Genomic DNA, 459,588 nt, shown 5'->3' with positions numbered 1-459,588 from the left:
GTCCGAAATGACGATCGAGGCGCTCCAGTCCTCGTCCTCGCCCGGCTTGGGCACCTCGATCAGGATATGGCCCTGCTCGGGCGTGCCGCTAATCGCATTGTCGAGCAGATTTCCCACTGCGCGCGCCAATTGCCGCGGATCGGCCATCGCGATGCGCGACTTCTTGCCTTTGAGATCGAGCCCCAGCCCGGCCTCGATTATCGCGGCTTCGCGCTCGCGCACCAGCTTCGTCAAAAACGGCAGAAGCTCGATCTTCTCCTTGGAGATCGGCATCAGACCCGCTTCGCTCTGCGACAGGTCGAGCACGTTTTCCACCTGCTCTGTCAATTGATCGACCGAGGTCAGGATCGCGTCCACGTAGTCGCCCGCTTCGTGGCTCAGATCGCCCCCTGCCCCGCTTGCGAGCATCTCGGCGAAGCCACGAATTGTGGTGAGAGGGTTGCGGAATTCATAGGACATGTTGGCGAGGAAACGCGTCTTGACGCTGTCGGCTTCTTCAAGAGCGGCGGCGCGCTCGCGAAGCGCCCTTTCGGCCTTCTCCGAATCGGTGATATCAAGCACTGTCAGCAATCCGTTGCCGTCGGGCAAAGGCACGCCCGCAAAGCGCAAGCTGCGCCCGTCAGAGAGCTCGACCTGCCCCGATTCTTCGTGGCGGTCGAGCGTCGCGGCGCGCACAACGGCCCCGATCTGCCCCGTCTCGCTGGGATCGACCAGGTTGTCGCCGATAGCATCGAGCAGTTCGGTGGCGCTTGGGTGACTGTCGAGAAACTCCGCGTTCAGCCCCCAGGTGGGCGCAAACCGGCGGTTCCACAGTTGAACGGAGCCGTCGGGGGCGAAGATCGCGAGCGCTTCGAACAGGCTGTCGAGCGTGGCAGTGCGGGTGCGCAAGAGGGTGTCGCGCGTCGCAGAGAGAGCGAGGCTCTCTGTGCGATCCTCACCGATCAGCACCAGCCCGCCATCGGGCATGGGCTGGGCGACAATCCGCAAGTGGGTGCCGCCGGGAAGCGGCCAGTTTTCCTCATGCGCCCGTTCAAGCTCGAACCATCCGGTGCGCTCGCGTCGCCATTCTGGAAAATCGCGCACTTCGGGCGTGCGGTTCTTCTCCCGCGCTTCGGCGAGGAAACGTTCAAACGCCATCGCGCCCTCATCGCTGCCGTCGCCCACATCCGCGCCTAGCTCAAACAGGCGGCGAAACGGGAGGTTGGCGTAGATCAGCCGCTCCTCGTCGTTGAACTGCGCCACGCCGATCGAGAGCTGGTCGAGCATGGCGCGCTGCGCGGCGCGGTAGGCCCGAAAATCGCGGCGGACCTGCTGCTGCTCTTCGATATCAATCGCATACCCCGCAACGCCCTCGCTCCCAAGCGGAAGGTCGCTCACTTTCAGCGTGCGCCGCTCGCCGTGAATGGTGGAGGCCACAATGCGCTCGGTTCTTTCCTGCCGCTCAAAGGCACCGCGCGCAACATCGCCGGGGCTGCGGCCCTTGTGATCTTCGAGCAGTTCGATCCGACCCTGCACCACTGCGTCCGCGCTGCCCGCCGCGACAGCTTCGACATAGGCCCGGTTCACCAGCTGGATCGCCATATCCGGCCCGCGAAACCACATTGGCATGGGCGCTTCTTCGATCAGGCCAAGGAGTGCGCGAAAGCCTGCTTCCGCCTGCGCGGTCGATTGGCGCAGACGGCTCAGCTCGTCTTCGCTCTCGGTAAAATCGAACACCCAAACCAGCGCGGCCCCGGCGGGAGACACGTTCGGATCGGCCAGCGCACCATGCAGCGCGAGGCTGCGCCGAGAGCCCGGCAGCATCAGTGACATCTGAAACGGAGCGGCGCTTCTTTGCGTGTGCCGGACGTGATCGTTCAATTCTTCGACCTGATCGGCGGTGAGGCCGTCTCCTCCACTCGCCAATTCGGAAAGATACTCAGGCATTTCCGCAAGCCCGAGCCAGCGCGCGAGACGCTCGGGGGCTTCGATACGGCCATCCACGCGCACCAGCATGGGAATCGATGGCGCGGTCTCAATCAGCGCCTGCATCCGCTTGAGCGAGGATTGAAGTCCCTTGACACGCCGCACCTGCCCGCTGGCGCGCAGCGCAAACACCGCCGCTGCCACGGTCCAGGCGGCGAGCACGAGGCCAATGACGGCCGCAGCTAGCGGGGTGATTTCCATGGCCACCGCGCTATTCCCACGCACGCAGCGATGCAACACGGGTCAACGCGAAAAGCCCCGGCAAAGCGACAGCACGACGGCCCCGAAAAGCTGGGGCCGGCACGTTAAGACTGGGATACACCGACCTGCGCGGTGACCTTTCGCGTCATGCGACCCGGTCAGTAGCGGTAGTGGTCCGGCTTGAACGGACCCTCCGCCGGCACGCCGATGTAATCGGCCTGCTTCTGGCTGAGCTTGGTCAATTCCACGCCCAACTTTTCCAGGTGAAGCGCGGCAACTTTCTCGTCGAGATGTTTTGGCAGAACGTAGACGTCGTTGTCGTACTCGTCCGACTTGGTGAACAGCTCGATCTGCGCCAGCGTCTGGTTGGTGAAACTTGCGCTCATGACGAAGCTCGGGTGGCCGGTCGCGCATCCCAAGTTGACCAAGCGGCCCTTGGCCAGCACCAGGATCGACTTGCCATCAGGGAAGGTGACCATATCGGTGCCCTCCTTGATCTCTTTCCACTCATAATTGTCGAGCGCGGAAATCTGGATCTCGCTGTCGAAATGGCCGATGTTCGAAACAATCGCCATGTTCTTCATATTCTTCATGTGCTCGCCGGTAATCACGTCTTCGTTGCCGGTGGCGGTCACGAAGATATCGGCGCGCTTGACCGCGTCTTCCATCGAGACGACCTCGTAGCCGTCCATCGCGGCCTGAAGCGCACAAATCGGGTCGATCTCGGTGACCATGACCCGCGCTCCGCCGTCGCGAAGGCTGGCAGCCGAGCCCTTGCCGACATCGCCGTAGCCCGCAACGCAGGCGACCTTGCCCGCAAGCATCACATCGGTTGCGCGGCGGATCGCGTCGACTAGGCTTTCCTTGCAGCCGTAGAGGTTGTCGAACTTCGACTTGGTGACGCTGTCATTAACATTGATCGCCGGGAACGGAAGTTTGCCCTGCTTGGCGATCTGATAGAGGCGCATGACGCCGGTCGTGGTTTCTTCCGAAACGCCCTTGATGGTCTTCACGCTCTTGGTGAGGTAACCAGGCTTGGCCGCGACAAAGGCCTTGAGCGCGCGCTGGAACTCGATTTCCTCCGCGTTGGCCGGGGCTGGCATTTCTTCGCCCGCCTCGATCCGCGCGCCCCACAGCGCGAACATGGTGGCATCGCCGCCATCGTCGAGAATCATGTTGGCGGTCAGATCGGGATTGTCCGTGGTCGACCAATCGAAAATGCGACCAACATAATCCCAGTAATCTGCCAGTGTCTCGCCCTTGATCGCAAAGACCGGAATGCCGCGGTCGGCGATGGCGGCGGCGGCGTGGTCTTGCGTCGAGAAGATATTGCAGGTTGCCCAGCGCACCTCGGCGCCCAGCGCGACCAAAGTCTCGATCAAAACGGCAGTCTGGATCGTCATGTGGAGCGAACCGGTGATGCGCGCGCCTTTCAAGGGCTGGCTGTCGCCGTATTCCTCGCGCAGCGCCATCAGGCCGGGCATTTCGGTTTCGGCTATCGCGATCTCATCGCGACCGAACTGCGCGAGAGTGATGTCCTTGATGATGTATTCATGCGATTGTGCGTTGGTCGGCGCGGCGGTGGCCATGGCGTATCTCCGTAAACTCTGCTGCGCGCCCTAGCGGCGCGGCCAGTGAGAGGCAAATATAAAGTTATCTTTATATCTGTAATTCTTGCCGCTTAAGGACACACGCGTATAGCTCCACCGATCCGTTTCTATCTAACCTTAAGGAGACCCCCATGCCCATTTCAGTAGGCGACAAGCTGCCCGATGTGACAATGATCAAAGCCACCGCTGAAGGCCCGCAGCCGGTGCAGTCCGGCGAGTTCTTTGCAGGCAAGAAGGTCGCGCTCTTCTCCGTGCCCGGAGCTTTCACGCCGACCTGCTCGGCCAAGCACCTGCCCGGCTTTGTCGAGAAAGCCGGCGAGCTCAAAGCCAAGGGCGTCGACGAAATTGTCGGCACAGCGGTGAACGATGCTTTCGTGATGGGCGCGTGGAACGCGAGCGCTGGCTCGGACGACATCACCATGCTCGCCGATGGCAACGCCGAGTTCGTCGAGGCAGTGGGCCTCACCATGGATGGATCGGGCTTTGGCATGGGCACACGCGGCCAACGCTTCTCGATGATCGTCAGCGATGGCGTCGTGGAACAGCTCAACGTCGAGGCGCCGGGCGACTTCAAGGTGTCGAGCGCGGAATACATGCTCGATCAGATGTAGTCATTCGGCCTTTCGGCCTTCCGTGACCGAGGAGAGGGCGCCCGATCAAGGCGCCCTTTTCTTGTGGCCTTCAGCCATCAGGAAGCGCGTAAGTGACCGTAGACTGCGCAACCGGCACGCTCTCGTCGTCTTGCCACAACCTCACATCGACCGTCGCGAGACGCCGTCCGAGTTTGATGAGGTAAGCATCGGCAAAGAAGTCCTCCGCTCGCACACCGCGCAGAAAGCTCATATTGAGATTGCTCGTCACTGCCATCGGGACGATCCCGATATGCGCCAGAATCACCGCATATGCGGCGCGGTCGGCCAGCGCCATCTGCGTCGGGCCTGAAACAATTCCGCCAGGACGCAGCTGGGCGGTCTGCGGACGTTGGCGAATTCGGACGAAACCCGGTTCGATGACCGCGAACTGCTCGGGGTCTTGCTCATGCCCCGGAAAGGCCTCGGCAAAGAAGTCAACGAGTTGCTGGGCGCTCAGCACCACTTTGTGATTGGTCGAAGTCATGGAAGCGCTGTCGCGGCAATCGGAGGCGCGATCAAGTGCGCGGATCGGGCCGTGTCAGCTGAGGCCGGGCGCACCGAGGGCTACCCACAGGGCCAGAGCGGCAGCCAGCGCCCCTGAAACAAGGAACCGGACCCATGAGGTCTGTTCGTTCTCTTCCTCCCGTCCCTTCAACAGCTTTCGCCCCGAGAGCATTGGGCTCACCAAATCGTTTTGCCTCACGACCGCGTAAAAGGTGATCGCGCTTAAATGCAGCGCCACGAATCCGAGGACGACCCAATAGAACCATTCGTGCCATTCGGTGAGCGCGTCGGCGGTCGCAACACCGACCAGAGGGTTGAGAGGGCCGGTGGCCCCGTCGAACGGATCGCCGGCAAACAGGCCTGAGCCAACCTGCACCATCATCACCGCAAGCAAGCCAAGCACGCTCAGCGCCCCTAATGGGTTGTGGCCGATCTTGTCGGCTGCCGCACCCGCTCGACCGGTTACGTAGGCCAGGACGGCTCCCGGTCCCTTAACAAAGGATCGAAAGCGCGCGGTGCGGGTGCCCAGAAAGCCCCATAGGAGGCGGAACACGAGCAGCCCAAGGAGCGCAATTCCGAATCGCTTGTGCAAGGCCCACTGCGAATTCTCGGCCGACCACCAGAGCGCTGGTACCAGCAAAGCAAAGCTCCAGTGGGTGAGCCTTAGCGGCAGATCCCACACGCGCACCGAAGGGTCTGTTACGAAGCCGGGCCCGCCCGGATCGGTGGTTTCCTCCGTACCCGCTTGGGTCTCAGTCGGTGTCGAGGCGGAAGTTGTCATGGCAGTTCTTGCACGAGCCGCCAACGACGCCCACTTGATCTGCCACCGCGACCGCGTCGCCACCCTGGGCGATGGTGATCATCTCAGCGCTCGCATCGACAAGTCTCTGATGCGCTTCGGCGAATTGCTCTGGCTTTTCCCAGATCGCGGCGAGCGCTTCGGTGTCATAACCATCATCGACCGAAGTGCCTTCGGGAAAAAAGCCTTCCACCTTCAGCGCAGCCGCGTTCAAGTCCGTAGCGGCTTCGGTGATGACGGTCATGTCCGGACTGTCGCCTTCAAGCTGTGTGCGGATCGCCTTGAACGAGTCGCCGATTGTCTCGAAGTTCTCTTGCCGCTGCTCAATCACTGGAGGGTCATCGGCTGCTGGCGCGGGAGCTTCGCCTTCCGCCGCCGGTTCACCGCCGCACGCGGCGAGAGAAAAAGGCAACACTGCAAGCGCAGCACTCGAAAGAACTCTTCTAGGGGACATCAGCACACTCCTGCTCTTGAATAGGCAATCCTGCCGGTGCATCCCTTCCACCAACACTCAGAAAGCTAGCGCCCCTTGAGCAACTTGCGCAAGGGGCGTTGGCTTTTAGTAGCCCATAAGGCTCATCACTTCTTTGCGGCTGCGATGGTCGTCAAGAAAGCAACCCATCATGCGGCTGGTCACCATCTTTACATCCGGCACCTTGACACCGCGACCGGTCATGCAACCGTGCGCCGCTTCGATGACAACCGCGACACCGCGCGGCTCGAGGTGAGTCCAGATGCAATCGGCAACCTCAGCTGTGAGACGTTCCTGCACCTGCAGACGGTTGGCGTAACCGTGCAGAACGCGCGCCAGCTTGGACACACCAACGATCTTCTTATCGGGCAGGTAGGCAATGTGCGCGACGCCTGTAATCGGGACCATGTGGTGCTCGCAATGCGAGCTGAACGTAATGTCCTTGAGCATCACAATCTCTTCATATCCGCCCACCTCTTCGAACTGGCGAGCTAGGTGCATTGCCGGATCTTCCTGATTGCCTCGGCAGAACTCTAGCCAGGCTCTCCCGACCCTTTTGGGAGTATCTACCAAACCCTCACGGGTCGGGTCGTCTCCGGCCCAACGGATGAGTGTTCGCACGGCCTCCTGAACGTCCTCAGGAACGTCGGGCTTGTTGAGCGGATTGTCAGGATCAAACTCGTCGTGTTCGTGAATGTAGTTCATTAGCTGTGGTCTTTCTATCATGCGGGGAGTGACATGGTGCGAGTCCCCCCTCCCAGGTGTTCGACGTGATCCCTATGGTAAAAATCGCTTAAGCTTCATCGGGTTCCACGCTGTTTGCGTCGTTGTGTCCCGGGGCTCTATTTACGATTGCGGTGTGTCGATGGCCGCCCGCTGCGATATGTAGGGTGTTAAAGAGAAATTGCATCCCCCTGAAATCATGAGATTTGCGCGACGCCGGAATCGACCGGCTGAGGGTGGAAGCCAAAAAGGGCACTGATCCTGCAAGGCCAATCCCCTTTTTTGGCGCGCCAGGAGGGATTGCCTCGCTCGCTTCGCTCTCTCGTCGTCTCCGCTACGCTGCGACTTCGAAAGCCCGCCTCCTTACCTTTGACCCACCAAAAAAGCCCACCCCCGAAGGGATGGGCTTTCTTGGCGCGCCAGGAAGGATTCGAACCTCCGACCGCCTGATTCGTAGTCAGGTACTCTATCCAGCTGAGCTACTGGCGCGCGTGAGCGGCGGCTCATAAGTGGGCGCGGCACGCTTGGCAATCCCTGAATGCGTAAAGATGCAAGATAAGTGACAGGGATCGAAGTAGCTAGCGGCCAAGGGAAATGGACGGCTTGAGGAGCGCGCGGTCATTGGCCAAACAGCCTTGCCGCAAGTTCAGAATCGAGCGGTGGCTTTGCAAGTTTGGACACGCCAGCGGCGCCAAACCAGTCGATTGCCTCCCCTTCGAGCGCGCGCGGCTCGCCCCGCCAGCGCGTAATCTTGTAAAGCAGGATGACAATCGCCGGATTCGCCCCATCAGATCTCTCTTCGGCGAAAAAGAGAGGCGCGCAATCCTCCGCCGCCACGAGGATTCCCAGTTCCTCAGCCAATTCGCGACACAGCGCTTCGCGTGGAATTTCAGAGGGTTCAACCTTGCCCCCCGGGAATTCCCATAGGCCGCCATGGTGCTTTTCGACAGGCCTTTGATGCATCAGCCATCGGGCGTCTGCCCGCTGCAACGCGCCCGCAACCACCAGCAATCCGTTCGCAATCATGTCGGTTTTTTTTCCAACATGGAGAGCCCTTTCAACACTTTCTTAAGGCGCAGAGCCGATTCAGAGCGCGTCAGTAAACGTAACAAACGGGTGTTCCCATGGTTTTGACGAAATTCCTAACGCGCATTGGAAGCGACAGCCGGGGCGCAACCGCCGTGGAGTACGGACTGATCATAAGCCTCATCGTGATTGCAATGGTCGGAGGGTTGCAGGCAGTCGCCAACGCAAACTCGGAACAATGGAATCGCGTCGAGGCAAAAACGACCGAAGTGATGCAGGGCAATTAAGCTTTTTGAAAGGTTGCGGATTAGGAATTTTTCAAGAGCTGCCCCGTATCTCTACAAATGTTCGCAAGGGTTAGCCGTGCGAGCACGGGTACCGAAGACCAAACCAGGAGACTGAACATGAACTTCATCAACAAGCTTGCTCGCGACGAGCAGGGCGCCACCGCCATCGAATACGGCCTCATCGCGGCGCTTATCGCCGTTGCGGCGATCACCGCCATGCAGAGCCTCGGCAACTCGCTTGACACGACCTTCACGGGCGTTTCGGATTGCCTTGACGATCAGTCTAACTGCCCGACCTAATTGGTCGAGAGCCAGGTTCACCTTCAAGGTGGACAAGAAACGGAAAGCGGCGGGGTTTCCCCGCCGCTTTTTGTTTGCGCGTCTTGAATCTTGCTTTGGCATCGCGTCACCTTCGGCGCACAATCAGCTTCACCTTCTGCCCGGCACGAAGCGTGTTGCCCGATCCAAGCCCGTTCAGAACACGAAAACGCGCCTCCTGATTGTCGCTGAACGCCATGCGGCGCGCCAATCCGCTCACGGTGTCCCCGCGCTGAACAGTCACAACATCGATTCGCAAGGGCACAACGGCGCTCGCCTCCTGATCCGATATCCGCCGCATCGATTGAAACATGGGATTAAACGGACCGATTCGGCCCGCGGGCGCGAGCGCTGCAAAGTGAAACGCACGATCGCGGCCAAATTCGTAGGCGAATATGACAAGATCAACCTGACTGTTTCCGCTCCGAACGCGCGCGCTCCCATAGGCCGCGTTGAGGCCGTTTACGCGCGTGCGGCTGAACTCCTGCGGAGCGAGCGCGTTGTTTTGGCTGTCAAAGGCTCGAAACTGTTCGCGAACATACGCTTCGAGATCTCCGGAGTAACGCGCTGCTGTCAGTTGAGCCTGGCCGGTCTGCCCACCATTTCCATTGGGATTTATACTTACCGCGCGGCTTGAGTTGAGCATGTAAAAACCCTGTGGGGCACTGAAAGAGAAGCCCAGGTTGGGGTGAATGAAGCGGTAGCCCTTTATGATCCCCTGCTCGGGATCATCGCCATAGATCATACCATCGATTGCCGCGAGGAAGGCGTCTCGGTTCTGAATCCGCCCAGGCTTTCCCGTAGCGTAGCGCGTGGCAAGCCGCACGCGGTCAACTGGATCGGGGTGCGTGCTTGCCCAAACCGGAGGCCGCGCGTCTTCGCGACCCTGAATACGCGCGTCCAGTTCGACCTGCCGGGCGAGGCGCTGAAGCAGGCTCGCCATCGCGTTCGGATCGTAATTGCCTCGGCTGAGGTAGTCGATCCCAAGACGATCGGCCTCTTCCTCCTGCTCGCGAGAATAGGCAAGCGTAATGAATTGCGGTGCTTGCATTGCGCCCCGCGCCAGCAGGTCTCCCACCTGACTGTCGCCGAGAAGAACGGTCGAGAGAACAGCTCCCAGGCCGCCAAGCACCTGGTTGCGCTGCGCGCTGCGCTGGCGTCTGGCCGAATGCCGGGCAACCACGTGCCCGACTTCGTGCCCCAGAACAGCCGCGAGTTCGGCTTCGTTGTTCATCAGGGCCACCAATTGACGCGTTGTGTAAATGTAGCCTCCGGGCACGGCAAAGGCGTTGCTTACCGAGCTGTTCAAGAGCGAGACGTTGAAGCTTTGGCGCGCGCCACCAAGTTGCGATTGCGCGGCCATATCAAGGCCAATACGCTCGACGTAATTTGCCAGCGGCCCGCGCATCTCGCCGCCAAACTGAGCCAGCAATTGCGGGTGGTAATCCGCGCCTTGCTGCGCCTCGGCGGGCGTGATCGGTGTGGACGCGGAGGGGATAGGCGCTCCGGCTCCCAGACACCCACTCAAACCCAGCGCCAGCGGCGTCGCCGCGCCAACCAAGAATGTCCGACGTTTCAGACGCATAAGTGCACTCCCTCTCATCGTTGCCTCGCCTCTATTCGCGCCAAGCGCTCGCATGGTTCCGAGATAGGATCGCTCAAGTGAGCAAAGCGCATGTCGGGGCAGTTCCCCGCTACCGCGGCCTAGCCCCCCAATTGCAAGAAGCGCTCCTCTCGCATGCGTATCAGCTCCGCGCTCGATTTCCGGGACAAAGCGCCAAGCTCTTCGCTCAGCGCCTTACCGAGCGTCTTGCTCGCCGCTTCCGGATCTCTATGTGCCCCGCCAACCGGTTCCTTGACGATCCGGTCGATGACCTTCAGCCGCTTCAAGTGCTGCGCCGTAACCTTCATCGCTTCGGCCGCCTCGGGCGCCTTGTCCGCTGTCCGCCATAGGATCGATGCGCACCCCTCGGGCGAGATCACCGAGTAGACCGCGTGTTCAAACATCAGGACACGTTCTGCACTGGCGAGCGCGACCGCGCCGCCCGATCCTCCCTCGCCCACGATCGCGGCGACCATTGGCACAGGCAGGGAAAGGCACGCTTCGGTCGAGCGCGCGATCGCTTCGGCCTGGCCCCGCTCTTCCGCCTCAATGCCCGGAAACGCCCCCGACGTATCGACCAGGGTAACGACCGGCAGCCCAAAACGACCGGCGAGCTCCATGAGCCGGATCGCCTTGCGGTATCCCTCAGGCTTTCCCATTCCGAAATTGTGCTGAATCCGGCTTTGTGTGTCGTGCCCCTTTTCGTGCCCGATCAAGACGACGCGCCGACCGTTCAGGCGGGCAAATCCCCCCATGATGGCAAGGTCATCGCCATAGGTACGATCACCGCCCAAGGGGACGAAATCCTCGAAGGCGTGGGCCACGAAGTCGCGAAAATGAGGGCGCGCCGGATGGCGAGCGACCTGCGTTTTCTGCCACGGCGTGAGCGAGGCGTAGGTGCTTGCCAGCAGTTCAGCGCTCTTGCCCTCAAGCCGCGCAATCTCGGCCGAAACATCGACCTTGTCATCGGCATCGACGGTGCGAAGCTCGGCTATGCGCTCTTCCAGGCTGGCAACCGGTTTCTCGAAGTCGAGATAGGAAATCATGCAAGCGCGCTAATGCGAACCCGCTTACGCCGCAAGGGGATGACGCGAATTGACGAGCTTGACCAAGCGGGCCGCGTCCACGTGAGTGTAGATCTGCGTGGTGGCGATGTCGGCGTGGCCAAGCAGCGTTTGCAGCATCCTTAGATCCGCTCCACCCTCAAGCAGATGCGTGGCGAACGCGTGACGCAGGACATGCGGGCTGACCTGCGCCGGATCGAGCCCGGCCCGCGCGCTGAGTTCCTTGAGCATCTGGAAAAGGCGTACTCGCGTGAGGTGCCTTGCCACTCCTCCCTTCTTAGAGGGTGAAGGGAAAAGGAAGGGGGATGCCGGTCGCTGAGGTCGCGCATCAATCCAACGGCCAACCGCCTCGCGCGCGCGGTCGCTCACGGGCACCATACGGCTTGCCCCGCCCTTTCCTTCGATCGTCATAACCGGCGCGTCGCGCGGCAAGGCGACCATCGGAAGCGCCACCAGCTCGCTTGCGCGCAGGCCGGAACCGTAAAGCAGTTCAAGCAAGGCCAGCAAACGCACGGCTGCGGGCCGGCCGGACCCCGCTTCCAGTTCGGCGCGCTCGAACAGTTGCTCAACGGACTCATGACTGAGGACTTTTGGCAGAGGGCGGCGAGCGCGCGGATTGGGCAACGCGCCGGATGGATCATCGCCGCGCCACCCCTCATCAACGGCAAAGCCGAAATACTGCCGCAACGCGGAAGCCTTGCGTGCGACCGTAGACGGCGCGAGCTGAGCCCATTTTTCGCCAAGGCTGGCGACGCTCGATCGCGGCGTCGATGCCAGATCTCCGATCAGCTCCTCAGCGCCTTCAAGATCGCGACGATACGCCGCCAAGGTGTTGGCAGCCGCGCCGCGTTCGGCGCTTAACATGTCGAGAAAGGCCTCGGTTGATGCGGACATACGCGCGTCAGCGTCAGGCCCGAGCGACCGCCTCGGCCGCAATCATGCGCGCGTAAGCCTCAAGCCCAACGTCGTTCAAAGCCGCTGTGATCCGGTAGAGGTGCAAAGGCGTCATTTGAGACCAATCCTCACCTTGCATGCCGAGCCCGGCAAGCAGCGCCACAAGAGCCGGGTTTTCGACCTCTGCCGCGCGGCCTATCATGCGCGCCCAGCGGGTTTGACGTTCGAGACCAAGTGACAGCTCGTCTTCGAAGTCGGCGCGATCGGGCGCGCGGAGCCGTCCAAGCCCGGCCAATCCGGCGATCAGAAAGCGCGACTTGCGGGCCTGCGCGCTCCGATCAGCATCGAAGAATGCGTCCAACCCCTCGCGCGACGCCGCTCCGCCATCGGGATTAGCCAGCGCAAGGAGCGCCCAACCCAGGCTCCCTTGCGACACCACCGGCTGCCAGCTGGCAGCGTCGCGATCGAGTCCGGCCGACAGCATAGAGGCGATCAGCTGACCCGCTTGATCGCGGTGGTCGGGTGAGGCGGGTATGCGGGCCGAGGCATAGGCGGTCAGGACTTGCGCCCAATGGGTATCGCCGCTCTGCGTATCGCCCCAGAGGTCTTGCATCGCATCGATCCGATCGGACGGCTCAGAGGCAAGATAAGCCAGGCGCAGGCTGCGCGCGCGATCTCCAACAACCCCGCCGATCGCTGAATCGCTGTAGATCTCGCTGTAAAGGTCAATCAGCGCCTGAGAAGAAAAGATTCCCTCCTCCCCTGCGCGGGCGGCGTAGTCAGCGCGCTGCGCGAGCGGGACCATTGGCGCATCTGCCCCCGCTCGCGCGTAATAGGAAGGTGTGTCCGCAAGCAGTGGTTCGGGGACCGGCTCGCCCACCGCGTTGGCCAAGGCAAACCGCCATGGGTTGAGCTCTTCCACGCCCTCCCACTCGATTGAAACCGCTCGCTGCCCTCGCCCTGCGGCCCCGGCAAAGCGGCGCGCCAGCAAGATGTCGATCGCGGGCGCTATCTCGTTATTGAGCGCGGCGTCCAGCTGGGAGCCAGCGAGCGCTCCCTCGCCTGCGTAGGCGTTGCAGATGGCGCTGATCATGGTCCATTGTACACCTTTATCCCCGTCCACGTCAGGCGTGCCCTGGAAACGAACATAAGGACAAAGACCAACCGGGTCCGCCTCGGCAACGAAAGCGGTAAGGGCCTCTTGCGCCAGCGCGTCTGTCCAATTTGCGGTATCAACGTCCTGTATTATCGCACGCGCGACCGCGTATTCTCCCAGACGATTGAGCGCGCCTGCGCGCAGTGCCGCAAACGCGACCGGGTCCATACCCTCAGGCGCTTGCAACCGGCTGGCGACAGCGCGGCGCATGAGGATGTGACCCCAGCGCGAAACCAGCGGCGTCTGCGTTCCAGCCAAAGCCGCGCGCACCAAAGCGGGGGGTTGTTTGGCGAGACTTCTGATTGAAAATCCGCCTTCGACCGGCGCAATCACCCCCACCTGCGCAAGCGTTCGACGCGCGGCTGGTGGAATGTCGTATTCTGGCTTCAGACCAAAAAGATCGTCCAGCTCATCGGTCGTGAGCTGTTCGAGCTCTTCCAGACTAGGAAGATTACGCAGTTCCTCATCGGTTAACTCGGATACCGGAGGAAGTGTGATCGGTCCTTGAAGTGTGGCGTCACCGGGCGCTGGCGGAGCGGTCGCAGGTCGCGCTGGCCGCGGGGAAACAGGGGCCGCAGTCGGCAGCGCGGGAGTCGGGGTGGCGGTGGGCTCGGGGTCATCGAAACCGGGAGGCAAAAGCGACTCCGGTGTGCGCTGCGCCACTGCGAGGCCGCTTGCAAGCGCTCCCCCGATCGCTCCTGCAACGCCAGCAGCCAGCAAAGCGCGACGCATCAAGAGGACGCCCCTTGATCCGGTACAGCAAGCGGTTGGGCAATAGCGTGTATGGGCTCTTCGCCGCCATCGATATACGCCGCAACGAGCAAGGCCATCGCCCCACCGGCGCCCAACAGCATCACGCTGCGTCGAGCGCCTGTGCGCCGCCGGGAGCCAACCGGCCCTGAGGCAAAAGACGATTTGGGTCGGGGCGACACCTTGAGCATATTGCGCGGGCTCTAGCCCATCTATAGGCGTCACATCAATGACTGACACGAGCCATAAACAGCCTGACGGCGACACATGCTCTTCACCGCAGGAAATCGCACGGCTGACCAAGCGGATTCACAAGCCGGTCGTGCTTGTCGGACTGATGGGCGCAGGAAAGTCCACGGTCGGGCGGCGGCTCGCCGCGCTTTTGGGCCGCGACTTCATCGACGCCGATGACGCCATCGAGGACGCAGCTCGACGTTCGATAGCCGAAATCTTCGACGAGTTTGGCGAGGCTTACTTTCGCGACGGTGAGCGAAGGGTGATCGCCCGACTGATGGAGGAAGAACACGGCGTTATCGCAACCGGCGGCGGGGCCTTCATCGACCCGCAAACGCGTGCGCTTATTCTTGATCGGGGCATCGCCGTTTGGATCGATTGCGATGTCGAAACGCTGGTAGAGCGCACCTCGCGCCGCAACCACCGCCCCCTTCTCAAAACCGGCGACCCTCACGAAATCCTCTCACGGCTGATTGAGGAACGCAGCCCCGCCTACTCCCAAGCGCCTGTCCGAGTGAAAAGCAGAGACGGCCCCCACTCGGATACGGCGCACGCGATCCTGAAGGGGATTGAGGATTACCTTTCATGAGTGACGCTCGCACGGTCCGTGTCGATCTTGCCGGCCGCGGCTACGACGTCGTTATCGGCACCAATCTGATTGCCCGCTTGCCGCAATACGCTGGCAAGAGGCTGCGCAAGGCAACAGTTCCGGTTGTCGCCGACGCCAACGCCTGGGCGCACCATGGAGAAACCTTGAAGGAGGCCCTGGGCCGGGCGGACAAGGAGGTGGCGCTTTTCTCCGTCGAACCGGGCGAAGGCTCCAAAAGCTGGCGCAATCTGGAGGCACTCACCGACTGGATGCTTAATCTGGGCGTCGAACGCGGCGATCAGGTGATCGCCTTTGGCGGCGGCGTTGTCGGAGACCTCACTGGGTTCGCCAGCGCCATCCTGAAGCGCGGCTGCGGCTTCATTCAGGTGCCGACGACGCTTCTCGCCCAGGTTGACAGCTCGGTGGGTGGGAAGACGGCCATAAATGCAAAGAGCGGAAAGAACCTGATCGGGGCGTTTCACCAGCCCTCGCTTGTACTCGCGGACACGGGCGCGCTCGCAACCTTGCCGAGACGCGAGATGCAGGCGGGTTTTGCCGAAGTCATCAAATACGGCATTCTTGGCGACGCCGCATTCTTCGATTGGTGCTCCGCCAACGCCTCAGCGGTGATCAGCCACGACCCGGTGGCTCTCAATCAAGCGGTCGCCAAAAGCGTCGAGGCCAAAACGCGTATCGTTGCCGCGGATGAACGCGAATTGTCCGGGCGCCGCGCTCTGCTAAATCTGGGCCATACTTTCGGCCACGCTCTGGAAGCGGAGACAGGATTTTCCGACACGCTCTTGCACGGCGAAGCGGTCGCGCTCGGCATGGTGCTGGCGGCGCGGTATTCCGCGCGGCGTGGCGAGCTTTCGGACGAGGATGCCGAGCGCGTTGCCGCAGGTATCGCGGTTGCGGGGTTACGCGCCGAGATAAGCGCGCTGGAGCTAAAGTCCGACGGGCCGCGGCTCGTTGAGCACATGCGCCACGACAAGAAGATGGACGCGGGCACCCTCCCCTTCCTGTTGCTGCGCGCCATTGGCGAGGCCTACGTGGCGCACGATGTTATCCTCAGCGATGTTGCCGACTTCCTCGATCAGCAACTCCGGTCCAGGGTGAGCGCATGACCCGCTTTGTCGATCTATCGATCCCGATCACCAATGACGTGATATCCGACCCCGAAGTGATGCGTCCCCGAGTGACCTATATGACCCACGAAAGCACGTGGGAGCAGATTGCGATGTTCTTTCCGGGCCTGGAGAAAGACGATCTGCCCGACGGCGAAGGCTGGGCGGTCGAGACACTGGAACTTTCGACGCATAACGGCACCCATATGGATGCGCCGTGGCATTATCACTCGACAACCCATTCCGGGGCATCGCCCGCGCCCAGCATCGATGAAGCCCCGCTTGACCGGTTCTTCCGCCCCGGTGTGAAGCTTGACTTCTCCCACTTGCCCAGCGGTCATGTGGTCACAGCGGCGGAGCTTGAAGGCGCTTTTGAAACAATTGGTTACGAGCTTCAGCCCCTTGATATCGTCCTTATCCAATCAGGCGCGGTCTACGGGACCGAGGCCTTTACCGATCAGGGCGTTGGACTTGGCGCGGAAGCCACTTTGTGGCTGACCCAGCGTGAGATCGAAGTCGTCGGCACCGATGCGTGGAGTTGGGACGCGCCTTTCAGCCATACGGCCAGACGCTGGGCGCAAACGCGAGACCCGTCAATCATCTGGGAAGGGCACAAGGCGGGCCGGATCCGCCCCTATTACCAGATCGAGAAGCTTACCAACCTATCCACCCTGCCTTCGCATGGCTTCATGTTCAGCTGCTTCCCGGTCAAGATCGAACGCGCCAGCGCCGGTTGGATCCGCGCGGTCGCCCTGATCGAGGAATGACCGGCCGCGTCATAATCCTCAACGGCGTCAGCAGCGCCGGGAAAACGACGCTGGCGCGGCAAATCCAGAAAAGCGCGGAAGAAACCTGGCTACACATCGCGATGGACGCTTTTATCGCGACGCTTCCGGAAGGTCGGGAATTCGAACGCGATTGGTTCCCCATCGTAGAATTGGTTCGCGGCGCGAAGAGGTTGCCCTGCATCACCACCGAGAGATCTGGCGCGGCGCTGCTTGAGGAAATGCGTCATCTTGTTGCACGGCTGGCAAAGCGAGGCTTCAACGTCGTGGTTGATGAGGTCGCCGACCGCGAGACGATCGAGGACTATCGCTCGAAACTGAGATCTGTACCCAGCCTTGTGGTCAAGGTGGATGCGCCTCTGGACATCCTCAATCGCCGAGAGCGCGACCGCGGCGACCGCATCATCGGGTTGGCGCAAGAGCAACAGGCCCGCCTGCACAAGGATATCGACTACAATTTGGAGATCGAGACCCATGAGCAAGCGCCCGAAGCGCTTGCATCAAAGGTTCTTTCGCGAATGGGGAATTAGCTGGCCGTGCGGCTTTGCAGGTTGGCCACGGTCGCCTTGATCGGCGTGATGACAGAATCGTCGGCTCCCTCAGCCATCATGGCGTCGTGCTCTGAAAAGAGCGCCTCAATATCCGAGCGACGTTCAAGCAATGTGTGCGCAATCCCGGGGGCCAAGCTTTCGCCATCACCAATCTGCCCAAGCAAGGCGGCCAGATCGCTAGCCGTTGCTTCGCGCGGGGTGCGGAAAAACTGACCCTTGCGATCGAAATAACCCCGTCCGATTCTAGCCATTTCCATTCCTCCTCAAAGACCGCTGTCGGACACCGAGAAGTTACGAATCGACTCGGTTCCGATGCTGAATAGTCATCGATTAGGAGATTATTAGCCAGCCCTATTGTGCAGATTCGCCCACCGATATTCCCGGCGATAATGAAAATCAGCCACTTAGACGTTTCGGCGGATCAATTCGGAACATTCTACGCAAAAAGTGTTAACGCGGGCCTTGTCTGCCGATCAGACCTTGCAAACCGTCGGCCCGTCATTCGGTTCTAGTCGAGCTCGAGAATCACCGCATCAACGGCCAGGCTCTCGCCTTCACCCGCTCTGATCTTGGCGATGACCCCCTGTTTCTCGGCGCGAAGGATGTTCTCCATCTTCATCGCTTCAACGGTCGCTAGCGGTTGACCGGGCTGAACCGTTTCGCCTTCGCCAACATGCAATTTGACCAGCATGCCGGGCATCGGACAAATCAGCATCTTGGAAAGGTCGGGCGGTTCCTTTTCGATCATCCGGCCTTCGTGCTCTTTGAGGCTCAGCGGAAGCGCGAGAGCGCGGGTGGTTGCCCCCCGCGTCGTCACCTCCCAGTGCGCGCCATCGCGTTCCACGATCAGGCCGAAACGTTCACCATCGTCGTGCCATGCGCTCGCCTCAACCATACCGGGCATCCAATCGCAGCCACCCTCAATGCGATGCCCGTCAACCACGGCGTGACCCTCTCCCAAAAAGACTTCGTGCCGCGTGTCCCCGATCTTGACCATCCAGTCGGTGGTCACGCGATTGACGCCGCTCTGTCCGACGTCGCCATCAAGTTGTCCCGAGATCCTGCGTGCGCGGTTTTGCCAGGTGAATTCGTTGCCTGCGCAGATTGCGGCAAGCCTTCGTTGGAAGTCTTCACTGATGGGAGCACCGACAAACCCATCCGGATACTCCTCAGCGATAAAGCCTGTGGTGAGTTCGCCCGAACGAAAACGCCGATGCTGCATGATGGCCGAGAGGAAGTCGACATTGTGGCCCACACCCTTGATCCGAAACGCATCGAGCGCTTCGATTTGCAAGTCCGCAGCCTCTTCGCGCGTTGGCGCCCAGGTAATCAGCTTGGCGATCATCGGGTCGTAATAAATCGAGACCTCGCCGCCTTCGAACACACCATCGTCCACACGCACACTGCCCGCGCCATGAGCAACGCCGCGGCGCGGTTTGCCTGCGACTTCGATATCCTCGGTCAAGCCGGGAATGGTAGGCGAGTACTCGACCAAGCGGCCGGTCGACGGCAAGAAACCGCGATAGGGATCTTCGGCGTAGACCCGGTTTTCGATCGACCAGCCATCAATGCCGATATCGTCCTGGGTCAGGCTAAGCTCCTCTCCCGCTGCCACCCGGATCATCTGTTCGACCAGATCGATGCCCGTGATCGCCTCGGTGACGGGATGCTCCACCTGAAGCCGCGTGTTCATCTCCAGGAAGTAGAAGCTTTCGCCGGTCTTGTCGGCGCCGCTCACGATCAGTTCGACCGTTCCCGCCGAATGGTAATCCACCGCCTTGGCCAGAGCCACGCATTGTTCGCCCATCGCCTTGCGCATCTGCTCGGTCACAAAGGGCGATGGAGCTTCCTCGACCACTTTCTGGTGACGCCGCTGGATCGAGCATTCGCGCTCGTTCAAATACAGGACTCTCCCGTGCTTATCGCCAAGGATCTGGATCTCGATATGGCGCGGGTTCTCGATGAACTTCTCAATGAAGACCCGGTCATCGCCGAAGGAACTCAACCCTTCGCGTTTCGTCGCCTCAAAGCCCTCGCGCACATCGTTTTCGCTGTAGGCGAGGCGCATGCCTTTGCCACCGCCCCCGGCGCTGGCCTTCATCATCACCGGATAACCGATGTCGTTAGCGATTTCGACCGCGTGTTCGGTGTCGCGAATCTCGCCCACGAAACCGGGAACGACGTTTACGCCCGCCTCCTTCGCGAGCTTTTTTGACTCGATCTTGTCGCCCATGGCCGCAATGGCGCCGGCTGGCGGACCGATGAAAGCGATGCCTTCGGCCTCCAGCGCCTCGACGAAGCTCGCCCGCTCGGACAGAAAGCCGTAACCCGGATGCACCGCCTCGGCGCCTGTCTCCTTGCAAGCGGCGATGATCTTTTCCGGAAGCAAGTAACTTTCCGCCGCTGGAGAGGGGCCAATATGCACCGCCTCATCCGCCATCCGCACAAACGGCGCGTTGCGATCGGCGTCGGAGTACACTGCCACGCATGCGATACCCATTTTGCGCGCGGTCGTGATAACCCGGCAAGCAATCTCGCCGCGATTGGCAATCAGGATTTTCGAAAACAAAGGGGGCTCTCCCGGACCTTCTGACGTTTGTGGGTGCCTATGCCGTCTTGGCTGATGTCAGGCAACCACAGGTGTCCGGTCGAAACAAAGGGCGATGATCAGTCGGGGCTGTTTGCAAGCTCGATCAGTTCCTGCGTACGGGCCTTGGTGAGCGAGGTTTTGCACTGCGCAACCAACATAGGTTCAAGCGAGCCGCCGCGTACGGAGTAACCATCAACCCGGCAATGTGCATCGCGATAGGTCAGCCAAGCGCGCTGCGCTTCGAGTAGGCTTTCAAAATGACCGGGCCTTCCATCGCCATCGGGCTGGTACTTCTCAAAACTCGCATCACGCGCCTTCATCTTGGCCCGCACGATCGACCACTGCTCATTCAGCGCTTGATCCGCCGCCTCATATTCGCGCGCCGCACACCAGTTCATTTCCTGCTGGCTGGTCGGGTCTTCGCAGTTCCAGTCGGAGCCCGGAGGAACCGCGTAAGACCCTTGTCCGGCGGCCGCGAGCAGAACAAGTGTCACATAAGCATTCAGCATGTTGGCACCTTTTGGTGAGCGAATTCGTTCAATGCCGCTGCATAGGACAGAGCACCGCGCCGGTCACCTTCTCCGTCGATCAGGGTCTGCACAGCCTGCGAAAGCTTGCGTGCGTTCTCGGCGGTAAGATTAGCGAGCGGTTCGACATATACGCCAATGGTGAACAGGATCGCGCCGGTTTCGGGCAGGCGGCGCAGGGTCTGCCGCTCGGTCCGCACGAACAGAGTTTCGCCCGCGTTCTCGGGCGTGACGTGACCGAATTGGTCTTGCGCGTCGCCCTCGGCCAGCCATCTTCGCTCGGGCGTTGGGGCGATGAACCAGTTGCACCGGCCAAAGATGAGCCCCGGCCTTAGCGTGCTCATAAAGCGGTCTACTCCCGTCGCGAGTTGTTCTTCATAGCCCGTAATCGGCGCGTGAAGAGCGCGCAGGGTAAGGCCCAACTTGTCCTTGGGATGCCAATCGGTCGGCCACGCGACCGCCGCGCCAATCAGGCGATAAGGTTCCCCCGAAGTAGACTGGGTAAGCAAGCAAAGGTCTTCGTGCGTGTGATGAGCGACTTGGGGCAGCGCCGCCTGATCGAACGCAATCGGCACACCCAGCATTGCAGCCAGTTCACGGCCCGGCGCGTCTGACTGCGGCGTAATCTGAACACCCTCTGGCCATTCGGCAAAACCCTTTCGTCGCCCGGCCAGATCGGGATTGGGCTGCAACCACTCCTCTTCGCGCAAGCGCACGAGCCCCATTTTGAGCTGCCCTCCTCCGCGTGCTTTGGGAAGCAGTTCATTGACGCCGAAGCCGAAACCCACGGTTCAATCTTCAAGGCGGCGCGCTTCGAGATCCTCTTTGATCTGTTTGTCTGTCGCCAGGCGCTTGAACACGATCATGGATCCCGACCCTCCGATCAAAAACGCCCCTAGCAAAGCAACCCAGTTCCATGGGGTGGCAAGACTCGCAAGGCCCCACAGGCCCAAGGCCATAAAACCGAAGAAGACGATCGCGCGGAGCAGATACGCCACAGACTGTCCCTACCCAATCTGAGCTAGAGCTTGCGCCAGGTCCGCCTTGATATCCTCGATATGCTCTATGCCGACCGACAAACGCACCACGTCCGGTCCCGCACCCGCGGCCAGCAGCTCTTCCTCGGAAAGCTGGCTGTGAGTGGTCGAGGCCGGATGGATGATCAATGAACGGGTGTCACCAATATTTGCCAGGTGGCTGAAAAGCTTGACGTTTGAGACAAGCCGCACCCCCGCTTCGTAGCCTCCCTTTAGGCCAAAGGTGAACACCGATCCCGCGCGGCCACCCAGATATTTGTGCGCCAGTTCATGATAGGGATTGTCGCGCAGGCCAGCATAATTGACCCAGGCCACTTGCGGTTGTTCGACCAACCATTTGGCCAGCGCCAAAGCGTTCGCGCAGTGGCGCTCCATCCGCAGATGCAGCGTCTCCATGCCCGTCAGCGCGAGGAACGCGTTCATCGGCGCCATCGCCGGTCCAAGATCGCGCATCCCTAGAACGCGCGCTCCGATGATGAAGGCGATTGGTCCAACCGGTTCCAGCGCGTCAACCAGCACCGCTCCGTGATACGATCCATTGGGCTTGGTTAGCGAGGGATACTTGTCAGCGTGCGCCTTCCAATCGAATTGGCCGCTATCGACCAGCAGCCCGCCAATGGCGTTGCCGTGGCCGTTGAGGAACTTGGTCGCAGAGTGGACGACAATATCCGCGCCGTGTTCGAACGGACGGCACAAAGCCGGCGTCGCCATGGTGTTGTCGACCATCAGCGGCACCCCGCCCTCATGCGCAACCTCAGCGATCGCGGCGATATCGCTGACCACACCGCCGGGATTGGCGAGGCTTTCGATAAAGACGACGCGGGTCTTGTCATCCATCGCGGCGCGCACATTCTCGGGATCATCGGCATCGACAAAGCGCGCCTCCCAACCGAATTTCTGGATCGCTTCACCCAGCTGATTGAGCGAGCCGCCATAGAGCTTCTTGGCCGCGACGATGTTGCAGCCCGGCTCCATCAGGGTGTGAAAGGCGAGCAATTGCGCCGCATGGCCCGAAGCGCAGCCAAGAGCGCCAACGCCGCCTTCGAGCGCGGTGATCTTCTTCTCCAGCGCATCGTTAGTGGGGTTCATGATGCGCGAATAGATGTTACCGAACTCGGCTAGGCTGAAGAGGTTCGCGGCATGTTCCGCACTGTCGAACACGTAAGAACTGGTCTGATAGATCGGCGTGATCCGCGCATTGGTGGTCGGATCGGGCTCGCATCCGGCGTGCACGGCTAGCGTTTCGGGGCGCGTTTCGGGGGGAAGGTCTGTCAACTCATCAACTCCGTTCGCCCTGAGCTTGTCGGAGGGCCGTTCTCAATTCAAGACCGTCGCTCGGAGGAAGAGCGGTGCTTCGACAAGCTCAGCACGAACGGTACGAGCGAAGCTACTCCGCAGCCTCATCGATTACGCTTTCGAGTGGGGGCATGTTGTGGCCGAGCAGCGTCAGGATATCCGCCGCGCACTCGACCACGTTGGAGCCCGGGCCGTAAATACCCTGGACGCCCGCTTCGCGCAGGAAGTCATAGTCCTGAGGAGGGATCACGCCGCCAGCCGTAACCTTGATGTCAGCGCGACCGGCTTCTTTTAGGAGGCGGATAAGCTCGGGGATCAGAGTTTTGTGGCCCGCCGCAAGGCTGGACGCTCCAACCACGTCGACGTTATTCTCAAGCGCCATTGCGCAAGCCTCTTCCGGCGTCTGGAACAACGGACCGGAGACCACTTCAAAACCCATATCGCCAAACGCGCTCGCGATGACATTCGCGCCGCGATCATGGCCATCCTGACCCATCTTGGCGATCATGATGCGGGGCTTGCGACCCAGGCGACGCTCGACCGCGTCGACGCCGTTGGTGACCTGTTCCCAGCGCCGGTCGAACTCGTAAGCGGTCTTGTAGACGCCGCTGACCGGCTTGGGCGTTGCGTTGTGGCGTCCGAACACCTCTTCCATGGCGCTGGAGATTTCACCCAAAGTCGCGTCCTGACGCGCGGCGCCCACCGCCAGTTCGAGGACATTGCCCCCGGTCTTGCACCCTTCTGTAAGCGCGGCGAGCGCGGCGCGGCATGCGGCCTCATCCCGGTTCGCACGCACCCTCTCAATCCGCGCGATCTGATCCTTGCGAACCTTCGCGTTGTCGATATCCAGGGTCTCGATCAGCTCTTCTTCGGCCAACTGGTACTTGTTTACGCCAACAATCACCGTCTCGCCGCGATCGACCCTGGTCTGCTTTTCCGCCGCCGCGCGCTCGATCGCCGCCTTGGGCGCGCCTGAATCGACATACGCTGTCATCCCGCCTGCTTCCTCGACTTCGGCCATCAGTTTTTCGGCCTCCTCGAAGAGCGTCGCGGTCAGCGTTTCAATGTAGTGCGAGCCACCCAGCGGATCGACAACCTGCGTGATCCCGCTCTCTTCCTGCAACACCAGCTGCGTGTTGCGCGCAATGCGGGCAGAGAAGTCGGTCGGTAGCGCTATGGCCTCGTCTAGGGCGTTTGTGTGCAGGCTCTGTGTCCCACCCAGTGTCGCCGCCAAAGCCTCGATCGTGGTGCGGATGACATTGTTGTAAGGGTCCTGCTCCTGCAACGAGACGCCGGAGGTCTGGCAGTGGGTCCGCAGCATCTTGGAGCGTTCGGCTTTGGCGCCCAGATCGTCCATCACGCGGTACCACAGCGTTCGCGCAGCGCGCAGCTTGGCGATCTCCATGAAGAAGTTCATGCCGATGCCGAAGAAGAAGGACAGACGGCCCGCAAAGGCGTCGATATCGAGCCCAGTCGCCATCGCGCGCTTGGCGTATTCCTTGCCGTCGGCAATTGTGAAGGCCAGCTCCTGAACCGCGGTCGCTCCGGCCTCGTGCATGTGATAGCCGCTGATCGAAATACTGTTGAATTTTGGCATGTTGGCCGAGGTGTATGCGATGATATCGGAAATGATCCGCATGCTCGGCTCAGGCGGATAGATATAGGTGTTGCGGACCATGAACTCTTTCAAAATGTCGTTCTGGATGGTCCCGGAGAGCTTTTCGACCGCCACGCCCTGACGCTCGCCCGCGACGATGAAGAAGGCCATCACCGGGATCACCGCCCCGTTCATTGTCATCGACACGCTCATGGCGTCCAAGGGGATTTGGTCGAACAGCACTTCCATGTCCGCCACCGTGTCGATCGCTACGCCCGCCTTGCCGACATCGCCGACAACGCGCGGGTGATCGGAATCGTAGCCCCGGTGGGTGGCAAGATCGAAGGCGACGCTGAGGCCCTTTTGCCCAGCGGCCAGATTGCGGCGATAAAAAGCGTTCGATTCCTCGGCGGTCGAGAAGCCCGCATACTGCCGGATCGTCCACGGGCGCCCCGCATACATGCTGGCCTTCACGCCGCGCGTGAATGGAGCGAAACCGGGCAGACCCGGGTCCCAATCCGCGTGATCTTCCGCCGTGTAGAGCGGCTTGATCGGGAATCCTTCCGGAGTCTGCGTCGTGAGGTCGCGGCCTTTGGATTCCTTGTCGGCCAGCGCTTGCCAATCGGCGGGGGTCGGTTTGTCGGTCATTTTGTCTCAATACCCGTTCGGGCTGAGCCTGTCGAAGCCCTGCCCTTCTTTATTGCGGTGCGGATAGAGGGAAGTGCGGCCCTTCGACAAACTCAGGGCGAGCGGATGCGAGAACTACGCCCCCTTAAACTCAGCCTTGCGCTTTTGCAGGAAGGCCATGCCGCCTTCCATCGCGTCCGCCGTGGCGCCGGCCACACGCTGGCCCTCGGCTTCGGCGAGCATCACGTCGCTCACGCCGCCGTCGAGCGCAAGACCAATATTGCGCTTGATATGCTTGATCGCGACCGTGGGGCCGTTGGCGAGTTTCTCCGCAAGTGCGCGGGCCTCGTCCATCAACAATTCGTCGGCGACGCATTTGTAGATAAGGCCCCATTCCTCGGCCTGCTTGCCACCAATCTTCTCCCCCAGCATCATCATGCGCGTCGCGCGGGCGCGGCCGATCGCGCGCGTGAGCAACCAGGTCGAAGCGCCATCGGGCACAAGGCCGATATTGACGAAAGCCTGCAGGAAATAGGCGCGTTCCGCCGCGATGGTGAAATCCGCCGCAAGAGCGAGCGAGCAGCCCACACCCGCAGCCGGTCCGTTGACCGCGCAGATCACCGGCACTTCGGCGCGCAGGATCTGGTTGATCGCGGGGTTGTAATGCTGAGTGAGCGCCTGGTGCGATCCGCCCCTATTGCTGGGACTGTCCGATGTGGAGCGAGCCGCGAGGTCCGCGCCCGAGCAAAAGCCCTTGCCCTCGCCCGTAATCAGGACTGCGCGCGCGTCTCCCAGATCATAGAAGACCTGCCCGATTTCGTCCGCCATTTGCGGTGCCATAGCGTTGAGCCGATCCGGCTTGTTCAAGGTGATGGTGGTCAGGGGGCCATCGTTTTCGACGCGGATGTGTTCAAAGGTCACGGTTCTCTCCCAGAGGTTTCGTTTTGCAACTCGTGGAGCGATTGGCGCAGCTTGGCAATGCCCAATCTACCTTCGTCATTCCCGCGAAGGCGGGAATCCAGCTAAGCCCGGTGGCCGAACACAAAGGTCAGCTGGACCTCCGCCTGCGCGGGGGTGACGATAAGGAGTGGGAAAAAGTATCTAGTTCGACCAGTGCGCGTCGTCCTTGGGCGTTTCCATGATTTCGGTCAGCATGCCCTGCATATCCTTGGGGTGGACGAAGAAGATGGGCGTGCCGTGCGCCCCGATGCGCGTGGGACCAAGGATGCGCTTGCCCATCTCCTCGAACTCCGAGCGCGCCTCTTCGATATCGGGCACTTCGAAGCAGACATGATGCTGCCCGCCGAGCGGGTTCTTGGCGAGGAAGCCGGTGAGCGGGCTGTCGGGGCCGAGCGGTTCGATCAGCTCGATCTGGGTGCCGTCGGTGCCGTCCTCCCCTGGCGTATCGACGAAACAGACCTTCACTCCCTGCGCTTCGAGATCGAAAGGCTTGTGGATTGTGGTCGCGCCCATGACGTCGCGATAATGCGCGATGGAGTCTTCAATAGAAGGGGTGGCGTATCCCACGTGGTTCATTCGGCCTAGTTTCATTTCTTATTTCCTCACTCGTCATTGCGAGCGCAGCGAAGCGATCCAGAGCTTCGCGCGACGCTCTGGATCGCCGCGCCACTTCGCGGCTCGCAATGACGCGAATTCTAGCCCTGTGCAACATCCTCAAACAAATCGCGCCACATCGGGTTGTCGGCTTCGATCAGAGCGAGTTTCTTCTTTCGATTACCCGCCTTGATCTGTTTCTCGCGCAAGATGGCGGCATCCATCGTGTCGTGTTGTTCGAACCAGACGAGCCGCTTGCAGCCGTATCTCTTGCCAAACCCTTCGACGAGCCCCTCACGATGCTGCCACGCTCGTTTAGGCAGATCGGAGTTAACGCCCGTGTAAATCGTTCCGTTTCGCCCACTCGCCATGATGTAGACACACGGAAGTTTCTCGGAGGCCATCTAGACGCCTAACTTGTCATTGCGAGCGTAGCGAAGCAATCCAGAGCTTCGCGCACAACGATCTGGATTGCCGCGCCGCTTCGCGGCTCGCAATGACGGGGGTTGCGGCAGTTCGAGGTACGTTCACACACCAACCCATGCGAGAGCTATCAAGTACACGGCAAAGGGAACAGTCAGAAACCCAATCCCAACCGATAGGCTGAAACTGATCGGTTGCGCTTCGCGTTCCACTGGTTCGAAGAAGGGCCCAAGCTGATTAGTAGCAATCCCGCCTGCAAGCGAACGCAGCGACGACCGAACCGGAAAAGCGACGAGGACGATTACCAGGGCCGACCAGATAAGCTTAACAATCACAGCGGAATATTATCGTGCTTCTTCCAGGGGTTCTCCAACCGCTTGGACCGCAGCTTCCGCAGCCCCAGCGCGACACGACGCCGGGTCGAGTGCGGGTGGATCACCTCATCAATATAGCCCCGCTGCGCCGCCACGAAGGGGTTGGCGAAGCGGTCTTCGTATTCCTTGGTTTTCTCGGCGATCTTTCCAGGGTCATCGCGGTCTTTGCGGAAGATGATCTCCACCGCGCCTTTCGCGCCCATCACCGCGATCTCGGCAGTCGGCCAGGCGTAATTCAAGTCTCCGCGCAGGTGCTTTGAGGCCATCACGTCATACGCGCCGCCATAGGCCTTGCGGGTGATGATTGTGATCTTGGGCACGGTCGCCTCGGCGTAGGCGAACAGCAGTTTCGCGCCGTGCTTGATGATGCCGCCCAATTCCTGCGCGGTGCCGGGCAGGAAGCCGGGAACATCGACAAAAGTCACGATCGGGATTTCGAACGCGTCGCAGAAGCGCACGAAGCGCGCGGCTTTCTTGGAGCTGGCGATGTCGAGCACGCCCGCCAGCACCATGGGCTGGTTCGCGACAACGCCCACCGTGCGTCCTTCCACCCGGCCAAAGCCGCAGATGATGTTCGCCGCATGCGCGGGCTGGATCTCGAAGAAATCCCCCTCGTCCAGGGTCTTCTGGATCACCTCATGCATGTCATAGGGCTGGTTGGCGTTGTCGGGGATCAGCGTGTCGAGTGAGTATTCCAGACGGTCCCACGGATCGTTCGTGGGGATTTCCGGGCCCATCTCGCCGGTCGCCTCGGGGCGGTTGGAGAGCGGCAGGTAATCGAAGAAACGCCGCGTCGCGAGCAGCGCCTCGACATCGTTCTCGTAGGCGACATCGGCGACGGAAGTCTTGGTCGTGTGCGTGATCGCACCGCCCAGTTCCTCTTGCGTGACCACCTCGTTGGTGACGGTCTTCACCACGTCCGGGCCGGTCACGAACATGTAGGAACTGTCTTTCACCATGAAGATAAAATCGGTCATTGCCGGGGAGTACACCGCGCCCCCTGCGCACGGGCCCATGATTAGGCTGATCTGCGGGACGACGCCCGACGCGAGCACGTTGCGCTGAAAGACCTCCGCATATCCGCCAAGCGAGGCCACGCCTTCCTGAATGCGCGCGCCGCCTGAATCGTTGAGGCCGATGACGGGCGCGCCGACCTTCATTGCCGTGTCCATGATCTTGCAGATCTTCTCCGCATGGCGCTTTGACAGCGAACCACCAAACACGGTGAAGTCCTGGCTGAAGACATAGACGAGGCGGCCATTGATCGTCCCGCTGCCCGTCACAACCCCATCGCCGGGGATCTTCTGCTTCTCCATCCCGAAATCGACGCAGTCGTGTTCGACATAGGTGTCGACTTCTTCAAAGCTGCCTTCGTCAAGCAGAACGTCGAGCCGTTCGCGCGCGGTCAGTTTACCCTTCGCGTGCTGCGCGTCGATGCGCTTTTGCCCGCCACCCAGTTTGGCGGCTTCGCGGCGGCGTTCCATTTCGGCGATATTGGCGGACATTCTCGCTCCCTTGCCTTAAGCAACAATCGCGAAGGGCGTTGCCTCAGCAAGCGGCAAGCGTCAACGTATTGGCGGAAGGTTAAGCGCTTGGCGACACGAACGGACTGCCTGATCGTCGGTGGAGGAATTGCCGGGCTCTCGCTCGCCGCGCGGCTCTCGAGAAGTCTGCGCGTGACCGTGCTCGAAGCGGAGAGCGCGCCCGGCTACCATGCCTCCGGACGCAGCGTCGCCTTCGCGCATTTCGGGTTGGGAGAGCGGATCGTGCGCAGTCTGACCGCGGCAAGCCTCCGCGAGTTCGAGAGGACGCGCGGCAAATCAGGCGATCCGATCACAAGAATCCACCCGGCGCTGCATATTGCGCGCAAATGTGAGATGGGCGCGCTGGATGACTTGGCCGCAGTGCACGAACGCTTCGGATGCCGCTTCGATCGGCTGACGGGGGAACAGGCGGCCCAGGCCTTCCCGGCGCTTTCGACCGGGCCGGATAAGGTGCATGCCGCGATCCTCGACCAAGGCTCGCTCAAGCTTGACACCGATGCGATGCTGCAGCGCCACATTGCCGAGATCGTGGCAAGCGGCGGCGATATCGTGGCTGGCGCGCGGGTCACAGCGCTAGAGCACTCCGGTGACGAATGGGAGGTCGCGAGTACCCGGGGCGCATTTCGGTGCCTGCGCGTCGTAAACGCCGCGGGGGCTTGGGTGGACGAGGTCGCCAAGCTTGCAGGATGCACGCCAATCGAGATTGAACCGCGCCGCCGCACGGTGATCACCCTTGCCGGTCCGCCGGATACCGATGTCTCGCGCTGGCCGTTCGTCAAGACGGTGGGCGAGGGGTTTTATATCCTGCCCGAAGGCTCGGGTCGCCTGCTTGCCTCTTCGATGGACCAGACCCCGAGCGCGCCCTGCGACGCCGCCGCCGATGAGCTTGACATTGCCATCGCCGCTGACCGGATCGTCAACGCAACCTCGCTCAAGATCCAGCGCATCGAACACTCATGGGCGGGCCTGCGCAGCTTCGCAAGGGACGAACTGCCGCTCATCGGCGAAGCGGACGGTGCACCGGGCTTCTTCTGGTATGCGGGCCAAGGCGGGTTTGGCTTCCAGACCTCGCCTGCGCTTTCACGCGTGGGGGAAGCGGCGGTTCTCGGGCTTGCTTTCCCTGCGGATCTAGCGGAGCTGGATCTCGCTTTCAGCGACTTTGCTCCCGAGCGCCTTGCGGCCTGACAAGCACCCGCGACGATAAAGGACATAGGCCCGAAGTCGAGCGTCCAAGGGTTCGATCCCGTTCGCGCGCTGGCGACAGACTGCCCTGCCATTTCCGCTGCGAACTACTTAAGCAGAACCAGTTCTTCGGCCATGGTCGGATGGATCGCCGTGGTCGCGTCGAAGTCGGCTTTAGTCAGGCCAGCCTTCACGGCAACGGCTGCCGCCTGCATGATCTCCGGGCTTTCGGGGCCGATCATATGCACGCCGACGATCCTGTCATTCGCTGCGTCGACGATCATCTTGTAAAGCCCGCGCTCACTGCGCCCGGCGACCACATTCTTCATCGGACGAAAATCGGATTGATAAACGCGGATGTTGCCCAGGCGATTGCGCGCTTCACCCTCCGTCATACCCACAGCGGCGATCGGGGGGTGGCTGAAGACAGCGCTGGGAATGCACGAATGGTCAACCGCGTAGGGCTCGCCAGGGCCGAACACGCTGTCGGCAAACGCCTGCCCTTCGCGAATGGCGACCGGGGTCAGCTGCACGCGGTCCGTCACATCGCCCACCGCGTAGATGTAATCGACGGTGGTCTTCGAGAACGCGTCGACCTTGATCTCACCATTCTCGCCAAGCTCCACGCCCACCTTTTCCAGACCCAGCCCATCCGTGTTCGGAACGCGGCCCGTGGCGATCATTACCTGATCGAACACGCGCTCGTCATGACCCGTCATTTTTACGAGCAGCGTTCCGTCGTCCTGCTTGCGGACATATTCAAAGTCGACGTTGAAGCAAAACTCGATTCCCTTGGTGAGGCTGATCTGGAGAAGCCGGTCGCGCAGAGCCGCGTCGTAGCCGCGCAAGATCACATCGGAGCGGTTGGCGATCGTCACTTTGCTGCCGAACTCATTGAATATACCGGCAAATTCGTTGGCAATGTAGCCGCCACCGGCGATCAGGATGCGCCTGGGCACCTCATCGAGATGGAACGCCTCGTTCGATGTGATGCAATGTTCGTTGCCTTCAAATTCGGGCTTGTGCGGCGTTGCTCCGGTGGCCACCAGGATGTACTTCGCGGTCAGAACCCGGCCGCAGGCGAGCGTAATCTCATGATCGCCAGTGATCTCCGCGCGCTCTTTGAAAACGGTCACATCGTGATTTGACAAGGTCTCGCCGTAAAGACCTTCAAGCCGGGTCACATCGCTCTGCACGTGATCGCGCAGCTTCACCCAATCAAAACTCTTGCCCTCAACTGTCCAACCGAAATGGGTAGCGTCCTCAAGATCCTCGGCAAAATGGGCGCCGTACACCAGCATCTTCTTGGGCACGCAGCCCCGAATCACGCAGGTCCCGCCGACCCGATACTCCTCGGCGGCTGCGACCTTCGCGCCATGCGCTGCCGCGATACGGCTCGCGCGCACACCTCCTGAGCCTATGCCAATCGTGAAGAGGTCGTAATCGTAGTCCTGCTCGGCCATGGTTCGCGCTCCGGTAGATCTCCGGGAAGCCGTATGGCCGCGCTTGGTGTCGAAGCCAACCGTCAGGTTTCGAGAAACAAGCCGTTGTTCTGCAACAGCTGATACGATTTCGTATCCTCGATCTGAATGAGATCGGGGTTTTGAACGCCCGTGTTGCGCTTCAGCAGGTAATGCACCGCCTTCTTGGTGCCCTCTCCGATGCCGGTCAGCGCGACCATCACATCGGGATCGTGGTCGAGCACTCGGTCGAACAGCATCGAGGTGTTCATCGGATCAAAGCCGAAACCAAGGAAGCCGAGCCGTTTGCCCGACGCGATCTCCGCCATGAGAAAACTGGAGAAACGCTTATCGCGGTTGCGTTCCGAGGCTGTGTAGAAACCTTTGGCGAGCGCCAGCCAGTCTTCGGGCTCCTGATTCCCCCATTCGCACGGCTCGCCCGAGCCGAAGATCCAGGGAAGCGTGCCAGGGCTGCCATAGGGGTGAACAATGCGCAGATGCGTGCCGACCAGCAAGCGCGCCTCTTCCATGTCCATGCCGAACGCCATGCTCACCACCCAGGGCAGGTAGTGCTCGATCGCGCGGTCGTAATTGAAGCAGACGATCGAAAGCTTGTCGAAACAGGTTTCCGCCTGCGCGCGCGGCACGCCTTTCGTGATCAGCTGGCCGAGTTGGAACAGCCAGTTCTCCGAACCGCGCAGCGGCAAGTCGCCCGCATCACGCGGCTCCACCGCGAGCGTCGACTTCGCCTCATTCTGAAGGGTGTAATAGGCGAGCGCAATCTTGCCCGCCGCGATGACGTCGGCGTTGTTGCTGCCATACTGTTCGAGAACCGCGTCTATGGACGTGGTGACGCGGCTTGCCTGCTTGATTGTGCGGCCCGCTTCCAGAAGGGCGTCATAGGTGGTTCCCAATCGCTCGGCGTTCTCTTCGAAGATGGCGGCCAAAGCCACCATGTCGCGGGTCTGGACTTGCGACCCCAAGCGATCGAAATCGAAACCGGCGGCGATACGATTGAGAAGCTCCGCCCCATCGGGCATCTCGATTTCACAATTCGCACCTGCGCCGACAACCAGTGTGGTTTCCGTCCTGATCATGGCGCGCGCGACTCCTATTGCTCCTGACCGGCACTCGTTTGGCGGTCCGAGAGATAGGATCCACGCGGTTAAGATAAGGTAAGGTGAACGCCCTTGGGATCAGGGCGCCTCAACCCTGTCGGCGCCCGCCGCCAGGCCGACTGCGTCGATCTCGACCGCCAGCGCCTCGACGCCGTCCGGCACCCGCCTGGCCACCGCCCGGCGCGCCGGGGCGCTTGCCCTGCGGCTTCCCCTTGCGCGCAGGATGCTTGGCGGCGGGCTTGCGCTTGGATGCATCGTTGCCTTTGGCAGAGCCCACAGGTTTTGCTCTCACCTTCTTCTTTGAAACGCGCGTGGCCCCGCGCGGCGGCGGTTTGGTCGGCCCCACCCCTTCGACGACAGCGCGGAAGTTCTCAGGCAGATCGAGCCGGTCGAGACTGGCGCCGGTGGTCTTCTGGATGTCCTTGAGATAAGCGCGCTCATCCTCCGCGCAAAAGGCAATGGCCACCCCGTCTCGGCCAGCCCGCGCCGTTCGACCAATGCGGTGGACGTATTGCTCGGGCACATTGGGGAGTTCGAAATTGATGACGTGGCTGACGCCTGGGATATCGATGCCGCGCGCGGCGACATCCGTTGCGACCAAAATCTTGGTCTTGCCGCGTTTGAACTCATCAAGCGCCCGCAAGCGCTGACCCTGCGTCTTATTACCATGGATGGCGTTGGCCTGGATACCCGCTCGGCTGAGTCTTTTCACCACGCGGTCAGCGCCGTGTTTGGTGCGGGTAAAGATCAGGACGAGATCGAACTCACCGGGAACACGGTGCCGTCCGGAAAGGATCAATTCCAGCAGCGCGCTCTTTTCATCCTGCTGCACCATGAAAAGAAACTGTTCGATGCGCTCGGCGGTGGTGCTTTCGGGCGTGACCGAGACCTGCACGGGATTATGGCAATAGCCCGACACAAGCTCGCGGATTTGCTTGGGCATCGTCGCGCTGAAGAACAGTGTCTGGCGCTCCTTGGGCACAAGCTGGTTGATCCGGCGCAGCGCGTGGATGAAGCCAAGGTCGAGCATCTGATCGGCTTCGTCGAGCACGAGGACTTCAACGCCCGATAAGTTGAAGGCCTTCTGATCTATGAGATCAAGCAAGCGGCCGGGAGTCGCGACAAGAATATCGGTGCCGCGATGGAGCTTGTTGCGGTCTTTGTTGACGCTGGTGCCACCGACGATCGATTGGACCTTCAATCCGGCCAGAGCGCCATAATCCTTGGCGCTTGCGGCGATCTGCCCGGCAAGCTCGCGCGTGGGGACGAGCACCAGCATGCGGCACGATTTGAACGGAATCCGGTTGTCCGCTTCGCGCAGGCGGTCAATGCCCGGCAGCATGAACGCGGCGGTCTTGCCCGTTCCCGTCTGGGCGATGCCCAGCAGGTCGCGCCCTTCCAAGACTGGCGGGATCGCCTGTTCCTGTATCGGCGTCGGGGTCGAATAGCCCTTGAGGTCAAGCGCCTGGAGAACGGGCTGCGAGAGCCCAAGGTCGGAAAACTGTATCATCTAAGCTCGCACATATCGGCGCGGCGCCGGGCGGACACAGTGTCGCGCCAACGATCGCGGGGGTGTTCAAGAAACCGCCCGCGTGAAAAGGGAAGTTGTATCGGAATATCGCCCGGAAAGCCGCAGGGCGCGTCTGGCCAAAAAGCCGTGCGCCGCTTCACGCTGACCCATGGTCCGGAAGTGCGCGGCAAATGGGTGCAGCAGCGGCTTTTGTCAATCCCGACCTAATCCTTAAGGTAGCCGTCGCTGCCCATCATCATCTCAAACCCGATGGCGGTTTTGTACGTTCCCTCGACGGGCTGACCGCTTGCATCGCGCGCCGGGTCAAACACCATCGTCTCCAGCAGCGGGCGACACAGAGCCAAACGCGTCGCCTTGCGCCGGAACCGCCGCGAGAGCGCGCAATCCGTCGGCTTGCCCTCAGGATCGACCGTCAGGGTGGCGTGCAGATCCTGTGAGAGGAGCCTTTGACGCCACGCCGCAGCCTTGAGGTCGCTCAGGCCGTCAAACGCTATGAGGCGAGGGCCACGACCCGGATCTGCGACGGTAAGAAACGCGCTGATGCACTCGCGCAGCTCCTCGCGGGCCTGATCGTACCCCGTCATAGTAAGGGCGTGCACCTTGCTGCCGGTTGTGAGTTCGAGGCGCTCAGCCTTGCTGTCATCGAGCACGGCGAAAAACGGACCAATGGGAGTGCCCGTTCCCGTCTTCTGAAGGTATTCTCCAAGCGCATCCCCGCTGTCCGTCAAGACGAGGTCCTGCGCATCAACGCGCACCGCTATCCGCAGGTCCCGCATCTGAGCGCGGCTGTATCCTTCAAGGATAGCACCGTTGATCCGGTAGGATCGATCCGCGCTGTCGAGTTCCAGTTCAAACAGGACTGCGCCCGCTGGGCGATGGAACTGCAAGACGCAGCGGCCATCGCTTGTCTCCGCCATCCAGCCTGAAGGTTCCTCGGCCAAGGCGGCGAACGAAAAAGCGCCAGCAATAACCGCCAGCCCTATCCGTGTCGCTTTCGAAACGCGATCGAGAATTGAGTGGATCAATCAAATTCCTCGCTCAAATCCTCATAAGACAAATGCGCGCGATATGACCCCTCGACCGCCTCGTTCTGGGCGTTGCGCGCCGGCTCGAAGGTGTAATGGGCCATTGCGATTTCGCACAGCTTCTGGTTGACGTAATTCTTGCGGAAGCGGTTCACGACTTCGCAATCCGATGCGTGCCCTTGCGTGTCGACCGTCATGTCAAGCTCCACCGCTGGCCGCCAGACCCGCATGCGGCGGGACGCCTTCAGGAAGTCAAAGCCGCCATCAAAAGCAACCATCTTGGCCGGGGTCGGCTTCGCGGCGACGGCGGGCGATTCAGGCACAGGCGAAGCGATCGGAGCTCTCAACCCTGCCGGTTGGTCAACCGGCCCGCAAGCGAGCGCCGCGCAGGCAACGGGAAGAGTTAACATGGCGGGCATAGAGCGACCTTCCGAGATTGGTTCCGTTAAGATTGCGGCAACAATACGCAAAACCCCAAGGGGTGCAAATTGGGTCACAAAACTGCGGCTTCACGAAACAAAAGTACAAAGGTGTGCCGCTTGTGCGAACCGCATCCCTTGAGCGTGCCACGATGATTCCAAAACGAGTCACGCGATCGAAGTCATGACACACAAACCGGCGAATCGCGCTTTGGAATCATCCCTTCTCGCCTTCGAAGGAGGCTCGAACGTCAATCCGTGACAAAATGAGCGTGGCCGGAATGTCACTTTCGATGGCCTGAACCCAGCGCACTCGCGGCGTTTGTCCGACAAAAAGGCAGTTCGTCGTCAAGAACGCTTCACACACACCTGATCGCGCCCACCTTCTGTCGTTCAGCGCAATCCAGCCGCTTCCATCGCCGCCTCGGTGCTAGGATCGAAATCCCCCTCGCCCGCGTCGATACGTTTGGCAATAGCTTTGCCGAGCTCAACGCCGAACTGATCAAACGGATTGATCCCCAACAGCACAGCGTTCGCAAACGTCCGGTGCTCATGAAATGCAATCAGCGCGCCGAGCGTCGCGGGGTCGAGATCGTCGAGCAGGAACAGCGTCGAGGGACGGTCTCCCGGATAGGCGCGCGCTGCATCCTCGCTCGCTTTGCCCGCCATCAACGCTGCGCCTTGCGCAAGGCAGTTAAGCACCAGCGTGCGATGATGAACCGGATCAAGGGCATCGCCTGGCGCGGCGCTGACAACGAAGTCGACCGGCACGAGATGCGTGCCCTGATGCAAGAGCTGAAAGACCGCGTGCTGCGCGTCGGTGCCCACCCCGCCCCATGTGATAACGGCAGTAGGGTCATCGACAGGCTCGCCTTCAGCGCTCACCGCCTTGCCGTTCGATTCCATCTCAAGCTGCTGAAGGTAGGCGGGAAACAGAGCAAGACGCTCATCATAGGCGAACACAGCGCGCGTCTGACAACCGCGAAGGCGCGCATAGTATTGATCGGCGAACGCCGCGAGCAACGGCACGTTGGCGCGGCCATCGGTCTCGCGAAAGTGGGTGTCGATCGCCCGCGCACCGCCGAGAAACTCGCGAAATTCCTCCATGCCGATAGCAAGCGCAACGGGAAATCCGATGCTCGACCACAGCGAGTAGCGCCCGCCCACGCTCTCCGGAAACGGGAGGATACGCGTTTCGTCAACGCCCCATTCGACCGCTCTTTCAGGGCTGGCCGTAAGCGCCACGACGCGCCCGCTCGGATCGGCGACGCCTTCCTTTTCGAGCCAGGCAAGCGCGCTCGCCGCGTTGGTCATGGTCTCGATGGTCGTGAAAGTCTTCGACGCGATCGCGATCAGCGTGGTGGCCGGATCGCAGGCGGCAAAAGCACGCTCAAGCGCGAGGCCGTCGATGTTGGAGACAACGTGCACATCGACCTTCGCAAGATCGCGCGTCAAAGCGTCGATCGCCAGAGCCGGGCCAAGGGCGGACCCGCCGATCCCGATGTGAATGAGATGTTTGACTTCGCCCAGAACGCCTTCATGGATCGCCTCGACAAGCATGCCCATGCGCGCAAGGAGCGCCGCCGCCTCTTCGGTGTCCGCCTCGGTCCCGCTGCCGCGCATCGCACCGTGACTTGCCGGACGTCCTTCCGTGGAATTCACGATTGCGCCCGAAAACAACGCCTCGCGCTTGTACGAAAAGCCGCTCGCTTCAGCCAGGGTCTCAAAGGCCTCGAGCGCCGCGTCATCGAGATGGGTCTTGGAAAAATCGACCCGCATGCCTACCGTCTCGCCCTCGGCGCTAGGCCATTCGAGGCGTCGCGTCAGCTTTTCAACGCGCTTGCCATCCGCTTCGAACAACGCCCCCAGCGTTCGCGTTTCAAGCGTTTTCAGACCTTGCCAGGCCTCTTCGACTGTCTTGACCGGATCCACCATGAAGCCGCAATCCCCTTTGCGCGATGATCAATGCGCGCGTAAGGGTGCACTCGATGGATGTTAAGCCCCAAACTGATCCAATGTCCCGGTCAGCGACGAATGATGCAGCCGGAGCGTGGAACGGATCCTCCGCATCAGCCACCACCGCTCCCGGCTCTGATGTCCAGAAACCCGACAGCCTTCTGGGCTTCGCCTGGTTTCTGGTAAAACTGGTCCTTGCCGTCCTGATATTGCGCAGTTTCATCTTTTCGCCCTTCTCGATCCCGTCCGACAGCATGCTGCCAAAGCTGTGGCAGGGCGACTACTTCATCGCGAGCAAATGGCCCTACGGCTACTCACGCTATTCCCTGCCCTTCAACGCGCCGCTTATCCCGGGACGCATCCTTGCAAGCGCGCCGAAGCGCGGGGACGTTGTTGTCTTCAAACACCCGATAAGTCAGGAAGACTACATCAAACGTGTAATCGGCCTTCCGGGCGACACGATCGGGATGGTCAACGGACGCGTCGTGCTAAACGGCACGCCCCTTGCGCAAGAACAGGCAGGCAATTTTGCCATCCCTTTGACCGCGATCGATGGATGCCCGTCAGGCGAGTGGCGCGAGCGCGGGCTTTCGGGTGAGCCCGACTGCCTGATCGAGCGGTCGCGGGAAACCTTGCCGAACGGTCGCACGCAAAGTGTGCTCGATTTCGCGATGATCCCGCAGGATAACATGGCTCCGGTCACCGTACCCGACGACAGCGTGTTCGTGATGGGCGATCACCGCGACCGGTCCGCTGACAGCCGTTTTCCCGCCGAGGCGCAGCTTGGGGTCGGCATGGTTCCGATCGTCAATCTGGTCGGACGCGCGGAGTTCATCGTCTGGTCGACCGATGGCAGCGCGGAGTGGATCAAGCCGTGGACATGGTTCACCGCCGCGCGCTGGGACCGGATCGGCACGGGTTTGTGAGCGCTGGCGAGGAATGAGTTCGCAGTCCGCACAGCTACCCGAGGACACCCGCGCGTGGCTCACCGGCCAGGGGTTTGCCGTGGTGGATGAAAGGCCCTGGCTCGACGCCCTCACCCATGGCAGTTTCAACGGCAGCGTGTCGCCAAAGAGCGCGCGCGCGGACACGGGCGACTATCAGCGGCTCGAATTTCTGGGCGACCGGGTTCTGGGCCTTGCGGTCGCAAGCTGGCTCTACCGCGCGGGCGACGCGCCCGAGGGCCAGCTGTCTCAGCGCCTGAATGCCCTGGTCAGCGGCGCGACGTGCGCGCGCATCGCTCGCGCTATCGGCCTGCCCGATCACGTTCGCTTGGGCAAACAGGCGCGCGAGGATGGCGGGGCGGACAGCGACAACATTCTCGGCGATGTGATGGAAGCGCTTATCGGCGCGTGCTTCCTTGAGCACGGCTATGACGCCGCCCGCGCTGTCATCTACGACCTGTGGGCCGAAGAGCTGATCGGCAATGCGGGCAAGGCCAAGCATCCCAAGAGCGCGCTTCAGGAATGGGCGGCGCACAACCGACGCGCGATGCCTTCTTATGAGGTGATCGATCGCAGCGGGCCGGATCACGCGATGCGCTTTACCGTCGAGGTCTCGATCGCGTCGCTGGGCGCGGCGCGCGGCACGGCGAGCAGCAAGGGCGAGGCGGAAAAGCGCGCGGCTGAAGCCTTTATGGAGGAGTTCGGGTGATTGGAAATGAGGTACCCAAGAGGTGCGGCGTCGTCGCCGTCATCGGCGCGCCCAACGCGGGCAAATCCACTCTCGTAAACCAGCTCGTCGGCCAGAAGGTCGCGATCACCAGCGCCAAGGCGCAGACCACGCGCGCGCGAATGCTGGGCATCGCTTTGTTTGCGACGGTGCAGATGATCCTGGTCGACACGCCCGGTATCTTCGCGCCCAGGCGTCGGCTCGACCGGGCGATGGTGAGCGCCGCGTGGGAGGGCACGGTGAGCGCGGACGCGATCCTGCTGATCGTCGATCCGATCAAGCAGCGCCGCCATGAATTGGAACCCATTCTCGAAGCGCTGGACAAACGGCCAGAGCGCAAGATTCTGGTGTTGAACAAGGTCGATAAGGCCAAGAAGGAGCCGCTCCTCGCGCTCGCGCAGGAGTTTTCGCAGCGCGTCGACTTCGAAGAGATATTCTTCGTCTCCGCGCTAACCGGCGAAGGCGTTCCCGAGATGAAGGAAGCGCTCGCCAAGATGATGCCCGAGGGGCCGTGGATGTATCCCGAAGACCAGGTTTCCGATGCTTCCGAACGCCTGCTCGCCGCCGAGATCACTCGCGAACAGCTCTACGCGCAACTGCATGAGGAACTGCCCTACGACACCGCGGTGCGGCCCGAGCTTTACAAGCACCGCCCTGATGGGAGCCTGGAGATCCACCAGCAGATTGTAGTTGCGCGCGAAACGCAGCGACCGATTGTGCTCGGCAAAGGCGGGCAGAAGATCAAGGCCATCGGCGAAGCGGCACGCAAGGAGTTGGCCGAGGTGCTGGGTGTGAAAGTGCACCTGTTCCTGCATGTGAAGGTGCTGGAGCGGTGGAGCGAGGATAAGGAGGTGTTCGAGGAAATGGGGCTGGATTGGGTGAAGTGATGGGCGCGGTCGATGTGGAAGCATACGCGCCTGCGAAAAGGGACGCGGACCGAGACAAACCACTGCCAATGGAAACACCAAAAGGCCCGGCGATCCAATACGGAATTGGGGCATTCTTGGCGGTGCTCGCCGTAGAACTGTTAATCCCGCTAATCGGTTTTTGGTGGGCGGGACTTGCAACGATCGCGCTAGGTGCCGCAATTGGATGGTACGATACGAGGACCGCTTGGGACGCTCACCATCGAGCCTTCCAAGCGCGCTATGACCATTATCGGCGGATGAACAAGTAGTCCGTCATCCCGGACTTGATCCGGGATTCAGAGCGGTTTCACGTTCGGTTTGCAATTAACGCGAGCCGACGCCCTGGATCCCAGCCTTCGCTGGGATGACGTTGAGGGAGGCCGGAGAGTACGGCGCGCTACCCCTGCCCCAGCTTCTCCAGTTTGGCCCTCAGCGCGCCTTCGTCGAACGGCTTCACGATGTAATCGTCGGCCCCGGCGCCGATCCCTTCGTGGATGTCTTTCGCCTCGCCGTTGGAGGTGCAGAAGACCACGATGGGCTCTTTCGGCGTCGGGATGGCGCGCAGGCGGCGCACGAATTCGATCCCGTCCATCTCGGGCATGTTCCAATCGGTCAACACCAAAGCGGGCATCGCTTTCTTGCAGCGCGCGAGCGCTTCCTCGCCATCCTGCGCCTCGACCGGGACGTAGCCCAGCGACTTGGCGATCTTGGAGGACACTTTACGCATCACGCGACTGTCATCGACGATCAGACAGACCTTGGCGGTCGGGGCCGAGGACGCTGTTTCCGTGTCGAAACGGTCACGCATGGCCTTGGCGGCCTGCACCACCGCGTCGGTCTGCGCGCTTGCGGGAGCCTCACTCGGTTGCGGGCGCGGCGGTGCGCCCAGCGCTTTCTCGACATCGGCGGGCGTTTCAACCGGCTGCGCGTTCTCAGGCTCTTCGCCGAGTTGCTCGGCCAGCGATGGTTTCGCTTCCGCTCGGGATGCGCCCGGTTCCTGTTGCGCCCCGGTCTCAGGGCTCGGCTTGGGGCCGTTGCGGCGTTTGATCAGATGTTGAATGGCTCCGTCTCCCCGTGCAATGAGGCGAAGTCATCCGCCTCTTCGTAGAGCAGGCCAGCGTCATCGATGGCGTGGTCAGCGCCCTCTTGCTCGCCGCTCGGGTTTCCTTTGATTTCGCCAGGCGTGATCCGGACATGCAGATACGGCATCCAGACATCGCCGAATTCCGCTTTCTGGTACCAGACGTCCAGAACATCATAGCTCGCCCACATACCGTCGGGCTCGCGCAGGCGAATGCCTTCGCCGATACGCGGCACCGCGGCAAAGCGGATCCGTGCCTGGCTCTGATGGGTCTCGTTCTGGACTTCGATTTCGATCACAGCTTGGGTCCCTGGTCTGTGATCGGGTCTAAGGGACAATACTAAAGGAATTCCCAACGCGGCTAAGCTGTTGGTAAATAGGCGGTTACACGCCGTTAGCTGGACTTGCCAAGGGCTGGAAATCGCAGCCCTTTTGGACGCACACTATTTTGCGGAGACCTTCTTTTTCGCCGGCGATTTTCTCGATGCCGGCTTTTTGGCCGCAGCCTTCTTCTTGGCGGGCGCCTTCTTGCGCTTCTTCTTGGCCGGGCCCTTGGCCGCGCGTTCGTCAATCAGCGCCACCGCCTGTTCAGCGGTTACATCCTCCGGCTTCACCTCCTTGGGGATAGTGGCGTTGGTGGTTCCATCGGTAACGTAGGGGCCGTAGCGCCCGGGCATTACCCTGATCTCCCCGCCGCTTGTCGGGTGTTCGCCCAAGGTCTTTATCGGCTCGGCCTTCTGCCGCCCTCCACCCTTGCGGTTAGCCGCCTCCGCGAGGAGCACGACCGCCTGGTTCATACCGGTCTCGAACACCTCGCGTGTGTGCGACAGCTTGGCGTATTTGCCATCGTGGCGAAGGTAAGGACCGTAGCGACCAATCGCGGCTTCGATTTCCTTGCCCGTCTCCGGATGCGCGCCGATGATGCGGGGCAGGTCGAGCAACTTCACCGCCCAGTCGAGATCGAAATCGTCGAGGTCCTTCGGGATCGAGGCCCGCTTCTTCGCGTCCTCGACTTCCATTTCGACATAGGGGCCAAAGCGACCGGACTTGCGATGGATCTGCGCGCCGGTTTCGGGGTGGGTTCCCATCAGGCCGTCTTCGGCCGGGTCCGAGCCATCGGCACCCGGCTGAGCGAAGCGGCGGGTGTATTTGCACTCGGGGTAGTTGCGGCATGCGACGAACGCACCAAACCGCCCGCCTCTTAATGAGAGACGACCACCCTCGCGCCCTTCCTGCTCACACAGCGGGCAATGGCGCGGATCCTTGCCGTCCGCGCGCGGCGGAAACAGGTAATCGGAGAGATATTCGTCAAGAACCTCGGTCACCTCCGAGGGCAGCTTTTCCATCACCTCTTCGGTTTTCGGTTTGAAATCGCGCCAAAACTTTCCGAGCAAATCCTTGTAGTTTTCGCGCCCGTCCGAAACGATGTCGAGCTCGTCTTCCAGTTCAGCGGTGAAATCGTAGGCGACGTAGTTCGGGAAGAACCGTTCAAGGAAAGAGGTCAGCAGCCGCCCGCTCTCCTCGGCAAAAAAGCGCTTGCTCTCCACGCGCACATAGGCGCGGTCGCGCAGCGTCTGAATGGTCGAGGCGTAGGTCGAAGGCCGCCCGATGCCGAGCTCCTCGAGCCGCTTGACCAGCGAGGCTTCGGAGAAGCGGGGCGGTGGCTGGGTGAAGTGCTGGGTCGCCTCGACGCCGGTCTTGGCGGGCATGTCGCCGCTCTTGAGGAAGGGAAGCAGGCCGTCCTCATCCTCTTCCTTGTCGTCGATGCCTTCCTGATAGACCGCGAAATAGCCGGGAAAGACGACCACTTGCCCCGTCGCGCGCAGTTCGTGCTGGCCGGTCGCATCGCGCAGCGTCACCGTGGTGCGCTCAAGCTGAGCGGTCGACATCTGGCTCGCCATGGCGCGCTTCCAGATGAGCGAATAGAGCTTCGCCTCATCCCCGCTCCCAAAGCGGTCTTTCGAAAAGTCCGTCGGCCGGATTGCCTCGTGCGCTTCTTGCGCATTCTTGGCCTTGGTGGCGTAGTAGCGCGGTTTTTCGGGGCAGTAGCTCGCGTCGTAACGCTCGCCGATCGCCTGGCGGCACGCCGCGATAGCGGAATTGTCCATCTGCACGCCGTCGGTCCGCATGTAGGTGATCGCGCCCGCTTCGTAGAGGCGCTGCGCGGTGCTCATTGTCTGGCTCGCGGAAAAGCCGAGTTTACGTGCGGCCTCCTGCTGCATGGTCGAGGTCGTGAAGGGAGGCGCCGGGTTGCGTTTGAGAGGCTTCTTCTCGACCTCCTCGACTGTGAAGCGCGCGGCTTCGACCGCGGTCTTGGCTTCCATCGCGATGCCTTCGTGGCCAAGGCTGAGTTTGTCGAGCTTTTCGCCCTTGTACCTGACGAGACGCGCGTCGAACTGTGTCGAATCGTGCTCCAGATGCGCAAGGACCGACCAGTATTCGTCTGGCTTGAACGCTTCGATCTCGCGCTCGCGCTCGACGATCAGGCGCAGCGCCACCGATTGCACGCGGCCCGCAGACTTGGCGCCCGGCAGTTTGCGCCAGAGCACCGGTGAGAGCGTAAAGCCAAACAGATAGTCAAGCGCGCGGCGGCCCAGATACGCATCGATCAGATCCTGATCGAGATTGCGCGGGCTTTTCATCGCCTCGGTCACCGCCGTCTTCGTGATCGCGTTGAAGGTAACCCGCTCAACCTCGGCGGGCAGAGCGCGCCGCTTCTTCAAAAGGTCGAGCACGTGCCAGCTGATCGCCTCGCCTTCGCGGTCGGGGTCCGTGGCGAGAACCAGCCTGTCCGCCCCCTTGGCCGCGTCGGCGATGGCTTTGACCTGTTCGCGGTTACGCTTGTCGGAATAGACCTCCCAGTCCATCGCGAAGTCTTCGTCGGGCCGAACGCTGCCGTCCTTGGGCGGCAGATCGCGGACGTGACCGTAAGAGGCGAGAACCTTGTAGTCCTTGCCCAGATACTTCTCGATGGTCTTCGCCTTGGCCGGCGATTCAACGATGACAAGCTGCATGGTGGGTCTGCGGGGTCCTTACACGTGTGCGTACGCGCGAGGGTGGCGGGGGTTTCCTCGCCGCGTCAAGAGGGCCATCTAAAGCGCTTGTAGCAGAATGTAAGCCCCGATCAGTGTCGCAGCGGGCAGGAATTTGTCGATCAGGCGGCGCCAGAGTGGCTTGAATTCGGCCCCGCCCCAAAACAGCATGGCGATAGCCGACACGGCGGCAAAGAACACAAGCAAGACCTGCACAAGTATGGCGATGACAGTGATGGCGAAGGTTCCGAGACTGTCCATAGGTGCGCCTGGAACGCAGATCACCGCCAACCAAAAGGCAAGCTGAAACACTACCATTGCGGCCACGCACCGCTCGCTTACGCTGCGCTTTGACCAGAGTACGGACATCGCCTCGATTACTCCTGCTCAGTCAGCGATCAGGCCTCTTGACCAAAGTCCGGTGGCAGGATGCAGCGTCCGGCGTCGTATTGGCCCACGCTGCGGATTACCTCGTCCTTTTCCGGTTCGATCCGGCGTCCGGAAATCTGGCTATCGATCACTCGCCGCAGAAGCTGGTCGAGCCGGGTGACGAGATAGCAATCGATCGCAGGAGGCGCTTTGGGATTGCCGATCCCGCTGTCTTCCGTGAGGAAAGTGTAGCGCGACTGGGTCATCGCCGCCATCGCGCGCATCACATATTCGGCGGTGTCGGCAACGCCCGATGCGCCCACGGGCACGATATGGACCCGATGTTGACGCAGGTGCTCCGCCGCGCGCCAGGTCATCGCAATATCGTGATTGTGCGGCGGGGCGTCCGCCACCAGAAGCAGCGTCTTCACCGCATTCTCGCGCCATTCCTGACCGGCCGCGCGAATGAGCGCCTCCTGCATCGCCTCGGGGTAATCGCCCCCACCCTGCGCGCGCTGCGCGGCGAGGTGCTTTTGCGCGCCGATGATGTCCGATCCGAACCCGAAGGTGCGGGTCACAAACGCATCGCCCTGATCGCGGTAGAACGTGAAACCGATTTGAATATCGAGATCCTTGTGCCGGTCTTTCAGGTCATCGACGATGCTGGCCAGCTCGGCCTGAAGATAGCTGAGCTCATCGGACATCGAGCCGGTCACATCGACGACAAGCGCCAGATCAAGCCTGGTCACCGCGCGGGTGGGAGCCTTGTGGGTAATCGTGATCGTCTGGCTGCCCGGTTCCTGTGAAACCCGCACCTTTCGCCACCGGCTGGAGCCCGCTCTGATCCAGACATCCTCGCTCAATCGATCATGTTCGGGAAAGAACACGACCCTGCCGTCAGCCACGGTCTCAAACTTGAGCGAATTGCCATCCGCGCAGCGCAGTTCCACCGCCTCGAAGGGCATCGCCTGCCCCTTCGCGTCGCGCACTTCGACAGTGAGCATGCGGCTTGTGTCGACGCGCGGCAAATCGCGCACTTCCTGCCCGACATTGCTCTTGCGAACATAGTCGGCGTAGAGTTCGGGATTGAGAAGATCATCGTGCTCGCCCGCTGTGAGAAGGCCCGATTGCGGCGTGGGTCCGGGCGGCCTGGGTGGCATGGGCGGGCGGATGATGCCTGCCACCGGTGAGTCCACGCTGGGTGAAAGGCTTTCGTCAGATGCGCTGTCGCCCCCGATCCGAGAGGCGGTTACCACGACACTATCTCCGTCCGATGCGCTCTCTGCCATGGCGGCGGGAGGCGGTGGAGGCGACGCCATCACAGCGCTGTCCACCTCCGCCCCGCGCCTCGCGCGTGTCGGGCGCTCTTGACCCTTCTGGTTTTCGGTCTCGGGCCCAAGATCCGGAAGCGCGGCGGGCAGGCGGCAATATCCCTCGCGCGGAGCGGGTTCGGGCGGCGCGTCTTGCGCAAACGAAGCGCTTCCAAATCCCGGAGCCAACAGCGCCAGCGAACACAGAACACCAACCGATTTCCGCATGAAAAAGCCTCCCCGACGCGCCCAAAAGCGCCGCACTTATTCAGGGATAAGTTGCGCTTTATGAACGTCAGGTGATGCCGTGAGCGCGTCAACCCACCCTGCTGACCGTACCGCCCTCGTGCCGCTCAAGCTCTCCGGCAAGCTCCAGTTCGAGCAGCATCATGTGTACCCTCGCCGCGCTTTCACCCGATTGGCGGATCAATTCATCGACCCCGATCGGCGCCTTGGTCAGAAGCTTGCCAACATCACCGCTGTGATCGGCCTTCGCCTCGCCCCATTCCATTTGGCGAAGCTCCGCATAATCAAAGGGGTGCTTATCCTCGCCCAACTGGAACGTGGACCGGGGCGCGCCCGTAAAGCCTTCAAGCAGTTCGATAACGTCATCGACCGACTGGACCAGAACCGCGCCGTCGCGGATCAGCTGATTGGCGCCCAAAGAGCGCGTGTCGAGCGGGGAACCGGGAATGGCCATGACTTCGCGGCCCGCTTCGCCCGCCAGCCGCGCGGTGATAAGCGTGCCCGATTTGGGCGCGGCTTCGACCACCAGAGTGCCGCTGGCCAGCCCGGCGATGATCCGGTTGCGGCTGGGGAAATGGCGCCCCCTTGGCTCGGTGCCCGGCGGCTGTTCGGCGATCAGCAGGCCGCTAGTGGCGATCCGCTCTTGAAGGTCGCCATGTTCTGGCGGGTACGCGATATCGATCCCGCTGGCGATCACGCCAATGGTCTTGGGGAAAGCCCCTTCATGGCTCGCCCCGTCGATCCCGCGCGCAAGGCCCGAGACCACGGTAAAGCCCGCCTGCGCCAGTTGCGCGGACCAATCGCGCGCCAGCTTTACCGACGCGGCCGAGGCGTTGCGCGCTCCGACCATCGCGACGCACGGGCCGCTCGCCAGCGTCAGATCGCCCCGGCACGTGAGGATCGGCGGCGCGCTCTCAATCTCTCCCAGCAGCGCCGGGTATTCGGGCTGATCGTGGAACAGATAGCGTGCGTTTGCGGCGATCACACCCTCGATCTCTCGCTCCGCCTTGTCCTTTGGCGTGATCGTGTATTTGCCTCCACGCCGCGTCACCAGGTCGGGCAGCGCGTCAATCGCGGCCTCGGCGTCGCCATAGCGCGCGAGCATCATGCGATAGCTGACCGGGCCGATATTGGGCGAGCGAAGCAGCCGAATGCGCGCGAAGGCTTCGTCCTGCGAGACGCTCAAGGCTTCGATGCCTTCTGGCCCGATCCGATCTTGGGTTCCTGTCCCGCAAACAGCCGCTTGATGTTCTCATTGTGCTTGATCACCACGATGATCTGTATCGCAAGGAACGGGAGAAAGAACGGCGCGAGCGCATCGAGACCAAGAAATGGGGCCAGAAAGGCCGCAACCGCTGCAAAACTGACCGCGCTGAGCGAGGCGATCGAGGAGGTGCGGGTGAGCGCTATCGCTCCGGCCCAGACGGCGCCGCAAAGAAGGAACAGCGGCCAGTACAGCGCGCCGCACACGCCCGCCGCCGTCGCAAACCCCTTGCCGCCCTTGAATGCAAGCCACGGCGTGTAGCAATGGCCCGCAACCGCTCCGACCGCTGCAACTCCCTCTGTTCCCGGCCAAAGCGTCCCGGCAAGCAGGACCGCGGCTAAGCCCTTGCCCGCGTCGAGCAGAACCGTAGCGAGCGCGAGCCCCTTGTTCCCGGTGCGCAGCACGTTGGTCGCGCCGATGGAACCGCTGCCGATCTTCCGCACATCGCCGAGACCGGCGAGGCTGGTGAGGATTAGGCCGAAGGGGATTGACCCGAGCGCAAAGCCGAGCGCGGCTGCGATAAGTAGGTTCATGATCCCATCCACTCCCGTTCTCGCCCGAGCGGCGTGTCAAACCGCTCTTCTTGCTCTTTGAACCTGCTCTAAAAGTAAGTACGGCCCTTCGACAAGCGTATCGGCAACTTTGGGGCGAACGGAAAGCTTCATTTTGATCCCATCCTCACCCGTTCTGCTGTTCGATTCCGGTGTCGGCGGGCTGACCGTTTACGACGCCTTGCGCGAAGCCCTGCCCGCCGCGCCGGTGATCTACACGGCGGACTACGCTGGCATACCATACGGCAAGAAGACCGAGGCGGAGGTCGCCGCGCGTGTTGCAGGCTTGCTGGGCCGAATGGCGGAGCGCTGGCAGCCGCGCCTTGCCTGCATCGCCTGCAACACCGCGAGCACGATTGCGCTGGGCATGGTGCGCGAGGTTCTGGAGATACCGATTGTCGGCACGGTTCCGGCGATAAAGCCGGCGGCGGGCGTCACCTCCAGCGGCGCCATTGCGTTGGTCGGGACGGCAGCGACCATCCGCCAGCCCTATGTCGACGATCTTGAATCGCGCTTTGCTTCGGACAAGCGCCTCGTTCGGATCGCCGCGCCCGATCTGGTCGAACTGGCGGAAGCCAAGCTGCGCGGTCGGCCCGTCGATTTGGCGCCGATTAAGCGGGTTGCGGACCAGATAGCCGGGACACCGTCGCCCGGTGCGGTCGATACAATCGTGCTCGCCTGCACCCATTTCCCGCTGCTGACGGACGAGTTTGCGCACGTCTTCGGGTCCTCGGTTACGCTCGTCGACGGGGCGCAGGGCATCGCGCGGCGCATCGCCCATCTTGTCGAAGGCCAGAGCTTTGCCCCGCAGGCCGCAAACCGATTTGTCGTCACCGGCCCGGTCGAAACCGCCGCAGGACTGGAAGCTGCCTTGGCCGAGCGCGGGTTTGGTCCGGTCGAGAGTTTCAACGCCTAGCCAAAGCTCTTGCCCAAGCGGGCCGATCGCTTGCAAAGATCGCGATGGCGTTACCGATCACCATGACCTAATTAACCCATGAAACATTTCTGTGCGTCACAGGTTATGACAAGGATCAATGGGATCACCGCGCAGCCCCGCCCGGTCTGCGCCTCAGCAAGAGCATGCAAGACGTGAATTACGATCAGATCTTTGATTCTGCGATTGATCGCCTCCATGAAGAGGGGCGTTACCGCGTCTTCATCGATATCCTGCGCAACAAGGGCGCCTATCCCAACGCGCGCTGTTTTCACGGCCATAACGGGCCAAAGCCGATCACGGTGTGGTGCTCGAACGACTATCTCGCCATGGGTCAACACGACAAGGTTATCGGCGCTATGGAAGAGGCGCTGCACGATGTCGGCGCGGGCTCCGGCGGCACGCGCAATATCGGCGGCAACACGCATCTGCATGTCGAGCTTGAACACGAACTCGCCGATCTTCATGGCAAGGAAGGCGCGCTGCTCTTTACCAGCGGCTATGTGTCGAACGATGCAACGCTCTCGACTTTGGGCAAGCTGTTGCCGGGATGCGTGATCTTTTCCGACGAGCTGAACCACGCCAGCATGATCGCCGGTATCCGCAATTCCGGCTGCGAGAAGCGCATCTATCGCCACAACGATACGCGTCATCTCGAAGAGCTTTTGGCCGCCGAGGACGCCGAGACGCCCAAGGTGATCGCCTTTGAAAGCGTCTATTCGATGGAAGGCGACACCGCGCCGGTCCACGCCATCTGCGACCTCGCGGAGAAGTACAACGCGCTCACCTATATCGACGAAGTGCACGCGGTCGGAATGTATGGCGCGCGCGGTGGTGGCATTTCGGAGCGCGACAACGCCGCGCACCGGATCGACATTATCGAGGGCACGCTGGGCAAGGCATTCGGTGTGATGGGCGGCTATATCACGGCGGAGAAGCGGATTATCGACTGCATCCGCTCCTATGCGCCGGGCTTCATCTTTACGACGTCGCTCTCGCCCGTTCTGGTCGCGGGTGTGCTGGCCTCGGTCAAGCACCTCAAGGGTTCCAGCGTGGAGCGCCGCGCGCAGCAGGCGGCGGCCGCGATGCTCAAGCTCAAGCTTGCCGAAGCGGGTCTGCCGGTGATGGATTCCACCACCCACATCGTCCCTTTGATGGTGGGCGATCCGGTGCACGCCAAGAAGATCAGCGACATCCTGCTCGCCGAATACGGCGTCTATGTGCAGCCCATCAATTTCCCCACCGTGCCGCGCGGCACCGAGCGCCTGCGCTTCACCCCCGGCCCGCACCACACCGAAGAGATGATGGACGAGCTGACGCAGGCGCTGGTCGAGATCTGGGACCGGTTGGACCTGAGCTTGCGCGAGGCGGCTTAGGGAGGCACACTCTTGCCCAAACCACGCAGCAGGCGGCGGAATGGGAGAGAGATGATGGCCACCACCTTTGATCGTGCGCAGCTCGACACAGGCGCGCTCACTATCAAGCCGATGACGCCCGCGATTGGTGCTGAAATACTCGAGATCGATCTGGGCGCGCCCGACATTGCCGAGTGCGTGCCCGATATCCGCGCGGCTCTGCTGAAGCACGGGGTGATCTTCTTTCGCGATCAGGATCTGACACACGAACAGCACATCGCCTTTGCGCGCCATTTTGGCGATCTCGAAATCCATCCGGCCACGCCCAAGGACCAGCCCAATCCCGAGGTTCTGCGCATCGCGCACGGACCCGACAGTCGAGGCCAGGAGAATCAGTGGCACTCCGATGTGACCTGGCGCGAATGCCCTTCCTTGGGATCGATCCTGCTGGCGCGCGAAGTGCCGGAATGCGGCGGCGATACGCTGTTCGCCAACATGCACCTCGCATACGAGCGCCTGTCCGAGCCGATGAAGCGCCATTGCGAGAGCCTCACCGCCGTCCACGACATCGCGCGCGTCTTTGCCAAACGGCTGGGCAAGGCGCCCGAGGACCTGCACGACAAGTACCCACCCATGCGCCACCCGGTGATCCGCACGCATCCCGAAACCGGCGAGCGGGTGATCTACGTCAACACCGCCTTCACCAGCCATATCGAAGGCCTGTCCGCCAGCGAAAGCCGCTGGCTGCTCGATCACCTCTTCGCCACCGCCGCCGACGCGGAGATCCAGTGCCGCTTCCGCTGGAAAGCGGGCTCGATCGCGTTCTGGGACAACCGCGTGTGCCAGCATCTCGCGGTCTCCGACTACTTCCCGGCCCGGCGCGTTATGGAACGGGTGACGGTCGCGGGCGACAAGCCCTACTTTGCCCCCTGAAGCGGTCCGTTCCGTAGCGTTCTTTGCGCCTGCGCCGTGCTGCGCTAGCTCTCCGCAAACGCATGGATTCGGAAGAGAGACACGTGGCCTTTGAACTCGGCAACCCAGACCAGACCTTTGCGCAAGTCGTGCACGGGCGCCGCTCCATTCGCGGCTATCTCGACAAGCCGGTGCCCAAGGAGCTGATCGCCGAAATCCTGGCCATGGCGATGCGATCGCCCACCAGCATGAACACCCAGCCCTGGCACTTTCACGTGATCACGGGCGAGCCGCTCGATCGCATTCGCAAGGGCAACACCGAGCGCATTCTGGCGGGCGAGCCGGACAGCCGGGAATTCCGCCGCGGCGAACCCTTCGCCGGGGTGCATCGTGAGCGCCAGATCGAGGTCGCCAAGCAGCTGTTCGCGGAAATGGGGATAGCGCGCGACGACAAGGAGGCGCGCCAGGACTGGGTGCTGCGCGGCTTTCGCCAGTTCGACGCGCCGGTCTGTGTGATCGTCGCCTATGACCGCGAACTTTCGACCAGCGATGACACCGCGTTCGACTGCGGCGCGGCGACCACTGCGCTCGTCAACGCGGCGTGGTCCAAGGGGCTTGGCTGCGTGATCAATTCACAAGGCATCATGCAAAGCCCGGTGGTGCGCGAACACGCAGGAATCCCGGACGATCAGGTGATCATGAAAGCGGTGGCCATGGGCTGGCCCGACCCCGACTTCCCCGCCAATCAGGTCTATTCCAACCGCAAACCAATCGAAGAAGCGGTGCGGTTTGTGGGGTTTGACTAGCTCTGGCCCTGCTGGACTTCGGCGATCAGTTCGATGATCATCGGTTTGACCTGCTCGACAAAGCCCACGATGTTTTCGCGCTGGTCATCGATATACTTCAGGAATTGGTCGGCCTTTTCAGGATCGTAGCCGCCAGCCATTGCCTCTTTGCTTCTGCCGCGCGCGACCTCCACATTGTCCATGATCGGGCGCAGCTTGCCGAGGATCAGTTCATCGATTGGCCCGATGCTCTGCTGCGGGTGGAGCGGCAGGCCCATTGCCGATGCGGTGGCCTCGTCCAGCGGCAGATAGGTGGTGTTCCACTCATCGTAAGGCATCAGCTTCATGGCGCGGATCAGCCAGTTGCCAAACGATGTGTTGAGCACGCCCTCTCCGCAAATAAAGAACGGGCGGATCTGGTTATGTCCGTATTTCTCCAACAGGCTCGCCTCCAACTGGCAGCGGCGTTCCTCTTGGCGGGAAAGCGATTCCTGCACCATGCGATCAAAATCTTCGGCCTGCGGGATGATGTTCCTCTCATCATCGGGGCCAAAGCCCAGGTCGCGCAGAAATTTGCCCTGCTCACCTTCGAAGACCGCTTTTGGAATGGCGCGGACCTTCCCATCGTCGTCGCGACTGGGTTGCGGAAAGTCAGGATGCCGAGGCGCTGAGCGCGGCTGGACGCGCTGGCGCGCCTGCGGCTCGGCGACCCTCTTGCGCCCGAATTGCTTCTTTCCAAACATCGCAAACCCTTCGAACTTTCCCGAAGGGCATGCGTTAGGTCATGTTGGTTTATGAAAAGGAAATTCGGGTCATTTTTGGCAGATCGACCGGCAACCGCCTAATTCGCCGCGCCCTTTGTGTTCACCACCAGGATATCCGAATCCAGAAAGCGCAGCATATCGCTGGTGTTGCTGCCCAGCGTGGCCTTGCGGAAGCCCGTCTCACCGTGGCTGCCCAGCGCGACGAGCGCGTCGGGATACATCTTGAGCGCTTCCCTTACCGCGTCATAGGCGCCGCCCCGCACCAGGCTTGTGGTGGCCTCAGCAAGGCGCGGCTCGTGCTCTGCCAGCTTCTGCACGAACTCTTCAAGCCGCTTGGCGTCGATGCCTTGCGTCTCGTCCGCCACATAACCATCGCGCTGAAACCCCTCGAAAGGCACATGCCATGCGTGCGTGATATGAACACTCGCTTCGGGAAACATGCGCGCCGCTTCGATAATGGCGTGCGCGGACCCGCGTGAGAAGTCCGTTCCCGCGACGATCTGCTTGTACGCCTCGCGGGTGCGCTTCTTGACGATCAAGACGGGCTTTGTGGTGTGGCGCAGAACGTAATCGACCGCCGTCCCGAGGAAAAAATCCCCGAAGGAGTTATACCGAGCCGGTCCGATCAGGAGCATCCCGGCATCGGAGTTTTCGCAGGCCTCGGCAATCGCCACGGGGGGTGAGCCTTCCGGGTAGAGATATTCGATCGGGCCGCCGCCCTGATCGGTCCCGGCCGGATAGCCGACACACTGTTCCATCCGCCAGTTGAGCTCTTCCATCGTCGGCGCGTTCTTCTTGGCCGCTTCCATGGCATAGACAAAGCGGATCGGCTGCTTGGTGTCGCGGCCCAATTGAAGCGCGCGATCGATGGCGCGGTCAGCGCGCGAAGAAAAGTCCGTGGCAACAAGGATATAGGGTTTTGTCATGATGCCTCCTCAAGTCTTGAAAACACCCTAGCACCAAAACGTCCAGCTGATTTGACAATTGTCAAAAATTTTGGACGAGCGCCGGGCGGTCAGGGATTCCGATGAACTACCCGGTGCGCCCTAGCGAAGCGACACCACGTTATCCGCCACAGGACGCTCGCGCGAGCCATCGAACAGGCTCATCATCGGCTCATTTTCCACCACAACGCTCAGAGCATCGCCATAGCCGTTGAAACCGGTCTTCATCGCAGCGCCATAGGCGCCAAGCATGCCGATTTCGATGTAGTCGCCCGCTTGAATATCGCCGGGCAGCGGAAAGGGGCCCGCCATGAAGTCGGCATCATCGCATGTCGGCCCATAGAAGGCGAAATCCTCGATCGGGTCGCGCAGATCGTCCTCAAGCGCCTCGACCGGGAAGCGCCAATCGACATGCGCCGCGTCGTAAAGCGCGCCGTAAGCGCCATCATTGATGAAAAGCTCTTGCCCGCGGCGCTTGGTCACCTGAACGATCATCGACGAATACTCGGCGCACAGCGCGCGACCCGGCTCACACCACAGCTCCGCGTTGTAAGCGACGGGCAGGTTCTCGAAATGCTGGTTGATGATCGCAAAATAGTCTTCGAGCGGCGGCGGCTCCATTCCGGGATAGACGCTCGGAAAGCCGCCGCCGACATCGATCATGTCGATCACCACGCTAGCCTCGGCAATAGCGGCGCGGGTGCGATCGAGCGCCTGTACGAAGGCAAACGGCGTCATCGCCTGGCTTCCGACGTGGAAGCACACACCCAGCCAGTCGCTGTGCTGGCGCGCTTCCTGCAACAGCGCCGGAGCCTCGGTCAGATCGCAACCGAACTTGGCGGCCAGGCTAAGCTGAGCGTGCTCGCTCGAAACGCGCAGGCGCACGCACAGGCGCAGATCGCGCGCCTCCTCGCCCGTTTCCGGATCGCGGCACGACTCAATAATCTTTTCCAGCTCTTCGCGCGTATCGAGCGAGAAGGTTTTCACCTTGTGCTGGAAATAGGCCTCGCGAATCGCGCTCTTCGTCTTGATCGGATGCATGAAGCACAGCTGGGCTTGCGGCAGACACGCGCGCACAAGGCGCACCTCGGCGATCGAGGCGACATCGTAATGGGTGACGCCCGCCTCCCACAGGATCTTAATCAGATCGGGTGCGGGGTTGGCCTTGACCGCGTAGAGCACCTTGCCCGGAAACTTCTCGATGAAGAAGCGGGCGGCGCGGCGCGCGGCGTGCGGGCGATTGAGGATGACCGGTTCGTCCGGCGCTAGGGCGCGGACTACAGATCGAGCGTCAGGATAGGTGTGCAACTCAAGGGACCCCCAGAGGTTTAGCTGTTGAACCAAACGGTTGAGGCTGCCTTGCGGTTAAGTGTCCCCACCCTTTTTTCAGGGTTCGGCAGCGGAAGCGCGAGGTATGTTCGTCACCCGCGCTTTGCAAGAAAAATCGTCGCGCGCCGCAATGGTTCCGCGCGTTTTCCGGTTACGGCTGCATTCGCTCAGAACGCAACACGCGGTGTCTGATCGACCGTGCCGCGCTCGCTGTCGTCGAGGCGGTTGAAATCGGCTTGCTTGAAACCGAGAAGACCAGCGAACAGCACCGCCGGAAACGCCTCGCGCGCGGTGTTGAAACGAGCCACAGCCGCGTTGAGGGCGCGCCGGGCGGCGGCCAGCTTATCCTCAACGTCAGCCAGTTCGCGCTGCAAGTCCTGAAAGTTGGCGCTCGCCTTGAGTTCAGGATAGGCCTCACCCAACGCCAGCAGGTTGCCGAGGGCAGCGCTCAGCCCCTGTTCGGCGGCGCTGTTGGGTTCGCCATCGGCCGCCGCGTTGCGCGCGGCGATAACCGCCTCAAGCGTGCTCGCCTCATGCCCGGCATAGCCCTTCACCGTCTCGACCAGGTTGGGAATGAGATCGTGACGCTGGCGCAATTGCGCGTCGATATCAGCGACCCCCTGACGCACATTCTGTCGCAGCCCGACGAGCTGGTTGTAGATCCCGATGATCAGGAACACGACCACGACGGCAATGACAAGCAGCGCGGAGGTCCAGAACCAACCAAAAATTTCGACCATTATCACACCCCTGTTTTAACCTTCGGTAGGTATACTAGGGCAAACAGGTTAAAGGAAGGCGATCCGCCCGGCGCGGCTGTCGAAAGCGGATCAGGAGGGGGCGAATGCGAGCGGATGTCAACGCGCTGATGGCCGGTGAACTGGGCCAATGGCTGGCGGACCAGTCCGCCATGCGCGACGCCGCGCGCGAGAAGGCGCGGTGGCGCTGGACCTGGGGGGCGGCGCTTGCGATGATACCGCTCGCGCTGGTGTGGTTCGGGCCGAGCGGTCTGGGGGCCTTTCGTGCGATCGTGACGATGGCGGCTGTCGCAGGTGTTGGCGTTTGGGGCTATTTGCCGATCGCCCAGGCGACGAAGGCCATCAAGGTCGGGATCAATTCCGGCATCGCCAAGAGCCTTGGCATTTCCTACGCGCACGACGTTGAGGCTGGCGCGGAATTCGAGGCTGCAAAGACCTACGGTCTGGTGCCAGGTTACGACCGCAAGAAGCTGGAAGATCGATGGTTTGGCCGGCTCGAAAATCACCGCTTCAGCCTTTATGAAACGCATCTGGAAAGAAGGCGCGGCAGCGGCAAGAACCGGCGCTGGGTAACCGTCTTTCGCGGCGCCCTGATCGACATGGAGTTTGGCCGCGATTTTCGCTCGACAACGCTGCTTCAGCGCGCCGGGAAGCATCGCAAATGGCTTGGGCTTGGCGGCGCGAAGGACGAGGTGAGCTTTGCCGGCCATCACCTTGCGCGGGTCGATCAGGTGCATCCCGCCTTCGAAGACGTGTTTGACCTTTACAGCGACGATCCGGTCGAAGCGCGGGTTCTCGCTCACCCCTCCTATGTCGAGCACCTGCTTGCGCTGGAGCGCGCGTTCAAGGGCGATGCCGTGCGCGCGCTGTTCCATCGCGGCGAGGTGGTCATCGCGGTTGAGAGCGGCAAGCTGTTCGAAAGCGGGTCCATCATCGAAGAGGACGATCGGCGCAAGGTCGAAGAGGCGGCGGAACAGTTCGGGAGCCTTGCCAAGCTTGCCCTGGCGATCAACCAGAACGAGCGCGGGCGCGCGATCGGCTCGGCTGGCCCCGATAACGCGCGCGCTCTGGACGCGGCCACGGGCGTTCACCGCAGCGCCTTCGGCCGCAAGCGCTAGCGCTGGCGCGTCAGCTCAACCGGTCGCGAAAATCCTCGTATTCGAAGCGCTTGACGCATTCGAGCGCGTCGGTCTCTGAGTCCCACAGCCACAGGCTCGGCAATTGCACCCCGTTGAAAGTGTTGGTCTTCACCATCGAATAATGCGCCTGGTCGAGGAAGGCGAAGCGCGCGCCCGCTTCGGCGGGCACCGGCAGCCGGTATTCGCCGATCACATCGCCCGCCAGACAGGACGGGCCGCCCAGGCGAATGGGCACGCTGTCGTCCGTGAGCTCGCCCAGCATGGCCGGACGATAGGGCGCTTCAAGCACGTCGGGCATGTGGCAGGTCGCGCTGATATCGGTGATGCCCACAGGTCCTTCGTTGAACATCGTATCGAGCAACGTGCCCACCAGAATGCCCGCGTCCAACGCCACCGTTTCGCCGGGTTCGAGGATGATTTCAGCGCCGGTATCCTCGGCGGCGTCCTTTAGAAATTCGACCAGTTCCTCGCGCTCGTAATCGGCGCGGGTGATGTGATGCCCGCCGCCCATATTGATCCATTTGAGCTGCCCGAAATAGGGCTCGATCGCGTCGAACACCCGGTCCCACGTCTGGCGCAGCGGCTCGAAGGTCTGCTCGCACAGATTGTGGAAGTGAATGCCCTCGACCCCTTCCATATGCTCCTGCGTCAACTGATCGAGCGGGAAGCCGAGCCGCGAGCCTGGCGCGGACGGATCGTATTTGGGCACCTCCCCAGTGGCGATCATCGGGTTGATCCTGAGGCCCACCGAGACATCGCCGCCAGTGGTCGCGGCATGATCAAGGATCAGCGCGGCGCGCTTCATTTGCCCCGGCGAATTGAAAATAACGTGATCGGAGAGCCGGCACACTTCTTCGAGATCTTGCGGCTTGTAGGCGGCACAATAGGTCGCGATCTCGCCGTCGTAGAATTCGCTCGCCAACCGCGCTTCCCACAAACCGCTCGTCGAAACGCCATCAAGATACTCGCCCAGGATCGGCGCGGTCGACCACATCGAAAAGGCCTTCAAAGCGGCGAAGATCTTGCAGCCCGCTTCGTCGCGAATGTCGGCCAAAATCTGGCAATTGCTCCGCAACTTGGCCGCGTCCACGACAAAAGCGGGCGTATCGACACGCGACAAGTCGAAATGGGCGAACGCGCCCGGATCACCGGCTTGGGTCTGCATTGGGAATTGGGCTCCGACGAAAGCGAGATTATCTGGACATGCGCCGCCTGATCCGGCTGAGAGCCTGCGGTGTCACGCCGATATAGGCCGCCATATCGGCCTGACTCACGCGTTCGACAATACCCGGCATCTCCGCGAGCAAGATGGCGTAGCGTTTTTCGGGCGACAGGCTCAGCAATTCGTATTCGCGACGTTCCTTGCGCTTGCCATAGGTTGAAAGGAAAGCAATCAGCGCATTGGCAAGCTCTATATCGCTTTGGGCCGCTTGTTGGACGGTGCTGTAAGGCAAAGCCACCGCGAGCGAGGCCTCGATCGCCTGCAGGCTGAAAGAGCACGGATCACCATCGACAAGCGAGACCATGCTGCCGATGATCGAGCCCTCCGGAAGGAAAGACTTGATGTGCTCCTTGCCATCGACGCGAATGTAATAGGCCTTGAGCAGCCCGGATTTCACCATGAAGACCCGCGAATCGTGCTCCCCTTGTGCGAACAGGTGATCGCCCGGTTGCAGCTCGATCTCGCGACCATGTTCGACGACAAGTTCCTGAAATCGCGACAAATGAACCTCGGTTAATTACGGCGAGCCCGAACACGGCAATAGCCCATAGCCATGAAACTTGACCAGAAAATCATCGTCATGACCGGCGGCAGCTCCGGCATCGGGCTCGAATTGCTGCGCAGGCTGGGTTCGAACAACACCGTCATCAACCTGTCCCGTTCGGCACCGCCAGAAGGGCTGGTCGCGAACCTTCGGTATTTCACCCAGATCGAGACGGACCTGTCCGATGCCGCAAGCGTTGCCAGCGCGATTGCGCAATGCAGGCAGCGGTATTCTCAAGGGATCGATGGCCTGATCAATTGCGCCGCGGTGCAGTTCACGCCGAGATTCACCGACTCGCAATTTGCCGCGTCGACCATCGCGACAGAGATCGCGATCAACCTCACCAGCCCGATCGAGATAATTGCGGGGCTGCTCGAAGCCTTGAGGCGTCGTCCCGAGGCTTTCATCCTGAACGTCAATTCCGGGCTTGGCCTCGTCCCGAAGCGCGAGTCCGCGGTCTATTGCGCCACCAAGGCAGGACTGGACAATTTCTCGCGCGGGCTGCGGGCGCAACTCGAGGGGACCCAGGTTAGCGTGTTGCAGGCTTTCCTGCCGCTCGTGGATACGCCGATGACCGAGGGCCGCGGCACCGGAAAACTGAGCGCGCAAAGCGTGGCGGACAGCATCATCGGCGGGATCGAGAAGGGCGTAGCGGACAACGATATCGGCAAGGTCAAACTGCTGCGCGCGATTAACCGCCTCTCGCCCTCGCTCGCGAACCGCATCATGCAAAAAGGTGACGCATGAAGACCCTGCTCAAGGTGATGCTCACGATCGCGCTTGTCTTTGCATCGACCTTTGTGCTCGGCCGTATCCTGGGCATCCTGACCGAGGACAACGTCCGGATATGGCTTGAGACGGCAAGCACCCTTTCTGCCTGGACGGTGATGGCGGTGGTTATTGCGCTGCTCTTTATCGATCTGTTCGTGGCTGTGCCCACGCTGACCATTGTCATTCTGGGCGGATACTTCCTCGGGTTCGAGCTGGGGTTTCTCGCGGCGATGGCAGGCTCGGCGCTCGCCGCCTTTGTCGGGTATGCCATTTGCCTGAAGTGGGGCGAGGCCGCCCTAGCGCGGGTCATTCGCGATGAGGTGCAGCGAAGGGAAATGCGGATCGCGTTCACCGCGCATGGGCCTGGCATGATCCTGCTTGCGCGCGCCGCCCCGATCCTGCCGGAGGTAACCGCGTGCATGGCGGGGATGACCCGCATGCCGTTTGCACGCTTCGCGCTGTTCTGGGCCCTCGGGACTACGCCCTATATGGGGATCGCCGCCTACGCCGGGTCGGTCAGCTCGCTCAATAACCCCATGCCGGCGATCTACGCGGCTCTCGGGCTATACGGCGCAATGTGGCTGGGCTGGTTTGTGTACCGCCGGCGGTGGATGGACCAAGCTAGCGTGTAGGCTGCGGCGAAACCCATATCTTTGAATTGCCGCTCGCATCGCGCACCGAATAGCTGAAACCACCATCATCCCAGCCCGCCTGCGCGCCGCCATGCTGGCCATCGACGCCAATCGCGGCAATGCCTCCACCGAACTTGTAGCCACGATCAGTGATCCGCTTGAGCGCGGCCTGGCAGGCAAGATCGGGCGGCATGCCCTGCCGCATCAGCTCGACCACCTGGTAGCACGGCAGAAAGCGCATCATCACATCGCCATTTCCGGTGGCAACCGCGCCGCCCACCTCCTGATCGCCGTATGCGCCCGCGCCGGGGATCGGGCTGTCACCAACGCGCCCGGGTATCTTGAACTCGCGCCCATTGGTGGAGCAGCCGACGCAGAGATTACCCGCCGCATCCAATGCAATGGTTCCAACCGTGTCGTGGCCGCGCAATTCGTCTTTGTCGAAAGGTTCGGGGTTGAAGGCGTCGGTGGGCTCGCCCTTGGCTGCCCATTCCTCCCAGCGGGTTTGCGAGCGGACATTGGTGAGCGAGGTTTCGGTAAAACCCATGCGCGCGGCGAAACGGGTCGCGTCGTCGCCCACGATCAGCGTGTGCTGGGTCTCCTCCATCACCTTGCGCGCGCGACCGAGATCGCTCGCTTGACGCGCTTTAGGCACCCTACCCCGCCCCAGTCATGCGTTGGTCCCCAAAAGATGGTGGCATCGAGCGTTGTCTCGCCAACCTCGTTGGGCACGCCGCCATAGCCGACCCAATACTCATCGGGCAGAAGCTCGACATAGTTGATCGCCTTTTCGACCGCGTCGAGCGCCGAGCCGCCGCCTGACAGGATCGGCCAGCCTTCCTCGTTAGCGCCGGGGCCAAAGTCCCAGGTGGTGAGGATGAAGGGGCCGGAGGCCTTGCCCGATGCGGCGCCTGTCGCCTGTGCTGAAAGCCGCGTGGTGGCGGCTAACCCAGCCCCGGCACCGGCGACCCCGATGAAACCGCGGCGGGAGAGAATTGCGTTTCTCTTCATCTCAAGTGGAGCCCTCGGCGATGGTTCGTAAGCTTTGTTTTGTCACGGCCAGACGGTGATCAGGAACGGCCGCTATCCCTGAGGATCGATGTCAACTGAAAGCAAAGCCTGAGTATCAACGCTTCGAGTATCCAGCGAAACAGCGAGCAATTCATCGAGGAAGGGTTTGTGCCCGGCACCGATCAGAACCAGCACTCGCTCGCCAGGCCGCTTTGCACTGGCCCGTCGGATGTTGGCCGCGATGCGCAAATTGCGTTCATCCCAATTCGATTGACGAACACGGCCCGTGCGATTGGCAAAATCCACACGGTTGAACAGGTCAAACTGCGCGGTCACGTCAGCGCGTCCGAACTCCTGGCTGTTCAGGAATGCGTAGAGAGGAAGCAGGTTTTGCTGCGCTAACGCTTCTCGAGTGATGCCGTCTTGTGTCGTGTAGGGGGGACGCTGTGTCACGCTGGCCGCTTCCGGATCCGCAACAAGGCCATCCTGCAGATCGTCGACAACAGCAAGGTAGATGTCTTTGTCCAGATGGCTATCGATCGGTGCAAGCGATGAAAGGTCGAGCGCCCGCGCGCTTGCGACAGCCACGCTCACGCGTTCATTCGCCGAGGCCGCCAGTTTGGCGAGATAGCTCGCGACACTCTGGCCAAGTCCAGCCTTGCTCTCAGCGTCCCAGTAAAGAAGCGCCGTTTCAGGTCGATAGGCAGCGAGCGCGTTCAGGATACGCACTTGCCGCTGATCCGCATCAAGCGACGATGGCGGTGTGGTCCAGCCTTCGACAATCGCCTGAGCCTCAAGCGCAGACAATCCAGTCGCCTGCTGCGCTTGTTCTGCCTGCAAAAGGCGCTCCTCACCGACAAACGCGGCCACAACTTCGCTGTAAGCCTCGTTCTGTCGCATCGCCTCGATCTCTTCAGGCGGAAGCGCTTCAATCCCGATAACCGACGGTTGCCATGCAACAATCCGCTCAACAACGGGCGAGACAAATTCGGGCTTGAAGCCATCGATCGCTCCCAAGTGCGGTGTGGCAAGGATGGCGAACGCCGCTCGCTCGGCTTCTGGACGCGAAGAAGCCTCGGCAACTCGACCTTGTGCATGTGCCGCCACCACGCTTCCAAACGTCATCGTCAAAGCGAAGAAGAGCGAGGCGAGAAGAGCGACGAGGCTTGCCAGTCTCATCAGAAATCCACCGGCCCATCCAGCTCCTTTACCTGCCATGGCAGGCCTTGCTCGCCCAGCATCGCCATAAAGGGATCAGGGTCCATTTCTTCCATGTTGAAGACGCCCTCTCCGCTCCACACCCCCTGCACCATCATCGCCGCGCCGATCATCGCCGGCACACCGGTGGTGTAGCTCACCGCCTGGTTGCCGGTTTCCTCATAGGCGGCTTCGTGGCTGCAAATGTTGTTGATGTAGAAGGTCTTCTCGCCCGAACCGTCCAAAGCCTCGCCGGTCGCGATCACGCCGATATTGGTGTTGCCCTTGGTCGTTTCGCCCAAGGTCTCCGGCTTGGGCAACACGGCGGCGAGGAATTGCAGCGGAATGATCTGTTTGCCCTGATACAGGATCGGCTCGATCCCCGTCATGCCGACATTCTGGAGCACGGTGAGGTGCTTGATGTACTCATCGCCAAACGTCATCCAGAAACGAGCGCGTTCGATCTCCGGGTTGAACTTGGCAAGGCTTTCCAGCTCTTCGTGATACATCAGATAGGCCTGACGCGTGCCCACCGCTTCGAAATCGAACGGGCTGGAAACCTGCATAGCGGGCGTTTCGACCCATTCGCCATTCTCCCAGTGCCGCGCGGGCGCGGTGACTTCGCGAATGTTGATTTCCGGGTTGAAATTGGTCGCAAAGGCCTGGCCGTGATCGCCGCCATTGCAGTCCAGGATATCGAGCTGGCGAATGGTCTTGAGCTTGTGCTTCTTGAGCCACATGGTGAACACGCTCGTCACGCCCGGATCAAATCCGCTGCCGAGCAGAGCCATGAGACCGGCGTCCTTGAAGCGGTCGTGATAGGCCCATTGCCATTTGTATTCGAATTTCGCCTCATCCTTGGGCTCGTAATTCGCGGTGTCGAGATAGTGCGCGCCGACCTCGAGGCACGCGTCCATGATCGGCAGATCCTGATAAGGCAGCGCGAGATTGACCACCAGCGACGCCTCGACCTTCTTGATCAGGTTGACCATGGCCGGGACTTCTTCGGCGTCGATCTCGTGGGTCGCGACCTCGACCCCGGTGCGATCTTTCACCGCCGCAGCGATGCTGTCGCACTTTGATTTCGTGCGGCTGGCGAGGTGGATTTCCGGGAAAATATCGGAACTCATCGCCATTTTGTGGACGCAGACCGAGCTTACGCCCCCCGCCCCGACTACCAGCACTTTCGACATCCAACGGCCCTTTCCAATTCGAATCTTGCGCAGCTCCTAGGGCAACGCGCTGTCGGTCTCAAACGATCCGGCGTTTCCTACGTCCGCGCTCCCGTCTAGACCCGTGGACATGACACGCCATTCGAACCATCCTTCGCAGCCTCTTCGCCGCTTCTCGACGGGGTCTCCACCGCACCGGTTTTTTCGGCCCAGGACAGTGTTCCATGTGTTCCAGGCGTTCTGTACATACGACGAACGGAGCGAGATATGGACATGAACGGGCAGCGCAAGCCGTCGCATCAGGGCACCTTGGACGCGGCGCGAAGCGTCTCGACAATCCTGCGCATGACGCCGCTGCTGCCGGTCGAGATCGGCGGAGTGGAATGCTTCGTCAAAGCCGAGAACCTGCAACCGATCGGGGCCTTCAAGATTCGGGGCGCGTGGTGGCGGTTGTCAAACCTGTCCCGCGCTGAGCGCCAGGCCGGAGTGGTCGCGGTCTCTTCGGGCAATCACGCGCAAGGGGTGGCCTGGGCAGCGAAGCGTCTCGGCATAAAGGCAACGATCGTGATGCCGCGCGATGCTCCCAGAGTTAAGCTCGACAACACCCGCGCGCTCGGGGCCGAAGTGGTGCTCTATGAACGCCCGGGCGAGGATCGTGACGCGGTGGCCGCTCAGGTGATCAGGGAACGAGGGGGCACGTTGGTGCACGCCTTCGGCGATCCGTGGGTGATCGAGGGCCAAGGAAGCGCCGGGGTCGAGCTTACCCAGCAGATCGGGGGCGGCGGCCCAAGCCGGATCGTTGCATGCTGCGGCGGGGGAGGCCTCGCGGCGGGCCTTGCCCTCGCCTGCCCCGCGGCGGCCATCCACATCGTCGAACCAGAAGGCTGGGACATGATGGGGCAAGCGATTGCCACGGGCGCGATCGTGCAGGCGGGCGAGGACGCGCTGCGAACCATTTGCGACGCGCTGCAACCCACGGCGACCAAGCCGGTCAACCTCGAAGTGTTGAAAGGGCGCGCGCAGCCCGGGATCACGGTTACCGACGATGAGGTGCGCGCCGCGCAGCGATGGGCCTTTGCGCGCCTCCAAATGGTGCTCGAACCCGGCGGCGCGGCGGCTTTGGCGGCGGCGCTGAGCGGCAAGGTGACATTGGACGCGCGAAGCGTCATCATGTTGACCGGAGGCAACGCCGATCCCAAAGCCTTCGCCAAGACGATCGCTGAACACACACCCGCGTGAGCCAGACTGTGGAAAGCGTCACACATCAGACACGCAGCGCGCATAGACACAAGGTTTAGCATCGTGACAAAGGCCCCCGACAACATGACCGTTCAGCCCAAGCGTATCATCGCCGACGCAGTTGTTCGCAAGGACGCAAGCGCCAAGGACAAGCTGCTCGACAAGGCGTTCGCGCTCGCCTTCAACGGCCTCGTCTACGCGCAGATCTGGGAAGACCCGGTGGTCGACATGGAAGGCCTCGCCATCCAGCCTGACAGCCGCGTGATGAGTATCGCCAGCGGATCGTGCAACGCGCTGTCCTATCTGACCGCAAACCCCGCAAGCGTGACCGCTGTCGATCTCAACCGCGCGCATGTGGCATTGGGTCAGCTCAAGATCACCGCGATCAAGCATCTGCCCAATTACGAGCGTTTCCAACGCTTCTTCGGCCACGCCGACCACAAGGAAAACAAGACCGTTTATGAGCAGATGATCGCGCCGCACCTTGACGCTGAAAGCCGACGCTATTGGGAAAAGCGCGATATCAAGGGCCGCAAGCGCATCAGCTACTTCACCAAAGGCATCTACAAGCGCGGACTGCTGGGCAACTTCATCGGCCTCGCGCATCTGTTTGCGAAACTCTACAAGGTCGATCTTGCAAAACTGCTGGAGGCCCAAACCCTGGAAGAGCAGCGCGAGGTTTTCGAGCGCGAGCTGGCGCCGGTCTTCGACAAGAAGTTCGTGCGCTGGCTGACCGACCAGCCCGCCTCGCTTTTCGGTCTTGGCATCCCGCCCGCCCAATACGCCGAACTTGCGGGCGATGAGCGTATGGCCGAGGTGCTGCGCCGCCGCCTCGAAAAGCTCGCCTGCGATTTCGAGATCAAGGACAACTACTTCGCCTGGCAGGCCTTTGGCCGGGGTTACGCGCGCGATATGGACGCGCCGCTCCCGCCCTATCTCCAGCGCCGGAACTGGGAGATCATGCGCGAGCGGATCGAACGGCTGAATGTGGTGCGCGCCAATATGGTCCACTGGATCGGGGACCGCGACGAAGCGTCGATGGACCGCTTTGTGCTGCTCGACGCGCAGGACTGGATGAATAACGACCAGCTGGACGAGCTGTGGGGCCGGATCACGCGCGCCTCGCGGCCCGGCGCCCGGGTGCTGTTCCGCACGGCGGCGGTGCCGACCATGCTTCCGGGACGCCTCGACAACGCGATCCTCTCGAAGTGGTGCTATCTCGAAGAGCCATCGGCGGACCTCACCGCGCGCGATCGCTCCTCGATCTATGGCGGTGTGCACGTCTACGAGCTCGCCTGATGGTCTCTACAAGCCAGAAGGCGGGCCACGCGGCGCTGATGGACAGCGTCTACAAGGGCCAGCGTCACATCTATGACCTGACGCGCAAGTACTACCTGTTCGGGCGCGATTCTCTGATCGAGGGGCTGAACGCGCAGCCTGGGATGCGCGTTTTGGAAGTCGCTTGCGGCACCGGGCGCAACATGGCCAAGATCGCCAAAGCGTGGCCGGGCGTGCGGCTCTACGGGCTCGATATCTCGCAGGAAATGCTCAAGAACGCGCGCAAGGCGTTGGGCTCCGATGCCGTCCTGGCGGTTGGCGATGCGTGCGCGTTCGACCCGCAAGAGCTGCTGGGCGAAGATGGGTTTGACCGGATCATCCTGTCCTATTCGCTCTCGATGATCCCCGATTGGGAAGGCGCGCTCGAACACGCTGCGGCGCAATTGGCACCGGGCGGCGAGCTGCATGTCGTTGATTTTGGCGATCTGTCCGGGCTGCCCTCCCCGCTGGAGAAAGCTCTGCACGCCTGGCTCGCGAAATTCCATGTCGAAACCCGCAGCGCGCTACCCGAGCTTTGCGAGCGGATCGCGGCCGCGCGCGGGCTCACACATTGTTCGCAACGCGGCAAGCTGGGCTATTTCCAGCTGCATGTGATGCGCGCAGCGCGCTAGAAGCCGCCATGGTCGGTTGCAATTGACAACCGCTTCGCCCTCTCGCAGGGAGCGGGACGAGTGGATTTAGGGGTCTCTTTGTATGCAAGCGCAGATGCTCGCACCCGCTGCGGTGCTCGTTTTGTGGACCATCATTGTCTTGTTCTGGATCATCCCTTCGCGCTTCGGAGCAATCGCCAAGGTCCAAGACAAGTCGAAGCTTCCCGGCAAAGCGGGCGTTCGCGGCGCCGATCTTGAAGGGGTCATTCCGGACAAAGCCAACTGGCCCGCGCACAACCATACGCATCTGCACGAACAACCCACGCTGTTCTACGCCGCGGTCGTGATTCTGGCGATCATGGGGCCGAGCGCCGCAGACATCTTTGCCGCGTGGATCTATGTCGGCCTTCGGATCCTGCATTCGTTCTGGCAGATACTCATCAACACGATACCGGTGCGCTTTGCACTCTTCTTGCTGAGCGCGCTTGCGATGACCGTTCTGGCTGTACGGGCAGTGATCGTCACCGTCTTTGCGGATCCCTCCGCGCTGCCGACCTGAGCGAGCGCATTCATGAGAGAAAGCATCATCCTTATGGGCATGGACATCCTGCAACCCGTCGTGGCTCTGATGATCTGGACCATGATCATCTGGGCGTGGATGTACGCGACCCGGCTTCCGGCAATGCAGCGCGCGCAAATTGAGCCCGACGAAGCGCAGAAGGCCACGCTTCTCGATCAGAAGCTGCCGCCGCAGGTCCAGTGGAAGGCGCACAATTACAACCACCTGCACGAGCAGCCGACCGTGTTCTACGCGGTCGCCATCGTTCTGGCCATCGTTGGAGCCGGCGACGGGATGAACGCATTTCTCGGCTGGATCTATGTCGGCCTGCGTATCACGCACAGCCTCGTCCAGGTGACGGCCAACAAGGTCATCGTGCGTTTCGTTCTCTTCGCGATTTCCAGCCTTGTGCTGATCGCGCTCATCTTCAACGCCGCGATGATCGTCTTCGGCGCGGGCACCGAGTTGCAGGGATCGAACTTCATCCGAGCCGCGTGAGGCGACCGGCGCCTACTCCGCCGCTTCGGCCTCTGCCGGAGTGTCCTCCAGCGTCGCCAGGTACCGCTCACCGTCGAGCGCCGCCATGCAGCCCATGCCCGCCGCCGTCACCGCCTGGCGGTAGACATGGTCGGTCACGTCTCCGGCTGCGAACACACCGGGGATCGCCGTTTTGGGCGTGCCGGGCTCGACATCGAGGTAGCCCGCGTCATCCATCGCCAGTTTGCCCTTGAACAGCTCGGTCGCGGGTGCGTGGCCAATCGCCACAAAGGCGCCATCGACCTCGAGCGTTGAGGTCTCGCCGGTCTGCGTGTCCCTGAGCACAAGGTGATGGAGCGATCCATCCTCACCCGCCACGAAGTTTTCTACCGTCTTGTTCCACAGCGTGCTGATCTTGGGCGACTTGAACAGCCGGTCCTGCAGGATCTTCTCCGCGCGAAGCTCGTCGCGGCGATGAATCAGCGTCACATCGTCGGAATGGTTGGTGAGGTAGAGCGCTTCCTCGACCGCCGTGTTGCCCCCGCCAATCACAGCCACCTTGCGACCGCGATAGAAGAAACCATCGCAGGTTGCGCAGGCCGAGACGCCCTTTCCGCCCAATTCCTGCTCGCCCGGAACGCCCAGCCACTTGGCCTGCGCGCCCGTGGCGATGACAATGGTGTCGGCGATATACTCATCGCCGCTGTCGCCCACCGCGCGGAACGGAGAGCCGCCTTCGAGATCGACCGAGGTTATGATGTCGTACATCATGCGCGTTCCGACATGCTCGGCCTGCGCCTTCATCTCCTCCATGAGCCACGGGCCCTGGACCACGTCCCGATAGCCGGGATAGTTCTCGACATCCGTCGTGATCGTGAGCTGACCGCCCGGCTGAAGCCCTTGGACCACAATCGGCTCAAGCATGGCGCGCGCTGCGTAAATCGCTGCGGAATAGCCTGCAGGACCGGAGCCAATGATGAGCATTTTCGTGCGGTGGGTTGCCATAGATCGTCTCGTAGGGTTCGTGTTTGTGTGCCTGATGCATTCGTGGCGCGCATATGGGGGGCGCCCTCGCGGTTGTCAGCCCCAGCCTTAGCCGATGTAGCGCTCGCGCAGGCGAGCTTTCCTTGTCTCATCCACACCTAAAGTATCAGCGAGGTAGGTTTCGAGCGAACCGTATTCGCGATCGACCGTTTGGAAATAGGTGGCGATATATTCAGGCCGCACATTCATGAGGTTTTCGACCGCCTCGTCTTCGATCCCCGCGTAGACCTCGCGCATGCGCGGGAGCGACTGGCGCTCGAGGATGTGTTTGGTTGGCGCCTCATTGGTGCGCAGAAACTCGGTGATGACATCGTCGCGGTGAACGCCCAGAACATGAAGCAGCAGGCTCACCGCAATGCCAGTGCGGTCCTTGCCGGCAAAGCAATGCACAAGGCTGCCCCCGTCGCGGCGCTCCAGCGCTTCGAGATAGCGCGAGAACATCGCGACCATAGCCGGGTTGACCGGCATTCGCGTGTAGACCGCGATCATCCGGTCAAAGGCGCGCTGCGCTGTCATGGTGACGGGTTCTCCATCGCCCATATGCGGCGGCGAATTCGTGGTCTCGCCGGCATAGGCGAGGATGTCAGCATCGAACGCGTCGTGTCGCCGACAGGGAAACTTCTCACGCTCGCTAAGCCCGCGAAGATCGATGATCGTGCGCACGCCGAGATCGTGGAACGCTTCGAGATCGGCATCGGTCGCGTCGCGGTGCTGGCCCGAGCGCCACAGCCGGCCGCGCTTTACCCGCCCGCCACCGCTCACCGTCCATCCGCCGTAATCGCGCAGATTGTGAATGCCCTGGGTAGGGACAAACGAGTCGGATTGGTTGTCTCGAATCATGGGTGCCCGTCTGCAGCGCTCAGCCCGCGACGGCAACGTCAAAGTAGGTAGTGCCAACGGTGTCGGTGCCAAGATGGCTTTGGTAAGCGCGCGGGTAACCATACATCCTGCCCCCGACCTCGAAACGGACGAAAAAGAACACACCATGGCCCGTATCCTGATTGCCGATGACGACGAACTAATTGCCGAACTCGCCTCGGAGGCGCTGATCGATGTCGGTCACGCATGCGGCTGGGTCACCACCGGCGAAGAGGCGTGGGAAGTCGCGCACCGGAGGCGCCCCGATCTTCTTCTGCTTGACCAGGACTTGCCCGGCATGTCCGGCGTCACGCTTTTGAGAAAGCTGCGCGGAAGCCCGCAGTTCTACGACCTGCCGGTCGTAATGTTTACAGGCATGCACGGCGCGCGGGATGAAGAACAAGCGATCTACGCGGGTGCGCAGGACTTCATTCGCAAGCCCTTTGATCCGGCCTATATGGTCTCGCGCATCGCGAGGGTTCTGGCCAAGCGGGCGAGCCGCCCGGCGCATATGGATCTCAAGACCAACGTCCTGCGCGAAGCTGGGCTTCTGCGCGACCGCACAGCGGGTCCGCGCCGCGTCGTGTGATCGCGCGTGCATTGCGTGAGCGAAACGCGCGTGCGCCGATGCCAGGCGTTACTTGCAATTGAACTTGCAATTAATTCGCATTTTCTCTTGAGCTGCTGTTGACAATCATTCTCATTCGCATATTGAGGCTTCCTCTTGTGAATCATTCGCAATTAGGGATCCGTCTTGAGCACTCGATTTCGCACTGTCTCGCGCCTCGCTCTCACCGCGGCGCTCAGCGCCAGCAGTCAGCTTGCCCTCGCCCAGCAGCGTGAGGCCGACGGCGAGCTGGCCGAACCGCAAGACCCGGTGATCACCGTCCTGGCCACAAGGAATCCGACAACCGCGTTCGATTTTCCCGGCCAGGTGACCGTGATCGAACGCGAAGTGATCGACGATTTCAACGCCAGCAGCTTGCAGGACGTGTTTGTCGCGATTCCCGGCGCAACGTTCGAGAGCGGGCCGCGCCGCACAGGCGACGCGCCGTCGATCCGAGGGCTTTCGGGCAACGGCGTCCTGATCTTCCAGGACGGCGCGCGCCAGAGCTTCATTTCGGGCCATGATGGCCGCTTCTTCCTCGACCCCGAACTCGTTCAGACCATCGAAGTCGTGCGCGGGCCCAGCTCGGCTCTTTACGGCTCGGGCGCGCTTGGCGGAGTGATCGCCACCCGCACGATCACCGCGGACGATATGCTCGACGAGGGAGAGCGTTTCGGCGTTCGCCTGAACACCGGGTTCCAAAGCGTGAACGATGAGTTCCGCGTTGGCGTAACCGGCGCGGCGCAATCCTCCGATGGCGTGTGGGACGCGCTTGGAAACGTCACCTATCGCGACTCCGGAAGCATAGATCTTGGCAACGGCACCACCCTTCCCGCCGATGACGAGATTGTCTCGCAGCTTTTCAAACTGACCGCGCGGCCCAGCGACGCGCTCGAAATCACCGGCTCCTTCGCAAGCTACAACAGCGATTCGACAGATCCCAGCAACCCGCAAGGCAACAATCTGGCCGGACCCGATAACGAGCTCGTCTTTCGCGATATCACCAGCGAAACCGCGCAGATCGGCCTCAACTGGAATCCCGACACCCGCTTCATCGACCTCAATCTGGTGGGATACTACACCAACAATTCGGTCGAAGAGGATGAGGTCTCCAGTGACCGTATCGCGGACCGGCAGGTCGAGACGATCGGCTTTCTGATCGACAACCGCTCGCGCTTCGATCTGGGGGGTGGCTCTGACCTTACCCTTACCTATGGCGGAGAGTATTACCGCGATGAGCAAACCGGGATCGACACCGACACGGTGGATGGAACCCGCGGCGGCGTGCCGGACGCAGAGACCGAGTTTGTCGGTGTCTTCGCGCAGGCCGAGCTGACCCTCGCCTCGCTCGGTCCCATTCCCGGTGAATTAAGCGTCATCCCCGGCGTTCGCTGGGATTCGTTCCAGTCGACCTCCGAAGACGACAGCTTCGAGATCGACGACGATGCACTTTCTCCCAAGATCGGCGTTTCATACGAACCAATCCCGCAGCTGCTTTTCTTCGGCAACTACTCGCTGGGCTTTCGCGCGCCTTCGTTCAACGAAGCGTTCGCGGACGGCGCGCACTTCGTCATCCCCGATCTCTCCGCGCCCGCCGGCCCGATGGGGCCAAGCTTTGTGACTAACACCTTCGTCGGCAACCCCGATCTCGAAGCGGAAGAGTCCGAAACCTACGAGTTCGGGATAGGCCTCCAGCTCGACAACCTTGTGAGCGGTGGCGACCGCTTCTCGGTCAAGGGTTCGTATTACAACAGCCAAGTCGACAATCTGATCGGCCTCGACGTGAATGTTCCCGCCGGCTGCTTTGTCGCAAGCCCGTTTGTCCAACCCTGCGGCTCCGGCCCGGAATTCGGCAACACCAGCCAGAACGTCAACATCCGCAACGCGAAGATTGACGGCTTCGAAGTCGAGTTTTCCTATGCCTCTGACTACTTCTACGCGCGCGGAAACTTTTCCAGCATCGATGGCGTGGACGAAGATACAGGCGAGTTTCTGGAAGGGGTGCTTCAACCCGACACGCTGTTCGTCGATGTGGGCACCCGCGTCGGCGACAGCGGTTTTCGTCTCGGCCTTCGCACCATCTACGCGGCCACGTTCGACGAGGTGAACGAACCACAGGACGTGCGCGACGATTATGTCGTCAACGATGTCTATCTGGTGTTCGAACCCGAAAGCGGCCCGCTCAAAGGCTTCCGCGTCGATCTGGGGGTCGACAACTTGGCGGACCGCGATTTTGAGGTCGTAAACGCCGGAGTCAGCCAACCGGGACGCAACTTCAAGGCGGCGCTCACCTGGTCAAAAGGCTTTTAAGCGCCGCCCACTTGTTGTATATTATTCGCAATAGCACGAAATGGAACTGGGATACGCTGCCATGCTGAAACTATCGAAAACACTCCTTGCGAGCGGCCTTGCCGCCATCGCCCTCACCGCTGCCCCCGCGCCCGCGCTTGCCGATGACCCGATCGTGCGCAGCGATGACGCCGCCAAAGCCGCGTTCGAGGCCGATCGCGAAACGATCCTTTCGATGGCAGGCGATTTCGCCGTCACCTTCGACATGCAGGAATCGACCGCCTGGATGGAAGGCTACACTCCGATCGATAAAAAGGTCTCGGGCGGCTACGAATCGGTCCGCGTGATCGAAGACACGGGCACCAAGATCGTCCTCCAGCACTTGCTGGTCGTGGGCACGACGGATGAACCCTATGTCGTCAAGCACTGGCGCCAGGATTGGCAGTACGAGCCCGAGAAAATCCTCACCTTCTCCGGTGGCGACACGTGGGAGCTGACCGACGTTCCCGAAGCGATGCGGGCCGGGCGCTGGTCGCAGACGGTCTATCAGGTCGATGACAGCCCGCGCTACGCGGGATGGGGCGAATGGGAAGTGACCAACGGCGTCAAGCGCTGGCGCTCGAACTGGACCATGCGCCCCCTCGCCCGGCGCGACGCGGTGCGCGACCCGATCTACGATCGCTACAGGGGCATCAACCGCCACCAGATCACACCCAAGGGCTGGATCCATTGGCAGGACAACACCAAGATGATGCCGGCCGAAGACGGTTCGGGCGAACTGGTCCCGGTGGTGCAGGAATACGTGCTCAACACCTATGAGCGCTTCGACGATTACAACGTTGAGGCCGCGGAGGCCTATTGGGACAAGACCAAGGATTACTGGGCTGCGGTGCGCGCGAAATGGGACGAGGTGATGCGCGAGAACGGCGGTATCATCATTGCGCAAAACCCGGAAGTGGGCACGACCATTGCCGGAGAGCTGCTCAAGATGGCGGACGCAATCAAGACGGGCGAAACGCCGGCCCAGGAAGCCAGCGCCAAGGCGGTTGCGATGATCGAGGAAGGCACCAGCGCCGCGATGCGCGGCGGCTGAGCGCAGTTTCCGCTCTCGCCCCCAACACGTAAAGGGCTGTTTCCCCCAAGCCCCTTCCAAAGCCCCGGCTCGGTGTCCTGCTCTTCACCGGTCGGGGCTTTTCATCGGAAAGGCTCGCACGGCCCAAGGCGTTCAGCCCATCGGGTGATCGATCGATGGCGCGCGCTTTGTAAAAAGACGCGGACCGTCTTCGGTCATGTAAACGCAGTCCTCGGTCCGCACGCCAAAGCGGCCCGGCAGATAAATGCCCGGCTCGTTCGAAAAACACATCCCCGGAGCGATTGGGGTTTCGTTACCGCGCACCACAAACTGGTCTTCGTGCACGTCCATGCCGATGCCGTGTCCGGTGCGATGCGACAGGCCCGGCAGCGTATAGTCCGGGCCCCAACCCTCTCTTTCATAGTACCGCCGCACCGCGTCATCGATCGCGCCAATCGGCGCGCCGATCCGCGCGGTTTCCATCACGATATCCTGGCCGCGCCGCGCCGTGTTCCAGACCCGGCGATGCTCGGCGCTCGGCTCTCCGTGCACCCAGGTGCGTGAGATATCGGATTTGTAACCGTGCACATCGCAGCCGCAGTCCATGAGGATGATCTCACCTTCGTTCAGGCGGTAAACCTTCTTGGAGCCGTGGGGATAAGCGCTCGCTTCTCCGACGAGCGCCAGGGTAAAGGTTGGCCGTCCGCCGCGCGCCCGGGTCGCCGCCTCCATCAACGCGCTCACATCGCCGCCCGTCATACCCGTCTCGATCTGCGCGTAGGTGTCGCGATAGGCCGCCATGGTGATATCGCTCGCGGCCTGCATCAGCGCGATTTCGCGCGGGCTCTTGATCTGTCTCAGCGCCGAGACGACCGCATTGGCTGAGACCAGCGCGCGATCCGGGGCATCCGACCTGAGGCCTTCGGTCACGAAAAACCGCGTCGTGCGCTCCAGCCCGATCGCGCCTTTTGCCCCGCGGTCATCAAGGACACCGGCAATGCGGGCAAAGGGGCTTTCGTGCTCCTGCCAGGTGCGCACTTCCATATCCACCACCATCAGCTCGCGCAGTTTGCCCTCTTCAAAGGCAGGCGAGACGATGACCGGCGCGCCGGTGGCGGGGATGACCAGCGCGGTCAGGCGGCTGCCCCGTCCCCACGCGAGCCCCGAAAAATAAAGCATCGATGTGCCCGCTTCGACCACGATGCCGGCCATGCCCTGCTGTTGCATGAGAGCCTGAGCGCGCTTGATGCGGTCCTGACGCTCGGCGTTGGAGATCGGCGGCGGAAGAGCGATCGCGCCTTCAGCTTGCGCTGCGAACGCGGGACTGGCCAGGGCCTCGCCGTGCACTCCCAGAGCCGCTGCTCCAAGAGCCGTGTATCTGAGCAGGTCGCGCCGCGTCGTCACTGCGTTCTCCAATTCGCCTCGTCCAACAACTTGCAACGTACACTCGACCAGGATCGACGCGAAATCAATCGTGGTCGCGGTAGATTTGAGCAGTCCCCGGCTCGCTATCGCAGCGTGGCGAAAAAATCGTCACCCGCTGCAAGGGGTCGACCTTAGCGATGGCAGCACCAGGGCGATATTCGGTTGACAGAACGCCGCGAAGATCGCTATCGGCCCGCCCCTACCCGCGGTTCGTCAGCAGCAAGTTGCGACCGCACCCGTGCCCAGATGGCGGAATTGGTAGACGCACCGTCTTCAGGTGGCGGCGCTCGCAAGGGCGTGGAGGTTCGAGTCCTCTTCTGGGCACCATTTCCCTATAAACGTTCAACAAACTCAGTATCTTGGGTCATGTTGCGAAGTATGGTCCACCTTTTCGGCCACCTCAATATTCGCGATGTGGTGTTGCCGCATGGTGTCCTATGTTCAACCCAATCGACCTTCGCAATCCGCCAATTCCGATCTCGCCCGATGCTCGGTAACGGCATAATCTGGGCCGTTTGCAGACTGTCCGCTTGTAGTCGAAAGATACTTGAAAACTGTCATTCGGCTAGCGACCCACCCCCCGACATTCGAGAGCTATGTGCTCTTGTCGGAAAGCAGACCTTCCTCCACCATCTGCGCTATCTTGATAGCATCAGGGATATGACCGCCTCTCAATCGAATTTCTTCACTGGAACCGTCTTGCAGTTCGGTGATCCAACCATTTTCCTGAGACCAGAACTCACCCATCGCCCACGCCAGCACTAGAGCCTGAACCTTGCCATCTTCGGCGAGCACTACCCGCTTCACCTTGAGAGGCATTGTCTCCCAAATGGACCGTAGTCTTTCAAGGTAAGCGTCCCCGTCGAATTCCACCTCTAAAGGTGCATAGCCAACCTCTGCAAACAACCGAACAATCGTATCGCGTGCAGCCGGATCCTCCCCTTCCCTGGGATAGTGGTCACATTGCTGCCAACGCTCATGATAGCAACGGAGATCAGCGAGTAGCCAAGCTCCCGTATCATCCGTTGTCGTTCTAACCCTCTTTCCGCTTCGCAAATGGACCATTTCATTATTCATAAAGAAAAGACGAAATTGCCGAGCAAAATCATCTACTCTGATAAGCTCCATGAATTCGTCAGATTCTGCCATATCGCGTTGCATCTGAGATAACGGCCAGAGGTCGCCAGCCCATTTCTTCTCTTCCTCAATCGTAGCGAGTTCTGCTGCAACCTCCTTATCCGAGGGCAGAAATGGCGGAGGCAGCTCAGAGAGGCGATGAAAAGTCAGGCCTTCCGGTTCGATATCGAAGGTTCCGACCCAGCGACGGCCATCCGGGGTAGGATAATGCCAGATTCTCTGCTCAGCATTTGGAGAAGAACGTGCTCCGAAATTGCCCGCTGCCCATTTACACGCGGGCGCTATGGGCGGGCTGTCTATGAACTCTGGGTAGTAGTAGCCCAGTTCATGACTAAGAAAACTACGCGCGAACCGGAAACTGACCTTGGCGCGCTCAAAGGCTACGTCAAATTTACTCAATTTCACGAACGTTCGTCCATCGGGGTAGCTATCCCAGCTTGCTTGATGATCGCCGTGCCAGCTGACTGGCTTCTCAGGAATGCAGTACTCGGGCGCGGGCAAGTCCATTGAAGCAAAGTGGGATGGTCGATCGGGCTTGTAAGTATCGTCCCGACCGTTGTTGTTTCGCCAAATATTCAGGCCGTTGGGTTCTTCGGTCGAAAACTGTCTTGGCGGCCACACGAACCACAATCCGTCAGACACACGAACCCACTTCATGGGAATTGAATCTCCCCACCGCAGAGTAGGTGTCCAATCGGGCGCGGGATGAATAAAGGCACTGTCCATGGAAGCCCCAATAGAGAAGCGTTTGAGAAAACCGCGTTAACTGGCAACCGCTGGATCTGCATCAGCGCAGATCCAGCGAATATGCCTCGGACCCGTCGCTCTGCGATGGCCACGTAGAATACCCTGACGCATGCGCTTATGCAGCTACGGGGTTGAGCGCCTTATCGGAAGGTTTGACCTCGACCGTTTTGCCCGTGCAGCCAACCGCTACTTAAGAGGAAGAATGACTGGATTCTCGCGTTCCATGCGAGAGTAATGGGGATGTGAAGCGGAAGGTCGGCTCTATGCTCAAGATCACCAAAAGCGGCCTCGTTTCGAAACTCCGTCGGTTAAAGTCTTTGACCAGGCGGGAGAGCAGACACTTTACTGCGCAGTCAATATCGGGCTCGGGTCGTTCACCTGAGCTTGACAGATTTCGCTTGTCAGGGTCGTATGAATTTTCCTATCCTGCTGGATAAAATGATCCGCCGACACATAGAGCAACATAAAATGAGAGCTTCTAAGCATTATAGGCGCAAACCACTCCAGTCCGCCGGCAAGGGCAAGTGCATCGGCCTTCGTCGTGTCTTTCGGGCGGGAATCAACACTTCGGGTTACTCGGTCATGAGGGGAACAGTGTGAGCGTCCGTCATTCTAGGGAACATGTTGAGGCCTGGACCCAAGAAGGCGGCGTTCTCATCGACAGGTTCTTCACGCCTGACGAGGTTGCCGCCGTTCGGGCGGACTTCGAAGCTGTGTTCGGCACCAAATCGAAATCAGAAACGGCTGCAACGTCTACGAAAGGCGACAAGATCGGCACATTCGACCTGGCGCAGTTCACGGGATTGCAGCCGATACCGTTTGATTGCTCGCCCGCGCTGAACCTGATCGGCGTGCATCCAGCGCTCATCAATTTGGCCAAGGATTTCCTGAGAACCGACGCTGTCCATCTCTATCAATGCCAGGCCTGGGCGAAGTTTACAGGGGACGCGGACTATGATCAGCCCTTTCACTGCGACTTTGTAAATCATACGCTGACCGTGCCGTCAGAGCAGGCGCATATGAAATGCGTGACGATTATCTGCTATTTCACCGATGTTACCGAAGCCCACGGGCCAACACACTACGTGCCGAAAAGCCGCGCCGCGCCTATTGCGGCACCCGAGGACACTCTGTCTCTCGGCTCTAGCGATCAAGCTGAAATGCAAAGCGCGCTGAAAGAGGTGGCGGCCTCCGCCGCGTCGCCCGCCGGAAGCATTCTGCCTTACAGCATCGATGTTTATCACCGCGGCACAAATATGACGGCGCCTGATGGCTGTCGCTATGCGGTGATGGCGTGCTTCAAGCGTGCAGGCGATGAGAACATCGCCTTTCATGCGTGGGCCAATGATATTCAGAAGCCTTGGAACAAGATATTCGATCATGCGAGCCCTGAGCAACTCGCCTGTTTCGGCGTGCCGTTGCCAGGCCATGCGTTCTGGAGCGAGACGACACTGAAACGCGCGCAATTGCGGTACCCAGGATGGAATCTGACCCCCTACCGCGACGCCTTGGTTTCGGAACAGACGCCAGCATAAGGACCTCACGACGCGTGGCCGATCACACTCTGAAGATGCCGGATGGACGCACAGTCGGCTATTGTGATTATGGCGAACCTGGCGGTGTGCCCGTCTTGTGGTGTCATGGCGGGCCGGGGAGCCGGAAGGAACCTGCGGGCGCGGCAGCAGGCGTAGCCGATGCGAGTCTTGATTTGCGGCTGATCGGCATCGACCGGCCAGGCTATGGCCTGTCAACGCCGCAGCCCGGACGCACGATTGGCGGATGGTGCAGCGATGCCCTTGCCGTTGCGGATGCTCTCGGCCTTGGGCGGTTCCTGACTGCCGGAATCTCCACCGGCGGAGGATATGCGCTCGCACTCGCCGCAAACGCGCCCGAGCGCGTTGCCGGTGTTGTGGCAAGCTGTGCTAACACCGATATGCATCACGCTCCTGCGGCAGAAGGCATGCCTGGGGTTTGGAACCATGATGTCTGGAACGCTCCCGATCGCGAGGCTGCGATCTCTCTGACACAGGATCGCTTCGGCGAGGATGGCAGCAAAATGCTGGGACTGTTCACCGATCTTTCGAAAGCCGACATGGCGGTTCTTGCCGATCCGGCGATGCTGGCCAACGCCGAAGCGAACCGCCGGGAAAACTTTGCCTTTGGGGTGCAGGGTTTCGTCGATGACCGAATTGCCGATGGGCCGCACGGGCCGGGCTGGAGAAGCTTTGACGTCGGCGCGATCGAGTGCCCAGTTATCCTTGTGCACGGGGGTGAAGATACCCTGATCCCGGTCTTCATGGCGCACCATACGGCAAGCCTGATCCCGCATGCAGACCTGCGGATCTACGACGAGCTAGGCCATATCAGCATTATTCCGCAGACGTTGATGGCGCTGAACGATCTCGCTCGGCATTTCTGAGCGGCCGCCGTTGCTCATGTCTTTGCTTGTTCACGGTGAGCAGAGGCGATCTCAACCAATTCGGCGTGGCGAGCGCGGTCGAGTTCGTAACCGCGAATGATGAGCAGAATGGCAACACAGCCCAGCGCAGGGATCAGGGCCATGATGGCCTTCATTCCCGCCAGTGTTGCCTCGCTTTGGTCAACATTGGCTTCAAACCCGGCCCAGCCCAGAAGCTGACCCAAGAGCAGAGCGTTGATCCCGATCGCCGCCTTTTGGGCAAAGGCGGCGAAGCCAAATGTCTTCGCCTCGGCGCGAACACCGAGCATCGCTTCGCCATACTCAATGGTGTCGGGCAGCATGGACCAATACATTACCGGTAAAGCGGCTACGCCGAAGCCAATGACGCAAATGACCGTCATGATAAGGACAATGTTTGCGCCCGAATAAAAATAGAACACGAGATAGCCGACAAGTGCGATCGATATCCCGCCGGCCAAGGCATCGCGTTTGGACCGTTTGCCAGCCAGCCAAACCCAGAAGGGGACAGTCGCGATCAGCAACATAGCAGGCAAGGTAAGCGCCCAGACGACCAGATCGGGCTGAACCAAGTCGTACTTGAAATGGTAGAGGACGTTCTTGCTGAACATGCCGATGCAGACAGAGCCGAGGATGATCACCGAGAAGACCCGGATCAGCGGCGGATTGCGCAGGAAGAGCGGCCCCATCTGAGCCAAATCCTGCAGGAAAGGAGGGCGCTCCATATGGTCATCTTCGCGATGAGGTTCGCGCATGAAGGCAAAGCATAGTCCGAGACTGACGAACGTGATCACCCCGCCAAGGCAGGCTGCGGCAAAATAGGCATCGGCTTCTCGGCCTGGGCCATAAAGCGAGACCATGACCGGGGTCATGACCGCGACCATGAGACCGCCGCTCGCGGCACCAGCCATGCGGAATCCCGCCAGCACCGCGCGTTCTTGCGCGTCGTCAGTCAGGCGGGCCTGCAAGGCGTTAAAGGGCATGCTCACCAGCGTGTAGGCCGTGCGCAGCAGCAAATGCGTGACCAGAGCCCAGACAACCGGATCAATCTCGAGCGGGCCGGGGGTAGAGAACGCAAGCGGATAGCTGACGGCCAGCGGCACAGCCCCGAACAAGAGCCACGGGCGATACTTGCCCCAGCGCGTGACCCGCGCACGTTCGGCAAGGGTTGCAATGATAGGGTCCGTGATCGCGTCCCAGATCATGGCGACAAGATAGATTGCGCCGGCAACAGCAGGGGCAATGCCCATGACGTCGGTGTAAAAATACATCAGGAACAGCGCGGTGCCCTGCCAGATCAGTACGAACGACAAATCGCCGATACCGAAGCCCAGCCGCGATGGAAAAGGGACTTTCGGGGATCTGGGCATCGCTTAGCCTCCTTCTCGCGGGATCATTGCGAGGCGGCAGACCTGTATGGTAGCCCGAGCTGTATGGAAAAGCTGCGCCAGCGATCTGCTAAGAAGAAGTACGATTCCAAACGCTCTCGGGCTGACATCTTGCAAAGCGCGCTGGAAGAGTTTGCTGAGAAAGGGTTCGAACGGGCGCGGTTGCGCGATATCGCGGCGCGGGTCGGCCTGACCCATGGCAATATTCGCTATCACTACAAGACCAAGGACGAACTCTGGCTCGCCGCAGTCGAGTTCTTGTTCAAGCGGCTGGACCGGGAAATCGCTGTCACCGCCCAAGAGAGCGAGCGACTGGCCCGTGGTGATCGCGAAGCTTTTCGCGAATGGCTGCGAAAGTATGTCTATTATTGCGCGCGCCATCCCGAGCATGCCCGGATCATGCTGCACGAATCCGTGGCTGCCTCGGATCGACTGGAAATCGCGATCAACCGATATATGCGCGAAGGCCACAGCAAGGCCCGGCTCTTGCTCGAAACCCTGAAGAAAAGTGGGGTCTTTCCGAAAGAGGCCCCCTCGGTTTCGCTTCTCTACATCATCACCGGAGCTTGCCAGAATATGTTCGCGGTAAAGGAAGAAATCCAGATCGCGCACGGTTATGATTGCACCACAGATGAGGCTGTGCAGGCCCACGCCGAGACAATCGTCAACATCTTCTGCCCGATAGACGAATGAACCCGCGCTGGCCTGCGCAGCCTCTCCGATTGCTGCCTTGTTGACCCACAGCAATCAATACTGAACGGCCAGTCTTACACCGAAAGTCCGCCGGGCTTCGACCGTCACGAACTGAGCCGTGCCGCCATCATCGAAGACACCCGGAACGATAGCGGTTGCAAAGTTCTGATCCGTCAGATTGCGACCGAACACGGTCAAAGTGGCCGTCCCGTCCCACAAGGTCGTGCCGATTTGCGCATCAAGCAGCGCATAGGCGTCAATCAGAGTGTCCGGATTGCCATTGTTGGATGACAAGGTCTCACTGCGATATTGCAGCCCGACCTGCGCGAAAGGACGGGCGCTCCCGATGTCATCGAAATCATAGCGGCCCACAAAATTCATGATCCAGTCTGGCGATAGGCCCAGATCAACGCCATCCAGGTTTTGAAACCGGTTTCCGTCGGCATCCGTCATACAGCCTTCTGCCTCAGTCTGCGATGCATAGCATTCAGCCTGATCGAAATCCTGGTAAGTCGCCTTGGTGTAAGCGACAGTCCCGCTTAGCGTGAAGTTCTCGATCGGTATGACTGTCAGTTCGGCTTCGAAGCCATAGGTTTCGACGGAGCCCGCATTGACGACCGAGAAGCCTGTTGCCCCTGAATCCGTTGGCACAAGCGATTGCGCCTGAAAGTCATCGATGATCGTATAAAAGCCAGTGAGATTGGCCGTCAAACGACCGTCTGAAGTGCGCGACCTAACACCCAGTTCGAACTGGGTTGGAATTTCCGGCGCAACAGTCGCAAACTCACCTGACCCGGGTGACGTTTCGAGTGTATCAAAACTGGTGTTCGTACCGGCGGACTTATACCCGCGTGTGACTGTGGCAAAGAAATTGGTGTTCTCATTCGGTTGCAGCTTGGCGCCCAGCCGCCAGACCAGCGCAACGTCATCCTCGCCCGCTGTGAGGGGTGTCGCTTCGGTTGGGCCGAATGCGCGTGGTCCCACAACGATCGCACCGCTAGGCGCACTGTCCACCTGCTGGCGAAGCATCGTCGAAGAAACATCGGAATAGAGCAGGCGCAATCCTGCGATCAGTGTCAGATTATCGGTCGCGTCGAACTCGCCTTGGCCGAACAGAGCCAAATTCGTTTCGTCGGTCGTCGCATTCATCGTGCTGCCGGTTGTGGTTCCTGGCGGAATTAGACCCAGAGCGTCAAATCCGAACGTGCCGATCGCCTCTTGCCTGTCGACAACCTCTTGAACGAAGGCAAAGGCACCCAACAGATAGCGCAGGCGCTCCTCCTGCGGCGACACCAGCCGGAACTCCTGGCTGAATTGCTCCTGCGTCAAATCCCCTGAGTTCACTTCCAAGAACAATTGGGGCACCAGGTCAGCATCATTGTTGTCGCGGCTTTCCCAACCGCGGTATGATGTAAGCGAGACCAGTTCATGATCTCCGACCGGAATGCTCGCCTCGACATAAATGCCGTACACCTCAGCCTCGGCGAAGAAATCACCCTCGCTGGCAATCTGGTCGTTCTCTGGAGACGCCGTGATGCCAGCCGCCGTAGCAAGGCTGGGGATCAAGGGGATGCCTGTGCCAAAGATACCGGTGCCTGGGCTGCCGTCCGAGAAGCTCCGTGCTGTCAGCGCGCCGGACCTGTCGTCGCGCTGGCTGTAGTCGGCACCGATCACGAGATCTGCACCGCCCCCCAGATCGATCGCAAGCTTCCCACGAAAGCCAAAGTCGTTGCGATTGTTAAGGTCAGTTTGCGACGCGTCGGGATTGATGTTTTCAACAATACCGTCGCGGCGGTTCATGAAGCCGCTAATTCTTGCAGAAATCCCATCTGAAACAGGTCCGGAAATCGCGCCTGAAAGATTGACCTCGTTGAGGCTGCCGTAAGAAGCGGATGCGTCGACCGTTAGTTCATCGGTCGGATTCTTGGTGACGAAAGAGACAACCCCTGCCGACGCGTTCTTGCCAAACAATGTGCCCTGCGGGCCACGCAAGACTTCGACCCGCTCAAGGTCGGAAAAGTCCAGCAGGCCAGCGCCTTCGCGTCCCAGAACAACGCCATCGACAACGATGGCGGTGCTGCCTTCAATTCCAGAGTTGAATAGGCTGGTGCCAATCCCGCGGATAATTGTCGCTGATTGTCTGGCGTTAACCCCGGCGTTGAACGAGATTCCGGGTGCCACGTATTGTAGCTGTTCGAAGCTGTCGATCTGGCGAACGCTCAAGTCGTCCGCGCCGATCGAGGTGACGGAAATCGGCACATCCTGGATATCTTGTTCAACGCGCTGCGCCGTTACCACGATAGTGTTCGGGCTTTCGGCTGATGCGTCGACTTCTTCCTGCTGGGCGAGCGCAGGCTGTCCGGCTGCGCATATCATTGCCCCGGCGGCGATCCCGTAAAGATATGCTTTTTTCACGATGTTCTCTCCCTCCACGCGTGCCGATGACTTAACACTCGGCATATTTTTATCCCGCTGGATAGATGACCACACAGCGCTTCACAAGAATGTATCCAGCGGGATAGATGAGGAGGGAGGCCAAATTGCCCCCATTGCGACAGATTTGTCACACAGAGGTATTGGTTCATGAGCGTTCGGGAGAAGGTGCCCTGCTAATCAGTGGCTCTCTCTGGGGACCGCAGCACCACGCCTGCCATGCAGGAAATCAAAATCGCAGCCCTCGTCAGCCTGCGTAACCCGGTCGACATAGAGGCTCTGATATCCGCCCTTCATTGCCGGCTCGGGCGCCTGCCAAGCCGCGCGCCTGCGGGCGAGCTCGCCCTCTTCCACCTCCAGAGTGAGGCGCCGTGCTTCGACATCGAGCGAAATAGTGTCGCCCGTTTGAACCAAAGCGAGGGGGCCGCCAGCGGCAGCCTCAGGAGCGCAATGCAGAATCACTGTGCCATAGGCTGTGCCGCTCATACGTGCATCGGAGATGCGCACCATATCGCGCACGCCTTGCTCGAGAAGCTTCTTGGGCAGGGGCATGTTCCCAACCTCAGCCATCCCAGGATAGCCGCGCGGACCGCAATTCTTTAGCACGAGGATACTATTGGCTGTGACCGGAAGGTCGGGGTCATCGATGCGCGCCTTCATGTCTTCGATGGATTCAAAAGCGACCGCTTTGCCGCTGTGTTTCAACAGGTGTGGGCTGGCGGCCGACGGTTTTAGAACCGCTCCATTGGGTGCAAGATTTCCCGTCAGAACCGAAATACCACCATGCGGCTTAAAAGGCTGGTCATAAGGAGTGATCACGGCGTCATCATAAACGACCGCGTCCGCAAGATTCTCGCCTAAGGTCTGACCAGTCACTGTAACGGCATCAAGATGCAGCTTATCTTTCAATCGACTCATCACGCCAGGAAGACCGCCAGCATAGTAGAAGTCCTCCATGAGAAACTGACCAGATGGCATAAGATCAACGAGGCACGGAATGTCGCAGCCAATCCTGTCCCAATCGGCTAAGCTGAAATCAACCTCGGCGCGCTTGGCCATAGCCAGCAAATGCAGGACGGCATTGGTCGAGCCGCCCACCGCTCCGTTGACGATTACCGCGTTTTCAAATGCCGCGCGAGTTACGATCGAGGAAGGTTTCAGATCCTCGCGCACCATATCAACAATCCGGCGACCCGTGAGCCAAGCGAGGCGTTCTCGGCGCGCATCAACCGCTGGGATTGCCGCATTGGTAGGAAGCGCAAGGCCCAGCGCCTCCACCATGCTGGCCATAGTCGAGGCAGTGCCCATCGTCATGCAATGGCCGGCCGAACGCGACATGCCTTCTTCCGCGGCCATGAATTCAGCTTGAGAGATTTTGCCAGCGCGAACTTCTTCGGACAATCGCCATACATCTGTTCCAGAACCGACGGTGCGGCCCATATAGCGACCATTGAGCATGGGGCCGCCGGAAATGACTATTGATGGCAAATCGCAGGAGAGCGCCCCCATGACCAAAGATGGGGTGGTTTTGTCGCAGCCGGTCATTAGAACAACGCCGTCAATCGGATTGGCTCGGATTGATTCCTCCACATCCATGGCAGCAAGATTGCGCAGGAGCATCGCTGTGGGGCGCAGATTGGTTTCACCAAGCGAAGTGACCGGGAAGTCCAGTGGTATTCCGCCCGCCTGATAGACGCCAGCCTTGATCTTCTCGGCCAGCCCCCGAAAATGCGCATTGCAAGGAGTCAGCTCGGAGAAGGTGTTGCATATCCCGATAATCGGGCGGCCATCAAAGCTGTCTTCGGGCAGACCGTGATTCTTCATCCAAGAGCGGTGCAAGAACCCATCTTTGCTGAGCTGGCCGAACCATTCCTGCGAGCGGCGTTTCGGCTTCGCCGGAGGTGTGGTCATGTCTCTGGTTCCGCAAAAAGTACTTTTCTGGCCTCATCCAGCAATTCCGTCATCGCCAAACGCGCGGCTGTTTCATCTTTCGCCCGAATGGCATCGAATACGGCGGTATGGCGCGGTAGCGCGACCTGCCTTTGAGCGGTGCGACGCGAGCTGCGTTTGAAACTCTCGATCAAGGCTTTGCGGATGACCCCAAGAAATTGGCCAAAGATGACATTTCCACTGGCGGCAATGATCGCTGCGTGAAAGGCAAAGTCCGCATCAAAATGAGCATCACGATCCGCTTCGGTTAAGGCCATATCATCAAGCGCGGATTCGATGGCAACAAGGTCTGTGGCGCGGGCGCGACGCGCCGCCATTGCGGCGGCCTCTGGCTCGATCAGCAAGCGTGTTTCTATCAATGACTTCAACAGTTTCTCAAGCGCAGGCCCGGACTCCATCCAGCTTAGAATATCGTTGTCCATCAATTGCCAATGGTCCGGCGTTTGAACGATGGTCCCCACGCGCGCTCGCGCAACCAATAGGCCCTTTGAAGCCAGGACACGCAGGCATTCGCGAACAACCGAGCGCGACACGCCATATTGCTCACAAAGCGACATCTCATTGGGGAGCGTTTCCCCTGGCGCCACATCCCCATTGACGATCATGGCACCGAGCTGACGACTCAACTCGTCATGCATGCGCGGACGCCGAAGCGGCGTTACTGAAGCGGTCATGTCCAAAACCTAGCGGGCTGTATATAAGCCAGAAGCTTGCAATTGTCAGACAATTAAGTCAATACATCTGACATAATAATATGCGGCCCGATGTGGTCGGGTTGCGAGGGCAATTGCCATGCTGTTGGTACAATTCACGAGCGATCAAGATCAGCCGGTCTGCGGCTTACTTGACCCTATTACAGATCAAGTCAGAACGCACACTGAAGGGCTTTCGACCTTCACCTTCATCAATGCAATAATGGCAACGAGTGGAACGTCGTTGAAAGATGCGAGCCACCATTTTCAGGGCGCGATTCTCAAAGCGGAGAATTTGGCACAAGAACAGCGCTTGCTGCCACCCATCACGCATCCAGACCCGTACCGATGTCTGGTCAGCGGCACTGGACTAACTCACAAAGGCAGCGCCGAAACTCGCGATCAGATGCACGCCAGCGCCGCTGCGGAGGCGGAAACGGATACCGCACGATTGTTTCAATGGGGCTTGGAGGGCGGTGCAGCGACATCAAAGCCTGGAACACCGCCAGAGTGGTTTTACAAAGGCGATGGAGCGAGCGTTGTTGCACCCGGTGCTGCCCTGGTCTCTCCCGCGTTTGGACAAGGGCCTGGGGAAGAGCCCGAACTCGCCATGATCTATCTTGTCGATGCAAACGGTCAGCCGCAGAGGATCGGATCGGCGCTCGGAAATGAGTTTTCCGATCACACAATCGAAAAGCAAAACTACCTCTATCTCGCGCATTCCAAACTGCGTCCCTGCAGTATTGGCCCAGCCCTGAGGCTTGGTCTGCCACCGCGCGACATTCACGGGACAGCCCGGATCGTGCGACACGGCGCACCGGTCTGGCAAAGGTCTTTCGCAACGGGAGAGGCGAATATGACCCATTCGCTCGGCAATCTCGAGCATCATCATTTCAAGTATGAGCGTCATTGTCGACCGGGCGACCTACACATCCATTTTCTCGGCACGGCCGTTCTGAGCTTCGCGGATGGGGTAGAACTTACCGATGGCGATGTCATGGAGATTGGTGCGCCGGATTATGGATCACCCCTTTCCAACCCGGTCGTCATCGAACCTGCGAACGCAACCGTTGTTCATGTGGGAGAGCTTTGATGGACATCTATAAGAGCCGCATCGCAGGCGAGCTCCGAGGGGGCGGGGCCACTTTGGAGAACCGCAACCCGTCCGATCTTTCCGACCTTATCGGGGTCACGCACATGGCCGATACAAACGTCCTCGATGACGCTGTAGAGGCGGCGCGGAACGCGCAGCGTGCCTGGGCCGCGACTTCTATCTGGGATCGTGCGCACATCCTCGACGCCGCGGGCAATCTGGTCTTTGAACGCAAGCAGGCGCTTGGCGAGCTGCTGGCGCGAGAGGAAGGCAAGACACTGGCCGAGGGCATCGGTGAGACGGCGCGCGCCGGGCAGTTGCTCAAGTTCTTTGCTGGTGAGGCGCTACGCTTGAATGGCGAAGTCATCGATTCTGTGCGCCCGGGAGTAGATGTCTCAATCACCCGCGAGCCCTTGGGCGTGGTGGGCGCGATTACGCCATGGAATTTTCCGATCGCGATTCCCGTTTGGAAGCTGGCCCCGGCTTTGGCCTTTGGTAATGCCGTGGTGATGAAACCGGCATCGTTAACCCCGGCTACGGTCGATGCGCTCGCCGCAATTCTGGATGAGGCCGGCTTGCCGAAGGGTGTATTCAACCTTGTGCAGGGCAACGGACAGATAGGCGCTGAGCTAGTCGGTCACGACGGAATCGATGCCGTGACGTTCACCGGCTCCTTTGGCGTCGGCGGGAAAATCATTAAGGCATGTGCAAAATTGCGCCGAAAAGTCCAAGCCGAGATGGGAGGCAAGAACCCGCTGCTTGTGCTGGATGATGCGAATATCGATAACGCCGTCGATTGCGCGTTGAATGGCGCGTTCTTCTCGACCGGGCAGCGCTGCACAGCATCCTCGCGCCTCATCGTCACCGACGGGGTCCACGACGCTTTTATCGACAAGCTGATAACCGCGATGAAAAGTCTACAGGTTGGGCACGCGCTGGAAAAAGCCACCCAAATCGGCCCCGTTGTCTCGCAGAGCCAGCTTGATAGCAATCTCAACTCTGTCGCACGGGGAGCGGAAGACGGCGCTGAAGTGATCGGCGGAGAGCGGCTCAACCGTGATACAGAAGGATTCTTTCAGGCGCCCGCCCTACTTGTCGGAGCAAACAACAAGATGCGGACCAGCCGTGAGGAGATTTTCGGGCCGGTTGCCTCGGTCATCCGCGTCGCCGATTACGATGAGGGATTGGCGACTTGCAACGACACCGACTTTGGCCTTTCCGCCGGTATCTGCACCACTTCGTTATGCGCGGCGCGAGACTTTCAGCGCAATGCCGAAGCGGGCATGGTCATGGTCAATCTGCCCACGGCCGGGGTCGATCCACATGTCCCATTCGGTGGGCGCAAAGGTTCCAGCTATGGCGCACGCGAGCAAGGCAGCTACGCTCGCGAGTTCTTCACCCAGGTCAAGACCGCCTATGTAGGCTAGGTCGGGAGTTGCGAGAGGTTTGTGAGCTCGCAGCTTTGAATTGAGTCATTCGTGTTGATTGACAGCCTTTCGAGCCTTTGCCGTTTAGTGCCATACTCACCCCGAAGCACTTGGTGGACCGACACGGGCGGTGCTCATGCTCTAACTAACTTAACAGATGACGCTTCGGCCATGGTTGCGTGCGTTGCGCTCAAACTTTCCAACACGGTTGCGTTTGAAGCACGATGTCCGCTTTCGGTAAGGGCAATCTCACATTCCAAAGTCCGACTTTAGGGCGCTAAGCTGCCGCTAACCCCATTTGCAGAGTCTGGAGCCGCTCTCCTTTGCCGATCAGCCTGATTGCTCCGCCTCGAATGCCCGCTTGCCTTTGCGTCGGAACAACACTAGCGCCTGCGCTCCGTCCGGCCCGCGGAGCTTGGCAGCGACGGTGAGGAATGCTCCGTAGAGCGCAGCACGATCATCGTCGGTCAGTTCGACCAGATCGGCTTTTGCAACCAGGCCGCCCAGCTCGATCAGTTGCCGGGTCCGTTCGCGGCGTTTGACCTGCCATTCGCGCATGTCTGTTCGTGCCTTCGCCGCCTCAAGCCTGTGCCGCGCCGCCATCAAGCGATAGAGTGCCTTCCGGCTGTTGGCGAGGTCCGCTCGAATTGTCGCGTGACTTACCTTGAAAGAAGGCCGCGCCGCGCTTGCGCCAGCCCTCCCCGATTGCCTTGTCGGTATTCGCCGCAGCATCGAGCAGTGCGCCTGCCAGGACATCGGCATCGAGCGCGTCGGCTCCTGTTGCAGTGACCAGCGCATCAAGGTCGCGCACGCGGCGTTCCTTTAACTACTTTGCCTTGTCGGCAAGTGCCTTCAGTTCCGAATCAAAATCGCGGGGCTTGCGCAAGTGTTGTCTCCATCGTTGGTGTGATGGAGTGATGATAATCGTGGTTGTAATCCAATGCAGTAAGGTCGCCGGGACAGTGTGAACCCGCCTAGTTCTTTGCCTCCTTTAACGCCACAGTGGATGTGGATCTCATGGCTTCGGCGCTCTCTGAACTTCCGGGCGTCTCGATAGTTGAAGTTCCGCAGAAACGACGTCTGATTGGTTTGTAGCTAGAGACCGCGAACCTCAAAATCCGCACTGCCGTTCCAGATAAGTCGGTACATCTCACCCTGGACCACCGATTGCACAACATTCGGCCAAAGAGCCGCAATGCAGGTGCCGCCTGCATGGCGTACCGAAGGGTAGATAATGCCGTTGTGGCCCTCCCCGCGAGCTTTGGCCGCCAAAGCGTTACCAACGGCGTATCCTTCTTCTTTGTTCGGGTTGAGCGCCGGGTGATCTGGCATATCGCGAAGATCCACGAAGACGCCCGACATGCTGGCAATCATCTCGCCATACTCGACGACCGCATTGAAATCGCCAGCATCAGCCAATGCCTGTGTCAGATGGACGCCAACCTCTGCAATTGAGGTTTCGACGTCGAGAGCCGCGTACCAGGCGCCGCGATCAGCCGGATTAAACCGGTTTGGATCGCGCGGTTTGGCATACGCAAAACTGGCATTGATGAACTTCGCATGCGGCACTCCGTGTACGAGTTCGTCCGGAGATACACCGCCTGTACCGCGCTCCTCGGCAATCAAGCGTGAGCTGGTTGCGCCCTCTATCTCGGCCAGCAGCGCAAGCTCTTCCTCATCGTCAGCGAGCGGTGACATCACGGCGTCGCGCAGCCGCGCGCTGCTCACGAGACGCACAGTACGCTCGAAAGCCTCGCGGGTCAGTGGCGGTTCTTGCTGCTCTTCAGAGCCCGCCACGAAGCGCGTCGATATACTGCCGGGTTTCAAGCATGCGCGGAATACCACCTTCGATCATCGCATCGACGGGCGACATCCGATCAAAGACAGGTGCTTTGTTCTCCAACTTAGGCCAACGGTCAGCCATGTCGTTCGCAAACAGCAGGTGGAGGCCTTTGAACAGCCCGATAAGCGCAGAGGCGCGCGTCAGTTGATCCTGACTTAGAGTCCCTTCCCAAGTCCCCGCTTTCATACGGTCCCACGTGCTAAGTGATACACCGAGGAGCGCCGACCCTTCAGCGTTGCTGGTACCCCAAGCATCAGTAAGTCGCAGCACAGCTTTGACTGCTGCGCTTGTCAGGCGACCTCGATCATTCTCGTTTGAGAAGGTTTGCAAGCCGACCAGCGCTTCGACTTCTTGAATTGCTAGAATTGCCATATCACGTCTCCTGACGTTTCTATAAGCGTCACATGACGAAATATCAATTAAATCGCAGAGCGAACATGATGTTCGAACGGGTCGTCACAGCTCCTATTCAGTCAGCCAACTTTATCTAACACCGCTGATCCGATAGCGCCTCCCCGCCCCCGAAACCGTCAACCGATAACGGTCTAGTGTCAGCTTTGCGCCCTAATCCAAGACGTAGCCATTCCAGATCTTAGCTACCGAAAGCGGACATTCGCCACTTGAGCACCCGACAATACGCACGACTTGTAGATGAGTGGGTAACAGCTGTCGGCTTGCCGCCGGAGGAATATGGCACCCACTCGCTGCTCCGAACCAAGGCTTCAATCATCTACAAAGCCACGGGCAACATTCGGGCAATCCAAGTTCTGCTGGGTCATTCCAAGATCGATAACACTGTGCGATACTTGGACGTCGATATCGAAGATGCTCTGACGCTCGCCGAAAAGACCGAAATCTGACTGCTATTGGGCGCCGGCCTCTTTCTGTCTGGCGTCCGCATCCTAAGAAAAGCGGTTTCTGGCAGTGGCGTGCAATGCTCAGTACTAGAGTGCCATCCGTGCTCGGGAACGCTGAGAGCGATGAACAGCTACTGCCTTTTCGACGACACCAGGCGAAATGACTGTCGCCGACCATAGGTCAAAGAGCGCCACACCCACTCAAACGGCCCAAATCGGTAGCGGGCAAGCCAGAGCGGTGCGGCGATCAGGAAGAAGGCCCACACCCCGATCGTGATCAGCATTAAGCCGCCGAGAGACAGCTGCCCAAACAAACCCAGCCCGAGGCCCGAAAAAAGGGCCAGACCTATCACCGATTGCAGGATGTAGACTGTGAAGGCGGTGCGGCCTGCAGCTGCCAGCGCCTTCGCCTGCCATCCGGCCGATACGGCCGCAACGATCAGTGACGACCAGACGAGCGCTCCGCCAAAGCGATGAGCGTAACCTGATACATTGAGCACAGCTTTCTCCAACTCGGATTCACCTGCGGCCAGAAGCGGAAGGACATGCTCGGATGCAGCGACAATAAGGCCGGCGACTGCCAAGATCGCGTACGTATTCAGCGAGAGCTCTCCGCTCAAAAAGCCGGTTTTGAGCAAGCCCATCCCGATCAACATCACCCCCAACGTGTCGATCCAGACACCGCCCACCAAAAACAGATCGATCATGTAGTACCACGCTGCATGTAGCCTAGCCGAAACCTGGTCTCCGACAGAACCGAGCATGATGTCAGCCACTTCCAGATGCGCCTGTGATGCGGACGACCAGAGGACAGCGGCAGGCCCTGGCTCTGCGATTGGCAATAGGGTGTAGTGAGTATAGGCGGCGATTTGTAGAGCGAAGCCCAGACCCAAGAGAGTCACTGCCCTTAGCTGGGCAAAGGGAACTGCGAGAAAGCCCACTAACGCATACCAGATCAGGATATCCCCTTCGCGTAGGAAGATCAGGTGCAGCCCCCCAAACACGGCCAGCCAGAACAGCCGGCGGAGCACCACGCGCATCTGCACCGGGTTATCTCGCGCGAGCAACAGGGCGAGCCCGGCGCCAAAAAGCGCGGTGAAGATCGTGACGAACTGGCCGTGAATGAACTCGCCTTGGACAAACGCGATCCAAGCCGCCACCTCACCTTCCCAGAGTGATCGGGTGACGTAATGGTTGTAGCCGTTTGCCATCATCTTGATGTTGACCACAAAGATCATAAGCACGGCGACGCCCCGCAAGACATCAAGCGTGCCGAGGCGCGCGCTTGTTGTAGGGGCACTGGAGCGATCGGTGGACATCTCGTGGGAAGTCACCTCTGCTGTCTGGTTAGCGATCATCGACCATCCTAAAGAAGGGTTGCAGCGGAGTGTTTTAGCCAGAGGCCAAGGCTTTGAACTCTTGGGCAACCGGGCTGAACATCAGCTCCATCATCTCCCCGACATCGGCGGAAGCATCTGTGATGCTGCCCGCTTTGATTGATGGCTCGGGCGCGTACTCCGCCTGGAGTACGAGCGCTTCGGCGTATTTGCGTCCCCGCAGCTGTTCGACCAGCGCGATCGCGAAATCGAGCCCCGCCGAGACGCCGGCCCCTGTCAGGATGTTTCCGTCTCGCACCACGCGTTCGTCGGTCGGGATTGCACCGTAGTCTGCCAGGACGGGGAGAGTTGCCCAGTGTGAAGTGGCCTTTTTACCCTCGAGAAGGCCAGCTTTTGCGAGTATCATCGAACCCGTACACACGCTGGTGATGTGTTTTGCGCGCGAGGCTCGGTCACTGACCCAGCCCAAAACACGCTCCGATTTCATCACGTCGAGCGTACCGCGGGTTCCACCGGGCAGGAACAGCACGTCAAGATCACTGGGCGTCTCTTCCAAAGTGATTGTCGGTGCGATCGCCAGGCCAAGGTCTGAGGCGACAGGTTCTAAGTCCGCTTCGGTTGTCACCAGATGGACCTTCGCGCCAAACATGCAGGCGAAGAAATAGTGCGGCCCTACAAGGTCCAAGGCGGTGAAGCCGGGGTAGAGCAGCATTGCGACCTGTTCGTTCTTGAAGAGATTGTCGCCAAACATCTCCTGCATCATCTGATCGTGCCGCGCAGCCATCTCTTGCTGCTCTGCGGGCGATGGAGATCCTGTCGCCCCGGCCTGGGACCCATGACCTCCATGCTCTGCATGTTGAGCCATCGCGCGCTCTATCGCCAGGAATGGGGCAAGCATCGCCGCGCCAGTCATTCCGCCTAGCAGCGCTCTTCTGTTTATAGTCATCGATTGTATCTCTCATATTGGGTCAAATTCGGGCCGTTCGCGCGGTCGCGCGTACTGCATCGGTGAAGCCGGACAGACGGCCCTCAATCCCTGCAAGAACGTCCGAAGGCACCTTCTCAGGCGTGCCGAAATCAAGCGGGGGTTCGGGCGCGTACTCGGCCATGACCTGCATGGCTTGCGCGAGATCGAGCGGGCGCATTCGGTGCATAAGCTCAAGACCCAGATCGAGGCCGGCGGAAACGCCCGCCCCGGTGGCACGGTTACGGTCAAACACCATACGCTCATTGACTTCGATCGCGCCAAAGTCGTTGAGCAGCGGGCGACCGATCCAGTGCGAGGTTGCGCGGTAACCTTTCAGGAGCCCCGCCTGACCCAGCAAAAGAGATCCGGTGCACACGCTTGTCACCCACTTCGCCCGGCTGCCTCGGTCCGCCAGAAAATCGAGCGTGACATCATCGCGCATCGCCGCCAGCGTGCCTGAGACGCCGCCTCCGACAAGCAGGATATCGAGAGCCCTCGGGCACGTTTCGAAAGTGGCGGTGGGAGTGATCGTGATCCCGCTATCGCTGGTGATCGGCTGGTCGGTCTTGGCCACCATATGGACGGTGGCGCCAAACAGCCCCGACAGGAAGTATTGCGGGCCAATCACATCAAGCGCCGTCATGTTGTCATAAATGATGACCGCGACCTGTTCATTGCCAAACCAGCTTGGCGGCACTTTGCTCATATCCATCAGCGTTTCGCCATCTGGGCTGGTCGGCTTCGCATCACCTTGGGCAAACGCCGGTGCCGCCAGAGCGCCGGTGGCGGCAAGCGCGCTCATCATGCGGATCATATCTCTGCGTTGCATATCGCTGCTCCTCATATCTCAAAGCCAAGAGTCACAAATGCAGATCGCGGATTGCCCGGGCGCACCACGTCCTGCGCGAAGTATTGATAGGGAATGAAGTAGTCGGCGTTGAAAAGGTTATCGATGCGCAGACCAATGCGGGCGCGCCCGATCGTGTAGCTCGCCTGAGCGTCCGCAACGATATAGCCATCAACCTCCGCGTTGTTGGGGAGTGTGATGACCGTCTCGCTCACCCCGGTCAGCCCTGCGCCAAGTTCTAAGCCCTCTAGCGCGCCCGCCAGCACGCGATAGCGTGCTGCAATCCGGCCACTGTGATCTGGGACGCGGGGCAAGCGATCGCCAACGATATTGGGATCAACATCCTCGGTCACGCGAGCGTCCGTGAAGGCGTAGCTGGCAAGGAGCGAGAACGCGCGCGTTGGTTCGAAGATCAGATCGGCCTCGAACCCTTCGCTGCGCTGCGCGCCGACCTGGATCGATGTGATGAACGTGGTCGGATCGGTAAGCGGCACATTCGTGCGGTCGATACGGTAAGCGGCGAGCGTGCCGGATAAGCCAACTTCTTTCAGCTCGAACTTTACTCCCGCTTCGAAGCTCTCGGACCGCTCAGGCACGGGCTCTTCGCCATCGGTCCCGACAAAGAATAGCGAAAGCCGCGAGCCTGTTGCATAACCGGCGAACAGGCTGACCCCTTCGGTCACATCGATTGTGATGCCAAAGCGCGGGTCCCACTCATGATAGGTCTCGTGAGCACCTGCACCGCCAACGACCTCTTCAATGCCAAGCGCCGAATAGCGCAGCGACGCCAGCACATGGACACTATCGGCGATGGTGATCTGATCTTGCGCATAGATGGCGAAGGTCTCGTAGCGATTGCCGAGAAAGGTGTTGAGTTCGGGAATGGGAAAGAAGTCAAAGTCCGAACCCGGGTCGGCGTAATCGAAAGCCACTGGGTTGGCGAAATCGAACCCGGTCGCCGCTTCGTAATCGGCTTGATCCCATTGCACGCCCCCAAGGACGACATGCTCTATCGCTCCCGTAGCAAACTCGGCTGTAAGCGAGCCATCGACGGTCCATTCATCGACGCTCGCGGGAAGCCGCCCGCGAATTTGCAGGCAAGATGTCTCGTTCAAGCCAGACGCTTCACCACAGGGGAAGAAGGCGAAAAAGGGCGAGGAAGCAAACTCGTCAAAGTCGTTCTCATACCGGCGCCCGCGCAGATGAAAGCTCAGCCCTTCATTCAGCACCTGCGTCCATTCGAGCTGCGCTGTCAGATTCTGAACATTGGTGTTGGGCGCGTTCGTTGCTCCGCTAAAACGATAGGGATCAACCCGGTTATCATTCTGAAATTCTGCAGGCAGCCCTGCATATTCAAGCTGGTCCACCTCGGTATAGGTGAAGCGCCCGATGACTTCGGTGTCCGATGTTGGAGCCCAGCGCACGCTTGGCGAGACAAGAATGCGTTCAATTTCCACCTCATCAATTGCGTCGCCGGCGTCTTGATACTCGCTGATCACTCTGACTGACAGTGCATCGGTCAGCGCGGTGCCCAGATCGATCGCAGCCGAATAGGTATCAAAGCTGCCCCCACGCACGCGCGCTTTGGCGACGTCCTGACCGTTGGCCGTCTTTGAGACCACATTGATCAGTCCCCCGACAGGCGAGCCCGTGCCGCCGCCGAACAGCGTTGAAGTGGGTCCCTTCGCGACCTCGACCCGCTCGACATTCCAGAGACTGCCAGGATCGATTACCGCCGTATCGCCATAGCCGATCAGACCATCGGTGAAGATCTCTCCCTCAAAACCGCGTATGATCGGGTTGGCGAGCACCAGCTCCGATGGCAGCGAAGGCACGACGCCGGAAACATTACGCAACGCTTCATCAAGCGTCACCAGTTCCTGGTCTTCGATCAGATCATCGGTGATGACCTGGATCGACTGAGGGATCTGCAGCAATGGGATCGGCGTGCGGGTAACGCCGGCCTGATCCACCGCATATGTCGTGCGGTCACCGGTCACAGTGATGTCGCCGGGGGTCCACCCGCCGTCTTTCCGTTCTTCTTCTTCTGGAGTTTGATCCTGCGCCAGCACAGGAGGCGCTATGCAAGATAGCGTTCCGGCGAGCAGCGCCGAAGTCATCAGGGTTTTCATAGATATTCCTTACGCGTGCGCGCCAAGCCTTAAAAGCCTGGGCGCAGAGAAACGGGCGGCTCTCAAGGAGCTGCAGATTATGGAGTGTTTTTTATGCGTAAGCGGGCGGACCGCGCAGCGGCGGCCTAAGTTTGACAAGACGCGGAAGCTGCAATGGCCCGCGCGGAGCAAAGGCGAGCAAGAGCGCAAAGGCGATGGCCAACGCGAATACAATGGGATTCGCAGCGCCGGTCGCGAACTTGGTAAGACCAGCAAAGTCGCACTTCTTGCTTGACGGGCCTTCGTCGTGGCCGTGCTCCAACCCGGGATGGTCCATGTGGGCGTGGCTGATATGGGCATGCTCCGTGCTTTTGCCCTTCATGGTCATTTGGCTTTTAGTTGGGGCCTTCAAAGCTCGCGCCAACGGATGCATCTCGGGGCACGGCACAACCACCAGCCAGGCACTTTGAGACGACGTGATCATATATCCTGCTGGAGCAAGAGCATTCAGCCATAGCCCCGCAAGCAGCAAGGTCAGCGAGGCTCGCTTCAGACAAGTTCTGATATGCAGCTTCGTGCCCATCGAGGACCGTGGTCTAGGTGTTGGTCCGCACAAAGTCACGCGCATTCCTAGGGTGTAATTGGGTAGTGAGCCAGATGGCAGTTCTTCGACCTCGATCAGTCAGAAGCCGACATACCAAAATCGGCTCAATCGACGTCAGCTCAAGCAGGCGGACAGCAAAGCAATCAACTTGTCAGAATACAATATTGAATTAGACACGCGCACGATGAATGCACAGAACTTACAACAACTGCTCGATCAGAAGACCAAGCCCATTGGCTCGTTGGGGCGCTTAGAAGAACTCGCAGTTCGCGTTGCATCAGTGACTGGCGAATCCTCAGCTGAGAAGTTCACTGCCTCCCTTACGATCTTCGCCGCCGACCACGGCATCGCGGAGGAGGGCGTGTCGGCTTTCCCTCAGGAAGTGACGGGCCAGATGGTTGCGAATTTTCTGGCGAATGGCGCTGCGGCAAACGCGATTGCAGGGGAACTTGGCATCCCAGTTTCTGTGGTCGATTGCGGGGTAAAGAGCCTTTTGGTCAACGGGACAGACCTGATTGACATGCGACTTGGAGCGGGCGCCTCAAACAGTGCGCAAGGCCCGGCGATGACTCAAGAGGTTGCAGCAAAAGCCATCAGCCAGGGGCAGTCCTATGGGCAATCCCTTGCCAGCACTATCGTGTGTTTTGGCGAGATGGGGATTGCCAATACGTCTTCGGCAACGCTGCTCGCGCACAAGCTGAGCGGAATTTCCATCGCCGACCTCATCGGACGTGGGACTGGAATCGATGATGCCGGGCTAAACCACAAGAAATCAATTCTTGAACGCGCGGCAGCTCGGACGGGGCAACTGGTTCCTATCGATGCACTTGCAGAAGTTGGCGGCTTTGAGATCGGCACCATGGCAGGCGCAATCATCGGTGCGGCTGCGTCGAAGAAAGTTGTGGTGGTCGATGGCTTTATTGCGACGGCTGCCTCGGCGCTTGCGCGAGCCCTTGCTGCTGAATGCGAAGCATCAATGGTCTACGCGCATCGGTCTGCCGAGCAGGGACACGCAACACTGCTTGAATGGCTACAGGCAAAGCCGCTGCTTGACCTTGAGATGCGACTTGGAGAAGGCACCGGCGCGTTGCTCGCCGTCCCGATCATCAGGGCCAGCGTGTCTCTGTTTGGCATGGCGAGTTTTGCGGATGCAGGGGTATCTGGTCGATCGGGCGACGAGTGAAAAATATCTTCAAATCCTTTTGTGCCTCGTGGATTTTCCTTACGCGTATCCCGCTTCCAACCATGGACTTGAGCGAAGAGAATTTCGCGCAAGCACCCGCGTTCTATCCCCTCGTCGGCCTTTTGATTGGCGGCATTGGAGCTGTTGGATACGCAATAGGCCACATGATTGAAGGGCCTGCTATCGGCGCGCTCATCGCCCTGGGGGCGACCCTCATGGCGACCGGCGCTTTTCACGAAGACGGACTTGCCGATCTGTTCGACGGTCTCGGCGCACAGACCAAGGAACGCATGCTCGAAGTTATGCGAGACAGCCGGTTGGGCACTTTTGGAGCGGTGTCACTGTTTGTCGTTCTTGGGCTCAAAATCGTCAGCCTCTCCGCGCTTGCGCCTCTCGTTGCGCTCGCCGCGCTCCCTTTAGCCCAAGGCCTTTCCAGGATGTCCGCTGTGCTTGTGATAGCGACGAGCACTTATTCGCGCTCGGAGGGGACTGCAAAACCGGTTGCGAAAGGCATATCGCGCAGCGCTCTGCTGATTGGCTCTTTTACAAGCATCGCCTCGCTCGCGGCCTTTGGCTTCTGGTTTTCAGCCGAGCTTGTACTAGTCAGTCTTGCGGGGCTTGGCGTGGGGCATGTTCTTACCCGTCTGCTGTTTGAGCGCAAACTTGGTGGCTACACGGGCGATTGCCTTGGGGCTGTCCAGCAGGTTTCAGAACTGGGCATCTATTTGGCGATCGCCGCATGGCTTTGATTTTTTTGCGGCATAGCGAGCCACTGATTAAGCTTGGCGTTTGCTATGGCCAGTTGGATGTCGAAGCGCGGGTCCTGTCCGAGGTGGAGCTCAGCGAACTCAGCGAGACTCTTCCTCAATCTCTCGTTCGCATAGACACAAGCCCTCTTTCACGCTGCGCGGCGCTGGCGGGCAGGCTGGCCGAACGCCTCAACCGTCCGCTCCAGATCGATCCACGTTTGCAGGAGATCGACTTCGGGCGCCGGGAAGGATGCGCTTGGGACGACATTCCCCGAGGTGAAATTGATGATTGGGCGGCTGACGTTACAGGCGCAAAACCTTATGGTGGGGAAAGCGTTGACGAGATGACGGTCCGCGTTCGATCCTATCTCGATGAGTGTCCATATGACCAAGCCGACGTCCTGGCCGTTACGCATATGGGCGTTGTGCGTTGCGCGCATGCCGCTTTTGGATATGAGGGCGAGCTCGAAATGAGACTTGGCTATGCGCAGAGTATGACATTCGACGCCCCCCCCGCTCTGATAAAGGCCCACACCAATGATAAGCAGCGATCCCGAAACGCACAAACAAGAAATGAAAAAGCTCCAGGAGGCTCAATCGAAGAAGCGCCGAGAGCTTAAAGATCCTGAGCGTGGACTTGTTTTGGTTCACACGGGCGATGGCAAGGGTAAGTCCAGCTCGGCCTTCGGAGTGATCGCCAGAGCGCTTGGCTGGGGACAGAAAGTGGCGGTCGTGCAGTTCATCAAGGGCAAATGGAAGACGGGAGAGAAGCAGTTCTTTTCGCGCTTCAGCGATAAGCTGGACTGGCATGTGATGGGCGATGGCTTCACGTGGGATACGCAGAATCGCGAGCAGGATATCGAAGCGGCCGAAAAAGCTCTGGAGAAGGCGAAAAGCCTAATTAGCAGCGGCGATTTTGCGCTGGTTGTCTTGGACGAAATCAACATCGCCATGCGCTACGATTATTTGGAGACCGAAGCCGTGATTGCCGCACTTGAAACACGCGGGAACACCAGCGTGATCTTGACCGGTCGAAATGCGAAACCGGAGCTGATGGAATACGCCGATACCGTCACCGAAATGACCGAGGTAAAGCACGCCTTCCACTCGGGCATACGCGCGCAGCAAGGCATCGACTTCTAGTCCGCCGATTCGCCATGCTGGATACCGAGTTCGAGGTTCTGCGTGAATGGGTCGCTCGCCGCCGTGATGTGCGGCGCTTCCAAACGAGACCGGTCAAGCAGAGGATCCTCGATTAGATTTTCCATCTGGTAGAAGGCGCACCATCGGTCGGTAACAGCCAGCCATGCCCGAGGACAAACAAAAGCTTTAAAGTTCCCTCAAATTGGCCGGGCTGGATAAGGCCCCGCTGCAATTTGCGGTTTTTTGCGACACCCGGCCCGCGCAGGGTTTAGGCCCTAGTAGGCAAACCCAAGCCGCGACACTGCACAATTCCGTTGCGTGCGCGATCATGATCTTTTTTGGCTGGCTGCCAAGGCTAAGGGCTTGGGTGTTGGTTGGGTGTCGATCCTGAATCCGTCTGGGATATCCGATTGCTTAAACATGCTCGAACATTGGGATTTGATCGCCTATCTGTGCGTCGGGTATCCTGAGGAAGAGCACTACGATCCAGAGCTAGAGCGCTATGGCTGGCAAGACCGCATCTGGTCCAAAGATCACATTATCAAGCGCTAGCGCCGTCTGGAGCAATAGCGAATGAAGCCAAATTGACACCTGAATCCTCGCTGGGTAAGGGCGCAGGCAGATGGTGCTGCAAGTGCGAAGGCGCTTGAAGCTAAGAGGGAAGCCGGTGTGAGACCGGCGCTGTGCCCGCAACTGTAAGCTGGGAGCCTCGAACCACTATGTCACTGGCCTCGTCCATTTACGGGCGAAGCTGGGAAGACGGTTCGATGGTGATGATCGGTGAGCCAGGAGACCTGCCATCGCGTCGTTCGTCCGGGGCCGGGTCCAGCCCAGTGGGACAGGAAAGTTTTTCCGAAGTAACGACAGCCAGGTCGGTCTCCGACGCCACGATGTGCTAGCACACTTGGCAGACCAACTGTCGAATGCGCCGTGTGGGTTTCGGAGCCCTCGCGCGGTATGACTTTGGATACAGATATGAAACACGCAGTTTCTTTGTTTGCAGCGGCTTCAGCAGTTGCGCTGCTTCCAGCATCTCTTCTCGCTCAGACGGTTGATGATGCGAAGACGGATCGTCAGGGTGCAGAAATCCCTGACTCCGAAGAAATCGTGGTCACCGCAAACCGCACAAGCCGTGCGATCTCTCAAGTGGGCGAATCCGTGACGGTGATAGCAGAAGAGGAGATTATAAATCGCCAACCAACTGAAGCACTGGACCTGCTGCGCACCGTTCCCGGAGTGACCTTTAACCGCAATGGCGGGATCGGTACGAACACGGGTGTCTCAATCCGCGGCGCGCAAAGCGATCAGACTGTTGTCCTGATTGACGGCATCAAGCTCAACGATCCCTCTTCGCCGGGTGGTGGCTTCAACTTTGGACCGCTACTCACCGGCAACATTGCGCGCATCGAAGTGGTGCGCGGATCGCAATCCGTGCTGTACGGAAGCCAGGCGATTGGCGGTGTGGGCAACATGATTACCCGCGAGCCAACTGAAGACTTGAACGCGTTTGCGCGCGCTGAATATGGCGCGCGCGATACAGTTGATCTGGTCGGCAATATTTCGGGCAAATTCGGCCCAGTGTCTGCCAGCCTCGGCGCTAACTTTGCACGCACCGATGGTATATCTGCATTCAATGAGGAGCGCGGCGGCGAAGAAGCAGATGGTTTTGAGAGCGCCGGAGTAAACGGCAAACTCGATATCGCGCTGGCGGACAACATCTCCATCGATCTGCGCGGCTTTTACGCCGATAGCGAGACCGAGATTGACGGATTTGGTGCGAGCGGTCTGCAAGACACCAATGAAGTCTCCTTTAGGCAGGATTTTGTTGGCTATGCAGGCCTAAATGCCTCGTTCCTCGATGGTCGCTTCCGCAATCGGCTCGGCTTTGCATACACCAATATTGATCGTAACAATGTCAATCGCGATACCGATACACAGACCTTTGAATCCAATGGCGAAAACCGTCGCTTTGAATACCAAGGTGTATTTGATGCCGCTGATTCAGTTGAGCTGGTGTTTGGTGCCGAGCGTGAGGAATCCGATTACAGCAGCGGTGATATCGCACCCGAAGTCTGGATCAACTCGGTTTACGGACAGCTAAATGTCACGCCGATCGAAGGGCTCTCGCTGACAGGCGGTGTCCGCTATGACGATCACGAGACCTTTGGTAGCGCGACAACTTTCGCTGCCAGCGGCGCCTATTCGCCCAATGGAGGCGACACCGTGGTTCGGGCTAGCTATGGCGAAGGTTTTAAGGCTCCTACGCTATTCCAGCTCTTCAGCGATTTCGGCAATTCCGATCTCGATCCCGAGGAATCGGAAAGCTGGGACGTTGGCATCACCCACAACTTCCTTGATGGCCGCGCTCAAGTGGGCGTAACCTATTTTGAGCGTAACGCCGAAAACGAGATCATCTTTGTTGGGTGCTTCAACAATCCTCTTCCGGCATGCAACGATCCTGACAATCCGCGTCCCTTTGGCACCTATGATAGCATTGCGAGCACCAGCGCAGATGGCTGGGAGTTTGGCGTTGCGCTGCAACCGGCGGACGGTTTCGATGTCTCGCTCAATTATTCCATCATTGATGCTTTTGACGATGAAACAGGTAACCGTCTTGCGCGCAGAGCCGAAGAGACCGCCAGCCTTGTGGCTGATTATCGCATGGAAAATAGCCTTGGGATCGGCACTACGATCCTGATCGTGGGGGACAGTTTCGATAACTCCTCGAACACCACTCCGCTTGATGGCTATGTCGTTGCCGATCTGCGCATAAGCTATGGCATTACAGAGAATCTCGAACTGTTCGGACGGATAGAGAATGTGACAGACGAACAATACGAGACGATCTTCCTGTATGGCCAGCCAGGTCGTGGCGTGTTCGGCGGCTTGCGCTATCGGATGTAATGCTCATGCGGTTGATCCTCGCGGCGCTTCTTGGGCTTACGCTTGTCGGCTGTTCGCAGCCCGTCGAGCATAGCTCTGAGGCGCCGCGTCGGATCATCAGCCTCGATTATTGCGCGGACCAATATGTTCTGCGGTTCGCGGATCATAGCGATATTCTGGCGCTGTCGCCGGGTGCGGATAAACGTTTTTCCTACATGCGCGAAGAAGCGGAAGGACTGCCTCAGGTTCGCCCGCGTACGGCGGATGTGCTGGCGTTGGAACCCGACCTAATCGTGCGTTCCTACGGCGGCGATCCAAATGTCATGGCTTTCATGGAACGCGCGGGCGTGCCGGTGGTGCAGATCGGATTTCCTCGAACCATCGACCAGGTGCGCGAAGAGGTGGTGCGTGTCGGCGGTGAGCTTGGTCAACCGAAGACGGCGAAACAGGTCATTGAGGACATGGACCAACGCCTCGCAGCGCTGGCGGCAAAGGCGAGCGAAAACCCGGAAGCGCTGTATATGACCCCGGTGGGTGTCACCACGGGACCGGGTTCGCTCGTCCATGAGCTTATGACCGCTGCGGGCCTTTCCAACTTTCAAACCCGGAACGGCTGGAACCCACTCCCGCTTGAGCGCCTAGCCTATGAGCGACCCGATCTAATCGTCGCCGCTTTCTTTGAAAGCAAGACCAACCATGTCGACAGCTGGAGCGCGGCGCGTCATCCGGTCGCGCAGGCCCAGCTTCGCGAGTTGCCGGTATCCGCCATAGAAGGCGCTTGGACGTCGTGCGGGGGATGGTTCTTGATTGAAGCGGTTGAGAGGATGTCTGAACAGGCCAATGGCGGCGCATGACACGTCTCTCTAGCGTTCTGGCGGGCGGTCTTCTCGCAGCTCTGATCCTATCGTTGCTGCTGGGTTCGGTTCCGTTACCACTTGAGCGCGTTCTTGGCGCTATCGCATTCCAAGCCAGCGCGGGAGACCAACTGGTCGTCTGGCAAATTCGCTTACCACGCAGCTTGACCGCCGCAATTGTTGGCGCAGCCCTTGGTATGAGCGGTGCGGCCCTACAAGGCCTGTTGCGCAATCCGCTGGCTGAGCCCGGTATTTTGGGCGTGTCCGCGACGGCGGCGCTTTTCGCGACCTTCGTGCTCCATTTCAGGTTGGCGACCGCAGGTCCGCTTGTTTTGCCGGCTGCCGCTGTGGCGGGAGCCCTTCTCGCGACGCTTATCGTTGCCGCCGCAGCGCTTCGTAATCGGTCGGTCGTAACGCTCATTCTAATCGGTGTGGGCCTTTCGAGCTTCTCAGCTGCGCTTATGGCGTTGCTGATGAACTTGGCTCCTGACCCCTTCAGTTTGACTGACATGGTCAATTGGATGCTTGGAACCGTTGCTAATCGTAGCTTTGAAGATATTGCATTCGCAGCGCCATTTCTGCTTGCTGGCATCATCGTCATGCTCCTTACCCGTCGCGGTCTTTCGGCTTTGGCACTTGGGGAAGAGACGGCGGAAGGACTCGGTCTCAATCTGAAGATGCAGCGGCTAGGCGTAATCATCGGCGCGGGTCTGGCGACAGGCGCGGCTGTGGCATTGGCGGGGTCCATAGGATTTGTCGGAATAGTCGCGCCGCACTTGGTTCGGCCCTTTGTTCGATACGATCCAGCGCGGCTTCTTATTCCTTCTGCCATTCTTGGCGCGTTGCTGCTCGTTTTGGCCGATATCGGGGTGCGGCTGCTTCCGACCGACAATGAGCTCAAACTTGGCGTTGTCGCATCCTTGATTGGCGCTCCGATCTTCGTGTGGATCGCATCGCGGCGAAGGCTGGCATGAGCCTGTTTGTCGCCGAGGGGCTCACTTACGCCGTTAACAGCGAGCCCTTGGTTTCGGACGCGAGTTTCGCGCTGGAGCCCGGTGCATTGACTATGCTTGTCGGGCCGAATGGAGCGGGAAAGACCACGCTCTTGCGGCTCGCTCTCGGCTTGCTGAAATCCGATAGCGGTCGGGCAATGCTGGACGGCCAGGAAGTCACCACACTCGCCCCGGTGCAGCGTGCCCGCAAGATTGCATATCTCCCACAACAGCGCCCATTGGTATGGCCACAACCCGTTCAAGATATCGTTGCGCTTGGGCGTTTCGCCTATGGCGCGGCTCCGGGTCGCCTCTCCACTGAGGACGAGGTGGCAACAGCCCGCGCTATCGCTGCCTGCGATCTCGAGGGCTTTGAGGAACGCGCGGCGGATACGCTTTCAGGCGGCGAGCTCTCGCGGGTCCACCTCGCGCGGGCTCTGGCTGCGGAAACTCCGCTTCTAGTGGCGGACGAGCCGGTGGCCGCGCTCGATCCCCGCTACCAGCATGAAGTCCTGCGGATCTTTTCGAAGGCGGCAAGCGAAGGCCAATCATTGCTGACCGTCGTGCATGATCTTTCGCTGGCCGCGCGATACGCGGACCGGCTGATCTGGATGAAAGACGGTCGGATCGTTGCGGATGGGACACCGCGAGACACCATCACTTCTGACCGCCTAAAAGCCGTGTTCGGTGTCGAAGCGCGGGTCAATGCGGCGGGCGACTGCGCCATTTCGCTCGAAATCTTAGGTCCAGCCTAGTCGGATCATCGGATGGCAGCGCGCGCGATCATGTTTCAGGGAACGGGCTCGGATGTCGGCAAGTCGCTGCTCGTCGCAGGCCTTTGTCGGATCGCGAAAAGGCACGGTATCAAAGTCGCTCCTTTCAAGCCACAAAACATGTCGAACAACGCCGCGGCCTGCCTGTCGGGAGGCGAAATAGGCCGCGCCCAAGCGCTCCAGGCAAGAGCTGCAGGCATCGAGCCTACGACAGACATGAACCCGGTGCTGCTAAAGCCCGAGGGCGACCGCCGCTCGCAAATCGTGTTGAACGGCACTCCGCTGAAAAGCGAAGAGGCCGCGCGTTACATGCGTGAACGCGGGAACCTTTTGCCCGATGTGCTTAACGCGTTTGAGAGGCTTCGCGCGTCCTACGATCTTGTCGTGGTCGAAGGGGCCGGAAGCCCAGCCGAGGTCAATCTGCGAAAGGGCGACATCGCCAATATGGGCTTTGCGCGCGCGGCCGATGTTCCTGTGATCCTGATCGGCGACATTGACCGTGGCGGCGTGATTGCGGCGGTCGTCGGGACGAAGGCAGTTATTGATCGCGAGGATGACGCAATGATCGAGGGGTTTGCGATCAATCGCTTCCGAGGCGATCCCGCGCTGTTCGACGATGGCGTCACCTTCACCGAGACCAAGACAGGTTGGCCGTGCCTTGGCGTCGTCCCGTGGCTTTCGTGCGCGTCGCGGCTACCCGCTGAGGACGCGGTCGTGCTTGAGCGGCGCAGAGGCCCCAGCACCGACATCGTCATCGCCGTCCCGATGCTCTCGCGCATCAGTAATTTCGATGATCTTGATCCATTGCGCGCCGAGGAGGATATCGAAGTTCGCTTTATTCCGCCCGGCACCCCAATCCCGCGCGAGGCTGATGCGATTATTCTATCCGGCACCAAGTCGACCCTTACCGATCTTGCGATGCTGCGCGAGCAGGGATGGGATCACGACATTCTAGCTAGTGTTCGAACAGGAGCGCATCTGGTTGGCATTTGCGGCGGTTTTCAGATGCTGGGTACGCGCATTGATGATCCAAGCGGCGCGGATGGCAAAGCGGGAAACGCCGAAGGTCTTGCGCTGCTGGACATTTCAACGGTGATGACCGGCGAAAAAGTCGTTCGGCCGATTAAGGCGATCACCGTCCAAGAGCAAATTCCTTTAAGCGGGTATGAGATCCATACCGGACACTCGGTAGGCCCGGCTCTTGCTCAGCCATTCAGCACTCTGGACGATGGCTCACCGGACGGAGCTGTTGCTAAAGGCGGTCAGATCATCGGAACCTATCTCCACGGCGTCTTTGCAAGCGATGCGTTTCGCGCGCGTTGGCTCAGCGATCTGCGCAGCGACAGGGCCAGCACGCTCAGATATGAGGAAGACGTCGAGGCCGCGCTCGATGAATTGGCTCACGGGCTTGAGGCATCGCTCGATATCGACGCAATACTGGCGATGGCGCGATAGTGTTTGCCTGGCTGATGCTGGCCGCGCTCGCGATTGAGGCAGCGATGGGCTGGCCAGATTGGCTCGACCGCCGCATTGGGCACCCGGTGCGCTGGTTTGGATGGCTGGTGACCAAGCTGGAGCGTTAAGGCAATCGTACATCGCTTTCTAGGTGGCTGCGCATTGGTTTGGGCGGCGTGGTCACTGTGTCTGTGGTGGTTCTCGCGGCGGCGCTCGCGTGGGCCATTACGCAGATAGTTCCTGTGGGGCCGCTGGGTTTCGCAATCAGTGCGGTGATCGCGTCCACACTCATCGCGACGCATTCGCTCTACGAGCACGTAGCGGCGGTACAGCGCGCGTTTTCAGCCGATGACCTTGCTCCGGCGCGCAGAGCGCTCTCCCGAATAGTCGGGCGCGAAACAGGCAGTTTGGACGAAGCCGCTATGGCTCGCGCAGCTATTGAGAGCTTGGCGGAGAATACATCCGATGGCGTGGCTGCGCCGATTTTCTGGGGCGTGATCTTCGGTCTGCCCGGCCTGTTTGCATACAAGGCTATCAACACGCTCGACTCCATGATCGGGCACTGCAACGAACGCTTCGAAACCTTCGGTAAAGTCGCTGCCCGACTCGATGATGCGGCCAATCTGGTGCCAGCGCGTTTGACCGGCTTCTTGTTCGGTTTGTGCGCGGGGTCCACCCGATCGATCTGGGTGATGCTCCGCGACGCCAAGTTTCATCGTTCGCCGAACGCAGGGTGGCCAGAAGGCGCGATGGCTGGAGCGTTGGGCATACGGTTGTCTGGCCCCAGATTGTATGGCGCGAAGACATCCAAAGAACCTTGGCTTAACGCGGAAGCATCCGATCCGACCATGGCTGACCTCAGTCGAGCCCTTTCGCTATATCGCCTAAGCATGGTGGGTTTGGCTATCCTGCTCGCAGGTATTGGATGGGCGCTTTGAAGGAGAACCTTTTGGATCTCGAGGGCCATGGGGGCCGAATTGACGCCATGGCGGCGGCTTTTCCCGATGCGCCCTTGCCCTGGATTGACCTCTCTACCGGTATCAATCCCTTTCCTTATCCAATGCCACCCATCCCAGCGGAGGCGTGGACCAGACTGCCAACGGCGAGAGATCGTGAAAGATGCGAGGCTGCGATGGCTAAAGCATTTGGTTGCGACCGCGCGTACTGCCGAGCCATTCCTGGCACTGAGCTGGTTATCCGGCAGTTGCCGGTAATTCTTGAGAAGGAACGCGTCATCCTACGCGGTCGATCTTATGCTGATCACGCGGAAAGCTGGGGCGCAGCGAGAGCCAACGTCAAAGCGGTAAACGACCCGCTCGATCATCTTGGCGATGCAGACGTCGTCGTGCTGGTCAATCCGAACAACCCTGATGGAACCCGGTGGCCACCCGAACGGATCGAAGAGGCGCGTTCAAAACTCGCAAGCCGGGGTGGATGGCTGATTTTAGACGAAGCATACGCCGATCTTAAACCCGCGCTGAGCATATCCCGTCTGGCTGGCCAAAAGGGGCTCATCGTTCTGCGCTCTTTTGGAAAGTTCTTTGGATTTGCCGGAGTGCGATTGGGGGCTGTGCTTGGTCCATCCGAGATCCTTTCCAAACTTGCCGATAGACTCGGAGGTTGGGACGTTTCAGGTCCCGCGCTTTCGCTCGGGGCAAACGCCTATGCGGACCTAAAATGGCAGAATGCTACACGGTTGAAGCTCAGCGCGGCGCGCGAGGAACTGTCACGCCTCTTAGCGAAGGCTGGAATAGAGGAAATGGGCGGGACCGATCTCTTTCGCTTCGTGCGCGCGTCCAATTCGGAAGCAGTGTGGGAAGCACTCGCAAACAGGGGGATCGCGGTGCGGCGCTTTCCTGACGACAATCAGCATCTTCGGATTGGACTGCCCAATTCTGATGCTCTGACCCGATTGTCTGAAGCGCTCAGCCCTTGATCCGCAATGGGAGGCCGGCAACAACCAGGTCCACCCGATCACTTAACGCGGCGAGCTTTTGGTTCAACCGTCCCTGCTCATCCCGAAAATCCCGGCCAAGCTTGTTGTCGGGTACAATTCCCGAACCAACTTCATTGCTCACAAGAACAATCTTCCCGGATGAGGATTGAAGAACCGAAAGCAGCTTTTTCACCTCATCTCCAACATCGCGCTCTGCGAGCATCACATTGGAAAGCCAAAGTGTGCAACAGTCGATCACCACGCTCGAACAGCCAGCCTCTTTAACAGCCGAGGCCAGTTCAAGCGGAGCTTCAATTGTTCGCCACCGATCATCACGCTCTTGCCGATGCTTATCGATCCGCTCTCTCATCTCATAGTCAAAAGGCTGCGCCGTAGCGACAAAAATGTGCGGGCCTGGCAACGCTTCGGCGGAGGCAAGCGCTAAGCGGCTTTTACCAGATCTCGCACCGCCTAGGAAAAGACTCATTCGCTCCATGATGGTGCCATTTTTCTCTTTAGTCGGGCCACATCGTCGATCACTTGAATCTTGCGTGGCGTGGAGAAATTCGACCAACCCGCGATCTCGTGGAGTGTCCTTCCACAGCCCACGAAGACTTGCCCGTTGCCTGAAGGCTTGGATACCTTCTTGCACGGAGAGACTGGGTCATTTGTACGGGGACCAAACATAGTTCGCGACTTAGCGGGGTTGGCTGAGAGACGTAAAGTGCTAGCGAAACGAAGGGGCTTTACATGAATAACTGGATCACGCCGCAGGACATTACCTCAGCACTTAGCTTGGAGGATGCCACCAAGCGGTGGAAACTCGACCTCGAAGCTCTGTTTAGTGCGACCCCAAGTCGTCGATGTCGGCAAGCCGAGGCTCGAAGAAAGATCATTCAAGTTTGGAGCGGAGCTTCTGATGCGGCCTGGCAGGGTGACTCGTTAACAATGCAGCCGCCTACGAATGGGCTAGGCGAAGAGGCGGATCTTCCCATTTCCGAAAGCGCTATGCTGCTTGATGCGATCGCGTCGCGGCCCCTTGCCCCAAAGGAATTGTGCTGAGTGCTTGAGATTTCCAAGCAAGAACGTCTCCGATCGACAAAAGATGGACGATTGAGACCATCCAGGACGGTGACTTTCAAGGCGGCGCAGCGAGTAACCATCCCGACCTACTCCGCTCGCTGGGTGAACGAGTTTTTGAAAAACGATCGCAAGTTAGATCATTGGCGAAAAATGGATGCCAGTTAAGCCAGTGACACCGGGAAGTGACGAGAACTCGGTCCATTCGTCCGGACAAGTTAGTCGGGCTCTCTATTTCTGCAACGCGTCCGCTTCTGTAGTGCGATTTCCCAAAAAGCGAACGGTCTCGGCTAGCGGCCCAAACCAAGCCATCGAGAGACAACCGAGATTGAGGGTGGAAGCGGACACTGGGTAGATTGCTACTCCGAGGGCGCGCTTCTCGCCGTGCTATGAAGCGATCTTGAAGGGATCGAGGCCAGCAAGTCGCATCGCCGGCTCCGCTTCATTTTTCATGCGCGGCTTCACGTCACGAACCGATTGAGCGATGGCTGCGATGTGCGCGGGCGTGGTGCCGCAGCAACCGCCCACGATGTTCACATAGCCTTCGCGCGCCCAGGCCGAGACAAACTTGGCCGTGGTTTCGGGTGGCTCGTCATATTCGCCTAGATCGTTAGGCAGCCCAGCATTAGGATAAGCAAACAAGAGCGTGTCAGCTGTTTCTGCAAGCGTCTGAACGTGCGGACGCAGACCTTCCGCGCCAAAGCTGCAATTGAGACCCATCGCCGCCGGGCGGGCGTGACGGATTGTGTTCCAGAACGCCTCGACCGTATGGCCCGAAAGATTGCGGCCAGACATGTCGGTGACCGTCATCGAGATGAACATCGGCACATCCGCGCCGCGCTCCATCTCCAGCTCCTTTACCCCGACAATGGCCGCTTTGCAGTTGAGCGTGTCAAACACCGTTTCAATCAGGATGAAGTCACACCCACCTTCAAGCAGCGCGGCGGCCTGCTCCTTGTAGACCTCCTTGACGTGATCGAAGGTAACTTCGCGATAGCCCGGATCCTCAACGTCAGGGCTAAGCGAGAGGGTCTTGTTGGTCGGCCCCATAGCGCCGCACACAAAGCGCTCTTTGCCATCTTTAGCGGTGGCATCGTCGCAAGCCCGACGGATAATCTTCGCCGCAGACAGGTTGATCTCGTGAACCAGATGCTCTGCGCCGTAATCGGCTTGGCTGATGCGGTTGGCGTTGAAGGTGTTGGTCGCGAGCACCACCGCGCCCGCATCGATATAGCTGTCGCAGATTTTCCGGATCACATGCGGCTGGGTGAGGTTCACGAGGTCGTTATTGCCCTTCTGATCCATCGTCAGGCCGCTATCGCCCTTATACTGCTCTTCGGTCAGGTTTTCGGCCTGGATTGCAGTGCCGTAGGGGCCATCCTTCATCACAATGCCCGACTTCGCGAGCTCGTTCAAACGCGCGCGCGCCGTGGCATGCGGGGCGTCGTGGTCAGGCAATTGGAGAGTGTGCGGGGCGTTCATAGGGGAACCTCTTTAAAGAGCGTAGGTCGAGAGTTCAGTTGCTTGCAGTTCTATAGAGCCGATGCGAAACGCAGCGCTTCGCCTTGTGCAGCGTCGCCAAGTTCGGCTTCCCACATGGCGGCATGGCCACGCACAATGGTACCGACCACGCGGCCCTTTAGTTCCATGCCGGTGAAAGGCGACCAACCACAGCGACTGGCCAACCAGTCTTCGGTGATCGTGAAGGTGCCCCTCCGATCGACAACGGTGAAATCGGCATCGTAACCGAACGCAATTCGGCCTTTCCCAACGAGTCCGAAAACGCGCTGTACCGAAGTGCTTGTCATCTCAATCAGCCGCTCAAGCGTCATCCGGCCATTGGCAACATGGTCAAGCATCAGAGGAAGCAAGGTTTGCACACCGGGCATGCCGCTCGGGCTAGCCGGATAAGACTTGGCCTTTTCTTCGCGCGTGTGTGGGGCGTGGTCAGAGCCGATTACATCGGGCACGCCTTGGCTAACCCAGTGCCAAAGGCCGTCGCGATGGGCCTTGCTGCGTATAGGCGGATTCATCTGCGCGAACGTACCAAGCCTTGGGTAGGCGCCCTCTGCTGCGAGCGTCAGATGTTGCGGAGTGACTTCGCAGGTCGCGATATCGCGATGCTGGGCGATGTATTCAAACTCAGCCGGCGTGCTTATGTGGAGAATATGAATGGGGCGCTTCGCCTCTCCTGCCAGCTTGATGATGCGTTTGGTCGCCAACATCGCGCTATCATCGTCGCGCCAAACGGGGTGGCTTGCCGGATCACCCTCGACGCGCAAATCCTGACGGGACTGCATTCGCGCTTCGTCCTCGGCATGAATGGCCACTCGGCGAGAACCGCTAGCCAGAACACGCGCTAGTACTTCGTCATCTGCAACGAGCAGATCGCCCGTAGATGCGCCCATAAACACTTTGACGCCCGCTGTGCCTGGAATGCGCTCTAACTCGGCCAATTCCTCGGCGTTCGCGCCGGTTGCTCCGATAAAAAACGCATGATCGCAGTGCATGCGGTGGTGCGCGCGCTTCAGCTTATCCGCGACCCTATCCGCGCTATCGGTGTTGGGCGACGTATTCGGCATTTCGAAAACCGCGGTGATGCCGCCCAAGACCGCTGCTCTGCTGCCAGTCTCTAGGTCTTCCTTGTGCTCCAATCCGGGCTCACGAAAGTGCACCTGAGAGTCGATCACGCCGGGTAATACATCCAACCCAGTGCAGTCTATCCGCCGCTCTGCATCGCGGTAACTACCAATGCCGATGATCCTGCCGCCGCGCACCGCAACGTCGGCAACAGCGGAACCGGCTGGAGTGTGGACTGTGCCGCCAGCAAGCACGAGCGCAGGGGATGATGCAATCATGAGTTGATCATTCTATGTGACCCCTAACGCGCTGGTCCGCCCAGGCGACAGCGTCGTGTGGATGGAGACTCTCCACGTGCCGGACGTAAGTCCTGGGGTTCCGATAGCCGACCATGGCAGCTTCAATCCGGCGGGCGGCGTCCTCAACAAACATCAAGTTTTGCCTGTTTAGAGCTGCAAAAGCCTGTTCGTCTGCGCGCTTTACGGCCGTCTGCACGGGGGTGCCCACCGCCTCTTCGATCTGGTCTATGAGGGCGAGCATACCGAAGCCAGATGCACTTTGGTCGGTATGGACTGTTACTCTCGCTTCGCTACGCTGGCTATGCGGAGTGGCAAGTGATGCATTCTCGTCGATCCATGCGGCGACATCGCTTGGTGACACCGTCTCCTTTTGGCCAAAGGCTTCCAAGAACCCCTCTTGCACCAAGCGCCGCGACAGCGCTGCGGAACAAGGGCACGTAGACGAATACACCACGCACACCTGCACATGGCATCGAAAGACTCCTGCGATAAACGATGCCTCGATGACCGCCGGATAGGACTTCCAGCCCGATAATCCCTCAGTAACAAGCGCTGGACGACGAACGAGTAGCTCGAACGCAATCCGCATCCGGGCGTTGCCGCTGCCGCAGTCGCTATGACTTTCGACCATCTTCTGAAGCAGGCTCTGCAAATGGCGGGGCGTAATGGCATCCCCATCGGCCAGCGCATCGACGAGGTTATAGAGCCGCGACATGTGAATGCCCTTTACATCGCCGGACGGCAGATCGACCTGCGCGTCGACGGTCGCATGGACCTCGCCACATGCGCCTGGCTCTCCAATGGGCAAGGGAAGATCAATACTCTCCATTCCGACCCAAGCCAGGGGGCTTTGGATGGGGACAAGATCAGAGGAGGAGACGTCGGGGAGTTCTGTCAGCATATTCATGGTCGGTTACGGCTTGACCCTTTCCAGTTATGATCTTCAGATCGAGGCCCGCCTGTCTGGAGGAATAGGTCGATCGCATGGACGCGGAGTTCGAAATGGTTTCGGAAGGCCCCAAGTATCGTGCCTGGAGCATTAGGAGACGTTGTTGCACTGAATTATGATACAACATATCATAATCAAGATCTGAATCTCAAAAAGGTGCGATTGCCGAGTGACTCTCACCCTTACCAATACCCTCAGTGGGCAACGCGAGACGTTTGTCCCGGCCGACCCTGATCACGTTACGCTCTACGTCTGTGGGCCGACAGTCTACAACTATGCGCATGTCGGAAACGCCCGTCCGGCAGTCGTGTTCGATGTTCTCTACAGAGTGCTTAAGCGCAGCTATCCGCGCGTCACCTACGCGCGAAACTTCACCGATATCGATGACAAGATTAACGCGGCCGCAGAAGAGGCCGGGAAACCGATCAGCGCCATCACAGGGACGTATATAAAAGCCTATCACGAAGACATGGCCGCCCTTGGCGTGCTGGCCCCGGACATTGAACCGCGCGTGACCGATCACGTGACCGACATCATCGAGATGATCAAAGCTTTGATCGACAATGAGCATGCCTATGCAGCCGAGGGCCATGTGCTCTTCGATGTGTTCAGCTTCGAGGATTATGGCAAACTCTCAGGGCGTAGCGTTGATGAGATGCGAGCGGGAGCCCGTGTAGAAGTCGCACCATTCAAGCGCGATGCGGCTGATTTCGTGCTTTGGAAGCCATCTTCCGACGATCAACCCGGATGGGACAGCCCCTGGGGCCGCGGACGCCCTGGATGGCACATCGAATGCTCGGCCATGATCGGTCAGCATTTGGGCAAATCAATCGACATCCATGGAGGCGGACAGGACCTGATCTTTCCGCATCACGAAAACGAGATCGCGCAAGGCTCCTGCGCGTGGCCGGGCACTGAATATTGCCGATATTGGATGCACAACGGCTTTGTAACCATCGACGGTGCCAAGATGTCCAAGTCTCTGGGCAATGTGCAGCTGGTACGCGAATTGCTCGAAAAAGTGCCAGGTGAGGCGATCCGTTTTGCCTTGTTGTCGGCGCATTATCGCAGCCCCCTCGACCTCTCCGAACGCAGCCTTAACGATGCGCGCCGCGGCCTCGACCGCTTATATGGTGCCATACGCGAACTGACGAAAGTCGAGCCGACCGACGAAGGAGACCATCTTGAGCCGTTCTACGCTGCGCTGGAGGACGACCTGAACACACCAGCCGCGCTTGCTGAGCTGTTCGGTCTCGCGAAATCCGCGTTCAAAGCCTCAAATCCCGAGGATCGCGCGGCCATAAAGGCTGCCATGATCGAGGCTGGCGGCCTACTCGGATTGCTGGACGCTGATCCTGAGGAATGGTTCACCGGTGCAAACGACAATCATCCCGACATTGCCAAGATCGAACAGCTAGTGGCTGACCGCGAAGCAGCCCGTTCCGCACGCGACTTCGCCGAGGCAGATCGTCTGCGAAACGTGTTAGGTGAGATGGGCATTCACTTGGATGATTCGGCTGACGGCACGTCATGGAGGCGGACTGCATGACCAAACTTCTGATCATGTTCATCCGCTTCTATCAGCGTTGGCTTTCTCCGCTGACTGGGCCGCACTGCCGTTTTCAGCCAAGCTGCTCCTCTTACGCAGCAGAAGCGCTTGCGCGTCATGGTTTGCTACGGGGAGGCGTCTTGTCGGTCTGGCGCCTATTGCGGTGTAATCCATGGGGAGGCTCGGGCTATGATCCAGTCCCTCCCTTGAAAACAAGAGGCTTAAATGCTGATTAATCGCGGCCACGTTCTGGCGCGAACGGATACCGACAAAGACGACTATTGAGACAAAGGCGACCACGGTCAAAACAAGATATGATTCAGACGACAACACTCTTTGCCACGCGCACCAGCGTCGAGCAGGTTGAACTTGGTGACGAGCTCGCCCCTCGCTTTGATGCGGACGGCCTGCTCCCTGCGATTGTGATCAACACGCAAGACCAGTCAGTGCTGATGCTAGGCTACATGAATGCAGAGGCGCTGGAATTGACGCTTAGCACCAAGCAAGCGCATTTCTGGTCGCGCAGTCGAAAAGCCTTGTGGCGCAAGGGTGAACACAGCGGTTTTACCCAAAGCGTCGAGAGGATTTTGATGGATGACGATCAGGATGCTCTTATTCTCTATGTGGACATTGAGGGTCCAGGGAGCTGCCATGTCGGTTTCAAATCCTGCTTTTATCGCGAAGTTGATCTTGGCTCGGTTGACTCAACCAAGCCTGCGAAACTGGTGACTATTGAAAGCGAGAGAGCCTTTGATGCTGACGCTGTGTATGCTGGTCTTCCCAACCCAACAAAGCTCTGAGTGTGACGGCGCCCGATAGATCAGCAAATGCGCAATTAAACTTGGCGCCGCTACCGGCTTCTCGGTGCACGAGACGTCGGACAGCCGACGAGATTGATGCAACTGTGCTGCATATTCTTGCTGAAGAGAATTTCCCGTTAAGCGCACATAGTATCGCCTCGCGGTCGGTTGTGATCGGTCACGCTGTTGTGCCCGCTCAGGTATATCGAACCTTAGGTCGATTGGAGGAAAGAGGCGAAGTCAGCCGTATCGAGTCTTTGTCTGCTTATGCGATCAAACCGGCGTCAGGGGATGTCCCTCTAATTGATAGAAATAGGCGCAAACTCGAGTGGGCATCGGCACCCGAACTTGTTTGTCGGCTAGAGCAAATCGCTGCGAAGAAAGGGTTTAGCCCTCAACGGTTGATCATAGAAATCCCGGGACACTTCAAGACCGGTCATTGAGTTTGTCAGCCGAGCCAGGCGCAAAAAGTACGCCGGGAAATGGGCCGCATGTTACATGGATCCAGGCCATTCCTCAAGCTTAGTAGCAACGAGGCCATATCGCTATCGAGATCGGAATTATCTGAACAGACTCTCTAAAATTTTTCGCGGCGCAAAACTTCGACCTCATCCAAATAGATGATGCCGGAATAGTTTTCGAAAAAGCCGTCTGAAACATTTTCTGCAATACAATCGGCAATCGCCCGGTCTGCAACGATCACTTCAATCCGAACAAGCGCGAAGCCCGCCACAACCGACGGTCGATCGCGAGTGCGCAGACTATGTGCGCCCTTTCCACTTCCATCAAGCACGGTGTAGCCCGTTGCGCCCGCATCTAGGATGATCTTCTCGATCTTCTCTTCGATCAGCTTCTCGGTGACGATGACAACCTTGGCTGCCTTGTGCGGCGTAATCGGGGCCATGTTAGATCCTTTTCATGTTGGAGAGAGCTTAGGCGAAACCATCGCCAGATTAGAGGCTAAACACAGCTTTGCCGAGCGCGAGGAACAGCGGGATGCAGACCGCAATCGCTATCGGAGTGCCGATGGCGGTGGACGACCCGATAAAGGCGCTGGGATTGGCGGTGGGGATGCCTGCACGCAAAGTTGGCGGGCCGGATATATCCGAATTCGAAGCCGCGATGATCGCCAATAGAATGACTCCGCCAGGGCTAAAGCCCGTCGCGATATGCGCTAAGTATCCAAGGCCGAAGCCGATAAAGCCGTTCACCAACGGCCCGATAATCGCATACACCGCAAACCAGTGCGCCACCTTGGCGAGTTCGGACAAGCGCGACCACGCTTCGATCCCCATGATCAGCATGAGAACCGAGAGAAACCCACTGAAAAGCGGATCGTAAAACTCTTCATAAACAGGGTCAGGCCGAGTGATCAGGCCCAGTACCAGCCCGAGGATCAAGGCCGACAAGGCCGAGCTTTGCAGGCTGTCCTTAATGATCGGCCACACGCGTATCGTCTTATCGCCGCCACCGGATTGCTCTTGGGTGGCAAAACTCGCCAGAACGATGGCGACGATCAGCGCGGGCGTGTCCATAAAGGGGTACAGAGCCGGGACCCAGGCTTCGAAGAAGACATTGTCCTGTTCAAGCGTGAGCATACCGGCTGCCATGGTCGATGCGCTGACGGCGCCGAACAGGCCCGCGGTGGCAAGGCCATCTTCGGTTTTCACACTCGGCAAGGCTGCGAGTGTGACCCGTCCCAGCAGCACGGCCACGACACCAATCACAATCGCCATGAGGGCGGGCAGCGCGATCTCGCTAATTTCGGCATTCCGGATTTCGATACCGCCTTCAATCCCGATCCGGATCAAGAGCATGAAGACGATGAAGCGGTAGATCGAATCCGGGATGTTCAGCTTCGATCCGAAAGCCGCGAGCGCCATGCCGCCCAGCAAGAAGGCAAGGGCCGGTTTTTGCAATTGCGTGGCGAAGGTCTGCGCAAAATCGAGAAGTAATTCCATCGGGTGTCCCAGGTGTGGTGGAGCAATCCCGGCGCTCTATGATCGCGCTTGGAGTTTTATAAAATTACATTGTTTTTGAGAAAATGTTCTAGAAAATAGAATTTCAGATGGGAGCGAAGTCGATTTCTATTTGTTCTATAAAATAGAACAAAGCCCAAATATATTTCTATTTTTCAGATTGCCGCGTTATTGATAGTTCGGCGCCGTCAAAGTGATCTCAAGCCGTGGCAACCGATGTTCGGTTCACCTTAGGCGTAGGGAAAAGCTTTGATGGGGAGGTGGTTCTGGGACGTGGTCCTCAAAGCTTCCACCCGCGATTTCCGCTGCGGCTGTCCAAGTCTTTCAGGCTGGGTCGCTCGAAGCAAGGCGAATTTAGTTTTGAGAAGGAACTGTGATGAAAAACGTGTTTAAGCCTGCGACGCTCGGTGCCGGTCTGGCTGCCACCGCTCTGACATCCACCACCGCCGCTTTCGCGCAAGACGCTGGAACCGACGTGAATGTCGTCCCGATCTACAGCGAAGAATGCATCACCGAGCAGCAAGTGGTCGCCGCGCAAAAGGCGTGGGGCGCGGGCATTGTCAAAATCGGTGAAGTGTACAGCGCGGGTGGCGATTACGAGGCCGCGGCCTCAGACCACATCAACACGCACTACGCTTACGATTTGAGCCTCGTCTTGTTTAAGCCGACGCTTGCCGCGGTTGATCAGTTCCGCGCCTCGTTTGACGGCGCGCTGTCCTACTTCATTGGCGGCAACCCCTCATATCCCGAAGACAACGGCTTTGCGATCAAGCCATGGAGCAAGGTGCGCTGGCAGAACGCGGGTATCGTCAACAACAATTGCAACATGGCTGTGGCGATGGGGAATTATTTCTTCACCCCTGCGGCTGGTGGCGACGAAACGAAGGTTGAATATACAATCGCCTATATCAAGGACGCAGAAGGCGATCTGCGCATCCTCGTCCACCAGTCATCGCTTCCGTACGCACCTTCGTAAACTCAATTTAGGAAGCGCATCTTGAGCGGAAGACGGCCCAAGGTCTTCCGCTCATGTACAACTTTTCGCACCAATGACCACGACTCGAGCAACGGAGTCGCCGATTGACTAGACACACTCAATGCTAACCCTGATGGCGTAAGCCGGGCCGCTTGCCAATGTCTGCTAATGGCGAATTGAATCCTAAAAGCAGACTGGATGGGAACGGCCCCTTAGCGGAAATTCAGCTTCTGACCTCTGAGAGCCGTCCACAGCATCATAAGCTGATGTTCATTGATAAGTGGCTCAAGAAATAGTCTCCATGCACTCAAGAAAATCCAGCGCACCAAAGCACTAGATTTCTGACCATTGGATTGGCATAATTTATAACAATAAATTATTGTATCTTCTAGATTTTAAGGCTGCGGTATTCGTGTCCTTCGGACGGACACGAACTCCGAGGAAGAACTGGGACTTTCGTTGATGAGATGACTTCACGAAGTCGTCCATAAACTCCTGTAATAACGAAGAAAATCATATTTCCGCTCGAGCGGTCAATTGGGGGTATCGCCTTATTTCGCCAAGGCCGCCGATACCCCCAAATTACCCCCAGGTACCCCCAGGTACCCCCGTCTTCAGGCGGAACCATGCGGACGCATACGGACCCAATTGTCATAAAATCTGTTATCTTAATCAGCGCGTTGCCCCGAAAATCCGAACCCATGCGGGCATAAGCGACCATAAACGGACATTAGTTTTGGTAGCGGAGGAGGGACTCGAACCCCCGACACGCGGATTATGATTCAGGAGATGAGCCTAAACATGGCAGCTCATGCTGTTTCATTAGTGGAGAAAAAGTACGTAGATTCAGATTTTTCATGGTGATATAGCGGAACATGCATTCCGTCCATACGCCCCATATTCCTGAGCCTATAGCGAGCCTAAGATGCCCACCGCCTCTCTTACCGATCTTTCCATCAAGGCCATTGCCCCGCCAGCGAAGGGTCAGACCACCTATTGGGATGACGGTACACCGGGCTTTGGCCTTAGGATCAGCCAAGGCGGAACCAAGACCTTCGTGGTGGTACATGGCACGGAGCGTAGACGCTTCACTATCGGGCGCTATCCCACCCTCAGTCTCAAACAAGCCCGAGACAAAGCAAAAGAGCTGCAAGCTGGTCTAACCCTTGGACTTATAGACAAACGTCCCTCTCCTCCGTTTGTGGAGGCGCTGGAGCTGTATCTCGAAGCGAGCAGCGCAAAGAACCGTGAACGCACGGTGGCAGACTATCGTCGTCTACTGACCAGACACTTCGCTTTTGGACGAAAGCGGCTCTCAGATATTACGCGCGCTGATTTGCAGCAGAAGCTCAATAAGCTCAAAGATCGTCCATCGGAGCAGCGTCACGCGTTTGTTGCTGCTAAGGTGTTCTTCAACTGGGCGGTGGGTGAAGAGCATATGCGTGAGAACCCGATTGGGACCATGCAGGCCCCTACCCGCCAGCAGGCGCGGGAGCGTGTTCTGTCTAACGATGAGCTTAGGGCAATCATCATGATGGCGCGTGAGTATTCCTGGCCGTTCGGACCAATCGTGGAGCTGCTGGCCTATACTGGCCAACGGCGTGGAGAGATCGGAGCTTTGCGCTGGGAATGGATTGATCAGAACGAACGCACCATCAGTTGGCCCGCCAGTTTCACCAAGAACCACCGGACGCATGTGTTGCCCTATGGTGAGCGGGTGGCCGCGATCATCTCCGATCTTCCTGAGCAAGGAGAGTACGTATTTCCAGGTCGCACTGAGAAAGCATTGCACTTTAATGGCTGGGGCAAATGCAAGCAGGTATTTGATGGGAAGCTAACGGGTGTGGAGCCGTATGTGCTCCATGATCTCCGTCGGACGTACAGCTCAACAATGGCGCAGCTGGGCACGCCGATACATGTAACGGAAAAGCTTCTGAACCACGTTTCTGGCACCATCAGTGGGGTGGCAGCGGTGTATAACCGGCATAGCTATCTCGACGAAATGCGGGAGGCAGTATCGAGTTATGACGAGCATATCGCTGCAATGTTGTGTTCTTGAAGCTTGGATTCCCTTGCTCAAGGCGAAATGAAACACTGCTGAGCACGCAGGCGAGAATCTGAACACTGGCGCGGGATTTCCAGCAATACTTGCGCTTTGACTTACTTCGACTAACCTATTCGCGCCTCGGGGGCTTTTGCCAACCTTCGAGCATCGCGATGCTCTTTAATCAAGGAGACATCGTGATGAGGATTTTGTCGAAGCGTCAGGTCAAGGAGCTCGTTCTGTATTCGCCTCAACACATCGCACGCCTGGAAAAGGCCGGCCAATTCCCCAAGCGGGTACAGCTGGGCCCTAGCCGGGTCGGGTGGGTTGAGGACGAAGTGCTGGACTGGCTGCAGACACGCCTGGAAGCCCGAGACAAACCTGTCCGGCACTCCTGAATAGGAGCGGGTGATCGAGGTTTTATACCTCGATCACCCAATTGGGGATTTTGAAGGGGGCTCATTTGGATTGTCACGCTTGTGGAGCAACGCTTCGAGACAAGGCAGCGTTTTGTCCGAGCTGCGGTACGCTGACCTCGCGCAGCGCCTCGTTTGGAACCCGTGCAGGCACGGTACTGGTTGGTGTGACCGGTGGTTTATCTGAACGTCTTGCCGCGCTCACGACCTATACGAGGCAGCCCGAGAACCGCAAGCAGGTCATTGGTGGGGCAATCCTGCTTGCGGTTCTCCTCGTCGCCTTCACCAGCAATCCGATCTCGAATGGAGTGGGAGCGATTTTTGCGGGCGAGCCGGAGGGTCCGAAGCTGACCGCCGAGGGGCTTCCCGACTTTGCGAGCTACGAGGACATCTATATGACTGAGGCGCTCGCTTACACCATTACCGGGCCTGCGAATGTGCGGGCCTTCCCCACAAGCCAGGGCACCGAGGTCCTTTATAGTCTCTCTCAAGGATCATTCGTGACCGCTCGAGAGGTCATGGCGTTCGATCCCGATGCGCAATGGCTCAAGCTTGGTGACGGTGAGTACGTCTGGGGCCGCAATCTTCAATCGCTCAAGGTTGATGCAGTCGGAGACTCGGCAGCAATTCCAGACTTTGCCCATGGCACCTGGTCGTCGATGGACACCTGCCGCGGCTTCGATGCCGACCATGAGATCGAGATTGGGCCGCGCACGATGCAGTACTACGGCAGCGCCGCTACGCTTGGCAGCATCTCTGCCGATGATAGTGGCAAGCCCATTTACAACTTCGCTTTCTCCGAGGAGGGGCGCAGCTGGTTTCAGAGCTACGCGATTACCGTCGATGATCAGCGAAACTCCCTCTTTATCGATGTGGTCGGAAATCAGGAGAGCGGTTTTAGACCTTTCTATCGGCCTGACATCGGCTGTGCAGCCTTAGGTTTTAATTAATCGATGGGGATACGCATGTGGCTTTCTCTATCCCCATCGGCTTCTGGTTCCGATCCCCATCCAAGCTCGCGCATGACTGCACATGGCGTCGCATCGCGCAATGGGGATGCAGAATGACTTCAAGATCTTTTTCCTCACAATCTCAGAAAAGGACTGTGAACGCGCGGGGTCCCGGACCCCGCTTGAACTGCGCCTCGCCTTCCCGTGAGGCGTTCAATCGGGGGAATACATGAAAGTCTTGTTGAAGCGGGAGCAGCGCCCCGGATTCTTTGGAAAGGTAACCTTCAAGCTTTGGGCGATGCTCGAAGTCAACGAGGACGAAAGGACTCTGATTGAACGTTACGACATCGATAAGTCGGTGGTCCTGATTGGCGATGACACGGGGCTTTGGAGGGTGGGCGCGTCTTTCGGGCTCGGGATCGCGATCGTCACCTTTCTGGCGCTGTTCTTCCTTCTTGATTTTGGGTGGCAACCCGCAGGCGCGGTAGCACTGCTGGTGTTCATCGTCGCCACCTATTGGTGCATCAACGAGCTTCGCCAGACGATCTTCATGAAAGATCTGCTTCACGGTCGCAGCTTCAATTGTTTCAGTATCGTTGAGCTTGCGAAGAAAGAGGCGGTCCTCGAATATATGTGCCAGGCGCTGCGCCAAGTGGTTGAGAGCGCCAAGCACTGGGATGGGGTCGAGCACCGCGATGTGATCGTGCTTCCTCCCGAAGAGGCCAAGGCCTTCATCGTGAAGGTGTTCCCCTAAATGGTTTGGCGCGTCGGCGCGCGCGTCCATGCGTTCACGCATGGGCTGTTCGGTTCGAGCGAACTCGATGAGACGAAGCGGCTCTATTATGAGGTTGCAGCCACGCTTGAAGAGAAAAGCCTCGGCTCGGACACCGCGAGGCTCCGATTGGCTCAAGTCATCGCGGAAGATGTCTGTGACGGGTTTTCCATTCCGCAAGGCCGCCCTCAAGCCGAGATCGTCCTCTATCTGATTTGCGGCCTCTTCTCAGGCGATGACCTTTTCGTGCTGCCCGATGTCGATTGGAGCCGGACGCGCACGATTGCCGAGCTTTGGGATATCCGTGAAGAGGTCTCGCGCCAGCGCACCCTTCTCGACAATTTCGAGGAGAATTGCGGCCTTCTCGCGCGGGCCGCGCGCGCGTTCGTAGCGCCCATTTATGAGGCCTGTCCCGCCTTGTTGGAGCAATCGGGCAACGAGGACGGCATTGCGATCCCGACCGATCTCTTGCGCAGCCTCGGCAATGTCGCTGAGCCGGTGAAAGCGATGCTCGGCGTCGGTTTTGCTGAGGAACTCCTCGACGCTGGTTTGCTTACACAGCTCGCCGGTCGCTTGCATCGCAACCTCATTGCCGCCTCGGGCGGCAATCCGGCCGATCCGGAAGGCTTCAAACGCGCGCCCAAATGGCCCGAACAATCGGATGCCAAGACGCCGGAGGACTTGGTTGGCGTCTATCTTGGCGGTACACCGCTGGCCGATCTGTTCAATCAGAAGCTCACCTTCACCATTCCCACCAAATCTCGCTTCGAGCACCAGCACATCGTCGCCGGTTCGGGCCACGGCAAAACCCAGACGCTGCAATATCTGATCGCGCAGGACCTGGAGGCGATGAGCCAAGAAAAGCGCTCGTTGATCGTCCTCGACAGCCAGGGCGATCTCATCAAGAACATCGCCAAGCTAGACGTGTTTGGTCCGGGCGGCGCATTGGAGGATCGACTTGTGCTGATCGATCCCACCGATGTTGAATACCCGGTCTCGCTCAATCTGTTCGATGTCGGGCAGAAGCGGCTTGACGGCTATGAGCCGCTTGAGCGCGAGCGGCTGACAAACTCGATTCTGGAGCTTTACGACTTCGTGCTTGGCACATTGCTCGATGCGCAGATGACGCAAAAGCAGAATGTGATCTTCCGCTATGTCACACGGCTCATGCTGCACATTCCGGATGCGACAATCCACACCTTGCGCGAGCTGATGGAGCCTGGAAGCGAGGTGAGGTTCGCCGAGCACATCGCCAAGCTCGAAGGCACCGCCAAGCACTTCTTCGAAACCGAGTTTGCATCCCGCGAGTTCGAGCAGACAAAGAAACAGGTGCTGCGGCGCCTATGGGGCATTCTAGAGAACCAGACCTTCGAGCGCATGTTCTCGCATCCCCGCTCGAAGCTCGATCTCTTCGAAGAAATGAACGCTGGCAAGGTCATCCTGATCAACACCGCAAAGGATCTCTTGAAGGAGCAGGGCACCGAGATCTTCGGTCGCTTCTTCATCGCGATGATCGCGCAGGCCGCGCAAGAGCGCTCGGTCCTGCATCCAAGCAAGCGTATTCCGACCATGGTCTATATCGACGAGGCGCAGGACTACTTCGACCGCAATATCGGCCTGATCCTGGCTCAGGCGCGCAAGTACAATGTCGGCATGGTGCTCGCGCACCAATATCTCGGACAGCTCGAACCCAAGCTGCAGGAAGCCTTTGCCGCCAACACCGCGATCAAGTTCGCAGGCGGTGTGTCAGCCAAGGATGCCCGGTCGCTCGCCCCCATGCTCTACACCGATCCAGCTTTCATTGAAGCGCAAGGCAAGGGCAGCTTCGCAGCGCATATCCGAGGGGTGACCAAGCACGCCGTGCCGCTCAGTTTCCCGTTTGGACATATGGAAGACCTGCCTGTGATGAGCGAATGGGATCGCGAGGCTCTGCGCGGAACGATGCGCAGGCGTTATGCGGTCCATCATTCCATGGTCCGCAAAGACGATGCAGAGGATGATAGCGGCGCGGGCGGGGACGGTGGCCCGGATGCGCCAGAGGGTGGTGGGCCGCCATCATCGCCAAAGTCTCCACCGCCGAAGCCTCCATCGCCTGATCCTGGCAGGCGGCCACTGAGTTCGGGTGGCGGCTCTACGCAGAAGCCTGCGCCTCCAGTGCCACCGACCAAGAATTCGGAAAGCGATGCTCCTCGAAGGCCCGGTGACGTCGATACGACGCCCGGCGAGACCTGGTGACTTTTCTGCCGTGAGCATGGCAGCGCATCGCTGATCGCCTCGACTCCTGCCGGAAAATGCCGCACGGTTACAGGCGGCGCGGGCGTGCATAGAAGGACGGTCCCCTATCCCGCAGGAGGACCGTTCCATGCCCACCAAAGCGAGCCGAGATGCACTTGGACGTCGAAGTCGAATGAGGCCGCAATCGACCGGCAAGCGCATTACGCCGCAGCCGCGCGATCTGCTTTGGTTCGAAAAGCTGGCCGAGCACGGTCCGCTGCCATCCACATTTCTGCTCGAATTCTGCAAAGGCACGCATTGCTCCGAGAAGCGTGGCAAGGAACGGCTCACCGATCTGTTCAACGAGAGCGATACACCCGATGGCGGCGCCTATCTGACCCGGCCCGCGCAGCAGTTCAGTACCATGGACGCGCGCTATCAGCCGATCGTATACGAGCTTTCGCCGGCATCAGTCTCAGCGCTACGCAAGATCGGATGTGCAATCGAACCGAGGCGATCTGGACCCTACCGGCACAGCCTCATGGTGAGCTGCATCACCGCATCGTTCGAGCTGGCTTGCTGGGCTCGCGACGATGTGAACTATATCCCGCAGTCCAGGATTTTAGCCCGCGCAAATGCCTCGCTGCGCTGGCCGACCGAAGTCCACGACCCCGAGGATGATATGACCTATCAGAAGGACCTGATCCCCGATGCAGTATTCGGGCTTGAATACCTTACGCCTGAAGGAAGTCGCTACCGCTTCTTCGCGCTGGAAGCCGATCGCGCGACTGAGCCGCTGCGCTCCTCGACCAATCATCGCAAGAGCTTCAAACGGCACTTACTGCAGTACGAGGATTACATCGAATGCGGCAGCTATAGGGAGCATCTCACCCTCAGTGCGCCGATGTTGGTTCTTAACGTGACGACGAGCGAGCGGCGAGTTGAGCGAATGCTTGAGGTGACCCGTGAATTTTATCCAAGCGGAAACAGCTATCAGCTTTTTCAGGCGCATCATGCTTTCGAGCTGGTGAAGGGGCCGCGTGCGCCCATTCCTGGCCTCCTCAATAGTAGATGGGTGTCAAGCGTTGGAGATGTCCCTTTGGTCGATCCGATGGAGTGAGATGAGCTTCCGCTTCGCCTTCCTTTCCAAGACCAAGTGCTTCGTAGCTGAAAGCAAACATTCCTAAGCGGCAAACTTCATGCCTAATGACGTGACCCCCAGCTTTCCTCCAGCTGGGACTAGAGCCGGGCTGTTGTTTTGCGCATCAGCGCGGTTGAAGCAATAGGCGGCGTAGCGGACACAGGGCGTAGCAAAGCAGGCCATTGCTCGTTCAACTCGCGGCGAACGACTGTGATTTCGTTAATAGACTTAGGTGCGTTGAAAAATCGTACTCTGGAACTCGCGCACACATCAGCGGTTCAAACACCATCGCGACAGAACGAGGGATCACTCAGTAGTTCTTTTGCGCTCTTGAGACCCGGTTGTTTTGGGCCTTGGTTGATTGGAATAACGCGCCCGCGTGTCCCATTTCCAACTGGAGGAGAATAGACCCATATTGTCCCACCAGTGTCTGCAGCAGCAAGGCCCAAGAGACGCCTTGCCTTACTACAGTCGCGTTCCACACTGTCGCCCTCAGCAAACGCCACCCCTAATTCAAACTGAGCCTGCTTACCCCCCAGCCTTGCTTGCTCATATGTCGGCAACAATTCAGCCGGTAGAGCATCACCGGAAATTCCCAATCCAGTCGATGCGCAAGCTGATGTGAACCAAAGCATCGTGCAACAGGTTATGATTCTTGCGAGCATTTCTGCGACCTACTGCTTCGTCGCCGTTGCTGCCTCAACAGCTACTTTAAGCTTCTCTCCAGCATCCGAGTCCACTTGTTGAACAGTACGCTTGCCGGTCTTCGGGTCAGTCTGATGAAAGCGAAAAGCTTGTCCCTTCAAGGGGCCGGAAACTAGATCCGCGATCATGATTTCACGCTGCTTGTTTTGATCATCTGCAAAGGGCGCAACCAAGTCGACGAGCCAGATCTGGTCGCCGCCATCCCATTCATTGAGTGAAAGGCGGTTCTCGGGCTCGATCATCCCACCCTCTAGCTTCTTGACCGCTGCCTCGTCGCATTTTGCCCAAAGCGCGAGTCCTATCGGTTTATCTTGATCACGAAACAGATAGAACTGTCGCTTGATAAGTGCTGGCATGCACAACCATTCAAGGGCGTCGATCGGCATTGCTTTGTGGATAGGCGACTGAGTCATCAGCCATGCCATCTCACCTAACAGGTGAGATACGGTCGGTGGAGCCTCGTCAGCCATCTTTGGATCCCCCATCAAGCGAAGAAGTCATATGGGGAATTTGCACTGTTTTGACGTTCATATATTTCATCCATGGAAGTTCGGCCGCCAAATGCCGCAAGCTCCTGTCGAAGCAAAGCAATCTTAGATGCCACTTCAGCATCTTTCACATCATAGAACTGTGAATCTGTTTCGGTAGCATCGCTGTCTGAGGTCTGTGTGTTCATCGCGACTTGTTCGCGCGGTACGGCATTATGGGCAGGTAGGGGGATCGGACCGCTTGGCAAACCAACGTATGGATTATCTCCATCACGGACGTTGAGACCTTCATTCCATTTGCCGAGCAAATCATCGATCGAAATGTCTTCGATCGGCAGTCCTGCCAGATTGGACATCCCATCAGACAAGCCGCTCAGCATGCCAGGGAGTGTTTGAGAGGCAGCCTCCTCTGGAACAAAGCCAAAGGCAACATCTCCGGCCGTTCCTGTCGAGCCATCAACTCGCGTAAACACAGTGGTGGAAAGCGTGAGATTGCGTCCGAATCTCTTTGTTTCATCAACAGCAGCAAACGACAGCGAGATTGATCCAATGCCACGGCTTGAGAGCAGCTGCATTTCACCGATATCGGTAACGCCATTCCTGTTAGCATCTACCCATACAGTGAGTTGATCGAACAACTCATCGTTGCTGTCGACTAGGCCGTCGGAATTCGTGTCGAGAGCCAATAACCCAGCTTGCCCGACTTGCAGCGCTCCGGTGCTATCGAGGAACGCCATCTCTGTACCGTCGTCGACAACTCCGTTCCCATTGCGATCAATGACTAAGAAGCCGTCATTGCTTGTTGTCCATCCGACATTATCGCGAGATCCATCTCCATTCATGTCGAATGCAGCTCTTGTCTTTTTGTATCGACGTGTCTCGATACCATCTCCGTCAAGATCGAGTACCACCGCACTCAGCATACCGAACGTGCGGTTGCGAAATGCGAAGTAACTTGGGCCAGCAATGGCACCAGCCCTTTGATCCATTATCGCACCAGTACCTCGCGGTCCGACAAAGAGTGAACCCGACCTGGAAGTAAGCTGATATCTTTTGCTCTTAGTGCCATAGGAAAGGCTGCCAAACTCAAACGATGGGGCATCAGCGCCACTTCCATCCGGACCAGGAAACTGGTCCTCCTGTTGTCCTGGAGTATCGCCGCCTTCGCTAGTTGGCGGTGGGCTCGCATCATCGCCCACCGGGAAGCCGCCATCGTCCTCGGTCGCAGGATCGAACACAAAGAAGACGTCGCCAACCTGACCTGTATTGCCATCAGCGGTGCGATACGAGGAGGTCGCATAAAGTGTATTGTCGCGGCCATCAGGCATCGCGCCAGTCTGCTGGCCGGTCAGATTAATCGAAGTAATGCCGGCCGCATCAAGCGTGCTGAGTTCATCTGCTTGCGAGACCCCATCGCTATTGGTATCCTGCCACAGGACAAAACTTCCCCATTCACTATCGGCGGTGTCGAAGAGACCGTTGCCGTTTGTGTCGAAGAACGCCAGCCCTTCCAAATCCGAAAAAGCCCCTTCCACAAATCGTTGGAAATTGATTTCATTTCCATTGTCGACAACACCGTTACCATTCTCATCATACGCGAGAATGCCATCGTCAGGTGAAAACCACCCAGTTCGATCGAGCGTTCCGTTTGCATCCATATCAAAGCGGACTCCCGCATTGATTGAAAGCAGTTCTACACCGTCACCATCGAGATCGAGAACGACTGGCGGAATATCAAACAATGGATCGATGATCTCAATGAAATCGCCGTAGTCATCATCATCGTTGTCATTGGGTTGATTGACCGGAACATCTGGATTCTCAGTGTTCGTTCCAATCGTGGCAACTGAGAGAACCCCGCTGACCTTCCGACCCAGTGCATCTTCCGCTTCAACCGTTAGCGAGTATGTAGTGGCGCCAGTCGCAGACCCCGTCTGGTAAAGCACACCGTCAATGCCTAGTGTGAATGGATGATTGGCTGTTCCTCCGACAATTGACCAGCTCAGCGTTTGCCCCTCGGGATCGTTAAGCATCAATTTCGATAGGTTTATCGCAAAACCATCCTCGTCTGGAACAGGCACAAGAGGACCAAGCGCGGTCGGGAAATGCAACACATCAACGCTCGCATCAGTAAGCGTATGAAGCTCATCAACATCAGCAATGGCGATTTCTAGTGTCGTGAACGCAGACCTGGAATCAGTCGAGCCGAACCTGTTCCGAACCCGCACGTCATAAATCATGCTCTGCGGGCCGCTCTCGTAGTCAAATATGCCCTCATTGTGGAATACATGACCATTGGCCGCATTCATCTTAAACTGCCGGTCCTCAGAGAATGTCCAGTTCTTATTGTCCATCGTAACCATAAGCGACTTGTCGAACAGGTATTCGATCGCCTCGCCCGGATCTGTGGCCGTCAACACACCAATTATAATTCCATTCCCAGCAGAGTTTTCTGCCAGCTCGATACGATACCCTTGAGGCGGAACTACCGGAGCCTGGTTCACGTTTCCAAGTGTCAATTCAACTTCGATCGGCACCACAGTCTGATTGCCATCGGGATCGATCGCAACCAGCGAGAAGCTATCGAGCCCCAAAGCACCAGCGAAGGGACGGTACTCGACCTCCCCAGTCAACTCGTCGACCGAGACGACCTCACCATTCTGTGGTTGGCCATCAGGATCAAGAGCCCACCGAAGGTCCGAAATCAAATTGTCGGAGTCGGTGACACCAGCAGTGATCTGGCCCGATGTAATCGTGACAGTTTCACCGTACCACCGTGTCGACTTACCGAACGGATCCGCCTCGTAGGACGAAAGGTCAGCGTCATCAATTACACCAAACGTCGGAGCTCCGAACTGGGTTGTCCATCCCAACTGAGATGTACCATCGTGCGTGAAGAACAAGCCTTGCCCTTCAAAACTTGATACGCTCGAGGTCCATTGATGGTTCTCGGTGTTAATCGCTGTGACCTTTGAACCATCCGAAACACGATAGATGCCGCCCATGTCAGCAGCGCCGGTAGGCAGCGCGCCATCGGCAAAAAAGTAGCCGACAGCCATATACCATTCGTCTTCAACCAGATTTTGCTGCCAACCCGATGGTCCATGACCACCATTTACAAAATATCCGTAGTACGTCTCGATGCCCGAGGACACGCGCTTCATTCCAGCGGTAGCGCCTGTTCCTGCCCGTCGATCCAGGACACCGATATTCAATGACTGGCTATCGATGTCCGATTTGCGAAAATACTGCACGTAGCGATAGGTTTTGGATGTATCTATCGTCAGGGTGTTGGTGAAGCTTCCGCCACCATCGGCAGCTCCGTCAAATTCACCGGCCTCAAGAACGACAGCGGTTTCCCCATCTGGTCCCTGCACTTCCGTCCACCGCGTCTCACCATCTTGGTCATAAGGTGCTACCGGTGAATTGCCTTCAAGATAGGTCGCGCCAATGAACTTGCTGTCTTGCCACGTGTTCAGACGGTCGCCCTCGCGCAGCATATAGCTGGTATCGATGACCTCGCGAACTTCGGGCTGGAAGAAATGCGTGAACTGGCCTGTCGTGGACTCATCGTTGAAGTTGAAAAAGCGAATGCTCGACGTCGTAAGTGTACGGGATGCATCCCACACGAAATGCTCAAGCTCTTGGACCTTCTCACCAGTCTCGGTGTCGTACACGCCGCCATAGGCACCCAAACCTTCCTGGACCGAGTCGTCAGGGAGTACATATCCGACCATTTTGTACCATTTGTCGGCTTCATAGCCGTTCGCCGCAGACGGCATGTTGTTGGAGGACAAGACGTAGGGGTTGGGATTGTCCGCGCCTATATTTCGTCCCCACTCAACGTCGCCACTAAGACCGAAGTAAACGCGGTGTTTGTCGAGTTCATCGACCTTGAAGTAGACCGAGAATTCGTAGGTCTTGGCTTTGTCGATCGTGAAAGGGTTGCTCTGAGCTCCACCACCTGCTGCTCCGGCGAGCCCCGTCTGGCCAGCTTTGAGAGACACAACCTCGTCATCACTGAGATAGGTAGTCAAAGACCTTGCATACGGACTCGCGGTGCGTGCCCAAGACGTCTCGCCCACGTAAGAAGAAGTCCAACCAGGCCCAAGGTTACCAGCGGCGGGCAGGCCGTCCACATCGCGAGGCCAAGCCTCTTCTGCAACTAGATTTTCTTCTGCTTTTCCGGTCGGAGCGATGCGGGGCCAAAGATCATTGTTGAACGCATTCGCTGACAGAGTGGTGACCAAAACTCGTTGAGGAGTGTCAGGCGCTCGAGGAGCTGGCGTTTCAGTCGGTGACCACGCCGCCTCAATTTGGTCAAGAAATTGCTCCGGCATTTCATCAGGCGTGGCCGCACCCTCAAGAGACATTGCGTTGATCAGATCATTGACCTTTCCTTCGCCAAGGAAGAGGCTTCCATCGGCAGTCACGATCTTCTCAATCTGCGAATTGCCATTCACTCGAAGAAATGTGTCGCCGCCAATGACACCGATCAGCAGATCCTGCCTAGCGGTCGATTCACGGGTTATCCAAAGCTCGCCACTTGTGATTCCATCATTGAACACCAAAGAGTTGAGGCCAACCGAGTCGAGAAGAGCGTCCGCCCCATCATCGCGTCCGAAAACAAAGACATCATCGCCCTGGTCGCCGTAGAGAACGTCGTCACCAATGCCACCAATCAACGTGTCATTGCCCTCGCCACCGCGAAGATCATCAATTCCAGCACCGCCGTCGAGAATGTCATCTCCGCGACCGCCCCAGATGTAGCCAGCAAAACTGCCGAAGGTTCGTTCGTTGCCAGCACCTCCTATCAGTGTATCGTTCCCGTCGCCGCCTTCCAGTTTGTCATGGCCATCGCCGCCATTGAGAAGGTCATTGTCTGTGCCACCCTGAAGATGGTCATCTCCAGCACCGCCCGATAGATTGTCCTCACCAGATCCTCCCAGCAGTTGGTCGTTGCCATCATCGCCGACCAGAACGTCTGCGCCGCCATTTCCAGACAAATAATCACCGCCTCCGAAACCGAAGAGACGATTATCGCCGGCATCGCCAATAAGCGTGTCACTACCGGTCCAGCTGCCCTGAACGTTCTCGAAGCCGCTAAGGACGTCGCCTGACGCGTCTCCCGTACTGCTTTGTGCCTGTATGCCGAGATTAACTTGTACAGCCTGCGTTGACCCTGCGTATCTAACGGTGTCGTTCGCGCCAGCTTGGCCGTACAATGTATCTGCGCCTGCACCGCCTTCAATCACGTCGTCGCCCGAGCCACCGTATATAACGTTGGCCGCGCTACCGCCGAAGATGACATCGTCGCCGTCATTTCCGGATAGCTGCGTAACGTTTGAAGTGCTGAGGATCAGGTCATCTTCACTTCCACCGCCCGACCCAAACTTCAAATTGTCTAGACGAGCGCTCAAACCATCGTGGAACTGCAAGAACTCAATCTGAGCTCCGGTCGCCTGCGCGAAGTGCCCCTCGATTTCGACCTGCGAACCACTAGAATGCTGGATGATGAGGTTTTGGTTTGACTGCGAGAAGGCGAGGTCCTGAAACTGGATGCCTAGGCCCAATTCAAGAGTGTCTTCGCCACCATCCTCTGACGTATCAATTATCTCGCGCGTTGCCGGTGATGAAGCATCAGGCTGTACGAACCCATTGCGCCAACCGCCGGGGTAGGTGCTTAGGCCATTTGGAGGTGGCCCTAAGCCCTCTACTCGTGTGACCCGATTAGCATGTATGAATACATCTTCATTTCCAGCAATTTCGCGTATTCTGTATTCCCAAATTGTACCGGGATCCGGTTCACCGGTACCATTGTTAATTGTCGTCGACCCAACATTCTTCCAATACCCTTGGAATTCGGAACTAATGTTGCCGTTCGCATCGACGGCAGTCTCAATTATTTTCTGCCCTTCCCGGATAATGTCCTGGCCGTCACCCAGACCTTCCCAGACATAGGTATCATCGCCAGCACCAGCACTTAGGATGTCGTTCCCGGCGCCACCTTCGAGGATATTCTCTCCCGAATCTCCGCCGAGTTCGTCATTGCCCGAGCCACCCTTCAAGTTCTCGATTGACGAGAATGAGTCGCCTTGAGCAGCACCTGTGGCGAGGTCGACGCTAGCCAGATTGATTTCAACCCCGATTGCTTCCTCCTCATAGGAGGCCCAGTCGGAACCAGCACCGCCGATCAAGATGTCTGCGCCTGCTCCTCCTTGAAGGATATCATCTCCGTCACCCCCATAGATAACGTCGTCTCCCGTTCCACCGTCAATCGTGTCAATGCCACCATTGCCCGATAGGATATCATCACCACCGCTGCCGGAAACTGTGTCGTCGCCAAGGCCACCGGTAATCCAGTCGACTCCGCTGCTTCCGCCAAGGGCTGCGTCATCGCCTGCCGTGCCCGCAACTATAGTTGTGGAGGTAAGATCGAGGATCCCAGTGCTGAAGAAGGCAAACTTCTCAATGCTTCTAGGAGCGTAACTGCTGAACCAATCGCGGATCCGAATACTGTCTTCGCCATTGAAAGCGCCGCTTGCGCCTTCATCGCTGGAGATATGAACAATGAGGTCATCGCCGCCGCGTTCGAGTACCAAGTCTTTGAGATGTATGGTCGGATCAAACTCAATCGTGTCGGAGCCCTGATCTGAGACTATGGTGTTTCCTCCGGTGGGAGTGAAAAACCTAAGCGTTTCATTAAGGCTGTCATACTCTAACCGACCGTTCCATCTTAGAGACGGTTCACTAGATGTGCCCACGTTCTCACGCAATACGAAGCCGTCAGGAGCTGTGATGGTACCATCTGATGCGACGTCATAGCCTGGTGCCCAGTCTCCGGCTGCCGTCCAGATTGTTGCCCAAGTTCCCGCAAGCTCGTCTACAACAACGTCTCGGCCGTCGCCACGGCTGTATTTGAAAATGTCGTTACCAGCTCCGCCAACCAGCCAGTCGTTCCCGCGACCGCCCGAGATCAGGTCGTTTCCATCACCGCCGTAAATCTCGTCATCGCCACCATCCCCAGAAAGCGTATCATTGCCGGCCTCGCCTGTGATCGAGTCACGACCGCTGCCGCCGACGATCAAGTCATCGCCGCTATCGCCCGACACCACATCAGCACCAGAACCGCCGTTGCCAATGTCATCGCCTGCCAAGAGATAGAGAGTGTCGTCGCCTCCGCCTCCGAAGACAAAATCATTACCAAGCGTTCCTATCAGCGTGTCGTTGCCGTTCGTGCCATTCACAAAGCTTGTGAAGTCACCGATCCGGATTTCATTGCCGTCAGCAAATTTCAGCCACTCGATGCGGTCGAACGGGTTTGAGAACCAGTTTTGAAGTGTGAGTGAGTCCTGAACTGCGCTGCCATCCGAAGGGACGACCTCGATTATCAAGTCGTCGCCCGCAGCACCGTTTATCTCAGAACGCCGTAAGCGAACATCACCGATGGAGATGCCCTGGCCAAGGACAACGCTGTCGTCACCACCGCCTATCGAACGATCGGAAACTCCAGGAGTGTAATAGCCGAACCAATCCCGGCTATGGAGACCGCTCCCACTACTACTGGTCATCGCGTACTGACCAGCAACGAAGCCGGAGAATGCCCCGACATTCAGGAGTGCGGAAGCATTGAAACGGCTTTCGATTTGGGTTCTGACCGTCGAATTCAAGTTCTCAAGGAACTGGTCCTGAGAGCTGTCCCATGTTAGAAACGCATTCTCTGATTGAGTGAGGCCTGCTGTTGGATCAAATTCAGTAACGACATCAGCCCCATCTCCGAGGCGTAGGAGATAGGTGTCATCACCAGCGCCGCCGAAAAGTTCGTCATTGTCGCCGGCGCCGCCTGTGAGGATGTCACCTCCTGCACCGCCATTGAGGTCATCCTCACCATCGCCGCCATCAAGCCAGTCTGAGCCTTCCCGACCTTTCAGAGTGTCGTTACCCGCCCCACCATCGAGATAGTTGCCATCGCCTCCTAGACCGCTGGCTTGTGCACCGGCGTCGAGAATGTCGTTGCCATCGCCGCCGAGTAGCCAGTCATCTAGGCGCCCGCCGTAAAGGGTGTCGTTTCCATCACCGCCTAGGATGTTGTCTCCTAGATCGGATGCGTGGACAGTGTCGTCTCCTCCACCTGCATCCACCGTCGCTGCAACTGGTATCTCAAGCTGGCGATTATCTACAGTGCTATAGGTAACTGTTGACGTGCCATCCGCTCTACTTCGGGCGATACTGGCACTGCTCATTGATCCCTCGTGAACAATGACATCATCAATCCAAACTAAAGGATCGTCATTTGATCCATCGACGATCGTACCCAGGCCTGCGATTGTCTGATCGCCGTTTTGGAGATGCTGCGCTCCCGACGTCACCTCAGCGCTCAGGATAAGCTTCTCATTCCCCTCGACATTATTGAATTCACGCTCGCCGTTTCCTGATCCAGGAATGACCAAGCCATCAACATCAAATTCATAGGGATCATAGGTAGGGTTCAGTGTATTGTCAGCGGTGATCGGAACCCGGACAAAGTACTCAGTCACACCTGGTCCCAACGTAAGAGAACCTGCAGTCGTCCAACCAGATACTCCATTTGCCGAAACTTGCAGACTGTCATTGTAGTCGCTGCCCGCCTCTGCACCATTTTCAGAGAGGGCCAGACTTAATGTCACTGAAGAAGTCGCCGCTTTGGAGAGGCTGACGCGCCATGTCAGGTGGCCATCAGCCTCTGCTGCGTAGGCACGTCCCACCAAGAGATACGCTTTGTCTGAAGAGTCGACGATCGTGACATTTGCTTGGCTGCGCTGCAGATAGGAATTTGAACCGTCGCCAAGGACAATGCGCAATTGCTCTACGCTTTCACCAGCAGTGTTTGCATCGGTTGTGATAGCTGCATGCGCCCTAAGATTGCTACCGGACATACTCCGGGATACATTTGTTACAGCATCATAGTCCGCCCCGGCGGCTGCGATGCCATCTTGCAATTCACCATTAACTAAAAAGCCGGTCTGGTCTGCGAGCTGGCCAGATCGCAGATCTATGATTTGAGTGGTCGCTTCTCCGTCAGGTCGTTCGATCGATACCTGTGCAGCAATGTCAATTGTGTCGCCCAACACGAAGTCACCCACACCGACGAGACGGCTTAATTGGTCGCTCAGTGGATCATAGTCGAAGCCGAAATCCACCTTAGCAGCATTGGCTTGGCCCTCTTCTAACAGGCCGTTGAACCCACCGAACCAGTCGGAACGATGACGCCTCGTAAGGCCCAGCTCCTCGGCTCGAACTAAAGTTAACGCAGTTTCTGCTGCAAAGACTGAATCCGGTTCGCCCGCTATGATCGCATTAATCACCGCACTATTTGCGAGATATGCTTCATAGGACTGCGCCGATGAGATATTGCCCAAGAGTACCGCTTGGTCAAAGTTGGTCGCATTCATGCCACCTAGCTCAAACGTCGCATACGCAGCGCGCTTGATGTAATTGGAGCCTCCAATAATCTGGAAGTCAGGATCCGTTAGACCTTTCCAGATGCCATACCCAGTGAGTTCGCTAAAGGCTGAGTCATTGTTCTTACTAGAGACCCGATACGTTATCGCGCGTTTATCCCTCGTCGACGTCGGGCGATACACGAAATCACTTTTCCGCATTCCGTAGTTGCCAGTGGTTATGGCTGAAGGGTCAGCAAGGCGACCACCGGTGGCATCGAGAACCATGTTGAAGGTGTCTGCGACAACGCCGGCCATAGCTTCCGCGGTTTGTCTGGAGCCACCTTTCCGAGCATAACCATTTTTGACGACGAAACGACCTTCTCCCTCATCCCACCCGGCATCAGCACCTGATCGAGGCGTTCCGCCGAACACTGAGCCAAGCAGGCCACCCAGCAAGAATCCAGCAAACGCACCAATAGCGACGCCTACGGGGCCAGCTGCGGCGCCGAGCGACACGCCAAACAACTTACTCGAAGCGGCACCGCTCGAGAGGGTAGTGAGCTTGGTTGCTCCGATAACACCGAGGCTTGATCCGACTGCCGAGCCAATTTGGCCACCAATCGTATCGAATAAAAGAACTTCCGCCGCGAGTTTGCTCCCTATGAACGAACCTGCGATCGTTAGCGGATTCACACTGTTGATAGTTTGGCTGAGTGTTTCTGTGCTCGACGAAATGCCTGCCAAGTTGCCAAGGATCGCTGACAAATAACCGCTTGCAGCCGAGTTGACTAACTCACCTCCGACACCATCAATACCGACAGCATTGACAATTTCCGCGGAAATGTAAGCCGATAGCGCTCCAACGCCGGAATTGACAAAGTTCTCAAAAAGCTCATCTCCAAATTCTGAGAATCCAACTTCGATTACTTCTTCTAAACCATTCGCCTTCCCATTGTTGTTAAAAAATAGCCCGTCAAAAACATCGCCTAAATTATCACCAAAAGTCATCAATATAGAAGATGTTAAAACCCCACTTAATTCGTCTCCTCCGGCAATTCTATATCCTAGCTGTTGGCCAATTAATGAACCAACATTCGAAAACTCGACCCCGAGAGGGTTGTTTGAAATTCGAATATCAACGGAAATCCTATCGCGAGTTCCGCTATCGAACCCGTAATAAACCTCCAATCCGTTGGAATTCATTACCTCTCCGACAGGAGGTAATATATTATTATGCGTATCCTTTTTCTTATTCCCCTCCGCGTCTCTCTCGTATACGTCAAAAAGACGAGCCGATTCAACGAGATCCCCATTCTCATCAATAGCGTAAATGATCAATCCGATAGAGTCGCCTTCCTGATCGAAAACTTCAATTGCTAGCTCATTATCACTACCTATTCTGTTCGGACTCTGATTTCCGGGCTCGCGCTGAAATTTTAGTATTCTCGACCGACGTTCCGCCTTGATCTCTAAGTTAAACTCCTCCGTTTCTCCTATGAAACCCTTTTCCTTCGCTCTAGCTATATATTTCTCGTACTGGCGAAAATTCTGCACGAGTTGCTCGGGTGAAATCTTCTCTTGCTGAAGTTGCGCAATTAGCCCACGCAGCTCAGCTTCTTCGGCGGCGGAAATGGTATCCTGCGCCTCTCCCGAAGGTGGGGCAGCATCATCGTGTGGGAGATAGTAATCGTTGTCGGCCGACCGGTGGTACCCATACGACCAGAGTAGGTTGGTGATTTGCTGTGCAATGGTCTCTTCGGTCTTTAGCGAGGCATCATCCAGCGGCGCGGCAACATATAGATAATCTGGGTGGTCTATAAAATTGGATAAAGTCTGCCTCGCGCCTTCTAGATACGATCTTATTGATTGGTCGAGGAAATTTCGTGTCTGGATTTGGTGAATCATTTCATGCCAAATCGTGGAAAACGACTGGTATGAGGGATTGTTGCTTGCATCACGACTGAAAGCATCGTCGGTCAGGGTGATTCTATTGAGGGTAGGATTGGACTCTGATCGCCCGGGCCCATGATACCTCTGAAACAAAATCTCCGGCGGAAGCGCCGCAGCTACGATCCGCCCCGCGGCTGTCGATAGCAATGCCCTGTATGCCTGCCTTACGACAGCTTTGTCAGCCTCACTAAAGTTGGGGCCAAATACTAGTTTTGTCATCTCACACCCCTAAGCTTCGTACATTTCCATCAAAGATCATCAAGCTCGGGCCAATTGATGCGAAGCCATATGAGCGCAGATTTGAAACATGAAAACCAACAATGATCTCGAAAGCCTCGAGATCGAAACTCGAGTAATCATGAAGTCGGGCGCCAATTCTTTTCTCAATGCATTTTACGAAAACCATATTGGAACCATCGCTTCTGTCAACTAATCTTGAAAAGTGCATTTCAAAGACATCTAACTCGTCCATTTCTTCAATTTTTAAACCAGGTATAGCCTGAAATAATTTGCAAGAATTAATTGCGTGAATATATTCAGACAATTCAATAAAGGTTATGCCTTTTATGGAAATAGAATCCTGCGAAATGACCGTATCTACCGCTTTATAACTTGAAGAATCAGGAAGTTTACAAGACCCGGGTGAAAGAAACAGTAGTGCTAGAAGTGTGGTGTAGAAAAGGCCCGGAAAATCAGTCGGACTCAGGTTTGGATGAGCCCTCCAAGTCTTCCAATCTTGCTTATTTGCTTCTTGCTGCGAATGCATAATCATCTTTCCTTGCCCGACTCACTGATTACTTGACCTATTGGCGACGAAAAATACTGAATGATCATCCATTACCTCGCCTTTATTGAAGTCTACCGGCATCGTTCTGCCAAATTGTTCTGAGTAAGGACTCAATCCGTGCAAGCGCTCTTTTATATTTTGGCTCCCTCCAACTAGGACTTAGGGTGATTTTTCTCTTCCAACCATTGATGTCACCCGAAGTCATTTAATTCCCCCTATGCAATCGACAATTATTGGAAATAAGGGCTCATTCACAACTCCCGCTGTGATACACACCAATTCCATTCGATCGAATGGCGGCGCTCCCCACAATATCGGCACCGCATCCCACTCGGCGCCCTCGTACCATGAACCCTCAAGCTCAACCGTTTGCCAATTCGCGCCCCCAAGAGCGTCGAGACGTTCAGCAATATGAGCAACCTCATCAAGCTCTCCTGGAGGCAGCCCAGGACATTTCGACGGGAAGTCGGTGAAAACCCGCTCGGCATCGAAAAACTTTAACGAGACTTTGGATTCAGGGTCTTTTTCAGATAAAAAATCAGCGCATTTCTGAAAATACTCGGCGACTGTGCCGGAATCGAGAATCCACGCTCTTAACCCTCTCTGCGTCAACGCCCCGAAAGCCGATGCCACTCTCCGTGACGTAATCCTACAGTCAGCGCCTTCTGCAAATTCGACCTCAAAGGAGTTATAATCTTTTCGCGTGCGAAAATTAACTTTCGCATCATGACCGCAATAATCTGCCATCGATTTGCCTTGGGTCCGCGTGACTATTTCGCGAAAGCGATCCTCATTTAAGCCTGCGTCACTCGGCTGATGCACACTCGCTTCAGAGTCTCGAGACCAAGCTACGGCGATGGCGCTCAAGGTAAGAATCACAAAGACGGCTACGATACTTACAGTACTTCTTCTAAGTGCTTCCATCATGCCTCCTCACCGTTAGAGCGTCTCTTCAGCATGGGGCTATCTATGGCAAAAAACGCGGGCGTCACGCCTTACGCCCCGTAATTTCAGAGCACAAGGCAGACCAGGTGTGCTCGCAGCAACACTTCGCTCTCTTGCCATGAGGATAAGCGACCAGTGCGAAAAAACTCGCGCACTGAACCGAATAAGATGCTCCCCCACTACCCCTCCCAAGGTCGACCGCTATCCGGTCTTGGATAGCCTTAGATAGCCAGACGAAGCAGACAAAAGCAATGGAATATAACGTGAAATATTTGCGTCATCGAAAAATCGGTAGAAAAGTAAGGCTACCGGCTGCTTGCCTTTCGGTAAGCCAATCTGGTCTGTTGGCGCAAATTGTATGAAAGCGACTGCAATAACTGTGCAGTAACTACAACACCCGCGTCTCACCGCTCCCGCCCTGCCTCACTCATAGCTTTGCTGATCGGCGAAAGCAGATACTGAATGATCCGCCGCCGCCCGGTCTTGATTTCGGCCTGGACGGACATGCCGGGGCGCACTTTGTCGCATAGTTCGTGGCGCCCGGGATCATCTGCTGCGCAGGCAAGCTCGATGGTCGCGGCGTAGACAAGGCCGGGCTGCACCGGACGACCGTTCTCATCGCGCACCGAGCCTGCGGGTGCCTCGCTCTGGTCGATAGCGTCGCGGCTGATATTGGCGACCGTGCCTTCGATCAGGCCGTAATCGGTGAAGTTGAACGCTTCGAGCTTCACCGCGACCCGCTGGCCGACGCTGATCGAGCCGATATCCTTGTTCTGCACGAAGGCTTCGACGGTGATGCCGCTGTTGCAGCTTGCCGCGCTGGTTGCATCGCCTGAGCTGCACGGCACAACCACCATCAGCGGCTGCGCGGGCTGCACCACCCCGCCGACGGTCGAGACGCCCAACTGCTGCACCACGCCGTCAACAGGCGCTCGTAGCTCCTGGAAGCGGCGGCGGCGCTCCGCTTTGCGCAGTTCTTCGGCGGCCATACTCGCGCGATCATTGGCCTCAGCCAGATCGGTAACGGCAGTGCGACCAAAGCCCGCGCGCAAGCTCTGCAAGTCAGCTGTGATCCGACGGATAGAAGCCTCGGCCCGCATCCGGTTGGCCTCCTGCACTTCGATATTGCGGATATGTTCGGCGCGCAGCTGTTCGTATTCGAGTAGTTGAAGCTTGGAGTAGAACCCACGTTCGGCGAGTTCGGCTCGCGCATTCATCTGCTTGTCGATGTAAGGAAGCGCCTCTTCGAGCTTGGCGGTCTCAGCCTTTGCGGCGGCCAGCTCGGCCTCGTTTTCGCTGCGCTGCTGGATCAGCGAGGCGCGCTGCGCTTCGTATTGCGCCACAGCGTTGCGGACAAAAGCTTGTTCGGTTGCAATAATATCGGGCGGAGCGCCTTCAGGCGCAACAAAGCGGGGCTCGCGCCCGCGCAGGTGCGCCAGCAGCGCATCGTTGCGCGCCTGGATGATGCGAGCGGAGAGCAGCGTCTGCCCGCTTTGCGCTTCATCAGCTTCGGTGAGCGTGGGGTCGAGCTCGATCAGCAGCTCACCCGCTTCGACATATTGGCCATTGGTCACATGGATTGCGCGCACCGCCCCGATTTCGATGGCCTGGATGATCTTCACATTGCCGCCCGGCACGGTCTTGCCCGCAGCGGTCGCGACCACATCAATCCGGCCAAAGACCGACCATAGCAGCGCAAGGACGAACAGCGCGCAGATAAGCCGCAGAAGCCATTTGAGGCCGGGGCTCGCGGGCTTTTCCATGATCTCAAGCGCCGCGGGCAGGAATTCGTGCTCTTCCTTTGGCTTGAAGGCCTTGTCCGCCTCGTTCTGCTGGCTCCAGCTCTCGCGTAAGACAGAGAGGTGCCTGGTGAGCGTGGGGAAGCGGTCTGCGAGCACGCTCATGCTGGCACTTCCTCGCCCTGCTGCGCGCCTTGTCTTGAGTTCTGTCCAGCCATCCCGGTCTGCTTGGCATGCAATTGCGCGTAGCGCCCACCCGCCTTCAGCAGGTCTTCATGGCGGCCCATCTCGGTGATCTCGCCCGCTTCGACGGTGATGATGCGATCGCATGGACGCACAGCCGAAAGACGGTGTGCGATGATCATCACAGTGCGCCCCTCAGCGATGCGACTGAGGTTGTTCTGGATGATCTCTTCGCTTTCGGCATCGAGCGCGCTGGTCGCTTCATCGAGGATGAGGATGCGCGGATCGGTGATGAGCGCACGAGCGATGGCGAGGCGCTGGCGCTGGCCGCCCGAAAGGTTCGAGCCGCGCTCTTCGATCACGGTGTCATAGCCGTGCGGCAGGGTGAGGATAAACTCGTGCGCTCCGGCGAGCTCAGCGGCGGCGATGACCTGCTCCATCGGCAGCGTTGGGTTTGACAGTGCGATGTTCTCGCGCACCGAGCGGTTGAACAGGATATTCTCCTGCAGAACGACGCCCACCTGCCGCCGCAGCCATGCGGGATCGACGAGCGAGAGGTCCGTCCCATCGACGAGCACCCTCCCCTGCTCGGGCACATAAAGCCGCTGCACGAGCTTGGTCAGAGTCGATTTGCCCGAGCCTGACGGGCCGACAATGCCGAGCATTTCGCCCGGCGCGATTTTGAGATTGATGCCGCGCAGCGCTTCGGGCGCATCGGGGCGATAGCGGAAGCGGACCTTGTCGAACTCCACCGCGCCAGTAATCGGCGGCAGGCTCGCACGGTTGGGATTGTGCTCCGGCTCTGCAGGGGAGTTGAGGATATCACCGAGCCGGTCGACCGAGATGCGCACCTGCTGGAAATCCTGCCAGAGCTGTGACAATCGCAGGATCGGCTGCGCTACACGGCCGGAGAGCATGTTGAACGCCACCAGCGCACCCACCGTCAGCGACCCAGCAATCACCGCCTGCGCGCCGAAGAACAGGATCGCGACGGTTGTGAGTTTGCTCACCAGCTGGATGAGATGACTGCCCCAGGTGCTGAGCACGGTGACGTCCCAGCCCGTCTTGATGTAGCCTGCAAACTGCTTTTCCCAGCGGTCGCGCATACGAGGTTCGACCGCCATCGACTTGAGCGTACCGATACCGGTGACAGTCTCGACGAGGAAGGCCTGGTTCTCCGCGCCGCGCTTGAACTTCTCATCGAGCCGGGCGCGCAAAGGCGGCGTGATGAACACCGAGATCGCAACATAAATCGGGATCGTCAGCGCCACGATCAACGTCAGCATCGGAGAATAGAGATACATCACCGCGAAGAACACGATGGTGAAGAACAGGTCGATCAGCACGGTGACAGCGTTCGAAGTGAGGAAGTTGCGGATGTTTTCAAGCTCGCGCACGCGCGCAACACTGTCGCCCACGCGCCGGGCCTCGAAATAGCTCAGCGGCAGCGCAACAAGGTGCTTGAAGAGAGCGGCGGACAGCTCTGCATCGACGCGGTTGGTTGTGTGCGCAAAGAGCCATTGCCTGAGGCCTGACAACATCGTCTCGAACACCAGCACTGTGGCGAGACCAATGGCGAGCACTTCAAGCGTCGTCATCGACTGGTGGACCAGCACCTTGTCGATCACGAGCTGGAAGAAGATCGGCGAGGCCAGTCCAACGAGCTGCAAGAAAAATGATCCCAGCAGCACATCGCGCAGAGGGCGGCGATACTTGACGAGGGCGGGGATAAACCAGCTGATATCGAAAGCGCGCTTCTGGCCCGCCATATGCTCGCGGCTCGTCATCATGAGCAGGTCGGCTTTGCCGCCCTCGAGTTCGAACTCGGCGTAGACGCGGTCCTCGTCCCAAATCTCGGGTCGCTCAGCGCCGGGCTTGAGCACCATATGCCGCACGCCGGTCTCGCCGCTGTCATCGACCTTGAGCAGGATGGCCGTGCCACCATCGGCCAGCCTGACCAGTGCGGGCAGCGGCAGTTTGGGAAAGCTGTCCGGCGCAGCGCTTTTCCGGCGCGCGATCAGGTCAAGCTTCTTCGCGATGCGGATCAGATCGTCGAATGTATACGGCTCATCACCCCGCCCGCGATCGTGATGGATCTGCGCGGGCTCCGCGGGCGTGCCCAGGAACTGCGCAAGCATGACGAAACTCGCAAGTGCCTCGTCGGCAGGCACCGCCGAGTGATCGGACTCCATCGTGTTCATGATTCTCGTGTGACCCCTGAACTCTTTCGTTTAGAAGATACAGGAGGCGATGCAAGACAAGTGTGACCGACATTATTGCGATACCCCGAAGAACACAAAGTAGCTCCACGTCCCGTTAGGGTCAGATTTACTATCCCAATGCGAGCAGTCCGCGCGGTATCGGTTACTTGATCTTTGGCTCACCTTTGGGTTGCTAAGCCCGGAAGCGTTGGCAAGTCGAGCAACTGCTGCTTGCCGCTTTCTGATGTCTGCCCGCGTTCTCATGACGCTGACGAGATAAAGCTATAGCAATCATGCTTTGCATAGTGATTGTTATCGATCAATCAGGTTGCAGGGGTTCGAGTTCGATTGCGTGGTCTCACGCTCAGAAACGAACAGTGGTTGGTCGCCTTCTCGGTCGTACGCCGTGGGGGCACCCTTGAGTCAGTAGGGAAAAATGACACCGCCGAAGCGGTGCCATGATGGGCCGGGCATCAGTATTCTGAAGCCAGCATGATGGTGAGGACGCGGCGTGTTGCGTCAGGGTCTGACGGGTCTTCGCTGCCGGACATCAGGTCCGGCCCATAGTAGTCGATCTTCCAGAAGATGCGCTGCCCGTCATGATCAAACGCGCCAAAGTCGTGTTCGCCATGCGGGTCATTGTCGTGATCGAACTGATCGAATTCGGCCACCTTGGCGGCAACTTTTTGAAGACCTTCATCGCCAAGTGATTGGATGCCAGGCGTGATGAGGATGTCGCCACCGATGCCAGACCGGCGGAAGCGGTCGTTGAGGCGTCGGATGCGCCCAACCTTCTCATTTTGGTTCTTTTCCTTGTCCATGAAATGCTCTCCTGCACAATCCGGCAACATGACTTGCAGCCGGAGCCGTGCAGGCGAGCCCTGAAGAACACGGAATGCGGCCATGATATCATGGCCGCGCGTCTTTTTGTTTGATGGAAAACACCAAGGGCGCTGCCCTTTCGTTTTCCAAAGCATGAAATGCACGGGCCGTGACTCGCCCGACGGTGTCGGGCTGCGTCCGCACCACCCCGAGGCATTTCATGCTTTCCTTTCCCCATCCCGTTCTCGCCGAAGGGCAGGGCCGATGGCCGTTTGGGCCATCACCCCAATATCAAGGAAAGGACCTGTTACATGACCATCACCACCATCGCCCCTGCCAACTTGAAGCTGTCTCCGCTCAATGTCCGCAAATCGAAGCGTCGGAATATTGAGGCCTTGGCCGAAGACATTGCCGCGCACGGTGTCATCCATAATCTTGTCGCATACAAGAACGGCAGTGGCTTTGCCGTAGTCGCTGGCGGGCGGCGATTGGAGGCTATCCGTTTGCTGCAAAAGCAGGGCCGCTTGCCCGAAGACTTCGTGGTGCCAGTGTCGATCAGGCCAAAGAAGGAAGCGCTCGAGTTGTCGCTGGCCGAAAACCAGTCACGCGACGATATGCACCCCGCCGACGCCATCGAGGCCTATGGCAAGCTGGCAGCGGATGGACTGGCCAGTGACGACATTGCAGCACGCTTTGGCGTTACCCCAGCCCATGTGAACCGCATCCTGTCGCTGGCAAACCTGCATCCCGACATCCGAGCTTCACTGGCCAAGGACGAAATCGGGCTAGATACGGCCAAAGCCTACACGCTGACCGACGATCAGGAATGTCAGCTTCGCCTCTTCGGTGAGTTTGGCAATAGCGCCCACATGGTTCGCAAGGCGCTCACCGATGACAAGATCGCCACGGACAGCGGACTATTCGATCTTGTGCCCTTCGCGAAATACATCGAAGCAGGCGGGACGATAACGCGCGATCTGTTCAGCGGTGACGAAGGCGGTTTTGCCGACGATGCCGAACTTGTCTGGTCGTTGGTATGGCAGCGATTGGATACGTTGCGCGAGGAATGGCTGGCAGACAGATGGCCGGAGGTTGAGATTGTCGAGCGTCAACCCGACAACTTCTACGCGCTAAATCACATCCGGCCCCAAGGCTTGTGTGATCTGACCGCGATGGAAGCAGCGCGGGTTGCAGAATTGGAGGCCAAGGCGGAAGCCATCACCGAGGCGGACCCCGAAGCCGAGGTTTGGAACAATGCTGACCTGCGCGCCATCGACGATGAACTTGGCAGGATCGAGCAAGCCCGCCGCTGCTTCACGGACAAGCAGAAGGAGGACGCAAAGGTCATCATCTTTCTTGGCTACAACGGCGCGCTTACCATTCAGCCGGTGTCTCTGCGTAAAGCCAAGCGGAGCAAGAAGGCGGACGATGGCAAGCCCGAGCGGTTCAGCCGCAAACTGACCGAGGCCATCCACCGTATCAAATTGCTGGCCGTGCGTGAGGCCCTATGTGGCAATCCCGACATGGCCTTCGATCTTTTGCTTGTGGCTCTGATTGAGGATCGCCTCGCTTGTGCGGTGAATTCACCATTGGCTCTACGAACCGCTGCTTCGCCCGTGCAGGTGGACGCGGACCTATTCGCTGGAATCACCTTCGTCGATGCGGAGGACGCGGCTGACAAGGCTTTGGCAGAGTTTGAGCGCGGCAACATACTCGATCAAATCGCGGAGTGGGATGCTCACCGCAAACAGCAACTGTTTGCCTCTTTGGTAGCTACGCTGGTTGATGCGACCAGCGCTCTGCCAAGTGACATCCAGCAGCGCCTTGGCATCGATATGGCTGCCAAGTGGCAACCCGATGCAGCATTCTTTGGGAAGATGACCAAATCGGCCTTGCTCGACCTTTTGCGTGAGGAATGCGGAGAGGCAGCAGCCGAGAACTGCCGCAAACTGGCAAAAGCCGATCTCGCGGATGAGGTGGCTAACCGTCTCGCCAAGAATGGTTGGTTGCCACCTTCGCTGCGTGCCGACACCGTTTGCGCCTGATGCTCCGCTTCTGCTTGTCGGTTGCGAAAGGCCTTTTCACGCTTGAGCGAGAGAAAGTGGCCCTCAGCTTGCTCTGCCTGCCCGTGAATCTCCTCCAGAAGCAAGCGTGCGTTTCTGCCTTTGCGCTTGGTGGTCTCAAGTTTCTCCATCACAATCACATTTGGCTGGAACAAATTTATGAACTCGCTTGCAAATTCGCGTGCAGTGTCCGGGCTTTTGGCCGCGATGTTCGAAGTGTGCCAGGTAGCCAGCAATCCATCTTCGATCAGCACAAAGCTGATCCGGCGATACCCGGCGGCAAAGGCCAGATAGCTAAGACTTTGCATGGTGACGGGTTAAGGCGGCGGTCAGCTCCCTATCCAGTCGTTTCAGCGTGTTGTCTCGATTAAATTCGGCTTTCTCATCGCCGCTATGTTCCGGCAGATCGGGCAGGCTGCGAAACAAAGCTTCGCGTGCTGCCCGCATCAGCCCTTCATAATATTCGGTGAAAGAACGGCGGTAAATGATCGATAATCGGCACAATTGCTCGGGGCTTGGCTGGACGACGCCCTGTTCGAGCGCGGCTATGTCCTTGCTGCCAATCTCAAGCAATATGCAGAGATCGCGCTGCGTAAGGCCTGCCTTCTGGCGAGCCGCACACAGATCATGCGCAAATTGTGTATTCATGTCTTGGGTTTGATTAAACTGATAAGCCCACTGCAAAGCTTATCGTGCGCACGGTAAATGCAATAGTGCGAGTGAGATTCCCAATCCCCATTTTCGTGGCAAGCGGGCTATCTGTCCCGTCATCCCTCCGACACAGTGCGAGAGGCGCGCGCTCCTTCGGAAAGGTTGTCACCTTTCCGGATGGCAGCTCTCACTGCGTCGGAGGTAATACAGCCTCGTTCCCCAGGGGGTAGAATACCGCGCCTGTGGAAAGCGCGTCTAGTGCGAGTGCCCATCAGGCCACATGGCCTGCTGCCAACCGCACTATCGAGACACGCCTCTCTCCCGCACACTGAGTTGTATGAACGCCATAACACTCGGACTTGCCGACACTCGCGAAGGACCACGCCCCTTTGGTGTGACCGCGCAGGATCGGCTTTCGCATCAATACATAATCGGCCAGACCGGGACGGGCAAAAGCACCATGCTCAAAAATATGGCGCTGCAAGATGCTGCAAACGGAACCGGTTTTTGCCTCATTGATCCACACGGCGATCTGACCAATGAACTTTGTGCGATTATCGACCGCGATCTCATCTATTGGCGGGTTGGCGATCCGACCTGCCCCTATGGTTACAATCCGATCACCTGCGTTCCCGCTGCACTCCGGCCCCTCATCGCATCCGGTTTTATCGAAACGCTCAAGAAACAATGGGGCGATCGTAACTGGGGGCCGCGCATGGAGCATCTCTTGCGCCAAGCTGTTCTGGCGCTCTTAAATCAACCTGCATCGGATATGAGCGAGATCGTGCGGCTTTATGTCGATAAGGACTTTCGCCGGGCGGTCGTAGCGCGTCTTACTGATCCGCAGCTGCGGGCATTCTGGACAGTCGAGTTTCCCAGGATGAACTATCTAACCGCCAGTGATGGTGTGGCACCGATTGCCAACAAGCTGAGTGCCTTTCTAGCCAACGCGACCGTGCGTCAATCGCTATGCGCGCCGGAGAAACCGCTGCGCTTTCGCCGGATTATGGATGCAGGCCAGGTATTGCTGGTAAGTCTGGCCAAAGGCCGCGTCGGCGCCGACATCGCAAATGTCGTCGGCGGCCTTGTGATGACCAATTTTATCAATGCGGCGATGAGCCGTCACGATCTGCCACAACAAGAACGACGACCATTCTTCGTCTACGCCGATGAATTTCATGCCTTCACCACTGGCAGCGTGGCCGACCTTTTGTCAGAAACCAGAAAATACGCGCTTGGGCTCTGCGCTTCGCATCAGTTTCTCACTCAGGCCGACAAAGCCGTAGTGGATGCCATCATCGGCAATGCGGGCACGCTCATATCGCTGCGTATCGGCGCGCAGGATGCCCCTCTGATTGCCCGCCAGTTCGGAGACATTGAACCGCGCTATTTTCCGCAACTGCCGAATTATCGAGGCTTTGCCCAACTTATGGTCGACGGGCACAAGCGCAAAGCGTTCTCGTTCTCGACGCTCCCTACACCGCACTCTTATCAATCTAAGTCCCACCCCGCGTATGCCCTATGATCCACACCTACAAGCCTATCTGGAAATCTGCCTGCGGCAATACGAGCAGATGATGCGCGATGGCACTTGGCCGTGGACGGACGATTCGACAGATTTCGAGGCTGTGATAGAGTCCGACAATAACTCCGAAAATCTATGACCACCTGCTATGGCTATGTGCGCGTTTCAACACTGCGCCAAGGCGAGGGCGTCTCTTTGGACGCACAAAAAGATGTGATCGAGCAATATGCTGATCGCCGCGATTTGCAGATCATCGGTTGGTATGAAGAAACGGTCACAGCGAGTAAGACGGGCAGGCCCGAGTTCAACAAGATGGTGAAAAACCTCAAGCGCGGGCGTGCGCGAGGTTTCATTGTCCACAAGATCGACCGCTCGGCCCGCAATTACACCGACTGGGGCGAAGTTCATAAACTCGCTGACGCCGGTATCGAAATCCATGTCGCAACTGAAAATCTGGACTTCGGCACCCGTGGCGGTCGGCTATCGGCTGACATCCAAGCCGTTTTTGCTGCTGACTACAGCCGCAATCTAAGCGATGAAGTGCGTAAAGGGCAGCAGAAGCAAATCGATATGGGATTGTATCCCTTCCCAGCACCTTTGGGCTATTTGAGCCAAGGCAAAGCCGAGCTGAAAATCCCTGATCCAGCGCAGGCACCTTTTATCAAGCAGGCTTTCAATCTGTATGCGAGCGGTGAGTATTCGCTCCGCTCGCTCCAAAAAGAGATGCAGCGGCGCGGCTTCCGCTCACGAAAAGGCCGCGTGGTCTCACGCAGCAGTCTGGAAAAGATACTCGAAAACCCGTTCTACTGCGGCACGGTGCGCCTGCGCACCACTGGAGTCACCTATCAGGGAAAGCACAAGAAGCTGATCTCAGCATCGCTCTTTGAGAAGGTGCAGCAGATCAAATCAGGCAAGGTTGGTAAGAAGGTCACTAAGCACAATCACACGTTTCGCGGTCTGTTCCATTGCGCGCATTGTGGCGGACTCCTGACGGGGGAGCTGCAGAAAAACCGCGTCTATTACCGGTGCCACCAAATTGGCTGCCCAGCAAAGTCTGTGCGCGAAGATCGGCTCGACATGCTCATTTTGGATATGCTCGAAGCGTATAAGTTGACGCCAGAAAAGGCCGACTGGCTGGTGGATGAGATAAAGAGACAATCTGGTTCACGGCCTCAAGATGAAGAGGTGCGAGCACTCACCTTCCGGATTGATCAGATCTCTGCTCGACTGGAGCGCCTTACCAACGCCTTCCTTGACGAACTGATTGATCGCGAGACCTTTCAATCACAGCGCGACAAGCTCACGCATGAACGGGAAGCACTGCGAGAAAACCTGGATGATCTCTCCCAAAACCGCATTTCTGACGCCATGATCGACAAATTCTTCGAACGCGTAAAAAACGTTGTATTGAACTACCGATTTGGCAAACCTGGCCTCAAACGCGAAATCACCATTTGGGCGACTTCGAACCGCACGATGGATGATCAAAACCCTTCAATAGAGCCACAAAACTGGCTTCGTGAAGCCAATTTGGCCGCGGGTGGCCTGACCTGCGGTGACGCTAGGGCCAATTTTCGAACTCTCTTGGATGAAATCGCAAGGCTTCGGTAATGGTTCGGTGAACACCCCGATTGGCGACCCTTTCCGGATCAAAGATCGAATTGTAGTAGTAATGGAAGACGGACCAGCCCCCTGCCTCCTTTCAGGGAACCGGATCAGCCGCGATACTATTTGAACCACCCTCCAATTCTGCGCATCCATCTGATTATCTGTGCCATTGACGCACGAGCGAACCTCTTGATCAATGCCTCCAGCGTTTCTTGAAGTCTCCGGCTTACTTGACCAAACCATACAAGGAATCTGGAAAACCATTCCCAACAGTGCCAAAAGAACACAACGTAGCTAAGCGCTAGAACCGCGTTCACAGTCCCTAACGCAGCGCCACCGGCCTTGGTCACGGCGAAACCCGCAAAGGCTGAGACGAACAGCTTCGTGGCTACGTCCAAATGGTGGCAGGCGGCCGCAAAGAGTGATAAAATGCCCACAAGGGGCTTCTTGTTTCGCATTTGATTTCTCCAGTAATTTCATTTGTCATAAGTAGCTTCCTATTGAGCTTGAGAGTGCTCCAACACTTTCAAGCAAACATATCCCTTCGGACAGCGAGCTCATGCTTGCTGCCGGAGGGATTTTATTTTGATGTAATCATGACGAACGCCCTCCATGCTTGCCCGCTTACGAAGCGGGTAGGTTAGAAAGAGGACGTCGGATGCCGACCCGACGACGGCGCTCTGGTTAGCGCGGAAACTCGGTCGAATCACTCGACCAATATGTGTATAAATATCACACTAGAGCCGCCTTACAAACATAGATTTCAAGTATTGCTTGACATTTGAAACTTTTGCAAAATTCTCAAGTCAAGAAATACAAAGGATTCCGTAACGTAAGGCGCGCGAGCCTATCCCGAGCCTAACGCTAGGCTCAGAACTCCAAAACTTCACTAAAATATTGAAATTATTGGTAGCGGAGGAGGGACTTGAACCCCCGACACGCGGATTATGATTCCGCTGCTCTAACCACCTGAGCTACTCCGCCCCATGCGAGCCGCAAAAGAGCTTGTCGCGAGGCACAGGTGCCTCAAGCGAGCGGCGCGTTTAGGACCCTGTTGGCGCTTGGTCAACCGCTTGCGCGCACCCGCCTTCGCATTTCGTCGCGCCGGTGTTCAACCAGGCCGCGCGCGGCCACGAAACGCGCTGCGCTTCACAAGATCCCACGGACCGCCGCGATAAAGGTGAAGCTCAAGCGCCGGGAACGCAAACGCCCCGCGATCCGCGCGCGCTTCGACCTCCGAGGCGAGGCTCGCCTGGAGCGCCCTCGCCTCGCGCTTCGTCACCTTGTTCTGGATCGTGATGTGCGGGCGCGGCTCGTAGAGGTCCTGTTCGGTAAGGCTCCCATGAAAATGATCCGCAATCATGGCGCGAAGGGCCAGTAGATCGGGCGAGGCCAGGGCGATCGCGGTGCCGGTACCAAGATCCATGATGCCAGAAATCGATGCGGTAGGCGCGGCGAACTCGCCGCTCACGCGCGGAAGGAAGTCTGTCAGCTCGTCCAGCAGCGACGGGGCGAAAGAGTGAAACAGCGTGACATGCGCGTGCAGGTGATTGCGTGTCGGCGGGTAATGCGCGCGGCGCAAACCCTCCGCCCAGCTCTGAATGTCCGGCGGCAGAGCGGCGGTCAGGATGAAAGGCTGGGCCATAGCGGCTGCGTTTCACCGCTCCCGCGGCGCCTCTTCACACGATCGAGACCCATCACATCTCGCCGCGCTCGCGGCGCAGGCGGTACCATTTCTCGACATTCGCGTTGTGCTCTTCGTTGGTCTCGGCAAATTTGTGGCCGCCCGTGCCGTCGGCGACCATGAACAAGGCGCCCGTCTGCGCAGGGTCGAGCACCGCAGCGATACTCTCGCGCCCGGGATTGGTGATCGGGCCAACCGGCAGCCCCACGCGCGTATAGGTGTTGTAGCCGTTGACCGACGCGATCTCTGATTGCCGAATGCGGCGCCCCAGCGGTTTGCCTTTGGTGATGGGGTAGATGATGGTCGGGTCGGCCTGCAACAACATGCCGGTGCGAACGCGGTTCGAATAGAGCCCCGCAATCTGGCGCCGTTCTTCGGGTTTGCCGGTTTCCTTTTCGACGATCGAGGCAAGGATCAGAGCGTCGCGCATGGTCTCGACGGCCGCGTTGGGGCTGCGCCGGGCCCATTCTTCGGCAAGCGCCTGGTCCATCGCCTTCTGCATCCGCTCGACCAGCTGGGCGCGCGAGGCCCCGCGCTGGTAGGAATACGTGTCGGGAAGGATCGAGCCTTCGGGCGGCACCTCGATCTCGCCGGTCAGCAGATCGGTCGCCAACAAACGCTCGTGGACCAGGATCGAGGACATACCCTCCGGGATCGTCACGTAATGGCGAATGACATCGCCCGACTGGAAGGCGGTGAGAATATCGCCCTGATCCATGCCCGGCGTCAGCTTGAACTCGCCCGCCTGGATCGGATCGGAGGAGCCGAAGAGCCGTGCGTGCAGCAGAAAGCCATCCGCCGATGTAATCAGCCCTTCGGCCTCAAGTTTGCTCGCCACCGCCGTCAGCGAAGAGCCCGCCGGGATGACAAAGGGTGTCTCTTTCTCAACGCTGGCTTCGCCCAGAAACGAGCGCGACAGCAGCACGCCAACAAGCGCCAGAGCGACAAGGCCAGCCAGAAGAAGCCCGCCTCGCTTCATCGCCCTTACCCCGCAACCTTCTGCATGATCAGCGAGGCGTTGGTGCCGCCAAAGCCGAAGCTGTTGTTGAGCGCGGCGTTCACTTCACGCGTCTTTGCTTTGAGGGGGACAAGGTCGATACCCTCGGTTCCCTCGTCGGGATCGTGCAGGTTGAGCGTCGGCGGAACCACGCCGTCGCGCATGGCGAGGATGCAGAACACCGCCTCCACCGCGCCCGCGCCGCCGAGCAAGTGCCCGATTGCGCTCTTTGTCGAGCTCATCGACGCACCGCCAAGGGTCTCGCCCAGCACGCGCTTGACCGCCGCCAGCTCGATCGTATCGGCCATGGTGCTGGTGCCGTGCGCGTTGACATAGTCGATATCGCCCGGCTCAAGCCCCGCCTTCCTCATTGCCATGCGCATGGAAAGCTCGGCGCCCTTGCCTTCGGGGTGCGGCGCGGTGACGTGGTAGGCATCGCCCGACAGGCCATAGCCGGTCACTTCGGCGTAGATCGTCGCGCCGCGCGCCTTGGCGCGTTCGTATTCCTCGAGCACGACGATCCCGGCGCCCTCGCCCATCACAAAGCCCTCGCGCGCCTTGTCATACGGGCGGCTTGCTTCGGTCGGGCGGTCGTTAAAGCTGGTGTTGAGCGCGCGCGCCTGAGCGAATCCGGCGATCCCGAGCGGGTTGATCGTGCTTTCGGCCCCGCCCGCCAGCATGATGTCGGCATCGTCCATCTGGATCATGCGCGCCGCGTCCCCGATCGAGTGCGCCCCGGTCGAGCACGCCGTCACCACCGCGTGGTTCGGTCCCATAAAGCCATACTTGATCTGCACCTGCCCGGTGACAAGGTTGATCAGGCGACCGTGGACGAAGTGCGGGCTGACCCGGCCCGGTCCGCGCTCATGCAGATTGACACTTTCGAGCTCAATCCCCGGAAGACCGCCGATCCCTGCCCCGATAGAGCAGCCCGTGCGCTCTTTCTCGGCCTGTGTCATATCGGTGAGGCCAGCGTCCTCGATCGCCTGCCCGGCGGCATCGATCCCGTAGACGATGAAAGGATCGACCTGACGCTGGATCTTGCTGTCGACCCGCTTGTCCGGATCAAAGCCCCAGGGATGATCCTTGGGCTTCACCTCGCAGGCGATCTTGCACTTTTGCGCTTCGGGGTCGAAGCGGGTGATCGGCCCGGCTCCGCTTTCGCCGGCAATCAGGTTTTTCCAGGAGGTCTCGACATCGCCTCCAAGCGGGGTGACCAGACCAAGACCCGTTACGACAACACGGCGCATCTGCTTCTCTCTTTTCAAAACGCTACAGGCCCGAAGACCCTCTTACGGGCTCGGGCCTGCGAAACCTTCGCCCGCCTCAGCGAGCGCCTGACGCGGGAGCTGGGTTAGCCCGCGTGCTCGTCGATATATTTTGTCGCGTCGCCGACCGTGGAGATTTTCTCCGCCGCATCGTCGGGGATTTCAACGCCGAATTCTTCTTCGAAAGCCATGACGAGTTCGACGATGTCAAGGCTGTCCGCACCAAGATCATCGATGAAGCTGGCGTCCTGTTTGACCTTGTCGGCTTCGACGCCAAGGTGTTCGACTACAATTTTCTGCACGCGGTCGGCAGTATCGCTCATGTGGTTCCCTCATTAAGTCTGGGATGTGGAAATTCCCCTCGCCCCTAAAGGTCGGTACGGTTAAGCGCAAGTCAAGATAGCGCCGCGCGCAAGCCGCTTGTGGAGCGAACTAGACAAACAGGGCGCGCGTGTCCTCCAAAGCGACGTCGCTTCGCTGCGCAAGGCTTTGGCGAATCTTGTATTTGTGCGCCGTCCCGAAAGTGATGAGGGCGTTAAGGCCGTGGCCCGTGATCGCATCGAGCGCGGCGTTGATAAACGCAAGATGCGCCGCGTTGATAGCTGTCCACCCGCCCGCGCCAAGATCCGCGTCGAAATGGCGCGCATAAGGCTCGCGCGAAGCGGCGACCAGACGATCGAACTTCGACGTGTGGATGAAGAGCGGATCGTCCGAGCGCCCGCGCATCGCCTCGGCCAACTCGCGCCGCGCCGTCCGATGCTCCTCCCATTGCGCCGCGCGCGCCGGGTCTTCGCGGATCGCTGCGAGCGCGGCGCGGCGCTCGCGCGCGATGGCCGGTGTCCACCCGGCGGTGCCGACGACGCGCCAGCCCTGCGGCCGGGCCAGCGGAATGATGACGTCGGTGTATTCGGGGAAGACGCGCGTGCGCGGCTCATCGACCGCCCCGGTTTCGCGATAGCTGGAAAGAGCGCGCGCGACCCGGTCGGGCGGGATTTCGGTCAGGATCACATCGGGGTCCGCCCTCAGGATTGCGGCCCTGAGAACGTCCAGCGAATAGGCCTCGCTGGTGCGGTGGCGACCATGGATCGTGCCCATCACGTGCGCCTTCGTTGCCCCAGCGCCCGCGCCCCCGCTCCCGCCCCGGCCAGTGCCCTCGGCTGCGCCCTGGCACGCCGCGAGCGGCAGGGCGCAGCCCGCCAGACCAAGCCCGGCGCGCAGACTGATCCTCAGGGTATGTCGGCGCGTCACGCTCGGCATGATCATCCTTTCGCATTTTTTCATTCGCATCGCGTGCCTGCCCGGTTACGGCGCAAACCATGCTCACCTTTTACAGCGAACACCAGCAAGCGCACGCGCCGCTGCGCGAGCTCAATAACGGCGAGTGGATGGATTTTGCCGAGAGCCCCGCACGCCTTGGCTCGATCCTGGCCGCGCTTCCGGCCCCCTCGCCCCCGCGCGATCATGGGCTTGAACCGATCCTCGCCGTCCACGCAGGCGATTATGTCCGTTTCTTGCGCGGCGCGCACGATGAATGGCTTGCGCAGGGCCGCGAGGACGACGCGATCGGCTACGCCTTTCCAGTGCGCGGGCGCCGCCCCCTTAAGCACAACCGGATCGACGCGCGCCTGGGCCAATATGGCTTTGACGCCGCCTCGCCGATTTCTGCGGGCACCTGGACGTCGGCGTACTGGGCCGCGCAAAGCGCCTTGAGCGCTATGGGGGCGGTGATTGCCGGTGAGGCGCGCTGCGCGTTCGCCTTGTGTCGACCGCCCGGCCACCATTGCGGGCGCGACTATTTTGGCGGCTATTGCTACCTCAACAACGCCGTCATCGCCGCGCGGGCCGCTCTTGATGCCGGGCGTGGCCCGGTTGCGATCCTGGACGTCGATTACCACCATGGTAACGGAACGCAGGACATCTTTTACGAGGACGGATCGGTGTTGTTCGCCTCGATCCACGCCGATCCCAAGAGCGACTATCCCTATTTCTGGGGCCACGCCGATGAGACCGGCGAAGGAGAGGGCGCGGGCACCACGTTCAACCAGCCTTTGCCGCGCGGGACGACGTGGCCGGCCTACAGCGCCGCGCTAGACAAGGCGCTTGAACGCATCGCCCGCTTCGGCGCCCGCACGCTCATCGTGAGCTATGGCGCGGACACCTTCGAAAGCGATCCGATCTCCGAATTCAAGCTCACCACGCCCGACATGCACCGCATCGGCGCCGCGATCCATTCGCTCGATCTGCCAACGGTGACGGTGATGGAAGGCGGCTATCGGATCGACGCGCTGGGCCGCAATGTCGAGGCCTATCTGGCCGGGCTGGAAACGGGTTGAGGCGGGCATTCAAAGCTGCCCGAGGCCCAAACGACGGTAATATAACACCTCATCGCAGCTCACGTCCGGTCTGTCGAACCGAACGGATCGATACGCCGGGTGAGCCGTTAATTTATTGAAAGCGCGATACAAAGTGGCCTGTTCGAGGTCGCGACGCTTTCATCGACCCCTATCAAGGAGACCCATGAAGACTATTGAACTGCTGAAAGACCTTACCCAAACCACCTACGATTCGGTTGAAGGCTACCGCAAGGCGGCCGAAGCGGCTGAAAAACCCGCCTTCAAGAAAGCTTTTGAGCGCCGCCGCGACACGCGAGCGCAGACGCTCGAGCAACTCAACAACGCCCTCCAGGCCAACAGCGAAGCGCCGATCACGAGCGCCAGCGTCGCGGGCGAGACGCACCGAATGTTCCTGACCATCACCGATACCCTGACGCAGGGCGACGATGCGATCATTGCGCGCGTTGAGGAAGGCGAGAGCTATCTGGCCACCAAGTTTGAAAACGCCCTTGCCAACGAGAGTTCGCTCGACGCCTCGATGCGCCTGACTGTGCGCGACGCGTTCCGCGACATTCGCGAAGGCGAACGCTTTGGCGCGATGCTCGAAAAGCAATACGCATAACACCAAGGAAACGGCGATCGGGGACCATCGCCTAGGGCGTCGAGCGCGCCGGAGAGAATGGGAGAGTTCCTCCGCGACGCTCCGCCCCGACCCTACACAACATAATGTCCAACAAACCTGGGCGCGCCGCGTTTTCGCAGCGCGCCCGTTCTTTTGCCCGAAAGGGTCAGGCTTCGCCCGAGGCAGGCCTTGGCTGAGGCTCGACCACGCGCAGGTGCAGCTCGCGCAATTGCGCCAGCTCGGGCCGCGAGGGCGCGCCCATCAGCAGGTCTTCGGCCTTCTGGTTCATCGGAAACAGCGTCACTTCGCGCAGGTTCTTCGCGCCCACAAGCAGCATCACGATCCGGTCCACGCCCGCAGCCATCCCGCCATGCGGGGGCGCGCCATACTGGAACGCGCGGTACATGCCGCCGAACTCGCGCTCCACGTCATCCTTGGACAGACCGACAATCTCGAACGCCTTCACCATCGTTTCCGGCTTGTGATTCCGGATCGATCCCGAGGCGATTTCGTAGCCGTTGCACACAAGATCGTACTGGTAGGCGTTGATTTCGAGCGGGCTCTTGCTCTCCAGCGCCTCCAGCTCGCCCTGCGGCATCGAGAACGGGTTGTGCGAAAAGTCGACCTTCTTCGTATCCTCGTCATATTCGTAGAACGGGAAGTCGATGATCCAGGCGAGATCGAAGCGATCTTCGTCGATCAGACCCAATTGCTCGCCGATCTCGATGCGCGCCGCGCCCGCGAGCTTGGCGGCGTCCGCAGCCTTGCCCGCCGCGAAGAACAGGCCATCGTTCTCGCCCAGCCCCAGCTCGGCGTAGAGTTCGGCCATGCGATCGGGGCCGTGGTTCTTGGCGATCGGCCCGCCGAACTCGCCGCCCTTGCGGGTCACATAGCCAAGCCCAGCGTAGCCTTCCTTGCGCGCCCAGTTGTTCATATCATCGAAGAACTTGCGGCTCTTCTCATGCGTGCCGGGCGCCGGGATCACGCGGACCACCCCGCCCCCGCCGACAATCTTCTCGAACAGGCCAAAGCCCGACTTTTCAAAATGACTGGTGACATCGCTGATGATCAGCGGGTTGCGAAGGTCCGGCTTGTCCGTGCCGTATTTGAGCATGGCCTCGGCGTAGGGGATGCGCGGAAATTCCCCCGCAGGCGTCACCGGCTTGCCATCGGCAAAGGCCTCGAACACGCCCGCCATCACCGGCTCCATCGTGTCCCACACCTCTTCCTGCGTCACAAAGCTCATTTCGAGGTCGAGCTGATAGAACTCGCCGGGCAGGCGGTCGGCGCGCGGGTCTTCGTCGCGAAAGCACGGCGCGATCTGGAAATAGCGGTCAAACCCGGCCACCATGAGCAGCTGCTTGTATTGCTGGGGCGCTTGCGGAAGCGCGTAGAAGTGCCCGGCGTGCAGACGGCTCGGCACAAGGAAGTCGCGCGCGCCTTCGGGTGATGACGCGGTCAGGATCGGGGTCGAAAACTCGTTGAAGCCCGCCGCGCTCATGCGCTCGCGGATATCGGCGACGATCTTGGTGCGCGTCATCAGGTTCGCGTGCAGCGTCTCGCGGCGCAGATCGAGAAAGCGGTATTTCAGGCGAATGTCCTCGGGGTATTCCTGCTCACCGGCCACCGGCATGGGCAGTTCTTCGGCGGCGCTCTGAACGGTGATGGCGCGGGCAAAGACCTCGATTTCGCCCGTGGGCAGGTCCTTGTTCACCGTTTCGGCTGTGCGCGCCTTCACTTCGCCGTCGATGGTGACGACGCTTTCGGGGCGCAGCTTTTCCAGCACGGCGAGCGCGGGCGAGTCTTCGTCCGCCACGATCTGCGTGATCCCGTAATGGTCGCGCAGGTCGATGAAAAGCACCCCGCCATGGTCGCGCTTTCGATGCATCCAGCCCGACAGGCGGACGCTTTCGCCGACATTTGGGGCGGAAAGCTGGGCACAAGTGTGACTACGATAGAGGTGCATCTAAACTCTTGTCCTGTTCGAGGGTATGGCTCAAAGAGCCAACGGCGCCGGTGCGCCAGCCAAAAAAGGGGCAATCGCACGCCCCGAATAGGCCCGCGCTAACAGGGCAAGGCTCACGCTTTGTCAAGGGAGAGGCGGCCCGGTTTTTGCCGATGGCTTTGGGAACCACCCGAGAGTGGCACTCCGCTCACAAAGACAAGAAGACGTCATGAAGATACACGATCTGATCACCACCACCGACGCGCTGGCGGACTTGTGCGCGCGTCTGGCGGATTCCGAATTCGTCACCGTCGACACCGAGTTCATGCGCGAGAACACATATTGGCCCGAGCTGTGCCTGGTTCAGATCGCCAACACACAGGAAGCCGCTGCGATCGATCCGCTGGCCGAGGGCATCGATCTCACTCCCCTGCTCGATCTGCTGACCGACAATCCGGACGTTCTCAAGGTCTTCCACGCCGGCGGGCAGGATGTTGAGATCATCGTCAATATGACCGGCAAGACACCGCACCCCGTGTTCGACACGCAGATCGCGATGATGGCGATCAGCCAGTCCGAACAGATCGGGTATGCGAACCTCGTTGAAACCTGGCTCAACATCACGATCGACAAAGGCGCGCGCTTCACCGACTGGAGCCGCCGCCCGCTGACCGACCGGCAGATCGAATACGCGATCGGCGATGTAACCCATCTCTCAAAAATCTTTCCCAAGATCCTGAAAAAGCTGATCAAGACCGGACGCGGTGCGTGGCTCGATGCGGAGATGGAGAAGCTTGCGGACACGTCCAACTATGTGATCGATCCCGACACGTCGTGGAAGCGGATCCGCTCGCCCGGGCGCAACCCGCAAGTGCTGGGTCGCTTGAAAGCGCTCGCCGCGTGGCGCGAAGGCGAGGCGCAGCACAAGAACATTCCGCGCGGACGGATCATGCGCGACGAAACGCTCGCCGACATCGCAAGCCACCCGCCAAAGAAACAGGCGGACCTTGCCAAGGTGCGCGGGCTTTCGGCGGCGTGGAAGGACAACGATATCGGCAAGCGGATGCTGCGCGTGATCGCCGAGGCCGAGCCGCTGCCCAAATCGGAAATGCCCGAAAAGATGAAACGCGGCGCGCCGCTGGGCAAGGAGGGCGCGCTGGTGGCGGATTTGCTCAAACTGCTGCTAAAGATCCGCGCGCGAGAGATCGACGTCGCCGCGCGGCTGCTCACGCGCGCGGACGAGATGGAAGCGCTTGCGGCGGGCGTGCGCGATCTGAAAGTGCTGCAAGGCTGGCGCTACGATGTCTTCGGCAAGGATGCGCTCGAACTGGTCGAGGGCCGGCTCGCCTTCGCGGTGCAAAACGGCAAGCTGGCCATGGCGCATATCGACGACATGCAATCGGGTATGGAAGACGCGCTGGCGGCGGAGTAGCTCTCTTTCGTCATTGCGAGCGTAGCGAAGCAATCCGGAGCGTTGGAGCTCTGCGGCTCTGGATTGCCGCGGAGCCTTGCGGCTCCTCGCAATGACGATGTAGAGGCAGGGGCGATGTCCACCTACCTCCCCACGATCAAGCAGTTGCAATATCTCGTTGCCTTGCACGAGACCAAGCATTTTGGCCGCGCGGCGGATGCGAGCTTTGTCTCGCAATCGACGCTGAGCGCGGGCATTCGCGAACTGGAATCGTTGCTGGGCGTGACCCTTGTGGAGCGGTCGCGCCGGGTGGTGCGCTTCACTTCGCTGGGCGAGCAGGTGGTCGCCAAAGCCAACCGGTTGCTGCGCGAGGCCGAGGAGCTTGCCGATCTGGTTCAGGCGGCGGGCAAGCCCTTGTCGGGCCAATTGCGCATGAGCGTGATCCCGACGATTGCCCCCTTCGTCCTCCCGCGCCTGTTGCCGCGGCTGAAGCGCGAACGGCCCGAGCTTCAGCTTATGCTGCGCGAGGAGACCAGCCAGGACGCGATCGAAAGCCTTCAGCATGGCCGGTGCGATTGCGTGCTCCTCGCCCTGCCCTTCGACACGGGCGATGTGGAAACCGAACACATCGCCGATGATCGCTTGTTTGTCGCCTTTCCCAAAGACGACCCGCGCGATCCACCGGCCGCGATCCCGCCCGAGATGATCGAACCGGCCATCTCTGAAGGGCGCTTGCTGCTGCTGGAAGACGGGCATTGCCTGCGCGACCACGCTCTGGCCGCCTGCAACCGTTCCGAACTGCGCGCAAGCGCGGCCATGATCGGGACGAGCCTGCACACGCTGGTGCAGATGGTCGACAATGACCTTGGCCTTACCATGCTGCCGGAAATGGCGATCGATGCGGGAATTCTCGCGGGCACCGATGTCGTCACCCGCCCGCTGGAAAGCGACACCGCCAAGCGCGAGATCGCGCTGGTGTGGCGCAAGAACTCCCCGCGCGAAGCGGATTTCCGACTGCTCGCGGAAGAGTTGCGGGCGGGCTGAGGCTTGCCCCCACATTTCGCCGCGAGCTTGCCCCCGATTGTCGAGGCCTATCTGGACGAGATCACCGGGCGTTTCGAGGCGATCCTTGGCGCCAAATTGGCCGGGCTCTATCTGCACGGTTCGGCGGTGCAGGGGGATTACCAGCCGGATCGCAGCGACCTTGACGTATTTGGCCTTGTTTCGAGCCCCCTTAGCGAGATCGAACGCGATCGATTGATCGCTCAGCTTTCGCATTCGACCCTCCCCGTGCCCGCTGTGGGGCTGGAACTCACTGTCTGCCGCTCTGACGTCGCTCAGGCGCCCGTGCTCGCGTATCCGCTCGAATTTGCGCTCTCGACCGGCGCGATCTGGGGCGCGCAGGTCGAAGCCTTGGGGACATGCAGCGACCTTGTCATCCACGCCGAACTCTGCCGGCAACAGGGGCGAGCGCTTGTCGGACCGCCACCCGCTGAATGCTTCGCGCCCACCCCTCGCCACCGGCTGCGCAGCGCGGTGATCGCGGAACTGCGCTGGCACCAGGACAATCTCTCGCAAAAAGCCGCTCCTTTGTGGGATGCGAACGCCGTCCTCAACGCCGCGCGATCGGTATACGCAGCCGATGCAGGGCGGATCGTGTCCAAAACGCAAGGCGGCGAACGGTGGTTAGACAGACACCCTGCTGAAGACCTTGTCGCCGAAGCGCTCTCCCGTCGCAGCGGAGCGCGCACCGAGCCGCTCGGGAAAGAGGAGGTGCGCGCTTTCCTCGACCGCTCGATCGCGCTGATCGAGCGCATGTGAATGCTGGTCAGGTTCTGGATGCCGAGCACACGGCGAAACGATGTGCGCGGTCATGGACTTATACCACCACGCCCTGTCGAAGACTCGCCAGGTCGCTATGCTGCCCGTCGCGCTTGACTTATATCGTTCGCCGATATATTTGCTGTATCGCCCAACGATATAGTGAGAGCCGTCATAAGCACCGATCCCACCCCACCGCTGACCCCCGCTGTCCTGCATATCCTGCTCGCCCTCGCGCAGGAGGAGCGCCACGGATACGGCATCATGAAACAGGTCGCGCTCGATTCGGCCGAGACGGTCAAGATGGGTCCGGGCACGCTCTATGGAGCGCTCGGACGGCTGACCAAATCGGGCCTTATCAGTGAGAGCGAAAGCCGCGTTGACCCGGCGCTCGATGATCAGCGCCGCATTTACTACCGCATCACCAGCGCCGGGAGCGCCGTTCTGGCGGCCGAGCTCAAACGCTATCGCAATGTGGTCTCGATCGGGCGCAAGCGCCAACTCTCGGCACTGCCGGTCTAAGCAAAAGGTCGGCGCCGATGCGATACCATCAATGGTACAAAGCCTTGCTGCGGCTCTACCCGAAGGGATTTCGCGATCGTTTTGGCGAGAGCATGGCGCAGACCTTTGCCGACCTTGATCGGGAACGACGCGATGCAGGCCGTTCGCCCGCCGCGTTTCTGGCCTGGATGTTTCTGGAAACCCTGGCTTCCGTCGCACTGGAGAATGTCGCCATGCTGAATGTCACCGTCCGTCGCCTGCGCAAGGCCGCGCTTGCGTCAGGGGTGTTGTTGGCCCTTCCCCTGACCTTGACCCTTGCCAACCCGGCTGCGCGCTTGCGCGGCGGCGAAGGAGGAGGCTTCGACTGGATGCCGGGCAGCTTCGTCGTCATGGGGGTGATGTTGTTTGCCGCCGCGCTCGGCGTGCAGATCGCGGCGGAGCGGATCCACGGCCCGACCGCGCGAGCGATTGCGGTGCTCGGCGTGATCGCCTTTTTCGCCCTGATCTGGGTTGAGCTGGCGGTGGACGGAATTTCGCAGCTTGCCCTGCTGATGGCGAGTTCGCCCTCCGCGCACCTGCCTTCATCGCTGGGCCTGGAATTCGCCTGACCTCCGACAGGTCAACGCGGGCTCCGAAACAAAAGGGGCGGACCATTGCTGGCCCGCCCCTTTCTAAGCGTTCGCGTAGGGCGCAAGCTTACATCTCTTCGACGCTCTTGCTCACCAGCACGTTCACCGCAACGCGGCGATTCTGCGCGCGGCCCTCGGCGGTCGAATTGTCCGCGGTCGGGTCCGAGGCGGCCATGCCGGTCGGGCTTAGCATGCGATACGGCTTCCAGCCGCACTGCTGCTGCAGATAGTTGACCACGCGGCCCGCCCGCTTCTCGCTGAGCTCCTGATTGATCTCATAGCTGCCGGTCGAATCGGTGTAGCCGACCACCAGAAGCAGGGCGTTCTCGTTGGTCTCCGCCTGCTGCGCAGCATCGCACAGCTCGGCGCGCGCCGACGGGGAGAGCGCGTATTTGCCCGTGTCGAAATAGACGTTGGTGGTGCCCTTGATGTTGTACTTGTCGATGTCGCCAAAGCGTCCGCGCAGCGCCTCGGTCGCCGCCGCGTTGCGCACGGTCGCCTCGGTGTTGGCGCCGATCTTCGCGCCCTGCTGAGCGAACTTCTGCTGGGTGCCGGTCTGGATCATCTGCGCGGTCTTGAGATCGCGCGTCTTCAGATTGACCTTGCTGGCAACAAGACCGCTGCCCCACTGGACCGTCTCGACCTTGACGGGAATGCCGTTGAGGATCTGGTCCATGCCAAGCTCGTCGCGCGCGAGGCCCAGAAAGCCTCCGCTCGCCTTGATTTCGGTACCCTCGCCTACGGTCACGATCGAACTCGTGCCATCGGCCTGGGTGACTTCGACCTTGTTGCCCGAACGCGCCGACACGAAACCTTCGATATCGGGGCCTTCAGGAAAGGATGACAGGTCGGCCGGCGGCGAACCGGTCACCAGAACGCCATCTTCGTTGGTTGCGTCAACCGGCTGGGGCTGCGCTGCCGAGGGCGCCGCTGCTACAAGAGCCAGTGCGCCAAAGGCCGCAGTCCCTGTCAAAAGAGGGGCCTTCATAATCGCACGCATAATAATCTCCTTAGTCCAAATTTCCCCCCCGCGCCCGCGTGCCGCAAGCGGGGTTCGACCCACGTTAGCTGGGTAAGCGGGGGCCTGTTGCTTTACAAACCTGTCAACCGGATGAACGGTCAAGGGAGGGAAGCCCGCGAACCCGATCAGGTGAGGCGCACGGGCGTTCGGTCGTTAGTCACCGGTGTTGTGTTCGCCGCAAGAGATGACAGACTCACGAGGCCTCATGGCCGGGGATGGCGCACGATCCACCGCTGGAGAAGATCAGGCGATAATCGTCGGCGCCCCGGAAAGGACCGAGGATCGCATCGCGCGACAGGCCATCGACAAGCAGCGGTTGAGGCAGATCGAGTTCGGCGAAGATTTCCTGAAAACGCTCCTCCCCCGCCGCGAACTGGCGCTTGTCGCGATAGCGGGTGATCAGCACGATCTCGGGCTCTTCGCTTTGCCCTGCTTGCGAAACCAAAAGGCTGTAGTCGCTGATATAGCCGCGTTCGAGCGCCACCTTGCGCGCCGCCGCCCAGCCGGTTTCGTAATAGCGCCGCGCTTCGATGGCGCGGCCGGGCTGGATATCGACGACATTGAGCGTTGTCACCGCCTCGCACGACGCGGACGGAGCGATCGGTGCGGCGGCGATCAGAGCGATGCTGGCAAACATAGGGGTCTCCTCCTGTGAAAGATGGGAGCAGGTAAGACAGCGCGGATCGCGCTCGCTTGTCAATTCCGCGCACGCAGAGGATCAATCCATGTGCTTGAGGCCCACACGCAGGTAATCCCACCCCGTGATGCATGTAAGGATCGCCGCCGCCCACAGCGTGGTGAGCCCGACGACATGCGCCCAGCTTTCCGCGATCGTCTTGCACTGATCACCCAGTTCCTGACACGGCTGTCCGTGCAGCGCCCCGCCCGCGATCAACGCGCCCAGAGAGATGAGTTGAAAGGTGGTCTTCCACTTGGCCAGCTTCGAGACCGGGACCGACACCTGAATGCCGCCCAGAAATTCGCGCAAGCCCGAAACCGCGATCTCGCGCATCAGGATGATGAGCCCGGCGATGACGTGAAAGTCGCCCACATAGGGCCCGCGCAGATACCCTTGCGCGGTAAGAACGAGGATGACGGTGGCAACCATGATCTTGTCCGCGATCGGATCGAGAAAGATGCCCAGCTTCGACACGGTCCCCTGCGCGCGCGCCAGATACCCGTCGAAGAAATCGGTGATCCCGATCAGGCAGTAGAGCACAAAGCCGATTGCATAGCCGGTCTGCCAGTGCGGCCACCACAGGAAAAACGCGAGCAAAGGCAGCGCCAGAATGCGGCTGAGCGTCAGGATATTGGGCACGGTCAACATGGCACGCCAGCCCCTAGCGCGCCGCGCGCCCGCGCAAAAGACCAAGCCGCATTCCAGCGCAATCAACCGTGCACAAATGAGACGGACCCTTGCGAGCCCGCCACCTCAAGGCTTGTACCGGCTGGCGTTCGCGCTATTTGACCGGAGGTAAGGGGCCGCATTCCCGACTGCTTTGACATGACCACCTCGACGCACCTCATGCGCCAAAAGCGCTTTCTGCCTCTGATGGTCACGCAGTTCTTCAACGCCTTCAACGACAACCTTTTCAAGACCGCGCTGGTGCTGTTCGTGGTCTATTCGGTGTACAACGATGAGGCCAAGGAAAGCGTCTTCAGCGCGCTTTCGACCGGGATTTTCATCCTGCCCTTCGTGATCCTTTCCGCGCTCGCAGGCCAGCTGGCGGACACGAACGACAAGGCGATGATTATCCGGCGCGTCAAACTGTTCGAGATTTTCTGGGCTTCGCTTGGCGCGCTGGGGCTGTTCATGGCGTGGCAGGGGATCATGGTGCACACCGTGGCTATTCCGCTGCTGTTGTTCGTTGTTTTCCTTGCCGCCGCGCAATCGACCTTTCTCGCGCCAATCAAATACTCGATCCTCCCGCAACATCTGAAACCCGACGAGGTGCTGCCCGGCACCGGACTGGTCGAAGCGGGCACCTATATCGCGATCCTGACCGGCACGATCCTCGCTGGTTTCATCCGCGTCGAACACGCGATGATCGGGATCATCATAACCGCCTTTATCGGCTATTTCGTCAGCCGCTGGGTTCCCGAAGCCCCGCCGCAGGGCGATCACGAGATGCACTATCCGGTGCTTGAACCCTGGCTGGAAAAGACACCGAGGGGCGCGGCACGGATTGTCGGCTTCGTCCCGATGGTGATGTGGGACCAGCTGGTGATGAGCTGGAAGCTGGTGTTCGACACCAAGGCCAACCGCGAAATCTGGTACGCGATTCTGGCGATCAGCTTCTTCTGGACGATCGGCGCGGTGCTCTTCATCCAGTTCCCGCCGCTGGCCAAGAACCAGCTCATGGCCTCTAAGGAGGTGGCGAGCCTCTTCCTCGTAATCTTCTCGATCGGCATTGCGATCGGATCGGTTGGCATCAACGCGCTTTTGAAGGGCGAGGTCTCCGCCCGCCACTCGCCCATATCCGTGGTTTTCATGGGCGTTTTCATCGTCGGCTTTTACCTGGTGTGCCGCGCGTGGCCGGCGGACGCGTCGAACGAGTTGCTCGCGGTTCAGGACTGGATCCTCGAGCCGCTGGCGATACCGCTTTCGCTGATGCTTCTTGGCATTGCCACTGCGGGCGGAATGTTTGTCGTGCCGCTCTACGCCTTTCTGACGACCCGCTGCGAGCACGACGCGGCCAGCCGCACCATCGCGGCCAACAACATCGTCAACTCGCTGGCCATGGTCGTGGGTTCGGTCATGGCCGTGCTGCTGACCCTGGTGGGCCTTCCCACCGCCGAACAATTGCTGCTCGCCGCAGCGATGTCGGTCTTTTCGGCCTGGCTGGGATGGAAGCTGTTCACCGCCGAAAAGGAAGCGCGCGAGCGCGCGGAGCGCCCGGCGCACAACGATGACGATCGGCCCAAGGCGGAGGCCGCCGAATAGGCTGCGCGTCCGGCGGCTGGTCTGGTCCGCACCCTGGCTTTGTTTGCGCCCCGGTCTTGTCCGGCGGCTAGATTATGAAAGCGAGGATGGCCGCCGTTGTCGCGACATAGACACTGGCCGCGCCGCGCACGTCCTCCATCGTCAGGCGCCAGAGGCTTTCAGCGGGGATATCGTGCAAATCGGCCTTCACGCGCGGCGGCAGGCTGCGGCGAAACGGATGCCTCGCGCTCTCCTCGGTCAAAACGAGGCAGCGGCGAAAGGCCTTGCGCAGCGGATTGTCGTTATCGTGCGCGCTCGCACGCGGTTGGTCGGGAGCGGCGATCAGATCGCCGGTGAGGCTGGCGGGGGTACCTGTGCTCATGCGACCACGCGTTAACACTTTCTTAACTTTTGCCCAGCCCGCCGTTTCTGGCTGTCGCACAGTGGGACAGTTAGCCTTGGGCGCTATCCCCAGCCGAGGCTCCCGAGCCAGTCGAAGCGCGGTTCTGCCCGCGCGCGTTCCGCCCGTCATCAGCCACACGCGCAATCGAATTGCGCCCGCGTCAACGCGCGGCTAGAGGCGCGAACGGGATGGGAGAGCGCTTATGAACGACACCCCGCGCAGCGCGGCTGAACTGCTGGTCGATTGTCTCGCCGAGCAGGGCACGGACCGGATTTTCACCGTGCCGGGAGAGAGCTTTCTGGCGGTGCTCGACGCTTTGCACACGCGCCCGGCGATCGAGACGGTGACGTGTCGGCAGGAGGGCGGAGCGGCCTTCATGGCCTGCGCGCAAGGCGCGCTGAGCGCTGCGGAGACGCTGCGCCCCGGCGTCGCCTTCGTCACGCGCGGACCTGGCGCCACCAACGCCAGCATCGGCGTTCATGTGGCGCATCAGGATTCGCAGCCGATGATCGTGTTCGTGGGAGACGTGGCGCGGGGAATGCGCGACCGCGAGGGGTTTCAGGAGATCGACTTTGCCGCCTTCTTCGGCCCCATCTGCAAATGGGCGGCGCGGATCGACGATCCGCTGCGCATTCCGGAATATGTCGCGCGGGCTTACTCGGTTGCGATAAGCGGGCGGCCCGGTCCGGTGGTCCTCGCGCTGCCCGAGGACATGCTGCGCGAGACGGTGCCCGCCGCGCTGCGCCCTCGCCCCTTGGTAACCCGTCCTGCGCAGGCTGTGTGCCCGGACGCCATGCAGGCCCTGATCGCGCTGATCGGCGACGCGGCGAGCCCAGTTGCGATCATCGGCGGCGCGGGCTGGAACGCCAAGGCGCGCGCGCATTTTCAGAGCTTTGCCGAGCGGATCGGCCTGCCCGTTGCGACCGCTTTTCGCCGCCAGGACGCGATTTCCCCCTCTTCCCCCGTCTATGCGGGCAATCTCGGCTACGGCCCCAACCCCAGGCTTGTCGAGCGGGTCAAGGCGGCGGACCTGGTGCTCGCGGTCGGCGCGCGGCTGGGCGAGGCGACGACCGATGGCTACGATGTCCCGAGCCTTGATCACCCCGATCAGACGCTGATCCATGTCCATCCCGATCCCGATGAACTGGGCCGCGTCTATCGCACCAATCTGGCGCTGGCCTGCTCGGTCGATGAATTCGCCGAAGCCGCCGCGCTGTGGGAGGATGAGGCGATCATTCCCTTCGACGCCGGAGCCGAGGCGCACCGCGAATGGCTCGACTGGGCCACGCACACCCCCTCCCCCTCGCCGCCCGCGCTCGATATGGGCGCGTGCGTCACCGCCATGCGCGACGCGCTGCCGCCCAATGCGATCATCGCCAACGGCGCGGGCAATTTTGCCGGCTGGTGGCACCGCTACTGGCGCTATGAGGGGCACCCGACGCAGCTCGCCCCGACCGCGGGCGCGATGGGATACGGCCTGCCCGCCGCAATCGCCGCCGCGCTGCGCTATCCCGACCGCACCGTCGTCGCGGTCGCGGGCGATGGCGATTTCCTGATGAACGGGCAGGAACTGGCCACCGCGGCCCAGTACGGCCTCGATCTGCTGGTGCTGGTGGTCGATAACGGCGCCTACGGCACGATCCGCATGCATCAGGAGCGCGATTATCCCGGCCGCGTCAGCGCCACGCAGCTTTCCAACCCCGACTTCGCCGCGCTCGCCGCAGCCTATGGCGCCTGGAGCGCACGAGCGCAGACGACCGATGAATTCAAAGCCGCCCTGACCGACGCGAAAGCGCGCGAAGGCTTGCGCTTCATCCACATGGTGATCGACGTCGAGCAGCTGGCCGCGAGCGGCGCGAGCGTCAGCGGCCTGCGCGCCAAAGCCGGTCTGTGACCCGAGCTGCGGGCGAGAAGAGCGCTCGCTACCCTTCGGCCATCCGGCAGATGATCTCCCACTCCTCGGGCGTGATCCTAGCCACCGAGAGGCGCGAGAGACGCACCAGTTCGCATTCGGCAAGCTCGGGCCTCGCCTTGATCGCCTTGAGCGTGACCGGGTGATCGAACCTGCGCTTCGGCTTGATCTTCACCGCAGCCCATTTGCCGGTCTCATCGGTGGGATCGAGGATGCCTTCGACCGTGATCGTGACAATGCCGACAATCTCCAGCCCCTCACGCGAGTGGTAGAAGAACGCCTCATCGCCCACCTTCATTGCCAGAAGATTGTTCTTGGCCAGATGGTTGCGAACGCCGTCCCACACGCCCTCCTTCTCGGCCACGAGGTCGTCCCAACTGTATTTGAACGGCTCGGATTTCATCAGCCAGTAGTTTGCGGGCGCTTTTGTCATGGCTCGATTGGGCTCCTTCGGGATGGCGCGATCGCAGAGCCCTAGCGGCCCAGCGCCGCAGCTGTCACCCCTTGAGCGACGCCGATGGCACCCGATTAACCCGATTTTCACGCGTTTGTAGGCATTTAACCGCGGTCGAACGCGCACAAAGGAAAGGGCCAGCAACGTGGCCATGGGGACTATGGGCACAAACACGGAGGGAACCACCACTGTGGAGCACCAAGAGAGGATGTTTCCCCCTCCGCACGAAAGCCAGATCAAGGCTGAACGCGACCTCGTGGCGCTGGGCATTGCCGTGTGCGCCATCTGCCTGTTCGTCGCGACCGGCGGAACCGTCCTTCCCGACGTGATCCGCTCGTTCGACACCGGAACGCAGGCCCCCAGCCATTTGCTGGCCACCGCCCTGTTTCTCAACATCGCGCTGATCATCTTCAGCTGGCGTCGCTATCGCCAGCTGCGCGAGGAAATCGCCATTCGCATGCAGGCCGAGCGCGACGCGCGTCGGCTTTCCGCGACCGATCCGCTGACCGGATGCCTCAATCGCCGCGCCATGGCCGAACACTCCGAACGCCAGCGCCACGAAGCCAACGCCAATGGCGAAGCGCTGGCCTATGTCCTGATCGATGTCGACAACTTCAAGCAGATCAACGACATGCATGGCCACACCGTCGGCGATGCAGTCCTGCTGGAGTTTGCGCGCCGCGTGCAGGAAGTGCTGCCGGGCGGTGTCAATCTGGCGCGGATCGGAGGGGACGAGTTCGGGTTTACCTATCCCTACGATCCCGCCACGCCCGAACGCGTCGAAGATCTGGTGCTGCGCATCTACGAAAAGCTCTCGCGCCCGATCGAGACCGAGACCAATTCGATGGAGTTGGCCATTTCGATCGGCATGGCGACCGACTATGAAAAGGATCGTTTCAACCCGCTGGTGAACAGCGCGGCGGATCTGATGCAGTTTGCCGATATCGCGATGTACCACGCCAAGAAGCAAGGCAAGAACCGCTTCTTCTGGTTCGAGCCGAGCATGGAAAGCGAGCTGCGGTTTCGCAACGAGCTGGAGACCGGCATCCGCCGCGGTCTCACCGAGGGTGAGTTCGTGCCCTATTACGAACAGCAGATCGATATCGAAACGGGCGAGATCGTCGGCTTCGAAATGCTTGCGCGCTGGCGCTCACCGCAGTTCGGCCTTGTCAGCCCCGAAATCTTCATCCCGATCGCCGAGGAAATGGGCGTCATCTCCGATCTTTCGGACCAATTGATGGATCGCGCCTTTATCGACGCGAACGAATGGTCCGACGATATCACGCTGTCGATCAACATCTCGCCCGTGCAGCTGCGCGATCCGTGGTTCGCACAAAAGCTTCTGAAGCGACTGGTGCAGGCCCAGTTCCCGCCGCACCGGCTTGATATCGAGATCACCGAAAGCTGCCTGCACGAAAATATCGGTCTTGTCCGCTCGATGATCACCTCGCTTCGCAACCAGGGGGTGCGCGTCAGCCTCGATGATTTCGGCACCGGTTATTCGAGCCTTGAGCAGCTGCGCACGCTGCCCTTCGACCGGCTCAAGATCGATCGCAGCTTCATCAGCGAACTCGCGTCACCAATGGGCAATTCGCGCATTGTCGATGCGATCGTATCGATTGGGCGCGGGCTCGACATGCCCATCACCGCCGAAGGGATCGAGGATGAGGAAATCCTTGCCGCGCTTCAGCGGATGGGCGATCTCAAGGGCCAGGGCTATCTCTACGGGCGTCCCGAGCCAGCCGACGAGGTGCGCGAGCGTCTGGGCGAAAAAGGCCTGCTCGGCGAGCTCAGCGAGGGGGAGCCCGCACTAACGCAAACGCCGAAGGCCGGGATCGAAGGCGACGCTGAGCCCGAGCCCGGTGACACAGGACAGGTTCGTAGCCGGGCAAGCTAGCAGGCCTGGCGCGTTTCGCCGGTTTCGCCCTGCTTCTCGCCCGCGCGCTTCACGCCCGTTCTCATTACACCCCTCCCTTTACACCCCTCCCTTTACGGCTCGCGCGTGCGCGCATAAATGCGCCCCTTGTTATGCGCGTCCCCTTCATCAAGATGCACGGCCTTGGCAACGACTTCGTCGTGCTCGACGCGCGCCTGTCCGATCTGCCCCATATAGACGCGGCGACCGCACGCGCGCTGGCGGACCGGCGCAAGGGCGTGGGCTGCGATCAGGTCATCGTGCTCGAACCCAGCGAGAGCGCGGATTTTCGCATGCGCATCTTCAACAGCGATGGCGGCGAGGTGGAGGCATGCGGTAACGCCAGCCGCGCGGTGGCGTTGCTGTGCGAGGGGCCTGTGCGGGTCGAAACCGCTGGCGGGATGATCGCGCTGGAGCCCGGTGAAGGCGGCGCGAGCGTCGATATGGGCACGCCGCGCTTCGAATGGGAGGCAATTCCCCTCGCCTACGCGATGGACACCGCCGCCATGCCGGTGCGCTGGGAAACCCTCGAAGCCCCGATGGCCGTCAATGTCGGCAACCCGCACGCGATCTTCTTTGTCGAGGACGCCGAGGCGGTGGATCTCGCGCGGCTCGGCCCCGAAATCGAACACGATCCGCTGTTTCCCGAGCGGGTCAACGTGAACGTGGCCAGTCTGGCGGGAGAGAACCACCTGACCTTGCGGGTGTGGGAACGCGGCGCGGGGCTGACGCGCGCCTGCGGCACCGGCGCGTGCGCCACGGCGGTCGCTGCGATTGCGAAGGGTTTGACCGCAAGCCCGGTGCGCGTGACGCTGCCGGGTGGGGATTTGGCGATCGCCTGGGACCCGGCGGGCGAGACCGGCTCCACAATCCGCATGACCGGCCCTGCTACAGAGGCCTTTCGCGGCGATTTCGAATGGGAGGACTACGCGTGAGCGCGCCCTCCTCTCCTCACGCAATGCCTCAGGTCGTGTCGCTGGGCTGCCGCCTCAACATCGCCGAAAGCGAGCGCATGAAGGAGATGCTGGCGGATGCGGGCGATGTGGTGGTGGTCAATTCGTGCGCGGTCACGTCTGAAGCGGTGCGCCAGACCCGGCAGGCGATCCGCCGCGCGCGGCGCGAGCGCCCGGATGCCCGCCTGATCGTGACCGGTTGCGCGGCGGATATCGAGCGTGACGCGATTGCCGCGATGCCCGAGGTCGATGGGCTCATCGCCAACCAGGCCAAGCTCGATCCGCGCGCCTGGAACGCGCCCGCGCCCGCGCCCGCCCCCGCGCCCGAGGCGCCGCTGCCGCCAACGCGCACGCGCGCCTTCGTGGCCGTGCAGAACGGATGCGACCACGCCTGCACCTTTTGCGTGATCCCTCAAGGGCGCGGAAAAAGCCGTTCGCTGTCGATCCCGGAGGTGTTGCGACAGGTCGAAAAACACCTTGATGAAGGGGCTAAGGAAGTTGTTCTGACAGGTGTCGATCTTACAAGCTGGGGACATGATCTTGCAGGAAAACCGGCTCTGGGTGACCTGATAGAAGCGCTCTCGCATGCGTTTCATCAACTAACTCGTCTGCGGCTTTCGTCGGTCGACGGGATCGAAATCGACGCCAAGCTCTTCGATCTGATCGCCCACGAACCGCGCGTCATGCCGCACCTGCACCTCTCGCTCCAGCATGGGGATGACCTGATTTTAAAGCGCATGAAACGTCGCCACTTGCGCCGTGACGCGGTGGATCTGGTCGCGCGGCTGAAGGCGGCGCGTCCGGACATCGCGATCGGCGCAGACCTCATCGCGGGCTTTCCCACCGAGAGCGAAGAGCACCACGCCGCCAACCTCTCGATCATCGACGAGCTCGATATCGTCCACGGGCACATCTTCCCGTATTCGCCCCGCCCTGGCACACCAGCCGCGCGCATGCCGCAGGTCGAACGCTCCATCATCAAGGCCCGCGCCGCCGAGCTGCGCGGCGCGGTCGCGGCCCGGCGGTCGCGCTGGCTCGGCGGATTTGTGGGCGAAACGCTGAGCGTCCTCGCCGAACGCGACGGGACGGGCTATGCGCCCTCCTACGCCCGCGTCGCGGTGCCCGAAGGCGTGAGCGCGGGCGAGATCGTTGACGTGCAAGTGCGCGAAGTCGTTGGAGGCCTGTTGCGGTGAGTGAAACGCAGACCAGCTGGAGCGAGCGGCTGCTTGGCGGCTTTCGCAAGACCTCCGAGCGGCTGAGCGACAACCTCGCAGGGCTGGCGGGCGGCGGCAAGCTGTCGGACGCGACGCTCGATGACATAGAGGATGCGCTGATAGTCTCCGACCTTGGCCCCAAGGCCGCGGGCCGCATCCGCGAGCGTCTGGCGGAGAAGCGCTTCGGCGACCGGATCACGCAGGACGAGCTCAAGCAGGCGGTGGCCGATGAGATCGCGGAGATCCTGCGCCCGGTTGCCAAGCCGCTCGAAATCACCGCCTTCCCTCGTCCGCAGGTGATCCTAGTCATCGGCGTCAACGGCTCGGGCAAGACGACCACGATCGCCAAGCTCGCACATCTGTTCACCGAGGATGATTACGGCGTGCTGCTCGCGGCCGGAGACACGTTCCGCGCCGCCGCGATCGGCCAGCTGGCGACCTGGGCGCTGCGCGCGGGAGTGGATATTGTCAAAGGCCCCGAAGGCGGCGACCCCGCGAGCATCGTGTTCGACGCGGTCAAGCAGGCGACCGAGACCGGCATCGACGCGCTGATCGTCGACACCGCCGGACGCTTGCAGAACAAGCGCGAGCTGATGGACGAACTCGCCAAGATCCGCCGGGTGCTGGGCCGCCTCAACGAGGACGCGCCGCACGATGTTGTCCTCGTTCTCGATGCGACCAACGGCCAGAACGCGCTCTCGCAGATTGACGTGTTCCAGGAGGTCGCGGGCGTCACCGGCCTCATCATGACCAAGCTTGACGGCACCGCGCGCGGCGGAGTGTTAGTCGCAGCCGCCGAGCAATACGGCCTGCCCATCCACGCGATTGGCGTGGGTGAGAAGATGGAAGACCTGCGCCCGTTCGACCCGGATCTGGTCGCGCGCGTGATTGCGGGGGTCGCCTGATGGCAGACACCGAGAGTTCAAAGCCGGGCTCAAGCTGGCTCAACCTGCTGGTGGATTATGGGCCGCTGCTGATCTTCCTTGCCGTCTATCGCTTTACCGCGCCCGCCGAAACCGACCCGAAGGCCGAATTGCAGGCGGTGATCAACGGCACCGGCGCGTTCATGGTCGCTGCCGTCGTCGCGCTGGGCGTTTCGAAGTGGAAGCTGGGCAAGATTTCGCCGATGCTGTGGTTCTCGACCGCGCTCATCGTGGGCTTTGGCGCGCTCACCATCCTGTTTGGCGACCCGCGCTTCGTGCAGTTGAAGCCGACCATCATCTACAGCGTTTTCGGCGTCGCGCTGCTGGGCGGCTGGTTCATGGGCCGCGCGCTGCTGCGGATCCTGCTCGAAGCCGCGTTTGAGGGGCTCACCGAAGAGGGCTGGCTCAAGCTCTCGCGCAATTGGGGGGTGTTCTTCCTCGCGCTCGCCGCGCTTAACGAGGCGCTCGTGGCCACCATGAGCTTTGAGGGCTGGCTGTGGGCAAAGCTGTGGGTGTTCATGCCGCTCAGTCTGGTCTTCACCTTCGCCAATCTCCCGATGCTCTTGAAGCACGGGCTCGCGCTGGAAGAGATCGACGATGTGGTGAAAGAAGAGCCGCCTACGGGGAGCTGACATGCAGCAAAGACTGGGACTTACCGCCGCGCTGGTCGCACTGATTCTTTCAAGCGGGCCCGCCGCCTTTGCCCAGAGTGATACTCAGCCGCCGTGGCAGGACTATGGCCTGATCGAGATCGAGCCCCTTCCCCTTCGCGAACGCGCCGAGGTTATCGATCGCATCCTTGCCGAGCGGCTCGACACGCTGCTTCCGCAGATCATGCGCGAGGAAGGCGTTGACCTTTGGCTCTTGATGAGCCGTGAATATTTCGAAGACCCTGTCACCGCCTCCATGCTCGATGCAAAGAGCATGAGCGCGCGGCGGCGGACCATTCTGATCCTTCACGATCCTGGCGAAGGCCGGCCTATCGAGCGGCTTACGGTGAGCCGCTATGGCCTTGCCGGTCTGTTTCAGCCCGCGTGGGACCCGGCATCGGAGCCCGACCAGTGGCAAGCGGTCGCCGACTTGATCGCCGCGCGCGATCCGGCGAAAATCGCAATCAACGTCTCGGACGCAACGCGTTTTGCCGATGGCATGACGAAGAGCCAGTACGATGCGATGATGAGCGCGCTCGCTCCCGCTTTTCGCGAGCGGATCGTATCGGGCGAAACGCTCAGCACCCGCTGGCTGGAAACGCGCACGCCGTTGGAGCTGGAGCGCTATCCGAGCCTCGTCGCGATCGCCCACTCGATTATCGCACAGGCGCTCTCGAACCGTGTGATAACACCGGGCAAGACCACCTGCGCGGATGTCCAGTGGTGGTATCGCGAGCGCCTCAAGGCGCTCGGTCTCGAACCATGGTTTCACCCCAGCCTGGGCGTGCAGCGCGAGGGCGCCGAGGGCATCCTGGACGGTGACACGGTGATCATGCCGGGCGATCTGGTCTGGACCGATTTCGGCATCACCTATCTGCGCCTCAACACGGACACCCAGCATCTGGCCTACGTGTTAAAGCCGGGCGAGACCGAGGTGCCCGCCGGGCTTCAGGCGGGACTTGCGAATTCGAACCGGGTGCAGGACATTCTTACTGCCAATTTCGAGGTGGGCCTGTCGGGCAACGCGATCCTCGCCAAATCGCGCGAACAGGCGATTGCAGAGGGTCTCGACCCGTCGATCTACACCCACCCGCTCGGTGTTCATGGGCACGGCGCGGGGCCATCGATCGGCTTCTGGGACAATCAGGAGCCCGACCCGCGCGGGCAAGACCTGGTGCGCGCAAACACCGCCTGGGCCATCGAGCTTACCAGCTACGCGCCCGTGCCCGAATGGGGCGGCCAGCGCGTCGACTTTCGCACCGAGGAAGACGCGTTCTTCGATGGAGAGACGGTACGCTATCTCGACGGGCGCCAGACCGAGATCACGGTGATCGGGCCGAAATGAGCGCTAAGCGCCGCAGGGATGGCAGCGCGGGCGATGTCGATTATGGCGAGATCGGCGGGACATACAGCGACTATCGGCGACCCGATCCGACCATAGAAGCGCAAATCCATCGGGCTCTGGGCAGCGCGCAAACCGTGCTCAATGTCGGGGCTGGTGCGGGGTCGTATGAGCCTACGGACCGCGAAGTGACGGCGGTCGAACCCTCCGCCTCGATGCGCGCGCAGCGTCCAGCGCACCTGTCCCAGGCGATTGATGCGGTTGCCGAGGACTTGCCCTTTGATGAGAACGCGTTCGACGCTTCGATGGCGAGCGTCACGGTTCACCAATGGTCGAACCTCGAACAGGGCCTTGCCGAAATGCGCCGCGTCACGCGCGGGCCGGTGGTTCTGCTGGTGTGCGATCCCGCGCGCATGCACGAGTACTGGCTCAGCGACTACATCCCCGAAGTTCGGACAAACGAAGCGCGGCGCTTTCCGGCTATCGAGCGGCTGATCGAAGGGCTAGGCGGCGACGTCACCGTCGAACCCGTGCCCATCCCGCTCGAATGCCGCGATGGGTTTAACGAGGCCTATTACGGTCGGCCCGAGATGTTTCTCGACGCCAACGCGCGGCTCGCCTGCTCAAGCTGGAGCCTGGTGCCTGACGCGGCGGTGAAGCGCTTTGTCCGCGCGCTGTCCGCCGATCTTGAAAGCGGCGCGTGGGACAAGAAGTACGGCCAATGGCGCACGGAACCATTCTTCGATGGGCCGCTGCGGTTGGTGGTGGGCCAACCCGCCTAGCTGTCGCCCGCCGTATCGTATCCCAGCCGCAGAGAGGCGGCCATTGCCGCCTTCAAGAAGGCTTCGGCGTCTTCGTGGCTGAAGAGGATGCCCCGAGAACCGTTGGCGTCATCGAAGTTGAGGAACAATCGATCCCCATCGCCCGCAAACCCGGTGGTGCCGACGCTAATGGTCGCTTCGCCTTCCAGCTTGGCGTAGTCTTTGACGCAGCGCTTGAAATCGACGGTTGTGGGCATTTGGGCTGAGACTCCAGATTTGTACGCTCTTAGTGTATTAGCCAATTAACACGCGCTGTCCAAGGAGATGAATGTGACCCTGACCATCATTCCCGAAGCTGATATCCGCCGCGAATTGCGGCAGATGCTCGCAAAGGAGAAGGCGCAATTTCTGGACGATTGGGCCGCAGCGATCACAAAGGTGAAAGACCAGTCCACAAAAGCGATTGCCGAAGCGCAAGAGCAAGGACAGCCCGAGCACGTCGCTAGAATACGGATCAAATACGCCGAAGCGATCGAAAAAATGGAAGCGAAGCCTCAAGAAGTCGAAGGCATCTATGAGCAGTTCTTCGCGTTCATTGATAACGCGCAGTTTCCCGAAGGCGCTCCCTAAATCTCGACCTGGCTGCCCAGCTCCACCACGCGGTTGGTGGGCAGTTTGAAGAAATCCATCGCGCTCGCCGAATTCCTCAGCATCCAGGCGAAAATCTTCTCGCGCCATATCGGCATTCCGGGCTTTTCGCTCGCCAAGAGCGTCTGGCGGCTGAGGAAGAAGCTGGTGTGCATCATCTCGAACTCGCCGCCGCAATACAGGCCCATGTTCTTGAGCCCCGTTGGCACATCGGTCTCTTCCATGAATCCGTAATGCAGCACCGCGCGGAAGAAGCCATCGCCCATATCGACATATTCGCAGCGCTCGGAAGCATCGACATAGGGCACGTCCTGAATATCGACGGTCAGGATCACGACACGCTCATGCAGCACCTTGTTGTGCTTGATGTTGTGGAGCAGCGCGGAAGGAACGCCCGAAGACTGGCTCGCCATGAAGATCGCCGTGCCCGGCACGCGGGTGGCCGAATTCTTGGCGCTCTTGGCAAAGATCTCCATCGGCAAAGCGTGCTCGCTCATCCGCTCGCGCATCAGCTTGCGCCCGCGCGCCCAGGTGGTGAGCAGCAGGAAGGCGATGAAACCGATCAGCAGCGGGAACCAGCCCCCTTGCGGAACCTTGGTGAGGTTCGCGGCAAAGTAAGCCCCATCGACGATGAGGAAGATCAGGACAACAGGGGCCGCGTACCACCACTTCCACTTCCAAACGCCCACGAACAGCACGCCCATTAACAGCGTGTCGATAGTGACCGCGCCGGTAACGGCGATGCCATAGGCGCTCGCGAGATTGGAGGAGTTCTGGAAGGTGAGGACCAGAATGATCACCGCCACCATCAGCGCCCAATTGACAACGGGAATATAGATCTGCCCGCCTTCGGTCTCGCTGGTGTGGCGGATCGAGAGCCGCGGAATGTAGCCCATCTGGATCGCCTGATGCGTGATCGAAAACGCGCCCGAAATCACCGCCTGGCTGGCGATAAACGTCGCGACCGTGGCCAGCAGGACGAGCGGCAGGCGGTATTCCTCGTTTGCGAGGAAGAAGAAGGGCGATTGGATCGCTTGCGCGGCTTGCTCTGGCGGCAGGCTGATGATCATCGCGCCTTGCCCAAAGTAGTTGAGCAGCAGGCATGGCATCACAAAGCCGAACCAGGAAAGCCGCATCGGCCCGCGCCCGAAATGCCCCATATCCGAATAGAGCGCCTCGGACCCGGTAACCGCAAGGACAACGCTGCCGAGCGCAAGGAAAGCCAGCCAGCCATCCAGCACGAAGAAATTCACCGCGTGATAGGGGTTGAGCGCCCACAGGATCTCGGGCGTGTTGACAATCTGGTACAGGCCCAGCCCGGCGATGACCGTGAAATAGACGATCATGACCGGCGCAAACAGCGCGCCGACCTTGGCGGTCCCGCGCCGCTGAAGCAGGAACAGGAAGATGAGGAGGACCAGCGCAATCGGGATGACGTAGCGCTGGAGCCCCTGATCAACGACGGTGAGGCCTTCGACCGCGGACAGCACCGAAATGGCAGGGGTGATCATGGAATCGCCGTAGAACAGGCTGGTCGCAAATACGCCCAGCAGCACCGCGATCCAGCCGTATTTCGATTTCGAGATGCTGCGCGAGATCAGCGCGACGAGCGCAAGGCTGCCCCCCTGCCCCTTATTGTCCGCGCGCATCAGGATGGTGACATACTGGATCGCCACAACCAGCGTCATCGACCAGAAGATAAGGCTGATCACACCCAGCACATGCGGTGCGTCAAGCGCGAGCGGGTGCGGCCCGACAAAGGTCTCGCGAAAGGCGTAGAGCGGACTGGTCCCGATATCGCCAAAGACGATCCCGATCGCCCCCACGGCCAAAGCGGCCTTGGACGCGCCGTGGCCGTGCCCGCTCTTGTCGGGATGCGATACCGGCGTGTGGGAGGATGTCGTGTCGCTCATTCAGATTGGATTTCCCGACCTGAGGCCCCTTTGAAGCCTCCTAACTGGTACTGCCCTGCTGCGCGTGTTCCCGAACGCGAAGTGTGCGCCCCTAGCACCGCGCCTTCGCGGCTGCAACATGGGTCTCAAGGCGTGCACCGTATCGCTACTGAAGCATCGGCGCGTTGGCGATCATCTCGTCCATGCGCGCAATGCGGGCTTCGAGCTCCGGACGCCAGGGCGCGTCTGCGGGCGAGCGGTCGAGGAGACTTGCCCAAACTTCGCGCGCGGCGCGGATCTGACCGGTCTGAAGGTAGGAGAAGCCCAGGAAATAGTCCGCCGCCGGGTTGGCCGGGTTGAGCTGGCGCGCCTGGGCGTAGGCGTAACTGGCGGCGGGCGTGACGTTGCCGTCCGCGTGGCCCACCAGAGCCATGCCGAGCGCGAGCCAGCCTTCGAGATGAGCAGGGTTCGTGTTCAGGCCCGAACGCAGCGCCTTGGCCGCCTCATCGAAGCGCCCTCGCCGGGCGTAGCCGTCCGAAAGAGTGAGGTAATCGGGCTTGCGCCGAACGGGGTCGAACAGCGCGCGCCGCGCCTCGACCATCGCTTCGCCCGATTGCGGGGTTTCGGCCACTTTGGCTTTGGGACGGCTTGGCTGCGTAGGGGAGCCCTGCCAGGCGTAGCCGGAAAGACCAAACAGAAGGATCGCGCCGAACACCGCCCAACCTTCGCGCGGAAGACGCAGCGCAAGAGCGGCAAACCCGAAGGCTGCAATGGCCACCGCCAAGACCGCGATCCAGCCGATCACACAGCGTCTCCCGCTTTCGTGTCGTCCGAGCGTTCGCGCCCCAGCCGCCGCGCAAGCACGAGCAAGGCTATGGCGAAAAAAAGCGCCGGGATGGCAAAGAGCGGCCAGGTGGTGGCGCTCACTTCAGGCTGATAGCTGACATAATCGCCATACCGATCCACCAGCCAGGCGCGGATTTCGGCGGGTTCCTGCCCCGCCGCGATGCGCGAGCGGACCTGGTGGCGCATGTCGCCGGCCATCGGCGCGTCGCTGTCGGCAATGCTCTGCGACTGGCATTTGAGGCAGCGCAGCGTCTGCATCAAGGCGGTGGCTTTCGCCTCTTGCGCCGGGTCTTCCAGCTGCGTGTAAGCGTAGGGCGCGGGCGGCACCGCGTCTTGGGCCGACAGTGGCGCTGCGATCAACAACAGAAAGAGAGCTAGGGTACGCGGCAAGCTCATTGGGCCTCCCTCACCTTTTCAAGCAGCGTTGGCACATCGCTCTCCCGGATGTCGCCGATATGCTGGTGACGGATGATACCCTGCCCGTCGATCACAAAGGTCTCGGGCACGCCCGACGAGCCAAGCTCAAGCTGAACCTCGGACCGATCATCCGCGCCGATGCGGCTATACGGGTTGCCATGGCGTTCAAGAAACGTCGCGACGTCCTCGGGCCGGTCGCGAATGGCGATGCCTACAATCTCGACACCGCTGGCCTTAAGGGCTTCGAGTTGGGGCGCCTCGGCGATGCAGGGCAAGCACCAGCTCGCCCAGATGTTGAGCAGCCTGGGTTTACCGTCCCGAAAGTCGTCGGCGCTTGCGCCCGGCAGCCCTTGCGTTGCGGGGCGAAGATCGAAAGCGGGAAGCGGTTTGCCGACCATCTGGCTTACCACGAGGTCGTCCTTGGGCTGGGTCAGCATGAAGCCCGCCAGCGCGCCAAAGCCGATGAACAGGATGAGCGGCACCCAGACCCAGACCCGGTTGAGCGGATTGCGCGGTGATGTCGCCTGCGCGCCGCTCATTCCGCCGGCTCCGGAGCCGCCGGTCGCGAGCCAGCGAGCGCGGCTTTCTCATCGCGGCGTTCGGCTCCCACGCGCACAGCTTTTCGCCGCCTGAGATCGACCTGAACCCGGCCGACAATGGCCAGGACGCCGCCAAAGGCGATCAGAAGCCCCCCATACCAGATGAACGTGACGAAGGGTTTCCACCAGACGCGCAGCTGCCAGCGCAGCTTGCCGTCCGCGCCAACTCCGGCTGCATCGCCAATAACAGCGTAAAGCTGGCCATCCCAGCGGGTGAGCAAAGAACTTTCGCTGGTGGCTTGAGCGGGCGACCAGAAATTGCGCGCCTGCGGCCTCAGGATGACGGGCTCGCCTCCATCCCGACTGACAGAAAGGCGCGCCTCCATGGCTGTCCAGTTGGGGCCGGACACCGGGTCCACGCTTTCGAGCTGCACGGTCCAGCCGCTGATTTCTTCGATCTCACCCGGAGCAATGGCGGCGAGGCGCTCTTGCGTGAAAGCGCTTTCGCTGGCCATGCCGAACAACGCGACCGCAACGCCAAAATGCGCCATCACCATGCCCCACGTCGCGGTCGGTACGCGCGTCAAACGACGTCCCTTCAACGGCAATAGCGCTGCCACCGCCAGCGCAGCGGCGAGCGCGAGGCCAAGGGTCGGCAGCACCGGATAATCGCCAAGAAACGCGACGAGCGCGACAGCGACAAGGGCGATAGCCCCCAGCAGGGCGAGTTCGGGACCAATGCGCGCCGGGCTATCGTCTTTCCATCGCAGCAGCGGCCCCACCGCCATCACCATGAACATGGGGATCGCAAATATGGCGCTGGCCGGATTGAAATAGGGCGGACCGACCGAGACGCGCACATCGAACGCTTCGGTTAGCAGCGGGTAGAGCGTGCCCAGCAAAACGATCGCCAGGATTGCGCAAAGCATGACGTTATTGACCACAAGCGCGCCCTCGCGGCTGGTCGCGGTGAAGCGCTTGCCTTCCGCAATGGAACTCGCGCGCAGGGCAAAAATGGCGAGGCTTCCCCCGATATATAGGCCAAGCAGCACCAGGAGCAGAGTTCCGCGCTCCGGATCGACCGCGAAGGCGTGAACGCTGGTGAGTACCCCTGAACGCACAAGGAAGGTGCCCAGCATGCTCATCGAGAAAGCAACCACGCCGAGCATGATAGTCCAGGTGCGCAGCGCGTCGCGCGCGGCCAGCACGCTGACCGAGTGGAGCAAGGCCGTTGCCGCCAACCAGGGCATGAGCGAGGCGTTCTCGACCGGGTCCCAGAACCACCAGCCGCCCCAGCCCAGCTCGTAATAGGCCCAATAGGATCCCGCGGTTATGCCGAAGGTCAGGAACACCCAGGCGCCAAGCACCCAGGGGCGCATGACCTTGGCGAAATTGGGGTTCACTTCGCGGGTGATCAGCGCGCCCATAGCAAGGCTGAAGGCGACCGATAGGCCGACATAGCCGACATAGAGCGTCGGCGGATGCACAGCGAGGCCGATATCCTGCAGGAGCGGGTTGAGCCCGATTCCTTCCGCGACTGGCCCCGGCAACCGCTCGAAAGGGTTCGAACTGAGCAACAGGAATGTGTAAAAGCCAAGGGCCACAAATCCCTGCACCGCAAGCGTGGCGGACATGGTGCGCTCGGGCAGGCGACGCTCGGCAAAGGCGAGAAGACCGCCCGAAAGCGCGAGCACAGTGACCCAGAGCAGCATCGATCCCTCGTGGTTCCCCCACGTGCCGGTCAGCTTGTAGAGGAACGGTTTCATCGAGTGCGAATTGGTCGCAACCAGTTTCACCGAGAGGTCTGTTACCGCGAAAGCGTGCAGCAGCGTTGCAAAGGCGACAGCGGCCAGAAGCGCCTGCACGACGGCCGCTGGCCGCGCGTAGAGCGCGTAAGGCGAAGGCTCACCGGGTGCATCGCGCAGCGCGAGCGCGCCGGAGACCATCTGCAAAATCGCCAGCGCCGCGGCGAGCCAGAGGGCGGCGTGTCCGATCTCAACAAGCATTCAGCGCGCGTCCTCGCTCACAGACCAAGCGTGGTCTCGGCCACCTTCTGCTCGGCCTTGTGCCCATCCAGACCTTCAAGTTCCTTGGGCACGTAGTTCTCATCGTGTTTGGCCAGCAAATTGGTTGCCAGGAAGGTGCCGTCCTGTTGCAGGCTGCCTTCCGCCACCACGCCGGAGCCTTCGACGAACAGATCGGGCAGAATGCCGCTGTAACGCACGGGAATGGCGCTTGCCTCGTTTCCGGTGACCACAAAGCTGACGGTGACGCCATCGGCCAGCGTCTCTAGCGAGCCGGCCTGCACCATCCCGCCGAGCCGCACCGGCTGTCCGACTTGCGGCGGGGTCGCGGCCATCTCCTCGGGCAGATAAAAGTAGTTCGCCTGGTTCCGCAGGGCCCAGACGGCGATCAGACCAGCCGCAACAATGGCCAGCAACGCAAGGACGACGAGCGTCATGCGCTGGTGCTTTGCTTTCATCGGGGCGCTGGCCTGCGTCATCGGCGCTTCACCGCGTCGCGTCGCTTCTCCGCGCGCCGCATAGCGAGCCAGCTCCAGGCGATCATCGCGGCCATGGCGAGCACCATCACCGCATAGGCAGCGAGGACATAATCCCATTGCGGCAGGCTTTCGCGCAGCATCAGGCGGGCTCCATCGCGCCGCCGGCAGCCGGGATCGGCTCGTCTTCGAGCGCGCGGCGACGCAGGCGCGCTTCCACCTGTTGCTCGGCGATCAGCGCGCGCATTCGCATCAGCACGATAGCGCCGAACAGCAAGGAGAAGCCGAGCACAGCGACCATCAGCGGAACCAGAAATGTCGGATCAATCGCGCTTTTGCCCGCGGTGATGCTGGGCGGCTGGTGCAGCGAATTCCACCACACCACACTGCGATTGATGATCGGGATATTGATCGCGCCCACCAGGCCAAAGATCGCCGCAATCGTCGGCGAGGCGCCTTCGCGCGCGGTCGCTTGGGCGAGCGCGAGATATCCGATGTAGAGAAACATCAGGACCAGCATGCTGGTCAGCCGCCCGTCCCAAACCCACCAGGTGCCCCATGTCGGCCGCCCCCAGATCGATCCGGTAACAAGACACGCGATCGTGAAGATCAGCCCCGGCACCGCAATCGCGCGTGCCGACAGCGCGGCCAACGGGTGCTTCCAGATAAGCAGCGCGGCTGAAGAAAGGGCGATGCCCGTCCAGCCGCCCATACCAAGCCAGGCGGCGGGCACGTGGATGAAGAGGATGCGCACCGTCTCGCCCATCAGCCGGTCGGGTGGCACGGGCTGAAGGCCAAGCGCAACCAGCCACGCGGGCAGTTCCGGCGCGAGCCCGTAAACAATTACGCCGCCCGCGAGGACGAGCCCGCTGAAAAACAGCAACGGGGTGAGCCAGGAGGCGAGCGATAAGAAGCGCTTCGGGTTGGCATAGATGTGCACAGATATTCAAATCCCGGGCACCATTTTAGTGCCTAACCGCCCACTCGCAACCCTGTGCACGAGCGCAAAATGCGCAAGACAGCCCCACGAACAGGCAAGCGGCCCGGCAATATCTCAGCCACGCCCGATGAGTTTCTGCGCCATTCGGTCGGCGACAATATCCGGCGAAGTCCTGGTCGAGGCGCTTTCCTGCCAGATTTCTTCGAGCCGGCCCGGGATCTGACGGATGCGCTCCTTGACCTCTTCGACCGATCCCACGCGGCCCTCACGGCGAGCGAGATACTCGCTGGCGACCGAAATGATGCCTCCGGCGTTGATAACGTAATCAGGCGCGTAAAGGATATCGCGCGCAAACAGAGGTTCGCCGTGATGCGCGCGCGCCAACTGGTTGTTGGCCCCGCCCGCGACGATCGCGGTGTCGAGCGCGGCGATGCTGTGCTCATCAAGGATCGCGCCCAGCGCGTTGGGGCTGAGCACATCGCACGGCGTCGTCATGATCGCGTCAGCGGCAACGACTGTTGCGCCGAGGTCGTGCGCGAGCTTTTGCGCGGCGCCCTCGTCGATATCCGCCAGCGTCAGCTTCGCGCCGTCCCTGGCCAGCAGGCGCGCAACGCCGCCGCCAACGCTGCCGACCCCTTGAACCGCCACGTGAACGCCCCGGGCGCTGTCTTTGCCCAATTTGTACCGGATGGCTGCGAGAATACCGAGATAGATGCCGTAGGAGGTGAACGGCCCGGGATCGCCTCCGGCCGCGTTTTCACCGCTCACAGGAAGACCCGATACGTGCGCGGTGCGCTGAGAGAGCGCGACCATATCCGCCTCGCTCATGCCGACATCTTCCGCCGTGACGTACTGGCCACCGAGCTTCTCGACTGTATCGCCAAAGGCTGCGAGCATTTCGGGCGTTTTTGCGCGCGCCTTGTCGGCCAGGATAACTGCCTTGCCCCCGCCCATCGGGAGCCCCGCCATCGCGTTCTTGTAGCTCATTCCGCGCGACAATCGCAGCGCGTCGCGAAGGCCGTCCTTGGGATTGGGGTAATGCCAGAAACGGGTGCCGCCCGCGCCGGGTCCCAGATGGCTTGAATGGACCGCAATGATCGCCGTCAGACCCGATTGGCGCTCGCGTACCACCTGCACAAGCTCGTGATCATCAAAATCCGGTTCGGTCCAGAAAGCGGTCATACGCGATTTTCACCCTACATTTGGCGCGCGCGCAGGACGCAACAACAGCGTGAGTGACCTCAATAAGCGGGAGAAATGGGGCGATCGAGGGGTCTCGAACCCCCGACCTCCGGTACCACAAACCGGCGCTCTAACCAACTGAGCTACGATCGCCATATGCCCCGCTCAACGCTGTCGGCCTCATGACCATCACGTGCGCGCAGCCAGGGGCATTGCGCATGGCTAACGGAGGGTCAAGACCGCCAAGAGCGGGCGCGAGCGTGTTGCACAAAGCGCCTTTCAAGGGAAGCGAAAACTGTGCGATCAATCGGCAAACGTAATTATCTTTCACGTGGCGCGAGATAGCGTGGGCTGCCATCTGGTCTTGCATTCTGAGACCACTAAAACCAGGCGCATGCAGATTGCTACCGATTCTTGCGCGCAGCGCCTGTCCCAGCGCGCCGGGGTGCAACGCCTTCCCACCCCGAAGGCGGAGATCTTCCAGTGCCGGGATTTCATCGAGCCTGATCTGTGCGACGCGCTGATTACCCTGATCGATCGCGACCGCCGACCCAGCACGGTCGCGGATGAGAATGGCGATGAGTATTTCCGGACTTCGGAGACCTGCGATCTGGAGGCGCAAGAGCCCGCCGTGCAACGGCTCGAAGGCAGACTAACGGCGCTGTCGGGCCTTGATCCGGCTTATGGAGAGCCATTGCAGGGCCAACGCTACGCGGTTGGGCAGGAGTTCAAGGCGCACACCGACTACTTCACACCCGGCGGGCCCGACTGGGAGGAATATTGCGCCGTCTCGGGCCAGCGCACGTGGACTTTCATGATCTACTTGAACGCGGTGGAGGCTGGCGGCGCGACCCGCTTCAAGGCGCTGCGCAAGACCTTTCAGCCAGAGCCCGGCAAGCTGGTGTGCTGGAACAATCGACGTCCCGATGGAGCCGAGAACCCCAACACCCTCCACCACGGGATGAAGGTGCGAAAAGGCACCAAATACGTGATCACCAAGTGGTATCGGGAAAGGCCGTGGGGGTGAGCCGCCCTCAGGCACGGGCTGCGGTTGCCGTCACCTGCAAACCCACAGCTCCGATAAGGATCATCGCGATAAACACGAATTGCAGAGCACCCAGACGCTCGTCGAACGCGAAGACACCGATCAGGCTGGCTGCAACAATGCCGACGCCGGACCAGATCGCGTAGACAATCCCTACAGGCAGCGCCTTCATGGCGGGCGCGAGAAACCAGAAACAGGCCGAATAGCACGCAATCGAAAGGACGCCCCAGGGCTGCTTCTCGAAACCCTGTGAAAGCTTGAGCAAGAACGTGCCCAGAACTTCGAGTGCGATAGCGCCAGCGAGAAAGAACCACGGTCCCATGGCCGGTCCTTACCGGCGCGGAGCGCAAAGAAAAAGGGCGGCTCGAACCGAACCGCCCTCTTCAATCGGTCTTTGCCAGAAACGCTTACTTCTTGAGCGAAAGGCCGCCAAAACGCTTGTTGAACGCAGCCACGCGGCCGCCTTCCTGGACCTGGCGGTTGCCACCCGTCCACGCCGGGTGGCTGGTCGGATCGATATCCAGCGCGAGGACGTCGCCTTCCTTGCCCCAGGTGGAGCGGGTCTGAAACTCGGTGCCATCGGTCATCTTGACCGTGATCATGTGATAGTCGGGGTGCCCTTCGGCCTTCATGGTCTTCATCCTTCATAGCCTCGGCCCGGTACCGACCGCGCCAGCTGTTTGTTGGGAAGCGGCGCGCCTAGTGCGGAAACGCGCCAAAAGCAAGAAAATTTGCCCGATCGGGTTATAGACTTAGCTTTCCGGCGGATCGGCGATCATCGCGGTGAAGTCCGCCTGGCACGTCACCTTGCCCTCCACGCTCGCCTTGCCGCTGAACTTGTAAACCGCGCGGCGCGACTGCGTAAGCTCCACCTCGAGATCGAGCAGACAACCCGGCGTGACCGGCGCGCGGAACTTGGCGTTCTCGATCCCCATGAACAGCACGATCTTGTCGCTGCCGGTAAGCCCCAGCGATTCCATACCCAGGATACCCGCCGACTGCGCCAGCGCTTCGATCTGCAAGACGCCCGGCATGATGGGAGCCCCGGGAAAGTGCCCCTGGAAGAACTCCTCGTTCATGCTGACTGCCTTGACCGCGTGGATGCGCTCCATCGGGTCAAGACGCTTGACGCGATCGACGAGAAGCAGCGGGTAGCGGTGCGGCAGGGCTTTCAGCACCTTGTGAATGTCATAGTCCACAATCGGTTCGGATGGAGCCGCGCGCTTGTCCATGCCCTGCCCTCTTGGCCAGCCTTTCGCCTTAGCGGCCCGCTGGCGCTTCGGTGTTGCCCTGCTGCTCTTGCTGCTGCTGGCGCTGCTGGATCAGCTGCGCGGTGAGCAGGCGTTGCTGGATCTCCTGAAACAGGCCGGCGCCTTGCTGCGAGGGACGGTAGCCTTGGGGTGGGACAACGCCAACACTGGGCACGCGGACGTTGAGCGCTTCGGTAACCTGAGTGGTGATGTCGGCGTCCGCGACGCGGAACAGCACCGCATCAAGCGGGAAGACGATCTGAACCTGCTGACCGTTGGCGACTTCTTCCAGGGCCGGGGCGTATTGCGCGAAGATCTGCTCAACCGCAAAAATCCGGGCGTTGGTCACCTGATTGCCGAGCGACTGCACTTCGGCCTCAAGCCGCTGAAACTGCGCGAAACTGTCTGACTGCTGAAGCGCGGGAAGCTCCGCGTCATCGATCCGGGCATTCCCATCCGTGTCAAACGGTTTCAGCAGCTCGGTCACCTCCTGCTGCTTGGCGGTGCGCTGATCGATCTGCGCCTTGTAGGTGGTGGTGACGAGGTCATAGGCGGAACGCAGCGCGTTGGTGCCGATGATGGCACGCGCGGTGTCGACCGTTGCAATCTTGCCATCGACCTGAGCCGAGGCGGGAACAGACGCCAGCGCGGTGGCCGCAAGGCCTGTGGCAGCGAGCAGTTTGGTGAGTGTTTTCATTAGAACTGGGTTCCTACGTTGAACTGAATAAGTTTGTCGTCGTCGCCTTCAACCTTGCGAATGGTTTGGGCGATATCGATCCGGAATGGGCCGAACGGCGAGTTCCAGTTGACCCCGATGCCGGCGGTGATGCGCGGAGATGGTGAATTGCCAAGGAAGGTTTCGCGGATGTTGGAGTTCGCAAGGATTTCGCGGCGATTGGGATCGCCATTGACGTCCACCGGTGCAGTGGTGAGCACACGGACCACGTCGTTGTTCTCGTCTACGATTGTGTTTCCGTTGGCATCAACCGTGGTGGAAAAGAGCGGCTCGCCTGTGGTTGCATCGGTCGCTTGAATGCCATTGGGGTTATCCTGAAGAACGGGCTCGGTTACGCCCCAAAGCGAGCCGACGTCCAGGAACAGCGAAGGCCTGAGGCCGAGCTCACGCGCGCCGCTCCCGAGGGGAATCTCCAACTCCGCACGGCCAAGGTAGTAATTGCGGCCACCAATAGCGTCATCGCGGGTCTGGTTGCGCTCCGTGAGCAGTACCGGGTTGCCATCGGCATCGAGGACCGCGTTGTTGTTCGCATCCAGCTGATAGAACTGCGTCAGGACGCGCGGGCCGACGCCGCGAATGTCGAAGCCGCGGATTTGCGGTTCGCCAAGGAAGAAGCGGTCGGTCAGGAGGATATCGTCCACCCCTTCGCCCTCGCGCTCTTGCAGCGGGATGATCGTTCCGCCTTCCGCCGAGAGCGAAAAGATGAAGCCGCTATTGCCAAGGCCCCAGAACTTGCGTGCGCGACCGCGGAAGCGGAGGTAGCGCACGTCCCCGCCAAGCCCGGCGAATTCGGTGCTGAGCGAGATCTGCTCCCCGCGTGTGGGACGGAAGGCGGAATTAAGCGAGTTGTAATTGAGGCTGAGGCCAAGGATCGAACTCAACCGGTTGCCCAGGGCGTCGCACAGGAAGCGACCGGCCAAAAGCGGATCACAGGTCGCGACGCCATCGCCATCGAGATCGGTGAAGAACTGGCTCTCATCCAGAGACACCTGATCGTAATTCAAGGTGTAACTGCCCACCAAGTTCATGAATTCGGTTAGCGGGACGCCCAGGCGAAGCTGCGCGCCCGTGGTCACCTGCTCGAACGTCGTGATGAAGTCATCGCCGACAAAACCGCCGCTGTTCAAATCGGTGCGGTAGATGTCGAACCCGGCCGAGATGTTGCGGTCGAAAACATAAGGTTCGGTGAAACTCACCCGGGCCTGGTTCGAAAACTGCGAATAATTGACCGAAAGCCCGATCGTCTGCCCGCGTCCTCGGAAGTTGCGCTGGCGGATCGAGGCGGCGAGGATGAACTGTTCGATCGAAGAAAAACCGGCGGAAAACTGAAGCTCTCCTGTGGGTTGCTCCTCGATGTTCGCTTCCAGAATGATGCGGTCCGGGGCCGAGCCTTCGACCTGATTGACCTCGAAGTTCTCCTGAAAATAGCCGAGCGAATTGATCCGCGCGGTGGTCCGCGCCACCCCGATGGAATTGAACGCATCGCCTTCGGACAAGCGGAATTCGCGGCGGATCACCTTGTCCTGGGTCAGGGTGTTGCCGTTGACATCCACCCGCTCGACATAGACGCGCGGCGCCTGACGCAGAACGAACGTGATATTCATTTCAAGATCGTCTTTGTTGCGATCAAAGCGCGGCTGGACATCGGCAAAGGCGTATCCGAACCGACCGGCGAGCTCGGAAAGCTGCTCCACCGTGTCTTCCACCGACTTGGCGTTGTACCAGTCGCCGGACTTCATCGACAGCCCGGCGGCAATCCGGTCGCTGTCGAAGTCGCGCAGCTGGCTTTCAACATCGACATCGCCGAACTTGTAGCGCTCACCCTCTTCGACCACGTAGGTGATGATGAAGTCGCGCTGATCCGGTGTGAGTTCCGCGACCGCCGAGACGACACGGAAATCGGCGTAGCCTTCGGTCAGATAGAACTGGCGCAGCTTTTGCTGGTCAAACGCCAGACGATCCGGGTCGTAACTGGTGTTGGAGCTGAAAAAGCGTGTGAAGCGCGCCTGCTTGGTGACCATTTGACCGCGCAGTTCACCATCGGAGAACTCTTCGTTGCCGATGATGTTGATCTGGCGAACCTTGGACTTGGGCCCTTCGCTGATCTCGAACACGACGTCCACGCGGTTCTGCGGCAATTGCACCATCTTGGGCTCGACCGTCGCAGCGAAGCGGCCCTGGCGCTTATAGAGCTCGATTATCCGGGCGACATCGGCGCGCACTTTCGAACGCGTGAAGATCTGACGCGGAGAGAGCTTGATCTCAGGCAGGATCTTGTCGGCTTTAAGGCGTTCATTACCCTCCAGCACGATGCGGTTGATCACCGGGTTCTCAGTCACCGTGATGATGACATTCCCGTTCTCGTTGCGAACCGAGGAATTGCTGAACAGCTCGGTCGCGCCAAGGTCCTTGAGCGCCTGGTCGGCCGCGGCCGACGTGTACTCATCACCAACGCGAAGGCGGATATAAGACAAGATCGTGGTCGGCTCGAGGCGCTCGGCCCCCGAAACGCTGATCGTGCGGATGACGTTGCTGGCAGGGGCCGGTGCAGGCGTCGGCTGTGGAGCTGGTGCGGGTGTCTGCGCTGGCGGGGTCGCGGGGGTAGGCGCCGGGGTCGGGGTCGGCGTCGGAGTTGGCGTCGTGACCGGTTGCCCGTCGAGCGTCGGCTCATCCTGCGCAAGCGCGGCGTAGGGCACACCTGCCAGCATCGAGCTGCAGGTCAGGGCAATCGCGAGCCTTCCGGCAGAAGTGGCGGGCAACACGCCCGCTTCCTTGCTTCGATCCATGTCCGTAAAAGTTCCCGTCCAACCCGTCTTTTGCGTCGCCTGAGCCCTGCCCCGACCCTTAAGGGGAACACCGTTCCCTGAGTGCCTGCCTCGATCAGCAGGCGTTTCAGGCCGACCCCTTGGCCCACGTCCAAACTAAGCTAGCCTCGCCTCTGCCCGATGCGAGGGGCGCAATCAAGCGGCCAAACGGCCAAGCGGCGGGCCGTTCGTCGCGTTTCCCCGGTTAACTGCCAAACAGGCCTCCGATCAGTGGCAGAGATGTCACATCGTTGAACGTGACGACCACCATAAAAGTCAAGACCAGCGCGATGCCGGTGCGGTACGCCCATTCGGTTGCCTGCGGCCCAACCGGCTTACGCCGCACCGCCTCGACAGCGTAGAACGCAAGGTGCCCGCCATCGAGCGCGGGGATTGGCAGGAAGTTAATGAATGCCAAATTAAGCGAGATCAGCGCCAGCAGCTCAATGAAGGGAACCGGGCCAAGGCTCAGGCGCTCACCCGCCACTTTGCCGATCTTGACAGGGCCTCCGAGCTCTTTGATCGAGCGCTGACCGATAACCACCTGCTTGATCCCGGTGATCATCATCTGCGTGATCTTGATGCACCGGTCGATGGCCATGGGAACACTCGCAAGCAGCGAAACAGGTTCCCAGATCACGTCGAGCGAGTTCGGATCGGGCCCCACGCCGATCATGCCCTTGTCGCCCTTATTGCCAAAGCCGTCATCGTCATTGACCCGAAGTGTGCGCACATCGAAGGTCAGTGACCGATCGCCCCGCAGCACGGAGACCGACAGGTTCTGGTCCGGATACAGCGCGACGTTCTCGACAATCTGGTCGAAGGTCTGGGTTGGCGTTCCGTCGATCGCCACGATCTTGTCGCCGATTTCGATACCAGCCTCGCGCGCCGGCGATTCCTCGCCAAACACGGCCACTGTGGTCGACGCTTCGGAATAGGACGGCTTGCCCAGGATGGCGAAAAAACCGGCCAGGATGGCCACCGCCACCAACAGATTTGTCACCGGTCCCGCCGCCACGATCAGCGCGCGTTTCCAAAGATTCGCCGTCTGGAACGAGCCCTCTTCGATCCGGGCCTCCCCGTCGGGCACGCTTGCCGGGTTCATGTCGCCCTTGAACTGGACATAGCCCCCCAGCGGCAGCGCCGAGACCCGCCAGCGCGTGCCGCGCCGGTCGGTCCAGCCGAACAGCTCCTTGCCAAAGCCAATGGAGAACGCTTCCGCGTGCACACCGAACCAGCGACCAACAAGATAGTGGCCAAGTTCGTGGACGGTCACCAACGGCCCCAGCAGCAGCGGAAAGCCGATAATGTACATCCAGAAAGGGGGCGTCTCAAACAAGCGGGTTCTCTATCGGTGCGTCTCTAATAGCTCTCGGGCCTTGGCGCGCGCCTCAGCGTCGATGGCGAGCACCTCTTCCAGCGATCCCGGCGCCTGAGCGCTCAACCGATCGAGGGTCTGTTCCACCAGTTTCGTGATCTGGAGGAAACCGATGCGACCGTCAAGGAACGCCGCAACCGCGAATTCGTTCGCCGCGTTGAGTATCGCAGGCGCGCCTCCCCCCATTTCAATGGCTTCCCGGCATATGCGCGTCGCGGGAAAAAGCGTCTCGTTGGGTGCCTCGAACGTAAGCGTGCCTATCGCGGCAAGATCGAGCGGTTGAAGCGCCGTCTCCATACGCTGAGGATAAGCCAGGCACGAGGCAATCGGCACGCGCATGTCGGAAGGACCAAGCTGCGCCAGCACCGAACGATCGTGATACTCGACCATCGAGTGAACAATGCTTTGCGGGTGGACAACGATCTCGATGTTCTCAAGGCTCACGGGGAACAGATGATGCGCTTCGATGAATTCAAGGCCCTTGTTCATCATCGTCGCGGAATCGATCGTGATCTTGGCGCCCATGTCCCAATTGGGGTGCTTGAGCGCCTGTTCGCGCGTGACCGACTCCAGCGCTTCAGCGTCCAGAGTGCGGAACGGCCCACCGCTGGCTGTCAGAAGGATCCGCCGCACCTGCGTAATGTCATTACCGGCAAGGCATTGAAAAATCGCGTTGTGTTCGGAGTCGGTCGGCAAAAGCGTCGCGCCCGCGCGCTCGACCGCGGATTTGAGAATATCGCCCGCCGAAACGAGCGCTTCCTTGTTCGCCAGAGCCACCGTTCCACCGGTCTCGACCGCCGCCATGGTGGGCGCCAGCCCGGCGCATCCAACAATGGCAGCAACGGTTATATCGACGGGGCGCGCTGCCGCCTCGCACAGCGCCTGTTCGCCGCCAGCTGCCTTGATATCGGTGCCCGCAAGCGCCTCACGCAGTTCGGGCAGGCAGCTTTCATCGCCAACCACCGCCGCCTTTGCGCCAAACTCGCGGGCAAGACTTGCCAGCTCGATCGCGCTGCAATTGGCGGTGAGCGCCTCGACCTGCCAATCCGCACGGTTGCGACGCAACAGATCGAGCGTGGAGGCGCCAATCGACCCCGTGGCTCCCAGCAGTGTGAGCGTGCGCGCCATTAAAACGAACCTCTTGCAAGGCCGGGCGCGACATTCACGCAAAAGATCACGAAGAACACCGCCAGAAACCCATCGACCCTATCAAACACGCCGCCATGCCCTGGAATGAGATGACTGGAATCCTTGACGCCCGCGCGCCGCTTCATCCAGCTTTCGAAAAAGTCGCCCGATTGCGCGACGACAGCGATCACGACACCGGCGGCGATGGCAAGAAGGATTGCGGTCACGCTGGCCGTTTCCCCCATGTCCGGCACCCAGCCGCTGACCACGACGGCGATGATAACACAGCTTGCCGCCGCCGCGCCCCCGCCCAGCCCCGCCCAGGTTTTCGAAGGGCTGAGTTTGGGCGCGATCTTCGGACCACCGATCGCGCGTCCAACAAAATAGGCGCCAACATCCACCGCGATGACCGGTGCCAGATAGGTGAAAGCGACACCCAAGGCGGTGTAGTTGATCCGCACCTGGATCATCGCGAGCGCCGCGCCGGTCACATACATCGCGCCAAGGAACAGCCACAAGACTTCAGCCTGCGGCGAGCGGCCTACAGCGCGCACCAGCCGGTTCCACTCCCACAATACAAGTCCGGCGACGAGCACGACGAAGCCTATCCAGACATAGCCCCCCAGCCACAGGACCGCGCCGACCATGCCAACCATCACGAGGGCCGAGGCCAATCGGATCGGCAGATCGGACTTCGTTTTCACAGGCTCAGCGCCCGCCATAGCGCCGCTCCCGCCCGGCAAAGTTATCGAGCGCTTCGGCGAGGTGTTCGGGCTTGAAGTCCGGCCACAGCGTGTCGACGAACAGCATCTCGGCGTAGGCCGATTGCCACAGCAGAAAATTCGAAAGGCGCACCTCGCCGCTGGTCCGGATCAGGAGATCGAGCGGCGGCAGGTCGGCGGTGTCGAGCTGCGCTTCGATCGCGTCAGTGGTCACTTCGCCCGCCTGAGCGGCCTTGGCCGCCGCGCGCGCAATCTCGTGCTGCCCGCCATAATTAAGCGCCACAGCAAGCGTCTGATGCCCACCCGCCGTCTGCGCCAGCGCGTCTTCAAGCATCGCGACAATATCGGGCGCAAGCGATTGCCAGTCGCCGATTATCTTGAGCTTCACACCGTTCTCGACGAATTCGGGCAGGTCCGATTTGATGAAGCGCCGCATGAGGTTCATCAGGTCATCGACCTCTTCGTCAGGCCGCTTCCAGTTCTCGCTCGAAAACGCGTAGAGCGTCAGACAGTCGAGCCCCAGCGGCTCGATCCCGCGCACCAATCGCCGGACCGCTTCCACGCCGCGCTGATGTCCAACCGCGCGCGGCAGACCGCGCCGCTTCGCCCAGCGACCGTTGCCGTCCATGATAATGGCGACATGCCTAGCGCCGCTGCGGGCCCGGCTGCGATCGCGAGCTTGCTCCAATCCCCCTCCTGACACGTTACATTCGCGGACCTGGCGTCCGGCATAGCCTATTGAGTGAGGATTTCCTGCTCTTTCTTCGCCGCCGCCTCGTCGGTCTGCGCGACATGCGCGTCGGTCAGCTTTTGAACTTCGTCTTCCAAACGCTTGCGCTCGTCCTCGGAGATTTCCTTCTTCTTCTCGTCGGCCTTGAGGCTTTCCATAGCGTCGCGGCGCACGTTGCGGATCGCGATCTTCGCTTTCTCCGCGTATTGCCCGGCGAGCTTGGCAAGCTCCTTGCGGCGCTCTTCGGTCAGATCGGGCATCGGCAGTCGCAGCGTCTGACCATCGATCATCGGGTTGAGACCCAGATTGGCATGCGCGATGCCCTTCTCGACCGCGATGAGGTTCGACTTGTCCCAGACCTGCACGCTGAGCATACGCGGTTCGGGAGCGGAGACGGTAGCGACCTGGTTCAAGGGCATCATCGAGCCGTAAACCTCGACCTGGACCGGATCGAGCAGGCTGGTGTTGGCGCGGCCCGTGCGAAGGCCCGAAAGATCGCTCTTGAGCGCTTCAACAGCGCCGGCCATGCGGCGTTCGATATCCGCTTTGTCATACTGAGGCATTCTTCAGTCCTTTTGTACTATCGTCTGCACGCCCTCGCCTGACAGAACGCGCGCGACATTGCCCTTGTCCCGGATCGAGAAGACGACAATCGGTATGTCGTTCTCGCGGCACAGCGCAACGGCGGTCGCATCCATGACTTTCAGGTTCTGGCTGAGGACATGGTCGTAAGTGATTGTGTCAAAACGGGTGGCTTCGGGGTTGTGCTTGGGATCGCTGTCATAGACCCCATCGACACTGGTACCTTTCAGCAGCGCGTCGCAATTCATCTCCGCCGCGCGCAAAGCCGCGCCGGTGTCGGTGGTGAAGAAGGGATTGCCGGTGCCCGCGGCAAAGATGACGATCCGCCCTTTCTCAAGATGCCGTTCGGCGCGGCGGCGGATGTAGGGCTCGCACACGGAAGACATCGGGATCGCGCTCTGCACCCGCGTCTGCACGCCAAGCTGTTCGAGCGCGTTCTGCATTGCGAGCGCGTTCATGACGGTTGCGAGCATGCCCATATAGTCGCCCGTCGTGCGATCGAGCCCCCGCGCCGCGCCCGAAATCCCGCGAAAGATGTTGCCGCCCCCGATGACGAGGCACACTTCAAGCCCGGTATCCTTGGCCGCCTTCACCTCTTCGGCAAGCCGCGCGACGTATTCAGGGTCGATGCCGTAATCCTGCTCGCCCATCAGCACCTCGCCCGAAAGCTTCAGGAGAATGCGCTTGATGTCGGGCATGGGCATGGATCGGGTGCTCTTTGGCCGGGAATATCGTTGGCGCAGCCCTTAGCGAGGCTCATCCGGATGCGCAAAGGGTAAGCCTGAGAACCTGCGAAAAACAAAAAACCGCTCGCCCTGAGCGTGTCGGAAGCGAAGCTGACCGGAGATCAACGGCCGTTCATCAATTCGAGCGCTGCGCTCAAATCGAAAAAGGGCGGTGCTTCGACACGCTCAGCACGAGCGGTAATCGGGGGCAGATGCCAAGCCTTAGCCACCAACGGCAGCAGCAACCTCTGCCGCGAAGTCGCTTTCTTCCTTCTCGATGCCTTCGCCGAGTTGGAAGCGGACATAGTCCACAAGTTTGATCGACGCGCCGGCTTCCTTGGCGACGGACGCCACGTGCTGTTCCACGGTGGCCTTGCCGTCCTTCACGAAAATCTGGCTCAGAAGCGCGTTTTCCTTCGCGTATTTCTTGATCGCGCCTTCGACCATCTTTTCCTGCACGTTCTCGGGCTTGCCGCTTTCGGCGGCCTTTTCCTGAGCGATGGCGCGCTCGCGCTCTATGATCGCGGGATCGAGACCCTCAGCGTCCAGCGCCTGCGGGAACATGGCCGCTGCGTGCTGAGCGATATCGGTGCCAAGTGTTGCAAGAACGTCTGCCGAAGCGTCGCCTTCGAGCGCCACGAGCACGCCGATCTTGCCGAGGCCTTCGGCGGCGGCGTTGTGCACGTAGGAGACGACCGCGCCCTGCGAGACGGTGACGGTCTGCATGCGGCGCACCTGCTGGTTTTCGCCGATCGTCGCAACGTTGTCGGTCAGCTTGTCGGCCACCGTACCGCCATCGGGATAGGGCGCAGCCTTGAGCGCTTCGACATCGTCGCTGTCCATGGTTAGCGCGACCGCCGTGGTCTTGCGCACGAAGTCCTGGAACTTGTCGTTCTTGGCGACGAAGTCGGTTTCGGAGTTGACTTCGACGGCCACGCCCTTGGTGCCCTGAATGGCAACGCCGACAAGGCCTTCAGCCGCCGTGCGGCTTGACTTCTTCTGAGCGGTGGCGAGGCCCTTGGCGCGCAGCGCGTCGACGGCGGCTTCGATATCGCCATCGGCTTCGGTCAAGGCCTTCTTGGCGTCCATCATGCCCGCGCCGGTCTTTTCGCGCAGCTTCTTCACATCGGCGACGGAGAAATTGGCCATGGGGATTGGTCCTTTTCGTATGGTGTTGGGGGCGCCGGACATTAGTCACCCCTCGGGTGTGTCCGGCGCGCTAGATTGTAAATGTGACGCGCGATTGACGCGTCGTGAGGCAGATGCCGAGGCTTAGGCGCCAGCCGCCGGGGCTTCTTCCGCCGGAGCCTCAGCGGTCGGCTCAGCCGGTGGCTCAGCCATCGCGCCAACATCCGCGCCGGAATCCGCAACCGCGCCGCCGCGACCCGCGGTCGCCGCATCGCCGATCGCCTGGCAGTAGAGCCGCACCGCACGGCTGGCGTCATCGTTGCCCGGAACCGGGAACGCGATGCCGGTCGGATCGACATTGGTGTCGAGCACCGCGATCACCGGAATGCCAAGCACGGCGGCTTCCTTGATCGCGAGGTCTTCCTTGTTGGCGTCGATCACGAACATCACGTCGGGCACGCCGCCCATATCGCGGATGCCGCCGAGCGACATCTCAAGCTTGTCACGCTCGCGGGTGAGTTGGAGGACTTCCTTTTTGGTGAAGCCACTGGTGTCGCCCGAAAGCTGCTCTTCGAGGGTCTTCAGGCGCTTGATCGAGCCCGAGATGGTCTTCCAGTTGGTGAGCATGCCGCCCAGCCACCGGTGGTTCACAAAGTGCTGACCCGACGCGCGCGCAGCCTCGGCGATCGGCTCCTGCGCCTGACGCTTGGTGCCGACGAACAGCACTTTTCCGCCTGCACGCACGGTTTGCTCGACGAAATCGAGCGCACGCGCGAAGAGCGGCACGGTCTGCGACAGGTCGATGATATGAACACCATTGCGCGCGCCGAAGATGTACGGCTTCATGCGCGGGTTCCAGCGGTGGGTCTGGTGGCCGAAGTGTGCCCCGGCCTCGATCAATTGCTGCATGGTGACGGTGGTGGCCGCCATAGTTCAATTCCTTTCCGGTTCGTCCTCTGGAAAGCTGGAACCTGTCGGCGGAGATCCCGGTCGGGAGCGCTTTGGGGCACCGGTATGTGATGCTTTCCATGTGAATTTCGTCAGAGCCGCGAACGTGATTCGCGCTGCGTTTCCAACGAGGGCGCGGCCTTAGACGCGCTGATCCACAAAATCTAGTGCAAACCGCATGGTTGGAACACAAGCGGAACAAATAGACTTGACGCGTGAGAACAGTTGGTGAACACACGGGCGGAACAAAATCGGAACCCACAGGGCAACACCCCCCTTACGCTTCGATGAACCTTGAAAGGACCAACGCCATGCTGCTTTCGATCTTTATCTCCGCGCTGTTCACGATCGCAGCCCTCGCTGCTGCGCTGAGCCTTCGCGACAGCTGGGTGCGCCTTTGTCTGTTGTACAGCGCGCTGAAGTCCGAGCGGGCGCTGCTCGACGCTGGCTTCGTGCCGCAGGTGGCGGCGCAAAGCATGCGTTTGCGCAGCGAGCCTTATCGGCGTCACTTTGCGCAGCGCGCGGCAACGAGAGACGCGACCGGCAAGGCTGCGGGGGGTTCTATTCGGGACGCGGGCTGAGTTCGGTCGCTTCGCGCGCACGGCGGCGCTTGATAACGCCATACTTGAACAAAGCGTAAGGCATTAACAGCAGGTAGGTCGCGCTGATCGCGGAAAGGGTCCACCAGGGTTCAAGCAAGAGCGCGGCAAAGACGAGAGTGAGGAGCGCGATCAGCCACAGGCGAATACCGCGTCTTGGTCGCACAGCGCCCCAGCTAAGCGTCGCCATGTTCGAGATCATGAGCGCGGCGATCGCCGACACCCACACTGCCATCAGCACCGGATCCCGAAAGAAATCGAGCTGGGTTTCCTGCCACAGATAGAACGGCGCGAAGGCAAGGCCTGCTCCCACAGGCGCAGGAACGCCGGTTAGAAAACCGGCGGATTTGTGCGGTTGGTCATCGGTATCTATCTGAGCGTTGAAACGGGCAAGGCGCAAGGCGCAGCAGATGGCAAAGGCCAGCGCCGCGAACCAGCCGAAGCGTTCCAGATCCTTGAGCGACCACAGGAACAAGATGATGGCGGGAGCCATGCCGAAGGACAGCGAATCCGCAAGACTGTCGAGCTCCGCTCCGAACCGGGACTGCGCGTTGAGCAACCGCGCGATGCGCCCGTCAACACCGTCAAGAACGGCGGCAAGCACCACGGCGAGGATCGCGTAAGACCACGCGCCATCAATCGCAAAGCGCACACCAGTCAGGCCAGAGCACAGCGCCGCCGCGGTGATCGCGTTCGGCAGCATGGCGCGCAGCGTGAGACCGGAACCGGCGCCGACGACCCGCTCGTCGTCCTCATCCTCTGCGGCCTTGGGACCGACGCGCGAGACCAGGTTTGCCCGGCTCTTGCGAGACGGAAGCCGACTCAAGTTGGAGACCTTGGCGCGAGGATCACTGGGCAATCCCCTCCAGCAATCCCTGGGAGCCAATCTCGGCCAGCACGGTTTCACCGGCAATGACCTTCTGGCCAAGCAGAATCTTGGGGTCAGTCCCGGCGGGAAGATAGACATCGACCCGGCTGCCAAAGCGGATCAGACCGACCCGCTGACCCTTGGCAACCGTGTCGCCCGGCTTCACGAACGGCACGATACGACGGGCAACCAGCCCGGCAATCTGGGTAAAGCCCACAAGCGCGCCGTCGCCGCGCTCGACCAGAATGTGCTGGCGCTCGTTCTCTTCGCTTGCCTTGTCGAGATCCGCGTTCATGAACTTGCCCGGCATATAGACCAGCCGCCGCACGGTTCCCGCAATCGGCGCCCGATTGATGTGCACGTCGAACACACTCATGAAGATCGAAACGCGCGTGACCGGGCCCGGAGGCAGCCCGCGCGTGCCCGAACCGTCCTCTACCTGAAGCTCGAGCGGAGGTTCGACGACACTGATCAGCGAGACGAGCCCGTCGGCGGGCGCAACGATCGCGCTCTCCGCCTGCGGAACAACGCGCTCGGGATCGCGGAAGAACGCGAAAACCCACGCCGACACTCCCAGCATCAGCGCAAACGCAAACACCCAGCCAAAGAACAGCGGCACCAGGCTTATACCCAGCGCAATGACGCCAAATTTGCGACCTTCGGGGTGGATCGGCGGCCATGACCAAACGGCATCGCCGCGCCCCTGATTATCAAGAATTTCACCTGCCATGCCTCCCACTTAGGACGCCCCCGCGCGCCCGGCAAGCAAGCGGGTTTGCATCGGGCGGGCATAACAGGTCCGCGAGCGCATCAACCGAGCCGCAGACGCTGCCCCCAGCGGCGCAACCCTCCTTGAATTCTCGGGTAAGCGCTTGGCTTGGTGCGCGCTGGCACGAAGCTCGCGGGCCGTTCGATGCTGGAGGCAGCCTCAGGCCGCTTTGCGCACAAACACCGCGCCAGCCGAATAGCCCGCGCCAAAGCTGCAGATAAGCCCGGTGTCGCCGGCGACCAGATCATCGCTGTTTAGGTGAAACGCGATGATCGAGCCCGCGCTCGACGTGTTCCCATATGTGTCGAGCACGGTGGGGCTTTCATCGGCATTCGCTTCGTGACCCAGCACGCGCTGCGCGATCAGCCGGTTCATGCCCGCATTCGCCTGATGCAGCCACAAACGCCGCATTCCCGCTGCGTCGATCTCGAGCCGCTCCGCTTCTTCAAGGATCATTTCCGCGACCATCGGAACCACTTCCTTGAAAACCTTGCGCCCTTCCTGGACGAAAAGCTTGTCCGGCGCTCCGGCGGTCTCCGGATGCGCGCGATTGAGGAAACCGAAATTATTGCGGATGTTGTTGGAAAAGACCGTCTTGAGCTTGGTGCCCAGAATGTCCCAGTGTTCCCTGGGCGCTATCGCCGCGTCCTCGACCAGCACGGCAGTCGCCACATCGCCGAAGATGAAGTGGCTGTCGCGATCGCGCCAGTTGAGGTGGCCCGAGGTGATTTCCGGGCTTACGACCAACACCGACTTGGCGTTGCCCGCGCGAATGTAGTCGGCGGCGGTCTGAAGGCCGAAAGTCGCTGACGAGCACGCGACATTCATGTCAAAGCCAAAGCCTTCGATCCCGAGCGCTTGCTGGATCTCGATCGCCATGGCTGGATAGGCGCGCTGCATGTTCGAGGCCGCGCACAGCACCGCATCGACATCTTCGGGGGCTCGCTCCGCGCGATCGAGCGCCTGGCGCGCGGCGATGACGCCGATTTCGGCCATGATCGAGAGTTCTTCGTTGGGCCGTTCGTCAAGGCGCGGACACATCGTGTCGGGATCGAGAATGGGGGCTTTGCTCATCACATGGCGCGCCTTGATACCGCTCGCCTTCTCGATGAATTCGACCGAGGAATGCGCCAGCGCCTCAACCTCGCCCGCTGCGATGGCATCGGCGTTGGCGGCGTTGTGGCGATCGACGAAAGAGTTGAAGCTGGCGACCAGTTCCTCGTTGGTGATCGTCTCCTCGGGCGTGAAGAGCCCGGTGGCGGAGATGACGGGACGTCCGGTCAATGCGATCTCGGTCGCGGCTTTGGTGGGTGCGGTGCTTGCCATGGGGCGCGGGCTTTAAAGCGGCGGCTGAAAGGCTTCAAGAGCGAGGGAGGCGCGAGCTGAGGATTGGAAGGTGTGATCACCGATACATCGGACCGTTTCCCGCATCCCAGCTCTCGCTACCCCGCCACCAAAGAGCCGGGGCGGAAGATCGCTCCTCCGCCCCGCCTCTTTTGTTTGGGGAATTGGCCTTGGCCAGCTTCCCCGCGTCAAAACGAGCCTGTGAGACCCAAGAAGAAGAAACGACCGCGGGGACTCACGGGACGCGAGAGGCTGCCCAGGAACGGCTCTGCGTCGAACAAGTTATTGACACCGCCGAAGACTTGGAGCCTGTCGGTCGCTTCGAACGTGATGTTGATGTCATGCTCAAATCCGTCACCAGTGTTCAACTGCGATTCGTCGAGCACACCTTCGTTCGATACAAGCACAGCTTGGCCATCGATAATAACCGCGTCTGTTGCGTCACCGTTTGAAATCTGGAGGCTCGAGTCTTCCCAGCGAGTACGCCAGCCGATGTTCAGGCGGTCGATTTTCCAGTTTGCGCTGAAGTTAACGATCCATTCCGGCACGCCAATAACTCCAAGCAAGTCGCTTTCGCTTCCCTGATCGACGATAAGCAACTGCTGCTGAAGGGGGTCGGTTTCGTCGGCGATGGTCTGTTGGATGACCGGATCTCCTTCGGTGAAACGCTCAAGGAAGCGCGTACCCGCGGCTCTAAGCATAAACATGCCCCAGTCCCCGTCACCAAATGGCGCATCGAAAGCATACCGAGCCTCAAAATCAACACCGCGTGCACGAAGCACTTCCAGGTTGATGTTACCGGACGTGAAGCCAACAATCGCGCCGCCGCGATTAGGGTCGCGTTCGATCGCATCGCAGAACTGGTTGTCTGTCGAAGGCAGGTCGACGCAGGCCTCGGCAATCTGCTGGCCCGTCAGGCTTCCAATCGCGTCCTCAATCTCAATGTCGTAGTAGTCGACAATAAGGACGAGATTGTCCAGCGCGCCGCCCAGTATGCCTCGGGGCTGGAAGATACCGCCAATCGTGAAGCTGTCGGACGTCTCTTCGGTCAGGTTGGGGTTGCCGCCATCGGTACCGGTGGAGAAGGCGGTGAGAAAGTTCGCGGAATCGAAACCTTCATCAACAAACGTCAGACAGTTTGCAACGCGATTGCTGGACCCGTTGTTGATGTTGCCATCATCGCACGGATCGGCATCCACACCAATCTGGGCCACGCCCTGCGGCGCATAGAGCTCGCTAATGTTTGGTGCGCGGATGGCACGTGAGAGCGTACCGCGGAACGTCAACCAATCCACCGGGCTGTATTGAGCGCCAAATGAGTACGTCTCTGTTGTGCCGATCGTGTTGTAATCGGAATAACGCCCTGCGGCCGTAAACTCCAGATTCTCGACAAACGGGATGCCACCAAGAACCGGAAGACGAACCTCTCCGAAGAGTTCCCAAACACGAATGGTTTCACCGTTCTCTGGCGAATCGAAAAGAGGAGCGTTCACGTTCTCAATCACACGGCCTTCGATCGATTCGAAGCTGTCGCGCGTGAATTGCGATGCATCGCGCCGCCACTCAAAACCGGCCGCGAAACCAACAGGGCCGCCAGGCAGTTCGAACAAGTGCTCGGTATCACCAGACAGAACCGCGAGAAATTGCTGCTGCTCAATGGTTGTGTCCTGATTGATGTCAACGAACGAAAACTCGAGCCCTTGGCCCTCAAAATCGCCAATCAAGTTGATGGGCGCGCAGGTACCATCGCCAATCTGGAAAGTCACCGGGCGGGTCCGACCGCTGACATCTACGCCATTGATGACCGTCCCTTCCTCATAAGTCGGCGGTCCACCAACCAGAAAGGGCTGGTTGGAAGGCGCTGGCACACCGGTTACTTCGGCGCGGCAGACGATATCTCCTACCTGCGCGTTGCCCTCGTTGATCTCGATATACTCATTTCCACGAAGGGCCGTTAGCGTGCCAGAGCCGCTTTCGAAATTGAATATTGGATCGGTGCCATTCACGTTGTCCTCGGTAAGTGCAACGGCGTCGATCGCAGTGAAGTAGCGGTCATTGATCCGCTGATTCCGTCCAGTATCATCGACCTGTGTACGGCCCCAAGTGTAGCTTGTTTCGAAGGTTACATTGCTGTCGGGTGAATCCCAGCGCAGACCCCCTGATGCGCGGATCGTTGAGCGCTCTATGTCGGTTCCGCGACCTGTGTCCGAAGCTAGGTTGTCCCTGGCGACGCCAGCGAACGAGGCGTCCAACTCGTCAAATTGGGACTGAAGCTGCGGAGTGAGAAATGGATTATCTGCGGCTAGTGTAAGGTCATCCGCGAACGGAATACCCGACGTGTCGGTTGTCTCTACGTATTGAAATTTCGCATCAGCAAAGAACGTGATGTTGTCAAAAATCTCGTAGTCGAAACCGGCCGCCGCGACGATGCGAGTCTGCTCGGGAATAAGAGTAAGCGTCGGATCGTTAATTGGGATACCATCGCCGCCGCTGGCGTTGAACGCGCTGGTCGATATACCCGGATTGTACGCGCGAAGCTCTCCGGTCTCCGGATCAATAATCTGCAGGATGGGAATGTCGGTTCCCGTGAAGGTCGGGACCGTGTCGGTCGCTGGGTTAAAGTTTGTCGCTACCTCGGGGCCGAAAGCGAGCCTATCGAACGGGAACCCATCGATCGCAATGATGCCTGATGTGCTGGAGACCGGAAGGGTGCGGTCTGGAATGAAGGCGTTTTCAGTCCCCGGAGCCAATCCAAGCTGCTCGTTGAGGAAGTCATTGCTTTGCCCAAAGGCCGCGCTTCCCTCTCCCGCCGCAAAATCACGATCACCCGCGAGAACGGAAGTGCTGTGCGAGTACTCGAGCGCGAAAACAGCGCTACCGCGTCCATCCTCAAAAGTGCCGCCACCAGCGATGGAGCCGAGGAACTCTTCTGCGTCCCCCTCGTCGCTGATGCCCGTTTGTAACCGAAATTCGAGACCGTCAAAATCGCGCCCGGTTCGAGTTATGTAGTTCACAACACCCGAGACAGCGTCTGCACCGTACACGCCCGAGGCGCCACCTGTGAGGATCTGCACTTCCCCTATAAGGGCCGTGGGTATCGCACCAACGTCGACGGTGGCTGTGCCCGCAACGCCCGGCACGTGGCGGCGACCGTCCTGAAGAACAAGCGTCCTGTTCGACCCAAGAGAGCGCAAGTTTAACGTACTCGCGCCCGAGAGCGCCAAACCTTGCGCGCTATCAAGGGTCGCAGGATCCGATCCTTGCAGCGCCGGAATCTCACGAAGCGTTTGTGTTATGTCGATTTCACCAGCTTGCAAAAATTGCTCAGCGGTAATCACCTGAACCGGGCTTTCTAAAGCGGTAGCCGAGTCCACCGCGATGCGCGAACCGGTTACGACGATCCTTTGCTCTTCTTCCTCTGCCTCGTTATCGCTCGTAATCGTCTCCTGCGCGCTCAGCGGGGTCGCCATCAAAGCAAGACCCGAGACTGACAACAACGAAGCCGACAAAAAGCCTTTCCGACCGTATGTGTTTGATTTGTAATTCATATTAGCCCCCTGTTTTTCCTTTCAAGTTTAGTCTAGTTCGACCGTTCTTCCCCTGTTGAAGCGAGCGCGCTGCCCGCTTCCTTTTCTGTTGAGTTCTGAGAGAATTGATCGCCGGCCGGCCCTGCGAGGGCCGCGCGAAATGTGCGTTTGAGCAGATACGGCTCGAGCACGCGGCCAACGGCGTAGATGGCGAAGAAGATGCCAGCGAACACCCACGCCGTCGTCGGCGAATGATTGCCTTCGACTTCGTCTTCGCGCCCCTCACGCGCCGCCTTGTCCTGATCTTCTTCGCCGGGTTGTTTGGGCGCAGGCGCGCCAAGAAGCTGGTCAATCCAGTGGAGTTCGATCACCTCATCGGCCTCGCCCTCGCTTTCGGCTTCCTCTTTTTCCTTCTCCGCCATTTCGGCAATAACGGCCGGCTTCTCGATTTCGTTGATCAGCCAGGCAAACCCGCCAAAGGCGAGGAACGCGAGAGGGGCAAGAAAGCACAAGAACAGCGCGGTGCTGGTGACATCATAGGCTAGATGCTTCGCGCCATCGTGATCGACGACCGAAAGGGTTCCTGCGGTAAAGGTGGCCAGCTTGTCCTGCGCGGCGGGATTCGTCTTTTGATAGGTCAGCGTGTCGCCCGAAATCGTGAATTCGGTGCCTTGAGTTCGCAGGAGCGGATCAAGCCGACCAAAGACCTCACTCGCCGCAAACGGTTCGTCGAGCTCGATCGAGCTCTTCACGCGCCAGACGCTATCGATGTAAGGCATTCGGACTTTCATGCACTCCACAATTCTTCGTTCGCGGACCAAAGGATCCACGCTCCCGCAAGCGCGGGTCGAACACGGGTCTCCTTGTTCTAAAAAGGCGCAAGATCGCCGCTATTCGGCGATCAGCGCGGCTTTCCCTGTTTTATTCAGCTGGTTCTTCTTGTTGCCCCTGCCCCTGGTTGTTCGGTGTGCCGGCAGCCCTCATTCGCTGCGCGGCGCCCTTGTATGATCGAAGCGCTTCACTGAACGGGAACAGCATCGTCTCACGGATATCCATCCGCCGTCCCCCATCCATGCCGAGCACTTCGGCTTCCCCATCGACACATGTGCCGAACACGCGGTCCCAGATGATCCAGGTCGCCGAATAGTTGCTGCGGGTTGCCTCATAGTCCTGCGAGTGGTGAACGCTATGATGCTCAACCGTGTTGAAGATGTAACGCCACCACGCCGGCGTGTTGAAGCGCACATTGATGTGCTGATAGATCGAAACGGTCATCCCGATCGCGCCCGCCAAAAGGAAGGCGCGCGGCAGAAAGTCGAAGAAGCCACCCACGCCAAGCCCGATCAGGAACAACTCGATCGGATTGCCAACCGCGCCCTTGTTGATGTTGAGCTGGGTTATGTAGTGATGCGGCGCGTGGGTCAGCCAGAGCGGGTACCAATTGTGCATCCCGCGATGCATCCAGTATTGCCCGAAATCGAAGATCATCGAGATCGCCAGCGCCTGAACGAGCAAAGGCATTCCCGTGAACCAGGTGAAGTCCTCCCACGAAAGCCAGCCCTGGATGGCGCCAACGATCACGCCGTCACCGATATAGTGATCGACCATGCGAAGGACGGTGTAGCCAAGCGAGACGTAGAAGACGTCGGTCGCGAATTCTTTCCAGGTCAGTTTCCAGCTGTCGTATCGCGGATTAACCCACTCAAGCCCGAGCAGAAGGACCCGAAAGCCCAGCCCGATCATGAACATGGTGGAGGCAACCACGAGGGAGTTGGGGCCCCAATAAACAAACGCCAGCATGGCGAAGAGGCAAAACGGCTGAAAATAGGTGAAGACGAACTGCTTGATCGGCCCACCTTCGACCCGGCCGATATTGTCCCAGCCGACGGTCACGGGAGCGTCCGCTCCGATCACTCGATTTCCGACCTGCACACCGGCCATGCTTGATCACCCCTGATCGACGGGCTTTTGGCCCAGAGAAACGAAGCCGCGCCAACCCGCTCAGGTGGTCGACACGTCCTGATCCCTCTCCCGTGCGCGTTTTTGTTCGTGCTTAGAGCCCAAGAGGTATCGATATTAAGGAAAGCGTCAAGCGTAACATTCCACAATGGCGCCGAATAGGAATCGATTTGTTGCAGATTTGACGCACTAACGAAACATTGTTTCAGGATTGCGATTTATCAATATAAGCTCGCCATCCACCAAGCGCAGTTATGTCTTCCGCCCCTTCGGTCGCGCGCGGCTCGGCGACAAACCCCTTAACGCTTGATCCGTCGGCCAACGTCACGGTCCCGATCGCGAGCGGGGCGGGCACTTCGGCGGTAAAGCTGCCAAATTCGGCGACCCCCAACTCGTAAACCTCAACCTTGATCGCCGCGCCCTCGTTCGAGTGCACCAGAGCGGGTTTCGGCGGGACACTGTTGGCAATCGCGTAGAGCCGGTAGGTCGGCGCGGTTTCAAACGCCCCGACGAACGTCGCATCGCGCGAGGTCAATTGCCAGTGGAGCGGCATGTCCTTCAGATGGGCACCAACAACGACCAGTTTCACGGTTTCCATTCTTCCCTCCAGATCGAGCGGCGGCGCAGGCGGCAAATTGGCCGCCTCAAGATAGGTTTCAGCGGCGTTGATCAGCGCGTGATCGCTGTGCGCAGGCCCTATTAGCGTAATGCCGAAGCCGGTGGCGTCCTCGCGCGCACCGGCGGGGACCGCGAGCGCCGCCATATCGAGCAGATTGACGAAATTGGTGTAACGCCCGAAGTGGCTGTTGAGGGCGACAGGCGCTTTCGCCAGCTCGCGAATGCGATAGGTCGTGCCCGTTGTTGGAAACGCCAGCAGATCGACCGCCTCCCACATCGCCTCGGCCTCGCGCTGGATTTCGGCGAGGCGGTACGCGCCCTTGAAAGCCTCGACCGCCGAAATGCGCAGCCCCGGCTCGACCACTTCGCGGACGACCGGATCGATAGCCTCGGGATTGCCGACAAGCAGCGTCTCAATCGCCGCCGAGCGCTCCGCAACCCATGGGCCTTCGTAAAGCAGTCGCGCCGCCTCGTTGAGCGGCTCGATGTTGATCTCGACCAGCTCCGCGCTTCGTACGAGGGTATCCAGCGCCTTGCCGTAAAGATATTCAGAAGCGGCGTCGCCAAACCAGGCGCGCTGGTCAGGGCGAGGGACGCCGATCCGCCGAACCGTCAGGCTGCGGTCTTCGAGCGGCCGCGAATACGGATCGTTCGCGTCGAAACCCGCCGCAACCTGATCGACCAGCCGCGCATCGGTGAGCGTGTCGGTCAAGACGGTGATGCAATCGAGCGTCCGGCACGCGGGCACAAGACCGCTCGTGCTCCAGCGGCCTTTGGTGGGTTTCAACCCGACCAGATGGTTGAAGGCCGCCGGCACGCGGCCCGACCCCGCCGTGTCGGTGCCCAGCGCAAAGCCGACGAGGCCTGCGGCCACAGCCACCGCTGATCCCGAACTCGACCCGCCGCTTACAAAATCGCGGTTGTAGGCGTTGGCAGGCGCGCCATAGGGGCTGCGCGTGCCAACAAGTCCGGTGGCAAATTGATCGAGATTGGTCTTGCCCACGCAGATCGCGCCCGCCGCGAGCAGTTTTTCGACGACCGGCGCCGAATTTTCGGGCGAATAGGCAAAGGCCGGGCAAGCGGCGGTCGTCTCGAAGCCGGCAACGTCGATATTGTCCTTCACCGCAAAGGGCACACCGGCCAAGGGAAGCGTTTCACCCGCCGCGACGCGCTCATCGACATTGCGCGCTGCGGCGATAACGGTCTCAGGTTGCGCGCGGCTGATCCAGACCTGAGGTTGCACTGCGTCGTAGGCCTTTATCCGAGCGATTGCGTCATGCGCAATTTCGACCGCGCTTTTTTCGCCACTTTGGACCGCCAAAGCAATCTCGGCGGGTCTGAGGCGGCTGAAATCGGTCACGCCTGCGGCCTCAGCGCCAGCATCGCCGCGCCCGGTTCCACCGGCTGGCGTTCCGCTGTGTAAAGCGCCTCGACCGTGCCGCTGATGGGGCTTTCGAGCGGGCTTTCCATCTTCATGGCCTCGATCACCGCGATCGTCTGCCCCGCTTCGACGCGGTCACCCTTGCCCACCAGCAATTTCCACACGCTGCCGCCAAACGGCGCCTCGATCAATTGCGCGCCCTCGGGGATATCGATCGCTGCGGCCTCTGCGCCGTCAACACCCACTTCAACAAGCTGCGAGACGCGGTCGAACTCGCCGCTCGCCTCCCAGGCGGCGCGCTCGGCGTCGAAGGCGGCCTGTCGGCGTCTCTCATAGGCCTCGATCGAAGCGGCGTTGTCGGCCAGGAAAGCGCGGTGCTCGGCCAGGCTGAAGGTGGACTGTTCGATCTGGATGGACCGCCGCCCGCTGTGGAAATCGCGGCGCCACTCGGTCAGCTCATCGGCGCTGACCGGGAAGAAGCGAATCTGATCGAAGAAGCGCAAGAGCCACGGCTTGCCCTCGATGAACGCATCGGTCTGGCGGTAAGTGTTCCAGACCTGAATGGTGCGCCCGAACAGCTGATAACCGCCCGGCCCTTCCATTCCGTAGATACACATATACGCGCCGCCAATCCCGACAACGTTGGGCGGGGTCCAGGTGCGCGCAGGGTTGTATTTGGTGGTAACGAGGCGGTGGCGCGGATCGACCGGCGTTGCGACCGGCGCGCCGAGATAGACATCGCCCAGCCCCATCACGAGATAGCTCGCGTTGAAGATCACATCCTCGACCGCGAGCGCGTCTTCAAGGCCGTTGATGCGGCGGATGAACTCGATGTTGTCCGGGCACCAGGGCGCGTCATCGCGCACGGCGCCCATATACTTCTCGATCGTCTCACTCGTCGCCGGATCGCGCCAGCTTAAAGGCAGGTGGACGATGCGCGAGGGGATCGAGAAATCGTCGAGATCGCCCAGTTTCTCCTCCGCCTCCAGCAGCGCGGCAAGCGCGCGCGGCTGGTCGAGCGCCTCGCCATCAAAGTGCAGCTGGAGCGAGCGGATGCCCGGCACGATATCGATCACGCCTTCAAGCCGCTGGCCTTCCAGCACGCTCATCAGGGCGTGCACGCGGATCCGCAACTCAAGATCGAGCACGATCGGGCCGTATTCGACAAGGATATTGCGGTCGCCCTGCTGGCGATAGACCGTGTGCGGGCGAGCGCCGTGCGCAGGGCTTTCGTGCAGTATGGGCGATAAGTCCCTGAATTCGCGCGCTGGCGAGCGATCGAGGCCGACCAGCACGAACTTGACCCGATTGCCGGGCGCGAGCTGACCGATCTTCCAGCGATCCTCGGCAATCACCACGAAGGGGCAGACAAAGCCGCCCAGCGAAGGCCCGTCCGGCCCCAGAATGATCGGCATATCGCCCGTGAAATCGACCGCGCCAATTGCGTAAGGGTTGTCGTGAATGTTCGACGGGTGCAGCCCTGCCTCGCCGCCATCCTTGCGCGCCCAACGCGGCTTTGGCCCGACCAGGCGCACACCGGTGCGGTTCGAGTTGTAGTGAACCTTCCAGTCCGCATCGATGAGCGCGGCCACGTCTTCATCGGTGAAGAAGTCGGGGGCGCCGTGAGGACCATACATGACCCGGACCGTCCAGCTGTCGGAAAAGTCCTGCGCAGCCTCGGGGGGTGCCGCCTCGCCGATCTCCTCACCCGCGAGATGCAGCGTGTCGCCCGCAACGAGGCATCGCGCGGCGTGCCCGCCAAACTGGCCCAGCGCAAAGGTGCTGCGACTGCCAAGGTAGGAGGTGATATCGAGCCCGCCTGCAAACAGGATGTAGCCGCGCGAGCCTCCGCCCGAGACGCGGCCAAGCGCCAAGGTCTGGCCGGCGGCGACATCGAAGGGCGCACCACGCGCCACCGGCTCGCCGTCCAGCCTCGCGCCGAAATCCGCCCCGGTCAGACACAGCCGCGCGGGCGCGTTGAAGACCAGCGCCGGGCCCGTAAACGTCACTTCGAGCCCCGCTGTGCCCTCCGGGTTGCCCAGCGCCCGATTGCCCAGCCGGAACGACCGGTCATCCATCGGCCCGCTGGGTGGCACGCCGACATCCCAAAGCCCCTGGCGTCCGGGCCAATCCTGCACCGAGGTCGCAGCGCCACCGGAGAGGACGCGGAAACTGGCTGGCGCGTAGGCGACGCCTTCCAGAAGCTTTGTGTGAACCTCCCCGCTCACGAACCCCGCATGGCGCACCACATCGCGCAGCCAGCGCAGATTGGTCTCTATCCCGCCGATCCGGCTGTCATCGAGCGCTGCCTGGATCGCTCCAATCGCGGCCTCGCGATCCGGCGCGTGCGCGATCAGCTTGGCGATCATGGGATCGTACCACGCGCTCACTTCGCTGCCCGGTTCGCACCACGTGTCGGCGCGGATTTCGGCGGGGAATTCCAGATTGGTGATCGTGCCCGTCGTCGGGCGGTAATCGAGCGCGGGGTCTTCGGCGTAAAGGCGCACCTGAACGGCGTGCCCGCGCGGCGCTGGTGGGCCGGCGTCGAGCATGGCGAAGTCGCCGACAGCGCCCCGGATCATCCACTCCACAAGGTCGAGGCCCATCACCTCCTCGGTGACGCCGTGTTCGACCTGGAGCCGGGTGTTCATTTCGAGGAAGTAGTATTCCCGGCGTCTGGCATCGAAGAGGAATTCGACTGTCCCGGCTGAGCGGTATCTGGCCCCCTGGGCAAGCCGCACGGCGGCGGCGATCAGGCCTTCGCGCAACTCGTCCGACAGACCGGGCGCGGGCGCTTCTTCGACCACCTTCTGGTTGCGGCGCTGGAGCGAGCAATCGCGTTCGCCCAAGGGGACAACGCGCCCCTCGCCATCGCCAAAGACCTGGACTTCGATGTGGCGCGCCTCAGGGATGAAGCGCTCCAGGAACACGCCGGCATCGCCGAAATTGCCTTTGCCAAGACGCACGACGCTTTCGAAGTTTTCGCGCACGGCGGCTTCGTTCTCGCACACCCGCATTCCTATACCCCCGCCCCCGGCGGTGGCCTTGAGCATGACGGGAAAGCCGATGGCGTTTGCCGCTCTCACCGCGTCTTCGGCGTCGGTCAGCAGGTCCGTGCCCGGTGCAAGCGGGACGCTGTTTGCCTCAGCCAGCGCGCGCGCCGAGTGCTTAAGGCCAAAGGTTCGGATATTCTCAGCCGTGGGCCCAACAAAGCCAATGCCGTTCGCGGCGCAGGCCTCGGCGAACTCGGCGTTCTCGGCCAGAAAGCCATAGCCTGGATGGATCAGGCCAGCACCCGTGGCTTTGGCGGCGGCGATGATCGCCTTTGTGTTGAGATAGCTTTCGGCAGCGGGCGCCGGGCCGACGCGCACAACCTCATCCGCTTGGGCCACGTGCAGGGATCCCGCATCGGCGTCCGAGTAGATCGCCACCGATTTGAGGCCCATGGCCTTGAGCGTCCGGATGATCCGTGTCGCGATCGCCCCGCGATTGGCGACAAGAACCGTATCGCGGTTCATCAACCGATCCACATCATGTGGTGATGATCATCCGCACGGGCGTGGGATTGAAACCGTTGCACGGGTTGTTGATCTGCGGGCAGTTCGAGACCATCACCACCACGTCCATCTCGGCGCGCACATCGACGGTGAGCCCGGCGGCGGAGATACCATCGACAATGCCCAAAGACCCGTCTTCCATCACGGGCACATTCATGAAGAAGTTTATGTTGGAGACGATGTCGCGCTTGGTCCGCCCTTCGGGCAGGCTGGCCTTCAGATAGTTCTCGACGCAGGCGTGCTGCGACTTGGTAAAGTGGCCATAGCGCAGCGCGTTGGATTCGACCGAGCACGCCCCGCCGATCGTGTCGTGATAGGCGACCGAGGTATCGGTGATGGTCATCATCGCGCGCCCTTCGTTCGAGCGCAGGATCGAGCCCTTGCGCAGGAACAGGTTGCCTTGGGCCGCGACCGTGTCCTGCGCGCTGTAGCGTTCGGTGTCGTCTTCTTCGGAGTAGATCAGCAGATCGACCGCCTGATTGCCTTCCAGATCGACAATGCGCAAAGTCTCGCCGCGCCTGACCGGATGGACCCAGAAATGGCGCGCGGGCACGGTCTCATCGTAGATGACTGCGCCGCTCAGGCCTTCGAGCGCCTTGTCACCAGCGGGGGTGTCGGTCGTCAGAGTGTCGGTGGTCACGTCATTCACTCCTTTAGCGGCGGTAATAGTCTTCGACATTGAGGTAGGCGCGATAGGCCTCGGGTGTGTGGTTGCGAACGGGGTCGTCTTCCGGCGTGATCGGCCCACGCCAGGCGGTGGCGCGCAGCGGGGTGACGGTCCATTCTTCGCGCGGGTCCATCACATGCGGGCAATTGGCGATCACCAGCATCAGGTCCATCTCGGCGCGCAGGATTACCTGACGGCCCGGTTCGAACGGTCCGATCTGCGGGGTGATGGAGCCGTCTTCCTCGATCACCGCGCCCTTGAACAGGTTGACGCAAGGGTGCACGTCCTTGCGGCCCAGACCGTGCTTGCCAACGCCCAGCAGGAAGCGGTCGCGCGTGTTCAGGAAGTAGCGCCCTTTCTTCTCACCCTTGCCATACTTGGCGCCGCTCAATTCCTCGTTCGACGCGCCGCAAAAGCCATCATGCGTCCCCGCCGTGTCCTCCAGAATACTCATCAGCACGCGGCCCATATCGGATAGGAACAGTCTGGCCTTCCCCTCACCAACGCCGAAATAGCCGTTCCACTGGACCTTGACGGTATCGGCGATATTGAGCCGCTCGGTCGGCATTTCGGCGTTGAAAATCTGTAAGCTGGCGCAGGCATCGCCTTTGAGGTCGATCAAACGCAGCCGCCCGCCGCGATTGATCCGGCGGATCGCGTAGCCGCCGGCGGCGATGGTTTCTTCCCAGATGAGATCGTCCTGCGAAACACCCTCGGGCAGATCATCCGCGCGAGGTGGCAGGATCGGCATGGATTCAACCAGTGTGCTGCCCAGCGAGCGCGCGTGCTCCTTGGCCGCGATCGGATCCGCGAGGGTTGGACCGGGCGAATTGGCCGTCACGCAGCGACTCCCTTTCTGGGCGTGGGTGTATCGTGACCCTGCTCATGCAGCGGCGGGAGAAGCGATGTGGTGGTTACAAGCTGCAACTGACGCACGCCGCGCACGCTGCGCAGCGCGTCGCACAGGTCTTCGAGGCGCTGGGCCGGACCCTGCACGAGCAAGACCTCAAGCGATTGATCGTTCTCAAGAAAGACGTGCTGGGAGGAGATGACCTCCTTCAGGAATTGCTGCTGTTTGCTCGCAAGCTGCTGGCGCGCGCCGCCCTGATCGCCGCGATAGACAAGCGTGATAGTGCCCGCGAGCATCTCTTCGGGGTGCCGTTCGGCCTGGTGGTCTGCCACTGCACGGCGGATGAGCTGGGCGATCATCTGCGAGCGCGAGGGCATATCGCGCTCTTCGACCATTGCGTCGAGATGCCGAAGGAGTTCGGCGGGAAGGCTCATCGATAGGCGAGCAAGACTGGCGGGATCGGATGCCATGGCGATTGTCCTCTCAGGTGTTATTTATTTTGTCAATCGTAATACCGGAAACAGGCTCAGGGCTGGTTGAAACCCCCGCTCCCGGATGTGTTTCATCAACTTGCGCGGCGGCGAGCCTGGCCTCTCTTGCGAGCCTTCTATCGAGCGTGAGGTCGTAGACGACCGTCGCGCCAAAGCGACCCGGCGCGTGCGGGTCGACGCGCGACTTGTCGAGTGTCAGCACCCGCGTGCCCAGCGAAAACGCTTCCTGAATATCGTGGGTGACCATCAGGATGGTCAGCGAATGCTCGCGCCACAGCCGAGTGATCAGCGAGTGCATGTCCGCGCGAATGCCGGGATCGAGCGCGCCAAAGGGTTCGTCGAGCAACAGGATCCGTGGGCGCTTCACCAGCGCCTGCGCGATGGCAAGACGTTGCTGCATCCCGCCCGACATCTGCGCGGGGTAGAGATTCATTGCATCGCCCAGCCCCACCGCCTTGAGCATGTCCTCGGCCTGCTCGACCGCCGCCTTGCGCCGTGCGCCGAACAGCCGTCCGGTGAAAGTGGCCTGTTCGCATTCGAGCCCGAAGATCGTGTTGCCCAGCACGGTGAGGTGCGAGAACACCGAATAGCGCTGAAACACGACGCCGCGATCGGGCGTGCATTTGGGCTGCAACGGTTTTCCATCGAGCGTGATCGTCCCGCGTGAGGGCGCGTCCTGGCCCAGCACCAGCCGCAAGAGGCTGCTCTTGCCTGCGCCCGATGGGCCGACCACCGAGACAAACGCGCCTTCATCGATGTCGAGATTGACGCGCTCGAGCACGATCTTGTCGCCGTATTCGACCCAGACATTACGAAGGGATAGCGCCGCGCTCAATGGCTTGGTCCCTGCGCCCAGGGGTAAAGGCGGCGGCTGCTTGTCGCGAGCAACCAGTCGATCGTCGCGGCCAGAACGGCAATCCAGACAACGTAGGGAAGGATCACGTCCATCGCGAGGTAACGGCGAACGAGAAAGATGCGATAGCCAAGGCCCACATCCGATGCGATCGCCTCAGCCGAGATCAGGAACACCCATGCCGGGCCAAGCGACAAGCGAAGCGCCTGAATGAGGCGCGGCATGGCCTGTGGCAACGCAAACCGCAGCATCAATTGCCAGGTGCTCGCGCCCAGCGTTTGCGCCTTGACGATCTGCTCGCGCGGGAGCGAGGCGATGTAAGCGGCCAGATCGCGGACCATGAAAGGCGCGATGCCGACCACGATCAGCGCCACCTTCGCGGTCTCGCCGAGGCCAAAGACGATGAACAGGATCGGCAGAAGCGCAATCGGGGGGATCACGGCGATACTCGTGACGGTCATCCCGAAGGTCGCGCGAAAGGTTGGCAAAACGCCGAGCAGCAACCCGACAACCAGCGCGCTGAGCGTCGAGATAAGCAGGCCCAGGCCAAGGCGCTGAAGACTGGCGAGAGTGTCGGACCAGAACAGGTATTCACCGGAAAGCTGGTCTTTCTCGAACACCAGCCCAGCCATCGCCTCCACCATCGCCGACGGCATGGGCGTGATCTTTTCCGCTGGATTGATCGCGTTGCGATCGGCCGCCACCACCACGTAGAGCAGGATCAAAATCAGGATCGGCAACAGGCCAAGGAGCACCTTGTTCCCGCGCCATCCTGGGCTCTTGAGCCAGTCCATAGCTCTCCTATCGCGCATGCCGCCCGAACCGGGGGCAGCGATCAGAGTTCGCCGTCCGCCGCCATCTGCATGTAGGTCGCGTCGAAGCGAAGCGTGATGTTGCTTTCATTGCCCAGCGTCTTGCCGCCGGGAAACTCCATTCCAATGGCTTCCGCTGAATTGGCGCCTTGGCCGAACAACCCTTGCGAGAAGCTGAAATCGCGCACCCGTGTCATGGTTTCGATCATCGCCTCATTGGACGTCGCGGCCACCGCCGCCGCCGGGTCAGCGTAGAGATAGGTCGTCTCCAGCTGACCCTCGAAGGTCTCGGTGTCCGTCCCCGCCAGCTTGGCCATCGCCGCGCGCGCGGCCTGTCCTTCTTGCGTGTCTTGCGTGATCAACGCCATGGTCTCGTACCAGATGCCCGCAAGCGCCTGGCCCAGTTTCGGGTTGGCTTTCAGCAAACCGGTGTCCACCACCAGCAGATCGACGATCTCGCCCGGAATATCCGCGCTGCTGAAGACAAGACTGGCCCCCGGCGTCGCTTTCATCGTCGCGAGTTGAGGGTTCCAAGCCACCGCGGCCGTGACGTCGGGCGAGGTGAACGCGCTCGCGATGTCCGCGTCCGAAGTGTTGACTGTGTTTACATCGACCATCTTGAGGTCCGCGCTTTCGAGCGCGCGCGCGAGCAAATAATGCGATACCGAAAGCTCGACCAGATTGACCTGCTTGCCTTTGAGTGCAGCCATGCTGTCTGAGCCCTTCAGCAAGATACCGTCATTTCCGTTCGAATAATCACCCACGATGATTGCACTCGTGTCCTTGCCGCCCGCCGCCGGGATCGTCAGGGCGTCCATGTTGGCAACCGTCACGCCATCGAGCTGGCCGGCGGTAAATTGGTTCACCGATTCAACATAGTCGTTGACCTGCACGAAGTTGATTTCGATGCCGTATTTCTCTTCCCACTTGTCGACGATCCCCGCTTGATCGGCGTAGGGCCAAGGCATCCAGCCCGCGTAGATCGACCAGCCAATGTTGAACGTGTTACGCTCAAGCTCGGCCTCGTCAGGCGATTCAGAACACGAAGCCAGAGCCATGGCGAAGCCGATCGTCACAAGGTAGAGAAGGCGGCGCAGTGCAGTCACCATGAATTGTTTCCTTTCGCGATCGCAACATCGCGCTATTCGACCGCGGTGTCCATCGCAAAGTTATTACCGTTGTCATCTCTGGTAATATCCATATGCTGCGTCCAGGGCCTTGCGCCAAGCCAAGGCTTCCAAAATCAAGATGTCCGGGAGGGCGTGCCTCGATATGCGAAAAGCGCTGCGTAAGCGGCGGCTCACGCCGGGAGTAAACTGATGAGACGAACGCTCGCCCTGCCCTTTTTCCTCGCTGCCAGCGCCTGTGCCTCCGAACCCGCGCCCCCTGATCCCGGCAAACTTGCTTTCGACGAAAAGGTCATCGAAGTGCCGGGCTTTGTCGACTTCCTGGTGATCGATGGAGATACGGTATGGGCCACCAACGCGACCTCGCGCGAAGAGGGCATGGTTGAACAATGGTCGACCGACGGCAAGATCGCCTCGGTAGCCATGCCGCGCCCGTGCGGCACCATGGCGCTGGCTGAGGGCTTCATCTGGCAAGCCAGCTGCCCCGAGCTGAAAGTCTACAAGATCAATACGAAAACCGCCGAGATCGACGCAATTCTCGACACCGGCCTCGCCGAGCCACGCGGCGAAACCAATGTGGTCTCCGGCGCGGGCTCGGTGTGGGTACCGACCGACGCTGATGGCGTGATCTCGCGCATTGATCCAACGACCGACACCGTGATCGCCGCTATCGAAACCGCGCCCGGCACATTCTTCCTTGCCTTCGGCGAGGGCGCGCTGTGGGCGGTGGCCAGCGAAGAAAGCCTGCTCCAGCGCATCGACCCGGAAACCAACGCGGTCACGGGCTCGGTCAAGCTCGGCGCGCAGCCCGGCTTCCTCACGGCTGGCGAAGGCGCGGTCTGGGTTCAGGAACAGGGTGATGGGACGGTCGCCAAGGTTGATCCCGACACCCTCGAAGTCATCGCACGCACCAAGGTGGGCGACAGCCTGCTCTACGGCGATATCGATGTCGCTGATGGCAAGGTCTGGCTGCGCACCACCGAGGACCAGACCTTTGTAGTGCTCGAAGCCAGCACCGGCGAGATCATCGCCCGCGTGGGTCGCCCCGAAGGCAGCGGCGCGATCCGTTATTCACCCAACGGCGTATGGACGTCCGCGCATGATGTGGATTCGATCAATTGGTGGACGCCTGCTACACCAGCGATCGAATAGGGCCATTGCAAAGCCCCTGATTGAATCGCGGGGCGAGGGATCGAACAAAAGGAGAGCGCGGCATGTTTCTTCGCGAAATGGGAATTGTTCCAGGGGGCGAGGCCGACAGATCCTCTGCAAGCGGACACGCATCGCTCACCAATCTGAGTCCCCATCTCGCCCGGCGTGGTTTTCTGGGCGGTTCGGGTGTCTTCGTGCTCGGCCTGACTCTGGCTGGCTGCAATTCCTACGTCGAACCCGAGGTGGACGCCGATGCGTTCGATCTGGGCGATCCCGGCGCAAGCCCACTGACCGAGGTTAAGGGGGGCGACGCAACGCCCTCTTTGTGGATCGCGATCGAGGAAGACGGCACGGTCAAGATCACCTGCCATCGCTCCGAAATGGGCCAGCAGGTCTGGACCTCGATGGCGCAGATCGTCGCTGATGAGCTTGAAGCCGACTGGGACAAGGTCGCCATCGTCCAGGCCGAGGGGCATGAGCGCTACGGCGATCAGAACACCGATGGCTCGCGCTCGGTGCGCTACAATTTCCACCGCCTTCGGACCGCAGGGGCGGCCATGCGCCAGATGCTGACACAGGCCGCCGCGCTGTTCTGGGAAGTCGACGCGTCGCAGTGCACCGCTGAGGCGGGCCTTATTCGCAACACGGACAGCGGCGAGACGCTTTCCTACGGCAACCTTGCCGAACTGGCGGCCAAGCTCCCGGTACCCGCCGAGGACGCCGTCACCCTCAAAGAGCCGGAAGAATGGCGTTTCATCGGAAAGGAAGTGCCCTCACTTACCATACCCAAGATCACACGCGGCGAAGGCGAATTCGGGATCGATGTCGATGTGCCCGACATGGTCTACGCGGTTATCGCGCGTCCACCTCAGGTCTTCGGGCGCGTCGGCAGCGTCGATGAAACCGCAGCTCTTGCAGTGCCCGGCGTGCTGCAAACGGTGCGCTTGCCCGATCCCAGCCCGCCCGCTCTGTTTCAACCGATGGGCGGGGTGGCGGTGATCGCCAAGGACACATGGGCGGCCATTCAGGGGCGCAACGCGCTCAAGCTGGGATGGCGCGATGGCCCGAACGCGGCCTATGATTCCGATGCGTTTGGAGAGGCGCTGAGAGCAACCTCGCGCCGCGAAGGCACAGTCCGGCGCTCGCGCGGCGATGTTGACGCGGGCCTTGGCGCGGCAGCGAAGACGATCACGGCCGAGTATTACGCCCCCCATCTCACCCAATCGCCCATGGAGCCGCCCTCGGGCACTGCGCGCTGGACCGACGATAGGCTGGAGTGCTGGGGCTGCGTGCAGGATCCTCAGGAAACGCGCAACGCCCTCTCCGAGGCTCTTGGAATTGATAAGGAAAAGATAACAGTCACGCCAACCTGGCTCGGCGGCGCGTTTGGCCGAAAGTCCAAGCCCGACTTCATGATCGAGGCCGCGCTGCTGGCGAAGGAAGTCGGAAAGCCGGTCAAAGTGACCTGGACGCGTGAAGACGATGTACGCCACGGCTTCTATCACGCGGTGAGCGCGCAGAGGATGGAAGCAGGCCTCGACGAAAGCGGAAACTGCACCAGCTATCTGCACCGCACGACCTTCCCATCGATTTCTTCGACTTTTGCCAACGGCGTCACAAGCCCCAGCGCCGGCGAGCTCGGGCTAGGCGCGACCGACGTACCCTTTGCGATACCCAATCTCAGAGTGGAGTCGGGAGAGGCCAGAGGGCACGTTCGCACCGGGTGGCTGCGCTCGGTCTGCAACGTCTTCCACGCCTTCGCGGTGCAGAGCTTTGCCGGCGAGCTGGCCCACGCGGCGGGCAAGGATCAGAAGGATTACCTGCTCGAACTCATTGGGCCAGACCGGATCATCGATCCGGCATCCGAGGGCGCGGAATACGGGAATTACGGAGGCTCGTCCGAGGAATACCCGATCGAGACCGCGCGCCTGAAAGCTGTCGTCAACAAAGCCGCCGACATGGCCGGATGGGGCCGCCAACTGCCCGATCGACACGGTCTGGGAATTGCGGTGCACCGGTCCTTCCTGGCCTACGTCGCGACGGTCGTTGAGGTTGAGGTTAGCCCGGAGGGCGACCTCGCGATACCGGGCGTCTGGGTCGCGCTTGATGCGGGCACGGTCATCAATCCGCGCCACGTGCGCGCGCAAATGGAAGGGGGCACGCTTTACGGCCTATCCAACGCGCTCTACGGCGAAATTACGGCCAAGAACGGCGCGATTGTGCAGGACAACTTCCCCTCCTGGCGTCTGATGAAGATGGCCGAAGCGCCGCGCGCCTTTGAGGTGGAGATCATCCGATCGAACAAGCCGCCAGCGGGAGTAGGCGAACCGGGCACGCCCCCCGCCGCGCCCGCGCTCGCCAACGCCATATTCGCAGCGACAGGGACGCGTCTTCGCACCCTGCCATTGATCGGAGCGCGCGGTTCGCGCCTGCCTCTGTCCAGCGAAACGAACGCCGACACCCAAATCGCCTGACCCGAGGAGAAAGACATGGCTATCAAGCTGAAGATCAACGGGCAGGAACAGCCGGTTGACGCCGCGCCCGGAACACCGTTGCTGTGGGTCCTGCGCGACCACTTGAAGATGACCGGCACCAAGTTTGGCTGCGGCGTCGCGCAATGCGGCGCGTGCACCGTCCATATCGATGGCACCCCGACGCGGTCTTGCGTGCTGCCGCACGACTCGCTCGAGGGCGCTGAGATCACCACGATCGAAGGTATTGAGGGCCGCGCAGCCGAAGCCATTCGCGAAGTGTGGATCGAGGACAACGTCCCGCAATGCGGCTATTGTCAGTCCGGGCAGATCATGGCGGCCACCGCTCTGATCGCGGAAAACGCCAACCCAAGCGACGCCGAAATCGACGCGGCCATGACCAACCTGTGCCGCTGCGCGACCTATATGAGCATCCGCCGCGCGATCAAGAAAGCGGCCTCAAAGGTCTGAACGCCGCGCAGCACTGCCCCAAGGGGGGCAGAGACGTTTCAAGAAGCGGCTCTGAGAAAGGGTCAGGGCTTGAATCGAACCGGAAAAATAACCCTTTGATATCAATTCTGTTCTTGGAATGAGCGCGAGGCTTCCCCCACACTCTCCCCCACATTTTCGTTCATTTAACGGTGGTTCGGTTCAGCGTTTTGACCAAAAAGCTGAATAAATGGGCGGTTCGCGGAGCGCCTGAGCGCAACATAATGGCACGTTCTGACACTGTCCAATTGCGAGCTCGCGGCTTGGTCGGTTTTATGCCCGACACCGCTCCACCAGTCGATGTAAACTGGCTGTCGTGATGCGCGTTGCCTTGCCGATCTTGACCGTTTCGAGTTCGCCACAGGAGATCAGCTCATAAAGCTTTGTGCGCCCGACACCGATCATGCGGGCAGCGTCATTGACCCGGACGCAGATCGGCTCGACAGATTGATTGCCGATCATTCCGCCGGTTCCTCTTCACGATAGTGCGCGGGATCGGCAATCCAGCGATTGATGGCAGACTCGTACCAGCCTGCGCCATGCACACTGATTTTCACCTGTGACGGGAAAGTGCCTTCGGCGATCTTGCGATAGATCGTGGAGCGGGAAAGGCCGGTGCGGCCGAGCACTGTTTTCAAACGGATGATGCGTTCTGTATTGGACATTGGGCGTTCTCACTTTGACATTGGCAGCCCCTCTACGGAACATAATGAGAACTTTTTGTTGCGACGCAAGGGTCAGTCCGAGTTGGGATTCGAGCTAATCTTCAACGATTTGGACGATTTGAAACGATTATGGACGATTTGGGATTTTTGCGGACAAACCGTTCCGATGCCCTCGGCTCGGAAGGTTTCTTCGCTCCACCCGATTTTGCGACAGACATGCGCTTATTTGCGACGGCGACGACGAATTTCCGCGCCAATGTTGCTCGATTTTGCGCGAATCCGGTTAGATATGTACCGCTAGCCCTATCCTTGCTGATTTCCCAATTTGCATGAGCGACAGAATTATTTGCTGTCGAACCTGGCCGCCCGCAATTACTGAAACTGGGCCAATTGCGGACGGTCCGGTTTTGCGCGATAAAAGGCCGAAAGCCGACGTTCTTGCCTTGCCAAGTTCAGCCGAGATACTCTTCATATCTACACAATCGCGCGACCAGTGCATTACCTGCGCAGTCTGCTTGCGCTTAACCTTCACAGTATCCATTTCTTCCTAATGCAAGGGCCTGAGAAATCGTACATATCGCGGCGCCTCAAGTACGAGCTTAACGGCGAACCGCACGAAATGAGCGATCTCGATTGCGCGCATCATGCGCGCTCGATCGTGCTTCTGGGAGAACCCGGCCTCGGCAAGAGCAAAACGCTAAAAATGATGGGCGACGAGATCGGCGTAACGCCAGTCCGTGCCAGCACCCTCTCTCACAGCAGCTCCCCCGCATCTTTTGTGGAAGGCGGCGTGATCCTTGTCGATGGGATCGACGAATTGGCCTCGCGTAAAGACGGCGATGCGCTTGAGCTAGTTTTCGCTCGTCTTCGCGAGTCCGGTGCATCGCGATTTGTTGCGGCTTGCCGAAGCAGAGAATGGACCGCATTTGCCGCGCGCGGAGTCGAATGGGCACAGCCGCTGAGTTGCCGCTTAAGCCCCTTGGAGTGGACTGAAGCGCTGGAGTTACTGCGCATTGAATGCAGCAGCGTCGAGCCGGAGAAGGTATTGAACCATCTCGACAACGTGGGCTTGGCAGAGCTTTATCAAAATCCATTGACCCTTTCATTGATCGGCAGCGTCGCGAGCAAAAGAACCGGATTACCTAGAACACGCGGAGAATTGTTCGACCTTGCCACGGCACAATTAGTTGTCGAGCACGACCCCGAACGGGCGCCGAGTGCGCTCGCAGAACTCGACCTTGAGAGCGCTTTGGATGCTGCGGGAGCAGCCATGGCGGCCATCCTAATTGCTGGTCTCGAAGCCATAGCAGACACAGGTGCTGTGCCCTCGGCGCAGTACGAGTTGGCTCTCGGCGATATCGCCAAGCTGCCTTTGGCGACTCATATCTCAACTGTCTTGAGCTCTAAGCTGTTCGTATCGATTGGAGTTGGTAAAGCCGCACCGTTGCACCGCGTTATCGCTGAATTCTTAGGCGCACGTTGGTTATCGAAAACTTGCCGAACTAAAAGGGTGCGCCGGCGATTGTACGAGGCATTGACGCCTGGCGGCAATGTACCAGCGAGTTTGCGCGGTTTGCACGCTTGGCTTGTGTATCATGATGATCGTTTTGCCCAGGCAGCTATCGATACAGATGCGTACGGTCTCATCAGGCATGGTGATGTTTCGCTCTTGTCCGACACAATGGGTCGTTACTTGCTGGATAGCCTTGTAGCGCTTGGCGAGAAGAGTGAATGGTTTCGCGCATCGGATTGGGGTAGTGCCCCCCTTGGCGGATTGATGCGCAAATCCCTCGCCGACCCTGTTCGCGAGCTGATCTGTTCTGAAACCATACCGTTTCACACTCGTAGTCTGATAATTGAGAGTCTCGCCGGCACGCAATTGGCGCGAGATCTGCGACCTGAGCTTGAAGAGATTCTCGCCAATCGAGCCTTCAGTTATCATGAACGTGCGGAAGCTGTAGATGCACTTTTCGACTTCTGGGATCAGCCAGAGTTAGCAGAAAGGCTGCGAACCCTATCGAATCTGGGTGATGAGGATTCGACCCGGATCGCGCGCCGCCTATACGAAAAATCGACTTCTGCGTTTCCGAGCGAGTTGATTGTCAGGGTTATTGTTGCAGATTTTGGCCTACTCGCCTCCCCTTGGCCCAAAGTGAGGGATCAACGATCGCGCACACTGCGATGGAGTGAGCCACTTATTGAGCGCATACCCGCAGCCTCGGCTCCCAGCATTCTTGATGGGCTCGCCGCTTATATCGGGATGGATCCAAATCTTCATTGGTCGCTGCGATCTGACTTTGCGAGGATCATGGCAGGGCTTGTAGCCATATCGCTCAACACAGGTCATGCGGGCAAAAACGATGCCGCTCGCATATGGTCCTGGCTATCAGCGATTGATCGTCTGGATAGGGATCGCAGTGATGATATCGGCCCCCTTATTGAAGCGCTGAGAAATGCCGAAGACGTGCGTCGAGCCGTTCAGGACTACGCTCTCAAAGTTCCACTGTCGGAGGAAGAGCTTTGGCGCGCTGAATACGACCTTGCGAAGAACCATGTCGGACTCATATCGTATCCGGGCGATGCGCAAAGACTGTTGTTCGAGTGTGACTATTCCAATCGCCTTCAACCGGCTGTCCGTCGATACTTCAAAGATTGTCTTCGGATAGCTTACACAGCTGATGCGGGCGATTTGTCAGAAGAGGCGAATGCATTTGTCGCTCGGTTTGTGTCAGGCGATGAAGAATATGAAGCGTTCCTTCGCAAGCTGATCAATCCACCCAAGCAGGACTGGGAAAAGCGCCAAGAGAAGGAGGCTGCGAAACGAGCGCGTGCGCGCAGGGTCGCTAGAGAGTGGCGGCGGAGACGCTATGGTGAGGATGCTGCCGCCCTGCGATCAGGTGACGTAAATGCTCTTTTCAAACCAGCGTCGGTTTACCTCGGCAGAATAGGCAACGAAAGTCACGCATCCGATCCGAATAAGCGGGTCATCGAATGGTGTGATGAAACAACTGCCGACATCCTCTTGGTGGGTTTAGAAACTTTTCTCAAAGCGAGCTTACTACTCGACCCGAAGGCGGTATCCAACAGCCTAGCGTCGGGTGGGTACTGCCGATGGCGCTATGTGGTTTATGCGGCGATGGTTGCCCGTGAGATCGCTGGTTGCGGGTATGAGGATCTCGCCCAAGACCGCCGCTTCGCGATGCTAATGGTGTGTCATGACGAGGGATCTTATGCTCTCAACCACAAGTTACTGGGTCAAGCCCTTCAACGCCTGGAAACTGAAACAATCGGAAATCCTAAAGAGCGACAAGCTTTCATTGATGAGTGGCTTGGGCCTTCCATCGTGGCCAATCGGCGGCATATTCCTGGCCTTTACATGATGGCACGGAAACCTGAATGGCGCACCGCTGCCATACCGCTTGCAGCGAAGTGGTTGAGTAATTGCCCCGATATTGATGCAGTCACAGAGCTTGAGCTTATCGACATCTTAGTCTCTGCAAGCGAGCATAAGGCTCTCGCTGATATTGCGCGAGCGCGCGACGAACGCGTTTTTCCCGACATCGACAGAATGCTGACATGGTTGGCGATTGATATCATGACGCGCTTCGATGAAGTCGAAGATGCGCTCGGAACTCTCGCCACCGACCATCCTGATTTTCTTTGGTTTTTGCGCAATCGGTTCCAGCCTGAACGTCACGGTCCGCTTGGCTGGACAAGCGTCGATTCTGCAGCGTGGATCATTGATGCATTTCGTACACTCTGGCCGCATGAGAGATTGGAAGGATCAGGTTCGGGAGACTGTAACGGTTACGATGCGACTAATTTCTTAGAGGGGCTGATCGACCGTATAGCCGGAGAAATTGAGCCTGCTGCTATCGGAGCACTTGGATCACTCGCCGATGCACCAACCGATAGCTACACTCCAAAGTTGCGCCTCGCCGAGGCTAGCCAGCAGCAAGCAGTGGCCGGGCGCTTGTTTGTACCGCTTCCTCCCCAAGATCTAAGCGAGCTTCTGGCCGACGGCCCGCCTGCCACCGCAGTTGATCTCAAAGTCTTGGTGCTGGAAACGTTAGAAGAAGCGCAGGCCGCCATACGTGGCGATGACCTCGACACTGTCGATCTTTTCTGGACCGATGAAGGCAAACCGCGGACAGAAAATGAATGCCGTGATCGACTGGCTGGGCTGATCTCTCCAAAGCTTGAGAACTATAACGTACTCCGAATGACGGAAGCCGATATGCCTGCCGGCAAGCGTGCTGACCTTGCTTTTGCTATCGGTCAGATTCAGCTTCCTCTCGAAGCAAAGGGGCAGTGGCATGACGAGGTTTGGGACGCCGCCGAAGGGCAACTTGCTGATCTCTATTTGCGCGATTGGCGCAGCAACGGCCTCGGAATTTACTTAGTATTTTGGTTCGGCGACGTACCGAGTGCAACCGGCCGGCGCCTTAAATTGCATCCAGACGGTGATCCAGCTCCGCATGATACCAGCGCAATGGCTGACATGCTGCGCTATCGCCTTCCTCCAGATCGCCGCAGAGATATCACGATAGTCGTGTTGGACTGCAGAAGGTAACTTACCTTTTCAGCCTCTCCCCGTGACGAGCAGATTCCGCCTTTTTTGGAGCAACGAAAAAGATCGTGACGCTCGCTTCGAATAGTGACACAAATCTCATATGTCATTCATTTGGAAAATCGTCCGGATTTCCGTGCTTTATATTGCGAGCTTTTTCGCATGCATAGTAATCGCCGCGATTGGGTTGGGCGCCTTTCCTGAGGGCATCCAAACGTTCTTCGCCCTTCTTGGGCCAATCGGTTTCGTGTGGTGGTACGAAAAGCGCAGATTGGTAAAAAGGCATCCGGACAAAACCGCTCAGCATAAGCAAGTCGGACACCAGCCAGCTCAACTCTTGCGAAAGCGGCAAATCCGCACTGATCGGTACGAAGAACAGTCGCGATCTCGAGATAGCAAAACTGCGCAGCTAACAACCGAAGAAGGTGGGAATGATAGTCGAGGTATCAACGGAACGAAGGAAAACCGTGTTTCGGAGCCATCTCGAACGCAAGAGCTTCGCCAGAAACTTTTTGGTGACGATACGTCGATTTTCGACCCGAAAAACACCGAGCGCGTGGCTGAAATTGCGTCTCGGAATTTGACATCCAAGACGGACGGCGATGTAGCGAAGACCGAAGCTTCCACGAGGAAAGGTTTTGGAAGGGTTCCAGAGAGTCCGCCTGTCGAAAGTTCGGATCAGCCGAAGGCAGGCGTTCATCCTGCAGTGTCAGAGAACGCAAGACCTAAGAATGAAGATCGGGGCTATTCACGCATCGAGGAACTGCGTCACAAGCTTCTCAAAAAAGAGGCAAAGGCAGAACAATCGTCACGGCGGCCGACACCTCGAAGTGCCCGAGGCTGGATACCTAAGGGGCAAGCCTTACAATTTGCAGGCCGGGTGATCGATGGCATGGTCTACTTTGGCACTCCTCCAAAAGTAGGTTCCTCGTATTATCGCGAACCGTGCCGAGCCTACATCGATCCTTCCCTTTCGGTAGCGAAATCTGGTGAAGACCGTCACGGCACACAAATGTCGTATTGGCCCGGATATTCTAACATCCCCGCTGTATGTCGAGCCACCTATCTCGATTGGCTGAGTTCAGATCGCTCTGATGGGTCTGTCAACGTCGGCTACATGTTTATATTCTTTTACGGGCTGGAGCGACGTTTCCTCCTTGATAGCCCTGATGACTTTGAAAAGCAGCAGATCATAGCGGAAGTGCGGCGCTTGAAAGCGTTGTTTGGCGATAACTATTCTGCCCAACGGTATCTTGGTGAGTTTCTTGACCTTGCCAGTGTTGCCAACATGCAAGGCGTCTCCGTCGATGATGACGAACTGAAAAATTCGATACTGGAGAACCGCAGCTGGGATCTGCCGGTTGCCCTGAAAATCGTTCTTGGAACTCTGATTGTGAATGACAGCCCAATCAACGCTGATTGGATGTACCTTTGGTTCGTCTGTCACCCTGAAACCCGCTTGCGGACCCCAGCGAAAAGGTGCTCCGACGAATTCAGGGCGTTATTCCAGCACAAGTTTTCTGCGAAGTATCCCGAAGGGCTAAAGGTCCGAAAGCCTAAGCGGAAACTCAAACTACAATACCGTGCGGCGTCAGGAGAGTTTACGGGGGACTTCACTCCTTCAACTGGCCAAGCGGGCGACACTCAAATCCCTGATGTCTCAGAAGTTCGATCCCCATTACAAAAAGCGCAGAAGATCGCAGATGAGGCTATAGATGAACTCGACAAGTTCAGCCGATATCTTGGACGAAATCCAGATGGCCGTGGGAGCATAGAAGCACAGGCGCTGTTACCAGCCGAGCTTTGGGGTCTGTTCCCGTCAGAAGAGTTGGAAGAACTCAAGGAATGGGCGCGCGAACAAGTAGCCGAAGGCGGGCTGGTCCCAGCACTTGATGTGATCGCGCGCCTAGAAGGGGAAACGCCGGAGAAGCTGGGTAAGCGGAACTTGACTGGCGCAGCAGATGCACTCGCCCGGATCGGCTTCGGTATGGCTCCCGACCCAAGATTTTCACTGCGTGGACCGAAGATCGACGAACCAGTCGTGATCTTCGAACTGGGCGAGCCGGTCGAACAGCTTGAAGAGGTCTCCCCGGCCTATCGGACTGAATTGTTCGAATTGGCACTGGCAACTTTCGTTGCACATGCTGACAGCAAACTTGTGGAAGCGGAACGCAGGTCACTGCGTGACAAGGTCGAGACAACCACTGGGCTGAAGGAGCTGGAGCGAAAGCGTCTCTACGCCAACCTCGACTGGTATCTCGATGTTCCACCAGACATGTCATGGCTGCGGAGCAAGCTGAAAGATGCGGACGCTGAGCATCATCTGGCCTTGCGCGCTGCGGTAGTCGCAATCGCGCACGCTGACAGCGTGATTCAGTCTGAAGAAGTGGCTTGCATCGAGGAGATCTACAAGGCTCTGGGAATCGATGCTGGCCTCGTTTACGCCGACCTCCATGCTGGCGACGTGCCAGACGGCCCTGTTCGCGTCAAAGCCGCCGAAGCTGAAGCAACAGGCGAACAAATACCGGACGAGCCGAAAGCCAAAGCCGCTTCGCTCGATGCAGCGCGTATCGCCGCTATTCGAAATGACACCGAGCGCGTTTCAAGTGTTCTGGGCGAGATATTCTCGACCGACGAAGACGTGAGCGACGAGGCCATCGCAGCACATGCTCTTCCATCGTCAATGGCTGGCCTCGATCCCAAGCACGCAATGCTTGTTGAGGAGATAATCCAGCGCGAACACTGGACCGACGAAGAGTTTGACGAGATCGTCTGCAAGCAAGGCCTCATGCCGTCTGGCGCGCTTGAGGTAGTCAACGAGTGGGCTTTCGATAAATTCGATGGGGCCCTGCTCGATGAATATGACGGATATGACGTGTCGCCGGACATAGCCGAGGCACTGAAGGCCAAGATCGCGAAGGGGGAATAATTCATGTCGAGACTGAAACCGCGCGAACGCGACGCTATTGTGCAGGCGCTACGGGCAGGGGTTGTTCCCAAATTGGGGCTTCGGCACATCCAGGTCGGACGGGCGCGTGAGATCGAAGAACTCGTCAAGGACATGGACCGGATCGCCGATGGCGGCTCTGCAATTCGCTTTATCATCGGCGAGTATGGCTCCGGCAAGACCTTCTTCATGAACCTCATCCGGCTTGTGGCGCTCGAAAAGGGACTGGTCGTCATGTTTGCCGACCTTGCCCCGGATCGACGCATCCACGCGACCGGCGGGCAAGCGCGGGGCCTCTACGCGGAGATGGCGCGAAATCTTTCCACCCGTACCAAGCCAGATGGCGGTGCATTGTCGAATGTTGTCGAACGGTTTGTCAGCCAGGCCCAGCACGATGCCGAGGCACAAGAACAATCGACAGACGAGGTCATTCGCCAGCGCCTTGCTCATTTCGAGGAGCTGACAGGTGGCTTCGACTTCGCGCAGGTGATCCGCCGGTATTGGGAGGGACACGAAACCGGCGATGAAGAGCTACAATCGGCAGCGATCCGCTGGCTACGTGGTGAATTTGCGACCAAGACCGATGCTCGCAAGGCTCTCGGTGTTCGCACGATCGTCAATGACGCCAGCGTCTACGACCACCTCAAACTGATGTCGGCATTCGTCTGTGAAGCGGGTTACAAGGGCTTGCTCGTTGGACTCGACGAGATGGTCAACCTCTACAAGCTGACTTCATCGCAAGCCCGCAATGCGAACTATGAGCAAATCCTGCGCATTCTGAACGACGTGCTCCAAGGCAGCGCGGAGAACCTTGGGTTCCTCATGGGAGGAACGCCGGAATTCCTCATGAATACGCGGCGCGGCCTTTACAGCTATGAGGCCCTCCAGTCTCGCCTCGCAGAGAACACCTTTGCGCGTGACGGATTGGTCGATCTCTCCGGGCCGGTCATTCGACTGGCCAGCCTTACGCCTGAAGACCTGTTTGTGCTCCTAGCCAACATTCGCGCCGTCATGCAGGGCGATGAAGCAATCCTGCCAGACAACGCCTTGGAAGCGTTTATGGCACACTGTTCGGACAGGATCGGGGAGGCATATTTCAGAACCCCCCGGAACACGGTCACGGCTTTCGTGAATCTTCTGGCGGTGCTCGAACAGAACCCCGGCGTCGAATGGTCGGACCTCATCGAAGAACTCGACGTGGCGGAGGATTCCGGTGACGACATGAGCGACGTGGATGAGAGCGTTGGCGCTGTTCCCGAGAGCGACGAGCTAGCCAGCTTCCGACTGTGAGCGCGGCATTCGACAAGCTGGCTCGACCAATCCAGAAATGGATACGTCAGCAAGGCTGGAATGAATTGCGCGATATTCAGGCGCGCGCAACGCACGTGCTTATGGACGGCAATCGTGACCTGATTGTCGCTGCCAGCACCGCCGGAGGTAAGACTGAAGCCGCATTCCTCCCGCTACTGTCCCAGGTGCTCGATGAACCCAGTGAGGACTCCGGATTTGATGTTCTGTACGTCGCACCACTGAAGGCGCTCATCACCGATCAGGCGCGGCGACTTGAAGAAATTTGTCGCGATACAGACTTGTCTATCACGCCGTGGCATGGCGACGTTTCGTCATCGGTGAAGGCCAAGGCTACCAAGCGACCGAGGGGCGTGCTGCTAATCACCCCGGAGTCTTTTGAAGCCCTATTCATTCGACGCGGATTAGAGATTCCGAGGCTGTTTGGCGCAACGCGCGCAGTCATTCTCGATGAATTGCATTCGGTCCTCGAAAGTGAGCGCGGCATCCAGATGCGTTCGCTTCTCACGCGCCTCGAAATTGCTTTAAAGAGACCTATTCGCCGGGTTGGTTTGTCGGCCACACTCGGAGATATGGAGCTGGCGAAGGCTTATCTTCGTCCTGACAGCCCCAGTGAAGTCGAACAGGTCATTGCCGAAGGCGGATCAGCCGAATTGCAGCTTCAGCTCCGTGGCTACGTTGCTGGCGACAAGGACGATGAAGGCCCTTCAGCGACGGATGCCATTGCGCAGCATCTATTCGAACACCTGAGAGGCAGCGACAATCTTGTCTTTGGCGGTGCGCGTCAGGCAGTTGAAATCTACTCAGATCGGTTGCGCGCACTTTGCGAAAAGGAACATCTGCCGCAGGAGTTTTACCCTCACCATGCCAGCCTATCGCGCGAGCATCGAGACTTCGTCGAACGTCGCCTGAAAGACGGTACTGCGCCGACGACTGCCATCTGCACTTCCACGCTGGAATTGGGGATCGATATTGGCGATGTAACCTGTGTCGGCCAGATTGGCGCACCGTTCAGCGTCGCATCGCTCAGGCAAATGCTTGGCCGATCAGGGCGGCGACCGGGCAAGCCAGCCATCCTTCGGCAATACGCAGTCGAGGCGAAGCTTACGCCGACGAGCAATTTTTCTGACCGTCTTCGCCTTGGCATGGTGCGGGCCATTGCGATGATCGAATTGCTTCTGGAAGGCTGGTGCGAACCGCCGCAACGCGAGGCCCTGCACCTTTCGACCCTAGTTCACCAAGTCCTCTCGGTGATCGCCGAGCGGGGCGGAATACGTGCACAACAACTATACGGGATCCTATGCAAAATCGGACCATTCCGCCAAGTCGATACCCAGCTGTTCCTGGATGTTTTGCGAGCACTCGGGCAACCTGAGGTCGCGCTTATTGAGCAAACCAGTGACGGACTCTTGCTGCTCGGTGCCAATGGCGAGAAGCTGGTCGAGCACTATAGCTTCTATGCCGTGTTCCAGACACCCGAGGAATACCGGCTGATTTCCGGCGGTAAGGAGCTTGGAACACTCCCCATCGACAACATGATTGCGCCCGGAATGCTTCTTATCTTTTCGGGCAGGCGCTGGCTGGTGCAGGAAGTTCTCGACCGGGATCGTGTCATCCTGGTTGCACCGGCGAAAGCCGGAGTGCCGCCCATCTTTGGAGGCGACCCTGGCAACATCCATGACCGGGTGATCGAGCGAATGTTCGACGTTCTACAAGGACAAAAGCGCCCGATCTATCTCGATGTGACTGCTCTGGCGCTGCTCGAAGAGGCACGCAGCAATTACGGCCAACTGCAATTTGGCCCCGGAAGGATTGCGCAGCTCAGCGACAACGCTGCTGTCATAGCGACCAAAACGGGTTCCGTTCGGACAACGACCTTGGCACTCGGCCTACGCGCCAACGGCTTCACCGTGCAGACACACGATGGGTTTCTGGAAGTGTTTGGGAAGGACGAAAGTCCGGAGTTGATCGACGCACTTTCAGCTCTGGCAGATGGCAAAGAGGTGGACCTATTTGCTCATTCACCGAACCTTTTGTTCGAGAAATTCCACCCACATTTGACAGAGGAATTGCTGCAGAAAGATGCATTGTCCGCTCACCTAGACGCTAGCGGATTGGCTGAGTTGACCCGCTCAATTTTAGGACGGGATTAGCGCACCAATTGCCGTTCGGACTGCGCCGCTATCCATCGTTCGATTGCTCCGCCTCAAACGCCCGCTTTCCCTTGCGCCGGAACAGCACCAGTGCTTGCGCGCCATCAGGCCCGCGCAGCTTGGCGGCAACGGTGAGGAACGCGCCGTAGAGCGCGGCGCGATCATCGTCGGTCAGCTCGACCAAATCGGCCTTGGCGACCAGCCCGCCCAGCTCGATTAGTTGCCGGGTGCGTTCCCGTCGTTTGACCTTCCATTCGCGCATGTCGGTTCTTGCCTTTGCCGCTTCAAGTCGATGCCGCGCCGCCGTTGAGCGGGAGAGTGCCTTCCGACTGTTTGCTAGCTCCGCTCGAATTGCCGCGTGACTTGCCCTGAAAGAAGGCCGCGCCGCGCTTGCGCCAGCCCTCCCCGGTCGCCTTGTCGGTGTTGGAAGCCGCATCTAGCAGCACCCCTGCCAAGACATCGGCATCGAGCGCGTCGGCTCCGGTTGCCGTGACCAGCGCACCGAGGTCGCGCACGCGGCGTTCCTTCAACTGCTTTGCCTTGTCGGCCAGTGCCTTCAGTTCCGAATCAAAATCGCGAGGTTTGCGCATGGGTCATCTCCATCGTTGGTGTGATGGAGCCATCTTAATCGTGCTTGTAATCCAATGCAGTAAGGTCGCCGGGACAGTGTGATACCGCCTAGTCCCGAACAGGATTTTATCATGAGAGGGCGCGCTTATACGTCGTGCCGACGTGGCGTTTGGAGTGTAACTGGATTGCCGACATGGCAATCTTTCACTTCAGCGCAAAGGTCATCGGAAGGTCGAGCGGACGCAGTGCCGTGGCGGCGGCAGCCTATCGTGCAGGAGAACAACTGCACGATGAGCGGATCGACAGAACCCATGACTTCACCAACAAGGCAGGCGTCCTTCATTCCGAAGTGATGCTACCCAAAGGCGCACCCGAAGCCTTCACCGACCGCGCAACTCTGTGGAATGCGGTCGAGGCCGCCGAGAAGCGCAAGGATGCCCAGCTCGCCCGCGAGGTCGAGTTTGCTTTGCCGCGCGAACTGTCGAAGAAGGACAACATCAAGCTGGCGCGCGAGTTCGTGAAAGCCGAATTCGTCGAGAAAGGCATGATCGCCGATCTCAATGTGCATTGGGATATTGGGGAGGACGGCAAAGCCAAGCCACACGCACACGTAATGTTGACGATGCGCGAGGTCACTAGAGACGGCTTTGGCGCAAAGGTCCGCGACTGGAACAAGACCGCCCTCATTGAACAATGGCGCGGGCGCTGGGCCGATCACGTCAACCGGGCGCTGGCCGAACGCGACATCGATGCACGGATCGATCATCGGAGCCTGGAAGCGCAGGGGATTGCGCTGGAGCCGCAAGACAAGATCGGTCCCGCCGCCTCGCGCATTGGCGGACGCGGACTGGAAGCCGAACGGATCGAGGAACACCGCGCCATCGCCCAGCGCAATGGCGAGCGCATCATCGCCAATCCGGCTCTGGCACTGGATGCGATCACGCACCAGCAAGCGACGTTCACCAAGCGCGATCTTGCTGCCTTTGTTCACCGGCACAGCGACGGCAAGAAGCAGTTCGACAAGGCCTACAATGCGGTGCGCGCCTCGCACGATCTGATCACCTTGGGCCAAGACGGACGCGGGCAAGATCGGTTCACGTCACGCGCAATGATCGAGACCGAACAGCGGCTGCAACATGCAGCCGACACATTAGCCGCGCACACAAGACACAGCGTCAATGATGTCCAACGGAATGCCGCGTTCGCTAGAGCTTCGAGGCGCGGCCTGGTCCTTTCCGGCGAACAGAAATCCGCCTTCGAGCATGTCACCAAGAAGGACGGCCTTGCGGTTGTCGTTGGCTACGCCGGAACCGGCAAAAGCGCGATGCTCGGCGTGGCGCGTAAAGCATGGGAAAGCGCTGGCTACAATGTGCGCGGCGCTGCCCTCTCCGGCATTGCTTCCGAGGGGCTGGAGAACGGCTCCGGCATCGCGTCGCGCACCATCGCCAGCCTTGAGCATCAATGGGGCAAGGGACGCGAGAAGCTGACTGCTAAGGATGTGCTCGTCATCGACGAAGCGGGCATGGTCGGCACGCGCCAGATGGAGCGCGTGCTTTCCTATGCCGCTAGAAAAGGCGCGAAAGTTGTCCTGGTTGGCGACCAGCAGCAGCTTCAGGCCATCGAAGCGGGCGCGGCTTTCCGCGCGATCCACGAGCGCCACGGCGGGGTCGAGATCAGCGAGGTCCGTCGCCAGCTTTCGGCATGGCAGCAGGATGCAACCCGGCATCTCGCCACGGGCCGTTCTGGCGAGGCAATCCGGAGCTACGAGGAACGCGGCATGGCCCATGTCGCTGACACGCGAGAGGATGCACGAACGACGCTGATTGAGCGCTGGAATGAGGAGCGGCAAGCCAGCCCAAGCGGCAGCCGGATCATCCTCACCCACACCAATGACGAGGTGCGCGAGCTGAACCACATGGCGCGCGATAAGATGCGTGCGGCTGGAGCACTGGGTGCCGATGCCACGATCAAGGCGGCGCGTGGCGAGCGCCAGTTTGCGTCAGGCGACCGCATCATCTTCCTGCGCAACGAGCGCGGGCTTGGAGTGAAGAACGGGACACTCGGCACGGTCGCGATGGCCAGCGCGCAAAGCATGGCGGTGCAGACCGACGATGGCCGCGAAGTCGCGTTCGAGACCAAGGATTATGCCCACATCGATCATGGCTACGCGGCAACGATCCACAAGGCGCAGGGCATGACGGTGGACCGCGCCCATGTGCTCGCCACGCCGGGCATGGACAGCCATTCCGCCTATGTCGCCATGTCGCGCCATCGCGACGGGTTGGCGCTGCATTATGGCCGCGATGACTTCGCCGATCAGTCGAAACTTGTCCGCACGCTGAGCCGCGAGCGTGGGAAGGATATGGCGAGCGACTACAAGCCCGAGCAGGCTTTCGCCGAACTGCGGGGCATCCGCTTCCGCGAGCGGGTCATGGAGATGGTTCGGCAAGTGCCCGAACGCGCCAAATCGATCTTCGCAAACTTCCGTCCGCAGGCCCGCCAGCTCGAACCATTTCCAGCACAGGCAAGCACGCAGAACGACCAGCGCCGCGCGGTCGAACGTTACGCTCGCGCGCTTAGCGATATCGGCACGATGCAGGCCCAGGGCTTGCCCGTGCTCCCGCACCAGAAGGACGCGCTGGCAAAGGCCGGAAAGGCGCTCGATACGATCCGCCCCCATGCAGCCAACGATCTCGCCAAAGCGCTGGAGCGGCATCCTAAGCTGATCGCAGAGGCCGCTGGCGGGCGCAGCCAGGAAGCCATGCGCGCCATGCAGGACGAAGCCGCCGTGCGCACCGATCCGGCGCTGCGATCCGAGCGCTTTGTCAGTGACTGGCAGGGGCTGAGCACGGCACGCAAACAGCTTGAGCAGCAAGGTGATCGCGCGGGCGCTGCCCGCGTGTCGGCCAAGCAAAACGAACTGGCGAAGGGGCTTGAACGTGATCCGCAGGTCGAAGTCGTGCTGCGCGGCAAGGCCCGCGAACTTGGCATCGATCCAAAGCCCGAACGCAGCATCGCCAATGAACTCACCGCAACCCTCACCCGCGAGCGCACCCGCGCTTTCGACATGGGCATTTAGGAGAAACGACATGGAAGACGACCACATCGAAGAAGTGCAGCTGGACCTCGAAGTCGAGGAACCGCCCGCGCCGGGCTCGGAACCGGAGGCCGTGACGGAAACCGATCCGGCGACGGAAGCCTTCGCCCGTCTCGAAGGCGAAATGGCATTGGTGCGCCATACCGTCCAGAACATGGCCAGGGAGCGAGCCGACATCGTGATCCCGGACTACACTACTACGCTCAGCCAGATGGCCGATGAGCTGGCGCAAGTCTCCAAGACGTTAAGCACAATTGGCAGCAAGCCTGCTTTCGAACTGACGCCGGAAGACGTTGCAGTTCAGATCAAACGCGCCTCGAATGACATGCTGCGCGATACCAGCGACTTGCTTCGGCAGGGCCGCAAGGACTTCGACAGCGCCACCATGCAGATCAATGCGATTGCGGGGCGTGTCCGCGATGAGGCCGAACGAAAGCGCCAGGCTTGGCGCTTTGCAGGCGTTGGAGTGCTGGTCGGTATCCTGCTATGGTCGGTCCTGCCTGGCACCATCGCGCGCAACATGCCCGAAAGCTGGCATTGGCCCGAGCGGATGGCTCGCAAGACTCTAGGCGAACCGACCATCGTGGAAGCGGGAATGCGGCTTATCCAGACACAAAATCCGAAAGGTTTTGAAGAGCTGATGACGGCCCACAGTATACTGAGCGCAAACCGCGAGGCGCTGGATCGGTGCAAGGAGAAGGCGCATAAGAAGGAACGGTCGGTCAGTTGCTCAATAGAAATTTCGCCCTGACGCGTCCGCTGTACTCTTCTCTGAGATATTTCCTGCCATTCGGCTTCCGACCCAATTGCGGACATTCTCGGATGGTCCCGGTCGAGCTTAGTTAGGGGGTGATGGGTGGTTTTCGCCGAGAGCATAAGGGTCGCGCGCTAAGGGGCGGCCCATCCCCTGATGGTCCGAACGGCCGACTTTGCGAACCCTAGGCCTGCAGCGACCTTTCCGGCGTCTCTATTCATGAAGTTGATGGCAATCGTGGCGCCGACGACAAACTCAACCATCTCCGATGTCGGAACGTCGCGTAAGATAGCTCCTGACTGCTTAAGGCGATCAAAGTACGCCCTTAGAGTCGATCTGAGTTCCGCGTAGAATTCGTCAGTGCGTTCTTTCACTTTCTCGCTTGGGCGCGAGGAGTTCTCAATCACAGTGTTGAGAACAAGGCAACCATAGGGAAGGTAGCTGTCATCGGCTTCCTCCACGAGGCTCATTATGACTGCTTCGACAGCCGACAGATCCTGCCCTTCTCGAAGTGGCTCAAGGATGTAGCCGTCGCCATCAGCAAGGTATTGCTCCAGTGCGCCGAGAAGAAGGCCTTCCTTGCCACCAAACTGATTGTTGATCGCAAACCGGCCAAGGCCAGTCTTTTGCTCGATCCCACGAATACCAAGCGTATTATAGCCGTGCTTCCAGAACACCTTCTTGGCTAGCTCGATCGCTTCCTCGCGTTCGAATGATTTGGCTCGCGGCATGTGACTATCCTGTTGTCGCTCTTCACCCCTCGCCGATGCGAGAATTTTCGTCTTGCATTATAACCCGACGTTTGTAATTATCAATCCCGACAGATGTCGGGTTACATGGATGGGCAGGTTTTCCATCCCGTAGTCCGACCATAAATCAGAACGTCGAGAAGGAGCCGAAGCCATGAGTGCATTCGTCATCGCAAGAATTTCAATCAAAGACCCCGCCAAGTTTCAGGAGTATTCGCAAGGCCTTGGACCGACGCTGGCTCAGTTTGGCGGGAAACCAGTGGCACGGGGGAAGCTCTCTGAAGTTTTGGCTGGTGAGGCAGACCACATGATGGCCGCGGTCGTCGAGTTTGAGAGCTTTGAGAAGGCCGAGGCGTGGTCATCTTCAGAGGCCTATCAGGCACTGCGCCCCATTCGCGATGCAGCTGCAGATGTCTCGATGGCAATCTACAAAGCGGGTTGAGAGGAGCGCATTATGAAGAGTCTATTTTTAGCATTTGCATTCGCACTAATCAGCTTCGCTTCGCCAGCCGTTGCGCAAGAGGAGAATCCTGCTGCAGCCATCGTCGTCGCGACAGTCGCTATCGAAGATCCAGTAAAGTTCCGCGAATACGCGGCGCAGGCGCAAGCCACGCTTCGCGAATTCGGCGGTGCGCCTGTCGTTGGTGGAAGGCTTGCAGAGACGCTGGCCGGTGACGCGAATCACGGCCTTATCTCTGTAGTCAGGTTTGCGTCGGTTGAGCAGGCTTTGGCTTGGTATCGTTCGGAAGCGTACCAAAGCCTTGTCCCCCTTCGCCAACAGGCCGGGACCGTGACCTTGCGCATCTATGCGGTGCCAAATTCCTAAACCCGAGCCAGCCCTTCTGAGAGATGCAGTAGGCCAGATGACGCAAGAGGAAACCCGAGTGATGAGAGAAACCAAAAAGCAATCGACCGACCGCTGGCTTGGAACTGCATCGGCCACCAACGAGAAGTTGCGGTGGCCACTCCTTCTCGGCGCGGCGGCCCTTCTTTCAGGCTGCGCTTACAGCGAGACTAACCTGAGCAGCGCTCCATCCGATCAAACTATCGCCGCGACTGATGAGGATACAATTTCCGCATCATTCCCATTCGAAAAGAAGGCTATTCAGGTTAACGGACACAAGATTGCATATGTCGATGTGGGCGAAGGGCCGGTTGTGCTCTTCATTCATGGCAACCCGACTTCATCTTATCTTTGGCGCAACGTCATTCCGTACGTATCTGACAACCATCGGGCGATCGCGATTGATCTGATTGGCATGGGGGATAGCGAGCAGGCTGATATTGGATACACTTTCGGCGATCACGCGGCATACGTCGATGGCTTTATTCGCGAACTGGGCCTCGAGGATGTCACGCTCGTGGTGCATGATTGGGGATCGGTCCTCGGGATGCGTTACGCGCGCCTCAATGAGGACAATGTTCGTGCAATTGCCTTTATGGAAGCCGTTATGCCTCCGGCCTTTCCGGCTCCTAGCTATGAAGCAATGGGTCCAGAACTCGGCGAGGTCTTCAGAAACTTTCGAACCGACGGTGTCGGCGAGGAGATGGTCCTGGAGAACAACTTCTTCGTCGAGCAGATGCTTCCAAGCTTGGTTATACGCGGTCTCACGCAGGAAGAGCTAGAAGCGTATCGCGCGCCATTCATGACGCCAGATAGTCGTCGCCCCACTCTGCAATGGCCCCGTGAAGTTCCGATCGGTGGCGAGCCAGCAGAGGCGACCGCAGCTGTTTTGGCAAACGGCGAATGGATGACCCAGACCGATAAGCCGAAGCTGTTCGTTCGGGCGGAGCCAGGGACGCTTACGCCACCCCCAGTTATTGCGTATTATGAGGCGAATTTCTCCAATATGGAGACGCGAGTGGCGGGACCGGGCCTGCACTTCTTTCAAGAGGACAGCCCTCACGGGCTTGGCCGCGCGCTCTCCGATTGGCTTGACCGGCTGCCATCCGAGGAATGATGGATGACGCTAGCGATAGACAACACGCTCATGCAGTTCCGCAATCTCCAGGCCGCCGCCGTCGAAAGGAAAGGCGGTCAAGGCGCTCTTGATGCGTTAATGCCGAGGGTAAGGACAAAGACTGAGCTTGCGGAGTTGTCGGACGATCTTGTCCTCGCCTGCATGACCAAGGTCGTGAACCGCGTGCAGTTCAGCTGGGAGGTGGTGGAAAAGAAGTGGTCTCAGTTCGAAGAAGCTTTCCTCGTCTTCAACGTTGATGCGCTTACAGGGCTTTCAGATGAGGAATGGGACGCATACGCTCACGACAAGCGGATTGTTCGAAGTGGGCCGAAGATCAGAGCCACACGCAGCAATGCCTATTTTGTGGCCGATGTTGCCGAGAGATATGGCTCATTTGGCCAATTTCTCGCCGGTTGGCCAAGCGATGATCAGATTGGGCTGATGGCTCATCTCAAGAAATGTGGTGGAAGGCTAGGCGGGCAGACAGGGCAATGGGTCCTCAGAATGGTGGGTTGGGACGCATTCGTTCTGACGCCAGATGTCGTGTCAGCGCTCAAATATGCTGGCTGCGACATCGCCGAAAATCCCTCTTCAAAACGCGATTTGGCGGCAATCCAATCTGCGTTCAACGCTTGGCACGAGCAGTCTGGGCTTCCCTACGCGCATATCAGTCGCACGGTTGCTTGCGCCGTCGGTGAAGACTTGGACAACGAGCATATCATCGACCAGGCCAAGCGCTTCTTTGAGACAAACTGACTGGAGCAGCAGTTCGAAGGTGATCCAGTCGTCATCGGCGAAATTTGATGGTGCTCTACGTCGCAACCTCTCTCGCAAGCTAATTATGATTGACTGCAGGCATATGAGATATGTCAGCTTTCACCCCCAGAATGCGACGTTTACCGATGACGCGAACTGGGCCGATTGCGGACTGTCCCCTTTTGAATGGTGAAGGCTTAGAAGCTGCCATTCAGCTTACGACCCAATTGCGGATGTTGGCAGGCCGGCAGCCTTGCGCCCACGGCTAAGACGTAGCGATCCGAGATTTTATGTCCAAGAGCGGAGAATCTCCGAGGCTCGTGCGACTAAGGGGAACACTCATAGTCGTCTCCTAATTCGATCCTGTGGCGCAGAACCCAAGCACCCTTGAACCATGGCGCAAAGATCGGGCCTACGCATCTTTTGACCCAAAATTGGGCTAATGGTTGACCTTGACCCATTTCAGGGTCATTAAGTGCAAATGACCCTCAAAGACCGAGACGAATGGCATTCATATGCGATCCTAATGGGAGACATAGTTGGAAGCGAAGCTGCTGCTTCGCCGTCACAACTCCATGACATCCTCAACAAGGTTGTCACGCAACAGAATAAGCATCACGCATCAACGATCGCCTCACCACTTACGATCACCCTGGGAGACGAATTTCAAGGCCTTGTTGAGACGCTTGCCGACGGCGTCACTCTTATGCGCACAATACGCTTAGAGCTACTAAAGCAGGGTGTAGAGTGCCGCTTCGCATTGGGACTAGCAAGGCTTGAAACACCAATTAACCGCAAGCGAGCCTGGAACATGATGGGACCGGGACTCGCTGATACTCGTGCCATCCTCGATGAAAAACGTTCGGATAATCTTTATCGCTTCTTTATACCCAATCGTCCAGCAATCCAGTTAGCCCTAGAAGCCCTAGGAGCCACCCTGACCGCCATAGAGAAAGGATGGACCAAACAACAGCTAAACGATATCACTCAACTACTTGGGGGTCTGAGTGTAGACGAAGTTGCACGGCATCGGCAAGTTTCGGCCCATAGTGTCTACAAGGTGCGAAGCTCCGGAAATTTTGATCTCTATGCCAGGCAATGGAATGCAATCGTGGAGCTACTCAAGAGTATTGATAAAGGGCTCGAATGAAATTATGTCGCCCGCATTACATGTTGTTCTGTATACGCTTGCAGCCTTCCTTTTACTAGGGACAGTTGGTAATTGGGCCTGCAAGGGTCTTTTTTGCGCTACAGGCCTGCAAAACGATCCGACAAATACTACGGATATAGCTAGGGCTGGTCGAGTTATCGGCTGGCTCGAACGCATTATGCTGTCAGTTGGGATCATTTCGGGAAGCTTGGAAATTGTTGCCGCTGTAATCGCGCTAAAAACTGTAGCTCGCTTTAAGGAGCTCGATGACCAAGCAACCGCAGAATATTTTCTCGTCGGTTCGCTTTTTAGCCTCCTCTGGGCATTACTGATAACTGGCGTTTGGCTACAATACGATAGTCACATAGGCGAAAACGTTAGCAGTGAACTCAGAACAATTTTAACACCCAGCGAGGTGCCAAGCAGCCCTGTTAGCGCCTAGTCCCGTCGGGCGAGCTGGCCAGAACAATCGAACAGATTCCGGAATGAGGTAGCGAGACAATGGCCGTACGATGCGAATACGTTGGAGCCCCACCCATCACCTTTTGAAAGCTTCGCCGTGACCCGTAGCACCGTCATAGCAAATGGACCCGATTGAAGTCGGAGTCGATTGAGGTACGGCAATTGGATGCTCATCCGCCTCGCCAGAGTAGAAAAGCCGGAAGGCCTGAGCTTACGTGTGGTTAGCGGTCTCTTTGTCTGCCAGAGACCAGCTCGCGTTGGACTGACAGCACTCGTTCGTGTTTCACTTTCAGGTCGAACTACAGCCACCCATGAAAGGCTTGTCATCGAACGCAACTTTGATTTCTATGTGATGGATACATGCAAGCGGCGTAGTGGCGAGCATAGACGGGGGTGAGCATGCAGATCCGGTTTTGGGGAACGCGAGGGTCTCTACCCGTTGCACCTCCTGCTTCCATATATTCGGACAAGATCGCGGATGCCTTGCTTCAAGCAAGCGGACGAACTTTTGTAGATAAACAAGCGGCGCTCAATTTTGCACGCGACGAACTCAAATTCGCTGTTGGTCAAGGCTATGGTGGTGCGACCAGCTGCGTCGAGGTGGACGCCGGAAGAGGAGCCTTTGTAGTGTGCGACATGGGGTCAGGCTTGCGTGAGTTTGGCTTAGATACACTTCGCCGACTGGCTGGCTATCAGCGGCCAAAGGAATGGCATTTCTTTCTGTCGCATCTCCATTGGGACCACATCATGGGATTCCCGTTTTTCACACCAGCATCTGTAGAAGGCGCGAAAGTTATCATCCATGCAGGGCATGTCGATGCCGAAGAGGCGCTTCGACGGCAGCAGGAGAGAATCTCGTTCCCCGTCCCGTTTGAGTGGCTCAAAGCGGATATTGAGTTTTGCACTCTAACGCCCGGCACCGAGTATCAGGTCGGTGAATTGACAGTGGGATTGATCGATCAAGCTCACAGCCATGTAAGCTACGGCTACCGCTTCCGAGACGCGCAAGGAAGCACTGTGGTTTATTCGACGGACGCAGAATACAAGATCGACAAGATGGGCCAGGAGTCAGCCATGGTCGACTTCATGGCAGGGGCTGATCTCGTCATTGCCGACACAATGTATTCACTCGCCGACAGCGTTTCGATCAAGGAGGATTGGGGCCACTCATCCAACATCGTCGCCGTGGATCTGTGCCATGAGGCGGGTGCCAAACGGCTAGCGCTGTTTCACCACGAGCCAACCTACTCCGACGCCGATATCCAGCGAATGCATGACGAGACGATCCGATATGAAGAGCTGACTCGCAGCGGCTCAGAGCTTGAAGTAATATGCTCCCACGATGGCCTTTGCGTCGAAATCTAAATGCACCTGAGAAGAAGGGTAGGGCAAGCATAATCTAAAAAGCCAGAAAGCCTGACCGTCCTAATATTCTCCCGTCAGCCCTGAGTCCGCTTTCACCCCCAATTCCGGTCGTAGGGCTTTGGCAACCGACCTTCCCAAAAGCGGTCATCTGAGCTTGCAGTCGGTGCGCATGAGTGGCCGGCGATCTTACGGCTTCGTGGAACTCGTCCCAGTACAATATCTGCCCCAAGCTTCCATCAGCTCCACCCGTGCACCGGGATTATCCGGCGTGCCAAGATAGGTGGTGCGGCGATAAGCTGCTTGGACCGCGTCCGGAGTCTTATGCGCCAGCGCCGCTTCGACCACCGCATTGGGGAAGCCTTCGTTGGCAGCCCAGTCGGTAAAGCTGGAGCGGAAACCGTGGACGTGAAACGGTTCCTGCATGTCGCGCATGACCTTGAGCAGCGTCATGTTGGACATCGCCTTGCCGGTCATGCCGGGGAAGACCACTTCGGCACCCTCAAGACGCATTGCGTCCGCCTTCACAAACACCGCCAGAGCTGCCTCTGACAGCGGCACAATGTGCGCCCTGCTGCGCTTCATATGTTCGGCTGGGATTGTCCAAAGGCGCTGGTCCAGATCGAATTCGTCCCATTTCGCGAGCCGCACTTCCTGCGAGCGAACACCAGTCAGAATGAGAAGGTCCAGCGCAAGGCGCGAATATGATGGCTTGCGCCGCAGCGCGGTCAGGAACGAAGGAACGGCGACGTATGGCATCGCCTTGCGGTTGGTCGGTTTCTTGACCTGCCTGGGCAGCCCTCGCCCCGCCTTCAGACTGCTATTGCCCGATGGAGCCTCGGTCGAGCGCCAACCCTTGGCGTGGGAGTAGTCGAGCACCGCGCAAATCCGGTTGCGGACCTGGCGGGCGGTTTCGGGGATTTCCTGCCAGATCGGCGTAAGGACGGAGATGATGTCGGCAGCGGTGATCCCGCCGGTCGTCATGTTGCCCAGCTTCGGGAAGGCGTAGTTCTCCAGACTGGCGAGCCATTGGCGACCGTAAACATCGCTTTTCCAGCCTGCCTCGTTCTCAGAATGATACTGAGTAGCCGCTTCGCGGAAGGTGACTTTGGCTGCTTCCTCGTCCTTCCTCTCCGTCAGCACGTCGCGCTTCTCGACCTTTACGGCCTTTCGCAACTCCGCCGCTTTGGAGCGCGCTTCCGCGAGCGTAACCAGCTTCGCACTTCCAAGACCAATGTCCTGTCGTTTGCCATCGCGTTGGAGACGCAAAAGCCAGGAAGCCGCACCAGTTTTTCCAACTTTCAGGAAAAGACCGTCACCATCCTGATAAGTGCCTTGATTCGCCAAAGCGGCCTTGACCGCCACCGCTGTAAGTTTGCCCATTCTCGTTCCCCACATTTCTGGAGGCCAATTGAGAGAGCCGGAGTGTGGGGAAGCCTACTTTCCTCCCCACACCTTCCCCACACTCACTGCCGGTTGCAGGCAAATAACAGCGAACAGGGGCGGCCATCGGAAGGCAGAATACCCTTGGTTTTCTGGGATTTCTAGGGCTTTTCGGGGATGTGCTGAGAAAGGGCGGTGGTGGACAGGGCTGGATTCGAACCAGCGTACGCTTGCGCGGGCAGATTTACAGTCTGCTGCCTTTAACCACTCGGCCACCTGTCCACACGACACGTCGCGAAGGAGCGATTGGAACGCTTGGGCGTCGTGCCAACCGAGCGCGGGACAGGCGCCTAAACACCCTACCCCGTTCGCCGAGAGGCGCGCTTTGGCGAACCGAGCCTTGCCTGTCAATGGGGCGGCTGGCAGTGGAGCGCCATTATTCACGATGCGCGGCGTCCGAGCGCATCTTTTGCACAGAGGGGATCGAATGGCCAAGGGAGAGAGAAAGCGTGCGCTGCGAGGGCGCGCGGGGCGGATGAAGGGCGGCCGCGGATCGGGCCGCGCCACCGCCGGCCATGTGCGTCTGTGGGGCCGCCACCCGGTCGAAGCCGCTCTCAAGAACCCCCGTCGCCAGCACCGCAAATTGTGGGCGACACGCGAGGGAATCGAAACCTTGGACGGCGATTTGCCGCCCGACTTCCCGGTTGAATACGCGGATGTTCAGGACCTTGCGCGGCTGGTCGCCAAGGACGCGCCGCATCAGGGCCTCGTGCTGGAATGCGAACCGCTGGATGCAACCTTTCTCGATGAGATTGCCGATGGCGATCCTACACGGCCAATCGTCGTGCTCGATCAGGTGACCGATCCGCACAACGTTGGAGCCATCCTGCGCTCCGCTGCGGCTTTCGGAGCGGCGGCTATCGTGACGCAGGACCGCCACGCGCCGCCCGAAGGAGGCGTCCTCGCGAAATCGGCCTCGGGCGCATTGGAGACGGTGCCCTGGGTGCGCGTGGTCAACCTCGCGCGCGCCCTCGATGACCTTGCGGATGCGGGCTATTGGCGCATTGGGCTTGCCGGCGAAGCGAAGGAAACGCTTGCGGATGCGCTCACCAGCGGACCGGTCGCGCTGGTGCTGGGAGCCGAAGGCGAAGGCATACGACAGAACATCGCGCACCATTGCGACGCGCTTGCCAGATTGCCTATCACCTCGGATATCGAGAGCCTGAATGTATCCAACGCGGCGGCTGTGGCTCTTTACGCCGTGGCAACCCGGAGCGGTTAGAACGGGCTGTGATGCAAACCCTGGGGGGATGTAACTATGTACGCGCCGACTGAGATCCGCCGCCCGCTGCGTGCGCTGGCCGCCGCCACGCTGGCGAGCCTTTCGCTGCTTTTGACGGGATGCTTCATCACGCCGGGCAAGTTCGTATCAGAGCTTGAGCTGGGACCGGATCGGGGCTTCACATTCTCATACGAGGGCGAGATCTTCTTCCTTGGGCTCTCGCAACTGGCGAAGATGGGAGAGGCGACGAAAGAATTCGAACCAGAGCCATGCTACATAGATGGCACGTTCGAGGAGCGTCAATGCACCAGCAATGAGCTGGAAGGCCAGCGCGCCGCTTGGGAAGCGAATGCCGAAAAACGCGCCGCCGAAGCCGCGCAGCAGGCCGAGCAAATGTCGGCCTTGCTGGGAGGCATCGACGCCGACGATCCCGAAGCGACGGCCAAGTTTGTCAAGCTGATCGAGCGCCAGAAGGGCTGGGACCGTGTCGTGGACAAGGGCAACGGCGTCTTCGACGTGAGTTATCGACTGGAGGGCAAGCTTACGCACGAGTTTCTGTTCCCGCTGATCGAGGATGTGCCCACCACCAATCCCTTCGTCCAGATCTTCCTGCGCGATGGCAATCTGGTGCGGGTCAATGCTCCGGGCTTCTCCCAGCAGAATGACGACAATCCGTTGGGCGCGATGATGGGCGGCCTTGCGGGCATGGCTGGGTTGGCCGCGCTTTCGCCGGAAAGCTCCGAGGCGGGCAACGAGACTATGCCCGACGTGCCCGCACCCGAAGGCACTTTCACGATCGTCACTACCGGCGGAATGGCCATTCGCGCGAACAACACCGATGAAGGCGCCAGCGCGACGGGGACGGGCGAGAAGCTGACCTGGGAAATCGGTCCGCGCTCCAAGGCCGCACCGACAGCCCTGATTGACCTCGGCCAGTAAGCCCGGCCCAGCTTCCGATGGAAAGACCCCGCCGACCTTTATGGACCGGCGAGGTCAGAATAGCTCAGCGCGAGGCGCGGCGCCGACAAGGCGGATTTGATTAGTTCACCGCGTCTTTGAGGCCTTTGCCGGCCTTGAACTTGGGCTGGGTTGAGGCCGGAATGTTCATCGGCTCGCCGGTGCGCGGGTTGCGCCCGGTCGAGGCCTTACGCTTCGCCACGGAGAACGTGCCAAATCCAACCAGTCGCACTTCATCGCCACCCGACAGCGCCTTCGTGATCGAGTCAAAAACGCTTTCAACGGCGTTCGACGCATCGGTCTTCGAGAGGCCGCTTTTCTCAGCGACGGCACTGATCAGATCGTTTTTGTTCATTCGTGGTTCCCCTCAATTTGATGCGGTGAGTTTATGGGTGAATCGGCTTTGCCAGAAGAATCAGAGTGCACGCGTTTCCGGGCCGCTGTCAAAGACAATTCGCAGCGGAAATGGCGGTTTGCAGCCATTCTTGGCGCTTTTGTGATGAAATTCGACGCGCTCGACAGCAAGCGCCGGGAAACATTTGCGCACGCGTGAAAGGACGAGCCGAGCCCAGCGACCCGCTCTTCCCCTCCAATCGAAGAAGAATTCGTTCAGCCGATTAGTGCGCGGTAGCCGCGCCTGACCCCGTCGAGCCCTCGCCCGCCTGTGCGCCGGGCTGGCTTGCCAGGTCGTCCGCCTCGCTCCACTCAATCGGCGTCGGCATATCGGTAAGCGCACGCTCCAGCACCTCATCGACATGCGCGACCGGAACGATGTCCAGGCCATCCTTGACGTTGTCGGGTATCTCAGCGAGGTCCTTCACGTTCTCCTCAGGGATGAGCACGGTCTTGATCCCGCCGCGAAGCGCCGCGAGCAGTTTTTCCTTGAGACCGCCAATGGCCAGCACCCGCCCACGCAAGGTAACCTCCCCGGTCATGGCCACATCGGGCCGCACATGCGCGCCGGAGAGTGTCGATACAATGGAGGTCACCATCCCGATTCCCGCGCTCGGCCCATCCTTGGGCACCGCGCCTTCGGGAAGGTGGATATGAACGTTGCGCCGCTGGAACAGGCTCGGCTTGATACCGTATGCGGGCGCGCGCGACTTCACGAAGCTGAAAGCAGCCGCGACGCTCTCGGTCATCACTTCGCCCAGTTTACCTGTGGTCTTGATCTCCCCCTTGCCTGGCGTCGTCACGCTTTCAATCGTCAGCAGCTCGCCACCCACGCTCGTCCAGGCAAGCCCGGTGACAGCGCCGATTTGCGCCTCTTCCTCCGACGTGCCGTGCTTGAATTTGCGCACGCCAGCAAAGTCGCCCAGGTTTTCGGGCGTGATCGAAACGCTGCTCGCCTCTTTCTCCAGAATCTTGCGCAGGGACTTGCGGCACAGCCGCGCAATCTCACGCTCCAGCGTGCGCACACCTGCCTCACGAGTGTAATAGCGAATGAGGTCGCGCAGGCCCTTTTCGGTCAGCTCGAACTCGCCGTCCTTCAGGCCATGTTCCTTAATCTGCTTGGGCAGTAGGTGGCGCTTGGCGATTTCGACCTTCTCGTCTTCCGTGTAGCCTTCAAGCCGGATGATCTCCATCCGGTCGAGCAGCGGCTGCGGCAGGTTGAGGCTGTTCGCCGTGGTCACGAACATGATGTCGCTGAGATCGAGATCGAGTTCGAGGTAGTGGTCCTGGAATTTGTCATTCTGCTCAGGGTCCAGCACTTCGAGCAAGGCGGAGGCCGGATCGCCGCGGAAATCCTGGCCAAGCTTGTCAATCTCGTCGAGCAGGAAGAGCGGATTGCTTGTGCCCGCCTTCTTGAGGTTGTTGACGATCTTGCCCGGCATAGAGCCGATATAGGTCCGTCGGTGACCGCGGATCTCGGCCTCGTCGCGCACGCCGCCGAGCGACTGGCGCACAAACTCGCGGCCCGTCGCCTTGGCAATGGACTTGCCAAGCGAGGTCTTGCCCACACCCGGAGGGCCGACAAGGCACAGGATCGGACCTTTGAGTTTGTTGGTGCGCGCCTGCACGGCGAGATATTCGATGATCCGGTCCTTGACCTTCTCAAGCCCGTAATGATCGGCGTCGAGCACCTCCTGCGCCTTGGCGATGTCTTTCTTGACGCGGCTCTTCTTGCCCCAGGGCAGGCCAAGGAGAACGTCAAGATAGTTGCGCACCACGGTCGCCTCAGCGCTCATGGGCTGCATGCCCTTGAGTTTCTTTAGCTCGGCGGTCGCCTTTTCCTTGGCGTCCTTGGAAAGCTTGGTTTTCTCGATCTTTTCGGTCAGCTCGGCGATCTCGTCGAGGTCATCGCCATCGCCGCCGCCCAGTTCGCTCTGGATCGCCTTCAATTGCTCGTTGAGATAGTATTCGCGCTGGGTCTTCTCCATCTGGCGTTTGACGCGCCCACGGATCTTGCGCTCGACCTGCAGCACGGAAAGCTCGCCCTCCATAAAGGCCATGACCAGTTCCAAGCGCTTCAAGGGACTTGGCTCGGTCAGTAGCGCCTGCTTGTCGGAAACCTTGGCGCTCAGCGCGGCAGCGATCGTGTCCGCCAATTGACCGGCGTCGTCCACGTCCGAAAGGTCTCCGCTGGACTTGTCGCCATCATCGCTCATTTTCTTGTTGAGCTTGGCGTATTCGCTGAATTGCTCAACGACCTGGCGCATCAGCGCGGTGACTTCGCTGCCGGCCACCGTTTCGGGTTCGATCAACTCGACATCGGCCATCACGTAACCGTCCCGAGTCGTCAGCTCAGACAGCCTGGCGCGGTGCGTGCCTTCGACCAGAACGCGCACGGTGCCGTCTGGCAGCTTCAAGAGCTGAAGAACCTGCGCCACCACGCCGGTGTCGTAGAGGTCCGTGCCTTCGGGATCGTCGGTGCTGGGGTCAAGCTGCGCGAGCAGGAAAATGTCCTTCGAGGCGTCCATAGCCGCTTCGAGCGCGGCCACCGACTTTTCGCGGCCCACAAACAGGGGCACGACCATGCCGGGAAAAACGACAATATCGCGCAAAGGGAGAAGAGGGAACTGTTCGGTCATATTCATACATCCATAGCCGCCATTTGAGCGTGCCTTTGAAAGGAATATGGGTAGCGCTACCTAGCCTCGCAATGGTGCGCGCCAGGAAGCTGTGGATGCTCGTTGGTTCGGATGTAAAGCAACTCGCTTTAAAGTCTCCTGAAGCCGACCTGGGTTTAGTCGTTGACTACCTGACTCTTCAGCCAGCTCGCGCGAGCTTGAATCAAGGTCTCTTCGTTTGCTTCCCCTGCAAAAGTAGGATCAGCGCTCTGGACAGGGTCATCCTCCTATCCACAGACTTCACAGACTTCACAGACTTCACAGAGCTCTTAACCACCCAGCTCCGAAATGGTCAACTTGGAGCAACAAGGGCACGGATGAAGCTTTGTGTCCTTTGCCATTCTATATCCGGATAACGCCTTACCCCATACCCGGCAGGTTAAACCCCGGCGGCAGGCCCATTGAACCCTGCATTTCCTTCATCTGCTCCGCCGACACTCGGTCCGCCTTGTCGCGCGCGTCGTTAAAGGCGGCGGTGACTAGGTCTTCGACGATGCCCTTCTCTTCGGGCTTCATAAGGCTGTCGTCGATCGAAACGCCGAGGATGCGGCCCTTGGCGGTGGCGCGCACGGTGACGAGGCCTCCGCCCGCCGTCCCCTCGACCTCGATCGCGTCGAGCTTCACCTGCATGTCGTTCATCTGCTTCTGGATCGATTCCGCAGCCTGCTGCGCGGCTTGCATCATTTCTTCCATGCTCTTCATGGCTTGGGGCTCCTGATTCTCATCTTCATGGTGTGCCGGAAACCGAACGCTTTGCGGGCGCGTCTTCAGATGCCGGCGGGGTTTCGATCAACTCTGCATCCGGAAAGGCGGCAAAAGCGGCCTTCACAAGCGGATCGGACAAGGTTGCCTCGCGCTGCGCCTTGGCCTCGGCTTCGGCTTGTTCACGCAGAGTTGGCGCGCCTTCTCCGTCACCCTTTTCGACCTGCCAGCGCTTGCCGGTAAACTTGAGCAAGGCCTCGCGCACATCGGGGCCTGGATCATCGGGAAAATCGTCGGCCCGGCTGTATATTAGGCGCTGGGGTGCGAGTTCAAGAACGCGCACGCGCGAACGCATGATTTCGGCAGCGTGCATTTGGCCCGCCTGATCGATTTCCTCGACGAGCTGTGCCCAATTGAGCTCGGCTGATTCAGTGGTCGAAGCGGTGGGATGGTCGGCGGATGAAGCGCGATCGGCCACTGGCTTAGCCGCGGCTCCGGCGCCGATCTCCTCGATGCGGCGCGCGAGGCTGCCGGGATCGGGCATGTCGGCGGCGTGCAGCACGCGCAGCAGCGCCATTTGCAGCGCAACCAGCGGATCGGGCGCGGCGCGCACTTCCTCGTGACCCTTCAGAAGCAATTGCCAAAGGCGATGGAGTTGTCCCGCGCTCAGCCGCTCGGCGAATTCAGCAAGCGCCCTGCGCTCCTCTTCGCCCGGCGCATCCGGCTCAGCGCCCGAGACTTGTGCAACCGTGATCTTGTGAACAAGGTCCATAAGCGCGCGCATCAACGCAAGGGGCTCAACACCGAGCGCGTATTGCTCATCGACGCCGACCAGCAAAGCCTGTGCGTCGCCTTGCAAGATATCCTCAAGAACTCTGCGCTGCGCGCCCTTATCGGCAAGGCCAAGCATCTGGCGCACACGTCTGGCTGTAATTGCCTTTGAGGTTTCCAGATCCGCATGCGCGATTGCCTGATCCAGGATCGAGAGCCCGTCACGCGCCGAGCCTTCCGCCGCGTTGGCAATGATGCGCAGGGCTTCGTCCTCCGCTTCCACGCCTTCGGCCCTGCATACATTGGCGTAATGCTCGGTAAGGAGGCTCGCCGGAATGCGCCGCAAGTCAAAGCGCTGCGTGCGGCTAAGCACGGTCACTGGCAGTTTTTCGACCTCGGTGGTGGCAAAAAGAAACTTCACATGCGCTGGCGGCTCTTCCAGCGTCTTAAGCAACGCGTTGAAGGCGTTGCGCGAGAGCATGTGCACCTCGTCGATGATATAGATCTTGAAGCGCGCCGAGACCGCCGCGTAGCGTACCGCGTCGATGATTTCGCGAACGTCGTCGACACCCGTGTTGGAGGCGGCGTCCATTTCGATGACGTCGATGTGGCGTCCCTCGGCGATGGCGACGCAATTCTCGCACACTCCGCACGGATCAATTGTAGGGCCACCTTTCCCGTCCGGGCCGATGCAGTTCAAAGCCTTGGCAATCAGACGCGCGGTCGAAGTCTTGCCCACCCCGCGCACCCCGGTCATCAGGAAGGCGTGCGCCAGCCGGTCGCGCTCGATCGCGTTGGCGAGCGTACGGACCATCGGCTCCTGGCCAACAAGCTCGGAAAAGGTCTGCGGGCGGTATTTGCGTGCCAGCACACGGTAGGGTTGAGCCGATGGCTTGCTGTCCGCGCTCATTGGCTCTGGCGCTGGCTCCTGCACCGGTTCGGGCGGCGCATCTCCAAACATGGAGTTTTGCCCAGCCGCTTCCAGCTCAGCGGCGCTGGGGGCGGTCTCTTCCTCGGTCTCGGGCAGATCAGGATCGGAATCGGTCACAGATCAACGCTAGGCCCTATTGGCCCATTTGTCATGACGCCGATTGCGAGAACGAAGAGGAGCCGAGCGACCCGCCGCAATTCACCTGGGCTGCTTCCTTCCGGACCTGACCCGGTGAGCGAACGCAAACGTCCACCCGACTCCCGACACAGCATATGGCGAGGCGGCCGGCAAAAATCAATCAGCGAAAATTATCGGCATAGGACTGCAGCTTGAGCCTTTTGGTTGGCGTTGCGTGCACCCGTGCCACAACACCATGCTTCTCGGCGTAAGCTTTGGCGGCCTCCTTGGTCGGAAACGTCAGTTTCACTTGCGATTGGGTGTCACCACTTCCCGTCCAGCCCATAAGCGGGTCAGGGCGGCGCGCCTCGGATTGCTCGAACTCAAGCACCCAGGTGTCGGTCTTCGCCTTGCCCGATTGCATAGCGCTCTTGGGTATCTGGTAAATTAACGCTGCCATGGCTCTTTGATCCCTTTGCGCGGCCGCCAATAATCGAATCTCAGCCGCGATTGAAGGCGTTTTTCGTCTTCAGGCTCGGCTTTTCGAGCCATGGCCTGTCGGGCCAGCGATGCTTGGGATACCGGCCCTTCATGTCCTTTGCCACATCGGACCAGGAGCCACGCCAGAAGCCAGGCAGATCGCGTGTCGATTGAATGGGGCGACCAGCGGGGCTCGTCAACTTTAGCAATAACGGCGTCGAGCCGATCATGGGGTGCCGGTCGAGGCCAAAGAGCGCCTGTACGCGGACTTCTGCACTTGGCGCATCGTCGCCAGTGTAGTCGATCGGATGCCGAGTGTTTGCTGGCGAGCTAAAGAACGCAGGCGCGCTCTGTTCAAAGGCCTGACGCGTGTTCCAGTCGAGGAGCCCAAGCGCCGCCTCGACGACCTGCTTAGGGTCGACATTCAGGTCTCGCCTCCCCTCAAGAATAGGCGTTAGCCACAATTCGGCGTTGGAGGAGAGCGCGTCAGGCAAAAGCGCCTGAACACCGGCGAAACGCGCTCGATCCAGAAATCCGGCGGGAAACAGCTCTGCCAGTCGCTCGCGCGCCTTCTGCAAGAGGGTGTCCAATATGACCGAATTATCAGGCTCACCATCAGGGTCTGACGAAAGCACAATCGCGCCCAGCCGCCGCTCGCGGCGCATTTCAACGCGGTTCTTCTCGGCGTTCCAGTTGGCCACGGATCGCTCGCCCAGCTTGGCCTTGAACAGCCGCTCGATCTGCGCGCTGCTGAGCTCAACCCCTCCCGTGATCCGCGCCGAACGGGCCGCACCCTGAGCATCGCCAATCACCATCCATTCCGCCCGCGCCAACGGGGAAGCGGGGTCCAGAGTGAAGCCGCGACCACCCACGCTCAGCCAACGCTCGCCCTTCGCATCGCGCCGCCGGGCAACGAAATCGGGCCGCGCGAGCGCCAAGGCTTCGGCCGGATGCTCAATCGCGCTGTCCATGTCGACCGCTAGCTTCTGCGCTCGCTCGCTCCAGCCTCGCGCGATCCGTCGCGCGGTGTCCGCCCGACGCGAAGTCTCGCTGCGCCAGCGCGAGAGCCGCTGGAGCAGATCTTCGCTTCGTCCACCAAGGCCCCGCTCTTGCAACAGCATGACCAGTTCTGCAGTCTCAGCCGCTAATCCGGCCTGGCCCGCGTGCAGAAGCGCTGCGGCTTCGTGCGCCGCCATGGGCATGGAAACAATCGCCTCGCCAAGAGCGGTGATACGGCCAGCTGCGTCGATCGCGCCCATCGCCTCAAGGTTGGCTCGAGCGGCGGCAATCGAGGCCTCAGGTGGTGGATCGAGCCAGGACAGGCTGACAGGATCGTGCGTTCCCCATCGCGCGAGGCGCAAGGTTAGCGCGGTCAGGTCAGCCGTCTCGATCTCGGGCGGCGCGAATTCCGGACGCCCCGCGTGACCGGCTTCCTCCCACAGACGATAAACGACGCCTGGACCCTGCCGCGCGGCGCGTCCAGCTCGCTGCGCTGCGGCCGCCTGACTGGCTCGTCGCGTCACCAACTGCGTGGTCCCCGCCGCTCGATCGAATTCGGCGTATCGCGCCAACCCACTGTCCACCACATGCGAAACGCCATCCAGGGTGATCGAGGTCTCGGCGATCGAGGTGGCAAGCACGACGCGGCGCCGACCATGGGGGTCACGGCGGATAGCGGCGCGCTGCCCTACGGGTTCAACTTGGCCGTGCAACGGGAGAATGAGAGCGTCGGGCAAACGCTCCAAAAGCCGTTCGCGCGTCCGTTCGATCTCGCGCACGCCGGGCAGAAAGGCTAGGATATCGCCTTGCGAGGCGCGCCACGCATGCATGACCCCAGCCACCACCTGCGCTTCTGTCGATTTCGAAGGGTCGCTCCCAAGCCATTCAATTTCAAACGGATAACTGCGGCCTGCGCTTTCGATAGTCGCAGCGCCTTCTCCAAGCAGCCGAGCAAAACGCGCGCCATCAATCGTGGCCGACATTACCAGCAAGCGCAGATCCTCGCGCAGCACCGCCCGACTTTCAAGCGCCAAGGCCAGAGCAAGATCACTTTCGAGATGCCGCTCATGCGCCTCATCAAACAGGATGGCCGATACACCGGGCAATTCCGGATCGGCCACCAACCGGTTGACGAGAATGGCCTCCGTCACGATCCGAATGCGTGTGCGAGCCGATAGCTTGCTATCCATCCGGGTCTGGTATCCGACCGTCTCGCCCGCCTTTTCACCCAAGAGCTCCGCGATGCGTTCAGCGGCCGAGCGGGCCGCCACACGGCGCGGGGAAGTCAGGATGACTTCGCCTGTGCACCACGGCTCTGCGAGCAGAGCGGGAGCGACCGCCGTGGTCTTGCCCGCTCCCGGCGGTGCGATGAGGACGGCCGCGCCGTCTTCGCGCAAGCTGTCGCTGACTTTTGGAAGAACAGCCCTGATGGGAAGATCGGCGCTCATGACCGGTCGAATAGCGACTAGAATTTGGCTTGCTCAATAGCCTCGAGCAACCGCGAACTCAGCCGCTTCTCCCATGGCGCGGCGCGCTTTGCCGTCGGGGAAAATGGAGATCGCATCGATTGCCCTTTGAGCAAAATGCCGTGCCCTCGCCCGAGTGTCTTCGACCGCGTTGTGCTTCTTAATGAGCGCGATCGCGTGAGCCAGATCGTCATCCGACGTGCGATGGCCGATGATGGCATCCTTCCAGAACTTGCGTTCGTCTGCATCGCCGCGCGCGTTGGCGAGGATCACCGGCAATGTCATCTTCCCTTCGCGAAAGTCATCGCCCTGGTCCTTGCCCATCTCGGCCGCGTCCGAATCGTAATCGATCGCGTCATCGACAAGTTGGAAAGCCACGCCAAGGTTGCGGCCAAAAGCTTCGAGCGCGCGCTCTTGTTCTTCGCTGCATTCGGCAACGACCGCGCTGATCTGACTGGCGGCCGCAAACAATGCTGCGGTCTTGGCGCCGATGATGTGCAGGTACCGCTCTTCGCTGGTTTCGATCTGGCGCTGCGCGGTGAGCTGCGATACCTCGCCCTCGGCGATCACAGCGCTCGCCCGGCTCAGGATGCTGAGCACGCGCAAGGATCCGTCTTCGGTCATGAGCTCGAACGCGCGGCTGAAGAGGAAATCGCCAACCAGCACTGTAGCAGGGTTGCCGAACACGATGTTGGCCGCCGCCTTGCCCCGGCGCAACTCGCTGCCGTCGACCACATCGTCATGAAGAAGCGTCGCCGTGTGGATAAACTCTACCGCCGCCGCCAGTTTGTGATGGCGTTCCCCCTTATAGCCGACCAGTTCGGCACCAGCGAGCGTCAGCATGGGCCGCAACCGCTTCCCCCCGCCCGAGATAAGATGACCGGCAAGCCGCGGAATAAGTGGGATTTCGCTCTGCATTCGGTCAAGGATGACCGAGTTGACCGAATTCATCCCCGTTGCGGTCAACGAAAGCATGGGCTCAAGCGAAGGCCGTTTGCGCGGCAGGGGGACGACGTCAGCGCTCATTATGATGAAAGCCTTAGGGGCGCGGTCAAGCGCTTGGCAAGCTCTCAATTGCTGCGTATTTGCAAGGCTATGGCGCATGAGACGCAAACCCCATCACCCGCATCGGTTGCCAATGCGCCCACCGATGAAAGCGAAGCCGACCCGGTTCTCGCGGTCTATCGCAAGAGCATCGACAACATTGATGCCGCGCTGATTCATATGCTCGCCGAGCGGTTTCGGATTACGCAAGCTGTGGGCGAGTACAAAGCGAAGGTCACCCTGCCGCCAGCCGATCCCGACCGCGAGAAGCGTCAGATCGCGCGCCTTCGAGCGCTTTCCGAGGCGGCCGATCTTGATCCGGAATTCAGCGAGAAATTCCTGCGTTTCATCATCGACGAGGTGATCCGCCACCACGAAAGCGCGCGCGGGAAGTGAGCCGGAACTCCGAACTTTAAGCTCTGGGCAGGCTCAGTTCCACAAGGAGCCCGCCCAGATCCTCGCTCTCATCGAGTCGCGCGGAGCCGCCGTAAATCTCAACCACATCGCGTACGATCGAGAGCCCAAGCCCGGTGCCCGGCTTGCCGGTATCCAGCCGGGCGCCGCGACCGAAGATGCGTGTGCGTTCGGCCTCGGGAATGCCCATGCCGTCATCCTCTATCCAGATCAGGCATTGCTTCGATCCCGGCTCCGCGTCGATCGTCACGAACACGCTGCCCCCGCCGTATTTCGCGGCATTTTCTATCAGATTCCCGAGAATCTCATCCAGATCCTGTCGCTCAATGGCGACCATGGCCTCCCGATTACCGGCGATATCGAAACGGACATTCGGATACAGCCGTTCCACCGCCCGCTCCACGGCCTCAGCGCTAGAGTGCACGCTTGTGCGCGCGTGCCCGACAGCGCGGCGCCCCAAGGCGCGGGCCCGGGCAAGGTGGTGATCGACGTGCCGTTGCATCGCGCGGGTTTCGCGAAACACCGCCGTTGCAATATCGGGATCATGGGCCGTGGCTGCGTTCGTGAGGACGGTCAGCGGAGTTTTGAGGGCGTGCGCCAGATTGCCCGCGTGCATGCGCGCTTCCTCAGCCTGCCGCTCAGTGTGGTCGAGCAGCGCGTTGACTTCCTCTACCAAAGGCTGAACCTCTGCGGGCAGCGGCTCGGTAATCCGGTTATCTCCGGTCGTTCGAAGCTTCGATATAGCCGCGCGCACCCGCCGCAAGGGCGACAGGCCGTAGCGAATCTGAAGCATGGCCATGGCGATCAAGCCGAGCCCGAGTACGGCGAAGCTCCAAATCAGGATCAGCCGGATATTCTGCAACTGTTCGGTGGTTTCTTCCTGTGTGCTGGCAACTGCGAACGTCCAGCGCGTCTCGCTGCCGGGCAAGACCACCGTACGCTGCACGATCCGCAGCGGTTCGTCGGGAAACTGGTCCGAATCGTAGAAGATCGGCCCGTTCGGGAATTCGCCATCCGGTCCAACGACGTCGCGCAGTTCCAGCTCTCGATCCCAGAGGCTGCGCGAGGGATAGGGAAGCGAGGAGCCGCCACTCACCTGCCAATAAACCCCGCTTCCCGGCTCGAGGAAGCGCTGATCGCCTAGCCGCAACTCGAAATAGACATCGCCCAATGGATCGATCTCCGCCGACGAGATCATCGCGGTCAGGATGTATTCGAGTTGCTCGTCAAAGTTGTCCTGGACCTGTCCTTCCAGGGTCCGGTCGAGCGCAAGCCCGCCACCCAACAGCAGAACCATGATCCACCCGGTCGCGATAAGCCCCATCCGCCGCGCCAGACTGCCTCGAGGATGATCCTCGGCGACGGCGTGGGTGTGTTTGTCGCTTTCAGCAGGGTGCGCCGCGTCTCCGCCGGACACGGGCGCAACCGTCACCGGTTCTGGCGCGTCCTCACGCTCTGGGGGCGTCTGCCGGGTCGTCGAGGCTGTAACCGAGGCCACGGATCGTCGTTATCACTTCTGCGCCAAGTTTCTTGCGGATACGGGTGACAAAGACCTCAATCGTGTTGGAATCGCGATCAAAGTCCTGATCATAAATGTGCTCGATCAGCTCTGTCCGGCTGACGACCTTGCCCTTGTGGTGCATCAGGTAGGAAAGCAGCTTGTATTCCTGCGCGGTCAGCTTCACCGGCTCCCCGTCGAGCGTCACCCGGCCCGAGCGTGTGTCCAGCCGGACGTTGCCGGCGGTGAGCTCGGACGACGTGTTACCCGAGGCGCGACGGATCAGCGCGCGCAAGCGGGCGATAAGCTCTTCGGTTTGGAAGGGCTTGGCAAGGTAATCGTCCGCGCCCGCATCAAGCCCGGCGACTTTGTCGGACCAGCTGTCGCGTGCGGTCAGCACCAGCACGGGGAAGTTGCGCCCCTCTTTGCGCCACATACCCAAAACGCTCAAGCCGTCGATCTCAGGCAAACCAAGGTCGAGGATACAGGCGTCGTAATCCTCTGTGCTGCCAAGGAAATGGCCGTCTTCACCGTCGGTCGACAAATCCACCGCATAGCCGGTTTGCTCAAGCGTCGATTTGAGCTGCTGGCCAAGCGTGGGTTCGTCTTCAACTATCAGGATTCGCATGATTCCCCGTCAGATATTGCTTACATACGTACGAGTGGTGAGCGTTCAAAGGATCAAGGTCAAGCGAGGAACCGAGCGCTACCGGGACCGGTTGATTATCCGACCAGTGCGGGCATCGACATCGACGTACATCACGCGGCCATCCTTGATGAACTTGAGGCGATAGGCATGCGCTGCCGCGTCGTAAGCCGGACCAAGATACTCCGCGCCGCGCATCTTCGGAAGAACGCGCTTCTCGATCTCGCGCAGCGAAAGCTGGTTGCCCGCCTTCATTTCCTTGCGCGCTTCACCCTGATCATGTCGTTGTTTGGACTGGGCAAAGTAGGAGGTCTTGACGACAACGTCCGCGGCAACAGGCGCAGCCAATCCGCCCAACGCGAAAGCGCCGGTAAGAGCAAACAGCCAGGTGCGATGCGGTTTCATAAGACTGTCATGCCTATCGGATGCGCGTTGAACAAGCTGTGAATGGCGGTCGATCTTGCGTCCAGAGACGAACCAGGGTCAAAGTCACCGCGCACGGCGGATCAGTCGTCGCCGGTTGGCTCGGCCGTCTCCGCCCCAACCGCCTCGAACTTCATGATCAGCGAAACACCGGTGCTTACCCGGCCGGGCTGGACCGGGCTCGCGCTCAGAACGATCTCGTCCGCCGCGGCTTCGGCCACAGCCGCGCGCGAAAAGCGTGACTGGCCTTGCAGCGTTTCGCTGATTTCCAGAACGCGGACATCCTCCGCACCCAGCATCGCCGCGTAGGCGCGGGCGCGTTCCATCCCGCGTTCAAGCGCCCGGCTGCGCGCCTGTTCCTTGGCGCCCTCGTCGTCTTCGATCGAGAAGTGCGGTCCGTCGAGATCGGTCGCGCCAGCCGCGACAAGCGCATCGAGCGTGGCCCCAACCTCCTCGATCTCCCGCAATTTGACGCGCACGCGATTGGAAACCTGATAACCCCGAAAGACCTGCTCGCGGTTCTGACGATCGTAGTCGAAACGCGCGTTGAGGTTGATGCCGGTGGTCTGAATGTCCTCTTCCGCCACGCCGAGGGCTTTGATCCGATCGATCACCGCATTCATCGCCTCAGCGTTGGCGCGCATTGCTTCGACAGCGGTCTGCGCTTCGGTGTTCACGCCCGCTCCGATGGTTGCAAGGTCGGGTTCGACCGTGACGCTTTCGTAGATGTTGAGCTCAATGACCGGCCCCTCGGCCTCGATCTCGATCTCGGCGGCTTGCGCGGGGGTCAGAGCGACACTGGCGAGCGTCAGCAGGCCAGCAACACAGGCTGTGCGGATCATGATGGGTACCCTCCTCCTGCTCGCCTTTGGCAATCCTCGCCTTGCTCGGCACTGAACCGGCTTGTTTGCACCCTTGCAAGCTCCTAGGTGGCGCAGCCTATGGCGCAACCACCGATCCTCAGTCTTGAAGGGCTTGGCCTCCAGCAAGGCGGGCGCTGGCTGTTTGGCGGGCCAAAGCCGGGCGAAGGCGCGGAGCCCATCGACCTGCATGTCCTGCCCGGCGATCGGCTGGCGCTGATCGGGCGCAACGGCGCGGGGAAGACCACGCTCTTGCGTCTGATCGATGACAGGATCGAAATGGATCGTGGCACACGGCGGGTAAAGCCGAACACGCGGATCGTCTTCCTGGAGCAGGAGCCTGACTTCAGGGGCTTTGCAAGCCTCATGGACTTCGCGCTCGCCGGAGAGAACGCGCCAGCGGCCCATGAAGTGGAAGCGATCGCAGGCCAACTCGATATCGACATGGCGCGCGACGCCGCGACCGCTTCCGGAGGCGAAAGACGCCGCGCCGCGATCGCCCGCGCGCTGGCCCAGGACCCGGACCTGCTGCTGCTCGACGAGCCGACCAACCACCTTGATCTGGGCGCGATTGACTGGCTGGAAGACTGGCTCAGCCGCTATACTGGTGCCTTCATCACCATCAGCCACGATCGCACCTTTCTCAAACGCCTGACAAAAGCCACACTGTGGCTCGACCGGGGGACGTTGCGGCGCAAGGAAGTGGGCTTTGGCGGCTATGAGGCGTGGGAAGAGCAGGTCTATGCCGAGGAAGCGCGGGCGGCGGGGAAGCTCGATGCGAAGCTGAAGATCGAGGCGCACTGGCTTGAACGCGGCGTAACCGCGCGGCGCAAGCGCAATCAGGGGCGGCTCGAAAAGCTGAACCAGATGCGCGCGGCGCGCGCGGCGATGATCTCCGAAAGCGGCGCAGCCAGGCTGAAACTTGCCAATGACGAGGACTTCAAGTCGAAGTCGGTCATCGTCGCGGAGGGCATCTCGAAGACGTTTGGCGACCGGGCCGTCATCAAGCCCTTCTCCCTGCGCATCCAGAACGGCGACCGGATCGGCATTGTTGGCGCCAACGGCGCGGGCAAGACTACGCTGCTCAAGATGCTCACCGGGGAACTGGAGCCCGATGAGGGTACGGTCACTCACGCCCGCACTTTGAGCGGTGTGATGATCGATCAACAGCGCAAGCTCCTCGAACCCGGCGCCAGCGTGCGCGACATCCTTGCTGAAGGCGGCGACTGGATCGATGTGCGTGGGAGCCGCAAGCACGTGCAGGCGTACCTCAAGGAGTTTCTGTTCGATCCCAAGATCGTCGACACCAAGGTCGGCATCCTGTCGGGCGGTGAGCGTTCGCGCCTGCTGCTCGCGCGCGAGTTTGCGCGCACGGCAAACCTGCTGGTGCTCGATGAACCGACCAACGATCTCGACCTGGAGACACTTGACCTTCTGCAGGAGGTGATCGCCGACTTCGAGGGGACTGTCCTGATCGTCAGCCACGACCGCGATTTCCTGGACAAGACCGTTACCGTGACGCTTGGCCTTGATGGATCGGGCCGCGTGGACGTTGTCGCGGGCGGGTACGAGGACTGGCAGGCCAAGCGCCGCAAGCCGGTAACCGGCAAGCCCAAAAGCGCCTCGCCAACATCCCCGCCTGCACCAACGCCGGCCCCCGCTGCGCCCAAGTCGGACAAGCTCTCATACAAGGACCAGCGCGATTACGAGCTCCTCCCGGCGCGCATCGAGGAGCTCGAAGCGGCCATCACCAGGGGCGAGGCGATCCTGGCGGACCCGGACCTGTTCACCACGGACCCGCAGCGTTTCGCCACGATCTCCAAGGGACTCGAGAACGCACGCGCCGAGAAGGACGAAGCCGAGGAGCGCTGGCTGGAGCTCGCCGAGCGGGTCGAGGGGTGAGCGCGGCCGCCGAGACCCTCCAACGCGAGATCGCCGGTTGCACCCATTGCGCCGCTCACTTGCCACTCGGTCCGCGCCCGGTGGTCCAGTTCTCCGAACGCAGCAGGATCCTCATCATCGGGCAAGCCCCCGGCTCCAGGGTGCACGAAAGCGGCGTTCCCTGGGACGATGACAGCGGAGACCGGCTGCGCGGCTGGCTCGGCATGGACAAGCCTTCCTTTTACGATCCGGACACCGTCGCGCTGGTTCCGATGGGGTTCTGCTATCCCGGAAAGGCGCGCGGGGGCGACGCGCCGCCCCGCCCCGAATGCGCGCCGCTTTGGCACCGGCGCGTGCTCGACACCCTTCCACCCGACCGTCTGACGCTGCTGGTGGGCGCCTACGCGCAACGCCACTATCTGCCCGCCACCCGGCGCTGGTCGATGACCGATCGGGTGCGCAGGGCGCAAGAGCTTGCTCCCTACCTCCCCTTGCCCCATCCCGCCTGGCGCGCGCGGCTCTGGATGGCGCAGAACCCGTGGTTCGAAAGCGACACACTGCCCTCCGTGCGCGGGCGCATCCACGCGGCTTTGAGCGCGTGACCCACTCGATTCGTCGCGCGTACGCAACGCCTGGAACACTTGGAACACTGTCCTGAGACGAATAATCTTCCACGCCGAACGCCGCGATTGCTCCGCCAAGCGGCGGCGTTAGATTGCACAAGGATGAAGAGGGAGAGCGACAATGTCGATTGAACAAATTGCCAAGGATTTCACGCAAAAGGTGATGGATGACGACGCCGAAGGCTATCAGGCGTTCTGGTCGGAAGATATCGTCAGTCTCGAACCCGGCGATGGGCCGATGACGCGCGTCGAGGGCCGCGACCAATTGCTGCAGAAACACGCCTGGTGGTTCGAAAACACCGAGGTGCATTCGACCACCACCGAAGGCCCCTATGTCTTCGGCAATCAATTCGCGGTCCGTTACGGCATGGATGTCACCATGGAAGGAGAGCGCTCGCAGATGGAAGAGGTCGGCGTCTACACTGTCGAAGACGGCAAGGTCGTTGAAGAGCGCTTTTTCTATGGGACGGGCGAATAGCCCCGGCAAGAACCGCCAATCTTGACGATCAAAGGCGTCGAAGCACAGGCCTTTTGACCCTTTCTTCAGTATTCGCACGGATAAGCGCGAAACCTGGGTAAGGGGTAAGAAGTCTATGTCAAAGCTAACCAAGTTTCTTCTCGCATTTGCACTTCTGGCGGTTTGGGGCCCCTATCTTTTGTATGTCTGGTGGGTTCCTGGCTCGGTGCCGGAATGGGCCTATGCGCCGGGCATGCGCCGTGCGCTTATGCTTAGCCGCGATTTTGAGCCGACTTTCTTCACGCTTTTGTTCGGAATTATGTTCACAGCCCTGATCCCGATCGGCGTTTATCGCGCTGCGACCGGCAAGCTGGCCGATTAGGTCGGTCTGCGAAGGCGGCGAAGCCTGAACTATTGACCGCAGGCGCGTAATCAGGCCCACTCCCTGCCCCTCCCGCATGCGGGAGGGGAGCCGGTTTCTCCGCCTGTCGACAAGCTGTGGGCGCGGACCCTCTCTCACGCTATCCGATAGAAGTCCGCAACCCGGTCGAGCGCGAGCCGTAGCACGAGTTTGCCGCTTCGCGCGGGCCAGCCGAGCGTCTTCTCGGCATCGGGCAATCCTTCACCGGCGCACACGACGCGCCATAGAATGTCGTCGAGCCCCTTGCCCGCCGCTTCAATCGCGCCGTCAAAGCGGCGTTTGGCGGCTATCTGACGTTCGGTTGGCGACAGGCCCCGATCCGCGCTTGCTCCTTTGCCGGTCTTCACCCGCACCGGATCCCAGCGCATGGTGACGTTGGGCGAGAGTTGGGAGCGTTCATAATCGCCGCGCAGGGCTTCGCCGGCGCTGAACAGGCGGTCTTCCAGATGGCCGCGCGCATGAAGCCACGCAATCGGCGATTCGCCCAGATTGACCGTGACCGTGCGCCGCTTTCCGCGCGCCCCACCGCTGCGCTTTGGTCCTTCAGACGTGAGTTCGCGTTCGACAAGGTGGCGCTTCATGATGGTGTCTCCCTTTCAAGCGGCCCGGAGTTGGGCTGCGGCAAGCCTTGCCAAAGACGCCATTCTGTAGGAAAGGGGAAACCGATTTGGTTCAAAGAGCCGCTCAAGGGGTATTCCATGATCAATCGCATCCGCGAAATCCGACGCGCCAAGAGCCTGACGCTCGCCGATCTCGCCGCGGCGTGCGAGCCGCCCACCACCGCGCAAACGATTGGGCGGCTTGAAACCGGGACGCGCACGCTGTCGACCAAATGGATGGATCGCATTGGCGCCGCGCTTGGCGTCGATCCCGAAACGCTCGTTCGGTCCGAAGCGCAGGACCGACCACGCGTGATCGCGGAACTAAGCCATGGGGAGGCCGCGGCGCTTCCAGCCCCGCGCGAAGCGCTGTTCCCGCACGAACTCGCACAAGGGTCGAACTCCGCGCTGATGATGGTGATGGAAGTGACCGCGGCGATCAGCGAGTATCGCCCTGGTGATCTCATCTGGTTGCGCCGGATCGAAGCAAGCGATGCTGGCCGAGCCATCAATCGCGACTGCCTGGTCCCGCGTGCGGGGGGACGGTTCGTGTTTGGCCGTCTGATCGACACCAACGGATCGCTGGTCGGCGTACTGCCTGTCCAAAGCGGGCAAAAACAGCAGGTCATCGACAGTCCGCCCTGGATTGGGGTGACCGAGATGCTGGTGCGCAGGCTGTGAGGGGATTTGGCGGCGCCCGGCTTCGCAACGCGCCCGGTATCACGCCCATTGCCAAGTCCAGTGCCGCGCCAAGCGCCGCGCCCTAGCTGCGCCCCACGATGCCGCACGTCCTCGTCCTGAGCACGCTATACCCCAACCCCGCCAATCCGCGGTTCGGCGCCTTTGTCGCGCGCTCAATGGAAAACCTTGCTTCCCGCACGCACTGGACCGTCAGCGTTATCAATCCGCTGGGCCTGCCGCCGCTCGGCATAGGCGGGCTATCATCCCGCTATCGCGGCCTCATGGACCTTCCCGAAGAGGCCGAAGAGGGAGGGATTGCCGTCCACCGCCCGCGCTTCACGCTGATCCCGCGCATTGGTGCGCGCCGAAACCCGGATGCGGTGGCCAGCGCCGCGCTTCCCATCGCGCGCGCAATCCACGCTGACACGCCAGTTGATCTTGTCGATGCGCAGTTCTTTTTCCCGGACGGTCCCGCCGCAGCCATTCTGGCTCGCTCGCTCGGCAAGCCCCTGTCGATAAAGGCGCGTGGGAGCGACATCACCTATTGGAGCCGTTTCGACTTTGCCAGGAAGGCCATGCGCGAGGCCGCCCAGCAAGCTTCTGGCCTGTTTGCCGTCAGCGCCGCGCTGGCGGACGAGGCGGCAGCGCGCCTTGGTGTCGAACGATCCGGGTTCACCGTCCACCACACCGGGCTTGATCGCGACCGGTTTCGCCCCTTTGGCCACACGCAATTGCGCGCGCAATTGAGCCGGGAGCTGGGCTTTGCTCTGCCCGATGCGGCGCCGATCCTTGCAAGCGTGGGTGCGCTGATCAAGCGCAAGGGGCACCACATCGCAATCGAAGCGCTTACCCGCCTGCCGCCGGAACATTCGGACGCTCGGCTGCTGGTCGTTGGCAAGGGCGAGGAAGAGGCGACGCTGCGAAATCTGGCGAGCGAACTGGGCCTTGCCGAACGGGTCCATTTCACAGGGTCTGTCGATCACGATCTCTTGCCGCTCCTGCTTTCAGCGGCCGACATCATGGTGCTGCCAACCGCGAATGAGGGGTTGGCCAACGTCTGGGTCGAAGCGCTCGCCTGCGGCACGCCTGTGGTGACCTGCGATGTCGGCGGCGCGCGCGATGTGATAGCGAGCCGGGTGGCCGGGCGCCTCGTCGAACGCACCCCTGCTGCGGTCGCCGCCGGGGTTGAGGCGGTTCTGTCCGATCCGCCCGACCCGCAGGCGGTGGCGGCCATTGCGGAGCGCTTTGACTGGACCGCGCACGCGCACGAGCTGGCGGCGCGGTACGATCAGCTGATCGCCTAGACGACGCCTCGGGACCGATCGCGGGCAGCCTTTTCCTGCCGCTCGATCTCGGTTTCCTGCGGTACGAAGCTGTTGGAATCGACCCCGAGCCAGATCAGAATTGGGCTCGCAAGATAGACGCTCGAATAGGTTCCGATGAACAGCCCGGCGGTGATCGCGGCGACGAGACCGAAGAGGCTCTCAGGGCCGAACAGCAAGAGCGGAAGCAGCGCAACCAGCAGGGTCAGCGAGGTCATGACGGTGCGCGCCAGCGTCTCGTTGATCGACAGGTCGAGCAGCTCGGGCAGTGGCATCTTGCGGAACTTCTTCAGGTTCTCGCGGATGCGGTCGTAGACGACGATCGTATCGTTCAAGGAATAGCCGATGATCGAGAGGATCGCGGCGATGATCTGAAGCGAGAATTCGAGCTGAAAAACCGAGAACAGGCCCAGCGTCAGCGACACGTCGTGGAACAGGGCAAACAGCGCGCCCACGCCGAACTGCCACTCGAACCGGATCCAGATATAGAGCGCAACCGCGACCATGGCGGCGATCAGGGCGATCAGCGCTGCCTCGCGAAACTCGCCCGCGACCTTGCCCGAAACCGTGTCGTTCCCATCGGTGCGCGCGCCCGGATATTCCTGCGCGATGGTGGCGATCACCGCGTTGCCGATCTCGGTTGCCGCGCCCGGCGTTGCCTCAACCTCCTCGGGCAGCGGGACGCGGATGGAGACCTGGTTGGGCGCGCCGAATTCCTGCACCACGGGCGTGCCATAGCCGAGCCCGCCGACAAGTTCGCGCAGGGCCGGTATCGGGGCCTCATCCTGATCCTCGAAGGTCAGGCGCACTTCCTGACCCCCGGCAAAATCGACACCGTAATTGAGCCCTTGCGTGAACACGAGGCCCCAGCTTGCGACAATCAGCAGGAGGCTGACAACGAAGAAGGGCACTCGCAGCTTGAGAAAGCGGATGTTCGTGTCGTTGGGGACAAGCTTGAGCAGTTTCATGAGCTTAGCGCCTTGGCCTCAAATCAGATGTTAATGTCGGCCGGACGGCTCTTCAGCCAGCCCGCGGCCCACATGCGCGTCAGCATCAGCGCGGTGAAAACGGTGGTCGCCAACCCGATCACCAGCACGATCGCAAACCCGCGGATTGGGCCGGAGCCGAAATAGAACAGCAGTGCGCCCGCGATCAGGTTGGTGATGTTCGCATCGTAAATCGCGCGGCTCGCTTCCTTGTAGCCGGTCTCGACCGCCGCGAGCACTTTGCGTCCGCGCTTGCGTTCCTCGCGAATGCGCTCGTTGATCAGCACGTTCGCGTCGACCGCCGCACCGACCGTCAGCACGAAGCCGGCAATGCCCGGCAGGGTCAGGGTCGCGTTAAGGCCGGCCATCACACCCAGCAGGATCAGCACGTTGAAGACCAGCGCAACGGTCGCGTAGATGCCGAACCGGCCATAGGTCGCCATCATCAGCGTGATCACCGCAATCGACCCGATCAGCATGGCGATCAGCCCCTTGCGGATCGAGTCCGCGCCAAGGTCCGGTCCCACAGTGCGCTCCTCGACCACCGTCAGCTCCACCGGCAAAGCCCCGGAATCGAGCTGGTTCGCGAGCTTCTTTGCGCTCTCCGGGGTAAAATTGCCCGAAATCTGCGCCGAACCGCCCAGGATCGGCTCGTTGAATTCGGGCGCGGAGATGATCTTGCCATCGAGAATGATCGCGAACCGTTCGCCGACATTTTCGGTGGACAGCTTGGCAAATTTGGTCGCGCCTTGGGGATCGAACGTGATGTTCACCACGTCGCGGTTGTCGCGCGGGTCCTTGCCCGGGCTAGCGCTCGTCAGATTGTCCCCGCGAATGCCGCCGAGCCGCTCAACAGCGAGCGACGCACCGGCAAAATCGCTCTCATCTGAGAAGGGATAGATCTCGCTTCCCGGAGGAGCAATGCCCGCCTGCACGTTGGTGGGCAACGCGTCCTTGTCCACCAGCTTGAATTCGAGCACCGCGGTCTCGCCCAGCAGCTCCTTGAGGCCTTCGGGATCTTCAAGCCCCGGCACCTGCACCACGATACGATTGGAACCCTGGCGAATGATCGTCGGCTCGCGCGTGCCGAGATTGTCGATCCGCAGACGCACAACCTCCACTGCGGAGTTCATCGCTTCGTCAACCCCGGCATCGATGCCCGCGCTGGTCGGGCTCAGGACAACGCGCTGCGTGTCGGTGAAATTGAGGTCCCAGTCGTTTGTGATGCCTTGCCCGGCGATGAGTGGCTCCAGAGCGCTGCGGGCGCGGTCCACATCGCCCGGATTGTCGAGCAGAAAGGACAGGCGGCCATCGGCGGTCGAGATATCGCCAATGCGAATACGCGGCTGCGCGTTGCGCATGGCCAGGCGCATGTTCTCTTCAAGGTTTTCAAGCCTTTGGGCCGCCACATCCTCCCGGTCCGCTTCCAGCAGAAGGTGCGAGCCCCCTGCCAAGTCAAGGCCGAGATTGACCTGAGGCATGTCTTCCCACATCGAGGCGTCACCGACCCCACCTGCCCCCATCAGGGACGGTACGGCCAGCGCCGCAAGCGCAAGGGTCATCACCCAGAGCGAGAGTTTCTTCCAAAGGGGGAAATCGAGCATTGCGTGTGCTTGTCTTTATCCTGAAGGGCGGAAGCGCGAGCGGTGAAGGCGAAACCGACTGCGATCGCTCCTAATCGTTCGCGGGTTTGCCGCCGGGCGGGATGATATCGCCGATCGTCTGCTTGATCGCCTTGACGCGAACGTCCTTGGCGATGTCGATCTCGACATACTCGTCATCCACCTTGGCAACCTTGCCGACGAGACCGCCAGCGGTGACAACCTGATCGCCCTTTTTCACGGCCGCGATCTTCTCGCGATGCTCTTTCTGCTGACGCATCTGCGGGCGGAAAAGAAGGAAGTAGAAGATCACGACCATGCCGATAATCGGCATGAATGTGAGCCATGCGGGCGGTTCAGCCGCCGCCGCGCCATTTGCGATCATGATTTCAAGCATCGGGTCGTTGACCTGTTACAGTGTTTTATTCAGCGGATTGGATACGGGCCATGACGCGCGGGTCTTCGGTGTGTCACACGAAGGCCGTCGTCCCTCCCCTTACTTCCGGATTCAGGTGGGCGCGCCTAGCAGCGTTTCAACCACCGGGCAATCGCCGTGCGCGCGGTGTGGGAATATCGCAACTCTAGCGATGGCGCGGCGTCCCCCGTGTCCGACCGCGCTAGCGGTTTGCGAGTGGAGCCTGCTTTCCCGGGTTGCCACGGTCCCAAGCCAGCCTTATAGGCCGCGCCTCCACTGGTGTCGGGAAGTAGCGCAGCCTGGTAGCGCATCACACTGGGGGTGTGGGGGTCGCAGGTTCGAATCCTGTCTTCCCGACCAGTGGGTTCATCGATTATCGCTTCGTAAAGGCGTTGTAAGCATCCACGGAACTCTCCCCTATCTCTGTGGTTATTACGAAGTCTCCGATGAGTATTAACAAGCCTGCCAGCACCAGCGCATTCCTCGCGCTCGCGGTCGCTTTGACGGCGGCGCCAACAGGCGCTCGCGCGGCGGAGACCAAGGAAAGACAGGTCTCCGCACAGGACAGCGCCGAGCGAGGCGAAGAAATGGAGGATAAGGCGGGCGGCACCGTTGCCCGTCGCAGCTACACCCCGGATGACTTTGCCCGCTTCGCCCCGCGCAGCGCGCTCGACATGGCTCGGCAGGTGCCGGGCTTTCAGATCCGTGAAGGCGACGGCGCGCGCGGCCTTGGACAGGCGGACACCAACGTCCTGATCAATGGGCGCCGTATCTCGGGCAAATCCAACGGGCCGGTCGCCGCGCTCCAGCGCATTCCGACCGAAGAGGTGCTGCGGCTCGAACTGGTGGATGGAGCCACGCTCGATATCGGGGGCCTGACCGGACAAGTGCTCAACGTAATCACGTCCGGAAGCGGATCGGTCAGCGGCCAGTATCGCTACGCGCCGCAAATCCGCACCTTCGGGACCGACCCCCGCCTGCTGGAAGGTCGCGTTGCGATCGCGGGTGGCGGCGCAAAAACGGATTGGACCTTGGCGTTCGAGAACGATTCCGGGCGCTTTGGCGATGAGGGCCCCGAATTGGTCTTCGATGGCGCGGGCAACCTGGTCGATACGCGCGACGAACAGCGCGAAGAGGATAGGGATCGGTTTGGCTTGTCCGGCTCCTACACGCGCCTCGCCGATAACGGTAACGTCCTCAATCTCACCGGCGAAGTGAACGGATTCCTCCGGCGTGAGACCGAGATCTCCGAACGCTCTGGCTCGATCGATCCGGTCGACCGCACGCGCGAATTCGAAGACACGGAGGACGAGTTCAACTTCGAGGTGGGCGCGGATTACCAATTCGCCCTTGGTCCCGGCAAGCTCAAGCTGATAGGCTACCACCGCTACGAAGACAGTCCGACCGTTTCGACGCAGGTGACATCCTTTGCCGATGGCAGCGACGCGGTCGGCACGCGCTTCACCCGCGACGCGGATGAAGGCGAGACGATCGCGCGTGCCGAGTACAGTTTTCCGGCTTTCAGTGGCGACCTGCTGATCGCCGGTGAAGGCGTGCGCAACTTCCTCGATATCAACAGCACCCTGAAAGAGCTTGATGCCGCCGGCGAATTCGTTCCGGTCGAGCTTGAAGGCGCCACTTCGCGGGTGGATGAGGACCGCGCCGAGTTGCAGGGAACCTACAGCCGCGCGCTCGCCTCCAACCTGCAGTTTCAGCTCTCGCTTGCAGGCGAGTATTCGCGCATCAGCCAAAGCGGCGCGCAGGGGCAGACGCGAACATTCTACCGGCCCAAGGGCTTTGTCGCGCTCGACTGGAAGGTCAAAGAGGGTGTCAACATCGCCGCGCGTCTGGAACGGCTGGTCGGGCAACTCAACTTCTTCGATTTCATCGCATCGGTGGATCTCGATCAGGACCGCACAGATGTGACCAACGCCGATCTCGTGCCGCAGCAAAGCTGGCGGCTGGAGGTCGAAGCCAATATCGGCCTTGGCGATGTGGGCACGCTCAATCTGCGTCCGTTTTACGAAGACATCGTCGATATCGTCGATCAGATACCGATCGAGGGCGGTGGGCAAGCGCCGGGCAATCTGCCCTCTGCGCAGCTCTACGGCGTCGAAACCGATCTCACCCTGCTGTCCGAGGGGCTGGGATGGCGCGGCACGCGGGTGGATGTCTCGCTGGCGTTGCAGGGCAGTTCCGTGCGCGATCCGCTGCTTGGAACCACACGGGAATTGAGCAACAATCAGATCGTCGATGTGGGCTTTGACCTGCGGCACGATCTGCCGGGCACCAGCTGGGCCTTTGGCGGCGATTTCAACTGGGATTACAACGCCGACAATGTGCGCCTGGACGAGATATCCGTGCGCAATGACAGCTTCGCCTTTGCGGGCGTGTTTCTTGAGAACAAGGACGTGCGCGGCGCCACGCTGCGCCTTGCAATCTCAAACGTGCTCGATCGCGACAACCGCTTCGAACGCACCGTCTTCGTGGATCGCGCCGCGGGGATCGTCGACTTCTCCGAAACCCGCGAGCGCAATTTCGGCACCATCATCACATTCGAGATTGAAGGCTCGTTCTAGCCCGCCTACCCCTCAGGGCAGGACGGAGAGAAACATGACGCTGAAGACGCGCAGCTGGTTGTTCGCACCTGGCGACAGCGAAAAGAAGATGGCCAAAGCGATCGCAAGCGCGGCCGACATTGCGCTTCTCGATCTGGAAGATTCGGTGACGCCCGCCAACAAGCCCGCCGCCAGGCAGATGGTTGCCGAAACGCTGGGCGCGGCTGAAGACTGCCAGCGCGTCTGGGTGCGGATCAATCCGCTGGACACGCCCGACGCCGTGTTTGATCTCGCCGCCATCCTGCCCGCTGCTCCCGGCGGCGTGCTCCTGCCCAAGGCTGAAGGCAAGCATCATGTAACCCAGTTGCACCACCACCTCAGCACGCTGGAGGCGGCGCACGGTCTGGCGCTGGGTTCAACGCGCATTGCCGCGATCATCACCGAAACGCCCGGCGCTATGTATGCAACGCGCGAATACGCAGAGGATTATCCTGGGCGCGAGCGGGTCGTCGGGCTGAGCTGGGGAGCGGAAGACCTCTCCTCAGCGCTCGGCGCCAGCGAGCAGCGCGGCTCCGATGGCGAATACGCACCTGTCTATGAGCTCGCGCGCAGTTTGTGCCTGATCGCTTCGGTAAACGCCGGCGTGGCGCCGATTGAAACCGTGCAACCCGAATTCCGCGATCTCGAGGCGTTGACGAGCCGCGCCAAGCGCTGCCGGGCGGCGGGCTTTCGCGGAATGCTTGCGATACACCCGGCGCAAATCGATCCGATCAACATCGCCTTCACCCCCTCAGCCGAGGAAATCGCTCACGCGCAAGCGGTGGTTCAGGCCTTCGCCGATAATCCGGGCGCCGGCACGATTGCGATCGATGGCGCGATGCTCGATCGGCCGCATCTTGTTCTGGCCCAGCGGCTGCTCGCCGAGGCCGAAGAAAGCCCCTGATTTTCCTACACGAACCAAATAGGTTAGTTGTCCGCCTCTCACGCATTACAGGAGCGCGGCGAACCCATGGCTATCCTCGAAACTCTGATCGGCCCCATAACGTCGATAATCGACAAGATCATTCCCGACGAAGGCGCGCGGGCTCAGGCCAAGCTGGAACTCATCAAGCTTGAGGGCACACAGGAAATGCGGCTGATCGAAGCGCGCTTGCAGGCGATTGTCGCGGAGGCCAATTCGCGCGATCCCTGGACCAGCCGCGCGCGGCCCAGCTTCCTCTACATCATGTACATCATGATCCTCTGGGCGCTGCCCATGGGCGTGCTCGCGGCGTTCGAACCCGAAGCCGCAACGGATATCGCATCGGGAATGAACGCCTATCTGAACGGCCTTCCAGAGCCACTCTACGCGCTGTTTGGCACGGGCTATCTCGGCTACACGGCGGCGCGTCAGTGGGGCAAGGTCAAGGGCGTGGACAGCTAAACGGCCCGAGCGCCGCCGATGCGAGCTGGCGAGCGCAGCGAGATGTTAACCAAACCTTGTTGTGTTTGTCGTATTATCCCGCGGAAACAGCCTAAGCTTGGAGCTTGAGATGGCGAACGAGGAATACGACACCCGCCCCGGCCAGGAGGCCAGCGACGACGCGTGTGACGACCGCCGCAAAGGCGATCGCCGCAAGGAGCAAAAGCCGTTCGAGGGCAAGGATCGCCGGTCCGGTAAGGATCGCCGGTCCGGGAAGGATCGCCGGGCGAGCGTGCGCGTGTCCGGTGTCCAGACGCACCCCTGAACCACGCAACCGCCATGCGCTGAAGTCTTGCCACAGCGTCCGGGGGCGCTATGCGGCGAGGGCATGACCGACACTGTCTACGTCCTCAACGGCCCCAATCTCAACCTGCTGGGATTGCGCGAACCCGCTATCTACGGGTCGACCACGCTCGATGAAATCGCGGGGATGCTCGAAGATCGCGGACGCGAATTGGGGCTGGCCATCGATATGCGGCAAACCAATTACGAGGGGATGTTGATCGATTGGATGCACGAGGCGCAGGCTGAAGGCGCCAAGGCGGTTCTCATCAACGCAGGCGCTTACACGCACACATCGATCGCCTTGCTCGACGCCGCTCGCGCGATTGCGACCCCGGTGATCGAGGTCCATCTGTCCAACCCGAAAGAGCGCGAGAGCTTTCGCCATACCTCGTATATCGGCGAGGCCGCCGCCGCCACATTCGAAGGGCACGGAGCCGACAGTTACCGGCTTGCGCTGGAACACGTTGCCGCAACATTTGCGTGACGGCTTGGGCCGCCGCGCGACGACGCGCGGGATAATTGTGACCAATTGCCACTTGCCAGCCGCAATTGGCGTGAATAGTCACCAGCCCAACCCGCTCGACAAGCGATAACAAGGGGTATGCATGGCTGACAAAAAGCCAAGCGCCGGGTCCAGATCCGGCATGAATGTAGACACCGCGCTGGTGCGCGAGTTGGCTGAGCTTCTGAATGAGACAGGTCTCACCGAGATCGAGGTCGAGGATGACGACCGCAAGATCCGCGTCGCGCGCGGCGGAGCGACGGCCCCTGCCGCGCCCATGCCTGCCACCATTGCTCCTGTCGCAGCGGCTCCAGCCGCTCCACCCGCGACCGCCCCATCGGCTCAAACGCCCGCAGAAGGATCAGCCGACGCCGCTGGCGCGCTCAAGTCGCCGATGGTGGGCACCGCCTACCTCGCGCCGGAGCCGGGCAAGCCCAATTTCGTAAAGGTGGGCGACAGCGTGGCGGCGGGCGACACGCTGCTGATCGTCGAGGCGATGAAGGTGATGAACCCGATCACCGCCGACAAAGCGGGCACGATCAAGGCGGTGCTGGTCGACAACGCGCAACCGGTCGAGTTCGACCAACCGCTTGTGGTCATCGGGTAAGCCAGACCCATGACCATTTCCCGCATCCTGATCGCCAATCGCGGCGAAATCGCGCTGCGCATTCACCGCGCCGCGCACGAAATGGGGATCGAAACCGTCGCGGTGCACTCGACCGCAGACGCCGAGGCTATGCATGTTCGCCTGGCGGATCACGCGGTGTGCATTGGCCCTCCCCCCGCTGCGGAAAGCTATCTCAATCACGCCGCGATCATCTCGGCCGCTGAGGTCGCAGGGTGCGACGCGATCCACCCCGGCTATGGCTTCCTCTCGGAAAACGCCAAGTTTGCCGAGATCGTCGAAGCGCACGACATCGCCTGGATCGGCCCCAAGCCCGAGCATATCCGCACGATGGGCGACAAGGTCATGGCCAAGAAGACAGCCGGAGAGCTTGGTTTGCCGCTCGTGCCGGGCTCTGACGGCGCTGTGTCGGAGCCTGATGAAGGCAAGAAGATAGCCGCGGAGATCGGCTATCCCGTGATCATCAAGGCGGCCTCCGGCGGCGGCGGGCGCGGGATGAAGGTCTGCGAGAGCGAGGACCAGCTTGAGACGCTGATGAGCCAGGCAGGCTCCGAAGCGAAAGCCGCGTTCGGCGATGCAACCGTCTACATCGAAAAGTATCTCGGCAATCCGCGCCACATCGAATTCCAGGTGTTCGGCGATGGCAATGGAAACGCGATCCATCTGGGCGAACGCGACTGCTCTCTTCAGCGTCGCCACCAGAAGGTGCTTGAAGAGGCTCCTTCGCCGGTCATCGACAGCGCCCAGCGTGAGCGCATGGGCGAGGTCTGCGCCAAAGCCATGCGCGACATGGGTTATCGCGGCGCGGGAACGATCGAATTCCTGTGGGAAGACGGAGAGTTCTACTTCATCGAGATGAACACCCGCCTGCAAGTGGAGCATCCGGTGACGGAAGCGATCACCGGCGTTGATCTGGTGCGTGAGCAGATACGTATCGCCGCGGGCAAGCCGCTATCGGTGAAGCAGGAAGAGCTGGAATTTCGTGGGCACGCCATCGAGTGCCGGATCAACGCGGAAGATCCGTTCACCTTTGCCCCTTCACCCGGGGAAGTGACCTATTACCACGCCGCGGGCGGCCTGCATGTCCGCGTCGATTCAGGGCTTTACGCCGGATACCGAATCCCGCCTTATTACGATTCGATGATCGCCAAACTGATTGTCTATGGCCGCACGCGAGAGGGCTGCATCATGCGCCTGCGCCGCGCGCTGGAAGAAATGGTGGTTGAAGGGGTGAAAACCAACATTCCGCTGCATCAGGAACTGCTTCATCAGACCGACGTGCTGCACGGCGATTATTCGATCAAGTGGTTGGAGCAATGGCTTGAGGAGCGCGAAGGCTGACCGCGCCGGCGCGCTGAACGCTAGGTCTCGGTCGCCCGGACGACCAGCGCGTCGCACGGGGCGTCGCGCGCAATTGCAAGCGCGCTGGTCCCGAGAACCAGCCTTTGAAGGTCCATCTTGTGAGCGGCGAGCACAATCAGGTCGGCCTTAACTTCACGCGCGACGGCGATAACGCCCACGGAGACCGAGCCTTCAGGTGAATGAACCGCGTGCAATCGGTCCGATAGGCCATGCTCGCGGGCGCACGCGCTGAGCCAGCTCTCGGCCTCGTTGCGCTGCGTGGTCTGCCATTGAGCCGGCAGAACATCGAGATAGGCGGGCGGGATGGGCACACGGACATGCACCAGCGTGAAGCGCGCCGGGCCTTCCTGAGCAAGGGCCTGACAGCGTTCGGCGATCAGCGCGGTGCCGACAGGATCCTCCCGGTCGAGCGCAACGACAATCTGCTTGTACATCGATAGCCTCCTCTTCCCAATTGCATCGCGCGATGCCTCAGATCTCCTCAAGCGGCCGTTCGAGATCGATGCAGCGATTGGCCACTTCATCGCTTGCGCCTGTTTCGATCAACAGCAACTCAGCAAGGCGCAGGCTTCCTTCCACCGTCTCCGGCACAGCCATCGAGGCGCCCAGTTCACTCAGGCGGCTTGCATGCCGGGCGTCACGGGCCCGCGCAAAAATCGGGAGGGTGGGCGCAAGGCGCCGAAGCTCGGCAGTCAGGTGCTCCGTTGCTTCGCGATCCGCCAATGTCACCGCAATCGTAAGCGCTTTGGAAAGGCCCGCATCCCTCATCACATCAAGCCGCGACGCGTCTCCGAGGCGGACCGGGCGTCCCTCTTTTTTGGCCGCCATTACCACCGCGGGATCCTTCTCGATCGCCACATAGCGAATGCATTGCTTGTCGAGCACGCCGGCAATGGTCTCACCCACACGTCCAAATCCGGCGATTATGATGTGCCCTTCGAGTTCTTCTCCAATTGCTGGCGCGTCAAAATCGCCTTCATCGGCCTGTTTGAGAACACGCGCCGTGCGCCGGGCCAGCAGGTCGAGACCCGGTGTGGCCAGCATCGTAAGCCCGACTACGACCAACATGAACTGGGCAACCGGCGCGTCGAGCAAACCCACCGTCACCGAGAGGCCGACGACAAGAAACCCGAACTCGCCCGCCTGACCAAGCGTTATCGCGACTTCAGAGGCTCGGTGTCGCGGCAGGCTCCACGCTGTGCAAAGCGCAAAGTTTATCCCGATCTTCAAAACGATCAGCCCAACGGCAGCGGCGATGACCCAGACGGGATCGGCCAGAATCGCGCGGCCATCGATCCCCATGCCCACGGACAGAAAGAACAGACCAAGCATCAGCCCCTTGAAGGGCTCGATATCGACCTTCACTTGATGGCGGAACTCGGTTTCGGCCACCAGCAATCCGGCCAGAAAAGCCCCAAGCGCCATCGAAAGCCCGACATAGCCCGTCAGCGCTGCGGTGCCGATCGAAAGCAAGAGGACAATCGCCACGAACGCCTCGCGGCTGTCCGCGCTCGCGACCAATTGCAGAAGCGGGCGCAGCGCAAGCCGTCCCACGGCGTAGATCAGGGCGATGGTGATCAGCGCCTCGCCAAGCGCCAGACCAAATCCGAGCGCGACATTGCTCGCTCCCATTGCGCCTGCAACGCTGACCGCAAAAAGGATCGGGACCACCGCAAGGTCCTGCATCAGCAGGATCGAGAAGGTGGCCTGACCAGCGGGCGTTCCAAGCCGTCCGCCGCTGATCAGCAGCTGAGTGACGATCGCCGTCGAGGACAAGGCCAGGCACGCGCCCAGGATTATCGCGGTCGTCACCGAGTTGCCCCAGAAATAGGCGACCGCGCCGATCACCGCTCCGGTCACGATAATCTGCGCGCTTCCCAAGCCGAAAACGAGCCGCCGCATCGCCCATAATCGCTCGAAAGAGAGCTCCAGACCGATGACGAACAGAAGGAAGATGACGCCCAGCTCGCCCAGCACGGCGACGCCCTCAAGGTCGGTGATGACAAACCAGGAGAGGGGCTCAAACCGCTGTGCCAGAAGGCCAAGGCCAAAGGGACCGATGACCGCCCCCACGATGAAATAGGCAATGACCGGGCTGACAACGCGCTGAAGCGCGGGCACCACGAAGCCCGCTGCCAACAAGAAAAGCAGCACTTCGCGCACATAGGGAATGTGAACATGGCCTTCCATGCGGGGCGGGGGTCCTCCTTCGGCCTGGGCTTGGCCGACACCGTTCGCAGGCGAGCTTAACGACCTCGGTTCAAAACGGCCACCGTGTCTGTGTGGGGACAGTAACGCCAGCGATCAAAGACTTCGGCCCTGAATGGGGCACAGCCCGAATATCGACGCGCACCGGGCTAGCAAGCGATCAAGGCGCGGCGTCACCGCGTCGCAGCGTCACAGCGGCACGCCGGGCTCATGCTTTGCCGTGCGGATCGTCAGAGAAGTCTTCACACTGTCGACATTAGGCGCCGGTGTCAGCTTGCCAGTCAGAAACTCCTGAAAACTCTGCAGGTCTTCGCTTACGATCTTGAGGATGAAATCGATCTCGCCATTGAGCATGTGGCATTCGCGCACCTCGGGAAGACCACGCATATGCTCTTCAAATTCCCTTAACGCGCTCTCCGCCTGGCTCTTCAAGCTCACCATCGCAAAGACCGTAATGGCAAAGCCAAGCTTTGAGGGATCGAGATCGGCGTGATACCCACGAATGACGCCGTCCTCTTCAAGCCCGCGGACCCGGCGCAAGCACGGCGGCGCGGTCAGGCCCACGCGCTGCGCCAACTCGACATTGGTCACGCGGCCTTCCGCCTGCAGCTCACTGAGCAGACGTTTGTCGATCTCATCCAGATTGGCCATGGGGCTGCTCATTCTCCGAAACTTGAATGCGACTCTCGGGCGAAATCGGGTCCGCCGTAACAAAACTAGGCAAGAACACTTTCGGTGTATCGTCGCTCTAGCTAATAAAATTAGGTTTGCCAGCAATTGTCCCGCTTTGCAACGCAGGCAGTGTGACAAGCTGTAGCAAATCACGCATCCTGATATCTCTCAAGAGAATCGGCATGAGCTGCGCGCTGGAATGCGCCTTATTCTGCGCTCGCTCAGTGCCTCATCGCCGCAGTCTGACCGGAAAGGAGGCGGAATCGCATGTTCATTGACGACCGCCTCTCGACCGTGCTGCGTCAGGAAGGATCGAGCGAAGCCGCGCAGCGCACGCAGTTTCGCCAGCTCTTGGATATCCTGGGCAATCGCAAGTTTGGCCCGTACGAACGCGCCGATGCGAGCCTGATCGCCGCCGCCTGGTTGCGCATGGACGCGCTGGGTCGAAGCCTGCCTGCCAGCGATCGCGCTGCGATGATTCGCGAGCCAAGCTGGCGCTTCCGGAGCGCAGACCTCGCCGCGCATCTGTCGGACTTCGAACCGGAGGTGGTGTCAGCCGCGCTCAACCGCGCGGAGCTGAGCGCGGAGGATTGGTCGGCCTTGATACCTCGCCTGCCTGTGCGCGCGCGCGGGTTTTTAAGGCTACGCAAGGACTTGCCGGTTGATATCGAGGCGTTGCTTGATCGCCTCGGAGTGTATGATCGCGGGCTGCCGCCTCCAGGCCGGGACGATTCCGAACGCGCCTTTGAGAGCGATGCTTACGGCGCGTCTCCGCTCAACCTCGACCTTGATGCCGTGGTCGAGAACGAAACCGGCGATCCCTCTCCAGGCGAATTTGCAAGCCGTTCGTCCGACCCCATTGAAACGGGTCGCAGCGAAATCTCCGCGCTGGTCGAACGCATCGCGCAATTTAAGCGCGCGCGCGAGGAGACCGACGACGAAACGCTGACCGACAGCGAGCGCAGCCCTCGCCTGCCTCTCGGCGAAGCCGACGCGCCGAACCGCCGACGCGCCACTGGCTTCGGTTTTTCCGCCGACGCGGCTGGACGCATCGAATGGGCCGAGACCGATGTGGCGCCGATGGTGATCGGCAAGCGGTTGATTACACCCTCGACGCTTGGCGCCGCGGCCAGCGACACCGCCCTCGAACGCGCCTTCCAGCGGCGTCAGCCGATCGTTCAGGCGCGCACCGAATTGGCTGGGGCCGAGCCAATCTCCGGCGAGTGGAACGTCGATGCGCAACCACGCTTCACGATCGATGGCCATTTTACCGGTTATGTGGGCCGATTTCGCCGATCACTGGACGACGCGGACGAAGCCCGATCCAAGGCGGCCGAGGAAGCGGACAGCATCCGGCAATTGCTGCATGAGCTGCGCACGCCTGTCACTGCGGTACAGGGTTACGCCGAGGTCATCCAGCAACAGCTCTTCGGTCCAGCGCCGCATGATTACCGCGCCTTGGCGGCCGCCATCGCGGCGGATGCGGCGCGCATTCTGGCCGGTTTCGAAGAACTTGATCGACTGGCGCGGCTGGAAATCGGCGCGATGGCCGTCGAACCAGGGGAAAGCGATCTCGCGGTCGTGATCCGCCAGGCCGCCCAGCGATTGGCGGCCGTGCTGGGTCGGCGCGGAGCGGCACTCGAAGTGGCTATGGAGGACGACGCCGAGCTGCGCGTACCGCTCGACAATGAGGAGACCGAGCGGCTTGTCTGGCGTTTGATGGCCACACTTTCTGAAGCGTGCGGGTCGGGAGAGGCGCTGCGGGCCGAGCTTGCCGTCGACAATGAACGTGCAGTGTTGACGTGCGATCTTCCGCTTTCCTTGCGCGAATGCGACGATATCTTCGCTGTCGGATCCATAGGCAGCGAAACCACAACCAATGTCGGCGGATTTGGTGCGGGCTTCGCACTGCGTCTGGCGCGGGCCGAAGCGCGCGCAAGCGGTGGCGATCTTTCACGCGAAGACGGGCGCGTGAGGCTCTCGCTGCCTATGGCGGAAGTCGTCGCAGACCCTATTGCCTTGACCAAGGCTTAGGACGTCAATAGCCGATCGGCGTCTGCGGCTTTTCGCACCAAACTGGCTTCGCAACCGCACACGCCGAGCACCGAGGGGGAAGATCAGGCCGATGGCAGCGGACAGCGAGCAATCACCGGCCAGCTCTTTGGCGCAGCCGCCAGCGAACCCGGACCTTGTTCTTTTCCCGCAGGGATTTGGCCAACGCGTCTTGCTGACCATCGACACGGAGGAAGAGTTCGACTGGTCGGCGCCATTCCAGCGCAAGGGGTATGGCCTTGAGCATGTTCGCGAACTCGCCCGATTTCAGGGCTTCTGCGAAGAGATCGGAGCGCATCCCGTCTACCTGATCGACTGGCCGATCACGCAGTCGCCTGAAGCCGTCGAGATCATCCGTGACGCGCTCGATGGAGGCGTGGCCGAAGTCGGCGTGCAGCTTCATCCCTGGGTCAATCCGCCGTTTGAGGAAGAAGTGACGACGCTCAATTCCTTCGCCGGAAATCTCTCGCCAGACCTTGAAGCGGCCAAGTTCAACACCCTTCGAGATCGTATCGAGGAGGTGTTCGAAGTCGCGCCGCTCGCATACCGGGCCGGACGCTACGGCGTTGGAGCCAAAACGGCCGCGCTCCTGACGCAAGCGGGCCTCGCGATCGACACATCGGTGCGCACCCTGTTTGATTACAGCGCGCAAGGCGGGCCGGATTTCTCCAACCATCCGGCCGCGCCCTACTGGGTGGACGGCGCGCGGTCCTTGCTCGAATTGCCGGTCACCTCTGTCTATTGGGGCGTGCTGCGCCAGCAAGGCCGAACGCTTCATCGGCTCCAGCGCTACATCCCGACCTTGTTCGGGGCGTTCAGCCGGATGCGCTTGCTTGAACGCATTGCGCTGACGCCCGAAGGGGTGAGCGTCGATGAGGCGATCCGGGGCATCGACATTGCGCTCGACGATGGCCTGCCCTTGCTTGTCCTCTCCCTGCATTCGCCCAGTTTGGCGCCGGGCTTTACGCCGTATGCGAGCAACATTGCCGAGGTGGAGGCGATCTATGAATGGCTGCGCGCGGTCTATGCCTATCTACGGCAGCGCGGCGTTGCCAGCGTGACTTTGACGGAGATTCTGGAGGCGGCCCGAACAAAAGGTTGAGCAACGGCAGTACCGCACGCTTGTAAGCGAAAGATGAGCGCTGTAGGGGCGCTTCACGGCAACACGCCATAGGCATACCGTCACGGGCCTGTAGCTCAGCGGTTAGAGCTGGCCGCTCATAACGGCTAGGTCGCGGGTTCGAATCCTGCCGGGCCCACCGGTATGCTGTTGTGAGCCCAGATTGATAATGTCGGGGAGTAGCGCAGCCTGGTAGCGCATCTGCTTTGGGAGCAGAGGGTCGCAGGTTCGAATCCTGTCTCCCCGACCAATCTTTTCAACGCTGTCCCCGTTGAAATTTCCAAGATCCACCTATTGCAAGGCGCGCGGCTAGCCTGTGTAGGCAGCCGTGCGCTCCAGCAACCATGAGCCCATTTGCTCGGCCTTCAGCTCGACCGCTTCCAGGCCCAGCACGCGCACAGCCTCATATCGGTCGCGAGGGGCGTAGTCGGGTGGCGTTTGCACAAAGGTTGTGTGACCCGATGCCGAGAAAATCTGGAGCCCCTTGGCCCCGTCGCTGCCTGCGCCCAACAGAAGACCGCCAACAGCCGGAAGGCCCGCGCGCGCGATGGAGCCCAGCAGAAGATCGGCGGACGGACGGAAACCGGAGACGGGATCTCGTTCCACCAGCCGCAATCTGGGGGGCTCGCCCGCTTCGATGATCACGTGACGCGAACGGTCATAAGCCACATAGGCCCGGCCCGGTGTCAGCGCCATGCCATCGACTGCGGTCTCGATTTCACACGCCAGCGAACCCCGCATCGAAGTTATGGCCCGCTCGACCTGCTCGGCCTCAGCGTCGACAACCAACACGATCGGCGGACAATTGGAAGGAAAGGCGGCAAGCAGGCCCTTTGCGGCTTCCAATCCCGCCTGACCGCAGCCGAGCGCGAGCAGTTTGTCGCCGGGAGAGTAATCCGCGGCGGCACCTGCCTCTTGTGAACCACCGCCTGATTGAAGTTCACCGTTCGCTGCCTTGATCACGATGCCACCCAGTTCCTTGACGGTCGCGTCGAATTCCTCGCGAGACGAATGAAGCGGCTTGGGAAAGCAATGCACCGCGCCCAGTTCGAGCGCGCGCTGTGCGGTCCCCGTGCCGGCCTGCGTGATGCTGGACAGCATGATGACCGGCATGGGTCGCTCCTCCATCAGTTCCGCAAGGAAGTCCATTCCCGACTTGCCCGGCATCTCAACATCCAGAGTGAGCACGTCCGGGTTGAGCTCGGCGAGCTTGTCGCGCGCTTCATCCGCGTTGGACGCCGTTCCGCAAACGGTTACCCCTTTGGCGTTGTCGAGGATGTCGCAAAACAGCGCGCGCATCGCGGCGGAATCGTCGACGACCATCACTTTGGTACCGGGCATAGGATGAGCTTTCCCAAAAGGTTGGCCCGTTCCAGCCTGGCGCGCGTGCACAAGCGCCTCAGACCTACACAGGCAGACATATTAATTTGGTCAGCTACGCGAGCGTCTGCGAATTTTTGCTGTCGATCTTCCTAAGGAATTGCGCGCAGGTTCGTGTCCAAGGCTCCTTGAAGTCTCTGATCTTATTGCAGCGGCCCTCGCCCATCGTTTCCAGCCGGAAGGTTAACGCAATGAGTATCGCAAGACTCTCCAAACTTGGCGCCTATTCGCTCATCGCGCTTTTGGTTGCGTCGCTGGCTGTCGCAGCCCTTGGTGTCAGCCAGATCAAATTCGGCGGACCGCTGCATGAAAGCAATCGCGAGCTGTCGGTGTTTAACGCGGATATCAATCCACCCCCGCTCTATCTTGTCGAAGCTTTCGCGCTTGCGAATGTGATGGCCATTCACCCGGAATCTTACCGAATCAACGAGATTAGGCTGCGTGCGCTTGAGCGCAAGATGGAGGAAAGAGGGAAGGTCTGGGTGGCCTCGGATCTGCCAGCGCCCCTGAAGGCCCAGATCGCCGAAGCGCTCGCGACAGACTCCACCGAATTCTGGGACGTCATCGATAACAAGCTTAAGCCGGCTATTGTTGCCGGTGACCAGGTGCGCGTGGACAAAGCGCTCAATCATCTGCTCACCAGTTATCGTCGACACCGCGCGAAGATCGACAGACTCGTCGAAGCAACCGCCGAAGCGCAGAACGAACTGGCGTCGAGCAGCGCATGGATCGTGACCGCTGTATCTTCGGTTCTCACTTTCCTTGCGCTCTTGCTCGCAGGCGCGCTGATCGCTGCAACGTGGATTCTTGCAAAGCATGTGCTCGCCCCGCTGGAAAAAACCGCAGACACGATGAGGCGCCTGGCCGCTGGCGATTTCAACGTCGCGCGCAGGGTCTCGGACCGCAAAGACGAAATCGGAACGATGCACGACGCCATACAAGTGTTCCGAAAGTCCTTGATCGCGGACCGCGAGCGTGAAAGCGCGCAGAAAGGCATCGTTGATACACTCTCGAAAGCGCTTGAAAAACTGGCGGCGGGCGACCTGACCTCTCGCATAAACGAACGCTTCGACGACGCCCACGACGCTATCCGCCAGACTTTCAACCGGTCGGTGGAAGAACTCGCGCGCTCAATGAACGAGGTCCGCCAATCCGCACAAAGCGTCAATGGAGGAGCCAACGAAATCCGCAACGCCTCCGACGATCTTTCCACCCGCAACACCCAGCAAGCCGCCAGTCTTGAAGAGACCGCAGCGGCGATGGGCGAGGTGACCGATCTCGTCAAGAAATCAGCGGAGAACGCGCGCGTTGCTCAGGCTTCGATCGTCGAGACCAACAGCCACGCAAGCAATGGTGGGATAGTCGTCAAGAAAGCGGTCAAAGCCATGGCATCGATCGAGGAATCCTCTTCCCAGATCACGCAGATCATCGATGTCATCGATGGAATAGCCTTCCAGACCAACCTGTTGGCGCTCAACGCAGGCGTTGAAGCCGCTCGCGCCGGAGAATCGGGCAAGGGCTTTGCGGTGGTTGCCAACGAGGTCAGAGCCCTGGCTCAGCGCAGCGCCGATGCGGCGCGCGATATCAAGCAATTGATCGGCACCTCAACAAGCCACGTCAAGGACGGCGTAAGCCTGGTCGGGGAGACCGGAGAACTGCTCGAAACGATGGTGTCTCATATCGCCGGCGTGACCGCGCAAATCGATGAGATCGCCAATATGGCCGCGACGCAGGCCGAGAACCTTGATCAGGTCAACAGCTCAGTCAGCCAGATGGACACAATGACCCAGCAAAACGCGGCGATGGTGGAGCAAACCACCGCCTCATCGCGCAGCCTCTCGGACGAAGCGGCGCGGCTGGAGGAACTGGTTTCCCGGTTTCGTGTGGCTCCGACGGTGGCTTCGACAGTGGCTTCTAAGGCCGCGAAAGGCGCTGCCGCGATTTCGGTCAAGGAGCCGCCGGCTGAGCTAGCCAACGCCCCCGAACGAACGCCTACGAGTGCTCCCGGACACGTCGAGAAGCTGGGGAACCTTACTCTGAAACCCTCTGCCGCACCCGCGCCCGCTGCCAAACCCGCGCCCATATCTGCGCCGTTAGAGGTGCCCTCTGCGCAACCGGAACCCGAGTTTGACAATCAGGATTGGAGCGAATTCTGATCCGACGCGGCTGAGAATTGCATCTTTTTCCACCTTGTCGAGAGTCCGCCTTCATGAACACCATAACACTTCCAGCCACATGCGACCGGGCAAGCGCCGGCGCGCTCTGTAACGAGCTTTGCGAGGCCCTTGGCCCCGCGCCGCTCGGCATCGATGCAAGCGGTGTCGAGCGCATCGGCCAATCCGTGCTGCAAGTGCTTGTTTCGGCCGCTCGCAGCGATGGCGGGATTGTGATCACCGCATCCAGCGAGGCCTTTCGCAGCGCGCTGGAACTCACCGGTCTCGAAGGTCAGATCACGTCGGAGAACGCGTGATGAACGATGATGATATCCAGCAAATCTTCTTCGTCGAATGCGACGAGGCGCTAGAGGCGACCGAGGCCGGGCTCGATCGCTGCAAGGCGGGCACGCATGACGATGAGACAATCAACGCGATTTTTCGAGGGGTCCATTCGATCAAGGGGGGCGCTGGAGCTTTCGGCCATGAAGCGTTGCAGGCCTACACGCACTGTTTCGAAAACCTGCTGGGCGACATCCGCGAAGGCAAGGTGGCGCTGGGCAGCGAGATTATCGATCTCCTTCTTCTCGCCAACGATCTGCTGCGCGACCATGTGGAAGCGGCGCGAGAGGGGTCTACAGCTCCCGATGACGCCGCCCTGATGAAACGGCTTGAGGCGGCGCGCGCGGAACCATCGCAGATCGTAACACCAACCAGCGCCGAACGTGAACCGGCTTCCTCGATACCAGCCGCCGATCCGCTGGATGACCTTGACGCTTTGCTGGACGAACTGGCCGGTCCTGATGGCAGCGATCACCAAGCTGATGACGAAACGGCGGCGCCCTCGGCGCAATCCGAACCGGAGGTGTGGATACTTCGCATCCGTCCGCACGCAGGGGCGATGGCAAACGGCGGGGAACCCCTTCTGTGGCTGCGCGAACTCGCCGCGATGGGCGGGGAATGCCTCGAATGTCACGTCAACGACGTCCCTGCGATCGATAATCTGGAGGTTGAGGAAGGCTATCTGGGTTGGACTTTCTCAATCCCGGGAAGCGTGAGCCGCGAGAGCGTGGAGGAATTGTTCGACTTTGCGGGCGAGGATGTTTCTCTCGCCTTTGGGTCGGATGCCGCCCTTCCGGAGACCCGCTTGTCGACAGCCAAAGAGGACCAGTCTTCCGCGCCTTCACCCACGCCCGCGACCGCGGCCGCGGCTCCGGCCGAAAGTCCGAAATCGACGCCGACGCGCAGTTCAAGCTCGCCTGCGTCACAAAGTGTGAGGATTGATCTCAACAAACTCGACAAACTCATCAACGGGGTCGGGGAGTTGGTGATTGCCCAGGCCATGCTGACACAGCGCCTCGAGAACGAAAATCTCGCTCATGTCGAGGAACTGGCCATGCTCGACACGCTGGTGCGCGACATTCAGGAGCACGCCATGGCCTTTCGCGCGCAGCCGATCAGTTCGGTTTTCGGGCGCGTTCCACGCCTGCTCCGAGAACTCGCCGGAAGCACCGGCAAGCACGTGAAACTTGAGGTGACAGGGGAAAGCACCGAACTCGACAAGACCGTGATCGAGCGCCTTTCCGAGCCGATGACCCACCTCATTCGCAACGCAGTCGATCACGGGATCGAGACTCCCTCGGAGCGCACGGCGGCTGGCAAGGAAGCCGAGGGCACCCTGACGCTTTCGGCCGAGCAGAAAGCGGGCCGGATCGTCATACAGATCAGCGATGACGGGCGCGGAATTGACCGCAAAAAGGTGCTTGGCAAAGCGATCAAGAACGGCCTTGTCGCCGCCGATGACCAGCTGTCGGATGAGGAGGTCAACCAGCTGATTTTCGCGCCCGGCTTCTCGACCGCAGCCAATGTCTCCAACATTTCAGGCCGCGGCGTGGGAATGGATGTGGTCAAGCAGAACGTCAAGGATTTGGGCGGGCGCATCGCGATCGAGTCAGCGCCCGGCGAAGGGACGACCTTTACACTCGCCCTGCCGCTGACCCTTGCGATTTCGGACGGAATGATCGTGAAGGTCGGCGATCAATCCCTAGTGATCCCGCTGGCGCATGTCATTGAAAGCCTTCGCCCGGCGACAGAAGACATCAAGGGACTGGGTACCCAGCGCCAGATGCTCAATGCGCGAGGCGCCTTCGTGCCCGTCGTCTCGCTTGCCCGCGCAATCGGCGCGAGGGAAATAGAGGCCGCACCCTCGGAGCGCGTCCTGGTACTGGTCGAAACCGAGAGCCACGGGCGGGCCGCGCTGCTCGTCGACGCAATCACCGACCAGCGACAATTCGTGATCAAGAGCCTTGATGCGCATTATCGCTCGGTCGACAGCGTCGCCGGAGCGACCATCCTTGGCAACGGGCAAGTCGCACTGATCGTGGATGTCGATTACCTCGTACAGTGCGCCTCAGGATCCGCAGGCGGGACCGCGCTTGCCGACGCCGCATGACGAACACCATCCCCACAGCAATGGAAGAAGGGCGCAATCGACAAAACCCGACCAGCGTCGTGCCCGGCGTTAGCCCGCAACTCTATTCGCTTGCCGACTTCGAACAGATTGCGCGACTGGTACACGCTGAGGCCGGCATAGTCCTTACGAAGCGAAAGGCCATGCTTGCCTATTCGCGCCTGGCTCCACTGGTTAGGCAAAGCGGGGCGGAGCGGTTCGAGACCTTCCTGAACAGGCTGGACGACGATCCGGCGCTCAAAACCCGGACGATTTCGGCCCTCACCACAAACCACACCTACTTCAATCGCGAACCGCACCACTACGAACACTTCCAATCGGAGGTGCGTCCGGCCTTGGTAGCGCGCGCCGAGCAACGACAAGCCGTTCGGCTGTGGTCGGCGGGCTGCTCCAGCGGAGAGGAGGTCTGGACCCTTATGATGGTGCTGCTCGGCAACGATCGCCAAGCGGGCGAGGCGCTCGCCCGTCGCGATATTGTCGCGCTTGCCAGCGATCTGGCCGACCACGCGGTCAAATCAGCCCAGGAAGGGCGCTATCCCGCCGAGGCGCTGGATTCGGTGCCAAAGGAATTGCGCGCGGCCTGGTGCCAGCGCGATGAGAACAGTCTTGTGGTCGGGCCGAGCTTGCGCCGAATGGTGCGCTTTCGCCAACTCAATCTCATTCGCCCGTGGCCCTTCGAAGGCCTGTTCGACGTAATCTTCTGCCGTAACGTCATGATCTACTTCGATGATCCAACGAAGGAGCGGCTTGTCCTGCGGCTTGCGCAGCGTCTCAAACCGGGCGGCTTTCTCTATATTGGCCATTCCGAAAGGGTAACCGGTGAAGCGAGCGCGCTGCTGCGGTGCGTGGGCCCGACGATCTACCAGCGCGTAGGAGCCGGGGCATGAGCGTTCGCGTGCTTATCGTCGATGACAGCGCCTTGATGCGCACGCTGATCGCTCGCAAACTGACGGAGGCGAGCGATATCGAGGTCATCGGGACGGCCCAGAATTCAGCCGAGGCGCGCAAGCTGATCAAGGCGCTCGATCCCGACGTAGTTACGCTGGATATCGAGATGCCGGGAATGGATGGCCTGTCATTTCTCTCCAAGATCATGGAGCTGCGCCCCACGCCCGTTATCATCGTATCGGGCGCCACAGGCCCCGGCGCCGAAGCGACCGCGCGCGCGATGCGGATCGGCGCCGTTGGCTGCTACGCCAAGTCGACCGCGACCCGCTCGATAAAGGACGATGATGGTGGGCTGCTCGCCAATTTGGTGCGCGAGGCCGCTCAGGTCACGCTGTCGCCCCCCCACAAATCAAGGACATCGTTTTCAGGAGGGGCTGGTCAATCTCGCGCGGCCGCCGCTCGGTCGACCTCGCGCAAGACGGGCGCAGGCTACGAGCCAGCGCTGATCTGCATCGGTTCCTCGACCGGGGGTGTAGAAGCTCTTCACGCGCTGCTGTCGGATTTTCCCGAGAATTGCCCCCCCACCCTGATCGTGCAGCATGTCAACGGCGGATTTGCTGGCGCGATCGCCAAATCGCTCGATCAGGATTGTCCGCCGCATGTGTCGCTCGCGCAAGCCGATCGCCCGCTGCGACGCGGCGAAGTCCTCATCGCGCCGGGGGACGCACGTCACCTAATGGTCGCGCGCTCGTCCGTCGCGAGCGCCCCGTTTCGGGCCGCTTTGCGCGCGGGCAACGCGGTGAGCGGTCACCGGCCAAGCGTCGATGCGTTGTTCACCTCAGCCGCCGCTCAGGCTGGCAAGGAATCGCTTGGTATCCTCCTGACGGGGATGGGGCGCGACGGAGCCAATGGATTGCTGGCGATGAAACAGGCGGGTGCCCACACGATCGCGCAGGACCAACAAAGCTGCGTCGTCTTCGGGATGCCGCGCGCTGCGATTGAGCTGGGCGCGGCTGCAGATGTTTTGCCCATCGATCGGATCGCGGCGAGCGTCTTTGGCGATGCGCCGGCCACCCGCGTGTCCTCGTCTCCTCTCCTCGAGAAAAAGGCTTGACGGCAAATGTCCGCGACCAGACCCCAAACAGCTGACAATCCCACGCCCCTAGACGCGACGTTGAAGAAGAGAACGGTCGTTCAGGGGGAAGCGTTCGCGAGCAGCGATCCTGCGCATGAGCTCAACACCATCCTCGGAAGCTGCGTTGCGACCTGTCTGTTCGACCCTGTCGCGCGCGTCGGCGGCATGAACCACTTTCTTCTTGCTGAACCTCCCAAATCAGCCCGTAACGAGACGTTCGACAGCAATTACGGCCTCTATCTGATGGAGCTGTTGATCAATGAGATGCTGAAACTCGGCGCGAACAAGTCGCGTCTCAAGGGCCGTCTTTATGGGGGGGCAAGTATTAATCCTGAGCTTGGTCCGATTGGCACCGCCAACGCGTCCTTTGCCCGGCATTTCATGGCGCGCGAGGGAATCCAGACGGTCTTTGAGGATCTCGAAGGGACCAGAGCGCGGCGTATCCAGTTTCGGCCTGCATCAGGCCTTGTGCGATGCCGGGAGGTCGCTCCGGTCGCCGCGCCTAAGGACAAACCACTGGTCCGACCACAATCCGCTCTTGGCAATGTCGAGCTATTCTAGCCCGCACAGACACTCAGCGGTCCTTTTTGTCCAAAGACACTCTCCATGACGCCAAGTCACGAAACGCTGGAGCCCCCAATGCATCAGGCCAATACATCGCCATCCGACGCCCCAAGCTCTGCGGCAGCGCCCGCTGCGGTTCGCGTGCTCACCGTAGACGACAGCGCCTCAATGCGCGCGTTGCTGCGCAGCGCCCTGGCGTCCCGTGGGTTTCAGGTTGAGCAGTGCGAGGATGGACAGGAAGCGCTGGAATGGCTGGCCGAGAACGAGGTCGATGTCATCATCACCGACATCAATATGCCGCGCCTCGACGGCTTTGGCCTGATCGAAAAATTGCGCGGGTCCACGCTGCACGCTGATCGCCCGATCCTAGTGCTCACCACCGAAAGTTCGGATGAGAAAAAGCGGCGTGCGCGCAACGCTGGGGCGACGGGCTGGATCGTCAAACCCTTCGACGCGGAAAAGCTCACAACGGCTCTGCGACGCGTGACCCATTGATTGGATTGCACAAGACAAGAAGGAAGCGACACGCTGATGCGACATGAACTCATCACTTTTGGGGTGTCTGGCCAGCTGTTCGGGCTCGACATCATGACAATCCGCGAAATCCGGGCCTGGTCTCCAGTGACGCGCCTTCCGCGCGTGCCCGAATATGTGGCTGGCGTCGTCAATCTGCGAGGCGCGGTGCTGCCTGTGGTCGACCTTGCTGTTCGGCTCGGTTGGCCGCCGACCGACGCCACCCCGCGCAATCCCATCATTGTTACGGAACTGGACGATCAGTCGCGCGGCCTGATTGTCCACGACGTCAACGACATTGTCTCGATCTCCGCTGAGGACCTGCAGCAGCCCGAGACGGGGCGCGAAGACACCATCACGAACTTTTTGACCGGTGTTGCGCCGCTCGGCGAGGAGATGGTCATGGTGCTCGATCTTGCAAAACTGATGCGAGACGATGAGCTGGAGCTCGCCGCGTGATCCAGAGGATAGCCTCGATGCCTGCGACGCTGCCGCACGACCTAGCGCTCAGCATCGCGGACACTCTCACCTCTCTTTCTGTAGAGATCGAAGCCTTGGGAGCGACGCTTTGCGCTGATACGGATATCGCGACGCGCCACCTTGACGAGCTTCAGGGCGTGGACCGCATCGCTCAAACGCTTGGACAGCTCGCCGATGTGGTCGGCGCGCCCTCCCCCGGTGATGCAATCGAAGCCGTCTCCATCGAGGGCCTTCGGGATCAGCTGAGAGGGTGTCGCGATGACTAGCGCCCTGCCCATTTTTGCGCACGGTCTGGCGTCCCTTACCGCCTTGCTGATCGCAGTCTTTTGCCCGGCACCGGGGTCGGCGACGCGTCTGGTGCAAATTGCACTGCTGCCTCCAGAAAAGGCCTCGGCAAACGCAGCGGTCTGGGCCAGCCAAGAAGATGCGCAGATTCTCGCTTTCGACCCTAAGAGCGCGTCAGCCATTGTGATTGCCCCCCGTGCGCTTAGCCTCGCGCGGTCGCTCTCCTATGGCTTCGTTCCGATCGCTTCGGATGTTCCCGGCTGCTCAAAGAGCGAGGTCACACGGCGACCAAGGGCGACCTGAAGATGACTCAGATTGAAGATCTGCGTCGCAAAGGTGTCCAGGCGACCGCCGGCGTTTGTGTTGCGAGCGCTCTGATCCTGCTCGCGGTCAGCCTGTGGCAGGGACGAGTTGTGTTTGGGTTCGTAGGCCTCGTCCTCGCGGTGTTGCCCGGCCTGTTTGCGCTGTCCGGCAGGCACGATACGGCGGCGCGAACAATCGTGGCGGGAACCCTTCCGATTTACGCAGCGCTGATCCTTGCGACCGTGCGCGAGACGTCCTGGTCGCTCGATATGCACATGATCTTCTTCGCTTTCCTAGCCGTGACTGCCATTATGGCCGATTGGCGCCCAATTCTGGCCGCAACTGCGGTGACGGCTTTGCATCACCTCGTCCTGAATTTCGCAGCGCCCGCCTATGTGTTTCCCGACGGCGCGAGCCTTGCGCGCGTCGCGCTGCACGCCGCGATCGTGCTGATGGAAACGGGTGTGCTGATCATCCTGTGTCTGCGGATCGAAGATTTTGTCGCCGGGCTCAGCGAGGCGCGTGCCCAGCGGGCAGATCAGGAAGCGAAAGTCGCCGCCGAGCGGGAGGCCGCAGGCGTCGAACAGCGAACGGCTCTTGAGAAGCTTAAGGAGAATCTTGAACATCTCAGCCGCGGCGACTTGACGGTCGCAGTCCAGAATCTGCCGGAAGCGTATCGCGAATTCGAGACGAACTTCAACATCAGCGTCCGTTCGCTCGACAAAGCTATTGGCGAGGTCGTGGAGGGCGTACGAGCAATGAGCTCGGGCACCGCCGAGATCAGCAGCGCGTCGAACGATCCTTCGCGTCGCACCCAGGAGCAGGCCGGAAATCTAGAAGAAACCGCCGCCGCCATCGGGCAGACAACCCAGGGCGTGGGCGAGACAGCCCGAGCCGCTCAGGCGGCTCGCGCCACGGTCGCGTCGACCAATGGCGAGGCTCAGGATGGCGGACAAATCGTCGGCGAGGCTGTTTTGGCCATGGAAAGGATCGAGAAGTCTTCCGAGGAAATCACCAACATCATTTCGGTGATCGATTCGATCGCTTTCCAGACCAATCTTCTGGCGCTGAACGCTGGCGTTGAGGCTGCGAGGGCCGGTGAGACGGGCAAGGGCTTCGCGGTAGTAGCGAGCGAAGTGCGCGCCCTGGCCCAACGCTGCGCCGAAGCGGCAGAAGAAGTGAAGACGCTGGTAAACGCAAGCAACCAACACGTCCTGTCGGGAGCGGACCTCGTGAAACGGTCCGGCAAATCGTTCGCGACGATCACAAAGGGCATCAGCGAGTTGGCGCAGTCTCTCGATGCGATTGCAGCGGGCAGCGAAGCGCAAGCCGAAACGCTCACGCAAATCAGCGACGCGGTGCGCTCTCTCGACCACTCAACACAACAAAACTCGGCGATGGCCGAAGAATGCACGGCGACCGCGGTATCGCTCGCGGGCGAAGCGGAGAGCCTTGCCCGCTCAATAAGTGGTTTCCGCACCAGCGAATCAAAGAACGAATTTGGCCTTTCTGCCTATCAACACACCGCAAAGGCCGCCTGACACGCGCGGCAGCAACTGAACGAATAGCAAGCGAAGGACTGATTTATGGCTCACCGCCCTCTGAGCGAACGGCTTGAGTATTACGGCATCAAAGCTCGCGACCCAGCGTACAAGGGCGTAAGCCGAGCGGTACGCAAGCGAATCGATACCGCGCTCGATGTTTTCTACGCCGAGCTTGCCTCTCGCGAGAATCTCGCGGCAAAGTTCGAGAACCCCGAGATGATGAGGCGGGCAAGAAACGCTCAGTCCAATCACTGGATTTCCGTTTTCGAGCAAGGCGTTGACGACCGATTCCGCGACAGAGCGGCCCATATCGGCGCGGTCCATGCGCGCATCGGGCTTGAGCCAAAGTGGTATGTCGGAAGTTACGCGCGTCTGCTTGAGCATCTGATCGAAGAAATCGTTGCGCCGGGGTGGAAACGTTTTCTCCCTTGGAAGCGAGCGGAAGCTCGGCGCGTCGTGGCGCTCATCAAAGTCTCCTTGCTGGACATCGAAGTGGCGCTTTCCTCTTACTTCTTTGACCTCAAGGGCAAAGTCTCGTCCGTGAACGAAGGTCTCGGGAGCGCGCTTTCGAGCCTCGCTTCGGGCGAATTGGCTATCGAGCCGGTCAAGCTGCCGAACGAATACGAGCAGGTCGAAAAGGATTTCAACACCACCATCGAAACCCTGCAAGAGACGATCGGCGCTGTCGTCCAGAATGTCCGGACTATCCGAACCGGCTCTGCCGAAATCCGCAGCGCATCGGATGATTTGGCCCGGCGGACTGAAGAACAGGCTGCAAATCTGGAAGAGACAGCGGCGGCCATTGCCGAGACCAATCAGCGCATTCAGGACACCGCAGCCACAACCAATTCTGCAAGCGGGACCATTGCCGCTGCGACCCAGATAGCAGACGATGGATCGTCCATCGTCGCGCAAGCGGTCAGCGCCATGGACCAGATCGAGAAGTCCTCCGAGGAAATCAATAACATCATCTCCGTGATCGATTCGATCGCGTTCCAGACTAACCTTCTGGCCCTCAACGCTGGCGTTGAGGCCGCAAGAGCCGGTGAGACGGGCAAAGGCTTTGCGGTGGTCGCCAGCGAAGTGCGCGCGCTTGCACAACGTTGCGCCGAAGCGGCGGACGATGTGAAAGGGCTGATCAGCGCCAGCAGCGAGCATGTCAGTTCCGGCGTCGACCTGGTCAAGCGCTCGGGCGAATCCTTCGACGCGATCACCAAGGGCGTGACGGAGCTTCAGACCTCGATCCGCGCGATAGCCGAAAGCACCGAGATTCAAGCGACCAGCATCTCGCAGATTACAACTACGGTGCGCGATCTCGACAATTCTACCCAGCAAAATGCGGCGATGGCAGAGCAATGCACGGCAGCCGCGGCCTCGCTAGCCAGCGAAGCCGAGCGATTGGGCGAATCGGTCGGACACTTCTCTCTCGCTTCGCATGACCAATACGACGCGCATCAGCTTCTCGCCCCGAGCATAGCGGCTTGACCGGCGGGTGCGGCGCGAGGCGCTTCACAATCGAGGACGCCGGGGCCGCGTCATGGGCGCGATAACCGCTGCCGACGCTGCTTCGGCTGACGGTTCCACCGCTCGCAAAAGGCGCATCCCGGCTCAATCGCTGTGTGCCTAATCCCTTGGCGAACCCACCCACGGCTCCGGCGATCATTGTGAGCATGTCGACAGGAGCAAAGCGAGCGTTGCGCCGAACCGGTTGGGGTACGGACTGCGGGTTGGCCAAAGGACACCGGAGAACCCGAAAGCTGACTTGCTGCGACGATGGGCGGAGTATGACGCGCGCCCGGGTCCGCTTGCATCCAGGGTGGATACGAGCGGCGATGGGACGGGGAACTGCTTCAGATTGTTCGCCGCAACCGGGGGCAGGCATATTCCTGCGCCGCGAAGGAGGCGCCACCATCCGCGATGGCGATGGAGGCCGATGAACGCCGCGGTCGAACAGTTTGGGCTCGATCCAAACCCGCGCGTTGGTAAGCCTCTTCCAAGGCCGGTCCGCCCGGCGCCCGGTGGCTTTATCCGAACCTGAGCCTGCGTCGCGCTTCTTTCAACGAAGCGCCGGGATTGGCTGTGGGCCTCAGGCCGCAGCCGCGTCGGGCTTTTGTCCCGGCTTGGTTGTCTCGACCGCTTCGATCTCGCCTTGCGCTTCCGGCAAGGAGTCTTCCCCAGAGCGGATCACACAATCGCGACCGGCGCGCTTGGCCGAGTAAAGCGCCGCGTCCGCGCGCTTGAAGACGTCCGAATACGATTCATGCGCATCCCACTGGGCGACACCAAAGCTGGCCGTTACGCCAAGCTCCTGCGTGTTCCAGGGCACCATCATCCGGTTGGTTGCCGCGCGCAAGCGGTTTGCCAGGGACTGCGCCTGGTCGCCCTCGCATTTGTAGGCGATGATACAGAACTCCTCGCCGCCTATACGCCCGCAGATGTCATGCGGACGAATTTCACCAGCCAGCAAGCTGCCGAAAGTGGAGATGACCCGATCGCCGGCAGCGTGGCCGTGAGTGTCGTTGATTCGCTTGAAATGATCGAGATCTGCGATCACCACGCTGACCGCGACGCCGCGTTCGCGGGCGCGTTCTTTCAAGGCAAGCGCTTCGCGCTCGAACATGGCGCGCATGGGCAACCCCGACAGCGGGTCGATAGCCGCCACCTCGCGCTCGGACGCGCTGCTGTCGGACACAACCGTTGCGATCAGGGCCAGGGCCTGGAGGGTCAGGAAGACAGCCAGCACAAGGACATGGACGGCCAGCAGCAAGGCCGCGCCCTCTTCTCCCGGTCCGAACAGTGTATCCGAGAACACCGTCAGCAGGGGCCGGATAAAGCCAAAAGTCGAGAACAGCGCGAGTGTCCAGACGACCGCGCGGTCGCCAAGGCGCCGTGAGCCCGCATGCCAGAGATTCTGCGCCGCAAGAGCCATGAGCAGACTCGAGTTAATATTCTGCGCCATCATCATCGCGTCGCGCTCTCCCGCCGATATCGCAGCCCATAGGATGCCAGCGGTGAACACCACGCTCGCCGTGTACGCGCGGATCGGTGTCTTCAGGCCCACCCGGTGCGCCGTGCCCCACAAGAGCGCGATCAGACCGGACATGGAAAGCAGGTGATAGGCGACGATCCCGAAGGGCGTTACCGCCTGAAGGATAAAGATATTGATCATGACGCCCGCGCCAAGCGCCGCGTAGCAATAAGCGTAGGCGGCGACGTGCACGCGCGAGCGGTCCTGCCACCACAGGCCCACAAAGACGGCCGCAAAAATCAAAGCGGTCGCCGGAATTATAAAGGTGAGGACCAACGCTTGCATTAAGAACCCATGGAAAGTGCCGTGTTCTTAATCGCACAGGCAGGTTAATCGTCTGCAAAGAGCAGATTATACGATCGTAAAGGCTCTTTACTTGAGATTACCTAGACGCGAGCGGCAGTGCCGTTGACCACCAGGCCCGCCTGCGTTTGCACTTCATCGAGGTTATCCTCCGCACGCTCGACCATCTGGCTTTTCTCTTGTGGCGCGGCAGGGGCTTCTACGAGAGAACACACGACGCGATCGCGGCCCGCGCGCTTTGCCTCGTAAAGCGCCGCATCCGCGCGCTCGAACAGGCGCCCATAGGTTTCCCCCTTTCGGGCCGTGGCCACGCCGAAACTGGCGGTCAGACGCATATGATCGCCCAGGCAAGGCTGTTCGAGCCGCCCGAATGCCTGCCGGATACGATTGGCCAATCGCCCGGCCGCGTCGTTGTCGCAGTTCCAGACCGCGATGCAGAACTCCTCTCCGCCGACGCGCGCCGCGGTGTCGCAACCACGAACCATCTCTTCGACGAGGTTGCCGAAGCCCGAAAGCGCGCCGTCGCCAGCCTGATGTCCCCAGATATCGTTGACCTGTTTGAAGTTGTCGATGTCCGCGATCACCAGGCTGAGAGGGGTTCCTTCGGCCTCGGCGCGCGGAATCAGAGCGCGCATGGTTTGCTCGAAAGACGCCCGATTGTGGAGCCCGGTCAACGGGTCGCGCGCGCCGCTCTCGCGGATCGCTGTCACCCAGTCATAGATGGACGCGCCGATCAGGACCATCGCCAGCATCACGTTCTTGATCCCCAGGACAAGGCCGATCAGCGAATAGTACACCGATTCCCGGTACGCGTGCGCAGGGATGGAGCTTTCGAAAAGGAGGGTGAGGTTGGGCCTGACCAGAAAGTCAGCCGCCTGAAACGCGATCACTGCGATGATCGCCTTGTCGATCACACCGCGATGGGGCGCGGCAAGAAGCGTGGTTACACCCATCGCGAACAGCACGCCGTAACCCGTGTTCACGATAATCAGCCGAGGCGCGACGTCGTTTGTAAGGGAAACAGCTATCGCCAGGACGCTCGCGCTGATGACATAGATGACCGCAACGCTGCCCAGGTGCAGCCGCTGTCCAGCGCGCTCGCACACCGCGAAGAGAATGACGGCGGAACCAAGAAAGTAGAACGCCTGCGTCAGGTGAAACACATAGAAGGCGTCCGAAGGCAAGGCGTGGGTGAGGAGAAATCCTGTAGCGCCAAGGACGTGGGCAAGCGCGAACAGAAGGACAAATCGCTTCAATCGCCCCACCCGCCACATCACCGCAAAAGTTGCGGCAAAGAACAGCGCCATAAGCGGGGTCAAAAGCCCAAGTATCTGAGTTTGCATCGACCCGTCCTGTTCCCTTTAGACAGAACTACGCCGAGAAGGTTAAGAGCCGCTTTACCGGCAGCGCAGACGGCAAGATGAGCGCGCTCCGATGGCCGAATAGCCGTTGGCTTCGAACCCGCCTTGCCCCCTTCACCCCGGACGCCTATCTGAGCCCCCAAGACGCCCCGCTAGCCGAGGCGATAGATTTCCTATCTCGATCAAGGACGAATAAGCCAATGGCCGCGCAATACGCCTATGTGATGAAGGGCATGACCAAGAGTTTTCCCGGCGCCCAAAAGCCCGTGCTCTCCAACATCAACCTGCAATTCTACCAAGGCGCGAAGATCGGCATTGTTGGCCCCAACGGCGCGGGCAAATCCACGCTGATGAAGATCATGGCCGGTATCGACACCGATATTTCTGGTGAAGCGTGGGCCGGTGAGAACATCACCGTGGGTTATCTGCCGCAGGAGCCCGAGCTTGACCCAACCAAGACCGTGCTCGAGAACGTCAAGGACGGCGCGCGCGAAACCGCTGATCTTGTTGAGGAATTCAACGCGGTCTCGGCGCAGATGGCTGAACCCGATGCGGATTTTGATGCGCTGGGCGAGAAGATGGCTGAGCTTCAGGCGAAGATCGATGCGGTCGATGGATGGACGCTCGATAACCAGCTCGAAATCGCGATGGAAGCCCTGCGCTGCCCGCCTTCCGACGCTTCGGTTGAGAACCTGTCAGGCGGAGAAAAGCGCCGCGTCGCGCTCACCCGCCTCTTGATCCAGAAGCCTTCGATCCTGCTGCTCGACGAGCCGACCAACCACTTGGATGCCGAAAGCGTCGAATGGCTGGAAAACCACCTCAAGGAATACGCTGGCGCGGTGCTGATGATCACCCACGATCGCTACTTCCTCGATAACGTCGTGGAATGGATCCTCGAGCTCGATCGCGGCTCTTACTACCCCTATGAAGGCAATTATTCGACCTATCTGGAGAAGAAGGCGAAACGTCTCGAACAGGAAGCGCGCGAAGAGTCAGGTCGCCAAAAGGCGCTCTCCCGCGAACTCGAATGGATCCGGCAGACCCCGTCCGCGCGCCAGACAAAGTCGAAGGCCCGTATCCGCAAGTTCGAACAGCTTCAGGACGCGCAGGCCGACCGCAAGCCGGGCAAAGCCCAGATCGTCATTCAGGTGCCCGAGCGCCTGGGGGGCAAGGTGATCGAAGCCAAGAACATCACCAAGGCTTATGGCGACAAGCTGTTGTTTGAAGACCTCTCCTTCAAGCTGCCTCCCGGTGGCATTGTCGGCGTGATCGGCCCCAACGGCGCGGGCAAGTCCACGCTGTTCAAGATCATCACCGGGCAGGAGACGCCCGACTCAGGCACGATCGAGATCGGCGATACCGTGCGCCTCGGCTATGTCGACCAGTCGCGCGACGACCTGACGCCCACCAACAATGTCTGGGAGGAAATCTCCGACGGGCTCGATTACATGCAGGTCAACGGCCATGACATGTCGACCCGCGCCTATGTCGGCGCGTTCAACTTCAAGGGCCCCGACCAGCAGAAGAATGTCGGCAAGCTTTCGGGCGGTGAACGCAACCGCGTCCACATGGCCAAGATGCTCAAGGAAGGCGGCAACGTCCTGCTGCTGGACGAGCCGACCAATGACCTCGACGTCGAAACCCTCGCTGCACTCGAAGACGCGATCGAGAACTTCGCCGGCTGTGCTGTGGTGATCTCGCACGACCGCTTCTTCCTCGACCGCCTCGCAACGCACATCCTCGCGTTCGAGGGTAACAGCCACGTCGAGTGGTTCGAGGGCAACTTCGAAGCGTATGAGGAAGACAAGCGGCGTCGTCTGGGTGACGCAGCGGACAGGCCTACCCGGTTGGCTTATAAGAAGCTGACGCGCTGAGGCGACACTTGAGGTCTTGATGGGGCGGCCATGGGCGAAGAGATTGCCAAGGATCACTTCGGAGAAGACGATTTCAAAGCCTTTCGGGAGCGTCTCGCGCGCGAGACGGCTTTGCTTCGCCGGATACAGGCTGAGGGTGGTCTTTCCGACAAGGGCCCGCTCATCGGGCTTGAGCTGGAAGTCTGGTTGATTGACCACAACTTTTTTCCAGCGCCGCATAATCAGAGCTTTCTTCAAAGGTTGGACCACGACACCGTCGTGGCGGAGTTGTCTCGCTTCAACATCGAGATCAACACGCCGGTGGAGGAGATTGCGGGCGAAGGGCTGTCGCGCATGCACGCGCACCTGAGCAAGACGATGCGTCATTGCGCAACCAATGCGCACGAAGATGTCGATACGATTATCGCGATTGGCACATTGCCAACTCTGCGCGAAGAAGACCTCTCGCTAGAGATGATGACCCCTTCCAATCGCTATGCCGCGTTAAATCGAGAAGCGATGCGCGGTCGGGGCGGTGCGCCGATCTCCTTCGACATTGACAGTAGCAAGGGCGGCGCGGGCTTTAACGCCGCTTACGAGGATGTGATGGCCGAGGCTGCGACAACTTCGTTGCAGCTCCACCTCCAACTGGACGATCGGAAGATGGTGTCCGCCTACAACGCTTCCTTGTCGCTCAGCGCGCCGCTGGTCGCCATCGCGGCGAACGCGCCTTTTCTCTTTGGCAAACCACTGTGGCACGAGACGCGCATACCGATTTTCGAACAGGCCTTAGCTCAGCCGACAAAGCTTCAGCGCGTCACCTTTGGTTCCGGTTACGCAAACGAGCACCTGATCGAATTGTTCGAAGAGAATCTCTCTGCATACCCGGTGCTGCTGCCAATGTGCGACGCCGCGAAGACCGACGCTGATTTCGCATGCCTGAAGCTACACAACGGAACCTTGTGGCGCTGGGTGAGGCCGCTGGTCGGGCGCAGCTCTGATGGAAAGCCGCATATTCGGATAGAGCAGCGCGTCATGCCGGCAGGGCCGAGCGTTCTGGACATGATGGCCAACGCAGCGCTGTATTTCGGAGCCGTCGAGGAAATCAGCGGGTATATTGACGCGGCGGTCGCCGAGCTGCCTTTCGAAAAGGCTCGGTCGAACTTCTACGCGGCTGCACGCGATGGCCTCGGCGCTGAAATCGAGTGGTTCGGCAAGAAGGCTCGCCGCCCGGTGGCGAGCGTGCTCGAAGACGTGATCGCACTTGCCGAGCGCGGTCTTCGCAAGCTGGGTATGGCTGAACACCTGATCGACAAGTATATCTCAACTGTGTCGATGCGGTTGGAGACACGAAAGAACGGTGCGAACTGGCAACTGGCGCAATTCGATCGCCACGGCGACTTCCACCGCTTGACGGCGGACTACCTGGCGAACCAGAAATCCGGCCTGCCGGTTCATGAGTGGCCCGATTAGGCGGCGCGCTGCGGATGACCTCACTTCGCGTTACATCCTCGATACCCGACGGGCTGCTCGAAGCAAGCGCTCGGGACCTGCATCAGATTCTGGATGGCCCGACGCTGATCGAACTCGAAGGGAAACCGGGTGCACCGCTGTTCGTCTCTGCCCTTATGCATGGGAACGAGGATTCGGGGCTTGTCGCCATCCAGAAGGTTCTGCGGGCCGCTGCATCGCGTGCGCTTCCAAGGCCGCTCATGATCCTGATTGGCAATGTGAGCGCGGCAAGAGATGGCGTTCGACGACTCGAAGGGCAACCCGACTACAATCGCGTCTGGCCGGGATGTGTTGACCACAAGAGCTCCGCTGAGGCGCGCGTGATGGCTCAGGTTCACAGCCGCGTCATCGAACGAAACGCCTTTGCCGCTATCGACATCCACAACAACACCGGGCGCAATCCCCATTATGGCGTGATCTGCGTTGAGGACGAACGGGTCATGACGCTGGCCTCGCTCTTCGCGTCGCGCGCAGTGCTCTTTCGCGGACTGCCGGGTACCCAGACAGCTTCATTTCGCGATCTGATCCCGGCGCTCACTGTCGAATGTGGTCAATCCGGCGTTGAGGCCAACGCTGAAGCAGCCGCGCGCTTGGTTCAGACCGTTCTTTCACTCCAAAATCTGGAAGCCCGCCGGGACGCCGAACCCATCACGCTCTTCCACACGCTGGCTCAGGTGCGGGTGCGCAGCGACGTAGCCCTCAAACGCGCTTCCAACAGGCCCTGGCTTGCCCTCAATGACGATCTCGACCTGCACAATTTCGAGCGGCTGCACAGGGATTTCAACTTTGGGTTGACCAACGACCCCATGCCGTTCGAGGTTATCGATGAAAACGGCGACGATGTTGCCGGCGCTTTCTTTCAGAGCGATGATGGACGCTTAACCCTTTCAAGATCGGTCGTACCAGCCATGTTGACGACGCAAGAGCGCGTTATCCGCCAGGATTGTCTGTGTTACCTCATGGAGGAATTGCACTCGGATACTTGAGCGCGATGAGTGGAAAACCGCCCCACATCCCGCCCAGTATCTCGGTTTCCTGCCTCACTCTGCGCCGTCGGTCGAGGCCAGATCTTTTTCCCCACGACGGTGTAACATGCGGTCCATTTCTCGGCTAAGTGCCTGTAAACGCGGGACTGGTCGTGCAGGAGACTCAAGGGCTAACCCAGCGCCCTTCCCAGGCCCCGCTGTCGCCCTGTGCAAACTGCGCTCGCACATGGCCGGTATGGGCGAGGTAGAGCCAGTCAAGCTCGCGCAAGGTCACAAGCAGGACCGCGAAATTCTCCCATGCGGGCTGAAGCTGTTCGTCGGTGGGCTCTGTGCCCTCAAGCTCTTCCGGAAGGCCCGAGGTCGGCGTGTCGGCGGCCACTCCCGGGCCATCGCCCATATAACAGCGCCGCGCGAAGTTGGAACCGTTCTCCCACGCGCTACGCGTAACCTCGGCATCGCGCAGGATCGCCGCCGTGCCGCGCGCGCGGATCTGGATCTTGGCGCCCTTGTCATAGAACAGCACCGCGACGCGCGGGTCCGCCTCGATCGGAGCAACCTTGGGTGCGCGCGTATCCGTGTGAAAGCGCAGGGTCCAGGCCTGGCTATCGAACTCTCGCAGCACCATCGTGCGCGCGTCGACATCGCTGGTGACGACCGCTGGAGTGTGCATCGGGCTCCTGCGGTCGCGCGCGGCGCGGATCAGGCGATTTGTAAGGTCCACATGGACATCGTCGAGTTGGTCAAACATGCGGCGCGATGTGGGCGGAGCCACGACAAAGAGCAAGGTTTCAAGCCTTTCGCCGCTTCAGATTTCGTTCAGACAAAGACCTCTAATCATGAACGCGAGCCTGAAAGATCGGTTAAGGAAACCGTCAGACAGCGCTTTGTAACACATTGTACCAACGAAGCCGTGGGTGGTGGAACGGCAACACTGGAGGCATTTATGGACCTGACCCTGTTGCTCAGGGGCAGCGCGCTTTCGGCCATCGCCACCGCGCTTGCTCTTGCGATTTCCCCCACGTCCGCAAAAGCGGCGAGCGCCCTCGGCGCGGCAAGCGAGGCCCGCGCCGGCTCAGCGGAAGCGCAACCACGCGAACGCGCCAACCGACAGCGCAACCGCGCCAACAATCGCGGCAACCGCCAGCGCGCACGGTCCGACAATCGCGGCAACCGTCGCGAAGCGCGGCGCGGCAATCGCGGCGCACGGTCTGGCGAACGCGCCTCCAACCGCGCTGACCGCGCGCAGCGGCGCAGCGGCAACCGGGCAAACCGCGTCGAGCGGCGCGGAGACAATCGCGCAGGTCGGCTCGAGCGCCGCGGCAACAACCGGGCGGCAAACCGCGTGGATCGCCGCAGCAGCAATCGCGCCAATCGCATAGAAAGACGCGGCGAGAACCGCGCCGGTCGCCTTGATCGGCGAGCGAACAACCGCGCGAACCGAGCCCGCCGAGGTGGCGATTTCCGTGAGAACCGCAGGGTGTTCGGCAGCGAAGTGCGCGGCAACCGGGCGCGAGCGGAGCGTCGGGACAACCGGCGTTTTGATCGCCGCGCTGACCGCCGCTTCGACCGCCGCGAAGGGCGCAGAGCCGACCGCCGGGCCGATCGCCGGGTCGATAGGGCCGGTCGCCGGGGCTTTCGTGACGGCGTTCGCGCGGAGCGGCGCGGCAACCGGGCTGAGAATCGCCGAATCCGGCGCAACGCCGAACGCCGGGGCTTTCGCGCGGGCGTCCGCAACGAGCGCCGCCGCGACCGCTTCGATGACCGCCGCATTCGCCGCAACGCGTTTCGCGCCGGTCAGCGCAGAGGCTTTGCACGCGGCTTTGCCAACGGCAATTTCCGCCGTTGGGACCGCCGCGCCTGGCGGGCCGATCGACGCTTTGGATGGCGCAATTTCCGCCGCGCCAATCGGGGCCTCTTCAGGCTTGGTCGCTATCACGCGCCGTTCCGCGGGCACTTCTATCGCCCGATTGGCATCGGTTTCTTCCTGGACAGCGTGTTTTTCCAGCCCCGGTTCTTCATAAACGACCCTTGGGCGTTCCGCCTGCCGCCGGTCTATGGGCCCTATCGCTGGGTCCGCTACTACGATGACGTGCTGCTGGTCGACGTCTATACGGGCGAGGTAGTCGATGTGATCGAGAACTTCTTCTGGTAGGTCAGCAACGCCGCTCGACGAACCCCCTGCAAGCTCCCGCCCGACTCCGGTCGGCGGGGGCTTTTGGTAGGCGTTGCCTCTTGCTAGGCAGCGCGCATGGCTACCAAGAACTTCCCCGATGCGGCCGCGCTCAAGCGGATCGGCAAGTCGGTCCGAGAGCGGCTCGCAGCGGATCCGGGCGTTTACAGGATCGATACCGATAAGGCCGAAATCTTTGCGGTGGGCGACTTCCTCTCGAAGGAGGAATGCGAGAGATTGTGCCTGATGACCGACATGATCGCGCGCCCCTCGTCCTTGCACGAAATCGGCTATGACAGCGGCTTTCGCACCTCCTATTCTGGCGATCTCGACCCGCATGACAGCTTCGTCAAAGGCGTTTCGCGCCGGATTGACGATCTGCTGGGCGTGAACCCGATCATCGGGGAAGCCATTCAAGCCCAGCGTTACCTTCCCGGCCAGCAGTTCAAGCCGCATAACGACTGGTTCTACACCACCGAAAAGTACTGGGAGCACGAGCGCAAGCGCGGCGGTCAGAGGTCATGGACAACGATGGCCTTTCTCAACGCAGTCGAAGAAGGCGGCGAAACGCACTTCACCAAGGTCGGCATCAAGATCACGCCCAAGCCCGGCGTCCTGATGATCTGGAACAACGCGCTGGAAGACGGCTCGCCCAACGAGGACACGATGCACGCAGGCACCCCTGTCATCAGGGGAAGCAAATACGTGATTACAAAGTGGTATCGCACGCGCAAGTGGAAGTAAGCCCGTCTGACCCCTGTAGGAAAGCGATCCTTGTTGTGAGGCCGTAGCCACCCGCGCGAAGCGAGCCTAACGAGAAAGCGCCTGTGCGATCAGCTCTCTTGTCGGCTCCACTCCGTAAAGCTTGATAAAGCTGCCCATGCGCGGCCCCTGCTCGCTTCCGAGCAGGGTTTCGTAGAGCGCGCGGAACCAGTCGCGAAGGGTCTCGAAACCGTAGGCTTCGACCTTGCCAATCTCATAGACCATGGTCTGCAAGTCTTCCGCGCTCGCGTCCGGCGCCGCTTCGGCGAGCCTTGCATCAAGGTCTTTCAAAGCCTCGATTTCGCCGCCCGCTGGCGCGCGCTTGGCCAGCGTTGGAGCGACGAAATCACGGTTGTAGTTCACCGCTCCTTCGATCAGCTTCATCAACTTGGGATCGGTCACAGCTTGGCCCGTGTAGCTCGCGACGTATTCGGCGAGGTTCTCGGGCGTCGCTTCAAGCCCCAGAACGCTGACGAGGTTGAGAAGCAGCGAATACGGCACGCTCAGCGTGTCGCCTGCCCCCGGTGCCTCCGGTCCGTCATGGTGCTCGTTCGCGCGCAGCAGGTGCCACACCGCGTTGCCCAACTGCTTGTCGAGCGGTTGATCGGCCAGGCGCTCGCGAAACTGCCAGTAATCGTCGATCGCCTTGGGGATGACGCCCGCGTGGAGCTGCTTCGCGCTCTTCGGATTGGCGAAGATGTAGAAGCCCAGGCTCTCTTGCGAACCGTATGTCAGCCATTCCTCGATCGACAGGCCATTGCCCTTGGACTTGGAGATCTTCTCCCCGTTCGCGTCCAGGAACATCTCATAGATCAGGCCCTCGGGCTTCTTGCCGCCGAGCACACGCGCGATCTTGCCCGATTGCACACCGCTATCGGTCAAGTCCTTGCCGTACATCTCGTAATCCACGCCCAGCGCGACCCAGCGCATGGCCCAATCGACCTTCCATTGGCACTTGGCCATACCGCCAAGCGCCGACTGTTCCACGACACGGCCGTCTTCATCGGTGAAGCGCACGATCCCCTCGGCGGCGTCGACAACCTCGATCGGCACTTGCAGGACAGCGCCCGTGGAGGGGCTCACCGGCATGACCGGAGAGTAGGTCTGGCGACGCTCCTCTCCCAAGGTTGGAAGCATGATGTCCATGATCGCGTCGAAGTTGGAGAGGACGCCGCGCAGCGCGTCGTCAAACGCGCCCGAATTGTAGCGATCGGACGAGCTCACGAACTCGTAATCGAAGCCGAACCGATCGAGGAAGTCGCGCAGTTTGGCGTTGTTGTGCGCTGCAAAGCTCTCATGTTCGGTGTCGAAGGGGTTGGGAATGCGCGAGAGCGGCTTGTAGAGATTGGCTTCAAGCAGCTCCTTGTTGGGCACGTTGTCGGGGACCTTGCGCAGGCCGTCCATATCGTCGCTGAAGGCGACCAGCCGCGTGGGCTGACCGGTCAAAGCCTCATAGGCCCGGCGCACGAGCGAGGTGCGAAGAACCTCCTGAAACGTACCGATATGCGGTAGGCCGGAGGGGCCATAGCCGGTCTCGAAAAGCACAGGCTCGCCGCCCGGTTTGCCATCCTTCAAGCGCTTGGCGAGGCGCTGCGCTTCCTGAAAGGGCCAGGCCTTGGCGGTGCGTGCGGCTTCGAGGAGGGCGGTGTCTGTCATCGTGGGGCGTCTTTATTGCGCGGATACGCGGTTGCAAGCGCCAAAAGCGCCATAGGTTCCCAGGCGGCCTATTTCTTCGGTCTTGCTCGGTTCATCGCACGTGGAGAACGCTTGGAACACATGGAACACTGTCCTGGGCCAGAAAAACCGGCCGCGAGCACGCTGGTCACAATCACAAATAGGCAGAGAAGCGCGCGGGAAAACCATGGGGCAAGGCTAGAACCGCGACCAGAAGTAGGAAAGCGATCTCCTTTCCTTGCGCCCTTCAGAGCGCCGTCCTGAACACTCCTGCGCGGGCGGCCTTGCCGCTAATCCATTTGCGCGTAGACCGCCGTGATCAGGCCGTCCTTGACCTCATACTCGGCGTAGGTGATCGCCGAGGGCGTCCCCTTGGCGATGAACTCCTGCTGGCGAACGTAAACGCGCTGACCCGTCCAGCCGCTTTCCAGTATCTGCGGCTCGGGCACTCCGGAATCGAACAGGAACCGGTAGATCGCCCGCAATTCCTTGCGACCGACAATGCGCATCTGGTCCGACACCACCAGGACATCGGGCGAGAAGCTCTTGATCCATCCCTCGAAATTCCCGGCGCGCCAGGCATCGAGCGAGCCCTGAATAACCTTGGCCGCCGCTTGAACTTCGGGTTTCTGGAAGACCGCAGGCTCGGCCTCGGCGTTCGATGCGGGATCGGGCGACGGTGCGGCCTCTGCGTCTGGAGTGTCCTGTGCTTCAGGCGCGGGCTGCGCGGACAGCGAGGGGTGCGCAAGGCACACGGCGAAAAAGGCCAACCCAAGACGGGCCCGACGCAGTCTTCCGGCATAATTACGCATGAACAACACCCCTCCACAGTGGACGATCCGGGCGAGAGTGAACGCAAATCGTTTACTTATCGTATGACCTTGCCCATTTTCGCGCTCGCCGTGTCCTCGTCTCCCGATCCGCTCCCGTCACGCCCCTTGCCCCTCCCCGCGCTGCACGCCAGCCATGGCGGCAATTGGCTGCGCCAGGCCAACTCCGAAACCGGTGCCGTGTCCAAGGGCGAAGCGATCATGGCGGCTGCGGATACGCCCGTTCTGCTTTTGAACGCGCCGCTCGTTGCCAACCGGCTGGGCTATCCCGATCTTTCGGGTCTCGACCTGTTGGAGCTGTTCGCCTTTGTGCACCCCGCGCACTTTTGCGTGCCGACCCCGCGCGGCCTTGCGCAGGCGCTGGATATGAAAGAGCCCGACGGCGACGAGGCCGTCCCGGAATTTCTTCAGAACGCGGCCGGCGCTCTGATTGCCGCGGTGGAGGATCCCGAGTGGTTCGAGCGCGCCGGCGCGTGGTCCGCGCTGCAAACGCTCGAACGGTTGCGCTGGCCCTGGGCGCAGGCGCTCAAACCCCATGTCGCGCGGCCCGAAAAGGCGGAAAAGTGGCTCTTTTCCGCTCTTCCGGAATGGGAGGAAGCGGGCGAACGCGCCCCGCCCCGGCAGGTGGAGCTGCCGCCCGCCGACGTGCTCGCGCAGCTCGATCACCTGACAGGCGAAGGCTCGGAAAAACGCGAGGGACAGCGCGACTACGCAAGGGACGCCGCGCGTATTTTTGCGCCGCGCTCAAAGGCCGAGGCGCCGCATATCGCGCTCGCCCAGGCGGGGACGGGGATCGGCAAGACGCTCGGCTATCTGGCCCCGGCCTCGCTGTGGGCGGCGGGCTCTGGCGGAACGGTGTGGGTGTCGACCTTCACCAAGAACCTGCAGCGCCAGCTGCGCGCGGAAAGCCGCCGCGCCTGGCCGCTCAAACGTCCCGACGGCACGCCGCCGGTCGTGGTGCGCAAGGGGCGCGAGAATTATCTTTGCCTCCTCAACCTCGAAGACGCGCTGCAAGGCGGGTTTCAGGGCCGGCCGGCGATCCTTGCGCAACTGGTCGCGCGCTGGGCAGCGTTCACACGCGATGGCGACATGATTGGCGGCGATTTGCCCGGCTGGCTTGGCACGCTGTTTCGCAAGCGCGGGATCGCCGCCCTCACCGATCAGCGCGGCGAGTGCATTTACGCGGGCTGCCCGCACTACCGCAAATGCTTCATCGAGCGCGCCGGGCGCGACAGCGCGCAGGCCGATCTGGTCATAGCCAATCACGCTCTCGTGATGGTCAACGCGGCAAGAGGACGCGACCATGCGCAACGCCCGACGCGCCTGGTCTTTGACGAGGGCCATCACGTCTTCGAAGCTGCCGACAGCACCTTTGCCGCGACGCTTTCCGGACAGGAAGCGATCGAGCTGCGGCGCTGGATCATGGGTCCGGAACGCAAGAATCGCGGCCGCCGCCGGGGCCTGTCCGCGCGCCTGGCCGATGTCGCAAGCTATGACGAGCAGGGCGGTGAAGCGATCGAGACAGCCTGCGAGGCGGGAAAGGCCTTACCCAGCGAAGGCTGGCTGGGGCGGCTTGCCGAAGGAGACCCGTGCGGGCCACTCGAAACGCTGCTCGCCCACGCGCGCCAGACCGTCTACGCGCGCGACGAAAGCGGCGGCGCGGAGGCCGGATACGGCATCGAGACCGAAGCGAGCGGGCTGCCAGGCGAAATCATCGAAGCCGCTGGCGCCGCCGCCGCCGCGCTCGCAGCGATCCGCACGCCGCTCATTCAACTGGGTGGGCGGCTGGAAGCGATCATGGCCGATCCACCCGACTGGCTCGATGGCCAGGGCCGCGCCCGGATCGATGGCGCGCGCCACTCGCTGAGCTGGCGGGTGGACCTGCTAAGCGCGTGGGGAGCGCTGCTGGAGCGGCTCGGCGGTCCGGCTGATCCCGAATTCGTCGATTGGCTTGCGGTCGACCGCTCGGACGCGCGCGAATTCGATGTCGGCATCCACCGCCGCTGGCTTGACCCGATGAAGCCCTTTGCCCGCACGGTTCTGGAGCCATCGCACGGCGTGATGCTGACCAGTGCGACGCTGACCGACCGTATCGAGGATGAGGGCAAGGCTTGGGACGCCGCCATCGCCCGATCAGGCGCGGCGCATGTCGAAAGCTCGCCCATGCTGACCAACGCTGTCAGTCCGTTTGACTATGCCAGCCGCGCCGAGGTGCTGATCGTCACCGATATCAAGCGCGGCGATCTTCCGGGGCTTGCGGGAGCCTATGCGCGGCTGATCGAGGCGAGCCAGGGCGGGGTCCTGGGGCTCTTCACCGCCATCCGGCGGCTGCGCGCGGTGCACGGACGGATCGCGGACCGTCTGGCGCGCGAAGGCCTGCCGCTCTACGCCCAGCATGTCGACCCGATCGACACCGGCACTCTGGTCGATATCTTCCGCGACGATCCGCGCGCCAGCCTGCTGGGCACCGACGCGCTGCGCGACGGTGTCGATGTGCCCGGGCGTTCCTTGCGCTGCGTGGTGCTCGAAGCGGTGCCCTGGCCGCGCCCCGATATCCTCCACAAAGCGCGCCGAGCCGCCAATGGCGGCAGCGCCTACGATGACCGCATCATCCGCGCGCGATTGGCGCAGGCGTTCGGTCGGCTGATCCGCGGGCGCGAGGACCAGGGGCATTTTGTGGCGCTGTCCTCAGCCTTCCCCAGCCGCCTGCTTACCGCCTTTCCCAAGGGCGCAACGGTACGCCGCGTGACGCTCGACGAAGCGCTCCACCGCATCGAAAACGGGCTGATCGGCGAGACGACGGGCCCCGGCTCCTTGCCCCAAGACGCTCAAATCGCTGGACCCCTGGGTGATAGCATCCCAGATGGTTTCGCATGATCGAAGAGCTAGACCTTCTGGTGCGGCTGGTTGCCATCGGCGCTTCGCTTATGCTTCTGGCGCTTCTTGTTGAAGGCGAGATGCGCTCTGAAGTCCGCCTAAGCGTCGTCGGCCTGGTTGTTGGCACGGTCGGCTATCTCATCAACTCCACCCCGCTGATCGGCTCGTCAGGATGGATTGACCCGTGGGTTGATCTCGTCTCGCTTTCCCCGCCCTTTTGGATCTGGCTCTTCGCGCGCCAGCTGTTCGAGCGCGAGCCGCCCCGACGGGTCGTTTTGTTGGCGGTTTCGGGGCTTCTGATAGGCTGGCTCCTGGGCTGGTACGGGGGACCGGTGGCCATGGCGAGCTTTTACGGAGTGCATCTGGTTTCACTGGCGTTGATCGTCGATCTTGTGCGCGTCGCGTTGATGGACCGTGAGGACGATCTGGTCGAAAAGCGCCGCGTGGTACGGCTGGTCCTGCCCTTGTTGGTCGCCGCGCAGGCGGGCGGCATTCTCGTCTTCGAAATGCTGACCGCAACCGCCATGGCGATCCCTTGGGTGCAGTTGTTAAACGCGGCGCTCATCCTCGTTCTCATCCTGTTTGCAGGCCTCGCGCTGCTGCGCACAGACCCGGAGCTCTTGTGGCAGCGCACGGACGATGAACCGCTCTCTGAGACGCCGCCGCCGCTCACACTCACGCCGTCCGAATCCGTCCTGCACGAGAAGCTGATGGGCGCGATGGACAAGGGCGCCTATCGCATCACCGGGCTCACCATCGCCGCGCTGGCCGATCAACTGGGCACGCCCGAGCATCGTCTTCGCGCGCTTATCAACCGACGGCTGGGCTATCGCAACTTTTCCGCTTTCCTCAACCGCCACCGGATCGCCGAAGCGCGCGAGAAGCTGGTCGACAAGCAGAGCGTCGACGTGCCCATCCTGACGATCGCGATGGACCTGGGTTACAACTCGCTAGCCACCTTCAACCGGGCGTTTCGGGCCGAAACGGGCACTACACCGAGTGATTTCAGACGCTTGGATTCGAAGCAATCCCCTGCGCAAAACTGAAAAAAGCGACTCATTTTCGAAAATGAGCATGGTTTTTCATCGCTGAGGGGAAACGCGCAGCGCAGCGCGGCATCCCATCCTCCATCGCTCGAAGGAGGATTTTGCAATGACCGACGCCACCATCACCCACTTCACCGATCTCATCGCCGAGCACTTTGCCAATGTGTTCTATTTCGACCTCGGGCGCTATCTCATCGCCGCCGGGGTAGCGAGCCTGATCCTGCTGGTCTTTCGCCGCTGGGCCGAGGCGCGTCGTATCCAGACCCGCCGCGCAAGCCGCGCTGGCCGCACCCGCGAAGTTCTGTCATCGCTGCGCACCGTGTTCTTCTTCGGCGTGACCACACTTGCAACCCTGATCGGCGTCGAGACCGGCGTGATCCGCTTTGAGGAGGACAACGCATCCTGGATCACGATCGCGCTCCACTTCGTCATCGTCGTTCTGGTTCACGATGCCTATTTCTATTGGGCGCACCGCGCTATGCATTCGAAAACGCTGTTCCGCGCGACCCACCTCCACCACCACAAGTCGCGCACCCCTACACCGTGGACGGCCTACAGCTTTTCGACCTGGGAAGCGGTGATCGAGGCGGCTTTCATGCCGCTGTTCCTGCTGGCGATCAGCCTGACCGGTTACGCCATTGCCGCCTTCGCGGTGTTCCTTTTCCTGTGGCATATGATCATCCGCAACGTGATGGCGCACACCGGGCATGAGATCTTTCCGGCCGGCTGGGTCGACACGCCCTGGCTCGACTGGATCAGCACCACCACGCACCACGATCTCCATCATTCCTCGGGCCACAATTACGGGTTCTACTTCACGTGGTGGGACCGTTGGATGGGCACCGAGCACCCGCGTTACAAGCAGGAGTTCCGCAAAAACGCCAAGCCGCTTGGCTGGCCTGAGAGCTGGACGTTCAAAGGGCGTCCCGCGGAGCAGGCAGCGGTGCTTTTGAGCGCGCTGCTGGCGGCCAGCGCCTCGGCGGGCCTGTGGCTGGGCGTTGGCGCGCTCGCTGCGGCGTAAGAGGCCCGCGTTTTCAGGGCCGCCCACTCCTCAAGGTGGCTCGGCGGCGGCCTCGTTGCGAAACGATCTGCTTTCCTCTGTCACGAGGCTGCCGCATCCCCGCGCCAACGCAGCTCAGAGGGCCTGGCCGCGTTCATGATTACTTGTGCGATTGGAGGCGGCGGCTAGAGTGAAGGCCTTGGCTTTAGGGAAAACGCGCGGAATGAAACGGTTGGGGCTCTTGCGCCACGCAAAGTCGGAATGGGACGATGCGGTGAAGCGCGATTTCGACCGCGGCCTCAACACGCGTGGTCGGCGCGGTGCGGCGCTTATGGGGGAACATGTCGTGGCTGAGGATATCAGCTGGGGCCTTGCCTTGGCGAGCCCGGCGGCCAGGGTTCGCGAGACGCTGGAATTTGCCCGGCTGGGTCTTTCACCCGTCTTTGACGAGCGGCTCTACCTGGCCAGCGCCGAGACGGTTGTCGATGTGATCGGGGCCAAGGGGAGCGCGGACGAGCCCGAGGCCATTCTGCTCGTCGGACACAATCCGGGCCTTCAGGAAACCATACTCAATCTCGTCAATCCGGCGCGCGAAAACGATCTCTTCCGGGAAGCGGCAATCAAGTTTCCGACCGCGAGTTTTGCGGTCCTCGAATGCGCGATCGACCGCTGGAGCGACCTGAAGGCGCGTTGCGCGACCCTGGTGCACTTCGCGCGCCCCCGCGATCTTGATCCCGATCTCGGCCCGGATCACTGAACCGCGAGGCTCAGGCACTGGTCCATTGGGCCCGCCGCGCCGTGCGTCGTCGGCAAACCAAGGCGGTTGGGATCGCCGTTCCGTTATCGAAGCTATCTGCCCGTCGTCTCGGATTGGTCATCCGCCGGTTCGGCTGACGGCGGCGCCTCGGCGGGCGGATCGGCCTCGGCGGTTGGCGCAGGCGAAGGAGGCATACCCGGTGGCATCATCCCGGGTGGCATCATTCCAGGCGGCATGCCATCGGCGGGCATTCCAGCGCGGCGTTGACCCATGCCCGGCCCCGCTTTTTGCATCTCCATGAAATCGATAAACCCATCCGAATTGGCGTCCACCATGTTGAAGGGCTTGCGCTGAAAGGTCTGCAACTCCTCGACGGAAACCTGGCCGTCATAGTTCTGGTCCGACTGGGAGACCATCACCGGATTGAGCGGTTGGATCATACGGCGAAACAGACGCGCGCTGTCCCCGCTGCCGACATCGAATGGAAGGGAAGTGGGGATCATTTCAACGCGCACGCCCGATGCGGCTCGATCCGAAAGCGCTCGCGAGCCCAGCGTCGTTTGCCAGCTGGAAAACTCCGCGTAGGTGATCGTGCCGTTGCCGTCGGTGTCGATCCCCTCGAAGCGGGTGCGGATCGCTTCCTGCGCCAGCCTTGCAACGCCATCGCGCACCTCGGCCACCGTCAGAAAGCCATCGCGATCGGTGTCCGCCTCTTTGTGCTGGCGCGCGACAACCTTGTTGTACTCTTCCACCGCAATCGGCTTGGGCGGTTTAGGCATGCGTGGGCGGCGCATGCGCCCGCCACCCGGGGGGCCTCCACCCGGCGGCATTCCCCCCATTTGGGCGTGCGCCGCGCTGGGTGCGATGACGTAATTGACCGATAGAAAGGGGAAAACGCACACAAGCATCAAGAAAAGCCTGATCTGTGAGGGTTTAAAGCCACGCATGAAACGCTCCTATCGCAGAGGCGAACCGTATCGGTCCGCAAGGCGCCTTACGATCTCTCTCGTGTAAGGAATTGTATCGCAGGCTGCGCGACTCTGCGAGAGGCGGGCCCGTTTATGCGGTCGGTCGGACCCGGACACGACGCCTCAGAAAGCAGCAGGTCGGCACCGGACTCTCGATAGAGAGCCGCGAGTGCGCGAGCCGACGCTCCGGGCAACTCACCGCGAAACGACCGTCAAAACAGGTTCTTTTGAACAGCGACACCGCGGGTCCAGGGCTGATCGGTGCGATCAATCGCAATCGCGCCCGGCCATGCGGTGCACAGGCTCTTCGCCTCATCGGGGGCGGCGAACAACCAGCTTTCATACTGTTCGGGCGAAAGCAGCACCGGCATGCGGCTGTGGACATCGTGCGCAGCGGACCCCGCGCTGTCGGTCATCACCATCGAATAGCACAGCCCGAATTCGTCGCTGTCGCGCCACACGCCGGCAACCGCGAACAGCTCGGTATCGAGCACAGAAAGCCACGTGCGGGTCTTGGCGCCCTTTGGGCCTTGCGCTTCGGCCCAGGCGCTGACGGGGATGAGGCACCGCCGTTGCTCGAAGGAGTGGCGCCAGAAGAAACTGTCGAGCTTGTCGGTGCGCGCGTTGTTCACCGGTTTGGGTTTCAATGGCTGACCGTTCTTGCCCTTCATCACCAGCGGAAAGCCCCAGGTCATCGATTTTACCGCCCCGTCGGCCACGACCAGCCCCGGATAGCCCGGATAGACCTCCGCTGCGAAGTTGGCGCCGCCAACGCTGTCGACAAGGTCGAACCATTTGGCGACCTCATCCTTGTTCTTGGTCATGCGGTAGAGATTGCACATCAGGAATGCGCGTTACCGATGACGAAACACGCCGCCGCCATGAGCGCGCCCGCCCAGCGGTTGGACCGGAAACGATCGAGCGGGTTCGAGGGGTCTTCGGGGTCGAGGGTGGCAACCTGCCAAAGCAGGTGCGTGGCCACCGGCAGCAATGCTGCCAAGGCCAGCGGATCGGGCCTGTAGAGCCAGACGCCCAGCGCCCACAGCGCGATCGTGGCCGCGTAGAAGGCGGCGATCCCGGCGTGAACCTTCGCGCCCATGCGCAAAGCGGAGGATCGGATGCCGACCAGCGCGTCATCCTCGCGGTCCTGCAACGCGTAGATTGTGTCGTATCCGATCACCCAGGTCACACAGCCCGCGTAGAGCGCGGCGATGGCGTCCCAGTGCTGATGCCCCAGAATGGCAAGGCCGGTTTCGCTCCAGCCCACCAGCAGCCCCCAGTTGAACACCATGCCAAGCCAGGCCTGCGGCCACCATGTGATGCGTTTCATGAAGGGGTAGGCGGCGACCAGGGCCAGACTGGACAACGCGACAAGCTGGGCCTCCCAGCGCAATTGCAGGAGCACGAGCAAGCCGATCAGGCACAAGCAGACCAGCCAGAGCCAGGCGACCCTCTTGGAAACCCGACCGCTCGCGACCGGGCGGGCCGCGGTGCGCGCAACGCTCGCATCAAGCCGGGCATCGACGATATCGTTGTACACGCACCCCGCTCCGCGCATCGCCACGGCTCCTAGCAAGAGCCACGCGAGCAGCGGCCACTGCACGCCGGCTCCCGACAGCCAGACACCAAAAGCGCAGGGCCAGAACAACAGCCACCAGCCGATCGGGCGATCAAAGCGCGCCAGCTGCGCAAGGTCGCGCGGCAGCTGTGGCAGGCGCTCGATCAGGGAGCGATGCTCGGTATCCGGGACAATCGTATCGCTCACGCCAGCGGATCCCTGTGCAGGGGCGTGAAGAAGGTCGGAGACGGACAGGCAGCCATGACCTTGCTCTCTAGCGCCGCGCAAGACTAGGGGAAAGGGATGGCTAATGACCCTGTCCCGCGCACTCCTGCCTGGCCGCCCAAATCCGCACCGCGCCTGTTCGTTGAGCAGGAGCTGGCTCAAGGCCTAGAGGTGCGGATCGAGGGCAATCAGGCGCATTATCTCGGCAAGGTCATGCGCATCGCGCCGGGCGACGCGGTGATTGTATGCGACGACATCACCGGGGAATGGGCGGCGCGCGCTGCGAGCGTGGACAAGCGCCGGGTCGAACTGCAAGTGGTCGAACGCCTGCGCCCGCGTGAGCGTGTGCCCGACTTTTGGCTCTGCCCCGCCCTGCTCAAGAAGGACCGGTTTGACCTTGTGCTGGAAAAGGCAACCGAGCTGGGCGCGGCGCGCATACAGCCAGTCGTCACCCGCCGCTGCGTCGCCGACAAGCTCAACCTGGATCGCGCGCGCGTTTTGACCATCGAAGCCGCTGAACAATGCGCGCGCACCGCGCTTCCCGAGCTTGGATCGCCCGCGAAGCTCGACACCCTGCTGCGCGACTGGCCGGACGACCGGGCGCTGTTCTTTGCCGATGAAGAAGGAGGGGTGCCCGCAGCCGAGGCGTTCGCTGGAACGCGTTCGGCGGCGCTGCTCATCGGACCGGAAGGAGGCTTTGACGACGCCGAACGCGCCGCCATCCGCGCTCACCCCCAGGCGCAGGCGATCTCGCTCGGACCGCGGATTCTCAGAGGCGAAACCGCCGCCATTGCCGCGCTGTCGGTGTGGATGGCGACAAGCGGAGATTGGGAGCGGCATTAGCTGGGCTTTAGCGCGCCGTAGCCAATTTGGGCTTCCCTCCCCACTCCCGCTTGCCTAGGGCGACGCGGGAAACAGAGGGCTTTCATGAGCACACGCGAAACCTCCGGAGAACCGGAACCGATTATCGAAGGACTGGACGATCTCGTCGCTCCGATGATCAAGGGCGAAAAGCCGAAGCCTGACTGGCGCATCGGAACCGAGCACGAAAAATTCGTCTACACCCGCTCCGATCGCCGCGCGCCGTCCTATGACGAGCCGGGCGGCATTCGCGATATCCTCTTGGGTTTGAGCGAGTTTGGCTGGGAGCCAATCACCGAAAGCGGCAATGTGATCGCGATGAAAGGCCCCGACGGCACCGTTAGCCTTGAGCCTGCCGGTCAGCTGGAGCTTTCCGGCGCGGCGCTTTCAAACCTGCACGAAACCTGCGCGGAAACGGGCCGTCATCTGGCGCAAGTCAAGGAGATCGGCGAGCGGTACGGGGTCAGTTTTCTGGGGCTTGGCATGTGGCCCGACAAAACCCGCGAAGAGCTGCCGGTGATGCCCAAGGGGCGCTACAAGATCATGATGAACCACATGCCGCGGGTCGGCAGTTTGGGGCTCGACATGATGCTGCGCACCTGCACCATCCAGGTCAATCTCGACTATTCCTCCGAAGCCGACATGGTGAAGAAGTTCCGCGTTGGCCTTGCGCTTCAGCCGCTGGCGACCGCGCTGTTTGCCAATTCCCCGTTCACGGAAGGCAAGCCCAACGGATACCTCTCCTATCGCAGCCATATCTGGTCGGACACCGATCCGCACCGCACCGGCATGCTGCCCTTCGTCTTCGAGGACGGCTTTGGCTATGAACGCTGGGCCCAGTACATGCTCGATGTGCCGATGTATTTCGTCTTTCGTAACGGGAACTATATCGACGCCGCCGGCCTCTCCTTTCGAGACTTCATGGACGCTAAGCTGGAGGTTCTGCCCGGCGAGCGCCCGACGCCCAGCGACTGGTGGGACCACCTCTCAACCGCTTTCCCGGAAGTGCGACTCAAGAGCTTTCTGGAGATGCGCGGCGCGGATGGTGGGCCGTGGAGTCGTATTTGCGCTTTGCCCGCTTTGTGGGTGGGACTGCTCTACGATCAAAGCGCGCTCGATGCGGCGTGGGATCTTGTCAGAGGCTGGTCGATGGAGGAGCGAGAAGCGCTGCGCGCCGACGCGCCCAAATATGGCCTCGCGGCGAAGACGCCCAGCGGTGCGACGCTGCAAGAGCTCGGCAAGGAAGCCCTCGCAATCGCGCGTTCGGGGCTCGCCGCGCGCGCGCAGCTCAACGCGAGCGGCGACAACGAGACAGGCTATCTCGAAACGCTCGACGAGATCGTCAAATCCGGGAAGGTTCCCGCGCAACGTCTTCTCGATGCCTATGAGCGCGAATGGGGCGAAGACGTCAGCCACGTCTACAGATACTCGTTCTAAGGAGAGGAGCGCGACCATGCTGATGGTGATCGGTACGGCCAAATTGGGAGTTAATGCGATCGACGCGGGCCGCGAGGCGTTCGAAGCGATGATCACCGCCTCTCGCGAAGAGGACGGCTGCATCGACTACGCTTACGCGATTGATGTTCTCGACCCCCACGTCCTGCGAATTACCGAGAAATGGGTCGATGAGGCCGCGCTCGCCGCGCACTTCCGGACCCCGCATATGGCGGCCTTCCAAAAGGCCTTGGCGGCGCTTGATGTGACGATCACCGAGGTGCTCAAGTTCCAGACCGACGACGGCGCGCCGCTGATATAGGCCTTATTCGGCGGGTTGTGTGTGTGGATTGGACGCCGTGAAGCCCAAGGCCGAGACCCGGCGACCAAGAACGCGCCGCTTCAACCGAGCCAGCGGAGCGGTGATCAGCCCGTGCTCTTCCATCCAGGCGTGATAGGCGCGATATTTGGCGTCCTCGGCCAACAGATGCGCCTCTTCCGTGCGCGCGCGCCAGTAATAGATCGCGTTGACGCACAGGAGGAAGAAACAGTTGCGCGCAACGTCCGCTGGCGATCCGCCTATCGCCAGAAACGGCATCGAGAAGCACCACCAATACAGGTTCTTCGACAGATAAGCGGGGTGACGCGTAAAGCGGTAGGGGCCGTTGGTGATGACGCCGCGATAGGTCAGATTGGAAAAGCGGATACCGAAGATGAAGGTCGCCCACGCGTAGAGCGCGGTGAGCGCAACAATCCAGGCCGCCCACAGCCACAGCATCGTATCGCTACCCATCAGCCAGTAATCCCACTTCGCACCGTTCACTTCGTAATTCAGCACGCCGCCCGCGCCGAACACGCCCCAGGCGAACGGCGGATAGCATAGGAGCGCCGCTACCCAGCCGGCGAGAAAGGGATTGCCGGAGCGGATATGGGCGTCGAGCGGACGCAGGGTAAAGAGATAACCCACCGTTCCGATCTGCACGTCGATCATGAACAGCAGCGTCACCAGCAGCATGCCGAGCTCGACCGGGTTAGCGATGATCTGAGCGGGCTGCGCCTCGACGACGATCGCAAAACCAACGGGGAGGATGGAGATCATGAAGGCGCCGAAAAAGCCCTTGATGAGCCAGGCACGCCAGTGCTTCTTGATAGGCTCGGCCTCCCACCCGTCACGCCCCAGCAGCCGCGCGCCAAAATGCCACGCGGCATCGCGAGGCTCGACCATGTAGCGATCAAGCCAGATGGCGTAGGGCACGCTGAGCGCGACCATGGCTGCGAGCGCGTAGCCCAGAGTGTGCATGGCGAAGAGGTAATTGCCCTCCCAGTACCAGCGGCCCAAGCCAAACAGCGCCGCCAGCGCGCCCCAAGTGGACCACAGTCCGACAATCTTGACGGCCGAAATGGGCAGAACGTCTTCGAGCGGGCGTTTGAGGCTCCAATCGAGGCCGGTTGAAAGCCGAAGGTGCACGCGGTCGACCGCCACGCTCCAGATCGCCATCGGCCCCGCGGTGAAGACCATCGCCATCAGCGCGGCGTGAGGCCCAGACAAGGGCTCTCGCGGGCCGGGCAGCCCCAGGACTTCGGCGGTCAGGGGATACGTGCGACAGAACAGGACCCAGACAGCCAATCCCAGAAGCCCGGCAAGGCCAACCCCGGTGGAGACGTCGCTTTCAGGCGCGCACGCGGGCGCGTCATCCGGCGTTATCTGTAACACGCCGGGCAAGCCGGGCAGCGCGGTGGAGTTGCGATGGTCCATCTCGCCCGAGCGCTTAGCGCACAAGAGCTGGACGGGCCCTACGATATCAGGCCCTGTCCCGAATACTGACACCGCCGCGGGGCAGCCTTAACCGGTCAATTCCAGGCGTGGATGGTCCCGCTGTCGTCAAGCACGTAGAGAAACCCTTCCGCCACGATCGGGGCAATACTGACCGGATCGTCCAGTTCGGCAAAAAGCTGCGCGGATCCCTCGCCCGCGCTGACGCGCCAAACCTCACCCTGCGAGCTTGCGACCCAAAGCTGGCCGCCAGCGAGGACCGGGCCGGTCCAGAAGATCGGGCCCTTTTTCTTTTCCTCGTTGCGGAAGGGCTTGAGCTGGGTGATCCAGCGCACACGGCCCGTCGAACGGGCAATTGCCAGCAATCGCGCGTCGTCGGTCAGCGTGAAAATCCATTCGCCGGCTATCGCTGGGGTTGAGATACCCGCAAGGTTCAGCTCCCAGATGCGCTGCCCGGTGACAAGCTCATACGCGGCCATGCGACCCCCTTGGCCCAGCGCGTAGACGCGTCCGGAATCGATAATGGGGTCCGCGTCGATATCGGTGAGCGAACTCACCTGCGTGGAGATATTGGTCCGCGCCAGCGCGTCCGCCCACAATTCTCGGCCATTCTCATAACGATACGCCGCCAGTTCGCCGCTCGAATAGCCCGCGACAATCGTGCCCTGCCCCGCCGCCGGCGCGGCGACCCCGAACACGCCCGACTGCGCCGAGGAGCCGCCCCTGTTCCACAACACCTCCCCGTTCCTCGCATCAAGCGAGATGATCTGGTTGTCCTGCGTCATCACATAGACCTGGCCAAACGCGATCGTCGGCGATCCGCGCAGCGGCCCGGCGGGTTTGACCTTCCAGATGCGCTCTCCCGTAGCGGCGTTCTTGGCTTTCACTTCGCCTGCGCCGTTCGTCGCGTATATGATCCCGTTGTCATAGCTGACCCCGCCGCCAAACGCGCTGGGTCGCATGTCGTCGCTCATTTCCTCTTCGGCCCGGCGCCAGACTTCCTCGCCGGTTTTCTTGTTGAAGGCATGGATGACGCCATCCGTCCCCTCGACAAAGAGCTTGTCGCTGCCGATCACCGGGGCGGCTGCAAGCCTCTCCCGGTTGCTTGATCCCGCGATTCTGGCTGTCCAGGCTTTCGTTGGCAGTTCAGCGAGCTGCAAGTGCCCGTACGACTTCGACGCGGCGCCGCCGACCTGCGACCACTCCTTGTTCGCAACAGTCGGAGGCAGAACGACCGTTACACCGGCGAGCGCCGGATCGACCACCGTTCCGCTTTCGATGCGAGAGAGGATCGGCGTGCGGTCCCCCACGGTCGGCGTCAGGCGCTTGGAGCTTTTGAACAGACCGTTGCCCGCGCAGCCGGTCACCGCCACGGCGCAGGTCGCCGCCAGCAAAACCGCGCGAGCGGCTCGCTTCATCCCATTATGTGTCGTCGTCATCCTCAGATTTCCGTCCATGTGTTCCTATTGCGCCGGAGGGACGCCTGCGGCCGATCCCGCCGCGGGCTCCTGTGGAGCGATCCCCTGTTCCTCCAGCACTTCCTCAACATCTTCAACCGCATCCACACCAAGCTGGCCTGTCATCTGGCGGGCGCGGTCGCGCAGGGTCGCGGGCAGCGTGTCATCTTTCGCGATCGCGGCGAAAAGCGCGCCCGCTTCTTCCCGATTGCCCGCTTCGAGGTGAGCCATTGCCGAAAGCTCGGCCGCGCTCCCGAAAAGAGCGCCGCCCGGCTTGGCCAGCGGTTCAAGCCTGGCGATGATATCGGAAGGCTCGCGATCGTCAAAATTGGTCGCGACTTCCCGCAAACGCGCCAGATCGCGCATCGCCTGAGGCGCCTTCTCATCCGCCGCTATCTGCGCGTAGAGTTCGACCGCGCGCGCCGTCTCTCCCAACTCCAGCGCAGCCGCTGCATGGAGCAGCCGCGCTGACGTACGCACGCCCGGCGTATCGGAATCGAGCAAAGGTCTTGTGCGCTCCTTGACCGACGGAAAATCCTCAGCCTGCGCGTAATCGATCACAGAGACGACTTGCTCGGATTCCGCTTCCAGCGCGGCTTCCACCTGGGAATCCCAGAAAAGGTATCCCCCGAGGCCCACCAGGACCACCGCAAGGACAGAGCCGATGACAAGGCCATATCGGCGCACAAATTCCGCCGCATCGTCCTGACGGACCGCCTCGTCAATCTCGCGGATTGCAATCTCATCCTCTGCAGAGAGTTTGCGTGCGTCGGGATCGTTTGCGTTCGAATTCTTTGGAGTAAGCGCCACGAGAGCCTTTTGTCCTCATTGTGTTCAAGCCATGCTGCGCGCGGCCTTAATGCGTGGCCTCGCCGCGCGCAATGCAGCGATGCGTCTTGTGCCAATCGATCGCGTGGAGGCCCTCAACGCGGCCAAATGGCGCGGCGCAGTTGAACACGCGCTTAAGGCCGGCGAAACACCGAATGGGAGCGCGGCTCAAAGCGCGCGCCCGGCCGCCTTTGAATACAGCGCCCGATACCGTTCGATCATGCGCGCCTCGTCGTAACGGTCGCGGGCCTTGTCCCGATTGGCGGCTCCGATCTCGGCGCGCCCCTCGGGATCGCCGGCCAGCTCCTCAAGCGCTCGGGCGAGCGCGCCTGTGTCACCGCGAGGTGTTATGTATTCGCTGTTCTCCTGCGAAACCATCGCAGCGATGTCGCCCACCGCTGGCGCGGCAACGGGCAGGCCCGCCGCCATCGCCTCGACAACACAGAGCGGAAATTGTTCGCTGCGCGAGGAAAGCGCGAAGATATCGAACAACCCGATCACCCGGGACGGATCGTCAATGGCGCCGGGTGTATGGACGCGGTGATCGACCTCGTGCCGCGTCGCCGCTTCGCGAATGGGGCCGCGCTCGGGCCCATCGCCAAGAATGATCAGGTGCCAGTTATCGGGCAAGTCCTTCATCGCCTCAACCAGAACGGGGAGCTGCTTCACCGGGCGAAGCCCCGCGATCGTGCCGATCCAACGCTCTCCCTCACGCTTGACGACGCGCAGCGCTTGAGGATCGGGCTTCCGGGCAAACGCGGCTGTATCGATACCGTTGGGGAGACACGTGATCCGCTCGCGCGGTTGCTTCCACCTGGTGAGCGCGACGGTCTCCAGCGCGCGGCTCGGCACCACAAGGTCGCCCGTGCGCCACAAGGCAACGCGGCGGTACCAGTTGCGGCTCGCTTTCAGGTGCTCGGCCTCGTCTTCGTTAAAGCCGTCCTCGTGATGGATCAGAGGAGCTAGATTAAACGGCTGCGCGAACATCGTGTGCGCCATCACCACATCCATCGCGCCCCAATTGTAGGTGAGGATCAGGTCGAAACCTTCGAGCGCGCGAGCGATTGTCACCAGCCGTCCAGGTGTGGGGCGGCCTGAAAGGCTGGGAAAGTCGTCGGGAAAGCGCGCCACAACCCGCTGGTCGAGCAGCGCGCGCGCGCCCAGCTCATCGGGGTCGCCAGAGACAATCGTATGCTCCGCACCCTGTCCAAACGCGTTCATGAGGGCAACCGAGCGGCGTTCCTTTCCGCCCGCGGCAAAGGTCGAATGGCAATGCAGGATACGCAGCGGGCCGCCGGACTTCGCGCCGTTCATTTCGCTCGTCACCCCCTTGCGCTGCGTCAAGCCAACGCGCTGAGAAGCCCATCGATCGCGGCGCGCGCTTCGGGTTCGTCGAGCGTGGGCGCGTGGCCGACACGAGGGACCGCTACGAGCTTCATTTCGGGATTGATCCTGGCCATTCGTTCGACCGTTTCGGGCGACAACAGATCCGAAAGCTCTCCGCGTATCAGCACCATGGGCACTCCTGCCAGCGCTTCAAAGGCGGTCCACAGATTGTCCGGCGCCGCGTTTCCGGGCTCCGACAAGGGCTCGGCGATCGCCATGTCATAGTCGTAGCTTATGCGCCCGTTCTGGCTGACGACAAGCGTGCGTTTGGCCATTTCCAGCCATTGATCGAGATCCCAGTCGGGAAACGCTTCGCCATGCACACACTGGAGCGATTTCGCCGCGTGCATCCAGGTCGGGTAGCTGCGCCCCTGCCCGACATAGCCGCCAATCCGCTCGAGACCGGCCAGCTCCACCTCGGGACCGATATCGTTCATGACAAGGCCCTCGAGACGACCCGGCTTTACCGCAGCGAGCAACATCGTCATCAGTCCTCCCATGGAGGTGCCGACCGAAATGAAACGCTCGATTTGCTGCTCCAGGAACAGCTTTTCTACATCGGCCACGTATTGCAGCGGGTTGTAGCTGCTCGACGTGGGCGCGTAGTCGCTAAAGCCTCGCCCACGCATTTCGGGCACTATCACCCGGCGGCCCTGCGCCGCGATATGTTCAGCCAATTCACCAAAATCGCGCGAATTGCGCGTAAGCCCATGCAAGCAAACCACCGGAACGCGCGCTTCGGCCCCTTCAGCGCCCGCATAGTCACGATAAAAAAGCTCAAGCCCGTCCGCGCTGGTCCAGCGCTTTTCGTCATAGCTTTGGGCCATTGGCGGCGGTGTCCCTCTTCTTCAAAAATCGCCGATGGTCTTGCGCAGGATATCTCGCGGCTTGCAAGCCACATCTCGCTCTTTCACTATTGGGCGATGAGCGACAAACCGCAACCGGCGAGCTATCGCCCCGACCCCGCGATCAACACGCTTGCCGATTGGCTGGGCGCCCCAGTTGAGGCGGCCAATTTTCCCGAGACGCGCCTTCGTTTTCGCAACGATCGGGCGGCGCAAAGCGTTGGCCTTGGCGATCTGAGCGATGAGGACTGGACGCGGCGGTTCGGGCGGTTCGAGCCGCTTGAAGGCAACCTGGTTCAGCCGCTCGCGCTCAAATATCACGGGCATCAGTTTCGTACGTACAATCCGGAAATCGGGGATGGTCGCGGCTTCCTGTTTGCGCAAATGCGCGGTCGCGATGACCGCCTCATGGATCTGGGGACGAAGGGTTCGGGGCAGACACCCTACAGCCGCAGTGGAGACGGACGCCTCACGCTCAAGGGCGCGGTGCGCGAAATCCTTGCAACCGAAACGCTTGAAGCTCTGGGCGTCAACACGTCGAAGACGTTCAGCGTCATCGAAACCGGCGAAGAATTGTGGCGCAACGACGAACCCTCCCCCACCCGCTCTGCGGTGATGGTGCGCCTGAGCCATTCGCATATCCGCATCGGCACCTTTCAACGCCTCATGGCGCTTCAGGAGAACGATCATCTGGCCGCGCTGGTCGATTATTGCCTGACGCAGTTTCCCGGCCCGCCCCCGCCCGAGGATGCGCCCGCGCGGGACGAGCCGGCGGTGCGCCTCATGCATCAGGCGGTCGAGCGCTTGGCGGATCTCGCGGCGAGCTACATGGTCGCCGGGTTCGTCCACGGCGTGCTCAACACCGACAACATGAACATAACGGGCGAGAGCTTCGACTACGGTCCATGGCGCTGGCTGCCCAGCTGGGATCCGTCCTTCACCGCGGCCTACTTCGATCAGGGCGGGCTTTACGCCTTTGGCCGCCAGCCCGAAGCGCTGCACTGGAATTGCGGGCAGTTGGCCGTGGCGCTGCGCCCACTGGCGCAGAGTGATCCGCTGGTGTTTGCGCTCGAGCGGTTTGGCGCGCTCTACATGGAAGCGATCGCCCGGCGCTGGTGCTGGCGTCTCGGCGTTCGATCGCGCGGTCTGGAAGCCGACAATCGCCTTCTGGCGCACTGCGAGAAGGCCATGCGCGAGAAGAATATCGGGCCGGATGCGTTCTTCTTCGCCCATCGCGGAGCGCGCGGACTTGACGAGGCCCCAGAGGAACTGAGCGTCACCTTGCGCGAATACGAGGCGGTTGAACACAATCACGAATACTGGTCGGACAAGGCGCCGCAATCCATGCTGATCGAGGAAGTCGAAGCGATCTGGTCGCGTGTCGATGAACACGACGATTGGGCGCCCCTCAATGACAAGGTGGCGGCGCTTCGGCGGATGGGTGATGCGTACGGAACCCCGCCCGCTCCACCAGGCCACGCCCAACCCGGCTGAGATCGCAATATCCACAAACACAAAGGGAAATTCCTTCCCATTCCCGTTCGTGCCTTTTAGGGCTGGTGGCGTAAAAGGGGGAGAACAGTATGCTAACCCGGCGTGTCCGATGCCATCGCCGAGACGCATCGGGACGAAGCGCAAGGCGTCCGCAGATCGGCAAACATACGGGTCCGTACAACTTTGGCTAACGACACGCTCATTTCGTACGAGCCAGCGACCGGCGAAGAGCTGTGGCGCGGTGCGTACAGCGACGTCGAAGCGGCGGTGAGCCTCGCCCGCCGCGCCTGGCCATCCTGGGCCGCGCAGCCGCTTACCAACCGGATCGAAATGGTGCGGCGGGTGGCAAACCAGGTGCGCAAGCGGGCGGACGAATTTGCCCTGCTGATTGCGCGCGAAGCGGGCAAGCCCTTGTGGGAGGCGCGCACGGAAGTCGACGCGGTCATCAACAAGGTCGAGATTTCCATCAACGCCTATGCCGAGCGCACGGGCAAGAAGAAGCTCGACAGCGCGCTTCAGGGAACGGCGGCCGTCCGCCACAAGCCGCACGGGGTGATGGCGGTGCTGGGGCCGTACAACTTTCCCGCTCATCTTCCCAACGGACACATCATCCCCGCGCTGATCGCCGGGAACGTGGTCCTGTTCAAACCATCGGAAAAGACGCCCGCAACCGGCGAGATGCTGGTGGAGTGCATGAAGGCCTCCGGCCTGCCCGAAAACGTGGTCCAGCTGGTGGTCGGCGGGCCGGATGAAGGCAAGGCGCTTGTCGCCCATCCCGGCGTCGACGGTGTTCTGTTCACCGGCTCGGCCCAGGCCGGGGTCGCGATAAACCGCAAGCTCGCCGCCAATCCGGGCAAGATTGTCGCGCTGGAAATGGGGGGGAACAACCCCCTTCTCGTTATCGACACACCCAAGATCGAGGACGCCGCCGCGCTGATCGTCCAAAGCGCCTTCACGACCGCCGGCCAGCGCTGCACGGCCGCGCGGCGCCTGATCGTCAAGGAAAGCGTCTACGACGAACTGGTCAGCGCGCTGATCCCGCTCACGCGAAAGCTCATGGTCGGCAATCCGCTCGACGATCCGCCCCCCTTCATGGGGCCTGTGATCGATACACAGACCGCCGCGCAGCTCAACGACAGCTTCGTGGCGCTGGTGACCGCTGGAGGCAAGGCGCTTCTCCCCTTGCGCCAGCCGGACGCCGACAAACCTTTCCTGACGCCCGGCATCATCGATACAAGCGCTGTGCCCGAGCGGCCGGATATGGAGCTGTTCGGCCCGATCCTTCAGGTGATACAAGTACCCGATCTCGATTCCGGGATTGCAGAGGCAAACAACACGCGCTTTGGCCTCTCCGCCTCGCTGATCGGCGGCACACCCGAGGATTATGGGCGTTTCTGGGCCAACATTCGCGCAGGAATCATCAACTGGAACCGCCCGACCAACGGCGCCTCTTCCGCAGCGCCCTTTGGCGGGATCGGCCTCTCGGGCAATCATCGCCCCGCAGCCTACTATGCCGCCGATTACTGCGCCTATCCGGTCGCCAGCACCGAGATGGACCAGCCACGCGCCAGCATTGCGGTCGGTATCAAGGAGTAGGCGCTGGTCGCCGCGTCCACGTGACGACATCAACGGCGGTCATATCGTGTCGCGCCTCGCGCGCGAACACGCGAAATTGTGCCGCGCGCGCGTAACCGGTCAGGCCCGCTTCGGGCTGCGTGACGTGTTGCAGCTGCGCCCCTTCTCGCACGGCGATCGTGTAATGAAATTGCAGCGCATCGGGGATTGAGGCGGGTGTGACATAGCGCACCAGGCTAAGCTCGCACTCGCGCCCGGCGCTTGCCGCGGCGATATGGACCATGCCGTGCGGCATGATCGCAGCGATGCCAGGCGTGTTCGCCGCGTGGGCGAAGTCCTGGGTCACGCCCTTGCGGCAGACATCGGGGGCACCCACCGCATCGAGCACGGCGTTCACGCTGTACCGCTCGGCCAGCGAGACACCGCCCGGCGCCTTGCTCGCCGGTGGCAAGTCGAGGATCGGACCGTCCTCAAGAAGCGCCAGCCGCGAAGCCTCGCGCGCCCGGTCGGCCAACTGCGCGCTGCCTGCGAAAACAGGCAGCGCGTGATCGTGCCTGATCGCAATCGCCGCGTTGGCCTCGTTGGCGTATGAGAGGTCCGGATCGACCATGAGCGGGGCGAAAAGCGCGCGCGCGACCAGAGGGTCGACGGCGCTCGCATCCGCATCCTCGGGCGCAGGCGCCTGTGTCCCGCACGCCGAGAGAGAAGCCACCAAAGCCAGAATGCCAAGACCGGTTCCAAAGCGCATGGGTGCATCGTGCCACGCAAGGGTTAAAGAGCCGCCTTCACCCTCCCCCGCATGCGAAAACGCCCCCATGCCAATCGGCATGGAGGCGCTTTCCGCGGCTGGTGGGAGCCGCGCCCAGACCATCGGTGGAAATGGCCCAAGTTGATCAAGTGCATGCGGGAGAGCCCTGTGAACAAGCTCCTGCGGGTGATGTTGTTCATCTATAGAGCGGTCTAGCTGAACGCGTTGACAGCGAAAGCGACAGCGCTTGTTCAGAAAAAGAACCAGAAACCTGACTAATTATCCAGGGCCCGCCCCCTATTGCGCCCGCGAAGCCCCGCCCCTAGGGCGGCGGAGCATGCCATCCGATCCCTCTTCCAGCGCCGCTTCCTCCGGCCCGCACAATCCCTCCGGCCCGCCCACACCCTCGGGACTGCCGCAGGCGCTGGGCGCGTACATCATCTGGGGCTTCCTGCCGGCCTACCTGATGCTCGTGCGCCATATCCCGCCGTTCGAATTCGTCGGCTGGCGCATCATCTGGACGCTGCCTTTGTGCCTTCTCATCGTCGCGTTCCGGCGCCAGTTTCCCGAGATCCGCGCCGCGCTTGCCAGCCCGCGCGTGCTCGCCATGCTGTTGGCGAGCGCGCTGCTGATCGCGGCGAACTGGTTCGTCTACATCTGGGCGATCATCGAGGGGCACGTCTACGCCGCCAGCCTCGGCTATTATCTCAATCCGCTGCTCAACGTGCTGCTTGGCACTATGCTGCTGGGCGAGCGCCTGTCGAAATGGCAGTGGGTCGCGGTTGCAACAGCGGCCTTGGCGGTCGGTCTGCTGGCGATGGGCGCGCTCACCACCTTGTGGATCAGCCTCTCGCTCGCTTTCAGCTTTGGCCTTTATGGCATTGTTCGCAAACAGGTTGCGGTGGGAGCGCTCCCGGGCCTCACGATCGAAAGCGCGATCCTGCTTCCCCTTGCAGGCGCCATCGCCTACGCCTACGCGCTCAGCGAAGCGGGGCCATCGTTCGGAACCGAGCTCACCACAAGTGTGCTGATCGTCTTTTCAGGCGTCGTCACCGCCGTGCCGCTTTTGCTGTTTGCGATCGCCGCACGGCGCATGGAGTATTCAACGCTGGGCTTCATCCAGTATCTGGCGCCCACCATCGTCTTCTTCCTTGGCCTGTTCGTCTTCGGCGAGGAGCTCAAGCCTGTGCAGCTCGCCAGCTTTGCGCTGATCTGGACGGCGGTGGGGATCTTTGCCACCGATCTGTGGGTGCGCACCCGGCGCGCCAAGCGCGAAGCGCTAGCGACCTAGACGCCGCAGATCCACAAGGCTCAGCCGACAAACCTCCAGCCCAGCATCTGCCCACCATGCCAGGGCACGATGGTCTCGCCCACCAGCGGCAGCTCGGCGGGAACGGGCATGGCGACCCGCTCCAGCGTGACCGTCTCCTCGTTCACCGGCAGCTTGTAGAAAGTCGGTCCGTTGAGCGAGGCAAAGGCCTCGAACCGGTCCAGCGCCTCCTCCTCGTCGAACACGGTGACATAGCTCTCCAAGGCGTAGGGCGCGCCGAAGATCCCTGCGCACCCGCACTCGCTTTCCTTGTCGCCGCGAAGGTGCGGCGCGCTGTCGGTGCCCAGGAAGAATTTGCGCGCAATCGCCGGGTCCGCCGACGTTGCCGCTGCGCGCAGCGCCAGCCGATGCGATTCGCGCTTGGCGACGGGCAGGCAGTAATTGTGCGGCTGAATACCGCCCACCAGCATCGCGTTGCGGTTGATGTGGAGGTGCTGCGGTGTGATGGTCGCGGCGATCTTCTCGCTGCCCGCTTTGACAAACTCGACCGCGTCCGATGTTGTGATGTGCTCGAACACGATGCGTAGGTTCGGGAAAGTCTGGGCGATGCCGGCAAGGTATCGATCAATGAACTCGGCCTCGCGGTCGAACACGTCGATATCCGCATCGACCACCTCGCCGTGAATGCACAGCACGATGTCTTCGGCCTCCATGCGTTCGAACACCGGGTAAATGCCTTCGACATCGGTGACGCCGCTTGCCGAATTGGTGGTCGCGTTGGCCGGGTACATCTTGGCCGCGGTGAAGACGCCCTCAGCCGCTCCGCGCGCCAGATCGTCTGCATCGGTCGTATCGGTGAGATAGCACGTCATCAGCGGCTCGAACGACACGCCTTGCGGCACGGCGGCGCGGATACGCTCGCGGTATTCGCGCGCCATCGCAGCGCTCGTCACCGGCGGCGTCAGGTTCGGCATCACGATGGCGCGGGCAAACTGGCGCGCGGTGTAGGGCACGACGCCGCGCATGATGTCGCCGTCGCGAAAATGCAGGTGCCAATCGTCCGGGCGCCGGATGGTGAGAGTGTCAACCATGGCTGTCACTTAGGCCCTGATGCGGGGGCTTTCCAGTCCACATCCGCGCGCCTAGAGCCCTATTCCCATGACCGTCGTTGCGTTTCTCGCCTGTTCGACCACCGTCCCCAGTTCAGGGGAGAGGAGAGGCGACGCGTTCGAGCACGATCGGATGATCGAGGCGCTTGAGCCCGCTTTTGGCGCGCGCGGCCTCGATCTGCGTGTGATCGACTGGGAAGCCCCGATGGAGGCGTTTGACGGGATCGCTCTCGCGCTGCTGGGAACAGCCTGGAACTATCAGGATCAGGCCAGGGTCTTCCTCGCCAAGCTGAAAGCGCTCGCCGCACGCGGGATCGCGGTGTGCAACCCGCCCGATCTCGTGCAATGGAACCTCACCAAGACCTATCTGCAAGAGCTGGAGGCCGCCGGCGCGCGCACCATCCCCACGCTGTGGCGCGAGGCCGTCACCGAGAAAAGCGTGCGCGAGGCGCTCGATGTGTTCGAATGCGACCGCGTTGTCGTCAAACGCCAGGTGGGCGCTGGCGCGCTAGGCCAGGAACTGGTCGCGCGATCAAGCCTGCCCGGCCGCGACTGGCGGTTTGAACACCCCGCCATGATCCAGCCCTTCCTCCCCTCAATAACGAGCGAGGGGGAGCTGAGTTTTGTGTTCGTGGACGGCGTCTTGAGCCACGCTCTGGTCAAGCGAGCGGCCGAGGGCGATTACCGCACCCAATCGCTCTATGGCGGGCGCGAAGAGGTGTACGAACCCAGCGCCGACGAGCTCGGCGCAGCCAAGGCCATGCTCGACGCGGTGCCTTTCGAAACCCCGCTCTACGCGCGCATTGATGCCCTCAGGATGGACGATGGGGGCCCGAAAGGGTCCTTGGCGCTTATGGAAGCCGAGCTGATCGAACCCTATCTCTACCCGGTGCAAGGCCCACAGCTCGGTGAGCGCCTGGCTGAAGCGATTTTGAAGAGGGTTTAGATGAGCGCCACACTTTTGACCTCGCGGGCCGTGATCCGCCTTTCTCCGCGCGAGGCGGAAGAGGATGTGCGCGATTTCCTTCAGGGTCTGGTGACGAACGATGTCTCAGGCAGCGCCTCGGGCGGTCTGCCGGTCTACGCCGCGCTGCTGAGCGCGCAGGGCAAGGCGATGTTCGATTTTCTGGTGTGGGACGATGGCGACGCGCTGCTCATCGACTGCGAGGCGGCTTTGGCGGACGATCTGGCAAAGCGTCTCTCGCTTTACCGTCTGCGCCGCAAGATCGACATTGCGCGCGATGAGACGCTGGGCGTCCACTGGTCGGCGGGCCCGGTCGAAGGCGGCGTACCCGACCCGCGTCTGCCCGAGCTTGGCTATCGCTGGCTGGGCGCGGGCGAAGGCGAAGCCGCCGACGCCGCGTGGCAAGCGCATCGGCTCGCGCTGGGCGTGCCGGAGGGGCAAGGCGAGCTTGGCGATATCCTGTGGCTGGAGACCAACGCGGTCGAGTTGAACGGCGTGAACTTCGAGAAGGGTTGCTATGTCGGGCAGGAGAACACCGCGCGCATGAACTGGCGGCAAAAGGTCAACCGGCGCCTTGTCGTGGTGCCGCTGGAGGTGTCGGACGAGAAGCGCCGGAAAGCCGCCTATCCCGAGGCCGGGCTGGCGGTGGATCACTTGCGCGTGGCTGACCTTGATACAAGCGCCCTGCCCGAGTGGCAGCGGGCCGGGATCGCGGACTAGGAAAGCTTAGGTCGCCGACTGATAGCGATCCATCGAGGCCTCAAGCGCCTGCTGCGCCCTCTCGCGCGCGGCGTCGCGCGGAAGGCCGAGCGATTTTGCCAGCGCCGCGCCGATCAGCGCGTCGCCCAGCGCCAGCAACACCAGATTGAGCGTGCTGCGATGAACCTGCTGTTCTTCGGCGTTGCCGCCCGCCTCTTCGGTCGCGATGTCATCGACGAGTTCGTGGATGGTGGTGATAATCGGCGCGAGCGCGTCCTCGTTTCCGGTCAGCAGCATCCAGCTGGTAAGCGCGCCGGCCCCCTCGCGGTCGAACGCATCAAAGGTCAGATCGACAACCTCGCGCGCCGAGCCCAGCCCGGCGCGGCTCGCGTGCACCGCCTCCTTGATCGTCTCGCACACCGTGCGCGCCAGGTGTCCGGCCAGCTCCTTTTGCAGGCCGGAGGCGGAGCCGAAATGGTGCAGCAGATTGGCGTGCGTGCGCCCGATCCGGGTCGCAACCGCCTTCAAGGTCACCGATTGCGGGCCGGTTTCGATGAGGAGCGCGCGCGCCGCTTCAAGGGCGGAGGCACGGGATTCTTCGGGCGTTAGCCGTTTGCGAGCCGTCATTCGCTGTTCCCTAGGCGCAATCGCGGGCTTGGACAAGCAAGCCCTGCGCGCTGGCAGACAGCGCTCAGGCGGCCTGTTGCACGCTTACCCCAGCGTCCTGCAGATCGAGCCGGAACTCACGCGCCGCCGCCTTGCCTCCGCGCCCGCACGAATGTCGCTGGGTCACGACACCGGTTGCGCAAAAGCCGAGCTTCTTGAGCACCCGGCCCGAGGCGGGATTATCGAGAAAGTGCATCGCCATCACCTGAGTGTAGCCCAGCGTGCGGGCGATCTCGAGCACCGCGCGGCCCGCCTCGGTGGCGTAGCCGCGTCTCCAGTGCTGGCGCGCGATCCAATAGCCCAGTTCGACCGTATCATCTGGCCCGCCCTCGAAGGCGTCGCTGCGCTCGATCCCGATACATCCGATCAGCGAGGCGTCGCGCGCGCGGGTGATCAGGAAGCGCGGGACATGCGGCTCAACCGGCAGCGCGGTGAACCTGCGCGCGTCGTCTTCCTTGTAAGGCCAAGGCGCTCGGGCCAGGTTTCGCACGACCCCCTCGTCGGCGATACCGCCCAGCACCAGTTTCCAATCCTCAGGCCAGATGGGCCGCAACAGCAGTCTTGGGCTTCTATGGAACACGGGTTTGTCCTCTCTCGCCCCGCTGCGCGATCTATAACGCAAATGCGTGACGTTTTCATGGCCGTGACATAATATTACACGACGAGACGAGGGAGATACGCGAAGAGGGAGACGGCTCCCCCGGCAATCGGGGTGGCCCTTCTCCCTCATCAACGCCGACTTGAAAACGTCGGCCAGGACCGCCCCGTTGGACGATCCTCTTGTCTGGAACGTCCGGTTATTCGGCTGCTTGCGCAATCATGTCGACCGACACGTATTTGCGACCAAGCTTGCCCTTGTGGAATCGGACCACGCCGTCTTCGAGCGCGAAGAGCGTGTGGTCGCGGCCGAGGCCAACATTGGCGCCCGGGTAGAACTTGGTGCCGCGCTGACGCACGAGGATGTTGCCGCCGACCACGCTCTGGCCGCCGAACTTCTTCACACCGAGATATTTGGGGTTTGAATCGCGGCCGTTGCGCGATGAACCGCCTGCTTTCTTATGTGCCATGGGTCCTGATCCTTACTTCGTCTCGGCCGAATCGTCGCTGGCCTTCTTGGGCGCAGACTTCTTCGGTGCAGCCTTCTTTGCGGGGGCCTTCTTGGCCGGGGCTTTCTTCGCCGCCGGTTTCGTGTCAGCCGCCGCCGTCTTCTTTACCGGAGCCTTCTTGGCCGGAGCCTTCTTCGCCGGCGCAGCCTTGGCTTCGGATTGCGTGTCCGCCGTTGCGGTCTTCGTCTTGGGAGCCGCCGCCTTCTTGGCGGGCGCTTTCTTGGCGCCGGTGCCCACATCGGTAATGCGCAGGAGCGTCATCGACTGACGATGGCCCGCCTTGCGACGGTAATTGTGGCGGCGACGCTTCTTGAAGATGACGACCTTTTCGCTCTTGGCCTGAGCGATGATTTCAGCCGACACGGTAACCTTGGACGCATCAGCGATCGAATCGCCCTCACCCGCCAAAAGCACGTCATCCAGCGTGATCGTCTCACCGGCCTCGCCAGCAAGCTTCTCAACGGCAATCTTGTCTCCGGCGGCAACCCGATATTGCTTGCCGCCTGTGCGCACTATCGCGAACATGGCTTTAAAACTCTCAATCTTGCGTGTGTGTTCAGCCTCGAGCGCGAAAGCCCATGGACCAAACGCCATTGCGGTGCCGCGTCACAAGCAGCCCCGGAAAGATGGGTGCCGTTAAGGGAAAGGGTTGGCCAAGTCAACGCCTATCGCTTCGCAAGTTGCTCGCGCCGAGCGCCCCGAAGCTCCGGAGCGGGTGTCCAGTTTGCCTTACAAGCGCCGCGTTACGGTGTCTATCGCGCGGCGAGCGCGCGTGTTAGAGCCAACCGGGATCATGATTCACAAGGCCAAATTCACCGCCTTTCAAGGCCTGCCCGCGAAGATTGGCGGCGCGCTCGCGTGCGCCTGTGCGGTCACCGCGTGCGCGGGCTCTTCGGCCGATTATCCCTCCTTCGCCCTGCCCACGATGAGCGAGCAGACGGCCACCGGCACGCGCGTAACCGCGCGCTTTCCCACCGTCGCGGTGCCGGCCATGCCCGATCTTGACGCGGGCCAAGAAGCGATGCCGCGGGAAATCGGCGCGCGGCTTGCCGCCATCGACGCGCGTGCGCAGACGGCTGGCGCAGCGTTTACCGCTAATGTCGAACCCACTCGCGCGCTGGTGCGCGCCGCGTCCGGCACCAGCGCCGAATCGCGGCGAAGAGCCGACGCCGAAGTGCGCTTTGCCGATCTCACAGCCCATCACAACGAGGGGCAGCTCGCGCTCGCAGACCTCGACTGGCTCGCCGCGAGAGTAGCGCAGGCGGCGCCAGCGTCGAGCGAGGCGTCCAGCGGCACGGAGACGGGCACCGGGCAAGGCGATCTTGCCAGCATCGCCGAAACTCAGACGATCCTGCTTCAAGAACTTGAGAGGCAGGCGCGTATTCTCGCCCAGTTGGGCGCGGAATTGAGCCGCTAGACACACAGGACGGGACGGGACAAACACGCACATGGCCACGGTTCAACTCGGTTGCGAAGATTGCCCTGTGAGGGAAACCGCCGCGTGCGCGGTGCTGACGCCGGAAGAGCGCGAGGCGATGGTGGCGGCGGGCCGCACGCGCGTGCTGAAACGCGGCGAAATGCTGTTTGCCGCCGGCGATGAGGAAGCCGCCTGCGCCACGCTGGTCAGCGGCGCGCTGAAGGTCTCGGCGATCGACGCGGACGGCAATGAACAGATCCTTGCGCTCGTGCACCCCGCCGGCTTTATCGGCGAGCTGTTCGCACCGTTTGCGCATCACGATGTGGTCGCGTTGACCGAGAGCCGGTTGTGCACCTTTGCGCGGCGCGATTTCGAAGCCGCGATCGAGAGTTACCCCGCTCTGACCCGGGCCCTGCTTCGCCGCAGCCAGGAGGATTTGCTGGCAACGCGCGGCCTGCTCGAACTCACCGGTCACGCCTCGGCCGAAACCCGCCTGGCCGCGCTGCTGCACGATTTTTCCCGCTCCGCCAGCCAGTCCTCATGCCACGCGGCGGCGCATTTCGAACTGCCGCTCACACGCGGCGAAATCGCCAACATGCTGGGCCTGACGATTGAAACGGTCAGCCGAAAGCTGGGCGATATCGAAGCAAGCGGCGCCATCAAACGCACCGGAAAGCGCGGGATCGATGTGCTCGATCCCGCGCTTCTCGCAGACTTGTCGGGCCGGTGAGGTAAGGACTCTTCAGCCGACAAGAGCTGCGATAATCGCAATCGCTATGCCCCAGAACACAATCAGGACGGGAAGTATCAGCATCTGGATCGCCGCATCGCGCGGGGCGCAGCGACCGGTGTGGGTCATCACACCCTCGTTCTGGAACTGACCGTAGGAAAGCGGCTTTGTCTTGTTTCCGGCGAGGCGCGTCCAGATTGTCGGCACGCCAAAGCCAGCGACAATGAAGCCGGCAAAGATGACCATCGGGATCGCCAGCATAGGCGCGGCGAACGAGGCCAGCATCAGGCCCAGAAAGCCGAGATAGCACGCCACCGTCACGCCAAAGAGCCGGGTCGGCAGGCCGAAATTCTGATCCACTTCAACCTGATGACGCGGAGCCCTGGCCGATGCCGGCCCCTCCACCACACGCGCTTGTCCGCTGTCGAGCCGGGTTTGAATCTGATCGGTCATGAGGCTTCTCCTTACAAGGAGGAGACATAACCAGGCGTGCGGAGCGCGACCTTGATCTGGATCAAACGCGCCGGGGCACTGGTGCAGGCCGCTACTTCCAGCGCTCCAGATCCGCGTAATCGTCCGCGCGTGGTTCGATCCAGCGCCACTCGCCGCCCTTCTCACTGGCGCGACGCTCACGTTTCCAGAACCAAGCGGCGCATTTGAGGTGGTCCATGCAGAAATCGACCGCATCGATGGCCCCGCGGCGATGGCGGGCGGCGGCGCTGACGCAGACGATCGGTTCGCCCGGATGCATGACGCCGACGCGGTGGACCATCAGCAGGCCCATCAGATCGAAGCGCTCCAGCGCGGCGTCCGCGAGGGTCTGCATCCCTTCAAGCGTGAGCGGTTCGTAATGCGAAAGCTCCAGCGCCTCGACCGGCCCCTGCGGGTCGTCCCTATCGCCGCTGCGAACCTCGCCCACAAAGGTGCACACGCCGCCCAGCCCCGGATTGGAGTTGGTGAAGGGGCCGATCAGGCTACCAGGAAGGAACGGCTGGTGAAGAAGGCGGACGTCCTTCATGGCGATCGTAACGTGCCGCTCAGCCGCCCGAGACCGGGGGCAGCAACGCAACCTCGTCGCCGTCCTTGGCCTGCAGCGCGGTCTTGTCGCCCAGAACGCGGCCCGCGCACGCAACGTTGACGCGTTCCTCGCCCAGCTGCGCGGCGACCTCGGGCCCCACCGCTTGCAAGAGCCCCGCCCAGTCGAGCGGCGCGGTAACCTTGCGCGATGGCTCGCCCGCAAGATCGCGCAAAGGTCCGAGAAAAAGGACTGTCACCGCCATCTCCGCTCAGCCTCCCGTCATCGACATGTGGCGCGGCAGGTGCGGCGCGGCGCCGCGCTGGTCCATCCGGAAATGGTGCTTTTCGGGCTTGATCGTGAGCGCGCGATTGAGAGCCTCGGCAACCTGCTTCTCTGGCTCATCCGAGCGCAAGGCGGCGCGCAGGTCCACGCGCTCCGCCCCGCCCAGGCACGGATAGAGCTGACCCGTCGCCGTCACGCGCAAGCGGTTGCAGCCCTCGCAGAAATTGCCGGTGTGCGGGGTGATAAGGCCAAGGCGCCCGCCGGTCTCGGCAATGTCCCAGTAACGCGCGGGGCCGCCGGTGCTGGCGTCGCTGGGTTCAAGCGTCCAACGCTGCTCCAGCCGCGATTTGACTGCGTCGAGCGGGAGATACTGGTCGAGCCGTTCCTCCTCCACATCGCCCAGCGGCATCACTTCGATCAGCGTCACATCGTGCCCCTGCCCGTGCGCCCAGGCGATCAGGCCCTCGATCTCGTCCTCGTTCACGCCCTTCAGGGCCACCGCGTTCAGTTTGACCTTGAGCCCCGCGTCCTTGGCCGCCGCGATCCCCTCCAGCACCTGTGGCAGAGCGTCGCGCCGGGTGAGCCGCTCGAAGTGCTCGCGATCCAGCGTGTCGAGCGAGATGTTGACGCGCTCCACGCCGGCTTTGGCCAGATCCTCGGCGTGCGCGCCAAGCTGCGTTGCGTTGGTGGTGAGGGTCAGCTCCTTCAACGCGCCGCCCCGCGAGACGAGATGGCGGCCCAGTGCGCGGAACAGATCGACGATGTCGCGCCGTACCAGCGGTTCGCCGCCGGTGATGCGGATCTTGGTGACGCCGCGCGCGATGAAACCAGTCGCAAGATCGTAAAGCTCTTCCAGGGTCAGCACGTCCTTGCGCGGCAGGAAGGTCATGCGCTCGGGCATGCAATAGGTGCAGCGCAGATCGCAGCGGTCCGTGACCGAAAGGCGTAGATAGGTGATCCGGCGCTGGAAGGCGTCGACGAGAGGGCGCGCGGGGGCCGTCCGCGCCAAATCCATCACATCGCGCTGCCGAATGTCAGTCATGCGCCTGAATATACTGCCCGGTGACGCCGGGCGCATCCCTCAAATACGCAAGGATCGTGTCCAGTGCTTTGCCTTCCTTGCCGGCGGCAATGTTGACCCGCTTGGGCGTGTACTCACGCGCCAGATCGCCCGCGAGGGCGCGGCGCCACGCGTCGTGGTCGGAACCGGCGGGCGGGAGTGTGATCGTCAGCGAGGCGACGTCCGGGCTCTGGATCGTCTGGCGAACCAGACCAAGGCCCCGCATCATGAACGCCTCATGCGCTTCCAGCGGACTGCGCCCTTGTGAACCCTCGCCCGCGCTCAGCTCGAAATGCCGCGCCGCGCCCATCAATCCGCCGGACGCTCGCGGTGGAGGGTGATGCCGATCTTCTCGTTGCCTTCCGCGATGGCGAGCTTGATGATCTTCACCGTCACGGCCTGAACCCGTCGGTCCTGCACGAACAGCGTCTCGCAGATGTGATCCGCCACTGCTTCGATCAGCTTGAAATGGACGCCGGGCGGCAGGCCATCGGAGGCCGCGTGTTTGAGGTGCATATAGTTCTTGCTCGCGTCCAGCGGCGTTTCGGGATCGTAGCGGTCCGCAACATCGTAGCGCGCCTGCACCGTGATGCGCAGCGGCTGGGGATTGCCGGTCTCCTCGGAATAGATGCCGGTTAGACAATCGACTTCGAGATCGGCGACTTCGAGCGTGAGAGAATCGGTCATGGTCATCGTGCGCGCGCCCTTAGCGCGGATTGCTCCAGCGCGCGAAGATGGCTGTGGGCAACAAGCGCTCCTGCGCGCCTTCAATCGCCTCCTCGCGCACCGTCAGATCGCCGTGCTCGATGAGACCGGGAAGGTGTCCCAGCGCTTCGTGCAGCAGACCGGCAAGCGCCACGCTGCTCATGCGCACGGCGTAGACGGTGAGGAACAGAAAACGGCTGTCCGCGTCGAGCAGCTTCGCGCAATCGCCGATCAGGCCGGGGAGCCCCTCTTCGAGCCGCCAGGTCTCGTTCTTCGGCCCGCGACCGAATTTGGGAGGGTCGAGGATAATGCCATCGTAGCGTTTCTTGCGCCGCACCTCGCGCGCGGCGAATTTGGCCGCGTCATCGACGAGCCAGCGGATCGGGCGGTCCTCCATCCCGGAAAGCGCGGCGTTCGCGCGCGCCTGCGCAACCGACTTCTTCGACGCATCGACATGGGTGACCGGCCCGAATTCGCTGAGAGCCAGCGTACCGAGCCCGGTATAGCCGAACAGGTTCATCGTCTGCGCGCTCTCGCAGCCCGCCAGTTGCTCTCCCATCCATGCCCACACCGGGGCCATGTCGGGGAAGAATTGCAGGTGGCGAAACGGCGTGGGCTGCGCGGTGAAAGAAACCTCGTGCCAGCGCAAGGTCCACCGCGTCTCGGCAGCCCCCGGCTCCATCACCCAGCGCCCGCCGCCATCTTCATCGGAACCCGGTATGAATTCACCCGCCGCCGGCCATTGGGAAAGGCGCGGTTGCCAGAGGGCCTGCGGCTCCGGGCGGATGAAGCGCTGCGGCCCGAACGCTTCGTATTTGCGCCCCGCCCCGCTGTCGAGCAAGCGATAGGCGTCCCACCCGTGGCATTCCATGAGAACAGGGTCGCGGCGCAGGTCGGCCATCAGGCTGTGGCGGAGGCGGAATCGAGGCGCCCGGCGGCGTTTTCCAGCACGAAATCCCGGCTCGCTTCATAGTCGCCTGAGATCTCGCTGAAGCTCTCCTCGCGCCCGAAGAGATCGCCCACCCGCGTGGGAAGGCTAGGCCGAACGCCCACGGCGCGTTCCACAGCGTCGCGGAATTTGGCGGGATGCGCGGTCGCTAGCGTCACGACGGGCACGCCGCGCTCAAGCGTCCCGTCCTCGACCAAGGCAAGGCTGGCGTGGAGGCCTACGGCGGTGTGCGGATCGATCACCTGCGCCGCGCCGCGCTGCGCCCATTGCATCGCGCGCACAGTTGCGTCGGGATCGGCGCTGGCGCTGGCGAAGATCGCCGCCGCGCCTTCGCGCTGGCTGTTGGTAAGCTGCATCGCGCGCGCTCTCTCAAAGCCCGCCATCTGCGCGGCCATGGCCGCGCCATCGCGCCCGCCGCAATCGAACAGCAGCCGCTCGAAGTTCGAGCTTACCTGAATATCCATCGACGGGGTCTGGGTGGGTGTCACCTCCCCGGCCGAATAATCGCCGTCCTTCAGAGCGCGGTGGAGAATATCGTTGATGTTCGTTGCGACAATCAGCCGCTCAATCGGCAGGCCCATGCAGCCCGCGACATAGCCTGCAAACACATCGCCGAAATTGCCCGTCGGCACGCTATAGGCTGCCGCGCGCTCGGGCGCACCGAGCTGGAGCCCGGCGTAGAAATAGTAGACGACCTGCGCCATCAGGCGCGCCCAATTGATCGAGTTCACCGCGCCAAGGTTGAGCACGCCGTTCACATGCGTGTCGCCGAACATGCGCTTCACATGGCGCTGCGCGTCGTCAAAGCTGCCCTCGATCGCAAGGTTGTGGACATTGGGCGCGCGCACCGTCGTCATCTGGCGGCGCTGGACCTCGCTCACCCGCCCCTTGGGATGCAGCATGAAGATCTCGACCCGCTCCAGGCCCGCGACCGCGCGGATCGCCGCAGAGCCGGTGTCGCCGCTGGTCGCGCCGACAATGGTAAGCCGCTGTTTCCTGCGCTCAAGGAAAGTCTCGAACAATCGCCCGAGCAATTGGAGGGCCACATCCTTGAAGGCGAGCGTGGGGCCGTGAAACAGCTCAAGCAGCCAGTGCGTCTCGTCCATCTGCACCAGGGGCGTCACCGCCTTGTGCCCGAAATCGCCGTAGACCGCCTCGGTGAGCGCGCTCAGTTCCTCGCGCGTCAGGCTGCCGGCGACAAACGGCTCCATCACCCGCGCAGCCAGCTCATGATAGGGCAGGCCCCGCATGGCGGCGATGTCTTCGGGTGTGAAACGCGGCCACTCACTGGGCAGGTAAAGGCCGCCATCGCTGGCGAGCCCCGCCAGCGTTGCGCCTTCGAAGTCCAGGGTGGGAGCCGATCCTCGGGTGGAGATGTACTGCATAGGCGTCCGGGGATTAGCCGCGAGGTTTCCGGCGGGCAAGCGGGTCGCGGCGCTAAGTGGTTTTCGAAAGACGCGAGCGAACCGCGAAGCCGTAGATCACAAGCGCGGTGATGGCGAAGAAGAACCACTGGCCAGCGTAGGCCCAGGAGGAGTTTCCCTCGGCGCGCGGTTCGGGCTGTTTGGACGGGGAGAGACCCGGTGCGGGGTCTTGCGCAATCACCATCAGGCGCCCCTCGCGCGGTTTGCGCAGGATGAGGGCGATGACGCCGCGCGTGTCGGGTTCGAGGATCGAGCCACCGGTGACAGCGCCACCGGTCCATTCGATGCTCGCGTTCGGAGAGCCGCTGACGCCCATATCGGCGAGAAATGTCGCTCCCGATGGCTCGTTCAGACAGGTCGCAATCTGGCGCCAGCCGGTGCGCCCCTGCGCGTCCTTGCCGCCGATCTGCTGCCACGAGAGGACCCGCGAGCACTCCGCCTCAAGCACGCGGTAAAGCAGCGCCTCGTCCCTCGAAGAGCCGTAGGGATAAGGCGCGGCGGGCGCGTTCGGGCGGGATTGCAGAGCCTCGATCCGCGCATCCTTCTCCTGCGCGCGTCCGATTTGCCAGATACCGAGCGCGACCATGGTAAGGACAGCCGCCGTTACAAGAACGGTCGGAATGAGAGGAAGACGCTGGATCATGGCTTGGCCTGCGCGGCTTCGTATCGGCGATAGACGCTCGCTGTCTTGAACAGGCGCAACGCGCCGAGCACCGCGCCCACGGTCAGCGGCGCCCAGAGGATGACGTGCACCCAGATGGGTGGACGGGCGTATTCGTCGAGTGCAATCGCCGCGGTGATCAGCAAGGCGGCGATCAATAAGGTGAGAAGCCCGGCAAGTCGCCCGCCGCGCTCCAACTCCGCCAGGGGCTGTGCGCAGGCGCGGCATGTCCCCGCCACCTGCGCGGGCGCTTCGAACAAGGTGCGCGCGCCGCACCGGGGGCACATACCGAAAAGGGCAGCCTGGATGAGACCGGGCTGCCCTTTGGTGTTCTTGGGAGACGCGCTCCCGGACATTAATGGACCGGCGCGCCCCAGCCGCCCCAGACATAGATGGCGACAAACAGGAATAGCCAGACCACATCGACAAAGTGCCAGTACCACGCCGCCGCTTCGAAGCCGAAGTGCTGGCGCGGCGTGAAGTGGCCCTGATAGGCGCGGAACAGGCACACGGCGAGGAAGATCGTACCGATCAGAACGTGAAAGCCGTGGAAGCCGGTGGCCATGTAAAAGGCCGAGCTGAACGTGTTGCCGCCAAAGCCGAACGGCGCGACGCTGTACTCATAGGCCTGGATGAAGCTGAAGATCACGCCCAGAGCGATCGTCGCCCACAGGCCCTGCTTGAGGCCGGTGCGATCGCCGTGGATCAGCGCGTGGTGCGCCCATGTCACCGTCGTGCCCGAGCACAGCAGGATGATCGTATTAAGCAGCGGCAGTTGGAAGGCGTCGAGCACTTCCATGCCATTGGGCACGCGCTCGCCCAGGCTGGTGTCGCCCTGCGTGATGAAGAGGTTCTCGGTGGTGTCGCTGTCGGCGAGGTATTCGAGCGGCGCGGGGAACAGCGAGAAATCGAAGAACGCCCAGAACCAGCCGACGAAGAACATCACCTCCGAGGCGATGAACAGGATCATGCCATAGCGCATGTGCAGCTGGACGATGGGGGTGTGGTCGCCGCGCTGCGCCTCGATCACGATGTTGCGGAACCAGAAGAAGAAGGTCGCCAGCAGGCCCGCAAGGCCCGCCCACATCACAACCGGTCCCACAACGCCGAACTGGTCGGGATAGAAATTGAGCACCATGCCGCTGGTGAAGGTCAGCGCCGAAAGCGAGCCGATCAGCGGCCAGATATCGGGTTCGAGAATGTGATAGTCGTGGTTTACTTGTCCGCCCATTGTGCGTTTCCCGTCGCTGGCCAGTGGTTTAGTTTACGCTACGCGCATCGCCCGTCGATACGGGGTCTTTCGCGCGATGAAAAGTGTAACTCAATGTGATCTGTTCGACGTGTGCCATGAAGTCGTCTTCGAGGATCGCGGGGTCGACATAATAGACGACCGGCATCTGGACTTCCTGTCCCGGCTCCAGCGTCTGTTCGGTGAAACAGAAGCATTGGACCTTGTGAAAATAGAGCCCCGCCTGCGCCGGTTCGACGTTGAAGGTCGCCGTGCCGGTGATCGGATAGTCGCCATCGTTGCGCGCGACATAGGTGGCCATGTCGCGCTGACCGATCGTGACCGTGTCGGTCGGCTGGCTGGGCCGGAAGCTCCACGGCACGTCGACCGCAGTCGAGCCATCGAAGCGGATCGACATGGTCTTGCCCGTCGCAGCCGCGGCGGCGCGCGCGGCCTCGGTTTCGCTGGCAATCTGGGTGGTGCCTCCAAAACCGGTGACCTGGCAGAACAGGCGATAGAGCGGGACCGAGGCAAAGCCGAGCCCCACCATGGCGCAAGCCAGCGCGAAGGCCATGAGCCCCGTGCGCGTGTTGGCGCGCTGGGTTTGAGGGTCGAGAGCCACGCCCACCATTATTGCGACCCCAGCCGCGCGATGGTGATTAGGTAGAACAGCACGACAAAGAACAGGAGCGCGCCCGCCACAACCAGGTTGCGCGCTTTCTGGCGGCGCTTGAATTCGGCTTCTTCCTCGGGCGTCATCCGAGGATACCTCCGGCAAGGATACCGGGGCCGATCAACCCTTGCGTCTCCAGAACGCGGTCCGCGACGAGTGAGGCGAACAGCGCGAAGAGGTAAACGATGCTGAACTTGAACAGGCGCTTTTCCTCGACCATCGGATCGGGCGCGTTCGTGGCGGTGTCACGGCGCGCTACCGGCAGCGCCAGCGCGATGAAGAGCAAAGAGAGGGCCACGGCGGTGGTCCCGTAAATCCAGCTTGTCCCCCCGATCAGCCACGGCGCAACCGCAATCGGTGCAAGCACCAGCGTGTAGACCCAGATGTGATTGCGCGTCACCCGCTCGCCCGCAACGACGGGCAGCATCGGAATGCCGACCTTGGCGTAATCGGTCTTCACGAACAGCGCGAGCGCCCAGAAGTGCGGCGGGGTCCAGAAGAAGATGATCGCGAACAGCAGGATCGGCATCGCTGTCACCTCGCCCGTTACCGCGACCCAGCCGATCAGGGGCGGGAACGCGCCCGCACCGCCGCCGATGACGATGTTCTGCGGGGTCGTGGGCTTGAGCCACATCGTGTAGATCACCGCGTAATAGAGGATCGCGGCCAGCAGCAGCGCGGCGGCGAGCCAGCCGACCGCAACGCCCATCAGGAAGATCGAGACACCCGAGAGGAACAGCCCGAAATCGCGCGCGTCCTCGCGCCGAACGCGGCCGGTGGGCAGCGGGCGCTTGGCGGTGCGCTTCATCCCGGCGTCGAGGTCGGCTTCCCACCACTGGTTGAGGACCGCCGAGCCGCCCGCCCCCATGGCGATGGCAAGCACAGCGGTGAAACCCAGCACCGGGTGGATCGAACCGGGCGCGGCCAGCAGACCGCAGATCGCGGTGAAGATCACCAGCGTCATCACGCGCGGCTTGGTCAGCGCGAAGAAGTCGCGCCACTCCGCCGGGAGCGTCTGGATCTGCGTCGGGCTCTGGGTTGCGGTCATAGTCGGTCTAAATCTGCTTTCGAAAAAGAGCGCGCCCCTGCGAGGCGCGCTCCCCTTGTCGTATTCTCGACAACCGGGGGCATTGCCTCACGCCCCGGCTGCCCGGTCACTCCGCTGGCTGCGGAGCCGCGCCCGAGCTGTGATCGTGATAGTCGTGATGATCCTCGATCACGGGGAGGGTCTCGAACTGGTGGAACGGCGGCGGGCTCGACAGCGTCCATTCGAGCGTCGTTGCGCCCTCACCCCACGGGTTGTTGCCGGGCTGGCGTCCCGCAAACAGCGCGTAGCCGATATTGACGAAGAACGGGATGAGCGAGGCCGCGGTGATCCAGTAGCCCAGCGTGCTGATCTCGTGCCAGAAGGTGAACGCTTCGGCGTAGTCGGGATAGCGGCGCGGCATACCCTGCATGCCCAGGAAGTGCTGCGGGAAGAACACCACGTTCACGCCGATGAAGAACAGCCAGAAGTGAATGTGGCTCAGCAGCTCGGAATGCATCCGCCCGCTCATCTTCGGAAACCAGTAATAGAAGCCGGCAAACATCGAGAACACCGCGCCCATCGAAAGCACGTAGTGGAAGTGCGCGACGACATAATAGGTGTCGTGCAGATTGTCGTCGATGCCGCCATTGGCGAGCACAACGCCGGTCACACCGCCCACGGTGAACAGGAAGATGAAGCCCAGCGACCAGACCATCGGCGACTTGAATTCAAGGCTGCCGCCCCACATCGTCGCGATCCAGCTGAAGATTTTCACGCCCGTCGGAACGGCGATTACCATCGTCGCGGCGGTGAAGTACATCTTCGTGTTCACGTCGAGGCCGACCGTGTACATATGGTGCGCCCACACGATGAAGCCTACAACACCGATCGCGACCATGGCGTAGGCCATGCCGAGATAGCCGAACACAGGCTTGCGGCTGAAAGTCGCGACGATCTGGCTGATCATGCCGAAGCCCGGCAGGATCATGATGTAAACCTCGGGGTGGCCAAAGAACCAGAACAGGTGCTGGTAGAGAACCGGATCACCGCCACCGGCCGGATCGAAGAAGGTCGTCCCGAAGTTACGGTCGGTCAGCAGCATGGTGATCGCGGCGGCCAGAACCGGCAGCGCGAGCAGCAGCAGGAAGGCGGTGACCAGCACCGACCACACAAACAGCGGCATCTTGTGCAGGGTCATACCCGGCGCGCGCATGTTGAAGATGGTGGTGATGAAGTTGGTCGCTCCAAGTATCGAGCCCGCACCGGCGAGGTGCAGCGAGAAGATCGCAAAGTCGACCGCCGGGCCGGGCGCACCGGTTGTCGAGAGCGGCGCGTAGACCGTCCAGCCAACGCCAGCGCCCATGCCGCCGCCTCCCGGAACGAACATGGAGAACAGCAGGCTGAAAAAGCCCGCCACCGTCAACCAGAAAGAGACGTTGTTCATGCGCGGAAACGCCATGTCGGGGGCGCCGATCATGAGCGGCACGAACCAGTTGCCAAACCCGCCAATCATCGCCGGCATGACCATGAAGAACACCATGATCAGGCCGTGCGCGGTAATGAACACGTTCCACATGTGCCCCGCCGCCGCGAGATCATCGGGCGAGGAACCGGCCCACCACCACAGATACTGAATGCCCGGCGCGGCCAGCTCGGCGCGCATGATGCCCGAAATCGCCCCGCCGACAATCCCCGCGATAATCGCGAAGATCAGGTAGAGGCTGCCGATATCCTTGTGATTGGTCGACATGAACCAACGGGCAAAGAAGCCCGGCTTGTGATCCGCGCCATGCGCGTGATCATCGTGATGCGCCTGGAAACCTTCAGCAGTGGTGGCCATGGTTCAGATACTTTCCGCTTCGCAACTAACAGTCAAAACTTCGATGGCAGGCCGCGCGCTCAGTTGCCCGACGCCCCTTCGGCGGTTGCTTCTTCAACCGGGGCCTCAGGCTCCGCATCGGCTGCGCCAGGGAGCTCGCCGCCCTGTTCGAGGATCCACGCCTCGAACTCGTCCATCGGCAAGGCCTCCACGGCGATCGGCATGTAGCCGTGCAGTGTGCCGCACAGCTCGGAACATTGCCCGTAATAGACGCCAGGCTCTTCGATGGTGAGCAGCTTTTCGTTGAGACGCCCCGGGATCGCATCCTGCTTGAACCACAGCGAGGGCACCGAGAACGCGTGGATCACATCGGCGGCGGTGGTCTGGATACGCAGCGGAACGCCCGCCGGCACAACCATGCGGTTGTCCACCGCCAGTTGGAAGGGTTCGCCATCGGCAAGCGCGTCTTCGGCCGACTTCATGTTGGAGACGACTTCGAAGCCGCCATGATCAGGATATTCGTACCCCCAATACCACTGATAGCCGATCGCCTTAATCGTAACAGCGTCCTCGGGCGGCGTCTCATACTGACGCGCCAGCAGCGTCATCGACGGTACCGCGATAACGACCAGGATGGCCGCCGGCAGGATCGTCCAGATCACTTCGATAGCGGTGTTGTGGGTCGTCTTCGAAGGCTGCGGGTTGGCGCGGCGGCTGAACCGGACGATCGTGTACAGCAGCAGGCCAAGCACCAGCAGGCTGATGAAGGTGATCACCGGCAGCAGGAAGTAGTCGTGCATCCACAGCGCGTAGGCGCCGGTTTCGGTGTACTGGTCCTGGAACGTCAGCGACTTGAACATCGCGCCTTCGGTGTCGGCGCGCGGGTCGGTCGGCATGCCCTTGTCGAGGGTCGGCGCCATCGGCGTGTAGGCGGGCGGGGCGACCGCCTCCGCCACCGCTTCGGCCCCTTCCGCAAGCTCTTGCGCGGTGGGGGCTTCGTTGTCTTGCGCGAGCGCCGCAGGCGCAAAGGCCGCGCTCAGAAGCGCCGCCAGCGCAAGCAGGGTGACCTTAATCCGGCCGAGTTGTTGACCCATCTCAATGTGCCCAATGCTATCCAATTTTAATCCCATCACGCCCCGCGTCCTGCTCTTTTCAAGCCGATCCGTCATCGGGGGCGGTCCATCGACACTTCGGCCGACGGTGACGCTCCATTAGCCGCGCTTGCTCACACCCTCAAGCGCTTCTAGGGAGAAATTTATGCAAGGGGGCATGCCGCTTGCGCAATTTCGCCTGTCTCCCTGACCCGGAATGGATCCGCACCCCGAATGACCGACACCGCTTTTCCGACCATGACCATGGACGATGTGCTCGCGGAATTCCGCGCCAGCGGAGCGTTACTGGAGGGGCATTTCAAACTGTCTTCCGGTCGCCATAGCGGGCACTACCTGCAATGCGCGCGGGTTTTGATGAACGCAGCGCGCGCCGCGCGTTTGGCCGAGGCGGTAGTGGCGACTATCCCCAGCGACCTTCGCGAGGCGGTCGACGTGGTGGTCAGCCCGGCGATGGGGGGGCTTATCATCGGCCACGAGGTCGGACGCGCGCTCGGCAAGGACGCGATGTTTCTGGAACGGCCCGATGGCGTTTTCCACCTGCGCCGCGGCTTTGCGCTGGAGCCAGGCGCCAGGGTGCTGATGGTCGAAGATGTCGTGACAACCGGCCTCTCCAGCCGCGAAGCGATTGCCGCCGTCGCCAAGGAAGGCGGCGAAGTCATCGCCGAATGCGCGCTGATCGACCGCTCGCTGGGCCGCGTCGATCTCGGCGTCCCCTTCTACCCGCTCGCCGCGTTCGATTTCCCTACATACGAGGAAGCCGACATCCCGCCGCAGCTCGCCGCCGTAGCTGTCACCAAGCCAGGCAGTCGCAAGGAGTGATCCCCCAGCCATGAGCCAAAACCCGCTCAGCCCCGCGCTGCGCCTCGGCGTCAATATCGATCACGTCGCAACAATCCGCAACGCGCGCGGGGGCGATCACCCGGACCCGGTGCGCGCGGCTGAGATCGTCGCGAGCGTGGGCGGCGATGGCATCACCGCACATCTTCGCGAAGATCGCCGCCACATCCGCGATGAGGACTTGGCGCGCATTCAGGACGCAACCGACCTCCCGCTCAACCTCGAAATGGCCGCCACGCGCGAAATGCTCGACATTGCGCTGCGCCACAAACCCCACGCGGCGTGCATTGTCCCCGAAAAGCGCGAGGAACGCACCACCGAGGGCGGGCTCGACGCGGCGGGCCTGCACAACTCGCTGGTGCCTATCGTCGACCAGTTGCGCGAGGCGGGTATCCGCGTCTCGCTTTTCATCGAGGCCGATGAACGACAACTCGACGCGGCTCTGCGCCTGGGCGCGCCTGTGGTCGAGTTCCACACCGGCGAATACGCGCACGCCGCGCTCGATGGCGACAGCGAGAAGGTTGCAAGCGAATTGAAACGGATAAGCGACATGGCCGCGCTCGCGGCCAAGAACGGGATCGAACCGCACGCGGGCCATGGCCTCACCTTCGAGAACGTCCAACCCATCGCCGCCATTCCGCAAATCGCCGAGCTTAACATCGGGCACTACCTGATCGGCGAGGCGGTGTTCACCGGGTTGGAGGCCGCGATTCGGCGCATGCGCGATCTGATGGATGCGGCGCGTTGAGCGAACCTCCTCAAACACCTGGCGTTCCGCCCGAATTGACCAAAGAGCAGACCCGCTGGGCGTTTGCCGCCGCGACTCTGTTTCTCACCGCGATCGGCCTGCTTGGCTACGCCTTTGCAAGCGGCGCGTTTCTGACTTTTGCGCTGGGCTGGGTGGTGTTGCAGATGTTTGGCTATGTCGGCGCCCTGCGATTTGCGCGTGGCGATCTCGCCCATCCGCTGTTCAAGAGCCAGGTGATGCTGCATGGGATGGCGCTCATCCTGCTCATCGGGCTGATGGCGCGGGGCGGATAGAAAGGGGGCGCGTGTGATCATCGGCCTGGGATCGGACCTGTGCAATATCGAGCGGATCGCCAATTCGCTTGAGCGCTTTGGCGAGCGGTTTGAAGCGCGCGTCTTTACCGAGGTCGAGCGCGCCAAGGCCCGCCGCCGCCCCTTCACCATCGCGGGCACCTACGCCAAGCGCTTTGCCGCCAAGGAAGCGTTCAGCAAGGCGGTGGGCACCGGGTTCAAGCGGGGCGTCTTCATGAAGGATATTGGCGTTGTGAACGCTCCCAGTGGCGCCCCGACGCTCGCGCTGACCGGAGGCGCGGCAAAGCGGCTTGAAGAAATGATCCCCGCGGGGCATGAGGCGCACATTCATCTCACCCTAACCGACGATCACCCATGGGCGCAGGCATTTGTCATTATCGAGGCGCACCTTGCGCGCTGACCCACCCGCCACGAAACCCCGCGCGCTAAGCGCAAAAACGCAAAAGAAAAGAAGAACTTGAGCCAATCCGACACCCCCGCATCGTCCCCGCAGGACACCCCCGTCGCCTCGTCCGCGGCCTCACCGGTGAGCGAGAGCGCTGCGAAGCTCGCTTCGGGAGCGGCGACCGGCGATGGCGCCGAAGACGCGGAAGAGAAGGTCAACTGGCTCGCTGAAATCCGCGGCCTTGCGCTCATGCTGCTGGCCGTGCTCGCGTTTCACAGCCTGGTGGCCAAGCCCTTCTACATCCCATCCACCTCGATGATGCCGAACCTGTATGTCGGCGACCGGCTGGTGGTTAGCAAGTATCCCTACGGCTGGTCCTGGGCTTCGGCTAGTTTCCATATGCTTCCGCGCGGGGAATGGCGGGTTCTGCCCGCAACCCCGGAATACGGCGATATCGTGATACCGGTGCACCCGACCCGCAACGAGGATTACATCAAGCGCGTGGTCGCGCTGCCCGGCGACGTAATTGAGGTGCGCGACGGGCGCATCATCCTCAACGGGGAGATGGTCAAACGCGAGGTCGTGCCCCCGGCGCGCATCCCGTTCGAGCCGGACCTGCTGTGCAACGGATCGCCGTGCCTTTCCAATTTCTCGCGCTTCTTGGAGCGTGATGCATCCGGCAAAGCCTATTACGAACCACCCACCTATCGCGAAACGCTGCCCAATGGCGCGTCCTATCTGGTGATCGACCATGACAACCAGCCGCTCGACAACCACGGCCCCTACACCGTGCCGGACGGCCACGTATTCGTAATGGGCGACAACCGCGACGAAAGCGCGGACAGCCGCGCTTCTGCCGAGGCGCGCGGGCTCGGCGGCGCAATCCCGCTCGAAAATGTCGGCGGGCGCGCGGAGTTCATCACCTTCAGTCTCGACGGGTCGACCACCTGGAACCCGATCAGCTGGTTTACGAGCCTTCGCGGCGACCGGGCGTGGACCACGTTGCGGCCCGCGAAATCCGAGACGGTTGCCACCGAGTAACGGTCGCCAAAAACGCTTACCCGCACCGATCCGCACCCGCCCATGGCCAAGAAATTCCTCTATTTCATCGCTGTCTGCATCGTCATCTTCCTTGTCGGCCGCATCGGCTATGCGATGTACGAAGAGGAGATTGCGCGCTTTGTGTTCGTGCCCAGCGCCGAGTTCACCCCGCAGGAACCGCTTGAGGCAAACGCCTACGAAGACCCCGCGCTGTGGATCTCGCGTCCGGGCAAGGGGGTAAGCGATCCGGCCCGCTGGCAGCCCGCTTACGCGCCGCAGGTGGGCGCGGAGCCTGGCGCCCAGCGCGCGCCAAGCACCCCCGGCGCCGCGCCCGAAGCGCCCGATTTCGCGGTCTTCTTCATCCATCCGACGAGCTATTTGAGCCGCGATAACTGGAACGCTTCGATTGGCGAGGAGAGCGACGCGGAAACCGACCGTCTGGCGCGGGTCTACGTGCGCGGTATGGCCAGTCCGTTCAACGCCGCCAGCCAAATCTGGGCGCCGCGCTACCGCCAGGCGACCATGGGCGCGTTCCTAACCGACCAACCCGAGGCGCAAGCGGCCATCGACGCGGCCTACGCCGATGTGCGCGAGGCCTATCGCTTCTTCCTCGACACAATCGGTGAGGACACACCGGTCGTGCTCGCGGGGCATAGCCAGGGCTCGCTGCATCTCTTGCGCCTGCTGCGCGAAGAGGTGATGCCCGGCCCCGTGGCAGAGCGGCTTGTCGCGGCCTACGCGGTGGGCTGGCCGGTCTCGGTCGAGCACGATCTGCCCGTTATGGCGATCCCAGCCTGCGCCACAGCCTTGCAGACCGGCTGCCTCATGTCCTGGTCAAGCTTTGCCGAGCCCGCCGATCCTTCCGCCGTGATCGATACTTACGCAGCGTCCATGGGCTTCGACGGAACGCTGCGGGGCGACAGCCAGATATTGTGCACCAACCCTTTGACGGGCGAGTTCGGCGGTGCGGCGCCTGCCAGCGCCAACCTTGGCACACTGGTTCCCGATGACAGTATCGAGAACGGCGAACTGGTGCCTGCCGGCGTTCCCGCGCGGTGCGATGATCGCGGACTGCTGATGATCGGCGATCCGCCCGAGCTTGGTTCCTACGTGCTGCCGGGCAACAATTACCACGTCTACGACTACCCGCTGTTCTGGGCGAACACGCAGGCCGATGTGGTGCGCCGGGCCAAAGCGCTGGTTGGCGCTGATGCCGCGTCCGAGGCTGAAGCGGAAACCGCCTCCTGATTACCGATAGCGCCCTCGACTTCGCCGAAGCGCTGCCCGAAGGGGGCGTTCTGCTCGGCCTCGATCTGGGTACCAAGACCATCGGCACCGCGCTGTGCGACGCGGGCTGGCGCTTTGCGAGCGCGCACAAGACGCTGGGTCGGGGCAAATGGGGCCGCGACCGCGAACGGCTCGCCGCGCTGATCGCCGAGCGCGGTGTGGCCGGGCTGGTGCTTGGTCTTCCGCGCAATATGGACGGGAGCGAAGGCCCGCGCGCGCAGGCCTCCCGCGCCTTTGCGCGCAATTGCGATGAGGCTTTCGCCCTTCCCGTGCTGCTGTGGGATGAGCGCTGGTCCACTCAGAGCGCCGAAGGAGCGATGATCGCGCAAGGAACAAGCCGCGCCAAGCGCGCCGAAGCGATCGACGCCCACGCCGCCGCCGTGATCCTGCAAGGCGCAATCGACCGGCTGGCTGGCGGGGTGATTTAATCTTGAAGGCCGGCGCGCCGCAGTCTTGCGACCGTCGCGACCATTCTGCTCCCGCACGCCTCACCCTCGCGCCATACCGCGTTCGCCTCGGCGGATGCCATAAGCCCCGCCCGCGCTTCAAAGCTCGCCAATCGCAGCCTCTCGCTCGGGTGGCTCGTCCCCACCCACTGCGCGTAATCGAGCGCTTCGTGCGTCCCGCTCGCCACCGCTACGCGCAGGAACGCCTCGGCCGCGTTGGGGCTCAGAACGCGCGTCACCTGCCCGCGCTCCAGATCGAAACCGTACTGGTCGAACCAGCCTTGCGCGGGATCGACATGCATCACGTTGAGCGAGACCGACAGCGCCTCGGGCGGAAGCTGCGAATGCACATCGACATGCGCGCGGTAGAGCATCAGCTTGCCTTCGCCAAGCGCGCTGCGCTCCACAAACCGAAGCCCCGCATCCTCGCCCGGATAGCCGATCACATCCTCATAGTCGTATTCGTAATAGTCGCTGCGATAGCCGGGCCCGCAATAGCCGCAGGTGAGAAACGAGAAATTGTGATCGTGCGGTACGCCGTAGACAAAGCTCTCCGCGCCGCTGGTTTTGAAGCACAGGTCGATTTCCGAAGGCCAGATATTGGCGCGCAGGAACATGGAGCCGCGCGCATTGCCGCGAAGGCCCGACAACGCGATGGCCTGAGGCCCGTAGCCGCTCTCGATCTCGACCGCCGCGCCGCCGCCAAGCCGGCCGGCAAGCCGGTCAATCAGCAGCTTGGCCAGAAACTCACGGTTGTTGGTCAAGCGACGGAGCCAGAGCGCAGCCTCGCGGCAATTGCCCTCGTCGCGCGGATCGAAACCCAGTTCGGCGAGCGCCTCGATCGCTTCGGGCAGCGAACAGCTCTCGCGGGAGGGATTGTCGATCACGAGCGGCATCAGGGCGTCTCCTCAAGCAGCGCGCGCAACCCGGGCTGCGAACTGAGCAACTGAGCGCGCAGAGCCCTGGCTGGCCGCGCCAAAGCGTCCACAGCGCGCGCGGCCAATGTGTCAAGCAACGCCATCCCGCGCGCCGTATCCAAGGACACAGTCTGGCGCAGCGCCTCCCAGCGCACATCCTTGTCTTCCGAACGGTTGAGCGCAGTCTCTTCCATCACGCCCAGCGCGCTCTCATCGCCGAGCGCGCCCAGCACGCTCAGCGCCATAAGCGCCTGGCTTGCTGACTTGTCCCCGCTGGCAAGGCTCCGCGTGCGCCCGGTTGCTAGATCGACCTCGCGCGTGGGAGCCGGATTTGCGGGCGCGCGGCAAAGCTGGAGGACAAGCAGAGTGCGCTCCACGCGAAGCACCTGACGCGCTTCGGTCCGCGCTCGCGAACGGACCGTGTTGCCGCGTGTCCAGCGCATCGGGAGCGAGCCTATCGCGCCTTCCCCGGACCATGTGTGCACGATGCCCTCCGCCTCGCCGCGCAGCACAATCTCATGCGCGTCGCGGTCGGCGAACAGGGCGCTATCGGGCGCGGGTCGGTTGCCCAATGGTTCGTAAGCGGCCAGATTCAGGGTTGTCCCAGCGCTCTTGAAAAGTTGCAGCGTCGTGAGACCATGCGCGGCGGTGTACCGGAACGGCGCCTCTCCCAACGGATGGCGCTCAACCGCCGCGAGGACACGCGCGCACAGCGTTTCGATGAATTCGTCTGCCGCCGTGTGGTCCATCACAAGCTTGAGGAGCAACGGGCACGCCTCCAGCCCCGCGCCGTTGGCGTAGGCTTCAAGATCGCGCTCGACGCGGTGGACCTCGGGCTGGGCCAACCACTCCTCGCGGACCCGGCACATGGCCGCGCTGCGCTCTTGCGCCCGCGCGCCAGCGGCGAGGCGCTGCGAGGCGTTGTCCCCTCGCAGCGCCGCTATGGAAGGATGCACGCGCATAGCGCCTCCCCTCCCTATTCCGCCTCAGACCACTGCTTCGGGCGGAAGCACGTCGTAAACGTAGACCATGATGTCGACGACGCCGTCCTGATAGGGCGCGCTCGACTGCTGGAGCGATCCGAACAGACCCTGCCCATTCTCAAGGCCGGGCACCGCGCTGATATCAATCTTTGGAAGTTTCATGGTTAATTCCCCTGTGTGCGCGCCGTGCGACATGCCGCGGCGCGAAGGGGAGAGTGACGCGCCCGAAGGCGCGCGTGAAATTAAGATATTGTAATAAATCAATTCCGCCTCCAAGGCGGCGATGCCATGAGCGACACACCCACGCCCCCTTCCAGCCCGAAGGCGCCCGCGCGCTTCGACGCGGCGCAGGCGGGCGAGTTCTTCTTTCGCGGCGGGCATCCCGGCTGGCTGGGCCTGCGCTACAGCGATTCCGGGGAAAACTGGGTCGAACTTGAACTGCCCTGGCGCGAAGATCTGCTGGGAGAACCGCACAGCTCGGTGTTGGCTTCCGGCCCGATCGTGAGCCTTATGGACATGGCAAGCGGGATGTCGATCTGGCAAACCACCGCGGCTTTTGTACCGGTGGCGACGCTCGATCTCAGGGTCGACTATCAGCGCCCGGCGCGCGAGGGCGCAAGCGTGTTTGGCCGGGTGGAATGCTATCGCACGACGCGATCCGCCGCCTTTGTGAGGGGCGTGGCCCATGATGGGGACATCACTGATCCGGTGGCGCATGTCGCGGGCGTGTTCATGACGATCGGCAAGGATCCGCGCCAGAAAGCGGACATGAATGGCTGACACCCCGCCCAGCGATCACCTGCCCGCCTACGCGCGCTCGCTCGGCATTGCGATCGACCGGCTGGAGAACGAATTGCCCGTGCTCACGGTCGATTTCGGGCCGAACGTCGAAGGGCGCCCCGGCGCGTTTCACGGCGGCGCGACGGCGGGTCTGCTTGAGAATGCCGGTTACGCCGCATTGCGAACCGTGCTGCTGAAAGAAGGGCGCGATCCGATCCTGAAACCGATCAACATCACTGTTCAATATCTGTCGGCCGGAAAGCAGAAACAAACCTACGCGCTGGGCCGGATCACCCGGCTCGGGCGGCGCAACGCCAATGTCTGGGTCGAGGCCTGGCAGGACAATCGCGAACGCCCGATTGCAACGGCTGTCATGAACATCCTGATGGCGTGATCGGAACGCGGAGCGCCCCTAGGGCTCGTCTGTCTCGCTGACCAGCTCACCGTTTTCGTCGATTCGCAAACGCACAGGCACGCCGTCGATTTCCGCATCAAGGGTGATGCCGTCCTGATCGAGGCGGATCTGCGAGCCATTGTCATCGAGCGGGATCACCGCCCCATCCTCAAGGTCAAACGGCTGGATCGGGCCTTGCGGATCGGGCGCGCTTGTGGGCTTGGGTTTGGGCGCGGCCTTGAGCGAGAGCGCGCCGCGCATGAAATCCTTCCAGATGCGCGCCGGGAGCGTGCCGCCTGTCACCTTGCCGAGCGAGGAATTGTCGTCGTTGCCGACCCACACGCCGACGACGAGTTCGTCCTCGCCTTCGCCCGCGTAACCCACGAACAGAGCATCGCGCGAATCCTGCGTTGTCCCGGTCTTGCCGTAATTCGCAATCGGCAAGGTCGCCGCCCGGCCCGTACCTTTGTTGATCGCGCGGCGCAGCATCTGCTCCATTTCGGCGTGCACGGTCGAAGAGACGCTGTCCTCCTTGGTGGTGAACAACTCCCACAGCCACTCGCCCCAGCTCGGCTCTTCGGGTTCGAACGCGTAAGGTTCGACCGGAAACTCGTTCGCGGCGAGCCCAGCGTAAGCGCTGGTGAGTTCGAGCAGCGTCATGGTTGAGGTGCCGAGCGCCAGGCTCGGATCGCCCTCGGGCAGCGGCGAGGTCACGCCCATGGCGCGCGCGGTGCGGATGACGCGCTCGCTGCCCAATTCGTTGAACAGCCGCACGGTCGCGACATTGCTGGAGGTTGCGAGCGCCTCCTCCAGAGTGATCTCGTCGGTGTACTTGCCGCCGTAATTCTTGGGGCGATAGCTGCCGGCCTCGATCGGCGTGTTGGGGATCGTGTCATCCACGTCCCAGCCTGCCTCCAGTGCGGCGAGATAGACAAACATCTTGAAGGTGGAACCGGGCTGGCGGCGCGCTTGCGTCACGCGATTGAAGGGGCTCTCGGAATAGCTCTTGCCGCCGACCATCGCGACCACTTCGCCGGTGGGACGCATCGCGACCAGGCCCACCTGCGCCTCTCCCAGCCCGGCGCGCGCAACGACACGGCTGGCCAGCGCCTGAAGCCGCGCGTCGAGCGTGGTGGTGAGCACCTGACTGGCGTATCCGGTTTCGGTCTGGCGCCGGGCAATCGGCAGCGCCCAATCGGCAAAATAGGTGCCGGTGGGCAGATCGTTGCGGGTGCGCGAATCGATCCGCGGCGCGGGAAGCGCATCGGCCTCCACTCGGGTAAGATAGCCCTCTTCGACCATCGCCCCGACCACCAGATCCATGCGGGCTTTGGCCCGCTCGTAGTGCCGGGTCGGAGCGTAGCGCGAAGGGGCCTGCAACAATCCCGCCAGCATCGCGGCCTGTTGCGGGAGCAGGTTTTCCGGTTGGCGGTAGAAATAATGGAGCGAAGCGGCGCGAAGACCATACTGGTTGTCGCCGAAATAGGCGTTGGAGAGATACCGCTCCAGTATCTCCTCCTTGGTCAGCCAGGTTTCCAGCCAGAACGCGATCAGCGCCTCGCGCGCCTTACGGCTGAGGCTCTGCTCGGGCGTGAGGAATGTGAACTTGGCAAGCTGCTGCGTGATTGTCGAGCCGCCGCCCCGACCGGTCCACGCGGCGCGCGCAATTCCGCGCGGATCAACGCCCCAATGCGAATAGAACCGGCGGTCCTCGATCGCGATGAAAGCCTGCGTCACATGCGGCGGCAGGTCCTCGAGTTCAACCGGCTCCGCGACCATTGCGCCCGAGCGCGCTATTGGTGTTCCGTCGCTTGCCAGCAGCGTAATCTGCGGGGCGGCAATCGGCTCCAGGCTCTTCGAAAGCGGGGCGGTGATGGCCAGCCAGGCAACAATCGCAAAAAAGCCAAGCGCCATCGCTGCAAGGATGCGCACCGCCCACCAGCGCTTCTTGCGATACGTCCAATGCGACTTATGCCACCATGGCGCGCGCCGCTGCTCTTCGGTTGCGACAGCGCCATCCAGCTGGCTTAGGCGCGAATCCCAGTCATCATAATCGGGCGAACCTGCGGAGAAACGCGGCGCCGGACGTTCCGACAGTTCGTCTTCGATGTCGAGCGGACGCTGGCTGTCGTAGAGCGCGTAGTAATCGTTGCCCTGCGCGCGCTCGGCATCGTGCGCTTTGCGCCGAAGGAATCGGTCGAACAGGGCCATCCCGAGTGTGTTAGCAGGCTATTACACTTCCTCGCAAGCCTTCGCTCCGCTCCAGAAAAAGAGCGCGACCGGATCAATTCCGACCGCGCTCTTGGACCGATCGACCGGCGTGGGCAGGCGAGCGCTTGCCGCCGCCGGTCTGGATGGTTTTCGAAGTCCTATCAGCCGAAAGCGGCTTCCCACAAGGCGATGAAGGAATCGAAGAAGGACTGAACATCATCGGTGAACGATCCGGTCGAATAGGTCGGTACGGTCACGTCCGTCGAAGTCACTGTGGTGCCGTTGACGGACGTGGCCGAAATGGTCCCGTTGGGGTTGGTCGCCGTTGCCGTCGCGGTCGCGTTACCCGATGTCGAGACCGAGACAGAAGCGCTGGTCTGGCCAGAATTGCTGACAGATGAACTCGCCGACGCATGCGACGACGAGGATTGAGCCACTGCCGGTGAGGCGAAGGCCAGAGCGGCGCTGGCCGCAAGAATTGCACTCTGTCTCGTCATAATAGTTCTCCCACTTCAAGTAATGCGAAAGTCGAGTGGACCTCGGTTTCGCCAGACTATCATAAGATTTTTGAGAGCACGTGTTGTTACAATTGAAACCACTGGTCGCAGAAACGCAAGGCCTCATCCCGTTTCACCGGGCTGCGGACAGAAAAGCCAGGATGTCGTAGCGTAAGGGGAGGAGTCGAAGTGCTGGCTGACCCGTGTGGCGCGACTCAGGCGAGCCTGGCCGCGCTTTCCGGCAGATCCTCGCCAAACACCCGCTGATAATACTCGCTCACCAGCGTCCGTTCGGCCTCGTCGCATTTGTTGAGGAAGGAGAGGCGGAAGGCAAAGCCCAGCGAATTGAAAATGGCCGCGTTCTGGGCCCATGTTATCACGGTGCGCGGGCTCATCACGGTCGAAATGTCGCCGTTCATGAAGCCCTGGCGGGTGAGCTCGGCCACTTTGACCATGTCGGCGATCACCGCGTCTTCGGTCTCGGGCGTCTTCGACTTGACGATCTGCTGCTCGGTCTCGGCCGGGAGGTAATTGAGCGCGACAACCACGTTCCAGCGATCCATCTGCGCCTGGTTGATGGCCTGGGTGCCGTGATACAGCCCGCTCGTATCTCCCAGACCGACCGTGTTGGTGGTCGCGAAGAGACGAAAATAGGGGTTGGGCGTGATCACGCGGTTCTGATCGAGCAGCGTCAGGCGGCCGTCGAATTCGAGCACCCGCTGGATCACGAACATCACGTCCGGGCGACCCGCGTCGTATTCGTCAAAGGTCAGCGCGACGGGATGCTGAAGCGCCCAAGGCAGAATGCCTTCCTTGAACTCGGTCACCTGAAGCCCGTCCTTGAGCACGATCGCGTCGCGCCCGACCAGGTCAATACGGCTGATATGCGCGTCGAGGTTCACGCGCACGCTCGGCCAGTTGAGCCGCGCAGCGACCTGCTCGATATGGGTCGACTTGCCGGTCCCGTGATAGCCCTGCACCATCACGCGGCGGTTATGCGCAAAGCCCGCCAGGATCGCGAGCGTCGTGTCGGGATCGAACACGTAGTCGTTGTCGATCTCGGGCACGTGTTCGGTCGGTGCGGCGAAGGCAGGGACTTGCCAGTCGACATCGACGCCGAACGTGTCGCGCACGTCGATCGTGTGATCGGGCTGTGTAGGTAGCGCTTCGGCGCCAGCGGTGTTGGGAGTAGCGGGAGAATTCATTGCGAGGCACCGGTTAGAACGCGATTGGGCGCGCTGCAAGGGTTGCGTTAAGCAACTTGGCCCGGTGTGGTGATATGACGCAGATGATCGCGCTTGATCCACAGCTGCGCGCCTGTCTTCCCGGCAACCAGACCCGCGGCCTGCCCCGCCGGAAGGCGAATCCAATCGCAGCGCGCATAGCTCTCGCCCTCATGGCTTACATCGCCGTCAAGGATGAGCGCTTCCGCCCCGCCCTCGCCCACGAGCGAAACGCGCGTTCCCGCCTTCCAATGCTCCAGCGCTACGCGCTCATAATCGCGCTCGGCCAGAGGCGCTCGGGTCACGCCGGGGCGCTGCGGATCGGCCTGCAGGTTCAGCGCATTGAGGTCGATCGCGAGCGGCTCCTGATCCTGGGGGTCGAACTGCCATAGCTTCACGAAGATCGTGCAGCCCGTCTCGGAGCCTGGCACATGGCGCGTGCCGACGGGATTGCGGACATAGGTGCCCGCCGGGTAGTCCCCGTGCTCGTCCTGAAAGACGCCGTCGAGCACGATGAATTCTTCGCCGCCGCCATGGGTGTGTTCGGGAAAGGCGCTCCCTTGCGCGTAGCGCACGATGCTGGTCGCGCGCGCCACCTCATCGCCAACACGATCGAGCATCCGCCGCTCGACGCCGGGCATCGGGGAAGCCAGCCACTCGATTGCGTTCGTGTGCGTGAAGACAGGTTTGGAAAAGTCGGCGTTGAGTTCCATGCGAGGAGACATGGGAAGCGCGCCGCCCTCGCAAAACCCCCAAAAGGCTCGAAAAATCCGATCGGGTCGATTACTTTTGTTCCATGGCGAGCCCGATCGAATCCTTGCGCTTGAAAGTCGTCGACCAGGTGCGCGGCGTTTTCAACGATTCCTCGAACGGCCAGAAACCCGTTCCGCCATCGCCCGACGCGCTGTTCGAGCCCAATTCGCCCATCCGCATGGTGCACGCCGATCTGGTGGGCATGATGACCGGCGGGGTGCGCGGGCTTTTGCTCCAGATGCTCCACCCACACGCGCTCCAGGGGGTGCTCGATCATTCCAATTTCCGCGAGGATATGCATGGGCGCCTGCAACGCACCGCGCGCTTCATCGCGGTCACAACCTTCGGACACCGCGACCGGGCGATGGCGTCGATCAAGGCGGTGAACGCCATCCACGCCCGCATCGGAGGAACGCTGCCGGACGGGACCCCCTACAACGCGACAAACCCGCGCACGCTGGCGTGGGTGCACGTTGTCGAGGCGCAAAGCTTCTTGGCAGGCTATCTGCGCCATGTCCGCCCGGATATGCCGGGGGCCGAGCAGGACGAATATTACCGCCAGTTTGCCGTGATTGCGCGAGCCCTGGGTGCGGACCCCGTTCCGGAAAACCGTGCACAGGCCGAAGCGATCTTTCGCGAATTGCGTCACGATCTGAAGACCAGCCCCGAAGCGCGCGAGGTCGCGCAACTGGTGCTTAGTCAAAAGCCGCCCGGAACGCCCCCCGGCGTGCAGGCCATGATCGGCGCCGAAGCGGTCGCAATGCTGCCTGGCTGGGCGGCGCGCATGCTGCGTCTCCAGCGCCCGGTCCTCACTGCCCTGCCAGCGCGCGCGGCGACTTGGGGCGTGGGCCGGACCCTGCGTTGGGCGTTCAAACAAAACTAAGCCCCACGGCGCGGAAATCGGCTATACCGTCTCTCGGGGTCGCTACCTGGAGGGAGAGCGCGCATGTATATCGCCGTGGCCGTCTTGTCTGTGCCCGAAGCCAATCGCGAAGCCTATATCGAAGCCGCCGAATACATGGCCAAATGGTCCATGGATCACGGCGCGCTCGAAGTCGTGGAGTTGTGGGAGAGCAACGTGCCCGAGGGCAAGACCACCGATCTGCGCAAGGCGGTGGCCGCGCCGGACGGTGAGAAAATCGTCGCGGGCTGGGTCGTTTGGCCGGACAAGGAAACGCTCGACAAAGCCAAAGGGGCGATGGAACGCGGCGAAGGGTTCGAAGACTACCCCGAAGGCGATCCGCCCTTCGACGGCTCGCGGCTGATCTTCGGCGAGTTCGAGCCGCTTTTGACGAAAGGACGCTGAAGCGATGGCCGAATTCACCTTCTACACCGTCCCCATGAGCCGGGGACAAATTTCGCGCTGGGCGCTGCACGAGGCGGGCGCGGACTACGAGCACGTCCTGATGGACTGGGCGACCCGGCCCGAGAGCTATCGTGAGATCAACCCGATGAACAAAGTGCCCGCGCTCGTCCATCATCATCGCCAAGACGATGGGGGCACGCACGATCACGTTGTGACCGAAGCCGCCGCGATCAATCATTACCTCGCCGCCACCCATCCCGGCAAAGGCCTTCTGCCCGACAGCCATGAAATGTCTTCATACTTTCGCTGGATGTTTTTTGCTGCGGGGCCTTTGGAGCAAGCGATCATGGCCAAGAGCATGGGCTGGGAAGTCGGCGCTGAGCGCTCGGCAATGGCTGGCTTTGGCACCTTCGATCTCGCCGTCTCGGCGCTGGAGGGGTGGCTCAAGACCAACGATTTCGCCGCCGGAGGCCGCTTCACCATGGCCGACACCTATGTCGGCAGCCAGGTTACTTGGGGTCTGCAATTCGGCACCCTGCCCGACCTGCCCGCCTTCAAAGCCTATGGCGAGCGGCTGACCAACCGCCCGGCTTACATTGAGGCGAAAGGCATTGACGCAAAGCTGATCGAACAAGCGCAGGACGGGTGACCATCGTACTCGAAGCAACCGGGGAGCACGTCGATGAATGGTCGCGCTTGCGCGCCGAGCTTTGGCCCGAAGACACAAAAGAAGCACACGCCGAGGATTTGCGCGAATGGTACCTCGGTGCAAACCCCGACAGGGCCGCGTTCGTGGCAACAGCCAGCAATGACACCCTGAGCGGTTTTGCCGAAGCCACAATGCGGCGCGACTATGTCGAGGGGTGCTCGACCTCGCCCGTTGTCTTTCTCGAAGGGATCTATGTCAAACCAACCGAGCGCGGCAAGGGGATCGCGCGCGCCCTCAGCGCAGCGGTGCGCGAGTGGGGCCGCGCACGGGGGGCAACCGAGTTCGCATCGAACGCGTTGATCGGTAACGAAGACAGCCACGCTTTTCACACGGCGGTCGGCTTTGAGGAAACTCTAAGGGTTGTGTTCTTTTGCCAAAAGGTCTGAGCGCGTTCACGCGAGCGCGGCGCTTTTGCGGAGCAATTGGTAGGCCTCTACGACCTTATTGAGGCGCGTTTCGAAGCTGCGATCCCCGCCGTTGCGGTCCGGGTGATAGCGGCGCACCAGTTCCGAATAGCGGCGGCGCAGGCGGCGTTTGTCGGTATCCGAGCCCAGACCCATGGTCTCCAGCGCTTCGGCTTCTTCGCGGCTCCACTGCCCGGACATCGCCATCTTAGCGGTGCGCTCGGCGCGGCTGCGAATGCCTCCGGCGCGCGCGGAAATGGCTTCCAGCGGATCGTCGAAATCGGCCCAGCGCGGCATCCCATCAACCGCCGCGCGCGGGGAGAAGGCCGCGCTTTCCGTCCGCCAGCCCGAAATCGGCGATTGCGCGGCGAGGATCTCGTCTGCGCTCATGCCTTCGAACCAGTCATAGCCCGCGTTGAATTCGCGCACATGGTCCAGGCAGAACCAGCGATATTCGCCCGGCCCGTCAAACCCGTTGGGACGGTATCCGGGGGCTCGGAATTCACCGGGCTTCGTGCAGCCCGGCCAATCGCACTGCCGATCCACCGTTTCGTAACGCCCATGGAACTTGCTTGAGGCCATAAGCTCTTGAGAATGGCGTCTTGGTTCCCAAATTCCAACCCGTTCCCGCTTGCAAAAAAGGAAACTGCGAAGAATGAGCCGACCGGTTGCCGACGAAATGCGCGAATTGCTTGAGCAGGCCTTCGCCCCCACCAGCCTCGAGATCATAAACGATAGCGCGCACCATGCGGGCCATGCGGGCGATGACGGGTCAGGCGAATCGCATTTCACGGTTGCGATCGAGGCCGAGGCGTTCGCATCCATGAGCCGTCTCGCCCGCCAGCGCGCGGTGATCGCGGCGCTGGGCGACATCGTGGGCGAGCGCGTGCACGCGGTGGCGATCAAGGCGAGCGCGCCGGAAGGATAGAGGCCGGGCATGAGTTCCAAGCCCACGCTTCGCATCCGCCGCGCCGCGCGCAGTCTGGTGATAAGCGGCGCCGGGCGCATTCTGCTGTTCCGGTTCGAGCTGGCGGACCGACCGCCTTTCTGGGTCACACCGGGCGGCGAATGCGATGCGCACGAAAGCTTCAAGGAGGCCGCGCGCCGGGAGCTGTTCGAGGAGACCGGCATCGTCGCCGATCCGGGCGAAGAGGTTGCTCAGACCACGCCGCAATTCGTCACTGTCGAAGGCGAATCGGTACAGGCCGACGAACGCTATTTTCTCGTCCGGGTGGAGCGCGAGGGGATCACCACCGCCCATCACACCGATCTGGAGAAAAAGGTCATGACGCAGCACCGCTGGTTTGCGCCCGAGGAGCTGGACAACTGGCCTGAAGCCATCTTTCCCCAGACCTTGCGCCAGTTGATGGAGACCGCCTGGGATCGCTGATTGCTCTGGCGGCGGCGTCTGGTATCGCTACGCTTGAAGAGGGAGAGGGATCGGAAATGGATTACACGAACAAGGTGGCGTGGATCACCGGAGCGTCTTCGGGCATCGGCGCAGCGCTGGCGCGCGATTTTGCGAGCCGAGGCGGTCATGTGGTGCTTTCGGGCCGGGATGAAGACCGGCTCGCGCAGGTTGCCGGGGATTGCGGCGAATCGCTGATCCTCCCCTTCGACGTTCGCGACGACGATGCGCTCGCGGACGCCGCTGAGAAAGCAATTGCGTGGAAGGGCGGCGTCGACCTGGCGGTCGCCAATGCCGGCGTTTCGCAGCGCAGCCGGGCGCTCCAGACCGATATGCAGGTCTATCGCGATATCATCGCTATCGACCTCACCGCACAGATCGCGTTCTCGCAGGCAATCATCGGCCACATGGCGCAGCGCGGATCTGGCGCGCTTGCGTTCATTTCGTCGATCGCCGGGAAGGTCGGCGTGCCGATGCGCACCGCCTATTGCGCCGCCAAATTCGGTCTGGCCGGCTACGCGGACGCCTTGCGCGGAGAGCTGTCGATCAACGGCGTCGATGTTCATGTGATCTATCCCGGCTCGGTCGCCACCAATGTGAGCCGCAACGCTCTCAATGCGGACGGAAGCGCGCGCGGAGTGTCGGACAAGGCCATCGATGAGGGCATCCCCCCCGATGACGCGGCCAAGACGATGCTCGACGCTATCGCCAAGGGCGACCGCGAAATCATCGTCGCCGAGGGTTTCGAGCTGTCGATGGGCGAAATGCGCCGCACGCCCGATGCGCTGTTCGATCAGGTCGCTGCGATGGTGGCGAGCGGTTACATGGACAAGATGGAAGCGCAAAGCTGAGCCCAAGAGAGCCAAGCCCCATGGAACAAAAACGCGTTCACCTTGCCAATGGCATCCACCTGATGTGCGTCGATGAAGGCCCGGTCGATGCGCCGGTTCTGATCTTCCTGCACGGCTTTCCCGAAAGCCACCGCACCTGGCGCCATCAGATCCGGCACTTCAAGGACCGGTACCGGTGCATCGCGCCTGATCAGCGCGGCTATCGCCAGTCGTCCAAGCCACAGGATGTCGAGGCCTACACGCCCAACAAGCTGATCGGCGATATCTTCCTGCTCGCTGACGCGCTGGGGATCGCGCAGTTCACGATCGTGGGCCACGACTGGGGCGGCGCGATCGCCTGGGGCGTGGCGCTGGCGGGCCAGCACGCGCGCGTGACCCAGGCGATCATCGCCAACGCGCCGCACCCGGCGATCTTCCAGAAACTGCTCTACACGCATCCCCGCCAGCGCGAGGCCAGCCAGTATATTCGCGGTTTTCGCGACACCGCGAACGATCCGTTGATCAAGGATCGCGGTCTGACGGGCCTGATGCAGAAGGAAGTCAAGTGGGACAAACCAAGCGCAATGGAGCCCGAGGAGCGCGCCGAACTGCTGCGCGACTGGCAGAACCGCGACGCGGCGTTCGGCATGATCAACTATTACCGCGCCAGCCCGATGGTGGTGCCCACCATGGACGAGCCGTTCGAGGTGCCCGCCGATTACACGCCGCTCGATCTTCCCAAGCTGACCATTCCCACCCTTGTCATTTGGGCGCTGGATGACCTTGCCCTGCCGTCGGAGAACCTGGAGGGGCTGGACGAGATCATCGATCCGCTCACCATCGTCAAAGTACCCGATTGCGGGCACTTCGTCCCGTGGGAGGCTCCCGACGCGGTGAACGCTGCGATGGACCAATTCCTGCAATCTTAGTCGACTAGACGGGCGTCCCATATTCGAGGAGTCGCCCCATGACCGATACGAGCCGAGACGTCACCAAGACCTATTCGAGAGACCAGAACATCGCCAAGCTGGAGCGGCTGGTCGAAGCCCTGCGCGAGAACAAGGCTTTCGAAATACAGGTGGCGGGAGAGCGTCTTTGCGTTCCGGCAGGCACTGAGTTTTCGATCGAGCACGAGCAGGAGGGGCCGATGCACGAGCTCGAGTTCCAATTTCGCTGGCGCACCGATGAAAATTAGTGTAAAGCTCTGAAAGAAAAGGAGTTTTGCTATGGTATATCATATCTGTCTGAGCACGTGCGAATGCGGCTGCACCGATTGCGTATCCGGCAGCGGCTGCTGCGATTGCGGCTGCACGGGTTGTAACTGAACGACCCGGTAGCGCCGGGGGCGATCTTCCCGGACGCAGACGCGAGCGCCGCGCCGCCTTACCGCGCGGTCCATTCGACCCACGCGCCATGCGGGTGGGCGGTGGCCAGCAGCGCTTCCGCTTCCCCGCCGGGCCAATAGCGGACCTTCAGCTCGTGGCGATGAGTGTCGCGGTTGGCTTCGAGAGACACCCAGGCGAGCGGACTATCCGCGCGCGCTGCGGCCCCGGCCTGCGCGATGGCATCGGTGATCGCGCGCCGTTCATCGGCAGGAATGTATTGCCAGACCACTGAATGAAACAGCATTCGGGTCGTACCACTTTCGACCTCGTCCGAAAGCGCCTTCTCCACAAAGTCACCCGCGGGCAATCGATCTATGTGTGGGGGATATCGATGCGCCAATTCGATCGCCCCGTCCATACGCGCAAAGCGCTCCGTCAGTTCCGGCCAGACAAACGCCTTGAGCCGGAGCGCCTGCTCCCCATCGGTAAGGTCAATCGGTGCCACATCGCAGCCCGTGATCGACACAATCCGCACCGGATGATCCGGCGGGGCACCCCCGCGCCATTCGGGCGCAAGGGCAATCGGGCTTTCAGCCGGGCCCAACGTCACGCCACCCAGATCGAAGGCGAAGCGCTCCATCATCAGGTTGATCCCAGCGCTTGATCCAATTTCGTGCATGGCGAAGCGGCTAGGCAGGCCCTGGTCGGCAAGCCAGAGCATTGCTGCGGCAAAACCCCAGGATCGCCCCGCTTCATTGGTCTGCGGCGGCCCATCGAGCCAGGGATGCAGGTCCGCCTCGTGGCGCTCCAGAGCGTCCGCAATCCTTGCCGTCGCGTCGAGCGGGCCCGCTCCAGCATAGATCGGAGCGAGCGACGGCTCTTTTCCAGACAGGTGTAAGGCGTGGATGCCGCCGACGACCCGCAATGGTAGCGCGTCGGCCAGCGCAGGCCCTTCCCAGGCGCGTACCGCCTCCATGACAGCTCCACCACGATCGGTATCGAGCAATTCGAGCAAGGCGAAACATACAGTCGCGGTGTTGGGGGCGAGATTGTCGCGGCAATAGGCGACCTGGTTCGCGAAGGCGCGTCGCACCGCATCCGGCCCCTTCGCCAGCGGGTCGATCAGTTGGTACTGCGGTTTCTCGATTCCCATCATCGTTGCCCTTTGCGCAGCGAGCCCCTAAGTGCGCTCCCGCAATGACCTCCACGCACACCGTTCATAACCCGTCGCAGCTGACCTTTGCTGTGCCCAAGGGGCGCATCCTTGACGAAGCGCTGCCCGTGATGGCGCGCGCGGGCGTGGTGCCTGAGGATGGCTTTTTCGACAAGACCAACCGCGCGCTCTCTTTCGATACGACCCGCGAGGACATGCGCCTTATCCGCGTGCGCGCCTTCGATGTGGCGACCTTTGTCGCGCACGGCGCCGCGCAGGTCGGCATTGTGGGTTCGGACGTCATCGAGGAATTTGACTACGCCGATCTCTACGCGCCTGTAGACCTCGATATCGGCCATTGCCGTTTGTCGGTCGCTCGGCTCGCAGGGGATAACGCCGATGAGACCGCCGCCAGCCACCTTCGCGTCGCGACCAAATACCCCAACCTCACCCGCCGCCATTTCGAGCGGCAAGGCGTGCAAGCGGAGTGCGTCAAATTGAACGGGGCGATGGAGCTTGCGCCGCTTCTGGGCCTGGCGCGCCAGATCGTCGATCTCGTCTCCACCGGTCGCACGCTCGAACAGAACGGGCTTGTCGAAACCAGTCGTATCCTCGACATTTCGGCGCGGCTGATCGTCAACCGCGCCGCGCTCAAGACCGATCCGCGGATCGCCGCGCTAGTATCCGCCTTTCGGGAAGACGCCGAAAAGCGCGCAAAGAGCGCCACGAAGGATGCGGCCTGATGCACACGCTTTCCACCCTCGATCCCGATTTCGAAACGCGCTTTTCCCGGATCGTCAACGCCCGGCGCGAGGCGGACAGCAATGTTGCCGGACAAGTCTCCTCGATCCTCGCCGATGTGAAGGGAACAGGCGACAAGGCTCTGGTGGACCTGACGCAGCGGTTTGACGGTTACGCTCTGGTCGAGGACGCGGACTGGGTCGTCACGAAAGAGCGCATGGCGCAGGCCTATAGCGAGATCGATCAAGACCTTCGCGACGCGCTTGAACTCGCGGCTGCGCGCGTGCGCGCCTATCACGAAGCGCAAGTGCCCGATGACCGCGACTACACCGACGCCGTGGGCGCGCGCCTCGGCGCGATCTGGCGTCCGGTCGACGCGGCGGGGCTCTATGTGCCCGGCGGGCGCGCGGCCTACCCCTCCTCGCTCCTGATGAACGCAATCCCTGCGCGCGTGGCGGGGGTTGAGCGGGTGGTGGTGGTGACGCCCACGCCCAAGGGCAATTCGAACCCGATTGTGCTTGCCGCCGCGCATATCGCCGGGATCGACGAGATGTGGCGCGTTGGCGGCGCTCAGGCGATCGGAGCGCTTGCCTATGGGACCGAGCGCATAAAGCCGGTCGATGTAATCACCGGACCGGGCAACGCCTATGTCGCCGAAGCCAAGCGCCAGCTTTATGGCGTCGTTGGCATCGATATGGTGGCCGGGCCGTCCGAAATCCTTGTGGTCGCCGATGGCGAGAACGATCCCGACTGGACTGCCGCGGACCTGCTGAGCCAAGCCGAGCACGACCCGACCTCGCAGAGCGTCCTCATCACCGATGACGAAGGCTATGCGCGCCAAGTGGAAGACGCGGTTGATGTCCTGCTCGCGACCCTTGAAACAGGAAAGCGCGCCAGGGAGAGCTGGGACTCACACGGCGCGATCATCGTGGTCAACGATCTCGCCGCCGAAGCCCCGCCGCTGGCCAACCGCCTCGCCGCCGAGCATGTCGAGCTCGCGGTCGATGCAGGGTTGGCGGAACAGCTGCTCAAGGATATCCGGCACGCGGGCAGCGTGTTTCTCGGGCGACTGACACCCGAGGCGGTTGGCGATTATGTAGCCGGGCCCAATCATGTCCTGCCGACCGGCCGCCGGGCGCGCTTTTCGAGCGGACTTTCGGTGCTCGATTTCATGAAGCGCACCAGCTTTCTCGCCCTGGATCAGAACGCGCTGGAGGCGATCGGCCCGGCCGCTGCGGCGCTGGCCCACGCCGAAGGTCTGCCCGCCCACGCCAAGTCGGTGGAAGTGCGGCTCAAATGAGCACGCCTCCCAAAACCACTCCTCCGCGGTCTCAGGCTCGGTCCACCGCGCGTCTCGCTGCGGTCCAGGCTCTTTACCAACAGCAGATGGAGGGCACCGCGCTTGGTGTCTTGCTCAACGAATTCCACCAGCACCGGTTGGGCCGCGAAATCGACGATGAGGACCATGGCGAGGCAACCTATGCCGAAGCCGAAGTCGAGTTCTTCGACGATCTGGTGCGCGGGGTGGCCGCAAGGCGCGAGGAGATCGACGAGCTGCTGAGCGCGCGGCTTGCCGCAGGCTGGACGCTTGCACGGCTGGACAAGACGATGCTGCAGGTTCTGCGCGCCGGCGCGTATGAGCTGATTGCGCGCGCTGACGTGCCGCAAGCCGCCGCCATCAGCGAATATGTCGATGTGGCCAAGGCCTTCTTCGATGACCGCGAAGCCAAGTTTGTGAACGGCGTTCTCGACGCCGTGGCCAAAGAGGCTCGCGCCTGACAGCCCCTTAGACCTTGGTCCAATGGCCGATGCGCGCGCTTTATTAGCGCCGCGCTTCGTTCTACAAAGCTTCCCGAGGGATCAGCGGGATGACTGGGATTTATGAACGAGCTTGAGTTTCTCGCGGGGCTGCGCGCCATGCCGCTACACCCCGGCGCGCGCGGGCTTGTGGATGATTGCGCGGTGATCGAATTCGGGTCGGAAACGCTGATCCTCACGCATGACATGATGGCCGAGGGTACTCATTTCGAGCCCAAGGCGAGCATGGCCGATGTGGCCTGGAAACTGGTGGCCATGAACCTGTCGGATCTGGCTTCGAAAGGCGCCGAGCCGGTTGGCGCGCTCGTTGGCGTGTCGCTCGGGCGCGATGATGCGGGTTTCCTGAGTGGCCTGCGCGAGGCTCTGTCTGTCTACAACGTGCCTCTGCTGGGCGGCGACACGATTGCCGCGACCGGGCCGAGCACGTTCGGGATCACCGCCGTGGGGCGAGCGACCCACAAGCCCGTGCCTTCCCGCAAGGGATCGAAGGCGGGCGATGCCCTTTATGTCACCGGTATAGTCGGCCGCGCCATGCTTGGTTTTGAAGGCCATCCACAGCATCTCGATGCGTTCAATCGGCCGCAGCCGCGCCTTGGTGAAGGCCGCAGCTTAGCGCCGCTCGCCAGCGCGATGATGGATATCTCCGACGGGTTGCTGCTCGATGGGTGGCGCATGGCCAGCGCGAGCGCGGTAACTTTCCGGCTCAATCCTGAGACGATTCCGGTGGCCGACACCGCGCGTATGGATGAATGCCTGCGCTGGGGCGATGATTACGAGCTGCTCTTCACCGCCGACCCCAACCGCGACCTGCCAGTCCCCGCCACCCGGATCGGCACGGTCGAGCCCGAGGCCAACGCGCCAATTTTCCTTGGCGGCACCGCGCTCACCGAGCCCGGTTCGCTGGGTTATCGACACGGCTGACGCCCAGCGCGTCCCGAAAAGGCGCAAAAAGCGCGGAAAAAGGGGAGCTGGAGTGCCTTTTGGCTATTGCCAGCCCTTTGCAACACCCTAAGGTCTCGCCCACGCGCTCCGTGGGATCGGGCTGAGGGACAAATTGGCGCGGCGCCTCGGGGAGCCTTCCAAAAAAGTTGCAAGAATTGTGAAAGAGGGGATCAATTCGTGAATCTGATACTGATTTCGATCGGTTTGGGCTTGCTGGCCGTTGTCTACGGCCTCATCACCAGCCGGCAAGTCCTGAGCGCGAGCGCGGGCAACGCCAAGATGCAGGAAATCGCGGGCGCCATTCAGGAAGGCGCGCAGGCCTATCTCAACCGCCAGTACACCACGATCGGTATGGTCGGCGTGGTCGCCGCGATCATTGTCGGCGTCGCGCTTGGGCTGGTTCCGGCGGTCGGCTTTATCATCGGCGCGGTTCTGTCGGGCGTAGCCGGTTACATCGGGATGAACATCTCCGTCCGCTCAAACGTGCGCACCGCTGCGGCGGCGGAACAAGGCCTGCAACAAGGTCTCACAATCGCTTTTCGCGCGGGCGCTATCACCGGCATGCTGGTGGCGGGCCTCGCGCTTTTGGCCATCGCTGTGTTCTTCTATGTCCTCGTCGGTCCCATGCAGCTGGCCGCCAACAGCCGCACGGTGATCGACGGGCTTGTCGGTCTTGCCTTTGGCGCGTCGCTGATCTCGATCTTTGCGCGTCTGGGCGGCGGTATCTTCACCAAGGCGGCGGACGTGGGCGCGGACCTTGTCGGTAAGGTCGAGGCCAGCATCCCCGAGGATGATCCGCGCAACCCCGCAACCATCGCCGACAATGTCGGCGACAATGTTGGCGACTGCGCCGGGATGGCGGCGGACCTGTTCGAAACCTACGTCGTGACCGTTGGCGCCACCATGGTTTTGACCGCGCTGCTTTTCTCCGAAACGCTGGGCGACCTGCTGCTTCCCATGATGGCGCTTCCGCTCCTGATCGGCGGCGCGTGCATCGTCACCTCGATCATCGGCACCTACTTCGTGCGTCTGGGTTCGGGCACCAACGTCATGGGTGCGATGTACAAGGGCTTCGTCGTCACCGCCGTTCTGGCGGTCCCGCTGATCTATCTTGTGACGCAATACGCGCTGGGCGATATGAACACGGTTCTTGGAGCCGGACCCAGCGGCGTTGAGTTCAGCGGCATGGATCTGTTCTTGTGCTCGCTGATCGGCCTCGTGCTGACCGGCATCATCATCTGGATCACCGAGTACTACACCGGCACGAACTTTCGCCCGGTGCGTTCGATCGCCAAGGCTTCCGAAACGGGCCACGGCACGAATGTGATTCAGGGTCTCGCGATCAGCCTTGAATCGACCGCTTTGCCGACCATCGTGATCATCGCGGCGATCATCGGCGCCTATCAGCTCGCTGGCCTTATCGGTCTGGCTTATGGCGCGACCGCGATGCTGGCTCTCGCGGGCATGGTCGTCGCGCTCGACGCCTATGGTCCTGTGACCGACAACGCGGGCGGCATTGCCGAAATGTCCGAACTGGATGAGAGCGTGCGGGAAAAGACCGATCTGCTCGACGCGGTCGGCAACACCACCAAAGCGGTGACCAAAGGTTACGCCATCGGTTCGGCAGGACTGGCTGCCCTGGTCCTATTTGCCGCCTACACCGCCGACCTTCGCGAGTTTTTCCCAGATGCCAACGTCGATTTCGGCCTTGAGAACCCCTACGTCATCGTCGGCCTGTTGCTCGGCGCGCTCTTGCCTTACCTCTTCGGAGCGATGGGCATGACCGCCGTAGGCCGCGCCGCTGGCGACGTGGTGGTGGACGTGCGCGACCAGTTCGCGGGCGATCCGGGCATCATGGCCGGAACCAGCCGCCCGAACTACGCGCGCACGGTGGACCTGGTGACCAAGGCCGCGATCAAGGAGATGATCGTGCCGTCGCTGCTGCCGGTGCTCGCGCCCATTGTGACCTACTTTGTCATCTACGGGCTCGCTGGCCAGGACAACGCTTTCGCCGCGCTTGGCGCGCTGCTGCTGGGCGTGATTGTCGGCGGCTTGTTCGTCGCGCTGTCCATGACCGCGGGCGGCGGCGCTTGGGACAACGCGAAGAAGTACATCGAAGACGGCAATCACGGCGGCAAGGGCTCGGACGCCCACAAGGCGGCTGTCACCGGTGACACGGTGGGTGACCCCTACAAGGACACCGCCGGTCCGGCTGTGAACCCGATGATCAAGATCACCAACATCGTCGCGCTGCTGCTGCTCGCGGCGCTGGCGGGCGGCGCGCACTAGGCACCGCCTCCAAAAAGGGTGAGAAGAAAACCCCGCCGGGCCAGGCGCTCGGCGGGGTTTTTTATGCGCGGCTATCGGACACCCTTGAGAGCGCTGCGGGGAAGCTTGACGCCGCGAGCCCTCGTGCGCATGGGCTTCGCGCATGAGCGACACCCCAACTCCTGAAGAGCTGGTCGAAGGCCTTGTCCGACTGCTGACCGTCGAGAAGCGCGCATCCGACATCTATCGTGGCCGCCCGCAGAAGGGCGGTATGGGCCGCGTGTTCGGCGGGCAGGTGCTAGCCCAGGCGCTTCAGGCCGCCCAGGCGAGTATCCCTGAGACCAAGCAGGCGCATTCGCTGCACGCCTATTTCCTGCGCGGCGGTGTCGAAGGTCCGCCCATCGAATACCGGATCGAGCGCGATTTCGACGGGCGCAGCTTTGCCAACCGGCGCGTGGTCGCGGCGCAGGAAAGCGAGGACGGGAGTTTCAAGCCGATCCTGAACCTTACCGCGAGCTTTCAGGTCCCCGAGAAAGGCCTGGAGCATCTTGACGCGCCAATGCCGGACGTGACCGGGCCCGACGAGCTTAAATCGGACATGGAGATGCGCCGCGCCATGGTCGACAAGATGGGCGAACGCCTCAACGAGACACAGCGCGCGCTCATGCTGCGCCCGCGCCCGATCGAAATGCGGACCGTGGACCGGCTTCACTGGATGAACTCCGAACCCAAGGCGCCGCACGCGCACAGCTGGTTTCGCACCGCCGCGCCGATCACTGGCGAGGCGGACACGCCCGCTTTGCACCGCGCGCTGATCACTTACGCCAGCGACTATACCCTTCTTGGCACAAGCGCGCTTCCCCATGGGCTATCGTGGATGCGCGGCGAGCTTGTGGGCGCGAGCCTCGATCACGCCTTGTGGTTCCACGCCCAGGCGCGCGCGGATGAGTGGCTGCTCTACGTCACCGATAGCCCTTGGACTGGCGGCGGGCGCGGGTTCAATCGCGGGCGTATCTTCGATGCTCAAGGGCAACTCGTCGCCAGCGTCGCGCAGGAAGGCATGATGCGCAAACGCCGACGCAAGGATGGGTAACGCGCAGTCTCGTCAATGCGCCATGAATATTGGCAGATGCGGATCCGTCAGCGAGCGCCGTGTCACCCCGCCAAACAGCATTTCGGCAAGGCGTGAGTGGCCGTAAGCGCCCATCACAATCAGCCCACATTCACGCATTTGCGCTGCGGAAAACAGCGTGTCGGCGATCTTCGCATCGCCACGCGGCAGGCTGACGAGTTCGGCCTCCACCCCGTGACGGCTCAGATAGCGCGCGCCCTCGACCGGCGGAAAGTCGAAACGGTTCTTGTCGGAAACCTCTTCGACGCTCGCCAGATAGACAGCGTCCGACAAAGCGAGCAGCGGAAGCGCCTGGCGCAGCGCAACGCATGCTTCGGCCGAACCGTTCCAGGCGACCAGCACCGGAGCGGTGACATCGAAACCTTTCGAATCGCCGGGAACGACCAGGACGGGGACGGGCGCCTTTAGAGCGAGCGATCCCGCCATGTTGGAAGCCTGTCGCGTGCCGTCCGCGCCCACATCGTTGGGGCCAAGCACAATCACATCGTGCAGGGCGGATTGCTCAAGAAGCGCCGCTTCGGGCTGCGCGTTGGTGTAGTGCCAATCCCAGGAGACATCTTCATTGACGAGATGGCTTTCCAGCCGCGCGCGCAGCTGCTCGGCGGCTTCCTTGATCTGCGGGATCGCAGCGGCCATCGCCGAACCGTAGAAATCGCCCGGCGCAAAGACTTCGAAATTGACGGCCTGCAAGCAGGTGATGTGGCCCTTGGTCGCCCGCGCGATGTCGAGCGCGACCTGCAGGCGGGCCTCCATGCAGGAGTCTCCGGAGACGTGAAGTAGGATCGCTTTCATAGGATTGGTCCTCTTTCCCTTGATACGCCGTCAGTGTGTGCGGTTGACTAGGCCTGGTCTTTGATAATGGTCAAATTTTGGCGAGGGTTTTCCTGAAGGGGCCGGGACGGTATCCTGCGTGGCGGAGAGAGGGAGTCTCGCATGCAGATAACACGCCACAAGCCGGTCAAGACCAGCCTCAAGGCCAGCAACCACCCCTATCTGTCCGGCCCCTGGACGCCGGTTCATGAGGAAGTGGATGTGGACGAGCTGGACGTGATCGAGGGCGCGATCCCCGATGACATTGACGGTGTCTATCTGCGCAACACCGAAAACCCGGTGCATCAGCCGCTCGGACGTCACCATCCCTTCGATGGCGATGCGATGATACATCAGGTCAGCATATCAGGCGGCAAGGCAAGCTATCGCAATCGCTTCGTGTGCACGCACTGCTTCGCGGCCGAGCAGATCGCGGGCGAGAGCCTGTGGGGCGGGCTGATGGACCCGCATGGCACGTCAAAGCGGCCTGGATTCGGAGCGCATGGCGGCCTCAAAGACACAGGCTCGACCGATATAATCGTCCACGCCGGCATCGCCTACGCAACGCTCTATCAATGCGGAGAGGCGTGGATGATCGATCCCGTTACGCTCGACAATCTGGGCAAGGCGCCGTGGGGACCGCTCGATGGCGTTTCCGCGCATCCCAAGGTCGACGAAGCGACCGGGGAGCTGATGTTTTTCAACTACTCCAAGCATCCGCCCTACATGCATTACGGGGTGGTCGATCGCCGCGGAGCGCTTGCGCATTACGTGCCGATCCCCTTGCCCGGCCCGCGCCTCCCCCACGATATGGCGATCACCCGGAACTGGTCGATCCTCAACGACATGCCGCTCTTCTGGGATGAAAAACTGCTGGAGCGCAACATCCACGCCGCGCGCATCCATGAGGGCGTGCCGACGCGGTTTGCGCTGATCCCGCGCCATGGCCAACCTGAAGACATCCGCTGGTTCGAGGCCGCGCCGACCTATGTCCTCCACTGGACCAACGCCTATGAGGATGGCGATGAGGTGATCCTGGAGGGGTATTTCCAGGACAAGCCCATGCCCGACCCGATCGAGGAAGCGGGCGAGTACAGCCACATGATGGCCTATGTCGACGAACACTCCTTCCAGTGTCGCTTCCATCGCTGGCGCTTCAATCTGAAGACCGGCGAGACGCGCGAAGAGCGTCTGTCCGAACGGATTGTCGAATTCGGGATGATCAACCCCGATTTTCTGATGAAGTGCAACCGCTACACATGGTCGACCACCACCAAGCCAGGCTGGTTCCTGTTCAACGGCTATATCCGTCACGACACCGAGACAGGGGAAGAGCAAATCTACGAATTGCCCGAGGGCGTGTTCGCCAGCGAGAGCCCCGTCGTGCCCCGCAAGGACGGGAGGGCCGAGGATGACGCGTACCTTGTCACCTTTCTGATCGATGAGAACATCGGCGCATCGCAGCTCGCGATCCTCGATGCCAGCGATATCACCAAGGGCCCCATCGCGCGCGCGGCCCTGCCGCACAAGATCTCAAGCGGGGTGCACTCGACCTGGGTCCAGCACGATCAATTGCGCGCGGACGCGGCATTCAAACTCGAATCGCTGCGAGGTGTAGCGTAACGCGGGGAGGGCGTCGCCCACGGCAATAGGACGATCACTCGGCCGGGGACGCTTCATCCATGCCGTGGGGGTCAGGGTCTCGGGATCCTATTGAACTCTTGAAATGCGGTAGGAGCCGGGCCCAAATCATCCTGAAAACCAGCTTGCCCGCGACCAGGTCGCGATCCAAGTTGCCAAGGCGTCGGGCCCCGCTCGTCGCGCGCGACACACCGCGTAGTCCCACACGCCCATTCATGCTTATAGCGGCGACCTTTCGGACAAGAAGGCCGTATTCAGGATGGTCAATCAGAACAATGTCCCCGCGCTTGATACGCTTTGACTTCCGAAAGAGCGCAAAGCTCTTGTAAGGAAGATCGGGATCCATCGCGTGGTCCCGTATTCGTTTGATTTGCCACCCCCACATCGTTTCCTTCGATTAGCTAACTCTGTGCCGCTGGGCAAGGGCACAGCTCAATAAGTGACCGATAACGCACGCGAATAGCCTATCGCGATGTCTTGGCCCTCATTAGCGGGAACCCTCGGCGCAAAATTGCAACTTTTGTTTGCGACGCGCATTGCTAAGGGGAACCCACCAAGAGCAAACAGAGAGAGACGCAGTCATGGCTTTCAACCTCATCGATCTCCCCTACGCCGATCTTGACCCGGCTATTTCGGCAAAGACCCTGTCGTTTCACCACGGCAAGCACCACCAGACGTACATCGACAAAATGAACGCCGCGATTGACGGGACTGACCACGCCGACGCCGCGCTCGAGGCGATCGTCGTCGCCGCGCGCGGCAGCAATCAGGGGCTCTTCAACAACGCAGCCCAAACCTACAATCACGGCTTTTACTGGCTTTCGATGACCAACGAAGAGACCGCTCCTTCGGCCGAATTGGCCGCCAAGATCGAGGAAGCGTTCGGTTCGATGGATGAGCTCAAAGAGCAGCTTAAAGCCCGCGGCGCTGGTCACTTCGCGAGCGGCTGGGTCTGGCTGGCTGAGAAGGATGGCAAGCTCTCGATCGAAGAGACGCATGACGGCGACACGCTGGCCGACAGCGGCTTCAACCCGCTGCTTGTTATCGATGTCTGGGAACACGCCTACTACATCGATCACCAGAACAAGCGCCCCGCTTATCTCGACGCGGTGGTTGACGGGAAGCTCAACTGGGCGTTCGCAAGCGAGAACCTGGCGCGCGGCACGGCCTGGACCTACCCGAACTAGGCGGCTTTCGCCCCCCACATTACGGGCGAAGAGACACAGCCCCGCTGCGCCGTTATGGCCAGCGGGGCTTGTTCTTTCTGCGTTTGGACATCTTGAGGCCCTAGACGCGCTGGGAAGCCCATTCGACGAGACGGGCCAGATCATGACAGGCCTGCCGGGTTGATCGGGTCCGCTCCCCACCCCACCGCTCACTCAGCCGGTCGGTGGTCTCGAACAAGGAAACCGACGCATCGACAACAAGGCGGTGCGCCGCTTCTAGGGGTTCAACCCGTATGGCGCGACGATCAGCGGGATCTGGTCGGCGGGCGACGAGATGGCGGTCTTCCAATCGGTCGATCAGCGCGGTCACGCTCCCGCTTGTCAGTCCAAGCTCCTGCTGGATCGCGCGAGGCGAAAGACCCCCTGCTGCGACGAGCGCTTGCAGGCAACGCCAATCGCTGCGCCCGATCGAGCGCGCCGCGCTGACGGCGAAATCGTGCCGGTCGAGCGCCGTCTGCAGCGCGCGCATGGCGTCAAGGAGTTCGTTGGTCTGCGATTCGCCCACCTGGGAAATGTGTCCCTAAAGGCTTGATCATCAAGCTAGGTGAAACGCGTAAGGCGGTCCAGTTGGGGTTTCCCCCGGTCCTCCCACGACAACGGACTTCTCGAAAGCCTTTGAAAACACACGCTAAAACGAAAAAGGGCCCTGCAACGCAGGGCCCTTCTAATCGCTTTTCGGATCGATTTAACGGAAGATCCAGTCCCAGATTGAACGGCCCATGTCTAAACTCCTTTTGGGTTTAAATTCCCGCAAGGATTAGCTTAACCATTCCTGTTTGTAAAGTATTAACCCTAAGGCAATCTCCGCAATTGACTGGTCGCCTGAAGACGCAAGGTCTCGGTCAAGAGCGGCAGGGTCTGCGGGCGGGCGATGCAAAAACCTTGCGCAAGATCCCCGCCCATGTCGCGCAACACTTCGAAGGTTGCGAGGTGATCAACCCCCTCTACCACACTCCGAATGCCAAAGGCGCGCGAGAGCTCGAGCATGGAAGCCACCACCGCATTTGCTCGTGGGCAGCGCGTGACCTCGTTCGAGAACATGCGATCAATCTTCATCTCGTCGAAGGGCAGCCCGTAAAGCGCGTCAAGATTGCCGCTTCCAACACCGAAATCATCGATCGAGAACTCAACGCCAAACGCCTTGATCTCTTCCATGATCGAGCGCGCGCGCACCAGGTTCTCGACGCGCGCGGTCTCGGTGATTTCGATCATGATGTTTTCAGGATCGGCTCCGGTTGCGCTGAGCGCCATTTCGACAAGGTCGACGATCCGGCTGTCGACAAACTGTATTGCCGAGACGTTGACAGAGATTTTGGCCGGAAGGTTCTTGGCGGCGAGCGCGATGGAGGCTTTCATGCTCTTTTCCATCACCCGTTTTGTAAGATCGTCGAGGCGCCCCGCCCGCTCGCATTGAAGGATGAAACGAACCGGCGGGATTTCCCCGCGCTGTTGGTCTGTCCACCGAGCCAACGCCTCGGCGCCAACAAACAGGCCCGACTGCATATCGACCTTCGGCTGAAGCTTCACCGAAATCCGGTTTTCCGAAAGCGCGTTTTCCAGACGCGATTGCAGCGAGTGATCCCATTCCTCGCTGTCAGCCTGAAAGTCGGAGATGATAAACACGGGACGATAGGCTTCGCGAGCTTGGTCGGCTGCGGCGATCGCTGAACTGATGCGGTTTGAAACATCGCCGTTGAAAGACTGATCAACGCCAATCGTGATAGCCACATCGATTGGGGTGCCATCGACCATGACCGCCTGCGAGGCGATGGCGCGCAAGCCTTCCAAATGGCCCTGCAAATCGGCGTAGTCGGAACGCTTGAAGACCATACCGAGGTATTTTCCACCGTCGTGAAAGACGATGGCCCCGGTCTCGCCCAACGCCAGGCGGCTTGCGACCTGACGCAGATATTCGCCCTGCTCATTACCTTTGAGAGTTGCGAAGATCGCATCGAGTCTGGCGACCTTCGCGATAACGAGAACGTGCTCTTCCAGCAGGCCTTGCGCCTCAACATGACGTCGAAACGCGGTAAAATTGGGCAGACGGCTCTGAGCGTCAATGTAGAGATGGCGGCGCCGATAATTGGCCGAGGCCCGCATGAAGGCAAACACGATCGCGATCACAAAAGGATCAACCAACATGACCCTATGCCCAAGGATCGTCCCGAGACCGAATGCAACGGCGAACAGGCCCACCCAGGCAACGTAGCCAACACGCCGCCATCGCCGACTCAGAGGAGCGCACACCAGCAAGAGCAGTGCCGCGCCGAATATGGGGATTGCATACCTTGTCGAGATGAGAGAGCCCCCGCCACCCAGCGCGGTCTCAGCGGCAACGATATGGACGTAAGCGGAGGAAAAATTCAAATCCTGTCCGTCTGGCGCTTTCAACACACGTTCGTCGCCGGCAAGCGCGGCGATGACGACCTGTTTTCCGCTTACCTGCTCGATCGCGGATTCTTTGCCGGCTGCGAGATCGGAAATCTGGACGACAGGCAGCGCCGCCGCCTTGAGCGAGTAATCGAGATAGATCGCACCGTGCGTGCGCTGTTTCTCAGCAAGCACCGTCCAGAGCGCTGGGTGGCTCTCACTTCCTGAGCCGTAGGTCGGCTCTATCGACCAAACAAAGTCGAGAAAGTCAGTCTCCAGATCGCTGCTTACGATCGGTGCGACGTTGCCGAAGATGCCCGCATTTTGGTGGCGTACGCCAGAGACGTAAGCGCCGTCGCCGACCGGTGTGGCGATCAGCGCACGATCACGCATGGCGAGGATCGCAGCACGAAGCCCATCGTCGATCACAGGATCGTTGCTCTTGCGCAGCGGAGTGTCGATGACAATCCGATGGGCGTCCGAATTCTGAAGCTGCTCCAGTGCCTCGCGCAAAAGAGTGTTGGTTACAATCACCGAGTTTTGCGCGACACCATCGTCGTCTTTCACAAGGACGATCGACCCGCTCGGTTCGTAAGATGTGAGCTTTGTTTGCGTCGACCAAAGCGCAACATCGAGCGGCCGCAAAAGTGTCAGGAGCGCAAAAAGAACCGCCAGCGCGATAGCGACGGCGCAGTGACGCACCCGCGGCGTCGCGAAGGTCTTGCGAACTAGATCAAACAAAGCGCGTTCCTCAACACCAGCATGGGATATCGGAGTAAGGTAAATATCAGGTGTGGAAACAGACCGTTCAAATCGCTCGGTTTTCGGGGGATTCTACGGAGGCTCGTCGCAAATGGATCGCGCAATAAGGTGGATCAGTCGCTTGAAAGCGACTAGCCGCCCGCATGGTAAAAGTCGTAAATCTGGCGCGCCACCTTTTCGCTCACCCCCGGCGCGCGTTGCAGGTCTTCGAGAGCGGCGGCGCGCACCTTGCTGGCTGTGCCGAAATGCAAGAGCAGCGCGCGTTTGCGGGCCGGGCCGATGCCGGGGATCTCATCCAGCGGGCTTGCCGTGATCGCCTTGGAGCGCTTGGCGCGATGCGCGCCGATGACATAGCGATGGACCTCATCGCGCAGGCGCTGGGCGTAGAAGAGGACCGGCGAGTTGGTGGGAAGCGTCTTTTCGCGCCCGTCCGGAAAGTGGAACACCTCTCGTCCTTCGCGCCCGTGATGCGGGCCTTTGGCGATGCCGATGACGGCAAACTCATCCGCCAGACCATACTCTTCCAGCACGTTCATCACGCTGGAGACCTGTCCCTTGCCCCCGTCGATCAGGAGCAGATCCGGCAGGATGGTCTCGTGCCCCTTCTTGCCCGAGCCCGGCTCAGCGGGCTCGACGCCCTCCGCGAACTTGCGGAAACGCCGTTGCATCACCTCGCGCATCATCCCGAAATCGTCGTCCGACTGCGCTTCGCGAATGTTGAACTTGCGATATTGCGACTTCTCGAAACCATCAGGGCTGGCGACCACCATCGCGCCCACCGCCTTGGCGCCCTGAATATGGCTGTTGTCGTACACCTCGATCCGTTCGGGCGGCTCGTCCAGTTCGAGGAACTCGGCGAGTTCCCGGTTGACCTTGGCCTTGGTGCCCTTCTCTGCGAGCCGCCGCTCCAACGCTTCGACGGCGTTGCGCTCGGCTTGCTGCAGCAGTTTGCGCCGGTCGCCGCGCTGCGGGATCGCGATGACGACCTTCTTTCCCGCAAGTTCCGACAAGGCCGCTTCGATCAGGGCGCTTTCGGGCAGCTCCCGATCAACCAGCACGGTGGGCGGCGGCGGCACTTCTTCGTAGAACTGCAGCATGACGTCGGCGAGCACCTGCCCCTCGTCCACGTCCTTGGTGTGGCTCGGAAAGAACGCGCGGTGCCCCCAGTTCTGCCCGCCGCGAATGAAGAAGGCCTGGACGCCGACATGGCCGCCCTTGCTGGCGAGCGCGAACACATCCGCATCGCCGACGGTGCGCGCATTGATCGCCTGCGAGCCTTGAATGAAGGTCGCCGCGCGCAAGCGATCGCGCAGGATCGCGGCGGTTTCGAAATCGAGCTCTTCGGCCGCCTTCGCCATCTGCTTTTCGAGGTCAGCCTGCACCTGACTGGACCTGCCCGCGAGGAAGTCCTTCGCCTGTTTGACAAGCGCGTCATAGCCCTCCTCATCAATCCGCCCGACGCACGGAGCCGAGCAGCGCTTGATCTGGTAAAGCAGGCAGGGCCGGTCACGATTGTTGAAAAAGCTATCCGTACAAGACCTTAGAAGGAAGAGCTTCTGCAGGGCGTTAAGCGTGGTGTTGACGCTCCCGGCGCTCGCGAACGGCCCGTAGTAATTGCCCTTCGCCCGACGCGCGCCGCGATGCTTGTGGATGCGGGGAAACTCGTGATCGGCGCGCAACAGAATGAACGGAAAGCTTTTATCATCGCGCAACAACACGTTGAAAGGCGGACGAAAGCGCTTGATCAGTTGCGCCTCCAGCAGCAGCGCTTCGGCCTCGGAATTCGTCGTCACGATTTCCATCGAGCGGCACTGCGAGACCATACGCTCAAGCCGGGTCGTGAGCTGATTGACCTGAGTGTAATTCGCCACCCGCGCCTTAAGGCTGCGCGCCTTGCCAACATAGAGCACATCGCCCCGTGCATCACACATCCGGTAGACACCCGGAACGGGTTTTAGCGTGGCGAGCGTGTTACGGATCGCCTCCACGCCCGCTTCGAGATTGGGCTGCGCGGACGCGACGGTGTAGGCCGCGCGGCTCTCGTTGAACCGCTCGGCCCCGCGTGGGTCGTGGGGGGAGCCTGCCTCAGCTTTCGACATGCCTTCCAGATAGGGATTGCGAGGGTGCGTTGGCAATCCGCGCGCACCCCACTATCGGCAATCGCGTGCAATCATACGATGTCATAATTCTGGGCGCGGGCGCCGCCGGGCTGATGTGCGCCGCCGTCGCCGGGCAGCGTGGCCTGCGCGTTGCGGTGCTCGAAAAAGCGGCGAAACCGGGCAAGAAGATCCTGATTTCCGGCGGTGGGCGCTGCAACTTCACCAATCTTGGCGCTGGCCCGGGCAACTATCTGTCCTCCAACCCGCATTTCGCAAAGTCCGCGCTGGCGCGCTACACCCCCGCCGATTTCATCGCGCTGGTCGAGAAACACGCGATCGCGTGGCACGAGAAGACTCTGGGGCAGCTATTTTGCGATGGCTCGGCCAAACAGATCGTGGAGATGCTGCTCGACGAATGCGGGCCCAGTGTTGATGTGATTTGCGAGGCGGATGTGACCGCAGTGACGAAGGACGGCGGGGATTTTGCAGTCTCGGCCAACGGGATCCGTTACTCGGCGCCAGGTCTCGTGATCGCCACCGGTGGTCCGTCGATCTCGAAGATGGGAGCCACCGGCTTCGCTTACGATCTGGCGCGCCAGTTCGGCCTCAAAGTCATTGAGCCGCGCCCCGCCCTCGTCCCGCTAACACTCGGCGGAAAAGACGTTTTGTTTCGCGACCTGTCCGGGGTCTCCGCGCCGGTGCGCGCGAGCCACGGCAAGACCAGTTTCGAAGAGGCCGCGCTGTTCACGCACAAGGGCCTTTCGGGCCCCGCCATCTTGCAGATCTCGTCCTATTGGCGCCCTGGCGAGGACATTGGCATAGCGTTCCTGCCGGCTGCGGAATCCGATTGGCTCCTCGCCGCCAAGCGGGATCGCCCGCGCGCCACGCTGAAGACAGCGCTTCGGGAACACCTGCCGGACCGGCTGGCGGACGCTCTGGCGGATCGGCTTGAGATTGCTCGGGAATTGGGCAACACCTCCGACAAGACGCTGCGCGCTGCGGCCCAGCGGCTCGCCGATTGGCGCTTCACTCCAAGCGGAAGCGAGGGCTTTGCCAAGGCGGAAGTGACCCTTGGCGGTATCTCCACAGCCGAGCTGTCCTCGCAAACCATGGAGACCAGGAGTGTCCCCGGCCTCTATGCGATTGGCGAGGCGGTCGACGTCACCGGATGGCTGGGCGGCTACAATTTTCAATGGGCCTGGGCGAGCGGTGTGGCCTGCGGGCGGGCGCTGGCCGTCTAAGAGGTTGACCCGCGCGTTACCTTGCAGGCGGCCCAAAACCGCCTTACCTCTTGGCAAAAGAGCTCAAGAACGGGCGAAAACGGGGACAGGAGAACAACTTGCGGCAATTGCAAGGCATGGATTCATCGTTTGTAGCGATGGAATCGCCCAATTCACCCATGCATATCGGGAACCTGCTGATTTATAATCCGGAGACCGCGCCGGGCGGTTTCGTGCGATTCAAGGATATCCTCGCCTTCATTGAAAGCCGGATGCGGCTGTCAACGACGATCCGACAGCGCCTGGTGCGCGTGCCTTTCGATCTCGATTACCCCTATTGGATCGAAGACCCCAATTTCGACCTGGAATACCATGTCCGCCACGTGGCGCTGCCCAAGCCAGGCGACTGGCGGCAATTGTGTATCCAGACCGCGCGCATCCACGCGCGCCCGATGGACCTAACCCGCCCGCCCTGGGAATTCACGGTGGTCGAAGGACTCGAAAACGTCCGCGACTTTCCGCCGGGTTGCTTTGCGATGGTCACCAAGGTCCATCATTCAGCGATTGACGGCATGAGCGGCATCGATCTGATGGAAGCGCTGCACACGATCAGCCCCAATACCGCTCCGCCCAATCAGCCTGACGACTGGAAACCCGAGAAAGTCCCCGGCCCGATAGAGCTTCTGGGCAAGTCCTATATCAACGCAGTAGTGAACCCCTTCAAGCAGGCGCAGGTCGCGGCGCAAGCCGTCCCGGGTGTGGCGAGCGCGATCAAGGGACTGATCACCCGCGATTTCAAATTGACCAGCGATATCGTTCCGCCGCGCACGCGTTTCAATCGCTCGATTTCGGCGCATCGCGTGGTGGAAGGACGCTCTTTCCCGCTGGCCGACGTAAAGGCAATTCGCGCGCTTTTGCCAGATGCGAAAATCAACGACGTAGCCCTCGCGATCGTCGGCGGCGCGCTCAACAAATATCTGTCCGCCAAGGATGATCTGCCAAAGTCGACCATGACCGCAATGGCGCCCATTTCGGTGCGTTCAGAAGGCGAGAAAGGCGATATGGGCAACCAGGTCTCGGCCATGATCGCGCCGCTGGGTTCGCATATCGCCGATCCGGCGGAACGGCTCGAATACGTCTTCTCGCAGACCAAGAATTCAAAGGCGATGACCAACGCGATCGGGGCGCGCACCATGACGGAAGTGAGCAAGGTCAATCCGCTCCTATACATGGCTCTGGGCGCTCAACTGTTTAGCCGGGTAAGCGTGGCCCACCGGCTTGCCATGCCTTTTAACACGGTCGTCACCAATGTGCCCGGCCCTCCCGTGCCGATTTATTCGAGCGGCGCACGTATGGAGAGCATGGCGCTTTCGCTCATCTGTCTGACCGACGGCCTCGGCCTTGCGCATGTCGTCCAATCCTATGTCGATGAGGCGATCATCAGCTTCACCGCCTGCCGCGACATCATGCCCGATCCCGAGTTTTACGCCGAATGCTTACAGGAAAGCTTCGATGACATGCTGGCTGCAGCGAAAGCGGTGGACGCCGGAACGGTCGGGAAAGCCGGGGTTAAGACCTCGCGCGCTACAACATTGGCCAACAAACAGGTGCGCAAACCGGCGGCCCGAAAGGCCGCGACCAAGAAAGCGACGCCCCGCAAGTCGACGCGCAAGACCGCCGCGAAGGGATCCACGGCGAAACGCAAGCCGGCCAAAGCCACGGCGGCTCGCATCACGGAGGAGAGCAAGTAATGGCCAGCGCGGCACCCCATGGGACAACCATCCCACCAATGCCCGGCAGCATCATCGTCGATGACGGCAAGCTCAAGCAGGAATTGCCGACCGAGCTGCCCAAGCCGCCGCACCGCTTCTGGACCCTTTCCGAGGGCCGCGCGATGTTGGAGCTGGGGGCCTTCTATGCGTCGCGACCCTTCATGACCGGGCTCCCGCAGGGCGATGGCCACGCGGTGATGACCCTGCCCGGCTTTATGGCGACCAACAATTCCACCATTCCGATGCGCGGTCTTCTTCGCAGCCTTGGATACAACGCGCATGGCTGGGATTCTGGCCGCAATGTGCGCGTCAACGAAGAGCTAATCACCAAGCTGGAAGCACAGCTTGATCGGCTTTGCGATGAGAGCGGAGGCAAGGTCTCGCTTATCGGCTGGAGCCTTGGCGGTGTGCTCGCGCGTGAATTGGCCAAGCTGCAGCCGGAAAAGGTACGCCTGGTGATGAGTCTCGGCAGCCCGATCACCGATGACCGCGCGCACACTAACGCTGCGAGGCTGTTCAAGTTCTTCAACGGCGATGAACCGGAGAAAATCCGCGACGGGCAATTTCGCGGGCTTGATATTGCGCCGCCGGTGCCCACCACGTCGGTTCTGACCAAGACCGATGGCGTCGTCCATTGGCGCGGCAGTGTTCAGGACCCGGACAAGACCAACGGCTTTCCCAGCGAGAACATCCGCGTCTTTGCGAGCCATTGTGGGTTGGGTGTGAACCCCAGCGTGATGATCGCCATAGCCGATCGCCTGGCGCAGGCTGAGGGCGAGTGGGCACCCTTCGAGCCTGCGCCTGCGCAAAGCTGGATGTTCCCGCGGCTACACTCCTGACCTGCGATTCGGCGAGCGCAAAGGTCAGAACAGCTTGCGGATATCGATCCCGATGAAGCGGCCCACGGGATCGATCAGGAACGGCTGGTAATTGATCGGGGTCTCCCCGCTTTCGTCGCGCACCGCAAGTTGCGCGTCGAAGACGTTGTCCATCCGCAGAGAGACGCGCAGATTCTTCAGCGCCCGGTTCTGGCTGCCGACAAGCTGGTCGATATTGCCGAAAAGACGGATGTCAAAGGTCGCCAGATCGCCAAAGAACAGATCGCCGCTTCCCGCGGTCTCCGAGCCATCGAGGCGCGTTTCGCCGGTGTAGCGACCCGAGAGGCGAAGGCCCAGGCCGTTGCCGAAAATGCCCGCCTCAAGCCGCGACGTGTGTCGCGGGAAACCGAAGGCGCTGGTTGCGTCGCCATCGAGCTGATCAAGCACAGGCACGCCGGGGGCGATGAAGATCTCGTTCTGGAGTTCGACCGTATGTGTCAGGTTAGCGAAGTAACGCCAGCCGCGCCGACCGCCGCCAGCCAAAGGATTGAAAGCGGGCCCTGCAGCGCCCGTCCGGCCGCCTCGCGCGCCACCTCCCGTGCTCGGTCGCCCAGCTACAGGCGCGCCGCCACCACCCGGAGGACCCTCGGCTGAACAGATGCGCGAGCGAAAGCGGTCAAGAACCTGCGGTGGAATGTTGCCGTCGGCATCGCGCGATCGATCAATCACCATCATGAGGAAACTGGGATCGACGCCGGGAAGGATGCCTGAGACATCGTCTCCGCGCTCAATCATGGCGATGAGGTTGCGCATTTCCTCCTGCCCATTTTCGCCGCACAGCCGCGCTCTCAGAGCGGTCAGGCGCTCCGCTCGCGCGGGGTCCTCGCCGCCTTGGGTCGGTGTTGTAGCCTGAGGGACCATCGGATCTTGCCCCGGACTACCCGGACCGCCCCGACCACCGCGTCCAGCGAACATCGAAGGATCAAGACTGCAAATCCGGCTACGAAATTGTTCCAGCGCTGCATCCGTTATCTCGCCCACGTCGTTGCGGACGCGCGACAGGAAGCCCTCCAGCCGCTGGACATCGACGCCAGGTATTATTGTTGAGGGGTCGTCCCCGTTCTCGACCGCCTCCACAATTCGCTTCAAGGTCTCCAGACCATCATCTGCGCAAACGCGCTCGCGCACGGCCATAAAGCCTCCTCGGCCACCGCGCGCACTGGCCGGTGGTCCACCTGCCCCCGGCGGACGGCTCGCTGAAGGAGGGCCACCTTGCGCTCTGCCAGGCCCGCCCGAAGGTCCGCCAAATCCACGCCGACCGCCGCCAATCGAGCCGCGGGCGGATAGGCGGAACTGCAATCGATCGGAACGCGTCTCGTCGAAGCTCACCGGGCGCTGGTCAATGGCCACCAAGGTGCCGTTGGCGTCGCGTGTCACGCGGTCGGGAAACGCCGCCTCGATCTCTTCGGTGATCTGAGGAAACGCGCTGGTGACATTGTCGGAACGGTTGCGAATGTACTCCACCGTGAAGCGCGTACCCTCGACGAAGGGCAGCTGCCAGTTGACGGCAAACTTCCAGTCGCGCTGAGTTTCGGCGGGTAGGTCAGGGTTTCCGCCCGTCGTTACGTCAGCCAGCACGGTCTCACCGTTGACGAAGTCAAACACCGGAACGTTGAGGTTGGTGATCTGCGGATTGCCGAGCGATTGCAGCGCGGGTGCCACTTCGCGATAAATGTAGGTTGCAGACAGATCGAGGCTGTCGAACGGAGCCCAGTTGAGCGAAACGTTATAATCGCCAAGTGTCCCGAAGTCCGACAACTCCTCAAACCCGATTTGCGCGTTCAGTGTGAAACTGCCCAAAGCATCGGCAAAGCCGTTACGGCGGCTGGTTATCGGGATCACGAAATTGGCGCCGCTCTGAATATTGCCGCGCGTCAGCTGCACATCGTCGAGCGTGCGCGTGTCCGCGCTTTCGATCCGGTTCCAAGTGTAGCCGATGTCAAATGTTGCGAGCAATTCACCGCCCGGCAAATCGACCAGAGGTCCGCGCACCGTGTTGAGATTGGTCGCCGTCCAGTTGCGCGAGAACGCCGTTTCGAAGCCATTCTCGGCGGTCCCAGGCAACGGATCATCCAACGCGAGCGTCCCGGCAAGCGCGGCCTCCTGCAACGCTTCGATATCCTCGTCAGCAAGGCGGTTGTCGATCTCGGTCGTGCTTTCGCTGAAGGTGGTATCGAGCGTGGAGGTGAGGCGGAAAGCGTTGACCGGCTTGGTCAACGATCCGGCCAGCGAGATGGTGTCGCTTGCCGTGCGCCGTTCCAGCGGGTCCTCTTCGCCGAAGGTGCGTGTGACAGCCGCGTCGGGGTCGTTGAGATCATTGGTTAGCGTGACGGTGTTAAGCCCGTCGAGGCTGCGGCTGTCTGCGCGAACGTAGTTGGCGTTGGCCGAGAGCGAGAGGCCGCTTTCGAGATAGGCCTTTGCCCAGCTCACATTGGCATCCAGGCTGCGGCTGTCCGGGATCAGACTGCGAAACTCGGCCTGGTCGGGATCGGTGGCAAGGTCTGACGTGGAGCCGGGGGTCTGCTCGATATCGCGTTCGTCTTCGCTGAGGAGCGAAACATCCTGCGCTGTGAAATTGAAGTTGAACCGGCCGCCATCGGCAATCTTGAGATAGCCGAACTCCTGCTCCGTGGTCAGGTTGCCGCCCCGCGCTGGTCCTTCGAACTCGAACTCAACCTCGCGGCTGGCGTAGTTTTCCTTGAGGATCAGGTTGATGACCCGGCGATCGGGCGGAAATCCAAAGCGTTGAGCGACTTCTTCGGGAAACACCTCGACCTTGGCCAGGGCTTCGGGCGGATATTGGAAAAGCTCACGAAAACTGCCGGGACGAATGCCGTTGACGAGGATGACAGGCCGCCCACCGCCGCCGCGCCCCCGCGCCGAGCCCGTCTGGTTTTGGATCTGCTGGACAAGATCGGAAATCGACGCGACGCCTTCGGCTGCTATGTCCTCCTCGCCAAGCTCCAGAAGCGGCGCCTGTTCGACATCGAGCTGCCCGCGCAAACGGGTTCCCTGGACAACGATTTCGCCGCCGTCTTCATCGTCGAGCGTGGTCCCCGGACCACCGCCGCTATCGGTGCCGAAGTCGGTCTGTGGATCCTCTCTCTCGCGCGCTTGCTGGACGGTCGTTTCGGGGGCTGGATCGCTCTGCGGTTGGGCTTGAGCTTCATTCGACGGGGCCGAGTCGTCGATTGCGTTGCTGGCAGAAGCCGAGGCCGGGCTCGCCATTGCAGCCAGAGCGAGAAGGCCCGCGCTGGCCAGCAGCTCGCAGCGCCTTTTTGATTTCGGGATCATGCGTGAGCCTTTTCAGCAATGCGCCCGCGCTCACAAGCGCTTGGCGTGTAACGGTTTGCACCTGAGATTGGCACGAGCGTGAGTTACGGAATGCGCACAGCCAAGGATGACAACCCACCTAACGCACGAGGCTTCCAATTTGTTCTCGTGATCGCTAAACGGCGCGCCCAGACCGACGGAACGTTTTGCGTCGCAACCAATTTAAGGGATTACATGGCCAAAGAAGAACTCCTCGAAATGCGTGGGCGCGTGGTCGAGCTGCTGCCCAATGCGATGTTCCGGGTAGAGCTTGAGAACGGCCACGAAGTGCTGGGGCACACCGCCGGTAAGATGCGCAAGAACCGAATCCGCGTGCTTGTGGGCGACGAAGTCCTGTGCGAGCTGACACCCTACGACCTCACCAAGGCGCGCATCACCTACCGCTTTATGCCCGGTCGCGGCGGTCCCGGGCCGCAGTAACAATTCAGGTGAACGGGCGTGAGCGCTCTTCATCTGACCCTCGCCTCCGCGTCGCCGCGCCGGCAGGATTTGCTGGCCCGCCTAGGCCTGGCGCCTGACGCCGTCCAACCCGCCAATATCGACGAAACCCCGCTAAAGAACGAACGCCCACGCGATTACGCCCTGCGGATGGGAATAGAGAAAGCAGGCGCGGTAGAGGCGGCTGGCTATGTGCTGGCTGGCGACACGGTCGTAGCCGCAGGAAGGCGCATCTTGCCCAAGACCGAGGCCGAGGACGAAGCGCGCGCGTGCCTCGATTTGCTCTCGGGGCGGCGGCACACTGTGCTATCCAGCGTGGTCCTGCGCGCACCCGATGGCTCGGTCGCCTCGCGGCTAAGCGCAAACATCGTGCGCTTTAAATCGCTCTCGCGCGAAGAGATTGACGCGTATCTCGCGGGCGATGAATGGCGGGGCAAGGCCGGAGGCTACGCGATCCAGGGATCGGCCGAAGCGCTTATTCAGTGGATGCGCGGCAGCCATTCCTCGGTGATGGGCCTGCCCCTTTACGAAACGCGCGCGCTACTAAAATCAGCGGGCTTTGCCATTGCCTGATCCGCGCCCTGAGTTTGCAGCTTCGAACTGGTGTGTCGAACACGGCATCGGAGAGACCCGTGCGCTCTTGTGCGCGGGAGGGGAGATTCTGGCCGCCAAGCTGCTATGGCCGGGAGAACTCTTCGCAGGCCAGGTCTTGACCGCAAAACTGACTGCGAAACTGGCCGGAAAGGCCCGCGGCACGGCAGTCACGGCTTCAGGGCATGAGCTGCTGGTGGATCATCTGCCCAGCGCCATCACCGAAGGCGAGAATCTCTCGATCACTGTCACACGCGCCGCCATCGCCGAGAAAGGGCGCTGGAAGCGCGCTCAGGGCCGCGCCAGCGACGCAGACGAAGGCGCCCAATGGTTGGCGGGTGCCCAGGTGCGCCGCGGCTTTGCCAGCGAAATTTGGGAAGACATCTGGCAAGCCGCCGCTTCGGGCGAACTGCCTTTCGCAGGCGGCGCGCTGGTGTTCAGCGTCACCCCGGCGATGACGCTGATCGATGTGGATGGAACGGGCGATCCCAAGTCGCTGGCGCTGGCCGCTGTGCCCGTCATTGCGAACTGGCTATGCCTGTTTGACCTAGGCGGGAATATCGGGATCGATTTCCCGACGATTGAGGCGAAGGCCGACCGCCGCTGTGTGGACGATGCGCTTGGCGATGCGCTTGCTGATTGGCCGCATGAGCGCACGGCGATGAACGGCTTCGGCTTTGTCCAGATCGTCGCGCGGCTTGAGGGGCCATCGCTGCTCCACCGGTTTGCCACTTCTCGCCCCGGCCTGTGCGCGCGCTACGCATTGCGCGTCGCGGAACGCGCCACGGGCAGCGGCCCGGTCCTGCTGCTTCGTGTCCATCCCGCGCTGAGGGCCAAGCTGAAGCCTGAATGGATCGAAGAGCTCGCTCGCCGGACGGGGCGAGAAGTGCGGATCGAGACCGACCCGGCTCTTGCGCTCGAAGCGCCGAGCGCTCAGATATTGAACTTATGACAAGAAGCGCCGCCAAGCCTTGCCCCATCTGCGCGAAGCCGCGCGTGCCCGAGTTTACCCCGTTCTGTTCGCAGCGCTGCAAGGACCGCGATCTCGCGCGTTGGTTCGGGGATGGATACGCGGTCCCAGGTCCTCCGGCGAGCCCCGAAGAGATCGCAAGCGCGAATTGGCCCGAGCAGGATTGATCCGGTGCACCCCTGCTCGCTTCTCGCCACACACGCCTGACACCGATTTACCTCTTGCCAATCGGGTGCGGCTTCGTCATAGGCGCGCTCTCATTTGCTCGCCGGTGGCTCTGCATGACCACCGCCGCCGCAGCGGATGCCCGGGTAGCTCAGGGGTAGAGCAGCGGATTGAAAATCCGCGTGTCGGTGGTTCGATTCCGCCCCCGGGCACCATCCGTTGCCGCCACTCAAGCCCCAAGGGGTTGCCAACGCATGTCGCGTCGCCGTCAGATCTACGAAGGGAAGGCCAAGATCCTCTACGAGGGTCCCGAACCCGGCACGCTGATCCAGTATTTCAAGGACGATGCGACCGCGAACAACGCGGAAAAGCGCGGTACGATCAACGGCAAGGGTGTGATTAACAACCGCATCAGCGAGCACGTTTTTACGCGGCTTTCGCATATCGGGATACCCACCCACTTCATCCGCCGTCTGAACATGCGCGAGCAATTGGTGCGACAGGTCGAGATTATCCCGCTCGAAGTGGTGCTGCGCAACGTTGCCGCCGGATCGCTTTCGAAACGGCTCGGCATCGAGGAAGGCGAACCGCTGCCGCACACTTTGATCGAGTATTACTACAAGGATGACGCGCTGGGCGACCCGATGGTCGCGGAAGAACACATTGCGTGCTTCAACTGGGCAAGCCACGAAGAGATGCACGACATTTCATCGATGGCGATCCGCATCAATGATTTCCTTGTCGGCATGTTTGCAGGGATCAACATTCGCCTGGTGGATTTCAAGCTGGAATTCGGGCGGCTTTACGATGGGGACTACAGCCGCGTGATCCTGGCCGACGAAATCAGCCCGGATGGGTGCCGCCTTTGGGACATGGCGACCGGCGAGAAACTGGATAAGGACCGCTTCCGGCGCGATATGGGCGGTGAAGAAGAGGCGTATCGCGAAGTTGCCCGACGCCTTGGCCTCTTGCAGGGCGAGGACAACCAGCCGGGCGAAGTGCTCGATCTCTCGAGCCACCGCTCGCGCCTGCGTGGCACTCCTCCCAAAAAGTGATCGGCGCGCCCCGCGACGCTTCGCCACAAACCGAGCTCTGGCTTACGCCGACCTTTCGGGTTAGTCTTGTTTGATTTCTCAACGCTTTGCGACCCTGTGGAGCCGCCTTCATGTCCCTTCGCCCCTCGATCGCCGCTGCGCTTGCGCTGAGCGTGGCTGCGCCGATCGCGTTTGCATCTACGCTGAACGCGCAGCCCAGCGAAGCCCAAGACGCTTCTTCTGTGCCAATCGCGCCTACGCCAGAGTGGGCGAGCGATTCCGAACCGCTTCCCGTTCCCGAGGACGCACAAGGGCTAATCTTTGTGCGGCGGCAAGACACCATTGCGCGCCTGACCGAGACCGGAGCACGCTCCTATCAGAGCCAGCTCTTTCGGCTTCTTCAGCCACAGGCCTTGCAATTGGGCAATATCGCGTTCGCCTGGAACCCCGCTTCCGGTCCCGCGCAAGTGCATGCGGTCCGGATCCATCGGGGCAGCCGGGTCATCGATGTGCTCGAAAGCACCCAGTTCGAGATCCTGCGGCGGGAAGACCAGCTCGAACAGGCGATGCTTGATGGCAACCTGACAGCCTCTTTGCGCGTGCCGGATCTGCGCGTCGGGGACGATCTTGAGTTCGCCTACACCGTCCCTCTTCACGACCCGACCCTCAAGGAAGCCAGCCACGGGCTCCTGTTCCTCGCTGACGCGCCGCCTTCGGGTCGCTTCCGGCTCGAATTGTCCTGGGAGGTTGGGCAGGAACCCGCGATCCAACTCACGGACGATCTGAAGGAAGTGGCCGAGCGGACCGACAACGCGATCACTGTGCGTTTTGACAACCCCGAGGCCATCGCGCCGCCGCGCAACGCTCCGCCGCGCTACTCCTGGGCACGGATCATCGAATATAGCGACTTTGCGACATGGGAAGCGGTCTCGAGGCGTTTTTTTGACCTGTTTGACGTAGCAACACAGCTCGATGCCAACTCCCCCTTGCGTGAAGAGGCGGCGTTCATAGCCTCCGAGAATGCGAGCAAACTGGCGCAGGCGCAGGCGGCGCTCAAGCTGGTCCAGCAGCAGGTCCGCTATGTCTATGTCGGTCTCAACGGCGGCAATTTTACCCCCGCCAGCGCCGATGAGACCTGGGAGCGGCGCTATGGCGACTGCAAAGGCAAGACGGCCATGCTGCTTGCCCTGCTGCGCGAACTGGAGATCGAGGCCGAGGCAGTGCTGGTTGCCAACACGATCCCAACCGATGGCCATCCGAACAGGCTCGCCAATCCCGGGCTTTTCGATCACGTTCTGGTGCGCGCGCGGATCGATGGCGAAGACTATTGGCTCGATGGGACTCTGCCCGCGGTGATCGAGGCGCGCGACGAGCCCTTCTTCAGATACCAATCGGTGCTGCCGCTCGCTTCCAACGGCAAGGCGCTGGAACGTTTGCCGGAGCGCCCCTTCGAGCTCCCGCAGCAAATGGGGATCGTCGATATCGATGCGCGCGCGGGCTTCGACGAGCCAGCGAAGAAAACCGAGATCATTGTCAGCCGCGGCCCATCGGCGCTCCAGGAATATTACAGCTTCTCCGCAGTGACCGATAACCAACTCGAAGCGGCGTTCCGTAGCGAGCTTGTCGGCAACCGCGAATGGGATTCGATCGACAAGGTCGCCTACCGGTTCGACAAGGAAACACAGGCCAGTGTCCTTGAAATCGTAGGCACCGGACCTGTCGATTGGGAAGCCGAAGAAGACGGCACCTACACTTTCCGCTTGCCCGGAGGCGGGTTCAACCCGCCCGATCGCCGCCAGCGCGCCGAAGGGGACCTTAGCGAAACGCCCTATTGGCAATCGCCGCAATATTCATGCTTTGCGACCACAGTCCGCCTCCCTGAGGAGACCGAGCTCGAAAAGTGGAGTTTCAACACCGTCTTCGACACGATGCTGTTCGGACGGGTCTTCTATCGCGCAATGGAAAAGCGCAACGACCGGACCATCCGCATGGTTCGCGCAAGCCGGACGGAAACGACAGAGATCACCCCCAAGCGGGCAGCGCGCGATAATGAACGGCTTGCCAATTTCGATAACTCGATGGCGGTGATCGGCTATTATCCAAGAGAGGAAACCGACACCTGGAACGGGACCGGGCCTGTGCCAGCGACGGATGAGGTGGATTGGACCGGACAAAACCCTCCGTGCCTTCCTGCGGATATGCTGAAGAAGTGAAGCGCGGCGTGGGGGCCTTTGTGCTCTTTCATGCGTTACATCGGCATTACGTTGCGCGCCCAAAATGCGACAAGCGCCTTTAGGAGAGTAAAAGCCGCCCCATGATCACCCGCATCCACCTGCTTGTCGCAAGCCTGTTCCTGGCTCTCTCCAATTCCGTCCTTGTACACTCACTTGCCGCTCAGAATCACCCGGACGTGGAAGCGCGCGCGGAGCGCGCCGAGCCGACATGGGCCTTCGAGACGAGCGATATCGAGGTCGATCCCGGATACACCTTTGGCGAACTCGATAACGGAATGCGCTACATACTGCGCCAGAACGCGACGCCCGAAGGCACCGCTCTGGTGCGCATGCGGATCGGCAGCGGATCGCTGGAGGAGACCGACACCGAGCGTGGTCTCGCGCACTATCTTGAGCATATGGCCTTCAACGGATCAACGGGCATTCCCGAAGGCGAGATGATCAAGCTTCTGGAGCGCAAAGGTCTGGCGTTCGGGGCCGATACCAATGCGGGCACCGGCCTTGATTCGGTGACCTACATGCTCAACCTGCCGCGCAACGATGAAGACCTGCTTGACACCGCGCTCATGCTGATGCGCGAAACCGCGAGCGAGCTTACCATTGCCGAAGACGCGGTGGAGCGTGAACGCGGCGTTATCCTTGCCGAGCGGCGCGACCGGCGCAATTACCAGCAGCGCGCTCAAGAAGACGGTTTCGAATTCTACGCGCCCGAGGCCCGGTTTGCCGAGCGCTTGCCGATCGGCACGCTCGACGTGATCGAGAGCGCCAGTTCCGAGACGATCCGCGCCCTCTACGAGCGTACCTATGTGCCGGACAACACGGTGATAGTCATCGTCGGCGATTACCCGGTCGAGATGATGGAAGCCAAGCTGCGCGAACGGTTTGCAAGCTGGACGGGCCCTTCCGCTCCCGAAGAGCCCGTCACGGGCCCGGTCGATATCACGCAAAAAGGCCTAACGGATATCTACACCGATCCTTCGCTTTCAGAGAGCGTTTCGATCGTCCAGTTCGGCGAATGGCGCGATGAACCGGACACGATCGCAAACCGCAAGCGGGCCACGCTGCGCGGGATCGGATACGCGATCGTCAATCGTCGCCTTGCCCGTCTTGCACGGGCCGAAGACGCGCCTTTCCGGGGCGCAAACTTCAGCCAGGGCAACTTCTTCGAAGACGCGCGGACGACGGGGATCAATGTGGCGAGCGTCGATGGCGCCTGGCGCGAGGGCGTGCTGGCCGCCGTCCAGGTCTATAATGAAGCGCTGACCTATGGCTTCACGCAGGCCGAGGTGGACGAGCAACTCGCCCGCCGACGTTCAGCCCTCGAAAACGCGGTAAAGGCAAAAGACACGCGCAACAACGCGGCCTTTGTCGGCGCAGCGCTGTCGCTTGTGGGCGATGAGATTGTTCCCACCACGCCGGAGCACCGCCTTGAACTGTTCGAGACCTTTGCGCCCGAGATCACGCCGAAAAGCGTGTATGCCGCTTTCAAGGAGCACGTCATACGGCTTGACGATCCGTTGATCCGTTTTCAGGGGCGCGAGGCGCCCGAGGGCGGCGAAGACGCGCTGCGCTCAGCCTTTCGTGCAGGGATGGCTTTGCCGATCACGCCGCCGACCGATAACGGGTCTACTCAGTTTGCCTACACCGACTTCGGAAAGCCCGGCGCTATCGTCACGGACACGGCCGAGGAGCAGCTCGGTATCCGGCAGGTCGTCTTCGACAACGCTGTTCGATTGAATCTCAAGACAACAGACATTCGCGAAGACCGTATCAGTGTGAGCGTGTCGATCGATGGCGGCAATCTGATGAGCACAAGGGAGGACCCGCTCGCGGTCTATCTGGCGAGCTCTCTGTCCGCAGGGGGGCTGGGGGCGCACAGTGTCGATGAACTCTCGACCATTCTGGCCGGTCGCAGCGTCGGTTTCGGTCTGGCATCCAACGCCGACAGCTTCGTGATGTCGGCGACCACAACCCCGCGCGATCTTGACCTGCAAATGCAATTGTTCGCCGCTTTGTTGACCGATCCAGGCTATCGGGCCGAGGGCGTCGAACAGTTCCGGAAAGGGATCAAGAACTTCTTCGAGACGCTCCGTTCGACCCCCAGCCGAGCCCTCAGCGCTGTGCAGGGCCGCGAGCTGTCGGACGCCGATCCGCGCTTCACACTGCAACCCCAGGACGCGTTCAAGGCGCTCGACTACGATGGCCTGGAAGCGGTCATCGGCGACCGACTGGCCAACGGTGCAATCGAAATCGCGATTGTGGGCGACGTCGAGGAAGACGCCGCGATCGCCGCCGTTGCTTCGACCTTTGGCGCGCTTCCCGAACGCGAAAATGCATTCCGGCCGCGCGACGAGGCGCGCAGCCGCGGCTTTACCCAGGATCGATCAACCCGCGTCATCGAGCACGACGGCGAAGCCGATCAGGCGCTCTTGCGGATGTTCTGGCCCGCGACCGACGACACCGATTTCGAAGAGACAGTACGCCTGCAGATGCTGGGGCGCGTGCTGCAGTTGGAGCTTATCGACCGCATCCGCGAAGAGCTTGGCCAGGCATACTCCCCCGGCGCCAGTGTCAACCTAAGCCACCATTATCGTGATTACGGTACAATCCTGATTAATGTAGCGCTTGAGGACAGCCAGATCGAGGAAGCGCGCGCTGCAATTGCTGCCATGCTGGCCGACCTGGCGGGCGACGCCATCACCGAAGATCTGCTCGAACGCGCCCGCAAGCCCCTGCTGGAAAAGCATGAGAACGCTCTGAAAGGTCTGGGCGGGTACGCCGCCCTCACCGCGCGCGCTCAGAGCGAGCCTGAGCGAATTGATCGCTATTTCGCCTATCCCGATACGCTCAAGGCGGTCAGCGTCGAGGACGTGCGAGCGGCGGCGGCTCAATACCTGAAGCCAGAGGCCGCAGTGACTTTCATCGTTGCACCCAGCGAGGCTGCAAAGGCCAAAGCGACTGCCGAGTTCGCTGAGGCGGGAGGCCGCGAATAGCACGCGCCTGAAGGCCAAAGGAAAGGGCTGGCAGGTCGCCTCCCGCCAGCCCTTGTCTTGCAACGCGGGCGCGCCTCACAACAGGTGAGGCGAGCCCCGTCTTTTCGACTTAGTAATTAAAGCCGACCGACACGCCGATCACGCGCGGATCGTTCACAAACGCTGTGTTGTTGTTGAAGTCAATGACACCGAGCACGTTGTCTTCATTGGTGATATTGCGAGCAAACACAGCGATTTCGTACTCACCGTCATTGCCGCGGTACCCGACGCGCAAGCCGCCTTCGATGCGGCTGTCGGCGTTGAATTCCTGGCTCTCGTAAAGCAGGAAGTTGGTGTCGCCCAGATAGACCCAGTCGGTGAAGATGAAGAACGCATCGTTGTCGCCAACCGGGATCGTGTAGCTCGCGGTGAAGTCGCCGCTCCACTCGGGCGCGTTGGGGAACGGGTTGCCGTCGACCAACGCCCGCGTGACGCCATCGATCTCGACCGTCGGATCGGTCACGGTGCACTGAGCGCAAACGCCAACCGCCAGGCTGTCATCCTTGATCTCGGTGTTGTTGTACGCAACGCCCAGCGTGAAGAGCAGTTCAGGTGTCAACTGGAAAGCAGTGTCGAGCTCGAAGCCATAGGCCTCGCCCTCATTGGCGTTGATCAGCTGGACGAGGTTTGCCTCTCCGCCCACCGCGGTGAACTGGGGATCTTCAACAGTGTAGTAGAACACCGCGCCGTTGATGCGAATGGCGTTGTCGGCCAGCTCGCTCTTGAAGCCGACTTCATAGCTGGTGATGTTCTCCGATTCAGCGACGCTTGGCGCGCTGAAGAATGCGACATCGCGGCCCTGGATCGTCGGCGCGCGGAACGCGTTGGCGACGCGGGCGTAAAGGCTGGTGTCCGCAGACACATCGGCGAACAGACTGATATCCCAGTCTACATTATCATCCTGCACCGAAACGGGCTGCGGCGGGGCGCCTTCGACAACGATGAAATCCTTTTCATCGTCGGTGTAGCGCAGGCCGCCCGTCACCCGGAGTATCTCGTTAAGCTGGTAAGACACCTGGCCGAAAGCAGCCCACGCATCGTTGGTGTGATTGACCGTGACGGGCGGCGGGAAATCGAACCCCACTGTTGTGACGTCGAAATCGCTGCTGAAGTAGAACCCGCCAATCTGCCAGCTCAACGGCCCTTCACCGTTCGAAGCGAGGCGCACTTCCTGCGTGTACTGCTCCAGATCGATCGAGTCCTGCGTGTCGGACGGGAACGGGATGAAGCCAGGGCCCGTCACCAGGTTGCCACCGTCGACATCCCCGCGTGAAAAGCCATCGCTTTCCCAATAGCTGGTAATCGAGGTGAGCGTTGCGCCCTCAAATTCATAGCTCAGATTGAGAGTTGCGCCGAGTTGCTGGTATTCCGAAGGGTTGCCACCACCCGCGTCGAAAGAAACCGCGCCACGGTCGTAGTTTTCGTTGAGATTGTTATTCCCCGGCCCGAGCACGTTGGCACGAAAGATGGTCGAAGTGCCATCGAGATCGCGGAAATTGACCGATGCGAGCGCCTTGAACCGGTTGCTTTCGTCCGGCGTCAGCATCAGCTGACCGCGAATGGCAATATCGGTGAAGCCGCCCAGAACGTCTTGCTCGCCGGTGAAATCGTTGTCGATCCAGTCGCCGCGGCGCTGAAACTGGGTCGAGACTCGAAACGCGAGCGTCTCTTCGACGATACCACCGCCCATAGCGGCGTTTGCGGTGATCGTGTCAAACGAGCCGAAGCTCAGGCCCAGTTGGACGTCATCCTCAAAGCTTGGTTTGATGCTGTCGATCTTGACAATACCCGCCGGCGTGTTGCGACCAAACAGCGTGCCCTGCGGGCCGCGCAGCACCTCAACCCGCTCCACATCAAAGATCGGGAAGGATTTGAGCGTGACGTTTTCAAGCACGACTTCGTCCAGCAGAACCGAAACGGGCTGCGAGGCGGCTAGGTCAAAATCGGTGTTGCCAAGGCCGCGAATGTAAAAGCGCGGCGCAACGCGACCGTTCGAGCTTTCGACATTGAGGCCAGGGACCGAACCGGCGAGCGCGGTAATGTCACCCGCGGCTGAGAACACCGCGTCAATCCGACCCTCGTCAAGAATCTCTGCGGAGACCGGCACATCCTGCAGGTTTTCTTCGCGGCGGTTGGCCGTAACGATGATCGACGGAAGCTTTCCATCGTCGGCTTCAGCGGTTTCGGTGTCCTGCGCAGCGGCGGGAGCGGCGAATGCAAAAGCCGCGGCGGTGATTGCGGTGGTGCTCGTCCAGAGCGCATGGACGATAGACAGACGATTCGACATGACACAGGCCCCTGGTTTTTACGCGATGAGAAAAGGCGCGGCGCAGGCGCTGCCAGAATTCGGCGATTCTTGCGAGGCGCAAGCCGGGCCCCCGCGCGTGAAGGGGACGCTCTCGTGACGATCTGGCGCGCAATGTGGCAGTTCGGTGACACTTTTAAGCCTGCAAGACGTTGTTCCCACGCCAGCGCGCCGAGTAAAACTGTCTCAAGGCAGGGTGCGCGCGAGAGAAAAGCGCGCTAAGGGCGCTCGCGAACAAACCCGCGCTCATCCGCAGGCGCTCGACCAAGAAGGCCCCTCGCCCATGAAAGTTCGCATCCATGTCCGCCTCAAGCCCGGCGTCCTCGATCCGCAGGGGCGCGCGGTTCACCACGCGCTGGAAGGACTGGGCTTTGAAGGGGTCGAGGATGTGCGTATCGGTCGGCTAATCGAAATGGATGTGGCGCAAGGAACCTCGCTAAGCGCACTCACAAACATGTGCGAAAAGCTTCTCGCCAACACGGTGATCGAGGATTTCGCCATCGAAACGCTCTCTGAGGAGACCGCCTGATGGCCTTTAAAACGGCCGTCATCACCTTTCCGGGCTCGAATTGTGACCGCGACATGGCGGTGGCGATCGAGGCCGTCACGGGCAACGCGCCCACCCGTGTCTGGCACGGCGACGCGGATCTTCCCGCAGGCCTCGATTTCATCGCGCTGCCCGGGGGCTTTTCCTACGGTGACTATTTGCGCGCCGGGGCGATGGCCGCCAAGAGCCCGATCATGCGCGCCGTTGCCGCCGCCGCTGGACGAGGTGTTGCCGTGCTGGGTGTGTGCAACGGCTTCCAGGTGCTGTGCGAGAGCGGCCTTCTGCCCGGCGTTCTGATGCGCAACGCGGGCCAGCGTTTTCTCTGCCGCACGGTGGAACTGACGGTGGTGAACACGAGCTCGCCGTTCACCAGCGGCTTTGCCAGGGGCGAAACCCTTCGCGTTCCCATCGCGCATCATGACGGAAACTACTTCGCCGACGCAGCCACTCTGGAAGCGCTTGAGGCGGAGGACCGCATCGCCTTTCGCTACAGCGAGCCAGTAAACGGGTCGCAGCGCGATATTGCAGGGGTGCTGAGCGCCAATGGCCGGGTTCTCGGCATGATGCCGCATCCCGAGCGCGCCATGGCCCAGGCCGCGCATCCAAGCCTTGGCGGCGCGGACGGGCGCCGGCTGTTCGAGAACGTGGTCGAAAGCCTCGTTTCGGCTTAGACGATCGTAAGCGCTCAGGCGCGCTTCGCCTGGGGGGTATTGAACAGGCGCCGCGCCTCCTCGTTCGACATGGGCCGGCCAAAGTAGAAGCCCTGGATCTTGTCGCAGCCCAGATTGCGAATGAGCTCCGCTTCTTCCTCGCTTTCGACGCCTTCGGCCGTGGTCGTCATGTCGAGGCTTTTGGCCATGGCCACAACCGCGTTGATGATCGCCAGACTTTCGTTGCTGCCTTGCGAAGCGCCCTGGACAAAGGTGCGGTCGACCTTGATGGTCGAAAAACGCAGTTTGCGCAGGTAACCGAGCGAGGAATACCCGGTTCCGAAATCATCCAGCGCGACCGAGCAACCCAGCGCCATGGCCTGTTCCAGTGCGCTGCGCGCCACGGACGCGTCGCGCAGGAAGATACTCTCGGTGACTTCGATCTCGAGGCGGTCGGGGCGCAGGCCTGTCGCCGCCAGAACATCGACCACGTCCTGATGGAAGTCCGGTTCGAGCAATTGCTCGGGTGACACGTTGACGTTGACCTTGATGTGCTCGGGCCAGGAGCGCGCCTCCATGCAGGCCTGACGCAGCACCCACTTGCCGATCGGAACAATCAGCCGGGTCTCCTCGGCGAGCGGAATGAACTTTCCCGGGCTTACGAAACCATGATCGGCGCTGTTCCAGCGCACCAACGCTTCGAAGCTCACAATGCTTTCGCTGCGCGCGTCAACCACGGGCTGATAGTGCAGCACCATTTCATCGCGTCCCAGCGCCTTGCGCAGCGAGACTTCGAGCTTGCGCCGCTCCTCGGCGGACGCGTGGAGAACCGGCTCGAACCGGCAGTGCTCACCCCCGCCCACATCCTTTGCGCGGTAAAGCGCCAGGTCAGCGTTGCGCATCAGTTCCTCAACGCTTTCGCCATCGCGCGGGCCGTAAGCGGAGCCGACGCTGGCACCGACGTAAAGCGTGTGCTGCTCAACCTGATAGGGCTCGGAAAGCGCCTCGATCACGCGGCGCGCCAATTTCTCGACCTGCTCGGCGTTGGTCGCCTCGCGGATCACGATCGCAAATTCATCTCCGCCCAGACGCCCGCAAATCGTGTTCTCATCCATCAGCATTTGCAGGCGCGAGGACACCTGAGCGAGCAGCTTGTCGCCGGTCAGGTGCCCAAGCGAATCGTTCACCGCCTTGAACCGGTCCAAGTCGACCATCAGCAACGCGCAGCGTGAGCGCCATTGCTCCGAGAACCGGAGCGCGTCGCCCAGAGCTTCGGTCAGCTGCAAGCGGTTGGGAAGCGAAGTGAGCGTGTCGAAACGCGCAAGGTAGGCGATTTTCTCATCGGATTGGCGGCGTTCGGTCACATCCGAACCCACACCCCGAAATCCGTAGAAGCGGCCGCGCTCGTCGCGCAGCGGTGTTCCGGAGAGCTCCCACCAGCGCGCTTCGCCTTTGATGGAAACCTGTACAACCAGATTTGCGAAGCTCTCTCGATCCTTCAGCTTGTTGGCAAGCTCGTGCAGGCTTTCGGGATACTGACCTTCATCCCAGCTGCGCCCGGTGATGCATTCAAGCAGAGGCTTCCCTTCGACCTCGCTCTGGATCGAATTGAGAGCAAACGCGAACCGCGGGCTGACGCCGCGCAGGCGGCGCGCTGTATCGACCTCCCAAAGCCAATCGGCCTCGTTCTCTTCGAACTCGCGCAGAAGGAGCGAGACGACCTCTTCCTTTTCGATGATGGCGTGTTGCGAAAGGCGGACCTCAAGATAGGTCTGGCCGGCCTGCACCGCGCCGAGCACCGTCGTAACCGTGAAGACCGCGCTGCCTGCGACCGCGAACCAGAGACCTTCCTGCGCCAGATACACGGCCACCGCAGCGCCAGAGACCGCTGCGTAGAGCGATGCGCCAAGCGGCGCGGACGTGCGAAAGTAGATAGCGCCCGAGGCAATGATCGCGATCACCATCAGCAAGGCGGTCAGGCTGGCGAACGAACCCAGGGGCCCAAAGATGAAGACCGCGGCGCCCCAAAGGGCGCCCGACAGCAGCGAAGTCAGCGACTGACGGTAGAACTCCCCCCGCGTGATCTTGCGCCGATCGACATCGGCGAGGGTTCGATCAAAACGCGCTCCGGCAACGTGCACCGCAGCCAGAGCTATGATCCAGGCGGCCAACCAGAGCGCGGGCGCGGTCTTCAGATAGATCTGCGCCACAAAGACGGCGAGGATGGCATGGGCAAAGACCCGAAAGAACGTGACGTCCGACAGCGCCGCGTACTGCATCCCGCGCAATTTCGCCCAATCGCTGTCGCTTTCGCCGGTCAGGCCAAGCACAGCGGCATAGGACAAACGGCTTGGCGCTTCCTGGACGGGTTGGGCGTGCGTATTCACACCTCGCACGGCTAGAGTGGAAAGGTTAGAACCCGGTAAAGCTCTGCGCGCCGGGCGATACGCGCTCGGACGGTTTGATTATCCCTTCAGAACAGGCGGGTTAACCGGTCGCAGCGACATGGTGTCTTGGCGCCTGGCGGGCACGCTTACGCCCACTGGAAGAAGGTCGATGGAACGATGTGAGCGCAAGGCTGGGTAACTTGCTCACTCGACCGTCACCGACTTCGCCAGATTGCGCGGTTGATCCACGTCGGTCCCTTTCACCAGCGCCACGTGGTAAGCGAGCAGTTGCACCGGAATGGCGTAGACGAGCGGCGCGATAAGCGGGTGGACCACGGGCATCTCGATTGTGGCCAAGCAGCCCTCGCCGGCCTGTTCAAGACCCGTCGCATCGGAAATGAGCACCACCTTGCCACCGCGCGCGCGCACCTCTTCCATGTTGGACACCGTTTTTTCAAACAGTGGCCCCGAAGGCGCGATCACCACCACCGGAACGTCGTCATCAATGAGCGCAATAGGCCCGTGCTTCATCTCGCCCGACGCATAGCCTTCGGCGTGTATGTAACTGATTTCCTTTAATTTCAACGCCCCTTCAAGCGCAAGCGGATAGTCCTGCCCTCGCCCCAGATAAAGCACGTCGCGCGCCGGCGCGATCAGCGGCGCCATCGCGGCGATATCGTCATCGTGATGCAGCGCCGCGTTCAGCGCAGCCGGGGCTTCGAGGAGATGGCCGACAATCTCCGCCTCAGCCTTGCGATCCAGCAGGCCCTTCTTGACCGCCATATGCGCCGCGAGCGCCGCAAGCACGGCGAGCTGGCAGGTAAACGCCTTGGTCGAGGCGACGCCGATCTCGGGTCCAGCGTGCGTCGGGAGCAAAAGGTCGGCTTCGCGCGCCATCGTGCTGGTGGGCACATTGACCACCACTGCGATGACCTGCCCTTCCGATTTGCAGTGGCGCAGCGCCGCAAGCGTGTCGGCTGTCTCGCCCGATTGCGAGATGAACAGCGCCAGACCGCCTTCTTCAAGAACCGGTTCGCGATAACGGAACTCGCTCGCCACATCGATATCGACCGGCACGCGGGCGAATTGTTCAAACCAGTACTTGGCCACCATGCCGGCGTAATACGACGTCCCACACGCAACGATGGTGAGCCGCCGGACATTCGAAATGTCGAAATCGAATTGCGGGAGCGCAACCGAGTTGTCCTCGCGTCGCAGATAGGAGCTCAGCGTTTGCGCCACCACGGTGGGCTGCTCGAAAATCTCCTTTTGCATGAAATGGCGATAATTGCCCTTCTCGACCGCCGCCGCCGAAGCGCCTGAAGGTTGCACCGCGCGTACGGTCTCGCGCCCCTGCGCGTCGAAGATTTGCGCGCTGCCGCGCCTGACGATCACCCAATCGCCCTCTTCGAGATAGGTAATGCGCTGCGTCAGCGGAGCGAGCGCGAGCGCGTCCGAACCCAGAAACATCTCGCCCCCGTTCTCGCTCGCGCCATGACCGACGACCAGCGGCGAGCCGAGCCGTGCGCCGATCAGCAAGTCGGGGTGCGCGCGAAAGGTGATCGCCAGCGCGAAGGCACCGCGCAGACGCGGAAGGACAGCGCGCACCGCATCCTGCGGGGTGTCGCCCGCTTCGATCCGGCTTGAGATCAGATGCGCCACCACTTCGCTGTCCGTCTCGCTCTCAAACGCGCGCCCTTCCCCGGCAAGCTCGGCGCGCAGTTCCTTGAAATTCTCGATGATGCCATTGTGTACGATGGCCACCTCGCTCGTTGCGTGCGGGTGCGCGTTCGAGGCTGTTGGCGCCCCGTGGGTTGCCCAGCGCGTGTGCGCAATGCCGATCACGCCGTCGGCCGGATCATCCCGCAAAACGCTGACAAGATTGGCCAGTTTACCCTCGGCGCGGCGGCGGACCAGCGCGCCATCGTGGATGACGCAGATGCCGGCGGAATCGTATCCGCGATACTCCATCCGGCGCAGCCCATCCACGAGCCGATCAGCGACCGCCGTGCCGCTTACAATCCCAATGATTCCGCACATTGTCTTGTGTTTGTCCCCCTGATCACGGACCCGCTGAAGCGCTCGTTAGCGGGCCTTTAGCCCGAAGGCGATGAATGTAGGGTTGAAGAATTCAAGAGAAGGGCGAACCGACGGACGCATTGCTGGTGTCAGTATCGTGACACAACACCTGTCTGGCTCATGGTTTACGTTTGATTAAATTCCCCCCGGTAACACCTCACGACAACGGCGCACAGCTTTCGCCTAACGGGGGCTTCGATCAAGTTACCATGACAAAGCTCATCATCCAAATTCCTTGCCTGAACGAGGCGGAGGTGCTTCCGGAAACTCTGGCCAAGCTGCCGCGTGTCTTGGAAGGCATTGATACTATTGAGTATTGTATCATTGATGATGGCAGTGCAGATGATACATCAGGGGTGGCGCGGCGGTGGGGAGTGCATCATATTGTGCGCCACCGCTGCAATCGGGGGCTTGCCGACGCCTTTCGGTCAGGCCTCGAAAAATGTCTTGCCGAAGGCGCCGACATTGTCGTCAATACCGACGCTGACGGCCAATATGAAGGCGCCGATATAGCCCGCATCGTTGCGCCGGTGGTTGCAGGCGAGGCGGACATTTGCATTGGTGATCGTTCGGTCGGTCATAACGCACATTTTGGGCGTGGAAAGCGGCTACTTCAGAGGCTCGGCAGCTATGTCGTGCGAACGCTGTCCGCCACCGATATAACCGACGCAGTTTCGGGTTTTCGCGCGATCAGCCGAGAGGCCGCGCAACGGATCAACATCACCACTGAGTTTAGTTACACGACCGACATGCTCATCCAGGCAGGACGTAAACGTCTTGCAATCACCTCTGTGCCAATCCGCACGCACGCCGCCACGCGACCGTCGCGACTGTTCACGTCAATCCCAAGCTTTATCCAGCAGACCGGAGTGACGATCCTGCGCGCTTACACGACGTTTAACGCGCTTCGTGTCTTCGCGGGGCTTGGACTGATGGCTATCTTGATCGGCCTTTTCCCAATTGGGCGCTTCCTCTGGTTTTTTGCAAACGGTGATGGCGGCGGGCATGTCCAGTCGCTCGTAATCGGTGGAGCTCTATTTACTGTTGGTGTCTTGGTGACCACGCTGGGCATTCTCGCCGATCTAATTGCTACCAACCGTAAGCTGCTCGAAGCCAGCCTGCTGAAGCTGCGCCAGCTAGAGGAAAGGCTTGACGCAGCCAAGGCGTCTACCTTGCCGGACGATGCGCACGAACACCTGTTCGAACGACAGGAAGCGACGCAATGAGCGTAGCGGTAGCGAACCCCAAAAGGACAAGTTCCGAAATCGTTTCCATACCGCACGTCATCCTCGTGGCGCTCGGGATCGTCGTCGGCCTGCAACTGCATCTGGTCTTCGTAAAGACCATCAACTGGGACGAACTATGGCACTACTCGCTTATCACTGCGTCAGTGCGTGGAGAGGAAGTCCAGTTTTTGCAGACACCCTTCGTGCCGTTGTTCAGCTGGGTGACACATCTGGCAATTCCGACGCTTGACCAGATCATATTTATACGCACCTTTATCCTTGTCTTTCAGGTCGTTACGGTCTGGGGGATCTATGTTGCCGCGCGGCGTTTCGCATCGGTCCATGTCTCCTTACTATGCGGCCTTACTTACCTCACCGCTGGCTACGCCTTTACGAATGGTTTTGCTCTGCGGGCCGATGTCATCGCGGCCGCACTGTTAATGAGCGCGCTCGCGCTTGGACTGCGTGGGCGCGTGAATCTGATCAATTGCGGTTTATTATTCGCTCTACTCGTGCTGGCCGTGTTGTCGACCATCAAATCAGTGCTGTGGGCGCCTTGTTTTCTCGGGGCAATCCTTCTCCGCAAAAGAGAACTCTCAATTCGCCCATCACGTGGCCTCAAAATCGCTGGAGCTGCGATAGTTTGCTTTGCCCTCTCTACCTTCTTCTTCATCTTTGGAGGAGAAACAGCGGATTATGTCTCCGAAACGCTTACTTCGTCTGCTCAAAGGATGTTCACCGCCGGGTTGTTCCCTCAGGGCCGCTACCTCCTCAAGCAAGTCCTACTCGCTCCCCTATTCGCCCTGCTAGTCATTGTTTTTATTGTTTGGCTGATAAGAGGCGAAGGAACGAAATCCACTAAACTGACCTTGGCGCTTTTGGCTGCCCCGCTGCTCTCGGTGGCCTTCTATCGCAACGCCTTTCCTTACTATTTCACGTTTCTTCTGCCTCCGGTTGCGATTGCGCTTGCTCCCGTGATTGAGCAGGTCGCGAAACGCTATGGGACGGTCGGGGTGTGCGCCATGCTGACGTTGAACGCGGTCGCTTTGTGGTTCGCAGAACCCCGCGAACCGCTCGGCGATCAGAGGCTCTTCCAACAACAATTGCGAGCCGTCTTTCCTGAGCCGGTCTACTTTATCGATGAGTGCGGTGTACTCGGCGATTACCCTCGGGCGGTGCTAGGCTTTGCATCGGGTTGGGCCCTTTCGGATTACCTTGCCGAAGGTAGACCACTTTACTCTCGCGCTCTTGAAGAGAACCCAGTTCCCCTCCTTATCAAGAACTCGCTCGCCCTACATAATGTGTTCGCGGCGGACCCAAAAGGGGATCGTCTGTTGCCTGAAGATGAGAAGACCCTTCGAAATAACTTCATTGAACATAGTGGGATGATCTATGTAGCGGGCAAGACTATCCCTGCACAAAGCAGCCTGGTGGACGAGTATGTTGCTGTGCCTGGTTTGTATAGCGTCGAGGTCAACGCCTTGACGATCGACGAAAAAGTCTATCCGGTCGGCACCCAGGTAAACCTCGAACGGGCGCGCTACTCGATCGTAAACTCAGGACAAGGGAGCGCGAGTTTGCGCTGGGCAAAGGCAGGAAAGCCCACAGCAAGCAACTTGACCGTCTCGGACCTGTTCACGGACTATTAGGCATGCAGAAGAGCATCAAAAACCAACTGGCAGCCAGCGAGTTCGCAAGCGTTCGCGACCGTTCAGCACAAACCAAGATCGCAGCGGGTAATCGCAAGCTTGATGAAGCGGTTGCCGTTCCAGGCCAATATCGCGTTGAACGCACGGGCCTTGTCGACGATGGCGAAGCTGTCCTCGCCGGAACCATCCTAGATCTCGATCGCGGAGGCTACGATTTCGCTCGTACCAGAGCGCAGGAGGTGACACTTCGCTGGGCCGCAGCGGGCGAGCCGGTGGCGAGCGAAACAGCTCTATCCGCTCTCCTTGCGGACTATTGATGATGACTGCGTTCGAAAATATCGGAAGTGAACTGGGCATGCCAAGAGTCAGCATCCTTCCACCCCTAGCACCGGGCGCAGCGATGCGTTGGGAGGCGGCGAGCACCATGCTTCCTGGCGCAGGTGCGAGCATCTTGGAAATAGGTTGCGGTCGGGGAGCCTTCGCGGCGCGAATGGCTGCTAGGGGTGCCCATGTCACCGCCCTAGAGCCTGACAAGACATCTTTCATGATTGCGCGGCGCCTAGAAGGCCCGAGCCTTGAAGTCCGCAACATTGGTGTTGAGGCTTTCCCCGAACTTCCTCGATTCGACTGTGTCTGCGCGTTCGAAGTTATTGAACATATAGAGGATGATGCAGCAGCTCTCAAAAAATGGGGCGAGAGGATTAAAGCCGGCGGCCAAATAGTTATCAGCGCGCCGGCATACCGTCATCGCTATGGCGCCTGGGACGAAATGGTAGGTCACTATCGCCGCTACGATGCGCAAGACCTCAGGTGTCTTTTAGAAGAGAGCGGCATGAAGGATGTAGAGATCACGCATTATGGTTTCCCCGTCGGACCACTTTTGGAGCATCTTCGCAATCGCATTGCAAAACGACGTCTTGCCGAGGTCGACGATGAGGTATTTGAAAAGCGTACAGCGTCGTCTGGTAGGATACTCCAACCGGAGGGGCCTTTGGGAGGGCTCATGAAATTGGTTAATCCAGTGCTTTGCGAGTTGAGCAAACGTTTTCCAGACCGCGGCGTCGGGTTGCTCGCGAGAGCGCGCGTACCGCGATGAGAAGCCGTGCGCCATGAGCGCCTACGACCGAAATCAAACGCCTCAAAGGACGTTGCTTACCGTGGTGAAAGCCGTCTTCTTGATTGTGGTTCTCATTGCTGCATGGACGGTCATCCGCTCCGATGTAAACGAACTGACGCGATTGCTCACAGGGGCGGATCCAGGTTTACTGGCGTTGGCGATGGCATTCGCAGCTTTGAATATCATACTTACCGCCTGTTCTTGGAGAATGCTGATAGCCGATCATCAGTCCGGCCCTGGCTGGATCGCGTCTGCTCGCATATTCTTCCCAGGGCAGTTAGGAAAATACCTGCCTGGCTCATTCTGGTCATTCCTAGCCTCTGCTGAACTCGCAAAAGCCGAAGGAATGGATCGGTCACTGGCTATCGCGACTATGCTTGTCGCAACGATGATTGGTTTCGGAAGTGGCTTTTTCATCGCTATCCCAACCTTGTATTCCCATGGTCAGAAAGTCGGGGTCGCCTGGGCGCCACTCATGTCGATAACGATCGTGGCTGCTCTTTTTCTTTGGGAGCCAGTTCGCCAAAGAGTTATGCGGGTCGCAAATATCGGCTTCACGGTCAGTTTTTGGTCAGTTTTTGGATCAATCTTGCTGGCTTTAATAGCGTGGATGGCCGCAGGCACTCACCTGGTCTTCATAGCGAGCGCGCTCGGCGCTGATCCGGGCGGTCTCTCGATCCTACAAGGGGCTGGAATTTATGCTCTGGCATGGTGTGCAGGCTTTTTAGTCTTCATCGCACCTGCTGGTTTCGGTGCGAGAGAAGGCACAATGATCGTCTTGCTGACACTGATACTTCCTTCCAGCCAAGCGTTGGCGATAGCGCTCTTGTCTCGCGCAGGCATGACGGCTTCCGATTTCCTCCTTGGCGGTGCCTTTCTCTTCAATCGCCCGCAGACAGCCGTTCAAGGAGAGTAACGACACCCGCATCGGGGGTAAGCCCGGACACAAATGCAGGGGTTACCTCGATGTTTGAAAGCATCTCTGCGACTGCTCGCGCCAGAGCCTTCGGGTTATCCTCTGGCACAGTCTTTACCATCTCAGGAAAATCTCGGGCAAGGAGATCGACCGCGGGGCTTGCGCGGGTAATAACTGGCTTGCCCATCGCTGCCTGCTGGAAAAGCTTATTCGGAATCACGCGCGCGGCCTTTTCCGATGCGCCGAACACGCCAAGGCAGATCCGCGCCTTGGCAATAACGCTCGGCAATTTCTCATAATCGACCCATTTGATCCAGGTCAGTTGCCTGGCGAGCGCCTCGCCGCCATCGGCCAGTGCCTGCTCGACAAGCGGCTCCAACTGGCCGCGCCCGATTATAATCCAGCGCGCATCCGGCCCCTCATATTCACGCGCGGCCCTGATGATCGTCGGGACACCGTGCAGCGGGATAAGCTGACCATAGAAAAGCACGATCGGCCGTTCGTCGTTTTCGAGTATATCGTCGACGGGGAGAAGCTTGCGATCGGTCGTGAACAGCGGCTCCGCTCCTACGAGGACGGTCATAAACCGGCCTGGATCGATTCCAAACTCATCCGAAAAATACTCGCCATGGCTGTCGGTATCGACAATGATGATATCAGCGAGGCTCAAAGCCGCCTTTTCGAACCACCAGATCAGCCGGGAAACCACCCCCTCACCAATCAGCCCTCGGTCGCCCACGATCGTGTCATGGATTGGCAGGAAGGCATCAAGGATCAAGCGCCGCCCCAGCAGCCGTGCGATCGGGGCGATCAGGATAATCTCGAGAATACCAGGATAAGGCAACAGCACTGCTCCTCCCCGACCGCTTTGGATCAGGCGCAGCAACGCCCCAGGGTAGCGCAACGCCATGCGGAAAAGCACTTTAGCCAAACTCATGCGCGAAGGCACGCTGGTTTGCGGCACAAACTCCCAGGCCCGAACCAAGATATCATCTTGCAATGCCCCGGCGCGCCTGATCGCGTCGACGAGCAAGCGCACGCGCGGCTTACGAACGTCATACGCGCCAAAAACGACAATGCGGGATTTCTGGACAGTCACGCTGCCTTGCTTATGGGACCAAACGGTCAACGTGCAATATGGGTTGGAGGAAAGCGCAAGGGTGAGATGCCTTTCCTTAGCAGATTGGCGCTAAACGTACCCTATATCGGCGGCGGCCCTATCCTTCGCAAGCGCGGTGAACGCAGGTTTTTGCGCCCTCGACAGGGCTCTGGGTCGCACTACGGCGAGGACGCTGGCTATCAGCTTGCTCGCCGCGCTGCAATATGCCCTCATCTGGACCCACCAGCCCTGGCGGGATGAATACCAGGCTCTTCTTCTCGAGCGCGACGCCTCTTTGCAAGCGTAGCTCTTGGCCGGGCTTCGCTATTAAGGGCATCCTCCTGCCTGGTGCTGGTTGCTTCAGACATTGAGCGCGGTATTGCCGATGGCCTGGGTGCTACCCGCAGCCGCGACCGTGTGCGCTGTCGTGGATCAAGTGGCCATCCTGTTTGCCTCGCCGTTTTCATGCCGCACAACGCTTGGCGTGGCTCTCGTCCTTCTGGCACTCGGCGCCCGGCGTACCCAATGGGTGTGGCTTGCCGGCTCCGGCTTTTGCGGAATGGACCGCGCTGCCCGCGCCCTGCATGTTCAGCGCCCGCAAGGCCACGGCCATGCAGTCAGACGTGGTTTCATGGTTCCTGAAAATGGACAGCCTGCCGATGCCATTTCAGGGTGGTATCTCGCCGCAATGGAAGACGCTGGTTAAGCCGATCGCGGAGTTTGCCTGGTTTGCTGTGGTGCATCTGTGATGGCACCTGACGACCGGTTTTTCCTGGCATCGCCTGCTGATCTCCGGCTTTTCTTGGTTTCACCTTTGCTTTCACCCTTGGCGTCTATCCAATCGGGCTTCGGCACATGATGCTGGCCTGTTTGCTTCTCCTCGCGTCCCACGCCGCTGTGCCCGAAGGCTTTAGCGGGATCGACCATCGGCTCTACGTGATTGGCCGCAAAGCCTCGGAAAAACCGCGCGAACTTCCCCCTTTGCCACCCGGTAAGAGGCACGCGGCTCGAAAGCACACCTTAGGGAAAAAATAAGCTTTCCCGCATATTCACCATTCTTCGAGAGGTGCCATTCGCCAAAAGGCGTTTGAGGTGCTGCGGACGATATATTGAAGCCTGGGGGCTTGGCATGAGTGCATTCGGGAAAAAGGGTAACGCTGGTGGAGTGAAGCCGGGCGGCAGGCCCGCTTTCGGCGTAGCCCGTCCGATGAAGAGCAGCGGTCGAGCCTCTGATCAGACCAAAGGCGGCGAACAGTTCCCCCCGCTTCCCGGCGAGGGCGACGAGCCCAAGCCGTCCGCCGCGCCAGCCGCATCCGCCGCCCCTGCGGCTCCGGCCAAGGGCAGCACCGCCGATGCGATGGATCGTCTCGCCGAACGCGCTGCCGCCGTGCAGGCCGCAAGCGGCGCGCCGGAAGGGTTCGAAGCGAGCGTTCACAAGATCAAGGAACAGGTGCTGCCGCGCCTGCTCGAACGCGTCGATCCCGAAGCCGCCGCGACCCTCTCCAAGGAAGAGCTGAGCGAAGAATTCCGTCCGATCATCATGGAGGTGCTGGCCGAACTGAAGGTCACGCTTAACCGCCGCGAACAGTTCGCGCTTGAAAAGGTTCTGATCGATGAACTGCTCGGCTTTGGTCCGCTCGAAGAGCTGCTGAACGATCCGGACGTCTCCGACATCATGGTCAACGGCCCGGACCAGACCTACATCGAAAAGAAGGGCAAGCTCGTCATCGCGCCGATCCGGTTCCGCGACGAACAGCACCTCTTCCAGATCGCGCAGCGCATCGTGAACCAGGTCGGCCGCCGCGTTGACCAGACAACGCCGCTGGCGGACGCCCGATTGAAAGACGGCTCGCGTGTCAACGTCATCGTGCCGCCGCTTTCGCTGCGCGGCACCGCGATCTCCATTCGTAAGTTCTCCGAGAAGCCGATCACCTTGGACATGCTCAAGGAATTCGGCTCTATGTCCGACAAGATGTGCACCGCGCTGAAGATCGCGGGCGCGTGCCGGATGAACATCGTTATTTCGGGCGGTACGGGTTCGGGTAAGACCACCATGCTCAACGCCCTGTCGAAGATGATCGACCCGGGCGAGCGCGTGCTGACGATTGAGGACGCCGCCGAATTGCGCTTGCAACAGCCGCACTGGCTGCCGCTCGAAACGCGCCCCCCCAACCTTGAAGGCCAGGGCGCGATCACCATCGGCGACCTTGTGAAGAACGCCCTGCGTATGCGTCCGGACCGGATCATCCTGGGTGAGATTCGCGGCGCGGAATGTTTCGACCTTCTCGCCGCCATGAACACCGGCCACGATGGCTCGATGTGTACGCTCCACGCCAACTCCCCGCGTGAGTGCCTGGGCCGTATGGAAAACATGATCCTGATGGGCGACATCAAGATCCCGAAAGAAGCGATCTCGCGTCAGATCGCGGAATCGGTCGACCTTATCGTGCAGGTCAAGCGCCTGCGCGACGGTTCGCGTCGCACCACCAACATCACCGAAGTGATCGGGATGGAAGGCGAGGTCATCGTCACGCAGGAACTCTTCAAGTTCGAATATCTCGACGAGAGCGAAGACGGGAAGATTCTCGGCGAATTCCGCTCATCGGGCCTGCGTCCCTACACGCTGGAAAAAGCGCGGCAATTCGGGTTCGACCAGGCGTATCTGGAGGCGTGCCTCTAACCCCGTGCGCGCCCCCCCGGCGAAGGCGTGGAGTTGAGAAAGCCAAACGCTACCCTTGCAACAGGCTCGCGCCTTCGTGGAGGCTCGCGGCCTTTTTCGCGCGGTGACAGCGAAATTGACGAAGGTGACACCCTGTCACCCGCGTTTTTTGATCAACTATCTATATAATTCATCTACTTATGCCAGAAAAGGCTAAGTTGACACTTATCCAACATGGTTTGGCGCCGATTTGGGCTTCGATTGTCAAAGAACACCAGCGTTTCTGCCATTTTCAGGGTGGTGTAGGAAAGAGCACCTGATCCTTCCCTCGCATCTCTGCGGGACGACTGGGAGATCAGCTCACGAACTGCCAAGCACACCCGGCAGGCCCATCGCCAGACAGCCACCGCCAATCATCGCGCACATCAGGAAAATCGGCGTCCAGGGAACCCAGCCCACTTTCTCAAGCCGGTCGACCGAGCGATTGCGCCCCCGGCGCCATTCCATCAGCCCGCAAAAGGCCGCCATAATCCAGAACAAGGCCCCGATCACGGCGACCTGAACCGCATCGCTCGCGAGCGCCAATTGGGTAAGTGCATCCATCGCGAACGGATTTAGGCGCGCCGGGCGCTTGCGCAATCCCTGCTTGTGCGCCAAGCGCTGAGCGCAGATGGATGGATCGATCGCTCGCCCCCGCCCGTTTCTTGCGCTCGGCGTCCGTCTTATCGCCGCCTTTGCGCTCGCCACCATGGGCATGCTCGTCAAGCTGTCGGGTGAACGCGGCGCTCATCTGGTTGAACTGATCTTCTGGCGCCAGGCGATCACTTTCGTCGTGTTGTGCGCAGGGCTCGCGCTGTTCGGCCGGTTTGCGCTGGTCCGCACGCACCGCCTGCGGGCGCATGGCGCGCGCGCCGCCCTGGGTCTTGTTGGGATGGTCTTCACCTACGGATCGGTGCTGCTTCTGCCGTTGGCCGTGGCCACCACTCTGGGCTTCACGGCCCCCTTTTTCGCTGTCGTGATAGCCGTCCTGTTCTTTCGCGAGCGGATCGGACGGTTCCGCAGCCTCGCAGTCGTGTTCGGCTTCGCAGGCGTCTTCATCGTGATGCAGCCAGCCGGGGCGAGCGCGGATGTTACGCGCGCCGGCATCGCCGTCGCTCTGGGGGCGGCTTTCCTGGTGGCGGTGATCAGCTTTCAAATTCAGGATCTCAACAAGTCCGAAAGCCCTTGGGGGATCGTGTTCTGGTTCACGGCTTTGAGCCTGCCCGCGCTGACGATTGTTTTTCCGTTTTTCATCGGTCCGCATGACTGGATCACCTGGAGCCTGATCCTCGCCACGGCTGTCACCGGCGGCGTGGTGCAGATCCTGCTCACGATGTCGCTGCGGTTCGGCTCAGCCGCCGTCATCCTGCTGATGGATTACACCGCGCTGTTATGGGCCAGCGCCTACGGATATTACGTGTTCGACCGCGCGCCACCGGGGAGCCTGTGGATCGGAGCCCCCTTGATTATCGGCGCCGGGGCGCTCATCGCATATAGAGAACGTCTGCTCGCACTCGAAGCGCAAGCGGCAGCCAAGTCGGAGTAATCGCGCGCCATGACACAAAACCTTACAAAGACCCGCCCTCTCGTCAGCGCCGCCATGCTCGCTGTGCTGCTGATCACCACCAGCGCCTGCAACACTGTCAAAGGGTTGGGCGACGATATCAAATCGGTCGGCGAAGCGGGCGAAGAAGCCATCAACTAAGCGCGGCAAGCGCGCGCTCAGGGGCGGCGATAGACCAGCGTCAGATTGTTCGCCGGCATGGCGCGGCGTGCGCTGCGGGCGAGGCCCTGGCGTTCCGCGAGCGCGTCCATCGCTTCAACAGTGCGGATGCCCCATTGCGCATTACGGTCTCTTAGCCCTGCGTCAAAGGCGAGGTTGGAGCGCGCAGCTTCGATCCCCTGCTCAAAAAACGGGCCATAAAGGACCAAAGGGCTTCCGGCGGTGCTCAAGATTCGGGCGGCGCCTGCGAACAGCCCCTCGGTCGCTTCCCACGGGCTGATATGGACCATGTTGCAGCACACGATTGCATCGGCCTGCGCCACCGGCCAATCGGGCGCTGAGGCATCGAGTTCGAGCGGCGCGCGCAGGTTTTCACCCGGATAGTCCTCGCGATAGGCCGCGATCGAGGCGATGGCTTCGGGGTCAGGATCGCTCGGCTGCCAATCGAGCGCGGGCAAGCGCCCGGCAAAGTACACCGCGTGCTCCCCCGACCCTGCTGCAATTTCGAGCACGGTGCCGTTCTCGGGCAATTCCTTGCGCAGGACCTCAAGGATTGCCTCGCGATTGCGCAGGGTGGCGGGCGCATGCTTCTTCACGGCAGCCGCAGCCTTGGCCTCAGTTGACCTGCCGTTCCCGCCCTTCCCAAAAGGGCGCGCGCAACTGACGGCGCAAAATCTTGCCCGACGCGTTGCGCGGCATTTCGGGAATGACATCAACGCTCTTGGGGCATTTGAACGGGGCGATGCGTTCGCGCGTATAGGCAATGACGTCGTCCTGATCGACCTCCATTCCGGGCTTGACGACACAGCAGGCCTTAACTTCTTCGCCCCATTTCTCGCTGGGGACGCCGATCACGGCGACTTCGGCGATGGCTGGATGGCCATAGATGGCGCTTTCGACCTCCGCCGGATACACATTCTCGCCGCCTGAGATGATCATGTCCTTGATCCGGTCCTGAATGTAGACGTAGCCGTCCTCGTCCATGATCCCGGCATCGCCTGTGTGCAACCAGCCGTCGGGATCGATGGTCTTTGCGGTCGCTTCGGGAAGTTGCCAGTATCCAGCGGTGTTGGAGGGCGAGAGAACGCAAATCTCCCCGATCTCGCCGCGCGGGAGCTCCTTGTTGTCTTCGCCGCGAACTTCGATCTCAACGCCGGGCACCGCCTTGCCGGCCGAGCGCATGCGCCGGTTGCCTTCCAGATCGTGGTCCTCGGGCGGCAGCAGCGAAATCGCCCCGGTCGTCTCGGTCATCCCGTAGACCTGCATGAAGCCTGTTGTGGGCATGGTGCGCACGGCTTCCTTGAGCAATTCCAGCGGCATGGGCGCGGCGCCGTACATCAGGAAACGCAGGTTTGAAAAATCGGTCTGCGCCGCCTTGGGATGCTGGATCATCATCTGGATCGCGGCGGGCACGAGGAACATCAGCGTTGCGCCGCTCTCGATCCCCGCCAGCGCCCCTTGCGGTGTAAACTCGGGCAGGACATGAACCCTTACCCCGTTGGCAACCGCGAGCGCGGCGACGCCTGTGCCGCCAATATGCGCGATCGGCATCGCGGCGAGGATGCAGTCGGTCGGTTCGAAATTCTGCCACGGCAGGTTCGCCTCGACGCTGGGCTTGCGCAGGGCGAACAGGTTGCGGTTCGAAAGCTGGGCGCCCTTGGGATTGCCCGTCGTGCCCGAAGTGTAGAGCTGCAGGATGGGCGCGCACGGATCAGGCGGGTTCGGGGCCGCAGGCTCCATCATGGAGGCGACGCGGAAGGTTTCGTCCGCTGCAAAGACCTGCGGGCCGCTTTCCAACCCTGCGCTCACCGTCTTGGCGCTTTCGAGGAACTCGCCTTGCGCGATGACGAGCTTTGCGCCGGTATCGGTGAGGATATAGCCGATCTCGGGCGGGGCCAGACGCCAGCCGATCGGGGCCAAGACCACGCCCATTCGGCCGCAGGCGTAGAGCAACAGAAAATACTGGTCGGAATTCCTGCCAAGCCAGGCGATCCGATCGCCCGTTGAAATGCCCTTGCCTTTAAGGAAGGCGATCAGTTGCCGGGTGATGCGGTCCGCCTCGGAGTAGGTGGTGCGCCGCTCGCCGTCTTCGAAGGCAAGGCCATCGGGCCGCTCGGCACCCCAGTAGGAAAGGTATTCATCGAATGTCGTGAAGTCTTTGGTGGGGTTCGTCACCATGGCCGCATCTCTCTCTTCTCTGGGTTCTCTTTGCCCGAAGAGTAGCAGCGCGCGGGCGCTCGTCCAGCGGTTTTCCCTTACTGAAACCGTCCCTTTGCCCTCGCCCGCCGCTCGCGAACAAGCAGCCAGATTATCAGCCCGAGCGGGCCTGCCAGAAAGGTGGCAAGCAAGACCGGCGCCTGCACCCATCGAGAGAAGAACTTGGCGTCCGCATCGCGCGCAATCCAAAGACCGACGAACAGATCGAAGGCAAGATAGTGGGTCCAGCCGATCACCACGCCGACATCGCTGCCGAAGATCGCGCGAATGCCTTCGATAGTGGTGAAATCCGCGCCACCCGCCGAACCGTTTGCGCCCGCGGGGATCACCCCAACCAGCACACTGATGAGGAGCACCGCGTAGAGCGTGCACAGCCCACCAATGCCCAGGTACAAGATGGCGGAAAGCAGGGCCGGCCAGCGCGGCGCGAGGATCAACAGCGCCCAGGCGACCAGCGCTGCGAGGTTCACGGCGTTGAAGACAAGGCCCCAGGCCACGCGCGCGCTATTGCCCTTTGGAGCGCCATTCGCGCGCGGCCCGGCGCATGGCTTCGTTGTCGTGCGTAAAGCGGCCCGCAGCCTTGCGGATCGCCAGGCCCAGCGCCGCCTCGGCGACCAGCTCGACTTCAACCGAATGATACATCGCGTATTTGCTGGGAAGAACCGGTTCGATCACCGGGCTCAGCGCCAGCGCAATGCGTTCGACGGGGCGAAAATCGCCCACTCGCCGCCCGCGCAAGAGGCCGGGTCGCAGGATGTCGAGCCGTTTGAAGCCGATTTTCGTCACAAGGTTCTCGGTCTCGCCCTTCACCTGAAGGTAGAAATTCTTCGAGGTCGGATCGGCGCCCGCTGCGCTGATCAGGACCATGTTGCTGACCCCGGCCTCCTTGGCGGCCTTGGCCGTCTTGACCACCAGATCCTGATCGACCGCGCGAAAGGCCTCTTCGCTCTTTCCGGCCTTGCTCCAGGTGGTCCCGAGCGCGCAAATGAAGGACCGCGGCTGCACTGCGGTGAAGACTTCGCCCCATTTCTCAGGGTCGGCAACGAACAGCTCCATTCGCGCGCCTTCCGGCATCTTGAGCTCGCGCCGCGCAATTCCGACCATGCGGGCCACGTTCCCGGCGCTTGAGATCCGGATCAATGTCGTTCCAATCAGACCGGTCGCGCCGACAAGGCCGATACGCTGGGGCGGCTTGAACGTCTTGGACTTGCTGCCAAATTCCGGCGCTCTTCGGCCGCGCAGCCCCCCCTCTTTCAGCCCCTCAGACATTGACCAGCCCAACCGGCCGCGTGCCGTAAATCCGTGCGCAGGCTTCCATGGCGAACCGATCGCTCATCCCGGCGATGAAATCCGCGATCCGCCGCGAGCGCTCCGGTTCGTTTTCGCACAGGCCCTCCCGCCAGCGTTCCGGCATCAGCGAGGGGTCTTGCGAATAGGCCGCAAAAAGCCGCGCCACCACGTCGCGCGCGCGCTCGGCGGCGGCGACCTGTTCGGGGTGGAAATAGAGCTTGTCGTACATGAACCTCTTAAGCGCCCGTTCGTATTGCCCCATAGCGGGAGAGAACCCGGCCAACATGCGTCCACAGGCGCGAATGTCAGCCACCGACTCCATCCCGGCAACGGCCTTGCGCGTGTGTTCCAGCACATCATTTACCATAACGCCAATCTGGTCGCGCACCAATTCGCGCAACTGGCGTTCTCGCGGGGCGGTGGGAAAGCGTTTTTCGACGCTCCGCCACTGATCCGCGAGGAAATCCAGCTGCAAGAGGTCATCAAGATCGAGAAAACCGGCGCGGAGCCCATCATCGATGTCGTGATTGTCGTAGGCGATATCGTCGGACACCGCCGCAATCTGGGCTTCGAGCGAGGGCCAGTCGCCGAGTTTCAGCGGAAACGCGGCATCGAGTTCGGCCAGCGCCCAGTTGGGCGCGGCCACCGGGCCGTTATGCTTGGCCAGGCCTTCAAGCAGATCCCAGGTCAGGTTGAGACCATCGTGCTCGGGATAGGGGCTTTCAAGCCGCATAACCGTGCGCAAGGCCTGCGCGTTGTGGCAAAACCCGCCAAAGCGCTGCATCGCCTCGCTCAACGCATCCTCGCCCGCGTGGCCGAAGGGGGGATGGCCCAGATCGTGAGCGAGGCAAAGAGCCTCGGTCAGATCTTCGTCCACGCCAAGCGCCCGCGCAATCACGCGCCCGATCTGCGCGACTTCAAGGCTGTGGGTCAACCGAGTGCGGTAATGATCGCCTTCGGGCGCAATAAACACCTGGGTCTTGGACTTGAGCCGGCGAAAACTCATCGAATGGATGATGCGGTCGCGGTCGCGTTGAAAGTCCGATCGCGGGCCGCGCACTTCCCCGCCGAAAGAGGATTCGGTCGCTCCCCTCGCGCGCGGTCGAGCAAATTCGCGTCCGCCATGCGCGGCGGGGTTTGCTGCGAAGGGGGCCCGGTGCGTCACGTCTCTTGACGTAAGCCCCCACGCCGTCCCGCTCAACGGGAACAGGACGTGAACCCCTGATCTATCGCTCGGTAAAAGGTGGACAGCGCGCGCCGTGAAGAATGCGGGACAAAAAAAGGGGCCACTCGCCGGGTGCTTTGGGGGGGTGGCGAGTGGCCCCTCGGATCCTCGGAGTGCGACCCGATGACCCGAAACCTGCCTGTTGCTATTCAGTGACAAGTTTGTGCGTCATGACCTAGGACAGACTTTTTCGACTTGCACGCCGTGCATTCCCCGCTTCGGACCAACCGTTGTACGAAAGCGACAAGTTGCACGCTGCTACCCAGTTTGCTGGTCGAGAATCCAGTTCGCCGCCGCGTCACAGTGAATTCGGGTCGAGTCGAACACCGGAAGCACGTTGGCATCGACGTCCACCACCAGGTCAAGCTCGGTGCAGGCAAGCACGATGGCCTCCGCCCCTTCCTGAGCCTTGTTGGTGATCATGGTCTTCAAGGATCGCTGCGCATCGCGGGTGACCTTCCCGATCATCAGCTCATCGTAGATGATCTTATCGAGGGTTTCGACATTCGCGATGTCCGGCGGCAACAGATCGATGCCCTTGGCCACCAGCCGCTTGCGATAGAAACTCTCGGTCATGACGTTGCGTGTCCCGATCAGGGCGGCGCTCTTGTGCCCGGACGCTTTGAGCGCGTCGCCGACATATTCCGCGATGTGCAGGATCGGAATCTCGATGGCGGCCGCGACCTCATCGTAGAGTTTGTGCATCGAATTGGCGCCGATGATCAGGCCCTGCGCGCCCGCACCTTCCAGCCGCTTCGCGCTTTCGCACAGAACCTCGCCCGCGCGTTTCCAGTCCTTGTCATCGCGGATCGCGTGGAGTTGCGCAAAATCGAGGCTCTCGATCAGCAGCGGCGCGCTCGCCATTGGCCCGCCGCGACGCTGAATGATGCGGTTGATCCGGTCGTAGTAGATGGCGGTCGAAACCCAGCTCATGCCGCCAATCATCCCAAGCTTGCGCAAAATGCTGTCCCTCGAATCCGCTAATCGCTCAGGAGCGGTGTAGCGAGGTTCCTCGGCTCGCGTCCATAGGGGACGAATATGTCAATCAGCGAAGACGCTTAGTTGGTTACTTTGAGGTTAGCGAGCCAGGTTTCGACCGCCTCGAGTGTGTCTTCGGGCGCCTCTTCGTGCGGCAAATGGCCGATCCCCGAATAGACCACCAACTCGCTGTCGGGCATGGTGTCGTCGAGCCATCGCCCGGCCGACACCGGGATCAACCGGTCTTCGTCACCCCACAGGATCAAGGTCGGCGCGCCGATCGAGGCAATCTCGCTTTCGGTCAGACCATCGTAGGGCGTGGAAAAGCGCCCCATGGTCGCGGCGCGATTGCCCGGATAGCGCAGCAATTCCCAATACCGATCGACGACCTCTTCCGTCACAACCGCCTGGTTGGACACGCTCTCTTCCAGGCTCTGGCGGATAAGCGGGCGCGGCGTGATCTGCTCGACTATCGCATTTATGCCCGGCGTTCGGGCGATGGTGAAGCCGATATTGCCGGTGTCTTCGTCGCCGTCGTCTTCCTCTTCGGGCATCGGCGCGCCGCTGGCATCGACAAGGATCAGGCCTGCGACGCGCTCGGGATAGCCAACCGCAAAGGCCAGAGCGTGCTTGCCGCCCATCGAATTGCCGCCGATGATGGCGCGCTCTACCCCAAGCGCGTCGAGCACTTCGGCAATGTCGGAGGCAAAGTTGGCCCGGCTGTAATCGCTTTGCGGGTCCGGCCCGGTCAGGCCGTGGCCGACCTGATCGAAGCGGATGACGCGGTGCGCTTTTCTCAGCCGCTCCACCCAGGGCTCCCAGGTGTGCAGGTCCGCGTTGGAGCCGTGGAGCAACACGATCGGCAGCCCCTCTCCCGTGCCCTCGTCGCGAAGATGCACATCGAGGCCGCTTGCGATCGTCACGAATTGCGAAGGCGGCCCGCCATATTTGGCCCGCATTTCCTCGGGGTCGGTGTCTGGCGTGCGGAAGACGAGGAACAGCACCACCAGCACGGCGATCAGCACACCGGCGATACGAAGGAACCACTTCAAGAGGCCGGCTCCATGTTCTCAACCCAGTCGCGGATCACCGCGACGCCCTCGTCATCATTGGTCGAGCGGCCCAGTTCGGGCATCGCAACGCCGGGCTCGGCCGAGCTCATCCGGTAAACGAGAATGGAGGCGTCGGGATCGCCCGGAGCAATCGAGACCTTGTGCCCGCCCGCCCCGCGACCCGCGGCAACCGGGGGCTTGCCGATACCGATGGCGTGGGGATCGCCCTGCTCCCAGCGCAGATCGAGCCCGCTGTTCGAGGCGCTGCCACCGGGCTGGTGGCAATGCGCGCAATTGACATCGAGGTAGCCACGCGCAAGCGCGTCAAGGTCCGCGCTGTCCGCCCTCGCCTCCCAGTGCGGGACCGTGTCGTGGACGGCGGGCACCGCCTCAAGCCGACCGCTCGCCGCTTGCGCGTCGAGCCAATCGCGTGACAGGTTGCGCGCCTTGGGACCGATGGGCGTTACCGCGTCGTTCAACTGGTGGCAGTTCTTGCACTGGTTCTTGTTGGGAATCTGGTAGCTGATCGTCCGCCCGTCCGGTCGTGTCAGCTCCATGCGCGCGCCGACGAGCGCGAGGCGAGCCTCGGTCTGCTCCTCGTTCCACATGTAAGGCAGCGCCAGCCAGCCATCGGCGCGGTGCAGGAGCACGCGCGTTTCGATGTAGCGCTGGTCTTCGCCCTCGCCAAAGGCAAAGGTCTTGATGATCGCGCTGCCGACGGGAAGGTCAAGCAAGCCGCCCTCCGAGCCGCCGCGCATCGACGCGCCGTCGGGCAGAACGATGTAGCGCAGCTTGTCCGCCCCGTCGGAAAAGAGCGCGGTGTTGAGTTCATAGGGGATGAGGTTGGCGGCGGGTTCCCGGCCCCTCGCGTCGCGGAAGAAGCCGTAGTCCGAGAGCTGGCGCGGGAACCGGGGCGAACCCTCTTCGCCCAGGATCACCGCGTGATTGACACCCGAAGGCGGTAGCGCGCTGGCCGCGATGCTCGCACTCAGCAAGGCTGCGGCGCCAGCCAGCCATCGAAATCCCGGTGTCACTGGAGGCGCGCCTCCATGTCCTCGGGCAGCGAGACGGCGGCGAGTTGCCTGGATGAAACCTCGTCCGCCTGCGACCACGGCTGCGGCGACGCCTCGGCCAGTTGCTGCCCCACCCTGGTCAGGCCGAGCGAAAGCACCGGCACTTCGTCGGTCACCGTCAGGCCCTGTTGAAGCCCGTCAACCAGGATCGGAGGCAGCTTTCCGCCCACCGCCGCCGCCAGCGTGTCGCCGCCTGGAAAATCGGGCTTCGTGCCGCCGCTTGAATAGACGTTACCACCGATCGCCACATCCACCGCGCGCGGCTGATAGCGGTCATCGCTGTATTCCTGCGTGTAGGCGATCAGCATGACATGGCTGGTGTCGTTGTTGATCAGCGCGTTGTCGAAAATCTGCACGTTGGTGTTGGCCATCACCATCACGCCGGTGCCCGCCGGCACGCTGGCCACAATATTGCCCTCGGGCGCGAAATTGTCGGTGTTGTTGTCGATCACCGCGTTGCGCGCGACCAGCACGTCACCGCCGCCGACGCGCGGCAGGCCCGGCAGATCGAACACCAGAATGCCGCCGGTGTTTCTGGTCGCGAGGTTTTCGGTCACTTCGGCGTGGTTCGAGTTTTCGATCTCGATCCCGGCGACGTTCTCGACCACGCGGTTGCGGCGCACGATGATGTTTTCGGACTGACCGACATAGATGCCCGCATCGCTCGCGCCGCGCACATAGCTGTCCTGCACCAGCACGTTCGAGCTTTCGACCGGATAGATGCCGTAGGCCCCGTTGGTCGCTTTCGGCCCGGCGGTCCACTCGACGCGAAGACCGTGATAGATGATGTTGTCCGCTCCCTTGGACTTGATGCCATCGCCCTTCGCGTTTTCCACGGCAAAATCGCGCAGGGTGACGTTGTCCGAGGTGACGAGCAGCCCCTCGCCCGCGCCTTGCTGGTTTGTGAAATCGAGGACGCTTGCGCCTTCGCCTTCCATCCCGGCGCCCCTGATGGTCACGCCTTCGACATCGAGGCTGAGGCCGTCGGTGAGCGCGTAGCGGCCAGCCTCCAGCGTGATCGTGTCGCCCGGCTCAGCGAGGATCAGCGCCTCTTGCAGGCGCTGGGCGGCGCCTTCGCCGGGCGCGATCGTGTGGTTGTCGGCAAGAACCGGGGCGGCTGCGATAGCGCTTGTGGCCAGCAGCGCGGCGGCAAAAACGGTTCTGATCATGTGGTCCAATCCCTCCCAGAATTTCGTGCGCAGTTTGGCCCAGGAGCCCTCCCGAAAGCAAGGCCACCGGTCGGACCGAGCGTCAAGAGACCTGTCAGCCGACCGTCGCGGCGGCGAGTCCTTCGTTCGACAGCTTGCGATTGGGAGCAAACGCAAGCGCGGCGCGAAACGCTTCGGCGGCTTCCTGTTTGCGGCCAAGCGCCAGCAATTCCTCGCCCAGCAACTCCCAGCTCGGCTTGGCCATGACGGGCGGTCCGAAGACGACCGGAAGCGCGCTTTCCGCCTCCGCAGCGGCGCGCAGCGCGGCAAGACCCTCTTCGGTGTCGCCAGAGGCAAGCTTCACAATGGCCTCACCTTGCGCGATTCCGCGCGCGTTCCAGGCCTGCAGGCCCGTCTCGTCCGGGTATTCGGCGGGCAAAGCGGCGAGGATACCCGCGTGCACGCGCTTCATTTCGGCCAGCGCTTTTGCCGCAGTCTGCGCGTCATCGCGCGCTTGCAGCAGCCGGGCGTTGGCCATGTGAAACTGCGCGCGGCGAAATTGGTCTTCAGGCCAGTCAAAGCCTTCGACCCAATCGCCGCTGGTCACACCCGAATAAAGCGCGATGCGCGCAAAACTGGTGGCCGCCGAACGCTGGGCGATCGAGGTGGGCGGGCGCTTGCTCGCCGCCAGTTCCTGCCCCGCCTGTTCGCGACAAGCCTCGACATTCGCGCTCGCATCCTTGCCCTGCTGCACCAGCGCGTAGACCAGCCATTCGTTATAGTGCCCGCAATGATAGGCCGTGCCGCGCGCCGCATTCGCTGCGGCCACGGCTTTGACATTGGCCTCCTGCGAGGCCTCCCATTGGCCCAGCGCGTGGTAGATGTGGCTGATCATGTGCTGCGCGTGGCCAGCGTCGGGCGCGACGCCCGCGTAGCGTTCCGCCATCCGCTCACCCAGCGGCGCGTGGACGGGATCGTCATAGGAATGGATGAGGTAATGCAGGATGCCCGGGTGCATTGCGTGCGTCATAAAGCCCGGCTCCAGCACGCCCGCCGCTTCCATGTAGAGCGCAATATCGCGCCCGCCATGCGATGTCCCGAGCACCGCCAGCCCGGTGAAGGCGCGCGCGTCGATATCGGTGGGATCGGCTTCCAGCAGCGCTCGCATCTTCGCAAGGTAAAGGTGATCGCGCTCCTCCTTGGTGCCGCCATCCCCGTAAAGCGTCTCGGCCGCGTCCAGCCACGCCGCCTCGCGCGCTGAGCGGGTCTTGGAAAGGCGTCCCTCACGCGTCGCATCGAGCTTTGCAAGCGCCGCGCGCGCGGCCTCGCGATCCTGATACTCCCACAGCGGATGATTATGCGTCATCGCCTCGCCCCAATAAGGCATCGCCCAATCGGGATCAGCCGTCTGCGCCTTGCGAAAAGCGGCGGCGGCGCGGCGGTATTCGAAGTTGTGCAGCAGCGCGAGACCGCGCAGGAATTGCTCGTGCGCTTCGCCGGTCACGCCGGTTTCGAACACCATGTATTCGGTGCCAACCCGTTCGCCTGCCGCGTCAGTGGCGCCCGCGTGTTCATGGCCATCCATGGCAATCGCGCCCGAGGATGCGACCAACAACACGGTCGCGAGAAGTGTGCGGATCATGTCGGGGCCTCCCTGTCCAACGCGGCGTATTGTGGCGCGGTGCCCACGGATTGCAAGCGAGCTTGGAAGAGGCGTCAGAACCCCTGCATCATCAGATCGAAACCGCAGCCACCCGCGACGATCACCACCTGCTCGACCGCCTCGCGATCGTCGATCCGCCTGAGCCGCGCCATGGCTTCGCCGGTCGACAAGGGCAGCGTGCTTTCGCCCGCTTGGGGCTTGGCGCGTTCGAGCGCGCGCAACTGGCCAATCGAAAGCCGATCCGCGAGGCGCGGCCCCATGCACGCCGCCATGGGCTCTGGCACGCGGTTGTCGAGCAGCGCCTGCTCCACGCGCTCAGCGGTGACCTGCTCAAGCACACCGTCGTCGCGCAGGACGAAGTACGCGCCTGCGCCAAGCACAATGGCCAGGGTCAGGATGATCAGGCCCCGCAGCATGGCCGCAAGCCTAGTCCAGAGCCTTCACGATTTCCTCGACCATCTTCTTGGCGTCCGACAGCAGCATGACGGTCTGCGGCATGTAGAAAACGTCGTTGTCAACGCCCGCATAGCCGACCCCGCCCATCGAGCGCTTGATGAAGAAGACCTGTTTCGCCTTGTCCACGTCGAACACGGGCATGCCGTAAATGGGCGAGGCCTTGTCGGTCTTGGCCGCCGGGTTCACGACGTCGTTCGCGCCGATGATGAAGGCAACATCGGCTTGGGCAAAGTCGGAGTTGATGTCTTCCAGCTCGAACACTTCGTCATAGGGCACGTTCGCTTCGGCCAGCAGCACGTTCATGTGGCCCGGCATGCGGCCTGCGACCGGGTGGATCGCGTATTTGACGTCCACGCCCTTCTCTTTGAGCGCGTCGGCCATTTCGCGCAGCACGTGCTGGGCCTGCGCCACGGCCATGCCATAGCCCGGAATGATGATGACCTTTTCGGCCTGTTCCAGCATGAAGGCGGCATCGTCAGCGCTGCCCTGCTTGTAGGGGCGCTGTTCGCGCGGTTCGCCGCTCGCGCCCGCGCTGTCATCCGCGCCAAAGCCGCCCGCGATCACGCTGATGAAGCTGCGGTTCATGGCCTTGCACATGATGTAGGAAAGGATCGCGCCCGAGGAGCCGACCAGTGCGCCGGTGATGATCATCGCGCTGTTGCCGAGCGTGAAGCCCATCGCCGCGGCTGCCCAGCCGGAGTAGCTGTTCAGCATGGAGACGACGACCGGCATGTCCGCGCCGCCAATCGGGATGATCAACAAAAAGCCGATGGCAAAGGCGAGGATGGTGATGGCGATGATTTGCCAGCCATCGCCTGCGGCGCCCTCGGGCGAGACGGCGTAGAAACCGATAATGCCAAGGATAGCCGCCAGCGTGCCGAGATTGATCACGTGGCGGGCGGGCAGAAGGATCGGCGATCCGCTCATCCGGCCAGACAGCTTGAGGAAGGCGATGACAGAGCCTGAGAACGTGATCGCGCCGATGGCGATACCCAGACCCAGCTCGATCCGGCTGACCATCAGGATCTGGTCCGCCTCGTCGAGAATGCCGAACGCGCCGGGGTTCAGCCACGCCGCCAGGCCCACCACAACGGCGGCGAGACCAACCAGCGAGTGGAAGCCCGCGACAAGCTCGGGCATGGACGTCATGGCAATCCGCCGCGCGATGACAAAGCCGATCGCACCGCCAATCGCGACCGCGATGGCGATTTCGTACCAGGTCGCAAGTTCGTGCGTGATCAGCGTCGTGCCCACGGCCAGCACCATGCCGACCATGCCATAGCGATTGCCCGCGCGGCTCGTGGCGGGGCTGGAAAGCCCGCGCAGCGCAAGGATGAAGAACACGCCCGAAACGAGATAGGCGAGCATCGCCCAGGCGGGCGTGCCGGTGTCGCCGGTGGCGGCGTGGGCGGGGGTGGCGATCAGAGCCGTCATTCCGGCGAAGGCCGGGAGTCGAAGACGAGCGAAGCCAATCCAGATGCGGTGCCCCAGGGACTGGACCCCGGCCTGCGCCGGGGTGACAGTTTTGATGGAAGCGGAAGCGAGTGTGCCCATCCTCACTTCTCCTTCTTCTTGTACATCGCCAGCATGCGCTCGGTCACGGCAAAGCCGCCGAAGATGTTCACGCTCGCCAGCACCACGCCGAACAGGCCGAGATACTTTGCCACCGCCGTATCCGCTTCGGCCGCCGCAATCAGCGCGCCGACGATAATCACCGAGGAAATCGCGTTGGTCACAGCCATCAAGGGCGTGTGCAGCGCCGGGGTGACCGACCAGACTACATAGTAGCCGACGAAACACGCCAGCACGAAGATCGAGAGGATTGAGATAAAGTCCATTATTCGACGGCCTCCGCCCTGTTGTCACGTTCAGCCATGTCGCTGCCCAGCACGTAGCCGGCTCTGTACGCAAAGATCACGATGACGATGAGAAGTATGGCAGCAAGCGCCAGCCAACTGATGCCCTTCTTCACTTCGGTCACCCCTTCAGCCTCTCGTTCACGACTTCCCCGCCCTTGGTCAGGCGGATTGCGTCGCCGATTTCTTCGTCGAATTCCGGTTTGCCCGCTTCCTTGTCCCAGAAGGCCTGGAACATGGTGAAGTGGTTGCGCGCGAACAGCGCCGAGGCGTCGGCGGGCAAGGTCGCGGGGGTGTTCGAATAGCCGATGATCTTGACGCCGTGCTTCTCGACCACCTCGTCGGCGACCGAGCCTTCGACATTGCCGCCTTGGGCTACCGCGAGGTCGTAAATAACGCTGCCCGGCTTCATCGTCGCGATCTGCGCGTCGGTTATGAGAACCGGCGCCGCGCGTCCGGGAATAAGCGCCGTTGTGATGACGATGTCCTGCTTGGCTATGTGTTCGCTCACAAGCTTGGCTTGCGCCGCCTTGTACTCATCGCTCATTTCGGTCGCGTAGCCGCCCGAGCCCTCGCCCTCGATGCCTTCGACGTCCTCGACGAAGATCGCCTTCGCGCCCAGGCTCTCGATCTGCTCCTTGGTGGCCGAGCGCACGTCGGTCGCGGAAACCTGCGCGCCCAGACGCCGCGCGGTGGCGATGGCTTGCAGACCCGCGACGCCCACGCCCATGACGAAGCACTTGGCCGCCTGAACCGTGCCCGCCGCCGTCATCATCATCGGAAAGGCGCGGCCATAGGTGTCCGCTGCCGCCAGAACCGCCTTGTATCCCGAAAGGTTGGACTGGCTTGAGAGCACATCCATCCCTTGCGCGCGAGTGATGCGCGGCATGAATTCCATCGACAGCGCCTCAAGCCCGGCTTTCGCGTAAGCCTCGACCACATCGCCCTTCTGGAAAGGATCGAACAGGGCCGCCACCATCGCGCCCGGCTTCGCGCCCTTTAAAAGCGCGACATCGGGCGCCTGGATGGCCAGCACGATATCGGCGTCTTTCACCACCTCTGCGGCGCTCGCCACACTGGCTCCGGCCTCGGCAAAAGCGGCATCGGAGATCGCCGCTGCAACCCCCGCGCCGCTTTCGACGGCGAGATCGTTTCCGAGCCCTGCGAACTTCTTGATCGTCTCCGGCGTCGCGGCAACCCGCGTTTCGCCCGGTGCGCGCTCTTTCAGAACAGCAATCTTCACGTAAGCTTGGCCCCTTTTGCGGCTGATTTATCCGGCTATCGCGGCGACCACGATAAAAACGATGATCGCAATAATCGGGATGACCCATTTGAGCGTGCTCATGAAGCCGCCGTAGAGTTTACCCTTCTGCTCGAAATCCTGGCCTGGCATAGGCGTGGTGTTCCCTCTTGATGATCCCAAACGGCGCAAACGGCAAAAAGTTGCCGAATTCGCGCCCCGATGCTTCGCAAGCGCCCGTATCGGAGGCGGCGGCCTAGCTCAAGCCCTGCGCAACCGCCTTGCCTCCTCATCGGCGGGGACAATCAGCCTTAATCCCGTCTTTACTTAACTGCCCTATCTCGTGTGCCTCGTTTCACCCCGGGCCTGTTTCACGCCCGGATTTGCTGGGAGGACGGGCGCCGCGCCATGTCGGACGCAGACCAACGCCTTGTCATGCTGATTGATGATGAGCCAGCGCAAAGCCGGCTCATAACGGCCATTGCCGCGCGCGATGGCTGGCGCACAATCGTTGCGAAGGACCCGGACACCGCGATCGCCACGCTGGGCACGCGCGAAGGCATGCAATTGTCGGCTATTCTTCTGGATCAATGGGTTCCGGGCGATGACGCCTGCGCCCTGATCCGCGAGTTGAAGGAGCGTCGCCCCGCGCTTCCGATCCTGATGCTCACCACCAGCGCCTCTCCGCTGCTGGCCGTCGAGGCGATGCGCGCGGGCGCGAGCGACTATCTGATCAAGCCGATATCGCCCGACCGGCTGATGGAGGCCCTGCGCGCCGTCACGCACCGCGAATCGCCGCGCGACGAGCTCGCCCCGCTGACCGAGAAGATGTCGGCGACCCTCGATTTCGACGCGATGATCGGAACCGCGCCCCCGTTTCGCACCGCGCTGGCCCAGGCCGCCAAGGCCGCGCGCGGGCACGCGCATTCGCTGATCGAGGGAGAAAGCGGTACAGGCAAGGAAATGCTGATGCGGGCGATGCACGCCGCCTCGCCGCGCGCCAAGGCGCCCTTGCGCATCATCAATGTCGGCAGCGTGCCGCAGAATTCGCTCGAATCGACCCTGTTCGGCCACGAACCCAACGCTTTTCCCGGCGCCTTCGATCGCCAGATCGGCGCGATGCAGCATTGCGACGGCGGCACCTTGTTGCTCGATGACGTCGATCGCATCGCGGCAAGTGTGCAGGAACGGCTTGCCGAAGCGCTCGAAAGCGGCATCGTCCGCCCGGTTGGCGCGGCGCATGGCTTTCGCGTCGATGTGCGTCTGCTTTCGGCCAGCAACGGGTCGCTCGGCGCGCTGGTCAAGGCGGGCAAGTTCGACGCGAAGCTCGCTGAAAAGCTGGGCGCAACCCGGATCACGCTGCCGCCCTTGCGTGAGCGCACAGGGGATATTCCGGGCCTCACCCGCCATTTCCTTGCCCGCATCGGCGAACAGCCGGGTCTGCGGCCGCTGTCGGTGAGCGACAGCGCGCTCGCCTTGCTCGCCGCCTATGACTGGCCGGGCAATGTGCGCCAGCTGCAATCCGTCCTGTTTCGCGCGGCGGTCTATTGCGACGGCAACACCCTGACCGCCGAAAGCTTCCCCCAGCTCTCGGAAATGCTGGGCGAGCAGGACGTGCCCGAAAGCGCGCACCTGCACGAAGGCGTGGGCGTGATGCTTTACACCGAAGACGGCAATCTGCGTCCGCTTGAAGAAATCGAAGCCGACGTGATCCGCCTCGCCATCGGCCACTATCGCGGGCGGATGACCGAAGTCGCGCGCCGGCTCGGCATCGGGCGCTCGACGCTCTATCGCAAGCTGTCCGACCTTGGGATCGACAACGCCGCTTGATCGCTTGCACGCCAGCGCCTAGCGCTTCGCGGCATGGATGGGATCATGGATTTTTCGGGGCGCAGCGCGCTCGTCACCGGCGCGGGATCGGGAATTGGCGCGGCCTGCGCGAAAGCTCTGGCCGAGCGTGGCTGCGCCAAGCTCTTCCTGAACGATATAAGCGCTGACGGCATCGAGGCGCTGGCGCTCGATTGCGAGGTTGTGCCGGTTATCGGATCGGTCGCGGATGAGGCCATGTGGAACGCTCTTGAACCCCAATTGACGGGCCTTGATCATGCCGTCGTGAACGCAGGGGTCGGCGGGTACGGCGCCGTCGCCAATCTCTCCTTTGCCGAGTGGCGCCGCGTCATGGATGTCAATCTTGACGGCGCGTTCCTGACGCTGCGCTGCGCGCTCAGAGCGATCAAGGCGGGCGGCAAGGACACAGGCGGCAAGGACACAGGCGGCAGCGTTGTCATCACCGCCTCTTCGACCGGAGTGAAGCCCGTGCCCATGATCGGGCCCTACGGTCCCGCCAAAGCCGCCGTCGCGCATATGGCGCGCATCGCGGCGATGGAGAACGCGCCCGACAACATTCGCGTCAACGCGATTGCACCCGGCGGCGTCGACACCGCGATCTGGGAGACCGGGGACGACTTCAACCGCTCGGTCGAAGCGATTGGCCGCGACAAGACCATTGCGCGCATGGCCAAAACCACGCCTTTGGGACGCTTTGCCACCGCAGACGAAATTGCGGGCACCATCCTCTATCTGCTCAGCGACGCCGGATCGAACATCACCGGCCATGTGCTTGTTTCGGACGGCGGCTTTACGCTTTGACCACGAACGCGCGCCGTCACCACGCATAGGCGTGCGCGGTCAATGTCTCACTCGCCCGGTCCTTGAGCGTCACAGTCACCTCGCGCTCGGCCCAATCGAAGTCGACCATACCGTAATTCTCGACGTTGTAGAACAGCGAAACGCGGCTTGGATCAGGCTCGCGCTGTGAGTTCTCCTCGGCGCTGCGCCAATAAGCGCGGTTGAGCGAGGAACTGGTGATCTCCCAGAATTCCTCACCCTGGTGCTCGGTTTTGTAGACCCCGCCCGAATGGCGATCGCCCGACAAGAGCACCAGCCCGCTTTCCTCGCGCGAGGCCAGAGCGTCGAACAGCCTGGTGCGCTCAAGCGGGAAGTTCTCCCAGCTCTCGAAATTGTGCGCCTCAGTGATGATCTGGATCGAGGACGCCACGATCCGCAGGTCCGCTGGTTTCGCCAACTCCGCTTCCAGCCATCGCCATTGCTCAGGGCCCAGCACGGTTGCGGCGGGATCGGTGTCGGGCACATAGACGCCAAGCGGCGGGCGCTCGTTGCTCCACGGCATGCGTTTGAGATCCGAACGGAAGAAGCGTGTATCGAGCAGGATGATCTGAACCCGCTGTCCCTGCGGACCCACGGTGACGCTGTCGTAGATGCCATCGCGCGCGCGCACCGCATCGGATGAACCCCAGAATTCCTCGAACATCGCCTCGGCCCAGCGCCGCATGGGGAAGCTCGCGCCCTTGTCGTTGAGGCCGTAATCGTGATCGTCCCACGTCGCGAGCATCGGCACGCCCTTGCGCAGGCGCTGCCATTCGGGATGGGCGGCCTGTTCTTCGTAGGACACGCGCAGGCTTTCAAGCGCCGCGTCCCCGTCCCACGCGCTGTCGCCATAGACGTTGTCGCCCAGCATCAGGAACAGCTGCGGGTCGGCGCTGAGCACCTCGTCCCACATGTGCTGGCTCGCCGACTGGTGGTTGCAGCTGCCAAAGGCGACGCGGGTGAGCGTTTGCGCCGGGCTGAGCGAAGGGCCCTCGCCCGCATTGGGCAAAACCGTGCTTTGACGCAGCCGCGCGTAATACGGAGCCAGCAGCTCGTCGGGCGAGAGGGTGACTGTGTCCGGCGCGCTCTGGTCCGCCGCTGAGGGCGTCGCGGTGAGGGCCAGCGCGGCGCTTGCGAGAAAGAGCTGGGTGAAACGAGCCATGGACAGTCCCCTTCGTTCGATAGCGCTCGCCGTGTTGCCTGCCCTGCGTGACGGCTTGGAGACGAACGGCCCCCTTTACTCTTCGGGCAGACCGCTGAAATCGGTCAGCGCCGCGTCGCGCAGGCCCCGCCACACATTGCGCGCCTGCACGCTTTCAGCGACGTCGTGGACGCGCAAAAGGTGCACGCCTGCATCCATCGCCTCGGTGGCGAGCGCGATCGAACCGCCAAGGCGCTGATCCACCGCTTCCTCGCTTGAGAGCGCGCCGATCATCCGCTTGCGGCTGAGCCCGACCAGCAACGGAGAGCCCAGCGCGTGAAAAAGCGGCAAGGCGTTCAAGAGCGCCAGATTGTCTGTCAGCGATTTGCCGAAACCGATACCCGGATCGAGCATGATGCGATCGGCTGCGATGCCCCCCGCGATCGCCTTTTCGCGTGCGTGTCTCAGGAACTCGAAAACTGCGCTGACGACATCTTCAAAATCTCCACCCTCGTGCAGATCGTCGCCCTTGCCCGGCGCGTGCATCAGCGCCACCGGGCACCCGCTTGCCGCCACAAGCTCTTGCATCCGGTCATCGTAGCGCATGGCCGAAACATCGTTCGCCATATGCGCGCCCGCCTCAAGACCGGCTTCGAGCACGCCCGCGCGGCGCGTGTCGAGGCTGATCGCGGCGCCCATGGAGGCGCAGTATTCGATCGCGGGCAGCACCCGGTCCTTCTCATCGCCCTCCCAGACCGCCTGAGCGCCCGGACGCGTGCTCTCGCCGCCAATATCGATGATCGCCGCGCCCGCTTCCAGCATGGCGGCGGCGTGCGCGCGGCCCGCTTCAACCGCGTCGAAATCGCCGCCATCGGAGAAACTGTCGGGCGTGACGTTGAGGATACCCATGATCTGCGGCTGATCCAAGCGGATCGTGCGCTCGCCCAGTTGCAGGGGCGGGTGAACCTTGGCGAGGTTTTCCCATTGCCGCTCCGCTTCCTGGCCCAGCGGCCCGTCCAGCGAGCCGATCGCCTGCATCGCCTCGCGCGCGCCGAACAGCCGCCGTTCGAGTACCTTCGCGCCGTCGCGCACGGTCATGGCAAACCGGCTGGCGTAGACGAGGCTGCCGCCGAGCCGGATCGCCGCGCCCTCCTCAGCCTGCGGCGAAAGCGCCGTGCCGATCGGCTGAACGGTGACGGTGGCGCTCAACTCATCGCTCCTGGAGAACGCCTGACACACCCGGCACACTGTCCTGGGCGCGAAAACAGCCCGCTATGCGCACGCCGGGACAAGGGCGAAGCACGATGATGGTTGACGCAAGGGTTGCTCATGAGCACGCGTTTAGCGAAGCCGCCACCCCTAGGACAGGCGCGAAACGGGGTTATGCGACGCTCTTTGCCGCCGCTCACGCCGCGCGCATTGCCTTTAATCGCTGCGCGTGTTCCTTCTCGACCGATCGCCACGCCTTGAACACCGAGAGCTGCGGGTCGGTCACCCCGGTCCGCCCGAGCGCGTAAATCTGCATGTAGAACCAGAACTGCGTCGCAAAACCGGCCATGGCGCGCACGGTCTTGATCCCTTCGAGAAAGCGCAGAGCCCCGGGCAGCAGTGAGAGATTCTTCTCCGCGCTCGGCAGGCGGTCCGCGCCCTCCAGAATTCGCCGCGCGCCATCGGGCGCGACGCACAGCGGTCGGCCAAGCCCGATCACATCCGCTGCGCCGCTGGAGACCGCCTGCTCCATAGCCGCGCGACTGCGAAACCCTCCGGTGACCATCAGCGGCGCATCGACCGCGTCCTTCATGGCTTTGGCGAAATCGACGAAATAGGCCTCGCGCGCCACCGTCGAAGCGGCAACCCCCGGATCTTCGGCGGGCTCCATCCCCTCAATGCCGAGCAATTTGGGCTGCTCGTAGGTGCCGCCCGAAATCTCGATCAGATCGACGCCGCGCTCTTGCAGCCAGCCGACAACGCTCACGCTGTCTTCGAAGGCAAATCCGCCTTTCTGAAAGTCGGCGCTGTTGAGTTTGACGCTGATCGGGAATGCGGGGCCGACGGCGGCGCGCGATCGCTCGATCACGGTGAGCAGCAGCCGCGCCCGGTTCTCAAGGCTGCCGCCCCAGCGATCGGTGCGCCGGTTGGAACGCGGGCTCAGGAATTGCGAGATGAGATAGCCGTGCGCGGCGTGGATCTGAACGCCGGTGAAGCCCACCTCCCGGCAGATTCGCACGGCCCGCGCGAAGCGTTCGACGATGTCTTCGATCTCCGCGTCCTCCAGCGCAACCGGTTCGCCAAACTGACCGCCGGGAAGGCCCAGCTTGACCGCCGAAGGCGCCTTGGGATGCGGGTTGATCATCGCGAAGGTCTGGCGCCCGGCGTGGCTGATCTGGGCCCAGAAATGGTTGCCGCCCCGCGTTCCGGCGGCGGTCCAGCGCTGAAAGGCGGCCTTCTCTTCGGCGTTCAGTTCGCGATCGAGAATGACGTTGCCTGGGCGTTCGAGGTGATCGCGGTCGATCTGGACATTGCCGGACAAGAGCATCCCGCATCCGCCATCCGACCAGACGCCGTAGAGCCGTTCCAGTTCGGGCGTCGGAAGCCCGCGCGCATCGGCCAACCCTTCGGTCATCGCGGCCTTGGCGAGGCGATTGGGAAGCTGCGCCCCGCACGGCAGCGTAAGCGGTTGGGAAAGGGTCATGAGCGCGCGTCCTCCTGGAGTTCTGGCTTCTGGGGTTCTGGCTTTTGGGGTTCTGGCTTTTGGGGTTCTGGCTTTTGTGGTTCTGGCTTTTGTGGTTCTGGCGGGTCCGAGTTTCGCGCTGCGTGCTAGCACACCCGCAAAATCACACCAGTCGCCCGCGCGCCGCGACGCGTTGAACGCAAAGAAAAGGGGCCGAACCCACGCGGCCCGGCCCCTTCGTTTAGCGCAGTTGGCGATGCGCGCACTCAGCTCCCCAGTTTCACGCGCACGCCCGCAGTCACCAGCGACTGACCGGTCTCGACGCCCAGCGTCGCGGGCAACAGGTTCAGCGCGACATCGGTGTCTTCGAACGAATCGCGCCAGGTGTACTGGCCGAACAGCTCGATCCGCTCGGTCACCTCGAAGCTTGCGCCGGCCATCAGCTGATAGGCCAGCGCGCCATCCTCGTCGTCCGCCACATCGACGCTCGAGGGCTCATACTCGACATCGCTCCACTGATAGCCCGCGCCCGCGCCGACATAGGGCTTGAAGCCGCTGCCGGTGTTGATGTCGTAGAAGACATTCGCGAACAGGCCGACATTGGTGACGTCGCCCTGCCCGTCGGCGATGACCTCGCCAACGGTGGGGTTGGACGCGTCCGCGGGTTCGCGGGTGAGAACCGCAACATCCACCGTGTCGATATCGGCGCCGCCGACCGTGAGGCCGCTATGCGTGTCGACATCGTATTTGGAGTAGGCAAGCTCGGCTTCGACGCGCAAACCGTTGTCGAAGGCGTAGCCCACCTGGCCGTTGATAGCGAAGCCGGTGTCGTACTCCGTGTTCCAGTCGAGCGTGGTGTCGGCCGCAATGGCGTCGAAGTCCGCCGTGGCGGGTACCGTTTCATCGAACTGACCGGCGTTGCGGCTGTCTTCGGGCAGCGCGACGCCGCCGCTCAGGCCGATATACGGCCCCTCCGCCTTGGCCTGCGCGGGCAGTGCGAGCGCCAGAACGGCGGCGCTGCAAGCGACGAGATAGGTGAACGTGTTGTGTGGCATTTTTGGCCTCCTTTTAGTGACACGCGGAGCCGAGGCGCCGCGCATGAAAGCCCCCAATTCGGCCCGGATCCCGGCCCGAGCCATGCGCGGGCACGAGCAGGTTTGCGCTGCGGATGCAAATGAACTGCAACCAAGCGACAAGAAATTACGTTGAAATTTCAATTAATTGGAGGTTCAGCTTCGTCACAAAGCGTTACAACAACGCCACAAACCTGGAAGGCCGCTCAGTCCTCGTTGGCGAGCAGAAACAGCTGGCGCGCCGCGTCCACGGGCAGAACCTCGCCGCCCTTCTCGTAATGCCAGAAGGTCCAGCCGTTGCAGCTCGGCGCGCCTTGCAAATCCTTGCCGAGGCCGTGGATCGAGCCCGACATGGCTTTGCCATTCTGGCCGTCGATCTCCAGCGACCCATCCGCGCGCACCGTCGCAATCCAGCGGCGTTTCTTGTCGAACACCTTTGTGCCGGGCGGGATCAACGCGTTTTCGACCAATGTCCCGAAGGCGACCCGGGGCGCGGTCTTCTTGCTCTGCATCGTTTTCAGGGCGCTCTCATCGAGCGGCAATTCCTTGGCGATCCGCTTCGTTGCCACTTCGCGGTAGAAATCCTCGCGCTCGCAGCCGATCCATTCGCGGCCCAGACGCTTGGCGACCGCGCCGGTCGTGCCGGTGCCGAAAAACGGATCGAGCACCACATCGCCCGCCTCGGTGGTCGCGAGCAGCACGCGGTAGAGCAGCGCTTCGGGCTTCTGCGTCGGATGCGCTTTCTTGCCGTTTTCCTTCAGGCGTTCCTGGCCCGCGCAAATCGGCAGCACCCAGTCGCTGCGCATCTGAAGCTCGTCGTTCAGCGTCTTCATAGCGCGGTAATTGAAGTGGTAGCGCGCCTTTTCGCCCATGCTCGCCCAGATCAGCGTTTCGTGCGCGTTGGTGAAACGCGTGCCCTTGAAATTGGGCATCGGGTTGGTCTTGCGCCACACAATGTCGTTGAGGATCCAGAAGCCCAGATCCTGCAGGATCGCTCCGACACGGAAGATGTTGTGATAGCTCCCGATCACCCACAGCGCGCCATCGGGTTTCAGGACCCGGCGCGCTTCGGTCAGCCAGTTTCTCGTAAACTCGTCATAGGCGCGGAAGCTGGAAAACTGGTCCCAATGATCGGTCACCGCGTCGACTTCCGAGCCATCGGGCCGGTTCAAGTCGCCGCCAAGCTGGAGGTTGTAGGGAGGATCGGCAAACACGCAGTCGATCGAGTTATCAGGCAGCGAACGCATCGCCTCGATGCAGTCGCCAGAGAGGATTTGACCTGTGGGCAGGCGGGTTTGCAGGTCCAGTTCGGCCTGAACAGCGGTCTTGGCGCCTTGGGTCTTGGCCTCGGGGGTCTTGGCCCCGGGGGTCTTGGCCCGCCTGGTTCTGGTCTCGATCACGCCCACGAATTGTCCTCAAAGCCTCGCGCGCTGACAGCACGCATCAAAGTTATCCACAGGGTGAGTCCAACTGGTACCCTCGTCAAGCCAAGAGTTTTCGCGGCTTATGGTTAATAGGGCGTCAACGCCCCAGCGCTTGCGGCGGAACGAAAGGTGACCCCACTAGATGTTGAGTCCCCGGCGGCGTGACGGACTCCAGATAAGGGGGTGTTACCGGAAAGACTCGGCCACTTGCCCGATTTGGGTTGCGTCGGCCGCGGCCTCGCCGGGCAGGACGAAAACGAGGATCACATTGGCCGTAAAGCCGATCAGGAGCGCCGCGCCGAGCAGCCGTCCGATCCCTTTGGCGAACCACAACAGCGCCAGCAGCGCCGCCGCGCTCGCGGCGAGCAGCGGCAATTGCAGCGCCAGAAGGTCTTCCGGCAAGGGCTGCGGCGCGATGCTCATGGTGGCGCCGCCGATCAGCAGGATGTTGTAGATGTTCGATCCCACGACATTGCCCAGCGCCAGCCCCGATTTGCCGCGCAGAGCCGCCGCGATCGAGGCGGCCAATTCGGGAAGCGAGGTGCCGACCGCGACGACGGTCAGGCCAATCACGGTCTCGGGCACCTTGAAAATCGTCGCCAGCGCGATCGCCCCTTCCACCAGCGCCTGACCACCCAGCACGAGGATGACGAGCCCGGCCACAAACAGGCTGCCCGCCAGCAAGCCGTTCACCTTGGCGCTTTGCCCCGGCTCTTCGAGGGCGCTCTCGCCGGGAAAAAAGTAGCGCCAGACGATATAGGCGAGGATGCCCGCCAGCAGCGCGATCCCGATCCACTGCGCGCCCGCCCCGGAGGCTGCGAGGCCCCAGAGAAGCAGCGTCGCGGCCAAGGCCACCACCGCGTCGCGCCGCCCCGATCCTGTCAGCGCGATCGGCATGACGAGCGCGGAGGTGCCAAGGATGAGCAGCGTGTTCGCCAGATTGGAGCCGACGACATTACCCCAGGCGATCTCGGGCGATCCCGAAAGCGCGGCCTGCACGCTCGCGACCATTTCGGGCATCGAGGTTGCAAAGCCGACGATCACGAGCCCGGTCACAAGCGTCGAGACGCCAAGCTTTTGCGCAATCCCCACCGCGCCGCGAACCAGCAGTTCGCCGCCAACGGCCAGGCCAACCAGACCGGCAAGGCTCAGAAGAATCGCGTTCAGCATGGCTGTGGGCGCTTAGGGCACTCGCGGGGTTTGAGCAAAGCCTCCCCATCGCCTCTCAGAACAGCGTCGCCTTTCAAAGAAGCGTCGCCTGCGCGACGGGCGCGAAAGAGCGCCGGTGCAGCGGCGTTGGACCATGGAGGCGCAGAGCTTCCATGTGATCCTTGGTCCCGTACCCCTTGTTGCGTTCCCAGCCATATTGCGGATGACGCTCAGCCGCGGCGATCATCAGGCGGTCGCGATGCTCCTTGGCGAGGATGGAGGCGGCGCTGATCGCCGGTTCGATCCCGTCGCCCCCCACAATCGCGCGTGCGGGCCATCGCCAGTCTGCGCACCGCCCCTCGGGCGTCTGGTTTCCGTCGATCAAGACCATTTCGGGCGGCGCCGCGAGAGCGTGCGCCAGTTCGTCCACGCAGCGCGTCATCGCCAGCATGGTCGCCTGAAAGATATTCACCCGGTCGATCTCGTCCGGTTCCGCAACCGCGATCGCGAACACGCTGCTTGAACGGATCGCTTTTTCGAGGCCTGCGCGGCGCTTGGGCGATAATTTCTTGGAATCGTTCAGGCCAGGGAGTACGGCCTCGCCATCTTTCAGGCCCAAAACGCACGCCGCGGCCACGACCGGTCCGGCAAGCGGCCCGCGCCCCGCTTCGTCAACACCGATGACAAGCGGTCGGGTATCCCAATCGAAGACCGGAGCACTCGCTGTCATGAAAACACTCTCCAAGCTGCCCCTTGCACTCTCCCTTTCCGCCGCCGCGCTGGCAAGCTGTGCGCTGGCGCAAGATGGGGATACCCCCGGCGTGCCGACGGCTGAGGCTGGTCTGAGCGTGGAGCCCATGGGCGCATTCGACCAGCCCTGGGCGATCGAATTCCTGCCCGGCACCACCACGCTGGCGATCACGGAAAAGTCCGGCGCGCTCAAGCTCATGAAAACCGACACGGGCGAAGTCGTGACCATTACCGGCACGCCCGAGGTCGATTATGGCGGCCAGGGCGGTCTGGGCGACATCGCCTTCCTTGAAAGCGAAGCGGAGCGCGACGATGGCCGCACCATCTATCTGAGCTGGGCCGAAGCGGGCGAGGACAACACGCGCGGCGCGGCGGTGGGCAAAGGCCTGCTGCGGTGCAAGGACGAGACCGGTGAGGCGAGCTGCGCAATCGAAGGGCTCGAAGTGATCTGGCGTCAGGGGCCAAAGGTGACCGGGCGCGGCCACTATTCGCACCGGCTCCAAATCTCGCCCGATGGACAATACCTCTTTGTCGCCAGCGGCGACCGCCAGAAGCAGACGCCCGCGCAGGATCTGACCAACACGCTGGGCACGATTGTGCGCCTGAACCTCGACGGGACGCCCGCTGCGGGGAACCCGTTCGCCGACCAGGACGGCGTGCCGCCGGAAATCTGGTCGTACGGCCATCGCAACATTCTGGGCATGGATTTTGCGCCCGACGGCACGCTGTGGGAGGTCGAACACGGCCCCAAGGGCGGCGACGAACTCAACCGCGTTGAGCGCGCGAACAATTACGGCTGGCCCACCCGCTCTTACGGCATAAACTACAACGGCTCGGACATCCCCGATCACACCGCCGATGACGGATTCATCAAGCCCGCGATCCATTGGACGCCCGTCATCGCGCCGGGCGATATGATCATCTACGATGGCGAGATGTTCGGCCCGTGGAACGGCCAGGCGCTGATCACCGGGCTCAAGACCAAGGCGCTGGTGCGCGTCGCGCTGAACGGCGAGGCGGCCAGCGAAGAGGAACGCTACGCCTTCGACAATCGCCTGCGCTCGATCGAGCAGGGCCCCGATGGTGCGATCTGGCTGGCCGAAGACGGCAAGGATGGCCGTATCCTGAAAGTGACGATGTGAGTTAGACACGCGCCGCCATGGCCAACACCCCTGACAACGACAACACCTCAAGCCTGATCCCGCTCACCGCCGTTCCGCAAGCGATGGTCGAGGAATTGCTCGACCGCGTGTTCGGCGAGGACCGCCACGCGCGCACCGCCTATCGCATCCGCGCGGGGATGGACTGGCTCTCCGCGCTCAGCTTTGCCGCGCTCGACACCGATGAAAGGCTGGTGGGTACGATCCAGTGTTATCCCATCGCCCTGGTGGACCCCCAGGCGCGCGCGCTGCCGCTGATCATGGTCGGTCCCGTCGCGGTCCTGCCCGAGCGGCAGGGCGAAGGCTTTGGCATCGGGCTGATGGCTGCGATGCTCGACGCCGAAGCGCGGCTCGCCGCCGAAGGACAGACGCCGTTCGCGCAGGTGCTGATCGGCGATGCGGACTATTACTCTCGCTGGGGCTTTTCTGCGGCGATGACGGGCGGGTGGCAATGCCCCGGCCCCTTTGAGCCTGAACGGCTGCTGGCGCGGGGGCAGGCCCTGCCCGCCATGCCCGCGCAAGGCATGCTCGCGCCGTGGCAGGAAGGGCCTGAAATGGCCGACAAAAGCGCTACGGAACCCGGCAAGCGCGGCTGACGTTATAGACCCCGTGCCCTACGACCCGCCGCCTTATCTCGCTGAAATGACGCTCGCCGAAATCGCGCAGGCGGTCGAGGCACGCAAGCTGCCGCCGGTCGAGGACTGGAACCCCCAAAAGATCGGCGAGAGCGCCATGCGCATCGCCGCCGATGGCACCTGGTACCACGAGGGCGGGGTCATCCATCGCCCCGCCATGGTGCGCGCCTTTTCCGGCCTGCTCACGCGCGACGAAGCGGGCCAGCACTGGCTCTTGAGCCCGTTCGAGAAGCTTCACATCGAAGTCGACGATGCGGCCTTCATCGCTACCGATTGCGTGATGAAAGGCAGCGACATCGCCTTTCGGCTCAACACCGATGAGGACGTCATTGCCGGACCCGACAACCCCCTTCGCGTGGCCGGCGATCCCGAAGTGCCCGCAATATACCTGCACGTTCGGCGCGGCTGCGAGGCGCGCCTGAACCGCTCGACCTACACCCAGCTTGCCGAGATTGCGCTGGAGACGAGCGGCGACGACTGGCTGGTGACGAGCCAGGGGGCGATCTTCTCCCTGATCGCCTCGTAAGGCCAGAAATGGCGGCCATGTTCGAACGCCTATCGCGCCTCTATGAGGAAGGCCACGCGCGCGAGGTGCCCGACCTGCTCACCGACGCCAATCTGGCGCAGGGAAGCGCAACGCCCGCCGCCGTGCTGATCGCGGTGACACAGCGCGAGAGGCCCGGCGTCATCCTCACCCAGCGCCCGCGCGGCATGCGCGATCACCCGGGGCAAGTGGCGTTTCCCGGCGGCAAGCTCGATGCGGGCGAGGACGCGGTCGCCGCCGCCCTGCGCGAGGCCGATGAGGAACTGGCTCTGCCACGCGATCGGGTGCGCGTCATCGGAACCAGCGATCTCTACCACACCGGTACCGGCTTTCTGGTCACACCGGTGCTGGGCGTGGTGCCGCCGGACCTGCCGCTGACGCCCAGCCCCAGCGAGGTCGAAGCCTGGTTCGAAGCCCCGCTCGATCTCCTGCTCACCCGCGCGAATTGGGAGGAACGCGAGGTCCACTGGAAAGGGCAATGGCGGCGCTATTACGAGATGGATTTCGAAGGCTTTCGGATCTGGGGCGTGACCGCGGCGATCATTCTCAATCTGGCGCGCCGGATTGATGTGCGCGCGCTTCGCGATTAACGGCGGCGCGTGACGAACCGTTTGCCCGCCGCTTCCTGGACCACCCGGCCCGGCCTTGCCGCGCTTACGCGCGCGCTTGGCGCCGATCATATCCGCTGGGTCGGCGGGGCGGTGCGCGACACGCTGCTTGGCGTCGAGGTGGACGATATCGACTGCGCGACCACGCACACGCCCGCCGCTGTCATCGACCGATGCGGGCAAGCGGGCATTCGCATCGTCCCCACCGGCATCGACCACGGCACGGTGACGGCGGTGTTCGAGGACGGCCCGATCGAGATCACAACGCTGCGCCGCGATGTTGCGACCGATGGAAGGCGCGCGACGATCGCTTTTGCGACCGAATGGCGGGAGGACGCCGCGCGCCGCGACTTCACCATCAACGCGCTCTATGCCCACCCGGAAAGCCATGAGATCGAAGACTATTTTGGCGGGATTGCGGACCTTGACGCGCGCCGGGTGCGGTTCATCGGCGAGGCGAAGGAGCGGATCGCGGAGGATCATTTGCGCATCCTTCGCTATTACCGCTTCCAGACGCGCTTTGGCGCCGAACTGGACCCTGTCGCCGAAGACGCGTGCGCGGCCATGGCCGATACGCTGAAGGGCCTGAGCCGCGAACGGATCGCCGATGAACTGATCAAGCTTCTCTCCCTGCCCGATCCGCACGCGACCATCGCGCGCATGCGCGAGCGCGGCGTGCTGGGTGTGATCCTGCCCGAAGCCTGCCGCCAGCATGTCGAGCATCTGGGCGCGCTGATCGGGGCCGAGGGCGAACAGGGTATCGCGCGCAACGCGATACGGCGTCTGGCCGCGCTGCTTCCGCCCTCGCCCGAAGTCGCGGAGACCTGCGCGGCGCGGCTGCGTTTGTCGAAGGCCCAGCGCGCCCGGCTTGTGAGCGCGGCGGACCGCCAGGCGGACGATCCGGCAAACCCAAAAGCGCTGGCCTATAGGCTGGGTGTCGCGTTCGCTCAGGACCGCCTGCTCCTGCTGGGCGAGGATGCGGGCGTGTTGACCGGTTTCACCCCGCCCACCTTCCCTCTCAAAGGCGGTGAGATCGTCGCGCGCGGCGTCGCCGCCGGGCCGCAGGTCGCGCGAATTCTGCAAAGGATCGAGCGCCGCTGGGTTGCGGAGGGCTTTCCGGATATTGCGCGCGTTGCCGCCCTTCTCGATGAGGAATTGCGCAAGACATAAGCGCGCAATGTCAAGACGTTCGTTAAGCCGCGCTTCAGTTGGGACAAGGCATCTCTTCGCACGTGCAACACACTTGTCACGAGGCCCCGGACTCGCTTAAGGAACCAGACGCGCGTCTCGGTCATTGACACGGTACGCGCAATCCCCGGTTTGCCGGTCAACCTGGCGGGCTCAAGATAAGCTTGGCCCTTGTTGGATGGCTGTGTGCACCGGCGCGACTATCGCGCGTTACGATGCTTCTGGCGTACCGGTTCGACTGGAGACCCAGTTGGACTGAGGACGCCGGCCGGCCTCTCCCGGCTCAAGCGGCGGCGTGACCAAACCGACGATACGAATTTACGGAGTGACTGATCAATGAAGCTTGCGAAACTGGCCCTGGTTGCCACCACTTTCTTCGCCCCCTTCGCTGCGAACGCGCAGGACGCGGGCACCACGGTTTACAGCCAGATCGACGACAGCACGGTCGGCACGATCGAAAGCAATGACGGCGCGACCGCGATCCTCGACACTGGCGCGTACAAGGCTCCGCTCCCCGTGGGCACTTACGCGCAGCGCGAAGGCAAGTGGACGATCAACGCCACCAAGGAACAGATCGACGGGATGATGGCCGCGCAGGCCGCCGAAGCGGAAAAGAAGCTCAACGCCGCTCTGGTCGTCGGCGCGAAGACCACCAGCGCCGATGCGCAATATGCGGGCACCGTGCTGGCGATCGATGGAGCCGCCGATCAAATCCTGCTCAAGCATGGCGAAGGTCTGGTGAGCCTGAAGCGCGAGCATTTCGCTCTGGACGGTTCGGGCCAGCTCATGGCTCTGTTCACCGAAGAGCAGCTTGACGAGTTCACCACCGAAGTGCCCGAGGGCGCCGAGGTGCGCACCGCGAGCGGCGACCTCGTCGATTTTGCGGGCGGCGCGACCAGCGCTTCCGCAGCGAGCGCGACGACTGGCGCGGCTGAGTAAGCCACACAAAGTCACCATACAAAAAGGGGCGCGGGATCGGATGCGATTCCCGCGCCTTTTCTTTGGCCGTTCGCGCCGCTCAATCGAAGCGGTTTGTCTTGGGAAAGCCCGTTGGCGGCATTCGCCCCGCCGCACCCCGCGCAACCTTCCACATTCCGATCTCGGTCTCGGTCCGGGTGCGCTCGCCCGAGCCGCCCATGCGCCAGCTTAGCCCTTCGGACAGCACGAAGGTGGTCGCATCGCTCAGCCCGCCGTCGCGGTAGCGCTGCAACTGAACGCCTTGACCGCGCGCCATCACCGGCATTTCTTCAAGATTGAAGACGATCAGCTTGCGGTTCTCTCCCACCGCCGCCACGTGATCGTCCGCGCCCGCAATTTCCCGGATCACGCGCAGGGTCGCGCCGCCTTTGAGGTTCACGACCTGCCGTCCTTTTCGCGTCTCGGCGAGCAATTCGGCGGTCTCGGCGACGAAGCCCTTGCCGTTGCTCGCGGCGAGTAGGAGGCGTCCACCTTCCTTATGGACAAGCATCTTGGCGATCGAGGTATCCGCTTCGAGGTCGATCATCGTGCGCACCGGTTCGCCAAAGCCGCGCGCGCCGGGCAGCTTGTCGCAGCCGAGCGTGTAGAACCGGCCATTGCCCGCTGCGATCAACAGCTTGTCGGTCGTCTGCGCGTGGAGAATGAAGGCGAGCGCGTCGCCTTCCTTATACTTGAATTCCTGGCGCAAATCGACGTGGCCCTTGGCTGCGCGGATCCAGCCCTTTTCGGACAGGATCACGGTGACGGGCTCCTTCTCGATCATCGCGTCCATGCTGAACTCGACCGCGGGCTCGGCCTCCTCGATCCGCGTGCGCCGCGCGCCGATGGCAGTGTCTTCGGCGTATTCCTTGCGAAGCGCGCGCAGGTCTTTCTTGAGCCGCGTGCGTTGACGCGCCGGGCTGTCGAGCAGCTTGTTAAGCTCATCCTGCTCGGCGAGAAGATCGTCCTTCTCCTGACGCAGCTGCATCTCTTCCAGCTTGCGCAGGGAGCGCAGCCGCATGTTGAGGATCGCTTCGGCCTGCCGGTCGGTGAGGACAAACTCGGCCATCATGATCGGCTTGGGCTCATCCTGGGTCCGGATGATCTCGATCACCCGATCCAGATTGAGGAAGGCGATGATATAGCCTTCGACCAGTTCCAGACGCTGCGCGATCTGATCGAGCCTGTGGCGCGTGCGGCGCTGAAGGATCTCGATCTGCGCGGCGGTCCAGTGCTGGAGCAGTTCTTTCAGCCCCATCACCATCGGCGTGCGGGTCGCATCGAGCACGTTCATGTTGAGCCCGAAGCGGGTCTCCATGTCGGTGAGCTTGAAGATCGACTCTTTTAAAAGCTCGGGATCGACGTTGCGGCTGCGCGGCACCAGAACGATGCGGATCGCCTCGTCGCTCTCATCGCGCACATCTTCGAGGATGGGCAGCTTCTTGTCGGCGATCGCCTGCGCGATCTGTTCGATCAGCTTGCCCTTTTGGACCTGGTAGGGAATTTCCGAGATCACGAGCTGCCACTGCCCCCCGCCCAACCGCTCGATCCCGGCGCGCTTGTCCTCTGGCTGCGCCGCCTCGGGCGCTTCGAACACCCCGCGCAAACGCAAGCTGCCGCGCCCGGTCTCATAGGCCTGGGAAATCACCTCGGCGCTGTCGATCAGCTGGCCGCCGGTCGCAAAGTCCGGCCCCTTCATCAGCTCCATCAGCCGGGCGTGCTCGACATGCGGATTGTCGATCAGCTCCAGCGTCGCGTCGATCACTTCGGCGACGTTGTGGCTCGGAATATTGGTCGCCATGCCGACCGCAATCCCGCTCGCCCCGTTGGCGAGCAGATTGGGAAACAGGCCCGGCATCAGCACCGGCTCGGTGGTCTCGTTGTTGTAGGTGGGCGCGAAGTCGACCGTGCCCTCATCCAGCCCCTCCATCAGCTGGATCGCGGTGCGCGTCAGGCGCGCTTCGGTGTAGCGATAGGCGGCCGCGTTATCGCCGTCGATATTGCCGAAATTGCCCTGCCCCTCGACCAGCGGGTAACGCATCGCGAACGGCTGAGCCAGGCGCACCATCGCGTCATAGGCGGCGGCGTCACCATGCGGGTGGTATTTGGCGAGCACCTCGCCGACCACGGCGGCGGATTTCTTGAAGGCGCTGTCGGGCGAGAGCCTCAGGCCCCGCATCGCCCACAGCAGGCGACGGTGGACCGGCTTCAACCCGTCGCGAAGGTCGGGCAGCGAGCGCGCGGTGATCGTCGAAAGCGCGTAGACGAGGTAGCGCTCGGACAGCGCCGCATCGAAGGGCGCGTCGGTGATGAGATCGAACGGATCGGTGGAATCTGGGTCGGTCGGATCGGCCATGGCCCCCGCTTAGCAACACGGGTGCGGTGCGGGGAGAGCCGTTTCCACAGGGTTTGCAACCGGTGCGCGGGGAGGCGGGCGCGCAGCTGGCGGTCAGATGATCGAGGGGGCCGCCGGAACGAAGGCGTAGGCGAACAGGCCAGCGGTGGCCATGACAGCAAAGGCGGCGGCGAAGAGATCTTTGGCGGCGGGCATGTCGAATTCCTTTGCGCGGAAAAGGGTCTGCGGCGTGGAGCTTAGGCGATGAGGTTCGGGCTCGCCGGGACGATCGCATAGGCGAACAGGCTGGCGGAGATGGCGATCGAGAAAGCGGCGGCGACAAGGTTGTTGGTGAGGGTCATGGCTTCGTTTCCTTCGTGGGCTCGGGTCTGATCAATCAGACGACAAGGTTGGGGCTGGCGGGGATGATCGCGTAGGCGAACAGGCCAGCGGAAAGGACAACCGAGAAAGCGGCGGCGAAGAAGCTGTTGGCGGTGTTGGTCATATCGTGTCTTCCTTTTTCGTGTTTCGCGGGACCGTCCCGCTGGACACCCAACACGATGCATAGCGCGTGCCAAACTCGAAAAAGGGGAGAATTCGGGGGTTTCTGGAAAGCGCCGGCGTGACCAACGCGGTCGCAATCCTCACACTTGGGAAATTTCCCCAAGATATAGGATCGCGTTTATCTGAGGTTCAGGTCGCGGGATCGACGACAAGCGCTTCGCTTGCGGTAAGAACGCTTTAAGTTCATCTTGCACAACGCTTTTCCTTTAACCTTCAAAAGGCGTATCATGGCGTTGAAGAGTTTTGCCCGTGTTGCCCCCGCGCTGCTGCTCGCGGCCCTTGCTGGATGCAACGCAAGTGAGCCGCCAAACAAAGCCAGCGATATGATCGCGCAGATCGAGCCGCCTGACGGGGACTACGCCGAAGCTCCCGAGAACCAATTCGGTTTCATGCAGGCGCAGGAGAGCGTAGCGCTATTCGATCTATTCGCGGCGCCCGCAGAGACCAGTGTCGCACGGGTCGCTACAGCCAGTTTAGACGAAGCTCCAGGGCCCACGAACGGCCCACGCGAACCGACGGGGCAACAAAGCCAAATCGCCTATTCATATGGCTTTGGTTTTCGGATCTCATCTGACACTATGGCCAAGCTTCAGGAAGCCCATGTCGCTTTGTGCGAGGAAATGGGCGAGAAATGCCGCGTGATCCGAACCTCCCAAGCGCGCGCGGACAGCTACGACGCCTATGGCGAACTGAGGATGCAGATCGCAGCGGATGAAGCGGGTGACCTCGCTGCCAGACTCAACGCTCCGGCCAAGGAATTGGGCGGCGCACTCATTTCATCTGTCAAGGATGGGGAAGACCTCTCTGAGCAGATCATCGATGCCGAAGCCAGATTGCGCTCTCGCCTAGTTCTACGCGGCAAGCTGACCGAAATCCTTCGCAACCAGCGCGGCAGCGTCGATGAACTGGTCAAGGCGGAAGCGGCGGTCGCTGAAGTCAATGAAGAAGTTGACGCCACGAGGTCGCGTTTGGAGAGGTACCGCAATCGCATTCGCTTCAGCGATGTCCGGATTGAGTATGAGCCAAGCTATGGCGAGACGCAGGTGGGATTTGTGCGCCCGGTCATACAGGCCTTTAAATCGGTCGGTTCCACTTTGGGGATGAGCCTTGCCGCGATCATTTACGCGATTACGGCACTGGCACCGATGGCGGTTCTGCTAGTCGCTCTGCGCCTCATACTTCACCGCTTCGGCTATCGGCTGAGGTTCTGGAAGACCGATCTTCGTGAGGCTCGCCCGGAGGCCGATACAGTAAGCAGCGCCTAAATCCCGCGCGCGTCGGTGCTTTCTACGGGGACGCTGACGGTCAGGCCGTCCATCTCCTGCGTCAGTTCGATCTGGCACGACAGGCGCGAAGTGCGGCGCACGCCGGCGGCGAAGTCGAGCATGTCTTCCTCTTCCTCCGAGGAACGCGGCAGCCGGTCAAACCATTCGGGCGCGGCGATCACGTGGCAGGTCGAACACGCCATCTGACCCTCGCACGTCCCCTCCAGCGGCAATCCTGCCGCCTGGCCAAGGCGCAGCAGGCTGTCGCCGGGCTCGCCGGTCGCCACGACCTTTCGGCCGCGTGGATCGATGAAAGTGACGCTGACGGGCATGAACGGCTTGAAGAGTCCTCACAATTGCTGCGCTGCAGCATTATTGATCAGTTTGGCCGCTTCTTCAAGCTCTTCGAGCGTGGTGTAGCGCCCGAACCCCAGACGGATCGAGGATTTGGCCTGTTTGTCGCTGAGCCCGATGGCTTTCAGGACATGGCTTGGTCGGCCCGATCCGCTCGCACACGCGCTGCCCGCGGAGAACATGACGCTGCGCGCCTCGGACATCAGCCGGTTCACGTCGAGACCGTCCTTGCGGATGTTGAGATTGCCGTGCCAGCGCGCCTCGGCGCTGCCGTTGAGCGTCCAGCCGGCGAACAGCGCGCGCGCGCGGGTCCACAGCGCTTCGATATGCGCCGCGTCCTCTCCCATGCGCTCTTTTGCGACCTGCGCCGCCGCGCCGAAGCCCGCAATCAGCGCCGGGGAGAGCGTGCCGGAACGAAGCCCCGCCTCCTGCCCGCCGCCGGTTTGCTGCTCTTCCAGTTCCACCCCGTCTCGCACCCACAGCGCGCCCACGCCCTTGGGTCCGTGGATCTTGTGCGCGCTCACCGCGATCATGTCCGCGAGCGTGATCTCGATGCGACCATAGGCTTGCACCGCGTCGATCAGGAACAGCGCGCCCGCCCCCTTGGCCTTGCGGTGCCAGTCGATGGTGGGCTGGACCACACCGATCTCGTTATTGACCGCCATCACCGCGACCAGACGCGTATCGTCGGGAATGTCCTGCCCGGTGTTGCACTGCCCTTCGCTCGATACGTTGAGGATATGGTGCTTGCCCGCATCGCGCGCGGTGTCGAGCACGGCGGCGTGTTCGATGGCGGAGACCGAGACCGTGCCTTTCTCGCCCGACCCGCGGATCGCGAGGTTGAGCGCCTCGGTCGCGCCGCTGGTGAAGATCACGCGCCCGCCCGGCGGAAACAGCGCCGCCACCCGGTCGCGCGCCAGCTCGATCGCGGCGGCGGCTTGGCGTCCCATGCGATGCGGCGAATGCGGGTTGCCGAAACCCACGCCGCCCGGCCCGTCGAGCCAGCGCAGCATCGCCTCGCGCGCTTCGGGCGCGAGCGGGGTGGTGGCCTGGTAGTCGAGATAGATCATTGAGATCAGCGCGGTGCC

Annotated in this window: 432 protein-coding genes, 9 tRNA genes, 1 other RNA gene, 3 pseudogenes and 1 riboswitch (1 of these 446 only partly in view); of the genes and pseudogenes, 204 read left to right on the top strand and 241 right to left on the bottom strand. The window is 61.3% G+C overall.

Features of this window, described 5'->3' with window-relative positions:
* Together QNI87_RS02485 and ahcY are read right to left on the bottom strand one after the other, a co-directional pair.
* A protein-coding gene (locus QNI87_RS02485; protein WP_300593495.1) for a PAS domain-containing sensor histidine kinase crosses the window boundary here: on the bottom strand, positions 1-2,166 show its 5' portion. Its footprint begins 195 nt before the window's first position; the window shows 2,166 of its 2,361 coding nt (coding positions 1-2,166); its start codon is at positions 2,164-2,166; its stop codon lies off the left edge, out of view.
* A 158-nt stretch (positions 2,167-2,324) separates the two neighbouring features.
* A complete protein-coding gene (gene ahcY, locus QNI87_RS02480) occupies positions 2,325-3,755 on the bottom strand; it encodes an adenosylhomocysteinase (protein WP_300593492.1) in 1,431 nt (476 codons plus the stop codon).
* Between the two features lie 152 nt (positions 3,756-3,907).
* On the opposite strand from ahcY, the gene QNI87_RS02475 reads away from it, so the two are divergent.
* Positions 3,908-4,387 carry a peroxiredoxin gene (locus QNI87_RS02475; RefSeq protein WP_300593489.1) on the top strand — a complete coding sequence of 160 codons (480 nt, stop codon included), beginning with the start codon at positions 3,908-3,910 and terminating at the stop codon, positions 4,385-4,387.
* 70 nt (positions 4,388-4,457) lie between these two features.
* On the opposite strand, the gene QNI87_RS02470 is transcribed toward QNI87_RS02475, so the two are convergent.
* The 6 genes from QNI87_RS02470 to QNI87_RS02445 form a co-directional block, all read right to left on the bottom strand.
* Positions 4,458-4,892, bottom strand: a complete 435-nt coding sequence (locus QNI87_RS02470; RefSeq protein ID WP_300593486.1) for a PaaI family thioesterase — start codon at positions 4,890-4,892, stop codon at positions 4,458-4,460.
* A gap of 54 nt (positions 4,893-4,946) precedes the next feature.
* Positions 4,947-5,693, bottom strand: a complete 747-nt coding sequence (locus tag QNI87_RS02465; protein ID WP_300593483.1) for a cytochrome b/b6 domain-containing protein — start codon at positions 5,691-5,693, stop codon at positions 4,947-4,949.
* Positions 5,665-6,165, bottom strand: coding sequence for a cytochrome c (locus QNI87_RS02460; protein WP_300593480.1), 501 nt, complete (start codon positions 6,163-6,165; stop codon positions 5,665-5,667). The genes QNI87_RS02465 and QNI87_RS02460 overlap by 29 nt, the downstream gene beginning before the upstream one ends.
* Before the next feature lie 105 nt (positions 6,166-6,270).
* Positions 6,271-6,888: a GTP cyclohydrolase I FolE gene (folE, locus tag QNI87_RS02455; protein WP_300593478.1), complete on the bottom strand. Its 618-nt coding sequence runs from the start codon at positions 6,886-6,888 to the stop codon at positions 6,271-6,273.
* A 430-nt stretch (positions 6,889-7,318) separates the two neighbouring features.
* Positions 7,319-7,395: transfer RNA gene (locus tag QNI87_RS02450), tRNA-Arg, on the bottom strand.
* 129 nt (positions 7,396-7,524) lie between these two features.
* Positions 7,525-7,932 (bottom strand): (deoxy)nucleoside triphosphate pyrophosphohydrolase, encoded by a 408-nt coding sequence (locus QNI87_RS02445; protein ID WP_300593475.1) that lies wholly within the window; start codon positions 7,930-7,932, stop codon positions 7,525-7,527.
* A 98-nt stretch (positions 7,933-8,030) separates the two neighbouring features.
* Between QNI87_RS02445 and QNI87_RS02440 the strand changes: the two genes are divergently transcribed.
* Positions 8,031-8,219, top strand: coding sequence for a Flp family type IVb pilin (locus tag QNI87_RS02440; RefSeq protein WP_300593472.1), 189 nt, complete (start codon positions 8,031-8,033; stop codon positions 8,217-8,219).
* A 117-nt stretch (positions 8,220-8,336) separates the two neighbouring features.
* On the top strand, positions 8,337-8,519 hold the full coding sequence (locus tag QNI87_RS02435) for a Flp family type IVb pilin (protein WP_300593469.1): 183 nt from the start codon (positions 8,337-8,339) through the stop codon (positions 8,517-8,519).
* 106 nt (positions 8,520-8,625) lie between these two features.
* Here the strand turns inward: QNI87_RS02435 and QNI87_RS02430 are convergent, their stop codons facing one another.
* The 4 genes from QNI87_RS02430 to QNI87_RS02415 all read right to left on the bottom strand — a co-directional run bounded on the left by QNI87_RS02430 (position 8,626) and on the right by QNI87_RS02415 (position 13,986).
* Positions 8,626-10,122, bottom strand: coding sequence for a M48 family metalloprotease (locus tag QNI87_RS02430; RefSeq protein ID WP_300593467.1), 1,497 nt, complete (start codon positions 10,120-10,122; stop codon positions 8,626-8,628).
* A gap of 119 nt (positions 10,123-10,241) precedes the next feature.
* Positions 10,242-11,186, bottom strand: a complete 945-nt coding sequence (locus QNI87_RS02425; protein WP_300593465.1) for an acetyl-CoA carboxylase carboxyltransferase subunit alpha — start codon at positions 11,184-11,186, stop codon at positions 10,242-10,244.
* Between the two features lie 24 nt (positions 11,187-11,210).
* Complete coding sequence (locus QNI87_RS02420) at positions 11,211-12,098, bottom strand: tyrosine recombinase (RefSeq protein ID WP_300593463.1); 888 nt, start codon at positions 12,096-12,098, stop codon at positions 11,211-11,213.
* A gap of 13 nt (positions 12,099-12,111) precedes the next feature.
* Positions 12,112-13,986, bottom strand: a complete 1,875-nt coding sequence (locus QNI87_RS02415) for a hypothetical protein (protein WP_300593460.1) — start codon at positions 13,984-13,986, stop codon at positions 12,112-12,114.
* Positions 13,987-14,233: 247 nt separating this feature from the next.
* Here QNI87_RS02415 and QNI87_RS02410 point away from each other — a divergent pair, with 247 nt between their 5' ends.
* From QNI87_RS02410 to QNI87_RS02395, 4 genes are read left to right on the top strand one after another with little or no spacing between them, the layout of a single operon-like run.
* Positions 14,234-14,827: a shikimate kinase gene (locus QNI87_RS02410; protein WP_300593457.1), complete on the top strand. Its 594-nt coding sequence runs from the start codon at positions 14,234-14,236 to the stop codon at positions 14,825-14,827.
* Complete coding sequence (gene aroB, locus QNI87_RS02405) at positions 14,824-15,951, top strand: 3-dehydroquinate synthase (protein ID WP_300593454.1); 1,128 nt, start codon at positions 14,824-14,826, stop codon at positions 15,949-15,951. The genes QNI87_RS02410 and aroB overlap by 4 nt, the downstream gene beginning before the upstream one ends.
* Positions 15,948-16,718: a cyclase family protein gene (locus QNI87_RS02400; protein ID WP_300593451.1), complete on the top strand. Its 771-nt coding sequence runs from the start codon at positions 15,948-15,950 to the stop codon at positions 16,716-16,718. Before aroB ends, QNI87_RS02400 begins: the two co-directional genes overlap by 4 nt.
* The gene (locus tag QNI87_RS02395; RefSeq protein ID WP_300593448.1) at positions 16,715-17,266 is read left to right on the top strand and encodes an AAA family ATPase; all 552 of its coding nucleotides are present in this window, start codon (positions 16,715-16,717) and stop codon (positions 17,264-17,266) included. Before QNI87_RS02400 ends, QNI87_RS02395 begins: the two co-directional genes overlap by 4 nt.
* On the opposite strand, the gene QNI87_RS02390 is transcribed toward QNI87_RS02395, so the two are convergent.
* The 11 genes from QNI87_RS02390 to QNI87_RS02340 all read right to left on the bottom strand — a co-directional run bounded on the left by QNI87_RS02390 (position 17,263) and on the right by QNI87_RS02340 (position 28,817).
* Positions 17,263-17,538 (bottom strand): hypothetical protein, encoded by a 276-nt coding sequence (locus QNI87_RS02390; protein WP_300593445.1) that lies wholly within the window; start codon positions 17,536-17,538, stop codon positions 17,263-17,265. The two genes, QNI87_RS02395 and QNI87_RS02390, sit on opposite strands and share 4 nt — an antisense overlap.
* 257 nt (positions 17,539-17,795) lie before the next feature.
* Positions 17,796-19,856 (bottom strand): acetyl/propionyl/methylcrotonyl-CoA carboxylase subunit alpha, encoded by a 2,061-nt coding sequence (locus QNI87_RS02385; RefSeq protein WP_300593441.1) that lies wholly within the window; start codon positions 19,854-19,856, stop codon positions 17,796-17,798.
* Between the two features lie 98 nt (positions 19,857-19,954).
* Positions 19,955-20,386, bottom strand: a complete 432-nt coding sequence (locus QNI87_RS02380) for a lysozyme inhibitor LprI family protein (protein ID WP_300593438.1) — start codon at positions 20,384-20,386, stop codon at positions 19,955-19,957.
* On the bottom strand, positions 20,380-21,192 hold the full coding sequence (locus tag QNI87_RS02375; RefSeq protein WP_300593436.1) for a heme-dependent oxidative N-demethylase subunit alpha family protein: 813 nt from the start codon (positions 21,190-21,192) through the stop codon (positions 20,380-20,382). The genes QNI87_RS02380 and QNI87_RS02375 overlap by 7 nt, the downstream gene beginning before the upstream one ends.
* A 3-nt stretch (positions 21,193-21,195) precedes the next feature.
* Complete coding sequence (locus QNI87_RS02370) at positions 21,196-21,402, bottom strand: hypothetical protein (RefSeq protein WP_300593433.1); 207 nt, start codon at positions 21,400-21,402, stop codon at positions 21,196-21,198.
* A 9-nt stretch (positions 21,403-21,411) separates the two neighbouring features.
* Positions 21,412-22,716, bottom strand: coding sequence for an O-acetylhomoserine aminocarboxypropyltransferase (locus QNI87_RS02365; protein WP_300593430.1), 1,305 nt, complete (start codon positions 22,714-22,716; stop codon positions 21,412-21,414).
* Positions 22,717-22,828: 112 nt separating this feature from the next.
* Positions 22,829-24,982, bottom strand: a complete 2,154-nt coding sequence (gene scpA / locus QNI87_RS02360; protein ID WP_300593427.1) for a methylmalonyl-CoA mutase — start codon at positions 24,980-24,982, stop codon at positions 22,829-22,831.
* Between the two features lie 114 nt (positions 24,983-25,096).
* Positions 25,097-25,882 carry an enoyl-CoA hydratase-related protein gene (locus QNI87_RS02355; protein WP_300593425.1) on the bottom strand — a complete coding sequence of 262 codons (786 nt, stop codon included), beginning with the start codon at positions 25,880-25,882 and terminating at the stop codon, positions 25,097-25,099.
* 180 nt (positions 25,883-26,062) lie between these two features.
* Complete coding sequence (gene mce / locus QNI87_RS02350) at positions 26,063-26,512, bottom strand: methylmalonyl-CoA epimerase (protein WP_300593423.1); 450 nt, start codon at positions 26,510-26,512, stop codon at positions 26,063-26,065.
* Between the two features lie 104 nt (positions 26,513-26,616).
* The gene (locus tag QNI87_RS02345) at positions 26,617-26,919 is read right to left on the bottom strand and encodes a GIY-YIG nuclease family protein (RefSeq protein ID WP_300593421.1); all 303 of its coding nucleotides are present in this window, start codon (positions 26,917-26,919) and stop codon (positions 26,617-26,619) included.
* Between the two features lie 350 nt (positions 26,920-27,269).
* Positions 27,270-28,817, bottom strand: a complete 1,548-nt coding sequence (locus tag QNI87_RS02340; RefSeq protein WP_300593419.1) for an acyl-CoA carboxylase subunit beta — start codon at positions 28,815-28,817, stop codon at positions 27,270-27,272.
* An 87-nt stretch (positions 28,818-28,904) separates the two neighbouring features.
* Between QNI87_RS02340 and QNI87_RS02335 the strand changes: the two genes are divergently transcribed.
* Complete coding sequence (locus tag QNI87_RS02335; protein ID WP_300593416.1) at positions 28,905-30,041, top strand: FAD-dependent oxidoreductase; 1,137 nt, start codon at positions 28,905-28,907, stop codon at positions 30,039-30,041.
* Positions 30,042-30,145: 104 nt separating this feature from the next.
* Here the strand turns inward: QNI87_RS02335 and gorA are convergent, their stop codons facing one another.
* From gorA to pgi, 6 genes are all read right to left on the bottom strand, one after another.
* Positions 30,146-31,501, bottom strand: a complete 1,356-nt coding sequence (gene gorA, locus QNI87_RS02330) for a glutathione-disulfide reductase (RefSeq protein WP_300593413.1) — start codon at positions 31,499-31,501, stop codon at positions 30,146-30,148.
* Positions 31,502-31,563: 62 nt separating this feature from the next.
* A complete protein-coding gene (locus QNI87_RS02325; RefSeq protein ID WP_300593410.1) occupies positions 31,564-32,595 on the bottom strand; it encodes a hypothetical protein in 1,032 nt (343 codons plus the stop codon).
* A 109-nt stretch (positions 32,596-32,704) separates the two neighbouring features.
* Positions 32,705-34,126: a DEAD/DEAH box helicase gene (locus QNI87_RS02320; protein ID WP_300593407.1), complete on the bottom strand. Its 1,422-nt coding sequence runs from the start codon at positions 34,124-34,126 to the stop codon at positions 32,705-32,707.
* A 224-nt stretch (positions 34,127-34,350) separates the two neighbouring features.
* Positions 34,351-35,172: a hypothetical protein gene (locus QNI87_RS02315; RefSeq protein WP_300593404.1), complete on the bottom strand. Its 822-nt coding sequence runs from the start codon at positions 35,170-35,172 to the stop codon at positions 34,351-34,353.
* Positions 35,169-35,495 carry a hypothetical protein gene (locus QNI87_RS02310; protein ID WP_300593401.1) on the bottom strand — a complete coding sequence of 109 codons (327 nt, stop codon included), beginning with the start codon at positions 35,493-35,495 and terminating at the stop codon, positions 35,169-35,171. Before QNI87_RS02310 ends, QNI87_RS02315 begins: the two co-directional genes overlap by 4 nt.
* A 489-nt stretch (positions 35,496-35,984) precedes the next feature.
* Positions 35,985-37,526, bottom strand: coding sequence for a glucose-6-phosphate isomerase (pgi, locus tag QNI87_RS02305; RefSeq protein ID WP_300593398.1), 1,542 nt, complete (start codon positions 37,524-37,526; stop codon positions 35,985-35,987).
* A gap of 80 nt (positions 37,527-37,606) precedes the next feature.
* Between pgi and lepB (QNI87_RS02300) the strand changes: the two genes are divergently transcribed.
* The 3 genes from lepB (QNI87_RS02300) to era are packed head-to-tail and all read left to right on the top strand — an operon-like array spanning position 37,607 to position 40,105.
* Positions 37,607-38,473: a signal peptidase I gene (gene lepB, locus QNI87_RS02300; RefSeq protein WP_300593395.1), complete on the top strand. Its 867-nt coding sequence runs from the start codon at positions 37,607-37,609 to the stop codon at positions 38,471-38,473.
* 13 nt (positions 38,474-38,486) lie between these two features.
* Positions 38,487-39,200, top strand: a complete 714-nt coding sequence (rnc, locus tag QNI87_RS02295) for a ribonuclease III (protein ID WP_300593392.1) — start codon at positions 38,487-38,489, stop codon at positions 39,198-39,200.
* Positions 39,197-40,105, top strand: coding sequence for a GTPase Era (gene era, locus QNI87_RS02290; protein WP_300593389.1), 909 nt, complete (start codon positions 39,197-39,199; stop codon positions 40,103-40,105). The genes rnc and era overlap by 4 nt, the downstream gene beginning before the upstream one ends.
* A 418-nt stretch (positions 40,106-40,523) precedes the next feature.
* Here the strand turns inward: era and QNI87_RS02285 are convergent, their stop codons facing one another.
* From QNI87_RS02285 to plsY, 7 genes are all read right to left on the bottom strand, one after another.
* Positions 40,524-40,934, bottom strand: coding sequence for a response regulator (locus tag QNI87_RS02285; RefSeq protein ID WP_300593386.1), 411 nt, complete (start codon positions 40,932-40,934; stop codon positions 40,524-40,526).
* 239 nt (positions 40,935-41,173) lie between these two features.
* Positions 41,174-41,506: a hypothetical protein gene (locus tag QNI87_RS02280; RefSeq protein WP_300593383.1), complete on the bottom strand. Its 333-nt coding sequence runs from the start codon at positions 41,504-41,506 to the stop codon at positions 41,174-41,176.
* A 144-nt stretch (positions 41,507-41,650) separates the two neighbouring features.
* Positions 41,651-44,221 carry a type I DNA topoisomerase gene (topA, locus tag QNI87_RS02275; RefSeq protein WP_300593380.1) on the bottom strand — a complete coding sequence of 857 codons (2,571 nt, stop codon included), beginning with the start codon at positions 44,219-44,221 and terminating at the stop codon, positions 41,651-41,653.
* 78 nt (positions 44,222-44,299) lie between these two features.
* A complete protein-coding gene (locus QNI87_RS02270; RefSeq protein ID WP_300593376.1) occupies positions 44,300-44,566 on the bottom strand; it encodes a hypothetical protein in 267 nt (88 codons plus the stop codon).
* Positions 44,567-44,637: 71 nt separating this feature from the next.
* Entirely contained in the window at positions 44,638-46,146 is a 1,509-nt protein-coding gene (locus QNI87_RS02265) for a vWA domain-containing protein (RefSeq protein WP_300593373.1), read from the bottom strand.
* An 88-nt stretch (positions 46,147-46,234) separates the two neighbouring features.
* On the bottom strand, positions 46,235-47,359 hold the full coding sequence (gene dprA, locus QNI87_RS02260; protein WP_300595288.1) for a DNA-processing protein DprA: 1,125 nt from the start codon (positions 47,357-47,359) through the stop codon (positions 46,235-46,237).
* Positions 47,347-47,961 carry a glycerol-3-phosphate 1-O-acyltransferase PlsY gene (plsY, locus tag QNI87_RS02255; protein WP_300593370.1) on the bottom strand — a complete coding sequence of 205 codons (615 nt, stop codon included), beginning with the start codon at positions 47,959-47,961 and terminating at the stop codon, positions 47,347-47,349. The genes dprA and plsY overlap by 13 nt, the downstream gene beginning before the upstream one ends.
* 133 nt (positions 47,962-48,094) lie before the next feature.
* On the opposite strand from plsY, the gene murI reads away from it, so the two are divergent.
* The 4 genes from murI to QNI87_RS02235 all read left to right on the top strand — a co-directional run bounded on the left by murI (position 48,095) and on the right by QNI87_RS02235 (position 51,986).
* Entirely contained in the window at positions 48,095-48,895 is an 801-nt protein-coding gene (gene murI, locus QNI87_RS02250; protein ID WP_300593367.1) for a glutamate racemase, read from the top strand.
* A 173-nt stretch (positions 48,896-49,068) separates the two neighbouring features.
* On the top strand, positions 49,069-50,289 hold the full coding sequence (gene hemA / locus QNI87_RS02245; RefSeq protein WP_300593364.1) for a 5-aminolevulinate synthase: 1,221 nt from the start codon (positions 49,069-49,071) through the stop codon (positions 50,287-50,289).
* Between the two features lie 51 nt (positions 50,290-50,340).
* A complete protein-coding gene (locus QNI87_RS02240) occupies positions 50,341-51,201 on the top strand; it encodes a TauD/TfdA family dioxygenase (protein ID WP_300593361.1) in 861 nt (286 codons plus the stop codon).
* Between the two features lie 83 nt (positions 51,202-51,284).
* Positions 51,285-51,986 carry a nitroreductase gene (locus tag QNI87_RS02235; protein WP_300593358.1) on the top strand — a complete coding sequence of 234 codons (702 nt, stop codon included), beginning with the start codon at positions 51,285-51,287 and terminating at the stop codon, positions 51,984-51,986.
* Here the strand turns inward: QNI87_RS02235 and QNI87_RS02230 are convergent.
* From QNI87_RS02230 to QNI87_RS02215, 4 genes are all read right to left on the bottom strand, one after another.
* The gene (locus tag QNI87_RS02230) at positions 51,983-52,708 is read right to left on the bottom strand and encodes a hypothetical protein (protein WP_300593355.1); all 726 of its coding nucleotides are present in this window, start codon (positions 52,706-52,708) and stop codon (positions 51,983-51,985) included. The genes QNI87_RS02235 and QNI87_RS02230 overlap by 4 nt on opposite strands.
* A gap of 98 nt (positions 52,709-52,806) precedes the next feature.
* Positions 52,807-53,655, bottom strand: coding sequence for a universal stress protein (locus tag QNI87_RS02225; protein ID WP_300593352.1), 849 nt, complete (start codon positions 53,653-53,655; stop codon positions 52,807-52,809).
* 120 nt (positions 53,656-53,775) lie between these two features.
* Entirely contained in the window at positions 53,776-54,981 is a 1,206-nt protein-coding gene (locus QNI87_RS02220) for a type III PLP-dependent enzyme (protein ID WP_300593349.1), read from the bottom strand.
* Positions 54,982-55,169: 188 nt separating this feature from the next.
* The gene (locus QNI87_RS02215; RefSeq protein WP_300593346.1) at positions 55,170-55,742 is read right to left on the bottom strand and encodes a LemA family protein; all 573 of its coding nucleotides are present in this window, start codon (positions 55,740-55,742) and stop codon (positions 55,170-55,172) included.
* Between the two features lie 104 nt (positions 55,743-55,846).
* Here QNI87_RS02215 and QNI87_RS02210 point away from each other — a divergent pair, with 104 nt between their 5' ends.
* On the top strand, positions 55,847-56,878 hold the full coding sequence (locus tag QNI87_RS02210) for a DUF3137 domain-containing protein (RefSeq protein WP_300593343.1): 1,032 nt from the start codon (positions 55,847-55,849) through the stop codon (positions 56,876-56,878).
* Positions 56,879-56,888: 10 nt separating this feature from the next.
* Here the strand turns inward: QNI87_RS02210 and QNI87_RS02205 are convergent, their stop codons facing one another.
* The gene (locus QNI87_RS02205; RefSeq protein ID WP_300593340.1) at positions 56,889-58,064 is read right to left on the bottom strand and encodes a carboxynorspermidine decarboxylase; all 1,176 of its coding nucleotides are present in this window, start codon (positions 58,062-58,064) and stop codon (positions 56,889-56,891) included.
* 28 nt (positions 58,065-58,092) lie between these two features.
* Positions 58,093-58,623 (bottom strand): Crp/Fnr family transcriptional regulator, encoded by a 531-nt coding sequence (locus QNI87_RS02200; protein WP_300593337.1) that lies wholly within the window; start codon positions 58,621-58,623, stop codon positions 58,093-58,095.
* A 51-nt stretch (positions 58,624-58,674) separates the two neighbouring features.
* Here QNI87_RS02200 and QNI87_RS02195 point away from each other — a divergent pair, with 51 nt between their 5' ends.
* Positions 58,675-59,412: an SDR family NAD(P)-dependent oxidoreductase gene (locus QNI87_RS02195; protein ID WP_300593334.1), complete on the top strand. Its 738-nt coding sequence runs from the start codon at positions 58,675-58,677 to the stop codon at positions 59,410-59,412.
* The gene (locus QNI87_RS02190) at positions 59,409-60,068 is read left to right on the top strand and encodes a VTT domain-containing protein (RefSeq protein ID WP_300593331.1); all 660 of its coding nucleotides are present in this window, start codon (positions 59,409-59,411) and stop codon (positions 60,066-60,068) included. Before QNI87_RS02195 ends, QNI87_RS02190 begins: the two co-directional genes overlap by 4 nt.
* On the opposite strand, the gene QNI87_RS02185 is transcribed toward QNI87_RS02190, so the two are convergent.
* The 4 genes from QNI87_RS02185 to QNI87_RS02170 all read right to left on the bottom strand — a co-directional run bounded on the left by QNI87_RS02185 (position 60,058) and on the right by QNI87_RS02170 (position 63,469).
* Positions 60,058-60,723 carry an isoaspartyl peptidase/L-asparaginase gene (locus tag QNI87_RS02185; protein ID WP_300593328.1) on the bottom strand — a complete coding sequence of 222 codons (666 nt, stop codon included), beginning with the start codon at positions 60,721-60,723 and terminating at the stop codon, positions 60,058-60,060. The genes QNI87_RS02190 and QNI87_RS02185 overlap by 11 nt on opposite strands.
* A complete protein-coding gene (locus tag QNI87_RS02180; RefSeq protein WP_300593324.1) occupies positions 60,675-61,079 on the bottom strand; it encodes an isoaspartyl peptidase/L-asparaginase in 405 nt (134 codons plus the stop codon). Before QNI87_RS02180 ends, QNI87_RS02185 begins: the two co-directional genes overlap by 49 nt.
* A gap of 72 nt (positions 61,080-61,151) precedes the next feature.
* A complete protein-coding gene (locus QNI87_RS02175) occupies positions 61,152-62,258 on the bottom strand; it encodes a DUF5694 domain-containing protein (RefSeq protein ID WP_300593321.1) in 1,107 nt (368 codons plus the stop codon).
* Positions 62,258-63,469: a saccharopine dehydrogenase family protein gene (locus QNI87_RS02170; protein ID WP_300593319.1), complete on the bottom strand. Its 1,212-nt coding sequence runs from the start codon at positions 63,467-63,469 to the stop codon at positions 62,258-62,260. The genes QNI87_RS02175 and QNI87_RS02170 overlap by 1 nt, the downstream gene beginning before the upstream one ends.
* Positions 63,470-63,715: 246 nt before the next feature.
* On the opposite strand from QNI87_RS02170, the gene QNI87_RS02165 reads away from it, so the two are divergent.
* The 5 genes from QNI87_RS02165 (at position 63,716) to QNI87_RS02145 (ending at position 67,672) form a co-directional block, all read left to right on the top strand.
* Positions 63,716-64,687: a pyridoxal-phosphate dependent enzyme gene (locus QNI87_RS02165; RefSeq protein WP_300593317.1), complete on the top strand. Its 972-nt coding sequence runs from the start codon at positions 63,716-63,718 to the stop codon at positions 64,685-64,687.
* Between the two features lie 84 nt (positions 64,688-64,771).
* Positions 64,772-65,986 (top strand): DUF3419 family protein, encoded by a 1,215-nt coding sequence (locus QNI87_RS02160; protein ID WP_300595287.1) that lies wholly within the window; start codon positions 64,772-64,774, stop codon positions 65,984-65,986.
* A complete protein-coding gene (locus tag QNI87_RS02155; protein WP_300593314.1) occupies positions 65,986-66,636 on the top strand; it encodes a methyltransferase domain-containing protein in 651 nt (216 codons plus the stop codon). Before QNI87_RS02160 ends, QNI87_RS02155 begins: the two co-directional genes overlap by 1 nt.
* An 82-nt stretch (positions 66,637-66,718) precedes the next feature.
* Positions 66,719-67,174, top strand: a complete 456-nt coding sequence (locus QNI87_RS02150; RefSeq protein WP_300593311.1) for an MAPEG family protein — start codon at positions 66,719-66,721, stop codon at positions 67,172-67,174.
* Positions 67,175-67,186: 12 nt separating this feature from the next.
* Positions 67,187-67,672, top strand: a complete 486-nt coding sequence (locus QNI87_RS02145; RefSeq protein WP_300593308.1) for an MAPEG family protein — start codon at positions 67,187-67,189, stop codon at positions 67,670-67,672.
* 12 nt (positions 67,673-67,684) lie between these two features.
* On the opposite strand, the gene trxB is transcribed toward QNI87_RS02145, so the two are convergent.
* Positions 67,685-68,656 carry a thioredoxin-disulfide reductase gene (trxB, locus tag QNI87_RS02140; protein ID WP_300593304.1) on the bottom strand — a complete coding sequence of 324 codons (972 nt, stop codon included), beginning with the start codon at positions 68,654-68,656 and terminating at the stop codon, positions 67,685-67,687.
* A gap of 87 nt (positions 68,657-68,743) precedes the next feature.
* The gene (locus QNI87_RS02135; RefSeq protein ID WP_300593301.1) at positions 68,744-69,535 is read right to left on the bottom strand and encodes a tyrosine-protein phosphatase; all 792 of its coding nucleotides are present in this window, start codon (positions 69,533-69,535) and stop codon (positions 68,744-68,746) included.
* Between the two features lie 145 nt (positions 69,536-69,680).
* Between QNI87_RS02135 and QNI87_RS02130 the strand changes: the two genes are divergently transcribed.
* The 3 genes from QNI87_RS02130 (at position 69,681) to QNI87_RS02120 (ending at position 73,542) form a co-directional block, all read left to right on the top strand.
* Entirely contained in the window at positions 69,681-70,142 is a 462-nt protein-coding gene (locus QNI87_RS02130; protein ID WP_300593298.1) for a response regulator, read from the top strand.
* 165 nt (positions 70,143-70,307) lie between these two features.
* Positions 70,308-72,470, top strand: coding sequence for a TonB-dependent receptor (locus tag QNI87_RS02125; protein WP_300593295.1), 2,163 nt, complete (start codon positions 70,308-70,310; stop codon positions 72,468-72,470).
* 40 nt (positions 72,471-72,510) lie between these two features.
* Positions 72,511-73,542 (top strand): DUF6607 family protein, encoded by a 1,032-nt coding sequence (locus tag QNI87_RS02120; RefSeq protein ID WP_300593292.1) that lies wholly within the window; start codon positions 72,511-72,513, stop codon positions 73,540-73,542.
* 132 nt (positions 73,543-73,674) lie between these two features.
* Here the strand turns inward: QNI87_RS02120 and QNI87_RS02115 are convergent, their stop codons facing one another.
* The gene (locus tag QNI87_RS02115) at positions 73,675-74,925 is read right to left on the bottom strand and encodes a Xaa-Pro peptidase family protein (protein ID WP_300593289.1); all 1,251 of its coding nucleotides are present in this window, start codon (positions 74,923-74,925) and stop codon (positions 73,675-73,677) included.
* 261 nt (positions 74,926-75,186) lie between these two features.
* On the opposite strand from QNI87_RS02115, the gene QNI87_RS02110 reads away from it, so the two are divergent.
* A tRNA-Leu gene (locus tag QNI87_RS02110) sits at positions 75,187-75,273 on the top strand.
* A 267-nt stretch (positions 75,274-75,540) separates the two neighbouring features.
* Here QNI87_RS02110 and QNI87_RS02105 read toward each other — a convergent pair.
* Positions 75,541-76,740, bottom strand: a complete 1,200-nt coding sequence (locus QNI87_RS02105; protein ID WP_300593286.1) for a hypothetical protein — start codon at positions 76,738-76,740, stop codon at positions 75,541-75,543.
* A gap of 686 nt (positions 76,741-77,426) precedes the next feature.
* On the opposite strand from QNI87_RS02105, the gene QNI87_RS02100 reads away from it, so the two are divergent.
* On the top strand, positions 77,427-78,365 hold the full coding sequence (locus QNI87_RS02100) for a phytanoyl-CoA dioxygenase family protein (protein WP_300593283.1): 939 nt from the start codon (positions 77,427-77,429) through the stop codon (positions 78,363-78,365).
* A gap of 14 nt (positions 78,366-78,379) precedes the next feature.
* On the top strand, positions 78,380-79,249 hold the full coding sequence (locus tag QNI87_RS02095) for an alpha/beta hydrolase (protein WP_300593280.1): 870 nt from the start codon (positions 78,380-78,382) through the stop codon (positions 79,247-79,249).
* Positions 79,250-79,263: 14 nt separating this feature from the next.
* Here QNI87_RS02095 and QNI87_RS02090 read toward each other — a convergent pair whose 3' ends face one another.
* Positions 79,264-80,637, bottom strand: a complete 1,374-nt coding sequence (locus QNI87_RS02090) for a glycoside-pentoside-hexuronide (GPH):cation symporter (protein ID WP_300593277.1) — start codon at positions 80,635-80,637, stop codon at positions 79,264-79,266.
* A 63-nt stretch (positions 80,638-80,700) separates the two neighbouring features.
* On the opposite strand from QNI87_RS02090, the gene QNI87_RS02085 reads away from it, so the two are divergent.
* Positions 80,701-81,348 carry a TetR/AcrR family transcriptional regulator gene (locus tag QNI87_RS02085; protein WP_300593274.1) on the top strand — a complete coding sequence of 216 codons (648 nt, stop codon included), beginning with the start codon at positions 80,701-80,703 and terminating at the stop codon, positions 81,346-81,348.
* A 54-nt stretch (positions 81,349-81,402) separates the two neighbouring features.
* Here the strand turns inward: QNI87_RS02085 and QNI87_RS02080 are convergent, their stop codons facing one another.
* From QNI87_RS02080 to QNI87_RS02070, 3 genes are all read right to left on the bottom strand, one after another.
* Positions 81,403-83,763, bottom strand: coding sequence for a TonB-dependent receptor (locus QNI87_RS02080; protein WP_300593271.1), 2,361 nt, complete (start codon positions 83,761-83,763; stop codon positions 81,403-81,405).
* Between the two features lie 198 nt (positions 83,764-83,961).
* Complete coding sequence (araD, locus tag QNI87_RS02075) at positions 83,962-85,692, bottom strand: L-arabinonate dehydratase (protein ID WP_300593268.1); 1,731 nt, start codon at positions 85,690-85,692, stop codon at positions 83,962-83,964.
* Entirely contained in the window at positions 85,689-86,405 is a 717-nt protein-coding gene (locus QNI87_RS02070; RefSeq protein WP_300593265.1) for a FadR/GntR family transcriptional regulator, read from the bottom strand. The genes araD and QNI87_RS02070 overlap by 4 nt, the downstream gene beginning before the upstream one ends.
* Positions 86,406-86,523: 118 nt before the next feature.
* On the opposite strand from QNI87_RS02070, the gene araD1 reads away from it, so the two are divergent.
* Positions 86,524-87,516 (top strand): AraD1 family protein, encoded by a 993-nt coding sequence (gene araD1 / locus QNI87_RS02065; protein ID WP_300593262.1) that lies wholly within the window; start codon positions 86,524-86,526, stop codon positions 87,514-87,516.
* Positions 87,516-88,943: an aldehyde dehydrogenase family protein gene (locus QNI87_RS02060; RefSeq protein WP_300593260.1), complete on the top strand. Its 1,428-nt coding sequence runs from the start codon at positions 87,516-87,518 to the stop codon at positions 88,941-88,943. Before araD1 ends, QNI87_RS02060 begins: the two co-directional genes overlap by 1 nt.
* Before the next feature lie 330 nt (positions 88,944-89,273).
* Here the strand turns inward: QNI87_RS02060 and QNI87_RS02055 are convergent, their stop codons facing one another.
* The 4 genes and pseudogenes from QNI87_RS02055 to QNI87_RS02040 form a co-directional block, all read right to left on the bottom strand.
* A complete protein-coding gene (locus tag QNI87_RS02055; RefSeq protein WP_034959144.1) occupies positions 89,274-89,501 on the bottom strand; it encodes a conjugal transfer protein TraD in 228 nt (75 codons plus the stop codon).
* Between the two features lie 22 nt (positions 89,502-89,523).
* A pseudogene (locus QNI87_RS02050) lies at positions 89,524-89,829 on the bottom strand (conjugal transfer protein TraD).
* A 209-nt stretch (positions 89,830-90,038) separates the two neighbouring features.
* Entirely contained in the window at positions 90,039-90,740 is a 702-nt protein-coding gene (locus QNI87_RS02045) for an RES family NAD+ phosphorylase (protein WP_300593253.1), read from the bottom strand.
* Complete coding sequence (locus tag QNI87_RS02040; RefSeq protein WP_300593250.1) at positions 90,727-91,158, bottom strand: antitoxin Xre-like helix-turn-helix domain-containing protein; 432 nt, start codon at positions 91,156-91,158, stop codon at positions 90,727-90,729. Before QNI87_RS02040 ends, QNI87_RS02045 begins: the two co-directional genes overlap by 14 nt.
* 245 nt (positions 91,159-91,403) lie before the next feature.
* On the opposite strand from QNI87_RS02040, the pseudogene QNI87_RS02035 reads away from it, so the two are divergent.
* Positions 91,404-91,646: pseudogene (locus tag QNI87_RS02035) on the top strand (tyrosine-type recombinase/integrase); the annotation flags it as partial.
* Positions 91,647-91,774: 128 nt separating this feature from the next.
* On the opposite strand, the gene QNI87_RS02030 reads toward QNI87_RS02035, so the two are convergent.
* The 5 genes from QNI87_RS02030 to QNI87_RS02010 all read right to left on the bottom strand — a co-directional run bounded on the left by QNI87_RS02030 (position 91,775) and on the right by QNI87_RS02010 (position 97,488).
* On the bottom strand, positions 91,775-93,001 hold the full coding sequence (locus tag QNI87_RS02030) for a DUF418 domain-containing protein (RefSeq protein ID WP_300593247.1): 1,227 nt from the start codon (positions 92,999-93,001) through the stop codon (positions 91,775-91,777).
* A 34-nt stretch (positions 93,002-93,035) separates the two neighbouring features.
* Positions 93,036-93,764 (bottom strand): DJ-1/PfpI family protein, encoded by a 729-nt coding sequence (locus QNI87_RS02025; RefSeq protein WP_300593245.1) that lies wholly within the window; start codon positions 93,762-93,764, stop codon positions 93,036-93,038.
* Positions 93,765-93,948: 184 nt separating this feature from the next.
* Positions 93,949-94,776 (bottom strand): DJ-1/PfpI family protein, encoded by an 828-nt coding sequence (locus QNI87_RS02020; RefSeq protein ID WP_300593242.1) that lies wholly within the window; start codon positions 94,774-94,776, stop codon positions 93,949-93,951.
* An 11-nt stretch (positions 94,777-94,787) separates the two neighbouring features.
* The gene (locus tag QNI87_RS02015) at positions 94,788-96,926 is read right to left on the bottom strand and encodes a TonB-dependent siderophore receptor (RefSeq protein WP_300593239.1); all 2,139 of its coding nucleotides are present in this window, start codon (positions 96,924-96,926) and stop codon (positions 94,788-94,790) included.
* A gap of 91 nt (positions 96,927-97,017) precedes the next feature.
* On the bottom strand, positions 97,018-97,488 hold the full coding sequence (locus QNI87_RS02010; protein ID WP_300593236.1) for a hypothetical protein: 471 nt from the start codon (positions 97,486-97,488) through the stop codon (positions 97,018-97,020).
* A gap of 169 nt (positions 97,489-97,657) precedes the next feature.
* On the opposite strand from QNI87_RS02010, the gene cobT reads away from it, so the two are divergent.
* The 4 genes from cobT to cobO are packed head-to-tail and all read left to right on the top strand — an operon-like array spanning position 97,658 to position 100,584.
* Positions 97,658-98,692, top strand: a complete 1,035-nt coding sequence (gene cobT, locus QNI87_RS02005) for a nicotinate-nucleotide--dimethylbenzimidazole phosphoribosyltransferase (protein WP_300593233.1) — start codon at positions 97,658-97,660, stop codon at positions 98,690-98,692.
* The gene (cobS, locus tag QNI87_RS02000) at positions 98,689-99,441 is read left to right on the top strand and encodes an adenosylcobinamide-GDP ribazoletransferase (RefSeq protein ID WP_300593231.1); all 753 of its coding nucleotides are present in this window, start codon (positions 98,689-98,691) and stop codon (positions 99,439-99,441) included. Before cobT ends, cobS (QNI87_RS02000) begins: the two co-directional genes overlap by 4 nt.
* Positions 99,432-100,061: a histidine phosphatase family protein gene (locus tag QNI87_RS01995; protein WP_300593229.1), complete on the top strand. Its 630-nt coding sequence runs from the start codon at positions 99,432-99,434 to the stop codon at positions 100,059-100,061. The genes cobS (QNI87_RS02000) and QNI87_RS01995 overlap by 10 nt, the downstream gene beginning before the upstream one ends.
* Positions 99,979-100,584: a cob(I)yrinic acid a,c-diamide adenosyltransferase gene (cobO, locus tag QNI87_RS01990; RefSeq protein WP_300593226.1), complete on the top strand. Its 606-nt coding sequence runs from the start codon at positions 99,979-99,981 to the stop codon at positions 100,582-100,584. Before QNI87_RS01995 ends, cobO begins: the two co-directional genes overlap by 83 nt.
* On the opposite strand, the gene QNI87_RS01985 is transcribed toward cobO, so the two are convergent.
* Positions 100,581-100,709 carry a hypothetical protein gene (locus QNI87_RS01985; RefSeq protein WP_300593223.1) on the bottom strand — a complete coding sequence of 43 codons (129 nt, stop codon included), beginning with the start codon at positions 100,707-100,709 and terminating at the stop codon, positions 100,581-100,583. The genes cobO and QNI87_RS01985 overlap by 4 nt on opposite strands.
* A 193-nt stretch (positions 100,710-100,902) precedes the next feature.
* Here QNI87_RS01985 and QNI87_RS01980 point away from each other — a divergent pair, with 193 nt between their 5' ends.
* The 9 genes from QNI87_RS01980 to cobD all read left to right on the top strand — a co-directional run bounded on the left by QNI87_RS01980 (position 100,903) and on the right by cobD (position 109,477).
* Positions 100,903-101,136 (top strand): nitroreductase family protein, encoded by a 234-nt coding sequence (locus QNI87_RS01980; RefSeq protein ID WP_300593221.1) that lies wholly within the window; start codon positions 100,903-100,905, stop codon positions 101,134-101,136.
* 54 nt (positions 101,137-101,190) lie between these two features.
* Positions 101,191-101,401: riboswitch (cobalamin riboswitch) on the top strand.
* 158 nt (positions 101,402-101,559) lie between these two features.
* Positions 101,560-103,488 carry a TonB-dependent receptor gene (locus tag QNI87_RS01975; protein WP_300593218.1) on the top strand — a complete coding sequence of 643 codons (1,929 nt, stop codon included), beginning with the start codon at positions 101,560-101,562 and terminating at the stop codon, positions 103,486-103,488.
* Complete coding sequence (locus QNI87_RS01970) at positions 103,488-104,321, top strand: ABC transporter substrate-binding protein (RefSeq protein ID WP_300593215.1); 834 nt, start codon at positions 103,488-103,490, stop codon at positions 104,319-104,321. Before QNI87_RS01975 ends, QNI87_RS01970 begins: the two co-directional genes overlap by 1 nt.
* Positions 104,318-105,295 carry an iron ABC transporter permease gene (locus QNI87_RS01965; RefSeq protein ID WP_300593212.1) on the top strand — a complete coding sequence of 326 codons (978 nt, stop codon included), beginning with the start codon at positions 104,318-104,320 and terminating at the stop codon, positions 105,293-105,295. Before QNI87_RS01970 ends, QNI87_RS01965 begins: the two co-directional genes overlap by 4 nt.
* Complete coding sequence (locus tag QNI87_RS01960) at positions 105,292-106,068, top strand: ABC transporter ATP-binding protein (protein WP_300593209.1); 777 nt, start codon at positions 105,292-105,294, stop codon at positions 106,066-106,068. Before QNI87_RS01965 ends, QNI87_RS01960 begins: the two co-directional genes overlap by 4 nt.
* A 12-nt stretch (positions 106,069-106,080) precedes the next feature.
* Complete coding sequence (locus QNI87_RS01955) at positions 106,081-107,541, top strand: cobyric acid synthase (protein ID WP_300593206.1); 1,461 nt, start codon at positions 106,081-106,083, stop codon at positions 107,539-107,541.
* A complete protein-coding gene (locus QNI87_RS01950; protein ID WP_300593203.1) occupies positions 107,541-107,669 on the top strand; it encodes a hypothetical protein in 129 nt (42 codons plus the stop codon). The genes QNI87_RS01955 and QNI87_RS01950 overlap by 1 nt, the downstream gene beginning before the upstream one ends.
* Before the next feature lie 48 nt (positions 107,670-107,717).
* Positions 107,718-108,479, top strand: a complete 762-nt coding sequence (cbiB, locus tag QNI87_RS01945) for an adenosylcobinamide-phosphate synthase CbiB (RefSeq protein WP_300593200.1) — start codon at positions 107,718-107,720, stop codon at positions 108,477-108,479.
* Entirely contained in the window at positions 108,476-109,477 is a 1,002-nt protein-coding gene (gene cobD / locus QNI87_RS01940; RefSeq protein WP_300593197.1) for a threonine-phosphate decarboxylase CobD, read from the top strand. Before cbiB ends, cobD begins: the two co-directional genes overlap by 4 nt.
* Here cobD and cobU read toward each other — a convergent pair.
* From cobU to folE2, 5 genes are all read right to left on the bottom strand, one after another.
* Entirely contained in the window at positions 109,467-109,973 is a 507-nt protein-coding gene (gene cobU / locus QNI87_RS01935; RefSeq protein ID WP_300595286.1) for a bifunctional adenosylcobinamide kinase/adenosylcobinamide-phosphate guanylyltransferase, read from the bottom strand. The two genes, cobD and cobU, sit on opposite strands and share 11 nt — an antisense overlap.
* Positions 109,961-110,164: a DUF1289 domain-containing protein gene (locus QNI87_RS15715; protein WP_366146161.1), complete on the bottom strand. Its 204-nt coding sequence runs from the start codon at positions 110,162-110,164 to the stop codon at positions 109,961-109,963. The genes cobU and QNI87_RS15715 overlap by 13 nt, the downstream gene beginning before the upstream one ends.
* Before the next feature lie 780 nt (positions 110,165-110,944).
* Positions 110,945-111,943, bottom strand: coding sequence for a homocysteine S-methyltransferase family protein (locus tag QNI87_RS01930; RefSeq protein ID WP_300595285.1), 999 nt, complete (start codon positions 111,941-111,943; stop codon positions 110,945-110,947).
* Positions 111,944-112,089: 146 nt separating this feature from the next.
* On the bottom strand, positions 112,090-113,415 hold the full coding sequence (locus tag QNI87_RS01925; RefSeq protein ID WP_300593194.1) for a dihydroorotase: 1,326 nt from the start codon (positions 113,413-113,415) through the stop codon (positions 112,090-112,092).
* 7 nt (positions 113,416-113,422) lie between these two features.
* On the bottom strand, positions 113,423-114,343 hold the full coding sequence (gene folE2, locus QNI87_RS01920) for a GTP cyclohydrolase FolE2 (protein ID WP_300593192.1): 921 nt from the start codon (positions 114,341-114,343) through the stop codon (positions 113,423-113,425).
* A gap of 211 nt (positions 114,344-114,554) precedes the next feature.
* Between folE2 and cysS the strand changes: the two genes are divergently transcribed.
* From cysS to hisI, 3 genes are all read left to right on the top strand, one after another.
* Positions 114,555-115,934 carry a cysteine--tRNA ligase gene (gene cysS / locus QNI87_RS01915; RefSeq protein ID WP_300593190.1) on the top strand — a complete coding sequence of 460 codons (1,380 nt, stop codon included), beginning with the start codon at positions 114,555-114,557 and terminating at the stop codon, positions 115,932-115,934.
* Positions 115,931-116,170: a membrane protein insertion efficiency factor YidD gene (gene yidD / locus QNI87_RS01910; protein ID WP_366146160.1), complete on the top strand. Its 240-nt coding sequence runs from the start codon at positions 115,931-115,933 to the stop codon at positions 116,168-116,170. The genes cysS and yidD overlap by 4 nt, the downstream gene beginning before the upstream one ends.
* A gap of 78 nt (positions 116,171-116,248) precedes the next feature.
* Positions 116,249-116,734 (top strand): phosphoribosyl-AMP cyclohydrolase, encoded by a 486-nt coding sequence (gene hisI, locus QNI87_RS01905; protein WP_300593189.1) that lies wholly within the window; start codon positions 116,249-116,251, stop codon positions 116,732-116,734.
* Between the two features lie 577 nt (positions 116,735-117,311).
* On the opposite strand, the gene QNI87_RS01900 is transcribed toward hisI, so the two are convergent.
* The gene (locus QNI87_RS01900; protein ID WP_300593187.1) at positions 117,312-117,638 is read right to left on the bottom strand and encodes a hypothetical protein; all 327 of its coding nucleotides are present in this window, start codon (positions 117,636-117,638) and stop codon (positions 117,312-117,314) included.
* Between the two features lie 49 nt (positions 117,639-117,687).
* Positions 117,688-118,695 carry a sodium-dependent bicarbonate transport family permease gene (locus QNI87_RS01895; protein WP_300593186.1) on the bottom strand — a complete coding sequence of 336 codons (1,008 nt, stop codon included), beginning with the start codon at positions 118,693-118,695 and terminating at the stop codon, positions 117,688-117,690.
* Between the two features lie 394 nt (positions 118,696-119,089).
* Between QNI87_RS01895 and QNI87_RS01890 the strand changes: the two genes are divergently transcribed.
* The 7 genes from QNI87_RS01890 (at position 119,090) to QNI87_RS01865 (ending at position 127,205) form a co-directional block, all read left to right on the top strand.
* On the top strand, positions 119,090-119,689 hold the full coding sequence (locus tag QNI87_RS01890) for a phosphoribosyl-AMP cyclohydrolase (RefSeq protein WP_300593184.1): 600 nt from the start codon (positions 119,090-119,092) through the stop codon (positions 119,687-119,689).
* A gap of 925 nt (positions 119,690-120,614) precedes the next feature.
* Entirely contained in the window at positions 120,615-121,748 is a 1,134-nt protein-coding gene (locus tag QNI87_RS01885; RefSeq protein ID WP_300593183.1) for a site-specific integrase, read from the top strand.
* A 158-nt stretch (positions 121,749-121,906) separates the two neighbouring features.
* Complete coding sequence (locus QNI87_RS15710) at positions 121,907-122,131, top strand: AlpA family phage regulatory protein (RefSeq protein ID WP_366146159.1); 225 nt, start codon at positions 121,907-121,909, stop codon at positions 122,129-122,131.
* 65 nt (positions 122,132-122,196) lie between these two features.
* Positions 122,197-123,099, top strand: a complete 903-nt coding sequence (locus QNI87_RS01880; protein WP_300593181.1) for a zinc ribbon domain-containing protein — start codon at positions 122,197-122,199, stop codon at positions 123,097-123,099.
* 229 nt (positions 123,100-123,328) lie between these two features.
* On the top strand, positions 123,329-123,853 hold the full coding sequence (locus tag QNI87_RS01875; protein ID WP_300593179.1) for a hypothetical protein: 525 nt from the start codon (positions 123,329-123,331) through the stop codon (positions 123,851-123,853).
* Complete coding sequence (locus QNI87_RS01870; protein ID WP_300593177.1) at positions 123,854-126,106, top strand: type IV secretory system conjugative DNA transfer family protein; 2,253 nt, start codon at positions 123,854-123,856, stop codon at positions 126,104-126,106.
* A gap of 127 nt (positions 126,107-126,233) precedes the next feature.
* Positions 126,234-127,205, top strand: a complete 972-nt coding sequence (locus QNI87_RS01865) for a replication-relaxation family protein (RefSeq protein ID WP_300593175.1) — start codon at positions 126,234-126,236, stop codon at positions 127,203-127,205.
* A gap of 695 nt (positions 127,206-127,900) precedes the next feature.
* On the opposite strand, the gene QNI87_RS01860 is transcribed toward QNI87_RS01865, so the two are convergent.
* The 8 genes from QNI87_RS01860 to QNI87_RS01825 form a co-directional block, all read right to left on the bottom strand.
* Positions 127,901-128,401 carry a toxin-activating lysine-acyltransferase gene (locus QNI87_RS01860; RefSeq protein ID WP_300593173.1) on the bottom strand — a complete coding sequence of 167 codons (501 nt, stop codon included), beginning with the start codon at positions 128,399-128,401 and terminating at the stop codon, positions 127,901-127,903.
* 14 nt (positions 128,402-128,415) lie between these two features.
* Complete coding sequence (locus QNI87_RS01855) at positions 128,416-140,010, bottom strand: calcium-binding protein (protein ID WP_300593171.1); 11,595 nt, start codon at positions 140,008-140,010, stop codon at positions 128,416-128,418.
* Between the two features lies 1 nt (position 140,011).
* Entirely contained in the window at positions 140,012-140,557 is a 546-nt protein-coding gene (locus QNI87_RS01850; RefSeq protein ID WP_300593170.1) for a hypothetical protein, read from the bottom strand.
* 222 nt (positions 140,558-140,779) lie between these two features.
* Complete coding sequence (locus tag QNI87_RS01845; RefSeq protein WP_300593168.1) at positions 140,780-141,505, bottom strand: hypothetical protein; 726 nt, start codon at positions 141,503-141,505, stop codon at positions 140,780-140,782.
* 422 nt (positions 141,506-141,927) lie between these two features.
* Positions 141,928-143,427 (bottom strand): HlyD family type I secretion periplasmic adaptor subunit, encoded by a 1,500-nt coding sequence (locus tag QNI87_RS01840; protein ID WP_300593167.1) that lies wholly within the window; start codon positions 143,425-143,427, stop codon positions 141,928-141,930.
* A complete protein-coding gene (locus QNI87_RS01835) occupies positions 143,424-145,646 on the bottom strand; it encodes a type I secretion system permease/ATPase (protein ID WP_300593165.1) in 2,223 nt (740 codons plus the stop codon). The genes QNI87_RS01840 and QNI87_RS01835 overlap by 4 nt, the downstream gene beginning before the upstream one ends.
* 473 nt (positions 145,647-146,119) lie before the next feature.
* Positions 146,120-146,623, bottom strand: a complete 504-nt coding sequence (locus QNI87_RS01830; protein WP_300595283.1) for a DUF3768 domain-containing protein — start codon at positions 146,621-146,623, stop codon at positions 146,120-146,122.
* 63 nt (positions 146,624-146,686) lie between these two features.
* Positions 146,687-146,899 carry a hypothetical protein gene (locus tag QNI87_RS01825; protein WP_300593162.1) on the bottom strand — a complete coding sequence of 71 codons (213 nt, stop codon included), beginning with the start codon at positions 146,897-146,899 and terminating at the stop codon, positions 146,687-146,689.
* Between QNI87_RS01825 and QNI87_RS15705 the strand changes: the two are divergent.
* Both QNI87_RS15705 and QNI87_RS01820 read left to right on the top strand, forming a co-directional pair.
* Positions 146,810-147,007: pseudogene (locus tag QNI87_RS15705) on the top strand (ParB/Srx family N-terminal domain-containing protein); the annotation flags it as partial. The gene QNI87_RS01825 and the pseudogene QNI87_RS15705 sit on opposite strands and share 90 nt — an antisense overlap.
* Positions 147,008-147,049: 42 nt before the next feature.
* On the top strand, positions 147,050-148,513 hold the full coding sequence (locus QNI87_RS01820; RefSeq protein ID WP_300593160.1) for a hypothetical protein: 1,464 nt from the start codon (positions 147,050-147,052) through the stop codon (positions 148,511-148,513).
* 312 nt (positions 148,514-148,825) lie between these two features.
* Here the strand turns inward: QNI87_RS01820 and QNI87_RS01815 are convergent, their stop codons facing one another.
* Entirely contained in the window at positions 148,826-149,179 is a 354-nt protein-coding gene (locus QNI87_RS01815; protein ID WP_300593158.1) for a helix-turn-helix transcriptional regulator, read from the bottom strand.
* Positions 149,180-149,519: 340 nt separating this feature from the next.
* Here QNI87_RS01815 and QNI87_RS01810 point away from each other — a divergent pair, with 340 nt between their 5' ends.
* Together QNI87_RS01810 and QNI87_RS01805 are read left to right on the top strand one after the other, a co-directional pair.
* Complete coding sequence (locus QNI87_RS01810; protein WP_300593155.1) at positions 149,520-150,707, top strand: hypothetical protein; 1,188 nt, start codon at positions 149,520-149,522, stop codon at positions 150,705-150,707.
* Between the two features lie 135 nt (positions 150,708-150,842).
* The gene (locus tag QNI87_RS01805) at positions 150,843-152,318 is read left to right on the top strand and encodes a recombinase family protein (RefSeq protein WP_300593152.1); all 1,476 of its coding nucleotides are present in this window, start codon (positions 150,843-150,845) and stop codon (positions 152,316-152,318) included.
* Between the two features lie 904 nt (positions 152,319-153,222).
* Here the strand turns inward: QNI87_RS01805 and QNI87_RS01800 are convergent.
* The 6 genes from QNI87_RS01800 to QNI87_RS01775 form a co-directional block, all read right to left on the bottom strand.
* Positions 153,223-153,299: transfer RNA gene (locus QNI87_RS01800), tRNA-Met, on the bottom strand.
* A gap of 127 nt (positions 153,300-153,426) precedes the next feature.
* Positions 153,427-153,960: a 2'-5' RNA ligase family protein gene (locus QNI87_RS01795; RefSeq protein WP_300593149.1), complete on the bottom strand. Its 534-nt coding sequence runs from the start codon at positions 153,958-153,960 to the stop codon at positions 153,427-153,429.
* A gap of 52 nt (positions 153,961-154,012) precedes the next feature.
* Positions 154,013-154,978 carry an endolytic transglycosylase MltG gene (mltG, locus tag QNI87_RS01790; RefSeq protein WP_300593146.1) on the bottom strand — a complete coding sequence of 322 codons (966 nt, stop codon included), beginning with the start codon at positions 154,976-154,978 and terminating at the stop codon, positions 154,013-154,015.
* Positions 154,979-154,983: 5 nt separating this feature from the next.
* The gene (fabF, locus tag QNI87_RS01785; protein ID WP_300593143.1) at positions 154,984-156,246 is read right to left on the bottom strand and encodes a beta-ketoacyl-ACP synthase II; all 1,263 of its coding nucleotides are present in this window, start codon (positions 156,244-156,246) and stop codon (positions 154,984-154,986) included.
* A 104-nt stretch (positions 156,247-156,350) separates the two neighbouring features.
* Complete coding sequence (locus tag QNI87_RS01780; protein WP_300593140.1) at positions 156,351-156,587, bottom strand: acyl carrier protein; 237 nt, start codon at positions 156,585-156,587, stop codon at positions 156,351-156,353.
* 109 nt (positions 156,588-156,696) lie between these two features.
* Positions 156,697-157,521, bottom strand: coding sequence for a hypothetical protein (locus QNI87_RS01775; RefSeq protein WP_300593137.1), 825 nt, complete (start codon positions 157,519-157,521; stop codon positions 156,697-156,699).
* A gap of 59 nt (positions 157,522-157,580) precedes the next feature.
* Here QNI87_RS01775 and QNI87_RS01770 point away from each other — a divergent pair, with 59 nt between their 5' ends.
* Together QNI87_RS01770 and QNI87_RS01765 are read left to right on the top strand one after the other, a co-directional pair.
* The gene (locus tag QNI87_RS01770) at positions 157,581-158,597 is read left to right on the top strand and encodes a histone deacetylase family protein (protein WP_300593134.1); all 1,017 of its coding nucleotides are present in this window, start codon (positions 157,581-157,583) and stop codon (positions 158,595-158,597) included.
* A 184-nt stretch (positions 158,598-158,781) separates the two neighbouring features.
* Positions 158,782-159,219, top strand: coding sequence for a PA2169 family four-helix-bundle protein (locus QNI87_RS01765; protein ID WP_300593131.1), 438 nt, complete (start codon positions 158,782-158,784; stop codon positions 159,217-159,219).
* 166 nt (positions 159,220-159,385) lie between these two features.
* Here the strand turns inward: QNI87_RS01765 and aspS are convergent, their stop codons facing one another.
* Positions 159,386-161,185, bottom strand: a complete 1,800-nt coding sequence (aspS, locus tag QNI87_RS01760) for an aspartate--tRNA ligase (protein WP_300593129.1) — start codon at positions 161,183-161,185, stop codon at positions 159,386-159,388.
* 208 nt (positions 161,186-161,393) lie between these two features.
* On the opposite strand from aspS, the gene rnd reads away from it, so the two are divergent.
* The 5 genes from rnd to QNI87_RS01735 all read left to right on the top strand — a co-directional run bounded on the left by rnd (position 161,394) and on the right by QNI87_RS01735 (position 165,505).
* Entirely contained in the window at positions 161,394-162,596 is a 1,203-nt protein-coding gene (gene rnd, locus QNI87_RS01755; protein WP_300593126.1) for a ribonuclease D, read from the top strand.
* Positions 162,597-162,710: 114 nt separating this feature from the next.
* Positions 162,711-163,619 carry a hydrogen peroxide-inducible genes activator gene (locus QNI87_RS01750; RefSeq protein ID WP_300593123.1) on the top strand — a complete coding sequence of 303 codons (909 nt, stop codon included), beginning with the start codon at positions 162,711-162,713 and terminating at the stop codon, positions 163,617-163,619.
* Positions 163,620-163,622: 3 nt separating this feature from the next.
* A complete protein-coding gene (locus QNI87_RS01745) occupies positions 163,623-164,396 on the top strand; it encodes an aminoglycoside adenylyltransferase domain-containing protein (protein ID WP_300593120.1) in 774 nt (257 codons plus the stop codon).
* A gap of 162 nt (positions 164,397-164,558) precedes the next feature.
* Positions 164,559-164,918: a PadR family transcriptional regulator gene (locus tag QNI87_RS01740; protein ID WP_300593118.1), complete on the top strand. Its 360-nt coding sequence runs from the start codon at positions 164,559-164,561 to the stop codon at positions 164,916-164,918.
* A gap of 17 nt (positions 164,919-164,935) precedes the next feature.
* Positions 164,936-165,505 carry a hypothetical protein gene (locus tag QNI87_RS01735; protein WP_300593115.1) on the top strand — a complete coding sequence of 190 codons (570 nt, stop codon included), beginning with the start codon at positions 164,936-164,938 and terminating at the stop codon, positions 165,503-165,505.
* An 88-nt stretch (positions 165,506-165,593) separates the two neighbouring features.
* Here QNI87_RS01735 and QNI87_RS01730 read toward each other — a convergent pair whose 3' ends face one another.
* The 3 genes from QNI87_RS01730 to pgsA all read right to left on the bottom strand — a co-directional run bounded on the left by QNI87_RS01730 (position 165,594) and on the right by pgsA (position 167,874).
* The gene (locus QNI87_RS01730) at positions 165,594-166,526 is read right to left on the bottom strand and encodes an OmpA family protein (RefSeq protein ID WP_300593112.1); all 933 of its coding nucleotides are present in this window, start codon (positions 166,524-166,526) and stop codon (positions 165,594-165,596) included.
* Between the two features lie 214 nt (positions 166,527-166,740).
* The gene (locus QNI87_RS01725) at positions 166,741-167,184 is read right to left on the bottom strand and encodes a hypothetical protein (protein WP_300593109.1); all 444 of its coding nucleotides are present in this window, start codon (positions 167,182-167,184) and stop codon (positions 166,741-166,743) included.
* Positions 167,185-167,265: 81 nt separating this feature from the next.
* A complete protein-coding gene (pgsA, locus tag QNI87_RS01720) occupies positions 167,266-167,874 on the bottom strand; it encodes a CDP-diacylglycerol--glycerol-3-phosphate 3-phosphatidyltransferase (protein ID WP_300593106.1) in 609 nt (202 codons plus the stop codon).
* 177 nt (positions 167,875-168,051) lie between these two features.
* Here pgsA and QNI87_RS01715 point away from each other — a divergent pair, with 177 nt between their 5' ends.
* Complete coding sequence (locus tag QNI87_RS01715) at positions 168,052-169,491, top strand: MFS transporter (protein WP_300593103.1); 1,440 nt, start codon at positions 168,052-168,054, stop codon at positions 169,489-169,491.
* 67 nt (positions 169,492-169,558) lie between these two features.
* On the opposite strand, the gene QNI87_RS01710 is transcribed toward QNI87_RS01715, so the two are convergent.
* Positions 169,559-169,852: a hypothetical protein gene (locus QNI87_RS01710; RefSeq protein WP_300593101.1), complete on the bottom strand. Its 294-nt coding sequence runs from the start codon at positions 169,850-169,852 to the stop codon at positions 169,559-169,561.
* Positions 169,853-170,075: 223 nt separating this feature from the next.
* Here QNI87_RS01710 and QNI87_RS01705 point away from each other — a divergent pair, with 223 nt between their 5' ends.
* Complete coding sequence (locus QNI87_RS01705; RefSeq protein WP_300593098.1) at positions 170,076-171,767, top strand: thiamine pyrophosphate-binding protein; 1,692 nt, start codon at positions 170,076-170,078, stop codon at positions 171,765-171,767.
* Between the two features lie 28 nt (positions 171,768-171,795).
* Here QNI87_RS01705 and QNI87_RS01700 read toward each other — a convergent pair whose 3' ends face one another.
* Entirely contained in the window at positions 171,796-172,218 is a 423-nt protein-coding gene (locus QNI87_RS01700) for an EVE domain-containing protein (protein WP_300593095.1), read from the bottom strand.
* A gap of 172 nt (positions 172,219-172,390) precedes the next feature.
* Between QNI87_RS01700 and QNI87_RS01695 the strand changes: the two genes are divergently transcribed.
* From QNI87_RS01695 to QNI87_RS01665, 7 genes are all read left to right on the top strand, one after another.
* Positions 172,391-174,136, top strand: coding sequence for an EAL domain-containing protein (locus QNI87_RS01695; RefSeq protein ID WP_300595282.1), 1,746 nt, complete (start codon positions 172,391-172,393; stop codon positions 174,134-174,136).
* Between the two features lie 131 nt (positions 174,137-174,267).
* Positions 174,268-175,089, top strand: a complete 822-nt coding sequence (dapF, locus tag QNI87_RS01690) for a diaminopimelate epimerase (RefSeq protein ID WP_300593092.1) — start codon at positions 174,268-174,270, stop codon at positions 175,087-175,089.
* Positions 175,090-175,112: 23 nt separating this feature from the next.
* A complete protein-coding gene (gene mtaB / locus QNI87_RS01685) occupies positions 175,113-176,300 on the top strand; it encodes a tRNA (N(6)-L-threonylcarbamoyladenosine(37)-C(2))-methylthiotransferase MtaB (protein ID WP_300595281.1) in 1,188 nt (395 codons plus the stop codon).
* Positions 176,297-177,226 carry a signal recognition particle-docking protein FtsY gene (gene ftsY, locus QNI87_RS01680; RefSeq protein ID WP_300593089.1) on the top strand — a complete coding sequence of 310 codons (930 nt, stop codon included), beginning with the start codon at positions 176,297-176,299 and terminating at the stop codon, positions 177,224-177,226. The genes mtaB and ftsY overlap by 4 nt, the downstream gene beginning before the upstream one ends.
* On the top strand, positions 177,226-177,876 hold the full coding sequence (locus QNI87_RS01675; protein WP_300593086.1) for an inner membrane-spanning protein YciB: 651 nt from the start codon (positions 177,226-177,228) through the stop codon (positions 177,874-177,876). The genes ftsY and QNI87_RS01675 overlap by 1 nt, the downstream gene beginning before the upstream one ends.
* A gap of 1 nt (position 177,877) precedes the next feature.
* Positions 177,878-179,239 (top strand): M24 family metallopeptidase, encoded by a 1,362-nt coding sequence (locus QNI87_RS01670; RefSeq protein ID WP_300593084.1) that lies wholly within the window; start codon positions 177,878-177,880, stop codon positions 179,237-179,239.
* Positions 179,236-180,018 (top strand): class I SAM-dependent methyltransferase, encoded by a 783-nt coding sequence (locus tag QNI87_RS01665; protein WP_300593081.1) that lies wholly within the window; start codon positions 179,236-179,238, stop codon positions 180,016-180,018. The genes QNI87_RS01670 and QNI87_RS01665 overlap by 4 nt, the downstream gene beginning before the upstream one ends.
* Here QNI87_RS01665 and QNI87_RS01660 read toward each other — a convergent pair.
* Positions 180,015-180,254, bottom strand: coding sequence for a hypothetical protein (locus QNI87_RS01660; protein WP_300593078.1), 240 nt, complete (start codon positions 180,252-180,254; stop codon positions 180,015-180,017). The genes QNI87_RS01665 and QNI87_RS01660 overlap by 4 nt on opposite strands.
* 73 nt (positions 180,255-180,327) lie before the next feature.
* Between QNI87_RS01660 and QNI87_RS01655 the strand changes: the two genes are divergently transcribed.
* Positions 180,328-180,627, top strand: a complete 300-nt coding sequence (locus QNI87_RS01655) for a hypothetical protein (protein WP_300593075.1) — start codon at positions 180,328-180,330, stop codon at positions 180,625-180,627.
* Here the strand turns inward: QNI87_RS01655 and QNI87_RS01650 are convergent.
* The 10 genes from QNI87_RS01650 to QNI87_RS01605 form a co-directional block, all read right to left on the bottom strand.
* The gene (locus QNI87_RS01650; RefSeq protein WP_300593072.1) at positions 180,624-182,558 is read right to left on the bottom strand and encodes a potassium transporter Kup; all 1,935 of its coding nucleotides are present in this window, start codon (positions 182,556-182,558) and stop codon (positions 180,624-180,626) included. The two genes, QNI87_RS01655 and QNI87_RS01650, sit on opposite strands and share 4 nt — an antisense overlap.
* A 145-nt stretch (positions 182,559-182,703) precedes the next feature.
* The gene (locus tag QNI87_RS01645; RefSeq protein ID WP_300593069.1) at positions 182,704-183,342 is read right to left on the bottom strand and encodes a tetratricopeptide repeat protein; all 639 of its coding nucleotides are present in this window, start codon (positions 183,340-183,342) and stop codon (positions 182,704-182,706) included.
* Positions 183,339-183,779, bottom strand: coding sequence for a cytochrome c-type biogenesis protein (locus QNI87_RS01640; protein WP_300593067.1), 441 nt, complete (start codon positions 183,777-183,779; stop codon positions 183,339-183,341). The genes QNI87_RS01645 and QNI87_RS01640 overlap by 4 nt, the downstream gene beginning before the upstream one ends.
* Complete coding sequence (locus QNI87_RS01635) at positions 183,776-184,339, bottom strand: DsbE family thiol:disulfide interchange protein (RefSeq protein WP_300593064.1); 564 nt, start codon at positions 184,337-184,339, stop codon at positions 183,776-183,778. Before QNI87_RS01635 ends, QNI87_RS01640 begins: the two co-directional genes overlap by 4 nt.
* A complete protein-coding gene (locus QNI87_RS01630; protein WP_300593061.1) occupies positions 184,336-186,345 on the bottom strand; it encodes a heme lyase CcmF/NrfE family subunit in 2,010 nt (669 codons plus the stop codon). Before QNI87_RS01630 ends, QNI87_RS01635 begins: the two co-directional genes overlap by 4 nt.
* A gap of 17 nt (positions 186,346-186,362) precedes the next feature.
* The gene (ccmE, locus tag QNI87_RS01625) at positions 186,363-186,842 is read right to left on the bottom strand and encodes a cytochrome c maturation protein CcmE (RefSeq protein WP_300593058.1); all 480 of its coding nucleotides are present in this window, start codon (positions 186,840-186,842) and stop codon (positions 186,363-186,365) included.
* Positions 186,839-186,982 carry a heme exporter protein CcmD gene (gene ccmD, locus QNI87_RS01620; RefSeq protein ID WP_366146158.1) on the bottom strand — a complete coding sequence of 48 codons (144 nt, stop codon included), beginning with the start codon at positions 186,980-186,982 and terminating at the stop codon, positions 186,839-186,841. Before ccmD ends, ccmE begins: the two co-directional genes overlap by 4 nt.
* Entirely contained in the window at positions 186,982-187,779 is a 798-nt protein-coding gene (gene ccmC / locus QNI87_RS01615; RefSeq protein WP_300593055.1) for a heme ABC transporter permease CcmC, read from the bottom strand. The genes ccmD and ccmC overlap by 1 nt, the downstream gene beginning before the upstream one ends.
* Before the next feature lie 114 nt (positions 187,780-187,893).
* Positions 187,894-188,961, bottom strand: a complete 1,068-nt coding sequence (locus tag QNI87_RS01610; protein WP_300593052.1) for a Glu/Leu/Phe/Val dehydrogenase dimerization domain-containing protein — start codon at positions 188,959-188,961, stop codon at positions 187,894-187,896.
* A 76-nt stretch (positions 188,962-189,037) separates the two neighbouring features.
* Positions 189,038-189,114 (bottom strand) — tRNA-His (locus QNI87_RS01605).
* Positions 189,115-189,355: 241 nt separating this feature from the next.
* On the opposite strand from QNI87_RS01605, the gene QNI87_RS01600 reads away from it, so the two are divergent.
* Positions 189,356-189,988, top strand: a complete 633-nt coding sequence (locus QNI87_RS01600; protein WP_300593047.1) for a 2OG-Fe(II) oxygenase — start codon at positions 189,356-189,358, stop codon at positions 189,986-189,988.
* A 7-nt stretch (positions 189,989-189,995) separates the two neighbouring features.
* Here QNI87_RS01600 and QNI87_RS01595 read toward each other — a convergent pair whose 3' ends face one another.
* The 13 genes from QNI87_RS01595 to rpsB all read right to left on the bottom strand — a co-directional run bounded on the left by QNI87_RS01595 (position 189,996) and on the right by rpsB (position 202,119).
* Positions 189,996-190,328 carry a multidrug efflux SMR transporter gene (locus QNI87_RS01595; protein WP_300593045.1) on the bottom strand — a complete coding sequence of 111 codons (333 nt, stop codon included), beginning with the start codon at positions 190,326-190,328 and terminating at the stop codon, positions 189,996-189,998.
* Between the two features lie 85 nt (positions 190,329-190,413).
* Positions 190,414-190,638: a 50S ribosomal protein L31 gene (gene rpmE / locus QNI87_RS01590; RefSeq protein WP_300595279.1), complete on the bottom strand. Its 225-nt coding sequence runs from the start codon at positions 190,636-190,638 to the stop codon at positions 190,414-190,416.
* 120 nt (positions 190,639-190,758) lie between these two features.
* Positions 190,759-191,238 (bottom strand): 3-hydroxyacyl-ACP dehydratase FabZ, encoded by a 480-nt coding sequence (gene fabZ / locus QNI87_RS01585; protein WP_300593042.1) that lies wholly within the window; start codon positions 191,236-191,238, stop codon positions 190,759-190,761.
* Between the two features lie 28 nt (positions 191,239-191,266).
* Entirely contained in the window at positions 191,267-191,953 is a 687-nt protein-coding gene (locus QNI87_RS01580; RefSeq protein WP_300593039.1) for an OmpH family outer membrane protein, read from the bottom strand.
* Positions 191,953-194,778, bottom strand: coding sequence for an outer membrane protein assembly factor BamA (bamA, locus tag QNI87_RS01575; RefSeq protein WP_300593037.1), 2,826 nt, complete (start codon positions 194,776-194,778; stop codon positions 191,953-191,955). Before bamA ends, QNI87_RS01580 begins: the two co-directional genes overlap by 1 nt.
* A 223-nt stretch (positions 194,779-195,001) precedes the next feature.
* Entirely contained in the window at positions 195,002-196,135 is a 1,134-nt protein-coding gene (rseP, locus tag QNI87_RS01570) for an RIP metalloprotease RseP (RefSeq protein ID WP_300593034.1), read from the bottom strand.
* 9 nt (positions 196,136-196,144) lie between these two features.
* Positions 196,145-197,302 (bottom strand): 1-deoxy-D-xylulose-5-phosphate reductoisomerase, encoded by a 1,158-nt coding sequence (gene dxr / locus QNI87_RS01565; protein WP_300593032.1) that lies wholly within the window; start codon positions 197,300-197,302, stop codon positions 196,145-196,147.
* Positions 197,302-198,006 (bottom strand): phosphatidate cytidylyltransferase, encoded by a 705-nt coding sequence (locus QNI87_RS01560; RefSeq protein ID WP_366146157.1) that lies wholly within the window; start codon positions 198,004-198,006, stop codon positions 197,302-197,304. Before QNI87_RS01560 ends, dxr begins: the two co-directional genes overlap by 1 nt.
* 4 nt (positions 198,007-198,010) lie before the next feature.
* A complete protein-coding gene (uppS, locus tag QNI87_RS01555) occupies positions 198,011-198,652 on the bottom strand; it encodes a polyprenyl diphosphate synthase (RefSeq protein ID WP_300595278.1) in 642 nt (213 codons plus the stop codon).
* Between the two features lie 107 nt (positions 198,653-198,759).
* Positions 198,760-199,317 (bottom strand): ribosome recycling factor, encoded by a 558-nt coding sequence (gene frr / locus QNI87_RS01550; protein WP_300593027.1) that lies wholly within the window; start codon positions 199,315-199,317, stop codon positions 198,760-198,762.
* A 3-nt stretch (positions 199,318-199,320) separates the two neighbouring features.
* Positions 199,321-200,040 carry a UMP kinase gene (gene pyrH, locus QNI87_RS01545; protein WP_300593025.1) on the bottom strand — a complete coding sequence of 240 codons (720 nt, stop codon included), beginning with the start codon at positions 200,038-200,040 and terminating at the stop codon, positions 199,321-199,323.
* A gap of 243 nt (positions 200,041-200,283) precedes the next feature.
* Positions 200,284-201,210, bottom strand: a complete 927-nt coding sequence (tsf, locus tag QNI87_RS01540) for a translation elongation factor Ts (protein WP_300593023.1) — start codon at positions 201,208-201,210, stop codon at positions 200,284-200,286.
* Between the two features lie 123 nt (positions 201,211-201,333).
* Entirely contained in the window at positions 201,334-202,119 is a 786-nt protein-coding gene (gene rpsB, locus QNI87_RS01535) for a 30S ribosomal protein S2 (protein WP_300593021.1), read from the bottom strand.
* Between the two features lie 329 nt (positions 202,120-202,448).
* On the opposite strand from rpsB, the gene QNI87_RS01530 reads away from it, so the two are divergent.
* Positions 202,449-202,718, top strand: coding sequence for a hypothetical protein (locus QNI87_RS01530; RefSeq protein WP_300593018.1), 270 nt, complete (start codon positions 202,449-202,451; stop codon positions 202,716-202,718).
* Here the strand turns inward: QNI87_RS01530 and QNI87_RS01525 are convergent.
* From QNI87_RS01525 to QNI87_RS01460, 14 genes are all read right to left on the bottom strand, one after another.
* On the bottom strand, positions 202,699-203,439 hold the full coding sequence (locus QNI87_RS01525) for a phosphatidylcholine/phosphatidylserine synthase (protein ID WP_300595277.1): 741 nt from the start codon (positions 203,437-203,439) through the stop codon (positions 202,699-202,701). The genes QNI87_RS01530 and QNI87_RS01525 overlap by 20 nt on opposite strands.
* Positions 203,440-203,584: 145 nt before the next feature.
* Positions 203,585-204,334: a phosphatidylserine decarboxylase gene (locus QNI87_RS01520; protein ID WP_300593016.1), complete on the bottom strand. Its 750-nt coding sequence runs from the start codon at positions 204,332-204,334 to the stop codon at positions 203,585-203,587.
* A gap of 198 nt (positions 204,335-204,532) precedes the next feature.
* On the bottom strand, positions 204,533-205,699 hold the full coding sequence (locus QNI87_RS01515; RefSeq protein WP_300593013.1) for a beta-ketoacyl-ACP synthase III: 1,167 nt from the start codon (positions 205,697-205,699) through the stop codon (positions 204,533-204,535).
* A gap of 206 nt (positions 205,700-205,905) precedes the next feature.
* Entirely contained in the window at positions 205,906-209,265 is a 3,360-nt protein-coding gene (locus QNI87_RS01510) for a TonB-dependent receptor (protein WP_300593010.1), read from the bottom strand.
* Positions 209,266-209,297: 32 nt separating this feature from the next.
* Complete coding sequence (locus tag QNI87_RS01505) at positions 209,298-210,023, bottom strand: hypothetical protein (protein WP_300593008.1); 726 nt, start codon at positions 210,021-210,023, stop codon at positions 209,298-209,300.
* Positions 210,024-210,165: 142 nt separating this feature from the next.
* A complete protein-coding gene (locus QNI87_RS01500) occupies positions 210,166-211,185 on the bottom strand; it encodes a sterol desaturase family protein (RefSeq protein WP_300593005.1) in 1,020 nt (339 codons plus the stop codon).
* Between the two features lie 223 nt (positions 211,186-211,408).
* Positions 211,409-213,181, bottom strand: coding sequence for an allophanate hydrolase (gene atzF / locus QNI87_RS01495; protein WP_300593002.1), 1,773 nt, complete (start codon positions 213,179-213,181; stop codon positions 211,409-211,411).
* Positions 213,178-216,720, bottom strand: coding sequence for an urea carboxylase (uca, locus tag QNI87_RS01490; RefSeq protein WP_300592999.1), 3,543 nt, complete (start codon positions 216,718-216,720; stop codon positions 213,178-213,180). Before uca ends, atzF begins: the two co-directional genes overlap by 4 nt.
* A gap of 13 nt (positions 216,721-216,733) precedes the next feature.
* The gene (locus QNI87_RS01485; RefSeq protein ID WP_300592996.1) at positions 216,734-217,399 is read right to left on the bottom strand and encodes an urea amidolyase associated protein UAAP2; all 666 of its coding nucleotides are present in this window, start codon (positions 217,397-217,399) and stop codon (positions 216,734-216,736) included.
* Positions 217,400-217,412: 13 nt separating this feature from the next.
* Complete coding sequence (locus QNI87_RS01480; protein WP_300592993.1) at positions 217,413-218,267, bottom strand: urea amidolyase associated protein UAAP1; 855 nt, start codon at positions 218,265-218,267, stop codon at positions 217,413-217,415.
* Positions 218,264-218,746 (bottom strand): CopG family ribbon-helix-helix protein, encoded by a 483-nt coding sequence (locus tag QNI87_RS01475; protein ID WP_300592990.1) that lies wholly within the window; start codon positions 218,744-218,746, stop codon positions 218,264-218,266. The genes QNI87_RS01480 and QNI87_RS01475 overlap by 4 nt, the downstream gene beginning before the upstream one ends.
* Before the next feature lie 13 nt (positions 218,747-218,759).
* Positions 218,760-219,602 (bottom strand): ABC transporter ATP-binding protein, encoded by an 843-nt coding sequence (locus QNI87_RS01470; RefSeq protein ID WP_300592987.1) that lies wholly within the window; start codon positions 219,600-219,602, stop codon positions 218,760-218,762.
* Complete coding sequence (locus QNI87_RS01465) at positions 219,599-220,414, bottom strand: ABC transporter permease subunit (RefSeq protein ID WP_300592984.1); 816 nt, start codon at positions 220,412-220,414, stop codon at positions 219,599-219,601. The genes QNI87_RS01470 and QNI87_RS01465 overlap by 4 nt, the downstream gene beginning before the upstream one ends.
* 41 nt (positions 220,415-220,455) lie before the next feature.
* Positions 220,456-221,541 carry a putative urea ABC transporter substrate-binding protein gene (locus QNI87_RS01460; RefSeq protein WP_300592981.1) on the bottom strand — a complete coding sequence of 362 codons (1,086 nt, stop codon included), beginning with the start codon at positions 221,539-221,541 and terminating at the stop codon, positions 220,456-220,458.
* 210 nt (positions 221,542-221,751) lie between these two features.
* On the opposite strand from QNI87_RS01460, the gene QNI87_RS01455 reads away from it, so the two are divergent.
* The 3 genes from QNI87_RS01455 to QNI87_RS01445 all read left to right on the top strand — a co-directional run bounded on the left by QNI87_RS01455 (position 221,752) and on the right by QNI87_RS01445 (position 225,653).
* Positions 221,752-222,711, top strand: a complete 960-nt coding sequence (locus tag QNI87_RS01455) for a YncE family protein (protein WP_300592978.1) — start codon at positions 221,752-221,754, stop codon at positions 222,709-222,711.
* A 62-nt stretch (positions 222,712-222,773) separates the two neighbouring features.
* On the top strand, positions 222,774-225,185 hold the full coding sequence (locus QNI87_RS01450) for a molybdopterin cofactor-binding domain-containing protein (protein WP_300592975.1): 2,412 nt from the start codon (positions 222,774-222,776) through the stop codon (positions 225,183-225,185).
* A gap of 15 nt (positions 225,186-225,200) precedes the next feature.
* A complete protein-coding gene (locus tag QNI87_RS01445) occupies positions 225,201-225,653 on the top strand; it encodes a (2Fe-2S)-binding protein (RefSeq protein ID WP_300592972.1) in 453 nt (150 codons plus the stop codon).
* A gap of 291 nt (positions 225,654-225,944) precedes the next feature.
* On the opposite strand, the gene QNI87_RS01440 is transcribed toward QNI87_RS01445, so the two are convergent.
* Positions 225,945-226,133: a helix-turn-helix domain-containing protein gene (locus tag QNI87_RS01440; protein ID WP_300592968.1), complete on the bottom strand. Its 189-nt coding sequence runs from the start codon at positions 226,131-226,133 to the stop codon at positions 225,945-225,947.
* On the bottom strand, positions 226,130-226,336 hold the full coding sequence (locus QNI87_RS01435) for an AlpA family transcriptional regulator (protein ID WP_300592965.1): 207 nt from the start codon (positions 226,334-226,336) through the stop codon (positions 226,130-226,132). The genes QNI87_RS01440 and QNI87_RS01435 overlap by 4 nt, the downstream gene beginning before the upstream one ends.
* Before the next feature lie 619 nt (positions 226,337-226,955).
* On the opposite strand from QNI87_RS01435, the gene QNI87_RS01430 reads away from it, so the two are divergent.
* The 4 genes from QNI87_RS01430 to QNI87_RS01415 all read left to right on the top strand — a co-directional run bounded on the left by QNI87_RS01430 (position 226,956) and on the right by QNI87_RS01415 (position 237,314).
* Complete coding sequence (locus QNI87_RS01430; RefSeq protein WP_300592962.1) at positions 226,956-230,909, top strand: hypothetical protein; 3,954 nt, start codon at positions 226,956-226,958, stop codon at positions 230,907-230,909.
* 100 nt (positions 230,910-231,009) lie between these two features.
* Complete coding sequence (locus tag QNI87_RS01425) at positions 231,010-233,835, top strand: TerB N-terminal domain-containing protein (RefSeq protein ID WP_300592959.1); 2,826 nt, start codon at positions 231,010-231,012, stop codon at positions 233,833-233,835.
* A 3-nt stretch (positions 233,836-233,838) separates the two neighbouring features.
* On the top strand, positions 233,839-235,143 hold the full coding sequence (locus tag QNI87_RS01420) for an ATP-binding protein (protein ID WP_300592957.1): 1,305 nt from the start codon (positions 233,839-233,841) through the stop codon (positions 235,141-235,143).
* On the top strand, positions 235,140-237,314 hold the full coding sequence (locus QNI87_RS01415; protein WP_300592954.1) for a DEAD/DEAH box helicase: 2,175 nt from the start codon (positions 235,140-235,142) through the stop codon (positions 237,312-237,314). The genes QNI87_RS01420 and QNI87_RS01415 overlap by 4 nt, the downstream gene beginning before the upstream one ends.
* 28 nt (positions 237,315-237,342) lie before the next feature.
* Here QNI87_RS01415 and QNI87_RS01410 read toward each other — a convergent pair whose 3' ends face one another.
* Together QNI87_RS01410 and QNI87_RS01405 are read right to left on the bottom strand one after the other, a co-directional pair.
* On the bottom strand, positions 237,343-237,576 hold the full coding sequence (locus QNI87_RS01410; protein ID WP_300592951.1) for a conjugal transfer protein TraD: 234 nt from the start codon (positions 237,574-237,576) through the stop codon (positions 237,343-237,345).
* Positions 237,577-237,598: 22 nt separating this feature from the next.
* Positions 237,599-237,904, bottom strand: a complete 306-nt coding sequence (locus tag QNI87_RS01405) for a conjugal transfer protein TraD (RefSeq protein ID WP_300592948.1) — start codon at positions 237,902-237,904, stop codon at positions 237,599-237,601.
* 173 nt (positions 237,905-238,077) lie between these two features.
* Here QNI87_RS01405 and traA point away from each other — a divergent pair, with 173 nt between their 5' ends.
* A complete protein-coding gene (traA, locus tag QNI87_RS01400; RefSeq protein WP_300592945.1) occupies positions 238,078-240,963 on the top strand; it encodes a Ti-type conjugative transfer relaxase TraA in 2,886 nt (961 codons plus the stop codon).
* A 10-nt stretch (positions 240,964-240,973) separates the two neighbouring features.
* Complete coding sequence (locus QNI87_RS01395; protein ID WP_300592942.1) at positions 240,974-241,732, top strand: DUF6118 family protein; 759 nt, start codon at positions 240,974-240,976, stop codon at positions 241,730-241,732.
* 137 nt (positions 241,733-241,869) lie between these two features.
* Here the strand turns inward: QNI87_RS01395 and QNI87_RS01390 are convergent, their stop codons facing one another.
* Positions 241,870-242,466, bottom strand: a complete 597-nt coding sequence (locus QNI87_RS01390) for a TetR/AcrR family transcriptional regulator (RefSeq protein ID WP_300592939.1) — start codon at positions 242,464-242,466, stop codon at positions 241,870-241,872.
* Positions 242,467-242,638: 172 nt separating this feature from the next.
* Here QNI87_RS01390 and QNI87_RS01385 point away from each other — a divergent pair, with 172 nt between their 5' ends.
* From QNI87_RS01385 to QNI87_RS01360, 6 genes are all read left to right on the top strand, one after another.
* Complete coding sequence (locus QNI87_RS01385) at positions 242,639-242,926, top strand: DUF1330 domain-containing protein (protein WP_300592937.1); 288 nt, start codon at positions 242,639-242,641, stop codon at positions 242,924-242,926.
* Positions 242,927-242,938: 12 nt separating this feature from the next.
* Complete coding sequence (locus QNI87_RS01380) at positions 242,939-243,310, top strand: DUF1330 domain-containing protein (protein WP_300592934.1); 372 nt, start codon at positions 242,939-242,941, stop codon at positions 243,308-243,310.
* A 61-nt stretch (positions 243,311-243,371) separates the two neighbouring features.
* Complete coding sequence (locus tag QNI87_RS01375) at positions 243,372-244,445, top strand: haloalkane dehalogenase (protein WP_300592931.1); 1,074 nt, start codon at positions 243,372-243,374, stop codon at positions 244,443-244,445.
* A gap of 30 nt (positions 244,446-244,475) precedes the next feature.
* Positions 244,476-245,201, top strand: a complete 726-nt coding sequence (locus QNI87_RS01370; RefSeq protein WP_300592928.1) for a DNA-3-methyladenine glycosylase I — start codon at positions 244,476-244,478, stop codon at positions 245,199-245,201.
* A 526-nt stretch (positions 245,202-245,727) separates the two neighbouring features.
* Positions 245,728-246,351, top strand: coding sequence for a SatD family protein (locus QNI87_RS01365; RefSeq protein ID WP_300592925.1), 624 nt, complete (start codon positions 245,728-245,730; stop codon positions 246,349-246,351).
* Between the two features lie 861 nt (positions 246,352-247,212).
* On the top strand, positions 247,213-248,178 hold the full coding sequence (locus QNI87_RS01360) for an MBL fold metallo-hydrolase (protein ID WP_300592922.1): 966 nt from the start codon (positions 247,213-247,215) through the stop codon (positions 248,176-248,178).
* A 186-nt stretch (positions 248,179-248,364) separates the two neighbouring features.
* On the opposite strand, the gene QNI87_RS01355 is transcribed toward QNI87_RS01360, so the two are convergent.
* Entirely contained in the window at positions 248,365-249,558 is a 1,194-nt protein-coding gene (locus QNI87_RS01355; protein WP_300592920.1) for a site-specific integrase, read from the bottom strand.
* Positions 249,559-249,754: 196 nt separating this feature from the next.
* A tRNA-Tyr gene (locus tag QNI87_RS01350) sits at positions 249,755-249,840 on the bottom strand.
* Between the two features lie 205 nt (positions 249,841-250,045).
* Between QNI87_RS01350 and rlmB the strand changes: the two genes are divergently transcribed.
* Together rlmB and QNI87_RS01340 are read left to right on the top strand one after the other, a co-directional pair.
* A complete protein-coding gene (gene rlmB, locus QNI87_RS01345) occupies positions 250,046-250,840 on the top strand; it encodes a 23S rRNA (guanosine(2251)-2'-O)-methyltransferase RlmB (protein ID WP_300592918.1) in 795 nt (264 codons plus the stop codon).
* Between the two features lie 36 nt (positions 250,841-250,876).
* Positions 250,877-251,779 carry a hypothetical protein gene (locus QNI87_RS01340; protein ID WP_300592915.1) on the top strand — a complete coding sequence of 301 codons (903 nt, stop codon included), beginning with the start codon at positions 250,877-250,879 and terminating at the stop codon, positions 251,777-251,779.
* A gap of 100 nt (positions 251,780-251,879) precedes the next feature.
* On the opposite strand, the gene QNI87_RS01335 is transcribed toward QNI87_RS01340, so the two are convergent.
* Complete coding sequence (locus QNI87_RS01335; protein ID WP_300592912.1) at positions 251,880-252,152, bottom strand: HU family DNA-binding protein; 273 nt, start codon at positions 252,150-252,152, stop codon at positions 251,880-251,882.
* A 33-nt stretch (positions 252,153-252,185) separates the two neighbouring features.
* On the opposite strand from QNI87_RS01335, the gene QNI87_RS01330 reads away from it, so the two are divergent.
* Entirely contained in the window at positions 252,186-252,350 is a 165-nt protein-coding gene (locus QNI87_RS01330; protein ID WP_300592908.1) for a hypothetical protein, read from the top strand.
* 64 nt (positions 252,351-252,414) lie between these two features.
* Here QNI87_RS01330 and lon read toward each other — a convergent pair whose 3' ends face one another.
* The 7 genes from lon to QNI87_RS01295 all read right to left on the bottom strand — a co-directional run bounded on the left by lon (position 252,415) and on the right by QNI87_RS01295 (position 261,360).
* Entirely contained in the window at positions 252,415-254,829 is a 2,415-nt protein-coding gene (gene lon, locus QNI87_RS01325) for an endopeptidase La (protein WP_300592905.1), read from the bottom strand.
* Positions 254,830-255,228: 399 nt separating this feature from the next.
* A complete protein-coding gene (locus tag QNI87_RS01320; protein ID WP_300592902.1) occupies positions 255,229-255,570 on the bottom strand; it encodes a YbaB/EbfC family nucleoid-associated protein in 342 nt (113 codons plus the stop codon).
* A 25-nt stretch (positions 255,571-255,595) separates the two neighbouring features.
* Positions 255,596-257,389 carry a DNA polymerase III subunit gamma/tau gene (locus tag QNI87_RS01315; protein ID WP_300592899.1) on the bottom strand — a complete coding sequence of 598 codons (1,794 nt, stop codon included), beginning with the start codon at positions 257,387-257,389 and terminating at the stop codon, positions 255,596-255,598.
* A gap of 52 nt (positions 257,390-257,441) precedes the next feature.
* An RNA gene (gene ffs / locus QNI87_RS01310) (signal recognition particle sRNA small type) lies at positions 257,442-257,536 on the bottom strand.
* A 34-nt stretch (positions 257,537-257,570) separates the two neighbouring features.
* Positions 257,571-257,849, bottom strand: coding sequence for an ETC complex I subunit (locus QNI87_RS01305; RefSeq protein ID WP_300592896.1), 279 nt, complete (start codon positions 257,847-257,849; stop codon positions 257,571-257,573).
* 40 nt (positions 257,850-257,889) lie between these two features.
* Positions 257,890-260,316 (bottom strand): ATP-dependent helicase HrpB, encoded by a 2,427-nt coding sequence (gene hrpB, locus QNI87_RS01300; RefSeq protein WP_300592893.1) that lies wholly within the window; start codon positions 260,314-260,316, stop codon positions 257,890-257,892.
* Positions 260,317-260,349: 33 nt separating this feature from the next.
* Positions 260,350-261,360 carry a polyprenyl synthetase family protein gene (locus QNI87_RS01295; RefSeq protein ID WP_300592890.1) on the bottom strand — a complete coding sequence of 337 codons (1,011 nt, stop codon included), beginning with the start codon at positions 261,358-261,360 and terminating at the stop codon, positions 260,350-260,352.
* Positions 261,361-261,429: 69 nt separating this feature from the next.
* On the opposite strand from QNI87_RS01295, the gene QNI87_RS01290 reads away from it, so the two are divergent.
* On the top strand, positions 261,430-261,774 hold the full coding sequence (locus QNI87_RS01290; protein ID WP_300595276.1) for a chorismate mutase: 345 nt from the start codon (positions 261,430-261,432) through the stop codon (positions 261,772-261,774).
* A gap of 16 nt (positions 261,775-261,790) precedes the next feature.
* Here QNI87_RS01290 and QNI87_RS01285 read toward each other — a convergent pair whose 3' ends face one another.
* The 4 genes from QNI87_RS01285 to QNI87_RS01270 all read right to left on the bottom strand — a co-directional run bounded on the left by QNI87_RS01285 (position 261,791) and on the right by QNI87_RS01270 (position 265,201).
* Positions 261,791-263,116, bottom strand: a complete 1,326-nt coding sequence (locus QNI87_RS01285) for a HAMP domain-containing sensor histidine kinase (RefSeq protein ID WP_300595275.1) — start codon at positions 263,114-263,116, stop codon at positions 261,791-261,793.
* A gap of 124 nt (positions 263,117-263,240) precedes the next feature.
* Positions 263,241-263,918 (bottom strand): response regulator transcription factor, encoded by a 678-nt coding sequence (locus QNI87_RS01280; RefSeq protein ID WP_300592887.1) that lies wholly within the window; start codon positions 263,916-263,918, stop codon positions 263,241-263,243.
* Positions 263,919-263,996: 78 nt separating this feature from the next.
* Entirely contained in the window at positions 263,997-264,341 is a 345-nt protein-coding gene (locus tag QNI87_RS01275) for a PepSY domain-containing protein (RefSeq protein ID WP_300592884.1), read from the bottom strand.
* Between the two features lie 101 nt (positions 264,342-264,442).
* On the bottom strand, positions 264,443-265,201 hold the full coding sequence (locus tag QNI87_RS01270) for an SIMPL domain-containing protein (RefSeq protein WP_300592881.1): 759 nt from the start codon (positions 265,199-265,201) through the stop codon (positions 264,443-264,445).
* A gap of 99 nt (positions 265,202-265,300) precedes the next feature.
* Here QNI87_RS01270 and QNI87_RS01265 point away from each other — a divergent pair, with 99 nt between their 5' ends.
* The 4 genes from QNI87_RS01265 (at position 265,301) to QNI87_RS01250 (ending at position 268,562) form a co-directional block, all read left to right on the top strand.
* Positions 265,301-267,121 (top strand): ABC-F family ATP-binding cassette domain-containing protein, encoded by a 1,821-nt coding sequence (locus QNI87_RS01265; RefSeq protein ID WP_300592878.1) that lies wholly within the window; start codon positions 265,301-265,303, stop codon positions 267,119-267,121.
* Complete coding sequence (locus QNI87_RS01260; RefSeq protein WP_300592876.1) at positions 267,118-267,702, top strand: uracil-DNA glycosylase family protein; 585 nt, start codon at positions 267,118-267,120, stop codon at positions 267,700-267,702. Before QNI87_RS01265 ends, QNI87_RS01260 begins: the two co-directional genes overlap by 4 nt.
* Before the next feature lie 142 nt (positions 267,703-267,844).
* Positions 267,845-268,201, top strand: coding sequence for a nuclear transport factor 2 family protein (locus QNI87_RS01255; protein WP_300592873.1), 357 nt, complete (start codon positions 267,845-267,847; stop codon positions 268,199-268,201).
* 115 nt (positions 268,202-268,316) lie between these two features.
* Complete coding sequence (locus QNI87_RS01250; protein ID WP_300592870.1) at positions 268,317-268,562, top strand: hypothetical protein; 246 nt, start codon at positions 268,317-268,319, stop codon at positions 268,560-268,562.
* A 134-nt stretch (positions 268,563-268,696) separates the two neighbouring features.
* On the opposite strand, the gene QNI87_RS01245 is transcribed toward QNI87_RS01250, so the two are convergent.
* Positions 268,697-269,182, bottom strand: coding sequence for a DUF6456 domain-containing protein (locus QNI87_RS01245; protein ID WP_300592867.1), 486 nt, complete (start codon positions 269,180-269,182; stop codon positions 268,697-268,699).
* A gap of 117 nt (positions 269,183-269,299) precedes the next feature.
* Between QNI87_RS01245 and QNI87_RS01240 the strand changes: the two genes are divergently transcribed.
* Entirely contained in the window at positions 269,300-269,881 is a 582-nt protein-coding gene (locus QNI87_RS01240) for a helix-turn-helix transcriptional regulator (protein WP_300592864.1), read from the top strand.
* Positions 269,882-269,979: 98 nt separating this feature from the next.
* Positions 269,980-271,185, top strand: a complete 1,206-nt coding sequence (locus QNI87_RS01235; RefSeq protein WP_300592861.1) for a glycosyltransferase — start codon at positions 269,980-269,982, stop codon at positions 271,183-271,185.
* Here QNI87_RS01235 and secF read toward each other — a convergent pair.
* From secF to yajC, 3 genes are all read right to left on the bottom strand, one after another.
* Entirely contained in the window at positions 271,182-272,171 is a 990-nt protein-coding gene (secF, locus tag QNI87_RS01230) for a protein translocase subunit SecF (RefSeq protein ID WP_300592858.1), read from the bottom strand. The genes QNI87_RS01235 and secF overlap by 4 nt on opposite strands.
* Before the next feature lie 23 nt (positions 272,172-272,194).
* Positions 272,195-273,793 carry a protein translocase subunit SecD gene (gene secD / locus QNI87_RS01225; protein WP_300592855.1) on the bottom strand — a complete coding sequence of 533 codons (1,599 nt, stop codon included), beginning with the start codon at positions 273,791-273,793 and terminating at the stop codon, positions 272,195-272,197.
* Positions 273,794-273,863: 70 nt separating this feature from the next.
* Positions 273,864-274,187, bottom strand: a complete 324-nt coding sequence (gene yajC / locus QNI87_RS01220) for a preprotein translocase subunit YajC (RefSeq protein ID WP_300592852.1) — start codon at positions 274,185-274,187, stop codon at positions 273,864-273,866.
* A gap of 301 nt (positions 274,188-274,488) precedes the next feature.
* Here yajC and QNI87_RS01215 point away from each other — a divergent pair.
* The 8 genes from QNI87_RS01215 (at position 274,489) to accC (ending at position 280,978) form a co-directional block, all read left to right on the top strand.
* Positions 274,489-274,565 (top strand) — tRNA-Pro (locus tag QNI87_RS01215).
* An 86-nt stretch (positions 274,566-274,651) separates the two neighbouring features.
* Entirely contained in the window at positions 274,652-276,784 is a 2,133-nt protein-coding gene (locus tag QNI87_RS01210) for a TonB-dependent receptor plug domain-containing protein (RefSeq protein ID WP_300592849.1), read from the top strand.
* 34 nt (positions 276,785-276,818) lie between these two features.
* A complete protein-coding gene (locus QNI87_RS01205) occupies positions 276,819-277,706 on the top strand; it encodes a CoA ester lyase (protein ID WP_300592846.1) in 888 nt (295 codons plus the stop codon).
* A gap of 66 nt (positions 277,707-277,772) precedes the next feature.
* Positions 277,773-278,186, top strand: a complete 414-nt coding sequence (locus QNI87_RS01200) for a holin family protein (RefSeq protein ID WP_300592843.1) — start codon at positions 277,773-277,775, stop codon at positions 278,184-278,186.
* A gap of 97 nt (positions 278,187-278,283) precedes the next feature.
* Positions 278,284-278,490, top strand: a complete 207-nt coding sequence (locus QNI87_RS01195; protein ID WP_300592840.1) for a hypothetical protein — start codon at positions 278,284-278,286, stop codon at positions 278,488-278,490.
* 63 nt (positions 278,491-278,553) lie between these two features.
* Entirely contained in the window at positions 278,554-278,994 is a 441-nt protein-coding gene (locus QNI87_RS01190) for a type II 3-dehydroquinate dehydratase (protein ID WP_300592837.1), read from the top strand.
* A 121-nt stretch (positions 278,995-279,115) separates the two neighbouring features.
* On the top strand, positions 279,116-279,619 hold the full coding sequence (gene accB / locus QNI87_RS01185; protein WP_300592834.1) for an acetyl-CoA carboxylase biotin carboxyl carrier protein: 504 nt from the start codon (positions 279,116-279,118) through the stop codon (positions 279,617-279,619).
* Positions 279,620-279,628: 9 nt separating this feature from the next.
* On the top strand, positions 279,629-280,978 hold the full coding sequence (accC, locus tag QNI87_RS01180; protein ID WP_300592831.1) for an acetyl-CoA carboxylase biotin carboxylase subunit: 1,350 nt from the start codon (positions 279,629-279,631) through the stop codon (positions 280,976-280,978).
* A gap of 20 nt (positions 280,979-280,998) precedes the next feature.
* Here the strand turns inward: accC and QNI87_RS01175 are convergent, their stop codons facing one another.
* From QNI87_RS01175 to QNI87_RS01165, 3 genes are all read right to left on the bottom strand, one after another.
* Positions 280,999-281,433: a universal stress protein gene (locus tag QNI87_RS01175; RefSeq protein ID WP_300592828.1), complete on the bottom strand. Its 435-nt coding sequence runs from the start codon at positions 281,431-281,433 to the stop codon at positions 280,999-281,001.
* 37 nt (positions 281,434-281,470) lie between these two features.
* The gene (locus QNI87_RS01170) at positions 281,471-283,189 is read right to left on the bottom strand and encodes a cation:proton antiporter (RefSeq protein WP_300592825.1); all 1,719 of its coding nucleotides are present in this window, start codon (positions 283,187-283,189) and stop codon (positions 281,471-281,473) included.
* A 207-nt stretch (positions 283,190-283,396) separates the two neighbouring features.
* Complete coding sequence (locus tag QNI87_RS01165) at positions 283,397-283,858, bottom strand: Lrp/AsnC family transcriptional regulator (protein ID WP_300595274.1); 462 nt, start codon at positions 283,856-283,858, stop codon at positions 283,397-283,399.
* Between the two features lie 288 nt (positions 283,859-284,146).
* On the opposite strand from QNI87_RS01165, the gene QNI87_RS01160 reads away from it, so the two are divergent.
* The 4 genes from QNI87_RS01160 to QNI87_RS01145 all read left to right on the top strand — a co-directional run bounded on the left by QNI87_RS01160 (position 284,147) and on the right by QNI87_RS01145 (position 287,301).
* On the top strand, positions 284,147-285,913 hold the full coding sequence (locus QNI87_RS01160) for a histidine kinase dimerization/phospho-acceptor domain-containing protein (protein WP_300592822.1): 1,767 nt from the start codon (positions 284,147-284,149) through the stop codon (positions 285,911-285,913).
* Positions 285,914-286,004: 91 nt separating this feature from the next.
* The gene (locus QNI87_RS01155; protein WP_300592819.1) at positions 286,005-287,033 is read left to right on the top strand and encodes a polysaccharide deacetylase family protein; all 1,029 of its coding nucleotides are present in this window, start codon (positions 286,005-286,007) and stop codon (positions 287,031-287,033) included.
* An 84-nt stretch (positions 287,034-287,117) separates the two neighbouring features.
* A tRNA-Ile gene (locus tag QNI87_RS01150) sits at positions 287,118-287,190 on the top strand.
* A 34-nt stretch (positions 287,191-287,224) separates the two neighbouring features.
* Positions 287,225-287,301, top strand: a tRNA-Pro gene (locus QNI87_RS01145).
* A 59-nt stretch (positions 287,302-287,360) separates the two neighbouring features.
* Here the strand turns inward: QNI87_RS01145 and QNI87_RS01140 are convergent.
* Positions 287,361-288,392, bottom strand: a complete 1,032-nt coding sequence (locus QNI87_RS01140) for a chemotaxis protein CheB (RefSeq protein ID WP_300592816.1) — start codon at positions 288,390-288,392, stop codon at positions 287,361-287,363.
* A gap of 230 nt (positions 288,393-288,622) precedes the next feature.
* Here QNI87_RS01140 and QNI87_RS01135 point away from each other — a divergent pair, with 230 nt between their 5' ends.
* From QNI87_RS01135 to QNI87_RS01080, 12 genes are all read left to right on the top strand, one after another.
* Complete coding sequence (locus QNI87_RS01135) at positions 288,623-290,587, top strand: methyl-accepting chemotaxis protein (RefSeq protein WP_300592813.1); 1,965 nt, start codon at positions 288,623-288,625, stop codon at positions 290,585-290,587.
* A 53-nt stretch (positions 290,588-290,640) separates the two neighbouring features.
* On the top strand, positions 290,641-290,901 hold the full coding sequence (locus QNI87_RS01130; RefSeq protein WP_300592811.1) for an STAS domain-containing protein: 261 nt from the start codon (positions 290,641-290,643) through the stop codon (positions 290,899-290,901).
* Positions 290,901-293,036, top strand: coding sequence for a chemotaxis protein CheA (locus QNI87_RS01125; protein WP_300592808.1), 2,136 nt, complete (start codon positions 290,901-290,903; stop codon positions 293,034-293,036). The genes QNI87_RS01130 and QNI87_RS01125 overlap by 1 nt, the downstream gene beginning before the upstream one ends.
* Positions 293,033-293,941 (top strand): protein-glutamate O-methyltransferase CheR, encoded by a 909-nt coding sequence (locus tag QNI87_RS01120; protein ID WP_300592806.1) that lies wholly within the window; start codon positions 293,033-293,035, stop codon positions 293,939-293,941. Before QNI87_RS01125 ends, QNI87_RS01120 begins: the two co-directional genes overlap by 4 nt.
* The gene (locus tag QNI87_RS01115) at positions 293,938-295,056 is read left to right on the top strand and encodes a chemotaxis response regulator protein-glutamate methylesterase (RefSeq protein ID WP_300592804.1); all 1,119 of its coding nucleotides are present in this window, start codon (positions 293,938-293,940) and stop codon (positions 295,054-295,056) included. The genes QNI87_RS01120 and QNI87_RS01115 overlap by 4 nt, the downstream gene beginning before the upstream one ends.
* 6 nt (positions 295,057-295,062) lie before the next feature.
* On the top strand, positions 295,063-295,638 hold the full coding sequence (locus QNI87_RS01110) for a chemotaxis protein CheD (protein ID WP_300592801.1): 576 nt from the start codon (positions 295,063-295,065) through the stop codon (positions 295,636-295,638).
* Between the two features lie 144 nt (positions 295,639-295,782).
* A complete protein-coding gene (locus QNI87_RS01105) occupies positions 295,783-296,136 on the top strand; it encodes a response regulator (protein WP_300595273.1) in 354 nt (117 codons plus the stop codon).
* A 36-nt stretch (positions 296,137-296,172) separates the two neighbouring features.
* On the top strand, positions 296,173-296,613 hold the full coding sequence (locus QNI87_RS01100; protein WP_300592798.1) for a chemotaxis protein CheW: 441 nt from the start codon (positions 296,173-296,175) through the stop codon (positions 296,611-296,613).
* Positions 296,614-296,630: 17 nt separating this feature from the next.
* The gene (locus QNI87_RS01095) at positions 296,631-296,900 is read left to right on the top strand and encodes a hypothetical protein (RefSeq protein ID WP_300592795.1); all 270 of its coding nucleotides are present in this window, start codon (positions 296,631-296,633) and stop codon (positions 296,898-296,900) included.
* Positions 296,893-297,222, top strand: a complete 330-nt coding sequence (locus QNI87_RS01090; protein ID WP_300592793.1) for a hypothetical protein — start codon at positions 296,893-296,895, stop codon at positions 297,220-297,222. Before QNI87_RS01095 ends, QNI87_RS01090 begins: the two co-directional genes overlap by 8 nt.
* Before the next feature lie 2 nt (positions 297,223-297,224).
* Positions 297,225-298,763, top strand: coding sequence for a methyl-accepting chemotaxis protein (locus QNI87_RS01085; protein WP_300592790.1), 1,539 nt, complete (start codon positions 297,225-297,227; stop codon positions 298,761-298,763).
* 45 nt (positions 298,764-298,808) lie between these two features.
* Positions 298,809-300,251, top strand: coding sequence for a globin-coupled sensor protein (locus QNI87_RS01080; protein ID WP_300592787.1), 1,443 nt, complete (start codon positions 298,809-298,811; stop codon positions 300,249-300,251).
* A gap of 601 nt (positions 300,252-300,852) precedes the next feature.
* On the opposite strand, the gene QNI87_RS01075 is transcribed toward QNI87_RS01080, so the two are convergent.
* Both QNI87_RS01075 and QNI87_RS01070 read right to left on the bottom strand, forming a co-directional pair.
* Entirely contained in the window at positions 300,853-302,079 is a 1,227-nt protein-coding gene (locus tag QNI87_RS01075; RefSeq protein ID WP_300592784.1) for a GGDEF domain-containing protein, read from the bottom strand.
* Positions 302,080-302,180: 101 nt separating this feature from the next.
* A complete protein-coding gene (locus QNI87_RS01070) occupies positions 302,181-303,440 on the bottom strand; it encodes a GGDEF domain-containing protein (RefSeq protein WP_300592782.1) in 1,260 nt (419 codons plus the stop codon).
* Between the two features lie 218 nt (positions 303,441-303,658).
* Between QNI87_RS01070 and ettA the strand changes: the two genes are divergently transcribed.
* From ettA to QNI87_RS01055, 3 genes are read left to right on the top strand one after another with little or no spacing between them, the layout of a single operon-like run.
* On the top strand, positions 303,659-305,332 hold the full coding sequence (ettA, locus tag QNI87_RS01065) for an energy-dependent translational throttle protein EttA (protein ID WP_300592780.1): 1,674 nt from the start codon (positions 303,659-303,661) through the stop codon (positions 305,330-305,332).
* Positions 305,333-305,362: 30 nt separating this feature from the next.
* Entirely contained in the window at positions 305,363-306,784 is a 1,422-nt protein-coding gene (locus tag QNI87_RS01060) for a hypothetical protein (protein ID WP_300592777.1), read from the top strand.
* A gap of 14 nt (positions 306,785-306,798) precedes the next feature.
* On the top strand, positions 306,799-307,809 hold the full coding sequence (locus QNI87_RS01055) for a M14 family metallopeptidase (RefSeq protein ID WP_300592774.1): 1,011 nt from the start codon (positions 306,799-306,801) through the stop codon (positions 307,807-307,809).
* Between the two features lie 163 nt (positions 307,810-307,972).
* Here QNI87_RS01055 and QNI87_RS01050 read toward each other — a convergent pair whose 3' ends face one another.
* Positions 307,973-308,557, bottom strand: coding sequence for a pyridoxamine 5'-phosphate oxidase family protein (locus QNI87_RS01050; protein ID WP_300592771.1), 585 nt, complete (start codon positions 308,555-308,557; stop codon positions 307,973-307,975).
* Positions 308,558-308,881: 324 nt separating this feature from the next.
* Positions 308,882-309,745, bottom strand: a complete 864-nt coding sequence (locus tag QNI87_RS01045; RefSeq protein WP_300592768.1) for a hypothetical protein — start codon at positions 309,743-309,745, stop codon at positions 308,882-308,884.
* 57 nt (positions 309,746-309,802) lie between these two features.
* Here QNI87_RS01045 and QNI87_RS01040 point away from each other — a divergent pair, with 57 nt between their 5' ends.
* Both QNI87_RS01040 and QNI87_RS01035 read left to right on the top strand, forming a co-directional pair.
* Positions 309,803-309,961, top strand: a complete 159-nt coding sequence (locus QNI87_RS01040) for an RcnB family protein (protein ID WP_300592765.1) — start codon at positions 309,803-309,805, stop codon at positions 309,959-309,961.
* A 96-nt stretch (positions 309,962-310,057) separates the two neighbouring features.
* A complete protein-coding gene (locus tag QNI87_RS01035) occupies positions 310,058-310,723 on the top strand; it encodes a 2OG-Fe(II) oxygenase (protein WP_300592762.1) in 666 nt (221 codons plus the stop codon).
* Between the two features lie 66 nt (positions 310,724-310,789).
* Here the strand turns inward: QNI87_RS01035 and QNI87_RS01030 are convergent, their stop codons facing one another.
* Both QNI87_RS01030 and QNI87_RS01025 read right to left on the bottom strand, forming a co-directional pair.
* Positions 310,790-312,397, bottom strand: coding sequence for a lysine--tRNA ligase (locus QNI87_RS01030; RefSeq protein WP_300592759.1), 1,608 nt, complete (start codon positions 312,395-312,397; stop codon positions 310,790-310,792).
* A gap of 308 nt (positions 312,398-312,705) precedes the next feature.
* Complete coding sequence (locus QNI87_RS01025; RefSeq protein ID WP_300592756.1) at positions 312,706-313,227, bottom strand: nuclear transport factor 2 family protein; 522 nt, start codon at positions 313,225-313,227, stop codon at positions 312,706-312,708.
* Between the two features lie 63 nt (positions 313,228-313,290).
* Here QNI87_RS01025 and QNI87_RS01020 point away from each other — a divergent pair, with 63 nt between their 5' ends.
* From QNI87_RS01020 to QNI87_RS01005, 4 genes are all read left to right on the top strand, one after another.
* The gene (locus QNI87_RS01020; RefSeq protein WP_300592754.1) at positions 313,291-316,122 is read left to right on the top strand and encodes an ATP-dependent DNA helicase; all 2,832 of its coding nucleotides are present in this window, start codon (positions 313,291-313,293) and stop codon (positions 316,120-316,122) included.
* Positions 316,119-317,168, top strand: coding sequence for a helix-turn-helix domain-containing protein (locus tag QNI87_RS01015; RefSeq protein WP_300592751.1), 1,050 nt, complete (start codon positions 316,119-316,121; stop codon positions 317,166-317,168). The genes QNI87_RS01020 and QNI87_RS01015 overlap by 4 nt, the downstream gene beginning before the upstream one ends.
* Positions 317,169-317,274: 106 nt before the next feature.
* The gene (locus QNI87_RS01010) at positions 317,275-318,189 is read left to right on the top strand and encodes a sterol desaturase family protein (protein ID WP_300592749.1); all 915 of its coding nucleotides are present in this window, start codon (positions 317,275-317,277) and stop codon (positions 318,187-318,189) included.
* Between the two features lie 202 nt (positions 318,190-318,391).
* The gene (locus QNI87_RS01005; protein WP_300592746.1) at positions 318,392-318,925 is read left to right on the top strand and encodes a histidine phosphatase family protein; all 534 of its coding nucleotides are present in this window, start codon (positions 318,392-318,394) and stop codon (positions 318,923-318,925) included.
* Between the two features lie 92 nt (positions 318,926-319,017).
* Here QNI87_RS01005 and QNI87_RS01000 read toward each other — a convergent pair whose 3' ends face one another.
* The 3 genes from QNI87_RS01000 to ubiA all read right to left on the bottom strand — a co-directional run bounded on the left by QNI87_RS01000 (position 319,018) and on the right by ubiA (position 321,658).
* Positions 319,018-319,704 (bottom strand): EF-hand domain-containing protein, encoded by a 687-nt coding sequence (locus QNI87_RS01000; protein WP_300592743.1) that lies wholly within the window; start codon positions 319,702-319,704, stop codon positions 319,018-319,020.
* Positions 319,705-320,105: 401 nt separating this feature from the next.
* Positions 320,106-320,735, bottom strand: coding sequence for an SOS response-associated peptidase family protein (locus QNI87_RS00995; protein ID WP_300592741.1), 630 nt, complete (start codon positions 320,733-320,735; stop codon positions 320,106-320,108).
* The gene (gene ubiA / locus QNI87_RS00990; RefSeq protein ID WP_300592738.1) at positions 320,735-321,658 is read right to left on the bottom strand and encodes a 4-hydroxybenzoate octaprenyltransferase; all 924 of its coding nucleotides are present in this window, start codon (positions 321,656-321,658) and stop codon (positions 320,735-320,737) included. The genes QNI87_RS00995 and ubiA overlap by 1 nt, the downstream gene beginning before the upstream one ends.
* 96 nt (positions 321,659-321,754) lie before the next feature.
* On the opposite strand from ubiA, the gene QNI87_RS00985 reads away from it, so the two are divergent.
* The 3 genes from QNI87_RS00985 to QNI87_RS00975 all read left to right on the top strand — a co-directional run bounded on the left by QNI87_RS00985 (position 321,755) and on the right by QNI87_RS00975 (position 324,293).
* Positions 321,755-322,519, top strand: a complete 765-nt coding sequence (locus QNI87_RS00985) for a 16S rRNA (uracil(1498)-N(3))-methyltransferase (RefSeq protein WP_300592735.1) — start codon at positions 321,755-321,757, stop codon at positions 322,517-322,519.
* Positions 322,520-322,603: 84 nt separating this feature from the next.
* Positions 322,604-323,974, top strand: coding sequence for a glutamate--cysteine ligase (locus QNI87_RS00980; protein ID WP_300592733.1), 1,371 nt, complete (start codon positions 322,604-322,606; stop codon positions 323,972-323,974).
* A gap of 16 nt (positions 323,975-323,990) precedes the next feature.
* Positions 323,991-324,293 carry a putative quinol monooxygenase gene (locus tag QNI87_RS00975; RefSeq protein WP_300592730.1) on the top strand — a complete coding sequence of 101 codons (303 nt, stop codon included), beginning with the start codon at positions 323,991-323,993 and terminating at the stop codon, positions 324,291-324,293.
* A gap of 3 nt (positions 324,294-324,296) precedes the next feature.
* On the opposite strand, the gene QNI87_RS00970 is transcribed toward QNI87_RS00975, so the two are convergent.
* From QNI87_RS00970 to QNI87_RS00950, 5 genes are all read right to left on the bottom strand, one after another.
* Entirely contained in the window at positions 324,297-325,727 is a 1,431-nt protein-coding gene (locus QNI87_RS00970) for an isoprenylcysteine carboxylmethyltransferase family protein (protein WP_300592727.1), read from the bottom strand.
* A 95-nt stretch (positions 325,728-325,822) separates the two neighbouring features.
* Positions 325,823-327,184 carry a PQQ-binding-like beta-propeller repeat protein gene (locus QNI87_RS00965; protein ID WP_300592724.1) on the bottom strand — a complete coding sequence of 454 codons (1,362 nt, stop codon included), beginning with the start codon at positions 327,182-327,184 and terminating at the stop codon, positions 325,823-325,825.
* Between the two features lie 24 nt (positions 327,185-327,208).
* Complete coding sequence (locus QNI87_RS00960) at positions 327,209-328,012, bottom strand: tetratricopeptide repeat protein (protein ID WP_300592721.1); 804 nt, start codon at positions 328,010-328,012, stop codon at positions 327,209-327,211.
* A gap of 186 nt (positions 328,013-328,198) precedes the next feature.
* Positions 328,199-329,344: a glycosyltransferase family 4 protein gene (locus QNI87_RS00955; protein WP_300592718.1), complete on the bottom strand. Its 1,146-nt coding sequence runs from the start codon at positions 329,342-329,344 to the stop codon at positions 328,199-328,201.
* Between the two features lie 26 nt (positions 329,345-329,370).
* Complete coding sequence (locus tag QNI87_RS00950; RefSeq protein ID WP_300592715.1) at positions 329,371-330,243, bottom strand: alpha/beta hydrolase; 873 nt, start codon at positions 330,241-330,243, stop codon at positions 329,371-329,373.
* A gap of 96 nt (positions 330,244-330,339) precedes the next feature.
* Between QNI87_RS00950 and QNI87_RS00945 the strand changes: the two genes are divergently transcribed.
* A complete protein-coding gene (locus QNI87_RS00945) occupies positions 330,340-331,755 on the top strand; it encodes a protein adenylyltransferase SelO family protein (RefSeq protein WP_300592712.1) in 1,416 nt (471 codons plus the stop codon).
* A gap of 183 nt (positions 331,756-331,938) precedes the next feature.
* The gene (gene astD, locus QNI87_RS00940) at positions 331,939-333,351 is read left to right on the top strand and encodes a succinylglutamate-semialdehyde dehydrogenase (protein WP_300592709.1); all 1,413 of its coding nucleotides are present in this window, start codon (positions 331,939-331,941) and stop codon (positions 333,349-333,351) included.
* On the opposite strand, the gene QNI87_RS00935 is transcribed toward astD, so the two are convergent.
* The gene (locus QNI87_RS00935; RefSeq protein ID WP_300592706.1) at positions 333,341-334,159 is read right to left on the bottom strand and encodes a hypothetical protein; all 819 of its coding nucleotides are present in this window, start codon (positions 334,157-334,159) and stop codon (positions 333,341-333,343) included. The genes astD and QNI87_RS00935 overlap by 11 nt on opposite strands.
* Positions 334,160-334,415: 256 nt before the next feature.
* On the opposite strand from QNI87_RS00935, the gene rarD reads away from it, so the two are divergent.
* On the top strand, positions 334,416-335,369 hold the full coding sequence (gene rarD, locus QNI87_RS00930; RefSeq protein ID WP_300592703.1) for an EamA family transporter RarD: 954 nt from the start codon (positions 334,416-334,418) through the stop codon (positions 335,367-335,369).
* Between the two features lie 20 nt (positions 335,370-335,389).
* Here rarD and pyrC read toward each other — a convergent pair whose 3' ends face one another.
* Positions 335,390-336,439: a dihydroorotase gene (gene pyrC, locus QNI87_RS00925; protein WP_300592700.1), complete on the bottom strand. Its 1,050-nt coding sequence runs from the start codon at positions 336,437-336,439 to the stop codon at positions 335,390-335,392.
* A 67-nt stretch (positions 336,440-336,506) separates the two neighbouring features.
* On the opposite strand from pyrC, the gene QNI87_RS00920 reads away from it, so the two are divergent.
* Both QNI87_RS00920 and QNI87_RS00915 read left to right on the top strand, forming a co-directional pair.
* A complete protein-coding gene (locus tag QNI87_RS00920; protein WP_300592697.1) occupies positions 336,507-337,403 on the top strand; it encodes a hypothetical protein in 897 nt (298 codons plus the stop codon).
* On the top strand, positions 337,404-338,141 hold the full coding sequence (locus QNI87_RS00915) for a folate-binding protein (protein WP_300592694.1): 738 nt from the start codon (positions 337,404-337,406) through the stop codon (positions 338,139-338,141). It abuts the gene before it with no gap.
* A gap of 6 nt (positions 338,142-338,147) precedes the next feature.
* Here QNI87_RS00915 and QNI87_RS00910 read toward each other — a convergent pair whose 3' ends face one another.
* The 4 genes from QNI87_RS00910 to rplU form a co-directional block, all read right to left on the bottom strand.
* Positions 338,148-338,747, bottom strand: a complete 600-nt coding sequence (locus tag QNI87_RS00910) for a TetR family transcriptional regulator (protein WP_300592691.1) — start codon at positions 338,745-338,747, stop codon at positions 338,148-338,150.
* Between the two features lie 64 nt (positions 338,748-338,811).
* A complete protein-coding gene (locus QNI87_RS00905) occupies positions 338,812-339,366 on the bottom strand; it encodes a GNAT family N-acetyltransferase (RefSeq protein ID WP_300592688.1) in 555 nt (184 codons plus the stop codon).
* Positions 339,367-339,583: 217 nt separating this feature from the next.
* Complete coding sequence (rpmA, locus tag QNI87_RS00900) at positions 339,584-339,853, bottom strand: 50S ribosomal protein L27 (protein WP_300592685.1); 270 nt, start codon at positions 339,851-339,853, stop codon at positions 339,584-339,586.
* 12 nt (positions 339,854-339,865) lie between these two features.
* Positions 339,866-340,417, bottom strand: coding sequence for a 50S ribosomal protein L21 (gene rplU, locus QNI87_RS00895; protein ID WP_300592682.1), 552 nt, complete (start codon positions 340,415-340,417; stop codon positions 339,866-339,868).
* A 268-nt stretch (positions 340,418-340,685) separates the two neighbouring features.
* Between rplU and QNI87_RS00890 the strand changes: the two genes are divergently transcribed.
* A complete protein-coding gene (locus tag QNI87_RS00890) occupies positions 340,686-341,309 on the top strand; it encodes a hypothetical protein (RefSeq protein WP_300592680.1) in 624 nt (207 codons plus the stop codon).
* A gap of 31 nt (positions 341,310-341,340) precedes the next feature.
* Positions 341,341-342,039 carry a Crp/Fnr family transcriptional regulator gene (locus QNI87_RS00885; RefSeq protein WP_300592677.1) on the top strand — a complete coding sequence of 233 codons (699 nt, stop codon included), beginning with the start codon at positions 341,341-341,343 and terminating at the stop codon, positions 342,037-342,039.
* Between the two features lie 12 nt (positions 342,040-342,051).
* Here the strand turns inward: QNI87_RS00885 and QNI87_RS00880 are convergent, their stop codons facing one another.
* The 16 genes from QNI87_RS00880 to coxB form a co-directional block, all read right to left on the bottom strand.
* On the bottom strand, positions 342,052-342,492 hold the full coding sequence (locus QNI87_RS00880) for a hypothetical protein (RefSeq protein ID WP_300592672.1): 441 nt from the start codon (positions 342,490-342,492) through the stop codon (positions 342,052-342,054).
* Between the two features lie 91 nt (positions 342,493-342,583).
* Complete coding sequence (locus tag QNI87_RS00875) at positions 342,584-343,057, bottom strand: molybdenum cofactor biosynthesis protein MoaE (protein WP_300592669.1); 474 nt, start codon at positions 343,055-343,057, stop codon at positions 342,584-342,586.
* A gap of 19 nt (positions 343,058-343,076) precedes the next feature.
* A complete protein-coding gene (locus tag QNI87_RS00870; RefSeq protein ID WP_300592667.1) occupies positions 343,077-343,319 on the bottom strand; it encodes a MoaD/ThiS family protein in 243 nt (80 codons plus the stop codon).
* Between the two features lie 6 nt (positions 343,320-343,325).
* A complete protein-coding gene (gene moaA / locus QNI87_RS00865) occupies positions 343,326-344,381 on the bottom strand; it encodes a GTP 3',8-cyclase MoaA (RefSeq protein ID WP_300592664.1) in 1,056 nt (351 codons plus the stop codon).
* Complete coding sequence (locus tag QNI87_RS00860; protein WP_300592661.1) at positions 344,374-344,709, bottom strand: Rossmann fold domain-containing protein; 336 nt, start codon at positions 344,707-344,709, stop codon at positions 344,374-344,376. The genes moaA and QNI87_RS00860 overlap by 8 nt, the downstream gene beginning before the upstream one ends.
* Entirely contained in the window at positions 344,709-345,086 is a 378-nt protein-coding gene (locus QNI87_RS00855) for a dihydroneopterin aldolase (protein WP_300595272.1), read from the bottom strand. Before QNI87_RS00855 ends, QNI87_RS00860 begins: the two co-directional genes overlap by 1 nt.
* A 19-nt stretch (positions 345,087-345,105) precedes the next feature.
* Complete coding sequence (locus QNI87_RS00850; RefSeq protein WP_300592658.1) at positions 345,106-346,005, bottom strand: class I SAM-dependent methyltransferase; 900 nt, start codon at positions 346,003-346,005, stop codon at positions 345,106-345,108.
* On the bottom strand, positions 346,005-347,438 hold the full coding sequence (gene thrC / locus QNI87_RS00845) for a threonine synthase (RefSeq protein ID WP_300592655.1): 1,434 nt from the start codon (positions 347,436-347,438) through the stop codon (positions 346,005-346,007). The genes QNI87_RS00850 and thrC overlap by 1 nt, the downstream gene beginning before the upstream one ends.
* Before the next feature lie 52 nt (positions 347,439-347,490).
* The gene (locus QNI87_RS00840) at positions 347,491-348,120 is read right to left on the bottom strand and encodes an SURF1 family cytochrome oxidase biogenesis protein (protein WP_300592653.1); all 630 of its coding nucleotides are present in this window, start codon (positions 348,118-348,120) and stop codon (positions 347,491-347,493) included.
* On the bottom strand, positions 348,117-348,494 hold the full coding sequence (locus QNI87_RS00835) for a DUF983 domain-containing protein (RefSeq protein ID WP_300592651.1): 378 nt from the start codon (positions 348,492-348,494) through the stop codon (positions 348,117-348,119). The genes QNI87_RS00840 and QNI87_RS00835 overlap by 4 nt, the downstream gene beginning before the upstream one ends.
* On the bottom strand, positions 348,494-349,369 hold the full coding sequence (locus QNI87_RS00830) for a cytochrome c oxidase subunit 3 (protein WP_300592648.1): 876 nt from the start codon (positions 349,367-349,369) through the stop codon (positions 348,494-348,496). The genes QNI87_RS00835 and QNI87_RS00830 overlap by 1 nt, the downstream gene beginning before the upstream one ends.
* A gap of 28 nt (positions 349,370-349,397) precedes the next feature.
* The gene (locus QNI87_RS00825; protein ID WP_300592645.1) at positions 349,398-349,997 is read right to left on the bottom strand and encodes a cytochrome c oxidase assembly protein; all 600 of its coding nucleotides are present in this window, start codon (positions 349,995-349,997) and stop codon (positions 349,398-349,400) included.
* Positions 349,997-350,125 carry a hypothetical protein gene (locus QNI87_RS00820; RefSeq protein WP_300592642.1) on the bottom strand — a complete coding sequence of 43 codons (129 nt, stop codon included), beginning with the start codon at positions 350,123-350,125 and terminating at the stop codon, positions 349,997-349,999. The genes QNI87_RS00825 and QNI87_RS00820 overlap by 1 nt, the downstream gene beginning before the upstream one ends.
* A complete protein-coding gene (locus QNI87_RS00815; RefSeq protein ID WP_300592639.1) occupies positions 350,122-351,087 on the bottom strand; it encodes a heme o synthase in 966 nt (321 codons plus the stop codon). Before QNI87_RS00815 ends, QNI87_RS00820 begins: the two co-directional genes overlap by 4 nt.
* Positions 351,088-351,193: 106 nt before the next feature.
* A complete protein-coding gene (gene ctaD, locus QNI87_RS00810; RefSeq protein WP_300592636.1) occupies positions 351,194-352,906 on the bottom strand; it encodes a cytochrome c oxidase subunit I in 1,713 nt (570 codons plus the stop codon).
* Positions 352,907-352,965: 59 nt separating this feature from the next.
* On the bottom strand, positions 352,966-353,979 hold the full coding sequence (gene coxB / locus QNI87_RS00805) for a cytochrome c oxidase subunit II (protein ID WP_300592633.1): 1,014 nt from the start codon (positions 353,977-353,979) through the stop codon (positions 352,966-352,968).
* A 255-nt stretch (positions 353,980-354,234) separates the two neighbouring features.
* Between coxB and pyrE the strand changes: the two genes are divergently transcribed.
* From pyrE to ruvX, 7 genes are read left to right on the top strand one after another with little or no spacing between them, the layout of a single operon-like run.
* A complete protein-coding gene (gene pyrE / locus QNI87_RS00800) occupies positions 354,235-354,816 on the top strand; it encodes an orotate phosphoribosyltransferase (protein WP_300595271.1) in 582 nt (193 codons plus the stop codon).
* 10 nt (positions 354,817-354,826) lie between these two features.
* Entirely contained in the window at positions 354,827-355,582 is a 756-nt protein-coding gene (locus tag QNI87_RS00795; RefSeq protein WP_300592630.1) for a pyridoxine 5'-phosphate synthase, read from the top strand.
* Positions 355,579-355,875, top strand: a complete 297-nt coding sequence (locus QNI87_RS00790) for a pyridoxal phosphate biosynthetic protein (RefSeq protein WP_300592627.1) — start codon at positions 355,579-355,581, stop codon at positions 355,873-355,875. Before QNI87_RS00795 ends, QNI87_RS00790 begins: the two co-directional genes overlap by 4 nt.
* A gap of 13 nt (positions 355,876-355,888) precedes the next feature.
* A complete protein-coding gene (gene acpS / locus QNI87_RS00785; RefSeq protein ID WP_300592624.1) occupies positions 355,889-356,293 on the top strand; it encodes a holo-ACP synthase in 405 nt (134 codons plus the stop codon).
* 57 nt (positions 356,294-356,350) lie between these two features.
* Positions 356,351-357,319 (top strand): signal peptidase I, encoded by a 969-nt coding sequence (gene lepB, locus QNI87_RS00780; protein WP_300592622.1) that lies wholly within the window; start codon positions 356,351-356,353, stop codon positions 357,317-357,319.
* A 42-nt stretch (positions 357,320-357,361) separates the two neighbouring features.
* The gene (locus QNI87_RS00775; RefSeq protein ID WP_300592620.1) at positions 357,362-358,567 is read left to right on the top strand and encodes a DUF3089 domain-containing protein; all 1,206 of its coding nucleotides are present in this window, start codon (positions 357,362-357,364) and stop codon (positions 358,565-358,567) included.
* On the top strand, positions 358,564-359,034 hold the full coding sequence (gene ruvX, locus QNI87_RS00770) for a Holliday junction resolvase RuvX (protein WP_300595270.1): 471 nt from the start codon (positions 358,564-358,566) through the stop codon (positions 359,032-359,034). The genes QNI87_RS00775 and ruvX overlap by 4 nt, the downstream gene beginning before the upstream one ends.
* Here ruvX and QNI87_RS00765 read toward each other — a convergent pair.
* Genes QNI87_RS00765 through QNI87_RS00755 form a run of 3 tightly spaced genes read right to left on the bottom strand, consistent with a single transcriptional unit; the run spans position 359,031 to position 361,114 of the window.
* Positions 359,031-359,948, bottom strand: coding sequence for a transposase (locus QNI87_RS00765; protein WP_300592618.1), 918 nt, complete (start codon positions 359,946-359,948; stop codon positions 359,031-359,033). The two genes, ruvX and QNI87_RS00765, sit on opposite strands and share 4 nt — an antisense overlap.
* Complete coding sequence (locus QNI87_RS00760; protein WP_300592617.1) at positions 359,948-360,931, bottom strand: hypothetical protein; 984 nt, start codon at positions 360,929-360,931, stop codon at positions 359,948-359,950. The genes QNI87_RS00765 and QNI87_RS00760 overlap by 1 nt, the downstream gene beginning before the upstream one ends.
* Positions 360,932-360,955: 24 nt before the next feature.
* On the bottom strand, positions 360,956-361,114 hold the full coding sequence (locus tag QNI87_RS00755) for a hypothetical protein (protein ID WP_300592615.1): 159 nt from the start codon (positions 361,112-361,114) through the stop codon (positions 360,956-360,958).
* A 126-nt stretch (positions 361,115-361,240) separates the two neighbouring features.
* Here QNI87_RS00755 and QNI87_RS00750 point away from each other — a divergent pair, with 126 nt between their 5' ends.
* Together QNI87_RS00750 and QNI87_RS00745 are read left to right on the top strand one after the other, a co-directional pair.
* Positions 361,241-361,732: a PaaI family thioesterase gene (locus tag QNI87_RS00750; protein WP_300592613.1), complete on the top strand. Its 492-nt coding sequence runs from the start codon at positions 361,241-361,243 to the stop codon at positions 361,730-361,732.
* Positions 361,725-362,126, top strand: a complete 402-nt coding sequence (locus QNI87_RS00745) for a PaaI family thioesterase (protein WP_300592611.1) — start codon at positions 361,725-361,727, stop codon at positions 362,124-362,126. The genes QNI87_RS00750 and QNI87_RS00745 overlap by 8 nt, the downstream gene beginning before the upstream one ends.
* 18 nt (positions 362,127-362,144) lie before the next feature.
* Here QNI87_RS00745 and QNI87_RS00740 read toward each other — a convergent pair whose 3' ends face one another.
* From QNI87_RS00740 to QNI87_RS00725, 4 genes are all read right to left on the bottom strand, one after another.
* The gene (locus QNI87_RS00740) at positions 362,145-364,337 is read right to left on the bottom strand and encodes a transglycosylase domain-containing protein (protein ID WP_300592609.1); all 2,193 of its coding nucleotides are present in this window, start codon (positions 364,335-364,337) and stop codon (positions 362,145-362,147) included.
* A 161-nt stretch (positions 364,338-364,498) separates the two neighbouring features.
* Positions 364,499-364,834: a hypothetical protein gene (locus QNI87_RS00735; RefSeq protein ID WP_300592607.1), complete on the bottom strand. Its 336-nt coding sequence runs from the start codon at positions 364,832-364,834 to the stop codon at positions 364,499-364,501.
* Positions 364,835-365,049: 215 nt separating this feature from the next.
* Positions 365,050-366,039, bottom strand: a complete 990-nt coding sequence (cobS, locus tag QNI87_RS00730; protein WP_300592605.1) for a cobaltochelatase subunit CobS — start codon at positions 366,037-366,039, stop codon at positions 365,050-365,052.
* Between the two features lie 47 nt (positions 366,040-366,086).
* Positions 366,087-366,782, bottom strand: coding sequence for a cupin domain-containing protein (locus QNI87_RS00725; RefSeq protein ID WP_300592603.1), 696 nt, complete (start codon positions 366,780-366,782; stop codon positions 366,087-366,089).
* Positions 366,783-366,853: 71 nt separating this feature from the next.
* On the opposite strand from QNI87_RS00725, the gene QNI87_RS00720 reads away from it, so the two are divergent.
* The 4 genes from QNI87_RS00720 (at position 366,854) to aac(6') (ending at position 369,211) form a co-directional block, all read left to right on the top strand.
* Positions 366,854-367,693 (top strand): oxygenase MpaB family protein, encoded by an 840-nt coding sequence (locus QNI87_RS00720; RefSeq protein WP_300592601.1) that lies wholly within the window; start codon positions 366,854-366,856, stop codon positions 367,691-367,693.
* A gap of 63 nt (positions 367,694-367,756) precedes the next feature.
* Positions 367,757-368,116, top strand: a complete 360-nt coding sequence (locus QNI87_RS00715) for a DUF1428 domain-containing protein (protein ID WP_300592599.1) — start codon at positions 367,757-367,759, stop codon at positions 368,114-368,116.
* Between the two features lie 4 nt (positions 368,117-368,120).
* Positions 368,121-368,765, top strand: coding sequence for a glutathione S-transferase family protein (locus QNI87_RS00710; protein ID WP_300592597.1), 645 nt, complete (start codon positions 368,121-368,123; stop codon positions 368,763-368,765).
* Complete coding sequence (aac(6'), locus tag QNI87_RS00705; protein ID WP_300592596.1) at positions 368,762-369,211, top strand: aminoglycoside 6'-N-acetyltransferase; 450 nt, start codon at positions 368,762-368,764, stop codon at positions 369,209-369,211. The genes QNI87_RS00710 and aac(6') overlap by 4 nt, the downstream gene beginning before the upstream one ends.
* Positions 369,212-369,217: 6 nt before the next feature.
* Here aac(6') and QNI87_RS00700 read toward each other — a convergent pair whose 3' ends face one another.
* Positions 369,218-369,811: a J domain-containing protein gene (locus QNI87_RS00700; protein WP_300592594.1), complete on the bottom strand. Its 594-nt coding sequence runs from the start codon at positions 369,809-369,811 to the stop codon at positions 369,218-369,220.
* Between the two features lie 73 nt (positions 369,812-369,884).
* Between QNI87_RS00700 and QNI87_RS00695 the strand changes: the two genes are divergently transcribed.
* Genes QNI87_RS00695 through QNI87_RS00675 form a run of 5 tightly spaced genes read left to right on the top strand, consistent with a single transcriptional unit; the run spans position 369,885 to position 372,662 of the window.
* Positions 369,885-370,157 carry a BolA family protein gene (locus tag QNI87_RS00695; protein WP_300592592.1) on the top strand — a complete coding sequence of 91 codons (273 nt, stop codon included), beginning with the start codon at positions 369,885-369,887 and terminating at the stop codon, positions 370,155-370,157.
* A 9-nt stretch (positions 370,158-370,166) separates the two neighbouring features.
* Positions 370,167-370,619 carry an NUDIX domain-containing protein gene (locus QNI87_RS00690; RefSeq protein WP_300592590.1) on the top strand — a complete coding sequence of 151 codons (453 nt, stop codon included), beginning with the start codon at positions 370,167-370,169 and terminating at the stop codon, positions 370,617-370,619.
* 56 nt (positions 370,620-370,675) lie between these two features.
* Positions 370,676-371,488 (top strand): SDR family NAD(P)-dependent oxidoreductase, encoded by an 813-nt coding sequence (locus QNI87_RS00685; RefSeq protein WP_300592588.1) that lies wholly within the window; start codon positions 370,676-370,678, stop codon positions 371,486-371,488.
* A gap of 20 nt (positions 371,489-371,508) precedes the next feature.
* Entirely contained in the window at positions 371,509-372,396 is an 888-nt protein-coding gene (locus QNI87_RS00680; protein WP_300592586.1) for an alpha/beta hydrolase, read from the top strand.
* Between the two features lie 38 nt (positions 372,397-372,434).
* Complete coding sequence (locus QNI87_RS00675; protein ID WP_300592583.1) at positions 372,435-372,662, top strand: amphi-Trp domain-containing protein; 228 nt, start codon at positions 372,435-372,437, stop codon at positions 372,660-372,662.
* A 188-nt stretch (positions 372,663-372,850) separates the two neighbouring features.
* Here QNI87_RS00675 and QNI87_RS00670 read toward each other — a convergent pair whose 3' ends face one another.
* Complete coding sequence (locus QNI87_RS00670) at positions 372,851-373,948, bottom strand: DUF2332 domain-containing protein (RefSeq protein WP_300592581.1); 1,098 nt, start codon at positions 373,946-373,948, stop codon at positions 372,851-372,853.
* 41 nt (positions 373,949-373,989) lie between these two features.
* Between QNI87_RS00670 and hisG the strand changes: the two genes are divergently transcribed.
* The 6 genes from hisG to QNI87_RS00640 all read left to right on the top strand — a co-directional run bounded on the left by hisG (position 373,990) and on the right by QNI87_RS00640 (position 380,807).
* Positions 373,990-374,688 (top strand): ATP phosphoribosyltransferase, encoded by a 699-nt coding sequence (hisG, locus tag QNI87_RS00665; RefSeq protein ID WP_300592578.1) that lies wholly within the window; start codon positions 373,990-373,992, stop codon positions 374,686-374,688.
* The gene (gene hisD / locus QNI87_RS00660) at positions 374,688-375,986 is read left to right on the top strand and encodes a histidinol dehydrogenase (RefSeq protein WP_300592575.1); all 1,299 of its coding nucleotides are present in this window, start codon (positions 374,688-374,690) and stop codon (positions 375,984-375,986) included. Before hisG ends, hisD begins: the two co-directional genes overlap by 1 nt.
* Positions 375,983-376,465, top strand: a complete 483-nt coding sequence (gene nusB / locus QNI87_RS00655; RefSeq protein WP_300592572.1) for a transcription antitermination factor NusB — start codon at positions 375,983-375,985, stop codon at positions 376,463-376,465. The genes hisD and nusB overlap by 4 nt, the downstream gene beginning before the upstream one ends.
* Positions 376,466-376,567: 102 nt before the next feature.
* Positions 376,568-377,425: a thiamine-phosphate kinase gene (gene thiL, locus QNI87_RS00650; RefSeq protein ID WP_300592569.1), complete on the top strand. Its 858-nt coding sequence runs from the start codon at positions 376,568-376,570 to the stop codon at positions 377,423-377,425.
* Positions 377,426-377,623: 198 nt separating this feature from the next.
* On the top strand, positions 377,624-379,735 hold the full coding sequence (locus QNI87_RS00645) for a sodium-translocating pyrophosphatase (protein ID WP_300592566.1): 2,112 nt from the start codon (positions 377,624-377,626) through the stop codon (positions 379,733-379,735).
* A gap of 142 nt (positions 379,736-379,877) precedes the next feature.
* On the top strand, positions 379,878-380,807 hold the full coding sequence (locus tag QNI87_RS00640) for an acyl-CoA thioesterase domain-containing protein (protein ID WP_300592563.1): 930 nt from the start codon (positions 379,878-379,880) through the stop codon (positions 380,805-380,807).
* A 12-nt stretch (positions 380,808-380,819) separates the two neighbouring features.
* Here the strand turns inward: QNI87_RS00640 and QNI87_RS00635 are convergent, their stop codons facing one another.
* The gene (locus QNI87_RS00635) at positions 380,820-381,638 is read right to left on the bottom strand and encodes a universal stress protein (protein WP_300592560.1); all 819 of its coding nucleotides are present in this window, start codon (positions 381,636-381,638) and stop codon (positions 380,820-380,822) included.
* 141 nt (positions 381,639-381,779) lie between these two features.
* Here QNI87_RS00635 and QNI87_RS00630 point away from each other — a divergent pair, with 141 nt between their 5' ends.
* Complete coding sequence (locus tag QNI87_RS00630) at positions 381,780-383,279, top strand: carotenoid oxygenase family protein (protein ID WP_300592558.1); 1,500 nt, start codon at positions 381,780-381,782, stop codon at positions 383,277-383,279.
* 599 nt (positions 383,280-383,878) lie between these two features.
* Positions 383,879-384,484 carry a superoxide dismutase gene (locus QNI87_RS00625; protein WP_300592555.1) on the top strand — a complete coding sequence of 202 codons (606 nt, stop codon included), beginning with the start codon at positions 383,879-383,881 and terminating at the stop codon, positions 384,482-384,484.
* A gap of 100 nt (positions 384,485-384,584) precedes the next feature.
* Here QNI87_RS00625 and QNI87_RS00620 read toward each other — a convergent pair whose 3' ends face one another.
* From QNI87_RS00620 to uvrC, 3 genes are all read right to left on the bottom strand, one after another.
* Positions 384,585-385,028: a MarR family transcriptional regulator gene (locus tag QNI87_RS00620; protein WP_300592552.1), complete on the bottom strand. Its 444-nt coding sequence runs from the start codon at positions 385,026-385,028 to the stop codon at positions 384,585-384,587.
* Positions 385,029-385,315: 287 nt separating this feature from the next.
* Entirely contained in the window at positions 385,316-387,634 is a 2,319-nt protein-coding gene (locus QNI87_RS00615; protein ID WP_300592549.1) for an EAL domain-containing protein, read from the bottom strand.
* A 152-nt stretch (positions 387,635-387,786) separates the two neighbouring features.
* Complete coding sequence (gene uvrC, locus QNI87_RS00610; RefSeq protein WP_300595269.1) at positions 387,787-389,754, bottom strand: excinuclease ABC subunit UvrC; 1,968 nt, start codon at positions 389,752-389,754, stop codon at positions 387,787-387,789.
* Between the two features lie 65 nt (positions 389,755-389,819).
* On the opposite strand from uvrC, the gene QNI87_RS00605 reads away from it, so the two are divergent.
* The 3 genes from QNI87_RS00605 (at position 389,820) to QNI87_RS00595 (ending at position 393,585) form a co-directional block, all read left to right on the top strand.
* Positions 389,820-390,995, top strand: a complete 1,176-nt coding sequence (locus QNI87_RS00605) for an NAD(P)/FAD-dependent oxidoreductase (RefSeq protein WP_300592546.1) — start codon at positions 389,820-389,822, stop codon at positions 390,993-390,995.
* A gap of 116 nt (positions 390,996-391,111) precedes the next feature.
* Positions 391,112-392,725, top strand: a complete 1,614-nt coding sequence (locus tag QNI87_RS00600; RefSeq protein ID WP_300592543.1) for a wax ester/triacylglycerol synthase family O-acyltransferase — start codon at positions 391,112-391,114, stop codon at positions 392,723-392,725.
* Entirely contained in the window at positions 392,725-393,585 is an 861-nt protein-coding gene (locus QNI87_RS00595; RefSeq protein ID WP_300592540.1) for an alpha/beta fold hydrolase, read from the top strand. The genes QNI87_RS00600 and QNI87_RS00595 overlap by 1 nt, the downstream gene beginning before the upstream one ends.
* 24 nt (positions 393,586-393,609) lie before the next feature.
* Here the strand turns inward: QNI87_RS00595 and QNI87_RS00590 are convergent, their stop codons facing one another.
* Positions 393,610-396,918 carry a hypothetical protein gene (locus QNI87_RS00590; RefSeq protein ID WP_300592537.1) on the bottom strand — a complete coding sequence of 1,103 codons (3,309 nt, stop codon included), beginning with the start codon at positions 396,916-396,918 and terminating at the stop codon, positions 393,610-393,612.
* Between the two features lie 213 nt (positions 396,919-397,131).
* Here QNI87_RS00590 and infA point away from each other — a divergent pair, with 213 nt between their 5' ends.
* The 8 genes from infA to QNI87_RS00550 all read left to right on the top strand — a co-directional run bounded on the left by infA (position 397,132) and on the right by QNI87_RS00550 (position 405,382).
* A complete protein-coding gene (gene infA, locus QNI87_RS00585) occupies positions 397,132-397,377 on the top strand; it encodes a translation initiation factor IF-1 (RefSeq protein WP_007163491.1) in 246 nt (81 codons plus the stop codon).
* A gap of 18 nt (positions 397,378-397,395) precedes the next feature.
* The gene (locus QNI87_RS00580) at positions 397,396-397,968 is read left to right on the top strand and encodes a Maf family protein (protein WP_300592535.1); all 573 of its coding nucleotides are present in this window, start codon (positions 397,396-397,398) and stop codon (positions 397,966-397,968) included.
* Positions 397,961-398,938 carry a ribonuclease gene (locus tag QNI87_RS00575; RefSeq protein ID WP_300592532.1) on the top strand — a complete coding sequence of 326 codons (978 nt, stop codon included), beginning with the start codon at positions 397,961-397,963 and terminating at the stop codon, positions 398,936-398,938. Before QNI87_RS00580 ends, QNI87_RS00575 begins: the two co-directional genes overlap by 8 nt.
* Positions 398,935-399,123 carry a DNA gyrase inhibitor YacG gene (gene yacG / locus QNI87_RS00570; protein WP_300592529.1) on the top strand — a complete coding sequence of 63 codons (189 nt, stop codon included), beginning with the start codon at positions 398,935-398,937 and terminating at the stop codon, positions 399,121-399,123. Before QNI87_RS00575 ends, yacG begins: the two co-directional genes overlap by 4 nt.
* Before the next feature lie 138 nt (positions 399,124-399,261).
* Positions 399,262-399,336, top strand: a tRNA-Phe gene (locus tag QNI87_RS00565).
* A 39-nt stretch (positions 399,337-399,375) separates the two neighbouring features.
* Positions 399,376-400,176 carry a phosphoribosylaminoimidazolesuccinocarboxamide synthase gene (purC, locus tag QNI87_RS00560; protein WP_300592526.1) on the top strand — a complete coding sequence of 267 codons (801 nt, stop codon included), beginning with the start codon at positions 399,376-399,378 and terminating at the stop codon, positions 400,174-400,176.
* A gap of 110 nt (positions 400,177-400,286) precedes the next feature.
* A complete protein-coding gene (locus tag QNI87_RS00555) occupies positions 400,287-402,368 on the top strand; it encodes a DUF3857 domain-containing transglutaminase family protein (RefSeq protein ID WP_300592523.1) in 2,082 nt (693 codons plus the stop codon).
* A gap of 101 nt (positions 402,369-402,469) precedes the next feature.
* A complete protein-coding gene (locus QNI87_RS00550; RefSeq protein WP_300592520.1) occupies positions 402,470-405,382 on the top strand; it encodes a M16 family metallopeptidase in 2,913 nt (970 codons plus the stop codon).
* Positions 405,383-405,491: 109 nt separating this feature from the next.
* On the opposite strand, the gene QNI87_RS00545 is transcribed toward QNI87_RS00550, so the two are convergent.
* Positions 405,492-407,708, bottom strand: coding sequence for a TonB-dependent receptor (locus QNI87_RS00545; protein WP_300592518.1), 2,217 nt, complete (start codon positions 407,706-407,708; stop codon positions 405,492-405,494).
* 301 nt (positions 407,709-408,009) lie between these two features.
* Between QNI87_RS00545 and purS the strand changes: the two genes are divergently transcribed.
* Together purS and purQ are read left to right on the top strand one after the other, a co-directional pair.
* Positions 408,010-408,255 carry a phosphoribosylformylglycinamidine synthase subunit PurS gene (gene purS / locus QNI87_RS00540; protein WP_300592515.1) on the top strand — a complete coding sequence of 82 codons (246 nt, stop codon included), beginning with the start codon at positions 408,010-408,012 and terminating at the stop codon, positions 408,253-408,255.
* Positions 408,255-408,944, top strand: a complete 690-nt coding sequence (gene purQ, locus QNI87_RS00535) for a phosphoribosylformylglycinamidine synthase subunit PurQ (RefSeq protein ID WP_300592511.1) — start codon at positions 408,255-408,257, stop codon at positions 408,942-408,944. The genes purS and purQ overlap by 1 nt, the downstream gene beginning before the upstream one ends.
* Positions 408,945-408,958: 14 nt before the next feature.
* Here purQ and QNI87_RS00530 read toward each other — a convergent pair whose 3' ends face one another.
* Positions 408,959-411,310, bottom strand: coding sequence for an EAL domain-containing protein (locus tag QNI87_RS00530; protein WP_366146156.1), 2,352 nt, complete (start codon positions 411,308-411,310; stop codon positions 408,959-408,961).
* A 204-nt stretch (positions 411,311-411,514) separates the two neighbouring features.
* On the bottom strand, positions 411,515-413,350 hold the full coding sequence (gene glmS / locus QNI87_RS00525; RefSeq protein WP_300592508.1) for a glutamine--fructose-6-phosphate transaminase (isomerizing): 1,836 nt from the start codon (positions 413,348-413,350) through the stop codon (positions 411,515-411,517).
* A gap of 248 nt (positions 413,351-413,598) precedes the next feature.
* On the opposite strand from glmS, the gene QNI87_RS00520 reads away from it, so the two are divergent.
* From QNI87_RS00520 to QNI87_RS00500, 5 genes are read left to right on the top strand one after another with little or no spacing between them, the layout of a single operon-like run.
* Positions 413,599-414,615 (top strand): glycosyltransferase family 2 protein, encoded by a 1,017-nt coding sequence (locus QNI87_RS00520; protein ID WP_300592505.1) that lies wholly within the window; start codon positions 413,599-413,601, stop codon positions 414,613-414,615.
* Positions 414,612-416,264, top strand: coding sequence for a hypothetical protein (locus QNI87_RS00515; RefSeq protein WP_300592503.1), 1,653 nt, complete (start codon positions 414,612-414,614; stop codon positions 416,262-416,264). Before QNI87_RS00520 ends, QNI87_RS00515 begins: the two co-directional genes overlap by 4 nt.
* Before the next feature lie 2 nt (positions 416,265-416,266).
* The gene (locus QNI87_RS00510) at positions 416,267-416,581 is read left to right on the top strand and encodes a hypothetical protein (RefSeq protein WP_300592501.1); all 315 of its coding nucleotides are present in this window, start codon (positions 416,267-416,269) and stop codon (positions 416,579-416,581) included.
* A complete protein-coding gene (locus QNI87_RS00505) occupies positions 416,581-417,360 on the top strand; it encodes a class I SAM-dependent methyltransferase (RefSeq protein ID WP_366146155.1) in 780 nt (259 codons plus the stop codon). Before QNI87_RS00510 ends, QNI87_RS00505 begins: the two co-directional genes overlap by 1 nt.
* A gap of 13 nt (positions 417,361-417,373) precedes the next feature.
* Positions 417,374-418,297 (top strand): lysylphosphatidylglycerol synthase transmembrane domain-containing protein, encoded by a 924-nt coding sequence (locus tag QNI87_RS00500; protein WP_300592498.1) that lies wholly within the window; start codon positions 417,374-417,376, stop codon positions 418,295-418,297.
* On the opposite strand, the gene QNI87_RS00495 is transcribed toward QNI87_RS00500, so the two are convergent.
* Positions 418,263-419,396, bottom strand: coding sequence for a glycosyltransferase (locus QNI87_RS00495; RefSeq protein ID WP_300592496.1), 1,134 nt, complete (start codon positions 419,394-419,396; stop codon positions 418,263-418,265). The genes QNI87_RS00500 and QNI87_RS00495 overlap by 35 nt on opposite strands.
* A 536-nt stretch (positions 419,397-419,932) precedes the next feature.
* Between QNI87_RS00495 and QNI87_RS00490 the strand changes: the two genes are divergently transcribed.
* Positions 419,933-420,145: a hypothetical protein gene (locus tag QNI87_RS00490; RefSeq protein ID WP_300592493.1), complete on the top strand. Its 213-nt coding sequence runs from the start codon at positions 419,933-419,935 to the stop codon at positions 420,143-420,145.
* 380 nt (positions 420,146-420,525) lie between these two features.
* Complete coding sequence (locus tag QNI87_RS00485) at positions 420,526-422,076, top strand: CpaF family protein (RefSeq protein WP_300592491.1); 1,551 nt, start codon at positions 420,526-420,528, stop codon at positions 422,074-422,076.
* 339 nt (positions 422,077-422,415) lie between these two features.
* Here the strand turns inward: QNI87_RS00485 and QNI87_RS00480 are convergent, their stop codons facing one another.
* Positions 422,416-422,658, bottom strand: coding sequence for a hypothetical protein (locus QNI87_RS00480; protein WP_300592488.1), 243 nt, complete (start codon positions 422,656-422,658; stop codon positions 422,416-422,418).
* A 67-nt stretch (positions 422,659-422,725) separates the two neighbouring features.
* Here QNI87_RS00480 and QNI87_RS00475 point away from each other — a divergent pair, with 67 nt between their 5' ends.
* Together QNI87_RS00475 and QNI87_RS00470 are read left to right on the top strand one after the other, a co-directional pair.
* Positions 422,726-423,640: a DMT family transporter gene (locus tag QNI87_RS00475; protein WP_300592485.1), complete on the top strand. Its 915-nt coding sequence runs from the start codon at positions 422,726-422,728 to the stop codon at positions 423,638-423,640.
* 54 nt (positions 423,641-423,694) lie between these two features.
* Positions 423,695-423,799: an Entericidin EcnA/B family protein gene (locus QNI87_RS00470; RefSeq protein WP_300595266.1), complete on the top strand. Its 105-nt coding sequence runs from the start codon at positions 423,695-423,697 to the stop codon at positions 423,797-423,799.
* Between the two features lie 17 nt (positions 423,800-423,816).
* On the opposite strand, the gene QNI87_RS00465 is transcribed toward QNI87_RS00470, so the two are convergent.
* From QNI87_RS00465 to QNI87_RS00390, 16 genes are all read right to left on the bottom strand, one after another.
* Positions 423,817-424,413, bottom strand: a complete 597-nt coding sequence (locus tag QNI87_RS00465; RefSeq protein ID WP_300592482.1) for a DUF938 domain-containing protein — start codon at positions 424,411-424,413, stop codon at positions 423,817-423,819.
* A gap of 19 nt (positions 424,414-424,432) precedes the next feature.
* Entirely contained in the window at positions 424,433-425,995 is a 1,563-nt protein-coding gene (locus QNI87_RS00460) for a long-chain-fatty-acid--CoA ligase (RefSeq protein ID WP_300592480.1), read from the bottom strand.
* A gap of 77 nt (positions 425,996-426,072) precedes the next feature.
* Positions 426,073-426,531 carry an abscisic acid-deficient protein Aba4 family protein gene (locus tag QNI87_RS00455; protein WP_300592477.1) on the bottom strand — a complete coding sequence of 153 codons (459 nt, stop codon included), beginning with the start codon at positions 426,529-426,531 and terminating at the stop codon, positions 426,073-426,075.
* Positions 426,532-426,538: 7 nt separating this feature from the next.
* Positions 426,539-427,303 carry an NAD(P)H-binding protein gene (locus QNI87_RS00450; RefSeq protein WP_300592474.1) on the bottom strand — a complete coding sequence of 255 codons (765 nt, stop codon included), beginning with the start codon at positions 427,301-427,303 and terminating at the stop codon, positions 426,539-426,541.
* Entirely contained in the window at positions 427,296-428,489 is a 1,194-nt protein-coding gene (locus QNI87_RS00445; RefSeq protein WP_300592471.1) for a deoxyguanosinetriphosphate triphosphohydrolase, read from the bottom strand. Before QNI87_RS00445 ends, QNI87_RS00450 begins: the two co-directional genes overlap by 8 nt.
* A 318-nt stretch (positions 428,490-428,807) precedes the next feature.
* Positions 428,808-429,509, bottom strand: coding sequence for an amino acid racemase (locus QNI87_RS00440; protein WP_300592468.1), 702 nt, complete (start codon positions 429,507-429,509; stop codon positions 428,808-428,810).
* Positions 429,510-429,607: 98 nt separating this feature from the next.
* Positions 429,608-430,579 carry an alpha/beta hydrolase gene (locus tag QNI87_RS00435; protein WP_300592465.1) on the bottom strand — a complete coding sequence of 324 codons (972 nt, stop codon included), beginning with the start codon at positions 430,577-430,579 and terminating at the stop codon, positions 429,608-429,610.
* Positions 430,576-431,613: an SO2930 family diheme c-type cytochrome gene (locus QNI87_RS00430; RefSeq protein WP_300592462.1), complete on the bottom strand. Its 1,038-nt coding sequence runs from the start codon at positions 431,611-431,613 to the stop codon at positions 430,576-430,578. The genes QNI87_RS00435 and QNI87_RS00430 overlap by 4 nt, the downstream gene beginning before the upstream one ends.
* The gene (locus tag QNI87_RS00425) at positions 431,610-432,821 is read right to left on the bottom strand and encodes a parallel beta-helix domain-containing protein (RefSeq protein WP_300592459.1); all 1,212 of its coding nucleotides are present in this window, start codon (positions 432,819-432,821) and stop codon (positions 431,610-431,612) included. The genes QNI87_RS00430 and QNI87_RS00425 overlap by 4 nt, the downstream gene beginning before the upstream one ends.
* A 94-nt stretch (positions 432,822-432,915) precedes the next feature.
* A complete protein-coding gene (locus tag QNI87_RS00420; RefSeq protein WP_300592456.1) occupies positions 432,916-434,442 on the bottom strand; it encodes a hypothetical protein in 1,527 nt (508 codons plus the stop codon).
* 74 nt (positions 434,443-434,516) lie between these two features.
* Positions 434,517-434,879 carry a hypothetical protein gene (locus QNI87_RS00415; RefSeq protein ID WP_300592453.1) on the bottom strand — a complete coding sequence of 121 codons (363 nt, stop codon included), beginning with the start codon at positions 434,877-434,879 and terminating at the stop codon, positions 434,517-434,519.
* A gap of 10 nt (positions 434,880-434,889) precedes the next feature.
* The gene (locus QNI87_RS00410; protein WP_300595265.1) at positions 434,890-436,287 is read right to left on the bottom strand and encodes an NAD(P)(+) transhydrogenase (Re/Si-specific) subunit beta; all 1,398 of its coding nucleotides are present in this window, start codon (positions 436,285-436,287) and stop codon (positions 434,890-434,892) included.
* Positions 436,288-436,475: 188 nt separating this feature from the next.
* A complete protein-coding gene (locus tag QNI87_RS00405) occupies positions 436,476-436,757 on the bottom strand; it encodes a proton-translocating transhydrogenase family protein (RefSeq protein ID WP_300592450.1) in 282 nt (93 codons plus the stop codon).
* Positions 436,757-436,900, bottom strand: coding sequence for a hypothetical protein (locus QNI87_RS00400; RefSeq protein WP_300592447.1), 144 nt, complete (start codon positions 436,898-436,900; stop codon positions 436,757-436,759). Before QNI87_RS00400 ends, QNI87_RS00405 begins: the two co-directional genes overlap by 1 nt.
* On the bottom strand, positions 436,897-438,018 hold the full coding sequence (locus QNI87_RS00395; protein WP_300592444.1) for an NAD(P) transhydrogenase subunit alpha: 1,122 nt from the start codon (positions 438,016-438,018) through the stop codon (positions 436,897-436,899). Before QNI87_RS00395 ends, QNI87_RS00400 begins: the two co-directional genes overlap by 4 nt.
* 27 nt (positions 438,019-438,045) lie before the next feature.
* The gene (locus QNI87_RS00390) at positions 438,046-438,168 is read right to left on the bottom strand and encodes a hypothetical protein (RefSeq protein WP_300592441.1); all 123 of its coding nucleotides are present in this window, start codon (positions 438,166-438,168) and stop codon (positions 438,046-438,048) included.
* A 255-nt stretch (positions 438,169-438,423) separates the two neighbouring features.
* On the opposite strand from QNI87_RS00390, the gene QNI87_RS00385 reads away from it, so the two are divergent.
* Positions 438,424-439,845 carry a sigma-54 dependent transcriptional regulator gene (locus QNI87_RS00385; RefSeq protein WP_300595264.1) on the top strand — a complete coding sequence of 474 codons (1,422 nt, stop codon included), beginning with the start codon at positions 438,424-438,426 and terminating at the stop codon, positions 439,843-439,845.
* Between the two features lie 33 nt (positions 439,846-439,878).
* Positions 439,879-440,664 (top strand): SDR family oxidoreductase, encoded by a 786-nt coding sequence (locus QNI87_RS00380; RefSeq protein ID WP_300592439.1) that lies wholly within the window; start codon positions 439,879-439,881, stop codon positions 440,662-440,664.
* A 16-nt stretch (positions 440,665-440,680) separates the two neighbouring features.
* On the opposite strand, the gene QNI87_RS00375 is transcribed toward QNI87_RS00380, so the two are convergent.
* The 7 genes from QNI87_RS00375 to QNI87_RS00345 all read right to left on the bottom strand — a co-directional run bounded on the left by QNI87_RS00375 (position 440,681) and on the right by QNI87_RS00345 (position 448,870).
* Complete coding sequence (locus QNI87_RS00375; protein ID WP_300592437.1) at positions 440,681-441,844, bottom strand: alkaline phosphatase D family protein; 1,164 nt, start codon at positions 441,842-441,844, stop codon at positions 440,681-440,683.
* A 75-nt stretch (positions 441,845-441,919) separates the two neighbouring features.
* The gene (gene folP, locus QNI87_RS00370; protein WP_300592434.1) at positions 441,920-443,032 is read right to left on the bottom strand and encodes a dihydropteroate synthase; all 1,113 of its coding nucleotides are present in this window, start codon (positions 443,030-443,032) and stop codon (positions 441,920-441,922) included.
* Between the two features lie 196 nt (positions 443,033-443,228).
* Positions 443,229-444,515 carry an NADH:flavin oxidoreductase/NADH oxidase family protein gene (locus QNI87_RS00365; protein WP_300592431.1) on the bottom strand — a complete coding sequence of 429 codons (1,287 nt, stop codon included), beginning with the start codon at positions 444,513-444,515 and terminating at the stop codon, positions 443,229-443,231.
* A 245-nt stretch (positions 444,516-444,760) separates the two neighbouring features.
* Positions 444,761-445,549: a P44/Msp2 family outer membrane protein gene (locus QNI87_RS00360; RefSeq protein ID WP_300592428.1), complete on the bottom strand. Its 789-nt coding sequence runs from the start codon at positions 445,547-445,549 to the stop codon at positions 444,761-444,763.
* Positions 445,550-445,773: 224 nt separating this feature from the next.
* Complete coding sequence (locus QNI87_RS00355; protein ID WP_300595263.1) at positions 445,774-446,874, bottom strand: site-specific DNA-methyltransferase; 1,101 nt, start codon at positions 446,872-446,874, stop codon at positions 445,774-445,776.
* 303 nt (positions 446,875-447,177) lie between these two features.
* Entirely contained in the window at positions 447,178-448,161 is a 984-nt protein-coding gene (locus QNI87_RS00350; RefSeq protein WP_300592425.1) for a sodium:calcium antiporter, read from the bottom strand.
* Positions 448,162-448,234: 73 nt separating this feature from the next.
* Entirely contained in the window at positions 448,235-448,870 is a 636-nt protein-coding gene (locus QNI87_RS00345; protein ID WP_300592422.1) for a ribonuclease HII, read from the bottom strand.
* Between QNI87_RS00345 and QNI87_RS00340 the strand changes: the two genes are divergently transcribed.
* The 6 genes from QNI87_RS00340 (at position 448,869) to QNI87_RS00315 (ending at position 453,964) form a co-directional block, all read left to right on the top strand.
* Positions 448,869-450,032 (top strand): PQQ-dependent sugar dehydrogenase, encoded by a 1,164-nt coding sequence (locus QNI87_RS00340; RefSeq protein WP_300592419.1) that lies wholly within the window; start codon positions 448,869-448,871, stop codon positions 450,030-450,032. The two genes, QNI87_RS00345 and QNI87_RS00340, sit on opposite strands and share 2 nt — an antisense overlap.
* Positions 450,033-450,049: 17 nt before the next feature.
* Positions 450,050-450,646, top strand: a complete 597-nt coding sequence (locus QNI87_RS00335; protein WP_300592416.1) for an N-acetyltransferase — start codon at positions 450,050-450,052, stop codon at positions 450,644-450,646.
* A 13-nt stretch (positions 450,647-450,659) separates the two neighbouring features.
* Positions 450,660-451,211: a DUF1285 domain-containing protein gene (locus QNI87_RS00330; RefSeq protein ID WP_300592413.1), complete on the top strand. Its 552-nt coding sequence runs from the start codon at positions 450,660-450,662 to the stop codon at positions 451,209-451,211.
* Positions 451,212-451,219: 8 nt separating this feature from the next.
* The gene (locus QNI87_RS00325) at positions 451,220-451,819 is read left to right on the top strand and encodes a CoA pyrophosphatase (protein WP_300592410.1); all 600 of its coding nucleotides are present in this window, start codon (positions 451,220-451,222) and stop codon (positions 451,817-451,819) included.
* Positions 451,820-451,828: 9 nt separating this feature from the next.
* Positions 451,829-453,007, top strand: coding sequence for a CCA tRNA nucleotidyltransferase (locus tag QNI87_RS00320; protein WP_300592407.1), 1,179 nt, complete (start codon positions 451,829-451,831; stop codon positions 453,005-453,007).
* Between the two features lie 354 nt (positions 453,008-453,361).
* A complete protein-coding gene (locus QNI87_RS00315) occupies positions 453,362-453,964 on the top strand; it encodes a hypothetical protein (protein ID WP_300592404.1) in 603 nt (200 codons plus the stop codon).
* Between the two features lie 79 nt (positions 453,965-454,043).
* On the opposite strand, the gene parC is transcribed toward QNI87_RS00315, so the two are convergent.
* The 4 genes from parC to QNI87_RS00295 all read right to left on the bottom strand — a co-directional run bounded on the left by parC (position 454,044) and on the right by QNI87_RS00295 (position 456,822).
* A complete protein-coding gene (gene parC, locus QNI87_RS00310; protein WP_300592401.1) occupies positions 454,044-456,338 on the bottom strand; it encodes a DNA topoisomerase IV subunit A in 2,295 nt (764 codons plus the stop codon).
* 93 nt (positions 456,339-456,431) lie between these two features.
* A complete protein-coding gene (locus QNI87_RS00305) occupies positions 456,432-456,533 on the bottom strand; it encodes an enoyl-CoA hydratase (protein ID WP_300592398.1) in 102 nt (33 codons plus the stop codon).
* Between the two features lie 41 nt (positions 456,534-456,574).
* Positions 456,575-456,679 (bottom strand): enoyl-CoA hydratase, encoded by a 105-nt coding sequence (locus QNI87_RS00300; RefSeq protein ID WP_300592395.1) that lies wholly within the window; start codon positions 456,677-456,679, stop codon positions 456,575-456,577.
* Positions 456,680-456,714: 35 nt separating this feature from the next.
* On the bottom strand, positions 456,715-456,822 hold the full coding sequence (locus QNI87_RS00295; protein ID WP_300592392.1) for an enoyl-CoA hydratase: 108 nt from the start codon (positions 456,820-456,822) through the stop codon (positions 456,715-456,717).
* A gap of 286 nt (positions 456,823-457,108) precedes the next feature.
* Here QNI87_RS00295 and QNI87_RS00290 point away from each other — a divergent pair, with 286 nt between their 5' ends.
* A complete protein-coding gene (locus QNI87_RS00290; RefSeq protein WP_300592389.1) occupies positions 457,109-458,146 on the top strand; it encodes a DUF4349 domain-containing protein in 1,038 nt (345 codons plus the stop codon).
* Here the strand turns inward: QNI87_RS00290 and QNI87_RS00285 are convergent.
* Together QNI87_RS00285 and QNI87_RS00280 are read right to left on the bottom strand one after the other, a co-directional pair.
* Positions 458,143-458,478: a 2Fe-2S iron-sulfur cluster-binding protein gene (locus QNI87_RS00285; protein ID WP_300592387.1), complete on the bottom strand. Its 336-nt coding sequence runs from the start codon at positions 458,476-458,478 to the stop codon at positions 458,143-458,145. The two genes, QNI87_RS00290 and QNI87_RS00285, sit on opposite strands and share 4 nt — an antisense overlap.
* An 18-nt stretch (positions 458,479-458,496) precedes the next feature.
* Positions 458,497-459,570, bottom strand: coding sequence for a cysteine desulfurase family protein (locus QNI87_RS00280; protein WP_300592384.1), 1,074 nt, complete (start codon positions 459,568-459,570; stop codon positions 458,497-458,499).
* Between the last annotated feature and the right edge of the window lie 18 nt (positions 459,571-459,588).

This window comes from Erythrobacter sp. (assembly GCF_030066995.1).
Lineage (GTDB): Bacteria > Pseudomonadota > Alphaproteobacteria > Sphingomonadales > Sphingomonadaceae > Erythrobacter.
Note: the sequence above shows the minus strand (reverse complement) of the source record. Positions and strands in the feature narration are given on the sequence as shown.

Coding starts and splice junctions, on each gene's coding strand:
- ahcY (WP_300593492.1), bottom strand. CDS start 3,755: ATGGCCACCGCCGCGCCGACCAACGCACAATCGCATGAATACATCATC.
- QNI87_RS02475 (WP_300593489.1), top strand. CDS start 3,908: ATGCCCATTTCAGTAGGCGACAAGCTGCCCGATGTGACAATGATCAAA.
- QNI87_RS02470 (WP_300593486.1), bottom strand. CDS start 4,892: ATGACTTCGACCAATCACAAAGTGGTGCTGAGCGCCCAGCAACTCGTT.
- QNI87_RS02465 (WP_300593483.1), bottom strand. CDS start 5,693: ATGACAACTTCCGCCTCGACACCGACTGAGACCCAAGCGGGTACGGAG.
- QNI87_RS02460 (WP_300593480.1), bottom strand. CDS start 6,165: ATGTCCCCTAGAAGAGTTCTTTCGAGTGCTGCGCTTGCAGTGTTGCCT.
- folE (WP_300593478.1), bottom strand. CDS start 6,888: ATGAACTACATTCACGAACACGACGAGTTTGATCCTGACAATCCGCTC.
- QNI87_RS02445 (WP_300593475.1), bottom strand. CDS start 7,932: ATGATTGCGAACGGATTGCTGGTGGTTGCGGGCGCGTTGCAGCGGGCA.
- QNI87_RS02440 (WP_300593472.1), top strand. CDS start 8,031: ATGGTTTTGACGAAATTCCTAACGCGCATTGGAAGCGACAGCCGGGGC.
- QNI87_RS02435 (WP_300593469.1), top strand. CDS start 8,337: ATGAACTTCATCAACAAGCTTGCTCGCGACGAGCAGGGCGCCACCGCC.
- QNI87_RS02430 (WP_300593467.1), bottom strand. CDS start 10,122: ATGCGTCTGAAACGTCGGACATTCTTGGTTGGCGCGGCGACGCCGCTG.
- QNI87_RS02425 (WP_300593465.1), bottom strand. CDS start 11,186: ATGATTTCCTATCTCGACTTCGAGAAACCGGTTGCCAGCCTGGAAGAG.
- QNI87_RS02420 (WP_300593463.1), bottom strand. CDS start 12,098: ATGTCCGCATCAACCGAGGCCTTTCTCGACATGTTAAGCGCCGAACGC.
- QNI87_RS02415 (WP_300593460.1), bottom strand. CDS start 13,986: ATGCGTCGCGCTTTGCTGGCTGCTGGCGTTGCAGGAGCGATCGGGGGA.
- QNI87_RS02410 (WP_300593457.1), top strand. CDS start 14,234: ATGACTGACACGAGCCATAAACAGCCTGACGGCGACACATGCTCTTCA.
- aroB (WP_300593454.1), top strand. CDS start 14,824: ATGAGTGACGCTCGCACGGTCCGTGTCGATCTTGCCGGCCGCGGCTAC.
- QNI87_RS02400 (WP_300593451.1), top strand. CDS start 15,948: ATGACCCGCTTTGTCGATCTATCGATCCCGATCACCAATGACGTGATA.
- QNI87_RS02395 (WP_300593448.1), top strand. CDS start 16,715: ATGACCGGCCGCGTCATAATCCTCAACGGCGTCAGCAGCGCCGGGAAA.
- QNI87_RS02390 (WP_300593445.1), bottom strand. CDS start 17,538: ATGGCTAGAATCGGACGGGGTTATTTCGATCGCAAGGGTCAGTTTTTC.
- QNI87_RS02380 (WP_300593438.1), bottom strand. CDS start 20,386: ATGCTGAATGCTTATGTGACACTTGTTCTGCTCGCGGCCGCCGGACAA.
- scpA (WP_300593427.1), bottom strand. CDS start 24,982: ATGACCGACAAACCGACCCCCGCCGATTGGCAAGCGCTGGCCGACAAG.
- mce (WP_300593423.1), bottom strand. CDS start 26,512: ATGAAACTAGGCCGAATGAACCACGTGGGATACGCCACCCCTTCTATT.
- QNI87_RS02345 (WP_300593421.1), bottom strand. CDS start 26,919: ATGGCCTCCGAGAAACTTCCGTGTGTCTACATCATGGCGAGTGGGCGA.
- QNI87_RS02340 (WP_300593419.1), bottom strand. CDS start 28,817: ATGTCCGCCAATATCGCCGAAATGGAACGCCGCCGCGAAGCCGCCAAA.
- gorA (WP_300593413.1), bottom strand. CDS start 31,501: ATGGCCGAGCAGGACTACGATTACGACCTCTTCACGATTGGCATAGGC.
- QNI87_RS02325 (WP_300593410.1), bottom strand. CDS start 32,595: ATGATCAGGACGGAAACCACACTGGTTGTCGGCGCAGGTGCGAATTGT.
- QNI87_RS02320 (WP_300593407.1), bottom strand. CDS start 34,126: ATGATACAGTTTTCCGACCTTGGGCTCTCGCAGCCCGTTCTCCAGGCG.
- pgi (WP_300593398.1), bottom strand. CDS start 37,526: ATGGTGGATCCGGTCAAGACAGTCGAAGAGGCCTGGCAAGGTCTGAAA.
- lepB (WP_300593395.1), top strand. CDS start 37,607: ATGTCCCGGTCAGCGACGAATGATGCAGCCGGAGCGTGGAACGGATCC.
- rnc (WP_300593392.1), top strand. CDS start 38,487: ATGAGTTCGCAGTCCGCACAGCTACCCGAGGACACCCGCGCGTGGCTC.
- QNI87_RS02285 (WP_300593386.1), bottom strand. CDS start 40,934: ATGCGTGACCGTTTCGACACGGAAACAGCGTCCTCGGCCCCGACCGCC.
- topA (WP_300593380.1), bottom strand. CDS start 44,221: ATGCAGCTTGTCATCGTTGAATCGCCGGCCAAGGCGAAGACCATCGAG.
- QNI87_RS02265 (WP_300593373.1), bottom strand. CDS start 46,146: ATGCGGAAATCGGTTGGTGTTCTGTGTTCGCTGGCGCTGTTGGCTCCG.
- plsY (WP_300593370.1), bottom strand. CDS start 47,961: ATGAACCTACTTATCGCAGCCGCGCTCGGCTTTGCGCTCGGGTCAATC.
- QNI87_RS02240 (WP_300593361.1), top strand. CDS start 50,341: ATGATGGCCACCACCTTTGATCGTGCGCAGCTCGACACAGGCGCGCTC.
- QNI87_RS02230 (WP_300593355.1), bottom strand. CDS start 52,708: ATGTTTGGAAAGAAGCAATTCGGGCGCAAGAGGGTCGCCGAGCCGCAG.
- QNI87_RS02225 (WP_300593352.1), bottom strand. CDS start 53,655: ATGACAAAACCCTATATCCTTGTTGCCACGGACTTTTCTTCGCGCGCT.
- QNI87_RS02215 (WP_300593346.1), bottom strand. CDS start 55,742: ATGGTCGAAATTTTTGGTTGGTTCTGGACCTCCGCGCTGCTTGTCATT.
- QNI87_RS02210 (WP_300593343.1), top strand. CDS start 55,847: ATGCGAGCGGATGTCAACGCGCTGATGGCCGGTGAACTGGGCCAATGG.
- QNI87_RS02205 (WP_300593340.1), bottom strand. CDS start 58,064: ATGCAGACCCAAGCCGGTGATCCGGGCGCGTTCGCCCATTTCGACTTG.
- QNI87_RS02195 (WP_300593334.1), top strand. CDS start 58,675: ATGAAACTTGACCAGAAAATCATCGTCATGACCGGCGGCAGCTCCGGC.
- QNI87_RS02190 (WP_300593331.1), top strand. CDS start 59,409: ATGAAGACCCTGCTCAAGGTGATGCTCACGATCGCGCTTGTCTTTGCA.
- QNI87_RS02180 (WP_300593324.1), bottom strand. CDS start 61,079: ATGAAGAGAAACGCAATTCTCTCCCGCCGCGGTTTCATCGGGGTCGCC.
- QNI87_RS02175 (WP_300593321.1), bottom strand. CDS start 62,258: ATGAGACTGGCAAGCCTCGTCGCTCTTCTCGCCTCGCTCTTCTTCGCT.
- QNI87_RS02170 (WP_300593319.1), bottom strand. CDS start 63,469: ATGTCGAAAGTGCTGGTAGTCGGGGCGGGGGGCGTAAGCTCGGTCTGC.
- QNI87_RS02165 (WP_300593317.1), top strand. CDS start 63,716: ATGGACATGAACGGGCAGCGCAAGCCGTCGCATCAGGGCACCTTGGAC.
- QNI87_RS02160 (WP_300595287.1), top strand. CDS start 64,772: ATGACCGTTCAGCCCAAGCGTATCATCGCCGACGCAGTTGTTCGCAAG.
- QNI87_RS02155 (WP_300593314.1), top strand. CDS start 65,986: ATGGTCTCTACAAGCCAGAAGGCGGGCCACGCGGCGCTGATGGACAGC.
- QNI87_RS02150 (WP_300593311.1), top strand. CDS start 66,719: ATGCAAGCGCAGATGCTCGCACCCGCTGCGGTGCTCGTTTTGTGGACC.
- QNI87_RS02145 (WP_300593308.1), top strand. CDS start 67,187: ATGAGAGAAAGCATCATCCTTATGGGCATGGACATCCTGCAACCCGTC.
- trxB (WP_300593304.1), bottom strand. CDS start 68,656: ATGGCAACCCACCGCACGAAAATGCTCATCATTGGCTCCGGTCCTGCA.
- QNI87_RS02135 (WP_300593301.1), bottom strand. CDS start 69,535: ATGATTCGAGACAACCAATCCGACTCGTTTGTCCCTACCCAGGGCATT.
- QNI87_RS02130 (WP_300593298.1), top strand. CDS start 69,681: ATGGCCCGTATCCTGATTGCCGATGACGACGAACTAATTGCCGAACTC.
- QNI87_RS02120 (WP_300593292.1), top strand. CDS start 72,511: ATGGAACTGGGATACGCTGCCATGCTGAAACTATCGAAAACACTCCTT.
- QNI87_RS02105 (WP_300593286.1), bottom strand. CDS start 76,740: ATGAAGTGGGTTCGTGTGTCTGACGGATTGTGGTTCGTGTGGCCGCCA.
- QNI87_RS02090 (WP_300593277.1), bottom strand. CDS start 80,637: ATGCCCAGATCCCCGAAAGTCCCTTTTCCATCGCGGCTGGGCTTCGGT.
- QNI87_RS02085 (WP_300593274.1), top strand. CDS start 80,701: ATGGAAAAGCTGCGCCAGCGATCTGCTAAGAAGAAGTACGATTCCAAA.
- araD (WP_300593268.1), bottom strand. CDS start 85,692: ATGACCACACCTCCGGCGAAGCCGAAACGCCGCTCGCAGGAATGGTTC.
- QNI87_RS02070 (WP_300593265.1), bottom strand. CDS start 86,405: ATGACCGCTTCAGTAACGCCGCTTCGGCGTCCGCGCATGCATGACGAG.
- araD1 (WP_300593262.1), top strand. CDS start 86,524: ATGCTGTTGGTACAATTCACGAGCGATCAAGATCAGCCGGTCTGCGGC.
- QNI87_RS02060 (WP_300593260.1), top strand. CDS start 87,516: ATGGACATCTATAAGAGCCGCATCGCAGGCGAGCTCCGAGGGGGCGGG.
- QNI87_RS02055 (WP_034959144.1), bottom strand. CDS start 89,501: ATGCGCGAATGGCAGGTCAAACGCCGCGAACGGACCCGGCAACTGATC.
- QNI87_RS02040 (WP_300593250.1), bottom strand. CDS start 91,158: ATGGCAATTCTAGCAATTCAAGAAGTCGAAGCGCTGGTCGGCTTGCAA.
- QNI87_RS02030 (WP_300593247.1), bottom strand. CDS start 93,001: ATGATCGCTAACCAGACAGCAGAGGTGACTTCCCACGAGATGTCCACC.
- QNI87_RS02025 (WP_300593245.1), bottom strand. CDS start 93,764: ATGGCTGCGCGGCACGATCAGATGATGCAGGAGATGTTTGGCGACAAT.
- QNI87_RS02020 (WP_300593242.1), bottom strand. CDS start 94,776: ATGCAACGCAGAGATATGATCCGCATGATGAGCGCGCTTGCCGCCACC.
- QNI87_RS02015 (WP_300593239.1), bottom strand. CDS start 96,926: ATGAAAACCCTGATGACTTCGGCGCTGCTCGCCGGAACGCTATCTTGC.
- QNI87_RS02010 (WP_300593236.1), bottom strand. CDS start 97,488: ATGGGCACGAAGCTGCATATCAGAACTTGTCTGAAGCGAGCCTCGCTG.
- QNI87_RS01995 (WP_300593229.1), top strand. CDS start 99,432: ATGGCTTTGATTTTTTTGCGGCATAGCGAGCCACTGATTAAGCTTGGC.
- cobO (WP_300593226.1), top strand. CDS start 99,979: ATGATAAGCAGCGATCCCGAAACGCACAAACAAGAAATGAAAAAGCTC.
- QNI87_RS01985 (WP_300593223.1), bottom strand. CDS start 100,709: ATGGAAAATCTAATCGAGGATCCTCTGCTTGACCGGTCTCGTTTGGAA.
- QNI87_RS01975 (WP_300593218.1), top strand. CDS start 101,560: ATGAAACACGCAGTTTCTTTGTTTGCAGCGGCTTCAGCAGTTGCGCTG.
- QNI87_RS01970 (WP_300593215.1), top strand. CDS start 103,488: ATGCTCATGCGGTTGATCCTCGCGGCGCTTCTTGGGCTTACGCTTGTC.
- QNI87_RS01965 (WP_300593212.1), top strand. CDS start 104,318: ATGACACGTCTCTCTAGCGTTCTGGCGGGCGGTCTTCTCGCAGCTCTG.
- QNI87_RS01960 (WP_300593209.1), top strand. CDS start 105,292: ATGAGCCTGTTTGTCGCCGAGGGGCTCACTTACGCCGTTAACAGCGAG.
- QNI87_RS01955 (WP_300593206.1), top strand. CDS start 106,081: ATGGCAGCGCGCGCGATCATGTTTCAGGGAACGGGCTCGGATGTCGGC.
- cobU (WP_300595286.1), bottom strand. CDS start 109,973: ATGGAGCGAATGAGTCTTTTCCTAGGCGGTGCGAGATCTGGTAAAAGC.
- QNI87_RS15715 (WP_366146161.1), bottom strand. CDS start 110,164: ATGTTTGGTCCCCGTACAAATGACCCAGTCTCTCCGTGCAAGAAGGTA.
- QNI87_RS01930 (WP_300595285.1), bottom strand. CDS start 111,943: ATGAAGGATGGCCCCTACGGCACTGCAATCCAGGCCGAAAACCTGACC.
- QNI87_RS01925 (WP_300593194.1), bottom strand. CDS start 113,415: ATGATTGCATCATCCCCTGCGCTCGTGCTTGCTGGCGGCACAGTCCAC.
- folE2 (WP_300593192.1), bottom strand. CDS start 114,343: ATGAATATGCTGACAGAACTCCCCGACGTCTCCTCCTCTGATCTTGTC.
- yidD (WP_366146160.1), top strand. CDS start 115,931: ATGACCAAACTTCTGATCATGTTCATCCGCTTCTATCAGCGTTGGCTT.
- hisI (WP_300593189.1), top strand. CDS start 116,249: ATGATTCAGACGACAACACTCTTTGCCACGCGCACCAGCGTCGAGCAG.
- QNI87_RS01900 (WP_300593187.1), bottom strand. CDS start 117,638: ATGGCCCCGATTACGCCGCACAAGGCAGCCAAGGTTGTCATCGTCACC.
- QNI87_RS01895 (WP_300593186.1), bottom strand. CDS start 118,695: ATGGAATTACTTCTCGATTTTGCGCAGACCTTCGCCACGCAATTGCAA.
- QNI87_RS01890 (WP_300593184.1), top strand. CDS start 119,090: ATGAAAAACGTGTTTAAGCCTGCGACGCTCGGTGCCGGTCTGGCTGCC.
- QNI87_RS01885 (WP_300593183.1), top strand. CDS start 120,615: ATGCCCACCGCCTCTCTTACCGATCTTTCCATCAAGGCCATTGCCCCG.
- QNI87_RS15710 (WP_366146159.1), top strand. CDS start 121,907: ATGCTCTTTAATCAAGGAGACATCGTGATGAGGATTTTGTCGAAGCGT.
- QNI87_RS01875 (WP_300593179.1), top strand. CDS start 123,329: ATGAAAGTCTTGTTGAAGCGGGAGCAGCGCCCCGGATTCTTTGGAAAG.
- QNI87_RS01870 (WP_300593177.1), top strand. CDS start 123,854: ATGGTTTGGCGCGTCGGCGCGCGCGTCCATGCGTTCACGCATGGGCTG.
- QNI87_RS01865 (WP_300593175.1), top strand. CDS start 126,234: ATGCCCACCAAAGCGAGCCGAGATGCACTTGGACGTCGAAGTCGAATG.
- QNI87_RS01860 (WP_300593173.1), bottom strand. CDS start 128,401: ATGGCTGACGAGGCTCCACCGACCGTATCTCACCTGTTAGGTGAGATG.
- QNI87_RS01855 (WP_300593171.1), bottom strand. CDS start 140,010: ATGACAAAACTAGTATTTGGCCCCAACTTTAGTGAGGCTGACAAAGCT.
- QNI87_RS01850 (WP_300593170.1), bottom strand. CDS start 140,557: ATGCATTCGCAGCAAGAAGCAAATAAGCAAGATTGGAAGACTTGGAGG.
- QNI87_RS01845 (WP_300593168.1), bottom strand. CDS start 141,505: ATGATGGAAGCACTTAGAAGAAGTACTGTAAGTATCGTAGCCGTCTTT.
- QNI87_RS01840 (WP_300593167.1), bottom strand. CDS start 143,427: ATGAGCGTGCTCGCAGACCGCTTCCCCACGCTCACCAGGCACCTCTCT.
- QNI87_RS01835 (WP_300593165.1), bottom strand. CDS start 145,646: ATGAACACGATGGAGTCCGATCACTCGGCGGTGCCTGCCGACGAGGCA.
- QNI87_RS01830 (WP_300595283.1), bottom strand. CDS start 146,623: ATGCTTTGGAAAACGAAAGGGCAGCGCCCTTGGTGTTTTCCATCAAAC.
- QNI87_RS01825 (WP_300593162.1), bottom strand. CDS start 146,899: ATGGATGACACCGTGCGCGGCAATGTCTTCGGCCAAGGCCTCAATATT.
- QNI87_RS01815 (WP_300593158.1), bottom strand. CDS start 149,179: ATGAATACACAATTTGCGCATGATCTGTGTGCGGCTCGCCAGAAGGCA.
- QNI87_RS01810 (WP_300593155.1), top strand. CDS start 149,520: ATGAACGCCATAACACTCGGACTTGCCGACACTCGCGAAGGACCACGC.
- QNI87_RS01805 (WP_300593152.1), top strand. CDS start 150,843: ATGACCACCTGCTATGGCTATGTGCGCGTTTCAACACTGCGCCAAGGC.
- QNI87_RS01795 (WP_300593149.1), bottom strand. CDS start 153,960: ATGGCCCAGCCTTTCATCCTGACCGCCGCTCTGCCGCCGGACATTCAG.
- mltG (WP_300593146.1), bottom strand. CDS start 154,978: ATGAAGCGAGGCGGGCTTCTTCTGGCTGGCCTTGTCGCTCTGGCGCTT.
- fabF (WP_300593143.1), bottom strand. CDS start 156,246: ATGCGCCGTGTTGTCGTAACGGGTCTTGGTCTGGTCACCCCGCTTGGA.
- QNI87_RS01780 (WP_300593140.1), bottom strand. CDS start 156,587: ATGAGCGATACTGCCGACCGCGTGCAGAAAATTGTAGTCGAACACCTT.
- QNI87_RS01775 (WP_300593137.1), bottom strand. CDS start 157,521: ATGCCGAGCGTGACGCGCCGACATACCCTGAGGATCAGTCTGCGCGCC.
- QNI87_RS01770 (WP_300593134.1), top strand. CDS start 157,581: ATGCTCACCTTTTACAGCGAACACCAGCAAGCGCACGCGCCGCTGCGC.
- QNI87_RS01765 (WP_300593131.1), top strand. CDS start 158,782: ATGAAGACTATTGAACTGCTGAAAGACCTTACCCAAACCACCTACGAT.
- aspS (WP_300593129.1), bottom strand. CDS start 161,185: ATGCACCTCTATCGTAGTCACACTTGTGCCCAGCTTTCCGCCCCAAAT.
- rnd (WP_300593126.1), top strand. CDS start 161,394: ATGAAGATACACGATCTGATCACCACCACCGACGCGCTGGCGGACTTG.
- QNI87_RS01750 (WP_300593123.1), top strand. CDS start 162,711: ATGTCCACCTACCTCCCCACGATCAAGCAGTTGCAATATCTCGTTGCC.
- QNI87_RS01735 (WP_300593115.1), top strand. CDS start 164,936: ATGCGATACCATCAATGGTACAAAGCCTTGCTGCGGCTCTACCCGAAG.
- QNI87_RS01730 (WP_300593112.1), bottom strand. CDS start 166,526: ATGCGTGCGATTATGAAGGCCCCTCTTTTGACAGGGACTGCGGCCTTT.
- QNI87_RS01725 (WP_300593109.1), bottom strand. CDS start 167,184: ATGTTTGCCAGCATCGCTCTGATCGCCGCCGCACCGATCGCTCCGTCC.
- pgsA (WP_300593106.1), bottom strand. CDS start 167,874: ATGTTGACCGTGCCCAATATCCTGACGCTCAGCCGCATTCTGGCGCTG.
- QNI87_RS01715 (WP_300593103.1), top strand. CDS start 168,052: ATGACCACCTCGACGCACCTCATGCGCCAAAAGCGCTTTCTGCCTCTG.
- QNI87_RS01710 (WP_300593101.1), bottom strand. CDS start 169,852: ATGAGCACAGGTACCCCCGCCAGCCTCACCGGCGATCTGATCGCCGCT.
- QNI87_RS01705 (WP_300593098.1), top strand. CDS start 170,076: ATGAACGACACCCCGCGCAGCGCGGCTGAACTGCTGGTCGATTGTCTC.
- QNI87_RS01700 (WP_300593095.1), bottom strand. CDS start 172,218: ATGACAAAAGCGCCCGCAAACTACTGGCTGATGAAATCCGAGCCGTTC.
- QNI87_RS01695 (WP_300595282.1), top strand. CDS start 172,391: ATGGGGACTATGGGCACAAACACGGAGGGAACCACCACTGTGGAGCAC.
- dapF (WP_300593092.1), top strand. CDS start 174,268: ATGCGCGTCCCCTTCATCAAGATGCACGGCCTTGGCAACGACTTCGTC.
- mtaB (WP_300595281.1), top strand. CDS start 175,113: ATGCCTCAGGTCGTGTCGCTGGGCTGCCGCCTCAACATCGCCGAAAGC.
- QNI87_RS01675 (WP_300593086.1), top strand. CDS start 177,226: ATGGCAGACACCGAGAGTTCAAAGCCGGGCTCAAGCTGGCTCAACCTG.
- QNI87_RS01670 (WP_300593084.1), top strand. CDS start 177,878: ATGCAGCAAAGACTGGGACTTACCGCCGCGCTGGTCGCACTGATTCTT.
- QNI87_RS01665 (WP_300593081.1), top strand. CDS start 179,236: ATGAGCGCTAAGCGCCGCAGGGATGGCAGCGCGGGCGATGTCGATTAT.
- QNI87_RS01660 (WP_300593078.1), bottom strand. CDS start 180,254: ATGCCCACAACCGTCGATTTCAAGCGCTGCGTCAAAGACTACGCCAAG.
- QNI87_RS01650 (WP_300593072.1), bottom strand. CDS start 182,558: ATGAGCGACACGACATCCTCCCACACGCCGGTATCGCATCCCGACAAG.
- QNI87_RS01640 (WP_300593067.1), bottom strand. CDS start 183,779: ATGAGCTTGCCGCGTACCCTAGCTCTCTTTCTGTTGTTGATCGCAGCG.
- QNI87_RS01635 (WP_300593064.1), bottom strand. CDS start 184,339: ATGAGCGGCGCGCAGGCGACATCACCGCGCAATCCGCTCAACCGGGTC.
- QNI87_RS01630 (WP_300593061.1), bottom strand. CDS start 186,345: ATGCTTGTTGAGATCGGACACGCCGCCCTCTGGCTCGCCGCGGCGCTG.
- ccmE (WP_300593058.1), bottom strand. CDS start 186,842: ATGACGCAGGCCAGCGCCCCGATGAAAGCAAAGCACCAGCGCATGACG.
- ccmD (WP_366146158.1), bottom strand. CDS start 186,982: ATGCTGCGCGAAAGCCTGCCGCAATGGGATTATGTCCTCGCTGCCTAT.
- QNI87_RS01610 (WP_300593052.1), bottom strand. CDS start 188,961: ATGACCGCTTTCTGGACCGAACCGGATTTTGATGATCACGAGCTTGTG.
- QNI87_RS01600 (WP_300593047.1), top strand. CDS start 189,356: ATGCAGATTGCTACCGATTCTTGCGCGCAGCGCCTGTCCCAGCGCGCC.
- QNI87_RS01595 (WP_300593045.1), bottom strand. CDS start 190,328: ATGGGACCGTGGTTCTTTCTCGCTGGCGCTATCGCACTCGAAGTTCTG.
- rpmE (WP_300595279.1), bottom strand. CDS start 190,638: ATGAAGGCCGAAGGGCACCCCGACTATCACATGATCACGGTCAAGATG.
- fabZ (WP_300593042.1), bottom strand. CDS start 191,238: ATGGACAAGCGCGCGGCTCCATCCGAACCGATTGTGGACTATGACATT.
- QNI87_RS01580 (WP_300593039.1), bottom strand. CDS start 191,953: ATGAAAACACTCACCAAACTGCTCGCTGCCACAGGCCTTGCGGCCACC.
- bamA (WP_300593037.1), bottom strand. CDS start 194,778: ATGGATCGAAGCAAGGAAGCGGGCGTGTTGCCCGCCACTTCTGCCGGA.
- dxr (WP_300593032.1), bottom strand. CDS start 197,302: ATGGCGCGCACGCTCACACTGCTGGGAGCCACGGGGTCGATTGGCGCC.
- uppS (WP_300595278.1), bottom strand. CDS start 198,652: ATGGACGGCAACGGTCGCTGGGCGAAGCGGCGCGGTCTGCCGCGCGCG.
- frr (WP_300593027.1), bottom strand. CDS start 199,317: ATGCCTCAGTATGACAAAGCGGATATCGAACGCCGCATGGCCGGCGCT.
- pyrH (WP_300593025.1), bottom strand. CDS start 200,040: ATGCCCATGCCCGACATCAAGCGCATTCTCCTGAAGCTTTCGGGCGAG.
- tsf (WP_300593023.1), bottom strand. CDS start 201,210: ATGGCCAATTTCTCCGTCGCCGATGTGAAGAAGCTGCGCGAAAAGACC.
- rpsB (WP_300593021.1), bottom strand. CDS start 202,119: ATGGCGGCCACCACCGTCACCATGCAGCAATTGATCGAGGCCGGGGCA.
- QNI87_RS01530 (WP_300593018.1), top strand. CDS start 202,449: ATGCTGCTTTCGATCTTTATCTCCGCGCTGTTCACGATCGCAGCCCTC.
- QNI87_RS01525 (WP_300595277.1), bottom strand. CDS start 203,439: ATGCTGCCGAACGCGATCACCGCGGCGGCGCTGTGCTCTGGCCTGACT.
- QNI87_RS01520 (WP_300593016.1), bottom strand. CDS start 204,334: ATGGCAGGTGAAATTCTTGATAATCAGGGGCGCGGCGATGCCGTTTGG.
- QNI87_RS01515 (WP_300593013.1), bottom strand. CDS start 205,699: ATGGCAAGCACCGCACCCACCAAAGCCGCGACCGAGATCGCATTGACC.
- QNI87_RS01510 (WP_300593010.1), bottom strand. CDS start 209,265: ATGAATTACAAATCAAACACATACGGTCGGAAAGGCTTTTTGTCGGCT.
- QNI87_RS01505 (WP_300593008.1), bottom strand. CDS start 210,023: ATGCCTTACATCGATAGCGTCTGGCGCGTGAAGAGCTCGATCGAGCTC.
- QNI87_RS01500 (WP_300593005.1), bottom strand. CDS start 211,185: ATGGCCGGTGTGCAGGTCGGAAATCGAGTGATCGGAGCGGACGCTCCC.
- uca (WP_300592999.1), bottom strand. CDS start 216,720: ATGAACCGCGATACGGTTCTTGTCGCCAATCGCGGGGCGATCGCGACA.
- QNI87_RS01475 (WP_300592990.1), bottom strand. CDS start 218,746: ATGGCATCCGATCCCGCCAGTCTTGCTCGCCTATCGATGAGCCTTCCC.
- QNI87_RS01465 (WP_300592984.1), bottom strand. CDS start 220,414: ATGGACTGGCTCAAGAGCCCAGGATGGCGCGGGAACAAGGTGCTCCTT.
- QNI87_RS01460 (WP_300592981.1), bottom strand. CDS start 221,541: ATGGTGACTGCACTGCGCCGCCTTCTCTACCTTGTGACGATCGGCTTC.
- QNI87_RS01455 (WP_300592978.1), top strand. CDS start 221,752: ATGAGACGAACGCTCGCCCTGCCCTTTTTCCTCGCTGCCAGCGCCTGT.
- QNI87_RS01450 (WP_300592975.1), top strand. CDS start 222,774: ATGTTTCTTCGCGAAATGGGAATTGTTCCAGGGGGCGAGGCCGACAGA.
- QNI87_RS01445 (WP_300592972.1), top strand. CDS start 225,201: ATGGCTATCAAGCTGAAGATCAACGGGCAGGAACAGCCGGTTGACGCC.
- QNI87_RS01440 (WP_300592968.1), bottom strand. CDS start 226,133: ATGATCGGCAATCAATCTGTCGAGCCGATCTGCGTCCGGGTCAATGAC.
- QNI87_RS01435 (WP_300592965.1), bottom strand. CDS start 226,336: ATGTCCAATACAGAACGCATCATCCGTTTGAAAACAGTGCTCGGCCGC.
- QNI87_RS01430 (WP_300592962.1), top strand. CDS start 226,956: ATGAGCGATCTCGATTGCGCGCATCATGCGCGCTCGATCGTGCTTCTG.
- QNI87_RS01425 (WP_300592959.1), top strand. CDS start 231,010: ATGTCATTCATTTGGAAAATCGTCCGGATTTCCGTGCTTTATATTGCG.
- QNI87_RS01420 (WP_300592957.1), top strand. CDS start 233,839: ATGTCGAGACTGAAACCGCGCGAACGCGACGCTATTGTGCAGGCGCTA.
- QNI87_RS01410 (WP_300592951.1), bottom strand. CDS start 237,576: ATGCGCGAATGGAAGGTCAAACGACGGGAACGCACCCGGCAACTAATC.
- QNI87_RS01405 (WP_300592948.1), bottom strand. CDS start 237,904: ATGCGCAAACCTCGCGATTTTGATTCGGAACTGAAGGCACTGGCCGAC.
- traA (WP_300592945.1), top strand. CDS start 238,078: ATGGCAATCTTTCACTTCAGCGCAAAGGTCATCGGAAGGTCGAGCGGA.
- QNI87_RS01395 (WP_300592942.1), top strand. CDS start 240,974: ATGGAAGACGACCACATCGAAGAAGTGCAGCTGGACCTCGAAGTCGAG.
- QNI87_RS01390 (WP_300592939.1), bottom strand. CDS start 242,466: ATGCCGCGAGCCAAATCATTCGAACGCGAGGAAGCGATCGAGCTAGCC.
- QNI87_RS01385 (WP_300592937.1), top strand. CDS start 242,639: ATGAGTGCATTCGTCATCGCAAGAATTTCAATCAAAGACCCCGCCAAG.
- QNI87_RS01380 (WP_300592934.1), top strand. CDS start 242,939: ATGAAGAGTCTATTTTTAGCATTTGCATTCGCACTAATCAGCTTCGCT.
- QNI87_RS01375 (WP_300592931.1), top strand. CDS start 243,372: ATGAGAGAAACCAAAAAGCAATCGACCGACCGCTGGCTTGGAACTGCA.
- QNI87_RS01370 (WP_300592928.1), top strand. CDS start 244,476: ATGCAGTTCCGCAATCTCCAGGCCGCCGCCGTCGAAAGGAAAGGCGGT.
- QNI87_RS01365 (WP_300592925.1), top strand. CDS start 245,728: ATGGGAGACATAGTTGGAAGCGAAGCTGCTGCTTCGCCGTCACAACTC.
- QNI87_RS01360 (WP_300592922.1), top strand. CDS start 247,213: ATGCAGATCCGGTTTTGGGGAACGCGAGGGTCTCTACCCGTTGCACCT.
- QNI87_RS01355 (WP_300592920.1), bottom strand. CDS start 249,558: ATGGGCAAACTTACAGCGGTGGCGGTCAAGGCCGCTTTGGCGAATCAA.
- rlmB (WP_300592918.1), top strand. CDS start 250,046: ATGGCCAAGGGAGAGAGAAAGCGTGCGCTGCGAGGGCGCGCGGGGCGG.
- QNI87_RS01340 (WP_300592915.1), top strand. CDS start 250,877: ATGTACGCGCCGACTGAGATCCGCCGCCCGCTGCGTGCGCTGGCCGCC.
- QNI87_RS01335 (WP_300592912.1), bottom strand. CDS start 252,152: ATGAACAAAAACGATCTGATCAGTGCCGTCGCTGAGAAAAGCGGCCTC.
- QNI87_RS01330 (WP_300592908.1), top strand. CDS start 252,186: ATGGGTGAATCGGCTTTGCCAGAAGAATCAGAGTGCACGCGTTTCCGG.
- lon (WP_300592905.1), bottom strand. CDS start 254,829: ATGACCGAACAGTTCCCTCTTCTCCCTTTGCGCGATATTGTCGTTTTT.
- QNI87_RS01320 (WP_300592902.1), bottom strand. CDS start 255,570: ATGAAGAGCATGGAAGAAATGATGCAAGCCGCGCAGCAGGCTGCGGAA.
- QNI87_RS01305 (WP_300592896.1), bottom strand. CDS start 257,849: ATGGCAGCGTTAATTTACCAGATACCCAAGAGCGCTATGCAATCGGGC.
- hrpB (WP_300592893.1), bottom strand. CDS start 260,316: ATGAGCGCCGATCTTCCCATCAGGGCTGTTCTTCCAAAAGTCAGCGAC.
- QNI87_RS01295 (WP_300592890.1), bottom strand. CDS start 261,360: ATGAGCGCTGACGTCGTCCCCCTGCCGCGCAAACGGCCTTCGCTTGAG.
- QNI87_RS01290 (WP_300595276.1), top strand. CDS start 261,430: ATGGCGCATGAGACGCAAACCCCATCACCCGCATCGGTTGCCAATGCG.
- QNI87_RS01285 (WP_300595275.1), bottom strand. CDS start 263,116: ATGGGGCTTATCGCGACCGGGTGGATCATGGTTCTGCTGTTGGGTGGC.
- QNI87_RS01280 (WP_300592887.1), bottom strand. CDS start 263,918: ATGCGAATCCTGATAGTTGAAGACGAACCCACGCTTGGCCAGCAGCTC.
- QNI87_RS01275 (WP_300592884.1), bottom strand. CDS start 264,341: ATGAAACCGCATCGCACCTGGCTGTTTGCTCTTACCGGCGCTTTCGCG.
- QNI87_RS01270 (WP_300592881.1), bottom strand. CDS start 265,201: ATGATCCGCACAGCCTGTGTTGCTGGCCTGCTGACGCTCGCCAGTGTC.
- QNI87_RS01265 (WP_300592878.1), top strand. CDS start 265,301: ATGGCGCAACCACCGATCCTCAGTCTTGAAGGGCTTGGCCTCCAGCAA.
- QNI87_RS01255 (WP_300592873.1), top strand. CDS start 267,845: ATGTCGATTGAACAAATTGCCAAGGATTTCACGCAAAAGGTGATGGAT.
- QNI87_RS01250 (WP_300592870.1), top strand. CDS start 268,317: ATGTCAAAGCTAACCAAGTTTCTTCTCGCATTTGCACTTCTGGCGGTT.
- QNI87_RS01245 (WP_300592867.1), bottom strand. CDS start 269,182: ATGAAGCGCCACCTTGTCGAACGCGAACTCACGTCTGAAGGACCAAAG.
- QNI87_RS01240 (WP_300592864.1), top strand. CDS start 269,300: ATGATCAATCGCATCCGCGAAATCCGACGCGCCAAGAGCCTGACGCTC.
- QNI87_RS01235 (WP_300592861.1), top strand. CDS start 269,980: ATGCCGCACGTCCTCGTCCTGAGCACGCTATACCCCAACCCCGCCAAT.
- secF (WP_300592858.1), bottom strand. CDS start 272,171: ATGAAACTGCTCAAGCTTGTCCCCAACGACACGAACATCCGCTTTCTC.
- secD (WP_300592855.1), bottom strand. CDS start 273,793: ATGCTCGATTTCCCCCTTTGGAAGAAACTCTCGCTCTGGGTGATGACC.
- yajC (WP_300592852.1), bottom strand. CDS start 274,187: ATGCTTGAAATCATGATCGCAAATGGCGCGGCGGCGGCTGAACCGCCC.
- QNI87_RS01210 (WP_300592849.1), top strand. CDS start 274,652: ATGAGTATTAACAAGCCTGCCAGCACCAGCGCATTCCTCGCGCTCGCG.
- QNI87_RS01205 (WP_300592846.1), top strand. CDS start 276,819: ATGACGCTGAAGACGCGCAGCTGGTTGTTCGCACCTGGCGACAGCGAA.
- QNI87_RS01200 (WP_300592843.1), top strand. CDS start 277,773: ATGGCTATCCTCGAAACTCTGATCGGCCCCATAACGTCGATAATCGAC.
- QNI87_RS01190 (WP_300592837.1), top strand. CDS start 278,554: ATGACCGACACTGTCTACGTCCTCAACGGCCCCAATCTCAACCTGCTG.
- accB (WP_300592834.1), top strand. CDS start 279,116: ATGGCTGACAAAAAGCCAAGCGCCGGGTCCAGATCCGGCATGAATGTA.
- accC (WP_300592831.1), top strand. CDS start 279,629: ATGACCATTTCCCGCATCCTGATCGCCAATCGCGGCGAAATCGCGCTG.
- QNI87_RS01175 (WP_300592828.1), bottom strand. CDS start 281,433: ATGTACAAGCAGATTGTCGTTGCGCTCGACCGGGAGGATCCTGTCGGC.
- QNI87_RS01170 (WP_300592825.1), bottom strand. CDS start 283,189: ATGGAAGGCCATGTTCACATTCCCTATGTGCGCGAAGTGCTGCTTTTC.
- QNI87_RS01165 (WP_300595274.1), bottom strand. CDS start 283,858: ATGGCCAATCTGGATGAGATCGACAAACGTCTGCTCAGTGAGCTGCAG.
- QNI87_RS01160 (WP_300592822.1), top strand. CDS start 284,147: ATGTTCATTGACGACCGCCTCTCGACCGTGCTGCGTCAGGAAGGATCG.
- QNI87_RS01155 (WP_300592819.1), top strand. CDS start 286,005: ATGGCAGCGGACAGCGAGCAATCACCGGCCAGCTCTTTGGCGCAGCCG.
- QNI87_RS01140 (WP_300592816.1), bottom strand. CDS start 288,392: ATGCCCGGTACCAAAGTGATGGTCGTCGACGATTCCGCCGCGATGCGC.
- QNI87_RS01135 (WP_300592813.1), top strand. CDS start 288,623: ATGAGTATCGCAAGACTCTCCAAACTTGGCGCCTATTCGCTCATCGCG.
- QNI87_RS01130 (WP_300592811.1), top strand. CDS start 290,641: ATGAACACCATAACACTTCCAGCCACATGCGACCGGGCAAGCGCCGGC.
- QNI87_RS01125 (WP_300592808.1), top strand. CDS start 290,901: ATGAACGATGATGATATCCAGCAAATCTTCTTCGTCGAATGCGACGAG.
- QNI87_RS01120 (WP_300592806.1), top strand. CDS start 293,033: ATGACGAACACCATCCCCACAGCAATGGAAGAAGGGCGCAATCGACAA.
- QNI87_RS01115 (WP_300592804.1), top strand. CDS start 293,938: ATGAGCGTTCGCGTGCTTATCGTCGATGACAGCGCCTTGATGCGCACG.
- QNI87_RS01110 (WP_300592801.1), top strand. CDS start 295,063: ATGTCCGCGACCAGACCCCAAACAGCTGACAATCCCACGCCCCTAGAC.
- QNI87_RS01100 (WP_300592798.1), top strand. CDS start 296,173: ATGCGACATGAACTCATCACTTTTGGGGTGTCTGGCCAGCTGTTCGGG.
- QNI87_RS01095 (WP_300592795.1), top strand. CDS start 296,631: ATGCCTGCGACGCTGCCGCACGACCTAGCGCTCAGCATCGCGGACACT.
- QNI87_RS01090 (WP_300592793.1), top strand. CDS start 296,893: ATGACTAGCGCCCTGCCCATTTTTGCGCACGGTCTGGCGTCCCTTACC.
- QNI87_RS01085 (WP_300592790.1), top strand. CDS start 297,225: ATGACTCAGATTGAAGATCTGCGTCGCAAAGGTGTCCAGGCGACCGCC.
- QNI87_RS01080 (WP_300592787.1), top strand. CDS start 298,809: ATGGCTCACCGCCCTCTGAGCGAACGGCTTGAGTATTACGGCATCAAA.
- QNI87_RS01075 (WP_300592784.1), bottom strand. CDS start 302,079: ATGCAAGCGTTGGTCCTCACCTTTATAATTCCGGCGACCGCTTTGATT.
- QNI87_RS01070 (WP_300592782.1), bottom strand. CDS start 303,440: ATGCAAACTCAGATACTTGGGCTTTTGACCCCGCTTATGGCGCTGTTC.
- ettA (WP_300592780.1), top strand. CDS start 303,659: ATGGCCGCGCAATACGCCTATGTGATGAAGGGCATGACCAAGAGTTTT.
- QNI87_RS01060 (WP_300592777.1), top strand. CDS start 305,363: ATGGGCGAAGAGATTGCCAAGGATCACTTCGGAGAAGACGATTTCAAA.
- QNI87_RS01055 (WP_300592774.1), top strand. CDS start 306,799: ATGACCTCACTTCGCGTTACATCCTCGATACCCGACGGGCTGCTCGAA.
- QNI87_RS01050 (WP_300592771.1), bottom strand. CDS start 308,557: ATGTTTGACCAACTCGACGATGTCCATGTGGACCTTACAAATCGCCTG.
- QNI87_RS01035 (WP_300592762.1), top strand. CDS start 310,058: ATGGCTACCAAGAACTTCCCCGATGCGGCCGCGCTCAAGCGGATCGGC.
- QNI87_RS01030 (WP_300592759.1), bottom strand. CDS start 312,397: ATGACAGACACCGCCCTCCTCGAAGCCGCACGCACCGCCAAGGCCTGG.
- QNI87_RS01025 (WP_300592756.1), bottom strand. CDS start 313,227: ATGCGTAATTATGCCGGAAGACTGCGTCGGGCCCGTCTTGGGTTGGCC.
- QNI87_RS01020 (WP_300592754.1), top strand. CDS start 313,291: ATGACCTTGCCCATTTTCGCGCTCGCCGTGTCCTCGTCTCCCGATCCG.
- QNI87_RS01015 (WP_300592751.1), top strand. CDS start 316,119: ATGATCGAAGAGCTAGACCTTCTGGTGCGGCTGGTTGCCATCGGCGCT.
- QNI87_RS01010 (WP_300592749.1), top strand. CDS start 317,275: ATGACCGACGCCACCATCACCCACTTCACCGATCTCATCGCCGAGCAC.
- QNI87_RS01005 (WP_300592746.1), top strand. CDS start 318,392: ATGAAACGGTTGGGGCTCTTGCGCCACGCAAAGTCGGAATGGGACGAT.
- QNI87_RS01000 (WP_300592743.1), bottom strand. CDS start 319,704: ATGCCTAAACCGCCCAAGCCGATTGCGGTGGAAGAGTACAACAAGGTT.
- QNI87_RS00995 (WP_300592741.1), bottom strand. CDS start 320,735: ATGTGCAATCTCTACCGCATGACCAAGAACAAGGATGAGGTCGCCAAA.
- QNI87_RS00985 (WP_300592735.1), top strand. CDS start 321,755: ATGGCTAATGACCCTGTCCCGCGCACTCCTGCCTGGCCGCCCAAATCC.
- QNI87_RS00980 (WP_300592733.1), top strand. CDS start 322,604: ATGAGCACACGCGAAACCTCCGGAGAACCGGAACCGATTATCGAAGGA.
- QNI87_RS00975 (WP_300592730.1), top strand. CDS start 323,991: ATGCTGATGGTGATCGGTACGGCCAAATTGGGAGTTAATGCGATCGAC.
- QNI87_RS00970 (WP_300592727.1), bottom strand. CDS start 325,727: ATGGACCATCGCAACTCCACCGCGCTGCCCGGCTTGCCCGGCGTGTTA.
- QNI87_RS00965 (WP_300592724.1), bottom strand. CDS start 327,184: ATGACGACGACACATAATGGGATGAAGCGAGCCGCTCGCGCGGTTTTG.
- QNI87_RS00955 (WP_300592718.1), bottom strand. CDS start 329,344: ATGAACGGCGCGAAGTCCGGCGGCCCGCTGCGTATCCTGCATTGCCAT.
- QNI87_RS00950 (WP_300592715.1), bottom strand. CDS start 330,243: ATGGCCCAAAGCTATGACGAAAAGCGCTGGACCAGCGCGGACGGGCTT.
- QNI87_RS00945 (WP_300592712.1), top strand. CDS start 330,340: ATGAGCGACAAACCGCAACCGGCGAGCTATCGCCCCGACCCCGCGATC.
- QNI87_RS00935 (WP_300592706.1), bottom strand. CDS start 334,159: ATGCCGATTGGCATGGGGGCGTTTTCGCATGCGGGGGAGGGTGAAGGC.
- rarD (WP_300592703.1), top strand. CDS start 334,416: ATGCCATCCGATCCCTCTTCCAGCGCCGCTTCCTCCGGCCCGCACAAT.
- pyrC (WP_300592700.1), bottom strand. CDS start 336,439: ATGGTTGACACTCTCACCATCCGGCGCCCGGACGATTGGCACCTGCAT.
- QNI87_RS00920 (WP_300592697.1), top strand. CDS start 336,507: ATGACCGTCGTTGCGTTTCTCGCCTGTTCGACCACCGTCCCCAGTTCA.
- QNI87_RS00915 (WP_300592694.1), top strand. CDS start 337,404: ATGAGCGCCACACTTTTGACCTCGCGGGCCGTGATCCGCCTTTCTCCG.
- QNI87_RS00910 (WP_300592691.1), bottom strand. CDS start 338,747: ATGACGGCTCGCAAACGGCTAACGCCCGAAGAATCCCGTGCCTCCGCC.
- rpmA (WP_300592685.1), bottom strand. CDS start 339,853: ATGGCACATAAGAAAGCAGGCGGTTCATCGCGCAACGGCCGCGATTCA.
- rplU (WP_300592682.1), bottom strand. CDS start 340,417: ATGTTCGCGATAGTGCGCACAGGCGGCAAGCAATATCGGGTTGCCGCC.
- QNI87_RS00890 (WP_300592680.1), top strand. CDS start 340,686: ATGATTCACAAGGCCAAATTCACCGCCTTTCAAGGCCTGCCCGCGAAG.
- QNI87_RS00885 (WP_300592677.1), top strand. CDS start 341,341: ATGGCCACGGTTCAACTCGGTTGCGAAGATTGCCCTGTGAGGGAAACC.
- QNI87_RS00880 (WP_300592672.1), bottom strand. CDS start 342,492: ATGACCGATCAGATTCAAACCCGGCTCGACAGCGGACAAGCGCGTGTG.
- QNI87_RS00875 (WP_300592669.1), bottom strand. CDS start 343,057: ATGAAGGACGTCCGCCTTCTTCACCAGCCGTTCCTTCCTGGTAGCCTG.
- QNI87_RS00870 (WP_300592667.1), bottom strand. CDS start 343,319: ATGGCGGTGACAGTCCTTTTTCTCGGACCTTTGCGCGATCTTGCGGGC.
- moaA (WP_300592664.1), bottom strand. CDS start 344,381: ATGACTGACATTCGGCAGCGCGATGTGATGGATTTGGCGCGGACGGCC.
- QNI87_RS00860 (WP_300592661.1), bottom strand. CDS start 344,709: ATGGGCGCGGCGCGGCATTTCGAGCTGAGCGCGGGCGAGGGTTCACAA.
- QNI87_RS00855 (WP_300595272.1), bottom strand. CDS start 345,086: ATGACCGATTCTCTCACGCTCGAAGTCGCCGATCTCGAAGTCGATTGT.
- QNI87_RS00850 (WP_300592658.1), bottom strand. CDS start 346,005: ATGGCCGACCTGCGCCGCGACCCTGTTCTCATGGAATGCCACGGGTGG.
- thrC (WP_300592655.1), bottom strand. CDS start 347,438: ATGCAGTACATCTCCACCCGAGGATCGGCTCCCACCCTGGACTTCGAA.
- QNI87_RS00840 (WP_300592653.1), bottom strand. CDS start 348,120: ATGATCCAGCGTCTTCCTCTCATTCCGACCGTTCTTGTAACGGCGGCT.
- QNI87_RS00835 (WP_300592651.1), bottom strand. CDS start 348,494: ATGTCCGGGAGCGCGTCTCCCAAGAACACCAAAGGGCAGCCCGGTCTC.
- QNI87_RS00830 (WP_300592648.1), bottom strand. CDS start 349,369: ATGGGCGGACAAGTAAACCACGACTATCACATTCTCGAACCCGATATC.
- QNI87_RS00825 (WP_300592645.1), bottom strand. CDS start 349,997: ATGGTGGGCGTGGCTCTCGACCCTCAAACCCAGCGCGCCAACACGCGC.
- QNI87_RS00820 (WP_300592642.1), bottom strand. CDS start 350,125: ATGACGCCCGAGGAAGAAGCCGAATTCAAGCGCCGCCAGAAAGCGCGC.
- QNI87_RS00815 (WP_300592639.1), bottom strand. CDS start 351,087: ATGACCGCAACCCAGAGCCCGACGCAGATCCAGACGCTCCCGGCGGAG.
- ctaD (WP_300592636.1), bottom strand. CDS start 352,906: ATGGCCACCACTGCTGAAGGTTTCCAGGCGCATCACGATGATCACGCG.
- coxB (WP_300592633.1), bottom strand. CDS start 353,979: ATGGGTCAACAACTCGGCCGGATTAAGGTCACCCTGCTTGCGCTGGCG.
- pyrE (WP_300595271.1), top strand. CDS start 354,235: ATGACCATGGACGATGTGCTCGCGGAATTCCGCGCCAGCGGAGCGTTA.
- QNI87_RS00795 (WP_300592630.1), top strand. CDS start 354,827: ATGAGCCAAAACCCGCTCAGCCCCGCGCTGCGCCTCGGCGTCAATATC.
- QNI87_RS00775 (WP_300592620.1), top strand. CDS start 357,362: ATGGCCAAGAAATTCCTCTATTTCATCGCTGTCTGCATCGTCATCTTC.
- QNI87_RS00765 (WP_300592618.1), bottom strand. CDS start 359,948: ATGCCGCTCGTGATCGACAATCCCTCCCGCGAGAGCTGTTCGCTGCCC.
- QNI87_RS00760 (WP_300592617.1), bottom strand. CDS start 360,931: ATGCGCGTGCATCCTTCCATAGCGGCGCTGCGAGGGGACAACGCCTCG.
- QNI87_RS00755 (WP_300592615.1), bottom strand. CDS start 361,114: ATGAAACTTCCAAAGATTGATATCAGCGCGGTGCCCGGCCTTGAGAAT.
- QNI87_RS00750 (WP_300592613.1), top strand. CDS start 361,241: ATGAGCGACACACCCACGCCCCCTTCCAGCCCGAAGGCGCCCGCGCGC.
- QNI87_RS00745 (WP_300592611.1), top strand. CDS start 361,725: ATGGCTGACACCCCGCCCAGCGATCACCTGCCCGCCTACGCGCGCTCG.
- QNI87_RS00740 (WP_300592609.1), bottom strand. CDS start 364,337: ATGGCCCTGTTCGACCGATTCCTTCGGCGCAAAGCGCACGATGCCGAG.
- QNI87_RS00735 (WP_300592607.1), bottom strand. CDS start 364,834: ATGACGAGACAGAGTGCAATTCTTGCGGCCAGCGCCGCTCTGGCCTTC.
- cobS (WP_300592605.1), bottom strand. CDS start 366,039: ATGAATTCTCCCGCTACTCCCAACACCGCTGGCGCCGAAGCGCTACCT.
- QNI87_RS00725 (WP_300592603.1), bottom strand. CDS start 366,782: ATGTCTCCTCGCATGGAACTCAACGCCGACTTTTCCAAACCTGTCTTC.
- QNI87_RS00720 (WP_300592601.1), top strand. CDS start 366,854: ATGGCGAGCCCGATCGAATCCTTGCGCTTGAAAGTCGTCGACCAGGTG.
- QNI87_RS00715 (WP_300592599.1), top strand. CDS start 367,757: ATGTATATCGCCGTGGCCGTCTTGTCTGTGCCCGAAGCCAATCGCGAA.
- QNI87_RS00710 (WP_300592597.1), top strand. CDS start 368,121: ATGGCCGAATTCACCTTCTACACCGTCCCCATGAGCCGGGGACAAATT.
- QNI87_RS00700 (WP_300592594.1), bottom strand. CDS start 369,811: ATGGCCTCAAGCAAGTTCCATGGGCGTTACGAAACGGTGGATCGGCAG.
- QNI87_RS00695 (WP_300592592.1), top strand. CDS start 369,885: ATGAGCCGACCGGTTGCCGACGAAATGCGCGAATTGCTTGAGCAGGCC.
- QNI87_RS00690 (WP_300592590.1), top strand. CDS start 370,167: ATGAGTTCCAAGCCCACGCTTCGCATCCGCCGCGCCGCGCGCAGTCTG.
- QNI87_RS00685 (WP_300592588.1), top strand. CDS start 370,676: ATGGATTACACGAACAAGGTGGCGTGGATCACCGGAGCGTCTTCGGGC.
- QNI87_RS00680 (WP_300592586.1), top strand. CDS start 371,509: ATGGAACAAAAACGCGTTCACCTTGCCAATGGCATCCACCTGATGTGC.
- QNI87_RS00675 (WP_300592583.1), top strand. CDS start 372,435: ATGACCGATACGAGCCGAGACGTCACCAAGACCTATTCGAGAGACCAG.
- QNI87_RS00670 (WP_300592581.1), bottom strand. CDS start 373,948: ATGATGGGAATCGAGAAACCGCAGTACCAACTGATCGACCCGCTGGCG.
- hisG (WP_300592578.1), top strand. CDS start 373,990: ATGACCTCCACGCACACCGTTCATAACCCGTCGCAGCTGACCTTTGCT.
- hisD (WP_300592575.1), top strand. CDS start 374,688: ATGCACACGCTTTCCACCCTCGATCCCGATTTCGAAACGCGCTTTTCC.
- nusB (WP_300592572.1), top strand. CDS start 375,983: ATGAGCACGCCTCCCAAAACCACTCCTCCGCGGTCTCAGGCTCGGTCC.
- thiL (WP_300592569.1), top strand. CDS start 376,568: ATGAACGAGCTTGAGTTTCTCGCGGGGCTGCGCGCCATGCCGCTACAC.
- QNI87_RS00640 (WP_300592563.1), top strand. CDS start 379,878: ATGAGCGACACCCCAACTCCTGAAGAGCTGGTCGAAGGCCTTGTCCGA.
- QNI87_RS00635 (WP_300592560.1), bottom strand. CDS start 381,638: ATGAAAGCGATCCTACTTCACGTCTCCGGAGACTCCTGCATGGAGGCC.
- QNI87_RS00630 (WP_300592558.1), top strand. CDS start 381,780: ATGCAGATAACACGCCACAAGCCGGTCAAGACCAGCCTCAAGGCCAGC.
- QNI87_RS00625 (WP_300592555.1), top strand. CDS start 383,879: ATGGCTTTCAACCTCATCGATCTCCCCTACGCCGATCTTGACCCGGCT.
- uvrC (WP_300595269.1), bottom strand. CDS start 389,754: ATGTCGAAAGCTGAGGCAGGCTCCCCCCACGACCCACGCGGGGCCGAG.
- QNI87_RS00600 (WP_300592543.1), top strand. CDS start 391,112: ATGGATTCATCGTTTGTAGCGATGGAATCGCCCAATTCACCCATGCAT.
- QNI87_RS00595 (WP_300592540.1), top strand. CDS start 392,725: ATGGCCAGCGCGGCACCCCATGGGACAACCATCCCACCAATGCCCGGC.
- QNI87_RS00590 (WP_300592537.1), bottom strand. CDS start 396,918: ATGATCCCGAAATCAAAAAGGCGCTGCGAGCTGCTGGCCAGCGCGGGC.
- infA (WP_007163491.1), top strand. CDS start 397,132: ATGGCCAAAGAAGAACTCCTCGAAATGCGTGGGCGCGTGGTCGAGCTG.
- yacG (WP_300592529.1), top strand. CDS start 398,935: ATGACAAGAAGCGCCGCCAAGCCTTGCCCCATCTGCGCGAAGCCGCGC.
- purC (WP_300592526.1), top strand. CDS start 399,376: ATGTCGCGTCGCCGTCAGATCTACGAAGGGAAGGCCAAGATCCTCTAC.
- QNI87_RS00555 (WP_300592523.1), top strand. CDS start 400,287: ATGTCCCTTCGCCCCTCGATCGCCGCTGCGCTTGCGCTGAGCGTGGCT.
- QNI87_RS00550 (WP_300592520.1), top strand. CDS start 402,470: ATGATCACCCGCATCCACCTGCTTGTCGCAAGCCTGTTCCTGGCTCTC.
- QNI87_RS00545 (WP_300592518.1), bottom strand. CDS start 407,708: ATGTCGAATCGTCTGTCTATCGTCCATGCGCTCTGGACGAGCACCACC.
- purS (WP_300592515.1), top strand. CDS start 408,010: ATGAAAGTTCGCATCCATGTCCGCCTCAAGCCCGGCGTCCTCGATCCG.
- purQ (WP_300592511.1), top strand. CDS start 408,255: ATGGCCTTTAAAACGGCCGTCATCACCTTTCCGGGCTCGAATTGTGAC.
- glmS (WP_300592508.1), bottom strand. CDS start 413,350: ATGTGCGGAATCATTGGGATTGTAAGCGGCACGGCGGTCGCTGATCGG.
- QNI87_RS00520 (WP_300592505.1), top strand. CDS start 413,599: ATGACAAAGCTCATCATCCAAATTCCTTGCCTGAACGAGGCGGAGGTG.
- QNI87_RS00515 (WP_300592503.1), top strand. CDS start 414,612: ATGAGCGTAGCGGTAGCGAACCCCAAAAGGACAAGTTCCGAAATCGTT.
- QNI87_RS00510 (WP_300592501.1), top strand. CDS start 416,267: ATGCAGAAGAGCATCAAAAACCAACTGGCAGCCAGCGAGTTCGCAAGC.
- QNI87_RS00505 (WP_366146155.1), top strand. CDS start 416,581: ATGATGACTGCGTTCGAAAATATCGGAAGTGAACTGGGCATGCCAAGA.
- QNI87_RS00500 (WP_300592498.1), top strand. CDS start 417,374: ATGAGCGCCTACGACCGAAATCAAACGCCTCAAAGGACGTTGCTTACC.
- QNI87_RS00485 (WP_300592491.1), top strand. CDS start 420,526: ATGAGTGCATTCGGGAAAAAGGGTAACGCTGGTGGAGTGAAGCCGGGC.
- QNI87_RS00480 (WP_300592488.1), bottom strand. CDS start 422,658: ATGGATGCACTTACCCAATTGGCGCTCGCGAGCGATGCGGTTCAGGTC.
- QNI87_RS00475 (WP_300592485.1), top strand. CDS start 422,726: ATGGATGGATCGATCGCTCGCCCCCGCCCGTTTCTTGCGCTCGGCGTC.
- QNI87_RS00470 (WP_300595266.1), top strand. CDS start 423,695: ATGCTCGCTGTGCTGCTGATCACCACCAGCGCCTGCAACACTGTCAAA.
- QNI87_RS00460 (WP_300592480.1), bottom strand. CDS start 425,995: ATGGTGACGAACCCCACCAAAGACTTCACGACATTCGATGAATACCTT.
- QNI87_RS00450 (WP_300592474.1), bottom strand. CDS start 427,303: ATGTCTGAGGGGCTGAAAGAGGGGGGGCTGCGCGGCCGAAGAGCGCCG.
- QNI87_RS00425 (WP_300592459.1), bottom strand. CDS start 432,821: ATGATCAGAACCGTTTTTGCCGCCGCGCTGCTGGCCACAAGCGCTATC.
- QNI87_RS00420 (WP_300592456.1), bottom strand. CDS start 434,442: ATGATCCGCACACTTCTCGCGACCGTGTTGTTGGTCGCATCCTCGGGC.
- QNI87_RS00415 (WP_300592453.1), bottom strand. CDS start 434,879: ATGCTGCGGGGCCTGATCATCCTGACCCTGGCCATTGTGCTTGGCGCA.
- QNI87_RS00410 (WP_300595265.1), bottom strand. CDS start 436,287: ATGCTCGCCTATCTCGTTTCGGGCGTGTTCTTCATCCTTGCGCTGCGC.
- QNI87_RS00405 (WP_300592450.1), bottom strand. CDS start 436,757: ATGGACTTTATCTCAATCCTCTCGATCTTCGTGCTGGCGTGTTTCGTC.
- QNI87_RS00390 (WP_300592441.1), bottom strand. CDS start 438,168: ATGCCAGGCCAGGATTTCGAGCAGAAGGGTAAACTCTACGGCGGCTTC.
- QNI87_RS00385 (WP_300595264.1), top strand. CDS start 438,424: ATGTCGGACGCAGACCAACGCCTTGTCATGCTGATTGATGATGAGCCA.
- QNI87_RS00380 (WP_300592439.1), top strand. CDS start 439,879: ATGGATGGGATCATGGATTTTTCGGGGCGCAGCGCGCTCGTCACCGGC.
- QNI87_RS00375 (WP_300592437.1), bottom strand. CDS start 441,844: ATGGCTCGTTTCACCCAGCTCTTTCTCGCAAGCGCCGCGCTGGCCCTC.
- QNI87_RS00365 (WP_300592431.1), bottom strand. CDS start 444,515: ATGACCCTTTCCCAACCGCTTACGCTGCCGTGCGGGGCGCAGCTTCCC.
- QNI87_RS00360 (WP_300592428.1), bottom strand. CDS start 445,549: ATGCCACACAACACGTTCACCTATCTCGTCGCTTGCAGCGCCGCCGTT.
- QNI87_RS00350 (WP_300592425.1), bottom strand. CDS start 448,161: ATGCTGAACGCGATTCTTCTGAGCCTTGCCGGTCTGGTTGGCCTGGCC.
- QNI87_RS00340 (WP_300592419.1), top strand. CDS start 448,869: ATGAAAACACTCTCCAAGCTGCCCCTTGCACTCTCCCTTTCCGCCGCC.
- QNI87_RS00345 (WP_300592422.1), bottom strand. CDS start 448,870: ATGACAGCGAGTGCTCCGGTCTTCGATTGGGATACCCGACCGCTTGTC.
- QNI87_RS00335 (WP_300592416.1), top strand. CDS start 450,050: ATGGCCAACACCCCTGACAACGACAACACCTCAAGCCTGATCCCGCTC.
- QNI87_RS00325 (WP_300592410.1), top strand. CDS start 451,220: ATGGCGGCCATGTTCGAACGCCTATCGCGCCTCTATGAGGAAGGCCAC.
- QNI87_RS00315 (WP_300592404.1), top strand. CDS start 453,362: ATGAAGCTTGCGAAACTGGCCCTGGTTGCCACCACTTTCTTCGCCCCC.
- parC (WP_300592401.1), bottom strand. CDS start 456,338: ATGGCCGATCCGACCGACCCAGATTCCACCGATCCGTTCGATCTCATC.
- QNI87_RS00305 (WP_300592398.1), bottom strand. CDS start 456,533: ATGCCCGCCGCCAAAGATCTCTTCGCCGCCGCCTTTGCTGTCATGGCC.
- QNI87_RS00300 (WP_300592395.1), bottom strand. CDS start 456,679: ATGACCCTCACCAACAACCTTGTCGCCGCCGCTTTCTCGATCGCCATC.
- QNI87_RS00295 (WP_300592392.1), bottom strand. CDS start 456,822: ATGACCAACACCGCCAACAGCTTCTTCGCCGCCGCTTTCTCGGTTGTC.
- QNI87_RS00290 (WP_300592389.1), top strand. CDS start 457,109: ATGGCGTTGAAGAGTTTTGCCCGTGTTGCCCCCGCGCTGCTGCTCGCG.
- QNI87_RS00285 (WP_300592387.1), bottom strand. CDS start 458,478: ATGCCCGTCAGCGTCACTTTCATCGATCCACGCGGCCGAAAGGTCGTG.
- QNI87_RS00280 (WP_300592384.1), bottom strand. CDS start 459,570: ATGATCTATCTCGACTACCAGGCCACCACCCCGCTCGCGCCCGAAGCG.